The 461,373-nt window shown below is 66.1% G+C and carries 402 protein-coding genes, 4 tRNA genes, 38 pseudogenes and 2 riboswitches (2 of these 446 only partly in view); of the genes and pseudogenes, 233 read left to right on the forward strand and 211 right to left on the reverse strand.

Going from position 1 to position 461,373, the window contains the following annotated elements:
• The 3 genes from tilS to QP165_RS13060 form a co-directional block, all read left to right on the forward strand.
• Positions 1–541: the 3' portion of a tRNA lysidine(34) synthetase TilS gene (gene tilS / locus QP165_RS13050; protein WP_333995970.1), read on the forward strand. Its footprint begins 509 nt before the window's first position; 541 of the gene's 1,050 nt are visible here — the last part of the coding sequence; its start codon lies off the left edge, out of view; it ends in the stop codon at positions 539–541.
• Positions 542–714: 173 nt separating this feature from the next.
• On the forward strand, positions 715–2,697 hold the full coding sequence (gene ftsH / locus QP165_RS13055) for an ATP-dependent zinc metalloprotease FtsH (protein ID WP_056020032.1): 1,983 nt from the start codon (positions 715–717) through the stop codon (positions 2,695–2,697).
• A gap of 65 nt (positions 2,698–2,762) precedes the next feature.
• Positions 2,763–3,140 (forward strand): hypothetical protein, encoded by a 378-nt coding sequence (locus QP165_RS13060; RefSeq protein ID WP_333995971.1) that lies wholly within the window; start codon positions 2,763–2,765, stop codon positions 3,138–3,140.
• A 181-nt stretch (positions 3,141–3,321) separates the two neighbouring features.
• Here QP165_RS13060 and QP165_RS13065 read toward each other — a convergent pair whose 3' ends face one another.
• Positions 3,322–4,401, reverse strand: a complete 1,080-nt coding sequence (locus tag QP165_RS13065) for a DUF3667 domain-containing protein (protein WP_333995972.1) — start codon at positions 4,399–4,401, stop codon at positions 3,322–3,324.
• 62 nt (positions 4,402–4,463) lie between these two features.
• Between QP165_RS13065 and QP165_RS13070 the strand changes: the two are divergent.
• The 9 genes and pseudogenes from QP165_RS13070 to QP165_RS13110 all read left to right on the forward strand — a co-directional run bounded on the left by QP165_RS13070 (position 4,464) and on the right by QP165_RS13110 (position 11,548).
• Positions 4,464–5,734, forward strand: a pseudogene (locus tag QP165_RS13070) (glutamate-5-semialdehyde dehydrogenase).
• A gap of 4 nt (positions 5,735–5,738) precedes the next feature.
• On the forward strand, positions 5,739–6,365 hold the full coding sequence (locus tag QP165_RS13075; protein ID WP_333995973.1) for a nicotinate-nucleotide adenylyltransferase: 627 nt from the start codon (positions 5,739–5,741) through the stop codon (positions 6,363–6,365).
• A 14-nt stretch (positions 6,366–6,379) separates the two neighbouring features.
• The gene (rsfS, locus tag QP165_RS13080) at positions 6,380–6,787 is read left to right on the forward strand and encodes a ribosome silencing factor (protein ID WP_055873704.1); all 408 of its coding nucleotides are present in this window, start codon (positions 6,380–6,382) and stop codon (positions 6,785–6,787) included.
• Between the two features lie 27 nt (positions 6,788–6,814).
• Entirely contained in the window at positions 6,815–7,237 is a 423-nt protein-coding gene (locus QP165_RS13085; protein ID WP_056020044.1) for a 23S rRNA (pseudouridine(1915)-N(3))-methyltransferase RlmH, read from the forward strand.
• A gap of 2 nt (positions 7,238–7,239) precedes the next feature.
• Positions 7,240–8,421, forward strand: coding sequence for a murein hydrolase activator EnvC family protein (locus tag QP165_RS13090; protein WP_333995974.1), 1,182 nt, complete (start codon positions 7,240–7,242; stop codon positions 8,419–8,421).
• Positions 8,422–8,566: 145 nt separating this feature from the next.
• Complete coding sequence (locus tag QP165_RS13095; RefSeq protein ID WP_333995975.1) at positions 8,567–9,901, forward strand: S41 family peptidase; 1,335 nt, start codon at positions 8,567–8,569, stop codon at positions 9,899–9,901.
• 20 nt (positions 9,902–9,921) lie between these two features.
• Positions 9,922–10,404: a disulfide bond formation protein B gene (locus QP165_RS13100; protein ID WP_333997028.1), complete on the forward strand. Its 483-nt coding sequence runs from the start codon at positions 9,922–9,924 to the stop codon at positions 10,402–10,404.
• A gap of 95 nt (positions 10,405–10,499) precedes the next feature.
• On the forward strand, positions 10,500–10,991 hold the full coding sequence (locus QP165_RS13105; protein WP_333997029.1) for a demethoxyubiquinone hydroxylase family protein: 492 nt from the start codon (positions 10,500–10,502) through the stop codon (positions 10,989–10,991).
• An 89-nt stretch (positions 10,992–11,080) separates the two neighbouring features.
• A complete protein-coding gene (locus QP165_RS13110; RefSeq protein WP_056020056.1) occupies positions 11,081–11,548 on the forward strand; it encodes a hypothetical protein in 468 nt (155 codons plus the stop codon).
• A 28-nt stretch (positions 11,549–11,576) separates the two neighbouring features.
• Here QP165_RS13110 and QP165_RS13115 read toward each other — a convergent pair whose 3' ends face one another.
• Both QP165_RS13115 and QP165_RS13120 read right to left on the reverse strand, forming a co-directional pair.
• Positions 11,577–12,209, reverse strand: coding sequence for a DedA family protein (locus tag QP165_RS13115; RefSeq protein ID WP_333995976.1), 633 nt, complete (start codon positions 12,207–12,209; stop codon positions 11,577–11,579).
• 88 nt (positions 12,210–12,297) lie between these two features.
• Positions 12,298–13,695 (reverse strand): UdgX family uracil-DNA binding protein, encoded by a 1,398-nt coding sequence (locus QP165_RS13120; protein ID WP_333995977.1) that lies wholly within the window; start codon positions 13,693–13,695, stop codon positions 12,298–12,300.
• Positions 13,696–13,826: 131 nt separating this feature from the next.
• Between QP165_RS13120 and QP165_RS13125 the strand changes: the two genes are divergently transcribed.
• The 6 genes from QP165_RS13125 to QP165_RS13150 all read left to right on the forward strand — a co-directional run bounded on the left by QP165_RS13125 (position 13,827) and on the right by QP165_RS13150 (position 22,353).
• Positions 13,827–14,651, forward strand: a complete 825-nt coding sequence (locus tag QP165_RS13125) for a shikimate 5-dehydrogenase (RefSeq protein WP_333997030.1) — start codon at positions 13,827–13,829, stop codon at positions 14,649–14,651.
• A 125-nt stretch (positions 14,652–14,776) separates the two neighbouring features.
• A complete protein-coding gene (locus QP165_RS13130; RefSeq protein ID WP_333995978.1) occupies positions 14,777–15,922 on the forward strand; it encodes an extracellular catalytic domain type 1 short-chain-length polyhydroxyalkanoate depolymerase in 1,146 nt (381 codons plus the stop codon).
• 129 nt (positions 15,923–16,051) lie between these two features.
• A complete protein-coding gene (locus tag QP165_RS13135) occupies positions 16,052–18,925 on the forward strand; it encodes a M16 family metallopeptidase (RefSeq protein ID WP_333995979.1) in 2,874 nt (957 codons plus the stop codon).
• A 17-nt stretch (positions 18,926–18,942) separates the two neighbouring features.
• A complete protein-coding gene (locus QP165_RS13140) occupies positions 18,943–19,242 on the forward strand; it encodes a hypothetical protein (protein ID WP_056020072.1) in 300 nt (99 codons plus the stop codon).
• Positions 19,243–19,329: 87 nt separating this feature from the next.
• On the forward strand, positions 19,330–21,147 hold the full coding sequence (locus tag QP165_RS13145; protein ID WP_333995980.1) for a DUF885 domain-containing protein: 1,818 nt from the start codon (positions 19,330–19,332) through the stop codon (positions 21,145–21,147).
• Between the two features lie 126 nt (positions 21,148–21,273).
• Positions 21,274–22,353, forward strand: coding sequence for a glycosyltransferase family 2 protein (locus tag QP165_RS13150; protein WP_333995981.1), 1,080 nt, complete (start codon positions 21,274–21,276; stop codon positions 22,351–22,353).
• A 16-nt stretch (positions 22,354–22,369) separates the two neighbouring features.
• On the opposite strand, the gene QP165_RS13155 is transcribed toward QP165_RS13150, so the two are convergent.
• Positions 22,370–23,065: a murein L,D-transpeptidase catalytic domain family protein gene (locus QP165_RS13155; protein WP_082445923.1), complete on the reverse strand. Its 696-nt coding sequence runs from the start codon at positions 23,063–23,065 to the stop codon at positions 22,370–22,372.
• Between the two features lie 216 nt (positions 23,066–23,281).
• On the opposite strand from QP165_RS13155, the gene QP165_RS13160 reads away from it, so the two are divergent.
• Positions 23,282–23,881, forward strand: a complete 600-nt coding sequence (locus tag QP165_RS13160) for a L,D-transpeptidase family protein (RefSeq protein WP_333995982.1) — start codon at positions 23,282–23,284, stop codon at positions 23,879–23,881.
• Positions 23,882–23,907: 26 nt separating this feature from the next.
• On the opposite strand, the gene QP165_RS13165 is transcribed toward QP165_RS13160, so the two are convergent.
• On the reverse strand, positions 23,908–24,534 hold the full coding sequence (locus QP165_RS13165; RefSeq protein WP_333995983.1) for an HAD-IA family hydrolase: 627 nt from the start codon (positions 24,532–24,534) through the stop codon (positions 23,908–23,910).
• Between the two features lie 8 nt (positions 24,535–24,542).
• Entirely contained in the window at positions 24,543–24,668 is a 126-nt protein-coding gene (gene ykgO, locus QP165_RS13170; protein ID WP_003046794.1) for a type B 50S ribosomal protein L36, read from the reverse strand.
• A gap of 157 nt (positions 24,669–24,825) precedes the next feature.
• Between ykgO and QP165_RS13175 the strand changes: the two genes are divergently transcribed.
• The 5 genes from QP165_RS13175 (at position 24,826) to QP165_RS13195 (ending at position 29,125) form a co-directional block, all read left to right on the forward strand.
• Entirely contained in the window at positions 24,826–25,440 is a 615-nt protein-coding gene (locus QP165_RS13175; protein WP_333995984.1) for a hypothetical protein, read from the forward strand.
• An 11-nt stretch (positions 25,441–25,451) separates the two neighbouring features.
• Entirely contained in the window at positions 25,452–26,591 is a 1,140-nt protein-coding gene (locus QP165_RS13180; RefSeq protein WP_333995985.1) for a M14 family metallopeptidase, read from the forward strand.
• 141 nt (positions 26,592–26,732) lie between these two features.
• Positions 26,733–27,419 (forward strand): 2,3-diphosphoglycerate-dependent phosphoglycerate mutase, encoded by a 687-nt coding sequence (gene gpmA, locus QP165_RS13185; protein ID WP_333995986.1) that lies wholly within the window; start codon positions 26,733–26,735, stop codon positions 27,417–27,419.
• 150 nt (positions 27,420–27,569) lie between these two features.
• Complete coding sequence (gene purE, locus QP165_RS13190) at positions 27,570–28,046, forward strand: 5-(carboxyamino)imidazole ribonucleotide mutase (protein WP_333995987.1); 477 nt, start codon at positions 27,570–27,572, stop codon at positions 28,044–28,046.
• An 11-nt stretch (positions 28,047–28,057) separates the two neighbouring features.
• On the forward strand, positions 28,058–29,125 hold the full coding sequence (locus tag QP165_RS13195) for a 5-(carboxyamino)imidazole ribonucleotide synthase (RefSeq protein WP_333995988.1): 1,068 nt from the start codon (positions 28,058–28,060) through the stop codon (positions 29,123–29,125).
• A 19-nt stretch (positions 29,126–29,144) separates the two neighbouring features.
• On the opposite strand, the gene QP165_RS13200 is transcribed toward QP165_RS13195, so the two are convergent.
• From QP165_RS13200 to hisG, 12 genes and pseudogenes are all read right to left on the reverse strand, one after another.
• On the reverse strand, positions 29,145–29,558 hold the full coding sequence (locus QP165_RS13200) for a BLUF domain-containing protein (protein WP_333995989.1): 414 nt from the start codon (positions 29,556–29,558) through the stop codon (positions 29,145–29,147).
• Between the two features lie 123 nt (positions 29,559–29,681).
• Positions 29,682–31,097: a methyl-accepting chemotaxis protein gene (locus tag QP165_RS13205; protein WP_333995990.1), complete on the reverse strand. Its 1,416-nt coding sequence runs from the start codon at positions 31,095–31,097 to the stop codon at positions 29,682–29,684.
• Positions 31,098–31,242: 145 nt separating this feature from the next.
• Positions 31,243–31,318: transfer RNA gene (locus QP165_RS13210), tRNA-Phe, on the reverse strand.
• A gap of 54 nt (positions 31,319–31,372) precedes the next feature.
• Positions 31,373–31,546, reverse strand: a complete 174-nt coding sequence (locus QP165_RS13215; protein WP_333995991.1) for a DNA gyrase inhibitor YacG — start codon at positions 31,544–31,546, stop codon at positions 31,373–31,375.
• Positions 31,546–32,502 (reverse strand): ribonuclease, encoded by a 957-nt coding sequence (locus QP165_RS13220; RefSeq protein WP_333997031.1) that lies wholly within the window; start codon positions 32,500–32,502, stop codon positions 31,546–31,548. Before QP165_RS13220 ends, QP165_RS13215 begins: the two co-directional genes overlap by 1 nt.
• On the reverse strand, positions 32,495–33,061 hold the full coding sequence (locus tag QP165_RS13225; protein WP_333995992.1) for a Maf family protein: 567 nt from the start codon (positions 33,059–33,061) through the stop codon (positions 32,495–32,497). The genes QP165_RS13220 and QP165_RS13225 overlap by 8 nt, the downstream gene beginning before the upstream one ends.
• Before the next feature lie 51 nt (positions 33,062–33,112).
• Entirely contained in the window at positions 33,113–33,331 is a 219-nt protein-coding gene (gene infA / locus QP165_RS13230; RefSeq protein ID WP_031441079.1) for a translation initiation factor IF-1, read from the reverse strand.
• A gap of 213 nt (positions 33,332–33,544) precedes the next feature.
• Positions 33,545–35,702 (reverse strand): annotated as a pseudogene (locus QP165_RS13235) (sodium-translocating pyrophosphatase).
• 90 nt (positions 35,703–35,792) lie between these two features.
• Positions 35,793–36,685: pseudogene (gene thiL, locus QP165_RS13240) on the reverse strand (thiamine-phosphate kinase).
• Positions 36,686–36,793: 108 nt separating this feature from the next.
• A complete protein-coding gene (gene nusB / locus QP165_RS13245; protein ID WP_056020113.1) occupies positions 36,794–37,249 on the reverse strand; it encodes a transcription antitermination factor NusB in 456 nt (151 codons plus the stop codon).
• Positions 37,250–37,461: 212 nt separating this feature from the next.
• The gene (gene hisD, locus QP165_RS13250) at positions 37,462–38,757 is read right to left on the reverse strand and encodes a histidinol dehydrogenase (RefSeq protein ID WP_333995993.1); all 1,296 of its coding nucleotides are present in this window, start codon (positions 38,755–38,757) and stop codon (positions 37,462–37,464) included.
• Positions 38,754–39,419 carry an ATP phosphoribosyltransferase gene (gene hisG / locus QP165_RS13255; protein WP_333995994.1) on the reverse strand — a complete coding sequence of 222 codons (666 nt, stop codon included), beginning with the start codon at positions 39,417–39,419 and terminating at the stop codon, positions 38,754–38,756. The genes hisD and hisG overlap by 4 nt, the downstream gene beginning before the upstream one ends.
• Positions 39,420–39,465: 46 nt before the next feature.
• Between hisG and QP165_RS13260 the strand changes: the two genes are divergently transcribed.
• Positions 39,466–40,560 carry a DUF2332 domain-containing protein gene (locus QP165_RS13260; RefSeq protein ID WP_333995995.1) on the forward strand — a complete coding sequence of 365 codons (1,095 nt, stop codon included), beginning with the start codon at positions 39,466–39,468 and terminating at the stop codon, positions 40,558–40,560.
• A 39-nt stretch (positions 40,561–40,599) separates the two neighbouring features.
• Here QP165_RS13260 and QP165_RS13265 read toward each other — a convergent pair whose 3' ends face one another.
• The 6 genes and pseudogenes from QP165_RS13265 to QP165_RS13290 all read right to left on the reverse strand — a co-directional run bounded on the left by QP165_RS13265 (position 40,600) and on the right by QP165_RS13290 (position 44,894).
• A complete protein-coding gene (locus QP165_RS13265) occupies positions 40,600–41,079 on the reverse strand; it encodes an RcnB family protein (RefSeq protein WP_056020119.1) in 480 nt (159 codons plus the stop codon).
• Positions 41,080–41,298: 219 nt separating this feature from the next.
• A complete protein-coding gene (locus tag QP165_RS13270; RefSeq protein WP_333995996.1) occupies positions 41,299–42,174 on the reverse strand; it encodes an alpha/beta fold hydrolase in 876 nt (291 codons plus the stop codon).
• Positions 42,175–42,416: 242 nt separating this feature from the next.
• Positions 42,417–43,316 (reverse strand): pirin family protein, encoded by a 900-nt coding sequence (locus QP165_RS13275; protein WP_333995997.1) that lies wholly within the window; start codon positions 43,314–43,316, stop codon positions 42,417–42,419.
• Entirely contained in the window at positions 43,306–43,653 is a 348-nt protein-coding gene (locus tag QP165_RS13280) for an NUDIX domain-containing protein (RefSeq protein WP_333995998.1), read from the reverse strand. Before QP165_RS13280 ends, QP165_RS13275 begins: the two co-directional genes overlap by 11 nt.
• A 233-nt stretch (positions 43,654–43,886) precedes the next feature.
• Positions 43,887–44,607 (reverse strand): annotated as a pseudogene (locus QP165_RS13285) (glutathione S-transferase).
• A complete protein-coding gene (locus QP165_RS13290) occupies positions 44,607–44,894 on the reverse strand; it encodes a BolA family protein (RefSeq protein ID WP_333995999.1) in 288 nt (95 codons plus the stop codon). Before QP165_RS13290 ends, QP165_RS13285 begins: the two are co-directional and overlap by 1 nt.
• Positions 44,895–45,031: 137 nt before the next feature.
• On the opposite strand from QP165_RS13290, the gene QP165_RS13295 reads away from it, so the two are divergent.
• Entirely contained in the window at positions 45,032–45,568 is a 537-nt protein-coding gene (locus QP165_RS13295; protein ID WP_082445926.1) for a J domain-containing protein, read from the forward strand.
• Here QP165_RS13295 and QP165_RS13300 read toward each other — a convergent pair.
• From QP165_RS13300 to QP165_RS13325, 6 genes and pseudogenes are all read right to left on the reverse strand, one after another.
• On the reverse strand, positions 45,522–46,190 hold the full coding sequence (locus QP165_RS13300; protein ID WP_333996000.1) for a DUF922 domain-containing protein: 669 nt from the start codon (positions 46,188–46,190) through the stop codon (positions 45,522–45,524). The genes QP165_RS13295 and QP165_RS13300 overlap by 47 nt on opposite strands.
• Entirely contained in the window at positions 46,187–46,450 is a 264-nt protein-coding gene (locus QP165_RS13305; RefSeq protein ID WP_056020145.1) for a ribbon-helix-helix domain-containing protein, read from the reverse strand. The genes QP165_RS13300 and QP165_RS13305 overlap by 4 nt, the downstream gene beginning before the upstream one ends.
• A 7-nt stretch (positions 46,451–46,457) precedes the next feature.
• Positions 46,458–48,281 (reverse strand): cobaltochelatase subunit CobT, encoded by a 1,824-nt coding sequence (gene cobT, locus QP165_RS13310; protein ID WP_333996001.1) that lies wholly within the window; start codon positions 48,279–48,281, stop codon positions 46,458–46,460.
• Positions 48,282–48,285: 4 nt separating this feature from the next.
• Positions 48,286–49,290 carry a cobaltochelatase subunit CobS gene (cobS, locus tag QP165_RS13315; protein ID WP_055874633.1) on the reverse strand — a complete coding sequence of 335 codons (1,005 nt, stop codon included), beginning with the start codon at positions 49,288–49,290 and terminating at the stop codon, positions 48,286–48,288.
• Positions 49,291–49,424: 134 nt separating this feature from the next.
• Positions 49,425–54,107, reverse strand: a pseudogene (locus QP165_RS13320) (NAD-glutamate dehydrogenase).
• A gap of 555 nt (positions 54,108–54,662) precedes the next feature.
• Positions 54,663–55,272, reverse strand: a pseudogene (locus tag QP165_RS13325) (PAS domain-containing protein); the annotation flags it as partial.
• 175 nt (positions 55,273–55,447) lie between these two features.
• Here QP165_RS13325 and QP165_RS13330 point away from each other — a divergent pair.
• The 6 genes and pseudogenes from QP165_RS13330 to QP165_RS20085 all read left to right on the forward strand — a co-directional run bounded on the left by QP165_RS13330 (position 55,448) and on the right by QP165_RS20085 (position 62,951).
• Positions 55,448–55,523: transfer RNA gene (locus QP165_RS13330), tRNA-Thr, on the forward strand.
• A 246-nt stretch (positions 55,524–55,769) separates the two neighbouring features.
• Positions 55,770–57,365: a class I SAM-dependent DNA methyltransferase gene (locus QP165_RS13335; RefSeq protein ID WP_333996002.1), complete on the forward strand. Its 1,596-nt coding sequence runs from the start codon at positions 55,770–55,772 to the stop codon at positions 57,363–57,365.
• The gene (locus tag QP165_RS13340) at positions 57,358–58,614 is read left to right on the forward strand and encodes a restriction endonuclease subunit S (RefSeq protein WP_333996003.1); all 1,257 of its coding nucleotides are present in this window, start codon (positions 57,358–57,360) and stop codon (positions 58,612–58,614) included. The genes QP165_RS13335 and QP165_RS13340 overlap by 8 nt, the downstream gene beginning before the upstream one ends.
• Complete coding sequence (locus QP165_RS13345; protein ID WP_333996004.1) at positions 58,614–59,813, forward strand: FRG domain-containing protein; 1,200 nt, start codon at positions 58,614–58,616, stop codon at positions 59,811–59,813. Before QP165_RS13340 ends, QP165_RS13345 begins: the two co-directional genes overlap by 1 nt.
• 1 nt (position 59,814) lies before the next feature.
• Positions 59,815–60,915: pseudogene (locus tag QP165_RS20080) on the forward strand (type I restriction endonuclease); the annotation flags it as partial.
• 104 nt (positions 60,916–61,019) lie between these two features.
• Positions 61,020–62,951, forward strand: a complete 1,932-nt coding sequence (locus QP165_RS20085; RefSeq protein ID WP_443019374.1) for a type I restriction endonuclease subunit R — start codon at positions 61,020–61,022, stop codon at positions 62,949–62,951.
• Between the two features lie 138 nt (positions 62,952–63,089).
• Here QP165_RS20085 and QP165_RS13360 read toward each other — a convergent pair whose 3' ends face one another.
• From QP165_RS13360 to QP165_RS13370, 3 genes are all read right to left on the reverse strand, one after another.
• Positions 63,090–63,380 carry a hypothetical protein gene (locus tag QP165_RS13360; protein ID WP_333996005.1) on the reverse strand — a complete coding sequence of 97 codons (291 nt, stop codon included), beginning with the start codon at positions 63,378–63,380 and terminating at the stop codon, positions 63,090–63,092.
• Complete coding sequence (locus QP165_RS13365) at positions 63,358–64,410, reverse strand: reverse transcriptase domain-containing protein (protein WP_333996006.1); 1,053 nt, start codon at positions 64,408–64,410, stop codon at positions 63,358–63,360. The genes QP165_RS13360 and QP165_RS13365 overlap by 23 nt, the downstream gene beginning before the upstream one ends.
• 653 nt (positions 64,411–65,063) lie before the next feature.
• Entirely contained in the window at positions 65,064–65,201 is a 138-nt protein-coding gene (locus QP165_RS13370) for a helix-turn-helix domain-containing protein (RefSeq protein ID WP_333997033.1), read from the reverse strand.
• A gap of 197 nt (positions 65,202–65,398) precedes the next feature.
• Between QP165_RS13370 and QP165_RS13375 the strand changes: the two genes are divergently transcribed.
• From QP165_RS13375 to QP165_RS13405, 7 genes are all read left to right on the forward strand, one after another.
• Positions 65,399–65,803 (forward strand): hypothetical protein, encoded by a 405-nt coding sequence (locus QP165_RS13375; RefSeq protein WP_333996007.1) that lies wholly within the window; start codon positions 65,399–65,401, stop codon positions 65,801–65,803.
• Between the two features lie 90 nt (positions 65,804–65,893).
• The gene (locus QP165_RS13380) at positions 65,894–66,298 is read left to right on the forward strand and encodes a hypothetical protein (RefSeq protein ID WP_333996008.1); all 405 of its coding nucleotides are present in this window, start codon (positions 65,894–65,896) and stop codon (positions 66,296–66,298) included.
• Complete coding sequence (locus tag QP165_RS13385; protein WP_333996009.1) at positions 66,295–66,630, forward strand: hypothetical protein; 336 nt, start codon at positions 66,295–66,297, stop codon at positions 66,628–66,630. Before QP165_RS13380 ends, QP165_RS13385 begins: the two co-directional genes overlap by 4 nt.
• 397 nt (positions 66,631–67,027) lie before the next feature.
• Positions 67,028–68,185 (forward strand): AAA family ATPase, encoded by a 1,158-nt coding sequence (locus tag QP165_RS13390; protein WP_333996010.1) that lies wholly within the window; start codon positions 67,028–67,030, stop codon positions 68,183–68,185.
• A 456-nt stretch (positions 68,186–68,641) separates the two neighbouring features.
• Positions 68,642–69,007 carry a hypothetical protein gene (locus QP165_RS13395; RefSeq protein ID WP_333996011.1) on the forward strand — a complete coding sequence of 122 codons (366 nt, stop codon included), beginning with the start codon at positions 68,642–68,644 and terminating at the stop codon, positions 69,005–69,007.
• 285 nt (positions 69,008–69,292) lie between these two features.
• Complete coding sequence (locus QP165_RS13400) at positions 69,293–70,462, forward strand: tyrosine-type recombinase/integrase (RefSeq protein WP_333996012.1); 1,170 nt, start codon at positions 69,293–69,295, stop codon at positions 70,460–70,462.
• A gap of 110 nt (positions 70,463–70,572) precedes the next feature.
• Entirely contained in the window at positions 70,573–70,956 is a 384-nt protein-coding gene (locus QP165_RS13405; RefSeq protein WP_333996013.1) for a hypothetical protein, read from the forward strand.
• 333 nt (positions 70,957–71,289) lie between these two features.
• Here the strand turns inward: QP165_RS13405 and QP165_RS13410 are convergent, their stop codons facing one another.
• On the reverse strand, positions 71,290–72,033 hold the full coding sequence (locus QP165_RS13410; RefSeq protein ID WP_333996014.1) for a hypothetical protein: 744 nt from the start codon (positions 72,031–72,033) through the stop codon (positions 71,290–71,292).
• A 705-nt stretch (positions 72,034–72,738) separates the two neighbouring features.
• Between QP165_RS13410 and QP165_RS13415 the strand changes: the two genes are divergently transcribed.
• From QP165_RS13415 to QP165_RS13435, 5 genes are all read left to right on the forward strand, one after another.
• On the forward strand, positions 72,739–72,930 hold the full coding sequence (locus QP165_RS13415; protein ID WP_333996015.1) for a DUF6771 family protein: 192 nt from the start codon (positions 72,739–72,741) through the stop codon (positions 72,928–72,930).
• A gap of 517 nt (positions 72,931–73,447) precedes the next feature.
• Complete coding sequence (locus QP165_RS13420) at positions 73,448–74,137, forward strand: hypothetical protein (protein ID WP_333996016.1); 690 nt, start codon at positions 73,448–73,450, stop codon at positions 74,135–74,137.
• 948 nt (positions 74,138–75,085) lie between these two features.
• The gene (locus tag QP165_RS13425; RefSeq protein ID WP_333996017.1) at positions 75,086–76,042 is read left to right on the forward strand and encodes a GGDEF domain-containing protein; all 957 of its coding nucleotides are present in this window, start codon (positions 75,086–75,088) and stop codon (positions 76,040–76,042) included.
• A gap of 639 nt (positions 76,043–76,681) precedes the next feature.
• Entirely contained in the window at positions 76,682–76,891 is a 210-nt protein-coding gene (locus tag QP165_RS13430; RefSeq protein WP_333996018.1) for a hypothetical protein, read from the forward strand.
• A 26-nt stretch (positions 76,892–76,917) separates the two neighbouring features.
• The gene (locus QP165_RS13435) at positions 76,918–77,103 is read left to right on the forward strand and encodes a hypothetical protein (RefSeq protein ID WP_082445930.1); all 186 of its coding nucleotides are present in this window, start codon (positions 76,918–76,920) and stop codon (positions 77,101–77,103) included.
• Between the two features lie 83 nt (positions 77,104–77,186).
• Here QP165_RS13435 and QP165_RS13440 read toward each other — a convergent pair whose 3' ends face one another.
• The 3 genes from QP165_RS13440 to QP165_RS13450 all read right to left on the reverse strand — a co-directional run bounded on the left by QP165_RS13440 (position 77,187) and on the right by QP165_RS13450 (position 79,929).
• On the reverse strand, positions 77,187–78,041 hold the full coding sequence (locus QP165_RS13440) for a GGDEF domain-containing protein (protein WP_333996019.1): 855 nt from the start codon (positions 78,039–78,041) through the stop codon (positions 77,187–77,189).
• A 296-nt stretch (positions 78,042–78,337) separates the two neighbouring features.
• On the reverse strand, positions 78,338–78,598 hold the full coding sequence (locus QP165_RS13445) for a hypothetical protein (protein WP_333996020.1): 261 nt from the start codon (positions 78,596–78,598) through the stop codon (positions 78,338–78,340).
• Between the two features lie 317 nt (positions 78,599–78,915).
• Entirely contained in the window at positions 78,916–79,929 is a 1,014-nt protein-coding gene (locus tag QP165_RS13450) for a hypothetical protein (RefSeq protein ID WP_333996021.1), read from the reverse strand.
• Between the two features lie 206 nt (positions 79,930–80,135).
• Between QP165_RS13450 and QP165_RS13455 the strand changes: the two genes are divergently transcribed.
• The 3 genes from QP165_RS13455 (at position 80,136) to QP165_RS13465 (ending at position 83,039) form a co-directional block, all read left to right on the forward strand.
• Entirely contained in the window at positions 80,136–80,825 is a 690-nt protein-coding gene (locus QP165_RS13455; RefSeq protein WP_333996022.1) for a hypothetical protein, read from the forward strand.
• Positions 80,826–81,102: 277 nt separating this feature from the next.
• Positions 81,103–82,677 (forward strand): Ig-like domain-containing protein, encoded by a 1,575-nt coding sequence (locus tag QP165_RS13460; RefSeq protein WP_333996023.1) that lies wholly within the window; start codon positions 81,103–81,105, stop codon positions 82,675–82,677.
• Positions 82,678–82,700: 23 nt separating this feature from the next.
• On the forward strand, positions 82,701–83,039 hold the full coding sequence (locus QP165_RS13465; protein ID WP_333996024.1) for a hypothetical protein: 339 nt from the start codon (positions 82,701–82,703) through the stop codon (positions 83,037–83,039).
• Positions 83,040–83,730: 691 nt separating this feature from the next.
• On the opposite strand, the gene QP165_RS13470 is transcribed toward QP165_RS13465, so the two are convergent.
• The gene (locus QP165_RS13470) at positions 83,731–84,024 is read right to left on the reverse strand and encodes a hypothetical protein (protein WP_333996025.1); all 294 of its coding nucleotides are present in this window, start codon (positions 84,022–84,024) and stop codon (positions 83,731–83,733) included.
• Positions 84,025–84,147: 123 nt separating this feature from the next.
• The gene (locus QP165_RS13475; protein WP_333996026.1) at positions 84,148–84,648 is read right to left on the reverse strand and encodes a MucR family transcriptional regulator; all 501 of its coding nucleotides are present in this window, start codon (positions 84,646–84,648) and stop codon (positions 84,148–84,150) included.
• A 723-nt stretch (positions 84,649–85,371) separates the two neighbouring features.
• Here QP165_RS13475 and QP165_RS13480 point away from each other — a divergent pair.
• A complete protein-coding gene (locus QP165_RS13480; protein WP_333996027.1) occupies positions 85,372–86,034 on the forward strand; it encodes a hypothetical protein in 663 nt (220 codons plus the stop codon).
• A 534-nt stretch (positions 86,035–86,568) separates the two neighbouring features.
• Positions 86,569–87,042: a hypothetical protein gene (locus tag QP165_RS13485; protein WP_333996028.1), complete on the forward strand. Its 474-nt coding sequence runs from the start codon at positions 86,569–86,571 to the stop codon at positions 87,040–87,042.
• A gap of 104 nt (positions 87,043–87,146) precedes the next feature.
• Here the strand turns inward: QP165_RS13485 and QP165_RS13490 are convergent, their stop codons facing one another.
• From QP165_RS13490 to QP165_RS13500, 3 genes are all read right to left on the reverse strand, one after another.
• On the reverse strand, positions 87,147–87,875 hold the full coding sequence (locus QP165_RS13490) for a Crp/Fnr family transcriptional regulator (protein WP_333996029.1): 729 nt from the start codon (positions 87,873–87,875) through the stop codon (positions 87,147–87,149).
• A gap of 180 nt (positions 87,876–88,055) precedes the next feature.
• The gene (locus QP165_RS13495; RefSeq protein WP_333996030.1) at positions 88,056–88,304 is read right to left on the reverse strand and encodes a hypothetical protein; all 249 of its coding nucleotides are present in this window, start codon (positions 88,302–88,304) and stop codon (positions 88,056–88,058) included.
• Between the two features lie 313 nt (positions 88,305–88,617).
• Positions 88,618–89,133 (reverse strand): hypothetical protein, encoded by a 516-nt coding sequence (locus tag QP165_RS13500; protein ID WP_333996031.1) that lies wholly within the window; start codon positions 89,131–89,133, stop codon positions 88,618–88,620.
• A gap of 713 nt (positions 89,134–89,846) precedes the next feature.
• Here QP165_RS13500 and QP165_RS13505 point away from each other — a divergent pair.
• Both QP165_RS13505 and QP165_RS13510 read left to right on the forward strand, forming a co-directional pair.
• Positions 89,847–90,107 (forward strand): hypothetical protein, encoded by a 261-nt coding sequence (locus QP165_RS13505; protein ID WP_333996032.1) that lies wholly within the window; start codon positions 89,847–89,849, stop codon positions 90,105–90,107.
• Positions 90,108–90,771: 664 nt separating this feature from the next.
• Complete coding sequence (locus QP165_RS13510; RefSeq protein ID WP_333996033.1) at positions 90,772–91,173, forward strand: BLUF domain-containing protein; 402 nt, start codon at positions 90,772–90,774, stop codon at positions 91,171–91,173.
• A gap of 97 nt (positions 91,174–91,270) precedes the next feature.
• Here QP165_RS13510 and QP165_RS13515 read toward each other — a convergent pair whose 3' ends face one another.
• Complete coding sequence (locus tag QP165_RS13515) at positions 91,271–91,921, reverse strand: hypothetical protein (RefSeq protein ID WP_333996034.1); 651 nt, start codon at positions 91,919–91,921, stop codon at positions 91,271–91,273.
• 741 nt (positions 91,922–92,662) lie between these two features.
• On the opposite strand from QP165_RS13515, the gene QP165_RS13520 reads away from it, so the two are divergent.
• The 4 genes from QP165_RS13520 to QP165_RS13535 all read left to right on the forward strand — a co-directional run bounded on the left by QP165_RS13520 (position 92,663) and on the right by QP165_RS13535 (position 94,981).
• Positions 92,663–93,088 (forward strand): LexA family protein, encoded by a 426-nt coding sequence (locus QP165_RS13520; protein ID WP_333996035.1) that lies wholly within the window; start codon positions 92,663–92,665, stop codon positions 93,086–93,088.
• Entirely contained in the window at positions 93,085–94,200 is a 1,116-nt protein-coding gene (locus QP165_RS13525) for a Y-family DNA polymerase (protein WP_333996036.1), read from the forward strand. The genes QP165_RS13520 and QP165_RS13525 overlap by 4 nt, the downstream gene beginning before the upstream one ends.
• On the forward strand, positions 94,200–94,352 hold the full coding sequence (locus tag QP165_RS13530) for a DUF4113 domain-containing protein (protein WP_333996037.1): 153 nt from the start codon (positions 94,200–94,202) through the stop codon (positions 94,350–94,352). Before QP165_RS13525 ends, QP165_RS13530 begins: the two co-directional genes overlap by 1 nt.
• A 158-nt stretch (positions 94,353–94,510) precedes the next feature.
• On the forward strand, positions 94,511–94,981 hold the full coding sequence (locus QP165_RS13535) for a hypothetical protein (protein ID WP_333996038.1): 471 nt from the start codon (positions 94,511–94,513) through the stop codon (positions 94,979–94,981).
• 81 nt (positions 94,982–95,062) lie between these two features.
• Here the strand turns inward: QP165_RS13535 and QP165_RS13540 are convergent, their stop codons facing one another.
• Together QP165_RS13540 and QP165_RS13545 are read right to left on the reverse strand one after the other, a co-directional pair.
• Positions 95,063–96,136 (reverse strand): AGE family epimerase/isomerase, encoded by a 1,074-nt coding sequence (locus tag QP165_RS13540; protein WP_333996039.1) that lies wholly within the window; start codon positions 96,134–96,136, stop codon positions 95,063–95,065.
• Complete coding sequence (locus QP165_RS13545; RefSeq protein ID WP_333996040.1) at positions 96,133–96,678, reverse strand: D-glycero-alpha-D-manno-heptose-1,7-bisphosphate 7-phosphatase; 546 nt, start codon at positions 96,676–96,678, stop codon at positions 96,133–96,135. The genes QP165_RS13540 and QP165_RS13545 overlap by 4 nt, the downstream gene beginning before the upstream one ends.
• A gap of 204 nt (positions 96,679–96,882) precedes the next feature.
• Between QP165_RS13545 and QP165_RS13550 the strand changes: the two genes are divergently transcribed.
• The 6 genes from QP165_RS13550 (at position 96,883) to QP165_RS13575 (ending at position 115,170) form a co-directional block, all read left to right on the forward strand.
• Complete coding sequence (locus QP165_RS13550; RefSeq protein ID WP_333996041.1) at positions 96,883–97,659, forward strand: dienelactone hydrolase family protein; 777 nt, start codon at positions 96,883–96,885, stop codon at positions 97,657–97,659.
• The gene (gene rfaE2 / locus QP165_RS13555) at positions 97,656–99,074 is read left to right on the forward strand and encodes a D-glycero-beta-D-manno-heptose 1-phosphate adenylyltransferase (RefSeq protein ID WP_333996042.1); all 1,419 of its coding nucleotides are present in this window, start codon (positions 97,656–97,658) and stop codon (positions 99,072–99,074) included. The genes QP165_RS13550 and rfaE2 overlap by 4 nt, the downstream gene beginning before the upstream one ends.
• Before the next feature lie 72 nt (positions 99,075–99,146).
• Positions 99,147–101,327, forward strand: coding sequence for a sulfotransferase (locus QP165_RS13560; RefSeq protein WP_333996043.1), 2,181 nt, complete (start codon positions 99,147–99,149; stop codon positions 101,325–101,327).
• A gap of 8 nt (positions 101,328–101,335) precedes the next feature.
• Entirely contained in the window at positions 101,336–102,520 is a 1,185-nt protein-coding gene (locus tag QP165_RS13565) for a glycosyl transferase family 8 (RefSeq protein WP_333996044.1), read from the forward strand.
• A gap of 247 nt (positions 102,521–102,767) precedes the next feature.
• Positions 102,768–103,325, forward strand: a complete 558-nt coding sequence (locus QP165_RS13570) for a hypothetical protein (protein WP_333996045.1) — start codon at positions 102,768–102,770, stop codon at positions 103,323–103,325.
• Positions 103,326–103,344: 19 nt separating this feature from the next.
• The gene (locus QP165_RS13575) at positions 103,345–115,170 is read left to right on the forward strand and encodes a hypothetical protein (protein ID WP_333996046.1); all 11,826 of its coding nucleotides are present in this window, start codon (positions 103,345–103,347) and stop codon (positions 115,168–115,170) included.
• An 84-nt stretch (positions 115,171–115,254) separates the two neighbouring features.
• Here QP165_RS13575 and QP165_RS13580 read toward each other — a convergent pair whose 3' ends face one another.
• Both QP165_RS13580 and QP165_RS13585 read right to left on the reverse strand, forming a co-directional pair.
• Positions 115,255–115,512, reverse strand: a complete 258-nt coding sequence (locus QP165_RS13580; protein ID WP_056020272.1) for a hypothetical protein — start codon at positions 115,510–115,512, stop codon at positions 115,255–115,257.
• Positions 115,513–115,559: 47 nt separating this feature from the next.
• Complete coding sequence (locus QP165_RS13585; RefSeq protein ID WP_333996047.1) at positions 115,560–116,576, reverse strand: SDR family oxidoreductase; 1,017 nt, start codon at positions 116,574–116,576, stop codon at positions 115,560–115,562.
• 331 nt (positions 116,577–116,907) lie between these two features.
• Here QP165_RS13585 and QP165_RS13590 point away from each other — a divergent pair, with 331 nt between their 5' ends.
• Complete coding sequence (locus QP165_RS13590; RefSeq protein ID WP_333996048.1) at positions 116,908–118,944, forward strand: alpha/beta fold hydrolase; 2,037 nt, start codon at positions 116,908–116,910, stop codon at positions 118,942–118,944.
• Positions 118,945–119,029: 85 nt separating this feature from the next.
• Here QP165_RS13590 and QP165_RS13595 read toward each other — a convergent pair whose 3' ends face one another.
• From QP165_RS13595 to QP165_RS13610, 4 genes are all read right to left on the reverse strand, one after another.
• The gene (locus QP165_RS13595; protein WP_443019375.1) at positions 119,030–119,458 is read right to left on the reverse strand and encodes a DUF1810 domain-containing protein; all 429 of its coding nucleotides are present in this window, start codon (positions 119,456–119,458) and stop codon (positions 119,030–119,032) included.
• Between the two features lie 217 nt (positions 119,459–119,675).
• Positions 119,676–120,011 carry a hypothetical protein gene (locus QP165_RS13600; RefSeq protein WP_333996049.1) on the reverse strand — a complete coding sequence of 112 codons (336 nt, stop codon included), beginning with the start codon at positions 120,009–120,011 and terminating at the stop codon, positions 119,676–119,678.
• Positions 119,993–120,163: a hypothetical protein gene (locus QP165_RS13605; RefSeq protein ID WP_333996050.1), complete on the reverse strand. Its 171-nt coding sequence runs from the start codon at positions 120,161–120,163 to the stop codon at positions 119,993–119,995. The genes QP165_RS13600 and QP165_RS13605 overlap by 19 nt, the downstream gene beginning before the upstream one ends.
• 86 nt (positions 120,164–120,249) lie before the next feature.
• Positions 120,250–120,519 carry a GlsB/YeaQ/YmgE family stress response membrane protein gene (locus QP165_RS13610; protein WP_056020289.1) on the reverse strand — a complete coding sequence of 90 codons (270 nt, stop codon included), beginning with the start codon at positions 120,517–120,519 and terminating at the stop codon, positions 120,250–120,252.
• A gap of 172 nt (positions 120,520–120,691) precedes the next feature.
• Here QP165_RS13610 and QP165_RS13615 point away from each other — a divergent pair, with 172 nt between their 5' ends.
• The gene (locus QP165_RS13615; RefSeq protein ID WP_333996051.1) at positions 120,692–122,167 is read left to right on the forward strand and encodes a helix-turn-helix transcriptional regulator; all 1,476 of its coding nucleotides are present in this window, start codon (positions 120,692–120,694) and stop codon (positions 122,165–122,167) included.
• A 123-nt stretch (positions 122,168–122,290) separates the two neighbouring features.
• Here the strand turns inward: QP165_RS13615 and QP165_RS13620 are convergent.
• The 3 genes and pseudogenes from QP165_RS13620 to QP165_RS13630 form a co-directional block, all read right to left on the reverse strand.
• A pseudogene (locus QP165_RS13620) lies at positions 122,291–123,678 on the reverse strand (glutamate--cysteine ligase).
• Positions 123,679–123,778: 100 nt separating this feature from the next.
• Positions 123,779–124,541: pseudogene (locus tag QP165_RS13625) on the reverse strand (16S rRNA (uracil(1498)-N(3))-methyltransferase).
• Positions 124,542–124,625: 84 nt separating this feature from the next.
• Positions 124,626–124,781 (reverse strand): hypothetical protein, encoded by a 156-nt coding sequence (locus QP165_RS13630; protein WP_333996053.1) that lies wholly within the window; start codon positions 124,779–124,781, stop codon positions 124,626–124,628.
• Between the two features lie 83 nt (positions 124,782–124,864).
• On the opposite strand from QP165_RS13630, the gene ubiA reads away from it, so the two are divergent.
• The 3 genes from ubiA to QP165_RS13645 are packed head-to-tail and all read left to right on the forward strand — an operon-like array spanning position 124,865 to position 127,940.
• The gene (ubiA, locus tag QP165_RS13635; RefSeq protein WP_333996054.1) at positions 124,865–125,788 is read left to right on the forward strand and encodes a 4-hydroxybenzoate octaprenyltransferase; all 924 of its coding nucleotides are present in this window, start codon (positions 124,865–124,867) and stop codon (positions 125,786–125,788) included.
• Positions 125,789–125,803: 15 nt separating this feature from the next.
• Complete coding sequence (locus QP165_RS13640) at positions 125,804–127,150, forward strand: TldD/PmbA family protein (protein WP_056020306.1); 1,347 nt, start codon at positions 125,804–125,806, stop codon at positions 127,148–127,150.
• Complete coding sequence (locus tag QP165_RS13645) at positions 127,143–127,940, forward strand: 3'(2'),5'-bisphosphate nucleotidase CysQ (protein ID WP_333996055.1); 798 nt, start codon at positions 127,143–127,145, stop codon at positions 127,938–127,940. The genes QP165_RS13640 and QP165_RS13645 overlap by 8 nt, the downstream gene beginning before the upstream one ends.
• A 155-nt stretch (positions 127,941–128,095) precedes the next feature.
• Here the strand turns inward: QP165_RS13645 and typA are convergent.
• The 3 genes and pseudogenes from typA to QP165_RS13660 form a co-directional block, all read right to left on the reverse strand.
• A pseudogene (gene typA / locus QP165_RS13650) lies at positions 128,096–129,941 on the reverse strand (translational GTPase TypA).
• Positions 129,942–130,138: 197 nt separating this feature from the next.
• On the reverse strand, positions 130,139–131,104 hold the full coding sequence (locus QP165_RS13655; RefSeq protein ID WP_333996056.1) for a hypothetical protein: 966 nt from the start codon (positions 131,102–131,104) through the stop codon (positions 130,139–130,141).
• A gap of 315 nt (positions 131,105–131,419) precedes the next feature.
• Positions 131,420–132,433 (reverse strand): zinc-binding alcohol dehydrogenase family protein, encoded by a 1,014-nt coding sequence (locus QP165_RS13660; RefSeq protein ID WP_333996057.1) that lies wholly within the window; start codon positions 132,431–132,433, stop codon positions 131,420–131,422.
• A gap of 160 nt (positions 132,434–132,593) precedes the next feature.
• Here QP165_RS13660 and QP165_RS13665 point away from each other — a divergent pair.
• The 4 genes and pseudogenes from QP165_RS13665 to QP165_RS13680 all read left to right on the forward strand — a co-directional run bounded on the left by QP165_RS13665 (position 132,594) and on the right by QP165_RS13680 (position 135,475).
• Positions 132,594–133,803 (forward strand): annotated as a pseudogene (locus QP165_RS13665) (toxic anion resistance protein).
• Positions 133,804–133,806: 3 nt separating this feature from the next.
• The gene (locus QP165_RS13670) at positions 133,807–134,520 is read left to right on the forward strand and encodes a hypothetical protein (protein ID WP_333996058.1); all 714 of its coding nucleotides are present in this window, start codon (positions 133,807–133,809) and stop codon (positions 134,518–134,520) included.
• A 145-nt stretch (positions 134,521–134,665) separates the two neighbouring features.
• Positions 134,666–135,046 carry a hypothetical protein gene (locus QP165_RS13675; RefSeq protein WP_056020323.1) on the forward strand — a complete coding sequence of 127 codons (381 nt, stop codon included), beginning with the start codon at positions 134,666–134,668 and terminating at the stop codon, positions 135,044–135,046.
• A 114-nt stretch (positions 135,047–135,160) separates the two neighbouring features.
• Positions 135,161–135,475, forward strand: coding sequence for a DUF3297 family protein (locus tag QP165_RS13680; protein WP_333996059.1), 315 nt, complete (start codon positions 135,161–135,163; stop codon positions 135,473–135,475).
• Between the two features lie 75 nt (positions 135,476–135,550).
• Here QP165_RS13680 and QP165_RS13685 read toward each other — a convergent pair.
• Positions 135,551–138,297 (reverse strand): annotated as a pseudogene (locus QP165_RS13685) ([protein-PII] uridylyltransferase).
• A 98-nt stretch (positions 138,298–138,395) separates the two neighbouring features.
• Between QP165_RS13685 and QP165_RS13690 the strand changes: the two are divergent.
• On the forward strand, positions 138,396–139,685 hold the full coding sequence (locus tag QP165_RS13690; protein WP_333996060.1) for a homoserine dehydrogenase: 1,290 nt from the start codon (positions 138,396–138,398) through the stop codon (positions 139,683–139,685).
• Positions 139,686–140,073: 388 nt separating this feature from the next.
• On the opposite strand, the gene QP165_RS13695 is transcribed toward QP165_RS13690, so the two are convergent.
• The 4 genes from QP165_RS13695 to QP165_RS13710 form a co-directional block, all read right to left on the reverse strand.
• On the reverse strand, positions 140,074–140,481 hold the full coding sequence (locus tag QP165_RS13695; RefSeq protein ID WP_333996061.1) for a hypothetical protein: 408 nt from the start codon (positions 140,479–140,481) through the stop codon (positions 140,074–140,076).
• 127 nt (positions 140,482–140,608) lie between these two features.
• Positions 140,609–141,025, reverse strand: a complete 417-nt coding sequence (locus tag QP165_RS13700) for a hypothetical protein (protein WP_333996062.1) — start codon at positions 141,023–141,025, stop codon at positions 140,609–140,611.
• A 62-nt stretch (positions 141,026–141,087) separates the two neighbouring features.
• Positions 141,088–141,531: a CoA-binding protein gene (locus QP165_RS13705; RefSeq protein ID WP_333996063.1), complete on the reverse strand. Its 444-nt coding sequence runs from the start codon at positions 141,529–141,531 to the stop codon at positions 141,088–141,090.
• A 147-nt stretch (positions 141,532–141,678) separates the two neighbouring features.
• Positions 141,679–142,629, reverse strand: a complete 951-nt coding sequence (locus QP165_RS13710) for an Mrp/NBP35 family ATP-binding protein (protein WP_333996064.1) — start codon at positions 142,627–142,629, stop codon at positions 141,679–141,681.
• A 69-nt stretch (positions 142,630–142,698) separates the two neighbouring features.
• Here QP165_RS13710 and hflK point away from each other — a divergent pair, with 69 nt between their 5' ends.
• The 4 genes and pseudogenes from hflK (at position 142,699) to QP165_RS13730 (ending at position 148,131) form a co-directional block, all read left to right on the forward strand.
• Complete coding sequence (hflK, locus tag QP165_RS13715) at positions 142,699–143,841, forward strand: protease modulator HflK (RefSeq protein WP_333996065.1); 1,143 nt, start codon at positions 142,699–142,701, stop codon at positions 143,839–143,841.
• Positions 143,842–143,864: 23 nt separating this feature from the next.
• A complete protein-coding gene (gene hflC / locus QP165_RS13720) occupies positions 143,865–144,704 on the forward strand; it encodes a protease modulator HflC (RefSeq protein ID WP_443019376.1) in 840 nt (279 codons plus the stop codon).
• A gap of 116 nt (positions 144,705–144,820) precedes the next feature.
• Positions 144,821–146,375: pseudogene (locus QP165_RS13725) on the forward strand (Do family serine endopeptidase).
• Between the two features lie 109 nt (positions 146,376–146,484).
• A complete protein-coding gene (locus QP165_RS13730; protein ID WP_333996066.1) occupies positions 146,485–148,131 on the forward strand; it encodes a helicase HerA-like domain-containing protein in 1,647 nt (548 codons plus the stop codon).
• Positions 148,132–148,239: 108 nt separating this feature from the next.
• On the opposite strand, the gene QP165_RS13735 is transcribed toward QP165_RS13730, so the two are convergent.
• On the reverse strand, positions 148,240–148,548 hold the full coding sequence (locus QP165_RS13735; protein ID WP_333996067.1) for a hypothetical protein: 309 nt from the start codon (positions 148,546–148,548) through the stop codon (positions 148,240–148,242).
• A 161-nt stretch (positions 148,549–148,709) separates the two neighbouring features.
• Here QP165_RS13735 and QP165_RS13740 point away from each other — a divergent pair, with 161 nt between their 5' ends.
• Positions 148,710–149,591, forward strand: a complete 882-nt coding sequence (locus tag QP165_RS13740) for a M20 metallopeptidase family protein (RefSeq protein ID WP_333996068.1) — start codon at positions 148,710–148,712, stop codon at positions 149,589–149,591.
• Between the two features lie 130 nt (positions 149,592–149,721).
• Here QP165_RS13740 and QP165_RS13745 read toward each other — a convergent pair.
• Positions 149,722–150,677 (reverse strand): annotated as a pseudogene (locus tag QP165_RS13745) (isopenicillin N synthase family dioxygenase).
• A gap of 178 nt (positions 150,678–150,855) precedes the next feature.
• Between QP165_RS13745 and QP165_RS13750 the strand changes: the two are divergent.
• The 6 genes from QP165_RS13750 (at position 150,856) to QP165_RS13775 (ending at position 155,235) form a co-directional block, all read left to right on the forward strand.
• The gene (locus QP165_RS13750; protein ID WP_333996069.1) at positions 150,856–152,112 is read left to right on the forward strand and encodes a multidrug effflux MFS transporter; all 1,257 of its coding nucleotides are present in this window, start codon (positions 150,856–150,858) and stop codon (positions 152,110–152,112) included.
• A gap of 74 nt (positions 152,113–152,186) precedes the next feature.
• A complete protein-coding gene (locus QP165_RS13755) occupies positions 152,187–152,528 on the forward strand; it encodes a hypothetical protein (RefSeq protein WP_056020361.1) in 342 nt (113 codons plus the stop codon).
• 76 nt (positions 152,529–152,604) lie between these two features.
• Complete coding sequence (locus QP165_RS13760) at positions 152,605–153,255, forward strand: hypothetical protein (RefSeq protein ID WP_333996070.1); 651 nt, start codon at positions 152,605–152,607, stop codon at positions 153,253–153,255.
• A gap of 258 nt (positions 153,256–153,513) precedes the next feature.
• Positions 153,514–154,179, forward strand: coding sequence for an outer membrane protein (locus QP165_RS13765; RefSeq protein WP_056020366.1), 666 nt, complete (start codon positions 153,514–153,516; stop codon positions 154,177–154,179).
• A 250-nt stretch (positions 154,180–154,429) separates the two neighbouring features.
• Positions 154,430–154,852 (forward strand): hypothetical protein, encoded by a 423-nt coding sequence (locus tag QP165_RS13770; protein ID WP_333996071.1) that lies wholly within the window; start codon positions 154,430–154,432, stop codon positions 154,850–154,852.
• 32 nt (positions 154,853–154,884) lie between these two features.
• Positions 154,885–155,235 (forward strand): thermonuclease family protein, encoded by a 351-nt coding sequence (locus QP165_RS13775; protein WP_333996072.1) that lies wholly within the window; start codon positions 154,885–154,887, stop codon positions 155,233–155,235.
• Between the two features lie 12 nt (positions 155,236–155,247).
• On the opposite strand, the gene QP165_RS13780 is transcribed toward QP165_RS13775, so the two are convergent.
• From QP165_RS13780 to QP165_RS13795, 4 genes are read right to left on the reverse strand one after another with little or no spacing between them, the layout of a single operon-like run.
• A complete protein-coding gene (locus tag QP165_RS13780) occupies positions 155,248–156,867 on the reverse strand; it encodes a GmrSD restriction endonuclease domain-containing protein (protein WP_333996073.1) in 1,620 nt (539 codons plus the stop codon).
• A 4-nt stretch (positions 156,868–156,871) separates the two neighbouring features.
• Positions 156,872–157,927, reverse strand: a complete 1,056-nt coding sequence (locus tag QP165_RS13785; RefSeq protein ID WP_056020379.1) for a ribonucleotide-diphosphate reductase subunit beta — start codon at positions 157,925–157,927, stop codon at positions 156,872–156,874.
• A 36-nt stretch (positions 157,928–157,963) separates the two neighbouring features.
• Positions 157,964–158,239, reverse strand: a complete 276-nt coding sequence (locus QP165_RS13790; RefSeq protein ID WP_056020382.1) for a hypothetical protein — start codon at positions 158,237–158,239, stop codon at positions 157,964–157,966.
• Between the two features lie 10 nt (positions 158,240–158,249).
• On the reverse strand, positions 158,250–158,453 hold the full coding sequence (locus QP165_RS13795) for a hypothetical protein (protein WP_333996074.1): 204 nt from the start codon (positions 158,451–158,453) through the stop codon (positions 158,250–158,252).
• Between the two features lie 56 nt (positions 158,454–158,509).
• Between QP165_RS13795 and QP165_RS13800 the strand changes: the two genes are divergently transcribed.
• Positions 158,510–158,758 carry a DUF2171 domain-containing protein gene (locus tag QP165_RS13800; protein ID WP_333996075.1) on the forward strand — a complete coding sequence of 83 codons (249 nt, stop codon included), beginning with the start codon at positions 158,510–158,512 and terminating at the stop codon, positions 158,756–158,758.
• Between the two features lie 457 nt (positions 158,759–159,215).
• Here QP165_RS13800 and nhaA read toward each other — a convergent pair whose 3' ends face one another.
• The gene (gene nhaA / locus QP165_RS13805) at positions 159,216–160,616 is read right to left on the reverse strand and encodes a Na+/H+ antiporter NhaA (RefSeq protein ID WP_333996076.1); all 1,401 of its coding nucleotides are present in this window, start codon (positions 160,614–160,616) and stop codon (positions 159,216–159,218) included.
• A 114-nt stretch (positions 160,617–160,730) separates the two neighbouring features.
• Here nhaA and QP165_RS13810 point away from each other — a divergent pair, with 114 nt between their 5' ends.
• The 4 genes from QP165_RS13810 to QP165_RS13825 all read left to right on the forward strand — a co-directional run bounded on the left by QP165_RS13810 (position 160,731) and on the right by QP165_RS13825 (position 165,997).
• Positions 160,731–161,333 carry a hypothetical protein gene (locus tag QP165_RS13810; RefSeq protein WP_333996077.1) on the forward strand — a complete coding sequence of 201 codons (603 nt, stop codon included), beginning with the start codon at positions 160,731–160,733 and terminating at the stop codon, positions 161,331–161,333.
• An 82-nt stretch (positions 161,334–161,415) separates the two neighbouring features.
• A complete protein-coding gene (locus QP165_RS13815; protein ID WP_056020395.1) occupies positions 161,416–161,619 on the forward strand; it encodes a DUF5818 domain-containing protein in 204 nt (67 codons plus the stop codon).
• Between the two features lie 110 nt (positions 161,620–161,729).
• Positions 161,730–163,538 carry a DUF885 domain-containing protein gene (locus QP165_RS13820; protein WP_333996078.1) on the forward strand — a complete coding sequence of 603 codons (1,809 nt, stop codon included), beginning with the start codon at positions 161,730–161,732 and terminating at the stop codon, positions 163,536–163,538.
• 194 nt (positions 163,539–163,732) lie between these two features.
• The gene (locus QP165_RS13825) at positions 163,733–165,997 is read left to right on the forward strand and encodes a GAF domain-containing hybrid sensor histidine kinase/response regulator (RefSeq protein WP_333996079.1); all 2,265 of its coding nucleotides are present in this window, start codon (positions 163,733–163,735) and stop codon (positions 165,995–165,997) included.
• Between the two features lie 21 nt (positions 165,998–166,018).
• Here the strand turns inward: QP165_RS13825 and QP165_RS20090 are convergent, their stop codons facing one another.
• A complete protein-coding gene (locus QP165_RS20090) occupies positions 166,019–167,062 on the reverse strand; it encodes a methyl-accepting chemotaxis protein (protein WP_443019301.1) in 1,044 nt (347 codons plus the stop codon).
• A gap of 134 nt (positions 167,063–167,196) precedes the next feature.
• Positions 167,197–167,685: a DUF882 domain-containing protein gene (locus tag QP165_RS13835; protein WP_056020406.1), complete on the reverse strand. Its 489-nt coding sequence runs from the start codon at positions 167,683–167,685 to the stop codon at positions 167,197–167,199.
• A 401-nt stretch (positions 167,686–168,086) separates the two neighbouring features.
• Here QP165_RS13835 and QP165_RS13840 point away from each other — a divergent pair, with 401 nt between their 5' ends.
• The gene (locus QP165_RS13840) at positions 168,087–169,373 is read left to right on the forward strand and encodes a L,D-transpeptidase family protein (RefSeq protein WP_333996080.1); all 1,287 of its coding nucleotides are present in this window, start codon (positions 168,087–168,089) and stop codon (positions 169,371–169,373) included.
• A gap of 75 nt (positions 169,374–169,448) precedes the next feature.
• Here the strand turns inward: QP165_RS13840 and QP165_RS13845 are convergent, their stop codons facing one another.
• From QP165_RS13845 to QP165_RS13890, 10 genes are all read right to left on the reverse strand, one after another.
• A complete protein-coding gene (locus tag QP165_RS13845; protein ID WP_443019302.1) occupies positions 169,449–171,329 on the reverse strand; it encodes a ribonucleoside-diphosphate reductase subunit alpha in 1,881 nt (626 codons plus the stop codon).
• Between the two features lie 472 nt (positions 171,330–171,801).
• Complete coding sequence (locus QP165_RS13850; RefSeq protein ID WP_333996082.1) at positions 171,802–174,456, reverse strand: putative bifunctional diguanylate cyclase/phosphodiesterase; 2,655 nt, start codon at positions 174,454–174,456, stop codon at positions 171,802–171,804.
• Positions 174,457–174,557: 101 nt separating this feature from the next.
• Entirely contained in the window at positions 174,558–175,556 is a 999-nt protein-coding gene (locus tag QP165_RS13855) for an inorganic phosphate transporter (protein WP_333996083.1), read from the reverse strand.
• Positions 175,557–175,721: 165 nt separating this feature from the next.
• A complete protein-coding gene (locus QP165_RS13860) occupies positions 175,722–176,840 on the reverse strand; it encodes a DUF47 family protein (protein ID WP_056020419.1) in 1,119 nt (372 codons plus the stop codon).
• A 100-nt stretch (positions 176,841–176,940) separates the two neighbouring features.
• A complete protein-coding gene (locus QP165_RS13865) occupies positions 176,941–177,564 on the reverse strand; it encodes a glutathione S-transferase (protein WP_333996084.1) in 624 nt (207 codons plus the stop codon).
• 95 nt (positions 177,565–177,659) lie between these two features.
• Positions 177,660–179,828: a TonB-dependent receptor gene (locus QP165_RS13870; protein WP_333996085.1), complete on the reverse strand. Its 2,169-nt coding sequence runs from the start codon at positions 179,826–179,828 to the stop codon at positions 177,660–177,662.
• Between the two features lie 176 nt (positions 179,829–180,004).
• Complete coding sequence (locus QP165_RS13875; protein ID WP_333996086.1) at positions 180,005–180,373, reverse strand: hypothetical protein; 369 nt, start codon at positions 180,371–180,373, stop codon at positions 180,005–180,007.
• Positions 180,373–180,786, reverse strand: a complete 414-nt coding sequence (locus QP165_RS13880) for a hypothetical protein (protein ID WP_056020428.1) — start codon at positions 180,784–180,786, stop codon at positions 180,373–180,375. The genes QP165_RS13875 and QP165_RS13880 overlap by 1 nt, the downstream gene beginning before the upstream one ends.
• Before the next feature lie 73 nt (positions 180,787–180,859).
• On the reverse strand, positions 180,860–181,588 hold the full coding sequence (gloB, locus tag QP165_RS13885) for a hydroxyacylglutathione hydrolase (RefSeq protein ID WP_333996087.1): 729 nt from the start codon (positions 181,586–181,588) through the stop codon (positions 180,860–180,862).
• Between the two features lie 132 nt (positions 181,589–181,720).
• The gene (locus QP165_RS13890; RefSeq protein WP_333996088.1) at positions 181,721–182,875 is read right to left on the reverse strand and encodes an acyl-CoA dehydrogenase family protein; all 1,155 of its coding nucleotides are present in this window, start codon (positions 182,873–182,875) and stop codon (positions 181,721–181,723) included.
• A 158-nt stretch (positions 182,876–183,033) separates the two neighbouring features.
• Here QP165_RS13890 and QP165_RS13895 point away from each other — a divergent pair, with 158 nt between their 5' ends.
• The gene (locus QP165_RS13895; protein ID WP_333996089.1) at positions 183,034–184,050 is read left to right on the forward strand and encodes a fumarylacetoacetate hydrolase family protein; all 1,017 of its coding nucleotides are present in this window, start codon (positions 183,034–183,036) and stop codon (positions 184,048–184,050) included.
• A 12-nt stretch (positions 184,051–184,062) separates the two neighbouring features.
• On the opposite strand, the gene QP165_RS13900 is transcribed toward QP165_RS13895, so the two are convergent.
• Positions 184,063–184,410: an MmcQ/YjbR family DNA-binding protein gene (locus QP165_RS13900; protein ID WP_333996090.1), complete on the reverse strand. Its 348-nt coding sequence runs from the start codon at positions 184,408–184,410 to the stop codon at positions 184,063–184,065.
• Between the two features lie 195 nt (positions 184,411–184,605).
• Between QP165_RS13900 and QP165_RS13905 the strand changes: the two genes are divergently transcribed.
• The 3 genes and pseudogenes from QP165_RS13905 to QP165_RS20095 all read left to right on the forward strand — a co-directional run bounded on the left by QP165_RS13905 (position 184,606) and on the right by QP165_RS20095 (position 188,334).
• Positions 184,606–185,913 (forward strand): thiamine pyrophosphate-dependent enzyme, encoded by a 1,308-nt coding sequence (locus QP165_RS13905; protein ID WP_166746954.1) that lies wholly within the window; start codon positions 184,606–184,608, stop codon positions 185,911–185,913.
• Between the two features lie 56 nt (positions 185,914–185,969).
• Entirely contained in the window at positions 185,970–186,977 is a 1,008-nt protein-coding gene (locus QP165_RS13910) for an alpha-ketoacid dehydrogenase subunit beta (protein WP_056022108.1), read from the forward strand.
• Positions 186,977–188,334 (forward strand): annotated as a pseudogene (locus tag QP165_RS20095) (dihydrolipoamide acetyltransferase family protein). The gene QP165_RS13910 and the pseudogene QP165_RS20095 overlap by 1 nt, the downstream one beginning before the upstream one ends.
• Before the next feature lie 19 nt (positions 188,335–188,353).
• Here the strand turns inward: QP165_RS20095 and QP165_RS13925 are convergent.
• From QP165_RS13925 to QP165_RS13940, 4 genes are all read right to left on the reverse strand, one after another.
• Positions 188,354–189,025: a peptidylprolyl isomerase gene (locus QP165_RS13925; RefSeq protein ID WP_333996093.1), complete on the reverse strand. Its 672-nt coding sequence runs from the start codon at positions 189,023–189,025 to the stop codon at positions 188,354–188,356.
• Positions 189,026–189,224: 199 nt separating this feature from the next.
• Entirely contained in the window at positions 189,225–190,421 is a 1,197-nt protein-coding gene (locus QP165_RS13930; RefSeq protein WP_333996094.1) for a thiolase family protein, read from the reverse strand.
• 37 nt (positions 190,422–190,458) lie between these two features.
• The gene (locus QP165_RS13935) at positions 190,459–190,872 is read right to left on the reverse strand and encodes a DUF4345 domain-containing protein (protein ID WP_333996095.1); all 414 of its coding nucleotides are present in this window, start codon (positions 190,870–190,872) and stop codon (positions 190,459–190,461) included.
• A complete protein-coding gene (locus QP165_RS13940; RefSeq protein ID WP_056022111.1) occupies positions 190,869–191,345 on the reverse strand; it encodes a DUF2721 domain-containing protein in 477 nt (158 codons plus the stop codon). Before QP165_RS13940 ends, QP165_RS13935 begins: the two co-directional genes overlap by 4 nt.
• 138 nt (positions 191,346–191,483) lie before the next feature.
• On the opposite strand from QP165_RS13940, the gene QP165_RS13945 reads away from it, so the two are divergent.
• Positions 191,484–192,572, forward strand: coding sequence for a GNAT family N-acetyltransferase (locus tag QP165_RS13945; protein WP_333996096.1), 1,089 nt, complete (start codon positions 191,484–191,486; stop codon positions 192,570–192,572).
• Here QP165_RS13945 and trmB read toward each other — a convergent pair.
• A complete protein-coding gene (trmB, locus tag QP165_RS13950) occupies positions 192,569–193,249 on the reverse strand; it encodes a tRNA (guanosine(46)-N7)-methyltransferase TrmB (RefSeq protein WP_333996097.1) in 681 nt (226 codons plus the stop codon). The two genes, QP165_RS13945 and trmB, sit on opposite strands and share 4 nt — an antisense overlap.
• A gap of 170 nt (positions 193,250–193,419) precedes the next feature.
• Between trmB and QP165_RS13955 the strand changes: the two genes are divergently transcribed.
• The 3 genes from QP165_RS13955 to QP165_RS13965 all read left to right on the forward strand — a co-directional run bounded on the left by QP165_RS13955 (position 193,420) and on the right by QP165_RS13965 (position 195,665).
• Entirely contained in the window at positions 193,420–194,031 is a 612-nt protein-coding gene (locus tag QP165_RS13955; RefSeq protein WP_056020443.1) for a phosphatase PAP2 family protein, read from the forward strand.
• 122 nt (positions 194,032–194,153) lie between these two features.
• Complete coding sequence (locus QP165_RS13960) at positions 194,154–194,438, forward strand: hypothetical protein (RefSeq protein WP_056020445.1); 285 nt, start codon at positions 194,154–194,156, stop codon at positions 194,436–194,438.
• A 117-nt stretch (positions 194,439–194,555) separates the two neighbouring features.
• A complete protein-coding gene (locus QP165_RS13965) occupies positions 194,556–195,665 on the forward strand; it encodes an AI-2E family transporter (protein ID WP_333996098.1) in 1,110 nt (369 codons plus the stop codon).
• Positions 195,666–195,756: 91 nt separating this feature from the next.
• On the opposite strand, the gene metK is transcribed toward QP165_RS13965, so the two are convergent.
• Positions 195,757–196,974: a methionine adenosyltransferase gene (gene metK, locus QP165_RS13970; protein ID WP_333996099.1), complete on the reverse strand. Its 1,218-nt coding sequence runs from the start codon at positions 196,972–196,974 to the stop codon at positions 195,757–195,759.
• A gap of 73 nt (positions 196,975–197,047) precedes the next feature.
• On the reverse strand, positions 197,048–198,586 hold the full coding sequence (gene lnt / locus QP165_RS13975; RefSeq protein WP_333996100.1) for an apolipoprotein N-acyltransferase: 1,539 nt from the start codon (positions 198,584–198,586) through the stop codon (positions 197,048–197,050).
• A 191-nt stretch (positions 198,587–198,777) separates the two neighbouring features.
• On the opposite strand from lnt, the gene QP165_RS13980 reads away from it, so the two are divergent.
• Entirely contained in the window at positions 198,778–199,197 is a 420-nt protein-coding gene (locus tag QP165_RS13980; RefSeq protein ID WP_056020456.1) for a VOC family protein, read from the forward strand.
• 10 nt (positions 199,198–199,207) lie between these two features.
• Complete coding sequence (locus tag QP165_RS13985; protein WP_031438938.1) at positions 199,208–199,510, forward strand: polyhydroxyalkanoic acid system family protein; 303 nt, start codon at positions 199,208–199,210, stop codon at positions 199,508–199,510.
• 70 nt (positions 199,511–199,580) lie between these two features.
• On the opposite strand, the gene QP165_RS13990 is transcribed toward QP165_RS13985, so the two are convergent.
• Positions 199,581–200,906, reverse strand: a complete 1,326-nt coding sequence (locus QP165_RS13990; RefSeq protein WP_056020458.1) for a PQQ-dependent sugar dehydrogenase — start codon at positions 200,904–200,906, stop codon at positions 199,581–199,583.
• Between the two features lie 136 nt (positions 200,907–201,042).
• Between QP165_RS13990 and miaB the strand changes: the two genes are divergently transcribed.
• The 4 genes from miaB (at position 201,043) to QP165_RS14010 (ending at position 205,375) form a co-directional block, all read left to right on the forward strand.
• Positions 201,043–202,386 (forward strand): tRNA (N6-isopentenyl adenosine(37)-C2)-methylthiotransferase MiaB, encoded by a 1,344-nt coding sequence (miaB, locus tag QP165_RS13995; RefSeq protein WP_082446010.1) that lies wholly within the window; start codon positions 201,043–201,045, stop codon positions 202,384–202,386.
• A gap of 410 nt (positions 202,387–202,796) precedes the next feature.
• On the forward strand, positions 202,797–203,801 hold the full coding sequence (locus QP165_RS14000; protein ID WP_056020461.1) for a PhoH family protein: 1,005 nt from the start codon (positions 202,797–202,799) through the stop codon (positions 203,799–203,801).
• Between the two features lie 150 nt (positions 203,802–203,951).
• Positions 203,952–204,461, forward strand: coding sequence for an rRNA maturation RNase YbeY (gene ybeY / locus QP165_RS14005; RefSeq protein ID WP_056020464.1), 510 nt, complete (start codon positions 203,952–203,954; stop codon positions 204,459–204,461).
• A gap of 8 nt (positions 204,462–204,469) precedes the next feature.
• A complete protein-coding gene (locus tag QP165_RS14010) occupies positions 204,470–205,375 on the forward strand; it encodes a hemolysin family protein (protein WP_056020467.1) in 906 nt (301 codons plus the stop codon).
• A gap of 120 nt (positions 205,376–205,495) precedes the next feature.
• Here the strand turns inward: QP165_RS14010 and QP165_RS14015 are convergent, their stop codons facing one another.
• The 7 genes from QP165_RS14015 to QP165_RS14045 all read right to left on the reverse strand — a co-directional run bounded on the left by QP165_RS14015 (position 205,496) and on the right by QP165_RS14045 (position 209,899).
• Entirely contained in the window at positions 205,496–206,209 is a 714-nt protein-coding gene (locus QP165_RS14015; RefSeq protein ID WP_333997035.1) for a lysophospholipid acyltransferase family protein, read from the reverse strand.
• Between the two features lie 4 nt (positions 206,210–206,213).
• Positions 206,214–206,636 carry a Fur family transcriptional regulator gene (locus QP165_RS14020; RefSeq protein WP_031394622.1) on the reverse strand — a complete coding sequence of 141 codons (423 nt, stop codon included), beginning with the start codon at positions 206,634–206,636 and terminating at the stop codon, positions 206,214–206,216.
• Positions 206,637–206,709: 73 nt separating this feature from the next.
• Positions 206,710–207,213: a GNAT family N-acetyltransferase gene (locus QP165_RS14025; protein WP_333996101.1), complete on the reverse strand. Its 504-nt coding sequence runs from the start codon at positions 207,211–207,213 to the stop codon at positions 206,710–206,712.
• Entirely contained in the window at positions 207,213–207,830 is a 618-nt protein-coding gene (gene tsaB / locus QP165_RS14030) for a tRNA (adenosine(37)-N6)-threonylcarbamoyltransferase complex dimerization subunit type 1 TsaB (protein ID WP_333996102.1), read from the reverse strand. The genes QP165_RS14025 and tsaB overlap by 1 nt, the downstream gene beginning before the upstream one ends.
• Before the next feature lie 87 nt (positions 207,831–207,917).
• Entirely contained in the window at positions 207,918–208,511 is a 594-nt protein-coding gene (locus QP165_RS14035; RefSeq protein WP_056020476.1) for a malonic semialdehyde reductase, read from the reverse strand.
• Complete coding sequence (locus tag QP165_RS14040; protein ID WP_056020479.1) at positions 208,511–209,083, reverse strand: NifU family protein; 573 nt, start codon at positions 209,081–209,083, stop codon at positions 208,511–208,513. Before QP165_RS14040 ends, QP165_RS14035 begins: the two co-directional genes overlap by 1 nt.
• A 78-nt stretch (positions 209,084–209,161) precedes the next feature.
• Positions 209,162–209,899: an aspartyl/asparaginyl beta-hydroxylase domain-containing protein gene (locus QP165_RS14045; protein ID WP_056020481.1), complete on the reverse strand. Its 738-nt coding sequence runs from the start codon at positions 209,897–209,899 to the stop codon at positions 209,162–209,164.
• A 485-nt stretch (positions 209,900–210,384) separates the two neighbouring features.
• Here QP165_RS14045 and QP165_RS14050 point away from each other — a divergent pair, with 485 nt between their 5' ends.
• Both QP165_RS14050 and QP165_RS14055 read left to right on the forward strand, forming a co-directional pair.
• Entirely contained in the window at positions 210,385–213,201 is a 2,817-nt protein-coding gene (locus tag QP165_RS14050; protein ID WP_333996103.1) for a M16 family metallopeptidase, read from the forward strand.
• 178 nt (positions 213,202–213,379) lie between these two features.
• On the forward strand, positions 213,380–213,883 hold the full coding sequence (locus tag QP165_RS14055) for a hypothetical protein (RefSeq protein WP_156350371.1): 504 nt from the start codon (positions 213,380–213,382) through the stop codon (positions 213,881–213,883).
• Between the two features lie 51 nt (positions 213,884–213,934).
• On the opposite strand, the gene QP165_RS14060 is transcribed toward QP165_RS14055, so the two are convergent.
• The 3 genes and pseudogenes from QP165_RS14060 to QP165_RS14070 form a co-directional block, all read right to left on the reverse strand.
• Positions 213,935–215,722, reverse strand: a complete 1,788-nt coding sequence (locus QP165_RS14060) for an AMP-dependent synthetase/ligase (RefSeq protein WP_333996104.1) — start codon at positions 215,720–215,722, stop codon at positions 213,935–213,937.
• 174 nt (positions 215,723–215,896) lie between these two features.
• Positions 215,897–217,650: pseudogene (gene ggt / locus QP165_RS14065) on the reverse strand (gamma-glutamyltransferase).
• A gap of 146 nt (positions 217,651–217,796) precedes the next feature.
• A pseudogene (locus QP165_RS14070) lies at positions 217,797–218,827 on the reverse strand (quinone-dependent dihydroorotate dehydrogenase).
• A gap of 287 nt (positions 218,828–219,114) precedes the next feature.
• Between QP165_RS14070 and QP165_RS14075 the strand changes: the two are divergent.
• The 9 genes from QP165_RS14075 (at position 219,115) to mtnP (ending at position 227,768) form a co-directional block, all read left to right on the forward strand.
• Positions 219,115–219,543 carry an SUF system Fe-S cluster assembly regulator gene (locus QP165_RS14075; RefSeq protein ID WP_031441060.1) on the forward strand — a complete coding sequence of 143 codons (429 nt, stop codon included), beginning with the start codon at positions 219,115–219,117 and terminating at the stop codon, positions 219,541–219,543.
• Between the two features lie 124 nt (positions 219,544–219,667).
• Positions 219,668–221,158, forward strand: coding sequence for a Fe-S cluster assembly protein SufB (gene sufB / locus QP165_RS14080; protein ID WP_056020496.1), 1,491 nt, complete (start codon positions 219,668–219,670; stop codon positions 221,156–221,158).
• Between the two features lie 96 nt (positions 221,159–221,254).
• Positions 221,255–221,998: a Fe-S cluster assembly ATPase SufC gene (sufC, locus tag QP165_RS14085; protein ID WP_333996105.1), complete on the forward strand. Its 744-nt coding sequence runs from the start codon at positions 221,255–221,257 to the stop codon at positions 221,996–221,998.
• Between the two features lie 2 nt (positions 221,999–222,000).
• Positions 222,001–223,071, forward strand: coding sequence for a SufD family Fe-S cluster assembly protein (locus QP165_RS14090; protein WP_333997036.1), 1,071 nt, complete (start codon positions 222,001–222,003; stop codon positions 223,069–223,071).
• A 2-nt stretch (positions 223,072–223,073) separates the two neighbouring features.
• The gene (locus QP165_RS14095; protein WP_443019377.1) at positions 223,074–224,282 is read left to right on the forward strand and encodes a cysteine desulfurase; all 1,209 of its coding nucleotides are present in this window, start codon (positions 223,074–223,076) and stop codon (positions 224,280–224,282) included.
• Positions 224,279–224,740, forward strand: a complete 462-nt coding sequence (locus tag QP165_RS14100) for an SUF system Fe-S cluster assembly protein (RefSeq protein WP_333996107.1) — start codon at positions 224,279–224,281, stop codon at positions 224,738–224,740. Before QP165_RS14095 ends, QP165_RS14100 begins: the two co-directional genes overlap by 4 nt.
• Before the next feature lie 129 nt (positions 224,741–224,869).
• Positions 224,870–225,223, forward strand: coding sequence for a HesB/IscA family protein (locus tag QP165_RS14105; protein ID WP_333996108.1), 354 nt, complete (start codon positions 224,870–224,872; stop codon positions 225,221–225,223).
• Positions 225,224–225,516: 293 nt separating this feature from the next.
• Positions 225,517–226,908, forward strand: coding sequence for an amino acid permease (locus QP165_RS14110; protein WP_333996109.1), 1,392 nt, complete (start codon positions 225,517–225,519; stop codon positions 226,906–226,908).
• Positions 226,905–227,768, forward strand: a complete 864-nt coding sequence (gene mtnP, locus QP165_RS14115; RefSeq protein WP_333996110.1) for an S-methyl-5'-thioadenosine phosphorylase — start codon at positions 226,905–226,907, stop codon at positions 227,766–227,768. The genes QP165_RS14110 and mtnP overlap by 4 nt, the downstream gene beginning before the upstream one ends.
• Positions 227,769–228,233: 465 nt before the next feature.
• On the opposite strand, the gene acnA is transcribed toward mtnP, so the two are convergent.
• Positions 228,234–230,918, reverse strand: a complete 2,685-nt coding sequence (gene acnA, locus QP165_RS14120; protein WP_333996111.1) for an aconitate hydratase AcnA — start codon at positions 230,916–230,918, stop codon at positions 228,234–228,236.
• 246 nt (positions 230,919–231,164) lie between these two features.
• On the opposite strand from acnA, the gene QP165_RS14125 reads away from it, so the two are divergent.
• The 6 genes and pseudogenes from QP165_RS14125 to QP165_RS14150 all read left to right on the forward strand — a co-directional run bounded on the left by QP165_RS14125 (position 231,165) and on the right by QP165_RS14150 (position 236,278).
• Positions 231,165–231,653 carry a MarR family winged helix-turn-helix transcriptional regulator gene (locus QP165_RS14125; RefSeq protein ID WP_333996112.1) on the forward strand — a complete coding sequence of 163 codons (489 nt, stop codon included), beginning with the start codon at positions 231,165–231,167 and terminating at the stop codon, positions 231,651–231,653.
• Positions 231,650–232,036, forward strand: coding sequence for a hypothetical protein (locus tag QP165_RS14130; RefSeq protein ID WP_333996113.1), 387 nt, complete (start codon positions 231,650–231,652; stop codon positions 232,034–232,036). The genes QP165_RS14125 and QP165_RS14130 overlap by 4 nt, the downstream gene beginning before the upstream one ends.
• Positions 232,037–232,050: 14 nt before the next feature.
• Positions 232,051–233,049, forward strand: a complete 999-nt coding sequence (locus QP165_RS14135) for a TolC family protein (protein ID WP_333997037.1) — start codon at positions 232,051–232,053, stop codon at positions 233,047–233,049.
• Positions 233,046–234,223: pseudogene (locus QP165_RS14140) on the forward strand (efflux RND transporter periplasmic adaptor subunit). The gene QP165_RS14135 and the pseudogene QP165_RS14140 overlap by 4 nt, the downstream one beginning before the upstream one ends.
• A 100-nt stretch (positions 234,224–234,323) precedes the next feature.
• The gene (locus QP165_RS14145) at positions 234,324–235,778 is read left to right on the forward strand and encodes a DHA2 family efflux MFS transporter permease subunit (protein WP_443019304.1); all 1,455 of its coding nucleotides are present in this window, start codon (positions 234,324–234,326) and stop codon (positions 235,776–235,778) included.
• A gap of 86 nt (positions 235,779–235,864) precedes the next feature.
• The gene (locus tag QP165_RS14150) at positions 235,865–236,278 is read left to right on the forward strand and encodes a phasin family protein (protein WP_333996115.1); all 414 of its coding nucleotides are present in this window, start codon (positions 235,865–235,867) and stop codon (positions 236,276–236,278) included.
• Positions 236,279–236,388: 110 nt separating this feature from the next.
• Here the strand turns inward: QP165_RS14150 and QP165_RS14155 are convergent, their stop codons facing one another.
• The 3 genes and pseudogenes from QP165_RS14155 to QP165_RS14165 form a co-directional block, all read right to left on the reverse strand.
• On the reverse strand, positions 236,389–238,011 hold the full coding sequence (locus tag QP165_RS14155; RefSeq protein ID WP_333996116.1) for an efflux transporter outer membrane subunit: 1,623 nt from the start codon (positions 238,009–238,011) through the stop codon (positions 236,389–236,391).
• Positions 238,008–241,284 (reverse strand): annotated as a pseudogene (locus tag QP165_RS14160) (multidrug efflux RND transporter permease subunit). Before QP165_RS14160 ends, QP165_RS14155 begins: the two are co-directional and overlap by 4 nt.
• 6 nt (positions 241,285–241,290) lie before the next feature.
• Complete coding sequence (locus tag QP165_RS14165; protein WP_333996117.1) at positions 241,291–242,478, reverse strand: efflux RND transporter periplasmic adaptor subunit; 1,188 nt, start codon at positions 242,476–242,478, stop codon at positions 241,291–241,293.
• A gap of 431 nt (positions 242,479–242,909) precedes the next feature.
• On the opposite strand from QP165_RS14165, the gene rpiA reads away from it, so the two are divergent.
• The 15 genes and pseudogenes from rpiA to QP165_RS14240 all read left to right on the forward strand — a co-directional run bounded on the left by rpiA (position 242,910) and on the right by QP165_RS14240 (position 260,703).
• A complete protein-coding gene (gene rpiA / locus QP165_RS14170) occupies positions 242,910–243,584 on the forward strand; it encodes a ribose-5-phosphate isomerase RpiA (RefSeq protein ID WP_333996118.1) in 675 nt (224 codons plus the stop codon).
• A 68-nt stretch (positions 243,585–243,652) separates the two neighbouring features.
• The gene (gene tkt / locus QP165_RS14175; protein WP_333996119.1) at positions 243,653–245,743 is read left to right on the forward strand and encodes a transketolase; all 2,091 of its coding nucleotides are present in this window, start codon (positions 243,653–243,655) and stop codon (positions 245,741–245,743) included.
• Positions 245,743–246,867, forward strand: a complete 1,125-nt coding sequence (gene tal, locus QP165_RS14180; RefSeq protein ID WP_333996120.1) for a transaldolase — start codon at positions 245,743–245,745, stop codon at positions 246,865–246,867. Before tkt ends, tal begins: the two co-directional genes overlap by 1 nt.
• Positions 246,868–246,996: 129 nt before the next feature.
• Positions 246,997–247,980, forward strand: a complete 984-nt coding sequence (gnd, locus tag QP165_RS14185; RefSeq protein ID WP_333996121.1) for a phosphogluconate dehydrogenase (NAD(+)-dependent, decarboxylating) — start codon at positions 246,997–246,999, stop codon at positions 247,978–247,980.
• Positions 247,977–248,786 carry a Cof-type HAD-IIB family hydrolase gene (locus QP165_RS14190; protein ID WP_333996122.1) on the forward strand — a complete coding sequence of 270 codons (810 nt, stop codon included), beginning with the start codon at positions 247,977–247,979 and terminating at the stop codon, positions 248,784–248,786. The genes gnd and QP165_RS14190 overlap by 4 nt, the downstream gene beginning before the upstream one ends.
• Complete coding sequence (locus QP165_RS14195; protein ID WP_333996123.1) at positions 248,783–249,526, forward strand: HAD-IIB family hydrolase; 744 nt, start codon at positions 248,783–248,785, stop codon at positions 249,524–249,526. Before QP165_RS14190 ends, QP165_RS14195 begins: the two co-directional genes overlap by 4 nt.
• Positions 249,527–249,530: 4 nt before the next feature.
• Positions 249,531–249,986 carry a GreA/GreB family elongation factor gene (locus QP165_RS14200; protein WP_333996124.1) on the forward strand — a complete coding sequence of 152 codons (456 nt, stop codon included), beginning with the start codon at positions 249,531–249,533 and terminating at the stop codon, positions 249,984–249,986.
• A complete protein-coding gene (locus QP165_RS14205) occupies positions 249,986–250,168 on the forward strand; it encodes a hypothetical protein (RefSeq protein WP_031396458.1) in 183 nt (60 codons plus the stop codon). The genes QP165_RS14200 and QP165_RS14205 overlap by 1 nt, the downstream gene beginning before the upstream one ends.
• 411 nt (positions 250,169–250,579) lie before the next feature.
• Positions 250,580–251,703, forward strand: a pseudogene (locus tag QP165_RS14210) (NAD(P)/FAD-dependent oxidoreductase).
• A 57-nt stretch (positions 251,704–251,760) separates the two neighbouring features.
• Entirely contained in the window at positions 251,761–253,530 is a 1,770-nt protein-coding gene (locus QP165_RS14215; protein WP_333996125.1) for a DEAD/DEAH box helicase, read from the forward strand.
• Between the two features lie 294 nt (positions 253,531–253,824).
• Positions 253,825–254,292, forward strand: coding sequence for a YaiI/YqxD family protein (locus QP165_RS14220; RefSeq protein WP_333997038.1), 468 nt, complete (start codon positions 253,825–253,827; stop codon positions 254,290–254,292).
• A 151-nt stretch (positions 254,293–254,443) separates the two neighbouring features.
• A complete protein-coding gene (locus QP165_RS14225; RefSeq protein WP_333996126.1) occupies positions 254,444–257,593 on the forward strand; it encodes a PAS domain-containing protein in 3,150 nt (1,049 codons plus the stop codon).
• Positions 257,594–257,692: 99 nt separating this feature from the next.
• Complete coding sequence (locus QP165_RS14230; protein WP_333996127.1) at positions 257,693–258,991, forward strand: Hsp70 family protein; 1,299 nt, start codon at positions 257,693–257,695, stop codon at positions 258,989–258,991.
• 30 nt (positions 258,992–259,021) lie between these two features.
• Positions 259,022–259,651: a hypothetical protein gene (locus QP165_RS14235; RefSeq protein WP_333996128.1), complete on the forward strand. Its 630-nt coding sequence runs from the start codon at positions 259,022–259,024 to the stop codon at positions 259,649–259,651.
• The gene (locus QP165_RS14240; RefSeq protein ID WP_333996129.1) at positions 259,648–260,703 is read left to right on the forward strand and encodes an AbrB family transcriptional regulator; all 1,056 of its coding nucleotides are present in this window, start codon (positions 259,648–259,650) and stop codon (positions 260,701–260,703) included. Before QP165_RS14235 ends, QP165_RS14240 begins: the two co-directional genes overlap by 4 nt.
• Before the next feature lie 94 nt (positions 260,704–260,797).
• On the opposite strand, the gene QP165_RS14245 is transcribed toward QP165_RS14240, so the two are convergent.
• Both QP165_RS14245 and QP165_RS14250 read right to left on the reverse strand, forming a co-directional pair.
• Positions 260,798–262,150 carry a sigma-54-dependent transcriptional regulator gene (locus tag QP165_RS14245; protein WP_333996130.1) on the reverse strand — a complete coding sequence of 451 codons (1,353 nt, stop codon included), beginning with the start codon at positions 262,148–262,150 and terminating at the stop codon, positions 260,798–260,800.
• Entirely contained in the window at positions 262,147–263,895 is a 1,749-nt protein-coding gene (locus QP165_RS14250; protein ID WP_333996131.1) for a sensor histidine kinase, read from the reverse strand. The genes QP165_RS14245 and QP165_RS14250 overlap by 4 nt, the downstream gene beginning before the upstream one ends.
• A gap of 242 nt (positions 263,896–264,137) precedes the next feature.
• On the opposite strand from QP165_RS14250, the gene QP165_RS14255 reads away from it, so the two are divergent.
• From QP165_RS14255 to QP165_RS14270, 4 genes are all read left to right on the forward strand, one after another.
• A complete protein-coding gene (locus QP165_RS14255) occupies positions 264,138–265,484 on the forward strand; it encodes a dicarboxylate/amino acid:cation symporter (RefSeq protein ID WP_443019305.1) in 1,347 nt (448 codons plus the stop codon).
• A 195-nt stretch (positions 265,485–265,679) separates the two neighbouring features.
• Positions 265,680–267,089 (forward strand): alginate export family protein, encoded by a 1,410-nt coding sequence (locus QP165_RS14260; protein WP_333996132.1) that lies wholly within the window; start codon positions 265,680–265,682, stop codon positions 267,087–267,089.
• 192 nt (positions 267,090–267,281) lie between these two features.
• Positions 267,282–268,490, forward strand: a complete 1,209-nt coding sequence (locus QP165_RS14265; RefSeq protein ID WP_333997040.1) for an acyl-CoA dehydrogenase family protein — start codon at positions 267,282–267,284, stop codon at positions 268,488–268,490.
• Positions 268,491–268,494: 4 nt separating this feature from the next.
• A complete protein-coding gene (locus QP165_RS14270; RefSeq protein WP_333996133.1) occupies positions 268,495–269,586 on the forward strand; it encodes an acyl-CoA dehydrogenase family protein in 1,092 nt (363 codons plus the stop codon).
• 110 nt (positions 269,587–269,696) lie between these two features.
• Here QP165_RS14270 and QP165_RS14275 read toward each other — a convergent pair whose 3' ends face one another.
• Positions 269,697–270,011, reverse strand: coding sequence for a hypothetical protein (locus QP165_RS14275; RefSeq protein WP_333996134.1), 315 nt, complete (start codon positions 270,009–270,011; stop codon positions 269,697–269,699).
• Between the two features lie 76 nt (positions 270,012–270,087).
• Positions 270,088–271,206: a fatty acid desaturase family protein gene (locus QP165_RS14280; RefSeq protein ID WP_333996135.1), complete on the reverse strand. Its 1,119-nt coding sequence runs from the start codon at positions 271,204–271,206 to the stop codon at positions 270,088–270,090.
• Between the two features lie 274 nt (positions 271,207–271,480).
• On the opposite strand from QP165_RS14280, the gene leuC reads away from it, so the two are divergent.
• Genes leuC through QP165_RS14300 form a run of 4 tightly spaced genes read left to right on the forward strand, consistent with a single transcriptional unit; the run spans position 271,481 to position 274,671 of the window.
• A complete protein-coding gene (gene leuC, locus QP165_RS14285; protein WP_333996136.1) occupies positions 271,481–272,920 on the forward strand; it encodes a 3-isopropylmalate dehydratase large subunit in 1,440 nt (479 codons plus the stop codon).
• Entirely contained in the window at positions 272,917–273,081 is a 165-nt protein-coding gene (locus tag QP165_RS14290; RefSeq protein ID WP_333996137.1) for a hypothetical protein, read from the forward strand. The genes leuC and QP165_RS14290 overlap by 4 nt, the downstream gene beginning before the upstream one ends.
• Positions 273,078–273,707, forward strand: a complete 630-nt coding sequence (gene leuD, locus QP165_RS14295) for a 3-isopropylmalate dehydratase small subunit (RefSeq protein WP_333996138.1) — start codon at positions 273,078–273,080, stop codon at positions 273,705–273,707. The genes QP165_RS14290 and leuD overlap by 4 nt, the downstream gene beginning before the upstream one ends.
• Positions 273,670–274,671, forward strand: coding sequence for an NADPH:quinone oxidoreductase family protein (locus tag QP165_RS14300; RefSeq protein ID WP_333996139.1), 1,002 nt, complete (start codon positions 273,670–273,672; stop codon positions 274,669–274,671). Before leuD ends, QP165_RS14300 begins: the two co-directional genes overlap by 38 nt.
• A 26-nt stretch (positions 274,672–274,697) precedes the next feature.
• On the opposite strand, the gene QP165_RS14305 is transcribed toward QP165_RS14300, so the two are convergent.
• Positions 274,698–274,838 carry a hypothetical protein gene (locus QP165_RS14305; RefSeq protein WP_333996140.1) on the reverse strand — a complete coding sequence of 47 codons (141 nt, stop codon included), beginning with the start codon at positions 274,836–274,838 and terminating at the stop codon, positions 274,698–274,700.
• A gap of 192 nt (positions 274,839–275,030) precedes the next feature.
• Between QP165_RS14305 and QP165_RS14310 the strand changes: the two genes are divergently transcribed.
• From QP165_RS14310 to nadA, 6 genes and pseudogenes are all read left to right on the forward strand, one after another.
• Positions 275,031–275,354 carry a DUF1476 domain-containing protein gene (locus QP165_RS14310; RefSeq protein WP_056020591.1) on the forward strand — a complete coding sequence of 108 codons (324 nt, stop codon included), beginning with the start codon at positions 275,031–275,033 and terminating at the stop codon, positions 275,352–275,354.
• Positions 275,355–275,358: 4 nt separating this feature from the next.
• A pseudogene (locus QP165_RS14315) lies at positions 275,359–275,590 on the forward strand (BolA/IbaG family iron-sulfur metabolism protein).
• Between the two features lie 10 nt (positions 275,591–275,600).
• On the forward strand, positions 275,601–275,927 hold the full coding sequence (gene grxD / locus QP165_RS14320; RefSeq protein WP_333996141.1) for a Grx4 family monothiol glutaredoxin: 327 nt from the start codon (positions 275,601–275,603) through the stop codon (positions 275,925–275,927).
• Between the two features lie 259 nt (positions 275,928–276,186).
• Complete coding sequence (locus QP165_RS14325; protein WP_333996142.1) at positions 276,187–277,044, forward strand: MBL fold metallo-hydrolase; 858 nt, start codon at positions 276,187–276,189, stop codon at positions 277,042–277,044.
• A complete protein-coding gene (locus QP165_RS14330; protein WP_333996143.1) occupies positions 277,026–277,769 on the forward strand; it encodes a DUF4230 domain-containing protein in 744 nt (247 codons plus the stop codon). Before QP165_RS14325 ends, QP165_RS14330 begins: the two co-directional genes overlap by 19 nt.
• A 14-nt stretch (positions 277,770–277,783) precedes the next feature.
• Positions 277,784–278,782: a quinolinate synthase NadA gene (gene nadA / locus QP165_RS14335; RefSeq protein ID WP_333996144.1), complete on the forward strand. Its 999-nt coding sequence runs from the start codon at positions 277,784–277,786 to the stop codon at positions 278,780–278,782.
• Here the strand turns inward: nadA and QP165_RS14340 are convergent, their stop codons facing one another.
• Positions 278,783–278,938: a hypothetical protein gene (locus tag QP165_RS14340; RefSeq protein WP_333996145.1), complete on the reverse strand. Its 156-nt coding sequence runs from the start codon at positions 278,936–278,938 to the stop codon at positions 278,783–278,785.
• A 143-nt stretch (positions 278,939–279,081) separates the two neighbouring features.
• On the opposite strand from QP165_RS14340, the pseudogene nadC reads away from it, so the two are divergent.
• From nadC to QP165_RS14355, 3 genes and pseudogenes are all read left to right on the forward strand, one after another.
• Positions 279,082–279,923: pseudogene (gene nadC / locus QP165_RS14345) on the forward strand (carboxylating nicotinate-nucleotide diphosphorylase).
• Between the two features lie 90 nt (positions 279,924–280,013).
• Positions 280,014–280,445 carry a hypothetical protein gene (locus QP165_RS14350; protein WP_333996146.1) on the forward strand — a complete coding sequence of 144 codons (432 nt, stop codon included), beginning with the start codon at positions 280,014–280,016 and terminating at the stop codon, positions 280,443–280,445.
• Positions 280,442–281,170: a ribonuclease T2 family protein gene (locus QP165_RS14355; protein ID WP_333996147.1), complete on the forward strand. Its 729-nt coding sequence runs from the start codon at positions 280,442–280,444 to the stop codon at positions 281,168–281,170. The genes QP165_RS14350 and QP165_RS14355 overlap by 4 nt, the downstream gene beginning before the upstream one ends.
• 17 nt (positions 281,171–281,187) lie before the next feature.
• Here the strand turns inward: QP165_RS14355 and QP165_RS14360 are convergent, their stop codons facing one another.
• From QP165_RS14360 to rpsA, 6 genes are all read right to left on the reverse strand, one after another.
• On the reverse strand, positions 281,188–281,613 hold the full coding sequence (locus tag QP165_RS14360; protein ID WP_333996148.1) for a DUF4112 domain-containing protein: 426 nt from the start codon (positions 281,611–281,613) through the stop codon (positions 281,188–281,190).
• A gap of 5 nt (positions 281,614–281,618) precedes the next feature.
• On the reverse strand, positions 281,619–282,062 hold the full coding sequence (locus QP165_RS14365) for a hypothetical protein (RefSeq protein WP_333996149.1): 444 nt from the start codon (positions 282,060–282,062) through the stop codon (positions 281,619–281,621).
• 37 nt (positions 282,063–282,099) lie between these two features.
• Entirely contained in the window at positions 282,100–283,071 is a 972-nt protein-coding gene (locus QP165_RS14370; RefSeq protein WP_333996150.1) for an ABC transporter substrate-binding protein, read from the reverse strand.
• A 2-nt stretch (positions 283,072–283,073) separates the two neighbouring features.
• Positions 283,074–283,157 (reverse strand) — tRNA-Leu (locus tag QP165_RS14375).
• A gap of 98 nt (positions 283,158–283,255) precedes the next feature.
• The gene (locus QP165_RS14380; protein WP_056020619.1) at positions 283,256–283,537 is read right to left on the reverse strand and encodes an integration host factor subunit beta; all 282 of its coding nucleotides are present in this window, start codon (positions 283,535–283,537) and stop codon (positions 283,256–283,258) included.
• Between the two features lie 132 nt (positions 283,538–283,669).
• Positions 283,670–285,388, reverse strand: coding sequence for a 30S ribosomal protein S1 (gene rpsA / locus QP165_RS14385; protein WP_055879635.1), 1,719 nt, complete (start codon positions 285,386–285,388; stop codon positions 283,670–283,672).
• A gap of 295 nt (positions 285,389–285,683) precedes the next feature.
• On the opposite strand from rpsA, the gene QP165_RS14390 reads away from it, so the two are divergent.
• On the forward strand, positions 285,684–285,941 hold the full coding sequence (locus QP165_RS14390) for a SemiSWEET family transporter (protein WP_031441625.1): 258 nt from the start codon (positions 285,684–285,686) through the stop codon (positions 285,939–285,941).
• A gap of 160 nt (positions 285,942–286,101) precedes the next feature.
• Here QP165_RS14390 and cmk read toward each other — a convergent pair whose 3' ends face one another.
• On the reverse strand, positions 286,102–286,737 hold the full coding sequence (gene cmk, locus QP165_RS14395; protein ID WP_333996151.1) for a (d)CMP kinase: 636 nt from the start codon (positions 286,735–286,737) through the stop codon (positions 286,102–286,104).
• A 1-nt stretch (position 286,738) separates the two neighbouring features.
• Positions 286,739–288,072, reverse strand: a pseudogene (gene aroA / locus QP165_RS14400) (3-phosphoshikimate 1-carboxyvinyltransferase).
• A 98-nt stretch (positions 288,073–288,170) separates the two neighbouring features.
• Here aroA and QP165_RS14405 point away from each other — a divergent pair.
• The 3 genes from QP165_RS14405 (at position 288,171) to QP165_RS14415 (ending at position 290,284) form a co-directional block, all read left to right on the forward strand.
• Positions 288,171–288,497, forward strand: a complete 327-nt coding sequence (locus QP165_RS14405) for a TIGR02300 family protein (protein ID WP_031395784.1) — start codon at positions 288,171–288,173, stop codon at positions 288,495–288,497.
• An 82-nt stretch (positions 288,498–288,579) separates the two neighbouring features.
• Positions 288,580–288,655, forward strand: a tRNA-Ala gene (locus QP165_RS14410).
• Positions 288,656–288,745: 90 nt separating this feature from the next.
• On the forward strand, positions 288,746–290,284 hold the full coding sequence (locus QP165_RS14415; RefSeq protein WP_333996152.1) for a site-specific integrase: 1,539 nt from the start codon (positions 288,746–288,748) through the stop codon (positions 290,282–290,284).
• Between the two features lie 135 nt (positions 290,285–290,419).
• Here the strand turns inward: QP165_RS14415 and QP165_RS14420 are convergent, their stop codons facing one another.
• From QP165_RS14420 to QP165_RS14455, 8 genes are all read right to left on the reverse strand, one after another.
• Positions 290,420–290,665 carry a hypothetical protein gene (locus QP165_RS14420; protein ID WP_333996153.1) on the reverse strand — a complete coding sequence of 82 codons (246 nt, stop codon included), beginning with the start codon at positions 290,663–290,665 and terminating at the stop codon, positions 290,420–290,422.
• Between the two features lie 141 nt (positions 290,666–290,806).
• The gene (locus QP165_RS14425; protein ID WP_333996154.1) at positions 290,807–291,052 is read right to left on the reverse strand and encodes a helix-turn-helix domain-containing protein; all 246 of its coding nucleotides are present in this window, start codon (positions 291,050–291,052) and stop codon (positions 290,807–290,809) included.
• Positions 291,053–291,598: 546 nt separating this feature from the next.
• A complete protein-coding gene (locus QP165_RS14430; protein WP_333996155.1) occupies positions 291,599–291,820 on the reverse strand; it encodes a hypothetical protein in 222 nt (73 codons plus the stop codon).
• A 464-nt stretch (positions 291,821–292,284) separates the two neighbouring features.
• Positions 292,285–293,040 carry a hypothetical protein gene (locus tag QP165_RS14435; RefSeq protein ID WP_333996156.1) on the reverse strand — a complete coding sequence of 252 codons (756 nt, stop codon included), beginning with the start codon at positions 293,038–293,040 and terminating at the stop codon, positions 292,285–292,287.
• Between the two features lie 49 nt (positions 293,041–293,089).
• The gene (locus QP165_RS14440; protein WP_333996157.1) at positions 293,090–293,680 is read right to left on the reverse strand and encodes a recombinase family protein; all 591 of its coding nucleotides are present in this window, start codon (positions 293,678–293,680) and stop codon (positions 293,090–293,092) included.
• 223 nt (positions 293,681–293,903) lie between these two features.
• Positions 293,904–294,773 (reverse strand): SMODS domain-containing nucleotidyltransferase, encoded by an 870-nt coding sequence (locus QP165_RS14445; protein ID WP_333996158.1) that lies wholly within the window; start codon positions 294,771–294,773, stop codon positions 293,904–293,906.
• 85 nt (positions 294,774–294,858) lie between these two features.
• Positions 294,859–295,611, reverse strand: a complete 753-nt coding sequence (locus QP165_RS14450; RefSeq protein ID WP_333996159.1) for a hypothetical protein — start codon at positions 295,609–295,611, stop codon at positions 294,859–294,861.
• 443 nt (positions 295,612–296,054) lie between these two features.
• Positions 296,055–296,612: a hypothetical protein gene (locus tag QP165_RS14455; protein WP_333996160.1), complete on the reverse strand. Its 558-nt coding sequence runs from the start codon at positions 296,610–296,612 to the stop codon at positions 296,055–296,057.
• 436 nt (positions 296,613–297,048) lie between these two features.
• Here QP165_RS14455 and QP165_RS14460 point away from each other — a divergent pair, with 436 nt between their 5' ends.
• Complete coding sequence (locus QP165_RS14460) at positions 297,049–297,849, forward strand: DUF7946 domain-containing protein (RefSeq protein WP_333996161.1); 801 nt, start codon at positions 297,049–297,051, stop codon at positions 297,847–297,849.
• Between the two features lie 47 nt (positions 297,850–297,896).
• A complete protein-coding gene (locus QP165_RS14465) occupies positions 297,897–298,193 on the forward strand; it encodes a hypothetical protein (protein ID WP_333996162.1) in 297 nt (98 codons plus the stop codon).
• 171 nt (positions 298,194–298,364) lie between these two features.
• Here the strand turns inward: QP165_RS14465 and QP165_RS14470 are convergent, their stop codons facing one another.
• Together QP165_RS14470 and QP165_RS14475 are read right to left on the reverse strand one after the other, a co-directional pair.
• Complete coding sequence (locus QP165_RS14470; protein ID WP_333996163.1) at positions 298,365–299,651, reverse strand: methyl-accepting chemotaxis protein; 1,287 nt, start codon at positions 299,649–299,651, stop codon at positions 298,365–298,367.
• 83 nt (positions 299,652–299,734) lie between these two features.
• Positions 299,735–300,265 carry a peptidylprolyl isomerase gene (locus QP165_RS14475; protein ID WP_327196470.1) on the reverse strand — a complete coding sequence of 177 codons (531 nt, stop codon included), beginning with the start codon at positions 300,263–300,265 and terminating at the stop codon, positions 299,735–299,737.
• Between the two features lie 251 nt (positions 300,266–300,516).
• On the opposite strand from QP165_RS14475, the gene QP165_RS14480 reads away from it, so the two are divergent.
• Positions 300,517–300,681: a hypothetical protein gene (locus QP165_RS14480; RefSeq protein ID WP_200916233.1), complete on the forward strand. Its 165-nt coding sequence runs from the start codon at positions 300,517–300,519 to the stop codon at positions 300,679–300,681.
• Here QP165_RS14480 and QP165_RS14485 read toward each other — a convergent pair.
• Complete coding sequence (locus QP165_RS14485; RefSeq protein WP_333996164.1) at positions 300,671–302,002, reverse strand: MFS transporter; 1,332 nt, start codon at positions 302,000–302,002, stop codon at positions 300,671–300,673. The genes QP165_RS14480 and QP165_RS14485 overlap by 11 nt on opposite strands.
• Positions 302,003–302,307: 305 nt before the next feature.
• Here QP165_RS14485 and pgsA point away from each other — a divergent pair, with 305 nt between their 5' ends.
• Genes pgsA through QP165_RS14500 form a run of 3 tightly spaced genes read left to right on the forward strand, consistent with a single transcriptional unit; the run spans position 302,308 to position 303,555 of the window.
• A complete protein-coding gene (gene pgsA, locus QP165_RS14490) occupies positions 302,308–302,859 on the forward strand; it encodes a CDP-diacylglycerol--glycerol-3-phosphate 3-phosphatidyltransferase (RefSeq protein WP_056020636.1) in 552 nt (183 codons plus the stop codon).
• Positions 302,860–302,863: 4 nt separating this feature from the next.
• On the forward strand, positions 302,864–303,121 hold the full coding sequence (gene moaD / locus QP165_RS14495; protein WP_333996165.1) for a molybdopterin converting factor subunit 1: 258 nt from the start codon (positions 302,864–302,866) through the stop codon (positions 303,119–303,121).
• Positions 303,118–303,555, forward strand: coding sequence for a molybdenum cofactor biosynthesis protein MoaE (locus tag QP165_RS14500; RefSeq protein WP_333996166.1), 438 nt, complete (start codon positions 303,118–303,120; stop codon positions 303,553–303,555). Before moaD ends, QP165_RS14500 begins: the two co-directional genes overlap by 4 nt.
• Here the strand turns inward: QP165_RS14500 and QP165_RS14505 are convergent.
• The 5 genes from QP165_RS14505 to QP165_RS14525 form a co-directional block, all read right to left on the reverse strand.
• Positions 303,552–304,265, reverse strand: coding sequence for a fasciclin domain-containing protein (locus QP165_RS14505; protein WP_333996167.1), 714 nt, complete (start codon positions 304,263–304,265; stop codon positions 303,552–303,554). The genes QP165_RS14500 and QP165_RS14505 overlap by 4 nt on opposite strands.
• A gap of 145 nt (positions 304,266–304,410) precedes the next feature.
• A complete protein-coding gene (locus tag QP165_RS14510; protein ID WP_082445941.1) occupies positions 304,411–305,064 on the reverse strand; it encodes a fasciclin domain-containing protein in 654 nt (217 codons plus the stop codon).
• A 100-nt stretch (positions 305,065–305,164) separates the two neighbouring features.
• Entirely contained in the window at positions 305,165–306,082 is a 918-nt protein-coding gene (locus QP165_RS14515; protein ID WP_056020646.1) for a hydrogen peroxide-inducible genes activator, read from the reverse strand.
• Between the two features lie 71 nt (positions 306,083–306,153).
• Positions 306,154–306,921 carry a sulfite exporter TauE/SafE family protein gene (locus tag QP165_RS14520; protein ID WP_056020649.1) on the reverse strand — a complete coding sequence of 256 codons (768 nt, stop codon included), beginning with the start codon at positions 306,919–306,921 and terminating at the stop codon, positions 306,154–306,156.
• Between the two features lie 10 nt (positions 306,922–306,931).
• Entirely contained in the window at positions 306,932–307,078 is a 147-nt protein-coding gene (locus QP165_RS14525) for a hypothetical protein (protein WP_333996168.1), read from the reverse strand.
• 100 nt (positions 307,079–307,178) lie between these two features.
• Here QP165_RS14525 and epsC point away from each other — a divergent pair.
• Together epsC and QP165_RS14535 are read left to right on the forward strand one after the other, a co-directional pair.
• Positions 307,179–307,830 (forward strand): annotated as a pseudogene (gene epsC, locus QP165_RS14530) (serine O-acetyltransferase EpsC); the annotation flags it as partial.
• A gap of 96 nt (positions 307,831–307,926) precedes the next feature.
• Positions 307,927–308,271 carry a DUF2794 domain-containing protein gene (locus tag QP165_RS14535; protein ID WP_056020652.1) on the forward strand — a complete coding sequence of 115 codons (345 nt, stop codon included), beginning with the start codon at positions 307,927–307,929 and terminating at the stop codon, positions 308,269–308,271.
• A gap of 98 nt (positions 308,272–308,369) precedes the next feature.
• Here QP165_RS14535 and QP165_RS14540 read toward each other — a convergent pair whose 3' ends face one another.
• The 9 genes from QP165_RS14540 to QP165_RS14580 form a co-directional block, all read right to left on the reverse strand.
• Positions 308,370–309,284, reverse strand: a complete 915-nt coding sequence (locus tag QP165_RS14540) for an SDR family NAD(P)-dependent oxidoreductase (RefSeq protein WP_333996169.1) — start codon at positions 309,282–309,284, stop codon at positions 308,370–308,372.
• Positions 309,285–309,386: 102 nt separating this feature from the next.
• A complete protein-coding gene (locus QP165_RS14545) occupies positions 309,387–309,752 on the reverse strand; it encodes a hypothetical protein (RefSeq protein ID WP_333996170.1) in 366 nt (121 codons plus the stop codon).
• Positions 309,753–309,907: 155 nt separating this feature from the next.
• On the reverse strand, positions 309,908–310,600 hold the full coding sequence (phoB, locus tag QP165_RS14550; RefSeq protein ID WP_056020659.1) for a phosphate regulon transcriptional regulator PhoB: 693 nt from the start codon (positions 310,598–310,600) through the stop codon (positions 309,908–309,910).
• Entirely contained in the window at positions 310,597–311,289 is a 693-nt protein-coding gene (gene phoU / locus QP165_RS14555) for a phosphate signaling complex protein PhoU (RefSeq protein WP_056022170.1), read from the reverse strand. Before phoU ends, phoB begins: the two co-directional genes overlap by 4 nt.
• Before the next feature lie 14 nt (positions 311,290–311,303).
• Positions 311,304–312,065 (reverse strand): phosphate ABC transporter ATP-binding protein PstB, encoded by a 762-nt coding sequence (gene pstB / locus QP165_RS14560; RefSeq protein ID WP_056020661.1) that lies wholly within the window; start codon positions 312,063–312,065, stop codon positions 311,304–311,306.
• Positions 312,065–313,279: a phosphate ABC transporter permease PstA gene (pstA, locus tag QP165_RS14565; protein WP_333997041.1), complete on the reverse strand. Its 1,215-nt coding sequence runs from the start codon at positions 313,277–313,279 to the stop codon at positions 312,065–312,067. Before pstA ends, pstB begins: the two co-directional genes overlap by 1 nt.
• Positions 313,280–313,355: 76 nt before the next feature.
• Positions 313,356–314,732: a phosphate ABC transporter permease subunit PstC gene (gene pstC, locus QP165_RS14570; RefSeq protein ID WP_056020667.1), complete on the reverse strand. Its 1,377-nt coding sequence runs from the start codon at positions 314,730–314,732 to the stop codon at positions 313,356–313,358.
• Between the two features lie 115 nt (positions 314,733–314,847).
• Positions 314,848–315,915: a substrate-binding domain-containing protein gene (locus QP165_RS14575; protein WP_333996171.1), complete on the reverse strand. Its 1,068-nt coding sequence runs from the start codon at positions 315,913–315,915 to the stop codon at positions 314,848–314,850.
• Between the two features lie 46 nt (positions 315,916–315,961).
• Positions 315,962–316,972: a sensor histidine kinase gene (locus QP165_RS14580; protein ID WP_443019306.1), complete on the reverse strand. Its 1,011-nt coding sequence runs from the start codon at positions 316,970–316,972 to the stop codon at positions 315,962–315,964.
• Positions 316,973–317,339: 367 nt separating this feature from the next.
• On the opposite strand from QP165_RS14580, the gene QP165_RS14585 reads away from it, so the two are divergent.
• The 4 genes from QP165_RS14585 to QP165_RS14600 are packed head-to-tail and all read left to right on the forward strand — an operon-like array spanning position 317,340 to position 319,915.
• Positions 317,340–317,759, forward strand: coding sequence for a hypothetical protein (locus QP165_RS14585; protein WP_333996172.1), 420 nt, complete (start codon positions 317,340–317,342; stop codon positions 317,757–317,759).
• Between the two features lie 22 nt (positions 317,760–317,781).
• Positions 317,782–318,048, forward strand: coding sequence for an HPr-rel-A system PqqD family peptide chaperone (locus QP165_RS14590; RefSeq protein WP_333996173.1), 267 nt, complete (start codon positions 317,782–317,784; stop codon positions 318,046–318,048).
• Entirely contained in the window at positions 318,045–318,905 is an 861-nt protein-coding gene (locus tag QP165_RS14595; RefSeq protein ID WP_333996174.1) for an HprK-related kinase A, read from the forward strand. The genes QP165_RS14590 and QP165_RS14595 overlap by 4 nt, the downstream gene beginning before the upstream one ends.
• Entirely contained in the window at positions 318,902–319,915 is a 1,014-nt protein-coding gene (locus QP165_RS14600) for a nucleotidyltransferase domain-containing protein (RefSeq protein ID WP_333996175.1), read from the forward strand. The genes QP165_RS14595 and QP165_RS14600 overlap by 4 nt, the downstream gene beginning before the upstream one ends.
• Here the strand turns inward: QP165_RS14600 and QP165_RS14605 are convergent.
• Complete coding sequence (locus QP165_RS14605) at positions 319,912–320,292, reverse strand: hypothetical protein (RefSeq protein WP_333996176.1); 381 nt, start codon at positions 320,290–320,292, stop codon at positions 319,912–319,914. The genes QP165_RS14600 and QP165_RS14605 overlap by 4 nt on opposite strands.
• Positions 320,289–320,969, reverse strand: coding sequence for an HAD-IA family hydrolase (locus QP165_RS14610; protein WP_333996177.1), 681 nt, complete (start codon positions 320,967–320,969; stop codon positions 320,289–320,291). The genes QP165_RS14605 and QP165_RS14610 overlap by 4 nt, the downstream gene beginning before the upstream one ends.
• Positions 320,970–321,037: 68 nt before the next feature.
• On the opposite strand from QP165_RS14610, the gene glmU reads away from it, so the two are divergent.
• From glmU to glmS, 3 genes are read left to right on the forward strand one after another with little or no spacing between them, the layout of a single operon-like run.
• A complete protein-coding gene (glmU, locus tag QP165_RS14615; protein WP_333997042.1) occupies positions 321,038–322,402 on the forward strand; it encodes a bifunctional UDP-N-acetylglucosamine diphosphorylase/glucosamine-1-phosphate N-acetyltransferase GlmU in 1,365 nt (454 codons plus the stop codon).
• Positions 322,399–322,839, forward strand: coding sequence for a hypothetical protein (locus QP165_RS14620; RefSeq protein WP_333996178.1), 441 nt, complete (start codon positions 322,399–322,401; stop codon positions 322,837–322,839). Before glmU ends, QP165_RS14620 begins: the two co-directional genes overlap by 4 nt.
• An 18-nt stretch (positions 322,840–322,857) precedes the next feature.
• Entirely contained in the window at positions 322,858–324,681 is a 1,824-nt protein-coding gene (gene glmS / locus QP165_RS14625; RefSeq protein ID WP_333996179.1) for a glutamine--fructose-6-phosphate transaminase (isomerizing), read from the forward strand.
• 21 nt (positions 324,682–324,702) lie between these two features.
• Here the strand turns inward: glmS and QP165_RS14630 are convergent, their stop codons facing one another.
• Positions 324,703–326,499, reverse strand: coding sequence for an EAL domain-containing protein (locus QP165_RS14630; RefSeq protein WP_333996180.1), 1,797 nt, complete (start codon positions 326,497–326,499; stop codon positions 324,703–324,705).
• Between the two features lie 202 nt (positions 326,500–326,701).
• On the opposite strand from QP165_RS14630, the gene QP165_RS14635 reads away from it, so the two are divergent.
• Entirely contained in the window at positions 326,702–327,616 is a 915-nt protein-coding gene (locus tag QP165_RS14635; protein ID WP_056020700.1) for an ROK family protein, read from the forward strand.
• Between the two features lie 50 nt (positions 327,617–327,666).
• Here QP165_RS14635 and QP165_RS14640 read toward each other — a convergent pair whose 3' ends face one another.
• Positions 327,667–327,981: a hypothetical protein gene (locus tag QP165_RS14640; RefSeq protein WP_333996181.1), complete on the reverse strand. Its 315-nt coding sequence runs from the start codon at positions 327,979–327,981 to the stop codon at positions 327,667–327,669.
• Here QP165_RS14640 and QP165_RS14645 point away from each other — a divergent pair.
• On the forward strand, positions 327,923–329,545 hold the full coding sequence (locus QP165_RS14645) for a putative bifunctional diguanylate cyclase/phosphodiesterase (protein ID WP_333996182.1): 1,623 nt from the start codon (positions 327,923–327,925) through the stop codon (positions 329,543–329,545). The two genes, QP165_RS14640 and QP165_RS14645, sit on opposite strands and share 59 nt — an antisense overlap.
• Before the next feature lie 21 nt (positions 329,546–329,566).
• Here QP165_RS14645 and dinB read toward each other — a convergent pair whose 3' ends face one another.
• Positions 329,567–330,649, reverse strand: coding sequence for a DNA polymerase IV (dinB, locus tag QP165_RS14650; protein WP_333996183.1), 1,083 nt, complete (start codon positions 330,647–330,649; stop codon positions 329,567–329,569).
• Positions 330,650–330,795: 146 nt separating this feature from the next.
• On the opposite strand from dinB, the gene QP165_RS14655 reads away from it, so the two are divergent.
• Complete coding sequence (locus QP165_RS14655) at positions 330,796–332,190, forward strand: phospholipase D-like domain-containing protein (RefSeq protein WP_333997043.1); 1,395 nt, start codon at positions 330,796–330,798, stop codon at positions 332,188–332,190.
• Between the two features lie 132 nt (positions 332,191–332,322).
• Here the strand turns inward: QP165_RS14655 and QP165_RS14660 are convergent, their stop codons facing one another.
• Positions 332,323–333,996, reverse strand: coding sequence for a formate--tetrahydrofolate ligase (locus QP165_RS14660; RefSeq protein WP_333996184.1), 1,674 nt, complete (start codon positions 333,994–333,996; stop codon positions 332,323–332,325).
• 3 nt (positions 333,997–333,999) lie between these two features.
• Positions 334,000–334,854, reverse strand: a complete 855-nt coding sequence (locus QP165_RS14665; protein WP_333996185.1) for an ABC transporter permease — start codon at positions 334,852–334,854, stop codon at positions 334,000–334,002.
• Positions 334,855–334,940: 86 nt separating this feature from the next.
• On the opposite strand from QP165_RS14665, the gene QP165_RS14670 reads away from it, so the two are divergent.
• Positions 334,941–335,765: a GcrA family cell cycle regulator gene (locus QP165_RS14670; protein ID WP_333996186.1), complete on the forward strand. Its 825-nt coding sequence runs from the start codon at positions 334,941–334,943 to the stop codon at positions 335,763–335,765.
• Between the two features lie 321 nt (positions 335,766–336,086).
• Here QP165_RS14670 and QP165_RS14675 read toward each other — a convergent pair whose 3' ends face one another.
• Positions 336,087–336,938 carry an outer membrane protein gene (locus QP165_RS14675; RefSeq protein ID WP_333996187.1) on the reverse strand — a complete coding sequence of 284 codons (852 nt, stop codon included), beginning with the start codon at positions 336,936–336,938 and terminating at the stop codon, positions 336,087–336,089.
• Positions 336,939–337,099: 161 nt separating this feature from the next.
• Here QP165_RS14675 and parE point away from each other — a divergent pair, with 161 nt between their 5' ends.
• Complete coding sequence (parE, locus tag QP165_RS14680; protein WP_156350383.1) at positions 337,100–339,103, forward strand: DNA topoisomerase IV subunit B; 2,004 nt, start codon at positions 337,100–337,102, stop codon at positions 339,101–339,103.
• A gap of 48 nt (positions 339,104–339,151) precedes the next feature.
• Here the strand turns inward: parE and QP165_RS14685 are convergent, their stop codons facing one another.
• Positions 339,152–339,874 (reverse strand): hypothetical protein, encoded by a 723-nt coding sequence (locus QP165_RS14685; RefSeq protein ID WP_333996188.1) that lies wholly within the window; start codon positions 339,872–339,874, stop codon positions 339,152–339,154.
• A gap of 320 nt (positions 339,875–340,194) precedes the next feature.
• Here QP165_RS14685 and QP165_RS14690 point away from each other — a divergent pair, with 320 nt between their 5' ends.
• From QP165_RS14690 to queE, 5 genes and pseudogenes are all read left to right on the forward strand, one after another.
• Entirely contained in the window at positions 340,195–341,385 is a 1,191-nt protein-coding gene (locus tag QP165_RS14690) for an aspartate aminotransferase family protein (protein ID WP_056020725.1), read from the forward strand.
• A gap of 131 nt (positions 341,386–341,516) precedes the next feature.
• Positions 341,517–342,437, forward strand: coding sequence for an ornithine carbamoyltransferase (gene argF / locus QP165_RS14695; RefSeq protein WP_333996189.1), 921 nt, complete (start codon positions 341,517–341,519; stop codon positions 342,435–342,437).
• A 230-nt stretch (positions 342,438–342,667) separates the two neighbouring features.
• Positions 342,668–343,574 (forward strand): annotated as a pseudogene (gene hslO / locus QP165_RS14700) (Hsp33 family molecular chaperone HslO).
• A 165-nt stretch (positions 343,575–343,739) separates the two neighbouring features.
• Positions 343,740–344,444, forward strand: a complete 705-nt coding sequence (gene queC / locus QP165_RS14705) for a 7-cyano-7-deazaguanine synthase QueC (RefSeq protein ID WP_333996190.1) — start codon at positions 343,740–343,742, stop codon at positions 344,442–344,444.
• Position 344,445: 1 nt separating this feature from the next.
• Positions 344,446–345,078, forward strand: coding sequence for a 7-carboxy-7-deazaguanine synthase (queE, locus tag QP165_RS14710; protein ID WP_333996191.1), 633 nt, complete (start codon positions 344,446–344,448; stop codon positions 345,076–345,078).
• Between the two features lie 84 nt (positions 345,079–345,162).
• On the opposite strand, the gene QP165_RS14715 is transcribed toward queE, so the two are convergent.
• From QP165_RS14715 to lipB, 3 genes and pseudogenes are all read right to left on the reverse strand, one after another.
• A complete protein-coding gene (locus tag QP165_RS14715) occupies positions 345,163–345,870 on the reverse strand; it encodes a hypothetical protein (protein WP_056020737.1) in 708 nt (235 codons plus the stop codon).
• Positions 345,871–346,107: 237 nt separating this feature from the next.
• Positions 346,108–346,371: a hypothetical protein gene (locus QP165_RS14720; protein WP_056020741.1), complete on the reverse strand. Its 264-nt coding sequence runs from the start codon at positions 346,369–346,371 to the stop codon at positions 346,108–346,110.
• Between the two features lie 90 nt (positions 346,372–346,461).
• Positions 346,462–347,060, reverse strand: a pseudogene (gene lipB / locus QP165_RS14725) (lipoyl(octanoyl) transferase LipB).
• A gap of 389 nt (positions 347,061–347,449) precedes the next feature.
• Here lipB and QP165_RS14730 point away from each other — a divergent pair.
• Together QP165_RS14730 and QP165_RS14735 are read left to right on the forward strand one after the other, a co-directional pair.
• Positions 347,450–348,307, forward strand: coding sequence for a hypothetical protein (locus QP165_RS14730; protein ID WP_333996192.1), 858 nt, complete (start codon positions 347,450–347,452; stop codon positions 348,305–348,307).
• The gene (locus QP165_RS14735) at positions 348,304–349,044 is read left to right on the forward strand and encodes a hypothetical protein (protein ID WP_333996193.1); all 741 of its coding nucleotides are present in this window, start codon (positions 348,304–348,306) and stop codon (positions 349,042–349,044) included. Before QP165_RS14730 ends, QP165_RS14735 begins: the two co-directional genes overlap by 4 nt.
• Here the strand turns inward: QP165_RS14735 and QP165_RS14740 are convergent.
• The 3 genes from QP165_RS14740 to QP165_RS14750 all read right to left on the reverse strand — a co-directional run bounded on the left by QP165_RS14740 (position 349,041) and on the right by QP165_RS14750 (position 351,108).
• On the reverse strand, positions 349,041–349,625 hold the full coding sequence (locus tag QP165_RS14740; RefSeq protein ID WP_333996194.1) for a GNAT family N-acetyltransferase: 585 nt from the start codon (positions 349,623–349,625) through the stop codon (positions 349,041–349,043). The two genes, QP165_RS14735 and QP165_RS14740, sit on opposite strands and share 4 nt — an antisense overlap.
• A gap of 15 nt (positions 349,626–349,640) precedes the next feature.
• Entirely contained in the window at positions 349,641–350,483 is an 843-nt protein-coding gene (hemF, locus tag QP165_RS14745) for an oxygen-dependent coproporphyrinogen oxidase (protein ID WP_333996195.1), read from the reverse strand.
• A gap of 175 nt (positions 350,484–350,658) precedes the next feature.
• Positions 350,659–351,108 (reverse strand): tRNA (cytidine(34)-2'-O)-methyltransferase, encoded by a 450-nt coding sequence (locus tag QP165_RS14750; RefSeq protein ID WP_056020754.1) that lies wholly within the window; start codon positions 351,106–351,108, stop codon positions 350,659–350,661.
• Positions 351,109–351,300: 192 nt separating this feature from the next.
• Between QP165_RS14750 and petA the strand changes: the two genes are divergently transcribed.
• The 4 genes from petA to QP165_RS14770 all read left to right on the forward strand — a co-directional run bounded on the left by petA (position 351,301) and on the right by QP165_RS14770 (position 355,221).
• Positions 351,301–351,867 carry a ubiquinol-cytochrome c reductase iron-sulfur subunit gene (gene petA, locus QP165_RS14755; RefSeq protein WP_056022189.1) on the forward strand — a complete coding sequence of 189 codons (567 nt, stop codon included), beginning with the start codon at positions 351,301–351,303 and terminating at the stop codon, positions 351,865–351,867.
• Between the two features lie 10 nt (positions 351,868–351,877).
• Positions 351,878–353,176: a cytochrome b gene (locus tag QP165_RS14760; RefSeq protein ID WP_056020756.1), complete on the forward strand. Its 1,299-nt coding sequence runs from the start codon at positions 351,878–351,880 to the stop codon at positions 353,174–353,176.
• 21 nt (positions 353,177–353,197) lie between these two features.
• On the forward strand, positions 353,198–354,040 hold the full coding sequence (locus QP165_RS14765; RefSeq protein ID WP_333996196.1) for a cytochrome c1: 843 nt from the start codon (positions 353,198–353,200) through the stop codon (positions 354,038–354,040).
• 527 nt (positions 354,041–354,567) lie between these two features.
• Positions 354,568–355,221 (forward strand): hypothetical protein, encoded by a 654-nt coding sequence (locus tag QP165_RS14770; protein WP_333996197.1) that lies wholly within the window; start codon positions 354,568–354,570, stop codon positions 355,219–355,221.
• Between the two features lie 12 nt (positions 355,222–355,233).
• Here the strand turns inward: QP165_RS14770 and QP165_RS14775 are convergent, their stop codons facing one another.
• From QP165_RS14775 to QP165_RS14790, 4 genes are all read right to left on the reverse strand, one after another.
• Positions 355,234–355,695 (reverse strand): MaoC family dehydratase, encoded by a 462-nt coding sequence (locus tag QP165_RS14775; RefSeq protein WP_333996198.1) that lies wholly within the window; start codon positions 355,693–355,695, stop codon positions 355,234–355,236.
• Positions 355,696–355,706: 11 nt separating this feature from the next.
• Positions 355,707–356,852 (reverse strand): alkaline phosphatase family protein, encoded by a 1,146-nt coding sequence (locus QP165_RS14780; RefSeq protein WP_443019307.1) that lies wholly within the window; start codon positions 356,850–356,852, stop codon positions 355,707–355,709.
• A gap of 275 nt (positions 356,853–357,127) precedes the next feature.
• On the reverse strand, positions 357,128–358,756 hold the full coding sequence (locus tag QP165_RS14785; protein WP_333996199.1) for a hypothetical protein: 1,629 nt from the start codon (positions 358,754–358,756) through the stop codon (positions 357,128–357,130).
• Between the two features lie 50 nt (positions 358,757–358,806).
• The gene (locus QP165_RS14790) at positions 358,807–359,163 is read right to left on the reverse strand and encodes a hypothetical protein (RefSeq protein ID WP_333996200.1); all 357 of its coding nucleotides are present in this window, start codon (positions 359,161–359,163) and stop codon (positions 358,807–358,809) included.
• 149 nt (positions 359,164–359,312) lie between these two features.
• Between QP165_RS14790 and QP165_RS14795 the strand changes: the two genes are divergently transcribed.
• Genes QP165_RS14795 through QP165_RS14805 form a run of 3 tightly spaced genes read left to right on the forward strand, consistent with a single transcriptional unit; the run spans position 359,313 to position 360,665 of the window.
• A complete protein-coding gene (locus QP165_RS14795) occupies positions 359,313–359,549 on the forward strand; it encodes a hypothetical protein (protein WP_333996201.1) in 237 nt (78 codons plus the stop codon).
• Positions 359,550–359,597: 48 nt separating this feature from the next.
• Complete coding sequence (locus QP165_RS14800; RefSeq protein WP_333996202.1) at positions 359,598–360,068, forward strand: VOC family protein; 471 nt, start codon at positions 359,598–359,600, stop codon at positions 360,066–360,068.
• A gap of 48 nt (positions 360,069–360,116) precedes the next feature.
• Positions 360,117–360,665 carry a GNAT family N-acetyltransferase gene (locus tag QP165_RS14805; RefSeq protein WP_333996203.1) on the forward strand — a complete coding sequence of 183 codons (549 nt, stop codon included), beginning with the start codon at positions 360,117–360,119 and terminating at the stop codon, positions 360,663–360,665.
• 20 nt (positions 360,666–360,685) lie between these two features.
• Here QP165_RS14805 and ychF read toward each other — a convergent pair whose 3' ends face one another.
• The gene (ychF, locus tag QP165_RS14810; protein WP_055880966.1) at positions 360,686–361,783 is read right to left on the reverse strand and encodes a redox-regulated ATPase YchF; all 1,098 of its coding nucleotides are present in this window, start codon (positions 361,781–361,783) and stop codon (positions 360,686–360,688) included.
• A 293-nt stretch (positions 361,784–362,076) separates the two neighbouring features.
• Here ychF and QP165_RS14815 point away from each other — a divergent pair, with 293 nt between their 5' ends.
• A complete protein-coding gene (locus QP165_RS14815; RefSeq protein ID WP_333996204.1) occupies positions 362,077–363,141 on the forward strand; it encodes an NAD(P)-dependent alcohol dehydrogenase in 1,065 nt (354 codons plus the stop codon).
• A 136-nt stretch (positions 363,142–363,277) separates the two neighbouring features.
• Here the strand turns inward: QP165_RS14815 and QP165_RS14820 are convergent, their stop codons facing one another.
• From QP165_RS14820 to QP165_RS20100, 4 genes are all read right to left on the reverse strand, one after another.
• The gene (locus tag QP165_RS14820) at positions 363,278–363,883 is read right to left on the reverse strand and encodes a TIGR02466 family protein (protein ID WP_056479833.1); all 606 of its coding nucleotides are present in this window, start codon (positions 363,881–363,883) and stop codon (positions 363,278–363,280) included.
• Complete coding sequence (gene pth, locus QP165_RS14825) at positions 363,880–364,449, reverse strand: aminoacyl-tRNA hydrolase (protein WP_031441582.1); 570 nt, start codon at positions 364,447–364,449, stop codon at positions 363,880–363,882. Before pth ends, QP165_RS14820 begins: the two co-directional genes overlap by 4 nt.
• A 242-nt stretch (positions 364,450–364,691) precedes the next feature.
• Positions 364,692–365,390, reverse strand: a complete 699-nt coding sequence (locus QP165_RS14830) for a 50S ribosomal protein L25/general stress protein Ctc (protein WP_056020790.1) — start codon at positions 365,388–365,390, stop codon at positions 364,692–364,694.
• On the reverse strand, positions 365,353–366,552 hold the full coding sequence (locus QP165_RS20100) for a TraB/GumN family protein (protein ID WP_443019308.1): 1,200 nt from the start codon (positions 366,550–366,552) through the stop codon (positions 365,353–365,355). The genes QP165_RS14830 and QP165_RS20100 overlap by 38 nt, the downstream gene beginning before the upstream one ends.
• 162 nt (positions 366,553–366,714) lie before the next feature.
• Here QP165_RS20100 and QP165_RS14845 point away from each other — a divergent pair, with 162 nt between their 5' ends.
• The 3 genes and pseudogenes from QP165_RS14845 (at position 366,715) to ppdK (ending at position 372,758) form a co-directional block, all read left to right on the forward strand.
• A complete protein-coding gene (locus QP165_RS14845) occupies positions 366,715–367,554 on the forward strand; it encodes a glycine--tRNA ligase subunit alpha (protein WP_333997046.1) in 840 nt (279 codons plus the stop codon).
• 226 nt (positions 367,555–367,780) lie between these two features.
• A pseudogene (glyS, locus tag QP165_RS14850) lies at positions 367,781–370,031 on the forward strand (glycine--tRNA ligase subunit beta).
• 63 nt (positions 370,032–370,094) lie between these two features.
• Positions 370,095–372,758 carry a pyruvate, phosphate dikinase gene (ppdK, locus tag QP165_RS14855; protein ID WP_333996205.1) on the forward strand — a complete coding sequence of 888 codons (2,664 nt, stop codon included), beginning with the start codon at positions 370,095–370,097 and terminating at the stop codon, positions 372,756–372,758.
• 225 nt (positions 372,759–372,983) lie between these two features.
• Here the strand turns inward: ppdK and QP165_RS14860 are convergent, their stop codons facing one another.
• The 8 genes and pseudogenes from QP165_RS14860 to QP165_RS14895 form a co-directional block, all read right to left on the reverse strand.
• Positions 372,984–373,397, reverse strand: a complete 414-nt coding sequence (locus QP165_RS14860) for a hypothetical protein (RefSeq protein ID WP_333996206.1) — start codon at positions 373,395–373,397, stop codon at positions 372,984–372,986.
• Positions 373,398–373,450: 53 nt separating this feature from the next.
• A complete protein-coding gene (locus QP165_RS14865) occupies positions 373,451–374,443 on the reverse strand; it encodes a type II secretion system F family protein (protein WP_056020800.1) in 993 nt (330 codons plus the stop codon).
• A 10-nt stretch (positions 374,444–374,453) separates the two neighbouring features.
• Positions 374,454–375,425, reverse strand: coding sequence for a type II secretion system F family protein (locus QP165_RS14870; protein WP_333996207.1), 972 nt, complete (start codon positions 375,423–375,425; stop codon positions 374,454–374,456).
• Positions 375,426–375,478: 53 nt separating this feature from the next.
• Complete coding sequence (locus QP165_RS14875; RefSeq protein ID WP_333996208.1) at positions 375,479–376,762, reverse strand: AAA family ATPase; 1,284 nt, start codon at positions 376,760–376,762, stop codon at positions 375,479–375,481.
• Positions 376,762–377,397 (reverse strand): CpaD family pilus assembly protein, encoded by a 636-nt coding sequence (locus QP165_RS14880; protein WP_333996209.1) that lies wholly within the window; start codon positions 377,395–377,397, stop codon positions 376,762–376,764. The genes QP165_RS14875 and QP165_RS14880 overlap by 1 nt, the downstream gene beginning before the upstream one ends.
• Before the next feature lie 32 nt (positions 377,398–377,429).
• A complete protein-coding gene (locus QP165_RS14885) occupies positions 377,430–378,878 on the reverse strand; it encodes a type II and III secretion system protein family protein (RefSeq protein ID WP_333996210.1) in 1,449 nt (482 codons plus the stop codon).
• A 191-nt stretch (positions 378,879–379,069) separates the two neighbouring features.
• Positions 379,070–380,104: pseudogene (cpaB, locus tag QP165_RS14890) on the reverse strand (Flp pilus assembly protein CpaB); the annotation flags it as partial.
• A gap of 62 nt (positions 380,105–380,166) precedes the next feature.
• Positions 380,167–380,640 (reverse strand): A24 family peptidase, encoded by a 474-nt coding sequence (locus QP165_RS14895; protein ID WP_333996211.1) that lies wholly within the window; start codon positions 380,638–380,640, stop codon positions 380,167–380,169.
• Between the two features lie 103 nt (positions 380,641–380,743).
• Here QP165_RS14895 and QP165_RS14900 point away from each other — a divergent pair, with 103 nt between their 5' ends.
• Complete coding sequence (locus QP165_RS14900; RefSeq protein ID WP_333996212.1) at positions 380,744–381,730, forward strand: alpha/beta hydrolase; 987 nt, start codon at positions 380,744–380,746, stop codon at positions 381,728–381,730.
• Positions 381,727–382,821, forward strand: a complete 1,095-nt coding sequence (locus tag QP165_RS14905) for an NAD(P)/FAD-dependent oxidoreductase (RefSeq protein ID WP_333996213.1) — start codon at positions 381,727–381,729, stop codon at positions 382,819–382,821. Before QP165_RS14900 ends, QP165_RS14905 begins: the two co-directional genes overlap by 4 nt.
• A 26-nt stretch (positions 382,822–382,847) precedes the next feature.
• Here the strand turns inward: QP165_RS14905 and rnhA are convergent, their stop codons facing one another.
• The 3 genes and pseudogenes from rnhA to ispH form a co-directional block, all read right to left on the reverse strand.
• Positions 382,848–383,321: a ribonuclease HI gene (rnhA, locus tag QP165_RS14910; RefSeq protein WP_056020822.1), complete on the reverse strand. Its 474-nt coding sequence runs from the start codon at positions 383,319–383,321 to the stop codon at positions 382,848–382,850.
• Entirely contained in the window at positions 383,318–384,268 is a 951-nt protein-coding gene (thrB, locus tag QP165_RS14915; protein WP_333996214.1) for a homoserine kinase, read from the reverse strand. The genes rnhA and thrB overlap by 4 nt, the downstream gene beginning before the upstream one ends.
• A gap of 3 nt (positions 384,269–384,271) precedes the next feature.
• Positions 384,272–385,275, reverse strand: a pseudogene (gene ispH / locus QP165_RS14920) (4-hydroxy-3-methylbut-2-enyl diphosphate reductase).
• Positions 385,276–385,394: 119 nt separating this feature from the next.
• Here ispH and QP165_RS14925 point away from each other — a divergent pair.
• From QP165_RS14925 to QP165_RS14950, 6 genes and pseudogenes are all read left to right on the forward strand, one after another.
• A complete protein-coding gene (locus tag QP165_RS14925; protein WP_333996215.1) occupies positions 385,395–386,033 on the forward strand; it encodes a hypothetical protein in 639 nt (212 codons plus the stop codon).
• Between the two features lie 156 nt (positions 386,034–386,189).
• Positions 386,190–386,293, forward strand: a riboswitch (glycine riboswitch).
• Between the two features lies 1 nt (position 386,294).
• Positions 386,295–386,399, forward strand: a riboswitch (glycine riboswitch).
• Positions 386,400–386,445: 46 nt separating this feature from the next.
• The gene (gcvT, locus tag QP165_RS14930; protein ID WP_333996216.1) at positions 386,446–387,693 is read left to right on the forward strand and encodes a glycine cleavage system aminomethyltransferase GcvT; all 1,248 of its coding nucleotides are present in this window, start codon (positions 386,446–386,448) and stop codon (positions 387,691–387,693) included.
• Between the two features lies 1 nt (position 387,694).
• Positions 387,695–388,067, forward strand: a pseudogene (gcvH, locus tag QP165_RS14935) (glycine cleavage system protein GcvH).
• Positions 388,068–388,188: 121 nt separating this feature from the next.
• Positions 388,189–389,547, forward strand: coding sequence for an aminomethyl-transferring glycine dehydrogenase subunit GcvPA (gcvPA, locus tag QP165_RS14940; protein WP_333996217.1), 1,359 nt, complete (start codon positions 388,189–388,191; stop codon positions 389,545–389,547).
• Between the two features lie 139 nt (positions 389,548–389,686).
• On the forward strand, positions 389,687–391,351 hold the full coding sequence (gene gcvPB, locus QP165_RS14945) for an aminomethyl-transferring glycine dehydrogenase subunit GcvPB (RefSeq protein ID WP_333996218.1): 1,665 nt from the start codon (positions 389,687–389,689) through the stop codon (positions 391,349–391,351).
• Between the two features lie 112 nt (positions 391,352–391,463).
• On the forward strand, positions 391,464–392,168 hold the full coding sequence (locus QP165_RS14950) for a hypothetical protein (RefSeq protein WP_333996219.1): 705 nt from the start codon (positions 391,464–391,466) through the stop codon (positions 392,166–392,168).
• Here the strand turns inward: QP165_RS14950 and QP165_RS14955 are convergent.
• Positions 392,089–392,981: pseudogene (locus tag QP165_RS14955) on the reverse strand (DMT family transporter). The gene QP165_RS14950 and the pseudogene QP165_RS14955 sit on opposite strands and share 80 nt — an antisense overlap.
• 193 nt (positions 392,982–393,174) lie before the next feature.
• Between QP165_RS14955 and QP165_RS14960 the strand changes: the two are divergent.
• Positions 393,175–394,710 (forward strand): aminoacyl--tRNA ligase-related protein, encoded by a 1,536-nt coding sequence (locus tag QP165_RS14960; RefSeq protein WP_333996220.1) that lies wholly within the window; start codon positions 393,175–393,177, stop codon positions 394,708–394,710.
• Here QP165_RS14960 and QP165_RS14965 read toward each other — a convergent pair.
• From QP165_RS14965 to QP165_RS14975, 3 genes are all read right to left on the reverse strand, one after another.
• A complete protein-coding gene (locus tag QP165_RS14965; RefSeq protein ID WP_333996221.1) occupies positions 394,704–395,384 on the reverse strand; it encodes a hypothetical protein in 681 nt (226 codons plus the stop codon). The two genes, QP165_RS14960 and QP165_RS14965, sit on opposite strands and share 7 nt — an antisense overlap.
• A 60-nt stretch (positions 395,385–395,444) precedes the next feature.
• Positions 395,445–396,410, reverse strand: coding sequence for a cation diffusion facilitator family transporter (locus QP165_RS14970; RefSeq protein ID WP_333996222.1), 966 nt, complete (start codon positions 396,408–396,410; stop codon positions 395,445–395,447).
• Positions 396,411–396,509: 99 nt separating this feature from the next.
• Positions 396,510–396,668 (reverse strand): hypothetical protein, encoded by a 159-nt coding sequence (locus QP165_RS14975; protein ID WP_200916239.1) that lies wholly within the window; start codon positions 396,666–396,668, stop codon positions 396,510–396,512.
• Positions 396,669–396,861: 193 nt separating this feature from the next.
• Between QP165_RS14975 and QP165_RS14980 the strand changes: the two are divergent.
• A pseudogene (locus tag QP165_RS14980) lies at positions 396,862–398,243 on the forward strand (helix-turn-helix domain-containing protein).
• Between the two features lie 156 nt (positions 398,244–398,399).
• On the forward strand, positions 398,400–398,768 hold the full coding sequence (locus tag QP165_RS14985) for a response regulator (RefSeq protein WP_056020854.1): 369 nt from the start codon (positions 398,400–398,402) through the stop codon (positions 398,766–398,768).
• 3 nt (positions 398,769–398,771) lie between these two features.
• On the opposite strand, the gene QP165_RS14990 is transcribed toward QP165_RS14985, so the two are convergent.
• The 3 genes from QP165_RS14990 to QP165_RS15000 are packed head-to-tail and all read right to left on the reverse strand — an operon-like array spanning position 398,772 to position 400,313.
• A complete protein-coding gene (locus tag QP165_RS14990) occupies positions 398,772–399,719 on the reverse strand; it encodes an aldo/keto reductase (protein WP_333996223.1) in 948 nt (315 codons plus the stop codon).
• Positions 399,716–399,904 carry a hypothetical protein gene (locus QP165_RS14995; protein WP_333996224.1) on the reverse strand — a complete coding sequence of 63 codons (189 nt, stop codon included), beginning with the start codon at positions 399,902–399,904 and terminating at the stop codon, positions 399,716–399,718. The genes QP165_RS14990 and QP165_RS14995 overlap by 4 nt, the downstream gene beginning before the upstream one ends.
• Before the next feature lie 37 nt (positions 399,905–399,941).
• Positions 399,942–400,313: a hypothetical protein gene (locus QP165_RS15000; RefSeq protein ID WP_056020864.1), complete on the reverse strand. Its 372-nt coding sequence runs from the start codon at positions 400,311–400,313 to the stop codon at positions 399,942–399,944.
• Between the two features lie 205 nt (positions 400,314–400,518).
• On the opposite strand from QP165_RS15000, the gene QP165_RS15005 reads away from it, so the two are divergent.
• From QP165_RS15005 to metH, 4 genes are all read left to right on the forward strand, one after another.
• Entirely contained in the window at positions 400,519–401,472 is a 954-nt protein-coding gene (locus QP165_RS15005) for an ArsR/SmtB family transcription factor (protein WP_333996225.1), read from the forward strand.
• Positions 401,469–402,413, forward strand: a complete 945-nt coding sequence (gene metF / locus QP165_RS15010) for a methylenetetrahydrofolate reductase (protein ID WP_333996226.1) — start codon at positions 401,469–401,471, stop codon at positions 402,411–402,413. The genes QP165_RS15005 and metF overlap by 4 nt, the downstream gene beginning before the upstream one ends.
• A 102-nt stretch (positions 402,414–402,515) precedes the next feature.
• A complete protein-coding gene (locus QP165_RS15015) occupies positions 402,516–403,574 on the forward strand; it encodes a homocysteine S-methyltransferase family protein (protein WP_333996227.1) in 1,059 nt (352 codons plus the stop codon).
• Positions 403,575–403,706: 132 nt separating this feature from the next.
• Complete coding sequence (gene metH / locus QP165_RS15020) at positions 403,707–406,415, forward strand: methionine synthase (protein ID WP_333996228.1); 2,709 nt, start codon at positions 403,707–403,709, stop codon at positions 406,413–406,415.
• A 38-nt stretch (positions 406,416–406,453) separates the two neighbouring features.
• On the opposite strand, the gene QP165_RS15025 is transcribed toward metH, so the two are convergent.
• Positions 406,454–407,662: a cation:proton antiporter gene (locus tag QP165_RS15025; protein WP_333996229.1), complete on the reverse strand. Its 1,209-nt coding sequence runs from the start codon at positions 407,660–407,662 to the stop codon at positions 406,454–406,456.
• A gap of 233 nt (positions 407,663–407,895) precedes the next feature.
• On the opposite strand from QP165_RS15025, the gene QP165_RS15030 reads away from it, so the two are divergent.
• A complete protein-coding gene (locus QP165_RS15030) occupies positions 407,896–408,828 on the forward strand; it encodes a right-handed parallel beta-helix repeat-containing protein (RefSeq protein ID WP_333996230.1) in 933 nt (310 codons plus the stop codon).
• A gap of 228 nt (positions 408,829–409,056) precedes the next feature.
• On the opposite strand, the gene QP165_RS15035 is transcribed toward QP165_RS15030, so the two are convergent.
• Positions 409,057–410,694 carry an alkaline phosphatase family protein gene (locus QP165_RS15035; protein WP_333996231.1) on the reverse strand — a complete coding sequence of 546 codons (1,638 nt, stop codon included), beginning with the start codon at positions 410,692–410,694 and terminating at the stop codon, positions 409,057–409,059.
• Positions 410,695–410,801: 107 nt separating this feature from the next.
• Between QP165_RS15035 and QP165_RS15040 the strand changes: the two genes are divergently transcribed.
• The 4 genes and pseudogenes from QP165_RS15040 to QP165_RS15055 form a co-directional block, all read left to right on the forward strand.
• Entirely contained in the window at positions 410,802–412,835 is a 2,034-nt protein-coding gene (locus QP165_RS15040; RefSeq protein ID WP_333996232.1) for a protein-disulfide reductase DsbD family protein, read from the forward strand.
• 239 nt (positions 412,836–413,074) lie between these two features.
• Positions 413,075–414,598 (forward strand): circularly permuted type 2 ATP-grasp protein, encoded by a 1,524-nt coding sequence (locus QP165_RS15045; protein ID WP_333996233.1) that lies wholly within the window; start codon positions 413,075–413,077, stop codon positions 414,596–414,598.
• On the forward strand, positions 414,598–415,533 hold the full coding sequence (locus tag QP165_RS15050; RefSeq protein WP_056020893.1) for an alpha-E domain-containing protein: 936 nt from the start codon (positions 414,598–414,600) through the stop codon (positions 415,531–415,533). Before QP165_RS15045 ends, QP165_RS15050 begins: the two co-directional genes overlap by 1 nt.
• Before the next feature lie 65 nt (positions 415,534–415,598).
• Positions 415,599–416,138: pseudogene (locus tag QP165_RS15055) on the forward strand (transglutaminase family protein); the annotation flags it as partial.
• Between the two features lie 231 nt (positions 416,139–416,369).
• On the opposite strand, the gene QP165_RS15060 reads toward QP165_RS15055, so the two are convergent.
• Positions 416,370–417,158 (reverse strand): arginyltransferase, encoded by a 789-nt coding sequence (locus QP165_RS15060; RefSeq protein WP_056020899.1) that lies wholly within the window; start codon positions 417,156–417,158, stop codon positions 416,370–416,372.
• 137 nt (positions 417,159–417,295) lie between these two features.
• A pseudogene (locus QP165_RS15065) lies at positions 417,296–418,551 on the reverse strand (threonine ammonia-lyase).
• A gap of 57 nt (positions 418,552–418,608) precedes the next feature.
• Between QP165_RS15065 and QP165_RS15070 the strand changes: the two are divergent.
• Both QP165_RS15070 and QP165_RS15075 read left to right on the forward strand, forming a co-directional pair.
• Positions 418,609–419,463, forward strand: a complete 855-nt coding sequence (locus QP165_RS15070; protein ID WP_333996234.1) for an NAD(P)-dependent oxidoreductase — start codon at positions 418,609–418,611, stop codon at positions 419,461–419,463.
• Positions 419,460–421,145: an amidohydrolase gene (locus tag QP165_RS15075; protein ID WP_333996235.1), complete on the forward strand. Its 1,686-nt coding sequence runs from the start codon at positions 419,460–419,462 to the stop codon at positions 421,143–421,145. Before QP165_RS15070 ends, QP165_RS15075 begins: the two co-directional genes overlap by 4 nt.
• 132 nt (positions 421,146–421,277) lie before the next feature.
• Here the strand turns inward: QP165_RS15075 and ctrA are convergent, their stop codons facing one another.
• The 3 genes from ctrA to QP165_RS15090 form a co-directional block, all read right to left on the reverse strand.
• On the reverse strand, positions 421,278–421,979 hold the full coding sequence (gene ctrA, locus QP165_RS15080; RefSeq protein ID WP_056020911.1) for a response regulator transcription factor CtrA: 702 nt from the start codon (positions 421,977–421,979) through the stop codon (positions 421,278–421,280).
• A gap of 196 nt (positions 421,980–422,175) precedes the next feature.
• Positions 422,176–423,675, reverse strand: a complete 1,500-nt coding sequence (gene zwf / locus QP165_RS15085) for a glucose-6-phosphate dehydrogenase (protein WP_333996236.1) — start codon at positions 423,673–423,675, stop codon at positions 422,176–422,178.
• Positions 423,676–423,804: 129 nt separating this feature from the next.
• A complete protein-coding gene (locus QP165_RS15090; RefSeq protein WP_333996237.1) occupies positions 423,805–424,698 on the reverse strand; it encodes a LysR family transcriptional regulator in 894 nt (297 codons plus the stop codon).
• A 117-nt stretch (positions 424,699–424,815) separates the two neighbouring features.
• On the opposite strand from QP165_RS15090, the pseudogene QP165_RS15095 reads away from it, so the two are divergent.
• Together QP165_RS15095 and wrbA are read left to right on the forward strand one after the other, a co-directional pair.
• A pseudogene (locus QP165_RS15095) lies at positions 424,816–425,557 on the forward strand (pirin family protein).
• Positions 425,558–425,608: 51 nt separating this feature from the next.
• Positions 425,609–426,208, forward strand: coding sequence for an NAD(P)H:quinone oxidoreductase (gene wrbA / locus QP165_RS15100; protein ID WP_333996238.1), 600 nt, complete (start codon positions 425,609–425,611; stop codon positions 426,206–426,208).
• Here the strand turns inward: wrbA and QP165_RS15105 are convergent.
• Complete coding sequence (locus QP165_RS15105) at positions 426,166–427,002, reverse strand: M15 family metallopeptidase (RefSeq protein ID WP_333996239.1); 837 nt, start codon at positions 427,000–427,002, stop codon at positions 426,166–426,168. The two genes, wrbA and QP165_RS15105, sit on opposite strands and share 43 nt — an antisense overlap.
• A 46-nt stretch (positions 427,003–427,048) precedes the next feature.
• On the opposite strand from QP165_RS15105, the pseudogene QP165_RS15110 reads away from it, so the two are divergent.
• From QP165_RS15110 to QP165_RS15130, 5 genes and pseudogenes are all read left to right on the forward strand, one after another.
• Positions 427,049–427,764, forward strand: a pseudogene (locus QP165_RS15110) (RluA family pseudouridine synthase).
• Complete coding sequence (gene arfB / locus QP165_RS15115) at positions 427,757–428,170, forward strand: alternative ribosome rescue aminoacyl-tRNA hydrolase ArfB (RefSeq protein WP_056020931.1); 414 nt, start codon at positions 427,757–427,759, stop codon at positions 428,168–428,170. Before QP165_RS15110 ends, arfB begins: the two are co-directional and overlap by 8 nt.
• A gap of 160 nt (positions 428,171–428,330) precedes the next feature.
• Entirely contained in the window at positions 428,331–428,813 is a 483-nt protein-coding gene (locus tag QP165_RS15120; protein ID WP_056020934.1) for a GAF domain-containing protein, read from the forward strand.
• A 134-nt stretch (positions 428,814–428,947) separates the two neighbouring features.
• Positions 428,948–430,135, forward strand: a complete 1,188-nt coding sequence (locus QP165_RS15125; protein WP_333996240.1) for an RcnB family protein — start codon at positions 428,948–428,950, stop codon at positions 430,133–430,135.
• Positions 430,132–430,266 carry a hypothetical protein gene (locus QP165_RS15130; protein WP_333996241.1) on the forward strand — a complete coding sequence of 45 codons (135 nt, stop codon included), beginning with the start codon at positions 430,132–430,134 and terminating at the stop codon, positions 430,264–430,266. The genes QP165_RS15125 and QP165_RS15130 overlap by 4 nt, the downstream gene beginning before the upstream one ends.
• 27 nt (positions 430,267–430,293) lie before the next feature.
• On the opposite strand, the gene QP165_RS15135 is transcribed toward QP165_RS15130, so the two are convergent.
• Entirely contained in the window at positions 430,294–431,586 is a 1,293-nt protein-coding gene (locus QP165_RS15135) for a M20/M25/M40 family metallo-hydrolase (RefSeq protein ID WP_333997047.1), read from the reverse strand.
• A gap of 217 nt (positions 431,587–431,803) precedes the next feature.
• The gene (locus tag QP165_RS15140; protein ID WP_333996242.1) at positions 431,804–432,259 is read right to left on the reverse strand and encodes a universal stress protein; all 456 of its coding nucleotides are present in this window, start codon (positions 432,257–432,259) and stop codon (positions 431,804–431,806) included.
• A 138-nt stretch (positions 432,260–432,397) separates the two neighbouring features.
• On the opposite strand from QP165_RS15140, the gene QP165_RS15145 reads away from it, so the two are divergent.
• The 4 genes from QP165_RS15145 (at position 432,398) to lpdA (ending at position 435,890) form a co-directional block, all read left to right on the forward strand.
• Complete coding sequence (locus tag QP165_RS15145; RefSeq protein WP_333996243.1) at positions 432,398–433,765, forward strand: pyruvate dehydrogenase complex dihydrolipoamide acetyltransferase; 1,368 nt, start codon at positions 432,398–432,400, stop codon at positions 433,763–433,765.
• A gap of 111 nt (positions 433,766–433,876) precedes the next feature.
• Positions 433,877–434,089, forward strand: coding sequence for a hypothetical protein (locus tag QP165_RS15150; RefSeq protein ID WP_333996244.1), 213 nt, complete (start codon positions 433,877–433,879; stop codon positions 434,087–434,089).
• A 44-nt stretch (positions 434,090–434,133) separates the two neighbouring features.
• The gene (locus QP165_RS15155; protein WP_333997048.1) at positions 434,134–434,475 is read left to right on the forward strand and encodes an acyl-CoA thioesterase; all 342 of its coding nucleotides are present in this window, start codon (positions 434,134–434,136) and stop codon (positions 434,473–434,475) included.
• Between the two features lie 20 nt (positions 434,476–434,495).
• Positions 434,496–435,890, forward strand: coding sequence for a dihydrolipoyl dehydrogenase (gene lpdA / locus QP165_RS15160; protein ID WP_333996245.1), 1,395 nt, complete (start codon positions 434,496–434,498; stop codon positions 435,888–435,890).
• A 74-nt stretch (positions 435,891–435,964) separates the two neighbouring features.
• On the opposite strand, the gene QP165_RS15165 is transcribed toward lpdA, so the two are convergent.
• Positions 435,965–437,053, reverse strand: a complete 1,089-nt coding sequence (locus QP165_RS15165) for an SPL family radical SAM protein (protein ID WP_333996246.1) — start codon at positions 437,051–437,053, stop codon at positions 435,965–435,967.
• Between the two features lie 124 nt (positions 437,054–437,177).
• On the opposite strand from QP165_RS15165, the gene QP165_RS15170 reads away from it, so the two are divergent.
• From QP165_RS15170 to QP165_RS15185, 4 genes are all read left to right on the forward strand, one after another.
• Positions 437,178–438,470 carry a PQQ-dependent sugar dehydrogenase gene (locus tag QP165_RS15170; RefSeq protein ID WP_333996247.1) on the forward strand — a complete coding sequence of 431 codons (1,293 nt, stop codon included), beginning with the start codon at positions 437,178–437,180 and terminating at the stop codon, positions 438,468–438,470.
• Positions 438,467–439,357, forward strand: a complete 891-nt coding sequence (locus QP165_RS15175; RefSeq protein ID WP_333996248.1) for a hypothetical protein — start codon at positions 438,467–438,469, stop codon at positions 439,355–439,357. The genes QP165_RS15170 and QP165_RS15175 overlap by 4 nt, the downstream gene beginning before the upstream one ends.
• A 114-nt stretch (positions 439,358–439,471) precedes the next feature.
• Positions 439,472–439,699: a hypothetical protein gene (locus tag QP165_RS15180; RefSeq protein WP_056020966.1), complete on the forward strand. Its 228-nt coding sequence runs from the start codon at positions 439,472–439,474 to the stop codon at positions 439,697–439,699.
• Between the two features lie 55 nt (positions 439,700–439,754).
• The gene (locus QP165_RS15185; protein WP_333996249.1) at positions 439,755–440,297 is read left to right on the forward strand and encodes a pseudouridine synthase; all 543 of its coding nucleotides are present in this window, start codon (positions 439,755–439,757) and stop codon (positions 440,295–440,297) included.
• A gap of 51 nt (positions 440,298–440,348) precedes the next feature.
• Here QP165_RS15185 and QP165_RS15190 read toward each other — a convergent pair whose 3' ends face one another.
• Positions 440,349–441,002 carry an HPP family protein gene (locus tag QP165_RS15190; protein WP_333996250.1) on the reverse strand — a complete coding sequence of 218 codons (654 nt, stop codon included), beginning with the start codon at positions 441,000–441,002 and terminating at the stop codon, positions 440,349–440,351.
• 132 nt (positions 441,003–441,134) lie between these two features.
• Between QP165_RS15190 and QP165_RS15195 the strand changes: the two genes are divergently transcribed.
• Positions 441,135–441,605 (forward strand): nucleoside deaminase, encoded by a 471-nt coding sequence (locus tag QP165_RS15195; protein WP_333996251.1) that lies wholly within the window; start codon positions 441,135–441,137, stop codon positions 441,603–441,605.
• A 21-nt stretch (positions 441,606–441,626) separates the two neighbouring features.
• Here QP165_RS15195 and QP165_RS15200 read toward each other — a convergent pair whose 3' ends face one another.
• Complete coding sequence (locus QP165_RS15200) at positions 441,627–442,508, reverse strand: polysaccharide deacetylase family protein (RefSeq protein ID WP_333996252.1); 882 nt, start codon at positions 442,506–442,508, stop codon at positions 441,627–441,629.
• A gap of 177 nt (positions 442,509–442,685) precedes the next feature.
• Between QP165_RS15200 and QP165_RS15205 the strand changes: the two genes are divergently transcribed.
• Complete coding sequence (locus tag QP165_RS15205) at positions 442,686–444,128, forward strand: NAD-dependent succinate-semialdehyde dehydrogenase (protein WP_333996253.1); 1,443 nt, start codon at positions 442,686–442,688, stop codon at positions 444,126–444,128.
• Positions 444,129–444,277: 149 nt separating this feature from the next.
• Here the strand turns inward: QP165_RS15205 and QP165_RS15210 are convergent, their stop codons facing one another.
• From QP165_RS15210 to QP165_RS15265, 12 genes and pseudogenes are all read right to left on the reverse strand, one after another.
• A complete protein-coding gene (locus QP165_RS15210) occupies positions 444,278–445,444 on the reverse strand; it encodes an acyltransferase family protein (protein WP_333996254.1) in 1,167 nt (388 codons plus the stop codon).
• A 390-nt stretch (positions 445,445–445,834) separates the two neighbouring features.
• Positions 445,835–446,935, reverse strand: a complete 1,101-nt coding sequence (locus QP165_RS15215) for a hypothetical protein (RefSeq protein ID WP_333996255.1) — start codon at positions 446,933–446,935, stop codon at positions 445,835–445,837.
• 257 nt (positions 446,936–447,192) lie between these two features.
• Positions 447,193–448,926, reverse strand: coding sequence for a hypothetical protein (locus tag QP165_RS15220; RefSeq protein WP_333996256.1), 1,734 nt, complete (start codon positions 448,924–448,926; stop codon positions 447,193–447,195).
• Positions 448,927–448,937: 11 nt separating this feature from the next.
• Positions 448,938–450,021, reverse strand: a pseudogene (locus QP165_RS15225) (protein-glutamate methylesterase/protein-glutamine glutaminase).
• Between the two features lie 3 nt (positions 450,022–450,024).
• Entirely contained in the window at positions 450,025–450,837 is an 813-nt protein-coding gene (locus tag QP165_RS15230) for a CheR family methyltransferase (RefSeq protein ID WP_333997049.1), read from the reverse strand.
• A 130-nt stretch (positions 450,838–450,967) separates the two neighbouring features.
• Positions 450,968–451,444: a chemotaxis protein CheW gene (locus tag QP165_RS15235; protein ID WP_333996257.1), complete on the reverse strand. Its 477-nt coding sequence runs from the start codon at positions 451,442–451,444 to the stop codon at positions 450,968–450,970.
• 149 nt (positions 451,445–451,593) lie between these two features.
• The gene (locus QP165_RS15240; protein ID WP_443019378.1) at positions 451,594–452,109 is read right to left on the reverse strand and encodes a chemotaxis protein CheW; all 516 of its coding nucleotides are present in this window, start codon (positions 452,107–452,109) and stop codon (positions 451,594–451,596) included.
• Positions 452,110–452,111: 2 nt separating this feature from the next.
• Positions 452,112–454,132 (reverse strand): annotated as a pseudogene (locus QP165_RS15245) (chemotaxis protein CheA).
• Complete coding sequence (locus QP165_RS15250) at positions 454,129–454,497, reverse strand: response regulator (RefSeq protein WP_056021002.1); 369 nt, start codon at positions 454,495–454,497, stop codon at positions 454,129–454,131. Before QP165_RS15250 ends, QP165_RS15245 begins: the two are co-directional and overlap by 4 nt.
• Positions 454,494–454,805, reverse strand: a complete 312-nt coding sequence (locus QP165_RS15255; RefSeq protein ID WP_333996259.1) for an STAS domain-containing protein — start codon at positions 454,803–454,805, stop codon at positions 454,494–454,496. The genes QP165_RS15250 and QP165_RS15255 overlap by 4 nt, the downstream gene beginning before the upstream one ends.
• 339 nt (positions 454,806–455,144) lie before the next feature.
• Positions 455,145–457,313 (reverse strand): methyl-accepting chemotaxis protein, encoded by a 2,169-nt coding sequence (locus QP165_RS15260; protein ID WP_333996260.1) that lies wholly within the window; start codon positions 457,311–457,313, stop codon positions 455,145–455,147.
• 265 nt (positions 457,314–457,578) lie between these two features.
• Positions 457,579–458,337, reverse strand: a complete 759-nt coding sequence (locus tag QP165_RS15265) for an oxygenase MpaB family protein (protein ID WP_333996261.1) — start codon at positions 458,335–458,337, stop codon at positions 457,579–457,581.
• 187 nt (positions 458,338–458,524) lie between these two features.
• Between QP165_RS15265 and QP165_RS15270 the strand changes: the two genes are divergently transcribed.
• The gene (locus QP165_RS15270; RefSeq protein WP_333996262.1) at positions 458,525–459,325 is read left to right on the forward strand and encodes a SirB1 family protein; all 801 of its coding nucleotides are present in this window, start codon (positions 458,525–458,527) and stop codon (positions 459,323–459,325) included.
• 93 nt (positions 459,326–459,418) lie between these two features.
• Here QP165_RS15270 and QP165_RS15275 read toward each other — a convergent pair whose 3' ends face one another.
• On the reverse strand, positions 459,419–461,373 hold the 3' portion of the coding sequence (locus QP165_RS15275; protein WP_333996263.1) for a TonB-dependent receptor plug domain-containing protein. Its footprint extends 1,147 nt past the window's final position; the window shows 1,955 of its 3,102 coding nt (coding positions 1,148–3,102); its start codon lies beyond the right edge, outside the window — the gene reads right to left on this strand; its stop codon occupies positions 459,419–459,421.

Genomic DNA, 461,373 nt, shown 5'->3' on the forward strand with positions numbered 1-461,373 from the left:
ACTGCGCGCGATCGTCCGGCGCGCGGAGGTGCCGTTCTTCGACGACCCGTCGAACCAAGATGACCGGCACGACCGGACGCGGTTCCGTCGCCTGCTCGATGCGAACGAGTGGCTGGGCACCCCCAATCTCGCGCGTGCGGCGGCGGCACTGGCGGAGGCGGACGCCGATGTGCGCGCAATGGTCGAATGGCTCTGGTCGGACCGTGCCAAGGTGGCGGGCGGCGAGGTCCGGTTGAGCGTCGGCGCGCTGCCCCGCGAAGTGCTGCGCAGGCTGGTCCGTCATGCAATCGGCATCGTCCGCGCCGAGATGGCGGGTGCAGCGATCCCCGACGGGGCGGTCGATCACCCCCGCGGCGGCAGTCGAGGGCGAATGGAGCAACGCGGTCAACATCGAGAAGCTGCTCGACGCGCTGATGGCGGGGAAGCGCGCCACGCAGGCCGGTGTCATCGCATCGCCCCGCGCAGACGTATGGCGGTTCCGCCCGGCGCCGCCACGACGCACAGCTTGAGGCCCGAACCCCTCCGCCGCGCGCCGTCCTGACGCTCGTGAGCCTGACGGGGCCGGACCGGTCTGTCGACCCGGCGTGATCGCGTGGTCGCGGAATCGCCGTCTTTCGGACAATCCGGCATGTGATTGCTACCAAGTCGGGGCTTGTTCCATTGCCATTAACCCGCGTGCGCTTATCTTGTGGGCTCGAAAGGTATCCGGCACCCATGAACGACAACAACAATGGCGGCGATAACCGTGGCGACAAGCCGCAAGGGCCCAACAATGGCAGCCCCTGGATGAAGAGCCTGCTGATCTGGGTGGGCATCCTCGCCGCGCTGGCGTTGTTCGTGACGATGTTCGACGGTCGCACCGCCGCATCGAGCGGCGGCAACACGATCGCCTATTCCGCCTTCCTCGACAAGGTCGACGAGGGCACGGTCAAAGACGTCAATATCTCGCGGGATATCATCTCGGGGACGTTGTCGAGCGGCGAGAAGTTCCGCGCCTACCCGATCCAGGACGCGACGCTCGTCCCCAAGCTGCGCGAGAAGGGCGTGGCGATCAGCGCGAAGCCCGAGGAAGGGCCGTCGATGCTGGCGATGCTGCTCTACCAGTCGCTGCCGTTCCTGCTGTTCCTCGGCATCGCGTTCTTCGTGCTGAAGCAGATGCAGAAGAATTCGGGCTCGGGCGCGATGGGCTTCGGCAAGAGCCGTGCGAAGATGCTGACGCAGAAGGAAGGCAAGGTCACCTTCCAGGATGTCGCCGGCATCGACGAAGCGCGCGAGGAGCTCGAGGAGATCGTCGAGTTCCTGAAGGACCCGACCAAGTTCGCGCGCCTCGGCGGCAAGATCCCCAAGGGCGCGCTGCTCGTCGGCTCGCCGGGTACCGGCAAGACGCTGCTCGCCCGCGCGATCGCCGGCGAGGCGGGTGTGCCGTTCTTCACGATCTCGGGCTCCGATTTCGTCGAGATGTTCGTCGGCGTGGGCGCGAGCCGCGTGCGCGACATGTTCGAGCAGGCCAAGAAGTCCGCACCATGCATCGTCTTCATCGACGAGATCGATGCGGTCGGTCGCCATCGTGGTGCAGGCCTCGGCAACGGCAATGACGAGCGCGAGCAGACGCTGAACCAGCTGCTGGTCGAGATGGACGGCTTCGAGGCGAACGAAGGCATCATCATCATCGCCGCGACCAACCGTCCCGACGTGCTCGACCCCGCGTTGCTGCGTCCGGGCCGCTTCGATCGCCAGGTCACGGTGCCGCGGCCGGATATCGAGGGTCGCATCAAGATCCTCGAAGTCCACATGAAGAAGGTGCCGCTCGCACCCGACGTCGACGCGCGCGTGATCGCACGCGGTACGCCGGGCTTCTCGGGTGCCGATCTCGCCAACCTCGTCAACGAGGCGGCGCTGCACGCGGCGCGCAAGGGCAAGCGCCTGGTGGCAATGGCCGAGTTCGAGGAGGCCAAGGACAAGGTCATGATGGGCGCCGAGCGTCGCAGCATGGTCATGACCGACGACGAGAAGCGGATGACCGCGTATCACGAGGCCGGCCATGCCGTCGTCGCGATGCACGAGGCCGCGTCGGATCCGATCCACAAGGCGACGATCATCCCGCGTGGTCGTGCGCTGGGCATGGTCATGCGTCTGCCCGAGCGTGACAGCTACAGCTATCACCGCGACAAGATGTACGCGAACCTCGCGGTGTCGATGGGGGGCCGCGTCGCCGAGGAAGTGATCTTCGGCTACGACAAGGTCTCGTCGGGCGCGAGCGGCGACATCCAGTACGCCACGGGTCTGGCGCGCGACATGGTCACGCGCTGGGGTATGTCGGACAAGGTCGGGCCGCTCGAATATGGCGAGCCGGAGGGCGAATCGTTCCTCGGCTATTCGTCGAGCCGTCCGTCGCGGATGTCGAACCAGACCGCGCAGCTGATCGACGACGAGATCAAGCGGATCGTCGAGGGCGGTCTCGACCGCGCCAAGCAGGTGCTGAGCGATCATGTCGACCAGCTCCACACGGTCGCGGGCGCACTGCTCGAGTTCGAGACGCTGACGGGTGACGAGATCAAGAAGCTGATCGCGGGCGAGGATCTTGACCGGCCGGATCCGGGTGCGAAGGCGTCGACCGTCCCGCGTGCGGGTACCTCGATCCCGAAGACGCGGCGTCCGAACGGGCCGTTTGGCACGCCGACCCCGCTGGGTGCCTGATCCGGTTCAGCGGTTAGTCAGTTAAACGCTTGCATGGGCGGTCTTTTCGCAAGGAAAGGCCGCCCATGTCGTCTGTGCTTTCGAAGGCCGTGATCGCTGCATTGCTGGCCGGCGGGATGGCGAAGCCCGCGTCCGCGGCGATGACCGTCGGGACGTTCCTCGCACGCGCCAATGCGCTGCGCGATCAGGGGCCGATGGCGCTGATGTCGCCCGACTTTCCCGCGCTGAAGGCGGAGGCCAAGGCCGCGACGACGCAGTTGAAGGCCGAACGCGCCGCGCGCGCCGCGGCAGGCAAGCCGCCGATCGCCTGCGTGCCCGAGGGGGAGTCGGTCGGGATCATGGATATGCTCGACGGGCTGTCGGACCTGCCCGCGAGCTATCAGAAGCGGCCGTTGAAGGACGGCTATGCGCGGGTGCTGGCGAATCTGTATCCGTGTCGGTGAGGTGGTGAGCGGGGCTCGCGGCCTGTAGCGGATGCCAGGCAAGCCACCCGATGTCGTCATCCCAGCGGAAGCTGGGGTCTTTCCGTTTGGCGGGTGGCGTGGCCGCTCGGGGAGATCCCAGCGTTCGCTGGATGACGAGGGTGGTTTGGGCGGGGCTGTGCCGATCGTGCCCGCGCGCGGATCAGTCCGTCAGACCGTGAAGCAGCAGCAGCACGACGAACGCGATCAGCACGGTGAAGGCGAAGGTCAGCAGTGCGACCGTGCGCCATCCCGCCGAGACCTTGCCGAGCGCATAAGCGCCGCGAAGTTGCGCGAACATGTGGACCGGTGGGACGAGCAGCGCCGCCATCACGATCCACCCGCTCGCCAGCCCTGCCAGCCCGCCGAGCATCAGCACGATCGCGAGCAGCATCATGAACGCCAGCGAATAGGTCACGAAGATCGCGTGGTCGTAGAGGTGGTGCTTGCGTCGCCACAGGAACAGCAGCGCCATGAACGGCACGGACAGCGGGATCAGCCCCCAGCTGTATTTATAGGCGCTCGACTGCAGCTTGTAGATCATCAGCCCGGGATTGGCGTTCGCCTTGGCGATGCCGTGATCGAGCCGGGTCCATCCGATCTTCAGGTCGGTGAAGGTGAAATCGTCGGAGTCCGACTTGGCCCCGCGCGCGGCAGCCAGCGCGCGGATGGTGCCGCGCAGGACGGTGGCCTGCGTATCGAGATCGGTGGTCGGCTCGCCCGCGCGGACCGCGACCGCCCGCTCGCGCTCGACGCGCGCGAGTTCGACGCGTGCCTTTGCCGACTCGCGCTCGAGCGCGGCGCGGTTCTGTGCGGTCGGGGTGCCGATCTGGTCCGCCATCTCGCCGCCGACCAGGCCGATTGTCGCGAACATGAGGAAGACCGTGAACAGGAACAGCGCGAGCGGCGAGACGAACCGCGCGCGCTCGCCATTGACGTAGCGCCGCGTGAGCGTGCCGGGATGCAGGATGAGCAACGGCAAGGTGCGCCAGATCTTGCCCTCGAAATGAAAGACGCCGTGCGCGATCTCATGGCCGATCGCACCGAGCGAGCGGTGGACGTGCGCGCCCTGTCCGCAGGCATGGCAGTGCGCACCGATCAGCGCCGTGCCGCAGTTGAGGCAGAGCGCTTCCGACGCGTGAGTCCCGTGCGCAGCCGTCGATTCGCCCGCACGCGGTTCGAACGCGCGCCCGACCAATGCCCCTGTGGCGATGTCCGCCGCTGCCCCCATGTCCCCGGTCATATCCTGAGCGTAACGCACCCCGGACGTTGGCGCGAGTCGATTTGCCATGATAGTCGGGGGGCATGACCGACCCGCGCGCCACCGAGACTTCCGCAACCCTGATCGCCGATATGGGCGCGCGCGGACGCGCTGCCGCGGTGTTGCTGGCGGGGATGCCGACGGCGACGAAGGCAGGCGCGCTCGAACAGGCGGCCGCGGCGATCCGGGCGGAGTCGTCGGCAATCCTCGTGGCAAACGTGCGCGACATGGCGCGCGCGCGTGCGGCCGGGTTGTCTGGGGCGATGCTCGACCGGCTGCGGCTCGACGAGGCGCGGATCGCGGCGATGGCGGACGGGGTCGCCGCGGTCGCGGCGCTGGCGGATCCGGTCGGGCAGCTGATCGACTCGCGCGAGCGGCCGAACGGGCTGGCGCTGTCGCGCGTGCGCGTCCCGATCGGGGTGATCGGCATCGTCTATGAAAGTCGCCCCAACGTCACCGCGGACGCCGCTGCGCTGTGCGTGATGGCAGGGAACGCCGCGATCCTGCGCGGGGGTCCGAAGCCGTCGAGAGCAACCGTGCGATCCATGCGGCGCTGATCGCCGGACTGGCGGCGGGCGGGGTCCCCGGCGATGCGGTGCAGCTGGTACCGACCACCGACCGCGCGGCGGTGGGGGCGATGCTGAAGGCGGACGGGGTGATCGACCTGATCATCCCGCGTGGCGGCAAGAGCCTGGTCGCGCGCGTCCAGGCCGAGGCACGCGTGCCGGTGCTCGCGCATCTCGACGGGATCAACCATGTCTATGTCGATGCGTCCGCGGCGCCGGACATGGCGGCGGCGATCGTGGTCGATGCCAAGATGCGCCGCACGGGGATTTGCGGCGCGATGGAAACGCTGCTGATCGATCGCGACTATGCGGCGGGAGCGGCGCTGATCGAGCGGCTGGTCGAGACGGGGTGCGTCGTGCGCGGCGACGCGGCCGCGTGCGCGCTGGTCCCGGGTATCGGACCGGCGACCGCAGCGGACTGGGATACCGAATATCTCGACGCGGTCGCCTCGGTTGCGGTCGTCGACGGGCTCGACGGCGCGGTCGCGCATATCGCGCGGCACGGATCGCATCATACCGACGCGATCGTCGCGGAGGATTCCGCCGTCGCCGAGCGCTTCCTGGCCAGCGTCGACAGCGCGATCGTCCTGTGGAACGCGTCGACGCAGTTCGCCGATGGCGGCGAATTCGGGCTGGGCGCGGAGATCGGCATCGCCACCGGCCGGCTGCATGCGCGGGGCCCGGTCGCGCTCGAGGGGCTGACGACGTACAAGTGGATCGGGCGCGGCACGGGGCAGGTCCGCGGATGACGCGATGACGCGCATCGGCATTCTCGGCGGGTCGTTCAATCCCGCGCATCGCGGGCACCGCGCGATCACGCTGGCGGCGATCGATGCGCTCGCGCTCGACGCGGCGTGGTGGCTCGTCTCGCCCGGCAATCCGCTCAAGGATGCCGCGCGCGACATGGCGCCGCTGCCCGCGCGGCTGGCGTCCGCGCGCGCGATGGCGCGGCGTGCGCCGATCCGCGCGACCGATATCGAGACGCGGCTGCACACGCGCTACACGCTCGACACGATCCGCAAGCTGAAGCGGCGGCATCCGAAGAATCGCTTCATCTGGCTGATGGGCGCGGACAATCTGGCGGAGTTCCATCGGTGGAAAAACTGGCGCCAGATCGCGCGCGAGGTTCCGATTGCGGTAATTGCGCGTCCGGGATATGACGGGCGCGCCCTCGCGGCCCCCGCGATGGGTTGGCTGCGGCGCTTCCAACGGCGCACAGACCATGCGAAGAGCTGGACGACGTGGAGATTGCCGGCCCTTGTGCTGTTGCGCTTCCGACCCGACCCGACCTCCGCAACCGGCCTGCGCGCCGAAAACCCCCTGTGGTTTCGGCACGTTGCCGGACCGCCCGACCGTTCCAGCATGTCGCCGGGCCGGTAATCTTAGGAGCTGACTTGGCCACTTCCCCTACTGCCCCTCGCGCGACCGACCCCGAAGAGGTTGAGGCGCTGCATCGCCTGATCCTCGCGTCGCTCGACGACGACCAGGCGGTCGAGACGATCTCGATCCCGCTCGCGGGCAAGACCAGCATCGCCGACTACATGGTGATCGCCAGCGGTCGCTCGACCCGCCAGGTCGCCTCGATGGCGCAGAAGCTGGCCGAGCGGATCAAGGCCGAGTTCAAGCGCCCGGTGAAGATCGAAGGCCTGCCGACCGCCGACTGGGTGCTGATCGACGCGACCGACATCATCGTCCACCTGTTCCGCCCCGAAGTCCGCAGCTTCTACAACCTGGAGCGGATGTGGGCGTTCGGCGATGCGCCGACGCCGCCTGCGATGCCGACCTTCACCGACGAAGACTGATCCGGCGCGACGGCCGGAGGGCGTATCATGCTGCTCCACATCGTCGCCCGCGGCCGGATCGGGCGGTCACCCGAGGCCGAGCTGGTCGACCGGTATCTGAAGCGGATCGTCTGGCCGACCAAGGTCAGCGAGCTGCCCGATACCGGCGGCCGGATCCCGGTCGTCGGTGAGCAGACGAAGCGCATCCTGCTCGACGAGAAGGGTGAAACGCTGTCCTCGACCGCGTTTGCGCACAAGCTCGGGCGGTGGCGCGACGACGGCGTGCGCGAGGCGCGGTTCATGATCGGCGCCGCCGACGGCTTCGACGACGCCGCGCGATCCGAGGCGGATCTGCTGTTCTCGTTCGGACGCGCGACATGGCCGCATCTCCTAGCCCGCGCGATGCTGGCCGAGCAGCTGTTCCGCGCGACCAGCATCCTGGCCAATCACCCCTATCACCGCGAGGGGTGACGATGCGGGCGACGCACGTCATCATCCTGCTGTCGCTGTTCGCCGGTGCCACCGCGTCGATCGCGCGCGAGGGCGCGGGCGCGCCGCGCGATCGGCTGTCCGAGGCCCGCCGGCAGCTGGGCGAGGCGAAACGTACCGCGATCCTGGCGGCGGCGCGGGCGGATCGTCTGACGGCGGCGGCCGCGCGCGAGCGCCGGCAGGCGGATCGCATCAATGCGCGCCAGCGCGCGCTCGCCGCCAAGGTCGTCGCAGCGCAGGCGGATATCGAGGCCGCGCGTCTTCGCGTGACGATCATCGACCGATTGCTGACGGATCAGCGCGCCGCGCTGGGGGCGGCGCAGACGCCGATCGCCCGATTGCTCGCCGCGCTCCAGGCGCTCGCGCGACGTCCGACGATCGTCGCGGTCGCGCAGCGCGGGTCGGTCGACGATCTCGTCCATGTCCGTGCGGTGCTGGGCACCGCGCTGCCCGTGGTCCGGGCGCAGACCCAGGGCGTGCGCGCCGCGCTGGACCGGACGCGGCGATTGCAGGCGGGGGCGGTCCTTGCGGCGACCGCGCTCCGCGAGGGGCGTGCGCGGCTGGAGGCGAACCGGTCCGCGCTCGCGACGCTGGAGGCGGATCACCGCGCCCGCAGCCAGGCGTTCGGGCGGACCGCGATCAGTGAGTCGGATCGTGCACTGGCGATGGGCGAGCGGGCACGCGATCTGGTCGACGGAATGGCGGTGGCGGACCTCGCCGAGGCGACCGCACGCGAGCTCGCAGCGCTGCCCGGGCCGTCGCCGCGCCCGGTCGCACCCGGCAGCGTCGTCCCGGCCGCCCCGCACGGAATCTATCGCCTGCCGGTCCGCGGCCAGCTGGTGACGGGTTTCGACGAGGTGTCGGCGGCGGGCGTCCGATCACGCGGGCTGACCTTTGCGGTCGCGCCGCGTGCGCGCGTCGTCGCGCCCGCGGCGGGGTTGGTCCGCTATGCCGGGCGGTTCCGCAGCTATGGCACGATCGTGATCGTCGATCATGGTGCGGGCTGGTCGAGCTTGATCACCGGGTTGTCGGCCACGCCGGTCAAGCCCGGGGTACGCGTTGCGATGGGCGCGCCGATCGGGATCGCACAACGCAGCGAGCCAAGGGTCACGGTCGAGCTGCGCCGGCAGGGACGCGCCGTCGACGCCGCCGCGCTGATCGGCTAGCGGGTCGTCGCCCCGCGGCGTGCGACCGGGCCACGCACCAGAAGCGGTTGCGCCGCGGCCGATGCCAATCGCAAAGGTCAGCATGGCTTTGCTCCCGACCCGTTAACCCGCTACATCGTCGCTTCCCCCGGTTTCAGGACCTTAGATGCCCCGTCCGATCCTTTCCGCTACCGCCATCCTCGGCGCTCTCACACTGGTGCCACTCGCAGCCTCGGCGATGGCCGCGGTCGACACCGCGACCTACCGCGAGTTCGATCAGTTTCTCGACGTGTTCAATCGCGTGAAGGCGGATTATGTCGACAAGGTCGATGACAAGACGCTGATCAAGGGCGCGATTCAGGGGATGCTCGCCAGCCTCGATCCGCATTCGAGCTATGTCGATGCGCTCGACTACGAGAATCTGCGGATCATGACCGAAGGCAATTATGGTGGCCTCGGCCTGACGGTGCAGATGGAGGACGGCGCGATCAAGGTCGTCACGCCGCAGGAAGACTCGCCCGCGGCACGCGCAGGGGTGAAGTCCGGGGACTATATCACGCATATCGACGGCAAGCTGATCTATGGCGACTCGCTCGACGTGGCAGTCGCGCAGATGCGCGGCAAGCCCGGCAGCAAGATCACGCTGGGACTCGTCCGCCCGGGCCGCGACAAGCCGCTCGACGTGTCGATGGTCCGCGAGATCATCGTTCAGAAGCCGGTGAAGTGGGAAGTCCGCGGCGACGTCGGCTATATCAACATCAACACCTTCAGCGAGAATACCGGCGCCGACACGCGTGCGGCGATCATGGCGATCGACAAGTCGCTCGGGCATCGTCCGCTCGGCTATGTCGTCGACCTTCGCCAGAATGGCGGCGGGCTGCTGACGCAGGCGATCGCGGTGAGCGACGCGTTCCTCGATCACGGCGAGATCGTCTCGCAGCGCGGTCGCGAGAAGACCGATATCGAGCGCTATTATGCCAAGCCCGGCGACGATGCGCACGGCCTGCCGATCGTCGTGCTGACCGATCCCGGGACCGCGTCGGCGTCGGAGATCGTCGCGGGCGCTCTGCAGGATCACCACCGCGCGCTGATCATGGGCGAACGGACGTTCGGCAAGGGATCGGTGCAGACCGTGCTCCAGCTCGGGCCGGAGACCGCGTTGCGGCTGACCACGGCTCGCTATTTCACGCCGTCGGGCCGGTCGGTGCAGGAGGGCGGGATCGAGCCCGACATCAGGGTCCCGCAGATCAGTGATCCCGACCACAAGGCGCGCCCGGTCTTTCGCGAGGCCGATCTTCGCCGTCACCTGATCAACGAGGTCAAGGCCGACAACGCGGTACTCGAGGAGGATACCAAGGACGATCCACGCTTCTCGGCCACGCCCGAGGCGCTCAAGAAGCAGGGGGTCGAGGACTTCCAGCTCTACTACGCGCTGAAGACCGTCGCGCGGCTGGGCGGCGCGGCACAGGTCGCCGCGGCGACCAAGGCGCCCGTCAAGTGAGCGTACGTCGCGGGCTGGGGATGACCAAGAACGAGGAGATCGCCCGGTCGATCGCGTTCACGCTGCCGCTGCTGCTTCTGCTCGGTGCGCTGGGATCGCAGTTCCTGGGCGGGCTCTATCCGTGCGAGATGTGTCATTGGCAGCGGTGGCCGCATTATGCCGCGGTGCTGATCGCGGGCGCGTCGTTCCTCGTGCCGCAGCGATCGTTGCGCGCATCGCTGGTGATCGTGGCCGCGCTGCTGATCGGGATCAGCGGGGCGATCGGGCTGTTCCACGCGGGCGTCGAATATCATTGGTGGAACGGCATCACCGCCTGCACCACGACCGTGTCGATGGCGGGGACGACGCCCGCCGAGCGGCTCGCGGCGATCATGAACGCACCGATGGTCCGCTGCGACGCGGCGCAGTGGACGCTGGCGGGGATTTCGCTCGCCGGGTTCAACGCCATCTTTTCGCTGGGCGGCGCGATCACCATCTTGCTCCTTATGAGGAAGACACGATGACCCAGGCCGCACCCCCGCACGCCGTCCCGACGCAAGGCGCACCGACGCTGGGCGCACGCTGGAAGCCCGGCGACCGCAAGCATCCGAGCAGCGCGATGGTCCGCGTCGACCAGGCGGGCGAATATGGTGCGATCCGTATCTATGCGGGGCAGCTGGCGGTGCTCGGCGATCGCCATCCCGCCGCGCGATCGATCCATCACATGGCGCAGCAGGAGGAACGCCACCGCGCGTTCTTCGACCGGATGATCGTCGAGCGCGGCGTGCGGCCGACGGTACTGCAGCCGATCTGGAAGGTCGCGGGGTTTGCGCTGGGGGCGGTGACCGCGGCAATCGGTCCGAAGGCGGCGATGGCGTGCACCGCGGCGGTCGAGACCGAGATCGACAAGCATTACGAAGAACAGGTCGTCGCGCTGGGCGACAGCGATCCCGAGCTCACTGCCGCGATCCTCGATTTCCAGGCCGAGGAGCTCGAGCACAAGGCGACCGCGATCGCAGCCGGTGCCGAGGAGACGCCGGGCTATCCAGTGTTGAGCGCGCTGATCCGCGCGGGTTGCAAGGTGGCGATCGCGACGGCGAAGCGGATCTGACCCGACGGCGCGCCTGCTGCGTTCAGCATAGGGCCAGAGACGACCGTCGATGAGACGGCGACAGGATACGGATTGTGGGAGTGATGCGTATGAGGATGATATTGGCGGTGGCGATATTGGCCACCAGCCCGGTGGCGGCGCAGACCGCGACTCCGGGCGCGGCGGTGCCTGCCAAGCCCGGTGCCGCGGCGCCCAAGCCCGCGTCGGCCCCCGGCGAGGTGTCGCGGAGCGCGCCGATCAACGGCGTGCTGACGCTGTTTGGCAACGAACGCTGCCCGACCAATGCGCAGGGCGAGGAGATCGTGATCTGCGTCCGCCGCAGCGCGCAGGAGCAGTATCGCGTCCCCAAGGAGCTTCGCGAGTTCGCGGTGACGCCGCAGAACGAAAGCTGGGCGGCCAAGGCGCAGGGGACGATGGGCACGGGTGTCGGCGTGAACAGCATCGGCAGCTGCTCGACCGTCGGAGCCGGCGGCGCGACGGGATGCTTCGGGCAGCGCGTCCGCGAGGCACGCCGTGAGAACAAGGAGCGCGCTGCCGAGGTGCCCGTCCTTCCGTAAAATTCCTCGGTAAGACGGGCGGAGGCGGTCAGCCCTTGGGCTTGAGCCCGCGGACACGGTGCCAGATGTAGAAGCCGACCAGCGCAATCAGGACGATGCCGATCAGCAGGTCCGCGCTGTGGAAGGCGGCCTTCACGCGGGGGTCGCTGTCCCATTTGTCGCCGAGCTTCATGCCGACCCAGGCCAGACCGAAGCACCACGGCCATGAGCCGATGAAGGTGTAGAGGTGGAACGGCACCAGCTTCATCCGCGCGACGCCCGCCGGGAACGCGATGAACGATCGGATGACGGGCAAAAGCCGGCCGATCAGCACCGCCATGCTGCCCCAGCGCGCGAAGAACCGGTCGGCGGCGTCGAGCTCGCCCGGCCCGATCAGGACGTAGCGGCCCCAGCGCTCGGCCATCGGCCGGCCGCCGCGCTTGCCGACTTCATAGGCGACGATCGAGCCGAGATTGCACCCGATCGCGCCCGCGGTCGCGGCGAGATACAGGTCGAACCGTCCGGTCGACACGAGATAGCCGGCGAACGGCATGATGATCTCGGATGGAAGCGGGATGCACGCGCTTTCGATCGCCATGAGGATCGCGATACCGACATAGCCGCCGGACGAGATCACCCAGATCGTGAAGGTGGCCAGTACGGCCAGGATCTTTTCGAACATGGGTCGGCGATCTGCGCGATGCGGCGCGCGAAGGGAAGGGGCAATCGGTCCTGCCCTTCGGCGAAAAGGGAGGCGCCCGGGCTTTACGCTAGGCCAGCCGTGCGCCGGCCATGCGCAGGTCTTCGACGAAGCGCGCATATTCCTCCTCGGCCTGCACCTTGTCGGGCAGACGCAGGAGGTAGCTGGGATGCACCGTGATCCATGCCTCGCCACCACCCGGCAACTGGAGCGCACGACCGCGTTCCTTGCCGATCGTCATGACCTTGCCGAACAGCGAGCGCGCCGCCGTGGCGCCCAGCGCGACCGTTATCTTCGGCGCGACGAGCATCTGTTCCTGTTCGATCCACCAGCGGCATGCCTCGATCTCGCCCGCACCCGGCTTGGCGTGAATACGCCGCTTGCCGCGTTGTTCGAACTTGAAGTGCTTGACCGCGTTGGTGACGTAGGCGCGGCTGCGGTCGAGCCCGGCATCGGCCATCGCGCGATCGAACATCTGGCCGGCGGGCCCGACGAACGGCCGACCGGCAAGATCCTCCTGGTCGCCCGGCTGCTCGCCCACGAACATCAGCGGTGCATCGATCGGCCCCTCGCCGAACACCGTCTGCGTCGCCGGCTTGTAGAGCGGGCAGCGCGTGCATCCTGCCGCCTCGTCACGCAGCGCCTCCCAAGCGATCAGGCTGTTGCCGCCGACGGTGTCGCGCGCCTTGGCGATCATGCCGCTTTCGCGCGCCTGCGCGGTCGCGATCATGCCGGGGACGAGATCGGTTTCGGGCATGTTCTTCCAGTATTTGCGGGGCATTTCCTTGAGCATCGCGCCGACCTTGACGCGCGCCGGGTTGAAGGTGCTGGCATAATAGGTCTTCCACACCTCCTCGGTCGGATCGCCGTCGGGCGCGTCGCCCTTGCTGGCGCCCGGGCCTTCGCTGAGCGCCTTGCCGTCCCAGTGGATCGAGACCTCCGGCGTGAGGATCGACCAGCGCATGCTGGCGAAACGGTTGACGAAGAACGCGGCGTTCGCGCGGACGATGTGGTGATCGGGCTCGAACCACGCGACGAAGCGTGCCGTGCCGTCTTCATCGATTTCCCGAAACCGCAGGAAGGCGCGCATCTTGTGGATGTCGCGGCGGACGTCCTTGGCGATCCGGTCGAGACGGCGGACGAGCGGGTCGGCGCGATCCTCGATGAGCTTCGGCTCGCGGCGCAGACGCGCGAGCAGCGTATAGAGCAGCGCGAACCGCTCCGGATCGCTGCCGAGGATGACGCTGCGGGCAAGGTCGATAAATGCGCGCGGGACCGAGAAGGCGGGCGTAGACCGATCGGCGCTCCCGGCGGGGGGATCCGGCGCAAGCGTGCCGAACAGGTCCGCGGGGGCGTCGCCGACCTGCCAGACGACGTCGTCGGGCGGCACGTCGTCGGCCATAAGACCGCGCGCCGCGTCGCGCCAGCCGTCGAAATCATCGGGTTGGGCAAGGGTCACGACGCGCATCGCGGGCTCTACGCGGCGTGGGCGACGCTGGTTCCGTCCAGCCCGTTTTGAATCGGTACGCGGTATCGAACCTCGACCTCGGCGCGTCGCCACCCTAGTCTTTACGGATGATCGATCAGACCTCGACGCCGATGCCCGCTCAGCCGCTGATCGGGCGCGATACCCGCCTGTGCATGTCCTTGTCGGCGCGGCCCGGCAATTTCGGGTCACGGTTTCACAACCGGCTCTATGCGCTGACCGGGCTCGACTATGTCTACAAGGCGTTCTCGACGCGCGACCTTGCGGGGGCGGTCGGCGGGATCCGCGCGCTCGACATCCGGGGCTGTGCGATATCGATGCCGTTCAAGGAGGCGGTGATCGCGATGCTCGACGGGCTGGCACCCTCGGCATCGGCGATCGACAGCGTCAACACGATCGTCAACGACGACGGCGTGCTGACGGGGCACAATACCGACTATGCCGCGGTCGCTGCGTTGATCGCGGACATCGATCCGGCGACGCGGTTCGTGCTGCGCGGGTCGGGTGGCATGGCAAAGGCGGTGGCTGCGGCGCTGCGCGATGCGGGCTTCGCGCACGGGACGATCGTCGCGCGGAACGCCGCAGCGGGACGGGGACTGGCCGATCTGTACGGCTTTGCCTGGTCCGCCGACCTTGACGACGGCATGGAGCCCGCGATGCTGATCAACGTCACGCCGATGGGCATGACCGGCGCGGACGAGGCGGTCATGGCCTTTCCCGCGGCAATGATCGCGGCGAGCGAGATCGCGTTCGACGTGGTCCAGTATCCCCCCGAAACGCCGCTGCTGCGCGAAGCTGCGGCGGCCGGAAAGCGGTGCATCACGGGGACCGAGGTGGCGATTATCCAGGCGTTGGAGCAGTTTATCCTCTATACCGGCGTGACACCGAGCGCGGCGCAGGTCGCCGATGCGGCGGCCTTCGCGCGTGCGAACAGCTGACGCTCGAGCAGCGCAGTTACGCGATTTCCCCTTGTGCATGGCAGGGCCCGGCCCAAGATATGCTGCAGTGCACCATTCGAACGCCTGATCGGCGTTTGGTGTGTGGCCACATGACGGGAATTGCGATGGCTGGGCTTTCGGACACATTGGCGCGCCTCGCGCAGGCGCAGCGTGCTGCGACCATGGGCGCCGCGAGCATGGGCTATGGCGACCAGACGGCAGCCGATAGCGGCCGCCTCCAGGCGCTCGAGGATTTCGGTGCGAACCCCGGCGCGCTGCGGGCGCTGTCCTTCGTCCCCGAGGCTGCGGCGGGGACGCGGATGCCGCTCGTCGTGGTGTTGCATGGCTGCACGCAGACTGCGGCAGGCTATGATCGCGGGTCGGGGTGGTCGGAGCTCGCCGAAGAGCAGGGCTTCGCGGTGCTGTATCCCGAGCAGCAACGGAGCAATAACGGCAATCTCTGCTTCAACTGGTTCGCCGCGGAGGACATTCGGCGCGGCGGTGGCGAGGCGCAGTCGATCCGGTCGATGATCGCGACGATGGTCCGCGACTGCCCGATCGATCCCGATCGCATCTATGTCACCGGCCTGTCCGCGGGCGGGGCGATGGCGTCGGTGATGCTCGCGACCTATCCCGAGCTGTTCGCGGCGGGGGCGATCATCGCCGGCCTGCCCTATGGGACCGCGACGTCGATGTCGCAGGCGCTCGACCGGATGCGGGGACGCGGCCTGCCGGATTCGGCGGCCCTCGCCGCGCTCGTCGATGGCGCGTCGCCCGCGACGATGTGCATACCGCGGATATCGGTCTGGCATGGCGACGGCGACGGCACCGTGGCCGCGGCGAACGCGGATGCTGCCGTTGCGCAGTGGCGCGGCGTCCACGGCGTCGCGCAGGCGCCCGACGAGGTCGAGCAGACGGCGGACCATATCCACCGCCGGTGGCGCGATGCGCAGGGGCAGGTGGTCGTCGAGGAGTACCGGATCCGCGGGCTTGGGCACGGCACGCCGCTCGCCACGACGGGTGCGGACGGGTTGGGCGAGGCCGGTCCGCATATGCTCGAGGCCGGAATTTCCGCGACACGGCATAACGCCGCATTCTTCGGCATTGCCGGCCAGCCCGCGGCCCACCCGACCAACGCGCGGCCTGCGCCGGCAACGGCGTCAGCGCGTGCAGGGGGTCCCGTCAGGCCGCCGACGGCCTCCCGGAGCGGCGGGTCGCAGATTGGCGACATGATCGACGGCGCACTGCGCGCCGCGGGGCTGCTCCGCTAGCATCACGCGGGACGCGTGCCCCCGCGTGCTCGATCCATTCTGGGCGCAACATGAATCACGTCGGCTTGCGGCGTGGGGGCCAGTGTTATAGCTTCATAGGACAGTGATCGTACCCCGGGGGAATTAGTGATGTCGTTCAAGCTCTTCGCTCTTGCGGGGGTCGCCACCGCCGCGCTGATCGCGCCGGGACACGCGCAGACCGCCGCGGCGCCGACCGGGCAGGGCGCGAGGCCTGCGCCGGTCGCCACGCTCGTCCAGGCGGTCGACATTCCGTACCAGCAGTTCACGCTGACGAACGGACTCCGCGTGATCGTGCACACCGACCGCAAGGCGCCCGTCGTCGCGGTCTCGGTCTGGTACGATGTCGGGTCGAAGCATGAGCCCAAGGGGCGCACGGGCTTTGCGCATCTGTTCGAGCATCTAATGTTCAACGGCAGCGAGAATGCGCCGGGCGATTTCTTCGCACCGCTGAAACAGGTCGGCGCGACCGATTTCAACGGCACGACCTCGTTCGACCGGACCAACTATTTCGAGACGGTCCCCGCCGCCGCGCTCGAGCGCGCGCTGTTCCTCGAGAGCGACCGCATGGGGCATCTGACCGGCGCGATCACGCAAGGCGTGCTCGACGAGCAGCGCGGCGTCGTCCAGAACGAGAAGCGCCAGGGCGACAACCAGCCCTACGGGCTCGTCCAGTACAAGCTGTTCGGCGGGCTGTTCCCCGCGGACACGCCCTATGGGCACACTCCGATCGGGTCGATGGCGGATCTCGATCGTGCCAGCCTCGCCGATGTGAAGGACTGGTTCCGCTCGCATTACGGCCCCAACAACGCGGTGCTGGTGCTCGCGGGCGACGTCGATGCCGCGACCGCGAAGCCGCTGGTCGAGAAATATTTCGGCGATATCAAGGCGGGGCCCAAGTCGCTGCTCCCGACCGTCACGGTGCCGACGCTCGCCGCGCCGGTGAACGAGGTGATGAAGGACCGCGTCGCGGCCGTCATGATCAGCAAGAACTGGGCGGTGCCGGGGATGCTCGATGCCGATGCCGCACCGCTTTATGTCGGCGGTACGGTGCTGGGTGGGCTCGCCTCGTCGCGGCTCGACAACGCGCTGGTTCGCAAGGAGAAGCTCGCGGTCAACGTGTCCGCGGGCTATAGCGACATGGCGCAGATCGGCATGTTCACGATCCGCGCGATCGTGCGGCCGGGCGTCGATCCCGCGGTCGTGTCGAAGCGCCTCGACGAGATCCTCGCCGATTTCCTGAAGACCGGACCGACCGCGGACGAGATCCAGCGCGTCCAGACACAGGCGGTCGCGGGCCGGATCCGCGGCTATGAATCGGTCGGCGGGTTCGGCGGCAAGGCGGTCGCGCTGGCGGGCGGCGCGCTCTATGCGAACGACCCCGGCCACTACAAGACAGAGCTCGCAGCGATCGCGGCGCAGACGCCCGCCAGCGTCAAGGCCGCGGCGACGCGCTGGCTGACGCGCCCCGCCTATACGCTGACCGTGGTCGACGGCGAGCGCGACAAATATGAGGAGGCGGTCGTGCCGCCCGCGGTCGCGGTGAAGCCCGCGGCCGAGACGCCGGTCAAGGGCACGCGCGCCGGCGGTATCCCCGCGGTCGGTACACTGACGGGACTCACCTTTCCCGCGGTCGAGCGTGCGCGGCTGTCGAACGGGATCGAGCTTGTCTATGCGCGTCGCGGCGCGGTGCCGATGACGCAGGCGGTGCTGAGCTTCGACGCGGGCTATGCCGCCGATGTCGCGGACAAGCTGGGGACGCAGCAGCTGACGCTCAGCGTGATGGACGAGGGGACGCGGACGCTCGACGGGATCGCGCTCGCCGAGGCGCGCGAGCGGCTGGGTGCGTGGATCGGGACGAGCACCTCGCTCGACCTGACGACGCTGTCGATGAGCGTGCCGAGCGCCAATCTGACGCCCGCGGTCGTGCTGTTCGCGGATATCGCGCGCAACCCGGCCTTTGCCGAGGAAGAGGTCGGCCGCGTCCGCAACCAGCAGCTGGCCGGCATCCAGCAGGAGCTGACCAGCCCGCAGGGGCTTGGCAACCGCGTGATCGGCAAGCTGATCAACGGCGATACCCCCTACGGCAAGGCGATGGGTGGCGGTGATCCGAAGGCGGTCGCCGCGCTGACGCGCGCGGATCTGGTCGCGTTCCAGCAGGCGTGGCTGCGCCCCGACAAGGCGAAGATCTTCGTCGTCAGCGACCGCCCGCTCGCCGAGGTCCGGGCGGTGCTCGACCGCGGCTTTGGCGACTGGAAGGCGCAGGGGCCGGCGGGGGTCAAGAGCTTCCCGACGACGCGCACCCCGGTGACGCCGAAGATCGTGCTGGTCGACCGGCCCGACAGCCCGCAGTCGCTGATCCTCGCGGGCCAGCGGACCGGGTTGAAGGGCAGCGACGACATGCTGGTGTTCAACACCGCGAACGATGCGCTGGGCGGCAGTTTCCTCAGCCGGATCAACATGGACCTGCGCGAGGAGAAGCACTGGTCCTACGGTGCGGGCGGGCGGTTCCAGACGGGGGCGTTCGATGCGCCCTACGGCATCACCGCGGGGGTGCAGGCGGACAAGACCGGCCCGTCGATCACCGCGCTGCAACAGGACGTGACCCATTTCGTGACGACCAAGCCGATGACGCAGACCGAGTTCGGGCTGGCGATCGACGGCGGGATTCGCGTGCTGCCCGGCAGCTTCGAGACGTCGGGCGCGGTGCTCGGCGCGATGCAGCAGAATGATTTGTTCAAGCGTCCCGACGATTATTACGCGACGATCACGCGACGCTACGGCGCGCTGACGCTGCCGCAGCTGAACACCGCGATCGCGAGGGTGATCGACGTGAAGAAATTCACCTGGGTGGTCGTCGGCGATGCCAAGACGGTCAAGCCGCAGCTTGACAGCCTGGGGTTGCCGGTCGAGGTCGTGAGCGCGGCTTCGGTCGCGGGGCTGCCGGTGGTTCCGGTGACGCCGCTTGCGGCCAAGGCCAAGTAATCGAAGGAGAGAATAGCATGGCAAATGTCGATGGCAGCTGGGATTGCGTCGTGAAGTCGCCGCTGGGCGATCAGAAGATGACGCTGACCGTGAACAGCGCGGACACCAGCTTTTCGGGCGCGGTGTCGGGTGCGATGGGCGGCATGGATGTGACCGGCGAGGTCGATGGCGACACGCTGAGCTGGAAGCAGACGATGACCGTGCCGATGCCGATGACGCTCGACTGCAAGGCGACGGTCGATGGCGACACGATGACCGGCACCGTCGGCGCGGGCGCATTTGGCAGCTTCCCGCTGTCGGGAACGCGCACCGCTTGATCGCCGCCGGCATCATGACGTGACGAAGAACGGCCCGTCTTCCCGGTGGAAGGCGGGCCGTTTGCATTTCGGGGGAATGGGATGACGATGTTGAAGATCCATCGCCGCGCGGTGCTCGCGGGCACGATGCTGGGCGGCGCGGCAACGCTGTTGCCGGCGTTCGCACACGCGGCCGAAACGCCCGCGACGCCGCTGTCGCGGCTGTTCGACGAGCTCGTCCAGGCGCAATTGCGGCGCAATCCGGAGGGCGCGACCTCGCTCGGGCTCGATACCGGCGCCAATGCCGATCTGCGCGCGAAGCTGTCGGACCAGTCGGCGGCGGGGATCGCCGCGGCCAAAGCGCAGACCAGGGCCGAGCTCGCGCAACTCGCGGCGATCGACCGCGCCGGGCTGTCGCCGGCGGAGCGCATCGATCTCGACTGCGTCGTCTATACGCGACGGTCGGCGGCGGCGGTGCAGGCGTTCGATTTCGGCGGCACGTCTTACGGTCCTAGCCCCTATGTCGTGTCGCAGCTGTCGGGCGCGTATCAGTCGGTGCCCGATTTCCTCGACACCAAGCACCGGATCGAGAGCAAGGGCGACGCCGATGCCTATCTGCAGCGGCTCCAGGCGTTTGCCGGCCAGATCGATGCGAACACCGCGCGGATGCGGCATGACGCGGGCGTCGGCGTGGTCGCCCCCGACTTCATCCTCGACCTCGCGCTCGACCAGATGACCAAGACACGCCAGCCCGCGAGCGAGGCGCTGGTCGTCCAGAGTCTCATCCGGCGCGCGGCGGCCAAGGGGCTGGGCGAAAGCTATGGCCGCGATGCCGCGCGGATCTATGACGCGGCGGTGCTGCCTGCGCTCGACCGGCAGATCGCGGTGGCGCGCGACCTGCGTCGGACGGCGACGCATGATGCCGGCGTGTGGAAGCTGAAGGAGGGGGCCGCCTTCTATCCGGCCGCACTGCATGCGACGACGACGACCAATCTGTCACCCGACGAGGTGCACAGGTTCGGGCTCGACCAGGCGAAGGCGTTGTCAGCGCAGCTCGATACGCTGTTGCGCAAACAGGGGTATAGCAAGGGCAGCATCGGCGCACGGATGGCGGCGCTCTACAAGAACCCGGACCAGCTCTATCCCAACACCGATGCGGGCAAGCGCGACGCGATCGCCTATTGCAACGACCGGCTGGCGGCGATCCGCGCGAAGCTGCCGAGCGTGTTCGAGCGGATGCCGCCTTATGCGTTCGAAGTGCGGCGGGTGCCGCTCCAGACCGAAGCCGGCGCCGCCGCGGCGTTCGCGCAGCCGCCCGCGATCGACGGTTCACGGCCGGGGCTGGTCTATTTCAACCTGAAGGACAGCGCCGACTGGCCCAAATTCTGCCTCGCGACGACGGTCTTTCACGAGGGGTTGCCGGGACATCAGATGGAGAGCGGGCTTGCGCTGTCGAACACCCGGCTGCCGTTGATCCGCAAGATGACGAGCTTTTCGGGCTATGGCGAAGGCTGGGCGCTCTATGCCGAGCAACTCGCGGACGAGATCGGATTATATGACGACGATCCGCTCGGGCGGCTGGGCTATCTCAAATTCCAGCTGTTCCGCGCCAATCGCTGTGTCGTCGATACGGGGATCCATCACCTGCGCTGGAGCCGGGAAAAGGCGATTCGCCATTTCATCGACGCCGAGGGCGAGGCCGAGGGATTCGCGACACGCGAGGTCGAACGCTATTGCGTGAACCCGGGCCAGGCGGCGAGCTACAAGCTCGGGCATTCAGTATTCGTCGACATCCGCGAGCGCGCCAAGGTGAAGATGGGGTCGGCCTTCGATCTCAAGGCGTATCACGCGGCGATGCTGGCACAGGGGCGCGTGCCGCTCGACGTGCTGCGGACGATGGGCGAGGCGTGGATCGCCCGGGGCTGACGCCGGGGCAGCGATACGAGGTCCCGGGCGCCGCGATCGGGCGGCGCCGCGGGCGGGCGGTTCGACGGTGATATCGCGTATGCGGCAGTAAGCTCCCGTTAAACCTCGATGCGGCATGCGGCACGCATGACCGATCGATCGCGCGCATGGCCTGATCCGGCGATCAGCGTCGTGATGCCCGTCTACAACGGGGCCGCGTTGCTGGCGGACACGCTGGACAGCCTGGCCGCACAGACATTTGGCGACTTCGAGGTGATCGTCGTCGATGACGGGTCGACCGACGGGACGCGCGCGATGGTCGAGGCGTGGCCGGACCCGCGCGTCAGGCTGCTGACGATGCCGCAGAACGGTGGACCGGTGCTTGCGCGCAACCGCGGCGTGGCGGAGGCGCGGGGCCGGTACATCGCTGCGCTCGATCACGACGATCTCTGCCGTCCGGAACGGTTTGCCCGACAGGTCGCCTATCTCGACGCGCACCCTGCGACGGTGCTGCTCGGCACGGGCGCGGCGTTCCTCGACGATGGTGCGATCCTGGCGTCGGGACATCCGCCCGCGACGACGCCGATGCTGATCGAGTGGCTGACCGGAATCGAGAACCCGTTGGTCTGGTCGTCGGTGATGCTGCGCACCGAAGCCGCCCGCCGGCTGGCGCCGTTCATGCGGCCCGAGCGGGTCTATGCAGAGGACTTCGATCTCTATCAGCGGATCCGGCGTCTCGGCTCGCTCGCGCGGCTCGATGACGTGCTGACGCTGTACCGCGTGCATCCGGGGGGCATATCGAAGCAGTTTGCGGACCGGATGGACGACAGTGCGGTCGCGGTGCTGGCGGCGCGGCACGAGGCGCTTTTCGGTCCGCGCGCGGAGGCGGTCGCCCGGTTGCTCGTCCGGCATGTCGCTGCGCGACGCGCGGTGCCGGATCGCGGGACGCTGGTCGTGCTGGGACGGGCGCTGCAGACGATCGAGTCGGACTTCTTCGCGACCAATGCCTGTGACGCCGACGATCGACGTCTCATCCGGCAGGATGTCGCGCGTCGGTGGCGCGATATCGGCCGGGCGGGGCTGCGCAGTGGCACGCTGTCCATGACCGATGTTCTGTCGGTGAGGCCCCGGCGTCTCGGCCGGGGGTATCGCGGCGCGGGCGCGCTCCTGTGGTCAGGGATGATCGGGCGCGTTCGTCGCGCGGGGATCAACGCCCAGCCGCGCTAGGCGCCCGCAGCGGCCGTCAGACCTTGGCCGCGAAGATCATCCGGCCCTGGCCGAGGCGTGCGAAGACCTGATCGAGGTCGTTCTCGCCGACCGCAAAGCACCCCTGGCTGCGTCCGAGCATGCCGTGCGAGGCGATCATGTCCTTGTTCGCGTACCAGGCCGAATGCACCACGATCGCGCGGCCGAGCGCGTTGTTGTTGGTGTGATCGAGGCCGATCAGCCGCTGCGAGCGACCATGCTTGCCGACATAATAATCGTCCGTGACGAACGCGCCCTCGGACGAGGCGTTCGACCCGAACGCGTTCGAGAACCGCTCGAGATACCCGGTATGCGCGGGGTCCGAGCCGCTGCCGTGCGAAACGAGCAGCGAGGTGCTGCGACCGCTGGCGAGGTCGACGAAATGGAAGCGCGGCTGCGACGACGACGCGGTGAAGTCGGCGATCGCGATCCGGTCATGGTTCGCAATCCGGCTGCCGTTACGGCCCAGCGCTGCCATCGCCTGGCGCAGCAGTTCCGGACGAACGACGCGCGAAGACGTGATCGGCATCGCCGGTGCGCGCGGCAATGGCGGCTGAGTCATCGGCTTCAGATCGCGTGCGGTAAGGCGTTGTGTCGCAGATACCGCGCTGGGTATTGCAAGTGCTCCGGCCAGTACCAGGCCATTCTTCAGAAGTGCGCGACGATCGCGCATGGCATCATGTTCAGCGTGCATCGAAATTCCCGAAAGACCCCAATCCCGTTAGGTCCTCTATAGCCTAAAAAGCATGAACATTCCTCAACCATTTCCATCAGTTGTTGGTATGTTCCTTCCGCCCGCCCCGTCGCGGAGGCGGTTCGTCGTGCGCGCAACGGTGATGGCACGATCCGCCGGTGAACGCGTTTGGACCGATAAGGGGCATGGATTCAGGCGACGAGAAGGACGAGGACGATGCGCGCTGCCCCCCGGTCGATGGCAATTCTGGCGATGTCCTGCGCGCTTGCGATCTGTCCTGCACAGGCCGCGCCGTCGGGACTGGCGTCGATCGCCTTGCCGATCGAGCAGGCGGCCTATGAGCTGACCGCGAACCAGTTCGTCTGGCAGGACAGCGGCACCGGTGAAGCCGTCAGCATCGTCGTCAGCCTGTCGACGCAGCGCGCGTTCGTCTATCGCGGGTCGACGATGATCGCCGCGACGACGATCTCCTCGGGCAAGGGGGCAAAGGGCACGCCGGTCGGCACCTATCCGATCCTGCAGAAGAACGAGGCGCACCGGTCGAACCTCTATAACGACGCGCCGATGCCGTTCATGCAGCGGCTGACCTGGGACGGGATCGCCATCCATGCGGGCCGCAATCCCGGATTCCCGATTCTGCATGGCTGCATCCGCGTACCCGCCGGTTTTGCAAAGCGGCTGTTCGGCGTGACCGCGCTGGGTACGACGGTCATCGTCACCGACGATTTCGAAGGCGGGGCAATCCCGGACGAGCCGCTCGTCGACGCGGAAACCGCAAAGGCAAATGCCGGGCAGCTGGCATCGCTCGATCGGTAAGCTGCTACGCAGCGATCGGGAAGCTGCTACGCAGCGATCGGGAAGCCCAGCGTGGCGAGGCGGGCCCGGAAATCCACGGCATCTGTAAACAGGATCGATTCGATCCCGAGCGCCTGCGCGGCGGCCACGTTTGCCGCGTTGTCGTCGACGAATACCGCTTCGTCGGCGCGCAGGCCGAATCGATCCAGCGCGAGCCGATAGATCGCGGCGTCGGGCTTCACGATCTTTTCGGCGCCCGACACGACGATGTCGCGAAACCGGTCGAACAGATGTGATTCCTGCGCGCGGAAAGGCGGCCAGAATTCGTGGCTGAAGTTCGTGATCGCGTAGAGCGGCACGTCCGCCGCATCGAGATCGCGGACGATATCGTGCATTCCCGCGATCGCGGGTCCGATACTCTCGTTGAACCGCGGGCCCCACGCGGCGATCAGCGCGGCATGCTGCGGATGCAACACGGCGAGCTCCGCCGAGGTGTCGGCGAAGTCGCGGCCAGCATCATGCTGGAAATGCCAGTCGATCGTCACGACGTCGCGCAGGAACGCGTCGAGCGCCCGATCGTCGTCGATCAGGCGCTCGTACAGGATCCTGGGATCCCAGTCGTAAAGGACACGACCGACGTCGAAAATGACGGCGGTCTTGTTCCCTTCAGGCAAGCCCGGGATTAACCCTGGCGTGCCTTGAAGCGACGGTTGGTCTTGTTGATGACGTAGGTACGGCCACGACGACGGATCACGCGGTTATCGCGGTGACGATCCTTGAGCGACTTCAGGGAATTGCGGATCTTCATGATCGATTCGCTTCTTTTCAAATCTAGGTGTGCGGAAAGACGGGATCGCCTAATGGCGGGGTGTCTTCAAGTCAAGCAACGGACGCGCTCTTCCCGACCGGGAACCCACCCGGCTGGTCCGAGCGTTACCGTAGCGCAACATTCTAAGGAAGTCCCGATGGCGGTTCGTTCGATCCTGGTCCTGGCGCTGGCAGGCGCATCCCTCACGGCGTGCGCGACGGGGCCGTCGCTGCCGCCGACCGAAGTCCTGCGCTATCACCTCGGCGAACCGCTCGACCGCGGCACGATCGCGGTGCAGCCGCTGTCGGGCGGCGCGCCCGCCAGCCTCGAGTTCAAGGCCTATGCCGCCGCGGTCCAGGGGCAGTTGATCAAGGTCGGGTACAACCCGCCCGCGCCGGGCACCAAGCCGCTGCTGGTCGCCACGGTGGCGTTCACGCGCACGACGCAGGCCGGCCCACCCAAGCAGTCGCCGTTCAGCATCGGCATCGGCGGCGGCGGCTTCAGCGGTGGTCGTGGCGGTGGCGGCGTCGGGCTCGGCGGTGGGGTCGGCATTCCGATCGGCGGTGGCGGTCGCGACGCGATCCTGGTCACCGAGATGGCGGTGACGATCAAGCGGACGCTCGACCAGTCGCCCGTCTGGGAGGGTCGCGCGCAGACCTTCGCGGACGCGCGCAAGCCCGATGCGACGAGCCAGATCCAGGCCGAAAAGCTCGCCCGCGCACTGTTCGCAGGGTTCCCCGGCGAGTCCGGGCGCACTATCCAGGTGAAATGACCGAAAACGCCATGACCGCAACGCCCACCGCCGCACCGCTCTCGATCAATGCCGCCTTCGATGGCGGCAATATCCGCGTCGTCGCGGTCGAGGGCGATCGAATCGACCTGGAGATCGTCAAGGACCGCGAGTCCGACTTTTTCCAGTGGTTCTATTTCCGCGTGGCGGGCGCCGCAGGACGGACGCTGACCTACCGCATCGTCAATGCGGGCGCGTCGGCGTACCCGTTCGGCTGGCCGGGATACAAGACGCGGGCGAGCACCGACCGGCAGGCATGGCGGATGATCGAGACTCGCTATGCCGACGGCGTCCTCGAATTCGTGTTCACCACCGACACCGACTTGGCTTGGTTCGCCTATTTCGCGCCGTACACGATGGAGATGCACGAGGCGCTCGTCGCGCGGACCGCATTGCTGCCGGGCGTCGCGCACCGCGAGCTCGGCCAGTCGCTTGAGGGGCAGGCGATCGACTGTTTCACGATCGGGTCGGGGCCGAAACAGGTCTGGATCTATGGCCGGCAGCATCCCGGCGAATCGATGACTGAATGGTGGATGGAAGGCGCGCTCGAGCGGCTGACCGATCTGGCCGACCCGGTAACGGCGGGGCTGCTGGCGAAGGCGACGTTCCATGTCGTGCCGAACATGAACCCCGATGGCACGTGTCGCGGGCATTTGCGGACCAATGCGGCGGGCGTGAACCTCAACCGCGAATGGGCGAACCCGACCGCCGAGAAGAGCCCGGAGGTCCTCTGCGTCCGCAATGCGATGGACGTGACCGGCGTCGACGTCGCGATGGACATCCATGGTGACGAGGCGATCCCGGCGAACTTCATCGCGGGCTATGAGGGGATCCCGTCCTGGACCGATGCGCATGGCGAGAAATTCTACGACTATGGCCGCCGGCTTGCGGCGCACACGCCCGATTTCCAGACCGAGAAGGGCTATCCCAAGTCCGCGCCGGGCACCGCCAACCTGTCGATGTCGACCAACCAGCTCGCGGAGCGGTTCGGCGCGGTGTCGATGACGCTTGAGATGCCGTTCAAGGATCACGACGCCAATCCCGACGCGGACTATGGGTGGTCGCCCGAACGGTCGAAGCAGTTGGCGCATGCGATGCTGGAGACGCTCGCCGACACGATCGACGAGATCTGACCGCTTCTCGTCATCCTGACGAAAGTCAGGATCCAGAGCCAAGAGCTACAGCGCTCGGTTACCCTGGATCCTGACTTTCGTCAGGATGACGGATAGGGTTTCGAGACCGATTTCCCCCATTTTGTACACGCAGGAGCATGAATGCCCACCCTAGTCCTGATCCGCCACGGCCAGTCCACCTGGAACCTCGAAAACCGTTTCACCGGCTGGTGGGACGTCGACATGACCGCCAAGGGCGAGGCCGAGGCGAAGGCCGCGGGCGAGCTTATGGCCGCCAAGGGTCTCGATTTCGACCAGACCTTCGTCAGCCTGCAGACGCGTGCGATCAAGACGCTCAACATTGCGCTCGAGGCGATGGGGCGGCTGTGGTTGCCGGTCGAGAAGGACTGGCGGCTGAACGAGCGCCATTATGGCGGGCTGACCGGGCTCGACAAGGCCGAGACCGCGGCAAAGCATGGCGACGAACAGGTGCATATCTGGCGCCGCAGCTTCGACATTCCGCCCCCGGTGCTCGAGGACGGCAGTCAATTCGACCTGTCGAAGGACCGTCGCTACGACGGCATCGCGATCCCGAAGACCGAGAGCCTGAAGGACACGATCGCGCGCGTGCTGCCGTACTGGGACGCGCGGATCGCGCCCGCGCTGAAGGACGGGCAGCGCGTTCTGATCTCCGCGCACGGCAATTCGCTGCGTGCGCTGGTGAAGCATCTGTCGAACATCCCGGATGACGAGATCACGAGCCTCGAAATCCCGACGGGTCAGCCGATCGTGTACGAGCTGGACGCGGACCTCAACGCGACCGATCGCTATTATCTGAGCGAGCGCTGACGTCCCCGTCATCCTGACGAAGGTCAGGATCCAGAGCCAGACGCGTCGGCGAGCGTGGCTCTGGATCCCGGGTCGAGCCCGGGATGACGGGTAGTTGCTCTAACCCCCGCCCGTCGCTAGGCACGGCGCTCCTTGGACCTGGGGACGGACATGGCTCTAGTCGGCATCATCATGGGCAGCACCTCCGATTGGGAGACGATGCGCCACGCCGCCGAGACGCTCGATGCGCTCGGCGTCGCGTACGAGACCAAGGTGGTGTCGGCACACCGCACCCCGCAACGCCTGTACGACTATGCCACGACCGCGGCGGACCGCGGGCTGAAGGTCGTGATCGCGGGCGCGGGCGGCGCGGCGCATCTGCCCGGCATGGCCGCGTCGATGACGCACCTGCCCGTGCTCGGCGTGCCGGTCGAATCGAAGGCGCTCAAGGGCATGGATAGCCTGCTCTCGATCGTGCAGATGCCCGGCGGCATCCCCGTCGGGACGCTGGCGATCGGCAAGCCCGGCGCGATCAATGCAGGGTTGCTTGCCGCCGCGATCCTCGCGACCGCCGACGATGCGCTCGCCACCCGCCTCAAGGCATGGCGCGCGGCGCAGACCGACGGCGTCGCCACCGACCCAGCCTGAAAGACACTGACATGACGCCGCTTCCCCCCGGATCGACGATCGGCATCCTTGGCGGCGGCCAGCTCGGTCGCATGCTCGCGACCGCTGCGGCCCAGCTCGGCTATCGCACGCACGTCCTCGCGCCCGACCGCGAAAGCGTCGCCGCGCAGTCCGCGTCGAGCCTGACGCGCGCCGATTATCACAACCGCATCGTGCTCGCGGATTTCGCCGAGGCCTGCGACGTCGTCACCTACGAATTCGAGAACATCGCCTGCGATCCCGTCGAATGGCTCGCCGCGCGCGTTCCCGTTCATCCCAGCCCGCGCGCGCTCCGCGTCGCGCAGGAGCGGATCGGCGAGAAGCGGTTCGTGGAGAGCGTCGGCGGACGTCCCGCGGCGTGGGCGGCGGTCGGCAGCCTCGAGAGCCTGCAACAGGGTCTGGCAAAGGTCGGCACGCCCGCGGTGCTCAAGACCGCGCGGTTCGGCTATGACGGCAAGGGGCAGGTCCGGATCGACTCGATCGACGGGGCGCAGGCGGCGTGGGACATGATCGGCGGTCCCGCGGTGCTCGAGGCGTTCGTGGCGTTCGAGCATGAATTCTCGATCCTGATAGCACGCGGGCTCGACGGGCAGGTCGCGCGCTATGACCCGCCGCTCAACGTTCACCGCGACGCCATCCTGCGCGAGTCCACCGTGCCCGCACCCGCCGCGGTGCTGGCACAGGCCGAAGAGGCCGCCGTGCTTGCCGAGCGGATCGCTGCCGAGCTCGATTATGTCGGTGTGCTGGCCTGCGAATTCTTCGTCGGCGCGGACGGACCCGTGTTCAACGAGATGGCGCCGCGCGTGCACAATTCGGGGCACTGGACGATCGAGGGCGCCGAATGCTCGCAGTTCGAAAACCACATCCGCGCGATCTGCGGGTTGCCGCTCGGGGCAACGACGCTGACAGGGCGCGGTGTCGCGATGGAGAATCTCATCGGCGACGACGTGGATCGCTGGCCCGCGCTACTCGCCGAGCCGGGGGCGCATCCGCACCTTTACGGCAAGGGCGCCGCGCGGCCGGGGCGCAAGATGGGGCACGTCACGCGCGTCGCCCGGTGACGATGCCCGCGAAACGGCGTCAATATGCCGCGGCGGCGTGCTTGCGCGCGAACTCGGCGAAATAGGCCTGGGTGACGGCATCGCCGATCGGCGCGATCATCGCGGCGACGTCATCGGCGACCTCGCCGTGGCCGTGGACCGTCCCCGCGGGTTGATAGCCCATCGCCCAGCCTGCGAAGCTGCGCATTTCGATCGCGCGACGGCTGAGGACCACCGCGGCGTAATGCCGGTCGTCGCGACGAATCCGTTCATAGGTCTGCATCACGGCGTCCTCGGGCCCTTCGAGCACCTGCAGGAAGCGCCGGCCGCCGACGAGCAGCAGGCCGGTGACGTCGACCGCCTGGTTGTTCCGCCGCGACGTCGCGAGGATCGCGGCCATCGTCTCGCTGTCGAGCGTCGTGCGCGCGGTGCTGATGTAAATGAGCCTGATCACGTGGCGCCGTCTCCGTTCGTCCGCACCTGTTCGCCTGTCCAATAGGACGCCAAGGTTAAACAGAGCTTTCGACGGGCGCGGCGGGCTGCGTGTCGCGCTACGAGCACGGTACCGGCGACAGCGTCAGAACGTGTTCCAGCCGTCGTCTGCGCCCGCCATGGCGGGGACGGAGGCGGGGACGGGGGCAGGGGCGGCAACCGTGCGCGACTGTGGTGCCGCGTGCGCGCGGGTCGCCGGCGCCGCGCGGTACATCGCGCCACGCCCGGCGGCTGCGTCGACGATGCGGAAGCGTTGGGCCTGCTCGGCGAGCCGGCCGACCTCGCTCGCCAGATTGCGTGCCGCCGCCGACGTCTCCTCGACCATCGCGGCATTTTGCTGCGTCGACTGGTCCATCGTGCCGATCGTGGCGGAAATCTCGGCGATCGCCGACGACTGGGCCTGGTTGTCGGCTGCCATCGTGCCGAGCAGCGTGTGGACCTGCGCGACGTCGCCCGAAATGTCCGCGAGCGCGCCGTCGACCTTGGTCACGGCATCGACCGCGGTGACGATGTCGGACTGGGTCACGGTCAGCTGGTCCCGTGCGCGCTTGGCCTCTTCCTCCGCGCGCATCGCGAGCGCCGAAACAAGATCTGCAACGACCGCGAAACCGCGACCGGCATCCCCCGCGCGCCCTGCCTCGACCGCGGCGTTCATCGCCAGCACGCGCGTCTGGAACGCGATCTTGTCGAGCCCCTCGATGACGCTGTCGATCCCCTTTGCGCTTTCCGACACGCGACCCATCGCCTGGACCGCTTCCTCGGCGACCGCGCGCCCGCCGCCGACCGTGGTCATCGCCTGATCCGCGCGCGCGACGGTCTGCGCGGCGGCGGTGGCGGTGGCGCGCAGCCGTCCGTCCATCTGCGTCACGGAGGCCGCGGTTTCCTCGAGCGAGGCCGCATTCGATTCGGTGCGCCGCGCGAGGTCTTCGGATGCCTGCGCGATCTCGCCCGACCCGGTCTGGATCGTGGTCGTGCTCTCGGACACCGCGCCGATCAGGTCGCGCATCGATTCGACCGCGGCGTTGAAGTCGGTCTTGACCGAGCCATAGCTCGCCGGAAAATCGGCGGTGATCGTGGTCGTCAGGTCGCCGCTGCCGAGCTGCCGCAGGTGGCTCGTCAGGATCGAGACCATTTCCTCCTGTTCGCCCGTCTTCATCAACGCCATCGACGTCTCGCGGAAGGTGAACATCGCCTTGGTCAGGCGGCCGACGCAATCCTGATACTCGGTAAACGCGATCGGTGCGTCGAGATCGCCGGCCGCGAGCGCCTCCATCCGCACGACGGTGGTGACATAGGGATCGCAGACGGCCTTGCGGACCCATAAGCCGGCGCCGCCCGCGACGAGCGTGAACGCGAGCCCCGCGATCGCACCCATCACCGCGTGACCCGCGAGCCCCATGACGAGCGACGTCAGCGCGGCAAGCGCGACGAGAACCGTCGTGCCGCCGAATGCGACCAGAAGCTTGAGCCGTATCGGTGCGACCTGCTTGAACCACGCCATGTCAATCATCCACCCAGGAGTCAGATTAGCTGACATCATAGGCGGGTGCGGTTTGACGCGGTCGGCGTTCGGCACAGTAATTTCGGCGGGCGCGATGCGCGCGCCATTCATCCCGCAATCATGGGGTCGTTCAAAGCGGGAAAAATGGTGCCCGGAGACGGGGTCGAACCGCCGACACTGCGATTTTCAGTCGCATGCTCTACCAACTGAGCTATCCGGGCATCGTCCGATCTGCGATCGGATGAAGGGCCGACCTTGCGATCGGAAGGGCGCGTTTAGTCGGGCTCTTCACCGCTGTCCAGCCCCGTTTGCGATATTGCGCGACCGGGTATGCGATAGCCTTCGCCGAGCCATTGCAGCAGGTCGCGGTCGCGGTGCCGGCTCGAGCAGAACGGGGTGTAGTCGGGGACGGCAGGCTTGCCGCAGATCGGGCATGTGACGATGGCCATCAGGCGCTCTCCAGGTCGTGGACGACGCCGGTGCGCCGGGTCAGTTCCGCCAGCCAGTCGGGACGCGCCATGAGACGCGCATGGACGGCGGCGGGCAGGGTGTGGCGGCGCGAGGCGGTCGGCGGCGTGCGTTCGAGCGTGCGGAGCGTGGCGCGGACGGCGGCACCGACGGGATCGCTGCGCAGGATTTCGGGGATCGACGCGCGCGGGCGGGGGCGGACGATCTGGAGGAAGCCGAAGCCGTTCATCGCGGTGCGTTCGAACGGCGGCGGGAGCGTCGCGTCGATCGCCGCCGCGACCGCGAGCCGCTGTGCCTTGCCTTCGATCGTCGGGAAGTCGATGCCGATCGAGCCGCCGATGCCGTGGCGGCGAATCGCGCGCGCGATCGCATGCGCAGCCGCGATCGCAAGCAGATCGAGCGGGGCTGCGCCATCGACGTCGAACAGCGTCATCGCCGGCGTCGGCGACAGCCGCAGCGCACCCCGGGCGAAGACGATCTCGCCGCTGACCGCCTCGTCGAGCAGTTCGGACCAGCCCGCCGCCTCGAGCGCATCGGGTTCGTGCGCACGCGGGCCGAGAACGGGGATCCCGGTCGCGACGATCCGTTCGTGGAGGCAAGGGGCAGGGCGAGGCGGCAGGTCGGTCGCCACCGCCTTGGCAAGCTTGGCGCGCCCTGCTTCGGGAAGCGCCTCGCGGACGATCTCGACGGACAGCTTCGCGCCCTGTGTGATCCCCGCGGGGAGGTGGTTGACCAGCGCCTCGCCGCCATCGAGCGCGACGCGGCCGCGTTTGCCCGGCAGCAGCTCGAGGAGGCGCGCATGCGCGACCAGCCCGACCTTCAGCGCGGCGTCGTCGGTCTCCAGCGCGGCTTCGACGATCTGGCCGTCTTCGACCAGCACGGCGCGGTCCTCGCCGATGCCGGCCTCGTAGAGCCAGACGGCGCCCGGTTCAGGCAAGCGCCACACCGGCGGTCTTCAGCAACGCGCGCGTTTCGAACAGCGGGAGGCCGACGACGCCCGAATGGCTGCCGGAGAGGAAGCGGACGAATGCCTCGGCGCGCCCCTGGATTGCATAGCCGCCCGCCTTGCCGAGTCCTTCGCCGCACGCGACATAGGCGTCGATCTCGGCGGCGGAGAGCGGCTTGAACGCGACGATCGTGTCGGACAGCCGGGTGCGGACGCGGCCGCTCGCGTCGATCACGCAGACGGCGGACAGGCAGTGGTGACGGCGCCCGGACAGCTTGCCGAGCAGGTCGCGCTGGATCTCCGGCGTGTCGGCCGGGGGCAGGATGCGACGGCCGAGCGCGATGGTGGTGTCGCCGGCGATGACGATCTCGCCCGCCGCGCGATCGACCGCGCTCGCCTTTTCAATGGCAAGACGCAGCGCATAGGCGCGCGGTGGCTCGGCCTTGCGCGGGCTTTCGTCGATATCGGGGGAGGCCACGCGCGACGGCACGACGCCGAGCCGCGCGAGCAGGTCGCGACGGCGAGGCGAGGAAGAGGCTAGTACCAGCACAAATGCCTCGATGCTTGAACTGCGCCGCCGCGGCGGGGCCGCGGGCGGTGCTTATTTGAAGCGGTAGGTGATGCGACCCTTGGTCAGATCATAGGGCGTGAGCTCGCACAGCACCTCGTCACCGACCAGTACGCGGATGCGGTTCTTGCGCATCTTGCCGGCGGTGTGACCGAGAATTTCGTGGTCGTTTTCGAGCTGTACACGGAACATCGCGTTGGGGAGCAGTTCCACCACGCGGCCGCGCATCTCGAGCAGTTCTTCCTTGGCCAAATATAATCTCTGAATTGGGGGAATTTCGGGATGAGCGCCCTTACCGCAGGTTCGAGAAAAAGGGAAGCATGCCCCGAAACGGCGCCGACACGATGCCGGCATCCGTGTTGATAGCGCGGATGTCGGCGTTCCGGAGGGCCGAAACAAGGGTGCGGGTGATCCTCCCCCAGGCGGGGGAGGACCGGTCCGGGCGGCATCCGCGAGCAGCGGGCCTCAGCCGACCCCGCCGCCCGCCAGCGCCGCGAGCAGCAGGAGGGCGACGATGTTGGTGATCTTGATCATCGGGTTCACCGCGGGACCCGCGGTGTCCTTGTACGGATCGCCGACGGTGTCGCCGGTCACCGCAGCCTTGTGCGCCTCGGATCCCTTGCCGCCGTGATTGCCGTCCTCGATATATTTCTTGGCATTGTCCCACGCGCCGCCGCCGCTCGTCATCGAAATCGCGACGAACAGGCCGGAGACGATCACGCCGAGCAGCATCGCGCCGAGCGACGCGAAACCCGAGGCCTGGCCGGCGACCGCGGTGATGATGAAATACACCGCGATCGGGGAGAGCACCGGCAACAACGAAGGCACGATCATCTCGCGGATCGCCGCCTTGGTGACGAGATCGACGGTGCGCGCATAGTCCGGGCGGCTGGTGCCGAGCATGATGCCGGGGTTGGTGCGGAACTGCTCGCGGACCTCCTCGACGACCGCGCCCGCCGCGCGACCGACCGCGGTCATCCCGAACGCGCCGAACAGATAGGGGAGCAGCGCGCCGAGCAGCAGCCCGACGATGACGTAGGGGTTGCTGAGGCTGAAATCGACCGTCACGTTGGGGAAGTAGGTCGCGAGATCGGTCGTGTACGCGCCGAACAGCACGAGCGCGGCGAGACCCGCCGAGCCGATCGCATAGCCCTTGGTCACCGCCTTGGTCGTATTGCCGACCGCGTCGAGCGCATCGGTCTTCTGGCGGACATCGTCGGGCAGGCCGGCCATCTCGGCGATCCCACCCGCATTGTCGGTGACGGGGCCATAGGCGTCGAGCGCGACGACCATGCCGGCCTGGGCGAGCATCGCGGTGGCGGCAAACGCGATGCCGATGATCCCGGCGAGCTGATAGGCGACGATCACTGCGACGACGATGACGAGCGTCGGCAGCGCGGTCGATCTCGAGGCTGATCGCGAGACCCTGGATGACGTTGGTGCCGTGGCCGGTTTCCGACGCCCTGGCGATGCTCTTGACCGGGCGGTGGTTGGTGCCGGTGTAATATTCGGTGATCCACACGATCAGCCCGGTGACGACGAGCCCGATCATCATCGACCAGAACAGGTCCATGCCCGTGAAGCTCTGCGTCAGCGAGGGCGCGGCCTGAGTCGTCAGGTCGTCGGTGGCGGGATCGAGGAAGCCGGCACCGCCGATCACGCGGTTGAGGTCGCCGAGCACGTACTGCGTGGCGAGATAGATCGCCGGGATCGACAGGATCGTCGAGGTGAAGAAGCCCTTGTACAGCGCGCCCATGATGCTGCCGCCGCCAAGCCGGACCATGTAGGTGCCGATGATCGAAGTGACGATGCACACGCCGCCGACGAGCAGTGGGAGCGTCATCAGTCGCATCAGTTCGGCGCCGCTCGCCTGAATCAGCAGCGCGATCGAGATCATCGTGACACCCAGCGTGACGACATAGGTCTCGAACAGATCGGCAGCCATGCCCGCGCAGTCGCCGACATTGTCGCCGACGTTATCGGCGATGACCGCGGGGTTGCGGGGGTCGTCCTCGGGGATGCCCGCCTCGACCTTGCCGACCAGATCCGCGCCGACGTCGGCTGCCTTGGTGAAGATGCCGCCGCCGAGGCGCGCGAAGATCGAGATGAGCGATGCGCCGAACGCGAGCGCGGTCAGTGCCTCGACGATGATCCGGTCGTTGGGCGCATGGCCCGCGGGACCGGTGAGATACCAGAAGAAGGCGCTGATCGCGAGCAGCCCGAGACCCGCCACGAGCATGCCCGTGACCGCGCCCGATCGGAACGCCATCGTCAGCCCGGCCTGGAGCGAGGTGCGCGCGGCCTCGGCGGTGCGGACGTTCGCGCGCACCGAGATGTTCATGCCGACATAACCCGCGACGCCCGACAGCACCGCGCCGATGACGAAACCGATCGTCGAGATCATGCCGAGCGTGGCGAGCAGGATGACGGCGACGATGACGCCGACGATCGCGATGGTCGTGTACTGGCGGCCGAGATAGGCCTTTGCGCCCTCCTGGATGGCGGCGGCGATGTCCTGCATCTTTTCGTTGCCGGGGGAGGCGGCAAGCACCTGTCGACTGGTGACGAAGCCATATAGGACGGCGATGACGCCGCAGATCATGGCCAAATAGACGGTCGTCATACGGCACTATCCCTTTTTCAGTTCCTCCCCGGTCACGGCTTTGCCGAGTCCCGATTGGAGGAGCCTATCAGTGCGGGGACATTGCGCAAGTTATGCAGACGGGCGGTGTTCGTAGCCAAGGCTTTCGGGAAGCGCGACGGGCGCGCCCGAGTCGTGAAGCGTCAGCCCGGCGCCGGGCGCGAACCTGCCGATCCGGGTCGCGCCGGTGACGAAGTCTGCGGGCGCTGCGAACAGCAGCTGATAATCGTCGCCCGCGGTCGCCGCCGCGATCCGGTCCCCCGAGACCGCGCGATAGGCGGCCGACACCGGCACGCAGGCGAGGTCGATCGCCACCGCGAGGCCGCTCGCGCGTGCCATCCGGGCGGCGTCGATCAGCAGCCCGTCGGAGACGTCCATCATTGCATGGACATGCGGGGCGAGGATGCGACCATCGGCAAGCCGCGGCTGCGGGCGCCGGTACGCCGCGAGGAGCTCGGGCGGGCCATCCTTGCCGCGCGCGATGGTGAGCCCCGCGCCCGCGTCGCCAATCGTGCCGGTGACGTAGAGCGCATCGCCCGCCTTCGCGCCGCTGCGCACCGGGGCGGTGGCGTCGCTGCCGAATGCGGTGACGGTGAGGATGCGGGGCGCGCCTGCGGGGAGCGTGACGGTGTCGCCGCCGATGATCGGGGTGTCGAACGCGGCCAAGACGTCGGCGAGCCCGCCCAGAAAGGCGTGGTCCCACGCGTCGTCGCGCAACGGGTAGTTGAGGAGGATCCCCTCGGGGATTGCCCCTTTGCGGCGAGGTCCGAGAGGTTGGTCGCGACCAGCTTCCACGCGACGTCCTGTGCAGGATCGGTGGGGAGGAAATGCACGCCTTCGACGAGCGTGTCGGTGGTGACGACCAGCGGGCCTGCATCGAGCAGCGCGGTGTCGTCGTTGAGGCCTCGCGCCGCTGGGTGAAGCGGGAGGCGGCGGAGCGCGGCGATGAACTCGGCTTCGGTCATTCCCGCTCCCCAAACACCGCCGTCATCCTGACGAAAGTCAGGACCCAGAGCCACGAATGATGCGCGCCGTCACTCTGGATCCTGGGTCGAGCCCAGGATGACGATAGATTATTTCCGCACCTCTTTCGCGATGCCGTCGAGCAGGCCGTTCACGAAGCCCGATTCGCGCTTGTCGTAGAAGGCATGCGCGACGTCGACATATTCGCTGATCACCGCGGCGACGGGCACGTCCTGCCTCGCGAGCAGTTCATAGGTGCCGACGCGGATGATCGCCTTCATCGGCTTGTCGAGCCGCGCGAGCGTCCAGCCCTTGGCGAGCTTGCCCTCGATCAGCAGGTCGATCTCGCCGCTGCGGGCATTCGCGCCGGTCACCAGGTCGTCGAAGAAATCGACGTCCGCCTCGGCATATTCGACGTCTTCGATCGTCGCGCCGAGCCGGTGCTGGTGGAATTCATTGAGCAGGACGGGCATTGCGGTGCCCTCCATCTCATGCTGGTAGGTCGCCTGGACGGCGGCGAGACGCGCGGCGGCGCGCGCCTTTGTGCGGGGGGCGGTTCTGGACATAAGCGGTTGCCTGTACGCGCGGGGGCTTGCGTGTCAGCCCTTAGCGTTTCGTCTGCGCGGGGTCGAAGAAGATTGGTTCGCGCGGAGGCGCGGAGACGCGGAGGTGTTGCGTGCGGCGCAGCCGCTTTGATCTCATCACCGGGCTGTGATGAGAGGGCCGCTACGCGGCAAGGGCGACACCTCCGCGTCTCCGCGCCTCCGCGCGAACAAAATCAGTGGTTGAGGCGAAGACGGAGCGCGACTGATTTCGCGTGGGCGGGGAGGCCCTCCGCATTGGCCAGCGCGACGGTGGCGGGGCCGAGTTCGCGCAAAGCGGCTTCGTCGAGCGCGAGGAAGCTGGTGCGCTTCATGAAGTCGAGCACCGACAACCCGCTGGCGAACCGCGCGCGGCGGCCGGTCGGCAGGACGTGGTTCGGGCCCGCGACGTAATCGCCGATCGCCTCGGGCGTGTAGCGACCGAGGAACACCGAGCCTGCGTGACGGATGCGGTCGAAGAAACCCTGCGGATCGGGAATCGCGAGTTGGAGATGCTCGGCGGCAAGACGGTCGACCAGCGGGATCGCGTCCGCCAGCGTGTCGACGACGATGATCGCGCCGTTCGCATCCCAGGCGACGCGCGCGACCGCTTCGGTGGCGAGGTCGCTGAGCTGGCGGTCGACCGCGGCGGCGACCTTGTCGGCAAAGCCTGCGTCGTCGGTGAACAGGATCGACTGCGTCGTCGTGTCGTGCTCGGCCTGGCTGAGCAGGTCGGCGGCGGTCCATTCGGGGTCGTTGAGCGCATCCGCGACGACGACGATCTCGGAGGGGCCCGCGACCATGTCGATGCCGACGACGCCGTAGACCTGCCGCTTGGCCTCCGCGACCCAGGCGTTGCCGGGGCCGGTGATGACGTCGACGGGTTGGATCCGGCCGGCGCCGTAAGCGAGCGCGGCGACGGCCTGTGCGCCACCGACGCGCCAGACCTCGTCGACGCCCGCGAGATGCGCGGCGGCGAGGACGAGCGGGTTGATCTGGCCGTCCGGGGTCGGGGTGACCATCGCGAGACGGCCGACGCCTGCGACCTTGGCGGGGATCGCGTTCATCAGCAGCGACGAGGGATAGGCCGCACGGCCACCGGGGACGTAGATCCCGGCGGCGTCGACCGGCAGCCACCGCGCGCCGAGCCGGACACCCGCCGAATCGACCGAGTCGCTGTCGAGCGGCCGCTGCTTCTCGTGATAGGCGCGGATCCGCGTCGCGGCGAGTTCGAGCGCGGTGCGCAGCTCGGGCTCGAGCGCGTCGAACGCGGCCTTGCAGTCGGCGGCGTCGATCTGCCAGCCGGTCGCTTCGAGATCATGGCGGTCGTGCTTCTGCGTCAGGTCGCGGATCGCGGTCTCGCCGTCGCGGCGGACGGACGCGATGATCGCGGCGACGTCCTGCGTGACGCCTGCGTCCGATTCGCGGCGATCCTCGACGAGCGCGGTGAAGCGCTCGGCGAAGTCGGCGTCGGTGGTGGCAAGGCGGATCATGCGGCCTGCTCCTGCTCGACGGCGCGGCGGAACGCCTCGACCAGAGGCACGACGCGCGCGCGCGTCTTCATCGCGGCGCGGTTGACGATCAGGCGGCTGGTGACCTCCATGATCGTCTCGACCTCGACGAGGCCGTTTTCCTTCAGCGTACGGCCCGACGAGACCAAGTCGACGATGCGCGGGGCGAGGCCGAGCGTGGGCGCGAGCTCCATCGCGCCGTTCAGCTTGACGCATTCGGCCTGGACGCCGCGGGCGGCGAAGTGCGCGGCGGTGACGTGCGGGTATTTGGTCGCGACGCGGACATGGCTCCAGCCGCGCGGATCGTCCTTGGCCGCCATCGCGGTGGGTTCGGCGACCGACAGCCGGCAATGGCCGATGCCGAGATCGACGGGTGCGTAGAGCTCGGAATAGCCGAATTCCGCGATCACGTCCGACCCGACGATGCCGAGCTGTGCCGCACCGTGCGCGACGAAGGTCGCGACGTCGAACGCGCGGACGCGGATCAGCGAGATGTCGGGATCGTTCGTCGCGAAGCGGAGCGCGCGGCTGTCCCCGTCCGAAAACGCCGCCTCGGGATGGATGCCGGCACGGGCGAGCAGCGGCAAAGCCTCGGCGAGGATGCGTCCCTTGGGGACGGCGATGATGATCTGGGAGTCTGGCACGCGCCGGGCTTTACGGGTGGCGCTTGGCGGGTGCAACAACCTGCGCATGGCCGACGAGACTGCGAACCGCGACTCCTTCCGCATCCAGGCGGACTATTGCCGCGCGATGGCGGCACCGACCACCGCGCGCGTCTGCACCGCGCTGGTCGAAGCGGTCGATCGCGAGAGCGCGACGGGGCGCCGGGTGCTCGACTGGCCGGGCGAACCCGTGGCGGATGCGCTCGCGTTGCGGCTGGTTGGCGGGCTGCATGCGCTGCACCGCGCGGGCATCGATCCGCCGCTGTCGACGGTATTTTCAGGCGCGGAGACCGATCCCGCACGCGTGATCGCGATCCTGCGCGCGACGCTGCGGACGCAGGACGCGGTGTTGCTGCCGTGGCTCGACGGGCCGCCGCAGACGAACGAGGCGGGGCGGTCCGCAGGGCTGATGACCGGGCTGTTGCAGCTGGCGGCGCGCTACGGACCGGCGTTCGAGGTGCTCGAGATCGGATCGAGCGCGGGGCTGAACCTGCTGATCGATCGCTATCGGTTCGATCTTGGCGGGGCGATGGCGGGGCCGGACGAGTCGCCGGTGACGATCCGGCCAGAGTGGCGCGGTGTCGCGGCGCCCGGTGCGCGGGTCGTAATCCGCTCGACACGCGGCGTCGATATCCAGCCGGTCGATCTCGCGGCACCCAAGGCGGCGATGCGGCTGGAGGCCTATGTCTGGGTCGATGCGGCCGAGCGGCAGGCGCGACTCGCCGCGGCGATTTCGATGGTGCGCGAGCGCGGCGTCGATCTGGTCCGCGGCGATGCGGCCGACTGGGTCGAGGCGCGGCTGGCCGAGCCACAGGCGGCGGGCGTCACGCGCGTGCTGATGCATTCGGTGGTGTGGCAATATCTGCCGCCCGCGGGGCGTGCGCGGATTCGCGCGGCGATGGCGGCGGCGGGCGAGCGGGCGACGGTCGAGCGGCCGCTTGGCTGGGTGATGATGGAGCCCAATCGCGACCTCCACCGGCACGAGGTCCGCGTACAGGGCTGGCCGGGCGCGGCGGGGATGGAACTGGTGGCGCTGACGCATGCGCATGGCGCCTGGGTCGAGGCACTGCCGCCGCCCTATGAGACGCGTGATTACGTCATGCGGCGTGGGGCGTATGAATAAGGGAACGGCCCGGGATTGCTCCCGGGCCGTCGTGGCTGCTCAGTAGAAGAAGCCGTTGTTGACCTGTGCAACGCGGCCGTTGCGCGTGTCGACCAGGACGACGTCGCGGCCGTAGCGGACCCAGCGCTGATAGCCATAGCCCGGACGGGGCAGGCGGTACGTCTGATAATCGTTGATCCAGTACTGACGGCCGTAATAGCTCGGTGCGAACTGATAACCGACGTTGACCGGGCGATAGCGATAGCCGCGCGGGCCGACATAGGCGGGGCGGCGATAGACGTTGGCGTGGCTGCGGCGATAGTCGCGCCAGTCCTCGCGGCGCTCCTGCCGGTCTTCGCGCAGCTCGCGGCGGGCATCGCGGACGTCGCCGCGGTCGCCGAAACGGCGTGCCTGCTGGAGTTCGCGCTGGCTCTGGCGGACTTCGCGGTCGCTGCGGCGGGCTTCGCCATAGCTCTGCGCGGTGGCGAACGTGGGAACCAAGGTGGCGGCGGCAACCGCCGCGAGGATCATCTTACGCATGACTGCTCTCCTGTCTTCGACGCCGTACCAAACGGCATGACAGGGGATTTGCTCCCGCGCCGCTGAACGCTTTCAGAATGTGCTGGTCAGGAAGCAGACAGGTGGCGGGAAAGCGTTCCACCGCTTCCGTCATCCTGACGAAAGTCAGGATCCAGGGTTACTGACGACGGCGCTGGTGGCTCTGGGTCCTGACTTTCGTCAGGATGACGAGGGGGCTTATCAGATGCCCCAGCGGCGCATCGCCGCGATCACCGCTTCGGGTTTTTCCCAGGGGACGAAATGCCCCGCATCGATCTTTTCGATCGTCAGCTCGGGCACATGGTCGGCAAGGTCGAGCTGGCTTGGCAGCAGCGCGGCGTCGCGCATGCCCCAGATCACCACCACCGGCATCCGCATCGGCGGGAAGGGCGCGTCGAGAAAGGCGGGGCGCGGCGGGGTCTCGTCCATCGCGGGGACGACGATCGGGCTGGCGCGGTACCAGTTGAGCATCGCGGTCATCGCGCCCGGCTGCGACCATTCGTCGAGATAGGCGGCCTTGTCCTCGCCCGCGATCGCGTGCGTCACATGATGCGCGAACGTCGAGCCGAGGAATTTCTCGAGGCCCGCGCCGGTCAGGCCCTGGTCGATGCTCGTGTCGCGGAAGCGGCGGATATACTGGCTCGCCTTGCGCTGATCGGGGTCGTCGAAGATCGTCCGCTGGAAGACGAGCGGGTGGGGGGCGTTGACGATCACCAGCCGCTCGATCCGGTCGGGATGCTGGAGCGCGGCCATCCACGCGATTGCGCCGCCCCAGTCGTGGCCGACCAGCGTGAACCGGTCGATCTTGAGGTGATCGGCGAGCGCGAGCAGGTCGGCGACGATCTTGTCGGGGGTGTAGCTCGCGACGCCCTGGGGTTTCGACGAGCGCGCGAAGCCCCGCTGGTCGGGTGCGATGACATAATGGTCGCGCGCGAGGTCGGGGGCGATGTGGCGCCAGGTGCGGTGCGATTCGGGAAAGCCGTGAAGCAGGATGACGGGCGGATTCGCCCTGTCGCCGCTGATCGCGACGTCGAGGTCGACGCCGGTGGATAGTCGGAGGCTCTGCAGCTCGGTCATGTCTTCTCTCTCCCGCTCGTCGGCCCTGGACGGGGTCCGGGGGCCGACATGGTCTGCGCCAGTTTCAGGAGTGTGCGGTAGAGCGGGGGTCTCGACAAGGGCCGCTCGCGATCCTCCCCCGCCAGGGGGAGGTGGCGCCGAAGGCGTCGGAGGGGGAGGGAAGGGAAACACCTGTTCCGTGTCCTCCCCCTCCGTCTCGCTGCGCGATCCACCTCCCCCTGGCGGGGGAGGATTTTCTGGGGTCAGGGGTAGCTGACCGTCTTCGGGATCGCGGGGATCTCGATCCATTCCTTCTCGTCGCCGGGCACCTTGGGGAAATTGCCCGCATTCCAGTCGCGTTTCGCCTGTTCGATGCGGTCGCGGTTCGAGCTGACGAAGTTCCACCAGACGTGGCGCGGCGTCGTGAACGCATCGCCGCCGCACAGCATCGCGCGGCCGCCGGTCGCCGAGCGGAGCGTCGCCGCGATGCCCGGGCGCAGCACGTAGAGCACCTGCGGCTCGAGCTTGACGCCCTCGAGCGTCGCCTCGCCCATCGCGAGGTAGATCGCGCGTTCCTCGGCGGCCGCGTCGATCGGCACGCTCGCACCCGGATCGAGCGCGATGTCGGCGTAGATCGTCCCCGAATAGGTCGTGGTCGGCGCGGTCTGGCCCCAGAGGCTGCCCATGATGATCCGCGAGCGCGCGCCGTGCGCCTCGATCACCGGCAGCTGTGCCTTGGTGACGTGTTCGAACGCGGGGTCGATCTCCTCGACCGCCTCGGGCAGCGCCAGCCAGGTCTGGATACCCGACAGATTGGGCCCTCCCGCGCGCTCGTCGCCGGGCGAGCGTTCGGAATGGACGATGCCGTGGCCCGCGGTCATCAGATTGACCGCGCCGGGCTCGATCCGCGCCTGCGTACCAAGCGAGTCACGGTGGTCGATCGCGCCGTCGAACAGATAGGTGACGGTCGACAGGTTGATGTGCGGATGCGGTCGCACGTCGATGCCCGTACCGACCTCGAGATGCGCGGGGCCCATCTGGTCGAAGAACAGGAACGGGCCGACCATCGTCCGTTCCTTGTTCGGCAGCGTGCGGTGGACCTTGAAGCCGCCCAGATCGTGCGTCGAGGGGAGGATGGTCTGGAGGACGAAATCATCCAGCATGGCGTGTCTCCGTGGCGTCGAGGAGTTCGACGAGGTCTGCTGGATAGAGGAGTTCGTCATGCCCCGCGATCTCGTTTCGGGAAAACCAGCGGTGACCGACGAGCAGCTTGCGCTCCTGATCGGTGAGCCCGCCCGCCGCCACGTCGCACGTCTCGACATCGACGCGGAAATAGCGTTCGTCGGCGGTGACCTCGACGCCTTCGAACGTGCGGAAGTCGACGACGCGGCGCGCGACCTCGGGGCCGCAATCCATGTCGAGCCCGACCTCTTCCCACAATTCACGACGCGCAGCGGTGGCGTAGCTCTCCCCGGATCGACCGCGCCGCCCGGCGTGCACCAGAGCGGCGGGCGATCGTCGGGGGTGAAGCGGAACATCAGCACGCGGTCCTGCGCGTCGACAAGCAGGATGCGCGCGGCGGGGCGCGGGGTGCGGCCTGATCCTCCCCCGCTAGGGGGAGGTGGCGCCGAAGGCGACGGAGGGGGCGGACACGGAACGGCGGTCATCGCTTGCCGCCCCCTCCGTCTCGCTGCGCGATCCACCTCCCCCTGGCGGGGAGGATCGAAACCGGCTCATGCGGCGTCGAGTTCGGGATAGTGGCGAAAGATGCCGTCGGTGTTGAACGCGATCCGGCGGTCGCTCTTCAGATACGCCTTGATGCCCGGCAGCGCGGCGACCTGGTCGCGGATGCGGACGAGGTTGGGATAATCGGGTTCGAGCGTCCTCATCCGCTGCGGGAACATGTAGCGCAGCCCCTCGACGATCTGGAACAGCGAGGTGTCGGCATAGCTCCATGCATGGTCGATCAGCCACTCGCCCGGATTGGCCTGTGCCGCATCCTCGAAATGGCCGAGGAACTTCGGCAGGCGCTCCTCGCGGAACTGCCTGGCGGCGCGCGCGGCCTCGGGCTTCTGGTCGTCATAATAGTCCATCATCGCGACCGGATGATGGACGTTGTGGACCTCCGCCACCAGATCCGCGATCGTCAACTGCAACTGGTTGAGCCACAGCCGGTCGGCCATCGTCGACGGCGCGATCGAATGCCGTTCGCCGAGATACATCAGGATGTTCGCGACCTGCGCGATCACCAGCCCCCTCTCCAGCGCCGGCCAGCTCGAGATAGGGCGGCGCGAACGGGGTGCGGCCGGTGCGGTCGTTGAGGTCCGCCATCAGCCCGTCCTCGCCGACCTGGCGCGCGCGGTCGTCATAGGGGATGCCGGCGGCTTCGAGCGCGAGGCGGACGAACTCGCCGCGCCCCTGAAGCGAAGGCCAGTACCACAAGATATAGGACATCAGAGCTCCCCGGGAGCGCGGGCCTTGATGGCGAGCGCGTGGATCTGCGTGCTCAACAGATCGGCGAGCGCGTGGTTCACGAGCCGCTGCCGCGCGACACGATTAAGTCCTTCGAACTTCGGCGTTTCCACTTCGACGCGGAAATGCGTCTCGCCCGTGCCGTCGTCGCCCATGTGGCCGGCGTGGAGTCCGCTCTCGTTGACGACGGTCAGCTGCGTGGGGTTGAGCGCGGTGGTGAGGCGCGCGGTGATCTGGTCCTGAACGGAGCCGGTGGCGAGGTCTGTCATGCGCCCTATATAGCCCGTTTTGGAAGCGCGGGGAGCCGGTGGCGGACGACGATCGACATGATGACGGGCGCAAGGCCCGGAAGGAGCGCCCAAGCCCGCGGTTTCACGGCCGCGTGGAAGGGACGGGGCGCGTCTGCATGTGGCCGGGCTGTGCCGAGCCGGGCGAATTCCGCGCGCCACCGCTGGAGGGCCCCAGTGATGGCGGGCCGCCACAGTTCCGCTGGTTCTGCCTCGAGCATGTCCGTGCGTTCAATGCGGGCTATAATTATTTCGACGGGATGACCGCGGACGAGATCCATCATGCGCAGCGACCGATGGCGGGCTGGGAGCGCGAGACGCGCGCGTTCGCGCATGGCGGCGGCGACACGCCGCCGAAATGGGCGGACTTCGCGGACCCGATCGATGCGATCGGCGCGCGCTTCGGCGAGCGGGTGGCGCAGGGTTTCGGGGGCGCGCGCAAGGACGGCCGCGTGCTGTCCGATGGCGAGCGGCGGTCGCTGCGCGTGCTGGGGCTCGGGACCGACACCGACCGGACGGCACTGCGCAAACGCTACAGCGAGCTCGTGCGGCGCTATCATCCCGATCGCAACGGCGGCGACCGCGCGCATGAATCGGAGCTGCAGAAGGTCATTGCGGCGTATCAGCATCTGAAGGGGGCGGCGGCGTTCGCGTGATTTCGGCGACATGCCTCCGGTGGCCTGCCGCGCGGGGTGAGGGGAAACTGGCGCCCTGCGTCGCGCCGTGCCCGGTCTCGCGGTCATAGGCGATGTGATAGGCGTCGATCGCCGCCAGCGCCGCGCGGGCCGCACGATCCGCGGTCGCGCACGTCGCGCTGCGGATTGCCGCGAGCACGTCGCTCCGGCGGTCATAGGTATAGGCGACGTGCCCCGCCTCGTGCACCATGAGCGCCGCGAGATAACGGTCCCAGGCGGTGCGTTCGGCCGGGGTCAGGCGCGCCGTCCCCGCGAGACGCGGTAGCCGCACGGTGGCGGTGTAGCGGATCGTCGCCCTGCGGAGATCGCACCCGCCGCCGCGCGTGCGCGGCCAGCTCCAGCGCATGTCCCAGCTGCTGACCGCGTCGACGCGCGTGCCGTCATGCGCATCGGTCGGTCGCCTGGCATCGATCGACCGGCGGACAGCCAGCGCATCGTCACCCTCGACGAGATAGGGCGCGATCGTGACGTTGGGGATCGATGCGAAAGCGTCGCGCGTCGGCGTGGCCGATACCGGGCTGGTCAACAGCGCGCCCGCCGCCAGCGACGCGACACGACGCACAGTGGCAGGCGATGCGATCATTGCGACGCGTCGCGATCCGGTCGATGATGCGCGAGCAGCCACGTCCGCAGCGCGCTCGCGAGGTTGGGCGGATCGTCGCCCTTGATCCGGATCGCATCGATTTCCGCGACCAGTGCCGACAGCGGGAGCGCTGCCCCGCGCGCGGCGGTTTCGAGCGCCTGCCAGAAGATCGGCTCGAGGCTGATCGAAGTCTGGTGGCCCGCGATCGTGATCGACCGCTTCACGGGACCATGAAACCCGTCGCGCGGCGCGGCGATCACGCCCGCCTCACTCGGTATCGAAAAGCGAGGCGAGCTGTTCGATGATCGTGCCGCCGAGTTGCTCGACGTCCATGATCGTGACCGCACGCGCATAATAGCGCGTCACGTCGTGGCCGATCCCGATCGCGACGAGTTCGACCGGCGACTTGGTCTCGATCCAGCCGATCACCTGACGCAGATGGCGTTCGAGATACGAGCCCGAATTCACGCTGAGCGTCGAATCGTCGACCGGCGCGCCGTCGCTGATCACCATCAGGATGCGGCGTTCCTCGGGCCGCGCGACGAGCCGGGCATGCGCCCACATCAGCGCCTCGCCGTCGATATTCTCCTTCAGCAACCCCTCGCGCATCATCAGCCCGAGCGAGTTGCGTGCGCGGCGCCATGGTTCGTCGGCGCGCTTGTAGACGATGTGGCGGATGTCGTTGAGCCGGCCCGGCTGCGGCGGACGCCCCGCGGCCAGCCACGTCTCGCGCGACTGGCCGCCCTTCCAGGCGCGCGTCGTGAAGCCGAGAATCTCGGTCTTCACGCCGCAGCGCTCGAGCGTACGCGCGAGGATGTCCGCGCTGATCGCGGCGATCGAGATCGGGCGGCCGCGCATCGATCCCGAATTGTCGATCAGCAGCGTGACGACGGTGTCGCGGAAATCGGTCTCGCGCTCGGCCTTGTAGCTCAGCGACAGCGTCGGGTTGACGATCACGCGGGCGAGCCGCGCGGCATCAAGAATGCCTTCCTCCTGGTCGAAATCCCACGAGCGCGACTGCTGCGCCATCAGGCGGCGCTGCAGCCGGTTGGCGAGCTTCGAGACCGCGGACTGGAGATGGACGAGCTGCTGGTCGAGATAGCCGCGCAGTCGTGCCAGTTCCTCGGCGTCGCACAGCTCGGTCGCGGCGATGACCTCGTCGAACTGCGTCGTCCACGGCTTGTAGTCGAACGCGGTGCCCATGTCGGCGAAGGGCCGGTTGGGGCGGACGGGCTGCATGCCCTCCTCGCCGTCATCGCCGGGCTCGCCGTCGATGTCGTCCATCGACTCGTCGCTCTGCTCCTGGCCGTCGCTCTCCTCGTTCTGCTGCTCGGACTGTTCGCCGCGCGCCTCGACTTCGCCCTGGCCGTCCTCGCCCTGGTCGTCGCCTTCGTCGCCCTCGTCCTGCTGCTGCTCGTCGGTGCCCTCGTCCTCGGAGCCGTCTTCGTCGCTGTCTTCGGGGACCTGCTGTCCCTCGACCAGCTCAAGCTCCTCGAGCATCTTGCGCGCAAGGCCCTGGAACGTCTTCTGGTCGTCGATCGCATAGGCGAGCGCGTCGAGATCGGTCTTCTGCTCGATCCAGTCGCGAACCAGTGCAAGGCCGGGGGCGGCGATCGCGGGCGATTCCTGCCCGGTCAGCCGCTCGCGCACCATCAGCCCGAGCGCGGTCGACAGCGGCACCTCGTCACGGTTGCGCGCGCGCGTGATCGGATCGGCGCGCAGCCGCACGTCGAGCGCCATCGCGAGATTGTCGCTGATCCCGGCATAGCCGCGCGACCCCAGCGCCTCGACACGTGCGGTCTCGACCGCATCGAACACCGCACGCGCGACCGCCTCGACCGGCGCGGCACGGGTGTGCAGCGCGATGTCGTGATGCTTCAGCTGCAGCGCGAACCCGTCGGCGAACCCGCGCGCTTCCGCGACCTGCTCGGGCGGCAGCGCACGCGCGGGCATCGGTACCTTGATGTGCTTGCCCGATTGCGCGGGCGCGTCCGCGGTGAAGGCGAGCTCGACCTCGGGCTCCTCCGCAATCGCGCGCGCGGTCCCGGCGAGAACCGCCTTGAACCGGTCGAGAGGCGTTTCGTTCGCCAAGGCCTCAGGCCTTCCCCACCACGCTCTCGGGCAGGTCCTTGCCGAACACGCGCTGGTAATATTCCGCCACCAGCGGCCGCTCGGCCTCGTCGCACTTGTTGAGGAACGAGAGGCGGAACGCGAAGCCGACGTCACCGAAGATCAGCGCGTTCTGCGCCCAGGTAATGACGGTACGCGGGCTCATCACGGTCGAGATGTCGCCGTTAACGAAGCCCTTGCGCGTCATGTCGGCAACGCGGACCATGTTCTCGACGACCTTCTTGCCGTCGGGCTTGTCATATTCGCCCGACTTGGCGAGCACGATCTGCGCCTCGACCTTGGCGGGGAGGTAGTTGAGCGTGACGACGATGTTCCAGCGGTCCATCTGACCCTGGTTGATCTGCTGCGTGCCGTGATACAGCCCGCTGGTGTCGCCGAGGCCGACCGTGTTGGCGGTCGCGAACAGGCGGAACCACGGGTTCGGGCGGATCACGCGGTTCTGGTCGAGCAAGGTCAGCTTGCCCTCGGTCTCGAGCACGCGCTGGATCACGAACATCACGTCGGGACGCCCTGCGTCATATTCGTCGAACACGAGCGCGGTCGGGGTCTGCAGCGCCCAGGGGAGCAGGCCTTCGCGGAACTCGGTGATCTGCTGGCCGTCCTTGAGGACGATCGCGTCGCGGCCGATCAGGTCGATGCGGCTGATATGCGCGTCGAGGTTGATGCGGATGCACGGCCATTTGAGGCGTGCCGCGACCTGTTCGATATGCGTCGACTTGCCGGTGCCATGATAGCCCTGGACCATCACGCGGCGGTTGTGCGCAAAGCCCGCGAGGACCGCGAGCGTCGTGTCCGCATCGAAGACATAGGCGGGATCAAGATCGGGGACGCGTTCGTCGGCTTCGGAGAAGGCGGGCACCTCCATGTCCGAATCGATGCCGAACATCTCGCGCACCTTCACCATGCGGTCGGGGGCGTCGAGGATCGTGGTTTCGCGGCTGTCGGGCTGGGTATTGGGAATATCGGTCATATTGGCCTCGTGTTCCCGGTAGCTCTAGGCCAAGCGCGGGGCGTTACTCAACCGCTGCGTATGCGATTGGCGGGAAGAGTGTGACGAACCGCCGGGCAGGCGCGGAGTTCCGCCCGGCGGTGTCGCCTGTCCGCTTATCGCCCGAGCAGGACGCGCGCCTGACCGGCGATCTGCGCAAGCATCGCCGCATTCGGTACCGCGGCATGACGCGCGCGGTCGATCACCGCCCTGAACTGCGTGATGCGCGGGGCATTGGCGGCGAGCCACGTATCGACCGCGCCCTGCGGGTCCTTCGCGCCGCACCGGGCGAGGAATTCGAGGCGCAGCTGCTGGAAATCGCGGGCAAGCCCCGCGATCAGCAGGCGTTCCCACGGATCGCTCGGCGTGATCCGCGCGGCATTCGCCTGCGCCCAGTCGAGACCGAGCGCCTGGCCGAGATGCGTGAACGCGCGCGTCAGCACCGCCTCGTCGAGCGACAGCCGCTCACCCAGATCGGCAAGCCCGACCGCACCATCGAGCTCGAACAGCCGGACGACGGCCAATGCGAGATCATGCGGCGCGCCGGCCGCCTCGAGCTGCGCGGCGATCCGTCCGCTCTGCGCGCTGGCCTCCTCGAGCAGCAGCGCCTTGGTCTGCCCGTCGAGATGATGGATGCCCTTGCCGAGGCGGTCGAGCACCGTGCCCGGCATCGTCCCCGGAGCCGACACGCGGAGCAGATCGGCGATCTGCGACCGGGTCGCGACCGCGACCTCGTCGAACAGCGCGATCCGCGCGGCCTCGGGCATCGATCGCCGTTCGATGTCCGTCCACAGCGCGGGCAGGTCGAACAACCGTTCGGCGACCACGAACATCGCCGCGATGTCGCCCATCGCCGCGCCTTCCTCTTCGGCAAGCTCGAACGGGTGGAGCACGCCGAGGCGGTTGACGATGCGATTGGCCAGTTTCGTCGCGACGATCTCGCCGCGCAGCCGGTGCTCCTCGATCGCCTGCGCGAACGTGTCGCGCATTGCCTTGGGGAACGCGGCATACAGATCGGGGAGCAACGCCGGATCGTCGCCCAGACCGCTCTGCTCGATCGAATCCTGCAGCGCGAGCTTGGCGGTCGCGAGTAGCACGGCGAGCTCGGGACGCGTCAGGCCGTGCCCGTCGAGCCCGCGACGCAGCAGGTCGTCGTTCGAGCCCAGCCCCTCGACCGCCCGATCGAGCCGGCCATCGGCCTCGAAGATCTCGATGACGCGGACATAGCTCGGCATCGACGCGGGGCCACCGCCGCCGGTCGCGGCGATGCCACCCGCGGGGCCGACGCCGATCGCGGCAGCACCCGCGCCCTCGGCGATCGACAGCGCGAGCGTCTGGAGACGATTGTCCTCGAGCACGAGATGCGCGACGTCGTCGGTCATGCTCGCGAGCAGCGTGTTGCGCGTCTCGTAGTCGAGCCGGCCCTCGATCATCTCGCGGTTGAGCGCGATCTTGATGTTGACCTCGTTGTCCGAGCAGTCGACGCCCGCCGAATTGTCGATGAAGTCGGTGTTGATCCGCCCGCCGCGCTCGGCGAACGCGATGCGCGCGGCCTGCGTGACGCCGAGATTGGCGCCTTCGCCGATCGCGGTGACGCGCAGATCCTCGGCATTGACGCGCAGACGGTCGTTGGCGGGGTCGCCGACCTGGACGTTGTTCTCCGCCGCCGCCTTCACATAGGTGCCGATGCCGCCGAACCACAGCAGATCGGCAGGCGCCTTGAGGATCGCGGAGATCAGCGCGCCGGGCTCGATCTCGTCGAGCGTGATCCCGAGCACGGCCTGCGCCTGTTTCGACAGCTTGATGACCTTGGCGGTGCGCGCGTGGACGCCGCCGCCCTCCGAGATCAGCGCGGTGTCATAGTCCGCCCAGCTCGAGCGGGGGAGCGCGAACATCCGCGCGCGCTCGTCCCAGCTCGCCGCGGGATCGGGGTCCGGGTCGATGAAGATGTGGCGATGGTCGAACGCCGCGACGATCTTGAGCGATTTCGACAGCAGCATGCCGTTGCCGAACACGTCGCCCGACATGTCGCCGCAGCCGACGACGGTGATCGGATCGCTCTGCACGTCGATGCCGCGCTCGGCGAAGTGCCGCTGGACCGAGACCCAGGCGCCCTTGGCGGTGATCCCCATCGCCTTGTGGTCATAGCCGACCGACCCGCCGCTCGCGAACGCGTCGCCGAGCCAGAAATCGCGGTCGAGCGCGAGCGCGTTGGCGACGTCGCTGAACGTCGCGGTCCCCTTGTCCGCGGCGACCACGAAATAGGGATCCTCGCCATCGAGGATCGCGACGCCCGCCGGATGCACGACCTTGCCCTCGACGATGTTGTCGGTGATCGACAGCAGGGTGCGGATGAAGATCCGGTAGCTCTCGGTGCCCTCCGCCAGCCACGCGTCGCGGTTCGACGGGGCAGGGAGCTGTTTGGGATAGAAGCCGCCCTTCGCGCCGGTCGGCACGATGACCGCGTTCTTGACGCGCTGCGCCTTCATCAGCCCGAGGATCTCGGTGCGGAAATCGTCGCGCCGGTCGGACCAGCGCAGCCCGCCGCGCGCGACCGGGCCGGCGCGCAGATGGATACCCTCGATCCGCGGGCTGTACACCCAGATCTCGCGCCATGGCACGGGCGCGGGGAGGCCGGGGATCAGGTGGCTGTCGAGCTTGAACGCGAGCGCCTCGGCGGCGGCAGGCGTGAAGGCGTTGGTGCGCAGCGTCGCGCCGACCAGGCTGTGATAGGCGCGCAGGATGCGATCGTCGTCGATCGCGGTGACCGCATCGAGCCCGGCCTCGATCGCGGCGTCGGCGTCCGCCGGGTGGCCGTCGTTCGCGGGATCATGCGCGGCCGCAAAGCGTGCGATCAACGCGGTCGCGACCTTCGGTGCGCGGCGCAGCGCGTCGACCACGGTGGTCAGGCCGTAGGGCAGCCCCGCCTGGCGCAGATAGCGGAACCACGCGCGGAACAGCACGACCGCCTGCGGGCTCATGCCGACCTCGACGATCAGGCGGTTGAACGCGTCGTTCTCGGCCGCGCCCTCGAGCACCGCCGCAATGGCGCGCTCGAGCGTCGCCGCGTCGGTGTGCGAGGCGTCGTCATTCGCCTCAAGCACGAAGTCGTGGACGAACGGATCGCTGTCCTCGCGCAGCCGCGTCGGCAGCTCGCCGATCACGCGGAAGCCGAAATTCTCGAGCACCGGCACCGCATCGGACAGCTTGAGCGCACCGCCGAGACGGTAGATCTTGAGCTGGCGATCTTCGCCGGGCGCGCTCTCGATCAGGCGGACGCCGCGCGATCCCGGATTGTCGAGCGCGGCAAGCCGCTGGATGTCCGCGGCGGCATCGGCCGCGGTGCTGACGTTGCGGTAATTCTGCGGGAAGGCGGCGGCCCAGCGCAGCGCGAGGCGCGCGGCGCGCGGCGGTGGCAACGTCTCGACCAGGGCCGCCTCGACGTCGGACACCCAGCCGCGGACCATCCGCTGAAGCCGCAGCGCGAGCGGCGCGACATCGGGCATCCGGCCGTCGCCGCGCAGGTCGAGCGTATAGCGCAGCATCGCCACCTCGCCATCCTCGAGCGCGATCGACCAGTTGAGGATGCTCGCATTGGCGGCCTCGGCGAGCATGTCGCCGATCGCCACGCGGCGCCCGGTCGTGACGTCGTCACGCGGCAGCCAGACGAACCCGAACAGATGGCGGCCGAGCGCCGATTCGACCAGCACGAGCGCCGGGCGCGGGCGATCCGCGAGGCTCATCGCGGTCAGCGCGAGGTCCTCGAGCGCATCGGGGGAAAGGCGACGACGAGGTCGTGCGGGAGCGCGGTCAACGCATGCGTCAGCGCCTTGCCGGCATGGCCGCGCGGATCGAACCCGAACTTCGCCTTCATCGCGGCGAGCCGCGTGCGGAGCACGGGCACGTCGCGCGGCATCGCCGCCAGCGCCGCGCTGGTCCACAACCCGCTATAGATCGACAGTCCGCCGATCCGGTCGCCTTCCATCACCGGCACGACGACGAGGTCGAGCGGCACCGCGCGGTGGACGGTCGAGATGAGGTTCGATTTCAGCAGCAGCGGCGCGAGGTTCCCCGCCCCGAACCACTCGATCGCGAGCATCCGCGACGCTTCGGCAAGGATCGGGACGGCATGCTGGTTGCGCGCGATGCCCAGCGCCGCCCCGGCGCTGCCGTCACGATGCCAGACCTGGTGGCCCAGCAGCGTCAGATGGCCATCGAGGAACCAGCGGAGCAGCGCTGCGCCCTCCGCATCGGGGCCGTCGCTGTGGAGCAGCGCGATGTCGGTCGCCATCGCGCCCTGCATCGCGCGCCAGTCCTTCACCGCGGCGCGGACATCGGCGAGCACCGACGTCAGTTCCTCGATCAGCCCGCGACGATCGCGCGCGTCGGCACGTTCCATCTCGAGATAGATCATCGATTCGGCGTTACCCGAATCGCCGATCGACTGCAGGACGCCGTCGGGGCTGCGAACGGTGTGGACGACTGGGTGGATGATCCGGTCGATCGCGATGTCCTGCCCGGCGATCGCGGCGGCGATCAGAATCGACGAGGAACGGCATGTCGTCGTTGACGATCGCCAGACGCATCCGCCGTCGCGTGTCGTCCGTGCTGATCGGCTCGAGCGCGATCACGGGCAGCCCATCGCCGCGCTGGCGTGCGGTGGCGGCGACGAAGGCGGCGGCCTGTCCGGCCTCCGCCTTGCCGAAATCGTTGAGTTCGCCGGGCAATGCGCGCTCGGTCAATCGAGCGGACAGCGCCTCGGTCAGCGGGTCGATGAGGGTCGAAGAATGATCAGCCATGCGCGAGCCTATGCGCTCGGCGTTGATCGACCTCAAGGCTTGTGGCGGCTGCGAAGATGCATGCTGCAGTGCGGGATGTGCAGGTCCGGACCCGGATCCCGGTGCCGCCGCGGGCGCGTAGCATTGCCGCCTGACACCCTATCTGTCGATCGCCTCCAGCGCGCGCGCGATGAGCGGCTGGTCATCGGTGATCGCGCCGACGATGTCGAAACCGCCGCCCGGCGCGACGCGCGCGACGAGCAGCACGACGTCACCGGTCCGCACGCCGGCCGGCAGCGCTTTGCCGTCGATCGCGACATGCGCGAGCACGGCGCTGGCGCTGGCGCTGGCGCTGGCGTGCGTCGGCGAGGCGGCGATGTCGGCGGATGACGGCGCCGACGGGGGCGGGGCGTCGAACTGAGCGCTCGGTCCGTCCGCCCAGATCGGGACGCCAGGCGACGTGGCATGCGCATGACCGACGGACGCGCCGCCCTGGGTGCCGCCCGAGATACCGCCAAGCCCCGGCATGTCTGGCGCCGTCATGGCGTAGGCTGCGAGGCCCGCATGGCTGCGCGGCGGCATCGCACGCACCGCGGCGTCGAGCTCGGCCGCCAGCGTCGCCTGCAATCCCGCGTCGGCGAGCTCCTTCCAGTTGATCACGCCGTAGAGGAAATCGATTCCCTCGTCGTTCGAGGCGAACGGCATCAGGATGCCGCGGTACAGCGTGGTCCGGCCGCGGCTGTTGACGAATTCGGCTTCGAATCCCACGGGTGCGCGATTCGCGATGATTTGCAGATAGTGATCGGTCAGTCGCGACAGCAGCGAGCGGCTGGGTACGTCGGCGATCGAGATCGATCCGCCCGACCAGCCCGCATTCCTCGCGCAGCGCGGTCCCCAGGAACGCGATTCCGGGGTCGGTAATCGGCATCCCGCCGCATTGCGGATCTGCGCCGTTCGGGGTCCTGAAATCCATCAGGACGCTGTGCGGGCCGAAATCGGCGATCGAGCCGGGGTCGAGATCGGCGATCGTCGGATAGGGGCGTCCCTTCAGCAGCGATACCCAGTGGTTATACGCGCGGACATGCATTCGCCGCTCGTCACCGCCGAGATCGAACATGACGTCGTTGATCCCGGCATCGGCGGCATCGCCGGCACCGGTCGTGGCTGCACTCCCCTCGGCCCGCATGGTGGCCTGGCCGTCATCAAGTTCGCGCGCACTCGTCATGCCAAAACTTCCCCGTGTCATGGTACCATGCTGTGCACCGCGTTTGGTAAACGGAGCGTAAATCCGCGTTGGCGCTTGTCAGCGCGAATTTCCCCTGTTAAGCGCCGCCCCCTCGACCGGAGAGATCCATCGTCGGGCCGCTTTAGCTCAGCTGGTAGAGCATCGCATTCGTAATGCGGGGGTCACAGGTTCGAGTCCTGTAAGCGGCACCACCTAATTTATGCCACTTCCGCAAGGCGAGCCTGGAGCTGGCTTGCGAACGGCGTTCCGGATGCAAAGCCGTTTGGGTCCTGTGTGGGGCGCTTTGTGTAGGGAAAGTGGCCCGACCTTCGCCATACCTCTTTGAGCAGCTTCGTTGCGCTCCGCCTCGCGGGTAACATTGGCTCGTTGCCGAATGTCGAAGGTCCAGCTTGCCGTTGGGTGCCGGGCGCGGCTAGGCCAGTATCGGGGGAGTTTACATGGCGTCACAATTTAATAGCGGCAGCGACCTTGGCTTTGAGGCCGAACTGTTCAAGTCAGCTGACATGCTGCGGGGCAGTCTTGAGCCTTCGGGTTACAAGCATGTCGCGCTTGGCCTCATTTTCCTCAAGTATATCTCCGATGCTTTTGATGCGCACCACGCTAAACTCGCCGAAGAGGAATATGCCGAGCCTGAAGACCCCGAAGAATATTTGGCCGCCAATGTGTTCTGGGTGCCGGCCGAAGCTCGCTGGGCCTATTTGCAGGCCAATGCCAAGCGCCCGAAAATTACCTTCACCGATGTAAATACCGGCAAGGAACGCGAAGGCGACATTGGCAATCTGATCGACAACGCAATGGATTCGATCGAATCCGCCAATGCGGCGGTCTTGAAAGATGTTCTGCCCAAGGCTTATGGCAGCCCTCAACTTGACAAGACGATGCTGGGCGCATTGATCGACCTGTTTTCCAAGGTCGGGATGCACGGTGCCGGTCACAAATCGAAAGATTTGCTGGGCCGTGCCTATGAGTATTTCATCAGCCAGTTTGCCGGGGCCGAAGGGCGGCGTGGCGGCGAGTTCTTCACGCCGCGCTCCGTCGTGCAAACTATCGTTGAGATGCTGGAACCGCACAATGGTCGGGTTTACGATCCGTGCTGCGGCTCTGGGGGCATGTTCGTGCAGTCCGAACGCTTCATCGAAAACCATCAGGGCCGCCGTAGTGATATTGCGATCTATGGGCAGGAGCGCACCCACGCCACGTGGAAGCTGTGCAAGATGAACCTTGCCGTGCGCGGCATCGATGCGGACATCAAGTGGAACAACGAGGGATCGTTCCTGAACGATGCTTTCCCTACGCTGAAATTCGATTATGCGATGGCTAACCCGCCGTTCAATATCTCGGACTGGTGGCAGCCGCAGCTAGAGGGCGATGTGCGCTGGCAATATGGCCAGCCACCAGCGGGCAACGCGAATTTTGCATGGCTTCAGCATATCATACACCATCTCGCCCCGCGCGGCACGGCAGGCGTGGTGCTGGCCAATGGCTCAATGTCGTCGCAGCAATCGGGCGAAGGCGAGATTCGCAAGACCATGATCGAAAAGGACGTGGTGGATTGCATGGTCGCGCTGCCGGGCCAGCTTTTCTATTCCACCCAGATTCCCGCCTGCCTGTGGTTTCTGGCGCGCGACAAGAGTGCGAACGGGCACCGCCACCGCAAGGGCGAATTCCTGTTCATCGATGCCCGCAACCTGGGCCATATGGTGGACCGCACCCGACGCGAGTTTTCGGACAGCGACATCGCAGCGATCACCGGAGCCTATCACCGCTGGCGGGCCAAGCCCGATGCCGGACTGGGCGCGTATGAGGACATTCCCGGCTTCTGCCGGTCGGCCACCATCGAAGAGGTGCGCAAACATGGCTTTGTGCTGACGCCGGGTCGCTATGTCGGGACGGAAGATGCCGAGGACGACGGCGTGACCTTTGAGGAGCGGTTCGGCGCGTTCCGCACACAACTTCAAGGGCATCTCAAAGCGTCAGGGATCAGCGAAGCACGCCTCGAAACAGCATTGGGCAGGTTGGTCGAAGATGACTGATTGGCCGACGAAGCCACTCAAGGAGTTGTGCGATCCGAAGCGGTCAATCGCTTACGGCATCGTCCAGCCGGGCAAGCCGACCATTGGCGGAGTCCCGATTGTGCGGGTGAATAATTTCAACGCCACCGGATTGGATTTGTCAGAGGTTCTTTCCGTCGATCCGGCTATCGAAAGGCAATACAGCCGCTCACGCCCTCAGCCATCAGATGTCCTCGTGACCCTTGTTGGCAGTATCGGTCAAGTGGCCATTGCTCCAAAAAATATCAGCGGCTGGAATTTGGCTCGCGCGGTCGGACTTATCCCCACGCCTGACCATCACCACGCCGAATGGATCGCATATTCGATTCGCAACAAGGGCGCGCAGGACTTCATAAAGCAACACGCCAACACAACGGTGCAGGCAACTTTCAACTTGGGTGATTTGGCAAAGCTGCCTGTCCCTTACCCTGACCAAGACACGCGGGAAGGCATTCTCGAAGTCCTGTCCGCGATTGACGGTCGCATCGAACTCAACCGGCGGATAAATGAGACGCTGGAGGGGATGGCGCGGGCGATTTTTAGGGACTGGTTTGTTGATTTCGGCCCTGTGCGCCGCAAGGCGGCTGGCGCAACCGATCCGCAAGCGATCATGGGCGGGCTGACCACCGACCCGGCACAGGCCGCAACCCTCGCCGCCCTCTTCCCCGCCGCGTTCGGCGCTGACGGCTTGCCGGTGGGGTGGAGCCGCCAAACCGTGGAAAGGATCGTCGAACTGGCCTACGGCAAATCCCTGCCCAAGACAGTCCGGAAAGATGGCCCGTTTCCCGTTTATGGGTCTGGCGGCATCTCCGGGACGCATTCCACGGCACTTGTCAGCGGTCCTGGCATCATTGTTGGTCGAAAAGGGACGGTGGGCAGCCTCTATTGGGAGCCGGGCGATTTCTTCGCAATTGACACAGTGTTCTATGTCGTTCCCAAGGCAGGCATCCCGCTTAACTTTGCGTGGCACTTGCTCAATACGCTTGGCTTAGAGGGCATGAACACTGATGCAGCCGTTCCGGGTCTCAATCGCGGAAATGCTTATCGGTTGGAGTTTGCCTTTGGCGGCGCTGCGCTTCTGGATGCTTTCGAGAAGGTCGCCGGACCGCTGCGGGCGAGGCAAGATGCCAGCAACGCTGAAACGCAAACCCTCGCCGAAACCCGCGACTACCTTCTGCCCCGGCTAATGTCCGGCGCGGTGCGCGTAGTGCCGCAGGTTGAGGCTGCCTGATGGCCGAGCCCTATTTCCGCTCGCTGCCGTTGTTCCCCGCCTATGCGATTGGCGATGTGGCGATCGACGGGCTGGTTCCGGCCTGCCGGGTGGAAAGCTGGGAAGCGTTCATCGTCGCCATGCGCTCACCGGAACATAATCTGGCGAAGGGTGAAATGGTCTATCGCGGGCAGGCCGGGCATGACTGGCACTTGTCCTCCACGCTCGCCCGACTGTTTGATGGCGGATCGGTGCCGCAGGAGCATCAGGACAATCTGCTGGCGCAATTCCGCCTCGCCATGCGCGGGCGCGGGCTGGACTGTAGCAAGCTGGAGGATGAGGAGCTATGGGCCTTTGGCCAGCACCACGGCTTGCGCACTCCGCTGATCGACTGGACGAAATCGCCCTATGTCGCGCTGTTCTTCGCCTTTGATGAGCCGGATGTGGCGGGGCAGGACAATCCGTCGCGCGCGGTGTTCTGCCTGAACATGGCGGCGATCCGCGCCGATGAAAGCCTGTCCACGATCATCTTTGAACCCACGCACCACGAAAATGCGCGGCTGGTGAACCAGGCGGGGCTGTTCACTATAACGCCCAGCGGCAGGGAGAATCTGGTTTCCGCCATCCTCAACGAACTGGCCGAAAACGAGGTCATCAACCCCGACGATCCGATGGACGTGGCCCGCTATATCAGCAAGATCCACGTGCCGAACGAAAACCGCGTGGAATGCCTCAACACGCTGCGCAAGATGAATATCCACCACGCCAACCTGTTTCCCGATCCGGGCGGCGCATCGAAATACAGCAACGACTGGCTTAGTCGGCTGATCGCGGAAGAACGGCGGGACGCGGCAGCGGCTGCGGCAGCTCAAAAGGCAGAACTTGAAAAGAGAGTCGACCCGGCGGCCGTAGCGGCGGAGGACGGGGAGAATCCCGAGCTCATTTCAAAGATTTTGCGTCAAACGTTGGGCAACAACGCTGACTTTCCCGACGATCTACTGGCCAATTGGTCTGGAAAGATCGAATCGCTTTACAGCCGAAACGCCGAAATCGATTGGCCTAAACGACCTGCATCCCAGCTTCGCTTGAAGCTGGATTTTCGCCGCTTCTTCCTCTCAAACGGGTTGGACAAGGAAATGGCAGAAATTTGTGCGCGGCGAATGATTGGCTTTTTTATAGCAAAATGGAGGGTCGCACACAAAGAGATGAACGGGAGTTGAGGTGAGTATCACCGAAGATATTGTCGAACTGGCGGCGCTGGAAACCCTGCAAGAGTTGGGCTGGTCCTACCTCCACGGCTCGGTGATCGCGCCCGATGGCGTGGCTCCCGAACGGCGATCCTTCGGCGATGTCATACTTGTCGGACGGCTGGAAGCGGCGATTGCCCGGCTTAATGAAGATGCCCCGGATGCAGCGCGCACCGAGGCCATGCGCAGGGTGCTCACGGGCGAGCTTCCCTCACTTGTTGAGGAGAGCCGCCGCATCCACAAGCTGCTCACCGAAGGCGTCGATATCGAATATCGCGGCAACACGGGCCAGACCGCGTCTACCAAAATCTGGCTGATCGATCTTGACCGCCCCGACGCCAACGACTGGCTGGCGGTCAACCAATTTACCGTGGTCGAGAGCCGGGCCAACCGCCGCCCTGATGTGGTGCTGTTCGTCAACGGCCTGCCCCTAGCGGTGCTGGAATTAAAGAACGCCGCATCGAAGAACGCGACGCTGACCGACGCCTACAACCAGTTGCAGACCTATCTCCAGCAGATACCCAGCTTGTTCAGCACGAATGCCGTGCTCGTGACTTCGGACGGGATGAAAGCGCGGATCGGCTCGATCACCGCCGATCAGGAACGTTTCATGCCGTGGCGGACAGTGGACGGGCTGGACTTTGCCCATCGCGGTACACCCGAACTGGAAACCCTGCTACGCGGGGTGTTCACGCGCCAAAACCTGCTGGCGCTGATCCGCGATTTCATCGTGTTTGGCGACAAGGGGGAGGGTCCGTTCAAGATCGTTGCGGGCTATCACCAGTTCCACGGTGCACAGAAAGCGGTGCGGCAGGCGATTGAAGCAACCAGCCCGGACGGTGATCGCAAGATCGGTGTCATCTGGCACACACAAGGATCGGGCAAGAGCTTGTTAATGGCGTTCTTTGCCGGGCTGGCGGTGAAATCGCAGTCGCTGGAAAACCCCACGCTGGTGATCCTCACCGACCGCAACGATTTGGACGATCAGCTCTTCGGCACCTTCGGCCTATGCCGTGACCTCATCCGGCAGAACCCGGAGCAGGCCGATAGCCGCAGCGATCTGAAGCAGCTTCTGGACAAGGCGGCGGGCGGCGTGGTGTTCACCACGGTCCAGAAATTTTCCCCGGAGAAGGGCGAGGAGAGATTCCGCTGCTATCCGCCCGGCGCAACATCATCGTCATTGCCGACGAAGCGCACCGCAGCCAGTATGGCTTTGAATCCAAGCTCAACCGGGAAACCGGGCTGCGGCGCTATGGCTACGCCCATTACATCCGACAAGCGATGCCCAACGCTTCGTTCATAGGATTTACCGGCACACCGATTGAAGCCGCGGACATTAACACCCCGGCCATCTTCGGCGAATACATCGATATTTACGACATCAGCCGCGCGGTGGAAGATGGCGCGACCGTGCCGATTTTCTATGAAAGCCGTCTTGCCCGGATCGAACTCAACGATGACGAAAAGCCGCTGATCGATGCCGAGATTGAGGCACTGATCGAAGACGAGTCGCTGACCGAAGCCGAGAAGATGAAGGCCAAGTGGTCCGCTGTGGAGGCGCTGGTCGGGGCCGACAAGCGGCTGGAACAAGTCGCGGCGGATATGGTGACGCACCTTGAAGCGCGGGTTGAGGCGATGAACGGCAAGGCGATGGCCGTGTGCATGAGTCGTCGCATCTGTGTTGCGCTTTATAACTGGATCATTGCGCTTCGCCCGGATTGGCATTCTGTCGATGACGCAGAAGGCATGGTCAAGATCGTGATGACCGGGGCGGCATCGGACCCGCTCGACTGGCAGCAGCATATCGGCGCGAAGAAGCGGCGGGACGACCTCGCCAAGCGGGCGCGCAACCCCGATGATCCTTTGCGCCTCGTGATCGTCTGCGACATGTGGCTGACCGGCTTTGACGCGCCCTGCGTGAATACGATGTACATCGACAAGCCCATGCGCGGGCACGGCTTGATGCAGGCAATTGCCCGCGTGAACCGAGTATTCAAGGACAAGCCCGGCGGGCTGGTGGTTGATTATATCGGCGTGGCGCAGAACCTTCGCAACGCGCTTGGCCAATATACCGATTCAGACCGCGACAAGACCGGCATCGATGAAGCCGCTGCCGTCGCTGCGATGATGGAACGGTATGAAGCGATCCGCGACCTGTTCCACGGCTTCGACTATCGCCCCGGCATTCATGGCCAGCCGCGCGAACGCCTAATCTGCCTTGGCAGTGCTATCGATTGGGTGCTGCGCTGGCAGGAATCGCAGGCCGCGAAGCAGAAGGATGTCGAGGACAAAAAGCGCGCACACCGTCGTTATCTCGACATGGTGTTGGAGCTTTCCAAGGGCTATGCGCTTGCCTCTGCCAGCGATGAAGCGCGAACGATCCGGGATGAGGTCGGATTTTTTCAGGCCATCCGTGCCGCGCTCGCCAAGAATACCGCCACCGGGAAAATTAGCGAGAAGGATCGCTCCTTCGCCGTCCAGCAATTGGTGGACCGGGCGGTTGCCTCATCCGAAATTATCGACATCCTCAAGGTTGCGGGCATCCAGTCTCCTGACATTTCGATCCTCTCCGACGAATTCCTTATGGAAGTCGAGAAGATGGAGAAAAAGAACCTTGCTCTGGAGGCGTTGAAGAAGCTCCTCAATGGCGAGATTGCTAGCCGGTCCAAGACCAATCTCGTTGAAAGCCGCGCCTTCTCCAATCGGCTGGAGGAAGCGGTGGCCCGCTATCATGCAGGTGCAATATCCGCGGTCGAGATGATTCAGGAATTGATCGGCATCGCTAAGGATATGCAAGCGGCCCGTGCGAGGGGAGAGGAGCAAGGACTCAGCCTCGAGGAAATTGCGTTCTATGATGCGCTTGCCGAAAATCAGAGCGCCGTCGAGGCGATGGGCGACGAGAAACTAAGAGTTATCGCACACGAAGTTTTGAATCAGCTACGCAGCAATGTAACAGTCGATTGGCATCAGAGAGAAAGCGCGCGGGCCAGGATGCGAGTATTAGTGAAGCGCATCCTTAAAAAATATGGTTATCCGCCCGATCTTGCTGATGAAGCCGTTCAAACGGTGTTAGCGCAAGCTGAAATATTGCTTCGGGAAATCACTCAGTGATAAAGGAAGTGGTCACTGAAGCGCCGACTTCGAGGGATACGTGTCGGGTGCCATGCATACGAAGGATCCTCGCGTGATCAGTCGCAACAGCTAGAATTCGAGCCGGTACCGTGTGGAGGTAAGCCGGAACGGCGATATCTATAGCACATCACCCAGTTTCGGGTAGGAAAACGGTTCACGCTTGATCCGAACTAACTCTGGCAAACCTAAGAGCGACATCCGCTTCGCAGGCACGATCACCTCTCGCACCGTGCGATAGCAACCCAGAAAGGCCGCAACTTGCTCGGCTATTCGTTGGTCCAAAGCGGCAAACGAGTGCCCGTCGTTACAGAACCAATAATGCTTCCCCCAGCCATCAATCATTCCGTCTACGCGTTTTAAAGTTGCGATCAGCGTCCGGTCACGTTCAAGCGGTTGGCCACTCTTCATTGCCACCATCGCTTTTTGTGCCTCGGAGAAGACTTTGGTGACGGACTCGGTGAAACGATACTGGGCTTTGGCGCTGGGCCGAGATCAGGCCTGGGCATATCGTGATGCCCAGAAAGTCAAACGGATCTGAAATCGGCGAACCGCCTTTAGAGCTCTTCTCCGGCGAAAGTTCCATCTGCAGGGCGGCTAGCAGCTTGATTGCTTTGGCTAGGCGAGAGTTGGCAGCCTTCTGAGTCGGTGCCATGATGATGAAATCGTCGATGTAGCGGATGCAGTGGCAATCGCCTTCGTTCATAACCCGATCGAATTCTGAAAGGGCGATGTTGCCGAGCAGTGGAGAAAGGGAGTTTCCCTGCGCCACGCCAATATCTTCCGTCGGGAAGTTTGCAGCCTTCTCCTTAAGCAGAGCTAGGTTCTCCAACTCGACCGTGATCGCACGGCGTAGAAATGCGAGGAAGTCGGCATGGCCGTCACCGATTGCATCACCGATGACGGCGAGTACATGATCTTGTGAAATGCGGGTGAAGAATGCGCGAATGTCAGCGCTCGCAATGAAACGTGCACCTTGGCCTATTTCCGCAAGAACTGCCTGAATAGCGGCAGGCACGGCTGATAGTTCGGCGGCACGTTCCTGTTCGTTGCGCTGCCGGTTGCTGCGTATGCCACCGAAGCTGTATGGGGTTTTAATGTAGGGCTTCAGCGCCTCGACCTCGATCAGCACGTTTAGGACTGCGCGCTGAACAATGCGACTTTCGACTGGTGCTAGTACGATCGGCCGAATGCTCCCGGTCGGCTTACCTTTGGCGTCTAATTTTGGGATTGGAACGCCTTTGGCCTTTCCGAACTTGAACGAGCCACGCACGAGCCTGCCCATCAAGGAGCGAAGGTTGTGAGGAGCGTTCTCGGCAAAGCGTTCTAATTCCAGCCTGACCGTCTCGGACTTGGAAGTGCGGCCATTCTGCTGGATGACGCGCCACGCGCGTTCAAGATTATCGAGCTTGTTGACGGCTTTGAGTAGATCGGAGGGCAAGTCCTATGGGTCCTGTCAGTTGGCCTCACCCGTCCGACGGGGTGCTGTACCCTGCAGCGGTTCCGTTAGGCCCGTGCCGCACAATCGAGGTTCCGACCTTCGCCTTAGCCTCGCCGTAGCAGGTGCGCTTGGTCCCGACGGTCATCCCGCCTGCCAGCCCACCGGCTAGAGCCAGTCCGATCAAGAGGCGCGAAGCTCCCCAATCAGCCCGTGCCGAGTTGGCACGTTTTTGCATGTCCGTCGCATCTTCATTTCCTCCCCGGAAGCCTAGCGTTTTTGGACGCTTGGGCAACCGCGGCGGAGAATACGCCCCGGGCTCCCGCCCGCCCTTCAGAATAATGCCACTAGCCGCCTGACAGGTACCCGAAACGGTAAAGGTTGCAGCTAGAGTAGATTCCTCGGACGAGTGGGTGCTGTACCCTGCAGCGGTTCCGTTAGGCCCGTGCCGCACAATCGAGGTTCCGACCTTCGCCGTAGCCTCGCCGTAGCAGGTGCGCTTGGTCCCGACGGTCATCCCGCCTGCCAGCCCACCGGCTAGAGCCAGTCCGAACAACTTTAGGAACATCGTCTTGATCAGGTCAACCCCAGCAGCGGCTTAGCTTGTCGAATTCCAGTAAGCTGTTGATCCCGTCGAGCGCGCAAAACCCGGTATCTTATCTGGAAGTCCCACCTACGGGCGTTTCCAGCAGCAGCTTCGGCTCGATCCCCAGCGCGGCCGCCAGCCGCCCAAGTGCACGCACAGACGGGTTCCTGGTGCCGCGTTCGAGATCGCTCACGTAGCTGCGTTCCATACCCGCATCGAGCGCCAACCGCTCCTGCGACAACCCCTTCAGCTTCCGATGATGGCGCCGAGAAGCTGCACCACATCCATACTCGGGTGTGACCAGAGACCCGTGTCTGGACCGCCTTAACAACCAAATATCAAAGTACTGCTGGCGTCTTGGGAGAAATCCTGAGGCGTCATTCTTTTGCCTAAGGGAGATCCAAAATGCTTTCGCTACGTAATACCGCCTCAATTCTGAGGGCAATCCAGCCGCCGCAGGAGGCACGCCTTCGTTCAATACTCGATCAACGCATCATCCAGCTAACCGAGGACGGCGGCCGTGACATAGCCAACTTCGCTCACTTTCTGATCGTTCAAGCTGGTGACGACGATCAGTCCGTCAAAGCCGAGCTAGGTTTCTCCATCCTCGAAAATCTTGTCGATGGGGCTCGGTACGGTGATCTCGATTTCGAGCCATCATGGGAGTGGATCATGCGGCACGAGGGCTGGTTCGAGCTGGTCTACGTGCTGTCCGATGATGGGTTCGGTTGGGTGGTGTTCGTCCAGGACGATGATGCCGTCGATGCCGATCTACTAGGCGTGTGTCGTGAGTACGCCCCCGCCATCTGACTGAGCCACCAACCCCTTGCCGTCTTGAACGGCCCGCAGCTCGCAAGCCCATCGGCTTAGCGGGCATTTTTTATGCCTGAAAGGAATGCCATGCTCTCTCTGTATGACGAGGCGACAACGAAGGCCGCGTTAGCGCTGCCGATCGATCACGACCTCCGCGCGTTTCTTACCACTCGGATCGTTCACTACGCCGCCGCCGGGTTGGCCGCTGCTACACACATCTTGGTCATTCAGCCCAATGACACCGAGTCCGATATCGAACGCGAAATAGGCTTCTATCCGACCGCCAACATCATCGACGGTATCCGTTCCGGATCGGCGGCGTTCCATCCCTTCTGGGACTGGCTGCAGGACCTCGGCGGCTGGTTCGAGATGATCGTGACCGTCGGGGATAGCGGCTTTGCATACATCCTCCTGATCCAAGACGCCGATGGGGTCGACCCTGATCTCCTCACTCTGTGCAAGGCGCACGCCGTGGGAAGGAACAAACCATGAAACTACTAGGAATGCTGCTTCTCGCCGGGATCATTCTCAGCGTCCTCCAGGCCGCGCTATCGGTGCTCGTGATCATCGGCCTGATCTGCTTGGTGATCGGGGTATTCGTCCGTCCCGCCGAAACGTTTGGGTTGCTCGCGTTCGGGGTATTCGCAAATTTGATGCAGTCCCATCCAGTAGGGGCAATCTGGCTGCTCAGCTTCGCCATGTTCGTGACACTAATACAGCGGCAGCGTGAGCGGACCGTGGTCACTCATCCGACATCGCCACCCGCGTCGGTGCCCCGATTGCCCGGAGTTGCCCCATCGAAGTCGGGCACGGAGGGCGTCTGAAGGGCCTGTCTGAATTAAGATCTTGTCGGTTGGGACTAACGTCGCTGCCACGATATGCACGGGAGAAGGGCCACGCGGCGGGTGATCGCGAGGGCTACCGGGGGTTTGGCCGGGGACCGGTTATCCCTAGTGTTACTATCGTCGTCAGGATGGCGCTGGCGGATGTCCACACTCACGACGCCAGTGGAAAACTGGAGGGGGGCAGGATCCTGGAAATCTGAAATTCTGGATCGCTCAGAGTCTTGACCGACAGGAACAACGACGCCATTTGACTACCACGCTCGGGCCGATCACGTGATGGGTCGACACCTCGGGCGAATGACTGCCTTTTGTTTGCGCCTTCCGCATAGCGGCCATCACATCATTCAGAGCGATATTCGCCTGACACTGGTGCAAAGTGACTACATTTAACAAAGACGAACTACGGGAAGCCGTGGTCAGCATACATGACCCAAAAGCAATTGAGGTCGAAATTCCTCCGAAGCCTGATAACGTTTCCGAGACGGTGATCCCGACGGAGCACAAGCATCACCCGCACAATCTCCTTCAGCATTATACCTTAATCGGTATGGCAAGCGAACTGGAGAAGGCCATTGAAGAGCAGCGACCATTTTTGGGAAACCTGTGCCTATCAGGACAATCGTCGGTTTGGTACGCAAAGCCGAATACAGGCAAGACTCTACTCGCGATGCACTTGATGATCGAAGCCGTAACGAAGGGCGGCATCACCCCGCAGAACATATTCTATATAGCGGCGGATGATAGTGCTCATGGCTTAGTCGATAAGATCCATATTATGGAAGAATATGGAATAAACATTATAGCTCCCGGCCATGCAAATTTCGAGACAAAAGACTTTGCGAAGATCATCAAGGCGATGACCCATCACGACGCCGCAAGCGGCATATATATCGTTGCGGACACGCTAAAGAAGTTTATGTCGCTGATGGACAAGAACGAAGGTCGAGCTTTCGGAGCGCTTATCCGAGAGTTCACTATGAAGGGTGGGACCTTCGTCGCTCTGGCACACACCAACAAACAGCGTAGCGGAGATGGAAAACTCGTTTACGCAGGTACAAGCGACGTTATGGAAGACTTCGACTGCGCTTACGTCATCGACGAGCTTGCTGGAGGCGGCGATACGCAGGAACGCATCATCGAGTTTGATTGCACGAAACGCCGCGGGAACGTTGCCCAAAGCGTTGCTTACGCCTTCACGCTCGACAGCGAGGCATCGTATGCGGGAATGCTATCGTCGGTTCGTGAAGTCGATCCGGCAGCCGTAGATGCCTTCCACAGGCAGGCGGCAATCCGATCGGATGCGGTGATCATCGCGGCAATCTCAACAGCCATCGGGGAAGGCATTAACACGAAGATGGAGCTGGCCCGAACGGTTGGCGCCCGCGAGGGCCTTGGGCGACAGTCCGTCGTCAAGCTTATCGAGCGGTACACCGGGCAGGATCCCGAGGTGCATCGATGGGACTTCAGCGTCGGTGAACGGGGGAAGAAAGTGTATGTGATGTTGCCGGCCGCAGAGGGCGGCGCCGCCGGCTAAGTCGCTAGGTCGGGGCAGGGCGCCAGTTTTCCAGGTTTCCGACCCCGGCCAGCTTTCCGCCGTAGGCGGTCAGGCTCGCATCACAACCGGTGCGCCTTGGTCCGGCTAGCAGCCGGAGATATCCAACTGCCAGCCTTCAGCCGCTCTATTTTCCTCGAAACATGACGGAAGGCACCTGCTTCGATCGGCCGCGTAGAAGCGATGATAACATTCTTTTCCGGCGTGGTCTTGCAATGGCTGAGAAGCCGTACGATCTGACTATGACGCGGTAACCGGCGACCCATCTGCTCTCGAGCATGTCGGCCACCTCCGCGAAGTCCTCCGCAAGTGCATTGAGGGCGTTGTTCAATGAACACGCCACACTTGTGTCCGAGGCATAAGCCTAGTTCTTAGTTGGCAGGTCGTGCGAGCAGCGCCCCAATGCAGTTGCATCCTTAAGTTTAATATGGATGTCTCATGCAAATTTTTACAATTGATCAGCACCTTATCGACCGGGGTCGCGTTGCGTTCCACCTAGCTGCACTGCAGTTCATGTGCGGGCCGAACTCATCCGTTTACACCGCCGGAAGGCGTCGGCTGGGCGGCCTTGCTGTTGTGCCCGGGGCAGTGGTTGCTGCCATCGAGATGGGCTTGAACACGATAGAAGAGATCGTTCCTGCCGTTGCGCGCGCTACGCGGTGCTGGCCATCGACGATTACAGCGGTCCTTGAGGGGCTCGGTAAAGAGGGTGTCCCCGACCGGCTCTGGGCGTCAAACGCCAACGGAACGTTTCGCCTAATCGATCACGCCGCCATCACACCCTTCACAGTGATGACGAGCTAATCCGCAAGCGGGATGGAAGTACGCGACCTACCGGGAACACGCTTCTCAAGTCGCGGCTTCCAACCGGTAATCTGCGGACCCGGCCAGCGGACCGTGGTGTGCTCCGATCACCGTCGCTATCGGCCTGCCATTACGCAAGTCCGCTTCCGACGAGTGGTGGCCCAGCGGGCCCGTCAGGCAGCAATTCCCTCTGCCGGGACCCGACCTACCGCCGCAGCCGTCGTTTGGGTCCTGCGGGGCTCTGCGAAGCTCGCGATATAAGCACATAAAACAGGAAACATAATCATGCCCAAGCGAAAGCTAGATAATACCTTCTGTCTCATCGCTCATTGTCCAGAAGGCAAAACCAAAGAGACTTACTACGACACGGTAACGACAGGCTTTGTTCTGGAGGTGAGGTCCTCCGGTGGTAAGACGTACTACATGCGCTACAACGATCAGCACGATCGCCAACGGCAGCACAAGATTGGCGCGTTCGGCGACGTTACCTTCGATCAAGCTCGCAAGGAGGCGAAGCGGCTGCGATCCCAGATCACCCTTGGCGGGGATCCGGCGGCGGTGAAGGCGGATGTGAAAGCGGTACCGACATACGCCGAGCTTGCGGAACAGCATCTCGCCCATGCGAAGACCTATCAACGTAGCTTCGACACGACCGAGATGTATGTCCGCCGGCATATCCTGCCGCGCTGGGGGAAGGTTCGCCTGACTGAGATACGCCAGCAGGACGTCGCGCAATGGCTAGCCGTCAAGGCGGGGGAAGGGCTCGCACCAGCGACGGTCGAGAAAATTCGAGTCACGTTCGGGCGATCGTTCTCACTGGCACTGACATGGGGCACCCCCGGCGTCACTCGCAACCCGGTAGTCGGCATTCGTCGTCCGCCTATAAACAACGCGCGTGAGCGCTTCCTCAGCGTCGAGGAGGCCCGGCGGCTGCAGAAGGCGGTAGCTGCATCGCGCAATACGCTTCTTCCGGCCATCGTCGGTCTTCTGTTGCTCACCGGCGCGCGCGTCTCGGAGTTGCTCAACGCCGAATGGCAGCATGTCGATATCGAACGTCGCGCATGGCTTATCCCGACGTCCAAAACGGGCAAGTCTCGTCACGTGCCTCTGTCGCAAGCGGCAATCGACATCCTCAAGTCGCTGCATCGGGTCGGTCGGTGTCCTTATCTGTTACCGAATCCCGATACCCGGAAGCCGTTCACGACGATCAAGCACGGGTGGCAGAAGGCACGGGATGATGCCGGCCTGCCGGGGCTCCGGATACACGACCTACGCCACTCGGCAGCGAGCTTTATGGTAAACAGCGGCGTCGACCTGTTCGCCGTTGGCAAGGTGCTGGGGCACGCGAGCTACCAAAGCACACAACGGTACAGCCACCTCGCCAATGACACACTTCTGGCCGCCGTCGAGGCTGGCGCCGCGAAGCAGAAGATTGATTGGAATCCGTCTGCCTAAATTTTCCCCCGATCCATCCGCTAGCGCGCTGCTGGTGGGTGGCTCGGGGCATTTCTCCCATTAATTTTTCGGCTTCCTCTGCGAAGTTATTCGAAACGAAAGCAATCTGTATGACCAATATGCCGACCTCCGCCGCCGATATTTTTGTGCCGACGATGGACATTACCTCACTTGGCAAGCCGCAGCCGCTATCACTGTGCGAGAGGCCACTGATTGAGCGGACGCCTGAGGAGGTGAACCAGTTTTTCGATGCACTGCGCGTGATCATGAAGGAGCATTATCGCCCCGGACTGAAAGACGTGGCTGCCCAGATGATAATCACCGAATGTATCGAGTTCGGCTTCGATAGCGGCAGGCGCATCGTCGGTACGGCGAAAACGCTCGGATTTAAAGATGGTCATGTCCCGATGATGCTTGAGGCGGCGACCGGCGCCGATCCGACGGTTCATCTTTGGAGGCGTCACAGCGATGGCCGGTACACTCTGCTCGGCTAAACCATGACCGGCTAGCCCGGACATTCCATCGCGGTTGATGGGCGTTCGGGCCGGCCTCGCGATCGATTTGGCTAAACTGGCAGACCTCTGGAGAGCGATTACGAACAATCGCCCATACTGCACTGCCGCCAATACCGATCCCAGCGCAGGGCGGCTCTAGCGGCAATCGTCCGTTCTGCAGCGTGCACCGCGCCACGACGTAAGCACACGACCGATCGAGCGAACAGCATGCCATCGTCGTATTGAGAACCAAGCGACTGACGAGGCGCGTTGACCGTTCGGCGGCGGCGTTATCGTACTCTTAATTGGCCCGGCCCGTGTGGCAGGGTGGGCTCATAGTTGAGCGGCTGGATAATCGGTCGACAACGCGGTTGGATCGATTTGAGCGGAGAACCATATCTTTGCCCGCTGCCAGTCTCGGTTTGTCCACCGCGCGCCGGTGGGGTGCTTGATCCCGATTGCTGGCCGTCCCCAAAGGTGACCTTTCGCGATCAGCCAGTTTCCTTTGTCGTCTTGAAGCGCCGGTTGGTTGTCATATAGGTACTGCCCAACCGCCGTCATTCCGAGAACGAGAATGCGTTTAGGCGCTACCAGATCGATCAGCTCTTGAAGCTCTCCAAGGCAGAAGGCTTGAAGTTCGCGCCGAAGTTGCAAGGGTACTTGCTGCCACGCTGGCTGATCGCCGCGCAATGATCTGCTTCTGAAGAACAGGAAATTGGTCGTGAGCGCGAGGGAGAGTGGCCCCCGCCACGGATCGCTGTCGAGTAGATCTTTAAGGCGATCTTTTAGCGGATATCGATCATCGTCGAGATATGCATGTAGCGGCCATGTTGTTTGCCTGTGAGGCGGCATTGTGGCATCGTCCGCGTCATAGCCGGGGTTCAAACCAATGATAAGCAGCGGCGATTTTCGAACAGGCAAGGCGCCTAAGATAGAATAACCGCATCTGCCCTCTAATATCTCGCTCGCATGATCATTCCAGCGCGCAGCGACGCGGGCATAGATGGCGCGCAAGCCGATTTCGAATTCTTGTTGCCTGATTGCGATATCGGGGTCGTGGCGATCTATCTCCTGCATAGGCGTCCTGACTGACCACCCTGTCTCAGGGCTCTAATGAAACGTAGCGTCGTAACTAGGCCACTTTTTGACCGTATTGAGAACCCAGCGCTCTTCGGCGGTGCAAAAATGATCGTCAGGCATGTTCCGGCCTCTTCCGTCACTAGGTACTGGAACAGTCTATTTATCGGCCGATTTTCATATGGTCGACCTTCGCCGCAATGGAGGCTGGATGGAGTGTGCGGCCACAACCTACCTATTTCAAGAGCATTGCTGCGGTGCAGCATTGATTCACTTTCACGCCATATCACCGCAGACGGAGCGGTCGAGTCAGCCTATATGTTCGCACGCAAGCGCCAGATTGCCAATCGCCGACCGTGCTGGATAAAGCAGCGATCGGTATTAGTTATAAAGCCCCGTGATTTGTCAGTCCATAGAAGTCTCGGTATACCCGATCGCGCCAGTTCCGAATGGAACGTTGACTTGATCACCGACTTGTTCCACATTTGTTCTCATGGAACACGCACCCGAGTTGATGCGCAACGACGTAGAACCGCTCTCCTAGACGCATCATCTGATCGCGGAAATCTTGCCCGAACTTCGGCCTGCTGAGATGCAGACTGTCTACTTCCAGTGCATGGAGGACGGCCCCGAAAGCTTGCTGGCGCCCATTGAGGCAGAGTTCGCGAAACGCGGCTTGTCGCCCCACGCAATGGCGTTCGGTTCATGGCGTGCGTGATCACCGCCCAACGAATCGCGGACCTGATCGAGCAAGCTCCAGGCTGGGCTCTCGTGGCGCTTACGGTGCCGCAAGAGCGATTGAGGGCGGCCGCACGACGCGAAGTTGCCGAGCACGGTTACAGTGCCTTGTATCAACCTTTAAATGTTGAGACGGGGCAGCTTACGTTGCCGCTTTGATTAGCCCGCAAATAGATCTCATAGTTCTGAAGCGAAGGTGGTATCGAGTCGGCTTGGGGAGATCGGGTCATGAAGAGTCAGTGCATCAAAATTAGCGTTCTTCTAGCGTCTTGCTTGCTTACGACACCTGCGCTCGGGCAGCCGTCCAAGGCCCGTCAATCCACGTCGATGGGTACCGCGCTTTGTGAGAAAGTTTCCGCCGGAGCTGCGACGGTCGGGACCACAGTAGCGGGGGCAAGTGCGCTTGCGAGTACCGTTGGCGTCGCCGCAGTGGCGCATAGCAGCGGGGCAGCGATCCTTACTTCGGTTGGGGCCGGCGGGACCGGATATCTAGCAGGTACCCTCGGCGGCGCTGGAGCGACTGCTCTTGGTTTTGTCAGCGCGCCCGTTGTGATCGCAGGAGCTGCCACGGTTGCAGTCGCTGGAGCCGGTGGTTGGGCTTACTGTCGTCTAAAGAGGTGACGCGAGCCTTATGCGAACAACGGACCTTCGCTGCCCGACGGAGCCCGTTTAGTTGATGACAACGTCGCTTGTGATCAGCGGCGCAGAGGCAACTACCGTCTTTTCGTTGCTCGGCGGAAACGAGAACGCGGCCACCTACGCGCTCGGATGGACGTTAAGTCGGAGTGATGCTTTGCTCGGTGCCTTGCTAGATCGGCTCGGCATCCGGGTGCCTACAGGCAATGTCCGGATCGAACTGCAGCGTCACGGCGCCGATGGCGGATACACCGATATCGAAATCATTGCGCCAGGTGAGTGCCATGTGATCGTTGAAGCAAAGGTAGGCGGAGCGGTAGCCGGGATGGCTCAGTTGGAGCGTTATCGCCCTCGGTTTGCCGGTGTAGGAAACAACCTCATTGCGTCAGTGTCTGCCGCTAACGCCCATATGGCATCGAGAGTTTTGCCCTCCATGGTCGGCGGCGTTCCTGTATTACACCTGTCGTGGAACGACATCCGGCAGATTATCGCCGGCGCGTTGGTGATAGCCCGGGGCTCGACTGAACGGCGGTGGCTTCGAGACTTGGATCTTCATTTGGAGGGCTATGTGGCAGCGCAGGTTGTGAGCAGTAATCTTGTTTACGTCGTCGCGCTTTCGCCGGCGGAGATATATCCCGGCTATACGTGGATCGACGTCGTTGAGAAGGACAACGCCTACTTCCATCCGATTGAGAAAGGGGCTGGCCTACGACGCCGCCGAACTACCTAGGCTTTCGCTATCACGGGCAGCTTCAAAGCGTCCGGCATGTCGAAGAAGCTGAATTCGTTGCCGCGCTCGGGGACCGAAACGATCGCTGGGCAGATTGGAATGATCAAATGCTCTATCGGTTAGGTCCGCCAATGAGACCGGCCGTGCCGTTGAGGTCAGGCATACCATACGCCAACCGGGTCTACTGCGCCCTCGATCTCCTGCTTTCAGGCGCATGCGAGACGATCAAGCAAGCCCAAGAGGAAACCCGGCGTCGTTTGGAGGGCTAATGCGACAGCGCATTCGGGCGTGGGGCAGGAAATTGGGCTGCGGAGACTGACAAGCCGGTTCGTGCCGGGTACGAAAGCTTCGGTGGCAGAGGTAGGCCAGCGGCTTTAAGATCCGATGAAGCATCCCGCCCGCTCTGTGTGACACCGTGTATGCCGCGGGCGAGATGCCGAGCAATTGCCGTCTTGGGGAGGCAAGCTCTTTTCACAACGTCGGGGATGCCCCATCGCTTTACAAGCCGCGGTGTCGTTCGACTGATCCCAGAACGGGAAAGCCTGCGATCAGCTGTGAGGTGTCGCCAGGATGTACGGCCCGCCCCATGCAACGGGAGTCGCGAGGCGGGCGGGCCGACGAATATTGGGTCATCTCGGCTCACCAAGCACGACCGCAGCCTACAATGCGTTCACAGCGGCTAAACAACTCTCGGTGGAAGTCTGAGTGATACCGGCCCCGTCTCAGCGACAAGGGGAAAAGCGCGAGGCGGGCCGGCCGAAGTGTTGAAGAACCCTCCGGCGCGCCGGGGGTTTCTTGTTGCGTTAGCGTATCTCTGCTTCACAGGACTTCCATTAGCCATACGCAGACACGGATTCACCACGTCTGCGAAGAGAATTATCGCTTCGAGAGGTAGTCTATCATTAAGATTTAACTCCTAAGGCAGTATGAACAACGCGAGTGCGGGCATTGGCAAAAAAAGACAGTATCGGCGAGCGAGCGATCCAGTTTCTTGATGCGCAAAAGCTTGATCATAGTCCGGAACACTACGCATTTGCCTATCAATACCTTTCGGGCGCTGATCGGGTGTTTTCGGACGCTGTCGATCGTGAAATTGAAGGGGGCGTACGGTTGCGACAGGAGGCGGTACGCGCGCTAATGCCACAGGGCAGGTGGCCCTTCGCCGGTGGAGTGTTCGACCGGCTGACGACTCAATTGCTCGAACTGCTGACTAAGGTTGCCTTAGCCACCGACGGGCTGAACCAAGACCTGACGCGGACCGCAGCCGAGCTGGTGTCGGCCGAACCGCAACAGGTCCGCAAGCTCGTGATTTTCATGATCGAACGCACGGCTAAAGCTGAAACCTCGCTGTCAGCAGCCTTGCAACAGGCCCAAGTGCTGCGCGACACGCTGAATGGCGTGAATGAAGAAGTAGGCCGCGATCCGCTGACTGGTCTGCCGGGATACGAGTCGATGGTGCAGCGATTGGAAGCGAGCATCGCGGCGGTCGGCAGTTGCTCCATCGCAATCATCGATGTCGATCAGTTAGATGCCGTTCCGCTGCATGGCCCTGAAATGAGCGATCGCGTTTTGAAAGCGGCGGCAATGACACTAAAAGACTCGTGTTCACCCTATCAGGTTGGGCGATGGGGCGATGCTTCATTTATGATGCTGATCGACGATCCCGACCTCGCGACGGGCATCGCGAAACTAGAGCTTGCCTGTGCCAACATGGGTGCGCGGCAGTTAAAGCTACGTGAGAACAACGAGCCGCTGGGGCAGGTTACGTTATCGGCCGGTGTGGCGACGACGCGGGGGCGTTCGACGAAAGACGTGACCGAAGCGGCGATCCGGCTTTCGCGTCAGGCTCGGCGACAGGGCGGAAGCCAGGTCTTGGCCGAGGCACAATTAATTGCAGTTACGTAAAAAGCCGGCTGATCTCGCGTTCAAGATGTCCGGCGTTCCCGCCTTCCTAATTGCAACAGATGGCGGAATAATTAACTGAGTCGCACATAGAAGGCAGCATGAATATAGCCCGAAATATCTCTTTTCGCGGTGTTGCGCCGTTAAGCAAATGGTTTGGGACCAGCCGCGATCTCCCTTCTATTGACGTGGAGCGGGTCCTTGAGCTCGCGCGGATCTTGAGCGAAAAAACCGTCCTTTGGATTTGACTGAAAGCAATGTCATACCAAAACCCCGTGGCGCGAGGAATTTGAAGCGTGAGTGATGATGCCGATAAGCCTGTCCTCAATAAATCTCTGGCAGAGTGCGGCATCGAAGAGCGAGCACGCCACTTCCTGCGATTGAGCCAATGGGCGAGATCTAATGTTCCGGTGGACCAATCGGAGATAAAGTCACTGACTGGCCCTCTCGGAAACGGCGAGTAACTCCGAGGAAATCCGTCATTCATCTCGATCACGGTCGAACTGCGGCGGCGGTAGGAAAGTCGCCAAGTACGTTTACAGCGCACTCTATCATCTGCTCGACGATGGGGCGCGTCGGCTTAAACGCATAGGGGTTCCCGTCCGGTTGAGTTAGTGATCAAGGCCAACAGGAGTCAGCACCATGCGTTACGTAATCCGTAAAGACGGGGATTTGTCCACGGTGGGCATTCACCGGAATAGCTTCGACGAGGCGCTCGCCACCGCCGCCGAGATGATCGCGATGCGTGACGACGAAAAGTCGATCGTGGTCGAAGACACCTGGGACAAGCGGACGATCGACGAAGGTGAGATCGCTTCGCTGATTGCCGCCAGATCGCCGGACCGCGCGTAGGCAGTTAATTAGGGCGGGAGACGCGCATGAACGGCTACGTGGAATTTGAAAGTCCGGAAGGCGATCCAATCGTTGTGAACGTGGATCGCGTAAACTTCGTGCGCCGGTATCGCGGCGGGAATGACGCCAGCGCTGTGAACTTCGAAAAGGGCAATTACGTCGTCGTTAGGGGGAGCCTCACGACGGTGCTGAAGGCACTGCAAGAGGCATAGATCGTGGTTCGCGGTACGTTGTAAAAGTGTACTCAAGCCCGATCTAGTGAAAGCCAATATCTGCCCCCGACGGGTTTTCACTCCTAGGCGGAGTGGGAGGCTCTAATGCGCTGTAATCTCCTCTTGGTGGCGTAGAGCGCAGCGTCGGCGATGACGAACAGCTCTTCAGGATCATAGGAATATGGGTCTCGGGGAACGGCCATGCCGCTGGTCGCGGCGACGGTGAACATCTGGTCCCGCCAGATCATCGGTGCGGTTAACAGGGATTGGAAGCCGGCTAGGCGCGCCTTGATCGATGGCGGTTTAGTCTCATTGCCGACGATGACGGCAAACTCATCCCCGCCTATTCTCGCGATCAGTAGCGCGTCGGGAAAACTCGCGGACAGCCGCTCGCCGAATATCTTGAGGCAAGCGTCTCCCGCTAGATGGCCTAGCCGGTCGTTGATCCCCTTAAAGCCGTCGAGATCGAGAAGGATCAGTGCGCCTAATGGGAGGAAAGGTAAGGCAGTGCGTCGTCTGTTCAGAAAGCGGTTTTCATAAACGGCGCGGCTCGCCAAGCCGGTGAGCGCGTCATTTTCCGCGAGACGTCGTAATGTCTCTGAGCGCAGCTTCTCCTCCGTCACGTCTTGCTTCAAGCCATGTAGGAAAGGGCTTCCGCACGCAGTGTGGGTCATTTCGCCTGTAACACGCATCCAGCGAACGTCGCCGGCTGAACGCACGATCTGCGCGTCGAGAGTGAAAGTGCCCTTTACGAGGATCGCCTGAGAGCGGAGCCTTTCCATCGCTTCGCGGGACTCCTCGGTGTACATCTCAACCGTCTGTCGCCGGTCGATGGCCTTGTTGGCCGGCAAACCAAAAAGATCATAGACGCCCGAGGTCCAGCTCAGGCGGCTGTCGGAAAGATTGCAGGACCAAGCGCCGATTTTTGCAAGCGCCATCGCACGTTCAACCAATGGGTCAATTGGTCTTTGGAGTTGCGGCTCGTACGTGCCTGGCGAAGGGCGCCGCGCGGCGTAAATGGCGTCTGAGCCTGCTGGATGAGCATCGACACGCCGTCAGTGTAGATACGCATGTGTTAATAGCCCGTGTTGTCTGCCGTATGTCGATGAATCAGCCTGCTGTCCTGAGAATCCCGATGCCGATCGCAATGGCTAACACTACCAGGACTGCTCTTTCGATCGCCGTGCCCCTCGCGACGACGGTCCAGATTGACCGGATCAGGCCCTTTTCCGGGTCAGTCAGATCTCGCTCGCTTGTTTATTGTCGCTGCCTGCTCAGCGCGTCGCTTTTGCAACGTCTCAGGTAGTCGAGCGCCGCCAACGATACCGATCGCCGTAATCGCCAGTATCTTCAAAGGCGTGCTATCGGGCATTGCCAGCGCCACGCCCGCACCTAAAATCCCGAATGCGACGGCTGCATGAACTCGTGTCCGGGTCATTCCATCGTTCCGCCACGATGATCGAGCATCGGTTTCGGCCTTGGAGTGCGTCTTCATATGCTTTTCCTCATAGCGATGTGCAGCCGAGTCCGAGAGGGCGCATGGGCCGGGAAGCGGCGGTAGAGACGTTCGCTCAAGCTTTTCTCATGTTCTTCTAGTCTACCCTATGAAAGTCCTTGGCTCGATGCGTCGCCGTCACGAGCCCGCTATTCACATTGCAATTTCGGGCCACAATCACCGTCATAATTGCAATCTCAATTCCGACCATATTCATCAAATAGGCTCGCAATGAGGTCTTAAGAGTATTGAGAGATCGAGCTGTCGATTGCAGCCAGTCTTGCTAAATATTGACTTTATCTGGCTTCGTACAGTTGCTAGCGAGGTACCGCGGTGCGCTGCGATATCGGCGACTTGGACACCCCCGCCAGCAATCGCCCGACCTCCGCTTCGGATTGGGTAAACCCGAACATGGTCATCAACACGTTGCTCGTCGACGCCATCCCTGCGCGAGGCTGTCTGAACACGAGCATGGCACGTGCCTGTGAAAGTGGTCCAGAAGAACGTCCCGGCATAGGGCAAAGATCGGCGATAAGAGGACGTGCCTGGCCAGCGTCAGGAAATGTAAGCGGCACGGCGCCATGCCAATTGGCGCGGTCTTGGCTCAACATCGCAAACGCGCGTGTTAGTTCTGTTTCTGCGCGCTGGCACGTTGGAACAAGGCGACCACGTATCATGCGCACGTGCGTGCCGGCACTAAGCACCGTCTCCATATCCGCCGATAAGGCGACGATCCTCATGTCCGCCCCAAGCATTGCAGCGGCCCCCACAAGGCTTTCGGCTGTCACCAAACTTGCTTGGTCGATAGCTGATCCGAGTGCGATGGACGCCGTGACGACCGCGCTAATTGCGGGCGCCAGCGCGGTAATAAAGCGCGTCTCGACAGGATCGACAGAACCGCGTGCGGCAGGTCGATGGATGCTTAGGGCTGCACACAGACCATCGGCGGTATCGAGCCGTACCATGGCGCATGTCGGCACGTCGCTTTCGCGAAAAAGCCCGGTGTAGATTGCCGATCTCTCTCGCATCTCGGGCGAAATAAAGTCGTCATCGGTAATGCAGTGAAGAGGACGCGCCATAGTCAGTGCTCGTGTACGGGGATTCCGTGCGGGATCGGGCCCGCCGGCTGCATAATAGGCGACCTGCTCTTCCTCGCTGCAGCCTACTATCATGTTGAACAATAGGTCGCCGCCAGCATTTAAAACTGCAAGCTGTCCGATCCGTCCATTTGTAACCGACGTCATGGCGGTTAGCGCATCCGACCACTCGACCATGCCCATCGCCGCCGAGCGAAACCGCTCGAGGATGTCAGTCATGTCATCATCCGTCATGTCACCCCCCGACAGTAATTGTATAATTTTCTACTAAAAAACCGCCCTAACAGAAAGTTATCCTCAATCTAGGGGATGCGGGCGCGCGTGCGCTTTGTCAATCAACGTAGCGTCCAGGCGCGTAATATCTGGAGAGCAAGTTACCGGCGGCGCTTGATATCGATCACAGCGTAATGATGCCGTCGTAGACCAAAGGGGAACTGTCTATGTCGATTTTGAAACTTGCCTACGCGATGTCGGTAGCGTTCGTCACCATGATCCCAGCTGCCGTGGCGGCACAAGACGCTCTTCCGGCCGATAAAGGACTTGGGGTCGCGGTTGGCCTAACAGCGGGCACATTGGGAATTGGTCCCGAGGTGGGATTCCGTATTTCGGACCATTTGGGCATTCGCGGCAACGCGTCGTTTCTTGGCATCAACGGCAATTACGAATCAGATGACCTTGAATATGATGGCAAAATTAAGCTGAAGTCGTTTGGCGCGATGCTCGATGTTTATCCCATGGGTGGGCATTTCCGAATTTCCGGCGGTGCCAGGATAAATAAGAGCTACGTCCGGCTCCATGCAGTGCCATCGCAAGATGTAGAGATCGGCGACGACGTTTATACTCCCGCCCAAATTGGCATCCTAAAAGGACGAGCCGAAGTAAAGAACTTTTCTCCTGCGCTCACGTTGGGCTGGAGCGGTAAGAACCGTAAGGGTTTTATGTTCGGCTTTGATGCGGGCGTCTTGTTTCAGGGTACTATTAGAGTGCGAGAGTTCACAGCAACTGGTGAGCTCGCAGGCGATGCGGTTTTCACGGCCGATCTTGAGCGCGAGCGAATTAGTCTTCAGGACGACGTAAACGACTATAAAGTTTATCCAATCTTACAGTTGTCCGTCGGGTACCGCTTTTAAGAAAATAACAGCGACCCGCAAATGTAGGGCTCTCGTCCGCAAAACCCGCTTAATGCGCTGATAGCATGACAAATAATAGGCGAATATCAAGCTATTACAGAAGTACGAATAGCGACTTAAGTATAAGTAAATCCTAATTGATAACCGTGGCATACTCGACGGATCGACCGGCGACTCGATATAAGACTTACCGCCACACCTTCGCCGTCAACTAAACTTGCCCGGGCCTAAATAATAGGGATGCAATCTCGCGCCCTTAGCAGAAGGAAAGTGTGCAATGTCTTTGTCAGCAAATTACACCTTCGTAGGTAAGGGAAACTGGTCCCTGGATGGTGTCGGAGGTCAAGCTACCGGCGGTGGCGTGGTTTCATCGATAGTGCCTGAGGGGTCGCAGGTTGAAGCGGCGTTTCTGTATGGCACGAGCTACGGCAACGGGCTTGTTACGTCGGTTCAGTTGTCCCGCGGGAGTGATGATATCACAGTCGGCGGATTTGCCGGGCTTGGCTTAACGGCGGGCAGTCAGGGGCTTCAGGCGTTTCGGGCCGACATCACGGCGTTCGTGCGTGAAGCTATCGGCGACGGCGACGCCACCCCGTTCGATTTCAATCTGTCGGGGATTGTCGGGTCGGGTGTGGACGGCTTTACAATGGTTGTCGTCTATTCGAACCCCGATGAAAGTACTCGTACGATCAGCCTGCTCGACGGGTTCAGCAACCCCAGCGGCGATGCCTTTTCGCTCGACTTTGCCGAGCCGGTTGACACCACACGGCTTGGTTTTGAAGCGCAAATGTCGCTGGGCATCGGCTTTGGTTTCCAGGGTACTGACCAGTTCTCGACCGTCACCGTCGATGGGCGTCAATTGACAGCGTCCGCAGGCGGGGCTGACGATGGTGCCGAGGCAAATGGCGGGCTCGTGACGATCGGTGGCATTGGCGATAGTGCTGCCAATCCTAATCCAGCGGCCCCTCCTGACGGTGATGACCGCATCGACGACGAACTATATGATCTCGCTCAGGGGAACGTGGTGGACGCGACACCCTTCTTGGCGAATGGTGCTAGCGGCATTAATGTGACTACTGCAAACCCGTCAAATAATGACAATATATTTTTTGCCGGATTCAACATCACAGCCATTGTCGCGGTTGATACAAATGAGAACGACGCGCCGGTTGCCGTTGGCGATGCGGTGAGCCTCCTCGAGAACAACACGATATCATTCAATGTGCTATCGAATGACTTCGACCCTGACAATAGTGACAAATTTGCAATCACCGCTATTGATACGTCCGGGCTAAAGGGCACGCTGACCGATATTGGAAACGGCAACTTCTCGTATGATCCAAATGGTGAGTTTAGCGAGCTCGGCGAGGGTGATAGCGCCATAACCAGTTTCACATACACCATATCAGACGGTGAAGAAACGTCGTCTGCGACCGTTACAATTACTGTGGATGGCGTTGATGACGATGGGCCAACGGACCCCGGCCCGCAAATTCCGGTCTGCTACACGCTAACGCGGTTCGGCACGCAGAACGGTGCATTAAGCGCCGATCAGGTTCTGGCCGGGCCCGCAGGTGCTAATAGCTTCTATTTTGATCCATCGGCGGACACCGGTGATGACAGGATCACTAACTTTGAAGCCGTCGACATTCTTGTAACCAACTCGCGACTGCGCGACGGCAATGGGGACGGAATTATCGCGTTCGGGGCCAACGGAATTCTCGACTTTGACGCTTTGTCATCGCAAAATACTGTCGCCATCGACGGCGTCTCTGCCCTCAGACTCTTGGGCGAGGCGTGTGAGGGGTGTCAGTATATGCTGATGCCGCCGTTCGACCATTCGGCGCCATAGAGGGTACGCTCAGCAACGACGTCTTGGTTGGCCGCATCTCGAACAACATAAGCGACGTTTTCTTCTTCGATACAGCTCTAGGCCTGAATCTGGGCAAAGACACTATCACGGGGTTTGGCGCGTCAGATATCCTTGTCACAACTACGCAAATCCGGGACAATAACGGTGACAATATCATCGGTTTTGGGAAGGGTGCACTGCTCGACCTGCCCGGCGTGGAGGGCGGAACCGTGGGGATCAGTAACAACATGGGGATGGCGATACGTTCGCTTGAGTATGACGGCCAGGTCGAGCGCGATGGGGTAGCTTACTACGTCTACAGCACGATCGGGTCGGCGGCAGGAGTCGATGTCCTCGGCTGAGGGCGGGGGGGGGGGGGGTAAGCGTCGCTCGCGGGAGATACACTGCCACCGGTTCCTGAAACACCAAGATTAGGTATTTTCGGAACCGGATTGGCAGGGTAATAACGAAAGCCCCGTTCGCATTTCGAGCGTTTGTCCGTGGTATCTGCCCGCGATCGGGGGGTATGGTCTTCGCCGCTATGGTCGCGGCGCTCGTCGGCATCGCCGAAGCTGGCCCGGCCATGTTACGTCCGGAAGTACTGGGGCTGGGACTTCTCGTGGGCATCGTTTCCAGCGCCCTTCCATACACCTTGGAGATGATCGCATTGCCCCGGCTGCCGCCTAACACATTGGGTACGCTTCTGAGTGCATAGCCCGCTGTAGGTGCCGTTGTAGCCCTCGTGATTCCGGATGGACCTTGGCAAACTTGCAGGGGCTAGCGATCGGGTAGATTGTGTGCTCCTCCGTCGGTGCAGCCTATCTACCAGTCGCTCGAATGAGCGGCTGCTAACGCAAATTGCCGCCCGTAAACAGACGGGCCGCGACCCTCTCCGTTTCAGACGTTCCTGACCCCGGCTCCGGCCGAGATATCCGCCGCATGCTGCCCTTAGCTAACCTCGCAACAGCAAGGTCGAGGTATGCGGCTGCCGCCCTGCGCATTATTGCTTGACGGTATCAGAAGGCTGCAGTTGGCGATGGGCCGCTTCGCGCCTCAAAGCTCTATGTTACGCCTTGTGATTTCACCCAGCAAAGCCTTTACTTCCGGACTCGCTTGTTCGCGACTAGTGCGGTTGTAAGCCTGCATCAGATCGCGATCCTCGCGCGGCATAAACACTTTACCGGCTTCCGTATCCATCGATTCGTAGATGTATCGTGGCAGTTCGATGCCTTCGCTGTCTGCCGATTGGAACGGCGGGGCGAGGTTTGGCCGGTCTCTGTATATGGTCGCGGCCTCTTCGGCCTCTCGACCATTAAATGGGCCGCCATAGATTGGATAACGATGCAACTGCGTTCACCATGCTTTTCCTAGAGCATACCAAGGCGTCACATCTCGGTTCTACCGACATCGGTGGACTTATGCTGGCTCACTTGCAACCGCTGCTGCCACCTGCGAAGGCCAAACACGAGATTAATTCGCTGCGTCGTCTGCCTTGCGTTTCCGCGGCGCATGTTCAGCAGCCTTGGCCGTGGCCATGTTCGTTTGTCCAGGCTTGCGGCCGAGTCCGATCTTCACCGCCATTGCGCGGCGGCTATCGGAATAATTTGGCGAGACGATCGGATAGTCTGGCTTGAGGCCATAGCGCACCCGATATTCTTCTGGCGTCATGCCATGCGTCGCCAGATGACGGCGCAACGTCTTGTACTTTTTCCCATCGATCATGCTGATGATGTGGTCGGGATCGGAGAGCGATTTCCTAATTGACACGGCAGGCACATATTCAGCTGACTCGTCATTAGGCGTACTCGCCGCGATCGAGTTGCCAGCCAACGAAGCAATCGAGTCGCGCATTTTATTTAAAAACGCGGGTACCTCATCGGCCGACACCCGTGTGTTGGGATTGCTCAACCATGCTATCGTTAACTCAATTGCGAGTTCGATAGTGTTCAACTGGTTAGAATCTTCGGACATGACACGCTCCATTTTACCCAATCCAACTAGGTTTGAATGCTTGTTTGCACAACCCCTGACGACAACCGGTTGCCACGCCGCTCGTAGATCGAAGACCAAGTTTTGACCCGCGGTTTGAACGACGGTCAAAGCTCCCCAGACATTCATGATATCAAATGGCGGCCACGATGATCGGGCGGTCGGGCGGTCGGTCTTATGGTTGGTTCGCTCGTAGCGAAACAAAGAGTGATTGCCAAGATTGGGCACCGCGGGTGAGCTTCCAAGATAGGTTGATTTGCAAGTACGTAACGGCTGCCGCGAGAGCGGGCTTGGCCAGGTTTATCTAAGCGGTACGCGGCAGTCATACATTGAAGATGCAGCGCATAGATGAGCTCGTCTAAAGTCCGTTTCTGTATTGGCTCGCCCGATAGTAGCCGGACCGTTCTCCAAGAAAACACGACATTCACATGTCCTAAAAGGCGGGACTTACGAGGCGTTCGAAACTCAGCAATTCCGCAACAAGCCTATGTCCGCTCCCGCCCCGAAGGGACGTTCGGCTCGGAGCGCAATCTGACGACCGCTAACGCCCGCACTACAGTGAGACGCGGCTTACTATTCGATCGCCTGTAGAAAACTAGGATCTCGATCAAATTGTAAAAATCTCTATTTCGCAGCCGATTGCGAGTCCTGAGTCTTTAGAACACGTTAGGCAAAGCCGATTCGCTATAAAAATAGGAGATTCTCATGCCGTCTGAAACCTACTCAACCATCGAATACGTCGGATTGAACGGCGGGACGCGCGTTAGCGGTACATTTGTAGAGGTAGATGCCCTACACTGGGTCGAGAATGGCATTTTTAAATTCCAGGAGCTTTACGAAGATGAAGACCACTTCGTCTATCTTTTTGACGCGTCTCGCAATCTAAGTGCACAATTCAACCTAGAGACGAAAACGCTTAAGCTGCAGTTCGGATCGAACGTCGTAAACTGGGAAATCGTAGGTTTTTCAAAGAGCCTGTCACCAATCTCCGCCGGCGACAATCAGTTGATTACCGATGCGACAACTGGCCAAGACCGTTTTGTCGGCAAAACCGGAGTTCAAGATATCTTCGTCTTTGATTCTCGCGAGACGACCGGCGTCGACAAGATAAGTAAGTTCAGTCAGTCGGATATTTTCGTGACCACTACCAAGATCTTTGATAGCAACAATGACGACATCATCACATTCGGTAAAAACAAAATCCTCGACTTTTCGGATGGCGTCGGGACAGTCCAGTTCTCGTCAGAGGCGGGCGGCAAGATGAATGCGCTGGAGTATGATGGACTTGTCAGTCATGACGGTACTGATTATTATGTGTACAGCTCTGTCGGATCTGCGGCAGGTCTAGCAGATCTGACATTTGGTTGAAGCATCTTAAGGGGTCTAGGCGCCGCGCGCGGATTTGAGCGTCCGCAGCGCTGCGGTGAGGAGCAGTCCGAAACGGTTCAAGCGCGGCGGAGGTGTTCTCCGCCGCTGCCGCCTAACTCTCCCATTTCTGGGCTCGGCGTACCCCTTTAGCGCTTGCGCGATACCCCGTCTGGTTTCGCCCACTTGCGGACATTCCCGGCTGGGTGCCAGCTTCATGAGAATGAAAGTTTGCGAAGAAAAGGTGTTGCTGTCGCCCGATAGGTGCGGCCGGGTGGCCATAGTCCGACGGCCCGACGGCTTGCTCTGTCTTTATCAGCACTGGCATTGGACGTCGGAGTCGCAGCAGGCGCTCGGCGCGGGACCCGTGGTGGATCAGCGTTGGACCACCGTGTACGATCCTGTTCTGTATGACGATATAGACCCTTTACCCGGCGTATACGGCACGATCAAAGATGCCGAGCGTGAAGCCCGTCGTTTAATTAGGGAACACGGTAGCTAACGCCCAATTCCGGGCAACATAAGAAGACCGAGTCCATGTCGCTGACACCGAACCAGCAAGGCGTCGGCCGACTTCTGCGCTTTCTTAATAACAGCTACGTTCTGGCAAGGCAGGAGGCGAACAACGACGAGTTCATCCGCATCGCGCCTGTGCTTTTGCGCGCGCTGCCGCGCCTTATGGGGCGGGGTGAAATTGGCTCGATCCAGACATATTCTAGCGTTGATCGCACGAAGCCTCGCAATCTCTTCGGTCAGACTAGCTATCTACAAAGCGACGCAGCGAAAGGCGTCAGTCCGGTCGACGGTATCGAACAGTGGCTCGACCAAGAAGTGCAGCCAGGCGGCACGCGGCGCAGTCTTCTCGAGCAGGCGGACGCATATTTCGGTGACGGATCCGATCCGTTTATCGTTGCCGATCGGCAGCCACAAATCCGATCGATCCGGCGCTTTGCCAATGAGATCGCCCGCACTGGGGAGATCCAGGCATACGCCGCGAACTGGGGCGACTGATCGACCGTGCGGCGGAGTCCCCTACGTAACGTATGGGTGCCGCGTCACCACGGACTAGTGGCAGATCGCGGCACAGGAAGAAGCCACTACCACTGATCAAAGTGTCAAATCGTCCACATTGATGAGCACAAATGAGACGGGGTGAAATCTGCCGCTTCTTGTAGCGCAATTATGTCTCTGATCTCATAAGAGCGGCCATAGCGGGAGATTAGTCCGTCTTCTTCAATAGCGCGTAGGGTGCGATTGATATGCACGGCGGTCAGACCTAAAACGTCCGATAGTTGGTCCTGAGTAATGCCAAGGTCGATCGTCTTGTTTTCGACCAAGCCTCGCCCCGTCATTCGCGCTGCATGTTCACAAAGAAAATGAGCTACCCGAGCTTTGGAGGCCCGGCATGACACATTCAACAGCCACTCGCGAGCAATGGCTGCATCGACGAGCAACGATGCGAATACCGCCGCAAAGATAGCCGGCCGATCTCGGAACAAGGCAACAGTAGCCTCTTTTGGTATGACGGCTACCGTTGCGCCAGAAATTGGCACCACTTCATAATCGATGTCGTTTAGGAACATTGCCGAGGTGTTCAAGGCGTCACCTGCGATGTTCAGCGCTGAAATATGTCGAGCACCTGATGAGGTTAGTTTTTGCCTTAAAGAAAAGCCCTCTAAAAGTACGAACAGATCGTGCCGAGCCTGGCCCGGATAGGAGATCCGCCTACTGCTAGGGATCGCCCTGAGTTCGAATGGCAGGGAAAGTATAGCGTTACGGTCGTCTGCATCAATTTTGGCGTAGGTGCTTAGCTGCGTCACGAAGGGTGCGAGATCGTATGGCACGTGCCATCCTTTGCCCATGTAGGCTAAACGTAAGAGGCGGATCGCACTAACACAGATCGCCTCGCGGTCAATTGACCCCAGCTAGGGTTATTAAACTGGATTACTCTGCGTCGCGCACGTTCAACGTCACGACGGCGTGGCGTAGGAGGAACCCGCAAACGCCATAGCGGCAGGCCCCCGTTATACAGCCTCCTCGCCTTCACGGATCACGTTAAAACCATTGGCGCTGAGATAAATAACGGGCGGGGTTTCGGTGAAATCAAACTTTGGAGGGTCATCGGACGAGACCGGAAACTCGATGATCGTTTTGGGATAGTGGTTCTTGAAATAGGCATCCGCCTCGATGCGGACGAGCGATCCAATGGCGGGGACGCAATCTACGTACGTTGTGTAGAGATGCTTTCCGCTTAACTGCACGATCAGTTTCACTGTTTTCTCCTTTCTAGCGGCGGAGGAGACCTCCGCCGCAGCCGATCATACCCCGCAGACAACCGCGGTTTCTGAGTAGCCTATGGCACGATATACCCCAGCGATACCCCAAGCAGATAACGCGACATGCCCCGCTCGATCAGGAATGGATCATGTCTTGGTGCGCGTCCGCTTCCGCCCATTTGCTGCCGTTCGTTCATAGTCGTAGCGCGCCGAAAATCAGAGGCTAGGCAGACCATCTCGGCCGGCATCCGCATCTACGGGACGAAGACCGTTCAATTGCTTCTCATCAGAGGTTTTTTCGTATATTTTGTCAGTTAATCCTTTTAAAGACCTGCCTATAGATGATCGGCGTAGAAAGCAGTGGACTGATGATGGTGGTTTTCTCCACCAAATCCTGGCCGACACTATGATATTGTGAGGTTCGCTCGCTGTCGTCGCCGCGGAATGTCAGAGCGACGGTTTCACCGTCAGCTTTTACCGATACATCGAAAACAAGCTCTGGGATGAGTTTCCACGTGATCGGATCTCCGCCTATCCAAACTGTGATAGGTGTTTTGGCATCGTAGGCGAGCCCGACTCGACCTCCTGCGGTGGAAATTCTAATCCTATTCACCGCTATGGACTTGCGGAGCCTCATCCGAACGCGAGGGCGCTTGTCGTCGGAAATGGTGGCAGTAGCGCTGTCGATCACTTTGAAAGCGTTGTCACTCCGCGTATTGTCCAGTTCGTAGACGCCTGAAACCACAGCTTGTGGCGGGCTCGCGGAGCCTGAGGTAGAGCTCAACATGGCAACTGCGATCGCGGCCGATAAAGTATGATGACGCATCACACGCTCCTCGAATTTCGCTGCTCGTGGGTACGGGGGTAGCGACGATCCGGGTTAGCGCATAGGTGATACCTTGGCTGTCGGGGCGGCGGACTTCCTCCCGTTTATAGTCGCCCCGACTGGCGGAGGGGTTGGCAGTCCGGAAGCGCCCACTTCCGGACATTCAGGTTGGCGATCCGGGCTCCCCAAAACGGCCATTCGTTAAGGATGATGATTCCCGATTCTCCCAACTCCGAGCCGCAATTCAGCAAGAGTCTCACCGGTTATCACACGAAAACGAACAGTCGTTGGCCGGCTGGCTTATATCTCCGGATCTATCCAGCGCCGAAATCGCCATAGAGACATGCGCTCCCGCAACGTATTCATGATGGGCATCCAGCGCGAGAAGCGCTCCTTGCAGAAGTCTCACCGCATCTTCCGACTGTTCGGTTTTACAGATTTCAACCATCACAACCTCCCATTTGTACCGGAAAGCGCGCCAAGGCTTCCGCGTTTGCCATTCGTCTTCGCCAAGATGCTATGTCAGTACAAAGCATCTGTGATAAAAAGCAAGCCAACCGCTGGCTGTGTTGCAGTTAGCCCGGCTGATTTCCGCATTGATCACGGAGTTCGCGAATGTGGAACGATGATGGACTCAGGCTGTCGACATCCTTTGCCGTTAATATACGGGATGGTAAGTGAGACATCCCCTCATTCCGATCGCGAGGATTGCCATGGACCTCGATAAGCCAAAGAGTCTGCTAAATTCGGAGGAGATCGATCAGGTTGCCAATCATTTGGCTAGCGCGAAAGAGTACGGAGATCCCAGGCAAGTATGGGTCGAAGACGGACATGTTTTTGTCGAGGGACACGACGGTGAGATCGTTTCAATGGCCCCGGCGGTGGCAATCAAAATGGGGAGGATGCTCGGCGAGGCCGGAGCTGCTTCGCTGATCAACAATGTGATGGACGAGAGCGCTAAAAAACCGGTTTAACTGAATTCAGCTCGCCTTCCGGAGAGCAGCAGTCTTCTTTCCTTCCCGTTTCAAGTATGTGATCCGGAGGATCGGCCCCGTATTTACGACATGGCGGTAATACTGTGCTAAGTTACCATAAATAAGGATAAATAGAAACCGAAGGCGTGGCCCGGCATTATAATATTGTCAAAGCAAAGGGGATCAGTTGTTTAACTGGCATTGCGACGGCGTTCTATGGCGTCCGCCGGCTAGAATTGCCGACGGGCCCTGTTACGTGTACGAGTTTACTGAGGAACCTTAGGCGTTATTCCGACTTTCAAGGAGTGTCCGAAACCGCCCAAACCTGAATGTTCCAGTGGGCATTTAAAATCCTGAAAATCGGACATCCGTTCAGAACGACGCTCCCCGATTTTTAATTTCCGAGCGACAATATCGCGAAAGATTGATCGCGAATCCTTTTTTTGAGAGAACAAACAAATCTGACGACCGTCAGCGCCATCGCGCGGACCACCGTCGAGCTAGAGGGTTCCAGATCCCGAGCGCCGGCCTCTGATCCGCTGCTATGACCTCAACGCCTTTAGATGCGGCGCGTGGAGTATAGCTCAAGGCACAGTGTATGATGTAGATTGAAGACGTTTTCGTAAATCCGGGATAACATCGCTTGCTTGTTGAAAGGAATCCCGTGCAGCAAATCGTATACGTGAGCTTCAGCAGCGTCCCCGAAAATGCTGCTGATCTGGCCGGGATCCTTACGCAATCCCGCCACAATAATGCGATTGATGGCATCACCGGGCTTTTATGGTCGGATGGCAGAAGCTTCCTGCAGGTCTTGGAAGGACCGCGTGCCAGTGTTGAGCCCTGTTTCTCACGTATCGTCCAAGATAGTCGCCACCACTTCATCAGAGTTTTGTTAGACTCCCGGATCACGGCCCACCAGTTTGGCGGCTGGAACATGGTGCATCACCGCGCTGGCGATCAACCGGACTTGCATGATATCCAAATGAATAGATTGCTGACCAACGCCTCGCACAACGTTCGTGCCCAGTTTTCGACGTTGGTCGCGACCAGTAACGTAGGCACGTGAGTTAACCCCGCAGCGATGTCACACTCTTTGAGGCGGGTTGAGCGTTACCATAGCTCTCAACGAACGTCCGCAAACGCTCAAAAGCGGACATGCTTGATCAGCGTGCAGTTCTATTCGTCGCCGGAATCCGAAAAACTTCCTTGCCCCGGTGGATCATTGAGATCGAAGGACCGTCCTTATCGATGGCGACATCGACACGGTCTTTCGTGTCGGCATTAAAAAGGCGGAGTGTTGTTGCTCCAGTTGGTTCAGCGATAAACATTGCGTGCTGCTTGTTCTTCTCATCTAATGTGAGCAAAACGTTCGAATAGCCATGGTCCACCGTGGCATATCCACTCCGCTCCACACCTTCAGCGTCGAAAAGCAGCACTCCGGACATCGTATCTTCGGGGCGGCCGCCCCTTGTTCGGTTTTGCTGACCGCTGACGATCGCATGAGCGAGCGGCGCGCCGATCTTGACGCGGGTGACGCCGTTGCCATCAACAACGTTGAGTTCGCGGACAGTCAGAACGCCTGACGGTCTTGGAGCCAACGGTGCCGGCACCTCCGCAGTCGCCCGTGATCCTGCCGCGCCGCCAACCGCCAAGATCGCAGATGACGCGCTGACTATCGCGACGATCATGGCTGCCCGGCCCCTTCGTTCAAGGCGCTCAATCCGGCCTTCCAAGTCAGTGTTTTCCATTTGGTCTTCCTTTTCGCCGTATTGCCCTGACGATACGCCACAGTGGGCAATGCGCAACGCGATCAAACTTGGCTGCTTCGCCTGCTTCCGTCGTGAGGGATGGTTAGGCCGGGCGCGTTTTCCCAAGTTTCACACGTCGGCTTTCCTTCCCATCTCCGACATTCCAGGGCGATCCGCACCGGATCGAAACGACCTGGCAGCCCTCCTCCGCAGGTATAGCGCAGGTCGACTTTTCGGGATTTCCCAAGCCAAAGCGCTTTCGCTAGGGAACAGCCGATTGGCGGTCTCAGGTCAGACTGGGAAGCGGCTGGGTGCCGCCGTCGGGGTAGAGGTTGTTGCTACCTAAGCATATGTAAATGTTCGCTTATTCCCGGTGAGTCATTAGCCTTCGTAATGCGGGGGTCACAGGTTCGAGTCCTGTAAGCGGCACCACCTTAAATCATTGAAATTTTTGAACTTTGTTGGCGACTTGTCGCCTATAGCTTCGGTAGATCTGCGTTTTGGTATCGCGGTGGTATCGCAAGCCCACGTTCCGGTCGCGTAGCCCGCCGCCGCTAGGTTGGACGGCTGCCCTTCCACGTCCCCCGGCATCGTATGATTCGCAACGCGGCCACCCCCGTGAGCCGATTGCCTCGCGCAGCGGTGCCGCGCCACAACACACGTCGGGCCGGACGTTTATTTTTTAAATGTCCTCGCAAATGCCCGCTTTCGGTTCGAGCGCTCACCATGCGGCAGCGTTGTCACACGAATCCTTGTTCACTTTCTGTTCTTGCGCTCTAAAGGGCTGGCCGGAAAAGGAATCGTCCCATGAGCAGCTTGAGGCTCCACGAAATACCGTTCGTGTTGGTGCCGCGCGAGGTCCCGTTCTTCCTGTGTCACACGCCGGCCGGGTTTCCGTCACCGGCGCAGGACGACATGGAGGAGCCGATTGATCTCGGTGCCTGGCTCGTCGAGCATCCCGCTGCGAGCTACATCATGCGGGTCGAAGGGCGATCGATGGCGGGCGCCGGGATCAACGACGGTGACCTGATCGTCGTCAATCGCGCCAAGCAACCCAAAGCCGGTGCGATCGTCGTCGCCTTGGTGCACGGCGAGCGGACGCTGAAACGGCTTCGGCACCTGGATGGCCGGCATTGGCTCGTGCCCGAAGCCGAGGGCTTCCCCCACATCCTCGTCGATGAATATGTCGAGATCTGGGGCGTCGTCGTCGGCGTGGCGCGCAAGGTGCCATGAGCGCGCCCATCGCGCTGATCGACTGCAACAACTACTACGTCAGCTGCGAACGGGCGTTTGATAGCAGCCTCGTCGGCGTGCCGGTCATCGTGCTGTCGAACAATGACGGGTGCGCGATTGCCCGCTCGGCCGAGGCCAAGGCGCTCGGCATCAAGATGGGCGATCCGATCCACCACCTGCGCGATGTCGTCCGCCGGCACGGTATCCGTGTCCTCTCCTCGAACTACTCGCTGTATGGCGACATGCAGCGCCGCGTCATCGCCGCCTGCGAACCCTTCGCGCGTGACTTCGAGATCTATTCGATCGACGAGACGTTTCTGGACCTTGCAGGCTTCGAGGGCAGGGACCTTGTCGAGCATGCGCATGCGATGCGGGAGCAGGTTCGTTTGTGGACCACGATCCCGACCTGCGTTGGCATTGCCGAAACAAAGACATTGGCAAAGCTGGCGAACGCCGCGGCTAAGAAGGACGTCCGGTTCGAGGGTGTCGCGGACTTGCGCGATGAAGCCGTTCGCCGACAGGTCATGGACGGTTTCGCTGTCGCAGACGTCTGGGGCGTAGGTGGCGCCACTGCAAGAAAGCTGACCGGCCTCGGCGTTCATACAGCTGGCGCGCTGCGCGACATGCCGATGAAACAGGCGCGCGCCGTCGGCACAGTTGTGCTCGAGCGGCTGGTCGCCGAACTGCGCGGTGTGCCCTCGGACGCTGTCGAGTCCGTCGCGCCCCGCCGGAAGGGTATGGCGGTCACCCGTTCGTTCGGCACGCCGGTGCGTGACTTTGATCGGATGATGGGCGCCTTGTCACAATATGCGTTGCGGGCCGGCGAGAAGCTGCGGATGCACGGGCTGGTCGCGGGGCGGCTTACCGCTTTCTTTCACACCAACCGGAACAGACCGGACCGCCCGCAATATGGCGGGTCGCGCACCGTCACGCTCCATCCCATGTCGAGCGATAGCTTTGAATTGATAGCGGCTGCACGGCGGGCGGCGGAAAAGGCATGGCGCGACGGCTATGCCTATACCAAGGCCGGTATCCTGCTCGATGACCTCCTCCCCAAGCCGAGCGACCGCGGACCCTGTTCGAGGCGGATACGGCGAAACGCGACCGGCTGATGGGCGCACTCGACGCGATCAACGGCAAGTTCGGTACCTGGACGGCGGTGACCGCGACGCAGGGCTTCAAGCGGGAGTGGAAGCTGCGGTCGGAGATGCGGTCGCCCGCGTGGACGACCAGGATTGCCGACGTCCCGACGGTCCGCGCATGACGTCAAAAGGGGCGATCTGGACAGTGCGACCCGCGGCCACGACCTGCCCTTCGATAACGCCCAAGCCCTGTCATAGCCGTCCTGGCCCTGGCAATGCTGATTGCCGACGCTCCGTCCGTGGTTACAAGGTGATCAGACGAGCGAAGGGGACAGTCGCGATGATCGGCGTGTTGGCATTTGCGGCGGTTGCGACAGCGTCCTGCCCGGTCGAGCAGGCACATTATGTCTTACGGCATAACCCGGGCGTGACGGCCTCTTTCCGCCCGGTCGACAGCGGCCCGGACTGGCCGAGCCATGTTGCGCTCGGCGTCCACTATGAAGCGTCGGGGGCGACCTTCTGGTGGTTGCCGTGGAATGGCGGCTCCAACGGCCTTCAGAACATCGCCTCTACCGAAGACATCACCGTCAAGGGGTGGCGGCCGCCAAGTCCGGATGGGGGCCCCCGTCCGTACGGAGACCGGCACTATATCGGAACCGATGGTGCGTATGAACTGATCAACCATGTTCCAAAGCTGGGGGACGCTGCTCCGGCGCATATGCTTTTCCCCGACTCAGGGGGTTCCGGGGATGTTGCCTTTCGCGATAGGCAATTCTTCGATCTTGTGGGGTGCCGGAAGAACGGCATGTAACCCGCGCCGCTGCCGGATCCGCGCGCGAAAACGGCCGCTCCGCATTCCTGCCTGAGCGGCGGGGCATCACCCGGCGGTGCCTCAGCCAAAATGATCCACCGCGGTGCTGATATGGTAGAGTGTGCTCGCGGGAATGAACGCGACCAGAGGATCGCCTCCGGGATCTACATGGTCGATCCATCCACCCGGATGCGCGGGCGCGAAGAAGATGCGCCATGCCGTGCCGAGCACCTGGTCGCGCGCGGTACCCGTCAACACCTTCGCGGCTTCCAGCGCGGGCCAAGGTCGGCAGCTTGCCGCGATCGCGCCGTCCGGGCCCATGACGTCGACGACGCGGCCATCGGCAGTCATGCCGCGCAGCGCTTGCCGGCGCAGCCGGGATACCCGGTCGCCCACCACAATGCCGGTCAGGGCCGCGGTGCGCTCGAGCAGCCATATCCATTCGAAATGATGTCCCGGTTCGAAGCCGCAGCCGGGGTTCGCGGGCGTCCAGTCCAGCGCATAGGATTCCGCGAGCACGTCGTCGCCGGCGGGCAGGAAGCGCATGTCGAACAGGGCGATCAATGCGGCGATGCGAGGGGTGAGATCGCCGCACGCCCCGGTTTCGTGCAACGTCAGCAGCGATTCGAGCAGATGCATGTGCGGGTTCTGCCGCCGCGGCAGAACCGCGCGCGGCCATGCCTCGACATAGCCGCCTGCGGGATGCGTCAGCGCCTGGTCGAGAAAGGCGAGCGTCTGGTGGACCAGCGCGACGGTGCGCGGTGCGGGGTCAAGCCGGATCAGTGCGGCCAGTGCCAGAAGGACGAACGCATGCGCGTAGAGGTCGCGACGGGGATCGGCGACCGAGCCGCGCCGGGTGCAGGAAAACGCCCAGCCTGGCTGCGCGTCGGCCTGCCAGTAGCGGGTGATCATCGTGTCGCCGGCCCGCAGGGCGAGATCGGCGGCGCCCGGGTACCAGCCACGCCGCGCCGCGATCGCGAACGCATGGATCTGCCGCGCCTGCACCATCAGACGGCGCGGCACGTCCGGTTGCGGCGTGCCGTCGAGCGCGAGACGTTCGACGAACCCGTGCTCGTCATGGCCAGCATTGCTCCACAGCGGCAGCGCGTGACGGCACAGCCAGCCGGTCCAGAAGGCGGGCGCTGCCGGGGTCACGCGCCGCGCAGAAGCTGGACGACGAACCGGTCGAGATCGCCGCCGGGGAACAGGAAGCCGTCAATTCCTGCGGCGGCCGCGGCCGCGAGGTCGCTCGCCCGGTCGCCGATCAGGAAGCTGCCCGCCCGATCGATCCGGTGCCGCGCGATCAGGCTGTTCAGCATGCCGGGCGCCGGCTTGCGGCAATCGCAGGCGGTCGCATAGCGCGCCACGCTGCCACCGGGATGGTGCGGGCAATAGGCGAAGTCGTCGATCCGCGCCGCATCGGGTAGCGCGGCCTGCATCGCGGCATGGATGCTCTCGACCGCACCCTCCTCGAAATATCCGCGCGCCACCCCCGACTGGTTGGTCACGACAAATCGCCGGTATCCCAGCGCGGCAAGTCGTATCAGCGCGCGCTGCGCGCCATCGATCCAGTGTATTTCGTCGGGCTTCGAGGGATAGCCCGTATCGACGATCAGCACCCCGTCCCGATCGAAGAATACCGCGCGACTTGGTGTGTGATCCTGCTGCATTGCACCATGAAGTGGGGCGTTTGCCATTTCTCAATTCACCCAGGAACGACCAGTTGAATAGATCATGCAGTAACTGTTAGACTAGCGTGTCCAATTATCAAATGGACCAATGAAAGGGCGGGGGTTGATGGCCAACTACGTGCCGGTTACGTATTAATGCGTAGCGTGAAAACACTTTTCATTGCTCTTGCAATTACTTGCAATCATGCTGCTGTCGCGCGGGTTTCCGCTGTGGCGCTGGCGCGCGAGGCGGGGTGGCAATCGGCAGTGATCCCGGCCGGCGATTTCGATCTGGCGGTGGCGCAGCGTCCCGGCCGCGGCAGCTCGAACGTCCTCACCGTGTATGTCGAAGGCGACGGCCTGGCCTATGTCGCCCCCGGCCGCCGGGCGATGGATCCCACCCCGACCGATCCGCTGGCGCTGCGGCTGGCCCTGCAGCATCCGGGGAGCGGGCCGGTCGCCTGGCTCGCGCGACCCTGCCAATACGGTCCCCGGGCCCGAAATTGCCGCAGCGACTATTGGAGCATCGCCCGCTTTGCCCCCGCGGTGATCGACAGCGCCGGTGCCGCGCTGGACCGGCTCAAGGCCGATGCCGGCGGCGCATCCCGGGTCATTCTCGTCGGATATTCGGGCGGTGGCGCGTTGGCGGCGCTGTTGGCGGAGCGACGCGCTGACGTCGCCGCCCTGGTGACGATCGCCGCCAACCTCGATCTGGGAGCGTGGACCGCCGCCCATCGGCTGACGCCGCTGTCGGGCTCGGTTGATCCGGCGATCGACGCGGCGCGGCTGTCACGGCTGCCGCAGGTGCATTTCGTTGGCGGTGACGATCGCACCGTCTCGCCGGCAATCGCGCGCGCCTTTGTGGCGCATATGGCAGCCGATGCGCCGGCGACGATCGTGATCGTTCCGGGACAGGACCATCATTGCTGCTGGGCTGCGCGCTGGCCCGAGCTCGCGATGCACGGCGATCTGGCACATATTCCGGGCTGGGGACCGGAGGCGCCATGACCCGAAGCGTGTCGCTGTCCGGGCGCCCCCATGTGCTGGTGGTCGGTGATGCCATGGTCGATCGCTACATCATCGGCGAGACGCACCGCATCTCGCCGGAAGCGCCGGTACCGGTGGTGTGTGCCGGTCGCGAGGAGACGCGCGCGGGCGGCGCCGCGAACGTGGCGGCCAACGTCGCCGGGTTGGGGATGCGGTGCAGCCTGCTGACGATCCGTGGCGATGACGACGCGGGCACGGAGCTCGTCCGGTTGATGGCGGAGCACGGCGTCACGCTCGATGCCGTGGTGGAGACCGGCGAGCGCACGACGCAGAAGACGCGGCTGATCTCCGGTGTTCAGCAGATTGCGCGGATCGACCAGGACGGCACCACCGGCGCGGCGGCGCGAGCGGAGCTGGCGAAGCGGTTCGAGCGCCGTCTGGACGGCGTCCAGGCGGTGATCTTCTCCGATTACGACAAGGGAGCGCTCGCTGATCTGCCAGCGCTGATCGCCGTTGCGCGCCGCCACGGCGTGCCCAGCTATGTCGATCCCAAGGCGCCCGATGCCGCCCGTTATGCCGGTGCCACGCTGCTCAAGCCCAACGCGCGCGAGTTCCAAGCGCTGTTCGGGCCTTGCGCGGAGGAGCGGATCGCCGAGCGTGCGGTGCAGGCGCTGGCCGAGCTGGATCTCGACTGTCTCGTCGTCACGCGCGGTGTCAAGGGGATCCTGATGGTGTCGCGCACGGGCGAGGTGGTCGAGCACCCCACCGAGGCGCTGGAGGTGTTCGACGTGACCGGCGCCGGCGACACGATCATCGCCGCGCTTGTCGCGGGCATCGTCGAACGACTGCCGATCGCCGCGGCGATCGATCGGGCGAACGTCGCCGCCAGCATCGCCGTATCGCGCCCGGGCACCTATGTCGTCACGCGCGCCGATCTGGACGAGCGGCTGCATCGGCGCAGCCATGGCGCGAGTAAGCTGGTATCGCTGCCGCTGCTCACCGCGCGGCTGCGCCAGGCGCGGGCGGGTGGTGCGCGGGTCGTGTTCACCAATGGCTGTTTCGACATCCTCCATGCGGGCCATGTCCGCCTGCTCGATATGGCACGGCGCAAGGGCGACCTGCTCGTCGTCGGGTTGAATTCGGATGCGTCGGTGCGGCGGCTGAAGGGGCGCGCGCGTCCCGTGAACGGACTTGCCGACCGCGCCGAGGTTCTCAGTGCGCTCGCGGCGGTCGATCATGTCGTGGCGTTCGACGACGATACGCCGCTGGACCTGATCCGGGCCATCGCACCCGACATCCTGGTCAAGGGCGGCGACTATAGCGCCGAGACCATCGTGGGTGCCGATCTGGTCCGCGATGCGGGCGGCGAAGTGGTCATTACCCCGCTGCTGGCGGGGCGATCGACGACCGGGATCGTCGCGGCCATGACCCCGTGATCCGCCGCGCCGCGACGGCCATGCCGCGTCCCAGCTGGCCGCTCCCCTCCATAGAGCGAGGCAGCCGCAGCTATGACCACGTCACCGCAGACTCTGACCGTCGATCAGGCCCTGACCCAGGCCAACGCGCATTGGAATGCCGGACAGGCGGATCAGGCCGAGCGGCTGTGTCAGCAGGTGCTCGCGCTCTGGCCCGGGCAGTCGGACGCGCTGCACCTGATGGGGCTGATGGCGCATGCTTACGGCAATCTCGACGTCGCGATCGAGCATCTGCGCCGCGCCTGCCAGGCGCCGCGCGCGCCCGCCATCTATCAGAGCAACCTGGCCGAGATGTGTCGGCAGAGCGGCCAGCTCGTCGACGCCGAGCAGGCCGGTCGCCGGGCGGTGGCACTGGACGCCGGCCTGGTCGCCGGCTGGAACAATCTCGGCATCGTCCTCCAGGAAGCGGGCAAGCTGGACGAGAGCCGGACATGCCTGGAACGGGTCGTGGCACTCGAGCCGGGCTATGCCGAGGCGCAGAACAATCTGGGCAACACGCTGAAGCGGCTCGGCCTGCTGGAAGAGGCGCGCGCGCGGTACCAGCAGGCGCTCGACCTCGTCCCGACCTATGCCGAAGCGCTGAGCAACCTGTCCAACCTGCTCACCGATCTGGGATTGCACGACGAGGCGCTCGCCTATGCACGTCGCGCGATCGAGGCCAATCCGCGCCTGTCCGACGCCTATATCAACGCGGCCGCGGTGGAAGTGGCGCGCGATCGATATGAGGACGCACTGCGCTGGGTCAGTTCGCTGATGATCGCGGTGCCGATGCATGCCGGCGCGCTGGGGGTGCGGGCAACGATCCTGCGCCGGCTGGGGCGGCTGGACGAGGCGCTGGCCGACGCCCGCAGCGCGGTGGCGGCGGCGCCGGCGCCGGGCAACGGCGAGGCGCTCAACATCCTGGGCGAGGTGCTGCAGGCGCAGGACAGGATCGACGAGGCGATGGCCGCGTACGACAGCGCCGCGCAGTTGCCGGGCTTCGGCCGTGAGAAGGCGCTGATCAACCGCGGCGTGGTGCTGATGGAGCAGGGCGATCGCGCCGCTGCGCAGACGGCGTTCGAGGGGGTGCTGGCTCAATATCCGCGGTCCGCGTCCGCGTGGTTCAACCTGGCGGATCTGCACGACTTCGTGCCCGGCGACGCGGCTATTCCGGCGATGGAGGCGCTGCTTGGCCCCGGCGGCGTTCAGGTGCAGGCGGATCGCACCGCGCTGCACTTCGCGATCGGCAAGGCATGGATGGACGCCGGCGACCCCGAGCGCGCCTTCAGCCATCTCGATGCGGGCAACCGGCAGAAGCGGGCGACCTTCGCCTATGATGCCAACGCGATCGACAGCTGGTTCTCGGCCATCGCCGCCGCGTTTCCCGCCGCGATGTTCGCCCGCCCGCGCGCGGCGACCGAGGGCAGCGAGCGGGCCGTGTTCGTCGTCGGCATGCCGCGATCGGGTACGACGCTGATCGAGCAGATCCTCGCTTCGCATCCTGCCGTGGCCGGGGCAGGGGAGCTGGCGACGCTGCAGACCATCGTCCAGCAGGGCGGCGGCTATCCGGCGATCGTCCAGCAGTTCTCGGCGGAGACCGAAGTCGCGCTGGGGCAGCGATATCTGGGCGCGGTCGCGCCGCTGGGTGGCAACCACCGCCGGCTGGTGGACAAGATGCCGTCGAACTTTCTGTTCGCCGGCCTGATCCACCGTATCCTGCCCGACGCGCGGATCGTGCATGTGCGCCGCGATCCCGCGGACACCTGCCTGTCCTGCTATACCAAGCTGTTCACGCGTGAGCAGCTGTTCAGCTACGACCAGATCGAACTGGCGCGCTTCTATCTCGGGTATGAACGGCTGATGGCGCACTGGCGCGCGGTGCTGCCGGCGGACCGGTTTCTGGAGGTGTGCTACGAGGATGTCGTGGCGGATATCGAGCCGGAAGCGCGCCGGCTCGTCGAATTCTGCGGGCTCGACTGGGATCCCGGCTGTCTCGACTTCCACACCACCGCCCGGACGATCCGCACCGCCAGCCTCAACCAGGTCCGGCGTCCGTTGTACCGTAGCAGCATCGGCCGCTGGCGCGCCTATGCGGATCACCTCGGACCGTTGCTCGAGACGCTTGGCATCGATCCTGCTGCGGCGCCGGCGGTCGCGCCCGTCGAGTCCGTCGCGGCGACGCGCGCGACCAAGGCTGCGGCCAAGCGCGCGCAAAAGCCCGTGGCGGGGCATTGAGCGGCGCGGTGACGGACCCCGGGGCATTGGAGGCGCAGGCGAAGCTGCTGCTGGCAGCAGGGCGCGGTGCCGAGGTGGAGGCAATGCTGCGGCCGATCCTCGCGGGCGGCAGCGGGCCCGTGGGGCTGTGGGCGATGCTGGCGCAGGCGTATCGCGTGCAGGGACGCGTGGCGGAGGCAAGGCCGATCCAGGAAATGCTGGTCGATGCGCTGCCGGGCCATCTGCCCACCCGGTTCGACCTGTCGGAAACGCTGTTGCTGCTCGGCGATTTCGCGCGCGGCTGGCGCGAGTACAGCTATCGCTACAGTTTGGCGCACACCACGCGCATCGAGCGAAAGGTGCAGCGACCGCGTTGGGACGGGCGCCCGATGCCGGGCCAGACGCTGCTGATCCATGACGAGCAGGGCTATGGCGACACGTTCCAGTTCCTGCGCATGGTCGCCTGGGCGAAGCAGCGCAGCCAGGCGCAGGTGGTGCTCGAGATCAACCACGAGATGGCGAGCATCGCACGCCGCATGCCGGGCTTCGATGCGGTGACGCTGCGCGGCGAACTGCCGCCACCGTTCGACGCGCATTGCGAGATGATGAGCCTGCCCATGGCGATGGGCCTCACGCTCGACGACCTGCCCGGCGATCCGATGCCCTATATCGCGGCGCTGCCCGATCGGCGTGCGGCGTGGCGGGCGCGGCTGGCGCCGTATCCGGGGCTCAAGGTCGCGTGCCTGTGGGCGGGGCGGCCGACGCATATGAACGATGCCAACCGGTCGATGTCGCTCGCGATGCTGGCGCCGCTGGGGCAGGACGGTGTCACCTTTTTCTCGATCCAGAAGGGGCCCAGCGAAGACGATGCGCTGCGGCCGCCGCCGGGCATGACCCTGGTCAGCCTCAGTCCCGAGATCCGCGACTTCGAGGATACGGCAGCGATCCTCTCGGAGGTCGATCTGCTGATCTCGATCGACAGTTCGCCGGTCCATCTCGCGGGCGCGCTGGGCCGCCCGGCCTGGGTGATGCTGCCCCTGCTGCCCGACTGGCGCTGGCTGCAGGGGCGCGATGACACACCCTGGTATCCCTCGGTAACGCTGTTCCGGCAGACGGAGTGGGGTCGATGGGATCAGGTCATCGCGCACGTCGCCGCGGCATTGGCTCGCTACACGCGCCCGAAACCGTCTGATGCAACCAGTGTGGTTCAATAAAAGCCCATGACTGGACTCTATGGGATAGTTGACGACGCGTCATCGCAAGTCCAAAAAGACTCGTCGAGTATTTTATAAAGAAAATAAGTTCGACAGGTGGGTATTTCGCAATTGGCTTTCCGACAGGAAAATATTGAGGCTATTTCCGTTATTTAGAATAGCGTAACTGACACGTAGAATTATCGCCTCGATTGCTGATTGATAGTGTTGGAATTCCGTCTAGCGAAGCAGTTAGGGGCAGGAATCAATGCGTTCGAATCGCAACCGGGCAGTTCTGGCGGGTTCCTCGCTGGTCGTCATCGGCATCGCGCTGGCCGCGCCGCCGGTACTGGCGCAGGACACCACGATCGCGACTTCGGTCACCACCGGGACCATATGGAGCGGGGCGACCTCCCCCGGCAGCAACTTCACGATTACGGCAACCGGTACGATCAGCACGCCCGATCCGAACGCGATCACGATCACCGGCGGGCCTGGCGCGACGCTGGGCACGCTGTCGAACAGCGGCCGGGTCAACGATACGGCACCGACTGGCACGGCGATCTTTGTCGGCGCAACCGGCACGGACACGATCAGCGTCGCCGAGCTTGCCAATATGGCCACCGGGACGATCTCCGCGGTCAGGACCGGCATCCTTCTCAATGCGGTGGGTACGATCGGTGTGCTGACCAACGCCGGACGAGATCAGCGGACGCACGGCCATCACCAGTTTGGGATCGATCGGATCGCTCAGCAACACCGGGGTGATTGCGGGCACCACCCGCGGTATTCAGAATGCCGCCGGGGGCATAATCGGCACCGTTGATAATTCGGGTACGATCACCGTGGCCGCGGGGGCCGCCGGGGCTGCGGGCGGCGTCGCCAACAATGGCGGCTCGATCCTGACGCTGATCAACACCGGCACGATCGTCAGCAGTTCCAGCAGCGGCGTGGGCAACAACCAGACCGGCGCCTCGATCGGCCAGATCACCAATAGCGGCCTGATCAGCGGCGCAACCGGCGGGCTGTGGAACTCGGGGACGATGTCCCAGGTCACCAATACCGGCCGGATCATCGGCGCCCAAGCCGGCGTCTTTCATGCCAGCGGCACGATCGGCACGATCAACAACAGCGGGTCGATCAGCGGCGGCAGCTACGGTATTTCGATCGGGAGCGGCGCGTTCAATTCGTTGATCAACAGCGGAACGCTGAGCGGTGCGATCGCGCTGTATCTCGCATCGGGCGTGTCCGTGCCCACCATCACCAACAGCGGCGTGATCGCCGGCAACATCAACAATCTGAGCGCCAACGTGCTGACGATCACCGGCGGTACCGGCGCCACGTTCGGCACCCTGACCGGCAGCACGCTGACGAACAAGGGCAGCATCACCAGCACGCTGGCGAACCTCGAGTTCCTGTCGGGCAACCTGGTGCTGAACAGCAATATCAACGCCACGGGCCGAACTGTCGTCAATGACGGTGCGACCCTGTTGCTCAACAGCGGCATCAACGTTGCCGGCGCCTTTAATCAGATCACCGGCACGCTCATCGTGAACCCGCTGGGGGGCCTGATCGCCACCGGCGTGGCGACCGCGAGCGGCGGCACGATCCAGTCGAACTTCGTCAGCACCGGCAATTACCTGGCGGGCACCTATACGCTGCTCGGCGGGTCCAGCCTGAACATCTTCGGTGCGACGGTCGATGTGGGCACGCTCGCCAACCTCGATCGATCGACCAACGCGACCGGCACGGCGCTGCAATTGCTGATCAACAATAGCTATGTCGGCGGCACGCTGGCGACCGCATCCAATGCCGCGGCGCTGACCAGCAGCAATACCGGGCTGTATGTCGCGACGACGGGCAGCATCGGGACCTTCTCCAACACCGGCACGCTCGGCGGCGCGCAGTTCGGGGTAAACAACCTCGGCACGATCGGCCTGCTGACCAATTCGGGCCGCATCACCAACAACGGCTTCACCGCGCTGTGGAACCAGGGCAGCATCGGCCAGCTGGTCAACACCGGCACGATCACCAACAGCAGCTGGGCGATCCTGAACAGCGGCACGCTGGGCACGGTGACCAACAGCGGCGTGATCGCCGGTGGATCTTCGAATGGGAACGCCATTCAGAACGACGGCCTCATCCAATTGGTCGACAATAGCGGCACGATGTCGGGCGCGGGCAACGCGCTCGCCGGCAATTTTGGCACGATCCGAAACGGTGGCGTGATTCTCGGCGATATTAGCGGGGATAGCGGCGGTGTTATCGGCACGATCATCGGCGGAACGGGCGGCACCATCGGTACCTTCACGGGCTATACCGGCGGCACGCAGGGTACGATCGGCCTGAACGGGAACCTCATCTTCGCCTCGGGCGCGCTGCTGCTCAACAACTCGATCGTCGCGAAGGGCGTCACGGCCAGCGCGCTGATCGTCAGCAACACGGGCGCCGACATCACGCTGTCGACGATCGTCAACCTCGACGGGAATTTCAGCCAGAGCGCGGGCTCGCTGAATCTGGGCACTGCAGGCAAGCTGGTGGTCACCCAGGCGGCGAGCATCACCGGTGGCACGATCAGCACGGGCGCCAACGGCTTTTCCTCCAACGCCACCTATCTGAAGGGGGCGGCCGGCGGGACGCTCGTCAGTGGCGGCGTCGGCTCGAGCTATACGGGCGTCGGCATCGCGACGAGCGGCGGCTTCACCGGCCTGGCCTTCGGCAGTACGACCAGCGGCAACAACCTGCTGTTGTCGGCCAACAACATCTATGTCGGCGATACGCAGGCCTCGATCAACAATAGCGACTCGATCAGCGGCGTAACCTGGGCGTTCTACGTCGCCAACACCGGCGCGGTCGGCACCCTCATCAACAGCGGCACGCTGACCGGCCTGGGCACCGGGCTCAGCAGCAACGGCAGCATCGGCAACCTGACCAACAGCGGCCTGATCAGCGGCGGGCAAAAGGGGCTGGGCAACCAGAACACGATCACCAACCTGACCAATACATCGACCGGCACGATCCTGGGCGGCACGGCGGCGGGCCTGCAGAACGATACGTCGATGGGCACGCTCACCAATGCGGGCCTGATTTCGTCGGGTTCGGCGGGCTTCGCCAGTTACGGCACGCTGGGGCTGCTGAGCAACAGCGGCAGCATCAACGGCGGGCCGCAGGGCATCTATCTCGACGGCAACAGCAACTCGGGCACGATCGACAACAGCGGCACGATCACCTCGGGGCAGACCGCCGTCCAGGTCAGCGGCACGCTGGGGGCGCTGGTCAACAGCGGCTTTATCGGCAACGCCACCAATGCGCTGAACGTCGCCGGCACATTGGGCACGCTGGTCAACGCCAATGGCGGCACCATCAGCGGCAACAACGTGATCTACATCTCGGGAAGCCTTGGCGGGCTTTCCAACAGCGGCGTCATTAGGGGCAGGATCGACAACCAGACGGCCAACATCCTGACGATCACCGGCGGTGCGGCGGGCACGATCGGCACGCTGACCGGCACGTCGGGCATCGGCACGATCAACAACACGCTCAGCAACGTGGTGTTCGCCTCGGGCAATCTGCTGCTCAACGACCGGATCATCGCGACCGGCCGTACCGTGAGCAACACCGGCGCCAGCCTGTCGCTGACCAGCAACATCAGCATCACCGGCAATTACAGCCAGTCGGCGGGCACGCTCAGCCTGACCCCAGGCACCAGCAGCCTGATCGTCAGCGGCGCGGCCAACCTGAGCGGCGGCACCGTCCTGGCGAGCCTGTCCGGCACGGGGAATTACCTGGCGAGCAGCTATACGCTGGTCGCCGGCGGGGCGAGCTCGTCGCTTTCCGGCGCTACCGTTTCGACCGGGACCGTCACCGGCCTGGCAAGTTCGTCGAGCATCAGCGGGAACACCCTGCTGCTGGCGATTACCAACGACTATGTCGGCGGATCGCTCACCACGCTGGCCAACGCGGCATCGCTCACCAGCGCCGCCACCGGCCTTTACGTGGCAACGACCGGCATCATCGGCACGGTGTCGAACACCGGCACGCTGGGCGGGCAGCAGTTCGGCGTCAACAACCGCGGCACGATCGGCACGTTCGGCAATTCGGGGCGGATCACCAACGCCAATTTCACCGCGCTGTGGAACCAGGGCAGCATTGGCCAGCTGGTCAACAGCGGAACGATCACCAACAGCAGCTGGGCGATCCTGAACAGCGGCACGATCGGCACCGTGACCAACAGTGGCGTGATTACCGGCGCCGGGGTCGCGATCCAGAACAACGCCGTGATCGCGGTCGTCGACAACAGCGGCACGCTGTCGGGCCAGAACGCGCTTGCAGGCACGTTCGGCACGGTCATCAACAGCGGCCTGATCCGCGGCAATATCAACCCATCCGGCGGCGTGATCGGCACCATCATCGGTGGCAGCGGCGGCGCGATCGGTACGTTTACCGGCTCCACCGGGACGACCCAGGGCACGATCGGCGCCAGCGGCAACCTCACCTTCGCCGCGGGTGCGCTGCTGCTCAACGATACGATCAAAGCCGTCAACATCGCTGCCAGCGCGCTGACCGTCAGCAACACCGGCGCCGACATCACGCTGGCGACGATCGTCAACGTCGACGGCAATTTCAACCAGAGCGCAGGCACGCTCGACCTGGGCACCACCGGCCGGCTGGTCGTTACCCAGGCGGCGAACTTCACCGGCGGCACGATCGCTGCGGGCGGCTTCTCCGCCACGGGCAATTATCTCGCCGGCAGCAATGCCGGAACGCTCGTGTCCGGCGGCGTGGGCTCGAACTATGCCGGTGTCAGCATCAGCATGGGCGGGGCGACGGGCCTGGCGGCCGGCCCGGTCACCAGCGGCACCAACCTCGTGGTGGCCGTCGCCAATGATTATGTCGGCGGCACGCTCGGCTCGATCAACAATAGCGGCAGCATCGGCGGGGTCGCGCAGGCGGTCTATGTCGCGGCAACGGGCAATCTGGGGACGCTCGACAACAGCGGCACGCTGTCTGGCACCAGCAACGGCGTGTACAATGCCGGACTGGTCGGGGTGTTGCGCAACGCCGGCCTGATCGAGGGCGGCAATCCGGGCCTGTACAATGCGAGCACCGGCGGCATTATCGCGCTGGTCAACACCGGCACGATCAAGACGACCAACGACGCATTCGGCACCGGACTGCAGAATGCCGGCAGCATCGGGACGCTGACGAACAGCGGGCTGATCGGCAATAATATCGGCATCTTCAACGCTGGCGGCACGATCGCTTCGCTGGACAATCAAGGCACGATTGCGGGCGCGACCGCGCTGTTCATGACCGGCAATGTCGGTGCGCTCAGCAATAGCGGGACGCTCACCAGCACCGGACATGGCATCTACATCACCGGCGCGACGCTCGGCACTTTGGTCAATTCCGGAACGATCAGCGGCGATGCGGGCGCGATCTATATCGCGGCCAGTGGCAGCCTGGGCGGCATCGCCAATAGCGGCGTGATCCGTGGCGACATCGTCAACAACTCGGCGCAGAATCTGACGATCACGGGCGGCAGCGGTGCGACCATCGGCACGTTGACCGGCGTTTTCGGCCAGGGCCTCATCACCAACACCGCGAGCGACCTGGTGTTCAGCGGCGGCTTGCTGGTGCTGGACAGTTCGATCGATGTGACGGGGCATGGCGTCGTCAACAGCGGCGCGATGCTGGGATTGTTCGGCACCACCAGCATTACCGGCAACTATACCCAGTCCGCGGGTGCGCTGGTGCTGAACCCGGGTTTGGGCACCATGCTGGTCAGCGGCATCGCCAACGTCAGCGGCGGCGGCGTCCTCACGGCGGTGTCCGGCACCGGCAACTATCTGGCGGGCGATTCCTTCACGCTGATCCAGGGCGGGGCGGGATCGTCCTATAGCGGCGCCATCGTCAGCGGCGGAAGCGTTCCCGGGCTGGATACGGCCGGATCGGTCGCCACGATCGGCGGCAATACCAACCTGCTGCTGTCGGTGAACAACGATTATGTCGGCGGCACGCTTGGCTCGATCGTCAACAGCGGAACGTTGAGCGCCGCCACGGCGGTGTATGTCGCGAGTACCGGTACGCTGGGCACGCTGGTCAACACCGGCACCGTGATGGGCAATGTGGTCAATCAGTCCGCGGGCAACCTGACGATCGTCGGCGGCAGCGCCAGCAACGGCGTGTTCACCGGGCAGAGCGGCGCGCAGGGCATGATTTCGAGCGCGAATGGCGATGTCGTCCTGGCATCCGGAAAAATCCTGCTGGACGATAGCGTCGCGGTTGCCGGGCACGCGCTGGTCAACACCGGTGCATCGGTACAGCTGGATCGCGCGGTCGACGTCACCGGCGATTTCAGCCAGTCCGGCGGTACGCTGGGCGTGGTCGCCAGCGGCGGCCTGATCGTCAGCGGTACGGCCAATCTTACGGGCGGGACGATTGCGGTCAGCGGGCTTTCGTCGACGGGCAATTATCTGGCGGGCGATACGGCCGGCACCATCATCCAGGGCGGCGGGGGATCGGCCTATACGGGGCTGGCCTATACCGCCAATGTCGGCGGGCTGGAGATTGCAGGCGCGACGCAGGGCACCAACCTGCTGGCGAGCGTGACCAATGACTATGTCGGTGGTTCGCTGGGCACGCTGAACAACACCAGCAGCCTGAGCGGCAACACCGCCATCTACGTCGCCAGCACCGGATCGATCGGTGCGCTTCTCAACAGCGCTATGATCACCGCGACTCTCGGCTTGGCCAACCAGGGCATGATCGACGGCATCGCCAATAGCGGCGTGTTCGACGTCGGCGGCACCGCGGTCGTCAACACTGGCAGCATTGGCCAACTCGACAACACCGGCAGCATCGTCGCCGCAGCATCGGCCGGGATCTATAATGGCGGCACGATCGCCGCGATCAACAACAGCGGGGCGCTGATCAACAGCCAGGTCTCGGCCGGATCGGGCCAGGTCGGCGCGATCGTCAACGTCGCAGCGCTGGGTGCCATCACCAACAGCGGTACCATCGCCGGCCCGGTCGCGCTGTTCAATTCGGGATCGCTCGGTACGATCGCCAACACCGGCACCCTCGCCGGCGATATCGAAAATGTGGCGGCACAGGATCTGGTGTTCACCGGCGGCACCGGTGGAACGTTCGGCACGCTGACCGGCCATGGCGCCGGCAGCCAGGGCATGATCACCAACCTCGTCGGCAATGTCGTGATGGGGTCGGGCGGCATCGTGCTGAACGACGCGGTGAATGTCGGCACGGGAACGCTGATCAATGCCGGCGCGACCCTCCAGCTGACCAGCATCGTCGCGGTGACGGGGAATTACGCACAGGCATCGGGCACGCTGGCGCTGGGCCAGTCTTCGCTGCTGGTCAGCGGTATCGCCAACATCAGCGGCGGCCTGATCACCACGACGCAGTTCGACGCGACCGGCAACTACATCGCCGGCAGCAATGGCGGCGCGCTGGTGCAGGGCGGCGCGGGGTCCAGCTATCTGGGCGTCGGCGTGGAGTCGGGCATCAACGGCCTGTCGATCGCGACGAGCGTCGGTACGATCGGCAGCACCGTCAATCTGCTGCTGACGTTGCAGAACGACTATGTCGGCGGCACGCTCGCCAATCTCGACAACACCGGTGCAATCTCGGGCGTATCGACCGCGATCGTCGTCGCGACATCGGGCAACATCGGCACGCTGTCGAACAGCGGCGTGCTTGCTGGCACCAGCTTCGGGGTCAACAATAGCGGCGCCATCGGGGTGATCGCGAACAGCGGGACGATGAGCGGCACGGTCGGTGTATTCAACGGCGGTACGATCGGGACGATCCTGAACACCGGCAGCATGATCGACACGCCGGCCATCCTGGCCGCGGGGCTGAACAATGCCGGCGTGATCGCCGCGGTCATCAATGAGGGGACGATCAGCGGCGAAGCGCGCGGCCTGTACAATGATGGCTGGATCGACAGTGTTACGAACAGCGGCACGATCGCCGGCCAACTCGCGCTCTACAATGGCGGCAGCATCGGCACGTTGAACAATAGCGGTATCCTGCTCGACTCGGCGGCACCTGACAGCGCCGCGCTGAACAACGCGGGTACGCTGACTGTCGCCATCAACAGCGGAACGATCACGGGTGCCACCTATGGTATCCTGAACAGCGGCACGCTGGGGCAGCTGGGCAATAGCGGCACGATCCAGGCGGTAACGGCGATCTATAACTCCGGCACGCTGGGGCCGATCGCCAATAGCGGCGTGATCGCGGGCGACATCCAGAACGTGTCGGCGCAGGATCTGACCTTCACCGGTGCCAGCGGCACCAGCATGGGCACGCTGACCGGCCGAGGCAGAGGGCGCGGGACGATCAGCAACACCGGCGGCAACGTGGTGTTCGCCTCGGGCAATTTGCTGCTCGACGACGATGTCGCGGCGACCGGCGTGGCGAACAGCGGCGCAGTGCTGACGCTGCAGAACAGCGCGGCGATCACCGGCGACTATAGCCAGACGGCAGGCGCGCTGGTGCTGGCCACCGGCCAGCAACTCAATGTCAGCGGCGTAGCCAGCATGACCGGCGGTAGCGTGGCGACCAGCTTGCCGAACGCTGCGAATTATCTGGCAGGCACAACGGCGGCCACGCTGGTCACCGGCGGCACCGGCTCGACCTATGCCGGCGTGTCGGTGACCACCGGCCCGATCACCGGGCTGGCGCTCACGGCGGGCACAAGCGGCAACGCCCTCGTGGTGACGGCCGACAACAATTATATCGGCGCGAGCCTCGCCAGCCTGACCAACAACAGCAGCCTGACGGCCGATTACCCGGTCTATGTGGCTGCAGGCGGCAGCCTGGGGGCGCTCGCCAATAGCGGTACGCTGAGCGGATCGGTGGCGGCGATCTACAATGAGGGCATGCTCGGGCCGATCGCCAACACGGGCGTGATTGCGGGCAACATCCAGAACGTGTCGGCGCAGGATCTGACCTTCACCGGTGCCAGCGGCACCGACATGGGCACGCTGACCGGCCAAGGCAGAGCGCGCGGGACGATCAGCAACACCGGCGGCAACGTGGTGTTCGCCTCGGGCAATCTGTTGCTCGACGACGATGTCGTGGCGACCGGCGTGGCGAACAACGGCTCGGTGCTGATGCTGCAGAACAGCGCGGCGATCACCGGCGACTATAGCCAGACGGCAGGCGCGCTGGTGCTGGCCACTGGCCAGCATCTCAATGTCAGCGGCACCGCCAGCCTGACGGGCGGCAGCGTGGCGACGACGCTGCCGAACGCGGCCAACTACCTCGCGGGTATGACGGCGGCGACGCTGGTCACCGGCGGCACCGGCTCGACCTATGCCGGCGTGTCGGTGACCACCGGCCCGATCACCGGGCTGGCGCTCACGGCGGGCACAAGCGGCAACGCCCTCGTGGTGACGGCCGACAACAATTATATCGGCGCGAGCCTCGCCAGTCTGACCACCAACGGCAGCCTGACCGCCGATTATCCCGTCTATGTAGCAGTAGGCGGCAGCCTTGGCAGTTTGACCAACTCGGGCACGCTGAGCGGATCGGTGGCGGCGATCTACAATGCCGGCACGCTGGGGCCGATCGCCAACACGGGCGTGATTGCCGGCAATATCGAGAATGTGGGCGCACAGGCGCTGACCTTCACCGGTGCCAGCGGCACCGACATGGGCACGCTGACCGGCCAGAATGGCGGACGCGGCACGATCACCAACCTTGCGGGCAACGTGGTGTTCGCCGCGGGCAATCTGCTGCTCGACGACGATGTCGTGGCGACCGGCCATGCCGTGACCAACAGCGGTGCGGTACTGGCGCTGCAGAACAGCGCGGCGATCACCGGCGACTTTGGCCAGACGGCGGGCTCGCTGGTGCTGGCCACCGGTCAGCAGCTCAATGTCAGCGGGACCGCCAGCCTGACGGGCGGTAGCGTGACGACCACCTTGCCGAACGCCGCGAATTATCTGGCAGAGGCAACGGCGGCGACGCTGGTCACCGGCGGCACCGGCTCCACTTATACCGGCGTGTCGGTGACCACCGGCCCGATCACCGGGCTGGCGCTCACGGCGGGCGGGAGCGGCAACGACCTCGTGGTGACGGCCGACAATAATTATATCGGCGCGAGCCTCGCCAGCCTGACCAACAACAGCAGCCTGACCGCCGATTACCCGGTCTATGTGGCAGCAGGCGGCAGCCTGGGGGCACTCGCCAATAGCGGCACGCTGAGCGGCGCGGTCGCGGCGATCTACAATGCGGGCATGCTGGGGCCGATCGCCAATAGCGGCGTGATTGCCGGCAACATCCAGAACGTGCCGGCGCAGGCGCTGACGATCTCCGGCGGCAGCGGCGGCAGCATCGGCACGCTGACTGGGGTGAATGGCCGGCGCGGGACGATCACCAATTCCGGCGGGGGCGTGGTATTCGCCGGGGGCAATTTGCTGTTGGGCGATGATGTCATGGCGAGCGCTGTGGCGAACAGCGGCGCGGTGCTGAGCCTGGCGACGAGTTCGAGCATCACCGGTGCGTTCAGCCAGAGCGCGGGCGGGCTGGTGCTGGCGAGCGGTGCGCAGCTCAACGTGAGCGGCGCGGCGACGCTGAGCGGCGGCACCGTGTCGACGACGCTGCCGGGCGCAGCCAATTATCTGGCGGGCACCACGGCGGCGACATTGGTCACCGGCGGCGCGGGATCGGCCTATACGGGTGTCTCGGTCGCCACCGGGGCAATTCCGGGATTGGCGCTGACGTCGGGGACCAGTGGCACCAATCTGGTCGTCACCGCCACCAACAACTATGTCGGTGCGAGCCTGACGAGCCTGACCAACAGCGGCAGCCTGACCGCGGACCATCCGGTCTATGTCGCGGCAAGCGGCAGTCTCGGCAGCCTGACCAACACCGGCACGCTGAGCGGCGCGGTCGCGGCGATCACCAATGCGGGCGCGCTGGGGCCGATCGCCAATAGCGGCGTGATCGCAGGGAATATCCAGAACCTCGCGAGCACGGACCTGCGTATCGCGGGCGGCAGCGGCACGAGCTTCGGCACGCTGACCGGCTTCGCTGCGGGCAGCCAGGGGACGATAACCAATCTCGCGAGCAATCTGGTGCTCAGCGGCAACCTCCTGCTCAACGACGCGATCAACCTCGGCACGCGCGGCCTCGTCAGCAGCGCGATGCTGCAGCTGAACAATGCGGTGCGGGTGACGGGCAATTACAGCCAGGTCGGCGGCGCGCTGCTGATCGGCGTCACGTCGACCAGCGTCTACGGCCAGCTTCAGGTGAGCGGATCGGCAAGCCTCACCAACACGAATGTGCGGCTCGTCGCACTGGGCAGCACTACGCTGGCGGCCGGTACGCCCTATACGGTGGTGAAGGCCGGTGGTGCGCTGACGTATAGCGGGCTTACCTCATCCATCACGGGGTTTGATGGCAGCTTTTCGACAGCCACCGGCGGCGGTACGTCCGATCTGGTACTGACGGTGAAGAACAACGTGCCCGCGACGCAGTTCGCGCCAATCGGCGTCTCGGCTGGCGGACCCGGCGTCGGGACCGGTGCCGCGCTCGACGCCATCGTCGTGGCCGGAAACAGTGCGGACACCGGTGCCGCACTCCCGGTCATCAACGACGTGCTGGTCCCGCTGGCCGCGTTGCCGGCCGCGGAGCAGGAGCGCGCGATCGTCCAGCTTTCGCCGACGCAGTTGACGCCGCAGGTCGTCGCGCTGGCGGTGTCGCCGGCGGTGAACGCGATCGTGCAGCATCAGAACGTCCTGGCGGCGAATGCGAGTGGCCGCGAGGAACGCGGTATGTCGGCGGGGTCTCAGGGCCAGCGCGGCAATGTCTGGGGGCAGCTGCTGTTCAACACCGCGAAGCGCGGGGTGGCGGCCGGCTCGTCGCCCTATGCGGCGGACAGCTTCGGGATCATCGCCGGTGTCGACCTGATCGGCAGCAGCACGCTTCTCGTCGGCGGCGCGGTGAGCTGGGTGAACAGCACCGCCAATGGCCGCGCCGACCTGATCGGGAGCCGGACTCGCCTCGACAGCTATCAGGCGACCACCTATTTCACGTGGCAACCGGGCGATCTGGAAAATGGCGGCTTCGCGGTCGATGGCCAGCTCGGCTTTGGCTATAATGCGTATCGCCAGCAGCGGCGGATCGATTTTCTCGGCCGGACCGCCAGGGCGTCCTATGACGGGCAGCAATATCTCGGCAGCCTCCGCGTGAGCGACACGGTGCCGCTGGGCGATAGCGCGTCGCTCACGCCCTATGCCGGGCTGCGCGCAATCCATCTGCGGAATGACGGCTATACCGAACGCCAGGCGGGTACCGCGAACATGCAGGTCCGCCGGCTCTCGGTCGATTCGCTCAACCACGAGATCGGGGTGCAGGGCGGGGCGATCTACGACACCGGCTCGGGCCGATTCGCGCCATCCGTGAAGCTCGGGTGGATCCACAATTACGTGAATGGCCCGATTCCGCTGACCGCCATATTGGGTGGGGTGACCTTCACCAGCACGTCGACGCGGGGTCCGAGGGACGGTGCGGTTCTCGGCGCGGGCCTGACGTTCAGCCGCAGCGATCGGCTGCGCATCGGGGTGCAATATGACGGCGAGATCCGCGACGCGTTCCAGAGCCATAGTGGCACGGTCAAGCTGACGGTAAACTTCTGAGGCAGCGGGGCTTCGGCAGTCTTGCGGTCGAACGCCTAAGGGCAGTGCGGCCCCGCGGCAGAGCACGGCACCGATGCGGTCCGGCTATAATCCCGCCCGATCGATCATCGATGCGACCTCGACCGGTAACGCGGAGTCCGATTTGGGCAGCAGACGGTTGAGCGCGGTCTGCACGCGTTTGCGCGCGACCTGATACGCCTTGTGGCGGATCGCGCGCGTCGCGTTGGTCCGCCAGGATGTGCTCCCGCCGAGCAGCGCCTCCCATTTGTCCTCTTCGGCCTCGAGGATCGACAGCGCCAGACGCAGACCATCGCGTCGCCCGCGTGCATAATCGTCGGACATTGCCGGCCTCTCCCTGTGGTATGATCGCGCATGTCATGGTCCGGCGGTCAGGGAAATCCCTTGCCGCCATGCGCGCCGACCGCGGTCCCCGTCGAATAGCTTGCCTCGTCGGAGGCGAGCACGACGAACAGCGATGCCAGTTCGGCGGGCTGGCCCGCGCGACCGAGCGGCGTGTCCTGCCCGAACTCGTGCATCTTGCCGGGCAACTGCCCGCCCGCGACCTGGAGCGGCGTCCAGATCGGCCCCGGCGAGACCGCGTTGACGCGGATGCCCTTCTTGGCAAGCTGCTTGGCCATGCCCCGCGTCAGGTTCTGGATCGCGGCCTTGGTCGACGCATAGTCGATCAGGTCGTCGCTCGGATCATAGGCATTTTGCGAAATGGTATTGATGATGACGGACCCGGGCGGCATCGCGGGTATCGCGGCCTTGGAAAAGCGGAACACGTGGTAGATGTTCGTTTCGTAGGTGCGGACGAACTGCTCGTCGCTGATCTCCATGATGTCCGCCTTGGACTGCTGATAGGCCGCGTTGTTGACGAGGATATCGAGGCCGCCAAGCTGCGATATCGCCTTCCTCACGGTATCCTCGCAGGCCTTTTGCGTGCGGATGTCGGCGGGCAGCAGCACCGCCTTGCGTCCCGCCTGCCGGATCAGGTCGGCGACCTCGCGCGCGTCCGGTTCCTCGCTGGGATGGTAGTTGATCGCCACGTCCGCCCCCTCGCGGGCAAACGCGATGGCGGCGGCGCGACCGATGCCGCTGTCGCCGCCGGTGAGCAGCGCCTTTCGGCCGACGAGCTTCCCCGCGCCGCGATAGCTCGTCTCGCCGTGATCGGGACGCGGGTTCATCCTGCCGGCGAGCGCGGGCCAGGGCTGGCGCTGCTCGGGGAAGGGCGTGCGCGTGTATTTGTCGCGCGGATCACGCAGGCTGGGCGCCGCGCCCTTGCCCCCGGCTATTGCCGATTGCGCCGCCGATTGCGCCAGCGCGGCGCCCGGCGCGGCTGCCGCGGCGAGGCCGATGGCGGCACCACCGAGAATGCCGCGGCGCGACGTTTCATTGTTGCTCATGATCGGGTCCTTCTCTGTCGGGCATTCGCCGGATGACGGGCATCGCGTGTGGTCTTGTCGTGCCCGACGATCGCTCGACCGAACCGTTCCATCGGACCGGTCATCCGATCGCGCGGGTGGCGGCCGCGTGGCACGATTCCAGCCTGTTGCCGCTGCTCGTCACACCCAGCGCACCCCGACCATGCCCCGCTAATCCCTGACGGAAAACAGCGGCGTGGTTTGCAACGCCACCGGGCGGCCGGACCGATAGTTCATGATGGTCAAGCACTTATACCGGAACGCTCTGCGCATGCCCGGGTTGTGACGATGATCACAGCAGCAGTGCGAGCGCATGCCAGACATTTCCACCGAGCATCTGACGATTCACTATGCCGACTATGGCGCGCCGACCGCGCAGCCCGTCCTGCTCATCCATGGATGGCCCGACGATGCCTCGACATGGGACGAGGTCGCACACGCGCTGGCCGATGCGGGGCTGCGCGTGATCGTGCCGACGCTGCGCGGGTTCGGCGCGACGCGGTTCGTCGGCGATGCCGCGCGTACCGGCAACAGCGCCATGCTGGCGATGGACATGATCGCGCTGATGGATGGCCTCGGCATCGACCGCTTCATGGTCGCGGGGCATGACTGGGGCTCGAATACCGCCGAAGCGATGGCGGTCGGCTGGCCCGAGCGGATCGAGCGCCTGGCGATGCTGTCCACGCCGCCGCGGCTTGGCGGGATGCCCACCCCGCCGTTCGAGCAGGCGCAGCGGCAATGGTATCACTGGTTCATGGCGACGAGGCGCGGCGCGCAGGCGGTCCGCGACGATCGCAAGGGCTTTGCGCATATTCACTGGGTCAACTGGTCGCCGCCCGGCTGGTTCGACGAGGCGACGTTCGACCGCGTCGCGCGGGCGTTCGAGAACCCCGACTGGGCCGACGTCACGCTGCACAGCTATCGCGCGCGCTGGGACGAGGCCGACCCCGATCCGCAGAGCCAGTGGCTCGAGGACAAGGTGAAGGCGACCGGAACGCTCTCTTTGCCGGCGCTCTATATCCGGGGCGCGGTCGATGGCGTGAACCCGCCATCGGCCAGCCAAGACGTTGCCGGCAAGTTCGACGGCCCGTTCGCGGTCGTCACGCTCGCCGGCGTCGGTCACTTCCCGCAGCGCGAGAACCCGACTGCCGTCGCGCATCATCTCTCCCAGCTTTTCACCGGCGATCCCGCCGACGTCACAGACCCCACAGACCCCACAGATTGGAGCCGCATGATGCCCAGTTCGAAAACCCTCCTGGCCGGCATCGCCGCCGCCGGCATCGTCGCCGCATCGCTGATCGGTATCGCACAGGCGCAGGGTCCCGCCGCGCCCCTGACGCAGGTCGCGCAGTTCGATCACCAGGCGACCGGCGTCGCCGTGACGGCAGATGGCCGGCGTTTCGTCAACTTCCCGCGCTGGACCGACGACGCGCCGATCTCGGTGGCCGAGGTGATGAAGGACGGCACGCTCAAGGCCTATCCGGACGAGAAGTGGAACAGCTGGCGCAACGCCAAGGCGAACACGCTCCCGGTCGGCGATTATTTCGTCTGCGTGCAATCGATCGTACCCGACGGCCACGGCAATCTCTGGGTGCTCGACCCGGGCGCGCCCGGCAACGAGAAGATCCTCGAAGGCGCGCCAAAGCTGGTGCGGATCGACCTTGCCACCAATCGCGTGACCAAGGTCATCAAGGTGCCGCTCGACGTCGCGCTCCAAGGCACCTACCTCAACGACATCCGCTTTTCGCCAGACGGCAAGACCGGTTACATCACCGACAGCGGCACGCGCGGTGCGATCATCGTCATCGATCTCAAGACCGGCAAGGGCTTTCGTGCGCTCGACGGCCATCCCTCGACGCAGATCGACAAGACGGTGACGGTCAGGACCGATGGCAAGCCGCTGGTCCGCCCCGATGGACGCCAGCCCGCCTTCGCCTCGGACGGTATCGCGATCTCGAACGACGGGAAGACGCTGTATTATCAGGCGCTGACGGGCAAGACGCTCTATTCGATCGACACCGCGCTGTTGCGTTCGAACGTCAGCGAGGCGGATCGCGGCACCGGCGTAAGGACGGTGGCGCAGACGCATGTCGCCGACGGTCTGTGGATGAGCAAGGCGGGTATCCTCTATATCACCTCGCCCACGACCAACGGCATCTCACGTCTGGTCGGCAACCGCACCGAGCCGGTACTGACCGACCCGCGCCTGCGCTGGCCCGATACCTTCGCCGAGGGACCCGATGGTCGGATGTACGTGACCGCAAGCCACATCCAGGACACCAACTGGTTCAAGCCCGGTGCACCGGCATCGATCAAGACGCAGCTCTTCTCGTTCGCGCCGGTCCGGTAGGACCCGCTCCCGCGCCCACGGGGGCGCTAGATCACATGACGGCTGTCCGTGCATCGATCGGGTGATCGGCACGGACAGCCGCTGATCAGCGGACCAGCAAGGCGAGCGTCGCCCCGTCGCGCTCGCCGCCGAACCAGCGATCAAGCGCGGCGCCCGTCATCGCGCCCGCCCCGGCCCGCTCGAACAGCGTCAGCGATGATCGAAGCTTCATCGCATCGATCGCACCGAACACCTCCACGGGGTCGCTGCTCGCCAGATCCTGCAGCGCGGACACGCATTGCAGATACCGCGGTCCAAGTACGGGATGCGCCAGATAGGCGTGTGCCTCGTCGAGCGAGAGGATGCCGAAATATCTGGCCGTCTCGCTCCGGCCCAGCCCGGCCAGCTGCGGAAAGACGAACCACATCCAGTGCGAGCGCTTGGCGCCCCGGCGGATTTCCGCGAGCGCGTCGGCGTAGATCGGGGCCTGCGCATCGACAAACCGCTCGATCGACACAGCGGCGCTGGCGTTCAAAGCGTGATCGCCCGTACCGGCGACGGCAAACACATCCGGATGGCCAAGCACTTGTCCTTTCGCAGGCTCGCTGGACGTCGTCGATCCGGTCTCCCGGGTCAGCGCCAATGCCGCGACTGCACGCCGGAGCGTGACGCCGCGTCGATGGAACGCGACCCTGCGCTAGCTGTCCCGACCGGCCGGTACAACCCGTTCGCGATCAGCCGTTCTGCGGTTCTCAGAAGGGGGCGTTGCGCTCGATGATGCACTCGAGCACGCGGTTGGGGAGCGGGTGGCTGAAGTCGATCCCGATCGCCTCCGGACTGCTCCAGGCGACCCATCCCGGCACCGTGGCGAATCGCGGGATCGTGAGATGGACGAACGTGCCGACAGTCACCGCCAGCCGCGTTTCGACACGGCACCCCCGCGCCGTACAGTCGGAGATGCAGACCGATTGCGCGTCGAACTTGTCCGCCGATATCGTCGCATTCCAGGCAACCGGAATCCGCACGAGCTGGCGTTCGTCCTTGCCGAGCCAGGCAGGGTATGTGTCGTCTATGAGTCGGGTAGCCATCGACGCGCCGATACCGCCGACATCGTTCCCATCGCGTTAATCGGCGTGAACTCGAAGGCGTCGCGCGGAAGAATGAGGGTGTCAGCACCGCCGACGATCGGTCCGCTCGCCGCCCGGCCCGCGACGGCGATGCCGACGTCGACCACCGCCAATACCGCGCAGATCCGCACGGGCCTTGGGCGCGCGTGCGTGTCGGACGGGGTGAAGGGCGACGCGGGTGCGTCGCCCTTCGTTACGCTCAGCGAACCGTGCCGCGGCGAAACATGTTGACGATCGCGAGCAGGATGACTGCGCCGACCAGCGAGATCAGGATCGACTGGATGTTGAGCGCGCCGTCCATGATCGAAGCACCACCGATCAGCGGCGTGATGAGGACCCCTGCGAGTAGCGCACCGACGATGCCGACGACGATGTTGAGGAAGACGCCCTGCTGTGCATCGGTCCGCATGATCATGCTGGCGACCCAGCCGATAAGACCGCCGACGACGAGAAGGATGATGAGGTTCATGATAGGGCTCCTGGACAATATGGGTACAGGTGCTTCAACACCCTGAAGCCGGGATACGTTCAGTCCGCACGATTTCCGGCGATTTCGATATTGGTGCGCACGCACCAGCGGTGTTGGTAGAGCTGTACCGCGCGCGACGGGAACCCGATGCTCTGCGGGGCGCTGAACCGGCATGACCGACACGCCCCCGAAACCGCTGCATGCCCCGACGCTGCACCATCTCGAACAGCTGATGACGGGGCTGCTCGAGGGCGTGATCCTCATGGATCCGACCGGGACGATCCTCAGCGCCAACCCCGCCGCATTGCAGATGCACGGGGTCAGGCGCGTCGAGGATCTCGGGCAGACTGCCGACGATTATGCCACGCGCTTCCAGCTCCGCTACCGCGACCACCGCAAGCTGCCGCGCCGGGAGTATCCGCTGATGCGGCTGCTCGCGGGCGAGAGCTTTCCCGATCTGATCGTCGAGGTCACGCCCGTCGACGCCGATGAGCCGCGGTGGGTCCACCAGGTGCGCGACATCGTCATGGACGAGGATGGCGGCGAACCCGATTGCCTGGGCCTGGTCATCAACGACGTCTCCGAACGGTTCGACGCGGAAGCCCGGTTCGAGGCGATGTTCCACGCCAACCCCGCGCCCGCGCTGATCATCCGCATCGCCGACCAGCGTTACGTGCTGGTCAACCAGGGCTTTATCGATCTGTCAGGCTATGAGCGCGACTGGATCGTCGGCAAGACACTGTTCGATTTCGACTTTCTGGCAGAGGTCGATCGCAAGGCGTTCGTCCGGGACTGCGTCGCGTCCGGCGAGACGATCCCCCAGCTCGAGGCCGAGTTGCCGCTTGCCGACGGGACGACGACGCTCGTCATCCTTGCCGGGCAACCGATCGAGCTCGCCAACCAGGACTGCCTGTTGTTCACCTTCGCCGACCTTGAGCCGCGCAGGCGCGCGGAGCATGCGCTGAAGGCGAGCGAACGCCACTTTGCATCGGTGTTCGAGATGGCCCCGGTCGCGATGGTCGTGACCGAAGGCCGGGACAACCGCATCGTCCAGGTGAACGCCGCGTTCAAGGCGCTGACCGGCTATGCCGACCGCGCCGTGATCGGCCGCATCGCCGACGATCTCCAGCTGTGGAACGACGCGGGCCAGCGCGAAGACCTCGAGACCGAGATCGGCGAGCATGGCGGCTTCCGCGGCCGCGACGTGCAGCTCCTGCACAAGGCCGGCGAGGCGCTCGACTGCCTCGTGTCCGCCGAACGGATCAGCGTCGACGGAACGCCGTGCGTGCTGTGGCTGTACCAGGACATCTCGGCCCGGCGACGCGGGGAGCTCGAACTCGTCGAAGCGATCGACGCGGTGATGAAGGACGCGAACTGGTTGAGCCGGTCGATCATGGACAAGCTCGCGACCCTGCGAAATCCCCGCACCGCGACGGGTTCCGCCGCAGCGACGGTCGAACTCAGCAAGCGCGAGCGCGAGGTGCTGGAGCTGATATGCCAGGACCTCGACGACGCGGCGATCTCGGACCGGCTCGCGCTGTCGCGCAACACGGTGCGCAACCATGTCGCGCGGCTCTACGCGAAGATCGGCGTCAACCGGCGGAGCGCCGCGATCGTCTGGGCGCACGAACGCGGCGTGGGGCGTTGACGCCGACGGTCCGGCGGGGTGTGCGGTACCGACGGACAGCCGCATCAGAGGTGTCGAGCTGCTTCGATCCCGTCGGTGATCTGCGTCGGGTGATCGACCATCCTTGCCCCCCGGCATGATGCGCTAGAACCGGGTTTCCTCATACACGTTTGCGACGTCCTTGTCCCAGGCGCCGTTATACTTGTCGAGCAGCAGCTCGGCCGGGACCTTGCCCGAGCGGACGATCTCGCGCAGCGGGTCGAGGAAGCCGGTCTCGTTGTCGCCCGCCTGGTTGAGGCGCGCGCGTGCCGACAGGCCCGCACCGGCGATATCGAGCACCGCGCCAGCGATGTCGCGCAGGCGGCCACCCCCGCGATCGGCGCGTCGAGGCCCAGCTTCGGGACAGAATCGCGCAGCGACTGGCGTTCGTCGATCGACCAGTCCTTGACCAGGTCCCAGGCGGCATCGAGCGCGCCCTGGTCGTAGAGCAGCCCGACCCAGAGCGCGGGGAGCGCGCAGATCCGGTTCCACGGCCCGCCATCGGCGCCGCGCATCTCGAGGAACGTCTTCAGCCGCACCTCGGGGAAGGCGGTCGAGAGATGGTCGGTCCAGTCGTCGAGCGTCGGCTTCTCGCCCGGCAGGACGCTGAGCTCGCCCTTCAGGAAATCACGGAAGCTGAGCCCCGCCGCATCGATATATTTGCCGTCGCGGTAGACGAAGTACATCGGCACATCGAGCGCATAGTCGGTGTACCGGTCATAGCCGAAGCCGTCCTCGAACACGAAGGGCAGCATGCCGGTGCGGTGCGGGTCGGTGTCGGACCAGATATGGCTGCGGTACGATAGCATGCCGTTGGGCTTGCCCTCGGTGAACGGCGAATTGGCGAACAGCGCGGTCGCCAGTGGCTGGAGCGCGAGCCCGACGCGGAATTTCTTCACCATGTCCGCCTCGGACGCATAATCGAGGTTCACCTGGATCGTGCAGGTCCGCAGCATCATGTCGAGCCCCATGCTGCCGACGCGCGGCATGTGCCGCAGCATGATCGCATAGCGCCCCTTGGGCATGATCGGCAGTTCGGCGCGCGTCTTGTCGGGCCACATGCCCAGACCAAGGAAGCCGATGCCGAGCTTCTCGCCCGCGGCCTTGACCTGTTCGAGATGGCGGCCGGTCTCGGCGCAGGTCTCGTGCAGGTTGTCGAGCGGGGCGCCCGACAGCTCGAACTGGCCCGCGGGCTCGAGGCTGATGCTGCCGTCCGCGCCGGTCATCGCGATCACGTTCTCGGTGCCGTCGGGGCCGCGCTCGAGCACCGGCGTCCAGCCATGCTGCTCGAGCTCGCCGAGCAGCGCGCGGATGCCGCCCGCCTCGGTGTAGGACGGCGCGTGATGGTCGTCCTTCGCGTACACGAATTTCTCGTGCTCGGTGCCGATCCGCCAGCGGTCCTTGGGTTTCTCGCCACGCGCGAAGCTCGCGATCAGCTGGTCGCGCGACTCGATCGTCGGGCTGGTCTTTGCGGGGGCGGTATTGCTCGTCATCGCCGCGCCTTACGCGTCGATGAACGAGCGTGCTAGAGGGGATTCGGACCGGTCGGTAGCAATGTCGTCCCGCGAGCGATCGGGGCCGCCGCCTTATGGGTCAAGTCGTTGATATGTCAGCGGTCCAGTCGCCAGCCGCCGCCATCCAGAGCGCGACGGCCGCGGCCGCCGCGGTCTCCGCGCGCAGGATGCGCGGGCCGAGGCCGATGCCGACCGCCTGCGGGTGCGCGCGAGATCGCCGCGCGCTCGTCCGCGTCGAACCCGCCTTCGGGACCGATCAGGATCGCCGCGGGTCCGGCATGCGCGCGCATCGCCGCCAGCGCGGGCGCGCCGCCGGTCTCGTCCGCGAAGAACAGCGTGCGCTCGGCGGGCCAGTCGCGCAGCAGCGCGGCGAGTTTGACGGGCTCGGCGACCTTGGGCAGCGCGGTGCGGCCGCATTGCTCGGCCGCCTCGATCATGTGCGTGGTGAGCCGCTCGGTATTGGGCTTGTCGACGACGGTGCGGCGCGTGACGACGGGGACGAGCCGGTCGACGCCGAGCTCGCACGCCTTTTCCGCGAGCCAGTCGACCCGGCCCTTCTTGAGCGGTGCGGCGCAAAGCCACAGATCGGGTACCGCCTCGCGTTCGCGCAGCAATTCGGTGACGTCGAGGACAAGGTCGCGCTTGCCGACGCTGATCGCGGTGCCGAGCCATTCGCCGGTGCGGTCGTCGAACAGCTTGACCGGGTCACCGATCTTCAGCCGCATGACGCCCGCGAGATAATGCGCGGCGGGACCGTCGATCGGCAGCGGGCCGGGGCTCAGCGGGGTGTCGACGAACAGCCGCGGCGTGGATTGCGGCGGCCAGGCTGGGGTTGCAGGCATGGCGAGCGCCCTAGCAAATCCGGTCGGTGACGGGGAGGGCGTTTCGCTTCTCCCGCAATCCTCCCCGCCAGGGGGAGGATTAGCTTAGCGGCGGTTCCAGAGTTTGCGGGCTGCGATCCACACGATGATCGCGACCGCGACGCCGAGGATCAGCATGCCCGCGACCGCGCCTGCCACGCGAAAGATGCCCCAGAAAAGCGCCTCGACGAAACGGCCGACCGCGACCGACAGGCCGATCATGCAAGGGGCTCGAACGCGACACCGGCGTGATCCTAGCCGCTGCGGGCTTGCGCGCCAAACGCCGTCTTCCTACGCCCCGCGGCATGCAGACCAGCCCGACCCCGCCGGACATCGTTCCCGACAGCGAACATCGCGGTCTGGTCGCGCGGCTGCCGCCGACTTTGCGCGGGCTGGCGTTGCTCGCGCGGTTCGACCGGCCGATCGGCTGGTGGCTGCTGTTCTGGCCCGGCGCCTGGGGGATCGCGCTCGCGGGCGGGGCGTGGGCGCGGTGGGACCTGATCGCGTGGTTCCTGCTCGGCAGTATCGCGATGCGCGGGGCGGGCTGCGTGTTCAACGACATCGTCGACCGCGATCTCGACGCGCAGGTCGCAAGGACGCGCGCGCGACCGATCCCGAGCGGGCTCGTCTCGCTGCGGCTCGCCTGGATGTGGCTGGGCGTGCTCGCGCTCGTCGGGCTGGTCGTGCTGCTGCAGCTGACGCCGCTCGCCGCGATCGTCGCGCTGGCGAGTCTGGCGCCGGTCGCCGCCTATCCGTTCATGAAGCGGATCACCTGGTGGCCGCAGGCATGGCTCGGGTTGGTGTTCAGCTGGGCGTTGCTGGTCGGGTGGAGCGACATCGCCGGCGCGCTGACGCTGCCGATGTGGCTGCTCTATGCGGGGTCGATCGCGTGGGTGATCGGCTATGACACGATCTATGCGCTGCAGGACCGCGAGGACGACGCGATGATCGGCATCCGGTCGTCCGCCTTGCGGATGGGGCGTCATGTGAAGGCGGGGGTCGGGATCTTCTATGCCATCGCGATCCTCTTCTGGGCGGCGGCATTCTGGACGATCCGTCCCGATCCGCTCGCAATCACCGCGCTGGTCCCCGCGGCGCTGCATCTGGGGTGGCAGGTGCTTACGCTGCGCGCCGAGGATGGTGCGGGCGCACTCGCCCGATTCCGCGCCAACCGCTTCACCGGGTTGCTGATCTTCCTCGCCTGCGTGGTTGTCGGCACGAGTGTGTGACCCTAGATCGTCGGGATGCTTACACCCGACCAAGCCCGCGACCGCGCCCATGACATCGTAGCGCGCGCGAAGGCCGCCGGCGCCGACGCCGCCGATGCGGTCTTTGCCGCCGACGCCTCGCTCGACGTCTCGATCCGCCTCGGCAAGCTCGAGGATATCGGCCGGTCGGAGAGCGAGGACCTGGGGTTGCGCGTGTTCGTCGGCAAGCGATCGGCGAGCGTCTCGACCTCCGACCTGTCGTCCGCGGCGATGGACGCGCTCGCTGCACGCGCGGTGGCGATGGCGCGCGAGGCTCCCGAGGATGCCTGGGCCGGACTCGCGCCGGAAAGCCGGTTGCTGCACGGCCTGCCGCCGATGCTGGGGCTTGCCGACGATGGCGTGGTCTCGCCCGAGCAGCTCCGCGATGCCGCGACGGCTGCCGAGGATGCGGCGCGTGCGGTTGCCGGCGTGACGAACAGCGAAGGCGGCGGCGCGAGCGCGTCGAGCAGCGTGTGGGCGCTGGCCACCAGCCATGGGTTCGCGGGCGCCTATGCCTCGACCGCGTACGGCGTGTCGGCGAGCGTGCTGGCGGGCGAGGGCGGCGCGATGCAGCGCGACTATGCCTATCACAGCGTGCGGCACCGCCAGCATCTCGAATCGCCCGAGGCGATCGGGCAGCGCGCGGGCGAGCAGGCGGTCGCGCGGCTCAATCCGGGGCGGCTCGCGAGCGGGCCGATGACGGTGGTGTACGACCCGCGCGTCGGGAGTTCGCTGCTAGGGCACCTGATCGCGGCGATCGCGGGGCAGGCGATCACGCGCAAGACGAGCTTCCTGCTCGATTCGCTGGGTTCGCAGGTGTTTGCGCACGGCATCACGATCCGCGACGATCCGCATCGTCCCTATGGTCTGCGGTCGCGGCCGTTCGATGGCGAGGGACTGCCCGTGTCGCCGACTGCGATCATCGAGCATGGCATGCTCGAAAGCTGGCTGCTCGATTCGGCCTCGGCACGGCAATTGGGGCTCGAGCCGACGGGCCATGCCGCGCGCGGCGTCAACGGCGCGCCGGGCGTGTCGACGAGCAACGTCTTCATGGAAGCGGGCACGATGCCGCCCGAGACGCTGATCGAGGATATCGTGTCGGGCGTCTATGTCACCGAGCTGATGGGCGGCGGCGCGAACGGCGTGACCGGCGACTACAGCCGCGGTGCGGCGGGGTTCAGGATCGAGAACGGCGTCATCACCGGGCCGGTCGCCGAGTTCACGATCGCAGGCAATGCCAAGGACATGTTCTTGGCGATGACGCCCGCGAACGATCTCGAATTCCGCTACGGCATCAACGTGCCCACGCTGCGCGTCGAGGGCATGACGGTGGCGAGTGGCTGAACCGACCCTGCGTGATGGGGCCCAACTGATCGAGGCCGTCGAGTCGATCGCCGCCGAGGCGGGTCAGATGGCGCTCGCGCGGTACGGGACCGATTTCAGGCGCTGGGAAAAGACGCCGGGCAGCCCGGTGTGCGAGGTCGATATCGATATCGACCGGATGTTGAAGGCGCGGTTGTCCGCGCTGTTGCCCGATGCCGGATGGCTGTCGGAGGAAACCGCGGACAATCCCGCGCGGCTCACGCGCGACCGCCTCTGGGTCGTCGACCCGATCGACGGCACGCGCGACTATATCCGGGCACGCCCGGGCTGGTGCGTGTCGATCGCGCTGGTCGAGCGCGGGCGCGTGGTGATCGGCGTGCTCGATGCGCCGGCGCGGGGCGAGATCTGGTCGGCGGCGCTGGGGCAGGGCGCGACGCTCAACGGTGCCGCGTTGCGTGCCGGCGACCGCGTCGACCTTCCGGGATCGCGTGTGCCGACCGATGCGCTGCCCAAGGCGGACCGCGACCTGGCGGTGGTCGACAAGCCCAACTCGATCGCGCTGAGGATCGCGATGGTCGCAGCCGACCGCGCTGATCTGGTGGCGACGCTGCGCTGGGGGAATGAGTGGGACATCGCCGCCGCCGCGCTGGTTGCGAGCGAGGCCGGGGCGGCGGTGACCGACGCGGTCGGCATCCCGCTGGTGTTCAACAAGCCGCGCCCGCAGGCGTTCGGGGTCGTCGCGAGTACGCGCGGGATCCACCGTGCCGCGATCGAGCGGCTGGCGGATCGGGCGGCGGCTATCCTGGGGTAGGGCTGGGTGTGCTGAGCTGGACGCGAAAAAGGCCGGAGGTTTCCCTCCGGCCTTTTTCGTGTCCGCGGCGCGACCCGGCAAAGCCGTGTCGTCGGACCTCGCTGTAGCGAGGCCGGCCGAGCGCCTGAGGCTCGGCCGGCTTCGCGGTGCTGGCCTCAGGCGCTCTGCTTTGCCCGGCTCGCCCGCTTGCGCTCGTTCGCGTCGAGGAAGCGCTTGCGCAGACGGATCGACTTCGGCGTGACTTCGACCATCTCGTCGTCGTCGATGTAGGCGATCGCCTGCTCGAGCGTCGCACGCTTCGGCGGCGACAGGCGGACCTGGTCGTCCTTGCCGCCCGAGGCGCGGAAGTTGGTCAGCGCCTTGGTCTTCATCGGGTTGACCTCGAGGTCGTCCGGCTTGGCGTTCTCGCCGACGATCATGCCCTCATAGAGCGCCTCGCCGTGACCCACGAACAGGATGCCGCGCTCTTCGAGCGGACCGAGGGCATAGTTGTTCGCTTCGCCCGACCCGTTCGAGATCAGAACGCCGTTCTTGCGGCCTTCGATCTGGCCCTTGTGCGGACCGTACTTCTCGAACAGCCGGTTCATGATCCCCGTGCCGCGCGTGTCGGACAGGAATTCACCGTGATAGCCGATCATCCCGCGGCTCGGCGCCGAGAAGGTGATGCGGGTCTTGCCACCGGTCGACGGACGCATGTCGGTCAGTTCGGCCTTACGGATATTCATCTTCTCGACGACGGTGCCCGAATGCTCCTCGTCGACGTCGATGATGACGGTCTCGTACGGCTCGGTCTTCTTGCCGTCCTCGTCCTCGCCGAACAGCACGCGCGGACGCGAGATACCGAGCTCGAAGCCCTCGCGGCGCATCGTCTCGATCAGCACGCCCAGCTGAAGCTCGCCACGACCGGCGACTTCGAAGCTGTCCTTGTCGGCCGCCTCGGTCACCTTCACGGCGACGTTCGACTCGGCTTCGCGGAACAGACGCTCGCGGATCATGCGCGACGTCACCTTGCTGCCCTCGCGGCCCGCCATCGGCGAGTCGTTCACGGCAAAGCGCATCGACAGCGTGGGGGGATCGATCGGCTGCGCGTGCAGCGGCTCGGTCACCGTGATGTCGGCGATCGTGTCGGCGACGGTCGCAACCGAAAGCCCAGCAAGCGAGATGATGTCGCCGGCCTTGGCTTCGTCGACCGGCACGCGGTCGAGGCCGCGGAACGACATGATCTTCGACGCGCGACCCGTCTCGATGATCTTGCCGTCGTTATCGAGCGCGTGGATCGCCTGGTTGGTCTTCACGGTACCCGAATTGACGCGACCGGTGAGGACGCGGCCAAGGAACGGATCGCGGTCGAGCAGCGTGACGAGGAAGGTGAAGGGCACGCCGGCGACTTCGACCTTGGGCGGCGGCACGTGCTTCACGATCGTCTCGAACATCGGGATCAGCGTGCCTTCGCGCGCGTCCATGTCGGTCGAGGCATAGCCGTTGCGACCCGAGGCGTAGAGCACGGGAAAATCGAGCTGGTCGTCGTTCGCGTCGAGCGACACGAACAGATCGAACACTTCGTCGAGCACTTCCTGGATGCGCGCGTCGTTGCGATCGACCTTGTTGACGACGACGATCGGCTTGAGGCCGAGTGCCAGCGCCTTGCCGGTGACGAACTTGGTCTGCGGCATCGCGCCTTCCGACGAGATCGACCAGCAGGACGACGCCGTCGACCATCGACAGGATGCGCTCGACTTCACCACCGAAATCGGCGTGGCCGGGCGTGTCGACGATGTTGATGCGGATGCTCTCGCTCTCGCCCGGGGGCGTCCAGTCGACCGAGGTCGGCTTGGCGAGAATGGTGATCCCACGCTCCTTTTCGAGGTCGTTCGAATCCATTGCGCGCTCTTCGACGCGCTGGTTGTCGCGGAAGGTGCCGGACTGGCGGAAGAGCTGGTCGACCAGCGTCGTCTTGCCGTGATCGACGTGCGCAATGATCGCCACGTTGCGGAGGCTCATGAATGTATTCTCTTGAAACGAGGAACGGGGTTGGCGCGCGCCATAGCGTAATTGTTGCGCCGCGGGAAGACCGGGCGGGTTCGGGGACTCACCACCCCTGCCGTCATCCTGACGAAAGTCAGGACCCAGGGTAACAAACGGTGCCCTGCGTGGCTCTGGGTCCTGACTTTCGTCAGGATGACGGAGCGAGGCGTGGGTTAGCGACGCTTATAGGCTCCGGCCGCGAGAATGACACGCGGCTCGCGAACCGCCAGCATCGCCCGGAGCGCGGCGTGCTTGTCGGGCGCGGCGGCGTAATAACGCTGCCAGATTCGCAGACCCATCCAATAGCCGAGCTCGGGCGGCCAGCCGGCGGGGGGCGTGCTGTAATTGCCGATCCAGCGGGCATAGGCCTTGGCCTCGGGCGAACCCTCGTCCGGGTTGTCCTTGTCGGTCAGGATGCGGGTGAGCGCGATGTCGGCCTGCATCTGGCGCCAGAGCTCGGTCTCGCGCGGGGTCGCCCAGGCGGCGCGCGCGGTGTCGGGCTCCTCGCCGGTGACGAGTTGCGCGATGAAGTCCGCGGCGCCCTCGACGAGGATCGCGGTGAGCAGGGGGTCGCGGGCGAGCGTCATGCCGGCATCCTCCTGGATCGCGTGCACCGTCTCGTGCGCGAAGAAATGACGCAGCGTCTGGCGCAGTTTTTCCGGGGTCGGGGAGATGCGGCAGAGGACTTCGAGACCGAGCACCTGTGCGCCGGGCTTGGCGGTGCCGCCCGAGCTGTTCGCGCCGAAGACGATATAGACTTGCGGGAGTTTCGCGTCGGGAAGCGCGCCGCGGAGACCGAGATAGATCGATCGGAGATCGGCGGTGGCGGCCTTGGCGGCGGGGAGGCAGGTCTTGATCGCCTGCGCGTAGCGGGTGGGGTTGGCGGCGATCGCGCGCGCGAGCGTGTCGGCGTCGCCGATCCGGCCGGGGGTGAAGACGCCGATCGCGACGCTGCCCTTGTCGAGATAGTCGCGTTTGAGTTGTGTGGCGGTGGGCTTGCCCTTGGTCCTGGCGAACAGCGCGGCGAAGCGGTCGGCGTCTTCGGTGTGGATCGTCGCGGTGAGCGGGTCGGCGGGCGGCGGGCGATTCGTGGCGGCCGCGGGGAGGAGGGCGAGCACGAGGATCAGCGGGCGGAGCATGATGCGCAGCGTATCGCGTGCTGGGCGCCGCGCCAGTCTCATTCGGCAAGTGACTCGCCTCCCGCTGAACCAATGTTCCCCCGCGAAGGCGGGGGCCAGGGTAACAAGTGACACCGGGTTTGGCTCCTGGGCCCCCGCCTTCGCGGGGGAACAGGAAGAAGCAGATCGTAGCTTAGTCGCCCCACCCCGGCGGAGGCCGGGGCCCAACTGGAAAGGTGGCAATGATGATGCGCTGCCATCCGTTAGCAGCGTCCCCCAACTGGACCCCGGCCTCCGCCGGGGTGGGGCGTGGTTAGGTTCGTGCTCCGCGAGAACTCAGAACCCCTCGAGCACGATCTTCCCCTTCGCCGTGTGGCTCTCGATCCGCGCGTGCGCCTTACGCAGGTTCGCCGCGTCGATCCGCCCGAAATTCTCCGCGAGCGTCGTCTTCACCGTACCCGCATCCACCAGCCGCGCGACCTCGTCGAGGATGCGGCCCTGCTCGGCCATGTCCGCGGTCTGGAACAGCGAGCGCGTGTACATCAGCTCCCAATGGACCGAGATCGACTTCTGCTTGAGCGGGCTGATATCGAGCGTCTCGGGATCGTCGATCAGCGCGAGCCGGCCCTGCGGTGCGATCAGCGTCGCGATTTCGGCGACATGCTCGTCGGTATGCGTGGTCGAGAAGACGAAGCCCGGCGCGCCGAGTCCGAGCGCCGCGACCTGCTCGGCGAGCGGCTTGCGGTGATCGATCACGTGATGCGCGCCGAGATCCTCGACCCAGCCCCGCGTCTCGTCGCGCGACGCGGTGGCGATCACGGTCAGGTCGGTGAGCTGCCGCGCGAGCTGGATCGCGATCGAGCCGACGCCGCCCGCCCCGCCGATGATCAGGATCGCGGTCGCCGCACCGGGCACCGGCTTGCGCACGTCGAGCCGATCGAACAGCGTTTCCCACGCGGTGATCGACGTCAGCGGCAGCGCCGCCGCCTGCGCCCAGTCGAGCGACTCCGGCTTGTGCCCGACGATGCGATCGTCGACGACGTGATATTCGGCGTTCGTCCCCGGCCGGTCGATTGCGCCTGCATAGAAGACGGCATCGCCGACCGCGAACCCGGTCACCGCATCGCCGACCGCGACGACGGTCCCGGCCGCGTCCCAGCCGAGCACCTGCGGCGCGCCGTCGGGATCCGCGCGGCGCTGGCGGATCTTGGTGTCGACCGGGTTCACCGATACCGCCTTCACTTCGACGAGCAGGTCGCGGCCCGTCGCCTCGGGCTTGGGCAGGTCGAGATCGACGAGCGACTGCGGATCGTCGATCGGAAGCGATGTGGTGTAGCCGATGGCGCGCATGCTGTGTCTCCTGGAATACGGGGACAAAGCCGCCGACACCCCCTGCGGGTTCCCGTCCCGGCTTCATGCAGCGGTTGGCAAGCCGAGTGTATTATCTATATACGCCACTTGAACGCGGCGCGGGTTGCAGCCACCATGCGCTACCGAACGGAGACACTTGATGGCCACGACCCCGGAAACGCTGACTGAGCCGAGCCTGGTACTGACGCCGCCCGATCCGGTGCCGACCGTCGCCGCCGCCAAGGCCGCCGGGCTGGTGCCCGTCGATGCCGGCGTGAAGTCGCAGCTCGACGAGCGCGTGTCGGGGTTCGTCACCGATCTCGTCGCGCAGGACGTCAACAGCCCCGAGTTCGGCAAGCGCGTCGATGCGATCACCGCGATGGGGGCGAAGGAAATCCGCGAGGCGGCGGGCCAGTCGAACCGGTTCCTCGATCGCCCGGTCAAGGCGATGGATCAGGAAACGGGCGTCGGCAAGGATCTGGCCGAGCTGCGCCGCGTCGTCGAGGATCTCGATCCGGGCAAGAAGGGCAACCTGACCGCGCCGCAGAAGCTGTTCGGGATTATCCCGTTCGGTGGCAAGATGCGCAATTATTTCGACGGCTATAAATCGTCGCAGACGCACATCGCGCAGATCCTGAAGAGCCTGTCGTCGGGCAAGGACGAGCTGCTGATGGACAATGCGGCGATCGATACCGAGCGCGCGAACCTGTGGGCGGCGATGGGGCGGCTCGAGCAGATGATCCATCTGTCGAAGACGATGGACGCGAAGCTCGAGGACGTCGCGAACGAGCTCGATCACAGCGATCCGGCCAAGGCCAAGGCGATCCGCGAGACGGCGTTGTTCTATACGCGCCAGCGCACGCAGGACCTGCTGACGCAGATGGCGGTCACCGTGCAAGGCTATCTCGCGCTCGATCTGGTCAAGAAGAACAATGTCGAGCTGGTGAAGGGCGTCGATCGCGCCTCGACCACGACCGTGTCCGCGCTGCGCACCGCGGTGACGGTGGCGCAGGCACTGACCAACCAGAAGCTGGTGCTCGAACAGATCACCGCGCTTAACACGACGACCGCGAACATCATCGATCTCGACCGGCAAGCTGCTCAAGTCGCAGACCGCGCAGATCCACGAGCAGGCGGCGTCCGCGACGATCCCGCTCGAGACGCTGCAACGCGCGTTCCAGAACATCTACGATACGATGGATGCGATCGACGTGTTCAAGCTGAAGGCGCTCGACAGCATGAAGACCACGGTCGGCGCGCTGTCGAACGAGGTCGACAAGTCGCGCGGCTATATCGCGCGGGCGGAAGGCGCGACGCAGGGGCAGCTCGGTGGCCCGTCGCCGAGCGCGTTCAAGCTGGAGGCGATGTAGGGCGTGAGCGAAGTCGACGACGCCATCGCGAGCGCGCGCGCCTCCTGGTCGCGGATCTCGGACGACCGGACGGGCGCCATCGTTCCGCGCGCGCCATCGCGAGGACGCGCGCGCCAGACGCAGGCGATCGGCAAGCGGCTGACGCGGATCGTCGTGGCCGACGCGGTGATCCTCATCTCCGCGATGGTGATCGGCTGGATCGCGCCGCTGGGGATCGGTGGGGCGATGCTGGTGATGGCGTTGCTGGTCGCGGCGACGATGCTGCTGGCGGTGTGGCCCGCGGACCGCGCGCCGACGCCCGAGCGGCTCGCGTCGGTCGAGATCAAGGGATTGCCGGCGCAGACCGAACGCTGGCTGGAGGCGCAACGTCCCGCCTTGCCCGCACCCGCGATCCCGCTGGTCGACCGGATCGGCCTGCGGCTCGAGACGCTCGCGCCGCAGCTCGCGCGCTTTGCCGACGATGCGCCCGAGGCGATCGAAGTGCGCAAGCTGGTCGGCGAGCAATTGCCCGCGTTCGTGAAGGATTACGAGAAGGTCCCCGCATCGCTCCGGACGACGCCGCGCAACGGGCGGACGCCCGACGCGGAACTGGTTGCCGGGCTGTCGCTGATCGAACGCGAGATCGGCGAGATGACGGCGCGGCTCGCCGAAACCGACCTCGACAGCCTCGCGACGCGCGGGCGCTTTCTCGAAATGAAATACCGCGACGACCGCTGACGCTTCCGCACGCCAAGTGTCGCTAAACGCTGCGTGAACAACGCATTCCGGCGCGGTTCAGGCCGGGTCGGGCATGACCTGCAACACGGTCGCGGTTCATGCGTTTGGCTCGTGACGACCGGCGTAGAATGTCAGGAGGTTCGACATGAACGGTTTGATGAAGAAGGCAGGACTTGGCGTCGCGCTGGCCGCGACCGTGTTGACCGCGGCGGCGCCCGCCGACGCGCAACGTTGGGGCCGTGGATATCGTGGCGGCGGCTGGGGTGGATACCATCACCGTGGCGGCGGCAATGCAGCGGGCGCGGCGGTGCTGGGCGGCATCCTGGGTCTGGGCGTGGGCGCAGCGATCGCGAGCAGCAATCGTCCGCGCTATTACGACCGCGGCTATTACGCGCCGCCGCCGGTGGCCTATTACGCGCCCCCGGTACGCACCTACTACCGCGAGGACTATCGTCCGCGGTGCTGGAGCGAGTGGCGGACCGACCCCTATTATGGCGAGCAGGTCCAGGTTCAGGTCTGCAGTTAAGGCCGGTTCGACGGTCGGCCTGTCGACCCGATCGAAGCGCGCGGCGGCGTCGGGGTTATCCCGGCGCCGCTTTTTGTGGCGTTGCGGCGGCGGTTGCCGCTAGACGCCGCGACCATGACCGACACGCCAGAGACACCCGCAACCGAACAGCCGACCGCGACGGGCGATACGCCCCCGGATCGCCTGTCGACCAATCATCGCAGCCCGTTCTTTCAGCAGGACCTGCTGGAACGCGGGATCGGCATCCGTTTCAAGGACGGCGTGCGCCACGACGTCGAGGAATATTGCATTTCCGAAGGCTGGATCCGCGTCGCGCTGGGCAAGAAGGTCGATCGCAACGGCAATCCATTGACGCTGAAGCTGTCGGGGCCGGTGGAGGCGTGGTTCGAGCGGCCTGCCGCCGGAACCGGCGAGGGCGACGCCGCGTAATCCTGATCCGTCGTTCGGCAGCGGCGCGGTCGCGAGCGCCGTCGAACGACGATCCTGCCCGTCGCTGACGTCAGATCACGCGACGAGGTCGAGTTCCTCGCCGGCTGCCGCCGCGAGCAGGCGGCGTTCGAGCGTCTTCAGCCGCGCGGCGGCGGTGATGCAGTCGCCGGTCAGGTCGGTGATGTAGAAGGTGTCGACCGCGCGTTCGCCGTACGTCGCGACATGCGCGGAGTGGATCGTCACCTTCGACTGGAACAGCGCGTTGGCGAGCTGGTTGAGCAGCGCAGGCCGGTCGCGCGCATTGACCTCGACCACGGTGAAGCGGTTCGAGGCACGGTTGTCGATCATCACGTTGGGGACAATCTCGAACGCCTCGGCGCGCGCGCGCGGGAGCGGCTTGGCGACGAGTCGGTCGGCGAGCTTGCCGCGGTTGGCGAGCGCATCCTCGATCGCGGTCTTGAGCCGGGCGAGCTGTTCGCTGCCGTCGAACGGGCGGCCGAACGGATCCTGGACGAGGAAATTGTCGACCGCCATGCCGTCGCGCGTGGTGTGGATCCGCGCGTCGATGATGTTGCCCCCCGCGACATGGATTGCGCCCGCGATGCGGTAGAAGAGCCCGGGATGATCCGCGGCATAGATCGTCACGAGCGTCGCGCCGCGGCCGGGATAGACATGCGCGTCGATCGCGAGCTGCGCGTCGCCCGTCCCGGCGAGGAAGCGCGCATTGTGGACGAGCACGTCCTCGGGCTCGGCGATCCAATAGGCCTCGGGCATGCGGCGGACGAACGCGTCGAATTCCGCGTCGCTCCAGCCGAGATCGGCGTGGAGCGTCTCGTGCTTGGCGGCGATCCGTTCGGCGCGGCCCTTCTGCTTGTGGCCGAGGCGGAGCACCTCCTCGGCCGATTCATAGAGGTCGCCGAGCAACTGCCGCTTCCAGCCGTTCCAGACGCCCGGGCCGACCGCGCGGATATCGACGATGGTGAGGATCAGCAGCAGCCGCAGCCGCTCGGGGCTCTGCACCACGTCGCAGAAATCGAGGATCGTCTTGAAGTCCGACAGGTCGCGCTTGAACGCGGTCGCGGACATCAGCAGATGCCAGCGGACGAGCCAGGCGACGGTCTCGGTCTCGGCCGGCGACAGGCCGAAGCGCGGGCAGAGGCGTTGCGCGACTTCGGCGCCGAGGATTGAATGATCGCCGCCGCGCCCTTGGCGATGTCGTGGAGCAGCACCGCGACATAGAGCACGCGGCGCGAGACGATCTGGCGGAAGATCGCGCTGGCGAGCGGATGGTCCTCCCGAAGCGCGCCATTCTCGATCCGCGCGAGCAGGCCGAGTGCGCGGATCGTGTGTTCGTCGACGGTGTAGTGATGATACATGTCGAACTGCATCTGCGCGACGACGCGGCCGAAATCGGGCACGAACCGGCCGAAGACGCCGGTCTCGTTCATCCAGCGCAGGACGAGTTCGGGATCGCGCGGCGAGCTTAGCACGTCGAGGAACAGCGCGTTGGCGGTGGGGTCGTCGCGGATGTCGTCGACCAGCTTCACGTCGCGGGCGGCCGCGCGCATCGCGAGCGGGTGGATCTCGAGCGTGTTGCGGTCGGCGAGCTGGAAGATCTCGATCAGCCGGACCGGACTTGCGCGGAAGAAGTCGTCGTCGGGCAGCGCCAGCCGGCCGCGGTCGAGAACGAAGCCGTTGAGGCGGCGCGGACTGCGGCGGATCGTCGGTAGCCCGAAGCGGCGGCCGCGCGCGGCGAACTTCTCGTCGAGATGCGCGAGGAAGACGCCGGTGAGGTCGCCGACGGTCTTCGCCTGGAGAAAGTAGAAGTGCATGAAGCGTTCGACCTTCGGCTTGCCCGGGCGGTCGGAGAAGCGCATCCGGTCGGCGATCTCGCGCTGGACGTCGAAGGTCAGCCGATCCTCGGCGCGACCGGTGATGCTGTGGAGGTGGCAGCGCACCGCCTGGAAGAAATTGTCGGCGCGGTGGAAGAGGCGATATTCGGCCTTGGTGAACAGCCCGACATCGACGAGCTGCGCCGCGCGCTGGACGTCGTAGATGTACTTGCCGATCCAGAACAGCGCGTGGAGATCGCGCAGGCCGCCCTTGCCCTCCTTGACGTTGGGTTCGACGACATAGCGCGTGTCGCCCATCTTGCGGTGGCGCAGATCGCGCTCGACGAGCTTGTCGGCGATGAACGCGCGCGCGGTATCCGCCTGCACCTCCGCCTTGAACCGGCGCGACGCCTCTTCGTAGAGATCCATGTCGCCGGTGACGTAGCGCGCCTCGAGCAAGGCGGTGCGGACGGTGATGTCGGCCTTGGCCTGGCGGATCATCTCGTCGAGCGAGCGGCTGGACTGGCCGAGCTTCAGGCCGAGATCCCAGAGCGTGTAGAGCATCGATTCGATGATGCGCTCGACCCGCGGGGTCTGTTTGCCCGGCGTGAGGAAGCCGATATCGACATCCGAATGCGGCGCCATCTCGCCGCGGCCATAGCCGCCGACCGCGATCAGCGTCAGCCGGTCGTCGGGGGTGGGCGCGGGCGCAGGGCGCAGCCGGGTGGTGGTGAAGTCGAACAGCAGGCGGAGCAGCTGATCGATCAGATAGGCCTGCGCGCTCGACACCTCGAGCCCGCGGCTGGGATGTTCGGCGAGCCGCTTGGCGACCTCGACCCGGCCCGCGTCGAGCGCGGCCTTGAGCAGGATCGTCGCCTGGCGGCCGAGCGCGACCGGGTCGGTCTCGTCCAGCGCGGCGATGGTGTCGGCGACCGCGCGGCGATCGATGATCGCGCGGCGGTTGGGCAGGTGATCGAAGCGGCCGGTCATGCGGCACCAGATAGGGCGCGCGGCGCCATTCGTCATCTTGATTGCGGGAAACCTTCCCGAACCCTAGGTCTTCGCGCGGGTTTGGCGAAAGGAAGACGATGACCGAAGCGTTGCGCGTGGGACTGGCGGGCCTGGGAACCGTGGGGGGCGGCGTCATCCGGCTGCTCGACGCGAACCGTGAGCTGATCGCCAGACGGGCCGGGCGCGCGATCGAGGTCGTCGCGGTATCAGCGCGCGACCGCTACAAGGATCGCGGCGTCGATCTGACACGGTTCGCTTGGGTCGACGACACGACCGCGCTGGCGCAGCAGGCGGACGTCGATGTCGTCGTCGAGCTGATCGGCGGATCGGACGGCCCCGCGCTGACGCTGGCACGCTCGACGCTCGCCGCAGGCAAGTCGTTCGTCACCGCGAACAAGGCGATGCTCGCGCATCACGGCTATGAGCTGGCGACCGCGGCGGAGGCGGCGCGTGTCGCGCTGAAGTTCGAGGCGGCGGTCGCGGGCGGGATCCCGGTGATCAAGGGCCTGCGCGAGGGCGCGGCGGCGAACGCGATCGGGCGGGTTTACGGCATCCTCAACGGGACGTGCAATTTCATCCTGAGCAAGATGGAGGCGGAGGGGCGCGATTTCGCCGAAATCCTCGCCGAGGCGCAGGCGCTGGGCTTTGCCGAGGCGGATCCGAGCTTCGACATCGACGGGGTGGATGCGGCGCACAAGCTGTCGATCCTCGCCTCGATCGCGTTCGGGACGCGGCCGGCGTTCGACGCGGTCGCAGCGAGCGGCATCCGGCATTTGCTGGGCGCGGACATCGCCGAGGCGGCGGCTTTGGGCTACCGCGTGCGGCTGCTCGGGCTGGCGGAGGACGGGCCCGACGGGCTGTTCCAGCGCGTGCATGCGCATCTGGTGCCGGTCGACCATCCGCTCGCGCACGTCACGGGGTCGCTCAATGCCGTGGTCGCGGAGGGCAATTTCGTCGGGCGGCTGCTGTTCCAGGGCGCAGGGGCGGGCGACGGGCCGACCGCGAGCGCGGTGGTCGCGGACCTGATCGACATCGCGCGCGGCGAATATGGGCCGCCCTATGCGATGCCGGCGGCGTCGCTGGTCGCGGCGGCGACCGCGGACAGCGGCGAGCGGCGCGGGCGCGCCTATCTGCGCTTCACGGTCGCGGACCGGGTCGGCGTGCTGGCCGAGATCGCCGCGGCGATGCGCGACGCGGGCGTCTCGATCGAGAGCCTGATCCAGCGCGGCGCGATGGCGGACGGCAGCGTGCTCGTCGCGATCGTGACGCATGAGGGGCCGGAGCGGTCTGTGGCGCAGGCGCTGGAGAAATTGCGGGGGTCGCAGAGTCTGGTTGGGGAGCCCTTGTGGATGCATATTCTGGGGTGATTTGTGGGGTGTGTGGCGGCGCCTCTCTCTGCCGTCATCCTGACGAAGGTCAGGATCCAGGGTGGCGGATGGCTGCGCTGTGTGGCTCTGGATCCTGACTTTCGTCAGGATGACGGGGTTGTGTGGGGGAAAAGGCGGCCGCCTCCTTCGTCATCCCGGGCTTGACCCGGGACCCAGGGCCGCGAGCGGTGTGCTGCTTGGCTCTGGATCCTGACTTTCGTCAGGATGACGGGGTTGTGGGTGGGGATGACGGCCCCTCCCTTCCGTCATCCTGGGCTCGACCCAGGATCCAGAGTTGCGGGGGTGCACTGCTTGGCTCTGGGTCCTGACTTTCGTCAGGATGACGGGGCGGGTTACGGCCTCGCTGGGGCCGGGGGTGCGGGCTCCGTCAGGTCGATCGCGATGCGGCCGGTCTTGTCGGGTTTTTCGAAAACGCGCTCTTGGCGAGCGCGACGGCGCCGGCGACGAGCGGGGCGATCGGCGGGCCGAAACCGGACTGACAGCCGCGCTGCGTCGCGGCGCAGGGCGTGCCATCGAGCTCGAGTGCGCGGATCGCGGTCATGTTCGGGTTGGAGGCGACCGGGCGGTCGGGCGGGCCCCAGTCGGGGAGCGGGAGGCGCGCACCTGATTCGGTGCCGGGTGCGCAGACGACGATCGTCTTGTCGCCCTCCTTCACCACCGGGCAGTCGGGGGGATTGAGGATCGACCAGCTCTTCTCGATCGGGGCGGACGACACCGGCGTAGCGGCAGGTGTGGCGCTGGCCTGTGTAAGCGCGAGCAGCGTGACCAGAATCATGCAAGGTACCTCATCGGTCCGCGGTGATCGTGACGGAACACGGTTGTCAACTCTATACGGCGGTTTGGCCGCCGTCGACTGTCGGACGACTAGCGGGCATCACCGGGCGGGCATCACCGGGCCGGCATCACGGGGCGGGCGTCCGCATCCCGCCGGCGGCGGCGCTGCCCGAGCCTTCGCCGGGACCGAAGGCGACCGTCGCGCGGACGCCGGTGGCGCCGCCGCCGACCAGAAACGGGCCCATGTCCTCCATCGGCGTGCGGGCATGGACGAGCGCGGCGCGCCCCTCCGCCACCATGTCGCGGCGGTCGGCGGTGTGCGTGGCCAGCGGCACACGGAACCGGTCCGCCTGGCGCAGGCCGCACACGGTGATGTCGGTCACGCCGGGATTTATGACGCAGCGCTGTTCCGCCGCCATCCGGGTGCGGGCACGGACGATCAGGTCTTCGTGCGGGGCGGGGTCGGACGCTGTCGTTGACGCCGGCAGGGCAATTGGCGGGACTGCGGCAAGCGTCTGGACCATCGTCAGCAGGATCGCGAGCATCGGTACCGTCCTCGACCATCAATCGCGCGGAGACTGGTCCTGGCACCCCGCGCGGGCAAGCCTCAGTCGGTCGGATCCCGATCTATTGTGGCGACGCCGAGGCGCGGGATCTCGATCGCGGGGCAGCGGTCCATCACGACCTGAAGGCCGGCGGCTTCGGCACGGGCGGCGGCGGCGTCGTTGATCACGCCGAGTTGCAGCCAGACCGCCTTCGCGCCGATCGCAATCGCCTGGTCGACGGCTTCGCCCGCCGCGGAGGAATTGCGGAAGATGTCGACGATGTCGATCGGGTCGCCGAGCTGGGCAAGTTCGCGGAAGACGAACTCACCATGGACGTGTTCGCCGGTGATCTGCGGGTTGACCGGGATGACGCGGTAGCCATGCGCCTGGAGCTTTGCCATCACGCCGTAGGACGCGCGATCGGGGCGGTCGGAGGCGCCGACCAATGCGATCGTCCGTGCGCTTTCAAGCAGCGTCTTAATATCGGCGTCGGCGGTCAGAGGCATCGGCTTGTCCTCTTGGTGGAGTGCGCCGCGGACGGGTCGATACATGGACCGGTCGGGCGCGTCTCGGGAAACCTGGTCCGCTCGTGCCGTAGCTCTACGCGCCAGGCACGACCGGTAACAGCACAACGGCGCGCGCCCCAAAACGTTTCACATTTTTCCAATCCATGCGACGACCTGAGCGGCGAGGGCGGCGAAAATCACGTCGTCGGGCTCGGCTGCGGGGGGCGTTCCCGCGTCGGATGCGGTGCGGATCGACAGCGTCAGCGGCACGCGGCCGAGGAACGCGATGCCGAGCTCACGCGCCGCCGCCTCGGCGCCGCCGTTGCCGAACGGATCCGAACTCTCGCCGCAATGCGGGCAGACATAGCCCGCCATATTCTCGACCAGCCCGATGATCGGGATGCCCGCTTTCTCGAAAAGGTCGATCGCGCGGCGCGCGTCGATGAGGGCCAGATCCTGCGGCGTCGAGACGATGATCGCGCCCGCGGGACGGTATTTCTGGACCATCGTCAGCTGGACGTCGCCGGTGCCGGGGGGCAGGTCGAGCACGAGCGTGTCGGTCGCGCCCCAGTCCGCCTCGACCAGCTGGCCCAGCGCGCCCGCCGCCATCGGCCCGCGCCACGCAAGCGCGCGACCGGGATCGACGAGCTGGCCCATCGACAGCAGCGGGACGCCGTAGGGGGTGGGGACGGGGTCGAGCACCTTGTCCTTGGCGGTCGGGCGGGTGCCCTCGACCCCCATCAGCCGCGGCTGCGACGGGCCGTATATGTCCGCATCGACCAAGCCGACGCGGCGCCCGGCGCGGCTGAGCGCAATCGCGAGGTTGGCGGACAGCGTCGACTTGCCGACGCCGCCCTTGCCGCTGGCGACCGCGATCAGCCGGCGGGTGGTCCGCTCGGCGGTCATCACGATCCGCACGTCGGTGACGCCCGGGCCAGTCGCGGCCATGCGGATCGTCGCCTCCAGCGCGTCGCGTGCCTTGGGGTCTAGTCCGGTGGCGTCGACGACGATGCCCAGCCGCTCGCCCTCGAGGCGTACCGTGGCGCGCGGTCCCGCCACTGCGGCGATCGCCGCCTTTACCGCTTCAATGTCGATCATCCGCGTCAGATAGGCCCGTGGCGGCTGCTTGGCACTGTTTTTCCGCGGGTGCGCACCTATAAAGGTTAGATGACGATCTTCTCGCGCTGGTTCCGGCGTCCCCCAATTCTCGCCGTCGAAACGCCAAAGGGCCCCTGGGGCGGGTCCGGTGACGATGCTGGTGCCGAGGGCGGCGGGCCACGCAATCCCTGGGCATTGCCGCCCGGCGGACGCAAGGCGACCGCGAAGCCCAGCGCGCTCGATGAGTTCCTGAAAAAGGCGCGCGGCAATGGCGGCGGCGGCGGCGGGGGCGGCGGTAATTTCGGCGGCCTGCCATCGGGCGCCAATGCGCGCGCGTTGTGGGCGATCGGTGCGGGGATCATCGTGCTCGTGTGGATCCTGTTCACCTCGTTCCACCAGATCGGGCCGCAGCAGCGCGGCGTGGTCACCTATTTCGGCAGATATGCCGGCACGCTCGATCCGGGCATCCGCTTGACGCCGCCCGCGCCGATCGCGAGCGTCGAGGTGGTCGACGTGCAGAATATCCGCACGGACAACTTCCCCGTCGGTGACGGCGAGAACCTGACGCTGACCGGCGACCAGAACATCATCGACCTTGCCTATTCGGTGCGCTGGGACATCGCCGATCCGCGGAATTACGTCTTCCAGCTGGCCGAGCCCAACAACACGGTGCGCGCCGCCGCCGAGAGCGCGATGCGCGCGGTGGTCGCGACAACGACGCTGGAGCAGGCGATCGGCACGGGCCGCACGGTGATCGAGCAGCGCGTCGCCGAGCTGACGCAGCAGATCCTCGACGACTACAAGTCGGGTGTACGTATCCAGGGCGTCGCGATCAAGCAGGCGGCAGCGCCGGCGCGGATCGTCGAGGACTTCAACGCGGTGACCGCGGCGCAGCAGGAGGCGATCGCCAACCTCAACCAGTCGCGCTCCTATGCACAGCAGGTCGTGGCGCGTGCGCAGGGCGAGGCCGCATCGTTCGACAAGGTGTACGAGCAGTATCGCCTGGCCCCCGAAGTCACGCGTCGACGGATGTATTACGAGACCATGGAAGCGGTATTGGCCAAGAGCGACAAGACGATCGTCGAGACCCCGGGTGGCGTCGTGCCGTACCTGCCGTTGCAGAACGGCAAGCGGCTGACCGACCCGCAGGCGCCGCGTGCGGCCGAGCCGACACCAACGCCGGTTCCCGCCCAGCAGGGGGCAGCGCAGTGAACGGCGTGAGCATCCGCAACCCGATGGTCGCAGGCGCGATCGCGCTCGTGCTGGTCATCCTGGCCGCCGCGACCTTCGCGATCGTCCCCGAGACCCAGCAGGCGGTGATCCTGCGGTTCGGGCAGCCGATCCGCACCGTCAACGCCTATGCGCCGAACCAGCCGTTCGGCGACACGGGCGCCGGGCTGATCGCGCGCGTGCCGTTCATCGACCGCATCGTGTGGATCGACAAGCGCGTGCAGGACATCGAGCTCGACAACACGCTCGTGCTGTCGACCGACCAGCTGCGGCTCGAGGTCGATGCCTATGCGCGGTACCGCGTCGTCGACCCGCGCAAGATGCGCAATGCGGTCGGCAGCGAGGAACGCATTCCCGACCAGCTGCGCCCGATCCTGGGGTCGGCGCTGCGCAACGAGCTCGGCAAGCGGCGGTTCGTCGAACTGCTCAGCCCCGAGCGGTCGGAACTGATGGACAATATCCAGAAGGGGCTGCAGCGAGTCGCGAGCCAGTACGGCGTCGAGATCGTCGATGTCCGGATCAAGCAGGCAAACCTGCCCGTCGGCCTTCCGCTCGAAAGCGCGCTCAAGCGCATGTCGAGCGCGCGTCAGCAGGAGGCGATCACGATCCGTGCCGAGGGTCAGAAGCAGGCGCAGATCGTCCGCGCGCAGGCGGATGCCGACTCGGCGAAGATCTATGCGGAAAGCTTTGGCAAGGATGCTGATTTCTACGATTTCTACCGCGCGATGCAGTCCTACCGCCACACCTTCGGGGCGGATGGCGGCACGCCGCCGGAAGGATCGACGTCGATCATCCTGTCGCCCAACAACAGCTATCTGCGGGAGTTCGAGGGTCGCGGGCGCTAAGGCGCGCCCGTTGCCTTTGGCGGAACCTTTCCAGCTTCCCCCTATTCAACCATCGTTCAGCACGTCTCGCCTAGCAGCGGTCTGTTTCGAACGATGAAACGAGAGGACAACATCTAGTGCGTTATGCCTACGCCATTACCAGTGCTCTTCTCCTAGGCGGCGCAACCGCGACGCTCGCGCTCCAGCCGGGCACCGCCCAGGTCGCGCAGAACGAACCCGGCGCGATCCAGGCGGTCTCGCCGAAGCCCGGCGCGCCGATGAGCTTCGCCGACATGGTCGCGCGGCTCCAGCCCGCCGTCGTCAACATTTCGACCAAGCAGACGATCGTCCAGAAACAGCAGGCCAATCCGTTCGCAGGCACGCCGTTCGGCGACCTGTTCGGCGGCATGGGCGGTGGCCCGCAGGGTGGCCCGCCGGTCAAGCGCGAGGGCGCGTCGCTCGGCTCGGGCTTCCTGATCTCGCCGGATGGCTATGTCGTCACCAACAACCATGTGATCTCGCCGGGCGCGCAGGGCGCGACGGTCGATCTCGATCACGGTGACGCTGAGCAACAAGAAGGAATATGTCGCCAAGGTCATCGGCAAGGACCAGGAGTCCGACCTGGCGCTGCTCAAGATCGACGCGGCGGACCTGCCCTTCGTGAAGTTCGGCGATTCCAACGGCGCGCGTGTCGGCGACTGGGTGCTCGCGATCGGCGAACCGTTCGGGCTTGGCGGCACGGTGACCGCAGGCATCATCTCGGCGATCAATCGCGTCACCGGGCAGGGCGGTGCGTATGACCGCTTCATCCAGACCGACGCGTCGATCAACCAGGGTAACTCGGGCGGTCCGATGTTCGACCTGAGCGGCAACGTGATCGGCGTGAACTCGCAGATCTTCAGCCAGTCGGGCGGCAATATCGGGATCGGCTTCGCGATCCCCGCGGCGACCGCCAAGCCGATCATCGCGACCTTCATGAAGGGCGGCACGATCGAGCGCGGCTATATCGGCGTCCAGCTGCAGCCGGGCGGCACGATCAACGAGGACACCGCCGCCGCGCTCGGCATCGCCAAGAACCAGGGCGAGCTGATCAACGACGTCACCGCGGGCGGGCCTGCGGCAAAGGCCGGTGTGCGTGCGGGCGACGTCGTCACGCGCGTCAACGGACAGGCGGTCACGGTCGATCAGTCGCTCTCCTATCTCGTCTCGAACGTGAAGCCAGGCCAGACCGCGCGTCTCGACATCCTGCGCAACGGCAAGCCGGCGTCCGCCAACGTGGTCGTCGCACCGCGTCCGAGCGCGGAGAAGCTTGCCGCGACGCTGGGTGGCGACGCGCAGGGCTTTGGCAGCGAAGATGGTGACGACGACGATACGGGCAGCACGGCCGCTCCCACCGCGGGTGCGGCGCTCGGGATCGGTGTCCAGCCGCTGACCCCGGCGATCGCGCAGGCGGTCGGGGTCGATCCGACGACGCAGGGCGTGGTGATCGCGGTCGTCGCACAGACGAGCGATGCGTTCGGCAAGCTCAAGCGCGGCGACGTGATCATGTCGGTCAACGGCACGCCGGTGCGAACGGCTGCCGACATGCAGACCGCGGTGACCAGCGCCAAGACCGCGGGGCGTCCGCAGGTCCTTCTCCAGGTCAAGCGCGGCCGTGGCCCGGCGCAGTTCCTGCCCGTCAAGATCAAGTAATCCCTCACCGGATTGCGGAATACGAAGGACCGTCGCCCCACCGGGCGGCGGTCCTTTTTCTTTGCGGCGCCCGGGGTTAGGATCGGGTGACGGGTATGAGGATGAGAGCATGAGCGACGGCATTGTCATCGGCGCCAGCGTGGACGGCACGCAGCAGACGCTCGAGCTGAAACGCGCGAACCGCCACGGGCTGATCGCGGGCGCGACGGGCACCGGCAAGACGGTGACGCTGCAGGGAATCATCGAGGGGTTCTCCGCGCGCGGCGTGCCGTGCTTCGTCGCGGACGTGAAGGGCGACCTGTCGGGGCTCGCCATGGCGGGGTCGCCGACCGCCAAGACGCACGCGGCGTTTGCCGAGCGCGCGAAGGCGATCGGCGATGCCGGCTGGGCCTATGCCGACAACCCCGTGCAATTCTGGGACCTGTTCGGCGCGCAGGGGCATCCGATCCGCACGACGATCAGCGAGATGGGGCCGTTGCTGCTCGCGCGGCTGATGGACCTCAACGAGGTGCAGGAGGGCGTGCTGACGATCGCCTTCCACGTCGCGGACAAGGAAGGGCTGTTGCTGATCGACCTCGACGATCTGCAGGCGATGCTGACCGAGTGCGCGGGGCGTGCGGACGAGCTGACGACGACCTATGGCAATGTGTCGAAACAGTCGATCGGCGCGATCCAGCGGTCGCTGCTCCAGCTGCGGACGCAGGGCGCGGAGCATTTCTTCGGCGAGCCCGCGCTCGAGATGCGCGACTTTATCGGCGTGGACGACCGGGGCAGGGGCATCGTCAACATCCTTGCCGCGGACCAGCTGATGGCGAGCCCGAAGCTGTATTCGACGTTCCTGCTGTGGCTGATGAGCGAGCTGTTCGAACAGCTTCCCGAGATTGGCGATCCCGACAAGCCGGTGCTGTGCTTTTTCTTCGACGAGGCGCATCTGCTGTTCGACGAGGCGCCCAAGGCGCTGCTCGACAAGATCGCGCAGGTCGTGCGGCTGATCCGGTCGAAGGGGGTCGGCGTGTACTTCATCACGCAGAACCCGATCGACATTCCCGATACGGTCGCGGGGCAACTCGGCAACCGGGTGCAGCATGCACTGCGCGCGTTCACGCCGCGCGACCAGGCGGCGGTGCGATCCGCGGCGGAGACATTCCGGGCAAATCCGGGCGTCGATGTCGCGACCGCGATCACCGAGCTAAAGGTCGGCGAGGCTTTGGTGTCGCTGTTGCAGCCGGACGGGTCGCCGACGCCGGTCGAGCGGACGCTGATCCGCCCGCCCGCCTCGCGCGTCGGGCCGATCACGCCGGTCGAGCGCAAGGTGATGATCGAGACCGATGCGATCGGCGCGAAATACGACACGGTTGTCGATCGCGAGTCGGCGGAAGAACTGCTGGCGGCGAAGACCACGGAGGCGAGCGCCGCGGCGGCAGAGGCCAAGGCGACGACCGCGGCGGAAAAGGCGGCGGCGGCGCAGGCCAAGGTCGATGCGAAGGCAGCGCGGCAGGCGGAGCGCATGCGGGCCGCGGACCAGCGCGAGGCGGACCGGGCGCAGCGCGATGCCGATCGCGCGGCGGCGAACTCGCCCTGGACCAAGATGGCGACGTCGGCGACGCGGGCGGCGAGCTCGTCGATCGGGCGGCAGGTGGCGAACGAGATCGGCAAGCAGGTGTTCGGGACGCGAAGCCGGTCGCGATCGCGCGCGTCCGGGGGGCTGGTCGGAAGCGTGTTGCGCGGGGTTCTGGGCGGGCTGTTCCGGGGGTGATTGGGGCGGGCGTTGCCGCTTCTGCCCTTGCCACCCCGGCGAAGGCCGGGGCCCAAATGGGGAGGTTGCGGTAACGGAGCGCCGTCCTGCATCATTGCCGTCCCCCGATTAACCCGAGCGTTCGCCGAGGTGGTGGAGGGGGTGGGGCGCTGTGGTATAGAGCGGCATCGGCACGGGCCGGGCGTTGGCCGGGCCTGTGCACCACGTCTTGCAGAGGTACCCGATCATGTCGCTCGATTTCGAATCCACCACCGACTGGGCCGCGATCGGCGAGGAGAGCCTCGACGCGGCGATCGAGTTGCGGCGCGCGATCCATGCGGATCCCGAGGTCGGGCTGCACTGTCCGCGCACCTCGGACAAGGTGAAGGCGGCGCTGGCGGGGCTGCCGCTCGAGATCCGCGGGGGGACGTCGACCACGGGCTTCGTCGCGATCCTGCGCGGCGGGCGTGGCGGCGGCACTGCAGGCGGCAATGGGCGGACCGTCCTGCTGCGCGGCGACATGGATGCGCTGCCGATGCAGGAAGAGACGGGGCTGCCGTTCGCGTCGAAGATCGACGGCGCGATGCATGCGTGCGGGCATGATTCTGCACACCGCGATGCTGGTTGGCGCGGCCAAGGCGCTGTGCGCGCGGCGGGACGAGTTGCCGGGGACGGTCGTGTTCATGTTCCAGCCGGGCGAGGAGGGGCATCACGGCGCGCGGCACATGATTGCCGACGGGCTGCTCGATGCGCCGCTGCCCGAAGCGGGGTTCGCGCTGCACATCTCGCCCAACATGCAGATGGGGCATGTCGTCAGCCGGTCGGGCACGCTGATGGCGTCGACCGACACGCTGCGCGCGACGATCACCGGGCGCGGCGGGCATGCGGCGATGCCGCACGACTGCCTCGATCCGCTGCCGATCGCGTGCGAGATCGTCACCGCGCTGCAGACCTATGTCGCGCGACAGGTGGCGGTGACCGATCCGGCGGTGCTGTCGATCACCAAGCTGAATGCGGGGAGCGCGCACAACGTCATTCCGTCGAGCGTCGAGATGCTGGGGACGATGCGGACGCTGTCGGAGCGGACCCGCGAGCAGGTGCGCGCGGCGTTCATCCGGATGGTCGAGGGGATCGCTGCGGCGCACGGCGCGGTAGGCACGCCGACGATCGAGGAGGGCTACCCGGTCACCGTCAACGACTCCCGCGCGACCGAGCTGATCAAGGCGGTGGCGACGACGATCGGCGGCGAAGGCGCGTATCAGGTGATGCCGCCGATGATGGGCGCGGAGGACTTTTCCTACGTGCTGCAGAAGCTGCCGGGGGCGATGGCGTTCATCGGCGCGGCACCCGAGGGGAGCGACCCGCGGACCAATCCGCCGCTGCACAATACGAAGATGACGATCGACGAGCGGGTGATGGCGCACGGGATCGCGGTGCATTGCGCGGTGGCGGAGCGGTTTTTGGCGAACGGGTTCGATTGAGGCTCACGCACCACCCCGGCGCAGGCCGGGGCCCAATTGGGGAGGTCGGCGTAACGGAGCGGTGTCCGTGGTTACTGCCGTCCCCCAATTGGGCCCCGGCCTTCGCCGGGGTGGTGGTGGAGGGGGGCGGTTACTTCTTGATCAGGCCGATCTCGACGAGGCGTTCGTGGAGATAGTCGTGCGCAGTGATCGGGGTCGGGTAGCGGTTGGGGTTTTCCGCGGTGATCGTCGCCGGCAGCGTCTCGATCAGGAAATCGGGTGCGGGATGCAGGAAGAACGGCATCGAATAGCGCGAATGGCCGCGGCGCTCGGGGGCGGGTTGACGACGCGGTGCGTGGTCGAGGGCAGGACGTGGTTGGTCAGCCGCTGGAGCATGTCGCCGACATTGACGACCATCGCACCCTCGGGTGGCTTGATCGACAGCCAGCGGCCGTTCGCGCGGTCGAGCAGTTCGAGACCTGCCTCCTCTGCGCCGAGCAGCAAGGTGATGAGGTTGATATCCTCATGCGCGCCGGCGCGGACGCCCTCGGCATCGACGGGGATCGGCGGGTAATGGAGCAGGCGCAGGACGCTGTTGCCGTCCTTGACCGCGGGGTCGAACCAGTCGGGCGCTAGCTTCAGGTGGCGCGCGATCGCCGAGAGCAATTTGTCACCCGCGGTGTCGAACGCCTTGAAGAGGTCGAGGAAGACCGGCTTGAATCCCTCGGGCCGGGTCGGCCAGACGTTGGGCGACATCTGCGCTTCGTAGCGGTGGCCGGCGGGGAGCTCACGGCCGACATGCCAGAATTCCTTGAGGTCGACGACCTTGGCGTCTTTCGCGATTTCCGTCTTGAAGGGCGTGTAGCCGCGCGCGCCGCCGCCGCCGGGCGCGAAATAGCCGCGCTTCTCGTCTTCGGGCAGATCGAACAGCGCCTTGGTCTCGGCCCAGGCCTGGTCGATCAGGTCGGTCGGGATGCCGTGATCGGCGACGATCGCGAAGCCGAACCGTTCGAACGAATTGCCGAGCGCGGCGGCAAAGCCATCGGGGTCGCGCGCCTGATCGGCGAGGCTGAGCGTGGGAACCTGGGCGGCGGGGGTATCGAGCATGTATCGGTATCCGGATAAGGGAGCACCGATATAGCGACGCGCGCGCGTGCTGCCAAATGCCGGCATGCCGAATGCGCGCGGCCGCAAACATCTGGGGTCGTTAGGTTCCTCCCTGCGCGCACAGGCACCGGGGCGCGGGTTACGCGGCGTTCGATAAGCGGGTAAGGGCGGCGGCATCATGACCGTCAATCCTCCCATGTCCGACGCGGAGGCGATGCGCGGGGCACCGATCGGCTTCGTTGAGTTCGTCGCGCTGGTTGCGGCGCTGATGTCGCTGACCGCGCTCGGAATCGACTCGATGCTGCCGGCGCTGCCCGCGATCGGCACCTCGCTCGGCATTACCGGCGCGAACAGCCGGCAGTTCATCGTCACCGCATTCGTGATCGGGTTCGGCGTCGCGCAGCTCGTCCATGGTCCGCTAGCCGATCGCTATGGCCGGCGGACGGTGCTGCTGTGGTCGCTCGGGCTGTACGCGGTCGCCAATGTCGCGTGCGCCGCCGCGGGGAGCTTCGTGCTGTTGCTCGTCGCGCGTGCTGCGGGCGGCGCGGTGATCGCCGCGGCGCGCGTCGCGACGATCGCGCTGGTCCGCGACTGTTATCACGGCCGCGCGATGGCGCGCGTCATGTCGATCGCGTTCATGGTGTTCATGATCGTCCCGATCCTGGCGCCGACATTCGGCTGGGCGGTGCTGCAGTTCGGCGACTGGCGTGCGATCTTCGGCGTGATCGCGGTGCTGACGCTGGGGATCATGGCGTGGTTCTGGATGCGGATGCCCGAGACGCTCGAACCCGACAACGTCCTGCCGATCACGCCGCAGCGGATCCTTGCCGACTGGCGGCAGACGCTCGGCGACCGGCTTTCGCTGGGATATACGCTGGCCGCGACCGCGCTGATGGGGTCGCTCTACGGCTATCTCAACTCGATCCAGCAGATCATGGCGGACGTGTTCCACCGGCCGAACCTGCTCGCGCTGATTTTCGCGACGACCTCGGTGACGATGGCGGTCGCGAACCTGATGAATTCGCGCGTGGTGATGCGGTTGGGGACGCGATTGATCAGCCACGGTTCGCTCTGTGCGCTCGTGGTCGTGTCGATCATCCACCTCGCGGCGATCCTGATCGGGTGGGAGAGCCTGGTCAGCTTTGCGGTGTTCCAGGCGCTGACGCTCGGCTGTTTCGGGCTCGCGGTGTCGAACTTCTCGGCGATGGCGATGGAGAATATGGGGCGGATTGCGGGCACCGCGTCGAGCGTGCAGGGGTTCGTGAGCGTCACCGCGGGGGCCGTGATCGGCGCGATGATCGGGCAGGCGTTCAATGGGACCACCGTGCCGCTCGTCGCCGGCTTCCTGCTGGCGGGGCTCGTCGCACTGGCGTTCGTCGCGCTGACCGAACGCGGCCGGCTGTTCCGGCCGGCGATTGCGTCCAAAGCGGCGTAGCGAAGGAACCCGTCGCCCTCGCCCGCCGTTCCTCAGCCAAGACCGCACGACGCGGCCATAGCAGGAGCGAGAACATGGGCGGACACCAGATTCCCGGCATGGGCACGGGCGACGACGGGTATGACGAGGAAGGCTATGACGAGAGCCAGCGCGCCGAGATCCTCGAGGCGACGCGCAACGGCCCCGTCGACGGCGCGATCATGACCGATCTCAACCCCGATCTTGGCGACGACGATGCGGAGAGCGAGTCGATCGACGATCTCGACATGGACTCCGAAGAGGTCGGTGAGATCGACAGCAGCGTGTCGATGGACGAGGCTGACACCGACGAGGACGACGTCCAGGACGAACTGGATGACGGCAGCATCGACGATGACGAGCTCGACGACAGCGACGACGTCGCGTTGAAGCCCTGATCCCCCATTCTTCAATCGGCGGTGGCGCAGCGACGATCCCCGCGCCGCCGACCACGCTTCCTTATCGGAGCATAGTATGCGTACGGCGATCGTGAGCCGCCTCAATAGGCTGGCGTGGCGGCTTGGCCCCTGTGTGGTGCTGGCAACGCTCGGCGGATGTTCGGGCGGCTCGAACAGCGCCGCGCAGAAGGACGTCGACGTGACCGCCGCGGCGGCGCGGGCGCAGGCGGACATCGCCAACTACGCCGCGGTGAGCACCGTGATCCACCCTGCGGCGCGACAGCCAACTATGTCGGCCGCCGCCGCCGACATGATGCCCGAAGCCGCGCAAAAGGTCGTCCGCACCTATTTCCGGATGATAGCGCGGCACGATTATGCCGCGGCGCGCGACCTGTGGGTCGATGACGGTCGCGCAAGCGGAATGGATCAGCCCGCCTTCACCGCCGGCTATGCCCGTTTCTCGCGCTACGACGCGCAGGTCGGAGCGCCCGGCAGCGTCAGTGCGGGGATCGGCGAGGTCCATGTCGCGGTGCCTGTCGAGGTGATGGCGACATCGTCCGATGGCCAGCCAAGGCGTCTGCGCGGGACGGTTATGCTGCAGCGCACCAACGACGGGATCGAGACATCCGACGTGGAAGACCATCTCTGGCGGATCGAATCGACTAGCGTCGACCCGTCGATGCCGCCCGCCGCCCGGCCGCCGCAGGACCGCGCGCAACGCCGCTAAGTCCTTGCAACCCGCGGTCCACAGTCATGCCGGATGATCGCCATGTTTCGGCCACATCGGCCTCGCTTTCGACCCGGTTGGTTCATCAGACTGTCAGGAACCGTTGCCCGGATGCCACAGCGCGGTTCAGTTCCACATTTCTGCTCTCGGCAGTGCAACATTTTCGTCATAGGCCGGTTTGGAGGGACCTGGAGTTAAGCGGGTCCCGGAGGGTCCTGGACAGCCGGACCCAGAACGAAACAAAAAGGTCTTTCGAATATGCGTAAGCTTTCCATCGCACTCGCCGTTGCCGCCGCAGCGCTTGCTGCCCCAGCATTCGCGCAGGACATGTCCGCTCCCGCCCCCACCGACAACAGCGCAGCACCCGGCGAAGCCGCTGCTCCGGACGGCTCGAAGGCGTTCGGTATCGAGCCGTATTTCGGCGTCATGGGCGGCTGGGAGCAGTTCGACAACGAGCGCGGCCACGGCATTCCGCAGGCGCTGAACGCCAACGGCACGCTGCGCACCGGCTACAAGCCATCGGGTTCGCTCGTTCAGGGCGTCCTGGGCGTCAACGTTCCGCTGGGCCCGGTCTTCGTCGGTGCTGAAGGCAACGTGATCAAGGGTATCGATGGCAACATCGATTGGCAGTATGGCGCCGCTGGCCGTTTCGGCTTCCGCGCTGGCGACAGCGGCCTGATCTACGGCAAGGTCGGCTACCAGTGGGTCAACTTCGACCATTTCTCGGGCCGGTCGAACACCGTCGAGAACACCAACCGCGACTACAGCGCGATCACCTACGGCATCGGCGCAGAAGTCGGTCCGCAGAGCATCGGCCTGAAGGGCATCACGGGCAACGCAGGCTTCCGCATCCGCGCCGAGGTCAACACCTTCGGCGACGCGCAGAGCTTCCGTCCGATGCTCGGTATCGTGACGCACTTCTAAGCTTCGGCTGGAACTGTCTGAAAGGGGCGGGGCGCGACACAGGTCGCGCCCCGCCTTTTTTGTGCGCGAAGCCCGTGACGTCGCGCCGGGCCGCGCCACCGCGACGCGGGCCGGAACGAAGCCGGGACGGGACGGGAACGCCGTCCTGCTGCGTTCCCGATGCGTCTCTGGCGTGTTTCCGACTCCGCTCGGCGCAACCGGGTGGTCGATGCCAGTGACATCGACTCGCGCGCGCGTAGGCGCGGGGGCGATGGAGTATGTGTTTGATTTCATGCGTTTGCTCGGCGGAGATCGCGCCGGAGGCGGGCGTGCGAGCGGTGCGCGCCGACGCGGCGGGGTCAGCATCGCGCTACAGCTCCGGCTGGTGTTCTACGGCGTGCTGCTCGGGCTGATGATGCCGGTGATCCGCCAGATCGACTGGTCCGCGCTCGTACCGCCAGGGGTGCGGATCGACTGGCCGAGCGGGTTCGGGATCGCCTGGCCCGCGGGCGGGCTGCACGTTCCCGGCGGCTGGGGCCGGGCGAAGGACGCCGCGGTCGCCGCGGCGCCGTCGGTCTCGGGTATCACCGCAGGCGCGGCAGCGGCGGGGGCCGCGGCAGCCGGTGCGGCAGCGCGCGCGGTGGCGGCGGGGGCGGGGCCGGCAACGGTGATGGCATTGGCGGTGCCGGCCTAGGTGCTGATGGCCTCGGGGGTGGCGGCAAGACGGTGACCGCCCGCTTCACGATCTGCGGCCATGACAAGCGGATCACCTGCATGGTCGATGGCGACACCTTCTGGCTGCGCGGCACCAAGGTCCGAATCGCCGACATCGACACCCCCGAAACGCATCCGCCGCGCTGCAAGGCTGAAGCGCGCGCGGGGAAGGCGGCGACGCTCAAGATGCAGGCGATGCTGAACGCGGGGCCGTTCACGCTGGTCCCGATCAAGCGCGACGTCGACCGCTACGGCCGCAAGCTCCGCATCGTCGAGCGCGACGGGGTGTCGCTAGGGGCGGCGCTCGTCCGCCACGGCCTCGCGCGGCATTATGGCGGCGGGAAGCGGTCGCCCTGGTGTTGATGAAGCAAAGCGCTACTCTTGCTGAGAGCTTAACTCTCCTACGGTAGCTACCGCACGCGAATTTTCGCGTTCCTTAACGCCACTGTTACAGAAAGGGTGGGTGATTTGACAGTTATCTGTCCCTCCATTTCCACCGTCCTCTTTGCGAATGATGTGATCATAGGATGCCGACTTCGTCGTATCCATAAATGATTTGCAGATTGGGCACTTCAGCGCGGCCCGCAATGACTCACGCACGAAAGCGGAGCTTCTAGCCTCATCGGAGAAACTTACTCCTGGCTTTTGCTGTATAGAATACAACCGACTTTGCAGTCCCATTTTATCAGCAAGCAGGTTTATTGAAAGCTCTTGGCCGCTTTGGCTGGCTTCAAAAATTGTAGTTAGAGCACTTTTCGCGCCATTAACCCGACTTTTGCTTCCTAGCGCCGATATCAAAAGCGTAATAACAACCTTATTTTCGACTAGGAAAGTTTCGATATTAGCACGATGAGATGTGAAGCTATGGAACCACTCCGATTGGTTGTTCCGTAACTTTTCAGAAATTATGTTAGTTATAGCCAGGAACAGGGGTTCGTAGTGCCGGCCCTGAGCTGTATAGAACCAGACAAGAGGATGGAGACCAAGACTAGATGTCTGGTTTCCCACCATTCGAAGAAACACTCGCTCAAGTGATTTAAGTAGCAGTAGTGTTTGCGAGCCATCCATGTCGTCGTCAAACTTATCAACCGACCGTCGGTCGCCATCGACAATTTCGGCCAGGGCAATAAGCAGTTGTAGAGCCTGTCCGGTCGAGGACGAGCCTGCGATTGGCAGATCTATCGTTTTAACCGGATTGTCAATCTCAGGTGCGAATAGCGCACGGTGTACGGTCTGTGCGGATGACTGCACCTTTTCCTGAATATTAGGATCGAAATTTGACCAATATTTGTGCCCAGTTGATGCGCGAACAACCGCTCGAGCGACCAGAGCGGGCGCCTTTCTGCGGTTAGACAGTATTAGGCTTTCTGTCTCGTCAAGCGCCGAACCTTGAGTATTTATTTTAAAAAACGACGATTCGGCTTTGTCAGCGTCGCCGGTGATCCACTGAACTTGAATGCCACGTGTAGCGAAATTCATCTGCCGTGTTTGGGAAGCCTCGTCAGGATCAGCTGACTGGGCCGATAAGCGAGTCGCGAAGTGTTGATACGTGCCGACTCGGCTTGCCACTTCGCGACGGGTGCGATCAGCCATTCTTTTCTGCTCATTCGAGATTGAGCGATTGAAAAACTGATATGACAGCGGGCCATCGCCGTAATCGTCATTTGCCCACGCTAATAGTGCACTGAGGCGATGTCCCCCATCGATCACGAATATGTTGCTTGATGAACGCCATAAAATTACCGCTGGAATCAGCTCACCGTTTATGAAGCTCTCGACCAGAATGGCAACTTGTCCGGGCGTCCACTGCGTAGTCTCCCGTTGAAAATCAGGCTTCCTCAAAAGTTTATAAACAAAGTTACTATCGCCAGCTAGGTCTCGAAGAGTTACCTTCTCGAACGTATCAAGCGACTGAACTCTAGATGTCCTCGCATCTTGAATAGCAAAGTCCGAGCGCGGTATCATTGCGTCCAAGTTGGAAGACATCTTTGCCATGCCTCTACTCCGCTGCCACGCCAGCGAGCGAGAACATGTCTCCGCTCTGGCCGGGATCCTCGTTCGCCGCAGGGCCCTTCTTCGCGGTCTGGCGCTTGTCGAACGAGTCCCAGACGTCGTTCCACTGGCCCTTGGTCGCGGCCTTCGAATATTCGGTGGCGCGCTGTTCGAAGAAGTTGGCGTGCTCGACGCCGTTGAGCATCGGCGCGAGCCACGGCAGCGGGTGCTCGTCGATCATGTAGATCGGCTTGAGGCCGAGCTGCGTCATGCGCCAGTCGGCGATGAAGCGGATATACTTCTTGATCTCCTTGGGGGTCATGCCGTTGACCGGGCCCATCTCGAACGCGAGATCGATGAAATTGTCCTCAAGGCGGATCGTCGTCTGGCAGACGTCGGCGATGTCGTCCTTGACCGCCTTGGTGAGGCACTGACGCTCATGGCAGAAGGTGTGGAACATCTTGATGATGCCCTCGCAGTGCAAGGACTCGTCGCGGATCGACCAGGTGACGATCTGGCCCATGCCCTTCATCTTGTTGAAGCGCGGGAAGTTCATCAGCATCGCGAACGATGCGAACAGCTGGACGCCCTCGGTGAAGCCGCCGAACATGGCGAGCGTGCGCGCGATGTCCTGGTCGTTCTCGACGCCGAAATTCTGCATGTAATCATGCTTTTCCTTCATCTCGGCATATTCGAGGAAGGCGCCATACTCGCTCTCGGGCATGCCGATGGTGTCGAGCAGATGGCTGTAGGCGGCGATGTGGACCGTCTCCATGTTGCTGAACGAGGTCAGCATCATCTTGATCTCGGTCGGCTTGAACACGCGGCCGTACTTTTCGTGGTAGCAATCCTGCACCTCGACATCGGCCTGCGTGAAGAAGCGGAAGATCTGCGTCAGCAGGTTGCGCTCGTGGTCGCTGAGCTTCTGCGCCCAGTCGCGGCAATCCTCGCCCAAGGGGACTTCCTCGGGAAGCCAGTGGAGCTGCTGCTGGCGCTTCCAGAACTCGAACGCCCAGGGGTATTCGAACGGCTTGTACTGCTTGGAGGCGTGAAGGAGGGACATGGGATACTCCGAGAGAAACTGAAGATTATGAGCGAATTAGAAACGGCTTGAACTGACGATCACGACGACGAGGAAGAGGATCGACGCGACCGGCGCGGCGATCATCAGCACGCGACCGCGCTGGCGGATCCTGGCGAGATCCATCGCGCCGGGGTTCCAGCCGGGGGTAGGGCCCCAGACGGTCCCGCCGAGGAACTCGCCCGACCATGGATTATGGTCGAGCCGGCTCCAGTGGCGGCCGATCATCATGTTCGCGGCGCAGATGCCCGCGACCGCGAGGATCAGCACGGCGGTGTTCATCGACATGTTCATGACCGGCGCATCACGGCTCGATGCTCCACTGCCACATCGCACCCGCGGACATTGCGAGCACGACCGCGGCCGATGTCAGCATGATGCCGATCATCCGGAACGCATAGACCTGTTGCTGCGTGACGTCGGTGCGACGCAGGCAAAGCAACAGGACGGTGCCTACCAGCCCCAGCACGCCCGCGACGACGAACATGATTGCGCTGCCATAGGTCATGCGACCAAGTTCCTCGACGTGCGTTCAGCACCCGACTCAAACGCAGGAGATAGACCATGGTCGATGCAAGCCAGATCAAGGAACATGCCGAAGTCATCGGCGCGGACGGCGTCCATGTCGGAACCGTCGATCACGTCGACGGCGACCGCATCAAGCTGACCAAGAACGATCTGCCGCAGTCCGAGGACGGGCAGGGCGCGAAGCATCACTACATCTCGCTCGGCCTGGTCGCCGAAGTCGAGGGCGACAAGGTTCGACTCAGCGCGACGGGTGCGAACGCGATCAATTTCGAGGAAAGCGAGTAAGGCGGCGCGGTACGCTCCCGTCGGGGGCGTGCCGGACCGATTATTCCGTCGCGAGACGCGCGTCTCGGCAAGGGCGTTCCGGAGCATTCCGGGGCGCCCTTTTGCGTGGAGCGTGACACGGACCGACGCGCGCTGACGCGGCGAAGCGACACGAATCGCGACCGGGTTGGCGTCGGCGATACGGCGCCCCGACCGGCCCGCGAATCGCGGTAGGGAAGTGACGGAAAACTGCGGGATGCTGCGCATGTCGTCTCCGTCCTTGCTACGCGCTACCGGTGCCGTTTGGCGGTTTCTGCGGTGGCATCCGTCTACATGATCGGACGGGCTTTCGCTATCCTGTTTCTTTTTCGTTCGGCGACTTGAACCCAACGGGTAGTGCTGAAAGGTGGGTCGCGACACTAGATAGGCGATGTTCGCGGCATCGCGGGTTTCGCCCGAAATACCCGGTCGCGGCGGCTCAGGACGGTGCGTCTTCGGCCGCGGCGGAGCGCAAGATCACATAGCCGATCACCGCCGACACGACCGACGCACCGAGGATCGCCAGCGACGCCATCTCCGTCCTCTGCGTGTCGGGAAAGGCGAGATTGGCGATGAACAGCGAGATGGTGAAGCCGATCCCCGACAGCGCGCCGACGCCCAGCACCATCCGCCATGTCACGCCGTCGGGACGCTGCGCCGCACCCGTCGTCACCGCGAGCCATGTCGCCAGCAGGAAGCCCAGTGGCTTGCCCAGCGCCAGCCCGGCGAACACGCCCATCCCGAGCAGCGATCCCGCAGCATCCGAAAGCAGCTCGGCCGAGAAATGGATCCGGACGGCAGACAGCGCGAACAGCGGCAGGACGACGTACGACACCCAGGGGTTGAGCGTCTGGACGAGCCGTTCGGCGGGTTCGTCCGTCGCCTGGGCCATTTCCTCGATATAGCCGAGCTGCTTCTGCGCGGATGCCGTCGGCGCGCCCTCGTCGTCGCCGGGCTCCGCCCCATCCTTGGTCCTTGCCGCCGCGACGGCGCGTTTGAACCGGTCGATCGGCTCCTGCACGCGGTCGGCGAAGCGATCCTCGGACAGCCGCGAGCGCGTCGGTGACAGCAGCCCCAGCATGACCCCGGCGATCGTCGCGTGGATGCCCGATGCATAGGTCGCCGCCCATACGATCAACCCGAGCAGGACATAGGGGATCGGCGAGACGAGGCGGAGCCGCAGCAGCGCGAAGATCGCGGCATAGGCCAGCACCGCGGTGATCACCATGCGGATGTCGATCGCCTCGGTATAGGCGGTCGCGATCACGAGCAGGCCGCCGACATCGTCGATCGCGGCAAAGGCGAGCAGCACCGCGCGCAGCGACGCGGGCAGGCGGGTGGCGAACATGCCGATGATCGCCAGCGCGAACGCGGTATCCGAGGTGATCACCGTACCCCAGCCGCTCGCGGTATCGGTCCCGTGGTTGAACGCGAGATAGACCGCGACGGGCATCAGTATCCCGCCGATCGCGCCTGCCAGCGGGAAGGTCGCGGTGCGGATCGTCGAGAGCGAGCCCTTGGTGAATTCGCGTTTCACCTCGGCGCCGATGATCAGGAAGAACAACGGCAACAGCGCCTCGTCGACCCAGTCGGCCAGCGGATGCGCCGCGCGGAACGTCCCCAGACGGATTTCGAGGACATTGTTCCACAGCGCCTCATAGCCATGCGCGAGCGGCGAATTGGTGCAGATGAGCGCGACGATCGTCGCGATCAGCAACGGGCCGCCAACCACCTGGTCGGTCGCAAAGAACGGGGCGATCCGGTGGAGAAACGACGCGGCGACGGGCGAATGATGCGCACGCGCGGCAAGCTTGCCGGACAATCGGGGGGTCAGTGACATGGGGTTCCTAATCGCGGCGGTCAGGCTCGCGCTTTCGTGCTCAACGGAGGAACGACCCCGTGGTATCCCTTGGCCGTCTGCGCGAGGCTGTGCGCAGAGCGGGGTCCGGGATCGATGGCGCGTGCGACGAAACTGAAGGTGTACCGGACGGTCGCGGGATTCCACGACGCCTATGTCGCTGCGCCGAGCCAGAAGGCGGCGCTCGAGGCATGGGGCAGCGACCGCGACCTGTTCGCGCGCGGTATCGCCGAACAGGTCACCGACCCGGCGCTGACCGCCGAACCGCTGGCCGCGCCGGGCACCGTCGTGAAGCGGTCGCGCGGGACCAGCGCCGAACAGATCGCGGCGCTGCCCGATCCGAAGCCAGACACACCGGAGCGCGATGCCTCGACGGGCAAAGCGCGCGCAAAACCGCCATCGCCCGGCTCGGCCAAAGCGAAGTCCAAATCCACGCCCAAACCCCCGCCTCGTGCGAAGCCCGATCCGAAGCCAAGCGGAACCGCGCTCGACGCTGCCGAGGAGACGCTGGCGGCGGTCAAGGCGGACTATGCGGGACGCGAGCGCGCGCTGGCGGCGCGCGAGGCGGCGCTGACACGCGAACGCCGGGCGTTCGACCGCGACCGGGCGGCGGCGCTCGACGCGGCGCAGACGGCACGCGACGACGCGCAGGCGCGCTATGATGCGGCGCTGCGGACGTGGCGGGCGGCGCGGGGATAGGGCGGGCCGGCGGTTTCGCGCCGCGGCACGTCTTGCACTGCGGGGATGGACCGCTATCGGGCAGGACGATGAAGGACATGCCATGACGACTATCGGGACCAAGGTCGACGAGACCGGCACGCTGATCCGCGACGGCGGCGCATTCTTCCTGCGTCGCGACCTGGGCGGCCGGTATCAGCTCGAGCTGCAGCGGACGCCGGTCGATCTGGTCGAGAAGCGTGTGCGGCTGGTCGGGACGCTGGTCGCCCCCGATCTCGTGAATGCCGATGGCGTCGCGCCGGCCTGAGCGATCACCGACGGCCTGGTTTCGGCCGTGCGGGTGCGTGACGGGTGGACCCCCGACCGACGATGCTACACCGCAGCCCTGGTCCCGGAGACCGGCACAGGGAGAAAAGCATGCATCGTCGTCGTTTCCTCGCAAGCGCGGCTGCCGCGTCGGTTCTGGGTGCGCTGCCGATGCGCGCGGGCGCAGCCGCGGGCGGCCGGGAGGCCGCGCTCCGGACGATGCTCGACCGGTTCTTCTATGCGCGGCTCGACGAATCTCCCGAACAGGCGACACGTCTCGGGCTCGACACGGGAAGCCGCATCGCGCTGAGGGCGAAACTCGACGACCAGTCCGCGACCGGGCGCGCGCGTGAACTGGCGCGCGCGAAGGCCGAGCTCGCCGAACTCACGGCGTTCGGGACGCAAGGACTGTCGCGCGACGCGGCGCTCGACCACGAGATCGTGACCTATCAGCTCAGCCGCGCGACCGCCGGCGCCGCGCGCTTTACCTATGGCAGCAGCCTTGGCCGGTACGCGCCCTATGTCCTGAGCCAGCTGACCGGGCCGTACCGCGACGTTCCCGATTTCCTCGAATCGCAGGCGCGGGTGCGCGATTCGGGCGAGGCCGACGCCTATCTCGCGCGGCTCGCGGCGTTCCCCAAGGCGATCGACGACAGCAGCGAGCAACAGCGCAGCGATGCCGCACGCGGCGTGTTCGCGCCCGATTACATCCTCGACACGACGCTGAAACAGCTCGCCAGCGCGATGGAGGGCCCCGCGGATCGCACCGTGATGGTGACGAGCTTCGCCGCCAAGCTGAAGGCGGCGAACCTGCCCGCGGACCGCGTGGCCAAGGCGACCGCGATCGTCGAGCGCGACGTGTTCCCCGCGCTGGAGCGGCAGCGCGCGCTGGTGGCGGGGTTGCGGACCAAGGCGGTCCATGACGCGGGGTGCTGGCGGCTCCCCGATGGCGACGCCTATTATGCGGCGGCGGCGGAAGCGGCCACGACGGTGGCGATGACGGGGGACGAGATCCACCGGCTCGGTCTGGCGCAGGTCGCCGAGATCGGCGCGCGGATCGACACGATCCTGAAAGCGCAGGGCATGAGCCAGGGCTCGGTCGGCGATCGTCTCGTCGCGCTCAACAAGCGCCCCGACCAGCTATACCCCAATACCGATGCGGGTCGTGACGCGTTGCTCGCGCAGCTCAACCGTCAGATCGCGGCGATGCAGGCGCGTCTGCCCGAGGCGTTCAACACGCTGCCAAAGGCCCCCGTCGAGGTCCGCCGCGTGCCGCCGACGATCCAGGCGGGCGCGCCGGGCGGCTATTACCAGAACGCGTCGCTCGATGGGTCGCGACCGGCGATCTATTACATCAACCTGCGCGACACGTTCGACCGGCCCAAATTCGGGCTGGCGACGCTGACTCACCACGAAGCTGTGCCGGGACACCATCTGCAGGTCAGCGTCGCGCTCGAGAGCACGCAGATCCCGCTGATCCGGCGGCGCGGGTTCTTCAGTGGCTATTCGGAGGGCTGGGCGCTGTACGCCGAACAGCTCGCCGACGAGATGGGGATGTATGACGGCGATCCGCTGGGGCAGGTCGGCTATCTCCAGTCGCTGCTGTTCCGCGCGACGCGGCTGGTGGTCGACAGCGGGATGCACGCCAAGCGCTGGAGCCGCGAAAAGGCGACCGATTATCTGATCGCGACGACGGGGATCGCGCGCGGGCGCAGCCAGGGCGAGATCGATCGCTATACGGTCTGGCCCGGGCAGGCGTGCAGCTACAAGATCGGCCATACGATGTGGACGCGGCTGCGTGCCGAGGCGCAGAAGAAGCCCGGCTATACGCTCAAGGGGTTCCACGACATCCTGGCAAAGGGCGCGATGCCGCTCGCGATCCTCGAGCGCGTCGTGCAGCGCGGCGATATCACCACGTGACATCGTGTCGCGTGGCGCCGCACACCGAGCCCCGGCGGATAGCGACGTCAGATTGCGCATCGGATCATTGATCGACGTCAAGGCGCTGGGCTATCTGGCGTCGCAAGACCGCGGTGGCGGAAGTGCGTGTGGCAGTAGCCGGGGGGATCGTTCGTTCCGCCTGTCCGTTCGCTGTCGGTCGAAACGGGATGATGGTGGACACGGTGTTTGAGCGGACGGCGTTTTTGGGAGAGGCGGGACCGCTTGCCGTGCTGATCGGCGCGCGGGACTGGTCCGCGACGTCGCTGGGGCCGATCGAATCCTGGCCGCAGCACCTGAAAACCGCGGTGTCGATCATCCTTCGGGCGCCGGTACCGATGGCGCTGTTATGGGGTGATGACGGCGTTCTGCTCTACAATGAGCGATATGCCGACATCGCGCAGGACAAGCATCCGGCGATCCTCGGCATGCCCGTGCGCGCGGCATGGCCCGAGGCGCACGCGTTCAATGACCATGTCGTGCGGGCCTGCATGGCGGGCGAGACGCTGAGCTATGCGCGGCAGGAAATGACGCTGTACCGGAACGGGCAGCCCGGGCTCGTCTATCTCGATCTCAATTATTCGCCCGTGCTCGACGGCAGCGGCATGCCGGCGGGGGCGCTGGCGGTGGTGGTCGAGACGACCGACGCGGTGCTGGCCGAGCGCAGCCTGCGCTGGGAGACGCATACGCTCGAGACGCTCAACGTCACGGGGGCGGCGCTCGCGGCCGAGCTCGAGCTGGAGCCGCTGATCCAGATGGTGACCGATGCCGGGGTCAAGCTGACGGGCGCGCAGTTCGGCGCGTATTTCCACAATCTGATGGACGAGACCGGCGAGCGGCTGCACCTGTTCACGCTGGCGGGGGCGGAGCGGTCCGCGTTCGAGGCGCTGGGTCGTCCGCGTGCGACCGCGGTGTTCGGCCCCACCTTTCGCAACGAGGGCGTGATCCGGTCGGACGATATCCGCGCCGATCCGCGTTACGGGCAGAGCGCGCCGCATTACGGGATGCCGCCGGGCCATCTGCCCGTGCGCAGCTATCTGTCCGTCCCCGTCACGTCGCGGTCGGGGATCGTGCTGGGCGGGCTGTTGTTCGGCCATTCCGAGGTCGCGCGGTTCAATGAACGCCACGAGCGGCTGCTTGTCGGCGTTGCGGCGCAGGCGGCGATCGCGATCGACAATGCCCGGCTTTTCAAGGCGGTGCAGGACGTCAACGATACGCTCGAACAGCGCGTCATCGAGCGTACGGTCGAGCTGACCGAGGCGCACGAGGCGCTGCGTCAGGCACAGAAGATGGAGACGCTCGGCCAGCTGACCGGGGGGATCGCGCATGACTTCAACAATCTGCTGACGGTGATCCGCGGCTCGGCGGACCTGCTGAAGCGCCCCGATTTGAGCGAGGATCGCCGCAACCGCTATGTCGCGGCGATCGCCGACACCGCGGACCGCGCCGCCAAGCTGACGAACCAGCTGCTCGCCTTTGCGCGGCGATCGTCGCTGACGCCCGAGATCCTCGACGTCGGCGCCGTGGTGCGCGGGATGACCGACATGCTGTCGACGCTGTCGGGGTCGTTCATCGCGATCGAGATCGCGCTGGCCGAGACCCCCTGTTTCGCCAACGCCGATGCGAGCCAGCTCGAGACCGCGATCGTCAATCTGGCCGTCAATGCGCGCGATGCGATGGCCGGTCGCGGCGCGCTGACGATCCGCGTCGACCGCGCCGACGCGATCCCCGCGGTGCGCGGGCACGAGGTCCGGGTCGGCGACTTCGTGACGATCGCGGTCAGCGATACCGGCAGCGGGATCGACCCGGCGCATATCGACCATATCTTCGAGCCGTTCTTTACGTCGAAGGCGATCGGCCACGGCACCGGCCTCGGGCTTTCGCAGGTGTTCGGATTCGTCAAGCAATCCGGCGGCGAAGTGATCGTCGAGAGCCTGCCGGGCGCGGGCGCGACGTTCGTCCTCTACCTGCCACGGCAGCCGATCGGCCTGCCCGAGACATTGCGCGGTTCGTTGCCCGCGCCCGAGGCAGGCGGGCCGATCCGCGTTCTGGTCGTCGAGGACAATCCCGATGTCGGGCGCTTCGCGATCTCGGCGCTGTCCGATCTGGGGCATGACGTCGTCTTTGCGGGGCATGCCGAGGAGGCGCTGCAGCTCCTCGCGGCGGCGATGCCCCCCATCGAGGTGGTCTTCTCCGACGTGATGATGCCCGGCATGAACGGCGTCGAGCTCGGCCGGCATATCCGGCGGCATTTTCCCGCAGCGCGCGTCCTGCTGACGAGCGGGTATAGCGACGTGATTTCGAAGGAGGGCGCGCATGGCTTTGCGCTGTTGCGCAAACCCTATTCGATGGCCGAACTCGCCGAGGCGCTGCGCGGGATCACCGGGACAGGGATCGATGGCAGTCATCCGGCCGCCGCCGCTGGCGAATGGCCAGCCTGACGATCGTCCGGATCGCGGTCGCTATCGGCGGCGTTGCGCCAGGCTCGCCGCGATCGCCTGCTCGGTCGCGACATGTTCCTCGATGATGCAGCACAGCGTGAGATCGGCGATGGCCCGGTCTGATACGGACTCAACCCGCGCCTGTGCGATGTTGAGGCCGTCCGACGCCTTGACGGTCGTGGCCGTCGCCTTCGTCGCATGCGGATGCGAAGCCTGCCACACATAGCTGCCCGTCGTGGCGACGACCTTGCCCGCATGATCGACGATCGAGGCGACCGCGTTGGTCGCGGTCCGGTTGACGACGTTCATGATCGCGCCCGCCTGACCCTCGAAATCGAACTCGAGGTAGCACACGCCGATCGTCGTGCCCTCCGCGCGGACCGGCGCGACGTAGATCAGGACGTGGCGATCGTTCGACCAGGGATTCCGCCAGACCGCATCGGTCATCCATTCGACCGTGGCGGGCGCCGCCATCGCGCGCTTGAACTGCGCGTAGCCGTTGAAATTGACCTCGCGCACCGCGGCGTTGTCGTGCGCGCAGACCGCGACCTCGCCATCCGCGTTCACCGCGAACGCGTTCAGAAAATAGGGAGAACAGCCGAGCAGCGCGCGAAGCCGGTCGAGCGCGCGCGTCTCGATCCGCGCCGCGCCGCGATCGACGAGCAATGCCTCGACGATCGAGTAATCGGTCGCGAGCATGCGGATATCGATCGAGCGATCGTAGAGCGTGCGCGCCAGCGTGTCCGCGATCGATTGCGCCAGATCGGCGAGACGCCCGCCCTCCATGTCGCGGGCGAGGTCGTCGGCGAGCTCTGCGCCGTGTTCGAGGTGACCGAGCACGTCATCGCGGAATGTCGCGGCAGCCGAGCGCGCGGCGCCGGCGAGCGATTTCACCTCCTGCGCGACCACCGAGAAACCGCGTCCGGCGTTACCCGCGCGCGCCGCCTCGATCGTGGCATTGAGCGCGAGCAGGTTGGTGCGGTCCGCAATGTCTTCGGCCTGTTTGGCGTGGGACGAAACCTCTGCGCTGAGCGCGTTGAGCAAGGAACGTATACGACGCGGCATGGACGGCTTTCGTAAGAAGTCTGCCGCCGTTACCGTATGTTATCGGGTCCATCTAGGTCCGATGTGGGGCTTTTCCGGCAATTCTGCCGATCCGGCTATCGGGGGGCAGCGACCGCCGGCGCGCGCGCTCGGTCTCAGCTCCAGTGCCGCACCGCGCCCGTGTCGACATGGACGAACCCGTCACGCGGGTAATAGCCGACGCCGCCGCCATGCAGCGACATGGCCGCGCTGCGCAGCCGGTCGAGCCGGATCCCGGGGATCGCGATGTCGGTCGCCTTGCCGAGCATGTGCTGGCTCTTGCTCGCGACGCCGTGCGATCGGGCATGAAGCGCCCCGTTCGTCTTGGGACTGCGATAGGCGGAGACGAGGCGCAACGGCTTGTGCGGCGCGACGTCGAGGCGATCGCGCACCTGGACAAGCAGATCGAGAAGCTTCGGGTCCATGGTCCGCGTCGCGCCAGTGCGCCAGTCGCGCATCGCATGATTGAGTTCGGCAAGCCCATCGGCGCGGTAGCGGCCATTGGCGAAGAAACAGGCGTCGTACCGCTCGCCCGTGTTGGCGTTGACGAAGGCGAGCCGGCGTTCGGGAGTCCGGGCGGATACGCGTTCCGACAGCGCGGCCATTGCAAGCGCGGCAGTTCCGCCGCTGATCAGGCCACGGCGCGTAAGAAGAGTGTGAGACAAATCATAATTCCGGTGAATGGCAGAGCCCGGGCTTACACCATGATGTCGTAAAAGTTTCCTTTAGACACAGTCGCTTGTCGCAGCGGACCAACCATCTGCCCGATTGCGTGTCGATGATGGTCGCAGGGGAGGGCGCGCCGCGTCGGGAGCCGACTGCGCAGCGGTGCGTTTTCCGGACAGGTCTTGGGAGTATGTCATGCGTTCATCGTGGGGAAAATCACTCATGCTCGGGCTGCTGCTGTCCGCATGCAGCGTGGAGATCGGGTCGGACCAAGAACGCGACCGCCAACGCGGGAGAGGCGGCGGCGCCTGCACGCTGGAGCGATTCGACCGCGGGGCAGTTGCGCAAGGCGATCGATGCGCGCGGCATCCACGCGCTTGATCATGTGGATTTCGGCGCACCGGCGAAGGACGATGCGGCGCTGACCGCGCAGGCGTTGCGCTTTGCAGCCGCGCTTGGGCGCGGCGCGACCGACCCGACCAAATTATACGAGGTCTATACGGTCCCGCGGCCGGCGCCCGATATCAAGGCGGGGCTCGCGGCGGCGCTGCGCGCGGGCGACCTGACGGCGTGGCTCGAAGGTCTTGCCCCGCAGGATGCGAACTACCGGAAATTGTCCGTCGCGTACCGCAAGCTCCAGCGGCAGCCGGATGCGCCGGCGGCGGCGATCGTCACCACCGGCGAGGCGATCGAGCCAGGCGGGACCGATCCGCGGATACCGTCGATCGCGCGCGAACTCGTGATCCTCGAATATCTCGACGCCGGGCTGGCGCAGGGCGACCGCTACACCCCAGACATGGTTGCGGCGGTCCGTCGGATGCAGGCGGACTATGCGATGAAGCCCGACGGGATCATCGGCAGCGAGGCGCTGGCGATCCTCAACATGTCCGACGTCGACCGGTCACGGGCGATCGCCGTCGCGATGGAGCGGCTTCGCTGGCTCGAGCGCACGCCGCCGGCGACGCGCATCGACGTCAACCTCGCCGCGGCACGGCTGACCTATTGGCGGGATGGCAAGATCGTCGACAGTCGCAAGGTCATCGTCGGTGAACCCGACACCGAGACCCCGCAGCTGGGGTCGCCGATCTTCCGCCTGGTGGCCAACCCGACCTGGACGGTCCCGCGGTCGATCCAGAAGAAGGAGATTGCCGGCAAGGGGGCGGGCTATCTGAGGGCGAACAACATGGTCTGGAAGGATGGCTGGATCGTGCAGCAGCCGGGCCCGAAGAACTCGCTCGGCCTGGTCAAGTTCGACATGCAGAACGACCACGCCATCTACCTGCACGACACCCCCGCAAAGCCGATCTTCGCGATGGTGCAGCGGCAGCGCAGTCACGGCTGCGTCCGGGTCGAGGACGCGCTGGGGTTCGCCGAGATGCTCGCGACCGATGCCGGCCTGCTCGACCAGTGGCACGCCGCGCGCGCCACGGGGAAGGAGACGTTCGTGAAGCTGCCGCGGCAGATCCCGGTCCGGATGCTCTACCAGACGGTATTGTTCGACGATGCGGGCGAACCGATCGTCCGCAACGACCCCTATGGCTGGGACGACCGCGTCGGCGCGGCACTGGGGTTCAAGGCGGGCCGGGCGCTCCGGGTCGAGAGCGGCGCCGTCGACGTCGGGCCCTGACCTGACCGGAGGGCGTGAGGACAGGACGGCTCGAACCCGATCGAGCCGTCCTCCGCGATCACCCCGTGCGCGCCGTCACTGGCAGGCGAGGCACTCGTCATAATCCTTCGATTCCACGTCGATCTGACGCAGGTCGATGGTGTTGTCGGTCTCGACTCCCCCTGCGAACCCGGCGCGCTGCACCGACTTCGAGCGCAGGTAGTAGAGCGACTTGATGCCAAGCTCCCAGGCGCGGAAGTGAAGCATGAGCAGGTCCCACTTTTCCACATCCGCCGGGATGAAGAGGTTCAGCGACTGCGCCTGGTCGATATACGGCGTGCGATCCGCGGCGAGTTCGAGCAGCCAGCGCTGATCGATCTCGAACGACGTCTTGTAGCAGTCCTTTTCCTCGACCGAGAGGAAGTCGAGATGCTGGACCGAACCGCCCTGTTCGAGGATCGAGTTCCACACCGCGTCCGAGTTCTTCGACTTCTCGGCGAGCATCTTCTCGAGGTACGGGTTCTTGATCGAGAAGCTGCCCGACAGCGTCTTGTGCGTGTAGATGTTCGCGGGGATCGGCTCGATGCACGCCGACGTGCCGCCGCAGATGATGCTGATCGACGCGGTCGGCGCGATCGCCATCTTGCAGCTGAACCGCTCCATCGCGCCGGTATCGGCGGCATCGGGGCAGGGGCCGCGCTCGATCGCGAGCTGCATCGAGGCTTCGTTCGCCTGGCTGCTGATGTGCTTGAACATCCGCAGGTTCCAAGACTTGGCCATCGCACCCTCGAACGGGATGCCACGTGCCTGGAGGAAGCTGTGGAAGCCCATCACGCCGAGGCCGACCGAACGCTCGCGGCCCGCCGAATAGGCGGCGCGTTCCATGCCGGGCTCGTGGCGGTCGATATAGTCCTGCAGCACGTTGTCGAGGAAGCGCATGACGTCCTCGATCAGGCCCTTCTCGTCCTTCCACTGATCCCAGGTCTCGAGGTTCATCGACGACAGGCAGCACACCGCGGTGCGGTCGTTGCCGAGATGGTCCTTGCCGGTCGGCAGCGTGATCTCGCTGCACAGGTTCGAGGTCGAGACCTTGAGCCCGAGCTCGCGGTGATGCTTTGGCATCGCCTTGTTCACGTGATCGGCGAACACGATGTACGGCTCGCCGGTCTGGAGACGCGTCTCGACGAGCTTCTGGAACAGCGAGCGCGCGTCGACGGTGGCGCGGATTGCCTGGTCCTTCGGCGACCGCAGATGCCATTCCTCGCCGTTGCGCACCGCCTCCATGAAGTCGTCGGTGACGAGCACGCCGTGGTGCAGGTTGAGCGCCTTGCGGTTGAAATCGCCCGAGGGTTTGCGGATTTCGAGGAATTCCTCGATCTCGGGATGCGAGACGTCGAGATACACCGCGGCCGAGCCGCGGCGCAGCGACCCCTGCGAGATGGCGAGCGTCAGCGAATCCATGACGCGGACGAACGGGATGATGCCGCTGGTCTTGCCGTTCAGGCCGACCGGCTCGCCGATGCCGCGGACGTTGCCCCAATAGGTGCCGATGCCGCCGCCGCGCGAGGCGAGCCAGACATTCTCGTTCCAGGTGTCGACGATGCCGCCGAGGCTGTCGGGGACCGAGTTGAGATAGCAGGAGATCGGCAGGCCGCGACCGGTGCCGCCGTTCGAGAGAACGGGGGTGGCGGGCATGAACCAGAGCTTCGAGATCGCGTCGTACAGCCGCTGCGCGTGGCCGGCGTCATCGGCGTACGCGGACGCGACGCGGACGAACAGGTCCTGATAGCTCTCGCCCGGGAGCAGATAGCGATCCTTCAGCGTGTCCTTGCCGAACTCGGTCAGCAGCGCGTCGCGGCTGTGATCGACCTCGACCGGGTAGATCTGCGCGCGCACCGAATGGCTGTCCTGCGCCTGGCGCGGCGCCTTGGCGGCTGCGGGCGTTTCGGTGGTCTGTTCGATCGTGTCGGTCGTCATGTCGCTATCCCGGCTGCTGTCTCTGAAATCCAAAGGACCGCTCCTAATGTTCTGTTTTCGTTCGAATCGGGAGCAAGCCCCATGCTATCACCGCGCGGCCCGGGAGGAGAACAAAATATGATCATGCATGCTGCGTAAAGCAGCGGATCGATCACCGCGGCGGCTTTGGCAGCGCCGCGTCGTTCTACCAGAGATGGGGCCTGTCCGTCGTTCTAGCCCCAACAGATTGTGCCAAAGCGCCGCGTCATGCAAGCGGGTCTGGCGCGCGATGGCTTTGTTTCGACGATCGCCGCCGGGCTGACCGGCGGATCGCCGGCCGCGACGCGTGGACTTGAGCCGGTTTCGCGATACGCAAGGATTTAAGTGAGCGCGCTAAAAAATTTCGTCGCAAATCTGGTGGTGGTATCCGCCTACCGCTGCCCGCTCACCTCCGGCGTCAGCGGACCCGGCGGCGCTGACGCAGCAAAACGCGTCAGCCCGTGCGGCGCAGGCCGCGCGACGCGGGGGCGGGCCGAGATGTTCGAGGTCGATCGGGTGATCGAACGCGATTCCCGCCTTGCCGTCGCGCGCCCAGCAGATGCGCGCACCGACACGCTGGTTCTCCACCAGCTCGATCGCGAGCATGATACCGACGGCGTCGCCGCGAGATCGAGAGGCCGTCGATCATCGCGCCGCTCGTCGAGATGTCACGGATGCGGATGTCGGCGGTGGCGCCGTCGATCGTGACCCGTGCGGACCGGAGCATCCGGACGCGCGGCGCGCGGCTGGTCTTGAACCCTGCGGCGGTCGCGACGCCCGCATCGACGCCGAGCTGGAGAAGCACCTCCTCGGCGGGCACCGGGCGGCCATAGACATAGCCCTGGATATGGCTGCACCCCAGGTCGCGGACGAGCTCGATCTCGTCCTGCAACTCGACGCCTTCCGCGGTCGTCTCCATGCCGAGCGTGTCGGCGAGCATGACGATCGCCTTGATGATCGCCGCGTTGCGGTTGCCAGGCTCGGCGGCGCCCTTCACGAACGACTGGTCGATCTTGATCTTGTCGAACGGCGCGGTGCGCAAGTAGCCGAGCGAGGAATAGCCGGTACCGAAGTCGTCGAGCGCAAGGCGGACGCCGATGCCTTTGAGCGCCTTGAACATCTGGTCGGACGAGGCGGTCTCGTCGAGGAACACGCCTTCGGTGATCTCGAGCTCGAGCCGGTTCGCGGACAGGCCAGATTGCGCGAGCGCGCTGGTGACGAGCGAGGGCAGCGCGGGATTGGCGAACTGGATCGGCGAGACGTTGACCGCGACGCGGACATCGGCGGGCCACCGCGCCGCGGCGGCGCACGCGGTGCGCAGGACCCAGGTGCCGATCGCCTCGATCAACCCGCATTCCTCGGCGATCGGGATGAAATCGGCGGGTGACACCATGCCGCGAGTCGGATGCTTCCAGCGGATCAGCGCCTCATAGCCGACGATCCGCGTCGTGTTCGTGCTGACCACCGGCTGATAGCAGAGGTGGAACGACCCCTCCGACACTGCCGCACGCAGATCATCCTCGAGCTGTTTGCGCGACTTGGCACCCGCGAGCATCTCGTCCGAATAGAAGCGGTGGACGCCGCGGCCATCCGCCTTTGCGGCGTAGAGCGCGAGGTCAGCGTTGCGGACGAGCGTCTCCGAATCGCGACCATGTTGCGGCGTGAGCGCGATGCCGATCGAGCAGCCGATCGAGACCGACGCGCCGCTGATGAAATAGGGTTGCGAGATCGCGTCGATCAGCTCGCGCGAGAGCGTGCCCAACGTGTCGCGGTCGTCGATACCGGGGACAACGAGCTGGAACTCGTCGCCGCCCAGACGCCCGACGAGCCCGGTATCGCCGACCACGCGCTGCAGCCGCTGCGCGACCTGCTTCAACAGCAGGTCGCCGGCCTGGTGCCCGAGCGTGTCGTTGACGGCCTTGAACCGGTCGAGGTCCATGAGGAACAGCGCGGTCGGACGATAGGGGCCAGCCTTTTGCGCGAGCGTCTTGTCGAGCGACAGCCGCATCCGCTGGCGGTTGGCGAGCCCGGTCAAGCCGTCGAACAACGCCAGCCGGTTGATCTCCGCCTCTGCCCGGCGTTGCTCGGTCAGATCGGAGCCCGAGCCGATGAACCCCTGGAAACGGCCGATCTCGTCGATGACCGGACGGCCCGAGATCGACCACCAGCGCTCGGCCGACGAGTCGCACGCGGCGCACACCGAATAGTCCGAGAAGGAGGTGCGCGACGAGATATGGAATGCCAGCGTCCGCTCGGTGCCCGGCTGGTCGCTGTCCATCCGGAATATGTCGGTCAGCAGGCTGCCGACGACCGCGGTCGCGGCCGGTTCCCCGCCCTCCTGCGCGTCGTCGGCGGCGCAGGCGGTCAGCGCGTCGGCGACCTTGGCGGACATATAGGTGATGCGGCCGCGCCGGTCGGCTTCCCACAGCCAGCCTGCGCCCTGTTCCTCGAACTCCGCCATGAGCTTCATCGCGCGGCGGCCCTCGCTGGCGTCGTCCGCCTGATCGAGCGCGGCGTGATAATCGACCCGCGCCATCCGGTGCGCCGCGAAGACCAGCGCGGCAAAGGCGAGAACCGCCATCGCGAACGCGACGTCGGGGCCGGACACGATCCCGAGCAGCACCACCAGACCGGCGCCGAAGCCCAGCGATGCGGCACGGACGGGCTGGATCGTGATCGCGGTGATGATCAGCGCGGCGATCACGGTAACGAAACTCGCGAGCTCCCATCGTCCGGGGGGCAGATCCGTGGTCACCCACAACAACGCGGCGAGCGCCGCGGTGAGCCCTGCGATGCACACCGCCAGCACGGCATGACGCCGGTGGATCGGCCATCGCTGCAGCAGCGGCGCGCGCAGCAGTGCGAGGATCGCGAGCGACAACAATGCGACCAGCGCGACGTTCACCACGGTCGCGACGACCAGCCCCGGCAGGCTGACGAACACGACGCCGAGTATGAACGCGCATGCGGTCAGATGCGCGAGCGCGGCGACCGGCCACACGGTCGCCGACAACAGGAGCCGGGCATGCTGCGCGGCACTGATCTGTTCGTGATCGTTCTCGTTCAGGCCGAACAGGGTGGTGATCGAGGCCTGGGGGTGATCACGCACAGGGAGAGGGGAAATCGCCAGGACATGATGCCGTATAGCGCGCGAGGCGTTGCACAATTGCTTATCGATCATGCTTAACGGACCGGCCTCGCCGCCAGGAATCAGGTGAACAGCCCCGTCAGCCAATAGGTCCCGGCGCCGATCGCGGCGGCGGCCGGCAACGTCACGGTCCACGCGACGATGATGTTGCTGGCGACGTTCCAGCGCACCGCGGACAGCCTGCGCGCGGCGCCGACGCCGACGATCGCGCCGGTGATCGTGTGCGTTGACGACACCGGCACGCCCCAGAAGGTCGCCGCGAACAGCGTGATCGCGCCGCCGGTCTCCGCGCAGAAGCCCTGCGCGGGCGTCAGCCGGGTGATCTTCGACCCCATGGTGTGGACGATCCGCCAGCCGCCCGACAGCGTGCCAAGCGCCATCGCCGCCTGGCAGGACAGCACGACCCAGAAGGGCACGTGGAACTCGCCGCCAAGCAGCCCCTGTGAATAGAGCAGCACCGCGATGATCCCCATCGTCTTCTGCGCGTCGTTGCCGCCATGCCCGAGCGAGTAGAGCGCGGCGGAGATCAGCTGGAGCTTGCGGAACCGCTTGTCGACGCCGAGCGGGGTGAGCCGGAGGCTGGTCCAGGCGACGAGCAGGACGAGCAGCAGCGCGAGCAGCAGTCCGACCGCGGGCGAGACGAAGATCGCGCTGACGGTCTTGATCACGCCGCTCCAGACGATCGCGCCGAAGCCGATCTTTGCGACGCCCGCACCAAGCAATCCGCCGATCAGCGCGTGGCTGCTGCTCGAGGGGATGCCGAGCACCCAGGTGATGACGTTCCACGCGATCGCGCCGATCAGCGCCGCGAAGATCACCTGCGCGTCGATCACCTGCGCATGGACGATACCGGTGCCGACGGTCTGCGCGACGTGGAGGCCGAAGACGGCGAACGCGATGAAGTTGAAGAACGCCGCCCAGAGCACGGCGTATTGCGGTTTGAGCACGCGCGTCGAGACGACCGTCGCGATCGAGTTCGCGGCGTCGTGCAGTCCGTTGAGGAAGTCGAACAGCAGCGCGATCCCGATCAGCCCGATCAGGACGGGAAGCGAGAGGATCATGCGGTGATGCCTGTCGGTGCCAAACTACCACCCCGGCGCAGGCCGGGGCCCAAAAGCGAAGGCCGCGGTAACGGTGCGCAGTCCGCAGGTATTGCCGTCCCCCAATTGGGCCCCGGCCTTCGCCGGAGGGGCGCTTTCGGGGAGGTCTCGGGCCGAAACGACGCTTCACGCATGGTCGATGACGAGCCCCTGGATCTCGTTGGCGACGTCCTCGAACCGGTCGACGATCTTTTCGAGGCTCGAATAGATTTCGCGGCCGATGATGAACGCCATCGGGTCGGCGTGACTCTTCGATGCGGCGAACAGCGCGCGCAGCCCGGTGTCGTGGATGTCGTCGGCATGACCCTCGATCTGGATCAGCCGCGCGGTGAGGTCGTGCAGCCGGCCGGCGTTGCTGCCGAGCGAGCGCAGCAGCGGGATCGCCTCCGCGGTGATTCGCGCGGCCTCGACGATGATGCCCGCCATGTCGCGCATTTCGGGTGCAAAGTCGGTCACTTCGTAGAGCGCGATCGCGTTGGCGGTGCCGTTCATCTGGTCGATCGCATCGTCCATCACGCCGATCAGATCGGTGATCGCGCTGCGGTCGAACGGCGTGACGAACACGCGGCGGACGTCCTGCAGGACCTCGCGCGTGATGTCGTCGGCCTCATGCTCGCGGCGGACGATCTCGGCGATCTGGCCCTCGATCGAGCCCTCGCCGTGGAGCAGCCGTGCGAGCGCATCCGCGCCGGCGACAAGCGTCGCGGCATGCGCGTCGAACAGTTCGAAGAACCGTCCCTGCTTGGGCATGAGTGCCTGGAACCAGCCCAGCATTGGAAATCGCCTCCTCATTCGCGTCCGGAGCACCGGCATGACGCGTTGTTCGAACGCCACCGGAATCGGTGGCTCGCGGAATCCTCTGATCAGAGCCTTCAGCTCTGGTTCGTCGACCGCGGCGGCGGCCTTATCAGGCGGAAACCACCGTGTCTCGCGCTGATCCCGCTCGGGCCATTCGCCGACCTGCTCGACGAATTGCAGCGGATACACGGTGACGATCGTCGGCCGCAGCCGCCCCGTGCGACGACGCTTGTCATAGACGAAATCGCCGACGGGCGTGGGACAGGGGATACCGCGTATGCCCGCTTCCTCGAAGGCTTCCTGCGCCGCGGCCTCGTGCGAGGTGAGGCCGGTGATCGGATTACCCTTGGGAATCACCCAGCGCCGCGTCTCGCGCGAGGTGATGAGCAGGATCTCGGCGCGTCCGTCGACGGTGATCCGATAAGGGAGTGCAGCGATCTGGCGGATCGTCGGGGTCCTCGTGACGGGGGAATTGGATCGTTTCGCATGCGCGGGCGACGAGCGCCAGCCTTTCGGTTTCGGGGGCAGCGCCTCTGTAAGGTACGGATCAGGCGGGAAAAGCCATGGGTGCGGCGTGCGGAGCCCAGGGTTCGAACTTCGGCATGATCGCCGCGAAGACGGGGCTCGCCAGATACCTGTCCCGCCAATCGCGCAGCGCGGGCAGCGGCAGCGCGTCGAAATAGCCGGGATCGGTCGCGGCGAACTGCCGCACGAACGGTGCGATCGCCATGTCGGCGAGCGCGAACCACGGCGTGACGAGGTGGCCATTTGCCTGGAGACGCGTGTCGAGCGCTGCGAGGATGTCGGTGGCGACGGCGCGGTGCGCGAGCCTGTCCGACCCGTGACGCTCGGGATATTTGTAGCGGTCGAGATGGTGTTTGAAGACGCCGTCGTTGATCGCGATCAGCGCCTGGTCGTCGCCATCGAGCCAGCGCTGCGGATCGGCAACGCCCAGCGCCCAGCGCATGATGTCGAGGCTCTGGTCAACGACGCGTCCACCGGGCAGGACGAGGACGGGCACGGTGCCCTTGGCGGAGGCGGCAAGCAGCGCGGCGGGCTTGGCACGCAGCACGACCTCGCGGAGCTCGACCTGCACGCCGCTCGCCACCACCGCGCTGCGCGCGCGCATCGCATAGGGGCAGCGGCGGAAGCTGTAGAGGATCGGGCGCATCGATCGCGCTATACGATCGGTGCGGGCCGCCAGCTACCCCGTGCGCCCGAGCGTGGTGGGTCGCGAGGAAGACACCCCCCCGCGACCGGACGTCTTCAGAGTCCGAAGCGCAGCGTCGCGCGGATGTCGCGGCCGGCGAGCGGGGCGAAGTCCTTGAGGAAGCTCGCATGGCGGCGCGCCTCGCCATCGAACAGGTTGTTCGCGCTGACCAGGATCGAGGTCTTGCTGTCCTTGCCGAACGGGCTGAACCCGATCGTCGCGTTGACCATCGTATAGTCGCGCGTCGTGGTCTCGAATGCGGCGATGCGGTCCTGTTCGAAGACGTGCTCGACCTCGAGCCGGCCGTTGACGCGGTCGCCCTGCGCCTCGATCCCGCCGAGCACGCGCATCGGCGGGATGCGGGGCACGGGGCCGTTGTCGACGATCGTCGCGCGGACATAATCGCCGAGCAGGTCGGCGTTGATCAGATAGCCACCGATCTGGGCGACGCGGACCGACGCGTTGGCCTCGAATCCGTAATAGCGTGCATCGGCCTGCTGATACTGGAAGCAGGGCAGATCGACCTCGCGGCCCGACGGATCTGCGGCAAGCTGGCAGATGTCCTGCGCGACCTGGTTTTCCGAGATATAGTTCGAGAACCAGTTGTAATAGGCCGACGCGTCGAAGCTGAAGCCGTCGCCATGCGCGTGGAGCGTGCCTTCGAGACCCCAGCTCTTTTCGAGCCGGAAGTCGGGGCTGCCGAATTCATATGCCTGCGTCCCGGCATGCCCGCCATTGGCGAACAGTTCCTCCGCGGACGGTGCGCGTTCGGTGCGCGAGACGTTCACGCCGACCCGCACCGCGTCGGTCACGCCATAGGATCCGCCGAGCGACCCCGACACCGCGTCGAAGCTGCGCGTCCCGCGGAAGAAGCGGAGATCGTTGAGCGGCGTCTTGGCGTCGAGCGCGGTGTGCTCGTAGCGCAGCCCGCCTTCCGCGCGGAACGCGCCGGCGCTGTACTGCTGGAGCGTGAAGAGGCCGGTCTGGTTGGTCTCGTTGCGCGGGAGGAACGCCTCGTCGCCGTTCACGTCGAACAGGCGGTTGAAATATTGCACGCCCGACGCGCCCTGCCAGCCGCCACGATTGGCCTGGACGAGTTCGATGCGACCCTCGGTGCCGTTGTTGAAGAAGGCGGTGCCGACTCCGCCATCGGGCTCGAGCTCGAAGTGGCGATAGGTCGCGTGGCCCGCGCGGACCCGGATCCTGTCGAGAAACCCGCCGCCGGTGTTGATCTCGCCGCGCAGATCGAACCGGTTCTGGACGACGTCGAGCCGGGGCGCCTCCTGCTCCTGACCGACTTCGGTCGCGTAGCGGATAGGGACGCCGTAGAGGCTGTCGTAATGGCTGTACGAGATGCCGAGATTGCCCGTGTCGGTGATGACCGAGGCGCCGACGCCCGCGGTCCAGGTCTCCGACTGCGTGTTGGGAAGCTTGCCGCGGAGCGATGCCGACCGGGCGAAATCGATCGGCTCGTCGGTGTCCTGCGGCAGGCCGACCTGGCTGCGTGCGGCGGCGCGCGCCTCGGGCGACAGGATGTTGCCGCCGGTGCGCAGGTTGCCCGACTTCAGATACGAGCCGTCGGCATGGAGGACGAGATGCTCGCCGACCGCGACGTCACCCGCGCCGCCGCCCGAGCGTTCGTTGGCGGCCGATCCGTAGCTGGCGATGCCGTTCACGCGGTAGCCGTTCTCGGGCACGGTGCGCGGAATGCGCGTGTCGATGACGTTGACAACGCCGCCGACCGCGGACGATCCGAACAGAAGGGCGGAGGGACCGCGCAGCACTTCGATCCGCTCGGCGAGCAGCGGGTCGATGATCACCGCGTGATCGACCGAGGTGTTCGAGACGTCGATCGAGCCGATCCCGTCGGTCAGCACGCGAATCCGCTCGCCCTGGAAGCCGCGCAGGATCGGGCGCGACGCGCTCGGACCGAACGAGGTCGCGGAGACGCCCGGCTGGCGCGCAAGCGTCTCGCCGATCGTCGGGCGCAGGTTGCGCGTCAGTTCGGCGCCGGACAGGATCGAGGTGCCCTGCAGGACGTCGGTCTCGCTCTGCCGGACCGGGGCGGTGACGATGATCTCGCCGCGGCTCGCCTGTGCCGCTGGGGCGACGGGCTTCGGCGCGGGCCTGGCGGCGGGCGTTTCCAGCGTCTGCGCGGTCGCGGTGGGTGATGCGGCGAGCGCGGTGGCGATCGCCAGTGCGCTGATCCCGAAAACAGTCTTCATCGATACGCTCCTACAACCCGGAGCCGTCGTTTAGCCTCGATGATGTATCATATCAAAGATGTTGTTCGCGGGTGCGGCATTAGGTGCGTCGCTGTGGCAATGTTGCAACATATCATTGGAAGGCGGCGAGTTGCGCGAGTGACAGGGCCTGCCGCCTGTCATCCGTTCGGCCGCGCCTAGGGACGGTCGGGTTTGTCATAGGGCGTGAAATTCCCGAACCGGCAATAGCTCGAGGGGATCGTCATGCCGTAGGAGAGGAGGCGGAAGCGGTCGTTGCGGCAGAGCTGTCCGCCATAGACGTCGACGATGATGGTCGCGGGCGGGCGCAGCGCCTCGCAGGACCCGATCGGCACGGCGCGCCAGACGCGCTTGCCCGACTGGCGGTAGAGTATCGTCTTGTCGTCGAGGATCGTCGGCCCCTGGACGCGGGCGAGATCGATGCACGCGACGGGTGGCCCCGCGATCCGGCCGGCGAGCGGATCGTCGCGCGACGCAACAAGCGCGATGCCGGTCGCCAGCAGCGCTGCGATACGCCGGCTGCGCATCAGCGCTTCCGATAGGGGACGAACTCCCCGAAGCTGCAGCTTCCCGTCATGAAGCGGCTGGCGGTGTCGATCGTCGTGGCGATGTCGCCGCGACAGGTCTGCCCCGTGGGGGTGCGCGTGATCAGGATGTTGCGGTCGAGATCCGCGCAGCCACCGGTCGTGTCGGTCCGGTAGATGAGCGAGTTGCTCACCCGGTAGAGCAGCGTCGGGCCGTAGCTGCTCACCTGCGGGTTGCCGAACTGCGGCATGCAGCTGGTGGGCTTGCCCGGGGTCAGCCCGGCGAGCCTGGCGTCGAGCTTCTGTTGTTCCGTCTTGAGCCGCTGGTCGATCGCGAGCTGTTCGCGCGGGGTCGGCGTGCACGCCGCCGCCACCGTCAGGACTGAGAGGGACAGGATCCGGCCGAGGTTGCGCATGCGATGCTCCTTCGTCCCCCATATAAGGGCGCACCCGCGGAATAGCTTGCCCTGCGGCGTTTGCCCTACCGCATCAACCCTTGAACGCGTCTTTGGCTGCGCGATAGTCGCCGAGCTGCGCGGCGGATGTCGCCCGGAGGAACGGGTTGGTCGCCTTTTCGAGTGCGATCGTCGTCGGGACGGTCGCCTCGCCGCGTGCGCGCGCGGCATCGACGTCGATCATGCGACGCGCGATCGCGGCATTGTCGGGCTCTGCGACCAGCGCGTAGCGGCCGTTCGACTGCGTGTATTCATGCCCACAGAAGACCGCGGTCTCGTCGGGCAGCGCGGCATAACGCTGCATGTTGGCGAACATGTCGGCGGGCGTGCCTTCGAACAGGCGGCCACAGCCCATCGCGAACAGCGTGTCCCCGGTGAAGATCACCGCGTCGTCGGCGAAGTGGAAGGCGATGTGGCCCTGCGTGTGTCCCGGCACGGTCATCACCCGCGCGACATGCGCGCCGAGCGAAACGCTGTCGCCTTCGCCGACCCGGACGTCGAGCGTCGGGATCTTCGTGGCCTCTGCGCCGGGCCCGGTGATGGTCGCGCCCTGCGCCTTGATCGCGGCGTTGCCGCCGGTGTGATCGGGGTGCCAGTGCGTGGTCCACACATGGTCGATCCGCCAGCCCCGATCGGCCGCCGCCGCGAGCACGGGGCCTGCCTCGCCAGGGTCGATGGCGACCGTCTCGCCGCTCTCGGTGTCGTGAACGAGCCACGCGTAATTGTCGCTGAGGACGGGGACGCGGACGATGTCGAGGGGCATGTGGGGGCTTTCGAAGGCGATTGCGCTATCCGGCATATGGGGGTGGCGGTGCGGCGCGGGCAAGGTTGCGGGCAGGGGCGCTCCGATACGTCCCGGATGCGTGGCCCGGCATGGCGCGTCGACGGCGTGGCGCTACAGCTTGCGGCCGATCACTTCCTTCATGATCTCGCTGGTTCCGCCATAGATCCGGCTGACGCGCGCCGCGCGCCAGCTCCGGGCAATCGGATATTCGTTCATATATCCAGCGCCGCCATGGAGTTGAAGGCACTGGTCCATCACCTCCCACTGCAGTTCGCTGTGCCACAATTTGGCAGCGGCCCCCTCCTCGTTGGTGAGCGCCCCCTTCAGGTGCCGCGCGATCGCCCAGTCGAGATGCGCCCAGCCGACCTGCAGCTTCGCCTTCAGTCCCGCGAGCACGAAGCGGGTGTTCTGGAAATCGAAGACGACGCCGGCAAACGCCTTGCGATCCTTGGTGAAGGCGACGGTCTCGTCGAACGCCTTTTGCGCCGACGCCTGGACGCTGATCGCGATCGACAGGCGTTCCTGCGGCAACTGGCTCATCAGATACGTAAAGCCCTTGCCCTCCTCGCCGAGGCAATGCGTGATCGGCACGCGGACGTCGTCGAAGAACAGTTCGGAGGTGTCGGCTGCCTCCTGACCGATCTTGTCGAGGTTCCGGCCCTTGCGGAACCCCGCGCGGTCGCTCTCGACCAGGATGATCGACATGCCCTTCCACGCGGGGATCGCATCGGGATCGGTCTTGGCGACGACCAGCGTCAGGTCGGTATTCTGGCCGTTGGTGATGTAGGTCTTCGTGCCGTTGAGGACGTAATGGTTGCCGTCCTTCCGCGCGGTGGTGCGGATCGCCTGCAGGTCGCTGCCGGTGCCGGGCTCGGTCATCGCGATCGCGGTGATGACCTCGCCCGAGACCATCCGGGGCAGCCACTGCGCCTTTTGCTCGTCGGAGCCATAATGCTCGAGATAGCCGACGACGATATCGGATTGCAGCGAGAAGCCGGCGGGGACGCCTGCATAGGCCATCTCCTCGTCGACCACCGCATTGTAGCCGAAATCGAGCCCGGGCCCGCCATAGCGTTCCGCCACGCTCGGGCAGAGCATGCCGATCGCGCCCGCCTTGCGCCAGAAGTCGCGCGGGACGAGCCGGTCGGCCTCCCACGCGGCGACATGCGGCACGCCTTCGCGTTCGAGGAAGCTGCGCACCGTCCGGCGGAACGCCTCATGATCGTCGTTATACGCGAATCGGCCAGCGAGCGTGTCGAGCGTCATGGCAATCCTCTCGATCGTCCGGCGTGTGTCCGCCGTTTGCCGAAGCGTGCTGGCGATCGGCCGGAGCGTCAAGTCGTGCGACGTCCGGCCAAGCGCGCCACTCGACTTCCGCGCTGCCCCGGGCGTAGGAAGGCGAAAACAACGAGAGGATCCGCCGCATGAAACTCGCCAGCCTGAAGGACGCAGATCCAGCCCGGGGCCGTGACGGCCGGCTTGTCGTCGTGTCGAACGATCTCGCCTGGTATGCCGACGCGACGCATATCGCGCCGACGCTGCAGGCCGCGCTCGACGACTGGGACCGGCTCGCGCCCGCACTCGAAAACCTTGCGACCGATCTCGAGCACGAGATGATCCCGATGCGGCGGTTCCACGAGCATGACGCGGCGTCGCCCTTGCCGCGCGCCTATCAGTGGGCGGATGGCTCGGCCTATGTGAACCATGTCGCGCTCGTCCGGCAGGCGCGTGCGGCCGAGATGCCCGACAGCTTCTGGCACGATCCGCTGATGTATCAGGGCGGGTCGGACGGTTTTCTTGGGCCGCGCGACGCGATCCCGCTCGCCGACGAGAGCTGGGGCTGCGACATGGAGGGCGAGGTCGTCGTCGTCACCGGCGACGTGGCGATGGGCGCGAGCCGCGAGGAGGCGCTGGCGGCGGTGCGGCTGGTCGGGCTGACCAACGACGTGTCGCTGCGCAACCTGATCCCGGCCGAGCTGGGCAAGGGATTCGGCTTCTTCCAGTCGAAGCCCGCCAGTGCGTTTTCACCGGTGTTCGTGACGCCCGAGTCGCTTGGCGACTGGTGGCAGGACGGCAAGCTGCACCGCAAGCTGATGGTCGACCTGAACGGCCAGCCCTTTGGTCGCGCCGAGGCGGGCGAGGACATGACGTTCGATTTCGGCACGCTGATCGCGCATGCCGCCAAGACGCGCAAGCTGGGCGCGGGGACGATCGTCGGGTCGGGCACGGTGTCGAACCGCGGCGCGGACGGCGGGCCGGGCAAGCCGATTGCAGAGGGCGGCGTCGGCTATTCCTGCCTGGCCGAAGTGCGGACGATCGAGACGATCGCGGGCGGCGCGGCGGTGACCCCGTTCCTGAAAAAGGGCGATACGGTGCGGATCTGGGCGGAGGACGACCGGCATCGCCCGATCTTCGGCGTGATCGAGCAGACGGTGGAGTAGCGCGCGAGCCGGCTAGGGGCGCTCGCCATAGGCCTTGCGCTGAGCCGCGGTAGCGCGGTCCCACCAGGCGCGGGCGAGCACATCCGCGATCCGCTCGCCCGCGCCGGTGCCGTAGCGGACCAGCACCGCGGGCCAGCCGTCATAATGATCGGTCTGCCAGAAGGTCGCGGGGTCGGTGTCGAGCAGGATCTCCTTCTCGTCGAGACCGATATGGAGCACGAAGCTGCCGGGATCGGGTGCGGTGGTCGACGCGAGCGTCTTGCCGCGGAACCTGAGTGCGGGCCGGCCGTAGCTGGTGCCCGGCTCGACACCCGGCAGCGTGCATCCGATCGCGACGATGGCGTCCCAGTCCTGCAGCATGTCGCCCCGTGTCCCCCCGTGTCCGCCCGCGTCCGCAGGCTGATGCTATCGCATTGATCGCACGGCGTTGCACGCCGCCGGGGCGAATGCGGAGTCCGGCAAAACTCCCTCTCGCCAATGCCGTTGAAATTTTATAACAAGGCCGCGAAGAGCGATCCGGCGCGTACGCCGCCGGGCGATGGAGATGGAGTGACGATGGCCAGCGAGCACCCTCGCGCCGATTCGCAGCCGCTGCGCAATCTACCCGGATTGACGCTGCATGTGCCCGAACCGAAGTTTCGACCCGGCGATCCGGTCGATTTCGCCGAAGTCGACGTGCCGCCCGCGGGGCAGGCGCGCCGCCCCGATACCGCGGACAAAGCGAGCGATTTCACTGATCTCGCCTATACGCTGGTCCGCGTTCTCGACGACGAGGGCCATGCGGTGGGGCCATGGGATCCCAAGCTTTCGCCCGATATGTTGCGCCGTATGCTGCGCAGCATGGCGCTGCTCCGCGCGTTCGACGAGCGCATGTTCCGCGCGCAGCGTCAGGGCAAGACGAGCTTCTACATGAAGGCGCTGGGCGAGGAGGCGGTCGCGGTCGCGGCGGCCTATGCGCTCGATTATGAGGACATGTGCTTCCCCTCCTATCGCCAGCAGGGGCTGCTGATCGCACGGGGCTGGAGTCTCGTCGACATGATGAACCAGATCTATTCGAACACCGCGGACCGGCTCGGCGGCAAGCAGCTGCCGATCATGTATTCGGTCAAGGAAGCCGGGTTCTTCTCGATCTCGGGCAACCTCACGACGCAATATCCGCAAGCCGTGGGCTGGGCGATGGCATCGGCGGCCAAGGGCGACACGCGGATCGCGGCGACCTGGTGCGGCGAAGGCTCGACCGCGGAGGGCGACTTCCATTCGGCGTGCACCTTTGCCGCGGTCTACCGCGCGCCGGTGATCTTCAATGTCGTCAACAACCAGTGGGCGATTTCGAGCTTCTCCGGGTTCGCGGGCGCGGAGGCGACGACGTTTGCCGCGCGGGCGGTCGGCTATGGCATCGCCGGGCTGCGCGTCGACGGCAATGACGCGCTGGCCGTGTACGCCGCGACTTTATGGGCGGCCGAGCGGGCGCGGACCAACCAAGGGCCGACGCTGATCGAGCACTTCACCTACCGCGCGGAAGGTCATTCGACCTCGGACGATCCGGGTCAGTATCGCAGCGAAGGCGAGCCCAATGCGTGGCCGCTCGGCGATCCGATCAAGCGCCTCAAAGACCACCTGATCGCGATCGGCGAATGGGACGATGAGCGCCACGCGGCGCAGGACAAGGAGCTCGCCGAGCAGGTCAAGGCCGCGCAGAAGGAGGCCGAGAAGAACGGCATCCTCGGCCACGGGCTGCACCAGCCGCTCGAATCGCTGTTCGACGGCGTGTTCGAGGAACTGCCCTGGCATCTGAAGGAGCAGCGTCAGCAGATGCTCGATGAAGAGGCGGCAAGCGGCCGTCCATGGGATCGCAAGGCATGAGCGACATGATCGAGGCACCCGGGTCCGACGCAGCGGATGGCGGCGAAACCACCCGGATGAACATGATCCAGGCGATCAACTCCGCCATGGACATCATGATGGAGCGCGATCCCGACGTGATCGTGATGGGCGAGGATGTCGGCTATTTCGGCGGCGTGTTCCGCGCGACCGCGGGGCTTCAGGCCAAGCACGGCAAGACGCGCGTGTTCGACACGCCTATCACCGAATGCGGGATCATCGGCGTCGCGGTCGGCATGGGCGCCTACGGCCTGCGCCCGGTGCCCGAGATCCAGTTCGCCGACTACATCTACCCCGCGCTCGACCAGCTCGTGTCCGAGGCCGCGCGGCTGCGCTATCGGTCGGCGGGCGAGTTCACCTCGCCGATCACGGTGCGATCGCCGTTCGGCGGCGGCATCTTCGGCGGGCAGACGCACAGCCAGAGCCCCGAGGGGCTGTTCACGCACATGTCGGGGATCAAGACGGTGATCCCGTCGACGCCCTATGATGCGAAGGGCCTGCTGATCGCGGCGATCGAGGACAATGACCCGACGCTCTTCTTCGAGCCAAAGCGCATCTATAACGGGCCGTTCGACGGATATTGGGATCGGCCGTCGCAGAACTGGTCGAAGCATCCCGCGGGCGAGGTCCCGACCGGGTACTACAAGATCGAGCTCGGCAAGGCGAAGATCGTCCGGGCGGGCGAGGCACTGACGATCCTCGCCTACGGCACGATGGTGCATGTCTGCGCGGCGGTGATCGCCGAGACGGGGATCGACGCGGAGATCGTCGATCTGCGCACGCTCGTCCCGCTCGACATCGAGACGATCGAGGCGTCGGTGAAGAAGACCGGGCGCTGCATGATCGTCCACGAGGCGACGCGGACCAGCGGGTTCGGCGCCGAGCTGTCGGCGCTGGTGCAGGAGCGGTGCTTCTACCATCTCGAGGCACCGATCGAGCGCGTGACCGGGTTCGACACGCCATATCCGCACAGCCTGGAATGGGCTTATTTCCCGGGGCCGGTTCGTATCACCGAGGCCCTCAAGAAGATCATGAAGGACGCATAATGGCTCGCTTTACCTTCAAGCTGCCGGATATCGGCGAGGGCATTTCGGAAGCCGAGATCGTCGCGTGGCACGTCGCGGTGGGCGACCGCGTCGAGGAGGACTCGCCGATCGCGGACATGATGACTGACAAGGCGACCGTCGAGATGGAGTCGCCTGTCACGGGCGTCGTCGTCGAACTTGCGGGCGAGGTCGGCGATCAGGTGTCGATCGGGGCCGCGCTGGTCGTGATCGAAACGGATGCGGTGGATGTCGCGGACGAGGTCGTAGCCGCGCCGCTAACCGCGGCGCAGGCGGAGACGGCCGAGCAGTATGAGGCGGAGAATCCGGGAGTCGAAGAGGTCGCAACCGAAACTCCCTCTCCCCTTCGGGGAGAGGGTCGGGGTGAGGGGCAGCCCCGGGCGGAAACGCCGGTGCCTGCTCCAGCCCCTCACCCCAGCCCTCTCCCCAAGGGGAGAGGGAGCAGAAGGGGGCCGCTGGCGCTCCGGCCGAGCAGACGGCGCATGCGCTGGCATCGCCCGCGGTGCGGGCGCGGGCGCGGGATCTGGGGATCGACCTCGCCTCGGTGAAGACCGAGTCCGACCGGGTCCGTCATGCCGATCTCGACGCGTATCTGCGGTACGGTGCGGGCCAGGGCTATCAGGCGCCGGGCGCGAGCCGGGCACGCGCGGACCAGCCGATCAAGGTCATCGGCATGCGGCGCAAGATCGCGGAGAACATGGCCGCGTCGAAGCGCGCGATCCCGCATTTCACCTATGTCGACGAGATCGACGTCACCGCGCTGGAGGCGATGCGTGCGGATCTGAACGCCAATCGCGGCGGGCGGCCCAAGCTGACGATGCTGCCGCTGATGATCGTCGCGATTTGCAAGACGATCCCCGATTTCCCGATGCTCAACGCGCGTTACGACGACGAGGCGGGCGTGGTGACGCGGCACGGGGCGATCCATCTGGGCATGGCGGCGCAGACCGATGCGGGGCTGACCGTCCCCGTCATCCGCGACGCGCAGGACCGCAACGTCTGGCAGCTCGCGACCGAGATCGGCCGGCTCGCCGAGGCGGCGCGCGCGGGCAAGCTTGCGCCGAACGAGATGGGTGGCGGGACGATCACGGTGACCTCGCTCGGGCCGCTCGGCGGGATCGCGACGACGCCGGTGATCAACCGGCCCGAGGTCGCGATCATCGGGCCGAACAAGATCGTCGAACGCCCGGTGTTCAAGGGCGACGAGGTGGTCCGCGCGAAGCTGATGAACCTGTCGATCAGCTGCGACCACCGCGTCGTCGACGGCTGGGATGCGGCGAGCTTCGTCCAGGGGCTGAAGAAATATCTCGAGACGCCGGTCCTACTCTTCGCGGACTGAGGTCCCGGACCGTGGGGCGTCAGCGCGGCCGTGGCGGGGTGGGGCGCGTCTTCATCAGCCATGGTCGCGGGCCGCTGGTCGGGCGGGGCGTGCCGTCGAGCCGCTTCGCGCTGATCAGCGCGACGCGGTTGAGGATCATCTGGCCCTTGAACGCGTCGAGCCCGCCACCGGTCGGCTTGGCGAGGATGCGGCGGACCGTGTCCATGCCGCCGACGACATGGCCGAACGCCGCATAGCCCAGATAGCCCGGGCGCGCGTCCATCGCGGGCGTCGGGCCCACGGTGATGAAGAAATTGCCGCCCGCCGAGCCGGGCTCGCTGCCGCGCGCCATCGAGATCGTCGCATCGAGATGGCGGATGCCCGTCTGCGTCGTCGTCTCGAGCGGGAAGGCAGGGAGGATGCGCCGCGCGTCGGTGCGGATGCCGCCCTGGACGAAGCCGAATTTGGGCGCCTTCTTGCTGCGTGCGGCACGGTAGAAATCGGTTCCGTCGAAACGGCCGTCATCGACATAGGCGAGGAAGTTCTCGCTCGTCTTGGGGGCGCGGCGCGTGTCGAGCGCGAGCGTGATCGGGCCTTCGGAGGTGGTGAGGCGGACGCGGACGGTGCCGGGTTTTGCGGGGGTGGGTTTCTGGGGGGCGGCGACGACCGGGGCGGCCAGCAGCGCGAGCGCCGGGAGGAACAGGAAACGCATACGCAGGGCACGACCTTGTCATTCTGAACAGGGGTCGCCCTCTATACCCCCGTCATCCTGACGAAAGTCAGGATCCAGAGCCAGGAGCGCTGTGGCCGGTTACCCTGGATCCTGACTTTCGTCAGGATGACGGAAGGGGGCGGGGGCTGGTGCGGGGCGACGGGCGGGAGGGGGCGGGGTCAGCCCGTCCCCAGCCGCGTCAGACGATCTCGAACAGGCCGGCAGCGCCCATGCCGCCGGCGGTGCACATCGAGACCACGACATAGCGGACGCCGCGCTTGCGCCCTTCGATCAGTGCGTGGCCGACGAGGCGCGAGCCGGTCATGCCGAAGGGGTGGCCGACCGCGATCGCGCCGCCATTGACGTTGTAGCGCTCGGGATCGATGCCGAGATGGTCGCGGCAGTACAGGCATTGCGACGCGAACGCCTCGTTCAGTTCCCACAGGCCGATGTCCGCCACCGACAGCCCGGCGCGGTCGAGCAGCTTCGGGATCGCGAAGATCGGGCCGATGCCCATCTCGGCGGGGTCGCAGCCAGCAGCCTGGAAGCCGCGATAGATGCCGAGAATGTCCTTGCCCTCCGCCTCGGCGGTCCGGCGGTCCATCAGCAGCTGCGCGGACGCGCCGTCCGACAGCTGGCTGGCATTGCCCGCGGTGACGCTGGTCCCGGGTCCGGAGAAATCGCCGCCGGGCCAGACCGTCTTGAGGCCCGCGAGCGCCTCGCGCGTGGTATCCGCGCGAATGCCCTCGTCCTGCGCGAGCGTGACGGTCTCGCTGCCGGTCCGGTTGCCCTGCTTGTCGAACAGCGCCTTTTCGACAGTGATCGGCGCGATCTCCTCGGCGAAGGCGCCGTTCGCAACGCCGGCCGCGGCGCGTTGCTGGCTCATCGCGGCATAGGCGTCCTGCGCCTCGCGGCTGATCCCGTATTTCGCCGCGACGATCTCCGCGGTCTCGATCATCGGGATATAGGCGGCGGGCTGCTTCTCGGTGACGCTCTGGTTGACGAAGCGGGGGGCGTCCTTCGTCACGGTATAGCTGATCGACTCCATCCCGCCGGCGAGCGCGACGTCGGCCTCGTCGCAGATGATCGTGCGCGCGGCGAGCGCGACCGCGGTCAGCCCCGACCCGCATTTCCTGTCGAGCGTGAACGCGGGCACCGATTCGGGGAGCCCGCCCGCGAAGATCGCCATCCGCCCGGCATTGCCCCCTTGCGTCCCCCATTGGTTGCCGACCCCCCAGAACACCTCGTCGATGCGCGCCGGATCGATCCCGGCACGCCCGACCGCGGCGTTCATCACATGCCCTGCCAGCACCGGGGCCTCGGTCGCGTTGAACGCGCCGCGATAGGCTTTGCCGATGGCGGTACGGGCAGTCGAGACGATGGCGGCTTCACGCATGCTAAGACCTTTCGAGGACCGGGTATGGTCGGGCGGTCTAGATCGTCGCGGCCGTGTTTGGAAGGGGGCGGCGCGACAGCCGCCACTGCCAGAGCATGAGCAGCGGCACGACGACGGTTTCCATGCCGAGCCCGAGGACATGGCCGGGCGAGGGGACGCCGACGTCGATCAGCGAGACGAGCCGCGCCAGTCCGCCGATCACGATCAGACCGCCGAGCAGTCTGAACCGCGCTCCCTTCATTTCGATCCGCGGGATGCAGCTCGCGAAGCCGATCCCCGTCGCGAAGAAGATGCCCGAGATATACCGGAAGTGGCTGTCGAGATCGCGCGGGACCTCGGCGAGGTGCCCGAACGGGGCGGGGCCGTAGAGGATGCCCTGGCCGCCGACGAGCAACGGCAACAGGCACGCGACCGCGACCACGGCCTGCAACAGGCGCCGTTCGCGTATCATGACAGCTTGTCGATCAGTTCGGCGGTGTCGAGCAGTTCGGGACGGATCCTGAAGGCGACCAGCGAGATCCGCACCTCGATCATGAAGCTCGCAAAGGCGGCAATCAGCAGGACCATCGCGAGGATGAAGGAGACCGCGACATAGGTGCCGAAATGCAGCTTGGCGAGTTCGGCGATGAACAGCAATGCGATCACGATACACGTCATGATCGCGCTGGAGACCGCGAGAAAGAGCGCGGCGTTGATGATCGTCATCCGCCGGTCGAGCAGCCGCAATTCCCAGATATGGCGGACGCGTTCGCGTCCCGCGCTGCTCGGGTGGAGCTTTTCGAGCTGTCGGGCGCGGTCGATCACGCGCGACAGCCGGCCGGCCAGCACGTTGAGCAACTGGCCGATGCCCGCGAGCATGAAGACGGGGGCAAGCGACAGCTGGATCGTCTGCGCGATCGTCGAAAGGGCGGGAAGCGGTATCATCGCGGCCACCATGCGGAATAACCGCGCCCTAGGGAAGCGCCGTGCGCGCCATCGCCATCGCGCGCTCCTCCATCGCGGGTGTGTTCGCAGCGAAGAAGGGGCACGGCTTGGTAACGCATCGATGCTATGCAGCGATCGATGTCCAAGCCCATGCTCCTGTCCGACTTCGTGCAGTTGCCACCCGACGTCCGTGTGGGGCTGGTCGAGGGGCTGAGCGCGGCGATCGACACGGTCGCCGAACGCGCCGCGGAGAGCCACCGCTTCCTGCGCTATGGCTGGTATGCCGCCGCGCTCGCCGCCTATGGCGGGCAGGCGCGCACGCTCGTCGTCGAGGAAGACGACGTGCCCGTGCTGGCATTGCCGTTCGTGCCGCTCGGGCCAGCGATGCTGCGGCTCGCGACGGTGCCGGGCTGTTACTGGCCGTTTCGCAGCTTCGGCATGGCGATCGGCGCGAGCGAGGCGGCGCAGGCGGCGGCCCTCACCACGCTCGCTACGCATATCAACGGCTTGCGGATAGGCCCGGTCGAGGACGGCGATCCGGCGGCGACCGCGCTGATCGCGCGCGCGCGCGGAGCGGGCTGGACCGCGATCGACCGGCATGTCGGCGACAGCTGGGTGCTCGATCTCGCACCGGTCGTCGACGGCCAGCCCTGGCCGCGCAATTCGACGCTGCGCAAGAACCGCTTTCACGAAAAGCATCTGGCCGGGCATGGCGCGCTCGACTGGCGGTTCCTCGATGGTACCGACTGGCCGCAGGGTTTCGCCGACCTTGGCGCGGTCGAGGCGACGAGCTGGGTCGCGCACGACACCGATCGTCGCGACATGAAGTTCGTCGCGGAGGGCCATCTCGCCTTCTGGACCGCAGCGGTGGTCGACCCGGTGCTCGGCGACATGTTCCGGGCCGCGGTGCTCGACGTCGACGGCACGCCCGCCGCCTTCTCGTTCGACATCGACACAGGCGCGCTGATCTACGCGATCGCCAACAGCTATGATCCGCGCTTTGCGAAGCATTCGCCGGGCAAGCTGCTCTACTGGCGCAACCTCGTCGCGGTGATGGCGCGGGGCGCGACGCGCGTCGACTGGGGCGCCGGCGACAGCGGGTACAAACAGGTGATCGGCGCGACACAGGGCGCACCGATCCGCGATTGGCTGCTGCTCAGGCCCGGGCTGCCGGCGCTCGCCGGTCGCGCGCTGGCCGGCTGGTGGCGGCGCAGCGGCGGGCGCTAGTCGCGGATATAGCGGAAATACCAGACCTCGTGGCCCTGCCGCCGTGCCTTTCGCTCGTAGCGCGTTTCGGGCCAGTCGTCGGGGCGCGTCAGAAAGTCGGCGGGGGTCCGCGCCTGCCAGGTGAAGTCGCGGCGCTGGTCCATGATCATCATCGACCAGCGGCAATAGGTCGGATCGTCGGTCCCCAGCCGGAATTCGCCGCCCGGCTTCAGCTTGGCGGCGATCGTGTCGAGCGGCCCGTGGTTGACCATCCGGCGCTTGGCGTGGCGCGCCTTACGCCATGGATCGGGATGCAGCAGGTACAGCCGGTCGAGGCTCTGATCGGGTAGCCGCTCGATCACTTCGAGTGCATCGCCCATATAGAGCCGGACATTGTCCAGCGCGCCATCGCGGATATGGCCAAGCGCACCGACGACGCCGTTGAGGAACGGCTCGCAGCCGATGAAGCCGATATCGGGGTTCGCCGCGGCCTGTCCCGCCAGATGTTCGCCTGCGCCGAAGCCGATCTCGACGTGCAGCGGGCGGTCGTCGCCGAACAGCCGCGTCGAGTCGATCGGCCCGTCTTCGGGCACCGACAGGCGTGGCAGCATGTCCTCGACAAGCGCGGACTGGCCCTGGCGGAGCTTATGGCCCTGGCGACGGCCATAGAGGCGGCGGATAATGGAGGGGTCGGTCATCGCCGCGCGCTCTAGCGGTCGATTGCCACGGAGCAAAGCGTCGAGCGACCCGTTACAATGGCGTAATGGCCAAATCCGGTAGGTCCGGATCGCCCGGATGGGCAGGCAGATCGGGTCGCGAGGGTGCCGCCGCCTGCGGTATCGGGCGGACGGCGACGGGAGACGCGACGATGACGGCGAAGAACGATACGGCGGCGGCACTCGTCGAGGCGGACCGCAAGACGACGTACAAGCTCGCCGAGAAACGCGACGCGCCGCTGGTCAAGGCGACGGGGTTCCTCGCCGAGGTCGCGGACCAGCCGCAACTGATCGCGACGTCCATCGGGACGTTGGTGATCGGCCTGATCGCGCGACGGCCCGACCTGACGCGGGGTGGCGCACGCATGCTGGCCGCGCATTTTGCCGCGACGATGGCGAAATCGGCGATCAAGCACTCGGTCGATCGCACGCGCCCCGCGCCTGCGATCGAGAAGGGGCGTGCGCGCTTCGAACCCGGCGACAGCGAGGATCATGAGGAAACTTCGTTCCCGTCGGGGCATACAGCCGGCGCAGTCGCGGTCTCGCGCGCGGCGTCGCGCGATATCGACGGCGTGGCAGCGCCCTCCGCGCTCGCGACGATCGCGGTCGCCGCCGCGCAACCCGTCAACGGCAAGCATTATCTGTCGGATCTCGTCGTCGGTGCAGCCGTCGGCTGGATCGCCGAGGCAATGGTGAGTGCGGTGTTCGACCGGGTATTTCCGCCGGTCGACGACGCGCACATCGTCGCGGCCGGGCGGGCCTGATACGCAAGACTGATATGCGCGTGGACGGCACGGGATCGTCGCCACAAAACGTGTGATTCATCGCCGATGGAACCGTTACACCTGCGTGACGGTTACGTCGGCCTTAGAAAGGGATTTTTCCAATGAAGACAATTGCTACCGCACTGATCCTGGGCATGCTCACGGTCCCGCTCGCCGCTTGTGGCGGCAAGGGCGACGACAAGCTCGGCAGCCAGGTCGAGGGTGCCGCCGAGAATCGCGCGGACGCGCTTGAAGCGGCTGCCGACAATCTCGAGGATCGCGCCGAGGCCGTGCGTGACCAGGGCGAGAAGCAGGGCGAAGCGATCGACGATGCGGACGTGAACGCCGCCGCAATGTCGGACACGCAGAAGGCAGCACTCGTCAACGGCAGCGCAAAGCTCCGTTGATCGATCCACCCGATCCCCGTCGGCAGGTGCTGGGGGATCGGGTGTCGACCGGAGCACCGGCGCCGTACCGCCATGACGCCCGGGAGTCATGCGGCGGGGATTCATGGGGGATACACGATGATCGATCGGCGTCGGCTCGAAACGGGCGGCTTTCTGATATTCTTGATGGTGATCACGATCGCGCTTGCGGTCGTGGTGTCGACCTTTGCGCTGGCGCTGCTGTGGGCGGCGCTGGCGGCGATCCTCTTCCAGCCCTTGTACCAGTGGCTGCTGACGCGGATGCCCGGCAGGCGCAATCTCGCCGCGGCGCTGACGTTGCTGATCATCCTGTTCGCGGTGGTCGTTCCGAGCATGATCATCGGCGGCATGATCGTCGATCAGGCCGGGACGGTCTATACGCGCATCCAGAGCGGCGACATCAACTTCGCCGCCTATTTCAACCAGGTGCACGACGCGTTGCCGACGCGCCTGCAGACGCTGCTCGACAAGGCCGGGTTCGATTCGATCGAACGCATCCAGGCGCGGCTGTCGGAGACGATGGGCAACAGCGTGCGGACGATCGCGAGCCAGGCGCTCTCGATCGGGCGCAATGCGGCGGCGTTCCTGCTGGCCTTCGGTATCGCGCTGTACGTGATGTTCTTCCTGCTCCGCGACGGCGAGACGATCGGCCCCAAGGTGTGCGACGCCTTGCCGCTCGAGCGGTCGGTGACCGGTGCGCTGGTGGAGAAGTTCGTGTCGGTCGTCCGTGCGACGATCAAGGGGACCGTGATCGTCGCGCTGGTGCAGGGCGGCCTCGGCGCGCTGACGTTCTGGATCGTCGGGTTGCCGGCCGCGTTGCTGTGGGGACTGTTGATGGCGCTGACGTCGCTGCTGCCCGCGCTAGGGCCGGCGATCGTCTGGGTGCCGGTCGCGGTGTATCTGCTCGCGACCACGGCGATCTGGCAGGGCCTTGCGGTGATCGTGTCGGGCGTGGTGGTGATCGGACTGGCGGACAACATCCTGCGTCCGATCCTCGTCGGTCGCGACACGGGGATTCCCGACTATATCGTGCTGGTGACGACGCTGGGCGGGATCGAACTCGTCGGTCTCAGCGGGATCGTCGTCGGACCGCTCGTCGCGGCGCTGTTCCTGACGGCATGGCAGATCCTGACCGACCAGCGACATCGTCAGCCGGCGGGTGCGCCGCTGGTCGTCGAGCGGGATACGGGCAGGGCGGGGCCGGACTGATCGGCCCGTCCCGGCGCACGCTGCTCCAGATACGAAAAAGCCTCCCCGGACAGTCCGGGGGAGGCTTTTTCATGAGCTGATACGCGCCGTGTTACGCGGTGGCGGCCTTCAGCTTCTCGACCAGATCGGTCTTTTCCCAGGTGAAGCTGTCGCCCTCGGGATCGCGACCGAAATGGCCGTAGGCGGCGGTCTTCTTGTAGATCGGCGCGTTGAGCTTGAGGTGCTCGCGGATGCCCTTCGGCGTCAGGCGCACGAGCTTCGGCAGGACCGCCTCGAGCTTGGCCTCTTCCACTGTGCCCGTGCCATGCGTGTCGACATAGACCGACAGCGGCTCGGCGATGCCGATCGCGTAGCTCAGCTGGATCGTGCAGCGACGCGCGAGCCCGGCAGCGACGACGTTCTTCGCGAGATAGCGCGCGACATAGGCGGCCGAGCGATCGACCTTGGTCGGATCCTTGCCCGAGAACGCGCCGCCGCCATGCGGGGCTGCGCCGCCGTACGTGTCGACGATGATCTTGCGGCCGGTGACGCCTGCGTCGCCATCGGGGCCACCGATCTCGAACTGGCCGGTCGGATTGATGTAGATCGCGGTCGCGTCGGTGATGAAGCCGTCGGGCAGCACGTCCTTGAACACGCCCATGACATAGTCACGCAGCACCGCGTACTTGGCGGGATCGGCGTTGTCGCCCTTCTCGCAATAGCCCGGCGCGTGCTGGGTCGAGACGACGAGGGCGGTCGCACCGACCGGCACTTCGTTCTCGTACGACAGCGTCACCTGGCTCTTGGCGTCAGGCTCGAGGAAGGGTGCTGCGCCCGAATGACGGTCTTCGGCCATCCTGGCGAGGATCTTGTGGCTGTAATACAGCGTCGCGGGCATCAGGCCGGGGGTCTCGTCGGTGGCGTATCCGAACATGATGCCCTGGTCGCCGGCGCCCTCGTCCTTGTTGCCGCTCTCGTCGACGCCCATCGCGATGTGCGCGGACTGGGCATGGAGGTTGTTCTCGAAGCGGAACGTCTCCCAGTGGAAGCCCGACTGCGCGTAGCCGATTTCCTTGACGGTGTTGCGGACGGCCGCCTCGATCTCGTCCAGCACGCCGTCGGCCCACTGGTCGTTCTCGAAGATTCCCTTGCCGCGGATCTCACCGGCAAGCACGACGAGCTGCGTGGTCGTCAGCGTCTCGCAGGCGATGCGGGCCTGCGGATCCTTGGCGAGGAACAGGTCGACGATGGTGTCGCTGATCTGGTCGGCGACCTTGTCGGGATGGCCTTCGGAGACCGACTCGGAGGTGAAGAGAAAGGACTTGCGCATGGAACCTCTTCGCAAAAGGCCTGCCGCGAAAGGGTCGGCAAGCGTCATATAAGGAAAGCTTTATATGACGCTTCTAACGATCGCGGCGGCGCAGGGCAACGGCCATCGCGATCATCGCCGCGGCCACCAGTGCCGCCGCAAGATTGCCGAGCCGCGCGAACGGCGTGACGACGAGCGCGGGAGGGATGGGGACGTCGACTGCGCCCGCCTTTTCATGCGCGACGGTGCCGACCAGCCGCCCGTCGGCGCCGATGACGGCGGAGATGCCGGTCGGGGTCGCGCGGACGATCGGCAGCCCCTCCTCGATCGCGCGCATCCGCGCCTGGGCAAGGTGCTGGGGCGGCCCCCAGCTTCCGAACCATGCGTCGTTCGATGGATTGAACAACAGCTTCGGGCGATGCGCGCGGTCGACGGTCTGCCCCGAGAAGATGATCTCGTAGCAGATCTGCATGCCGACCGCGCCGAACCCTGGCAGCGTGAGACTGGCGGGGCCCTTGCCCGAGGTGAAGTCGATATCGCCGGGAACGAGGCGAGCGAGGCCGAGCGGCTTCAGCAGCCACGGGATCGGCAGATATTCGCCATAGGGGACGAGGTGCGCCTTGTCGTAGCGGCCGCGCAGTCGCGCCTGCGCGTCGATCGCGAATACCGAGTTGGTCGCGCCCGTGATCTTGTCGTCGCGGTCGAACGACAACGCGGTGCCGCCGGTCAGCAGGATGTCGTCGGGGCCGAGCAGGCGCGCGATGCGGCGGCGGAGGTAAAGCGGGCTCGACCAGTCATAGGCGTAGAACGGGTAGCCATCCTCAAGATAGTCGCGCACGACGCCCTCGGGCCAGACGATCAGCCGCGGTATGCGGCCGGGCGTGCCCGACAGCCGTTCGAGCGCGGACAGCACGCGTTCGCCGTCCGATTCGCTGCGATCTTCCTGCCCGATATCAGGCTGGACGACGCGGACTCGCGGTGCGTCGGCCGGTGCGGACGGGGCATCGGTCCAGAGCGCGGACAGTGCCGCGAGCGTGAGCGCGGGGACGACGACGAGCGGCATCGTCCAGCGCCGCTGCGCCAGCATCAGCAGCGTACCGGCGGCGACGATCGTCACGCCCGACAGCGCATAGGTGCCGATCCAGGCCGACAGCCGGGCGACGCCGATCAGCGGCAGCCATGCGACGCCGAGCGGATCCCAGGCATAGCCGGTGAACAGCACGCTGCGCAGCCATTCGGACGCGATCCAGGCCGCGGCGAAGACGAGCACGAACGCCGCGTCGGGGCCGCGGTGTCCACTGCCGCGGCCGAACCGCCAGGCGATCGCCGTGGCGGCCATCGGGAACACCGCGAGATACAGCGCCAGACCCACCGCGGCGAAATAGCCGAGCACCGGCGGCATCGCGTCCTGGAAGTCGAAAGCGTGCTGGAACCAGTTGTTGTTGACCGTGAAGTGGCCGACGCCGAACACCCAGCCGCGCCACAGCGCGCTGCGCAGGCTCGGCGCCGCATGGACAATCCAAAGCCACGCCGCGATCGCGACGAGCATCAATGGCCACAGGTCGAGCGGGGCAAAGCCGGTCGCGGCGATGGCGCCGAGGACGAGCGATGCGGAGGCGGGAAAACGGATCACGCGTGCGATATGACGTGATGCGGCAGGGTCGGCAACGACTTAGCAAGCCGCCACATCGCTGCCGTTTTCGCACAACACCGCGCGCCATCGGGTGCCGCCGCATGGCGCCGCGCGTGCTCACGATCGCTCATCTGGCCCGACATGCAAATGTCCGGGGTGACTCATGCGACCGGCCGACCTATCCTTGAGGCATGACCTTGCGCCCTTTTCATCTCGCCTTTCCTGTCCATGACCTTGACGCAGCGCGTAAATTCTACAGCGAGACGCTCGGCTGTCCCGAGGGGCGGAGCAGCGAAAGCTGGATCGATTTCGACCTGTTCGGCCACCAGATCGTCGCGCATCTCGATGCCTCGGCCAGGCCCGTCGCGATCGAGAACGAAGTCGACGGCCATCACGTCCCCGTGCCGCATTTCGGCGTCGTGCTGACGATGGACGACTGGAGCCTGTTGTCCGAACGCGTCAATGCCGCAGGCGTGGTGTTCGGAATCGCGCCGCATATCCGCTTCAAGGGCGAGCCCGGCGAACAGGCGACGATGTTCTTTATGGACCCGAGCGGCAACGCGCTCGAGTTCAAGGCGTTCGCACATGATGCGATGCTGTTCGCAACCTGAGGATCACAGAATGTCCAATCCCATTTCGGTCGATATCCCCCACAAGCTCGGCAAGGCGGGGGTGCGCTCGCGGCTCGACAGCGGCATCGACACGATCGGGTCGAAGATCCCCGGCGGATCGGTGACCGATCGGCGCTGGGAGGGCGATACGCTGCATTTCACCGTCAGCGCGATGGGGCAGGTCATCGGCAGCAAGGTCACGGTGTTCGAGGACACCGTCCATGCGATCGTCGACCTGCCCGGGCTGCTCGGCCTGTTCGCGGGCAAGGTGCAGGACATGATCCGCAAGGAAGGGCCGAAGCTGCTGCGCTGAGCGTTTGCGCGGCTTGATGCCGCCCCGCCCGTCATCCTGACGTTCGTCAGGATGACGGGGGAGAAGGCACTTACTTCGCGCTGACGCGCCAGATCGCGTTGCCGACGTCGTCCGCGACGAGCAACGCGCCGGTCTTGTCGGTAATGACGCCGACCGGGCGGCCCTGCGCCTCGCCGTCCGCGTTGAGGAACCCGCCGAGGATGTCGACGGGCTTGGCCTTCGCCGCCGGGAAGCCGGTGTCGCCGAACGGGATATACACGACCTTGTACCCCGAGAGCGGCTTGCGATTCCACGACCCGTGCTCGCCGACGAACGCGCCGTTGGTGAAGCGGGCGCCGAGCTTGGCGTCGTTCGCAAACGTCAGGCCGAGCGCGGCGACATGCGGTCCGAGCGCATAATCGGGACGCTTGGCATATTGCTGCAGCGCGGGGTTCTTTGGCTCGACGCGGCTGTCGGGATAGCCGCCCCAATAATACCAGGGCCAGCCGAAGTGGTCGCCGAACTCGACCTGGGTCAGATAATCGGGGGCGAGGTCCGAGCCGAGCATGTCGCGTTCGTTGACTACGGTCCACAGCTGGCCCGAGCGCGGGTTGATCGCCATGCCGTTGGGATTGCGCAGGCCGGCGGCGTAGATCCGCCAGTTCTTGTCGGCGGGCCAGACCTGCAGGATATTCGCGCGGTATTTTTCCGCGTCCATGCCGTTTTCGGCGATGTTCGACGACGAGCCGACGCCGACATACAGCGTCTTGCCGTCCGCGGCGGCGATCACGTTGCGCGCCCAGTGGTTGCCGCCGCCGTTGAGCTTGATCACGCGTTCGGGCTTGGCGGTGATCTTCGTCGCGCCATCGGCATAGGGGACGCGGACGAGCGCGTCGGTGTTGCCGATGTAGAGCTGGCCGTTCATCAGCGTCATGCCGAACGGCGAGTTCAGCCCCGTCATGAAGGTCGAGCGCGTCTCCGCGGTGCCGTCGCCATCCGCGTCGCGGAGCAGCGTGATGCGGTTGGCGGAAGGAACGCCCGCACCGGCGCGCCCCATGAGGAAGTTCATCACGCGCGTGACGATCCCCGGCCCTTCGCGCGGCGGCGAATTGGTCTCGGCGACGAGCACGTCGCCATTGGGGAGGCGGTACATCCAGCGCGGATGGTCGAGCCCGGTGGCGAAAGGCTGCACGCCGAGGCCCGCGGCCGGCGTCGGCATCGCACCCTTTGGCCAGCCGACCGCCTTCGCCACGCCGATCGTGGGGAGCATCTGGATCCGCGGGGCGGTGATGTCGGGCGTCTTGCCCGCGACCTGATTGACGTCGAGCTTCGCGGTATCCGGCCACGCCAGATAGGCGAATCCAGCGATGCCGACGAGGACGATCAGGCCCAGGACGATGAGGATATGTTTGCGCATCCTCGAGAGTTAGTCCGGGGCGCGGGCGGGGGCAATGGCGGCGTCGGCGCATCGTGTATCAGCGCGCGTTTGCGCCGCGCGGGCGATCGGCGTGAAACGGGTTCAGCTTGCGCGCCGACGGCGCTATAGGCGCACCATGTCGCTTCCCACCCAAACGCCACCGAAGACCCCGCCCAAGACCTATCACGTCAAGTCGTTCGGCTGCCAGATGAACGTCTATGACGGCGAGCGCATGGCCGAACTGATGGCGGCGCAGGGGATGACTCAGGCCGATGCGGTCGATGCCGACATCGTCGTGCTCAACACCTGCCACATCCGGGAGCGCGCCACCGAAAAGGTCTATTCGGATATCGGCCGGCTGCGAAAGGACCAGCGCCGCAAATCGGGCAAGACGCCGATGATCGCGGTCGCGGGCTGTGTCGCGCAGGCCGAGGGGGAGGAGATCTTCACGCGGGCCAAGGTCGACGTGGTCGTCGGCCCGCAGGCGTATCACAATCTGCCCGAGCTCGTCGCGCGGGCCGCGGCGGGGGCGCCGTCGCTCGACACCGACATGCCGCTGCTGTCGAAATTCGGCGCACTGCCGTCGCGGCGCAAGGTCGCGCCCTCGGCGTTCCTGACGGTCCAGGAAGGGTGCGACAAGTTCTGCACCTATTGCGTCGTCCCCTACACCCGCGGCGCCGAGATCAGCCGGCCGTTCGCGGCGATCGTCGACGAGGCGAAGGCGCTAGTCGACGCGGGCGCGCGCGAGATCACCTTGCTCGGGCAGAACGTCAACGCGTGGTCCGAAGATGCGCGCGGGCTCCACGACCTGATCCGCGACCTCGACCGCATCCCGGGGCTTGCGCGGATCCGCTATACGACGAGCCATCCCAACGACATGACGCAGGGCCTGATCGACGCGCATCGCGACGTCGAGAGCCTGATGCCGTTCCTCCATCTGCCCGTCCAGAGCGGCAGCGATCGGGTGCTGAAGGCGATGAACCGGTCGCACAGTCGCGATTCCTATCTCCGCCTGCTCGACCGCGTCCGTGCGGTCCGTCCCGACATCGCGCTGTCGGGCGATTTCATCGTCGGCTTTCCCGGCGAGACCGACGCCGAGTTCGCCGATACGCTCAGCCTCGTCGACGCGGTCGGCTATGCGCAGGCGTACAGCTTCAAATACAGCCCGCGTCCCGGCACCCCCGCCGCCGCGATCGTCGAGCAGGTGCCCGAGGACGTGATGGACGACCGCCTCCAGCGGCTCCAGGCGGCGCTCAATCGCGACCAGCATGCGTTCAACGCGGCGAGCGTGGGCCGGACCTGTTCGGTGCTGCTCGAACGCAACGGCAAGCTACCGGGGCAGCTGATCGGCAAGTCGCCCTGGCTGCAATCGGTCCACCTGATCGGCGACCACGCGATCGGCGACCTCGTCGACGTCACGCTCGCCGCCGCCGGCCCCAACTCGCTGACCGGCGTGGAGCGGATCGCCGAGGCCGCCTGACGCCTCCTACCAATCCTCCCCCGCCAGGGGGAGGTGGCAGGCGCAGCCTGACGGAGGGGGAGGACACGCAACGCCGGCTTTCCCTTTCCTCCCCCTCCGACGCCTTCGGCGCCACCTCCCCCTGGCGGGGGAGGATCGGGCAGCCCCCATGCGGCGCGGCGGCAACACCCCGGCGTGTTCCCGCATGCCTCCCGCGATTTCGCTGTCCACCACCCGAATCGCCTGCCACACTCGCTCTCGATGCAGCTTCGCCCACGCGACTCGAATCATCTCCGGCCGGGCGCCCCGGCGCCGCTTGAACGCGCGGCCTCCCATGCTCATCTCTGGTCGGACGCCATCCCAGGCGTGATGCGTGTCGGCCCGAATTTGCCCCATTACCGTTCCGACACGCCTGCCCCCGAAAGGACCGCATGAGCCGTAAACCCGTTCCCGCCCAGTCCGGTGACCGCGCCCGAGTCGAACTGCTGTTCGACAAGCCCCAATTGCTCGTCCGGCTGTTCGGCCAGTACGACCAGAATCTGGTGGCGCTCGAAAACCGCCTCGGCGTGTACATCACCGCGCGGGGCAACAAGATCGGGCTGGAGGGGACCGCCGAACAGGTCGCGCGTGCGCGTGACGTGCTCCACGATCTCTATGCGCGGATCCAGCGCGGCGAGGACATCGATACCGGCCTCGTCGACGCGTCGATCGCGATGGCCGACGAGCCGGTGCTCGCCGGGATCATCCGTGCCGATGCGGGCGGCGGTGCCGCGCCGCCGATCATGATCCGCACGCGCAAGAAGACGATCGTCCCGCGCACGCCCGCACAGGCGCATTACATGCGCGAACTGACCAGCAACGACATGATCTTCGCGCTCGGGCCGGCAGGTACCGGCAAGACCTATGTCGCGGTCGCGCAGGCGGTGCAGCAGCTGATCACCGGCAGCGTCCAGCGGCTGATCCTGTCGCGGCCCGCGGTCGAGGCGGGCGAGCGCCTCGGCTTCCTGCCCGGCGACATGAAGGAGAAGGTGGATCCGTATCTGCGTCCGCTTTACGACGCGCTGTACGATTGCCTGCCCGCCGAGCAGGTCGAGCGCCGTCTTGCGAGCGGCGAGATCGAGGTTGCGCCGATCGCGTTCATGCGCGGCCGGACGCTGGCCGACGCATTCATCATCCTCGACGAGGCGCAGAACACGACGCCCGCGCAGATGAAGATGTTCCTGACCCGCTTCGGCGAGAACAGCCGGATGGTGATCTGCGGCGATCCCAAGCAGGTCGACCTGCCCGGCGGCGTCGCGGCGTCGGGGCTGGCGGATGCGGTCGCGCGGCTCGACGGGGTCGAGAGCATCTCGATGTGCCGCTTCACGTCGGGCGACGTGGTCCGCCATCCGATCGTCGGTCGGATCGTCGAGGCCTATGAGGGCACCGACGGCTGAGCACCGGTGCGCGGCGGCCGTTCCGCCGCGCACCCCGGATGGGTCACCGACACCGCGCGCGTGAAAACCCGGGCGGCACGAAAACATGATGCGGAACTTCTGCGCGCGGCTAATGATTTCGCGGACACCGGTTTTGCCAGAAGGACCTGCATGCTTGAAATCGCGCTATCGTCGGACGCACCCTGGCCCGACCAGGACTGGGACGCGCTCGCGCTGCGCGCGGTGCGTGCCGCGATCGAACGGACCCCGCATGGCGAGTTGCTGACCAGCCCGGCGACCGTCGAGATCTCGGTCCGTCTCGCCTCGGACGACGAGGTGCACACGCTCAACAAGCAATATCGCCAGAAGGACAAGCCGACCAACGTCCTGTCCTTCCCGATGGTCCAGCCCGACCTGCTCGAGACGATCGCGCAGAATTCGGACGACGGCGAGGTCCTGCTCGGCGACATCATCCTCGCACACGGCGTCTGCGTTGCCGAGGCCGGGGAGCGCGGCATTTCGGTCGAGGATCATGCGATGCATCTGATGGTGCATGGCGCGCTGCATCTGCTAGGCTATGACCATATCGACGACGACGAGGCGGAGGGCATGGAGCAGATCGAACGCGACGCGCTCGCAGCACTCGGACTGCATGATCCCTATCTCATCACAGAGGACTGACGACCACGATGGCCGATGGCCCCAATACCGGAAACGGCGACAGTAGTACCGAGAGCGGCATATGGCGCGGGCTGAAGGGCCTGATCTTCGGAGCACCCGAGGAGACGCTGCGCGACCAGCTCGAACATGCGATCAACCAGCATGAGGGCGACCCGACCCCCGACGCGGTCGGCGACCTGACCCCGCTCGAGCGGCAGATGGTCCGCAACCTGCTCCATTTCGGCGAGCGCGATGCGGGCGACGTGGGCGTGCCGCGCGCGGACATCGTCGCGGTCGAGGAGGGCACCAGCTTCGCCGATCTCGTCCAGCTGTTCGCCGAGGCGGGGCACAGCCGGCTGCCGGTGTACCGCGAGAAGCTCGATACGATCATCGGCATGGTCCACATCAAGGACGTGTTCAACATTCTCGCCACGGGTGCCGAGCATCCCGCCGCGATCGCCGATCTCATCCGCGAACCGCTCTATGTGCCGATGTCGCGCGGCGCGCTCGATCTGCTGGCCGACATGCGTCAGAAGCGCGTGCACCTCGCGGTCGTGCTCGACGAGTATTTCGGGACCGAGGGACTCGTGACGATCGAGGATCTGATCGAGGAGATCGTCGGCGACATCGAGGACGAGCATGACGATGCCCCCGAGGCACTGCTGGTACCGATCGATGGCGGGGCATGGGATGCGGATGCGCGTGCCGAGCTTGAGGACGTCGCGCAGTTGATCGACGCGCGCCTCGCCGAGGCCGACGGCGATATCGACACGCTTGGCGGACTGGCCGCGCTGCTCGCGGGCCATGTTCCGCAACGCGGCGAATGCGTCGATCATGCGAGCGGCTGGAAGCTGGAGATCACCGAAGCCGACGAGCGTCGCGTCAACCGGCTGCGGCTGCATCCGCCGGTGGTCCCGCTCGACGAGGAGGACTGATCCGCGGGCGCCGACCGGTTAATACCGCCACAGCCTGTCCTGGGCCGACCTGCTCGTCTTCACCGGCAATGGCGCGCTCGGATCGATGGGATTTGCGAAAAAGACCGGCGGCGTTGTCGTTTACAGCGCGAGGATGCGACGCCGTGCTTCGGCGGTGATCGCCTTGCGGTCGCCGATGTCCGCCGGGTCGAAGGGTTCGGCAAAGTGCAGCGTCGGGGCGAAACTGCCCTTGCGGCGCAGCACGCGCAGCGCGTGATGCTGGCCGGTTTCCTCGCCGACCCAGGCCAGTTCGCCGGTCGCCGCGCCATAGTCGATACGCACCGGCTGGACGACGATATTTGGTGGCGCAGGGTCGAGCGCCGCCATCAGCGCGGCCTTGAACGGGAGCAGTACGACGCCGTCACCCGTCGTCCCCTCCGGGAACAGCGTGACGGGCCAGTCCTGGGAAAGCGTCGCCCGAACCTGCGCGATCTGAGCGGTGACCGCCATGCGGTCGGCGCGCGACACGAAGATCGTCGCGTTGAGCGTGCACAGCCAGCCGACGAGCGGGACACCGCGCAGCTCGGCCTTTGCGACGAACGCGCTGCCGGTGGCGCCGGCCAGCAGCAGGATGTCGATCCAGCTCAGATGGTTCGAGACGAAGACGACGTTGTGACGCCAAGGCGTACCGACGATCCGCGGCCTTGCGCCGACGATCCGCGCGACCAGCCCGAGGAATTGCCGCGGCCAGGGTGATTTGGCCCCGACCAGCCGCCAGGCACCGTGCAGCGGCAGCGCGGTGACCAGCGCGAGCAGAAGCGCCGCGAGCCGTGCGGAGAGACGCAGGCCGTCGATGGGATCAGTCCTTGCGGGTCAGCGCGACGCCGTAGAGTTCCATCCGGTGGTCGACGAGGCGGAAGCCGAGCTTTTCGGCGATCGCCTTCTGCAGCTGCTCCAGCTCGGGATCGACGAACTCGATGACCTTGCCGCTCTCGACGTCGATCAGGTGATCGTGATGCGCCTCGGGTGCGGGTTCGTAGCGTGCACGGCCGTCGCCGAAGTCATGGCGGTCGAGGATCCCGGCCTCTTCGAACAGGCGAACGGTGCGGTAGACGGTGGCGATCGAGATACCGGGGTCGATCGCGGATGCGCGCTCATACACCTTCTCGACATCGGGATGATCGTCCGCCTCGGACAGGACGCGCGCGATCACCCGGCGCTGTTCGGTGATACGCAAGCCCTTCTCGTTGCAGAGTGCTTCCAGATCGATCTTGCGTGGCATTGTCATTCCCTCGTTGCGACCCCTTTAGGGCCTTCGCGCTGTTGCGAAAAGGGATACTGACTCGCAATAAGTACTATCGGGCGATCTCGCGCGAGAATGTTTGGGCGTCGAACGCCTGACCCGTGCTTCCACGGTAATAGGCGCGCCGCTCGCCGACTTGGGCAAAGCCATGCGCCTGATACAGCCCGACCGCGGCGTTTCCCGCGCGGACCTCGAGGTGGAGCCGGGTGATCGCCGCGGTCTGGCATGCCGCGATCACGCCGCGGAGCAGCGCGGTTCCCACGCCGCGTCGATGGAAGTCGGGTGCGACCGCGATCAGCAGCAGTTCGGCTTCGTCCGCAATCATCCGGGTCATCGTGAAGCCGGCGGGCTGGTCGTCAACGAGCGCGATCGTGAGGTGGACGCCCGTCAGCGCGAGGACGCCGAGGCACTGGCTGCGCGTCCAGGCCTCGCCGTAGCGCGGGTCGAACGCACCGCGCATGATCATGTCGACGAGCGCCAGGTCGCGCGCGTCGCCCGCGCGCAGCGTGACGATCTGGCCCGCGGGCCTGCGCGCGCCGACGGATCGGCCGAGCATCACCGCGGCACGGACGGCTTGGCGTCGGGCGCACGACCATAGATCGGCCGCGGTGTGAGGCGGGTCAGCATCGCCGGCAGCAACGCGGCGGCGGCGGCATCGGGAAGCATGTCGGTAAGATCGAGATCGACGGCGAGATCGGCGAGCCAGCGCACGCCGTTGCCCACTGCGCGCCGTCCCGCCAGCGCAGCAAGCGCATCGCCAGGCTTCAGCGACTCCATCGGGGAGCACGGCGTCAGATCGGCATTGAAGGCCTGCATGAAGACCTCACCGTGACCGCCTTCGAGAATCACTGCAATATCATCGGTTAACCGGTCGGAAAAACCCATCGCTGCGATGAGCGGTAACGCCGAGAAGCCCGCGATCTCGGCGCCCCAGCCAAGCGCCAATCCGCGCGCGGCGGCGATCCCGACCCGGATGCCGGTGAAGCTGCCAGGACCACAGTCGACCAGCACCCGCCCGGCGCGACCGCCACCCGGCAGCGCGGCGACCATCGGGATCAGCCGTTCCGCATGCCCGCGACCGACGACGTCGTGAAGGCGCGCAACGGCCGCGCCCTCCTCGATCAGCGCGACCGAACAGGCGGTGGTGGATGTCTCGATGATCAGCGTGCGCACGTCGTTGTTCCTGTCGTCCCGGCAAGGGACCTCACCCTGAAGACGTCCCGGTTCCCGCCATAACCCATTCCGCGGAACGGGCCGTCGTCACGCGACCGTGTTGAACTTTGCAAAATCGGGGCGCGGCGAGCGATCATGGATCGAGGCGGGGTCGCCATGGCCGAGCGTCGAGATGAAGTTCGTCCGCACCGCAGGCGTGTCGGAGAAGAACGCCGCGTCCACCTTACCCGCGTCGAACCCCGACATCGGTCCGGTGTCGAGCCCGAGCATCCGTGCCGCGATGATGAAATACGCGCCCTGCAGGGTCGAATTGCGGAACGCCGACGCTGCCCGAAGTTCGGCATTGCCGTCGAACCAGGACTTCGCATCGACGTGCGGGAACAGTTCGGGCAGATGCTCGTGAAATTCGGTATCCATGCCGATGATCACCGATACCGGCGCGTTCAGGATCTTGGGCTGGTTCTGCGCGCTGCAGGCGTCGGCGAGCTTGCGCTTCGATTCGTCGCTGACGCACCAGATCAACCGGGCGGGCATCTGATTGGCAGATGTCGGGCCCCATTTCATCAGATCCCAGATCGCGACGAGCTCCGCCTGCGAGACGGGCGTGTCGGTATAGCCGTTATAGCTGCGCGCCTGGCGGAAGACCGCATCGAGAACGCCGTCGTCGAGTTTGGCGGGCATCAGACGGCTCTCACCTCGGTAACCTCGGGGACATAATATTTGAGCAGCTGCTCGATCCCGTTCTTCAACGTCGCGCTCGACGACGGGCAGCCCGCGCAGGCGCCCTGGAGCTGGAGGAACACCTTGCCCTTGTCGAACCCGCGATAGACGATGTCGCCGCCGTCATTGGCCACCGCAGGGCGAACGCGCGTGTCGATCAGCTCGCGGATCTGCGCGACGATGTCGGCATCCGCAGGATCGTCGCTCAACACGGTCTCGTCGGCGGGGACCGAGAATCCAGCGCTGGCGGGGCGGAACAACGGCATCGCCGCGGAGAAATGATCGAGCATGATCGCCAGCACGTCGGGCTTCAGGTCGGACCAGGCGGTGCCGGGCGCGGCGGTGACCGAGACGAAGTCGCGACCGAAGAACACGCCCGTCACGTCGCCGAGGCCAAAGATCGCATCGGCGAGCGAACTCGCTTCGGCCTCCTCGGGCGTGGCGAAGTCGCGGGTGCCGGATTCCATGACGGTGCGTCCGGGCAGGAACTTCAGCGTCGCGGGGTTCGGGGTGGATTCCGTTTCGATCAACATAGAAGGGCATGTGGCCCGGGCGGGGCGGGGGATCAAGCGGGGAACGGGAAACGGTTTCTTTCGCGCGGCACAGCGCGATCAGACGTCGAGCTGTTTGACCGCGGCGTTCCAGTCGCCGATGTTGCGGACCGCATCCTGGACGAACGCCGAACGCCGGACGACGTTGAGGAACAGGTCGGCGATCCACTTGCCCGGATTGCGCAACGGGCGTTCGAACTGGATCAGCAACACGACGCGCGTCCCGCACGTGTCGTTCCAGACCTCGTGGTTATAGGTGTCGTCGAAGACCAAAGTCTCGCCCTCCGACCAGCGAACCGTGCGGTTGTGGACGCGCATGCGGACATCGCCGTCGCGCGGCACGATCAGGCCGAGGTGGCAGGTGATCAGCCCCTTGGTCACGCCGCGATGCTCGGGGATATGCGTGCCGGGCGCCAGGATCGAGAAGAACGCGCTGTTGAGCCCGGGAATCGTCGCGACGAGATCGCGGGTCTTCGGGCAGCGATCGAGGTTGTCGTCGATCGGATAGCCATAGCCCCACAGGAAGAAGGACCGCCATTTGTCGACCTCGGCGATCGCGCGGTGATCGGGCGAAATCGTGGCCAGGCTGGGCGAGGCCTCGCCGCGCAGCGCGACCGATACCGCTTCGTCGCGAATGTCCTGCCAATGCTCGCGCAGATGCTGCGTCCAGGCGAAGTCGCGAACGTCGAGGACGGGCTCGTTCGAGACCAGCGACGAGGAGGCGATGAGCGTGTCGAAGACGCCGCGCAGATGCTTGCCGACGCGGATGATCAGCGGGCGGCCGGGTTCGGCCTGCATCTTCGCCCCGGGGACGGGCGCGCCGGATATGACGTTCAGATCGGGTACCAGGTGATCGCCCCGCGACGGCCCGCGGCCAAATTTTCGCGATTGTACAGGCAGGTGTCCTGCATGGCCTTCCACAAGCATTCGCGCTCCATTTGGCATCCGCCGTCAACATCGTCAGCTCGCGGCCTTCGAATGGTCGGCCGATATTGCAACTATGAGACGAAATGATGGCGTTTCTATGGGTTTGCCCGGATATCGCCGCCGCGCCCGCCACGGCGCCGCAGCGCTGGCGGAGCGCGGCGGGGGGCGCTACAGGGCGTCATGGTGTCTTTACCGCGTGCGCTCGGCGCTGCTCTTCTCCTGTCCCTCGTGGCCGGTCTTGCGATCCCCGTCAGCGGACAATCGGACTCCCCGCCAAACGTCGGGTCCCCGCAAAACCAGCGCCTGTCTCCAGCCAGGCAGCGGCCCCGCAGCCGCAGCGTCCCGTCCAGGTCGCGATGCCCGGCGAGGCGCCGACGCTCCCCGGACTGACCGGCGTCGACACGACCGCCTGGCTGTACAAGGGCAGCGACCTCACGCGCGATCCCGAATGGAAGTTCGGCACGCTGCCCAACGGCGTGCGTTTCGCGGTGCGCAAGAACGGCGTTCCCCCGGGCCAGGTCTCGGTGCGCGTGCGGATCGACGCGGGATCGCTCAACGAGACCGATGACGAGCGGGGATACGCGCATTTCATCGAGCATCTGTCGTTCCGCGGATCCGAATATGTTCCCGACGGCGAGGCGAAGCGCGTCTGGCAGCGGTTCGGCGCGACGTTCGGTTCGGACACCAACGCGCAGACGACGCCGACCTCGACGACGTACAAGCTCGACCTGCCCTCGGCGACCGAGGCGGGGCTCGACGAAAGCCTCAAGATCCTGTCGGGGATGATGGAGAAGCCCGTCCTGACCGATGCGACGGTCACGGCCGAACGTCCCGTCGTGCTCGCCGAGCAGCGCGAACAGCCGGGGCCGCAAGTGCGGATCGGGGATGCCGTGCGCTCGACCTTCTTTGCAGGCCAGCCGCTGGCGGATCGCTCGCCGATCGGCAGCATTAAGACGCTCGAGGCCGCGACCGGCGCGAGCATCAAGGCATTCCACGACCGCTGGTACCGGCCCGAGAACACCGTCGTGATCATTTCGGGCGACATGGACCCGACGCTGTTCGGGCGGCTGGTCGTCAAGAACTTCGCCGACTGGAAGGGCGCGGGTCCGTTCACCCCGGCGCCGAGCTTCGGCAAGCCCGACCCGAGCGCGCCCGCCGCGACGACGATCGCCGAATCGTCGCTGCCCGCGATCGTCACGCTCGGCGTGGTACGCCCCTGGGTCTACAAGGACGACACCGCGATCATGAACCAGACGCGGCTGGTCGACGTTCTCGCCACCCGCCTGATCAGCCGCCGGCTCGAAACGCGCGCGCGTGCGGGCGGCAGCTATCTCCAGGCGGGCGTGTCGATCGACGACGTATCGCGCTCCGCGAACCTGACCAGCGTCAACATCGTGCCGATCGGTACGAACTGGGAAGCCGCGCTGAAGGACGTGCGCGCGGTCATCTTCGACGCGCAGACCAACGCGCCGAGCCAGGCCGAGGTCGACCGCGAATATGCCGATTTCGACACCATCATGCGGACGCAGGTCGAAACCGCCCGCGTCGAGGCGGGGGCGCGACAGGCCGACGACATGGTCGGAGCCCTCGACATCCGCGAGACGGTCGCCGGGCCTGAAACCTCGTACAAGATCCTTCAGGATGCCAAGGCCAAGGGCATGTTCACGCCCGCCACGTTGCTGGCGGCGTCGAAGCGCATCTTCGAAGGAACCGCGACGCGTGCGCTGGTCAACACGATCACGCCCGATTCGACCGCAGCCGCCAAGCTTGAAGCGGCGCTGAAGGCGGATGTCAGCGGGCTTGCGGGCACGCGTCGCCAGCAGAATGCGGTGACGTTCGCCGCGCTGCCGTCGCTCGGCAAGCCCGGCGCGATCGCGTCGCGCGCCAAGATCGCCGCGTTCGACATGGAGCAGGTGAATTTCGCAAACGGCACGCGGTTGCTGCTGTTTCCCAACACGGGCGAGACCGGTCGCGTCTATGTGCGGGTCCGGTTCGGGCGCGGGTATCAGGCGATCCCGTCCAACCGTCCAAGCCCCGCATGGGCGGGCGATCTCGCGCTGGTCGCGAGCGGTGTCGGCAAGCTCGACCAGGGCGATCTCGACCAGCTGACGGCGGGACGGCGGATCGGGCTCGATTTCGGGATCGACGACGATGCCTTCACGCTCGGCGCGCTGACGTCGCCGGCCGACTATGCGGACCAGCTCAAGCTGATGGCGGCCAAGCTCGCCTTCCCGGCATGGGACGCGGCGCCGGTGGCGCGCGCACGCGCGGCGGCGCTGGCGGCGTTCGCGGGGTATGATTCGTCTCCCGACGGCGTCCTGTCGCGCGATCTCGAAGGCCTGCTGCGCGATGGCGATCCGCGCTGGGGCACGCCGTCGCGCAAGGCGGTCGAGACGCTCAACGCAAAGGACTTCCGCAAGTTCTGGGAGCCGGTGCTCGCGACCGGGCCGATCGAGGTCTCGGTGTTCGGCGACGTGAAGACCGAAGAGGCGGTGGCGGCGGTTGCCAACAGCTTCGGCGCGATGGCCGCGCGCAAGGCGTCGACCAGCACCGGCGCACCGGTCGGCTTCCCCGCGCACGTGGCGACGCCGGTGATGCGGACGCATACCGGCCCCGAGAACCAGGCGGCGGCGGTCATCGCCTGGCCGACCGGCGGGGGCATCGCGGCGATCACCGACAGCCGCCGGCTCGACGTGCTGGCGCAGGTGTTCGCCGACCGGCTGTTCGAGCGGCTGCGGCAGGCGGCGGGCGCCAGCTACAGTCCGAACGTCCAGAGCCAGTGGCCGGTCGGGATGGACAGCGGCGGTCGGCTCGTCGCGATCGGCCAGGTCGCGCCTGAAAAGGTCGCGTTCTTCTTCGAGACCGCGCGGAAGATCGCTGCCGAGCTTGTCTCGACGCCGATCGCCGAGGACGAACTGCAGCGGATCAAGCGGCCGATGGGGCAGTACATCCTTCGCGCCTCGACCGGGAACCAGTTCTGGTTGCAGCAGCTCGGCGGCGCCACCTACGATCCGCGACGGATCGACGCGACCAAGCGGATCGCCGAGGATCTGGTCGCGACGACGCCTGCGGAATTGCAGGCGATCGCGGCGAAGTATCTGCGGCCGGACCGTGACTGGACGATGGCAGTGGTGCCCGCTGCCGCGGCCGGGCCAAAGGCACCAGCAAAATAGCACGGGGGCCGGGGGCAACCCCGGCCGACCGAAGCGTGCGCTCCCGGCGGCAAAAGGTTCCCTCGCCCGGCGTCGAACGGCGCGATTTCAGTGCAGTTGGTCGAACATCGCGCCCGGGGGCCGGATCGATCGCCGGGCCGCGGGCGTTGCTAAGTCGTTCATACCCGGGAGTGTATTGATGAATAAGACGTGGTTAGCGCTGGCGGTTGCCGGCGGACTGGGCGTGTCCGCCTGTTCGGGCTCGGCCTCGAACGAAATGGGCACTGCGAACGATACGGGCGCGACGAATGATTCGGGCGACGCGATGGTGTCGCTGCGCAATCTGGGCGAATCGAACATCGCGGCGCCGGCACCGGCCTCGTTCACGGTGAAGGGCGATCTGATCCCCACCCCGTCGGACACCGCGTCGCGGTATTTCCTGTTGCGCGAACGGCGGGCGATCGGCGGCACCGTGATCGCGATCATCCGGCAGGAGCATGCCGGGCGCGTCGCCTATGCCCGCACCGAAGTCGATTGCGAGCACCGCCTGTTCCATGTGCTCGGCGTCGCCGCGCGACGTTCGCTGGTCGAGACAACGATCGCGTATGACGGCCCGCTGCGGCCGATCGAGGGGCTGCCCCTGCGCGAGGAGCTTGCGACCTATGTGTGCAAGCGGAGCAACATCCCGCTCGGCGCAGCCTGAGCGAGCGGGGGCCCGCCGCCGGCGGGTCCCCCGTGTCCGGGCGCGGTACGATCAGCTCTTGTAAAGTGCGTCGAGCCGTTCGCCATAGGCCTGCCGAATGACGTGACGCCGGATCTTCAGGCTCGGCGTCAGTTGTTCGTTCTCGATCGCGAACGGCCCGTCCGCAAGGACGAAGCGCCGGACGCGTTCCGTCACCGTCAGATCCTTGTTCACGCGCTCGATCGCATGACCGATCGCGGTGCGATATTCGCTGTTCTCCGCGAGTTTCCCGAAGCTGCAGACGTCACCATTCGCCGCACACCATTGCTGCGTCCATTCGGGATCGGCGACGACCAGCGCGACCATGTACGGGCGCTTGTCGCCCGCGATCATCGCCTGGACGATCTCGGGCTGGAGCGTGAGCATCCCCTCGATCTTCTGCGGGGCGACATTCTCGCCCTTGTCGTTGATGATCAGGTCCTTCTTGCGATCGGTGATGCGGATGCGACCCTTGTCGTCGATCTCGCCGACGTCGCCGGTGTGCAGCCACCCGTCCTTCAGCACCTTCGCGGTCTCGGCGTCGTTGCGCCAATAGCCGTGCATGACGAGCTCGCCGCGGACCAGGATCTCGCCGTCCTCGGCGATCCGCACCTCGGTATCCTTGAGCGGCGGGCCGACCGAGTCCATCCGCACGCCCGCTTGCGGGCGGTTGCACGAGATAACGGGCGCGGCCTCGGTCTGGCCATAGCCCTGGAGGAAGGTGAGGCCGATCGATTCGAAGAACAGCCCGACCTCGGGGTTGAGCGGCGCGCCGCCCGAGATCATCGCCTTCAGCCGGCCGCCGAACTTCTTGGCGATCTTCGGCTTGAACAAGGTCGCGACCGCGGCCTGCGCCGGCCTGTCGATCAGGCGGAGCTTGCCCGCATAGCGCCTGGCGCCGATGTCGAGTGCGCGGGCGAGCAGATAGGCCGACGCGCCGCCCTGTTTCTCGATCGTCTTCGAGATGCGCGTGCGCAGCACTTCGAACAGGCGGGGGACGACGAACATGATCGTCGGGCGCGTCTCCTCGATGTTCGCGGCGAGCTTTTCGAGGCCCTCGGCATAATAGATCTGGCCGCCGAGCGAGATCGGGAAATGCTGGCCGCCGGTATGCTCATAGGCGTGGCTGAGCGGCAGGAACGAGAGGAAGACCTCGTCGTCCCAGCCGAAATCCTCCGAGATCACCGTGGCGCACCCGGCGCAATTGTGCAGGATCGCGCCGTGATGCTGCATCACGCCGCGCGAGGCGCCGCCGGTGCCCGAGGTGTAGATGATGCAGGCGAGATCGTCGCGGGTGAAGGTCGCACGCGCCGCCGCCGCCTCGGGCGTGGTCGGGTGCGCGGCGATCAGCGCGTGCCAGTTGTGGAAATCGATCGAGGCGGGGACGCGCATGTCCTCGAGCCCGATCACGATCTGCGCCTGGTTCGAGCGCAGGACCGCGGGGAGCACCGTCTTGGCGAGCTTCGCGGTCGAGACGATGATCGCGCAGGCGCCCGCATTCTCGATGATGTGCAGGTGATCGCGTTCGGTGTTCGTGACATAGGTGGGCACCGTCACGCAGCCCGCCGCCATGATCGCGAGGTCGCTGAGGCACCATTCGGGGCGATTCTCGGCGACCAGCATCACCCGGTCGCCGGGCTTCAGTCCGATCGCGGTGAGTGCGGTGGCGAGGCTCGCCACCTGTCTCGCGGCGTCCGCCCAGCTGGTTGCGACCCAGGCGCCGCTCTGCTTGGTCCAGAGGAACGGTGCGTCACCCCGCTCGGCGGCGCGCGTGAAGAACATCGTGACGAGGTTCGGGAATCGTTCGAGCTGGCGGGGCATGGTCTCTCCTGGGGCGCTCTTGCTGCTCGATATTCGACACTGCGGCATGCTTCAAAGCACGGGCAGTATAACAATATTCGTCATCCCAGCGAAAGCTGGGATCCAGAGCCGCGACCGGCGTCGCCTTTGGCTCTGGATCCCGGGTCGAGCCCGGGATGACGATGGTTTAAACGCTCATTCCGGCGCGCGTTGCAGCGCACCCACGCGCTGGATCTGTGTCACCGTGCCGTCCTGCGCGATCGCGACGCCTTCGCTGCGCGGATCCGCCGCGCCGACCCAGCGGCCGCCCACGCGCTCGACCGCGTTCGCCTTCAGCCCCAACGCGGTGACCTGCACCGTCTCGCCGAGCGCCTCGAGCGCGGGGACCATCGCCTCGCGTTCGGTGCCCTTCTCGACCGCGGCGACATGGCCGGGCGCATAGACCAGCCCGAGCGCGATCGACTCCTGCGCGGACAGTTTCCAGTCGACGACGCCGATGATCGCCTTCGCCACCTGCGCGATGATCGTCGAACCGCCCGCCGCGCCGACTGCGAGCCGGACCTTGCCGTCGGGGCCGTAGACGATCGTCGGGCTCATCGAACTGCGCGGCCGCTTGCCGCCCTCGACGCGGTTGGCGACGAGATAGCCGTTCTTGTCGGGGACGGTGTCGAAGTCGGTCAGCTGGTTGTTGAGCACGGTGCCGTCGACGCTCAGCCCCGAGCCGAAATAGCCCTCGACCGTGGTCGTGACCTCGACGACGTTGCCGCGCGCATCGGCGATCGCAAGATCGGTCGTGCCGGCGACCTCGCTGACGGGTGCGGACTGCCGCGCGGGGGCACCGGGGGCGAGCCGGCGCTGACGCTCGGCATCGTCGCGGTCGGCTGGATCAGCGCCGACCGCGACGCGAGATAGGCGGGGTCGAGCATGCCCTTGACCGGCACCGAGACGAAATCGGGATCGCCGACGTACAGGTCGCGGTCCGCATAGGCGAGCCGCGAGCTCTCGGCGAACAAATGCCATGCCTGCGGACTGTCCTTGCCGAGCCTGCTCATGTCGAAGCGTTCGAGCTGTTTCAGGATCATCAGCACGGTGATGCCGCCCGACGAGGGCGGGCCCATGCCGCAGACGCGGTACACGCGGTATTTGACGCAGACGGGCGGGCGCGACTTCGCGTCATAGGTGGCGAGGTCGCCCGTCGTCATCTTCGACGGATTGCGCGCGGCGGTGTTGACCGTGGTGACGATCTTCTGCGCCTGCGGGCCGACATAGAAGCTGTCGGCGCCCTGGCGCGCGATGCGCTCAAGGAGCGCGGCCTGCGCGGGGTTCCGGATCGTCGCGCCGACCGCGACGGGCGATCCGTCGGGGGCAGAGAACAGCGCGCGCGTCTCGGGCGTGATGTGGCCGCCATAGGCCTTCATCCCGTTGACGAGTCGCGGCGTGGCCTTGAAGCCGGTGGTCGCGAGCCGGATCGCGGGGTCGAACAGCCGCGCCCAGGGGAGTTTGCCCGACGCCCGGTGCGCGAGCGCCATGCCGCGCAGCGCACCGGGGACGCCGACGCTGCGGCCGCCGGGAACCGCGTCGCGGTGGCTGAGCGGGGTGCCGTCGGGAGCGTAGAACCAGCGCGGATCGGCAGCGGCGGGTGCCTTTTCACGCGCGTCGATCGTGCTGATCGCGCCGTTCGCCGTGTGGCTGACCCAGAAGCTGCCGCCGCCGATGCCGGAGCTTTGCGGTTCGACGACGTTGAGCGCGAGCATCGTCGCGATCGCCGCGTCGGTCGCGCTCCCGCCCGCGCGCAGGATCTCGGCACCCGCCGCGGCGGCGCGCGGGTCGGCGGCGCTGACCATGCCCTGGTCCTTCGCCGGAGTGGGGCCGGGGGCGGGGGCGGTCCGGCGGGCTTCGGCGGTGGCGGTGGGGAGGAGGAGGGCGAGCGCGAGTAGGGGAGTCTTCATCGCGCGCGAACCTAGCGCGGATCGGGTGGGTGGCAAGGCGTCCGCCGCAATCTCACCGTCATCCTGGGCTCGACCCAGGATCCAGAGCCACGAAGATCACCGTGTGTGGCTCTGGATCCCAGCTTTCGCTAGGATGACGAAATGTGTCAGCGGGCGTCGATACCTACCGCGTCGGCGATGGTGGCGAAACCGTCGCGGGTCAGCAGTGCGTCTAGGTCGCGCAGCATCCGGGCGGGGAGGCCGGGGCCTTCGTACACCAAAGCGGTGTAGAGCTGGACGAGGCTCGCCCCTGCACGGAGGCGGGCATAGGCCTCCGCACCGCTGCCGATGCCGCCGACCGAGATCAGCGGGATCGCCGCACCGGTCGCCGCGTGGAAGTCCGCCAGGCGCTGGCGGGCGAGCGGGGCGAGCGGGGCACCCGACAGGCCGCCGGTTTCCTTGGCGTTTGCCGAGCGCAGGCCGGGGCGGCCGATCGTCGTGTTGTTGACGATCAGCGCGTCGATCCGGTTGTCGATTGCGGCGCGGGCGATGTCGTCGATGTCCGCGGGCTCGAGGTCGGGCGCGACCTTGAGGAAGATCGGCGTGGTCCCCTTGGCGGCAGTGCAGGCGGCGAGCAGGTCGCGCAGCGCCGCACCGTGCTGCAGATCGCGCAGGCCCGGCGTGTTGGGCGAGCTGATGTTGATCGTGATGTAATCGGCGTGCGGCGCGGCGCAGGTAACGCCGTGGACGTAGTCGGCGGTGCGATCGGTCGCGTCCTTGTTTGCGCCGACGTTGATGCCGAGCACGCCCTTGCCGCGGCTGTGCGCCTTCGCACGGTCGAGCGCCGCGTCGAGGCCGCCATTGTTGAAGCCGAGGCGGTTGATCACCGCGCGGTCTTCGGGGAGGCGGAAGATGCGCGGCTTGGGATTGCCGGGTTGGGGCAGGGGGTGAGCGTGCCGATCTCGACGCTGCCGAGCCCGAGCCCGAAGAACCCGTCGATCGCGCGACCGTCCTTGTCGACGCCCGCCGCAAGGCCGACCGGGTTGGGAAAGGCGATCCCCGCGACTGTCGTTGCAAGCCGTGGGACGGATGGGGCGAGCGGCGTGCCGGCCTTGCCCCAGGCGGCGAGCGCGGCGATCGTCAGGCCATGCGCGCGTTCGGCGTCGAGGCGGAAGAGAAGCGGGTGGTAGAAGGCCATGCCCCGTCCTCGCGTCCCGGCGGGGAGCGTCAAGGTGCAGCCTTGGCTATGCCGCATTCCGGTGTCTGCCACACGCCGTCACCCCAGCGCACGCTGGGGTCTCCCGGTTACGGCCGCCCGACCCGAGCCGGGAGACCCCAGCGTGCGCTGGGGTGACGGCGGATTTTGGAGTCGAAAGGGCATGCTCAGTTGCGAGTCGTTAGCACTGGCGGACGGGTTGACGCTGCCCGTCGCAAAGCCCATTTGTCAATCGGATCATATCGGTCCGATTGGACTCACGAAGCACCATGCGTCTTTCCAGCCTAGCCGACTATGCGGTAGTCATGATGAGCGCCGCGGCGCGTCATTGTGGCGGTATCGCGCGGCTGAACGCGACGCTGCTGAGCGAGGAGACCGGCGTGCCGCTGCCGACCGTGCAGAAGCTGGTCAGCCGCTTGTCGGCCGCGGGTCTGATCGAGAGCACGCGCGGGACCGGCGGCGGGTTTCGCCTGTCGCGGCCGCCCGCGTCGATCTCGCTCGCCGACATCATCGAGGCGGTCGAGGGCCCGATCGCGCTGACCGCGTGCGTCGACGGTGCGGCGCAGGATTGCTGCATCGACCAGACATGCAAGGTGAAGCCGCACTGGAACGCGGTCAACGGCGCGGTCCGCGGCGCGCTCGCCGGCGTGACGCTCGCCAGTCTCTTGCAAGTCCCGAATTCGCCGGTGCCCGCATGACGCGCGCAGCGACTTACCCCTTTCTCCGCGATCTCTGCGCCTCCGCGCGCACAATCTCGTATTCGCGCAGGGGCGCAGAGATCGCAGAGTTTTTAGAGAGCCGCGTTGCGGCGGAGATGGAATGATGGCTACCCGGAACGCAGAGGCATATGCCGCCGCGAACAAGACGTACGAGTGGGGCTTCTCCTCGGACATCGAACAGGAATTCGCGCCCAAGGGCCTGTCGGAAGACACGGTGCGCTTCATTTCCGCCAAGAAGGGCGAGCCGCAGTGGATGCTCGACTGGCGGCTGAAGGCGTTCGCGTTGTGGCAGACGATGGAGGCGCCCGACTGGTCGAAGCTCAACGTGCCGCCGATCGATTACCAGGACGCCTATTATTACGCGGAGCCCAAGGCGAAGCCGAAGCTGGGGAGCCTCGACGAGGTCGATCCCGAGATCCTGCGCGTGTACGAAAAGCTCGGCATCCCGATCGGCGAGCAGAAGATGCTCGCGGGCGTGGTCGAGGATCCGCTGAACGAGGACGGCACGCCGAAGCGCCGCGTCGCGGTCGATGCGGTGTTCGACAGCGTCTCGGTCGCGACGACGTTCCGCAAGGAATTGGAGGCCGCGGGCGTGATCTTCCGGTCGATCTCCGAGGCGATCAAGGAATATCCCGATCTCGTCCGCAAGTGGCTCGGCAAGGTCGTGCCGCAGCGTGACAATTACTTCGCGACGCTGAACTCGGCGGTCTTCTCCGACGGCACGTTCGTCTACATTCCCGAGGGTGTGCGTTGCCCGATGGAGCTGTCGACCTATTTCCGGATCAATGCCGAGAATACCGGGCAGTTCGAACGCACGCTGATCGTCGCCGACAAGGGGTCGTACGTCTCGTATCTCGAGGGCTGCACCGCGCCGATGCGCGACGAGAACCAGCTGCATGCCGCGGTCGTCGAACTCGTCGTGCTCGACGATGCCGAGATCAAGTACTCGACCGTGCAGAACTGGTATCCGGGCGACGAGAATGGCGTCGGCGGGATCTACAATTTCGTCACCAAGCGCGCATTGTGCCAGGGCAAGAACTCGAAGGTCAGCTGGACGCAGGTCGAGACCGGCAGCGCGATCACGTGGAAATATCCGTCGTGCGTGCTGGCGGGCGACGGCTCGGTCGGCGAATTCTATTCGGTCGCGGTGACGAACAACCGCCAGCAGGCCGATACCGGCACGAAGATGATCCACCTCGGCAAGAATACGCGGTCGACGATCGTGTCGAAGGGGATTTCGGCGGGGCGCTCGGACAACACCTATCGCGGGCTGGTGCGCGTCGCGCCGACCGCGGAAGGCGTGCGCAACTTCACCCAGTGCGACAGCCTGCTGCTCGGCGACCAGTGCGGCGCGCATACCGTGCCGTATATCGAGGTCCGCAACCCGTCCGCGCAGATCGAGCATGAGGCGACGACGTCGAAGATCTCCGAGGACCAGCTGTTCTACGCGATGTCGCGAGGGCTGGATGCGGAGGCCGCGGTCGCGCTGATCGTCAACGGCTTCGCGCGCGAGGTGCTGCAGCAGCTGCCGATGGAGTTCGCGGTCGAAGCGCAGAAGCTGCTGGGGATCTCGCTGGAAGGGTCTGTGGGGTGATCCCCGCCCGTCATCCCGCCGGCGCGGGCATGACGGGACAGTGCTGGCGCAGGACGCGGCGCGGAAATTTAGAGATTTGGAATTGGGCAGAATTCGATGCTGAAAATTGAAAACCTTCATGCCGAGATCGACGGCAAGGAAATCCTCAAGGGGCTCTCGCTCGAGGTGAATGCGGGCGAGGTGCACGCGATCATGGGGCCGAACGGCGCGGGCAAGTCGACGCTGGGCTATGTGCTCGGCGGGCGGCCTGGGTACGAGGTCACGTCTGGCTCGGTAACGTTCGGCGGCGTCGACCTGCTCGAGCTCGAGGCGCATGAGCGCGCCGCGGCGGGCGTGTTCCTCGGCTTTCAGTATCCGGTCGAGATTCCCGGCGTGTCGAACGTCCAGTTCCTGCGCGAGGCCTTGAACGCCCAGCGCGCGACACGCGACGAGAAGGCGCTGTCGGGCGGCGAGTTCCTGAAGCTCGCGCGCGGGCAGGCGGATCTGCTCGGCATGGATTACGACATGCTCAAGCGGCCCGTGAATGTCGGCTTTTCGGGCGGCGAGAAGAAGCGCAACGAGATGGTGCAGATGGGCATCGTCAACCCGAAGTTCGCGATTCTCGACGAGACGGACTCGGGCCTCGACATCGATGCGCTGCGCGTCGTCGGCGACGGCATCAACCGCATCATGCGCGCGCCCGACAAGGCGGTGCTGCTGATCACGCATTACCAGCGGCTGCTCGATTATGTGGAGCCGGACTTCGTCCACGTTCTCGCCGACGGCCGCATCGTCCGGTCGGGCGGCAAGGAACTGGCGCAGCAGCTCGAGAGCGAAGGCTATGTGGGGATCGCCGCGTGACGATGCTGCTCGACCTTCCCTCGACGCGCGAGGAATCGTGGCGCTGGGGTGATCCGGCGGCGATCGCCGCGGCGGCCGGGTTGCCGCGCGGCGAGGCGCTGGCGGGCGCGTGGTTCCTCGATCTGGAGGGCGCGCGGGCGGTGTTCGTCGATGGCGTGCTCGATGAGGGGCGGAGCGATCTGCGCCATGTCGCGATCGCGCCGCTCGAGGGTGGCGAGCATGTGCTCGGCCGTCGCACGACCGGTAATGGCTGGTCGCTGCGCGTCGACGCGAATGCGTCGGCCGAGCTGATCCAGATCGTCCATATCTCGACCGGGGGCGACAACCAGCTCCCCGCCGAGATCGTGCTGGCGGGTGGTGCGCAGGCGTCGGTCGTCGAAACCTATGTCGGCACCGGCTGGTCGAACCGGTCGACGCGAATGACGCTGGGTGCGGGTGCGAAGCTGACGCGCGCGGTGCGGTTGCTGCAGGCGAGCGGGTTCGTGTCGTTGCGCGACGAGGCGGATGTCGGCGCGGAGGCGAGCCTGATCGTGACGGTGCTCGGCGCGGGCGATGCGGGCACGCGGATCGATGGTGCGATCACCGTGTCGGGTGACGATGCGTTTGCCGAATATGGCGGCGCGTTGCTGACGCGGAAGGCGCAGAAGCAGGAATGCGCGCTGTCGGTGCGGCATGCCGCGCTGAACGGGCAGAGCAAGCAGATCTGGCGCGCGGTCGCCGCGGATACGTCGACGGCGAGCCTTGCCGCGCGGGTCGAGGTGGCGCGCGATGCGCAGAAGACCGACGGCGTGCAGTCGTTGCGCGGCCTGCTGCTCAAGCGCACCGCGACGGTCAATCTGAAGCCCGAGCTCGAGATCTTCGCCGACGACGTGAAGTGCGCGCACGGCGCGACGGTCGGCGAGCTCGATCAGCGCGCGTTGTTCTACATGCAGAGCCGCGGCATCCCGCATGCCAAGGCGCAGGCGCTGCTGACGCGCGCGTTCGTCGGCGATGCGTTCGCGCAGATCGCGGACGAGACGGTGCGCGACGCGTTCGTCGCGGACGCGGATGCGTGGCTGGAGGCGGCGCTGTGACTCTGACGCTCGAAACGCGCCCGCTCGACCGGGTATCGGACTTCCCGGCTATCCCCGAGGGCTGGGCGTATCTCGATACCGCTGCCACCGCGCAGAAGCCGCAACCTGTGGTCGACGCGATCACGCGTGCGTATGGCGAGACCTATGCGACCGTGCACCGCGGCGTGTACCAGCGCTCGGCCGACATGACGGTCGCGTACGAAGCGGCGCGGGGGGCGGTAGCGCGGTTCATCGGCGCGGGATCGCCCGACGAGATCGTGTTCGTGCGCGGCGCGACCGAGGCGATCAACCTGGTCGCGACCTGCTGGGCGGGGACCGAGCTGAAGGCGGGCGACCGCATCCTGCTGTCGATGCTCGAACATCATTCGAACATCGTGCCGTGGCAGATGATCGCCGAGGCACGCGGTGTCGCGATCGACGTGCTGCCGCTGACGCCGGACCATAGCATCGACCTCGATGCGATGGAGCGGATGATCACGCCCGCGCACAAGCTGGTCGCGCTCGGGCATGTGTCGAACGTGCTCGGCTCGGTGCTCGACGCCAAGCGCGCGACGGAGATCGCGCATTCGGTCGGCGCGAAGATCCTGATCGACGGCTGTCAGTCGGTGCCGCGCATCGCGGTCGACGTGACGGCGATCGGCTGCGATTTCTACGTGTTCTCGGGCCACAAGCTGTACGGCCCGACCGGGATCGGCGTGCTGTGGGCAAAGCCCGAGCTGCTCGAGGCGATGCCGCCCTATCAGGGTGGCGGGTCGATGATCGACAGGGTGTCGTTCGCGAAGACGACGTACGCGCCGCCGCCGGGACGGTTCGAGGCGGGGACGCCGCATATCGTCGGCGCGCTCGGGCTGCATGCCGCGATCGATTATGTCGAGAGTATCGGGCTTGGCGCGATCCATGCGCATGAGACCGCGCTGGTGACTGCGACGCGCGAGGCGCTGTCGGGAATCAATTCGGTGCGGCTGTACGGCCCGGCGGACTCGGCGGGGATCGTCTCCTTTACGATCGAGGGGGTTCATCCGCACGACATCGGCACCATATTGGACGAAGAGCGCGTCGCGATCCGGGCGGGCCATCACTGTGCGCAGCCGCTGATGGAGGCGCTGGGCGTCGAGGCGACGGCACGCGCGAGCTTCGGGGTCTATAACGGCCCTGCCGACGTCGATGCGCTGGTGCGCGGTATCGCGCGAGTAACGAGGATATTTGGATGAGCGATCGGTTCGAGATCGAGGAAGTCGAGGCGGTGCAGTCGCCGCCCAAGGCGCGTGTCGTGCTGGACACCGACGGCGATGCGGAGCGCAAGCGCGACTATCTCGCCGGGTTCCTGGCGCAGAAGCCGCAGGTGGACTCGCCCGGCGAACCGGGTGGCGCGGTGTACGATGCGATCATCGATGCGCTGAAGGAGATCTACGATCCCGAGATCCCGGTGAACATCTATGATCTCGGGCTGATCTACGGCGTCGAGGTGACCGAGGACGGGCATGCGGTGGTGTCGATGACGCTGACGACGCCGAACTGCCCGGTTGCGGAGTCGATGCCCGCCGAGGTCGAGATGCGGGTCGGGTCAGTGCCGGGCGTGGGGTTTGCGGAAGTGAACCTGGTCTGGGATCCGCCTTGGGATCCGCAGAAGATGTCGGATGAAGCCAAGCTCGAACTGGGCATGCTGTAGTGACTTGCCCCTCCCCTTCAGGGGAGGGGGCGGGGGTGGGGCCTTCGCCGCCGCGCGCGCGGCTTGGTCGGGCGCCCCACCCCAACCCCTCCCCTGAAGGAGAGGGGCTTTAGATGGAAGGAACGAGCCATGGCGACGACATTGCGAGCACGCCCGGCGGCGCTGAACCTGACGGCGACGGCGCACGCACGGATCGCGGACCTGATGGCGCGCGCGCCGGAGGGGTCGATCGGGGTCAAGCTGTCGACGCCCAAGCGCGGGTGTTCGGGGCTCGCCTATTCGGTCGATTATGTGAGCGAGGCCAAGCCGTTCGACGAGCGGATCGACACCCCCGGCGGCACGCTGTTCGTCGATGGCGGGTCGATCCTGTATCTGATCGGCTCGACGATGGACTGGGTCGAGGACGACTTTACCGCGGGGTTCGTATTCCAGAACCCCAACGCCAAGGGTGCGTGCGGGTGCGGGGAGAGCTTTACGGTCTGAGCGGGCGGGGGGCGTTTCTCCTCCTATGATCGTCATCCCCGGGGAGGCGGGGATCCATAGCGGCAGATTGTGATGATCGATCGCGAGCTCAGCCAGTCTGGATTCCCGCCTGCGCGGGAATGACGGTAGGGGGTTGGGGGGCGTTACCGTCATGCGGCCGCCCGACCGGGCAAAGGTTGCCGCCCGGACGGACCGCGTTACAAGGACCTCGCCAAATGGACCCCGGCCGTGTGCCGGGGTGGCGCGCTGGACCGAACGGAATGATCCGCGTCCAGATTGACGAGGGGATCTACGTGGCCAGTCTGTTTCGCCGAAAAATCGTTACCGAGCAGCCGCCCGAGCATCAGCTCGCGCGGACGTTGTCGTGGCCGCATCTGGTCGCGATGGGCGTGGGCGGGATTGTCGGTACGGGCATCCTGACGCTGATCGGCGTCGGAGCCGGACTCGCGGGCCCCGCGGTCATCCTGTCGTTTGTCATCGCCGGCGGAATCTGTGCCTGCGCCGCGCTCGCCTATGCCGAGATGGCGACGATGATCCCGGCGAGCGGAAGCGCGTACACCTATAGCTATGTCGTGCTCGGCGAGCTGATCGCCTGGGTGATCGGCTGGAGCCTCATCCTCGAATATTCACTGGTGGTGTCGACCGTCGCGGTCGGCTGGTCGGGCTATGCCGCGCCGTTGCTGCGCGGCGCGTTTGGCTTTCCCGAGGCACTGACGCTCAGCCCCGAGCTGGGCGGTATCCTCAACGTGCCAGCGATCGTCATCATCGCGGTCGTCGCGGGCGTGCTGTCGTTCGGGACGCGCGAGAGCGCGACGCTGAACGCGGTACTGGTGGGCGTGAAGATGATCGCGCTGACCGTGTTCGTGTTCATCGCGCTGCACTATTTCAACGCCGCGAACCTGCATCCGTTCATGCCCTACGGCTTCCCAAAAGCAGTCGCGCCCGATGGCGCCGAGCGCGGGGTGATGGCGGCGGCGGCGATCATCTTCTTCGCCTTCTACGGGTTCGACGCGATCTCGACCGCGGCGGAGGAGACGAAGAATCCGGCGCGCGACCTCGCGATCGGCATCCTCGGGTCGATGGTGGTGTGCATCGCGATCTACATCCTCGTCGCGGTCGCCGCGGTGGGGGCGCTGTCCTATACGCGGTTCGCTGGCTCGGCCGAGCCGCTCGCGCTGATCCTGCGCGAGATCGGGCGGCCGGGGTTCGCGACGTTCCTCGGCGCGTCGGCGGTCATCGCCCTGCCGACCGTGCTGCTCGCCTTTTTGTTCGGGCAGAGCCGGATCTTCTTCACGATGGCGCGTGACGGCTTGCTGCCGCTCGGCCTCGCCAAGGTGTCGAAGCGCGGCGCGCCGGTGCGGATCACGTGGATCACCGCGGCGATCGTCGCGGTGATTGCAGGGCTGTTGCCGCTCGCCGAGATCGCCGCGCTTGCGAATGCAGGGACGCTCGCCGCGTTCGTCGCGGTGTGCGCGTGTATGCTGGTGATGCGCCGCCGTGCGCCCGATGCGATCCGCACCTTCCGTGCGCCGGCCGCGACGCTTGTGGGCATCGTCGGCATTCTCGGCTGCCTGTACCTATTCTTCAGCCTGCCTTCGAAGACGCAGCTGTATTTCGGGCTGTGGAACCTGCTCGGGCTGGTGATCTACTTCGTCTACGCCCGGCCACGAGCGCTGGCCGAATGAGTGGCTGGACGATCGGGATCATCGGCGGCTCAGGGCTGTACGGCGTCGAGGGGATCGAGGACGGGCGGTGGCAGACGGTGGAGACGTCCTGGGGGGCGCCGTCGGATGCGATCTATACCGGGCGCGTCGGGCCTGTCGGGGTGGCATTCCTGCCGCGGCATGGACGCGGGCACCGGATCTCTCCGTCGGAACTCAATGCGCGCGCAAATATCGATGCGCTCAAGCGCCTCGGCGTGACCGACGTGCTGGCGGTGTCGTCGGTCGGCTCGCTCGTCGAGGCCCGCCCGCCCGGCAGCTTCACGATCGTCGACCAGTTCATTGACCGCACCAAGGGGCGGCCATCGAGCTTCTTCGGGACCGGACTGGTCGCGCATATGTCGATGGCGGACCCGGTGTGTCCGCGGCTGTCCCGCTACGCCGCCAACGCCGCGCGTGACGCGGGGGCAGCGGTCGATGACCGCGGCACCTACCTCGCGATGGAGGGGCCGCAATTCTCGACGCGTGCGGAGAGCCGGCTGTACCGCCAATGGGGATGCGACGTGATCGGCATGACCGCGATGCCCGAGGCAAAGCTCGCGCGCGAGGCGGAGCTGCCTTACGCGCTGGTCGGCATGGTGACGGACTATGATAGCTGGCGCGAGGACGAGGCGGGGGTCGATGTCACGCAGGTCGTTGCGCAGCTCGGTGCGAATGCGGCCAAGGCGCGCGCGATGGTGATGGCGCTGTTGCGCGCGCTGCCGGCGGAGCGCGAGGCGTCGCCGATCGATACCTGTCTCGACAGCGCGATCATCACCGCGCGGGATGCGCGGGATCCGGCGCTCGTCGCAAAGCTGGACACTGTGGCAGGCCGCGCGCTTTAGCCTCGCGGCGACGTCGCGGCGGCGTACCGCAGGTGACGTATCGTCCTCTCATCGGCGACGCACGGCAGCCTGACGGGTACAGGCTCGGCGGGCAATTTTTGTAAAATTATTGTCATTCGTCGCGGCCGACACATTCGTGCAACATATCGGCGCGATGGAGGGGCGTCGCCGCTCCCTCTTCCCCCTGTGGACGGCGACATGACCGGGCCTCCCCTGTCCCGGTTCCCTCCCTGAACTACGGGGCGACTGTCATGGTCGCCCCGCCTTTTCGGGGTCGCGATCGCGATGCGGCGTCCACCATTCTTCCTGACCTGAAACACGTCATCCCAGCAAAGGCCGGGATATCCCTCGTGGTGGGCGACATGCGCCTCACGGGGATATCCCGGCCTTCGCTGGGATGACGGTAGTTCGGGTAGCTGAAGGCAGCCCCGCCGTCCCGGATCGCTCCGGGACGACGCCAGTCGCTTACGCCGCCAGCTTGCGCAGGACGTACTGGAGGATGCCGCCGTTGAGGAAGTATTCCAGCTCGTTGACGGTATCGATCCGGCACTTGGTCTCGAACGTCTCGCTGCTGCCGTCGGCGCGGGTCATCTTGACCGTCACGTCCTGACGCGGGCGGATGCTCGCCACGTCGAGGATGGTGAACGTCTCCGAGCCGTCGAGGCCGAGCGTCTTGCGATCCGTGCCCTCGGCGAACTGCAACGGCAGTACGCCCATGCCGACCAGGTTGGAGCGATGGATACGCTCGAAGCTCTCGGTAATGACTGCGCGGACGCCGAGCAGGTTGGTGCCCTTCGCCGCCCAGTCGCGCGACGAGCCGGTGCCATATTCCTTGCCGGCGACGATCACGAGCGGCGTGCCGTCCTGCTTGAAGCGCATCGCGGCGTCGTAGATCGCCATGACCTCGCCGTCATACTTCGACATGCCGCCTTCGACGCCGGGGACCATCTCGTTCTTGATGCGGATGTTGGCAAACGTGCCGCGCATCATCACGTCATGGTTGCCGCGACGGGCGCCATAGCTGTTGAAGTCGGCCTTGCTGACCTGATGCTCCTGGAGGAAGCGGCCGGCGGGGCTGTCCGCCTTGATCGAGCCTGCGGGCGAGATGTGATCGGTGGTGATCGAATCGCCGAGGATCGCGAGCGGCTTGGCGTCGATGATGTCCTGCACGGGGGCGGGGGTCATCGACAGGCCGTCGAAGTAGGGCGGGTTGGCGACATAGGTCGACCCTGCACGCCACTGGTACGTGTCCGACCCCGTGACGTCGATCCCGCGCCACTTCGAATCGCCCGCATAGACGTCGCCGTAGCGCGCACCGAACATCGACGCGTCGATATTGGCGTCCATCGTGCTGCGGACTTCCTCGTTGGTCGGCCAGATGTCGCGCAGATACACGTCCTGGCCGTCGGAGCCCTGACCCAGCGGCGTCTCGATCATGTCGGTCGTGACGGTGCCCTTGATCGCATAGGCGACGACGAGCGGCGGCGACGCGAGGAAGTTGGCGCGGACGTCGGGCGAGACGCGGCCCTCGAAGTTGCGGTTGCCCGAGAGGACCGAGGCCGCGACGAGGTCGTTCTCGTTGATCGCCGACGAGATCGCCGGCGCCAGCGGGCCCGAATTGCCGATGCAGGTCGTGCAGCCATAGCCGACGAGGTTGAAGCCGAGCGCGTTCAGGTCGGCAGTGAGGCCGGCCTTGTCGAGATAGTCGGTGACGACCTGCGAACCGGGAGCCAGCGACGTCTTCACCCAGGGCTTCGACTTCAGGCCGAGGGCGTTGGCCTTGCGTGCGACGAGCCCTGCGGCGACGAGCACCGACGGGTTCGACGTGTTGGTGCAGCTGGTGATCGCGGCAATGACGACGTCGCCGTCGCCGATGTCATGCTCACGACCCTCGACCGCGACGCGCGCGGGCTGCTCCTTATGGTACAGCTTGTGGAGGTCGCTGTTGAACACCTCGTCGACCTTGTTGAGGCTGACGCGGTCCTGCGGGCGCTTCGGGCCGGCGAGCGACGCGACGACCGAGCCCATGTCGAGCTCGAGCGTGTCGGTGAAGACGGGGTCCTCGGCATTCTCGTCACGCCAGAAGCCGTTCGCCTTTGCGTACGCTTCGACCAGCTCGACATTCTCGTCGGAGCGCGCGGTAAGGCGCATGTAATCGAGAGTCTTGTCGTCGATCGGGAAGAAGCCGCAGGTGGCGCCATATTCCGGCGCCATGTTGGCGATCGTCGCGCGGTCGGCGAGCGTCATCGACGACAGGCCCGGGCCGAAGAACTCGACGAAACGGCCGACCACGCCCTTGGCGCGCAGCATCTGCGTGACGGTGAGCACGAGATCGGTGGCGGTGATGCCCTCGTTCAGCGCGCCGGTCAGCTTGAAGCCGACGACTTCGGGGATCAGCATCGAGACGGGCTGACCGAGCATCGCGGCCTCGGCCTCGATCCCGCCGACGCCCCAGCCGAGCACGCCCAGACCGTTGATCATCGTCGTGTGGCTGTCGGTGCCGACCAGCGTGTCGGGATACGCGATCATCGTGCCGTCGCCGTGGTCGCCCGAGCTAGCCGACGACCAGACGGCTTGGCCGATATATTCCAGGTTCACCTGGTGGCAGATGCCGGTGCCGGGGGGGACGACCTGGAAATTGTCGAGCGCCTTGCTGCCCCACTTCAGGAACTCGTAGCGCTCGATATTGCGCTCGTATTCGAGATCAACGTTATCCTCGAACGCCCTGGGCGTGCCGAACTCGTCGACCATCACCGAGTGATCGATGACGAGGTGGACGGGGACCTGCGGGTTGATCTTCTCGGGGTTGCCGCCGAGCTTGGTCATCGCATCGCGCATCGCGGCGAGATCGACGACGCAGGGCACGCCGGTGAAATCCTGCATCAGCACGCGCGCCGGGCGATACTGGATCTCGCGGTCGCTGCGACGCTCCTTCTGCCAGTCGACGATCGCCTGGATGTCGTCACGCGTGACGGTGACGCCGTCCTCGAAGCGCAGCAGGTTCTCGAGCAGCACCTTCATCGAGAAGGGCAGGCGGCTGATGTCGCCGAGCTGTTCGGAAGCCTTGGCAAGGCTGTAATAGTCATACGACTTGCCGCCGGTGGAGAGGCTCGTGCGGGTCTTTAGGGTGTCCTGGCCGATGGCAGTCATAGGGGTCCTTCCCGTGGGCGTCGGGCCGCCGGGCGCCGAGGGGAAGCGGCCTATGGGACCGCGGGGGCGCGTAGGGGACCGACCTGAATGCGGTTACTGCGCGGGCCTTAGCAAGGGGGGCGAGCGGGGGAAGGGCGGGTTTCGCCGATCCTGCGGTTTCACAAGGCCAATTTGCCGCCGCCGCGCCACGGCGACATGAACGATTTGTCATTTTTATGCTTGAGCAGTGGTTGCTAAAGCAACTTTATGGACTTTTATTCCGTACAGGACTTTGCGCCCGACTGTTCGATCGGATTTCTCGGTCGGCAGATCCATCAGATGGGCGGCCAGTCGCTCGAGCCGCTGTTCGTCGAGGAGGGGCTGACGCACACGCAATGGTCGGCGATGATCGCGATCTGGTTCGGACGCGGAAATACGTGCGCGACGCTGGCGCGCGACATGGCACACGACAAGGGGGCGATGACCAGGCTGGTCGATACGCTCGAGAATAATGGCTGGGTGGCGCGGACGCGCAGCGTCGAGGATCGGCGGATCGTCCACCTTGCGCTGACCGACGCCGGGCGTGTCGTCGCGTTGCGCTGTCGGGACCGGGTGATCGAGCGGTGGAACCGGTGGCTGAAGGACTGGAAGCCCGACGAAGTGACGACGCTGATCAGCCTGATGCAGAAGCTGCGCGCGACGATGGAGGCGGATGCGGTCGACGGGCGCGCGGGCGGCGGCTGCCAGTCCGCGTGACGCGCGCGGTCCTCATCGCCGCGGGGCTGCTGGCAGGGTGCGCGGTTCCCGAGTCGAAGCCGCTCGTCACGCCGCTCGCGGCGCCGGCGGTGGGGCTGTCCGCTACCCCGGCACCGACGATCGCGGCGGACTGGTGGCGCGGCTTTGGTGATCCGCAGCTCGACCGGCTGGTCGGTGATGCGGTTGCGGGCAATCCATCGCTCGACGCGGCGCTCGCGCGTGTGGCGCAGGCGCGCGCGGTGCTGGCGACGCGCGACGCCGACAACGGGCCGAACGTCACGCTCGATGGGTCGGCGCAGGTTGCGCGGCTGAGCGGGCGCTACACGATCCCGCCCCCTTTGCGGGGTCGACGCGGTTCATCGGGTCGACGGCCGCGAACCTGAGCTGGAACCTCGACCTGTTCGGGCGCCAGAAGGCTGCGATCGAGGGCGCGCGGGCGTCGGTTCGGGCCGCGGCGCTCGACCTCGCTGCCGCGCGGCTCACATTGTCGGGGGCGGTGGTCCAGACCTATGTCGACATGGCGCGCGCCGAAATGCAGGCCGGGATCGCACAGCGGACGATCGCCACGCGCGAAAACTCGCTCCGGCTGGTCAACGTGCGGATCCGTAACAACCTGTCGAGCAAGCTCGAGGCGCAGGCGGCCGCGACGCTGCTGGCGCAGGCGCGACAGGCGCTGCTGCGATCGCAGGCCGCACAGCTGCTGGCGAAGACCGCGCTGGCGGCGCTTGCGGGGCGCGGCGTGGATTATCCCGCGACGATACGGCCGACCGCGATCCGGCTCGATGCCGCCTTGCCCTTGCCGCGCGCGGTGCCGGCGGACCTGCTCGCCCGCCGCGCTGATATCGCCGCGGCGCAGGCGCGGATCGAGGCGGCGGCGGCGGGGCGCCAGGTCGCGCGTCGCGCCTTTTATCCCAACGTCAATCTGGCGGCGATGGCGGGGTTCCAGGCGGTCGGGCTTGGCAATCTGGTATCGCTCGATGCGGGAACGGCGGGGGTAGGGCCCGCGCTGCATCTGCCCCTGTTCGACAATGGCCGGTTGAAGGCCGAGCTCGCCGGCTCGACCGCGCTGCTCGACGCCGCGACCGCCGATTATAACGACCGCATCGTCGGCGCGGTCCGCGAAGCCGCCGACGCGCTCGCGCGGATCGGCGCGCTCGAGGCGGACCGCGTTCGCCAGCGTGAGGTCGTGCGGGGGTTTGCCGAGACGGGGCGTCTCAACGCGATCCGTGTGTCGAGCGGCCTCGATAGCCGGCTCGACCTTGTCGACAACGACGTGCGGACGCTCGAGGCCGAGCAGGCCGACGCCAATCTTGCCGCCGACGCGGCGCAACAGCGGATCGCGCTGGTGCTCGCGCTGGGGGGCGGTTTCGATTCTTCGCAGGACCCGATTCGATGACCGACACGCAGACGGATTCGCAGACAGGCACGCCCGCTTCGCCAGACCCCGCGGGTAACCCGAAGGCGCGCAAGCACTGGCTGACCCTCCTGGGCATCGTCGTGGCGATCGCGCTGATCGTCTGGGCCGTCTTCCATTTCCTGCTGGCGAAGCCCGAGGAGGAGACCGACGACGCCTATGTCGCCGGTGACGTGGTGTCGATCACCGCGCGCGATCCGGGGCAGGTGATCGGCATCCACGCCGACAATACGCAGATGGTGAAGGCCGGCGCGCCGCTGATCGATCTCGACGCGGCGGCGGCGGATGTCGGGCTGGCATCCGCCGAGGCGCAGCTCGCGCAGGCGGTGCGCGCGACGCGGTCCGACTTCTCGAAGGTCAACGAGACGGGCGCAGCGGTTGTGCAGGCGCAGGCCGAGCTGACGCGGACGCAGAGCGACCTGCAGCGGCGGCGCGGGGCGGCGGCCGAGGGGGCGATCTCGGGCGAGGAGCTCAGCCATGCCGCGGATGCGGTGAAGGTCGCGGCTGCCAATCTCGCGCTCGCCCGCAGCCAGCAGGCGCAATCGCGCAACAGCGTGTCGGGGACGACGGTGTCGAGCAATCCTGCGGTCCTGTCGGCGATCGCCGCGTATCGCCGCGCCGCGATCACGCGCAACCACATGCACATCACCGCACCGATCGACGGCGTCGTCGCGCAGCGTACGGTCCAGCTGGGGCAGCAGGTCCAGGCGGGGATGCCGCTGCTCGCGGTCGTGCCGCTCGACCGCGTCTGGGTCGACGCGAATTTCCGCGAGACGCAGCTCAAGGACCTCCGGATCGGCCAGCCGGCAACGGTGACCGCGGACATGTATGGCGACGACATCGTCTATCACGGGCGCGTCGTCGGCCTGGGGGCGGGGAGCGGGAATGCGTTCGCGCTGCTCCCCCGCAGAATGCCAGCGGCAACTGGATCAAGATCGTCCAGCGCGTCCCGGTGCGGATCGCGCTCGATGCGCGTGAGCTGAACGCCAATCCCCTGCGCGTCGGGCTGTCGGTGACGACGATCGTCGACACCGCCGACGTGTCGGGGACGCGGATCGGTCGGCCGGCGCGACGGACGTTCGCGCAGGCGTCGACCGACGCGAACGATGCGAAGGTCGAGGCGAAGATCCGTCAGATCATCGCGGCGAACCGCTGATGGCGGCGCCCCCAGCGGGCGGAACGGGCGCCGGACCCGCCCCACTGACGGGGGAAAGCTCGCGCTGGTCGCGTTCGCGCTCGCGCTGGGGACGTTCATGATGGTGCTCGACACGACGATCGCCAACGTCTCGCTACCGACGATCGCGGGCAATCTGGGCGTCAGCGCGGACAATTCGACGTGGGTCGTCACGGCATTCGCGGTCGCCAACGGCATCGCGGTGCCGCTGACCGGGTGGCTGATGGGGCGGTTCGGGGTGGTCAGGACGTTCTGCGTCTCGGTCATGCTGTTCACGCTGGCATCGTTCCTGTGCGGGATCGCGTGGAGCCTGCCCTCGCTGATCGCGTTCCGGATCCTCCAGGGCGGATTTTCGGGGCCGATGATGCCGGGAAGCCAGGCGTTGCTGATCTCGGTCTTCCCGCCCGAGAAGCGGTCCACTGCGCTCGGCATCTGGTCGATGACGACGCTCGTCGCGCCGATCATGGGACCGATCCTCGGTGGGTATATTTCCGACAATTATCACTGGAGCTGGATTTTCCTGATCAACGTGCCGTTCGGCGTGTTCGTCGCGTTCTTCTGCTGGCGCGGGCTAAAGGACCGCGAGACGCCGACGCGCAAGCTGCCGATCGACACCGGGGGGCTGATCCTGCTGGTGCTGTGGGTCGGTGCGCTCCAGATCATGCTCGATCTCGGCAAGAACGACGACTGGTTCCAGTCGACGCGGATCGTCGTGATGGCGGCGGTCGCGCTGACCGGGTTCGTCGCCTGGATCATCTGGGAGGTGACCGCCGCGAATCCGGCGGTCGACCTGTCGCTGTTCCGGAGCCGCAACTTCGCGCTCGGCAATCTCGCCTTCTGCCTCGGCTATGCGGTGTTCTTCGCCAACATCCTGATCCTGCCGCTCTGGCTGCAGACGCAGATGGGCTATACCGCCACCTGGGCGGGTCTGGTCGCGGCGCCCAGTGGCGTCGTCGCGGTGCTGTTGACGCCGCTGATGGCACGGCTCGCGGGGCGGATCGACGCGCGGCTGCTCGCAACGGTCGCGTTCGCGTCGTTCGGCTATTCCTATTATCTGCGATCGGGGTTCACGACGACCGCGAGCACCTGGGACCTGATGGTGCCGATGATGGTGCAGGGGATCGCGATGAGCACGTTCTTCCTGGCGATGCTGACGATCTCGCTCGACCGGATCCCGGGCGAACGGCTGCCCTCGGCGACGGGGATGTCGAACTTCGCGCGGATCGTCGCGGGCAGTTTTGCCGCATCGATCATCACCACCGCCTGGGACCGGCGCGAGGCGCTCCACCAGAGCCGGATGAGCGAGGCGGTCGGGTCGGGCATGCCGTTGCAGATGGCGCGCGACACGCTGGGCCGGATGGGGATGAGCGACGTCCAGGCCGCGGGCGCGATCACGCGGCAGATGGTGGGGCAAGCCTATCTGCTGGCGTCGACCGATCTGTTTCGGTTGTCGGCATGGCTGTGCGTCGCGTTGATCGCGATCGTATGGCTCACGCGGCGCGCGTCGCCGATGCAAGGGCACGTCGCAGCGGACTAGGCCTCCCGCCCATGAAACCAACCGCCTTGGTGCCGGTTGATAGAGGGTGCAATAAGGCATCAAACATAGGCAAGAGGAGCGCTGTCATGGCCGAGAACGTCAAGGCTTCGATCGACAAGGGTGCCGATACGCTGAAGGCGGCGTCCGACCGGATGCAGCAGGGCGCGGACACCGCGCAGGCCAATTTCCGCGAACATGTGGCCGACCCGGCGCAGCGCGCTGGCGAGGCGATGCAGGAATCGGGGCGCAAGATCGCCGAGACCGGCTCGACCATCGGCGCCAAGATGATCGACCAGGCCGAGCAGAACGCACGCGAGGCCTTCGCGGCGATGCGCGAGGCGGCAAGCGCGAAGGACCTGTCGGACGTGATGAAGATCCAGAGCGCGTTCATGCAGTCGCAGGGTCAGCGCAGCATGAGCCAGGCGCGCGAGATCGGCGAACTCATCATGCAGTTCGGTCGCGATGCGGTGGCCCCGTTGAAGGGCGGCGGGCAGGGCTGATCGCCGCGGGGCGGGCGTTTACACGGGCGGCTTCGGGTCGAAGCCGCCCGTTCTGGTTCCTCTGCCGTGTGGCAGAATGACCGTCGCAAGCCGGTGACCGGCGCGCCTCGTCACTCCGGTCGGGGTGCGCCGCCCTGCGTTACCGGCTGTGGGCCGGATGCAGTCGCCTCGAGCGTGGAATCGCCGCCCAGCACGCGATAGAGCGTCACGCGGTTGCTGGCACCGACGAGCTGGGTCGCGACGAGATTGCGCTGCGCCGTATACAACGAACGCTGCGCATCGAGCGAGTTGAGGAACGTATCGATGCCACCACGATAGCGCGCATCGGACAGGCGGAACGTGTCGAGCGCGGCGTTGGCGAAATTCTGGTTCGCCTGCAGCTGATCCGCGATTGTCCCTTGCCGCGCCAGCGCATCCGCGGTTTCCTGAAACGCGGTCTGGATCGACAGCTCATAGGTAGCGAGCGCGGCGTCACGCTGCGCTCTCGTGAACGCGACGTTGGCGATCCCGGCACCGGCCTGGAATATCGGGTAGCTGACCGAGGGCGCGACCGAATAGTTGAACGCGCCACCACTGAACAGCGACGACAGCGCGGTACTCGCGAACCCGACGAGCCCGGTGAGCGATATGCGCGGGAACAACTGCGCACGCGCCGCGCCGATCTCGCCGTTCGTCGCGCGCAGCTCATATTCCGCCTGCACGACGTCGGGGCGCCGCAGCAGGATGCCGCTGTCGAGCCCAGCGGGCAATGTCGCGACCGTCGGCAACGCCTGTTCGATCGACACGGGGAGCAGCGCGGCGTCGACCGGGGCGCCGACGAGCAGTTGCAGCGCGTTGACATCCTGCGCGAGCGCGGTGCGCTGCGCCGCGAGATCGGCCTGCGCGGTGTAGAGGATCTGCTGGGCCTGGCGGAGGTCGGTCCGGGGCGACACGCCGCCGCGCAGGCGTGCGTTGGTCAGCGTGACGCTGCGCTGCGAGCTCGTGACGGTGTCCTGCGCGATCTTGAGCAGGCTCTGGTCCGAGGCGTAGGTGAGCCACGCATCGGCGATGTCGCCGACCAGGGTCAGCCGCGTCGCGCGCGCCGCGGCCTCGGTCGCGAAATAGCGGTCGAGTGCGGCGCCGGTGAGCGAACGGATCCGCCCGAACAGGTCGAGCTCGAACGCGGTGGTGCCCAGATCGACCGAAAACGCGCTGTTGGAGTTCGACGAGCTGATGACGGTGCCACCCGCGCCCGTGCCGCCCGTTCCGATCCCACCGGTGCCGGTCCCGCCGGTCCCCGTGCCACCCGTTCCGGTGCCGCCCGTTCCCGTGCCCCCTGTGCCCGTGCCCCCTGTGCCCGTGCCGCCCGTGCCCGTGCCGCCACCGCTCGTCGCGGTGCTGCGCGCGCCGTTACCGCCGCCCGAATAGGTGTACCGACCGCTCGCATCGATCTGCGGGAAGAGATCGGCGCGCTGGATCCGGTATTGCGCGCGGGTGGCGGCGATGTTTGCCGCGGCGACGCGCAGATTGCGGTTGTTCGCGAGCGCCTGCGTGATGATCTGCTGGAGGCGCGGATCGCGGAAGACGTCGCGGTAGGTGATCGCGGGCAGCGCCGCCTCCGATTGGCGCAGATACGCGTCGCCGACCGGCCATGACGGCGGCACCGGCAATTCGGTGCGCGCGTATTTCGGCGCGAGCGAGCAGCCCGCCAGCGCGGTCGAGGCGGCGAGGATCAGGATCAACGAGCGCATCATGCGGGCTCCGGCCGGTGAGGGCCCTGGGGTTCGGGCGGGCCAAGCGGCTCGTCATGGGCGCTGTCGTTATCGTGATGATCGCCCTGGAACCCGGTCGGACGACCGCGCAGCTTGGCGATGCCGTCGCGCGCGCCGCGGCGGACGAGGACGAAGAACAGCGGGATGTAGAAGATCGCGAGGATCGTCGCGGTCAGCATCCCGCCGACCACCGCCGTACCGATCGCGATGCGGCTGTTCGCGCCGGCGCCGGTGGAAAGCGCAAGTGGCAGCACGCCGAGGATGAACGCGAACGACGTCATCAGGATCGGGCGGAGACGGATCTTGGCGGCGGACAGTGCCGCCTCGATCACGCGCTTGCCCTTCTTTTCCTCCTGCTCGGCGAATTCAATCATCAGGATCGCGTTCTTTGCGGCGAGGCCCATCGTCGTGAGCAGGCCGATCTGCAGATACACGTCGTTGATCAGCCCGCGCAGCGTCACCGCGAGGATCGCGCCGACAAGGCCGAGCGGGATCACGAGCAGCACCGCGATCGGGATCGACCAGCTTTCGTACAGCGCGGCGAGGCAGAGGAACACGACCAGCAGCGACAGGCCGTAGAGGATCGGCGCCTGGCCCGACGACAGGCGTTCCTGATAGGACAGCCCCGACCACGACACCGACGTGCCGGGGATCTGTCCCGCGAGCTGCGCGATCTTGTCCATCGCGTCGCCCGAACTGACGCCGGCCGCGCCCGAACCCTGGATTTCATAGGACGAGATGCCGTTGAACCGCGACAGCGTCGTCGGCGCCTGGCCCCAGCTGGTCGTCGCGAACGACGAGAAAGGGGCCATCTGGCCGTTCGCGCCGCGGACGAACCATTGCGCGAGGTCCGACGGCTCGGCGCGGAACTGCGCATCGCCCTGGACATAGACGCGCTTGACGCGGCCGCGATCGATGAAGTCGTTGACGTACTGGCCACCCCACGCGGTCGACAGCGTCGAGTTGACGTTCGCCTGCGTCAGACCCAGCGTCGACAGCTTCTGCTGGTTCGCGTCGACGCGAAGCGTCGCGACGTCGGGCAGTTCGGTCAGGCGGATCGCGGTCAGCGACGAGATCCGCGCGCGCGAGCGCCAGCAGCTTGTCCCGTGCGGCGTTGAATTCGGTCTGCGTGAGGCTCCCGGTGTTCTGCAGCTGCATCGTGAAGCCGTTCGACGATCCGAGACCGCGCACCGCGGGGGGAACGAGCGAATAGACCTGGGCATCACGGAATCCCGCAAAGGCCTTCGACGCGCGCCCGGTGATCGCTTCGGCGGTATTTTCCTTGCCCTCGCGCAGGTCCCAGGGCGCGAACGAGACGAAGCCCTGTCCGGTGTTCTGGCCGCTCGCGCCACCGCCACCGCCGCCGCTGACGGTGAACATCGTGCGGACGTTCGCCTTCTCCTGCGTGAAGTAATATTGCTCGATCTGCTTCTGCAGCGCGAAGGTACGGCCCTGCGTCGCGCCCGCGGGAAGCTGGAACTGGACGATGCCCGAACCCTGATCCTCGGTCGGCAGGAAGCCCGTCGGCAGGCGGAGGAACAGCACGGCGAGCAACGCCACGGTGCCCGCATAGATCACCAGGAACAGCCACTTGCGGTTGATCACCGACTGGACCGCATTGGTATATTTCTGCGTACCCTTGTCGAACCCGCTGTTGAACTTCTCGCCGGCCCGCGTGAAGACATGCGCGACCTTGGGGAACTTGCGCTCACCCCAGCTTTTCTCGTGATTGCCCTCGGCGTCCTTCTTCTTCTGCTTGAGAAGCGTCGCGGTGAGCGCCGGCGACAGGATCAGCGCGACGAGCACGGACAGGATCATTGCCGACACCATCGTCAGCGAGAACTGGCGGTAGATCACGCCCGTCGACCCGCCGAAGAACGCCATCGGCAGGAACACCGCCGACAGGACGAGCGCGATCGCGACCAGCGCGACGGTGATCTCGTTCATCGACTCGATCGTCGCCTCGCGCGGCGACATGTCGGGATTTTCCTCCATCAGGCGCTCGACATTCTCGACGACGACGATCGCGTCGTCGACGAGCAGGCCGATCGCGAGCACGAGCCCGAACAGCGTCAGCGTGTTGATCGAGAAGCCCGCGAGATAGAAGATCCCGAACGTCCCGAGGAGCACGACGGGGACGGCGATCGTCGGGATCAACGTCGCGCGCCAGCTCTGCAGGAACACGAACATCACGATGACGACGAGGATCACCGCCTCGATCAGCGTCTTGATGACCTCTTCGATTGACAGCTTGATGAAGTCGGTCGTGTCGTTGGCGTAGGCGAATTTGAGCCCTGGCGGGAAGCTCTTCGCCGACTTCTCGACATAGGCCTTGACCAGTTCGGCGGTCTTGAGCGCGTCGGCACCCGGCGCGAGCAGCACGGCGATACCCGCGCCCGGATGCGCGTTGACGCGGCTGCGCGCATTGTAGTTCTCGGCGCCGAGCTCGATCCGCGCGACGTCGCGCAGCTTGACGGTGGCGCCGTCGTTGGTGGTCTTGAGGATGATGTTGGCGAACTGCTCGGGCGTCTGGAGGCGCGACTGCGCGGTGACGGTCGCGTTGAGCATCTGCGTGTCGGGCTGTGGCTGGCCGCCGAGCTCGCCCGCCGCGACTTCGGCGTTCTGCGCCTGGATCGCGGTCGTGACGTCGCTCGGGATCAGCTGAAAGCTCGCCAGCTTGTTCGGGTCTAGCCAGATGCGCATCGCATATTGCGCGCCGAACACGTTGCTGTCGCCGATCCCGGGGATACGGCCGAGCGGATCCTGCAGGTTCGAGACGAGATAGTCGGAGACGTCCTGGTTCGTCAGCTTGTCCGTCTCGTCATAGACGCCGACGATCAGCAGATTGTCCGGGTTGGACTTGCGGACGACGAGGCCCTGCTGCTGAACCTGTTGCGGCAGGCGGGACAGCGTCTGCTGGACCTGGTTCTGGACCTGGACCTGCGCGATGTCGGGATCGGTGCCTTTTTCGAACGTGACCGTGACCGTCACCGAGCCGCGCGACGACGAGGACGAGCTGAAATAGATCAGCCCGTCGATCCCGGTGAGCGACTGTTCGACGACCTGCGTGACGCTGTTCTGGATCGTCTGCGCGTTGGCACCCGGGAAGGTGGCGCGGATCGTCACCTGCGGCGGCGCGACGTCGGGATATTGCGCGATCGGCAGGCTCATGATCGCGCCGATGCCGCCGAGCATCACGATGATCGCGAGCACCCAGGCAAAGATCGGGCGATCGATGAAGACACGAGACATCATGAGGGGTTAGCCGGCCTTTTTCTGGCTGGCATCGCCACCCGAGGGATCTTGCTTGGGTGCCTCGATGCGCTGCGCGGTATTCTCGGGCACGGGCTTCACGCCCTGGTTCGGCGCGATCTTCGACAGGCCCTGCGTGATGATGCGGTCGCCGGGGTTGAGCCCGCTGGTCACGACCCAGAACGCGCCCTGCGTCCGGTCGGCCTTGACCTTCTTCTGCACCGCCTTGTTGTTCGCATCGACGACATAGACGGTCGCATTGCCCTTGGCATCGCGTGACAGGCCCGCCTGGGGGACAAGGAACGCGCGCTGGTTGATCGCCTGCGCGAACCGCGCCTGGACGAACATGCCGGGCAGCAACAGACCCTGCGGGTTCGGGAAGCGCGCGCGCAGCGTCACGGTGCCGGTCTCGGTGTTGACCAGCGCCTCGGCGAACTCGACCGTACCGGTCGCGCCATAGTCGCTGCCATCCTCGAGCTTCAGCCGGACCTCGGCGCGCGTCGGGACGATGCCGTTCTGCCCGAGCGAACGGCGCAGCGCGAGCAGGTCGCCCGACGATTGCTGGATGTCGACGAACATCGGGTCGAGCCGCTGGATCTGCGCGAGCGGGTCGGTCTGCGTCGCGGAAACGAGCGCGCCGACGGTGAACAGCGACCGGCCGATCCGCCCCGTGATCGGCGCGGGCACGGTCGTAAATTTCAGGTTGATCTGCGCGGTTTCCAGCGCGGCGCGCGTTTGCGCGACCGAGGCGGTCGCCTGACGCGACGTGGCGATCGCGTTGGTATAGTCCTGCTGGCTGATCGCCTCCATCTCGGCGAGCGGCTTGTAGCGGTTGGCGAGGACGCGCTGCGCCTGTTCGTTCGCACGCGCGCTCTGCAGGTTCGCCTGCGCCTCGTTGGCGGCGGCGCGATAGAGGCGTGGATCGATCTCGTAGAGCGGCTGGCCCTTCTGGACGAGCGTCCCTTCGGTAAAGAAGCGACGACGGATGATCCCGGTGACCTGCGGCCGGACATCCGAGCTTTCGAACGCGGTCGTGCGCGCGCTGAGCTCGGTGGTCATCGCGACGCTCGAAGGCTGGATCACGACATAGCCGACGGTCGGCGTTCCCTGGCCGGGCTGACCGCCCTTGCCCTTGCCCTTTGCGGCGTCGTCGCCGCCGCCGGAACAGGCCGCAAGCGCGATCAACGCGGGTGCCATCAGGGCGTAGCGCCGAGGGGTAAGTCGTGTGACTATCAAGTGGGGTATCCGCGATCAGATGAGGGCCGGCTAAACCATGCGGATGTACCAGAAGTGTGTCAGTTGAAAAGCGGACGTGAAAAATAGGGCAGGGAAAGTAACCTGTTTGATTGCCGGTGCTTTTTCCGCCGTCGGCGGGCGCTGACGGCGCTCGGTAACGTGCGGTGGCGGCTCGCTTTTCTCGAGCGGCAGCGATGGGCGTCAACCGCGGCGCAATTTTGCTCCGGCAACGCGCTTTCGTCGGGATGACGCCTCCGAGGGATGCACGGTCGGGCGGTTTGGACGGGCGCGACTCGGCACTGCCCCGTCCCGTCGAGTTCAAGCGAGGATCCAGAGTTGCCGGGGGTGCGTTCCTCGGGTGGGCACTGACAACCATGCGGGGGGATCGCACGATGATCGATGACGACAAGCAGGCGGCGGCGATAGCGGCCGTGGCGGAGGTTCGGGACGGCATGCTGGTCGGGCTCGGCACCGGGTCGACCGCGGCGTTTGCGATTCGCGCGCTGGGCGAGCGCGTCGCAGCAGGGCTCGACGTCCGCGCGGTCGTCACGTCCGAGGCGAGCGGCGCGCTGGCGCGGGAGGTGGGTATCGCGGTGCTCGACTTTGCCGATATCGCGGCCGTCGACCTGACGATCGACGGCGCCGACGAGATCGACGCGCGCTGTTTCGCGATCAAGGGTGCGGGCGGGGCGATGCTGCGCGAGAAGATCGTCGCCGCAAGCTCGGCACGGATGGTCGTTATTGCCGACGGCTCGAAACGCGTCGACCGGATCGGCGCGGCGAAGCTGCCGGTCGAGCTGCTGCCCTTCGCGCGGGGCTATGTGATGCGCGTGCTGGCCGATCTCGGCGGGGTGCCGGTAGTTCGGGACAAGTATCGGACGGATCAGGGCAATATGGTCGCAGACTGCCATTTCCCGACGCTCGGCGATCCACGCGCGCTGGCAGCGACGCTGTCGGCAATTCCCGGTGTGCTCGGCCACGGGCTGTTCCTCGACGAGGTCGATGCCGCCTATATTGCATCCAAAGGCGTCGTTACGCGACTGGAACGCTCGGGTGCATCCGCCTAAAGGCACCCTATCTTGGCAACCAGATCGGATGCGCGGCGTTCGGTCAGTCTAGAGCGAGGCTTTCTTCCATGACCGATACCGCAACCGCTGCCCCCAAGGCGGACCCCATGCTGCACGAGGATGGCTCGCCCGAGCGTCTCGCGATCGACACCATCCGCACGCTGTCGATGGACGCGGTGCAGAAGGCCAATTCGGGCCACCCCGGCACGCCGATGGCGCTCGCGCCGGTCGGCTATACGCTCTGGTCGAAGTTCCTGCGCTACGATCCCAAGCACGCCGACTGGCCCAACCGCGACCGCTTCGTGCTGTCGGTCGGGCACGCGTCGATGCTGCTCTATTCGCTGATCCACCTCGCCAAGATCGAAGAGATCGACGCCGACGGCAACAAGACCGGCAAGGAGGCCGTCAGCCTCGCGGACATCGAGCAGTTCCGCCAGCTCTCGTCGAAGACCCCCGGCCATCCGGAATATCGCCACACCACGGGCGTCGAGACCACGACGGGTCCGCTCGGCCAGGGCTGCGGCAATTCGGTCGGCATGGCGATCGCCGAGCGCTGGCTCGCCGCGCGCTACAACAAGGACGGCTTCACGCTGTTCGACCATGACGTCTACGCGCTGTGTGGTGATGGCGACATGATGGAGGGCGTCTCCGCCGAGGCGGCGAGCATGGCCGGGCACCTGAAGCTCAGCAATCTTTGCTGGATCTACGACAGCAACCACATCTCGATCGAGGGTGCGACGGATCTCGCGTTCGACGAGGATGTCGGCCTGCGCTTCGACGCCTATGGCTGGAACGTGATTCATGTCGACGACGCCAACGACACGGCCGCGTTGTCGCGTGCGATCGAGACGTTCAAGGCGACCACCGACAAGCCGACCTTCATCGTCGTGCATTCGGTGATCGGTTACGGCAGCCCCAAGGCGGGCAGCGAGAAGGCGCATGGCGAGCCGCTCGGCGACGAGAATATCCGCCTCACCAAGCAGGCCTATGGCTGGCCCGAGGACAAGTCGTTCTACGTGCCGGACGGCGTCATCGAGCATTTCAACGGCGCTATTGCGGATCGTGGCGCGAAGCTGCGTGACGAATGGGTCGCGCTGACCGACAAGTATCGTGATGCGCACCCCGAGCTGTCGGCCGAACTCGACCTGCTGCTCAAGGACGATCTGCCCGAGGGCTGGGATGCCGACATTCCGGTGTTCGAGGCGGATCTCAAGGGTCTCGCCAGCCGCGATTCGGGCGGCAAGGTGCTCAACGCGATCGCCGCGAAGGTGCCGTGGCTGATCGGCGGTTCGGCGGATCTCGCGCCGTCGACCAAGACCGACATCAAGGGCCAGCCGTCGTTCGAGGCGAACAATTATGCCGGCCGCAACTTCCATTTCGGCATTCGCGAACATGGCATGGGCGCGATCGTCAACGGCATGGCGCTGTCGCATCTGCGCTCCTACGGCTCCACCTTCCTCGTGTTCGTCGATTACATGCGCGCACCGGTGCGGCTGTCGGCGATCATGGAAGTCGGCGCGGTCTGGGTGTTCACGCACGATCTGATCGGCGTCGGCGAGGACGGCCCGACGCACCAGCCGATCGAGCATCTGGCGACGCTCCGCGCGATCCCGGGTCTCGACACGATCCGTCCGGGCGACGCGAACGAGGTTGCCGCGGCGTGGAAGGCGGTCCTGAAGGACGCGAGCACGCCGGCCGCGCTGATCCTGTCGCGTCAGGCGCTGCCGACGCTCGATCGCACGAAATATGCGAGCGCGGATGGCGTCGAGCAGGGCGGCTATGTGCTGGCCGACTGCGACGGCACGCCCGACGTGATCCTCATCGCGACGGGCAGCGAGGTGTCGCTCGCGATCGATGCGCACGAGAAGCTGGTCGCGGACGGCGTGAAGAGCCGGGTCGTGTCGATGCCGAGCTGGTATCGCTACGAGCTGCAGGACGCCGCGTACAAGGAAAGCGTGTTGCCGCGGAACGTGCGGGCGCGCGTTGCGATCGAGATGGCCGGGTCGATCGGCTGGGACCGCTATGTCGGTCTCGACGGCGCGACCGTGACGATGTCGACCTTCGGTGCCTCGGCGCCGCTCGCCAAGCTGCAGGACAAGTTCGGGTTTACCGTCGACAATGTCGTCAAGGTTGCCCGCCAGGTTATGGAGACCAAGTGATGGGTACGCTCAACGACCTCGAAGGCTTCGGCCAGGCGGTGTGGCTCGATTTCGTCGACCGGAAGTTCCTGGAGGCCGGTGGTCTCCAGAAGCTGGTCGACGAGGATGGCCTGACCGGTGTCACGTCGAACCCGTCGATCTTCGAAAAGGCGATGGGCCACGGCGACGCCTATGACTCGACGCTAGCCAAGTTCGACAAGGAGAACCCTGGCGCGGCAACGATCGACCGCTACGAGCATCTCGCGATCCAGGACATCAAGGCCGCGGCGGAGACGCTGAAGCCCGTGTACGACAAGCTCGACGCGAAGGACGGTTACGTCAGCCTCGAAGTGTCGCCTTATATCTCGGACGATACCGACGCGACGATCGCCGAGGCGCGCAAGCTGTGGGCGGCGGTCGACCGGCCGAACCTGATGATCAAGATCCCGGGGACGCTCGCGGGCGGCCCGGCGATCTCGACCGCGATCTCGGAAGGGATCAACGTCAACGTTACGCTGCTGTTCTCGATCGACGCCTATGTCCGCGTCGCCGAGGCCTATGCCGCGGGGCTCGAGAAGCGCGTCGCCGAGGGCAAGCCGATCGACCGGATCGCCAGCGTCGCGAGCTTCTTCGTCAGCCGGATCGATACGATGATCGACAAGCAGATCGATGCCCGGCTCGAAAAGGGTGATGCCGACGCTGAGGCGCTGAAGGCGGTGCGTGGCAAGGTCGCGATCGCCAACGCGAAGATGGCGTATCAATGGTATCTCGAGTTCCTAAAGTCGGATCGCTGGCAGGCGCTCGCCGCCAAGGGCGCGCAGCCGCAGCGGCTGTTGTGGGCGTCGACCGGCGTGAAGGACCCGAGCTATCCCGACACGCTCTACATCGACACGCTGATCGGCCGTGACACGGTCAACACGATGCCGCCAAAGACGATGGACGCGTTTCGCGACCATGGCACCGCGGCGGAGACGATCACTGCGGATGTCGATGCGGCCAAGCGCACGCTCGCCGAAGCCGAGCGGCTCGGGCTCGATCTCACCGGCGTGACCGGCACGCTGGTCGAGGAGGGCGTCGCCTCGTTCGTGAAGGCGTTCGACGATCTGCTCGGGTCGATCGCGAAGAAGCAGCCGGCGACGGCGTAAGACCTATGCTCCCTCTCCCCGCTGGGGAGAGGGTTGGGGTGAGGGGCTGCCAAGGGCGCCCCCGCCCGGAACTGCCCCTCACCCCGACCCTCTCCCCGGAGGGGAGAGGGAGAAGACAAGGATTTCCCTATGAAGATCGGACTGATCGGCCTCGGCCGGATGGGCGGCAACATCGCGCGCCGGTTGATGAAGAACGGCCATGAGGTCGTCGCGTTCGATCGCGATGCGGAGGCGGTGAAGAAGCTCGCGGCGGATGGTGCGATCGGCGCGGACTCGCTCGACGACATGCGCGGCAAGCTCGACACGCCGGCGATCTGGTGGGTGATGGTGCCCGCGGGCGAGCCGACCGAGCAGACCGTTCAGGCGATCGCCGAAAAGGCGTCCGAGGGCGACATCATCATCGACGGCGGCAACAGCTTCTACAAGGACGATGTCCGCCGCGCGAAGGAACTCGCCGAGAAGGGCATCCGCTATGTCGACGTGGGCACGTCGGGCGGCGTCTGGGGCCTCGACCGCGGCTATTGCATGATGATCGGCGGCGAGACGGAGACGGTCGATTATCTCGACCCGATCTTCGACACGCTGGCGCCGGGCATGGGCGAGATCGTCCGCACGCCGGGCCGCATCGAGGGGCAGGCCGATCCGCGTGCGGAAAAGGGCTATATCCACGCCGGCCCTCCGGGTGCCGGGCACTTCGTCAAGATGGTCCATAACGGCATCGAATACGGCCTGATGCAGGCCTATGCCGAGGGCTTCGACATCCTCAAGGGCAAGTCGGGCGAGCATGTCGCGGAGGACCAGCGGTTCGACATCAACCTGACCGACGTCGCTGAAGTGTGGCGTCGCGGCAGTGTGATCTCGTCGTGGCTGCTCGACCTGTCGGCGATCGCGCTGGCCAAGGACGGCACGCTCGAAGGGTTCAGCGGCAGCGTCGCGGATTCGGGCGAGGGCCAGTGGACGATCGACGCGGCGATGGAGGAGAAGGTGCCCGCCAACGTGCTGAGCGCCGCGCTCTACGCACGCTATCGCAGCCGGGTCGACCATACGTTCGGCGACAAGCTGTTGTCGGCCATGCGCTTCGGCTTCGGCGGGCATGTCGAGATGCCCCGGTGAGCATCAAGCTCCTGGTATCCGACGTCGACGGCACGCTCGTCGACAAGGACAAGAAGGTCGCGCCCGCGACCGTCGATGCGGTCAGGCGGCTGAAGGCGGCGGGCCTCGGCTTCACGATCATCAGCGCGCGGCCGCGATCGGGGATGATGCCGATCGCCGAGCTGCTCGGCATCGACGAGCCGATGGGCGCGTTCAACGGCGGGATCGTCTTCAAGCGCGACGGCACGGTGATCGAGCATCACATGGTCGACATCGACGTCGTGCGCGGCGCGATGGAGATCATCGGTGACGCGCCGGTCGATACCTGGATCTTCGCCGACGACATCTGGTATGCCAGCACCGATCAGGGCAGCCATGTGGACAGCGAGCGCAAGGCCTCGGCGCAGGATCCGGTGATCGTCGCCGACTTCACCGACCTGCTCGCCAAGGCGGACAAGGTGACGTTCGTCAGCGACGACGAGGAGCTGCTGCGCGACCTGCACGCCAGGGTCGCGGCCAAGTTCGAGGCGCAGGCGACGATCGTCCAGAGCCAGACCTATTATCTCGACATCACGCCCGTCGCGGGCAACAAGGGCAGCGGGATCGAGGAACTCGCGGACGCGTTCGGCATCAGCCTGACGCAGACCGCGGCGATCGGCGACCAGGCGAACGACATCGCGATGCTCAAGCGGGCCAGGCTGGCGATCGCGATGGGCAATGCGCCGCAGTCCGTCCGCGACGTCGCGCACGAAATCACCACCGCGAACGATGCCGACGGTGTCGCGCACGCGATCGACACGTTTATCCTGACTGGAGTTTCCGCATGAAAGAGTTGGTTGCCTTTGACCTCGATGGCACGCTGGCCGAAAGCAAGCAGCCCTTGCAGGAGCCGATGGGCGAGGCGCTGGCGAACCTGCTCGACGTCGCGCATGTCGCGGTGATCTCGGGCGGCGACTGGCCGCAGTTCGAAAAGCAGGTCGCGAGCCGGCTGCCCGAGCGCGCCGATCGCACCAAGCTGTGGCTGATGCCGACGACCGGCACCAAGCTGTACCGGTTCGACGACGAATGGCGCGCGGTCTATGCCGAGCTGTTCGAAGACGAGGAAAAGCAGAAGATCCTGAAAGCGTTCGACGAGTCGCTCGAGGCGACCGGGTTCGTGCCCGAGCAGACCTGGGGCGAGCGGATCGAGGATCGCGGCAGCCAGATCACCTTCTCCGCGCTCGGCCAGGAAGCGCCGATCGACGCCAAGCACAGCTGGGATCCCGACTTCGCCAAGCGCAAGGTGATCCAGGCCGATCTGCGCCAGCGTCTGCCGGGTCTGTCGATCAACATGGGTGGTGCGACCTCGATCGACATCACGCGCGAGGGTGTCGACAAGGCCTACGGCCTCAAGAAGCTCAACGAGGCGAGCGGGATCGCGCTCGACAAGATGATGTTCATCGGCGACGCGATCTTTCCGGGCGGCAACGACTATCCGGCCGAGCAGCTCGGGCTCGACGTCGTGAAGGTGAAGAATGTCGATGGGACGCTCGCGGCGATCGCCGGGATCGTCGCATGCCTGAAGTGACGGCATGAGCGTCGCGTTTCGCCGCGAAAGCGACGAGGAACATCTCGAGCCGAAGTTCGAACAGCCGATCGCGCCGGGGCCCAATCTGGTAACGGCGCGCGGCCTTGCGCTGATCGGCGCGCGGGTGGACGCGATCGAGGCTGCCGTCGCGGCAGAAACCGACGAGGAGGCGCGGAAGGTTTTGCTGCGCGACCTGCGCTATTGGCATACGCGCCAGACGACCGCCGAACTCGCGCCTGAGCCCGAGGAGGGCGAGGTAGGGATCGGATCGTCGGTGCGCGTGCGGATGAACGGCGCGGAGCGGATGATCGTGATCGTCGGCGGTGACGAGGCGGAGCCGGGCGAGGATCGCCTCGCCTTCTCGGCTCCGCTCGCGCGCGCGCTGATGGGCGCCGCGGTGGGCGAGACGGTGGCGTTTGCCGGCAAGGCGGATGCGATCGAGATAGTGGAGATCGTGTAATGGCTGAGGCGAAATTCGAGCGACATCGGCAGCCTTGGACTCAGGACGAGATCCAGAAGCTGCATACGCTCGCCAAGAAGGGCATGGCGCTGAAGGCGATTGCCAAGGCGCTGACGCGCAGCGAGGAATCGGTGAAGACCCGCGCGAAGGAAGATTCGCTGAATATCGCGAAGCTTCGGTAGTCACTCGTCATACTGGACTTGATCCAGGATCCAGAGCCACGAGCGTATCCGCTTGTGGCTCTGGATCCTGACTTTCGTCAGGATGACGGTTGAAGAATTCACCACCCCGGCGGCGGCCGGGGTCCAATTGGGGAGGTGGGGGTAATGGCGCGCAGCGTGCCTCATTGCCGTCCCCCAATTGGCCCCCGGCCGTCGCCGGGGTGGTGCTTTTATCGAGAGCAGGTGGCGCCTATAAGGGCCGCTTTCGCGTGCGCTACACCAACCCTGTTCTCCCGCGAAGGCGGGAGCCCAGTCCGGGTCCCCGCCTTCGCGGGGAAACGGTCTTGATTGGCAGCTGCTGACCCACGCCGCACGGAGCGAACCTTGTCTGATTACGACGCAATCATCCTCGGGGCAGGCGCCGCCGGCCTCATGTGCGCTGCCGTCGCTGGCCAGCGCGGCCGGAAGATCCTGCTTGTCGATCACGCCGAGCAGGCGGGGAAGAAGATCCTGATCTCGGGCGGCGGGCGGTGCAATTTCACCAACCTGCACACCGCGGCCGACCGCTATATTTCCGCCAACCCGCATTTCGCCAAGTCCGCGCTCGGCCGCTACACCGCGCAGGATTTCCTCGCGCTCGTCGAGAGCTACGGGATCGCGTGGCATGAGAAGACACTTGGGCAGCTGTTCTGCGACGGCTCGGCGAAACAGATCGTCGAGATGCTGCTCGACGAATGCGACAAGGGGCGGGTTGATCTGTCGTTCGGGCGCGCGGTGACCGCGGTCGAGCAGGGTGACGGCGGCTACCGCGTGGCGCTCGATGGCCGCGCGGTCACCGCGCCCGCGCTGGTGATTGCGACCGGCGGACCGTCGATCCCGAAAATGGGTGCGACCGGCTTTGCCTATGATCTCGCGCGGCAATTCGGATTGAAGGTGGTCGAGCCGCGGCCCGCGTTGGTGCCGCTGACGCTTGGCGGCGACGAGATCCTGTTCCGCGAACTGTCGGGTGTCGCCGCCGACGTCGTCGCATCGGCGGGCAAGACCGCGTTCCGCGAGGCGGCGCTGTTCACGCACCGCGGGCTGTCGGGCCCGGCGATCCTGCAGGCGTCGTCCTATTGGCGGCATGGCCAGCCGGTGGGCATTGATTTCGTCCCCGACCGCGATTCCGGCTGGCTCCCCGCGGCCAAGCGCACCACGCCGCGCGCGACGCTGCGCAAACTGCTCGGGGGGACGTTGCCCGACCGACTCGCGGAGACGTTGAGCGAGCGGCTGGGGATGACGGGGGAGATCTCGACGCTCACCGACCGCAAGCTGCATGACGCCGAACGCGCTCTAAGTCATTGGCAATTCACGCCAAATGGCAGCGAGGGCTATGCCAAGGCGGAGGTGACGGCGGGGGAATCAGCACTGCTGAGCTTTCTTCGCAAACAATGGAAGCCAAACGCGTAAAAAACCTGTATGCGGTCGGCGAAGCGGTCGATGTCACAGGGTGGCTCGGCGGCTACAACTTCCAATGGGCATGGGCGAGCGGGTGGGCCGCGGGCCAAGTCCTGTAGGGACCACCACGCCAGTGCTTTGCCGTAGCGTCAAGCCGGCCACCAATTAGGACGTACATGCCTTTTTCAAATATTCCGTCGCTTCTTTCCGAAGCGCTCGCCGCGCGTGGCTATACCGCGCTGACCCCCGTCCAGGCGCATGTGATCGAGGAGAACGCGGTCGGTCGCGACCTGATCGTGTCGGCGCAGACCGGGTCGGGCAAGACCGTCGCGTTCGGCCTGGCGATGGCCGGCGAACTGCTGGGTGAAGCGGGTGAGGACGGCGTCCAGCGCCTGCCGGCGCCGCACAAGCCGCTCGTGCTCTGCATCGCACCGACGCGCGAACTCGCGCTCCAGGTCAGCCGCGAGCTGATGTGGCTCTATGCCAAGGCCGGTGCGCGCATCTCGACCTGCGTCGGCGGGATGGACGCGTCGAAGGAGCGTCGCAGCCTTGCGCACGGCGCGCATATCGTCGTCGGCACGCCCGGCCGTCTGCGCGATCATCTCGAGCGTGGCGCGCTCGACCTGTCGGCCCTGAAGGTCGCGGTGCTCGACGAGGCCGACGAGATGCTCGACATGGGCTTCCGCGAGGATCTCGAGCAGATCCTCGACGCGTCGCCCGAGCAGCGCCGTACGCTGTTGTTCTCGGCAACGATGCCGCGGCCGATCGTGGCGCTCGCCAAGCGCTACCAGAAGGACGCGCTGCGCATCTCGACCGTCGGCGAGGATCGCGGTCATGGCGACATCTCGTATCAGGCCGTCACGGTCTCGCCGTCCGAGATCGAGCATGCGGTGATCAATCTTCTGCGTTTCCACGAGGCAGAGACGGCGATGCTGTTCTGCGCGACTCGCGATAACGTCCGCCATCTGCATGCCAGCCTGGTCGAGCGTGGCTTTGCCGCGGTCGCGCTGTCGGGCGAGCATTCGCAGAACGAGCGTAACGCGGCGCTTCAGGCACTGCGCGATCGCCGTGCGCGTGTCTGCGTCGCGACCGACGTTGCTGCACGCGGCATCGATCTGCCGACGCTCAGCCTCGTCGTGCACGTCGAGCTGCCGCGCGATGCCGAGACGCTCCAGCATCGCTCGGGTCGTACGGGTCGTGCGGGCAAGAAGGGCACCGCCGTCCTGATCGTGCCGTTCCCGCGTCGCCGTCGCGTCGACATGATGCTCCGCGGTGCCAAGATCAACGCGGAATGGGTCAATGCCCCGACCGCCGAGGACATCCGCAAGAACGATCACGAGCGGCTGATCGGCATGCTGTTGCAGCCGGTCGAGGTCGAGGATGAGGATCGCGCACTCGCCGTCCGCCTGATGGCTGAGAAGACGCCCGAGGATATCGCCGCCGCGCTGGTGCACATGCACCGCGCGACGATGCCGCAGGCCGAGGACCTGATCGATCAGAGCAAGCAGTCGGTCAGCGACGATCGGTCGCAGGGGCCGCGCGCGGGCTTCGAGGACACCGTCTGGTTCCGCATGGACATCGGTCGTCGTCAGAATGCCGATCCGCGCTGGATCCTGCCGCTGATCTGCCGTCGCGGGCACATCACCAAGTCCGAGATCGGTGCGATCCGCATCGGCCCGAACGAGACCGCGTTCGAGATTCCGCGCGCCGTCGCGTCGCGCTTCTCGGCGGCGATCCAGCGCACCGCGCAAGCGGGCGAAGAGGAGAGCGGCGTCGCGATCGAGGCGATGCAGGGCGCGCCCGAGAGCGGTGCGCGGCATGACGGCGGCGGCGGCGGTCGCAGCAATGCGAGCGGTCCGCGCTCGACGCTGCATCGTTCGGCGCCACGTGGCGGTCCGGCTCCGGCGCGCAAGGCGCCGTATCGCGGGAATCGCGAGCGCAGCTGAGGTGTTGCGATCCTCCCCCGCAAGGGGAGGTGTCGCCGAAGGTGACGGAGGGGGCGGACCCGCAACGGCGGTTTGCCTTTACCGCCCCCTCCGTCAGGCTGCGCCTGCCACCTCCCCCTGGCGGGGAGGATCGAGGGGTATCGGTTTTGCGGATTGCGCACGGTGCGCTGGTGCCGCCGCCCCTAGCTCCGTCATCCTGACGAAAGTCAGGATCCAGCGCCGCGGACGCGGTCCTGCTTGATCCTGGATCCTGACTTTCGTCAGGATGACGAGGGGGTAGGGCGTGGCATGACCATGACCGACACGCCATCATCGCTCCGCATCCTCGTCGACGCCGACGCGTGTCCCGTGAAGGACGAGATCTACAAGGTCGCGTGGCGCCACGAAGTCCCCGTGACGATCGTCGCGAACAGCCATTTCCGCATCCCCGTCCATCCGCTGATCAGCCGCGTCGTCGTCAGCGACGGGTTTGACGCGGCCGACGACTGGATCGCCGAGCAGGCCGACGCGAAGACGGTGGTCGTCACCGCGGACATTTTGCTCGCCGACCGCTGCGTGAAGGCGGGCGCGACCGTGCTCGCCAATACCGGCAAGCCGTTCACGACGAGTTCGATCGGCGGCGCGATCGCGACGCGTGCGATCATGGCCGATCTGCGCGCCGGCGGTGATGTGATCGGCGGGCCCGCACCTTTCTCAAAGACCGACCGGTCGAGTTTTCTCTCGGCACTCGATGCAGCACTGGTGAAACTCAAAAGAGTATAACCGACGCGGATCACTCGACTTTGCCGGTTGCACCGGGCAAGCAGGGATTATGCGCTCCGGCTTACTCGATCGTGACGAACTCTTGGCACGGCAAGCGTTTCAACTGGCGCTCGTCGATCTGTTTCGCGTTATGCGGCGCCCGGACGATATCATGGCCGCCGCCGCTGCCGCACTCGGATCGCATCTGGGTGTCGCGCGCTGCGGTTATGGCGAGGTTTCCGGCGAGGGTGTCGTGATCCACGGCAGCGGCGACTGGACCAGCGGCGCATTGCCGAGTCTCGCCGGTGAGCCGTGTGTGCTCGCCGCGCTCGGTGCGGGCGTGCTCGACGAGCTTCGCGGCGGCCGAACCGTCTTCGTCAGCGACTGTCACAATGATCCGCGCTCGGCCGACCCGGTCAATTCCGAGACCTGGGCCAAGATCGGCATCTGCGCGCTGATCGTGGTCCCGCTGATCCGCGACGGCGTGCTCGCGGCGATCCTGTATGCGCACGAGGATGGTACGCGACACTGGAGTCAGGCCGAGCTGGCGCTGGTCGAGGATGTCGCGCTGCGCACGATGGATGCGGTCGACCGGCTCCGCGCCGAGCTCGCACTCAAGGCGAGCGAGGGGCGCTATCGGTCGCTGTTCGACTCGATCGATGCCGGGTTCTGCGTCATCGAGATGCTGTTCGACGGCGACCGGCCGGTCGATTATCGATTCGTCGAGGTCAATCAGGCGTTCCACCGCAACACCGGGCTCGACGACGTCATCGGCCGGACGATGCGCGAGCTCGCGCCGAATATGGAGCAGCACTGGTTCGACCGGTATGGCCACGTCGCGACGACGGGCGAGTCGCTCCGGTTCGAGGATCCCGCGGCAGTGCTCGATGACCGGTGGTACGAAGTCTATGCCTACCGCGTCGACGCGCCCGAACTGCGTCATGTCGCGGTGCTGTTCAACGACATCAGCGAGCGCCGCCGCAATGAGATCGCACTCGCCGAAAGTCGCGAGGAGCTCGAGCTTGCGACCCGCGTCGCGCGGCTCGGGCGGTTCGATTTCCACCCGCGCACGGGCTGGCTGAACTGGGATTCGCGGTGCCGCGAACTGTTCGGCCTGCCCGCGGAAGCGCCGGTCGACTATGCGGTATTCCTCGGTGGCCTCCACCCTGACGATCGCAGCCGCTTGGATGCGGTGGTCGCGGGCGCGCTCGATCCCGACGGATCGCGGCGGTTCGATGCCGAATACCGGACGATCGGCCGGATCGATGGCTGCGAGCGGCATGTCGCAGCGCATGGGGTCGCGTTTTTCGAGGATCGCGAACCCGTCAGGCTGATCGGCACGGTGGTCGACGTCACCGAGGATCGCCGCGCGCAGGCGGTTCTCCGCGAGACGAGCGAGCGGTTGCGACTCGCGAGCCGCGCGACCAACGATGCGATCTGGGACTGGGACCTGCGCCGCGACCAGCTCGTCTGGAACGAGGCGCTGACGCGGGCCTATGGGCACGACCTCGCGACGGTCGAACTGACCGGTGACTGGTGGCTGCGGCATATCCACCCCGATGATCGCGGCCGCGTCGATGCCAGCATCCATGCGATCATCGATGGCGACGGCAGCGACTGGGTCGACGAATATCGCTTCGAGCGTGCGGACGGCAGCTACGCCGACGTGCTCGATCGCGGCTATGTCATTCGCGACGAGGCGGGGGCGCCGGTACGGATGATCGGCGCGATGCTCGACCAGTCGTCGCGCAAGGCGGTCGAGCGCCAGCTTCGCGCGATCAACGAGGGGCTCGAGGAAGCCGTGGTGGTTTCGACCGCGGATCGCGACCGGCTTTGGGAATTGTCGTCCGACATCATGCTGCGCGCGACGTTCGACGGGACGATCGCGGCGGCGAACCCGGCCTGGTTCGCCATGCTAGGGTGGCGCGTGGACGAGATCGTCGGGATGTCGCTGTTCGACCTCCTCCATCCCGACGATGTCGGGCGGACGGGCGACGCGGCGGCAGGGCTTGCGCGCGGTGAGACCCTCGCGCGGTTCGACAACCGCTATCGTCACAAGGACGGCAGCTATCGCTGGATCAGCTGGGCGGCGCGCCCGGGCGACGGGTTGATCAACGCGGTTGGCCGCGACGTCACCGCGGAGAAGGCGCGCGAGGAACAGCTCGCGCGGGCCGAGGACGCGTTGCGCCAGGCACAGAAGATGGAGGCGGTCGGACAGCTGACGGGCGGTATCGCGCACGACTTCAACAATATGCTGACGGGCATTCTGGGTGGGCTCGACATGGTCCGCCGCAACGTCCCGGAACCGCGCGCGGAGAAGGTCGACCGCTATCTCGATGCGGCGACGGTGTCGGCACAGCGCGCGGCGGGGCTGACCCAGCGGCTGCTCGCGTTTTCGCGCCGCCAGTCGCTCGACGTGAAGGCGACCGATGTCGACCGGCTGATCGCGGAGATGGAGGATCTGCTGTCGCGGACGCTCGGCGAGAATGCCGGGCTCGAGATCCGGCGACAGGACGGAACCTGGCCCGTCACGACCGACGCCAATCAGCTCGAGAGCGCGCTGCTCAATCTCGCGATCAACGCGCGCGATGCGATGCCGAACGGCGGGCGGCTGACGATCGAGACCGAGAACACGCATCTCGACGCGCAGTATACCGATGCGATCGACGATCTCGCGCCGGGCGATTATGTTGCGATCGGGGTGTCCGACACCGGCATGGGGATGTCGAAGGCGGTGATTGCCAAGGCGTTCGACCCGTTCTTCACGACCAAGCCGATCGGGCAGGGGACCGGGCTGGGGCTGTCGATGATCTATGGCTTCGCACGCCAGTCGGGTGGGCATGTCGGGATCTATTCAGAGGAAGGGAAGGGCACGACCGTCAGGCTGTACCTGCCGCGTTTCCACGGGAGCGCGGCGGTCGCGACCAAGGCCGTCGAGCAGGACCTGCCGCGCGCGAATGGCGAATGCGTGCTGGTCGTCGAGGACGATGTCGCGGTACGCATGCTGATCGTCGATATTCTCGGCAGCCTCGGCTATGCAGTGCTCGAAGCGGGGGACGCGGGTGCGGCGATCCCGATCCTCGAGGATGGCGCGCGGATCGACCTGTTGATCAGCGACGTCGGCCTGCCCGGAATGGACGGCCGCCAGCTTGCCGAGGTCGCGCGGCGCCATCGGCCCGGTCTCAAGATCCTCTTCGTCACCGGCTATGCCGAAAAGGCCGCGGTTCGCGGCGACTTTCTGGGCGAAGGGATGGAGATGATCACCAAGCCGTTCGCGCTCGACGTGCTGGCGGCGCGGATCAGGACGATGGTCGCGCGCTGAGCGGTGACGGCGCGGGGTTCACCTGAAACCCACTTTACCGGTTGCCATCCCGCCCCCCGGTCGCCATAGGCGGGCGCCATCCGGTCCCTGGAGAGTTTCATGTCAACCGCAGCCGCCGGCCCCGCCCTGGGGCTCGACTTCGGCACGACCAACAGCGTCGTGGCTTTGGGCACACCCGGTGGCGCGCCCGAACTGGTGACGTTTGCCGCACCTGCCGAGACCAGCCCGGTGTTCCGCTCCGCGTTGTGCTTCTGGCAGGACGACAGCGGCAAGGGGCTCGCGTCGGATGCAGGGCCGTGGGCGATCGCGGAGTATATGGAATATCCGCTCGACAGCCGGTTCATCCAGTCGTTCAAGTCGGTCGCGGCGATGAAGACGTTCGAACAGGCCTCGGTCTTCGACAAGCGCTATCGCTTCGAGGAGATGGGCAAGCTGTTCCTCGACAAGCTCATTGCGCATGCGGGCGGCAGGCTCGACACGCGGCCGCAGCGGATCGTCGTCGGGCGGCCGGTCGAATATGCCGGCGCGCGGCCCGACGAGGCGCTCGCGCGGACGCGCTACGACGCGATGTTCAAGGGCTTCGGCGCGGAGATCCATTATGTCTATGAACCGCTTGGTGCGGCGTACAGCTATGCGACGCGGCTGACCGAGCCGGCGACGATCCTGGTCGCCGATTTCGGTGGCGGCACGAGCGACTTCTCGGTCGTGCGCGTCGCCGAACCGGGGGCGGCGCGACGCTGTACGCCGCTCGGCCATGCGGGCATCGGGATTGCCGGCGACCGGTTCGACTACCGCATCCTCGACCGGCTGGTGCTGCCGATGCTGGGCAAGGGCGGCGCGTACAAGTCGTTCGGCAAGGAGCTCGAGATCCCGCGCGCCTATTTCGCCGATTTCGCGGACTGGTCCAGGCTGGCGTTGATGCGCAACCGCAAGACGATGACCGAGCTCGAGCGATTGCAGAAGACCGCGGTCGATCCCGACGCGATCGGGCGGATGATCGCGGTGATCGAGAACGAGCTCGGCTATCCGCTCTACGATGCGGTCGGATCGCTCAAGCGTGCGTTGTCGACCGGTGAGGACGCGCACTTCCATTTTGCAGGCGCCGGGCTCGAGATCGAGGCGGACGTGACGCGCGACCAGTTCGAGGGCTGGATCGCGGACGACATCGCGCGGATCGAGACGACCGTCGACCGCGCGCTGGCGGTGGCGAACGTCGGGAGCGCCGAGATCGACCGCGTGTTTTTGACCGGCGGATCGTCGCTGATCCCGCGCGTGCGGCGGATCTTTACCGAGCGGTTCGGCGACGCGGCGATCATGAGCGGCGGCGAGCTGACGTCGATCGCGCACGGGCTCGCGCTGATCGGCGAGCAGGACGATATCGCGGCGTGGTCGGCATGATCCCGCGAGATCTGCCTCGACACCGCGCAGGTGCCCGGTGGTGGCGAGCTGCGGCTGTTCCAGCGCGGTGCCGAATTCTCGATCATGCTCGGCGCGAACGAGCTGATGAACAGCCGGTTGAGCGGGTCGGAGGAGGCGCTTGCCGAGCAGGCGTGCGATCGCATCGGCGCGCGGCCGGGTGTGCGGATGCTGATCGGCGGGCTCGGCATGGGGTTCACGCTCCGTGCAGCACTCGCGCGGCTCGAACCCGATGCCGAAGTTGCTGTCGCCGAGATCGTTCCTGCGGTGATCGCATGGGCGCGCGGGCCGATGGCGGCGCTGCACGGCGACAGCCTGAGCGACCCACGCACACGGATCTTCGAGGGTGATGTCGCCGCGGCGATCGCCGAGGGCGGGTGGGACGCGATCCTGCTCGATGTCGACAACGGGCCCGACGGGCTGTCGCGGCCGGGTAACGACCGGCTCTACGGCGCGGCGGGGCTGGCGCGCGCGCGCGCGGCGTTGCGGCCCGGCGGGGTGCTGGCGGTCTGGTCCGCCGCGCCGAGCAAGGCGTTCGCGAGACGGCTCGACGAGGCCGGCTTTGCGGTCGACGAAGTCGTCGCACGCGCGACGCGCAAGGGCGGCGCGCGCCACGTTATCTGGTTCGCCACCAATCCATGATCTGGCGCTGGCTTCTGCTGATCGCGCTCTCGGCGCTCGTTGCGGGGGCGCTGGAACTGATCGGACTGCCCGCGGGGCTGCTGCTCGGACCGATGATCGCAGCGGTCGCGCTCGCGGTGCGCGGCTGGTCGCTGGGCGTCCCGTTGCTGGCCTTCCGGAGCGCGCAGGCGGCGGTCGGAACCTTGATCGCGGGGTCGATCACCATCGGGATCGTCGCGACGGTCGCGGATCACTGGCCTGTGTTTCTCGCGGTCAATGTCGCGACGCTCGCGGCGAGCAGCGTGCTCGGCTATCTGCTCAGCCGCTGGCAGGTGTTGCCAGGGACGGTCGCGGTGTGGGGATCGACGCCTGGGGCGGCGAGCGCGATGGTGCTGATGGCGCAGGCGTACGGCGCCGACTCGCGGCTGGTCGCGGTGATGACCTATACGCGCGTCGTGTGCGTCGCGGTCGTCGCCTCCGTGCTGGCGGCGGTGATGGTCGGCGGCGGCAGCGGGCATCACCCGGCGGCGACCTGGTTCGCGAGCGTCGATCCGGTCGCGGTGCTGCGGACGGTGGCGATCGCGGGCGTGGGCGCGGCGGTCGGCGTCTTGCTGCGGTTGCCGGCAGGCGCGCTGCTCGGATCGCTCGTGCTGGCGGGGGTGCTCAACGTCACCGGGGTTGCGCAGCCGGTGCTGCCGCAATGGCTGCTCGCGATCAGCTATGCGGTGGTAGGGTGGAAGATCGGGCTGTCGTTCACGCGCGATACGCTCCGCGTGGCGGGCAGGGCGATGCCGCGGATCCTGCTTTCGGTCGGGCTGCTGATCGTATTTTGCGGTGGCATCGCGGCGGCGCTGACGCGCTGGGCGGGGATCGACCCGGTCACCGCCTATCTCGCTTCGAGCCCGGGCGGGATGGACTCGGTCGCGATCATCGCCGCGTCGAGCCCGGTTGACGTGCCGTTCGTGATGGCGTTGCAGGTCATGCGGTTCTTTGGCGTGCTGCTGATCGGGCCACCGCTCGCGCGGTTCGTCGCCACGCGGCAGGGCGGGGTGCCGCCGGTCATTCCGACCTGACCCCGCGCTGTGCTCGTGACCGCCGTCATCCTGACGAAGGTCAGGATCCAGAGCCATGATCGCCGTCCCTTGTGACTCTGGATCCTGACTGTCGTCAGGATGACGGTTGGGACTTGGTCGGGCGATAGGCCTCGACGTCGATCTCGTGGCGTTTCAGCTTGTCGTAGAAGGTCTTGCGCGGGATGCCGAGCGCGGCGAGCGCGGAACGTACGTCGCCGCTGACCTGTCGCAGCGTCGTACGGATCGTCGCCTCCTCGAACTTGTCGACGCGCGCTGGCAACGGCATGTCGGCATGCTCGGCATCCGGTTCGTCGGCTTCGACGCGCAACACCAGTCGCTTGGCCAGATTGTCGAGCTCGCGGACGTTGCCCGGCCAGTCGTGCTGCCCGAGATAGGCGAGCGTCGCGGTGTCGATCGTCGGTACCTCGCGACCGAACCGCTCCGCCGCCTGGTGGAGCAGGTGCCCGAACAGCAACGGCACGTCGTCACGGCGTTCGCGCAGCGGCGGGATCCGCAATCGCACGGCATCGAGCCGGAAGAGCAGATCGGCCCGGAACCGCCCGGCCTCGACCGCGTGATCGAGCCCGGGCTTCGACGCCGCGATCACGCGAAGGTCGAGCGCGCGCGCCAGGTCGCCGCCGATCGGCATCACCTCGCGTTCCTCGAGCACGCGCAGCAACCGCGCCTGGACAGTCGACGACACACTCTCGATCTCGTCGAGAAACAGCGTGCCGCGGTTCGACGCTTCGATCCGGCCGGTGCGCGGCAGTCGTGAATCGCCGTCATGGCCGAACAGCTCGATCTCGGCGACGACGTCGGGCAACGCCGCGCAGTTGACCGCCACGAACGGTCGCGAACGGCGGTTGCTCCAGCGGTGCAGGAGAACCGCGACGAGCTCCTTGCCGGTCCCGGTCTCGCCCTCGATCAGCACGTCGATATTGGCCTGCGCGATCTGGCGCATCGTGTCGCGCAGGCGGATCATGACCGGGGTCTCGCCGATCAGCGGCTCGGCACCGATCGTCTCCTCGGCGGCGGCGCGCAGGCGGCGATTGTCGAGGACCAGCCGGCGCATGTCGAGCGCCCGGCGTGCGCCCGCGATCAGGTGATCGGTCGCGAACGGCTTCGGGATGAAGTCGAACGCGCCGTTCTTGAGCGCGGCGACCGCCATCGCGACGTCGCCGTGGCCGGTCATCAGCAGGACGGGAATCTCGTGGTCGATCGCGGCGATCCGGCGGAACAGCTCGAGCCCGTCCATCTTGGGCATGCGGATGTCCGAGACGACCGCACCGTCGAACCCGGCATCGATCCGCGCGAGCGCCGCGACCGGATCGCGCTCGGCGATGACCGAGATGCCGGCGAGCTCGAACGATTGCTCGAGCGCACCGCGCAGCACGTCGTCGTCGTCGACCAGCAGGATCGATTGTTCCGTTCGCGCTTGGTCGCTCATGCCTTCACCAGGATCATGCGGAAGATGGCACCTTCGGATGAGGGAACGAGGTCGAGCGTGCCGCCGAACTCGGTCATGATGTCGCGCGCGATCCCGAGGCCCAGGCCGAGCCCGTCCTTCTTGCTGGTCGCGAACGGCGTGAAGAGGTGGTCGGCGATGTCGGCGGCAATGCCGGGGCCGCTATCGGCGACGGTCAGCACGACGTCGCGACCGCGGCGCCCGATCGTCACGTCGACGCGGGCATCGCGCCGCTCCGAGACCGCGTCGAGCGTGTTCTGGAGCAGGTTGACGAGCACCTGTTCGAGACGCACGCGCCCGGCGATCACCGTCAGCCGCGCCTCGGGCCCGTCTGGCAGCGCGAGCGTGACGCCTTTCGCGCGGTAGCGGTCGCCGATCAGCAGCCGGACACCGTCGATGACCGCGTCGAGCGCAACCGGGCCGATTGATCCCGCCCCTCGCCGGGCATAGCGCCGGAGCCCCGCGGTGATCGCGCCGATCCGGCTGGTCAGGTCGACGATCGACTGGAGATTGGTCGCCGCGCGTGCCGGCTCGCCGCGCTCGAGAAACGCGGCGGCATTGTCGGCGAACGTCCGGATCGCGGCGACCGGCTGGTTGATCTCGTGCGCGACGCTGGCGGTGATCGTTCCGATCGAGCCCACGCGGTTCGCGTGCGCGAGTTCCTCGCGTGCCTGACGGAAGCGCTGGTCGGACGCCTCGCGCTGCTCGACCTCGACCTGCAATCGTTCGGCGGTCGCGCGCAACTCGGCGGTACGGCGGGCGACCTCCGCCTCGAGCTCCGCGCGCGCGCCGGCGTTGCGCTTGCGCCGCGCATAGACCCACCATGCCGCCGCCATCGTCGCGATCGTCGCCAATCCGGCCAGCGCGGTCGCCCAGCGCGTCCGCGTCGCAGCGACGCGAAGCGCCACGTCGAGCGGCTCCATGTGCACAAGCCGCCAGCCCGCGATCGGCACCGGCAGCGACACCGTCACCGCCGGCGTGCCATCGGGCAGCCGGGACCGCTCGCCGGCGATCGTCAACGGGGCGGGGACGAGCCGTATCGAGCCGAACTGGCGCGTGCGCGCGAGCAGCGCGCGGCGGCGCGGCGATAGCGGACGGGTGGTATGGAATTGCAGTCTGGGATCGCTGGAGATCAGGATCACGCCGTCGGGATCGACGACGAAGGTCGCCATGTGCGACCGGATCCAGGCGCGGGCGATCTTGTCGAACTCGACCTTCACCACGACCACGCCGAGCGGCTTGCCGCCGCGGTCGATCCGCCGCGAGAGATAGAGTCCGGACCGCCCGCTGACGCTGCCGAGCGCGAAGAATTCGGTCGCACCCGACGCCATCGCCTCGGTGAAATATTCGCGGAAGCGATAATTGTGACCGAGGAAGCTGTCGCGGCGCGCGGCGTTCGATGCGGCGATCGTCATCCCCTGGCTGTCCAGCGCGTAGATCACCGGTGCGCCCGTCCGTTCGGCGAGCAGGGCGAGCTTCTGGTTCAGCGCGGCATCCACGCGCCCCGATTCGAGAGCAGCCCGGACGTCGGGATATTCGCCGAGCATGATCGGCAGCAATCGATACGTCTGGAGCTCCGCCTCGAGCAGCTGGAGGTTGGTCCGGGTCTGCTGCGTGGCGGCCATCTGGACCGTCGCGGCGGCATCCGCGACCGCGCGGCGGCCATAGATCGATGCCGTGCCCGCGACCATCACGCCAAGCAGAACGAAGGCGAGAAGGACGGTCATTGCCGCGCTGAAAAGAGCCGATCGCGTCCACGTCATTTTGTGCGGATTATCACACACATTGGGTGCGCGCCATCCGCATAATGGTGCAAAATCCGCACATTGGAAATGCCGGTATGGCGAAAAATGGCGCAAAACCGCGGGTTTATCAGGTGCTGGTCGTGTGGTTGAAGTGTCAGGTCCGGCACGGCATTACGTCCCTCAGATACCGCCAGCACAAGCTGGTGCGACTTCAGGAGGCGATGTTGACGATTCCATCCCAGGCATATGCGGTCGCGGAAACGCCCTGCCGGAAACGCTGGACGGGCCAGCTTTATATCCAGGTGCTGATCGCGATCGTGCTGGGCGCGGCGCTCGGCCATTTCTACCCGACCTATGGCGCGGCGCTGAAGCCGCTGGGCGATGCCTTCATCAAGCTGGTGAAGATGATCATCGCTCCGGTGATCTTCCTCACGCTCGTCACCGGTATCGCCGGGATGAAGGAACTCGGCTCGGTCGGCCGGGTCGCGGGCAAGGCGTTCGCCTATTTCCTGTTCTTCTCGACGCTTGCGCTGATCGTCGGCCTGATCGTCGCCAACGTCGTCCAGCCGGGCGCGGGGATGAACATCGACGCCGCCTCGCTCGATACCAAGGGCATCGCCGACTACACCGTGAAGGCGCATGAGACGACGATCACCGGGTTCCTGATGAGCATCATCCCGGACACGATGGTCAGCGCGTTCACCGACGGCAACATCCTGCAGATCCTGCTGATCGCGATCCTGTTCGGCATTTCGCTGAGCCTCGTCGGCGAGCCTGCCAAGCCCGTGCTGAACTTCCTCGAGCGCCTCAGCCTGATCGTCTTCAAGCTGGTCGGCATCCTGATGCGCGCAGCCCCGCTCGGTGCGTTCGGCGCGATCGCGTTCACGATCGGCAAATACGGGATCGGCAGCCTCGCCAATCTCGGTGCACTGGTCGCGACCTTCTATCTGACTGCGGCGCTGTTCGTGGTCGTCATCCTCGGCACCGTCGCACGCCTGACGGGCTTCTCGATCTTCAAGCTGATCAAGTATCTGAAGGCCGAACTGCTGCTGGTGCTCGGCACGTCCTCGTCGGAAGCCGCGCTGCCGAACCTGATCCAGAAGATGGAGGCTGCGGGCTGCGAGAAGTCGGTCGTCGGGCTGGTCGTGCCGACCGGCTATTCGTTCAACCTCGACGGCACCAACATCTACATGACGCTGGCGGCGTTGTTCATCGCGCAGGCGACGAACACCGACCTGACGCTGGGGCAGGAGCTTCTGCTGCTCGTCGTCGCGATGATCTCGTCCAAGGGGGCCGCCGGCGTCACCGGCGCGGGCTTCATCACGCTGGCGGCCACGCTGTCGATCGTCCCGACCGTGCCGATCGCGGGCATGGCGCTGATCCTCGGCGTCGACCGCTTCATGAGCGAGTGCCGCAGCCTCACCAACTTCATCGGCAACGCGGTCGCGACGATCGTCGTCGCGCGCTGGGAAGGCGCGCTCGACCGTGACAAGCTCGACGCGGCGCTTTCGGGCAAGTTGCCCGAACTCGCACCGGCGCCGGTCGCCACCGCCGCGGTTCCTGCCGCTTGATCCCGACGGGGCCGGCACGCGCCGGCCCCGCGACCAGTACCGGACAGCTTATATGACCTCGATGATGATGCGCCGCGTGCGCCACGCGGCGGGCTTTGCCGTCGCGACCCTTCCCGCGATGGCGCTGGCCCAGGCCGCGCCGCAGCAGGCCGCTCCCAGACCGCGTCGCCCAAGGCGCGCGAACGGCTCGGCCCCGTGTCCAAGGATGCCGCCAGCACCAACGCGGCGTCGCCGATTTCCGAAAGCTATCCCAATGCCGCGGTCGGTGACGGCGTCACCGCGGGCGGCTACAACCAGTCGCGCTGGGCGGAGGACTGGTCGAAGCTGCGCGATCCGGCCAAGCGCAAGGACATCATCGACCAGCTGAAATTCATCTCGATCGCGGGCGACGGCGACGTGTACCTGACGCTGTCGGGCGAGGCGCGGTTGCGCGTCAACCACACCACCAACCCCAATCTCCGCGACAGCGAAGCGCAGCGTCAGGACATTCTCCGTCTGTTCGGCGGCGCGGACCTGCACGTCGGCGAGCATCTGCGCTTCTATGGCGAACTCGCGCACGGCACGCTCAAGGGCGAGAATCTCGGCAACGTGCTGCCCAATCTGCGCAACAAGCTCGCGGTGCAGCAGGCGTTCGTCGATCTGACCGGGACGGTCGCGGATGTCGATGTCGGCGTCCGCTATGGTCGGCAGACCTTTGCCGACGGCCCGAACCTGCTGGTCGTGCCGCGCGACAACAACACGCTGTATTTCGGGTTCAACGGCTTTCGCGGCTGGGCGCGGGCCAAGAACGTGCGCGCCGACGTGTTCGACTTCAAGCCGACCGCGTACGGCACGCAGGGCACGCGCGACGACGATGCGGAAAGCGCCCGGCGTTTCTCGGGCATCTCGACCGGCATCGTCCTGCCCGACACGCTGTTCGGTGGTTCGAAGCTCTATCTCGACCCGTTTCTCTGGCGGCTGCGCAATCGCAACGCGGTCTGGGGAACCGACAATGCGCGCGAAGTCCGCAATTTCTACGGGCTGCATTTCTGGGGCGATGCGGGACCGGTCAATCTCGACTGGACGGTCAATTACCAGGGCGGCAGCTATGACAATCGCTCGATCGAGGCATGGCTGATCCTGCTCGCGCAGACCTACAAGCTGGGCAAGGGCCGCAACGCGCCGCGCGTCGGCTTCCACGCGGATTATGCAAGCGGCGGCGGCGCCTATGGCAACGGCACGCTGCGCACCGCGCTCGCGCCGTTCGGCAACAACATCTATTACAGCTATCAGCTGTTCGCGACGCCGACCAACCTGATCGCGGTTGCGCCGAACGTCAGCTTCAGCGTGTTCGACAAGCTGCGCCTGACGGCCGAATACCAGCTGTCGTGGCGCGATACGCAGAGCGATGCCGTCTACCGCGCCAACGGCACGGCATTTGCGGGCACGCAGAATGTCTCGGGCAGCAAGATCGCCGACACGATCCGGTTCCAGGCGGTCTATCCGATCACCTCGCGCCTGTCGTTCACCGGGCGCTATGAGCATCTGATCGCGGGGCCTGCGCTGACCCGTGCGAACTACAAGAACTCGGACTTCCTCGCGGGCTGGCTCAGCTACCGCTTCTGATCGGGCGTGGCTGCCCGCCCCCATCCGTCATCCTGACGAAAGTCAGGATGCCGGCCGGGGCGGGCAGGCGCGATACCGCCCGAATTAACCTGCGACATACCGCCGACACTTCGTACGATTTCGACCATACCGGTCCTTCAATTCGGTCGATCTTTGTGGCACATGGTCTCCAGCACAAGGAGTCACATGGTCATGGATCTCAGCTTCACGCCCGAGGAAGAATCGTTCCGCGACGAGGTTCGCGCCTTCTTCCGCGAAAAACTTCCCGCCCGACTGTCGACGCTCGTCCGTGAAGGCAAGCGGCTGCGCAAGGCGGACATGGAGGAATGGCACGCGATCCTGAACGAACGCGGCTGGCTGGCGAACCACTGGCCCGAAAAATGGGGCGGCCCGGGCTGGAGCGTGATCCAGCGCTTCATCTTCGACAACGAATCCGCGCTCGCGCACGCGCCCCGCGTCGTGCCGTTCGGCGTCAATATGCTCGGTCCGGTCCTGATCAGATACGGCTCCGAGGAACAGAAGCAGACGTGGCTGCCGCGCATCCTCGACGGGTCCGACTGGTGGTGCCAAGGCTATTCGGAGCCGGGTGCGGGGTCCGATCTCGCGGGCCTCAAGACCACCGCAGTTCGCCAGACGCGGGAGGGTGGCGACGTCTATGTCGTCAACGGGCAGAAGACGTGGACGACACTCGGCCAGCATGCCGACATGATCTTCTGCCTCGTGCGCACCGATCCCGCCGCGAAGAAGCAGGAGGGCATCAGCTTCCTGCTGATCGACATGAAGTCGCCCGGCATCGAGGTTCGCCCGATCACGCTGATCGACGGCGAGCAGGAAGTGAACGAGGTGTTCTTCACCGATGTCGAGGTGCCCGTCGCCAACCTCGTCGGCGAGGAGAACCAGGGCTGGACCTATGCCAAGTACCTGCTGACCTATGAACGCACCAACATCGCCGGCGTCGGCTTCTCGATCGCGTCGTTCGAGCGGTTGAAGGAGGTGGCGCAGTCGCAGCGGAAGAACGGACGTGCGCTCGCCGACGACCCGCTGTTCGCGGCGCGCATGGCCAGGGTCGAGATCGACCTCGCCAACATGCAGACGACGAACCTGCGCGTGCTGGCCGCGGTTGCGGGCGGCGGTGCGCCCGGCGCGGAGAGCTCGATGCTCAAGATCAAGGGCACCGAGATCCGCCAGGAGATCACCGCGCTGACCCGGCGTGCCTATGGGTCCTATGCCGCGCCTTACATACCCGAGGCGCTGGAGGCCGGCTGGAACGGCGAGGACGTCGGCCCGGAGGACGCGGCGATGGCGGCGCCGAGCTATTTCAACAATCGCAAGCTGTCGATCTTCGGCGGATCGAATGAGATCCAGAAGAACATCATCTCCAAAGCCATATTGGGTCTCTGAGCACATGAACTTCGAACATAGCGATGACCGCCGGATGCTGGCCGACACGCTCGTCCGGGCGTTGCGCGACGGCTATCCCATCGAGACGCGCAACGCCGGTGCCTATGGCGAGGCGGGGTATGACCCGGCGGTCTGGGCGCAATTGAACGAACTCGGGATCGTGTCGGCGCTGTTCGACGAGGCCGCGGGCGGCTTCGGCGGCAGCGGATTCGACATCATGGTGGTGTTCGAGGCGCTCGGCCGCGCGCTTGTGGTCGAGCCGTTTCTCGGCGCGCTGATGGCGGGCCGGGCGCTCGCCGCGGGCGGCGGGCACGACGCCGCGCTGGCGGGCATCGTGTCGGGCGAGACGATCGCGGCGTTCGCGCATGAAGACGGCGCAACCCCGGTCACCGCGACGCCAAGTGGCGATGGCTGGACGCTGAGCGGATCGAAGGCGGTCGTGCAGCAGGCGGGCGCGGCGTCGCTCCTCGTCGTCACGGTCGAGCAGGACGGGGATCCGCTGGTGTTGCTGATCGATGCGAAGTCGCCCGGCGTTTCGGTGCGCAGCTACAACACCGTCGAGGGCGGCGCGGCGGGCGACGTCTCGTTCGACGGCGTGACGGTCGCAGCCGATGCGCGGATCGGCAGCGAGGGGCAGGGGCAGGCGGTCGTCGACGCCGCGGTCGGTGCCGGGCTGCTCGCGCTATCGGCCGAGGCGGTCGGGGCGATGGACTTCGTCAAGGAGGCCACGCTCGGCTATCTGCGCGACCGCAAGCAGTTCGGCGTGCCGATCGGCAAGTTCCAGGCGCTCCAGCACCGCATGGCAACGGTCCTGCTCGAGATCGAGCAGGCGCAGTCCGCGGTGATCAACGCGGCGACCGCGTTCGACGGCGACGACGTCACGGCGCGCGACCGCGCACTGGCCGCGGCGAAATACACGATCGGCCGGACCGGCGCGCTGGTGGCCGAGGAATCGATCCAGCTGCACGGCGGGATCGGCATGACGTGGGAATATGCGGTGTCGCACTATGCCAAGCGGCTGGTGATGATCGACCACCAGCTCGGCGACGAGGACCATCATCTGCAACGCTATATCGAACTCGCGAAGGCCGCCTGAGACGGCTTTAGGGGAACGCGTCGCCCGTCTCGCCGCAGGTACGATCGAAAGGCTCCGCCCCCTCCGGGACGGGGCTTTTCGACGGCGCGCCAGTTACGCTGTCGCCGAGGTCATCCGCGCTTTGCGATGATGGGGCGCAGGCGGACGCCCAGACAGATGACGGTCGGCCAGAACATCGTGTTGGCAATGTCGAGCAGCGTATCGTCCCAGCGCCACGAACCATAGTTCAGCCGGTCCATGACCTCGTTGAACGCCTCGCCAGCGGCGACGACGGTCCAGGGGATGAACGTCCCGAACGAGCGCCGCGTGATCAGCCGTGCGATCATCAGCAACGCCATGCCGGCATGGATATGCAGAATCGTGTCGGGGAGGCCGGTGCCGTCGCCGATCCAGTCGATCCACTGATGGTAGATTTTCGGTATCACACATGCACTCCGGCGCGGATCGAAACGGGTCCACGCGGGGCTTAGCGTGCTACGGCGTCAAGCGATACCGGGGCGATCACGCACGCACGGCATTCCGGCACGCCTTGACGAGATTGACGACCAGCCCCGACAGCGTTGAATAATTCGCGCGGTGATAGGACGAACCGTCGCCGAGTTCCCCCGTGAGCCGGCGATGCGCCTCGGGCAGCGCATGATAGGGCAGCCCGGGGAGCAAATGGTGCAGCGCGTGATAGCGCAGCCCGACCGGTGCCCATACTTCGGCCAGAAGGCCGGGCGGCGGGACGTTGACGCTGTCGAGATACTGGTCGGTAATGCTCATCGCATCGCCCTCATTCTCCCAGAGATGCGCGACAAGCGTGCGGACCTGGTTGAGCACGGCGATCGCCGAGACGATGATCAGGAACGTCGCGGATGCCGCCAGCGGGAAGACACCCGTCGCGGTCAGCATGACGAACGATATCGCCCAAATGCTCGCGGCGGTCTCCCAGATACGCCAGCTCCGCAGCGCGTTGCCCTCGGGCGGCTTGCGGCGGAACTGGGGGTTGATCGCCAGCGCCGAATAGCGCGTCACGACGATCTCGCGCAGCTTGGGCGACAGCAGCGACAGCGGGGCGAGCACGCCGTAGCGCAGGATCAGCCCGATCGGCAGCAGCGCCGACACCAGGACGAACAACCCGAGCGTCACCACCGGCCCGCGGGCGAGCGGCATATACTCGGGATCGCGATTGGTCCCGTAGCGCGTCTTGGCATGATGGAGCGTGTGGACACCCTCGTACATCAGCGACGGCATCATGACGGGCACGCCGAACAGGATGTTCCACCCGGCGGTAAAGCCCGGCACCGCATTGGGCTTCATGTGCGACAGCTCGTGGATGAAGCTGAGCGCGCGGTACAGCGCGAGCACCGCGACGACCCCGCCGAGCAGCTTTGCCCAGAGCGGCGTCGCGACGATCGCCACCGCGAGCCCCGCATAGCCGATTCCCGCCGACGCGATCAGGTCGGTCCAGTACACGACCGGACGTGCGGCATGGAGATCGCGCGTCAGCGTCGCCGCCGCCTTGATCATGGCCCCGTCTTCCTGCCCCATCTGCGCGGCCTTCGGGCGCGCAACGGCCGCAGCCGCGCGTGCCAGCGGCTCGGCAAGAGGATCGGCGTTGATGAATGCGGTTGCCATGATCATACCATCTGGGGGTGACGTATCGTCGTCGATACAGAAGAATTCAGGCTGAAAAATGGTGATCGCGCCGGGGGAATCAACCAGCCGGGCGATGGCGTGGCGGTTGGGGCGGCCGACAGGGGTGGCGCTGTCGTGGCTTTCGCCTCGGGAAGCACGCTTATCGCCACGCAGCGGAGGCCGTCATCCCTTGGGAAGCACGACCGGTCCAATTGACGCATGAAAATTGCCGCAAGCGTTTGCTCGGCAGCTATTATCGGTTAACGGAGGCGTCATGGCTTCCCGTCCGCAAACATTGTACGAAAAAATCTGGGCATCGCATGTCGTCGAGCGTCGCGACGACGGCACGTGCCTGATCTATATCGACCGTCATCTCGTCCACGAGGTGACCAGTCCGCAGGCGTTCGAGGGGCTGCGCGTCGCCGGCCGACGCGTGCGGCGGCCCGACCTGACGCTCGCGGTGCCCGATCACAATTTGCCGACGACGGCGCGGGTAGATGCGGCGGGCGTGCCGTTGCCGATTGCCGACCCCGAGAGCGCGCAGCAGCTCGATGCGCTGCGCCGGAACACGACCGAGTTCGGCATCGACTATATCGACGCGACCGCGGCGGAGCAGGGGATCGTCCATGTCGTCGGCCCCGAGCTCGGTTTTACGCTGCCTGGCTCGACGCTGGTATGCGGCGACAGCCATACGTCGGCACATGGTGCGCTCGGCGCGCTGGCGTTCGGGATCGGGACGAGCGAGGTCGAGCATGTCCTCGCCACGCAGACGCTGTTGCTGAGCCAGTCGAAGACGATGGAGGTCCGCGTCGACGGCGTGCTCGGGTTCGGCGTCAGCCCCAAGGACGTGATCCTCGCGATCGTCGGCCGGCTGGGCGCGGCAGGCGGCACCGGCCACGTCCTCGAATATACCGGCGACGTGATCCGCGCGATGTCGATCGAGGGGCGCCTGACGGTCGCGAACATGTCGATCGAGGCGGGCGCGCGTGCTGGCCTCGTCGCGCCCGACGAGACGACGTTTGCCTATATCAAGGGACGCCCGATGGCGCCGTCGGGTGAGGCGTGGGAGCGCGCGCTGGCCTGGTGGCGTACGCTGCCGAGCGATCCGTCCGCACGCTACGACGCCTCGGTCATCTTGCAGGCGAGCGACATCGCGCCCGGGCTGACCTGGGGGACGAGCCCCGAGGACGTCGTGCCGATCACCGGCCATGTCCCCGATCCGATGAGCTTCGCCGACCCGTCGAAGCAGGCGGCGGCGCGCAAGTCGCTCGAATATATGGGACTGACGCCGGGGACGGCGATGCAGGACGTCAGCATCCAGCACGTCTTCATCGGCAGCTGCACGAACAGCCGGATCGAGGATCTGCGCGCGGCAGCGACGATCGCCAATGGCCGCCACGTCGCCGACGGGGTGCGCGCGCTGGTCGTGCCCGGGTCGGGGCTGGTTAAGCGGCAGGCCGAGGCCGAGGGGCTCGACCGGATCTTCACCAGCGCCGGGTTCGAATGGCGCGAACCGGGCTGTTCGATGTGCCTCGCGATGAACCCCGACAAGGTGCCGCCGGGCGAGCGCTGCGCATCGACGAGCAACCGAAATTTCGTCGGGCGGCAGGGGCCGGGTGCGCGAACGCATCTGCTGTCGCCCGCGATGGCCGCCGCGGCAGCGGTGACGGGCCATCTGAGCGACGTGCGTGATCTGATGAGGGGCGAAGTATGAAGCGTGTGATGATCCTGCTGATGGCAGGCGCGGTGGTGAGCGGCGTCGCCGCGTACATGGCCGCGGCGCGGACCGTCCCCGGCACGCTCGGGCACGAAACCGCGCGTATTGCGGCCGGCCCGGAGGCCAGCGGCGGACGAACGGCGGCCAGCGCGCGATGAGGCCGGTCACGACGGTATCGGGGCGGGCCTATCCGTGGGGCGCGAAGAACGTCGATACCGACGTCATCATCCCCGCGCACTGGCTCAAGACGATCACGCGCACGGGGCTTGGCCGCGGCGCGTTCGAGACGATCCGCGCGCAGCCGGGCAACCTGTTCGACGATCCCGAATTCGCCGGCTCGCCGATCCTGATCGCCGGGGACAATTTCGGCTGCGGTTCGAGTCGCGAGCATGCCGCCTGGGCGCTGGCCGACATGGGCATCACCGCGGTGATCGCGCCGAGCTTTTCGGACATCTTCTCGGGCAACGCGTTCAAGAACGGCATCGTCGCGGTCGTCCTGCCGCAGGCGGCGGTCGACCGGCTGGTCGAGGTCGCAAAGACCGATCCGGTGACGATCGACCTCGAATCGATGTCCGTGACCACCCCGTTCCAGGACCGTTTCACCTTCGAACTCGATCCCTTTCGCCGCCAGTGCCTGATCGAGGGGCTGGACGAAGTCGGTCTGACACTGGCAAGGGATACCGCGATTTCTAAATTCGAGGAGGCGGTGGTCGAACACCGCCCCTGGCTGGAGAGGAAAAGCGGATATGCGGGCATTGCTGTCGACGGCGCCGGGCGGACCTGAAACTCTGACATTGTCCGAACTACCCGATCCGGTCGCCGGTCGGGGACAGGTCGTGATCGCGGTCAAGGCGTGCGCGATCAACTTTCCCGACGTCCTGATCATCGAGGACAAATATCAGTTCAAGCCAGAACGCCCGTTCGCGCCGGGTGGCGAGATCGCCGGCGTCATCGACGCGGTGGGCGAGGGCGTCGAGGGCTGGCAGGTCGGTGACCGCGTGATCGCGATGCTCGGCCATGGCGGCCTGTGCGAAAAGGTCATCGCCGACCCGGCCAAGCTGTACCGCCTGCCCGAAGGCCGCAGCTTTGCCGAGGGGGCGTCGCTGATCCTGACCTATGGCACGACGATCCACGCGCTGCTCGACCGCGGGCATATCGCAGCGGGTCAGACGCTGCTCGTGCTGGGTGCGGCCGGCGGCGTCGGGCTGGCGGCGATCGAGCTCGGCAAGGCGTTCGGTGCGCGCGTCGTCGCGGCCGTCTCGTCGGACGAAAAGGCCGCCGCAGCGCGCGACGCGGGCGCGGACGAGACGCTGGTCTATGCACGCGCGCCGTTCGACAAGGATCAGTCCAAGGCACTCGCCGAACAGTTCAAGGCGGCGGTCGGCAAGGGCGGCGCGGATGTCATCTATGATCCCGTCGGCGGCGATTATGCCGAGCCGGCGCTGCGCTCGATCGCCTGGGAGGGGCGGTATCTGGTGGTGGGCTTCCCCGCTGGCATCCCGCGGCTGCCGCTCAACCTGACGCTCCTCAAGAGCTGCGATGTGTGCGGCGTGTTCTGGGGCGCGTTCGCCGCGCGTGATCCAAAGGCGAACCAGGCGCATATCGAAACGCTGTTCGCGTTGTGGAAGGATGGGAAAATCGCGCCGCGCGTGACCGAGGTTTTTGCGTTCGAGGAGGGCGGCAAGGCCATCGCCAAGATGGCAGCGCGTAACGCGATCGGAAAACTGGTCGTCGAGGTCGGCAGGTAGAACGATCCGGCCAGGCCGGTGTCGGATCACACCAGGCTGATGACCAGCAGCGCGATCAGCAGCCAGAGGACGCTCGACAGCACGACGCCGTAGAACATGCCCTGCATCGCATGCGGACCACGCCGGCTTTTCGAGGTCGGAGCGGATGGGCTGAGGCTGGCTGACACGGACCGATGGCCCGACGCGTGCAAAATATGAGATCCTGCCATCATGCTCTCCATGTCCGTGTGCTGTGTCACGTGACCGTCTCATAATATGGTTAATCGACCGGGTTTGTTCCAGCCGGGAACCAATTTATTGCGTTCACCTTGGGTGCTACCTATCTCAAGCGCCGAGACGCCGCAGGGGAAACAACCGCCATGACGAGCTTTGACGATCGCGAACGGTCTTTCGAGGCGAAGTTTGCGCGTGACGAGGAAATGGCTTTCCGGATCACGGCGCGCAGGAATCGCCTTCTTGGTCAGTGGGCTGCGGCAGAGATGCGTTTGACCCGCGAGGAAGCGGACGCCTATGCGACCGCGCTCGTCCATGCCGACCTGGAGGGCGGCGGCGATGACGATGTCGTCCGCAAACTGGTTGGAGATATGACCGCGGCGGGGCTCGATCACGACGAAGCGACGGTGCGCCGTGCGCTGGCGCAGCAGATGATCGAGGCGCGCCGTCAACTTATGGAGGCTCAGTAGCCCGATGCCGATGACTGCCGATGATATCAGCACTGATGATCCGTACAGCGATCCCCGACGCGCAGGTCGAGATTACCGATCTGGCGGGCGACGGCGATCACTACGCCGCGAAGGTGACCAGCAGCAGCTTTGCCGGGCTAAGCCGGGTGAAGCAGCACAAGAGCGTTTACGATGCACTGGGCGGCCATATGGGCGGCACGCTGCATGCGCTCCAACTTACGACCGTGATTGCATAAGGACGACGACATGACCGACGATACGAACGCCCGCATCGACGCGCTGGTTAAGGCCAATCCCGTGGTGCTGTTCATGAAGGGCAGCCCCCTGTTCCCGCAATGCGGGTTTTCGAGCCGCGCGATCGCGATCCTCAACCATCTCGAGGTCGAGTTCGAGACGGTCGACGTGTTACAGGACCAGGGCATCCGCCAGGGCATCAAGGCCTATTCCGACTGGCCGACGATTCCGCAGCTATATGTCGACGGCGAGTTTCTCGGCGGCTCCGACATCATGATGGAAATGTACGAGAGCGGTGAGCTGAAGCAGCTGTTCGAGGCGCAGAAGGCGGCCAGCTGATTTCAGCAGATACCGGGTGAGGGTGGACGGTCGCGAGACTAGAATAGCGGGCCGTCCACCCTGCAAAGCGCTGAACGCTCGGTAACGTCACTATCCTAGCATGCGCCGTGCCAGTCTTCATCGATGACCGTTTTCCGCGCTTCACGATGGTTAACCGGCCGATCGATACCCGGCCTCCTGTAAAGCTTTCCGACACAGGCCCGCGCGCCGCCGCACGGCCCCTCTTGCCTTGACCGCGCCGAGCCGCCATTTCCCGGCAATGGCTGAGCATCCGACCGGCATCCCGATCCAGCTCGAGCCGCTTGTCACGCGCGTGCTCGCGCCGAACGCGTCGCCCTATACCTTTACCGGCACACAGACCCACATCGTCGGTACGGCCGACGTTGCGGTGATCGACCCCGGCCCCGATGACTCCGCGCATCTCGACGCGCTCGAGCGCGTGATCGCCGGGCGCCGGGTCACCGCAATCGTCGTCACGCATCATCACCGCGACCACAGCCCTGCGACGCGGCCGCTGCAGGCGGCGACCGGCGCGCCGATCGTGGGCGCCGCGCCGTTCGGCCCGGACAAGGCCGGTGGCGAGGCCGCGTTCGATCCGCTGTATCGCCCCGATCGCGTCCTGGCGACGGGCGACCGGGTAAGCGGCGAGGGCTGGACGCTCGAGGCGCTCGCGACGCCGGGTCATACGTCCAACCATCTCGCCTTCGCGCTGCTCGAAACGGGGGCGTTGTTCTCGGGCGATCACGTCATGGGCTGGTCGACGACGGTCGTCGTTCCGCCCGATGGTGACATGACCGCCTATATGCGAAGCCTCGATCTCCTGATGCAGCGCGACGACAGGGTGTATTATCCCGGGCATGGCGAGGCGATCGAGCGACCGCAGCGGCTGGTCCGCGGGATGCTCGGGCACCGCAAGCAGCGCGAGGGGCAGATCCTGCGACTGCTGCGCGAGCGCGACCGGACGGTCGGCGAGCTCGTCACGCACATGTATGTCGGGCTCGATCCAAAACTGGTACCGGGGGCCAAGGGTTCGGTGCTCGCGCACCTGTATGACCTGCGGGGCCGCATGATGGTCGACGAGGCGAGGGAGGGCGGCGCATGGCGGATCGCGGAGTGAACGAGTCGGCCGGCGTGGCACCCGTCCGGCAGCGTGGCAGCATAGGTGCGTTCCTCGCAAAGGCGGCAGGCGTCCTCGTCCTGCTTGCCCTCGCGGGATTGATCGCGCTCTGGGGCGTGCAGCGTTATGTCGAGAGCCGGCTCACGCCCGATCCGACGACGATCGCGAGCGCGAGCCTCGAGGGACTGCGCGAACAGAACAGGTTGTCGACCTTTGCCGCGCGGTTCGTCGCGGTCGTCACCTCGCGCCAATCGCAGCTTGGCTTCTCGACCGAGAAGACGCTGATCATGCCCGGCATGGTGCGGTACGATGTCGATCTCGCCAAGCTGACGCAGCGTGACGTGACGTGGAACGCCGAGACGCGGACACTGGGCGTGAGGCTTCCCGCGGTCGAGGTCGACGGGCCCCAGGTCGATCTGAACGCGCTACGCGAATATAGCTCGGGCGGGTTGCTCGCGACGCTCACCGATGCGGAGAAGCGGCTCGATACCGCCAACCGTCGTGCGGGGCAGGTCGAATTGATGCGCCAGGCGCGCGAGCCGGCGATGATCCGTCTCGCGCGCGACGCAACGCGGCGTGCAGTGGAGCGCAGCTTCGCGATGCCGCTGCGCGCGGCGGGGGTCGACGCGACCGTCACGGTGCGCTTTGCCGACGAACCCGTCGCGAATTCCGAACGATGGGATGCGTCGCGTTCGCTGCAGGACGTGCTAGGGAACCGCAACTAAACCGGGATACGACCATGGAACTTCAGCAGAACCTTGCGGGCATCGACATTCGGGCCGAGATCGAACGCCTCCGCAAGGAGAAGAATGCGATCATCCTCGCGCATTATTACCAGAAGCCCGAATTGCAGGACATCGCCGATTTCGTCGGCGACAGCCTCGACCTGTCGCGCAAGGCGGCGGCGACCGACGCCGACGTGATCGCGTTCTGCGGCGTGCGCTTCATGGCCGAGACCGCCAAGATCCTGTCTCCCGACAAGACCGTGGTGCTGCCCGACATGGATGCTGGGTGCAGCCTCGAGGACAGCTGCCCGCCCGAACAGTTCGCGGCCTTTCGCGCCAAGCATCCCGATCACATCGCGCTGACGTACATCAACTGTTCGACCGAGGTGAAGGCGCTGTCCGACATCATCGTGACGTCGTCGTCGGCGGAAACGATCCTCGCGCAGCTGCCCAAGGATCAGAAGATCATTTTCGGCCCCGATCGCAATCTCGGCGGGTATCTGGTGCGCAAGACCGGGCGTGAGATGCTGCTGTGGCCGGGCGTGTGCATCGTCCACGAGGCGTTCAGCGAGACCGAACTGCTCAAGCTCAAGGCCGCCAATCCCGGCGCACCGATCGTCGCGCATCCCGAATGCCCGCCGATCATCCTCGATCACGCCGATTATGTCGGCTCGACGCGCGGTATCCTCGATTATGCGATCGGGATGCCCGGCGACACGCTGATCGTCGCGACCGAGCCGCACATCATCCACCAGATGGAGAAGGCGCTGCCGAACAAGCGTTTCATCGGGGCGCCGGGCGCGGACGGCAACTGCAACTGCAACATCTGCCCGTACATGGCGCTCAACACGATGGAAAAGCTGTACGTCGCGCTGCGCGACCTGTCGCCGCGGATCGAGATCGAGGAAAGCCTCAGGCTGCGTGCGAAGACGAGCCTCGATGCGATGCTGGCGATGGCGTCCAACACCGTCGGCAAGGGCGATCTCGGCCCTGCGACGGTGACGGGCGACTGATCAGGCCTGCTGCGGATCGTCGGCCTGCGTGATGCCGGCGATCGCCTCATCGATATGGATGGCGGCGAGCGGCAGGCCGATCGCGTCGGCAAGCGTCAGCGCTTCGGTGAGCAGGGAGACCAGTCGCGTGGTTTGGGTAAGCGTATCCGACGGCATTGCGGTTCCTGATGTTCAGCGTCGATTCCGCCCGGCGCCGGGATCATGATATGCCCTATTTATTGTACGATTAATACCGTCCCTTCCGGCAACCGCGCGGTGCGGCAAACGCCGGATCGGCACGGTGAAACCAGGATCAGATCATGACCGAATTGTCGGGATTCGACATCGCCACGTTCGTGGCGGCAACGCTGGCAGAAGATCTCGGCACCGTCGGCGACATCACGTCGGCGGCGGTGATCCCCGAGCAGGCGCGGTTCGCCGGAGTGATGGACAGCCGCGATGCGATCGTCGTCGCGGGGCTCGACCTCGCCGACGCGTTCTTCCGTGCGCTCGACCGCGACGTGCGGATCACGCATCTGGTCGAGGACGGACAGGCGGTTCCGGCGGGAACGCCGCTCATGCGGCTCGAGGGAGAGCGCGCGCGATGCTCACCGCGGAGCGCTCGGCGCTGAACACCGTGCAGCATCTTTCCGGGATCGCGACCATGACGCGCGCCTATGTCGAGGCGATGCACGGAACCGGCGCGATCCTGCTCGACACCCGCAAGACGATTCCCGGGCTGCGCGTGCTGGAAAAATACGCGACGCGGATGGGCGGCGCGAAGAACCACCGCATGGGTCTGTGGGACGCGGCGATGATCAAGGACAACCATGTCGCGGTCGCCGGCGATGTCGGCGAGGCGGTCCGGCGCGCCAGGGCGGCGGGAATCGCGCAGATCATCGTCGAGGTCGACCGGGTCGACCAGATCGAGCCCGCGCTGTCCGCCGGTGCGACGCATCTCCTGCTCGACAACATGGCGCCGGCAATCCTGCGCGGTGCGGTGGCGCTCGTCGACGGGCGTGTGCCGACCGAGGCATCGGGGGGCGTATCGCTGGAGACGATCCGCGCGATCGCCGAGACGGGGGTCACCTATGTCTCGGTCGGGCGACTCACCCAGTCCGCGCCGGCGGCCGATATCGGCCTCGATTTCGCCCCGCTCTGATCCCCGGCGCACGGACCCGCTTTGACGTTTGCGTATCGTGCCGCAGCGAGTAGCGTGCGGCCGAAGTTTTGACGAACCGATAGGGTGAAGATGCGTCCGAAATCCGTGGTCCTGGCCGAACGGCTCTATCTGGCGTCGATCGCGATCCTCGTCCTCATCAGCGTGCTGACATGGGACGCGGCGGTCGCGCAGGGCGGCGTGATCCTCGCCGGCGGCGTGACCGCGTTCGGGATCGGACTGTCGTTGCTGCTGCTGATCCTGACGACGCGCAAGGCCAGCCGGATCGCGCTCTGGCTGCTGATCGCACTGACCGCGCTCGGCGCGCTCGGGGTGGCGGTGCAGGTCAGCAACGGAATCCTCGCGACGGGTCTCAATGGCGTGCTCACGATCGTCCAGCTCGTCCTCACGCTCATCCCCATCGTATTGCTGTTCCGCCCGCGCGCACGCGCCTGGTTCGCGGACATGGCGTACCGCGACGACGACTATGAGGGCGATGCCGATGATGCGGAGCGCGAGGCATGATCCGCGCCTCGAACACGGTGCTGCGCGCGGCACTCGCGCTTGCGACGGGATTGCCCGGCGTCGCGGCCGGACAGGCCTATAGCTGTTCGGTCCCCGGCGGGATCGAGCGGGTCCGCCCCGATCTTCCGTCCGAACGCGAACCGGCGCGCGTCATGCCCGTGGCGAGCTACACGCTCGCGATTACCTGGGCGCCGCAATATTGCCGCGACAATGGCGATCGTCCGGGGTCGGCATTCCAGTGCGGCGCGGGGAACCGGTTCGGCTTCACGCTCCACGGCCTGTGGCCGGACGGCGCGGGCAAGACCTGGCCGCAATATTGCGCCGCGACGGCGATCGTGCCGCAGGCCGTCATCAAGCGGCAGCTCTGTTCGACGCCCTCAGCGCAACTGATCCAGCACGAATGGGCCAAGCACGGGACGTGCATGCCGGGATACCAGCCGGCGCGCTATTTTCGCCAGTCAAGCAGCCTCTACGCTCGCCTGCGCTATCCCGACATGGACGCGCTGTCGCGCACGCCGATGACCGCGGGGCGACTTGCGAGTGCGATGGCCAGCGCCAATCCCGGTCTCGAGGCCAGCATGATACGCGTCACGGCCACCCGGCAGGGGTGGCTCGACGAGCTCTGGATCTGCCTCGACACGCGGTTCCGCTATCGTCGCTGCCCGGCGCATGCGGGCGGTGTGACGGGCGGCACCGCGATCAAGATCTGGCGCGGCGGCCGCTGATCCGAAGCAGGCCGGGCTTAGCCCGACAGCGTGACGGTCGATGGATGATGCTTGTCGAGATGCCGCTTGATGATCTTCAGGTTCCGCGTGTTCGAGCGGAAATACAGGTCGGCGGCGTCGCCGACGAACGGGACGAACCCCAATACGGCATCGAAGCCGACATTGCCCATCATCCGCGCGATCTGGAATTTCGAGAGGCCGAGGTTGCGTGCCTCCCAGACGAGCCAGCTGCCCATCGCGGCGGCGATCAGGTCGCCGACCACCGGGATCAGCCCGACGATAAAATCGAGCCCGACGGGACGGTTGAGCCCCGGCAGGATGAACGCGCGTTCGAGGATACGCTCGAGCGCCTCGACACGCTGTCGGACAGCCGCCGGATCGCGGCCCAGCGGAAGCGCGGCGGCAAGCTGTGCGGGATCGAAACGGGACGCTGTGTTGGTCATATGTATCAGTTGGTGTCGGTACGCAGCCGGTTCAACGGGTGCCAGGCGCGACTATTCGCCTGCCACTGCGCGAGCCGGGCCGCGACCAGCGACCAGCGGAGGGGCCGCGCGAGCGGAATGAACGGGACATCCTCGTTGACCGCCGCATCGGCCTCCGCGATCCGCTGGCTGCGCGTCGCGAGCGTCGGTGCCTGACGCGCCGCCTCGACCGCCGCGCTTGCCGCCTCGCCGCAGGGCGCGCACGCGGTCGCGAGGTACCAGCGTGCGCTGTCATACGGCGCCACCGCGTCGACGAGCTTGAGGTCGGCGGCGCTGTCCATCGCCACGCGCTCCGGCGTGATGCCGATCGCGTAGAGCGCCGCGCCGAGATGCGCATAGAGCAGTGTCGCACCGGGGCCCGCGGGGAGCGCGATACGCAGGCGGACCGGGGCGCTGCCGTTCTCGCTCACCCAGGCGGCGACGCGCTGACGTGCGCCGACGCGGCGTTCATCCTGCGTCAGCAGCGTCCAGGCGGGAACCTGAGGCAGCCCGGCCGAGATCGAGCGGATCGGGGAGGATGCGATCGGCTGGCTCCCAGTTCGGCGCGATCGCGGATGTCAGCGCGACGCGATCGATCGCCTGTGCCAGCGCGGACCGGTTGGCGGGCGTCGCGAGGAAGCCGCTGCGGGATATGATCGCAAGTCCGAACAGGCCCACCGCGGGATCGACGCGGATCGATGCCGGCGCGATGTCCGTCGTCGCGAGCAGCGGCCAGTCGGCGAAGCTGCCGCCGCTTACCATGTCCGAGTCGCGCGCGGCAAAGCGCGCGATCGCCCGCGCCGCGCGCTCACCGATCAGCCGGACGTCGCGCTCGGGTTCCTCTTCCCGCTGGTCCTCCGGATCGGCGCGGTTGGGGTCATAGGCGGGGCGCAGCAACGGCGCGGTGCCGAACGCGGCGACGCGAAACGGTCCACTGCCGCCGCTCGGACGCACGCGCAACAGCGCGAGTTCGGGTTGCGCGAACAGCTTCAGCAGGTCGGGGCGTGGCCGGTTGAGCCTGACCTCGATGACCTGCGGCGTCATCACGACGATCTCGTCCACCGCGGTCAGGAAGGGGGTGAGCGGGTTGCGCGACCCGCGCGCCATCTGGCGGTCGAGCAGCCCGACGACCTGGTTCGCGGTCACCGGGGTGCCGTCGCCCCACTGGCCTTCGCGCAGACGGAAGATGTAGCTCATGCCGCCGTCGATCACGATCCAGCGCTCGGCAAGACCGGGTTCGATCTGGCCCGCGGCGTCGAACCGGACGAGTCCCTGCGCGGTCGCGTCGATCAGCAGCCGGTCCGGCGTACCAAGCGGCGTGCGGCTGGCGTCTGCCACGCGCGGCGGTTCGCCGATGGCGCTGACGACCACGGTGCCGATGTCGAGCCGGCGATTGCACGCCGCCGGCGCGAGCAGGACGAGCGCGGCCAGCGCGGACATGGTGGTGCGGACGGCGGGACTCGAACCCGCACTCCAGGGGAGGGAGATTTTAAGTCTCCTGCGTCTACCGGTTTCGCCACGTCCGCACACAGGTATCAGAAAGACGAGGCGGCGCGCAGGGTCAACCCATGGCGAACGCGAAATAGCGCCGCGTCGTCCGGCGAATCGCCCTGCGGCCTCGATATCAGTCGACGTTGAGCCGCGAGCGCATTTCCTTGCCGGGCTTGAAATAGGGGACGCGCTTGGCGCCGACCTCGACGACTTCGCCCGTCCGGGGGTTGCGCCCCGTCCTGGCGTCGCGTGCGCGCGTCGAAAATGCGCCGAAGCCGCGGAGCTCGACTCGGCCGTCGGCCGCGAGTCGCTTTGAAATCTCGTCGAAAAAGCACGAAACGATCAGTTCGACTTCGCGTGCTTCGAGGTCCGGATGTGCATCCGTCAGTTTCTGGACCAGTTCGGATCGTATCATTGTCGAGAGCCCCCGCCCATAAAATGCAAAAAACTGATCTAGGTCAGTAAAAGGGGCGATAGCACCAATTGGTCTGGTGTCAAAAAGCAAAAGGGACCGAAATGCATCAACGCATCCCGGTCCCCGTCTGGCTTACTTCTTTTCGGCTTCCGTGCGGGCCTTGAGAGCCTCGCCCAGGATGTTGCCGAGCGTCGCGCCCGAGTCCGACGACCCGTACTGCGCCACAGCCTGCTTCTCTTCCGAGATCTGCATCGCCTTGATCGAGAAGGTCGGCTTCTTCGAACGATCGAAGCCCGTCACCATCGCGTCGAACTTCTGGCCGACCTGGAAACGCTCCGGACGCTGCTCGTCGCGATCGCGACCCAGATCCGTGCGCTTGATGAAGCCGGTCGCGCCATCGTCGCCCTGCTGAACTTCGAGACCCGCGTCGCGGACTTCGAGAACGGTGACCGTGACGATCGCGTTCTTGTTCAGCTTGTCGCCTGCTGCTGCGATGCCGCCGGCCGAAGGCCCGCCGCGCTCGAGCTGCTTCATGCCGAGCGAGATACGCTCCTTCTCGGCGTCGATGTCGAGCACGACGGCCTCGACGGTCTCACCCTTGCGATGCAGGTTGAGCGCGTCCTCGCCCGAAACGCCCCAGGCGATGTCGGACATGTGGACCATGCCGTCGACGTCGTTGTCGAGGCCGATGAACAGACCGAATTCGGTCGCGTTCTTGACTTCGCCCTCAACGGTCGAACCGATCGGATGCGCGGCGGCGAAGGCCTCCCAAGGATTGGCCTGAGCCTGCTTGAGGCCGAGCGAGATGCGACGCTTCTCGGAATCGACTTCGAGGACCATGACGTCGACTTCCTGCGAGGTCGACACGATCTTGCCCGGATGGACGTTCTTCTTGGTCCAGGACATTTCCGACACGTGGACAAGGCCTTCGATGCCCGCTTCCAGCTCGACGAACGCACCATATTCGGTGATGTTCGTGACGCGGCCGGTGAGCTTTGCGCCGACCGGATACTTGACCATGGCGCCATCCCAAGGATCGCTCTCCAGTTGCTTCATGCCGAGGCTGATGCGCTGGGTGTCCTTGTTGATGCGGATGATCTGCACCTTGACGGTGTCGCCGATGTTCAGGACTTCGCTCGGGTGACCGACGCGCTTGTAGCTGAGATCGGTGACGTGCAGCAGGCCATCGATGCCGCCGAGGTCAACGAACGCACCGTAATCGGTGATGTTCTTGACGACGCCGTCGATGATCTGGCCCTCGGCGAGGCTGAGGATCAGGCCCGAACGCTGCTCTGCGCGCGTCTCTTCGAGAACGGCGCGACGCGACACGACGATGTTGCCGCGCTTGCGGTCCATCTTCAGGATCTGGAAGGGCTGGGGGATGTCCATCAGCGGGGTGACATCGCGCACGGGGCGGATATCGACCTGCGAGCCCGGCAGGAAGGCGACGGCGCCGTTCAGGTCGACGGTGAAGCCACCCTTCACGCGGCCGAAGATCACGCCCTCGACGCGGGTCGTCTTCGAGAATTCGGTTTCCAGCTTGTCCCATGCGGCTTCGCGGCGCGCACGATCGCGGCTGAGCATCGCTTCGCCGTGGACGTTCTCGACGCGGTCGACATAGACTTCGACTTCGTCGCCGACCTTGAGGTCAGCCTTCTGGCCCGGCGCTGCGAATTCGCGAAGCGGCACGCGGCCTTCCGACTTCAGACCGACGTCGATGACGGCCATGTCGTTCTCGATGCCAGTCACGGTGCCATGCACCACGCGGCCCTCGAAGCTGTCGGCGTCGCCGAGCGTTTCGTTCAGCATCGCCGCGAAATCGTCGCGGGTCGGCATTACCTGGGTTGCCATAGAATTCAGTAATCCTAGTCTGTTTCCGGCCAAGCGGTTGGGTCCGCTGGTCTTGGCCTTCGTTGCCGCGACGACCGAACGTCGGCGCAGCATCCGGACGGCACGAGGTGCGGAGGACGTAGACGCTGCATGCGAAAACGGCGCGTGAGACTCAGAGGTCTCCGCGCCTTCCTCCACGAGCATCGCTCGCCGGACGCATTGCCGTAGCGCAAACCGCGCTCCGGGGCAAGTTCGCTGCCCCGGGAGCAAGTCGCCGGGCGCTGCGTTTGGGGCTGCTCACAACGGGAGCGAAGATTTGAGCGAACGCGGCATTCTCGTGCTGGGCTGGATCGCCACGGCGACGGCGATCGTGATGTATCTGTCGTATATCGATCAGATCATGCTGAACCTCGCCGGGCAGAAGGGATCGGTGGTCCAGCCGTTCGCGACCATGGTCAATTGCGGGCTCTGGGTGGCGTATGGCGTGCTGAAGCCGAAGCGCGACTGGCCGATCGCGGTGGCGAACTTCCCGGGGGTGGTGCTGGGGGCAATCACGCTGGCGACGGCGTTGTAAGGGAGCACCTGCTTCCCTTCGTCGCGAGAGGGGGAAGGGACGCAGTACCCTTTAACCCCGTCATCCTGACGAAAGTCAGGATCCAGAGCCACATGGCGCGCCCTTCGTTACCCTGGATCCTGACTTTCGTCAGGATGACGGGGGCGGGACGCGGAAGGGCTTAGCCCGCCGCCTTCTTCGCCCGCTGCGCCTCGACCAGTGCGACCGCGCGCTGCACCGAGGCCTCGATCGACAGGAAGCTCGTATCAAGCAACGCGGCGTCGTCCGCCATGACCAGCGGCGCGGTCGAGCGGCCGCTGTCGCGCGCATCCCTGGCCCGGATGTCCGCCAGCACGCGATCCTTGCTCGCGGTCCCGCCACGCGCCTGCAATTCGGCATGCCGCCGCTGCGCGCGGATGTTGGGGGTCGCCTTCACGAACAGCTTGGCGTCCGCGTCGGGCGCGATCACCGTGCCGATGTCGCGCCCGTCGAGAATCGCGCCACCCTCCTGCGCGGCGAACCGCTTCTGTCGCTGCATCAGCGCCGCGCGGACCAGCGGATGCGCCGACACGATCGAGGCCAGCGCGCCGATATCGTCGTCGCGCAGCGCCGGATCGCTCATCATCGCATCGTCGAAATCGCATGCGGCGACTGCGTCCGCCTCGGTCTCCGGATCGAGCCCCATCCGCGCCACGTTCAACGCGACCGCGCGGTACAGCAGCCCGGTATCGAGGTACGGAAGCTTGTAGTGCCTGGCGAGCGCGCGCGCGATCGTGCCCTTGCCCGATGCTGCCGGGCCGTCGACTGCGATGATCATCTTAATTCCCCTGGCCGGTAAGCGCGTCGAGCGACCGGAAGAACATGGGATAGCTCGTCGCCACCGGCGATACGTCGTCGATCGTGACGGGCTCGAGCGCGCCAAGTCCAGCCACCACCATGCTCATTGCGATGCGGTGATCGAGTTTCGAGGCCACCCGAGCGCCACCGCGAATCGCCGCGCCGCCGGATCCGGTGATCGCCATCCCATCCTCATATTCCTCGCACACCACGCCGCACGCCTCGAGCGCGATCCGCATCGTCGTGATCCGGTCCGATTCCTTGACGCGCAGTTCGTGCGCACCGCGAGCGACCGTCGTGCCGGTTGCGAACGCGGCGGCGACGAACAGCACCGGATATTCGTCGATCATGCTCGGTGCGAGATCGGCCGGCACCTCGATCGCGGTCAGGGTGCGTGCCGGACCCTCAGGTCCGCGACCGGCTCGCCGCCGACGATCCGCGCGTCGAGCTCGGTGATGTCGGCGCCCATCATGCGCAACGCGGTGACGATGCCGATCCGCGTCGGGTTCAGCCCGACATTGCGCACGACGATGTCGGAGCCCGGCACGATCGACGCCGCGACCAGCCAGAACGCCGACGACGACGGATCGCCCGGCACGACGATGTCCTGCGGCGCAAGCTCCGCCTCGCCGGTGACAGAGATCACGCGGCCCGCCTCGGTCTCCTCGACGGTCAGCTTGGCACCGAAGCCGGTCAGCATCCGCTCGCTGTGATCGCGCGTCGCGACCGGCTCGATCACCGTGGTGATGCCGGGCGTGTTGAGCCCCGCCAGCAGGATCGCCGACTTCACCTGTGCCGACGCGACCGGCAGCGTGTAGCTGATCGGCACCGCGGGGCAGATCCCGCGCACCATCAACGGCAGCGTGCCGCCGGGCGAAGCGGTGATGTCCGCGCCCATCTGCGACAGCGGATCGATCACGCGACCCATCGGCCGTCCCGACAGCGAGGCGTCGCCGGTGAAGGTGCAGGTGATCGGGTGGCTCGACACCAGCCCCATCAGCAACCGCGTCGACGTACCCGAATTCCCCATCTCGAGCGCGGTCTCGGGCTGGAGCAGTCCGCCGACGCCGACGCCGTCGACGACCCAGATGCCGTCGTCCTGCCGCTCGATCGTAGCGCCCATCGCGCGCATCGCCGCCGCGGTGGCGAGCACGTCCTCGCCCTCGAGCAGGCCGGCAATCCGGCTGGTGCCGACCGCGAGGCTCGCGAACATCAGCGCGCGGTGGCTGATCGACTTGTCGCCGGGAACCGCGATCGAACCGGTCAGCGGACCGCGTGCGACCACGTCCAGAGGCTGGGGGAGGGGGTGTGTCATCGGGCCGGGCTTTTGACAGTGGCCTTGCGCTATGGCAAGGCGCGCCCACTTTGCGGGGGCATCCCCCACAATCTATCCATTCGAAAGGTTCTATCGGCATGATCAAGCCGGAATGGGGCACGAAGCGTTCGTGCCCGAAATGCGCGACGCGTTTCTACGACCTCGAAAAAGCCGACCCCGTGACCTGCATCGAATGCGGCTATGCGTGGGAGCCCGAGCCCATCCTGAAGTCGAAGCAGCCGCTGCCGTTCGAGGTCGCCAAGCCCGACACCAAGAAGCCCGACGCGGATCTCGAGGGTGACGAGGAAGAAGATATCGCCTCGATCACCGGCGAGGACGAGGAGCCGTCCGCGGACGACGAAGTCGATCTGGGCGGCGACGACGACCTTGGCGTCGAGACGCCGCAGGACGAGCACGAGCGCTAATCGAAAGAAATTTGGCGAGCGGTGTTTACGCCGCTTGCCAACCCGGGCGGGTCCGGTTAGTGACCCGCCTCCCAACGGGAATGGGGCCGTAGCTCAGCTGGGAGAGCGTTCGCATGGCATGCGAAAGGTCAGGGGTTCGATCCCCCTCGGCTCCACCATTCTCCTTAAGCCGTTGAAACCACGGTAAAGTATTGGGAAACAAAGGCTTTTTACGAGCGTCTAGTACAAAGGTACGAGGACGGAAGCCTATGTGTTCATACCTCCACAGAGCTCCTAACGGGGTCTATTATTTCCGCATGGGCATACCTGCGGACCTGCGGCCCTTCATGGCTGGGAAGCGGGAGATAAAGCGTTCGCTAGGTCTAAAGGACCGTGACGCCGCTAAAGCCGTGATACCCGATATGACGAAGTCTGCTCATGCCCTGCTCAAGCAAGCGGAGCGAGATCGTGATGCGGCTGCAAAGCCTTCAAAGTCCGCTGCTCAGATAGAGCGGGACCGGCAACGGTGGGAGGCTGAGCAAGAGCAAGCCGAGTATGCCGCTAACGAATCATTCGCCGCTGATATGGAGCATGAAGCTCTTGGGCCGATCATGGATGCGCTTAGCGAGGGCGTAGAGGCTGATGCTTCCCCGGCTGAGATAGCTAGGGCTGGGCGCTTGTTGGTCCTGCATGAGCGGGAGAGGGCAGCGGTGGAACTGGAAGTCCTGCGAAACAGCCTCCATGCTCGCTACGGACAAAATGCCCGTGAATCGGAAAGGCAAAATCAAGCCGTTGAATGCGAGCCTGCTATCGGGTCCGGTCTGTATCTCGACAAGGATATCCTAGACCGCTGGGCAGCGGAACGCGGTGTCGTAAAAAAGGGCAAGGATACCCATGAAGCCGTAGCTCGTTGGTTCTATGAGCGGACTGAGCGCAAGCCGGTTGAGTTAATCACCCGGCAAGACGTGCTGGCCTTCAAAGACAAGCTGCTCGCTGAGGGGCAGACGGTCGCTAATACGAACATGAAGCTATCCCGGCTGCGGACGCTGATTGGCTGGGCCTATCAAAACGATCTAGCGCCATCGAACGTAGCTGAGGGTATTAGCGTCAAGGTAGCGGACGGCGGCAAGATGCATCGCCAACCGTTTTCCCTGTCCGACTTGCAGGCCATCTTCGCCAGCCCCGTCTATGCCAACGGGGATCGGCCCAAGGGCGGCAGGCTTGAAGCTGCGTACTGGCTACCGTTGCTCGGTCTATTCACCGGGGCGCGGCTTGAGGAAATTGGACAGCTTCGCGTGTCGGACGTGCAGCGTAAGGAATACCCCGATCAAGACGGCAAGATGCTGTCAGGATGGTTCCTGCAAATCACTGAGGCTACCGACGCGCTGGGGCAGGATAACAGAATTAAGAATGCAGCAAGTGAGAGGCTAATCCCATTGCATCCTGAGCTGGAGCGGCTTGGGTTTATTACCTATGTCGATAAGCTGTCAGATCAAAAGGGGAGGGTATTCCCGGACCTAAAGGCTAACGTCTATGGTCGCCTTACTGCAAAGTGGGGTGAATGGTTTGGGCCTTATCTCCGCAAGGTTTGCGGTATCACTGACAAGCGTAAGGTTTTTCATTCCTTCCGGCATACCTTTAAAGATTATATCCGTAGGGCCAGGATCGCTGAAGGTGTGCAGCGGCAGCTAATGGGCCATGCAGGGAAAGACGTAGCTGACGATTACGGGAGCGGGTACGACCTACACAGCTTGGCGGAAGCAATGGCGACCTATCGGGTGCCGGGGCTCGAAATCGGGAAGCCATAAAGCCGAACATACAGATACCCGATTTGCGCCCGTCTCAGCCCCAAGGGGAGTCAATCGGATGCATTCGGGTATCTGTGTGGCCGGATTAGTTATCGCCTCTCAGCGACTCTCCTAGGGCGATTTGGGTAGGTGCGATCAATCCCCGTCGCACGCATGGCAGAGCGCAAATTCGGAAGTGCTTTCTTCGCCTAGGCTGTTGTCGCAATGGGTGCACACAGCGGATGATACTAAGGCTTCATCGTCATCATCACTACCGGTAGCGTTGTTGGCCTCCTGCTCCGCAACAGCATGGCCTAAATCTTCCGGATCAAAGTCGTCGGGGTTAAGCCCTGCTCTCCTAGCAGCAAGCCAAAGACGCTTTTCTTCCTCGGTGAACGCCACGGCTATCTCCTGAAAAGAGCAACCGTGCCGCGCAAACCTTAAGGCTTAGTAGGCGTCGTGGCCAAGCGGGGCGCCAGCCTCTCGGCGGGCCTGCTCCCCGGCCGACGTAACGCGGACGCCGGTAACGAGTTGATGTGCTCGTCAAAGTCCCGCCTTACCTAGGAGGTCGGCAGCCGAGCCGTCGAGCGCGGCAGCAATTTTGATAACATTGAGAAGTGTGACGTTGCGTTCCCCGCGCTCGATCTTGCCCATGTGGCTGCGATCGATCCCGGCCGCATCTGCCAACGCCTCTTGAGAAAGCCCCTGAGACTTCCTCGCGGCCCGCACCGCGTCGCCCAGCCTTCGCAGCCGTCCTTCTGTATCCGAATGTCCGGCAACACGTTCCACGGCTTGTGCGGTCACCGGGCCAGGAATAAAGGACCACGGTATTTACGACCCATTTGAAAGCGGGGTGGTGCCTGTAGGCCTTTTCCTATCTGCTCAGATGGCCATTGCACTCATCGGCCAGAGCGCTTCTCCTGCTGATAAATTGATCGAATGCTATGCTGAGAAAACGACGGTACTACGTCGTTCCACCGATCCGGTTGAGACCGTCTCCGACGCGATTGTTGGCCTCTGCCAAACGCTTGAAGCGGAAGCGAACGATGAAATCTACCACAGGTCCGTCCGCAGCGTACAGGAGGCGACCGGAGCGAGCTTGAGTGAAGCGACGAGAGTCGCCAGCTCCGTGCGTGATAGAGCGTGGCATGAATGGAAAAGAAGAATGCGGTCGCAAGTCGTCGCTGCGTTAGTTCAATCTCGGATGGAGCGAGCAGAAAAGCCGTAGCCACTCGGACTGTATTGCATCGGGGAGTTCGTTTGGCCATCAGCGAAAAATGTCGGGCTTACTTATTGAGTGGTGCCGACACGCGCGATTATCTTGATGGAGTACGTTCATCCGGGAATGGTCCACCCCGCCCATGCCAATGCCAGCACTAATTGTGGGAAGTCTGTAATGGCGAGCTTGATGCCATCGTATCCAAGCTTCGACATATCTGGTTCGTTGTAGCCATCTGGGAAAGTTACTTCCAAACGGCCGGTAGGCCAGTACTTAGCGATAAGTCCGGAGAAATTCCGCTCCTTAGATTCGCCATTACGCTCGGCACGCTCACGCATTTGCATATCCGAAAGGCTGTCTTGGTTGCGGCTTACAACGGGAGACAGACCGGCTCTCATTCTTTCGAAGTTTGCCCCGCCCCGCGCCAGATGGCATCCATAACAGGAGCGGTCGCGCGTTCGCCTCTTGATCCCGCCGCATTTAGCGCATGGACGTTCGAAATCGACATATAGAGCGACACCTTCGAGAAATGCCGCGAACCTCGCCCGACTCGCGACACGGCTTTTCAGTGCCTCTGCAAATGCAGGGTCGAGACGGCATAGAAGCCGTTGCCGTTGATCCAGTTTGTTGGCTCGTGGCTGCCGTTGATGAAGCGCAAACCGTGGGTCATAGTTAGGGCCTGTGTGGCCCGTTTTGCGACGGTTGGAAGGGTTACAGGTCAAAGCTCGCCCCATGTAGCAGCGCCGGTCGAGCGCATCGATCTGTTTCGGGTACATTGTGCTATCGTACTATGTACAATTTATCAGAATTTATCTGTGCCTGTCTTCGTGCAAAAAGCCTTGATAGTGTCGAGCGAAAGCCAATGCTTTCCATCAATTTTGATACGCCGCTTGCCCGAAGCCCCTAGCTGTATCTGATAGGGCCGACCGTTCACATGAACTATATCATCAGAAATCTTAAAATGGCCGCGAAACTCCTCAACAAGTGCACCGCTTTCGATTTTGCGGCTCTCAATAATCTGTTTCTGGATTGATCGGATTGACGCCGGCTTCTTTATAATCATTGGAGTACCTAGGCTCGCCAACAACCTTCCTACTTCTTTAACTGCAAGCGTATTGAGTTTTGCATTGATCATGTCTCTAGTGACAGAAAAATTGCGCTCGCTCTTGGCTAGTAGTTTTGCTAAAGCGGTGGGGCCTATCTTCAAAGTTTCCGGGGTTTGAACGAACATTGGAATTACGCGCTTCCATAATTCGTATGCCGCCTTTGGCTTTGGACGATATGCCCAAGGTTTGTCGAAACCAATGGCAACGCCATATTGAGCTTGGATCCGAGCAGCGGTAGCTTGAAACTCTCGTACAGCGACGGCCTGAGCATTACGGATTGCCCCCTGCTTGCCGTCTTGTGGGGGTTTGTTCTCCGCATTAGCGGCGGCTTCCGCTATCGCGTTGCTGAAGGGGCTTAGCTCTCGCTCGAAAACCTCCAGATGCTCTAAATCTAGCTCCACCGCCGCCACCGTCTTTGGATCAGCGGTCTTAAAGCTGTCTTCATCGTTCACTGCGTGAGACATAACATTCCGTCCGAGAGCTTCAGTGTTTCAGAATATATTAGCGGGCATTCATTGCGCCAGCCTTCTCAACTCGTTGAATGGCGGCACGGGACACCCCGTACTGGACAGCAAGAGCACCAAGGGACAGGCCCTGCGATCGCTGCGAACGTATCATGGCTTGCTGCTCGGCAGTGAGGGACGATGGTCTTCCCAGCGTCTTACCCTCAGCCTTCGCACGGGTTAGGCCAGCCTGCGTACGCTCAACCAACAGGTCCCGCTCAAACTCGGCAACGGCAGCGATCACGCCCATTGTCATCTTACCGGCAGCGCTAGTTAGATCGACGCCACCAAGGGCGAGGCAATGTACCTTCACGCCCTCCTGGGCGAGACTATCGACAGTGCTGCGAACGTCCATCGCATTGCGGCCCAACCGGTCTAGCTTGGTGACAATGAGGATATCCCCGGCCTCAAGCCTATCGACCAGCTTGGCAAAGCCCTTGCGCTCCATCGCAGCAACGGAACCCGATACAGTCTCAGCAATGATACGCTTGGGATCGACCTTGAAGCCTGCCCCTTCAATCTCTCGGGCTTGGTTGTCGGTAGTCTGGTCGGCAGTGCTGACACGGCAGTAAGCGAAGGTGCGAGCCATGATGGCCTCCTGTATCGAATAGGTGCATCGCTAAATCTGCTGTATCGTTAAACCTGTCAAGCTATCTTTCGATACAACGAATGTACCTGTATCGTAACCGGTCGATTTAGATACAGGTATTCGCAAGGGCTGGGCAGGGCGGGCATACGGGGGAATAGCTCGCGCCCACTTGTTTGATTGGTCCCTCGCGTAATGACGTCAGGATAAGGCCGTTGACTGCACGCTATCCGTAGCTGGGGAAGTAGCCGTTAAACACCAAGTCCCACCAAAAGAACGCATCTGCCGTCTTGCCTGCGCTTTCTGCCTCCCAAGCCTTCTCGGCTCTGCCAATCGCTGTGTTTATCCGGGACAATGCTTCCGGTTTCCAAGCCTCTGTGCAGGGGTAGACGTAGCCTGAAATGCCAACCGGATCTTGCATTGAAGACAAGGCGTTGTCTCGAAGCAGCCTCAGCACCCGAAGAACGTCTAGCGAGTAGATTATGGTTGACTCGCCAACGCAGTATTTGGTCGTTCGGAGCTCAAGGTAAAATGACCTAATCCCTATCGCCCTGCGGTAATTCCAAGACTTTATTAATCTTATGAGTGGCTTAACCCTGTTATCTAGACGGGTGTGTTGAATGTTGACCCATGCGTTGTGGGCGCTTGGACTAGATCGCATCCATCCCGCGTAGCGGTCGGGAATATCATAGATATTGTAACCATTTCCATTCTGCATAACAAAGTCCGCAGGCGTAATTTCGTGACGCTCACTCGCTGTTGAACCGAAGGGCACAACCACAGCAGGGCTGCGGACGGTCACACCTGTGTTGGGGAAGCGGCTTGCTAAAGAGTTTCTCACTTCTTGCAGGGTGGATGAGGAGTTCGTTTTCAGCTTCGATGTAGGAATTACGGCGAAGTAGTCAACGTCGCTAAAGCCGCTCACGCTGGTATGATGCCCGAAGGAACCTGAGCGAAAGAAGCTAGTCATCCCAAAATCATTTTTAAGTTTGACTTCAATGCTGACGCGATGGGAAGCGGCGGTTGTCGTCTCCGTGGTGGTCGGAGAAAGCCAACCGATTAGCGTTCGAAACCCTTCATCCACTGTCTTTGCCAATGCAACTCCTAGCCTGCTATTTGTTGATGCCGACGCCACAGTTGATCTAAGTGTGAAGCGTTCTTCTTGTAAACTCCGGGAGCCATCATGGGGCTCCCTCGACGGCAGAATTATAGTCCCCCATCAACACAAGCAGGTCACCCTCAGGGTATCCCGCTGCGCGAATTGCTCTGATTCTAGCTTGCGTCGATGACAGCGCTAAGTGCGCCCGCCCGTAATCTCGCGCGCTACCTAGTACCTCTTGTGAGATCAGAAAAGTTAAGACGACCAGTACAAGCCTAGAGGTGAAAGCGATCGTCTCGGTATCAACGAAGTAAACAGTTGATAGAAACAGCCCGAGGCAAATTCCTCCATAGAGCACGAGCTTCAGCCAAGTGACCGAGGCGCTTAGTCGGCAAAGGCGGCAGGAGTAAAACGCACTCTCCTCTATAAGCTCGAGCAGCCGCTCCTTGCCCTTCTCCTTTATGCTGGCAAAGAAATTCGGATTATGAGCCCGTTCCCCTTGCCCCTTAGTTACAGTGAATCCCGCCTCGATATCTCTCACTTCACCGGGTGAGACCGTGCCGTCTAAACCCTCAACGACTAGAAGCGCCCTTCGGCCTCGCTCCGCTTGCGCTCGACTAAATCGATAGAGCCAATCTACATATGCCCAGCCGGCAAAGATTGCAGCGGCAACAATCGCGAGAAGCAATGTTGCCGTCGTGTCGCTTACGAAGACGGTGACCGCTGAGAGTGCGACTAGGGCTAGCTGCGCCCGGCCCGACCAAGTGAACAGCCTTTCAGCTTTGCCGAACTCAGCGTTGGTCAAACCTTCCAGTATCTTAGCGCCAACTGCCAACCTGCTCGCTCCTTGATCGAGGGCATTATACTACTGATCTTGTCTAAGCCAAGCGTTCCCGATAGCTAGCCCGGCCCGCTGGACCTGTTACGTCAGGTACTGCAATCGCTACAGCGGTCTGGGAAAACCTTTGCTTATTCATGTTTACGGGGTTCGTCATTGATCCCGCTCAGCTCCAGAAATCTCCTACATTTGTCGTTCTCAATAGGCCCACGCTCGTTAGGTGATTCTGGACAGCGCCGATGGTGGATCGCTTGGCGATAGTGACACGTCATGCAGCGATGGAGAACCATGTGCGATAATGCAGGTCGCGCTAGGCGTGTCATAATCGTGTGGGGGCTGGGACCAGGTATACGGGGAGAACTGGGCTCACTCTTGTTCGAATTGCCCCCTCGCAAATCTCTATCAAAATTAGGCCGTAGAGGCTTCGAGGCAGGTGCGAATTAGCGGCGAAGTAGAAAACCCCGTGCCTTCTTGACTTCATTAACTAGATTGTGCCCTTCATAATTCAGGCCACCCAAGTCCATCCCCTCATAACCCATAAGCCATACTGTTAGGTCTCCGCTTTCAAAGCTCAGGGACTCTATCACGTTAGCTGCCCGCATCACACGGGTAGAGACCATCTTCATATGCGCCGCGTATTTTTGTACTCGTGCAATGCCTAAATTAACCTCTTCCACCTGTTGGGGTACTGTTCGCCCATAGCCTGCCTTCAATGCATCCTCATCTGCGCACTGGAACGGTGTGCAGGCCTTTTCCACATCATCTAATAATTCCCGAAGTATACGCTCCTGCCCGCGCTGTTCGCGAGATTGTTGATATTCAATCACAATTACGCTGCCCGCTATCGTTAAAGCAGACCCAACGAGTGCCCCCGCAAAAGACAGCCAATCACCTCGGTCCGCTCCTGCCGAACTGCCAATCGCAATACCAAGGGCGATACATACGATGACTAGCAAGATTGCGAGTAGGCCGATTGGGAGCTTTGAGTCCCAGTGCATCAGGCCATCATGCGCAAAGCAGAATTGCTGGTCAAATCTTTGACGGGCTAGAGGCCTTGGAATGCCAAATCGTTTGCCTCCGCTGGTACGGAGGGCTAACACAGCAGTTCCGACGCCGTAATAGAAGCTATTTTTTACAAGCAGTTAGTGGGTTTGCGGAGTCCCCCCCCTTCGGCCCCATCATGCTGCTACAGTCGCTGTCCTCAGTCGCCACCCTCTCGTTAGGTTATTCTGGAGAGAGCCGGAAGCGGATCGCTTGGCGACTGTGACACGTTATGCAGGGATGGAGAACCATGCGCGATAATGCAGGTCGCGCTAGGCGTGTCATAATCGGCTGAGGCCGGGACCGGGCATATGGGGTAACATTGCGCTCAGAACTGTTTGATTGCCCTCTCGCATATCTATAGCATTTTCAGGTCGGGCCGGGGGAACGTGGATGGAGCTTACTTTTCATGCGAGATACACGGACGGCAGGCGCAAGTTTGATGGTTTAGATCATTATGATGGCGCCCAATCGCTGCTGGGATTGTCACAAATCCTACTGATTGCGCTCAACTCATTCTTTAACAAAGAGATTCTAGTCCAAGCGCCGAGCGCAAAAGGCTTTCGCCTTGTGCTCGGTAAAAGCAAAGAGGGCAGTTGGGACCAAGCTGTTCATTTGCTCATTACTAATCCAAACGTTCTGGCGGTCGCGGAGGATATAGGAAAGGCTGGACTTTATGATCTCTTAAAATGGTCTTTGCTATCGGGCATCGGTGTCCCTTACCTCGTAGCGAATCGTAAAGCTAAGAAGATTATTAGAGAGCTAGAGCAAAAGAATGAGGATCTGCATGAAAAGCTAGATGAGGCCCTTAAACGTGTTCACTATCCCGTTAAGCATCAAGGTCTGACAATCCACGTTATGGCGGGGCGGCAGAATTTGGCAACGTTCAACGAAGCAACGCTTCGATACATTGAAACGGAAGTTGTTCATGAGGCTCAGCGTTACGAGCCTTTCGGCGTGAGTCGTCTCAATGCGCGAACTGGGACCGGTCGGTTCATCCCAAATATGGATGCGGCGTCAGTGCCGTTTACTCCGGTCGATGCTCTGAGTAAGGCTGCTAAACAAGCGCTTGGCGATAGCTTGGCTTATCTTACTCGCGATAGATTTGTACCCGTAAACGCGCTGATATCCGAAGTAACCTCAGCGGATGGTCACTTAAAGTCATACCGGCTTCACTCTGTAGTTCCTATTTGATTGTAAATGTTTTTCCATCACAGCTAAGGACTATGAATATGCACCAAATGAATGAACAATATGATGGACCGTTGCACATTACCTCGTCGACAATGATGAACGGCATGGTGGCGGGAAACCTTATCATAGACACGAATCAACGTGTGATGGTCAACGGCACGGTGACTGGAGATGTTATTATTGAGGTTGGTTCTCTAGTTGAGGTCAACGGTACTGTGAAAGGAGCTGTGTTGAACAAAGGTGCAGACGTCACGGTCGCTGGCGTAGTCGGTGCCGTGAATGACAGCGTGGGAGTCATCACGCACGTTGCGAGCGGAGCCATAGTTCGCGGTCAGCGGCGTTGACCCAATCGGGTGTTGCTTGATCTAGTACAAAGAGCTAACACAACGGTCCCGACGCTGAATTAAATACCCTTTGTTTTTCAATGCTTACGGGGATCTTCACCGATCCCCCTCGGCTCCACCATTTCCGCCGGACCGCGACGCGACCTCTGGGTATCCCCTCTACCGTCACGCTCAATAGGTCGCCTGAAAGCTTTCGGTCGCGACGCTGAGATCGTGCGTCAGCAGGTGGACCGATTCCAGATTCCTGCGAATTTGCATCGCCGTGGTGTTGAACCGCCGGTTACGGCTGGCAAGCTGTTCGACGCCCTCGGTCATCGCACGCGCGGTCAGGGCGGTTTCGTCGATCGCCGCGCTGATCGCCAGGATCCGATCATGTTGATCGCGGGCGGTATCCGTGACGACGACCGCACGCTGCTGGATATCGGCAATGTCGCGCGCAATCGCCCGATTCGCCGCGACCACGTCGCCCGTGGCCGCCTGCATCGCTGCGATCTGTGGTCCGATCCGGGCCACTGCCGCGGACGTCTGCGTCGCGAGCGCCTTCACCTCGGTCGCGACGACGGCGAACCCGCGTCCCGCCTCGCCGCTGCGCGCCGCCTCGATCGCGGCATTGAGCGCGAGCAGCCCGGTCTGTTTCGCGATGCCTCTGATGACGTCGAGGATGGAGCCGATCGACGCGGCATGGTCCGACAGGCCCTGCGTCAGATGGACGGTTTCATCCGCGTGCGCCATCGCACCGCTCGCCGCCGTGCTGGTATGGCGGATCTGGTCGACGACGGTATCGATCATCCCCGCCATGAGCGCGGAGGTATGCGCCGCATCCTGCATCGCCGCGGTAGACTGTTGCGCCGCGATCACGACCTCGCCCAGGTCGCGGACGATCAGCTCGAGCTCGGACTCGCCCGCCCGGCCCATCGCCTGACCCTCGGCCGCCGCCGCGTCGGTCTGTGCGACGACGGTGGCGATCGTCTGGCGGAACCGGTCGGCTTGCGCGGTCTGCGCCGCGACGGCGTCTGCGAGCCGCCGCTCGACGCTGATGTCGCGGTAGGTGATGACCGCCCGGCCGTCGTAGAGCGGCGTGAAGGCGATCTGCAGGATCATGCCGTCGTCGAAATGGTGATCGACCCCGTAGGTCGACTCGCTGGACCACCAGAGCCGATGATTCTCGATGACCGCCGCGGTTCGTGCGGCGGGCCATCCGACCGCTTCGCCGACGATGCCGAGATAGGTGGAGAGGTCCATGCCCGGGCGGACGCGGTCGCACGCGATGCGAAACAGCGCGGCGACGCGGGGATTGATCGCCGCAATGCGCTCGTCGCGATCGAAGATGACGATGCCGTCGGTCATTGCCGCCAGCGCGATCCCGAGCAGCGCCTGGGCGTCGTTTGACCGATCCGCCTCCTCGCCGCGAAGCGTTTCGAGGGTATGGGAGAGAACGGACGCCGACTGGATCTGCATCCCCCCGAGATCGCCCAAAATGGTTGTAACTCTGTTACTTAACCAGAATTAATACCGGATTTTGCGAGTGCGTTCGCGCCCGCTCAGCGCCGTGCCGGGTCGATCCGCCGCGCTGTCAGGATGCGGATCGGCGCGGCGATCATCTGCCCCTTCATCGCGCCTTCGCCAGCGGTGGGCGAGGTCGGCGCGGCGAGGATGCGACGGACGATGTCCATGCCCTCGACGACATGGCCGAACGCGGCATAGCCGCTATTGTCGCCGGGCTGATCGGGATGCGCGTCGAGGAACGGGACGGCGCCGACGGTGATGAAGAAATCCGCACGGCCGGTACCCGGCGCCAGACGCGCGAGCGAGATCGTCGCATCGGTGTGAAGGATGCCGGTCTTGCTGGTCGGCTCATGCGCGATCGGCGGAAACGCGCGTGCACCGTCCCCCTTGATCCCGCCTTGAATAAGCCCGGTGTCGGGTCCGAGGTTCATCGCCCGGTAGAAGGTCGTGTTGTCGAGCCGCTTCGCGTCGACATAGCGCAGGAAGTTGGCGGTGGTGATCGGGGCACGCTGTTTCTCGAGCTCGAGCACGAGCGCGCCCTCGCTCGTCTGGAGGCGCACCGTCACGGTCGCCGGCCTGGGGGCGGCGGGATCGGCTGGGGCGGATAGGGGGCGGAAGGGCCCGCGATCGGGGGCGGGGCGACGGGCGGCGGCGGTGCCGTCTGTGCGTGCAGTGGCGTGATGACGGCCAGTACCGTCAGAAATCCGTATCCAAGCCGCATCGACGACCTCCCGAAATGTGTCCCATTCGCGGACAGCGCGAAATGGGACGGTTTTGCCGCTGTTCCAAAAAGTAAACGCCGCGTTAACGCTGTATCATGACCAGACGCCTTGTCCTTACCAACGAAGCCGCGCGCCATCCCTTTCGTCGCACCCTGCCGCCGCCGGTCGTGCCGGTCGCGAAGAACGACGATCAGGACATCAAGCTGTTCGCGCTGAGCTTCGTCGCGTTCTTCACCTGTTTCTACAGCTTCATTTTCTGATCGACGGAAGACAGCCGTCCGTCGGCTCGTCGCAGGCGCGGTGGAGTTTCTGCGCGATCCAGGCGGACACGAGGCACATCGCCGCGACGAGGAACAGCATGTCCTCGGGCGTCACGCCCATCATCGAGATGCCGATCACCGCGATCGAGCCGATCGTCATCGCGCCCGAATTGACGACGTTGTTCGCCGCCACCGTGCGCGCGGTCTGGTCCTTTTCCACCGTGGTCGTGAGGAACGCGTAGAGCGGCACCACGAACATGCCGCCGGTGATCGCGATCATCATCAGCGAGCCGAGCACGGGCCAGGCGGCGGGCTGCGCGAGGAACTCGGTCCAGTCGTAATAATGGCCGGGGGCGGCGGGGTGCCAGGTCCGGACGAGGATCGAGAACAGGACGACGAAGCCCCCCATCGCGATCACCGAGGCGGGCGAGAACTTCGCCGAGATGCGCCCCTTCAGCATCGTGTTGATCACCACCGAGCCGATCGCGACCCCGACCGAGAACACCGCGATCACGAAGCTGGCGACGCGCTCGTCCGCGGTCAGGACATTCTTCACCAGCGGCGGGAACACCACGATCAGCACCGCACCGATCGTCCAGAAAAAGCTGATCGCGCAGATCGCGAGGAACAGCCGCGGGATGTGCATCGTCGCGCTGATCAATCGCCACGACGCGGTGAAGGGATTGTAGTTGAGGACGAGCGGCGGGCCCTCGCGCGGTGCCGGCGGAACCTCGCGCCCCGCGAACCAGCCGATCACCGCGATCGCGAGCACGGCGATCGCGGCCCGCTCGATATGTTCGGTCATGAATCCGGCGGTGATCGTCCCCATCAGGATCGCCAGATAGGTGCCCGCCTCGACCAGCCCTGTACCGCCGAGCACGTCGCACGGCGGCAGATGCTGCGGCAGGATCGCGTATTTGATCGGCCCGAAGAACGTCGAATGGACACCGAGGCACAGCACCGCGCCCAGCATCAACCCGAGCCCGATCGTCGAATGCCCGCTGCGCGCGACGAGGAGGCCGGTTGCGCCAAGCGCCATGATACCGATCTCTGCGCTCTTCACGAGTCTGATGATCCGCGCCTTGTCGTGGCTGTCCGCCAGCTGCCCCGCGAGTGCGGACAGCAGGAAAAACGGGAGGATCGCAATTCCGGTCGCCAGCGCGTTGAAATTCGCCTCCATCCGCGGATCGTTGAAGATCGCGTAGGTCGCGAACAACACCATCGACGTCTTGAAGAGATTATCGTTGAAGGCGCCCAGGAACTGAGTCGTGAACAGGGGCAGGAAGCGTCGTTGCTTCAGCAACCCGAGTGCGTTGCGCATGCGAAGAATAGTCCTGATCGTGGCAACAAAAGGTAAGCGGCCTTAGCCTAGCGGGTCCGGCACGCCAATGGCTTAGGGCGGATCGGTCTCGCACGCGCCGGGCGTTGAAGGCGGCGGCGTGCTGGACGCGTGGTCGTCCCGGCTCGCCGTCACCCCCGTGAGCCACCGGACGGTGCCGACAAAAGGGGGCAGCTGCGGCTCCACGCGCGCCGGCATGCCCCGGTTTGCCCTGCCGGAGACCGGTACGCGTGCCCGATCCGCAAAACCCGGTTTCGCCGACGGCATCTCGGGAGTAGGAGTGACACGTGCTGAGCCTTCCCAATCTCCTGACGCTGTCGCGCATCGTCGCGGTACCCCTCCTTGTCGGCTTCCTGTGGTGGCCCGGCTGGGCGGCAGGCTATGCGATTGCATTCGCGCTGTACTGCCTGATGGGGATCACCGATTATTTCGACGGGTATCTCGCACGGTCGAACGGCGCGGTGTCGAAGCTCGGCATCTTCCTCGACCCCATCGCCGACAAGATCATGGTCGCGGCGGTCATCCTGATCCTCGTCGGCACGCGCGACATTGCCGGGATCCACGTCATCGCCGCGCTCGTGATCCTATTGCGCGAGATCGCCGTGTCGGGTCTGCGGGAATTTCTCGCGCAGCTCCAGGTGTCGGTGCCCGTGTCGCGTCTCGCCAAGTGGAAGACGACCTTCCAGCTGGTCTCGCTCGGCGGGTTGATCCTTGCCGGTGCGCTACCGGATCTCGGCTGGGTGCAGGTGGTGGGCCTCGCCGCGCTCTGGGCGGCGGCGGTCATGACGGTGGTGACGGGCTGGGATTACCTGCGCGTCGGCCTGAAGCATATGGATTGATGTCATGACGATCACGCTGTTGTATTTCGCGTGGGTGCGCGAGCGGATCGGGGCGGGCGAGGAAACCGTCACCCCGCCGCACGACGTAACGACAATCGCCGATCTGGTGGACTGGCTGGCCACGTCGAGCGCGGGGCATGCTGCCGCATTCGAGGATCGCGGGCGGCTGCGCGCCGCGATCGACCAGGACTTCGTGCCGCTCGACACGCCGATCGGGCAGGCCCGCGAGGTCGCGCTGTTCCCGCCGGTGACGGGTGGATGATCCGCGTCGTCGTACAGAAGTCGCCGATCGACATCATGGCGGAGATGGTACGGGTCGAGGGCGAAGCAGGCGCGGTCGCCACGTTCACGGGCCTCGTGCGTGCCGATGACGGCGTCGAAACGCTGGAGCTCGAGCATTATCCGGGCGCGACCGAGGCCGCGTTGACGAAGGTCGCCGAGGGGGCGTGCGTGCGGTGGGGGTTGAGCGCGGCGACGATCATTCACCGGGTCGGGCCGATGCATCCGGGCGAGCGAATCGTGTTCGTCGCGGCCGCCTCTGCGCACCGCGGCGCATCGCTCGAGGCGTGCGCCTATCTGATCGATCGGCTCAAGACCGATGCACCGTTCTGGAAACGGGAAACCCGCGGCGCGGAGGCCAGCTGGGTAGAAGCGCGCGACGCCGACGAAGCCGCCGCCGCGCGCTGGGAGCGTTAGCCGATCTTCGGCACGCTCATGCCGTTCGTCAGGTGGACGACGCCATTGGTCGCCTTGACGTCGGCCTGATCGACATAGGCCTTGCTGCCCGCAGTATCGGTCAGTTCGATGTTGCCGTTCGCACCAAGCGATGCGGTCAGCGGCTGGCCTGCAAGCGTGGTCAGCACGGCCTTGCCGCCGCCCGCCGTGATCTTCTGCTTGAGCTGATCCGAGGTGACCGCGCCCGAGACGACGTGATATTTCAGGATCGTCGCCAGCGTCGGCTTGGCCTCGGGCTTCATCAGCGTATCGAGCGCGCCGGCGGGAAGACGCGTGAACGCCTCGTCACTGGGCGCGAACACGGTGAACGGCCCCGGGCCCGACAGCGTCGTCGCCAGATCCGCCGCGGTCACCAGCTTGGTCAGCGTCGCGCGGTTCGGCAGCGTCGGCAGCGCAGCGGCGATCGTCGACGTCGGTGCGGCCTGCGCAGGAGCTGCTGCACCAGCGGGGGCAGCGGCTGGCGCGGCGGGAGTCGCACCGGTCTGTGCGGTGGGATCCATCTGTGCAGACTGGCCGGCCTGTGGTGCCTGCGTCGTCGTGGCCGCCGCGTTAGGGGCGCTCTGCGTCGGTGCGGCGGGCGCCATTGGCGTGCGGCCTGGTGCCGTCTGGGCGACGGCCGGGGCCGCTGCGATCAATGCGGTGGCAATCATCAGGTTGGTCTTGGTGATCATGGGTTTCTCCTGGTTGGACACGATCTGGAAACATTGTTGCAATGCAAGATAGGCAACGCGGCGACCGTTTGCGAAGTTCCCGGGCGGGGAAAGGGGCCAGCCGATCCGTCTTTACGACGAACCGACAGGTTTTATCCTCTTGTTATCACGACAATCTTGGGACGATGACGCCATTGACGACGTGAACCATCCCGTTCGACTGTCGAACATCGGCCGTCTCGATGTAACTCTTGTTACCATTCACGTCGGTCAACGCGATGATGTCGCCGACCAGCGTTACGGTGATCGGGTCACCCTCGACCGTCGGCAGCGTCGCGGTGCCGTTGCCCGCCGCCACGCGCGCCTTCAGGTCGGCGGCGGTGATGTCCCCCGCAACGACGTGATAGGTCAGCACCTTCGCGAGCGACGCCTTGTTCTCGGGCTTGAGCAACGTGTCGACCATCCCCGGCGCGAGCCGGCCGAACGCGGCGTTGCTGGGCGCGAACACGGTGAACGGGCCCGTACCCGACAGCGTCGCGGTCAGGTCCGCAGCCTTGATCGCGGTGACCAGCGTCGAGAGATTGGGGGCAGCGGACGCATTGTCGACGATCGTCCGCGTCGCGATCATCGGCACGCCGCCGACGGTCGGGTTGGCAACCGCGATCGGGCCATTGGGCGTGGACAAGGCGGGGTTGGCGGGCGGCGGGGCGGTCGGCGTGCCGAGATCGTTGTTGCCGCTGCTGCAGGCGGCCAGCGCCAGCGCGGCGAGGGTGGTGGTGCCCAGACCGATATACAGCGGGCGCAGGTTCGACTTCGACATGTCTTCTCCTCGGGAACGGGCGCAGTCGCAGGGAAATACGGCTGAACCCGGTGTTTGTTGCAGGGATGTCACGATCACCGCGTGACGGCCGGCCGCATCGTCAGCGCGCGTCGGCGAGCGCCTGGGCGAGCAGATGAAAATCCTTTTCGCGCGGCGACGCCTTGCGCCAGACCAACGCGATCCGACGAAAGGCGTTGTCCGCATCGAGCGGCAGCGCGGTGATCCCGGTATTTTCGAGGATCCCCGCATTCAGCGCCATTTCGGGCAGCATCGTGATGCCGAGGCCGTTGTCGACCATCTGCACGATCGTGTGCAGCGACGTGCCCATCATCGTCGCCTCTGCCCGGATCTCGGGACGGTTGCACGCGGCGAGCGCATGATCCTTGAGGCAATGCCCGTCCTCGAGCAGCAACAGCCGCGTCTCGTCGATCGCCGAGGCCGGGATCGCGGAGGCGGGGATCGACGTCCGGTCCGCCGGCACGTCGTCGGTCGGGAACGCGACGAACAGCCTGTCGTCGAACAGCGTCTCGAACGCAACCTCGCCGCACGCATAGGGCAGGGCGAGCAGGACGCAGTCCGTCCGGCCGTTGTGCAGCCCCTCGCACGCCGCACCACTGGGCTCCTCGCGCAGGAACAGCTTGAGGTCGGGATAGTCGCGGCGCAGCCTGGGGAGGATACGCGGCAGCATGAAGGGGGCGATCGTCGGGATCACGCTCATGCGCATGTCGCCGGACAGCGGTCGGCCGGCCGCGCGCGCGATGTCGCCGAGTTCTTCGGCTTCGCGCAGCACGCGCCGTGCCTTGTCGGAGATCCGATCGCCGAGCGGGGTGAAGCGGACGACGCGCCGCGTCCGCTCGACGAGCACCACGCCGATCAGCGTCTCGAGCTCGCGAAGACCCGCCGACAGCGTCGACTGCGTGACGAAGCAGGCTTCGGCCGCACGACCGAAATGACCGTGATCCTTCAGGGCAACGAGATACTGGAGTTGCTTGAGCGTGGGGAGATAGGTTGCAGCCATTGATCGCTCATATCGATCGCCGACCCCCTATTGTCCATGCCGCGTCGATGACCGGCGCGCGGGTTTTGCGGTCACACGGTCATCGCGCGGTACAGGCCGAACACGCTCGTCAGCGTCAGGATCGCGCCGACCATCGTCATCAGCACCTTCGCCGGAACGCGCTTGGCGAGGATCGCACCGAAGGGCGCGGCGAGCATTCCGCCGATCAGCAGCCCGACCGTGGCCTGGGTAAATGCGCCCCAGCCGAGCTGTGTGATGAAGGTCGCGGAGATCGTCGTTGTCAGGAAGAACTCGGCGGTGTTGACAGTACCGATCGTGGTGCGTGGTGCGGCACCCTGGACGAGCAGGTTCGACGTCACCACCGGTCCCCAGCCGCCACCCCCGGCGGCATCGAGGAACCCGCCGACCAGCCCGAGCGGCTCGACGATCTTCGGGGTCTTGCGCGCCGGCGGATGCCGAAGCCCGCGCCAGAGCAGATACAGCCCGATCCCGGTGAGATAGGCGAGGATGAACGGCTTGGTCGTGCTCGCATCGACGTTCGACAGGACGTACGCGCCCAGCACGCCGCCGATGACGCCGGGTATCATGAGGCGGAAGAACAGCCGCCAATCGACATTGCGGTGGAGCGCATGGCTGATCCCCGAGACTGCGGTGGTAAAGGTCTCGACGGTGTGGACGCCGGCCGAGGCCGCGGCAGGCGAGACGCCGATCCAGAGCAGCAACGTATTCGAGATCACGCCAAACGCCATGCCGAGCGCGCCGTCGACAACTTGTGCCGCGAAGCCGACGAGGATGAACGGCCAGATATAGGGAAGATGGGAACTGATCAGATCGATCAAGACAGGTCCTTCAGGTGCCTTCGGCGAGGAAACGGCAGCGCGTGAAACGCGACGGAAACAGCGCGTTGAACGCGACGGCAAGTGCGACAACGACGCTCGCCTCAAAATCGATGCACGCGTGGAGCGCGGCGATCATGGGGCGGGCGTCGCGGGTCACGATGGCGAGCCCGGCGCGCGACCGGACCCATGCGAGATGCGGCCGGCTGGAAATCGGCCGGACGAGCTCCTAAATGAACGAACCGCTAAGGGGAATGCGCATGTTGAGCCGGCTTGCCGCCTATCTTGATCTCGATCCGGGCGCGTGACCCTGCACCGCATTCGCGCGCGGAGATCATGCTGTACCCCGGCGTCTGGGCGCTCGGGCTCCACCGGGTCGCGCATCGGCTGTACAAGTCCGACGCGTTTTTCCTCGCGCGGTGCGTCAATCATTTTGCGCGGTTCATGACCGCGATCGACATTCATCCCGGCGCGACGATCGGTCGCAACTTCTTCATCGACCACGGCTTCGTCGTGATCGGCGAAACGTCGCTGATCGGCGACGACGTGACGATCTATCAGTGCGTGACGCTCGGCGGGACCAGCCCCGACAACGGGGTTGCCGGAAAGCGGCACCCGACGATCTCGGACGGCGCGATCATCGGCTCGGGTGCACAGGTGCTCGGCCCGATCACGCTCGGCCGCCGCTCGCGCGTGGGCGCCAACGCAGTCGTTACGCGCGACGTCCCGGAGGGGACGACCGTCGTCGGTATCCCCGCACGCGCTACCACGGTCGAGGGTGGCGCCGCGCCCGAGGCGCCGCGCTTCGTGCCCTATGGTACGCCGTGCAGCGAAGGCTTCGACCCGGCGACGCAGAAGATGGAGATCATGCGCTGCGAGCTCGAGACGATGCGCAAACGTCTCGATTCTGTTGCTCGCGGAGCAGGACGTGCTCGGTGCGCGCAGTCCCGGGCAGGCGGACGCGGTCGATGCTCTCGATATCCGACAGGATCTGCGCGACCGCGCTTGATGAGCAACGTCACCCCTTTTCCGACGCGTGCGACCGCGCCGAGCCAGATCGGATTCGACCGGGTCGAGCTGTCACGGATACTCGACCTGTACGGCCGCATGGTCGCCGCCGGGCATTGGCGCGATTATGCGATCGATCTCGGCAAGGACGCCGCGGTCTTCGCATGTTTCCGTCGTGCGGCCGAGCGCCCCGAGTTCCGCATCGAGAAACGTCCCGCGCTGCGCAGCCGGCAGGGAATGTGGGCGCTTGTCGGGGAGGGCGGCGCGGTGATCAAGCGCGGTCACGAGCTCGGACCCGTGCTGGCTCCGGTCGAACGCCGGCTGATGAAGCTCGTTCAGGATTAGTCCTGCCATGATCGGGTGTGGGCCATCATCCCGAAACCGGTGGTCGGGATGATGGCGTCGAGCCCGTCTCCGTATAAGTCGAGCCCGTCCCCGTATAATCAGCGTCCCTGAAGCTTCGCGAGGATGCTCATCGACTGGTCCGCACCCGATTGCGGGACGAGTTCGGCGTCGCGGTCGATGATCTCGGCCCAGTGCGCCGCAACACCTTCCACCGACAGGTCGTCCCCCGTGAGCAGCTTGCCCTGCGTCAGCGTGACATAGGCTGCCTGAAACACGCCGGCGCCGGCGCCGACGATCATGTTGGTCGGGGCGTCCTCCGAGACCAGGTACACCGCGGCAGGCGCGACCTTGTCGGGCGAGAAGGCCTTGAACGCCTCTTCGGGAAAAATGTCCTGCGTCATCCGCGTACCCGCGGTCGGCGCGATCGTGTTCACCTTGATGTTGTTTTTCGCGCCCTCGATCGCGAGCGTCTTGGTGAGCCCCGCAAGCCCGAGCTTGGCCGCGCCGTAATTCGCCTGACCGAAATTGCCGTAGAGACCGGTCGACGACGCGGTCATCAGGATGCGGCCGTAATTCTGCGCGCGCATCGTGTCCCACACCGCCTTGGTGGCGTTGGCAGACCCGTTGAGGTGGACGTCGACGACGAACTTGAAGTCGGCCGGCTCCATCTTCGCGAAGCTCTTGTCGCGCAGCACGCCCGCATTGTTGATGAGGATATGGACGCCGCCCCAGGCTTCGGTGGCGCGCGCGACCATCGCGACCATCTGGTCATAATCGCTGACGCTGCCGCCATCGGCGATCGCCTCACCACCCGCCGCGCGAATTTCCTCGACGACCTGCAAGGCGGCGTCGGACTGACCCGTGCCGTCGCGTGCGCCACCGAGATCGTTGACGACGACCTTCGCGCCACGCCGGGCGAGTTCGCGGGCATATTCGCGGCCGAGGCCACCACCGGCGCCGGTGACGATCGCAACGCGGCCTTCAAAGCTGATCGATCCGAAGCTGTCGGACATGGAAAAGGCGCTCCTCTCTTATCGTTGGAGCGCCTTTCCTAGAACGTAAGGCGGACGGCGCAAGCGGCGGGATGTCCCACCGCCTGGCCGTCCTGTCAGGGCTTACTTGCCGCCGCGGTTCTTGCAGCCGTCCTTCACCGTGCGCGAGCACGTCGGATATTCCGCGGGCGCCGGGGTCGGCGGCGTCACCGTCGGCTGGCCGAACACGATGTTCGCGCCCCCGGGGGCTGCCATCGGTGCGGCGGGTGCTGCTGGCGGCGGCGGGGCCATCGGTGCGGCGGGTGCCGCGGGATCTGCTGCCATGGCGGGGTCTGCCGGTGCTGCGGGATCAGCCGGCGGCGGCGGTGCCATGGGCTCGGCCGGTGCGGTCTGCGCGGCGGGGTCGGCCGGTGGCATCGTCTGCGGCGCGGTCTGCGCGATCACTGGCGTTGCGAGCAGCGCTGCTGCGGCGAGTAGGATGGACTTCATGCGAATCTCCTAAATTCTTGGAGCGCAAATCTGTTAGCGCGACGGGTGAACGCACTAACTCCCGGTTGGGTCCTTCGTTTCGCATCCGATTCCAACCGGACCATCCTGCCGATGCACTATAGGCACGCCGGGCGACTGTTTGCGCGACGCGCGAATTACCCACCGGTATCGAGCGAATAGCCAGCGGATCGTACGGTGCGGATGATATCCGGCCGCTCGCCGGTGTTGATCGCCTTGCGCAGTCGCCGGATATGCACGTCGACGGTGCGCGATTCGATGTCCGAATCATGCCCCCACACGGCGTCGAGCAGCCGTTCGCGCGAGAACACCCAGCCGGGATGCTCGAGGAAATGCTTGAGCAGCCGGAATTCGGTCGGCCCGAGCGAGACGACCTCTCCCGACCGGCGAACCTTGTGACCCACCGTATCCATCTCGATATCGGCATAGGTCAGCGCCTCGCCGGCAAGCGCGGGCCGGACGCGCCGCAGCACCGCGCCGACACGTGCGACGAGTTCGCGCGGCGAAAACGGCTTGGTGACGTAATCGTCGGCACCCGTCTCGAGCCCGCGGACGCGGTCCTCCTCCTCGCCGCGCGCGGTCAGCATGATGATCGGCACGTTCTGCGTTTCGGGCGCGCGGCGCAGGCGGCGGCACACCTCGATCCCCGACAGCCCCTCGACCATCCAGTCGAGCAGGACGATGTCCGGCACCTTCTCGCGTGCGAGCAACAGCGCCTCCTCGCCATCAGGGGTATGCGCGATCTCGAAATCCTCGCGCTTGAAATGCCAGACGAGCAGCTCGGCAAGTGCGGCATCGTCCTCGACCAGCAGCATCCGTGCTCGGGTCATGACTCCAACTCCTGCATGCCGCCACGATCGCGGTCGGCCATCTGGGTTCCGGTCGCGGCGAAATAGACCATCTCGGCGACGTTGGTCGCATGGTCGCCGATCCGTTCGAGGTTCTTCGCGACGAACAGGAGGTGCGCGACCTGGCTGATCGTCTTGGGATTTTCGACCATGTAGGTCACCAGCGTGCGAAAGATGCTGTCGTAGAAATCGTCGAGCGCGGCGTCGCTTTCGACGACGTGCATCGCCGCCTCGAAATCGCGCGCGGCAAACGCGTCGAGCACCTCGTGGACCATCTCGCTCGCCATCCGGCCCATCGCGGGCAGGATCGAGATCGGCTCGATCCGGTGCTCGCTCTCGATCATCGGCACGCGCTTGGCGATGTTCTTGGCGTAATCGCCGATCCGCTCGACGACGCCCGCGATCTTCAGCGCGGCGACGACCTCGCGCAGGTCGATCGCCATCGGCGCACGCAGCGCGATGATCTGCACCGCGAGCCGCTCGACCTCCGCCTCGATCGCGTCAATCTGCTTGTCCGCCGCGCGGACCTCGCGTGCGAGCGCGATGTCGTTGCGCTGGAGCGCCTTCATCGCGTTGGCGATCGCGTCCTCGGCGAGGCCGCCCATCTGCGAGATGAGGCCCCGGAGGCGGCCGATCTCGTCGTCGAAGACCTTTACGGTATGCGTGTTCATCGGTCCCGTCCCCATCAGCCGTAGCGGCCGGTGATGTAATCTTTCGTGCGTTCCTCGCGCGGGTTGGTGAAGATGGCGGAGGTGTCGCCATATTCGACCAAAGTGCCGAGGTGGAAAAACGCCGTGCGCTGGCTGACGCGCGCCGCCTGCTGCATGTTGTGCGTGACGATCACGATCGCATAGCGGCCGCGCAGTTCGTGGATCAGCTCCTCGATCTTGGCGGTCGCGATCGGGTCGAGCGCGCTGCACGGCTCGTCCATCAGGATCACCTCGGGATCGACCGCGATCGCGCGCGCGATGCACAGCCGCTGCTGCTGCCCACCCGACAGCGCGGTGCCGCTGTCGGTCAGGCGATCCTTGACCTCGTCCCACAGACCCGCACGCCGCAGCGACTTCTCGACGATCTGGTCGAGGTCGCTCTTGGGGCCCGCCAGCCCGTGGATGCGCGGGCCGTAAGCGACGTTCTCGTAGATCGACTTGGGGAAGGGGTTCGGCTTCTGGAACACCATGCCGACGCGCGCGCGCAGCTGGACGACGTCCATGTCGGCGGCATAGATATCGTGCCCGTCGAGCTCGATCTTTCCTTCGACGCGCGCGCTGGCGACGGTGTCGTTCATGCGGTTGAGCGTGCGCAGGAAGGTCGACTTGCCACAGCCCGACGGGCCGATGAATGCGGTGACATTGTCCATGTCGACGTCGATCGACACATTGTCGATCGCGCGCTTCTGGCCGTAATAGACGCTGACGTCGCGCGCGGTCATTTTATGGTTGGTCATTACCAGCGGGTCTCGAACTTGTTGCGGAGGTAGATCGCGACGCCGTTCATCGCGAGCAGGAAGACGAGCAGGACGATGATCGCGGCCGACGTCTTCTCGACGAAACCGCGGCTGACCTGGTCGGACCACAGGAAGATCTGCACGGGCAGCACGGTCGCAGGGTCGCGCAGCCCCGATGGCGGTGCGGCGATGAACGCGCGCATGCCGATCATCAGCAGCGGCGCGGTCTCGCCGAGTGCGCGGGCCATGCCGATGATCGTACCCGTCAGGATGCCGGGCAGCGCGAGCGGCAGGACGTGGTGGAAGACGACCTGGACCGGCGACGCGCCGATGCCGAGCGCGGCGTCGCGGATCGACGGCGGCACCGCCTTGATCGCGTTGCGCCCGGCGATGACGATCACCGGCATCGTCATCAGCGCGAGCGTCAGCCCGCCGACGATCGGCGCCGAGCGCGGCATCCCGAACGTGCCGAGGAACACCGCGAGCCCGAGCAGACCGAAGATGATCGAGGGTACCGCGGCCAGGTTGTTGATCGACACCTCGATCAGGTCGGTCCAGCGGTTCTTCGGCGCATATTCCTCGAGATACAGCGCGGACAGCACGCCGATCGGGAAGGCGAGCAGCAGCGTGACGATCATCGTCAGCAGCGAGCCCTTGAACGCGCCCCAGATGCCGACGCGCGTCGCATCGGTCGAATCGGCGGTGGTCAGGAACGTCATGCTCAGCCCGCGCGTCAGCACGCCGCGCGCCTTGAGCCGGGCAACGACCGCCTCCGCCTCGGGCGGGCCATCGCCCTTGGCGGCCATGTCGACCGGGCTCGCGACGGGCACGTCGATCACCGTCTTGCGCGACAGCAGGCCGGGATCTGCCTTCAGCGCATCGCGCACCGTGACCCACGCGCCGTCGGACAACAGGCCTTCGCCATCCTTGCCGAACGCGTCCGTCGCCGCGCTGTCGACCGTGCCCTCGAGCCCGGCACCGGCCAGCGCCAGATCGGCACCACGCGTCTGCAATCGCGCAGGATCGATCGGCAGCGCGGCGGCGGTGAAGTCGATCGGCAACGCGACCCGCGTCTCGACGAACCCGCTCGCGCCCTGCCACAGCATCGACGCCAGCAGGAAGGCGAGGAACCCCGCCGACAGCCAGACCGCGGCAAGCCCGGCGAGCCGGAACCGGCGCTCGGCCGCATAGCGGCGGCGGATGCGCGTCTGCATCGCCTTCGTCGTCCAGTCGGTCGGCACACGCGCCGTGGCCGGCTTCGGCTCGGGCGTGCCGATGAAGGGGGTGACGCTATTCATAGGCTTCGCGGTACCGTTTCACGACCGTCAGCGCGACGATGTTGAGGAGCAGGGTGACGACGAACAGCGTCAGCCCCAGCGCAAAGGCGGCGAGCGTCTTGGCGCTGTCGAATTCGGCCTCGCCGGTCAGTAGGTCGACGATCTGTTTGGTGACGGTCGTCGTGCTGGCGAACGGGTTGAGCGTCAGCGTCGCGACGCCGCTGGCGGCCATCACGACGATCATCGTCTCGCCGATCGCGCGGCTGACCGCGAGGAGGACACCGCCGACCACGCCGGGCAGCGCGGCGGGGAGCAGCACGCGGCGGATCGTCTCGGACGAGGTCGCGCCCATCGCCAGGCTGCCGTCGCGCATCGACGAGGGGACCGCGGCGATCGAATCGTCCGCCATCGACGAGACGAACGGGATGATCATGATCCCCATCACGAGCCCCGCCGCCAGCGCGCTCTCCGACGAAGCCCAGCTGATCCCGATCCACACCGCGAAATCGCGCACCGCAGGGGCGACGGTCAGCGCGGCGAAATAGCCATAGACCACGGTCGGCACGCCCGCGAGCACCTCGAGGATCGGCTTCATCCACTTGCGCGTCGTCGGGGCGGCATATTGCGTGAGGTAGATCGCGCTCATCAGCCCGAACGGGATCGCGACGATCATCGCGATCACCGCGCCGATGAAGAACGTCCCCCAGAACAGCGGCACCGCACCGAGCGACGCGCCCGGATCGCGCGCATCGACGACCTGCGGGCTCCAGTGCGTGCCGAACAGGAAGTCGGTGATCGGCACGATCGAGAAGAAGCGTGCGGATTCGTAGAGCAGCGAGGCGACGATGCCGACCGTGGTCAGGATCGCGATCAGCGACGCGCCGAGCAGCAGGATCATGACGATCCGCTCGACCCGCGTCCGCGCGCCGAACCCCGGCCGCACGCGCAGGAACGCGAAGGTCCCGCCGGCAAAGGCCAGCAGCAGCGCGAGCGCGGTCGCGATCCAGTCGAACCGCGACTGCGCGGCGGCATAGACCGGCGACAGCACGCGGGCGAGCTCGTGGAACGCGCCGAAGCTGCGTCCTTCGGCGAGGCTGCGCGCCTCCGACAGGATCGACGCGCGGTCGAAGCCCGGTGGCGGCAGCTGCACCGCGGCGGGGCTGGCAAGCACGGTGTCGGTGACGAGCGCGGGCGCGACGAGCGACCAGGCGACGAGGAAGACGAGCGGCGGGATCGCGGTCCACAGCGCGACATACCAGCCATGATGCGAGGGCAGCGAGCTGAACCGCGCGGTGCTGCCGACACGGAACCGCGCCGCGCGCATCCGGGCGCTCAGCCACGCGATCAGCCCGAGCCCGAGGACGAGGAACAGCAATGCGATCGGCGACATCAGGCGTGGCCTTCCATTGCTGCCACCCCGGCATGCGCCACGCGAATACCGACCTGTACCATTCCGGCGTTCGCCTGGGTGGTGCGGTCCTCGTGTAAGGGCAAAAGCGGGGGCATCACGACAGCACCGCCGGATCGAGGATCGTCTCGTTGGCGATGATCGCTGCGGATCGTGCCTGGATTTCCGGCGGGGCGGCGATCAGGCCGCGCCTGACCAGCGGCCCGGTCGCACTCCAGTTCGCGGCATAGAGTTTCAGCAATGTCCGCAGTCCCGGAATAGCACTCAGATGCGCCTTCTTCACATAGATGTAGAGCGGGCGCGATCCGGGATAGCGATTGTCCGCGATCGTCGCATAGGTCGGCGCGACGCCGGAAATCGCGACGCCGTTCACGTCGTTCTTGTTCTCCTCCAGATAGCTGTAGCCGAACACCCCGATCGCGTTGGGGTTGGACTGGAGCTTCTGGACGATCAGATTGTCGTTCTCGCCGGCGTCGACGTACATCCCGTCCTCGCGGACGCGCGTGCACAGCGCCTTGTGTGCGTCGGGATCGGACTTGGCGAGCGGCTTGGCGGTCGGATCGCTCGCCTCGCACCCCTTGGTCAGGATCAGTTCGGCGAGCGCATCGCGCGTGCCGCTCGTCGCGGGCGGGCCATAGACCTGGATCGGGATCGCGGGCAGCGCGGGGTTCACGTCGCGCCAGACGCGCGCGGTATTGGGCGTGCCGCCCGGACGCGCGGCGAGCGCCTTGTACAGGTCGGTCGGCGTCAGCTGCATCTTGGGGCCGTTCTTCGCCTCGGCAAAGGCGATGCCGTCGATCCCGACCTGGATCTCAAGGATCTGGCCCGCGCCGTTGGCCGCGCAGGATTTATACTCGCTCGCCTTCATCCGGCGCGACGCATCCTCGATATCGGGATGTCCCGCGCCGATGCCCGCACAGAACAGCTTCATGCCGGCGCCGGTGCCGGTCGACTCGATGACCGGCGCCTTGGCGTCGGGATCGTTCGCGACCAGCTGCTCGGCGATCATCGTCGTGAACGGATAGACGGTCGACGATCCCACCGCGGTGATCTGATCGCGCGACCCTGCACCGCCGCCATTGGCCTGATCGACGCACCCGGCCGAGAGCACGGCGATCGCCAGCCCTGAAATCATCCCGATACGCTGCACGTCGATCCCCGTCATGGCCGCGTCCTAGCGTGGCTTGAGCGGATCCTGTGTGACAGTTGCGTTACCGTTTGATGACACGCGTCGAATTGCCGGCCGCATCGCTCGCCCCGCCGCGCCCCGGCGGCAGCGTCACCGAGACGGTCGTGCCGACACCGACCTGGCTGCTGATGTCGAGACGACCGCGGTGGCGCTCGACGATGTGCTTGACGATCGCGAGGCCAAGTCCCGTCCCGCCGACCGATCGGCTCCGCCCCGCATCGGCGCGGTAGAACCGTTCGGTCAGCCGCGGAATGTGCATCGCGGCGATCCCGTCGCCCTCGTCGCGCACCGACAGCCGCACCATCCCGCTGTCGTCGCGGGTCAGCGTGATCGCGATCGGCGTCCCGGCGCGGCCATATTTCATCGCGTTCCCGACCAGATTGTGCAGCATCTGCGACAGCTGCACACGGTCGCCCGAGACCGTATCGACGTCGGGGGCGATCGTCGCGACCAGGTCGCGTCCGCGATTGCTCGCGCCGTCGGCAAGCTCCGAACGCACGTCCTCGACGAGGCGGGCAAGGTCGATCGGCGTGTCGGGAACGCGATATTTTTCCGCCTCGATCCGGCTGAGCGAGATCAGGTCCTCGATCAGCCGCAGCATCCGCTTCGCCTCGTCGTCCATGACCTTCAGGAAGCGCGCGCGGATCGCCGGATCCTCGCCCGCCTCGTCGCTGAGCGTTTCGATGAAGCCGAGGATCGAGGCGAGCGGCGTGCGCAGTTCATGGCTGGCGTTCGCGACGAAATCGACACGCATCCGCTCGGCGGCATGATGGCCGGTCTGGTCGATCAGATGGACGATACGCTGACCGTCCGACACTTCGCCGACACGCATCTCCCAATGCTGGTCGCGCGTGCCGAGCCCGACCAGCGCGATCGGCGGCGTCTCGCGCAGGACGGATCCGGATGACAGTGCCTCCGCCGCGGCGGGGTGGCGGATCGCGACGCGCGCATCCTCGCCGACGATATGGTCGCCGAGCAGCGCGCGGGCGGCGCTGTTCGCGAGCCCGACGCGCCCTTCGCGGACGAGCAGCACGGGCCCGACGATCGCGTCCAGCGTCTCGTCGAGGATCGCCGTGCCGGGGGCGGCGCCTCCTCGGTGGCTGCCGGCGATTCGTCGCCGGTCCCGGCCGCGACCAACGCCGCCGCGACACCGCCGACCAGCGCGACGAGCGTTTCCTGGACGGACTGGCCGATCGCGAAGACGGCGCCCGCCGCACCCGCCGCCACGATGATCGCCCAAAAGGTGCGCAGGCCAAATCCGGTCAACATGCGCGCCTGTCTACCGCATCGGCGGCACGGCGCCAGCCCGTCCCGCAACGGCACGGCGCGACCGACGCGACGGGGCCGTTGCTTGCCTCGTCTTCAGCTTTGTGAAAGGGCTTTGGTGTAGCGGAGACCCGATGAGCGACGATACGCGCCCCGATGACGACCAGCCGATCGGCGCCGACCCGGTGGCGAGCCGGCGTCGCGTCCTCGCGCTCGGCGCGGTTGGTGCGGCGGCGGTCGTTTCGATCCGTCCCGCGCTCGCGCAGACCGCGGGATCGGTGCTGAACTGCGACATCCCGGTGCCCGATCCGGGCCGCGCGGGCAGCTTCATCGATGCGCAGGGCAAGGTGGTGCCATCGGGTACCAAGGGCGCATTTCCCGGTGCGACGCGGCCGTTCAAGGGCGAGGAGGTCAAGCGCACGCTGGCGACCGGCGCGCAGCTGCCCGGAACCGACGCCGAACGCAGCCGCGCCTATGTGAACTATATCCGCCGGTTGCAGCGTGGCCAGGGCGGCTTCACCTGCTTTGCCTCGTTGCAGATGCCGCGCGGCTGACGCCGTGGACGATGCCGCGCCGGTGACGTTTCGCGCGGATCCGTCGGATGCGCGGCGGGCCGCGCCGCTCGATGCGTTCACCGCGGTCTATCATCGGCGGTCGGGCATCACGCACCTGCTGACCGAACCCGCGCCGCAGATCCTGGCGATCCTGAGCGAGCACGGCCTGTCGCTCGACGCGCTGCTCGCGCGTCTTTCGCAGGACTATGATCTTGCCGACCCGACGCGCGACGCACTCGCGGCGCGGCTCGACGAGCTGATCGTGGCAGGGCTGGTGACGGCGTCGTGAGACACGCGGTATCGCTGCGGATCGGGCCGATCGGCTTTCGGATCGGGTCGGACTGGCGCGCGCCGATGGACCAGCTTCGCAGCCTCTATCGTGACTATCCGCAGCCGTACGACGGGGTCGCGGATTATACCGTGCGACTGTTCGCGCGACGACCCTGGCGGCAGTGGATTCGCCCATCGGTGGAGATCGGGGGCGACTATATGCTGCCGGAGGCCGCGCCGCTGCCGTTGCGGCAGGGCCTGCTCGCGGCCGAGATGGCGATGAACCTGCAGATGGCGCTGGGCGCGCGGCGGTATCTGCTGCTCCACGCTTCGGCGGTGGAGCGTGACGGGCGTGCGGTGCTCATGACGGGCATCTCGGGCGCGGGCAAGTCGACGCTGGCGACATTGCTCGCGGCGCGGGGGTGGCGGTTCATGGGCGACGAGTTCGCATTGCTCGACCCACAGACCGGACTGGTCCACGCATTCCCGCGTCTGATCAGCCTCAAGAACGAGGCGATCGCAGCGGCCCAGGGTGCGTCGCCGACCGCGCGGATGGGGCCATTGCTCGCGTCGACGCCGAAGGGCGACATCCGTCACATGGTTCCCGACGCGCGCGCGATCGCGGCGATGGACGTGCCGGCGACGCCTGCGCTGTTGCTGTTCCCGCGCTACGGGTTCGCGGCGGCGGTGCGCGCCGTTCCGCCCGCCGAGGCGTTCGTGCGGATGACGCAGGCCTCGACCAACTATGTCGCGCTCGGCGAGCCCGGGTTCGCAGCGCTGACGGGGCTCATCGCCCGCATCCCGTCGATCGCGATCGACTATCCCGACGGTGACAGCGCGGTCGCACAGGTCGAGGCGTTGTGCGCGCCGCGATGACTGACCCCGTCACCCGAACCCCGGCGAGCGCGCGGTTTCTCGCGCAGGCACTGGCCGAACCGTCGATCGTGACGCGTCTCGATCCGGCGGGCTGGAGCGCGGTGCTGACGATGGCGCGGGCGGAGCAGTTGATCGGAACGCTCGCGACGCGGCTCGACGGCTTGCCGATGCCGGGGGCGGTCGCCGCTATCCTCGCCGACGCGCGCGCCGCAGCGGAGCAGGGCCGGCGTGCCGCGCTGTGGGAAGCGGAGATGGCGCGGCGGGCGCTCGCGCCGCTTGGCTGTCCGGTGGTGGTGCTGAAGGGGACCGCGTTTGTCGCCGCGGGGCTGATGGCGGGGCAGGGGCGGTCGATCGGCGATCTCGACATCCTCGTCCCGCGCGAGGCGCTGGATCCGGCAGAGACGGCGCTGCTCGCGGCGGGCTGGGAATGGGTGAAGCCCGATCCGTACGACGACGCCTATTACCGGCGCTGGATGCATGAATTGCCGCCGCTCATCCACCGCGAGCGCGACCGGATGATCGACGTCCACCACAGCATCCTGCCGCTTACCGCGCGCATCACGCCCGACCCGGTGGCGCTGATCGCGGACAGCGTGCCGCTCGGCAACGGGCTGTCCGTCCTGTCGCCGAACGGAATGATCGTCCATGCCGCCGCGCACCTGTTCGCCGATGGCGATCTCGCCGGCGGCCTGCGCAATCTGTGGGACGTCCGTTGCCTGATCGCGGAATTCGGCACGCAGGGCCTCGCGGACGACGCCGATCGCCACGGTCTGCGGATCGAGGTCGAGCGCGCGGTGCGTCTTGTCGAATGCCTGTTCGGAGAGCGCCGAGCGACCGGGATCGACCGGCTGTTCGTCCGTCGCATGACCGCGCGCGATGGGTGGGGGCGACCGACCCGGCCGGCCACGCGGCTCGCGTTCTACATCCGGTCGCACTGGCTGCGCATGCCGCCGGCAATGCTCGCGCGGCATCTATGGGCGAAATGGCGCAAGGCCCGCACGCGCGCCTAGTGCAGCGTGCGTATCCGCGGCGGGCGGCTCTGTCGTACCAGCGCGATGATCGCCACGACCACCGCGATCGCAATCGTGTCGGCGATCCAGTCGCGAATGTCGCAGTCGCGGTGCAGCGACGGAATGGACTGCAGCACCTCGACCATCGCGCCCAGAAACGACAGGCGTTCGAGCACCTTCCATCCGCGTGCGGCGGGATAGGCGAACGACGCGAGCGCCGCGAGCGTGGCGAAGGCGAGCATGTGCTGGAACTTGTCGCCGAACCGGTCGATCGGCAAATGCGGCGGCTTGGGCAACAGCGCCATGGTCATCGCGACGACGATCGCGACGACGAGCGCGATCTTGAAGAATCCGGTCAGGTCGCGGTCGCGCCTCATCGCGACAGGCCTTCGAGCGTGGGGATCAGCGCGTCGAACGCGTCGATCACCGCATCCGCGCCAAGCTCGTCGACCGGCTGCATCAGGAACCCGAAGCTGCAGGCGATCGCCGGAAGCCCCGCCGACTGCGCGGCCTGGATGTCGAAGATCGAATCGCCGACGAACGCCGCCCGGTCGCCCCGGGCCTGTTGCGCACAGAGCCGGACCATCTCGTGGATCGGCATCGGCGAGGGTTTGGACTGCGCCAGCGTATCGCCCCCGAGAACACAGGCGAACCGGTCGGTCAGGTCGAGCTGGTCGAGGACGATGCGCGCGAACCGCTCGATCTTGTTGGTGACGATCCCAAGCGTGACCCCGCGCGCCGCCAGCGCGTCGAGTGCATCGATCACGCCGGGATAGGGCCTCGTCAGCACGCAGATATTGGCTTCGTAATGCGCCAGCAGCGCGGCATGGAGGCGGTCGAGCATCGCCTCGTCATAGCCGCCCGTCGCGGTCAGCCCCTGTTTGAGCATGTGCCGCGCGCCGCCGCCGATCATCGGCTTGACCTGTCCCACGCTCAGCGCGGGGCGATCCGCCAGCGCGAGCGCGTGATTGACCGCGGCGGCCAGATCGCCGCTGGTATCGAGCAGCGTGCCGTCGAGGTCGAACCCGACGATATCGAAAGAAAAATGCGTCATTGCCCGGGTGCCTGCCAGCGGCACTATGGAATTGGCAAGGCTTTCGTGGCAGCGGTCCTTCCATGACGATGGATTCTCCAGACCAGCCGATCGCGGTCATCATCCTTGCCGCGGGCAAGGGTACGCGCATGAAGTCCGATCTGCACAAGGTGCTCCACCCGATTGCGGGGCGACCGATGCTGCTGCATCTGATCGCGAACGCGGGCGCGCTGGCGCCGGCGCGTACCGTCGTGGTCACCGGTGCGGGCCGCGCGCAGGTCGAGGCGGCGGTCGCGCCGCTCGGCATCGCCACCGCGCTTCAGGCGGAACAGCTCGGCACCGGCCATGCGGTTGCGCAGGCGCGCGCGGCGCTCGACGGATTCGAAGGCGACGTGCTGGTCCTCTATGGCGACGTGCCGCTGGTCACCGCCGCGACGATGCGGCGGATGATCGACCGCCTCCACGGCGACGACACGCCGGCCGTGGTCGTGCTCGGCTTCCGCCCCGCCGATCCCGGTGCCTATGGTCGCGTCATCGCCGATGCTGCCGGCCGGATGGACCGGATCGTCGAATACAAGGACGCGTCGGCGGCGGAACGGGCGGTGACGCTGTGCAATTCCGGGCTGATGGCGGTGCGGTCGTCCGATCTGTTCGCGTTGCTCGACCGGCTTGGCAACGACAATGCCGCGGGCGAATATTACCTGACCGATATCGTCGGGCTGGCAGGTTCGGATGGCCAGGCGTCCGCTGTGATCGAAACAGGGGCGGACGAAGTCGCGGGCGTCAACAGCCGCGGTGAACTGGCGGGTGTCGAGGCGGCATGGCAGGCGACGCGCCGCGCGCAGGCGATGGCCGCCGGCGTGACGCTGATCGCCCCCGACACGGTGTGGTTCGCGCACGACACGATCCTCGGGCGCGACGTGACGATCGAGCCCAACGTCGTGTTCGGCCCCGGCGTCCGCGTCGCCGACGGTGCGGTCATCCATGCCTTCAGCCATGTCGAGGGCGCGACGATCGGTGCGGGCGCGGATGTCGGGCCGTTCGCGCGTCTGCGCCCCGGCGCGGATCTGGGCGCAGGGTCGCGCGTCGGCAATTTCGTCGAGGTGAAGAAGGCGACGATCGGCGCGGGTGCGAAGGTCAACCACCTGAGCTATATCGGTGATGCCGAGATCGGCGCGCGCGCGAACATCGGCGCTGGCACGATCACCTGCAATTACGACGGCTATTTCAAATATCGCACGGTGATCGGCGCGGGGACGTTCATCGGGTCGAACTCCGCGCTGGTCGCGCCCGTCACGATCGGCGACGGCGCGATCGTTGCAGCGGGCTCCGTGGTGACGCAGGATGTCGCCGCCGACGCGCTCGCGCTGGTTCGCCCGCCGCAGGTCGCGAGACCCGGCTGGGCGGCACGGTTCCGCGAAAAGATGCTGGCAATGAAGGCGGCAAGGGCGTGACGCTGCGCACCGTCGGGCTCGTCGCCGCGCTCGGCCTCGCCGCCTGCGCCACGCCGCAGCCGTCGCGCGACGCGCTTCCGGCGATGGTCGCGATCGAGCGCGCGGCGGCGCTCGCACCCGGCGCCTATCCCGGGCTGTTCGTGCTGACGGTCCGCGCGTCGGGGCGGCAGGACGGCCATCTGTACCTCAATTCCGAGACCGACTACCGCGACCAGCGCAACGTCTCGCTCGAGATCGCGCCGGTCGCGCAGGGTCAGCTCGAGATGCGGCTCGGCGCGCCCGTCGAGACCGCGCTCCAGGGCCGGCGGATCGAGATCGAGGGCGAGGCGCGCCGGGTGAGGATCGATTTTCTCACCGACGGCCGACCGACCGGAAAATATTATTACCAGACCCAGATTTTCATCGCGCGGGGCGATCAGCTCCGCTCGGTCGACTGAACGAACGGACGTAATCATATGTGTGGCATCGTAGGAATCCTCAGCAACGACGACGTTGCCGGCCGGCTGCTCGACGGGCTCAAGCGGCTCGAATATCGCGGCTATGATTCGGCGGGGATCGCGACCGATTTCGACGGCGCGATCGAGCGGCGGCGCGCGTCGGGCAAGCTGGTGAACCTGGCGAACGAACTCGCCGCGCATCCGCTGCCGGGCAAGACCGGGATCGCGCACACGCGCTGGGCGACGCATGGCGGCCCGACCACCAACAACGCGCACCCGCACGCTACCGGCGAGGTCGCGGTCGTCCACAACGGCATCATCGAGAACTTCAAGCCGCTGCGCGAGGAACTGATCGCGCGGGGCCGGACCTTCACCAGCGAGACCGACACCGAGGTCGTCGCGCATCTCGTCAGCGAGAAGGTCGAGGCGGGAATGGACCCGGTGTCCGCGGTCCGCGAGATCCTGCCGCGGCTGCACGGTGCGTTCGCGCTCGCGATCCTGTTCCGCCAGCATCCCGACCTGCTGATCGGTGCGCGGCTCGGCTCGCCGCTGGTCGTCGGCCACGGCGAGGGCGAGATGTTCCTCGGCTCGGACGCGCTCGCGCTCGCGCCGCTGACGCAGCGTATTGCCTATCTCGACGAGGGCGACTGGGTCGTGCTGACGCGCGACGGCGCGCAGGTCTATGACCGCGACAACGCACCCGTCGAGCGCGCGATCACGCTGTCGGGGATCACCGGCGAGGTGATCTCGAAGGGCAACCACAAGCATTACATGCTCAAGGAGATCTACGAGCAGCCGATCGTCGTCGCGCAGACGCTGCGTTCGTACCTGAAGCGGATGGAGGGCGAGGTTTCGCTGCCGATCCCCGAATTCGACCTGTCGACCATCAAGCGCGTCACGATCGTCGCGTGCGGAACGAGCTTCTACGCGGGCATGGTCGCCAAATATTGGTTCGAGCAGTTCGCGCGCGTGCCCGTCGACCTCGATGTCGCATCCGAATTCCGCTACCGCGCGCCGGTAATGGAGGCGGGCGGCCTCGCGTTGTTCATCTCGCAGTCGGGCGAGACCGCGGACACGCTGGCGGCGCTGCGCCACGCCAAGGCCGAGGGGCAGAAGATCGCGGTCGTCGTCAACGTGCCGACCAGCTCGATGGCGCGCGAGGCTGACCTGCTGCTGCCGACGCATGCGGGCCCCGAGATCGGCGTCGCGTCGACCAAGGCGTTCACCTGCCAGCTCGCCGTCCTTGCCGCGCTCGCCGCCAACCTCGCGCGGGCGAAGGGGCTGCTGACGCGCGAGCAGGAGCGCGAGATCGCGCGGCACCTCGCCGAGGCGCCCGCCGCGTTGAACGGCGCGCTCGCCTATGACGAGGCGATCGAGGCGATGGCGCACACCGTCGCGGGCGCGCGCGACGTGCTGTATCTCGGTCGCGGGACGGATTATCCGCTCGCGCTCGAGGGCGCGCTGAAGCTGAAGGAAATCAGCTATATCCATGCCGAGGGCTATGCCGCGGGCGAGATGAAGCACGGCCCGATCGCGCTGATCGACGAGCATGTCCCCGTCATCGTCATCGCGCCGTCGGGGCCGCTGTTCGACAAGACCGTCAGCAACATGCAGGAAGTGATGGCGCGCGGCGGCAAGGTCGTGCTGATCAGCGACTATGACGGTATCCAGGCGGCGGGCGAGGGCTGCATGGCGACGATCACCATGCCCAAGGTCCATCCGCTGATCGCGCCGCTGGTCTATGCGGTGCCGGTCCAGCTGCTCGCCTATCATGTCGCGGTGCTCAAGGGCACCGACGTCGACCAGCCGCGCAATCTCGCCAAGTCGGTGACCGTCGAATAGGCGGGCGCCGCGGCGCGAGGCTCAGGCTGCGGCGCGCTCGATCGTCGCGGCGCCTGCGGTGCCGTTGAACTGCGCGATCCACGGCAGGAGCGCGTCCGCCTCGAGCGCGGGGGCGAACGCGTAGCCCTGTACCTCGTCGCAGCCCATGTTGGTCAGCATCGCGACCGCGTCCGCCGTCTCGACGCCCTCGGCAACCACGCGCAGGCCAAGTTCGCCGATCAGCGTGATCATCGTCGCGATGATCGTCTCGCCGCGCCCGTCGTCGGCGCCGAGCGCATCGACGAACGACTTGTCGATCTTGACGACGTCCGCAGGCAGCGTCTGGAGATAGGCGAGGCTGCTGTGTCCGGTGCCGAAATCGTCGATCGCAATCCGGATGCCCGTCGCCGCCAGCGCCTCGAGCCGGGCGAGCGCGAGCACGGAATTCTCCATCACCGCAGTTTCGGTCACTTCGAGTTCGAGCATCGCCGGCGGGATCGCGTGGCGCGCAAGCGCGGCGGTGATCTGTTCGACGAAATCGTCGTCCTCCAGATTGGAGGTCGCGATATTGATCGACAGCGGCAGCACGAGTCCTTGCTCACGCCAGTGGAGATGCTGACGTAGCGCGGTCTCGAGGACGAACGCGGTGGTCGGCTTCGCCAGCGCGGTGCGCTCGATCACCGGGATGAACTCGCCCGGCGACACCTCGCCGAGCCGCGGATGCCGCCACCGCAGCAGCGCCTCCACGCCCACGCACCGGCGTCGGGCAAGGTCGATTCGCGGCTGATAGACCAGCCGCATCTGCCCGCAGGTTTCCAGCGCGGCACCGTACGCCAGGAGCAGCGTGATGTTGCGCGACTGTTCGGTCTCCCGTTCGCTGGCCCGCGTGAAGACGCTGATGAACCCCGGCGCCGTCTGCGCATCCTGTGCGGCGCCATGTCCGGCGCGCAGCAGTTCCTGCGACCGCATCGTGCCCAGCGTTACCGGAACGATGCCGGCGGCGGTCGTCGTGACGTACCGTGCGAGCGAGGTCGTGCGCGATGTCTCGAGCCCGGCGGCGACCACCTTGATATAGGCGCTCAACGAAACGTCCGCACGCGACAGGAACGCGAACTGCGTCGCGGCGATGTGATAGACGACGCGGTCCGCATCGACGAGCGTGCGGACCGTCTGCGCGGCGTCCTTCACGAACGTCTCGATATAGCTTGCGCCCATCACGCGCGTCAGCGTTCCCAGTTCATCGGCGCGCGCGAGATCGACCATCACCATGAACCGCTGCTGCCCCGGGCAGTCGCGCGTAAGATCCTCGAAATCCTCGACGAACTGAAACCGGTTGGGCAGGCCGCTGACCGGATCGACCCGGCCGAACGCATGGCGAAGCTCGATCTGCGCCATCACCATGGCCGCCAGATCGGTCAGTGCCGCGGTTTCTTCGGGCGCCGGCGACCGCGGCTCGGTGCCGAGGACGCAAAGCGCGCCGAGCCCGTGCCCGTCATGCGTCACCAGCGGTGCGCCCGCGTAGAACCGGATCCCGGCGTCCGCGAGCGCGCTGTCGCTATAGCAGGGGTCCGAGGCGAGGTCGGGTATGACGAGCATCGCCCCCGTTTCGGTGACCTCGGCGCAGGGTGCCTTGTGCCGCGCGATCGTGTCGTGCGAGATGCCGACGCGCGACTTGAACCATTGGCGATCCGTATCGGTCAGCGACACCGCGCCGATCGGCAGCCCGAAGATCTGGCACGCCATCCGGGTGATCCGGTCGAAGCTCTCGCTCGGGGGTGTGTCGAGAAGATTGAGTTGGCGCAAGGCATAGAGCCGGGCGCCTTCATCCGATACGGACATATGGTGCTCCAGTCGTACCGCGGTTTTGCGGCCACACGAATCAAACTAAACTTATGTTATTAACATATAATGAAATTGTCCGCGGGCGTTGCTTTGTCGCGGCTCGGTCACGCCGTGGGCGCGTCGCCTCCCCGGTGCCAACGCGCTTGACGGATCGGACCGACCACGGTGAAGCGACCCGACGCAGGATCGGGGATCGGATATGAGCGAAGCACCATTGGTGGCAGGGATCGAGCTTGGTGGGACCAAGTGCATCTGCATCCTCGCGCGGGGCCCCGATGCGATCGAGGAGAGTGTCCGGATCCCGACGACGCGGCCCGAAGAGACACTGGCCGCGATCGAGGCGGTGCTCGACCGGTGGAGCGGATTTACCGCGATCGGCATCGCGAGCTTCGGTCCGGTCTCGATCGACCGGGGGGCGAGCGACTACGGGCACATCACCTCGACCCCCAAGCCGGGCTGGGCGGGCACCGATATCGCGGGGCGCCTGCATCGTCGCTATGGCGTTCCGACCGGCTTTCACACCGACGTCGTCGGCGCCGCGCTGGCAGAGGCCTGCTGGGGCGCAGCGCAGGGCCTTGCCGACATCGCCTATGTCACGGTCGGGACGGGGGTCGGCGCCGGCCTGATCGCCAATCACCGTCCGGTCGATGGCCTGACGCATTCCGAACTCGGCCATATCCGCCCGGTCCGCGTCGCGGGCGACGACTGGATCGGCGCATGCCCGTTCCACGGCGCGTGTCTCGAAGGGCTGGTGTCGGGGCCGGCGATCGCCGCACGGCTTGGTCATCCGGCCGACGATGCAGCCGCCGATCACCCGGTGTGGGACGGCGTCGCCGAGGCGCTCGGGCAATTATGTCATACGCTGGTGCTCACCGGGATCCCGCGGCGGATCGTGATCGGCGGCGGCGTGATGGGGGCGGGCCATCTCTATCCGCGGATCCGCGCGGCGATGACGCGCAGCCTCGGCGGCTATGTCACGCTTCCCGAAGTCGCGCTGGTCGACAGCTTCATCGTGCCGCCGTCACTCGGCGGCAATGCGGGGCCGCTCGGCGCGATCGTGCTTGGTACACAAGCGCTTGGCCAACAAATCGCGGCCGCTTTCACGCCATCTTAACGCTGTTTGCCTAGCCCGCCGACCAACGACGCGAAGCACGGGACACCGCCCTATCCAGCGGAATCCCGTCTCGCGAGGAGCGGTTGTGCATGCGTATTCTGATCGTCGACGACGAGGCTGCCGTCCATGACGGCTACCGGGCCGCCTTTGCGCCTGCCGAGGATCTTGGCGGAAGCAACGGCAGGATCGTCGAGCTTGCGCATGCGCTGCAGGGGCTCGAGGCGGTCAATGCGGTCGCGCAGTCGCGGACCGATGGCGATCCGTTCGCGGTCGCGTTCATCGACATCCGGATGCCGCCGGGGATCGATGGCCGCGAAACCGCGCGGCGAGATCCGCGCGCTCGATCCCGACATCGCGATCGTCATCGTCACCGGCCTTGCCGCGATTCGCCTCGACGAGATCGCGCGCGACGCCGGGCCGATCGACAAGCTTTTCCACATCGCCAAGCCGTTCACGCCCGCCGAGGTCCGCCAGACCGCGGCGGCGCTCGCCGAGCGGTGGCACGTCGACCGCCGGCACGACGCCACGCTTGCCACGCTCGCGCGGCGGATCGACCAGCTCGAGGTCCGTGCCGCCGAACTCGCCGCCAACGAGAGCCGTGCGCTGCATCTGGCGACGCATGATTCGCTGACCGACATGCCCAATCGGCTCGCGTTCCAGCGCGTGCTGGGCGAGCGCGCGCGCGTCGACGGCGATTTCGCGACGGTGATGATCGACCTCGATCGCTTCAAGCTCGTCAACGACACGCTGGGCCATCTGGCGGGCGATGCGCTGATCCGCGAGATCGGCATGATCCTGATGCGGTCCGCGCCCGAAGGCGCGATGGTCGCGCGGCTCGGCGGCGACGAATTCGGGATCCTGTTCGACGCGTCCGGCGAGGCGGAGGCGGTGCGCGCCTGCGACGCGATCATCGCGGCGTGCTCGGTCAGCCTGCAGGTGTTCGGCAATTCGGTTCAGGGCGGGGCCTCCGCAGGGCTGGTCGTCACGCAGGGCGGGGAGGGGATCGATCCGCTCGACATCATGCGCCGCGCCGATCTCGCGCTCAACGACGCCAAGCGCAACGGCCGCCGGATCGTCCGCGTGTTCGACGAGACGATGGACGAGGATATCCGCTTCCGCCGGCGGATCGAGGGCTGGCTCGGCCAGGCGATCGCGCGCAACGAACTCAGCCTCGTGTATCAGCCGATCGTCGCGCGCGAGACGATCGCGGTCGTCGGGTTCGAGGCGCTGCTTCGCTGGGACACCGCGGCGCACGGCGCGATCAGCCCCGCGCTGTTCATGCCGATCGCGGAGGAGTCCAACCTCGTCCACGATCTCGGCGACTGGGTGCTCGACAACGCGCTTGCGGTACTGGCGGACTGGCCGGGGCAATATGTCTCGGTCAATTTCAGCCCGCGCCAGTTCCGCCGGCACAATTTCGTCGACTATGTGCTCGACCGGGTCGCGCGTGCCGGTGTCGCGCCCGCGCGGCTGCAGATCGAGATCACCGAACCCGCGATCTTCGACGATGCCGAACGCGCCGCGCAGACGCTGGCGACGTTGCGCAGCCACGGCTTCCGGATCGCGCTCGACGATTTCGGGACGGGCTATTCGAGCCTGCACAACATCCGCACCTTCGCGCTCGATTCGCTCAAGATCGACCGCAGCTTCATCGACGGGATGGGCCGCGAGCGCGAGAGCGCGGCGATCGTCCATTCGATCATCCATCTCGGCCGCGCGCTCGGCCTCGGGGTCATCGCCGAAGGGGTCGAGACCGAGGCGCAGGTCCAGGCGCTGCGGCTTGCGGGGGCGAGCCATCTCCAGGGCTATTTCTTCTCGCATCCGATCTGTGCCGACACCGCGCGGACGATGGCGGCGTCGGGGCCGCTCACCGCGGTCGGCAAGGCGAGCGATGCGTCGAGCCGGGTCCCGCTCCGCGCCTTTCGCTAGCCCCGCCCGTCTTGGCAGGCATCACAGCAATATCGGCTGCGCATCCTCTTCGCCGACGATCCCGGACAGCGTCAGCCCGAGCAACCGGACGCCGTCGGGCACGGGCAATTGCGCCATCAACAGGTCGAGCCCGGCACGCAGGAAGGCCGCCTTGTCGTTGACCGCGCTGTTCGACGACCGCGCGCGCGTGATCGTCCGGAAATCGGCATGGCGCAGCTTGAGCGTGACCGTCCGCCCGCGCGTGCCGTGGCGTTCGATCCGTACCCAGGCCGCATCGGCAACCCGGTGCAACGCCTCGCGCAGCGCCTCCGGGTCGCTCAGGTTGGTCTCGAACGTCCGTTCCGCGCCGACCGACTTGGCCGGCCTATTGACGCGGACGGGGCGGTGATCGATCCCGCGCGCCGCACCGTAGAGATAGTCGGCATAGCTGCCGAAATGCGCCTGGAGGAACGGCAGCGGCCGCTCGAGCAGGTCCGCACCAGTCAGGATGCCGAGCTGCTCCATTTTCCTGGCGGTCACCGGTCCGACCCCGTGGAAGCGCTTGACCGGCAGCGACGCGACGAAGGCGGCGCCGCGCTTCGGCGTGATGACGCAGATCCCGTCGGGCTTGTTCTGGTCCGAGGCGAGCTTGGCGATGAACTTGTTGTAACTGACGCCCGCCGACGCGGTCAGCCCGGTATCCGCCTTGATCCGCGTGCGGATTTCCTCGGCGATCGCCTGCGCGGACCCGACGCCGCGAATATCGTCGGTCACGTCGAGATACGCCTCGTCGAGCGAGAGCGGCTCGACCAGCGGGGTATAGTCGGCGAAGATCGCACGGATCTGATCCGAAACCGAGCGGTAGACGTCGAAGCGCGGCGGGACGAAGACCAGATCGGGGCATTTGCGCAACGCGGTGACCGATGGCATCGCGCTGTGGACGCCGAATGCGCGCGCTTCGTAGCTTGCCGCCGCGACCACCCCGCGCGCGCGCGATCCGCCGACCGCGACGGGCCGCCCCTTCAGCGTCGGATCGTCGCGCTGTTCGACCGAGGCATAGAAGGCGTCCATGTCGACATGGATGATCTTGCGCTGGACCGGCGGGTGGGTAGGAGGGGCGGCCATCTGCACCGCAGATAGGCCCTGACGCCGCGCGGAAACAGAGCGTCGTTACGGCGTTGAGCAAATTCGGCCGGGCGCACTCTGCGCCGACAAGGGGACCTGACGTGCGGATCGGAACCGAATGCTGGCGTATCGAACGCGCGGACCAGATGTCCGTGATCGTCGATGCGGAAGAATATTTCCGCCAGGCGCGTGTCGCGATGCTGAATGCCAAGCGGCGGATCATGCTGATCGGCTGGGATTTCGATGCGCGGATCCAGCTCGAACCCGGTGTCGACCGCCCCGGTGAACCGCCCACGCTCGGCGCGTTCATCCTGTGGCTGGTCGAACGCCAGCCCGATCTCGAGATTTTCCTGCTCCGCTGGGATACCGGTGCGATCAAGTCGCTGTTCCGCGGTTCGACGCTGTTCACGATGATGAAGTGGATGCGGCATCCGCGCATCCATACCAAGCTCGACGGGCATCACCCGACCGCGGGATCGCATCACCAAAAGATCGTGATCATCGACGACTGCCTCGCCTTTTGCGGCGGGATCGACATGACCGGCGATCGCTGGGACACGCGCGAGCATCGCCACGACGATCCGCGCCGTCTGCGTCCCTCGGGCCGCGCGTATAAGCCGTGGCACGACGCGATCAGCGCGGTCGCAGGCCCCGTCGCGACCGCGCTGGGGCAGCTGTTCCGCGATCGCTGGGTGCTGGCGGGCGGCGTGCCGATCGCCGAGGCGAGCCCGGGCGCCGCGTGCTGGCCCGACGAACTCGGCGTGCATTTCCGCGACGTCGACGTCGCGATCGCGCGGACCGAGCCCGAGATGGACGACCAGGTCCCGGTGCACGAGAGCGAGGCGCTGTTCCTCGCGCAGATCGCCGGCGCCAAGCGGCATCTCTATATCGAGAGCCAGTATTTCGCGTCGCGCAAGATCGCCGAGGCGGTCGCGCGCCGGCTCGACGAGGCGGACGGGCCCGAGATCGTGATCATCAACCCGGTGACTGCACAAGGCTGGCTCGAGCCGATCGCGATGGATACCGCGCGTGCCCGGCTGATGACCGCGCTGGCGCACCGCGACGTCCACAAGCGGCTGCGCATGTACCATCCCTACACCAGCGGCGGCGAGGCGATCTATTGCCATGCCAAGATCCTGATCGCAGACGATCAGGTCTTCCGGCTGGGCTCGTCGAACATGAACAACCGGTCGCTGCGGCTCGACACCGAATGCGACCTCGCGATCCGCGCGCATGACGAGGCGACGAGCACGGGCATCACCGCGATCCGCAACGACCTGATCGCCGAGCATCTCGCGGTCGATGTCGAGGTCGTGACGACGATGATCGCAGAGACGGGGTCGCTGATCGAGACGATCGAGCGGCTGCGCGGGCAGGGCAAGTCGCTGCGCGCCTATGAGGCGCCCGACCTGACCGCGGTCGAGGCATGGCTCGCGGACAACGAGGTGCTCGATCCCGAGGGCCCCGAGGAGATGTTTGAAAGCTTCTCGGAGCGCGGCCTGTTCCGCCGCCTCCACCTCCGCCGCTCGAAGAAGAAATGACTTATCCTCCCCCGCCAGGGGGAGGTGGCGCCAAAGGCGACGGAGGGGGAGGACGCGGCACAGGCGTTTCCCTTGCCGCCCCCTCCGTCAGGCTGACGCCTGCCACCTCCCCCTGGCGGGGGAGGATTGGGGCTAGAACAGCCCTTCGATCAGTCCGTCCGCATCGAGGCGGATCGCCTCCGCCGCCGGCACGCGCGGCAGGCCGGGCATCGTCATGATCTCGCCGCAGATCGCGACGACGAAGCCCGCGCCCGCGGCCAGCCGCACCTCGCGCACCGGCACGATATGCCCGGTCGGCGCGCCGAGCAGCGCAGGGTCGCTCGAGAAGCTGTACTGCGTCTTGGCGAGGCACACCGGCAGGTGGCCGTAGCCGGCATCTTCCCAGCGCTTGAGCTGCGCGAGCACGCTGGGCTCCGCCACCGCATGCTCGGCGCGGTAGATGCGCCGCGCAACCGTGTCGATCTTGTCGAACAGCGACAGCTCGTTACCGTAGAGCGGCGCGAAACTGGCGGCGTGCGTGTCGCACAGATCGGCGACTGCATCGGCGAGCTTGGTCGCGCCCGCGCCGCCGTCGGCCCAGTGGCGGCACAGGATCGCGCGAGCGCCGTGTGCGCTCGCCGCCTCGTGGACGACCGCGATCTCGGCCTCGCTGTCGGTGTGGAAATGGTTGATCGCGACGACCGCGGGGACGCCGAACTGGCGGATATTCTCGATATGGCGGACGAGGTTGACCGCGCCGCGCCGGACCGCCTCGACGTCCTCCGCGCCCAGATCGGCCTTGGCGACGCCGCCGTTCATCTTGAGCGCGCGGACGGTTGCGACGATCACCACCGCATCGGGGGACAGCCCCGCCTGGCGGCATTTGATGTCGAAGAACTTCTCCGCGCCCAGATCCGCGCCGAAGCCCGCCTCGGTCACGACATAGTCGCCCAGCGCCAGCGCCGCGCGCGTCGCGATCACCGAGTTGCAGCCATGCGCGATATTGGCGAACGGCCCGCCGTGCAGGAAGGCAGGGTTCCCCTCGAGCGTCTGGACGAGGTTGGGCTTGATCGCCTCCGCCAGCAGGACCGCCATCGCGCCGTCGGCCTTCAGGTCGCGCGCGGTGACGGGGGTGCGGTCACGCGTATAGGCGACGACGATGTCGCCCAGCCGCCGCTCCATGTCGGCGAGATCCTCGCTGAGGCACAGGATCGCCATGACCTCGGACGCCACGGTGATGTCGAACCCCGATTCGCGGGGGAAACCATTGGCGACCCCGCCGATCGACTGGACGATGTCGCGCAGCGCACGGTCGTTCATGTCGAGCACGCGGCGCCACACCACGCGCCGCACGTCAATCTGCAGCGCGTTGCCCCAGTGGATATGGTTGTCGATCATCGCCGCGAGCAGGTTGTGCGCCGCGGTGATCGCGTGGAAATCGCCGGTGAAATGGAGGTTGATGTCCTCCATCGGTGCGACCTGCGCGCGCCCGCCGCCGGTCGCCCCGCCCTTGGTCCCGAAGCACGGCCCCAGCGACGGTTCGCGCAGCGCGAGCACGGTCTTGCGACCCGTCAGGTTCAGCGCGTCGGCGAGCCCGACCGAGGTCGTGGTCTTGCCCTCGCCCGCAGGCGTCGGGTTGATCGCGGTGACGAGCACGAGCTTGCCGCGCCGCCCGGTCTCGCGCTGCGCCTGCAGCCAGTCGAGCGAGACCTTCGCCTTGAACCGGCCATAGGGCTCGACCGCGTCGTCGGGAATGCCGAGCGCGTCGGCGATCTGCGCGATGGGGCGCAGCGCGACGCTGCGGGCGATGGCGATGTCGGTGGTCATGACCTAGTTCTTCAGTTTCCAGCCGCTTTTCAGCAGCATGTAGCACAGGGTGGCGAGCACGACGTCGATCGCCAGGATGACGAGGCCGCCGACGATCACCGGCGAATCGGCAACGCCCAGAAAGCCGTAGCGAAAGCCCGAGATGATGTAGAAGAACGGATTGACGTGGCTGAACGCGCGGAACGCGGGCGCCAGCGTGTCGACCGAATAGAAGGTGCCCGACAAGAGCGACAGCGGCGCGACCACGAAATTGGTCACCGCGGCGGCATGGTCGAACTTGTCCGCCCAGATCGAGGTCAGCACGCCGAGCAGCGCGAGGAAGGTCGCGCCGAGCAGCCCGAACCACAGGATCGCGAGCGGGGCATGCGGCGTGACATGCACGCCCGGATACAGCGCCATCGCCGCCCAGACGACGCACCCGACGAGCACCGCGCGCGTCACCGCTCCGCCGACGAGCGCGGCGAGCAGCTCGCCGGTCGACAGCGGCGGCTGGAGATAGTCGACGATCGTGCCCTGCATCTTGCCGACCAGCAGCGAGAAGCTCGCATTGGCGAAGGCGGGGCCCATCATGCCCTGGCTGATGATCAGCCCGGGGGCGATGAAGTCGGCGAACATCACGGTTTCGCCGCCGACCAGCACGGGGCGTTTGGCGCCTGTCGCGATCGTGAAAACGATCAGGAACAGCAAGGTCGTCATTGCCGGTGCCCACACCGTCTGCAGCTGCACCTTGAAGAAACGGCGCACCTCCTTGATATAGAGGGTACGAAGTCCCTCCCAGTTCACGTTGCGAATGACGGGAACGCCGGGGGCGGACTGCACCGCCGACTGGATTTCACCGATTGGGGGCTGGCTGCTCATGGGGGTTGCGGGTAATCGCTGCCGCTGCCGCCCGCAACCCGGTTGACGAAGACCATGTCGGCCGACCCGAAGACTGAGGAACGAACATGTCCTGGACCGACGAGCGTATCGAGACGCTCAAGACGATGTGGGAAGCCGGCCAGACCGCCAGCCAGATCGCAGAAGCGCTGGGTGGCGTCAGCCGCAACGCCGTGATCGGCAAGGCGCACCGCCTCGAACTCCAGGCGCGTCCGTCGCCGGTAAAGCCCAACGATCCCGACGCGAAGGCGGCTGAAAAGTCGGGCGATGCGGTCGTTGCGCCAGCGCCGGTCGCCGGGGCCGCAGCGACCGAACCGGTCTCCGCCCAGCCTGTCCCGTCACAGCCTGCCGCGGTTCCGCCGCCGCCCGTGTCCAAGCCAGCCGTCGTCGCGGCGGCTCCTGCACCGCGTGCGGAGCCCGTGGCGACCGTGCCGGTGGACGCGCCGGTCGAGGCTGCGCCGGCCCCTGCGACTCGCGCAGTCGATCAGGATGACGACGAGGACGAGGATGATGACGACGTGGTCGAGCCGGCCGCGGCGCCGGTGCGTGCGCCACAGCCGATCCTGCGCTCGATCGGGCCCGGTGGCTTCCTGCGCCAGGCACCCGGCGAGCAGCAGCCGCCGAGCACGCCGGCGCCGCCGCGTCGCCTCGTCCCCGCAAAGCCATCCGCGGACATGGCCGACAAGACGAGCCTGCTCGATCTGAACGATCGCATCTGCAAATGGCCGCTCGGCCATCCCGGCGAGCCCGATTTCCACTTTTGCGGTGACAAGGTGAACCCGGGGTTCCCGTATTGCGTCGCGCATTGCGGTCATGCCTATCAGGCACAGCTCCCGCGCCGTGACCGTCGTCCGACGCCACCACTGCCCTTTGGCGGGCCGCGCGCGCGCTAAGACTGGGGGGGCGTTTTCGCCCCCCTCGGCCCGGGTATCCCTCCCGCGAGCCAGGTCCTAGGCCCCACCCCGGCCAACGCCGGGGCCCAATTGGCAAGGCCGGGGTGATGGCGGGCAACGCAAAGTTGCCTCCGCCCCCCAATTGGGCCCCGGGGTGGGCCTAAAGAATGGGGTAGGGCAAAGAAAAGGGCCGCCTCCCTTAGCGGGAAGCGACCCTCTATTCTCACCCGCGCCGCGGCAAAGCCGCGTCGTCGGACGTCGCCGAGGCGACGCCGGCCGAGCTTGGGGATGTGACGCCTGTTGGCGTCACATCCCCTGCGCTTAGAACCGGAACGCGGCCGTGGCGCGCAGGCTGTGCCAGCGGAAATTGTCGTCGCTGCGACGGAAGTCGGTGCCGGTCGTGTTCGGCGCGAGCACGAACGGGTTGGTCGCAGGCTGCGTGCCCTGCGTCACGCGGACGCGGAAGTCGTCGTCCTGATACTGATGGAACATATATTCCATGCCGACCGAGATGTTCGGCGTGACTTTCTGCTCGATGCCGCCGCCGCCGAGGATGCCGAACTGCTGGCGCTTGCCGCTCTGCTGATAGGCGTTGCCCGTGTTCGTGCTGTAGAAGTCACGGTCGATCTTGGCATAGCCTGCACCGAACGTGCCGTAGAACAGCGTAGTGTTGACCGCATAGCCGGCGCGGCCACGGATCGACGCTTCCCAATCGACGCTGCGCGTCATGACGTAGCTGGCAGGGGTCGTCGAAAACGCGGTCACGCTGTCGGTGATCTCGCTCTTGCCGAATTCGCCGACGACGCCGACGACGATGTTGCCACGCTGCGTGTCCATGCCGACGCGGCCGTAATAGGCGGCGCCGTCCTTGTCCTTGCGGCAGCCGCCGCCGCCGGCGAGCGTCGTCGCGCGCGTCGCACCGTTGCAGAAGCCGCTGCTGAACGCGTTTGCGCCGGCAGCCGTCGTCACGGTATCGCCGAACCGGCCGTCGAGGTTGCGGTCGAACAGGATCGACGAACCGGCATCGTTCGGCTGGACGTCATAGCCACCCGCTGCGCCGATATAGATGCCGCTGAACGGCGCGTCCTCGGTGGTCTCCTGCGCAAAGGCAGGGGACGCGATCAGGCCGAGAGCGGCCGCGCCGGCAAGTGCGGCGTAGAAGGAAGTGCGCATGTAAACTCCGGGATTGTTTATCTAAACCAATTTAGGAACGGGTCGTCCCGGGAAATATATCCCTCGAGATGACGCGAACATGACAGAAAGTTCATGGTGTGGCTTTCGCGCAACAGCGCTGATCGCTTGCGTGGATCGCCGGCTGGGCCATATACCGAGCCATGCCAGAAGACCTGCCAGAAGGCCTGTTCACGTCCCAGCCCAAGACCGCCCCGACCTATGATGCCTCCTCGATCGAGGTGCTCGAGGGGCTCGAACCCGTCCGCCGCCGCCCGGGCATGTATGTCGGCGGTACCGACGAGCGTGCGCTGCACCATCTCGCTGCCGAAGTGCTCGACAATGCGATGGACGAGGCGGTCGCGGGTCACGCGACGCGGATCGAGGTCACGCTCGAGCCCGGCAACCGCCTGACGATCGTCGACAATGGCCGCGGCATCCCGGTCGATCCGCATCCCAAATTCCCCGACAAGTCCGCGCTTGAGGTGATCCTCTCGACGCTGCATTCGGGCGGCAAGTTCGCGGGCAAGGCCTATGCGACCTCGGGCGGTCTGCACGGCGTCGGCATCAGCGTCGTCAACGCGCTGTCGTCGGACACCGTCGTCGAGGTCGCGCGCGACCGCCAGCTCTACCGCCAGCGCTTCGCCAAGGGGCAGACGCTCGGCCCGATCGAGCGGCTCGGCACCACCCCCAACCGCCGCGGCACCAGCGTCGCCTTCACCCCCGACACCGAGATCTTCGGCAACGAGCTCAACTTCAAGCCGCAGCGGCTGCACAAGCTCGTCCGCTCAAAGGCCTATCTGTTCGCGGGCGTCGAGATTCGCTGGCACTGCGCGCCCGAACTGATCAGCGACGATACGCCCGCGCAGGCGGTGTTCCAGTTCCCCGGCGGGCTCGCCGACCATCTGCGCGACCAGGTCGCGGGCCGCGAATGCGCGACCGCGGACTTCTTCTCGGGCTCGCAGGATTTCCCGAGCGCGCAGGGCGAGACGCAGGGTCGCGTCGAATGGGCGATCGCGTGGCCGCTGTGGAGCGACGGCTCGTACAGCTGGTATTGCAACACCATTCCGACCCCCGATGGCGGCACGCACGAACAGGGGTTGCGGCAGGCGCTGGTGCGCGGCCTGCGCGCGTTCGGCGATCTGGTCGGCAACAAGAAGACCAAGGATATCAGCGCGGACGACGTGATGATCGGCAGCGAGCTGATGCTGTCGGTGTTCATCCGCGAACCGCAGTTCCAGAGCCAGACCAAGGACCGGCTGACCAGCCCCGAGGCTGCTGGCCTCGTCGAGAAGGCGGTGCGCGACCATTTCGATCATTTCCTCAGCCACAATATGGACCGCGGCAAGGCGCTGCTGAACTACGTGCTCGAGCGGATGGACGAGCGCCTGCGTCGCAAGCAGGAACGCGACGTCAAGCGCAAGACCGCAACGTCAGCACGCAAATTGCGGCTGCCCGGCAAGCTGACCGACTGTTCCGCCAACTCGCCCGAGGGCACCGAGCTGTTCATCGTCGAGGGCGATTCGGCCGGCGGGTCGGCGAAGCAGGCGCGCGATCGCAAGACGCAGGCGATCCTGCCGATCCGCGGCAAGATCCTGAACGTCGCGTCGGCGACGAGTGCGAAGATCTTCGCGAACCAGGAAATCGCCGACCTGACGCTCGCGCTCGGCTGCGGTACGCGCAAGGACTGTGTTGCGGACAATCTGCGCTACGAACGCGTCGTCATCATGACCGACGCCGATGTCGACGGCGCGCATATCGCGACCCTGCTGATGACGTTCTTCTTCCAGGAAATGCCCGACATCGTCCGCCGCGGGCACCTCTATCTCGCGCAGCCGCCGCTCTATCGCCTGACCGTCGGCACGAAGAGCGTCTATGCCCGCGACGACGCGCACCGCGCCGAACTCGAACGCACGGTGTTCAAGGGCAAGAAGGTCGATGTCGGCCGCTTCAAGGGGCTTGGCGAGATGAACCCCGGCCAGCTCCGCGAGACGACGATGGACCCTGCGACGCGCGGCATGCTCCGCATCACGCTGCCGCAGGAATATGAGGAACGCGCAGGGGTGAAGGATCTCGTCGACCGCCTGATGGGCAACAACCCCGCGCACCGCTTCGCCTTCATCCAGGAGAATGCCGGCCGGCTCGACGAGGAAGCGATCGACGCGTGATCGTTCGGGCAGCGGGGGTGGTCCGATCGCCGCCCCCGCTGCGCCGGATCACTGCCTGCGTGCGACCATCGTCGAGGTCTTCCCGAACTTCAGGTCGTTGACCGCGCTGGTCATCGTCGTGCCGTCGGGCGACAGCGACATGGTGTAGGTGCCGATCGGCACATCGCCCTCATAGTCCGTTTCGACCAGCGTCGTCGGTCCGGTCTGTTTCAGCGCGACCTTCGTCCACCCCGGGTCGCCGGTCACCGCCGCCGCTGGGCCGTCGATCGTCGCGACATAGGATATGCCGGTCGGCGTCGAGAAGGTCATCGTCTTGCCCTCCTGCGCGAAGGTGAAGACGAGGCCCGTGTCGGACACCTGCGTATCGGTGGTTTCGCGCCACGCGCCGGATAACGCATGCGCGCCCGCCGGGGCAGGCGCGACGCGTGCGTTGACCGTCGTCCCGGTCACCTCGACGCCGCTCGGGGCGGTGCGGTCGACAAAGGCGGACGACGAACTCTGCCCGTCCGCGGCCAGCGTCACCGTCGCCTCGGCGACCGTCTTGCCGCCTTTCCGGAACGCCCGCTTGATCGTCGTCGCATCGACCACGGCAACCGACGCCGCGTCATAATAGGGGTTGCCGGCGATCGGGTGAAACGCGCCATCGGCGGGGAATTTCAGCGCGGGCTTGCACGTCGTGCAGCTGAAGATGCCCGCCTGGACGAGGACGATCGAGGGTTTCTCCGCGGGTTTGCCCGCCCTTACGTCTCCTTTCCAGGTGCCGTCGAACACCCCCTGGCAAGCGCGGGGTGGTGGCAAGGGCCGTGGCCAGCAGCAGGGCCAGGCCGGTCGCAAAGCGTTTCATCCGTCAACCTCCTCTCGATGGGGACGCGACTCGACTCGGGCGGGCGCGTTTGCGACGTCGGACCGGGCCGGCGCGAAGACTGCGCGCGCCGCCGGGGTGCCGCAAGCGACGTCCGCGTCTTGGTACGGATAGGACAGAGCAGTGCACGACGCCCGCGGTGTTGACGCCCATCCCCCGTCACCGGTATTAGGCGCCTCCGGGGCGGTCCATCACGGGCCGCCCTTCTCGTTTCGAAGAGGAAGCGCCTGTGACCATCACCCCGCTCATGCCCGTCTACCCGCGGTGTGGCGTGCGTCCGGTCCGAGGCGAGGGCGCGTACCTCTTCGGTGAGGACGGACAGCAATATCTCGATTTCGCCAGCGGCATCGCGGTCAACGCGCTCGGCCACGCGCACCCGCATCTGACCAAGGCGATCGCTGACCAGGCCGCCACGCTGATGCACGTGTCGAACCTGTACGGCAGCCCGCAGGGCGAGCACCTCGCGCAGCGTCTCGTCGACAATACGTTTGCCGACACCGTGTTCTTCACCAATTCGGGTGCGGAAGCGGTCGAGTGCGCGATCAAGACCGCGCGGCGCTATCATTTCGCCAATGGCAATCCTGAGCGTCACACGCTGATCACGTTCGACACCGCGTTTCACGGTCGCACGCTGGGCGCGATCTCGGCGACCAACCAGGCCAAGATGCGCGACGGGTTCGAGCCGCTGCTGCCCGGATTCGCCTATGCCAAGTTCAACGATCTCGAAGGCGCGCTCGCGCTGATCGACGACCATACGGCAGGGTTCCTGGTCGAGCCGATCCAGGGCGAGGGCGGTATACGCCAGGCGAGCCCCGAATTCCTCCAGGGTCTGCGGAAAGCGTGCGACGAGCACGGCCTGCTGCTCGTCCTCGACGAGGTCCAGTGCGGCTATGGCCGGACCGGCAAGTTCTTCGCGCACGAGCTGTACGGCATCACCCCCGACATCATGTCGGTCGCCAAGGGCATCGGCGGCGGCTTCCCGCTCGGCGCGTGCCTCGCGACCGAGGAGGCGGCCAAGGGCATGGTCGCGGGCACGCACGGCTCGACCTATGGCGGCAACCCGCTTGCGATGGCGGCGGGCGAGGCGATCCTCGACGTGATCCTCGAGGACGGCTTCCTCGATCATGTCGCCACGATGGGCGACCGGCTGCGGCAGGGGCTCGAGCAGATGATCCCCAACCACGATCATCTGTTCGACAGCGTCCGCGGCACCGGGCTGATGCTCGGGCTCAAGCTCAAGAGCGACAGCCGCGCGTTCGTCGCGTTCGCGCGCGATCATCACAATCTGCTGCTGGTATCGGCGGGCGAGAACGTCATTCGCATCCTGCCGCCGCTGGTGATCGACGAGAACCACATCGCCGAGTGCATCGACAAGCTGTCGACCGCCGCGCGCGTCTACGTGCCCGCCGCCGACGATTGATCATCTACCCCTCCCCCAGCGGGGGAGGGGGCCAGTACAGCTGGTGGAGGGGTGTCGCCCCGAGTGAACGTGGAGACCCTTCCACGCCTCGCTGCGCGAGCGGTCCCCCTTTCCTTGCAGGGGAAGATTTTATGACCCGCCATTTCCTGAACCTCACCGACGCCGGCGCCGACGGTATCGCCGCGATGCTCGCCGACGCGCTCGATCGCAAGGCCGCGCGCGCGGGCTTCCCCAAGGGCCGCGCCGATGCCGACGCGCCGCTTGCCGGCCATACGCTGGCGATGGTGTTCGAGAAGAACTCGACGCGCACGCGCTTCTCGTTCGACATGGCGATCCGCCAGCTCGGCGGCACCTCGATCGTGTCCGACGCGGGCTCGATGCAGCTCGGCCGCGGCGAATCGGTCGCCGACACCGCGCGCATCCTGTCGGGCTATGTCGACGCGATCATGATCCGCACCGACGATCACGCCAAGATCGAGGAGATGGCGCATTATGCCAGCGTCCCCGTCATCAACGGCCTGACCGACGCGTCGCATCCGTGCCAGATCATGGCCGACCTGCTGACGATCATCGAGTGCGGCAAGGCGCTGCCCGGGCTCAAGGTCGCGTGGCTCGGCGACGGCAACAACGTGCTCGCCTCGATCGTCGAGGCGGCGGGGCTGATGCAGTTCGACGTCGTCGCCGCGTGTCCGCGAGGGTATCAGCCGACCGACACGGACGTCGCGCTCGGCAAGGGCCGCGCGCGTGTCGTCGCGTCGCCGCAAGAGGCGGTCGAGGGGGCGGACATCATCGTCACCGACACCTGGATCTCGATGGGGCAGGCACATGCCGAGACGAAGCTGAAGGCGCTGACGCCGTATCAGGTCGACGCCGCGCTGATGGCGCTGGCCAAGCCCGACGCGAAGTTCCTCCACTGCCTCCCCGCGCATCGCGGCGAGGAGGTCACGTCCGAGGTGATCGACGGCCCGCAGTCGCTGATCTGGCAGGAGGCCGAAAACCGCCTCCACGCGCAGAAATCGGTGCTGCGCTGGTGCTTCGGGCAGATCGGCTAGACTGAACCCCGTCCCAACCGTCACCCCAGCTATCGCTGGGGTGACGGTTGGGGGCGAGACCGGGCGGTCGCCCGATCGGTTGATCGAGCGCCTGCGCGCCCCCATTTCCGTCATTCCCGCGGAGGCGGGAATCCAGGAACTCCGAGCTCACGGTCAGCCCATGAGCGCTTGCCGCTCTGGATCCCCGCGTGCGCGGGGATGACGACGGCGTGGGGAATGACGAAGGAATGATGGTGAACGACCCCAACATGACCGATCTCGACCGCGCGCTGGCGTTCGCGATTCCCGCCCGCAGCGCACGCGGCCGCGTCGTCCGCCTCGGCACCGCACTCGACGAGGTGCTCGCGGCGCACGCCTATCCGCCCGCGATCGAGAAGCTGCTCGCCGAAGCGCTGACGCTCGCCGCGCTGATCGGCTCGACGCTGAAGGATCTCGAGCGGCCAGCTGACGATGCAGACGCGCACCGACAATGGCGTCGTCCAGCTGCTGGTCTGCGATTACCGCGGCGGCGAAGTCCGCGGGTACATCGAATATGACGCCGCCAAGCTCGCCGAAGTCCCCGCCGACCCGAGCCTGTTCGCGCTGTTCGGCGCGGGCTATCTCGCGATCACGTTCGACATGGCGAGCAGCAACGAGCGCTACCAGGGCATCGTCCCGCTCGACGGCGACACGCTGTCGCAGGCGGCGCAGAGCTATTTCACGCAGTCCGAACAGATTCCGACGATGGTCCGCACCGGCATGGCCAAGGGCCCCGACGGTCGCTGCGTCGCGGGCGGGCTGTTCCTCCAGCACCTTCCCGAAGGCGAGGACGGGCGCGAGCGGCTGCATACCAAGCTCGACCATCCCGAATGGGAGCATGTCGCCACGCTCGGGGGCACGATGGGCGCGGACGAGCTGACCGACGCGGTGCTCCCGCTCGAGACGCTCGTGTGGCGGCTGTTCAACGAGGAGGAGGATGTCCGCATTCTCGCGGACATCCCGATCATGCGCGGCTGCCGCTGCGATCCCGACTATATCAAGGGCGTGATTGCGAAGTTCCCGCTCGACGAGCGCCAGTCGATGGCGGACGAAACCGGCTTCATCCAGGTCGACTGTGCGTTCTGCGCGAAGAAATTTCCGGTCCCGGTCGATGCCTGAAACGCGGCCTCGTTAACGCGGCCTTCACCTTGCGGCGGTATCGGTCTCCTCGTGCTTTACAGGTTTCAGCACGTTTCTCCCTTGAGGCGCTGCAAGCGCCAACCTCAGGGCCGCCTTCGGGCGGCCCTTTCTTTTGCCGCGGTCTGGCCTAGCGCGTCGCGCATCATGACATCTCCTGCTCCCCTAGCGGTCGCCCTCGTCTCGGGCGGCCTCGACTCGATGGTTTCCGCAGCGATGCTGCGCGACTCCGGGCGCCGCCTCCTCGCGCTGTCGTTCGATTACAATCAGCGTCACCGTATCGAGCTCGATGCCGCCCGCAACGTCGCCACCGCGCTCGGCGCCGAACGCCATATCGTCCTGCCGATGGACCTGTCCGCGTTTGGCGGTTCGGCGCTGACCGCCGATATCGCCGTGCCCAAGGACGGCCTCGGCGCCGAGGACGGCGGCGGCATCCCCGTCACGTACGTGCCTGCGCGCAACACGATCTTCCTCAGCCTCGCGCTCGGCTGGGCCGAGGCGGCGGGCGCGCGCGACATCTATATCGGCGTCAACGCGCTCGATTATTCGGGCTATCCCGATTGCCGTCCGGAATTCATCGCCGCGTTCGAAGGCCTCGCCGAGCTCGCGACCAAGGCCGGCGTCGAGGGCGACCCGTTCCGCATCCAGGCGCCGCTCCAGCACATGACCAAGGCGGATATCGTCCGCGAAGGCACGCGGCTCGGGCTCGATCTCGGGCTCAGCTGGTCGTGCTACGATCCGACCCCCGACGGCAAGCATTGCGGCGAATGCGACAGCTGCCGGCTCCGCTCGCGCGGCTTCGACGAGGCCGGGATCGCCGATCCCACCGTCTACGCCGTGAAGCCCGTCTGACATGAGTTACGCGGTCAAGGAGATGTTCCTGACGCTGCAGGGCGAGGGCGTGAATGCCGGGCGTCGTGCGGTGTTCGTACGCTTTGCCGGCTGCAACCTCTGGTCGGGTCGCGAACAGGATCGCAGCACCGCGGTGTGCAAATTCTGCGACACCGATTTCGTCGGCACCGACGGTCTGGGCGGCGGCAAGTTTGCCGATGCGCAGGGGCTTGCCGATGCGGTCGCGGGCTTCTGGGGCGCAGGCGAGCAGGACCGCTTCGTCGTGCTGACCGGGGGCGAGCCGATGCTCCAGATCGACGATACGATCGTCGACGCGCTCCACGCCGCGGGCTTCAGGATCGCGATCGAGAGCAACGGGACGCTCCCGGTCCACCCCGGGATCGACTGGGTCTGCATCAGCCCCAAGGCGGGCAGCATCGTCGTCCAGCGCAGCGGCGACGAGTTGAAGCTGGTCTGGCCGCAGCCCGGCACCGACATCGCCGACGTGGAGCGCTGGGACTTCGCCAACCTGCTGCTCCAGCCGCTCGACGACCCGCAAGCGGATGCGAACCGCGACGCGTGCGTCGCGCTGGTGATGGAGCGCCCGCAATGGCGGCTGTCGCTCCAGACGCACAAGATGCTGGGTCTGCGCTAGACCCGCGCTCGCGCGTCGCGTGCTCCCGAAGAACGTCAGGAGCAATAAAAACCCCCGGCCTATCAGGACCGGGGGGCGTCATGCTCAGCGGTTGGCGATGCCCACGCCCACGGCGGGCGGCCAGTCCTGTGCACCGCACTTCTTGGCGACCCATTCGGCCTTCTTGTTCCAGCAGATCGCGTCGAGCCGCGGCATCTTGACGCGGTCGCGCCCGATATAGCGCGGGAAACGCTGCTCGCCCCATGGGATCAGGCTGTTGCGCAGCTCGCGCGTGCGCGCCAGCGTCAGGTCGCCGAACTGGCCGCGCGGCGTGAACAGCGCGTCGCGGCCGATCGACGCGGTCGTCTGGCAAAAGCCATATTGCGCCGCGACGGTCGCGAAGTTCGAATAGGTCCGCGTCCCGAACTGGTCGAGCGCGGCCTGTCCGGCCTTGACGCCCTTGGCCTTGTTGACGCGCAGGAAGTATTTGCTGATCGTGTCGAACGCTGTCTTGAGCTCGACGTCATGGTCGTCGAGGATCGCGTTATAGTTCGACACGGTCAGCAGCGTCGGCTCGAACTGGCATTGCAGCGCCGCGACGTTCAGCGCGGCGCGCATGTGCCAGACCATCGCCGCACGGCGTTCGGCGGGGGTCGCGTCGGGCATCGCCTGGCCGAGATCCGCCTCGTCGCCCGTGACGGCGGGTGCCGAAAAATCACGGGACTGCAGAAAAAACTGGGCGGAAGCGGGCTGTGCCAGCGCCATTCCCCCCGTCGCCGCGCAAAGCGCCAGCGCAGTACGCACCATCTTCATTCCCAACTCCCCGGGCATTCGCTGCCAGCGATTCTAGAGCGTTTCGCGGCAACTCCCAACTGTTTTCGAGGGGTTGGAACCTTTCGACAGGCGCTTCGTGGCGCCTGCCGCGTCGCTTTTTCGTCGCAACCGAAACGAGCCGCGGTCGCGGATGTCCGGTCCGATCGCCGGAATGACAAAGGGCCGCCCGGTTTCCCGGGCGGCCCTCCGCATCACGTCAATTTCCGAAACCGGAAATTACATCATGTTGTTGGTCATCATGGTGTCGTTCGACATCATCGTGTCGTTCGCCATCATGGTGTCGTTGGCCATCATGCCGTCGTTCATCGCACCGTCAACGGCGGTCATGTTGTCGGTCATCGTGTCCATGCCCTCGGTGGCATTCATGTCGGTGACCATCGTGTTGTCGGTCGTCTCGGTCTTCGGACCGCATGCCGAAACGGCGAGTGCTGCGCTGGCGATCAGCGAGCCGGTCAGAACCTTGGAGATGAGTGAACGCATTGGAAGCTCCCTAGATAGAGGATTTGGTAGCCCTGAAGGCCAGGTATATACCCAAATCGTGGTGGACATTAATCTGTTAAGGCCTGGCCCTCAAGCCTCGTTTTCTTGAGCCAAAGAAAGTGTTTCAAGGAACGTGCTGCGCGTCAACGCCAGGGCGGCATCAAAAGTTGCCATATCGCCACGAATGCCGAGCGCTTTCAGGCTCGTCACGGGAAATTCGGCGAGTCCGCAGGGGACGATTCCGCCGAAATGCGAGAGATCGGGGTCGATGTTGACGGCAAAGCCATGCAGCGTGACCCAGCGTTTGACGCGTACGCCGATCGCGCCGATCTTGGCTTCGCGGCCGCCAAGCGACGGGTCGCGCGTCCAGATTCCGACCCGACCCTCGACGGAGAACGCGTCCACGCCGAGTTCGCCGAGCGCCGCGATCACCCAGTCCTCGAGCGCGTGGACGAACCGGCGGACGTCGCGCCCCCGCCGGCCGAGGTCGAGCACGAGATAGCCGATCCGCTGACCGGGGCCGTGATAGGTATATTTGCCGCCGCGCCCCGTATCGAACACCGGAAAGCGCGGATCGACCAGATCGACCGGATCCGCGCTGGTCCCCGCGGTGTAGACCGGGGGATGCTCGAGCAGCCAGATCAGCTCGCGTGCGTCCCCCCGGTCACCGCGGCCGCGCGGGCCTCCATCTCCGCCAGCGACGCGGCGTAGGGGCTTAACCCTGCGCTCGTCCGCCATTCGATATCGCCCGGCAGGGGCGGCGAACCGGGTATGGCCGGGGGCTGGGACGCATCGGGCGAGCCGGGGGCAGTGCCGGGGTGGGAAATATCGTCACCAGGCCCATCTGCGCATTCGAGGTGCGCGATGCAAGCGAGCCCGGTTTCCGGTGCAGCGCGTCCTCGATCGACACCGGTGGTCAAGGTCGGGAGGTTCGGCTAGTCCTCCGCGCTTATGGTCGATCGACCCGCGGCGACCGCGGACAGGTCGGCATGAGGATGGCCCGGGGCTTTTGCTCGGGGCTGGGGGCCGGGCCTTGGGGTTCGGGCCTTGGGTTCGGATCGTGCGGGGGATCAGGCAGATGGCGACAGACGGAACGACGGGACGGCGGGTGACGATCGAACGGGTCTGGGACCGGACGACCGAGGTGCTCAGCGGGCGCAGCGGCGTGATCGCGTCGGTCGCGTTTCTGACACTGGTGCTGCCCCCGATCGTCAACGGCGCCCTGGTGCTGCTAGCGCCCCAGCCGCCCGCGGCGCAGCTGCTGACGTTCGTGGTCGGGATCGCGTCGGCGGTCCTCTCGATCTGGGGATCGCTCGCGATCCTGGCGCTGGCGACGCACCCGTCGACGGATCGCTCCTCCGCCTATCGACAGGCGACCGCGCGGCTGCTGCCGACGATCGGCGTCTCGCTGGAAATCGGCGTCATCGCGCTGCTGCTGATGGCGCCGATCGTCATCGCGCTCGCCGCGACCGGGTTCGACTTCGCCGCCGCGTCGGACGCGGCGAACGCCAACACGCCGCAGTCGATGCCGTCGCTCGCGCCGGGCGTGGCGATCTTCATCGTCCTGTACGGGCTCGCGCTGATCATTCTCGCCTTCTGGGCCAGTGCGCGTCTGATGCTCGTCACCGCCGTGGTGCTCAACGAGCGGCTCGGCCTTGGCGCGATCCGTCGCGCGATCGCGCTCAGCCGGGGGCTGACATGGCGGCTTGTCGGCGTCCTGCTGCTGTTCGCGATCGTGTTCGGCGTCGCGACCTTCGCCGCGCAGGCGGTCGTCGGCCTCGTGTTCCGGCTGATCCTTGGCGGTGAACAGGTCGCGACCGCACTTTTCCTTGCTGGCATTGCGGGCGCATTCGTCAGTGCAGCGTTGATGGCGCTCGCCTATGTCTTCACCGCCCAACTGTATGTCGCCACACGAGAGAAGCCGACCGCCGAATGAAAATCGACTTTGCCGGGGTCCTGAAGGACGCCTGGACCCTGTTCAAGCGGGACCGCGATCTGCTGGTGCGGATCGTCGGACCGTTCCTGTTCCTGCCGGCCTTCGCGCTGGCGCTGGTGGTTCCCGACCCGCCCATGCCCGAAGCGGATGCGCGCGGCGACGAGACGCAGGCCTTGGCCTGGGCCGAGGCCGTCACCGACTGGGCCGGGACGAACGGCGGCTGGTATTGCCTGGCCTATGCGCTGAGCTTCTTCGGGATGGCGCTCGTCTACGCGCTGTATCTCGACCGCGACCGCGTCGACGTGCTGACCGCCCTCAAGCGGTGCGGTGCGATCCTGCCGCGCTATCTGCTGGCGATGATCCTCGTCTCGCTGCCCGCGGGGGCGGGGTTGCTGCTCTATGCGCTGCCCGGCCTGTATATTCTCGGGCGGACGATGCTGACCGGGCCCGTGCTGGTCAGCGAGGGGCCGATCGGCGCGTTCGCCGCGATCCGTCGCAGCCTGTCGCTGACGCGTGGCGCCGGGCTGCAGCTCATGTCGCTCTCGGCGTTCAGCTATCTCAGCGGCTGGCTGCTCGGCGCGCCCTTCATGGCGCTCGACCGGGCGATGCGCGCGAGCGGGCAGGGTAATCCCGTCGCGATCGCGCTGGTCGATGCAGGGGCGGCGGTCGCGGCGACCGCGTCGGGGATCGCGACCGCACTGATCGCCGTGTCGGTCTATCGCCGGCTGTATCGTTAGGCGAGCAGCGGGATCTGCGGCGCGGCGTCGCGCGGCAGGACGCCGCTGGTGCGCGGATCGGGGAACGTCTCGATCGTCCGCTTGACCGCGACGAACCCCTGCGCCCGGTAGAAGCCGAGCGCGCCGGGGTGGTCGAGCGTACAGGTGTGCAGCCACACCCGCTCGACGCCCCTGTTCCACGCGCGCGCCAGCGTTTCGGCCATCAGCCACCGGCCATGGCCCTGGCCGGCAAGCTCGGGCACCAGCCCGAAATACGAAATCTCGCACACGGCGGGCTGGCGGAAATCGAGTTCGACCATCCCGACCTCGATCCCCGCCGGATCGGTCACCGCGTGGACCTGGATCAGCGGGTCACCCAGGATCGCCGACAGCGCCGGTTCGGCCATCACCAGCCGGGAGAACCACAGCCACGGCGCGCCGACGCGCGCGAACAGCGTGCGATAGCGGTCGATCGCCGGGCGCTCCCAGCGCACCAGCCGGAAGCGCGACCCCGGGATCGGCCGAAGCGGCGGCCTGTGCCGCATCTCGAGCGTGGTGACGATCGTCGCCAGCACGTCGTTCGCGACGGGGATCAGCGCCACCGCGTCAGGCGCCCGTCACGACCATGTCGCGCGCGGCGGCAGGCTCATCAGGATCGCGTCGATATTGCCGCCCGTCTTCAGCCCGAACAGCGTCCCGCGGTCATAGACCAGGTTGAATTCGGCATAGCGCCCGCGCCACTCGAGCATCGCGGCCTCTTCCGCCGGGGTGAAGGGCGTTGCCATCCGCCGCCGCACGATCCGCGGATAGGCGTCGAGAAACGCCTCGCCGACATCGCGCGTGAATGCGAAATTCGCGTCGAAATCGCCATCGAGATGATCGAAGAAGATCCCGCCGGCACCGCGTCCGACCTTGCGATGCGGGATGTAGAAATAGGTTTCGGCCCAGTCCCTGAACCGCGGATAATATGCGGGGTCGTGCGCGTCGCACGCCGCCTTCATCGTCGCGTGGAAATCGGCGGTGTCCTCGGCGATCGGCAACGGCGGGTTGAGGTCGCCGCCGCCGCCGAACCAGCGCTTGGTGGTGTTGAGGAAGCGGCAGTTCATGTGCACCGCGGGCACGTGCGGGTTCGCCATATGCGCGACCAGGCTGATCCCGGTCGCGAAGAAACGCGGGTCGTCGCCCGCGCCGTGGATCGACTTGGCGAACTCGCCCTCGAACGTGCCGCCGACGGTCGAGACGTTCACGCCGACCTTCTCGAACACGCGCCCCTTCATTACGCCCATCACGCCGCCGCCGCCCGGCCCGCCCGACGGATCGACCCGGTCCCACGGCGTATAGGCGAACGCGGCATCGGAGCCCGCCTCGCGCTCGATCGCCTCGAACGCCGCGCAGATGCGGTCGCGCAGCGATTCGAACCAGTGACGGGCGGCGGCTTGCTGGGGGTCGAGTTCGATCATGGCGCCATCCCTACCCGATCCGGAACGGGGCGGGGAGGGGGCCGTTAATAGGCAAACGGCGCTCATCACAGAGCCCCGTCATCCTGACGAAAGTCAGGACCCAGAACCACAAACGGCGGCGCGCGTTACCCTGGGTCCTGACTTTCGTCAGGATGACGGGGGCGGGAACCACCCCCTAGGCCGGCCAGCCGCCCGTCTGGCGCAAGGCCTCTGCCGCGACGATCGCGGTCGCCACCGAGATGTTCATCGAGCGAAGCCCCGGCCGCATCGGGATCACCACGCGGACGTCGGCGCGCGCATGCACGTCGTCGGGGACGCCCTTGCCTTCGCTGCCCATCAGCAGGACGTCGTCCGCACGGAACGCCGCCGCGTCGAGCCGCACCGCACCCTTGGTCGTCAGCAGCACGATCCGCCCGCTGACCTGTCCCAGGAACGCGTCCCAGTCGACGTGCCGGACGACGTCGACCGCGCCGACATAATCCATCCCGGACCGCGCGACCGCCTTTTCGCTCCACGTGAATCCCATCGGTTCGATCAGGTCGACCCCCAATCCGAGGCACGCGGCGGTCCGCAGAATTGCGCCGACATTGCCGGCGATATCAGGCTGGTAGAGGGCGATACGCATGGCCGGGTCACTAGCGGGAAACCCCGCCGGGTCAAAATGCTGTTGGCAAAGCGGGCTTGCGCCGTCTATCACCGCCCCTGCCTCCGTGGGGACGGTCAGGCATGGTGGGCACACGGTTCGAACGAACGCGTTGCCCGCGGTGCCCACGATATAAGAACGTATAGGGCGAGATGAATGGCTGCAGTCGACGACATGGTTCCTCCAGGCGAAACGCCAGAACCCTTCGAAGAGGCGGCTCACGACCCACGCCGTCGTGATTTTATCAACATTGCCGCGGTCTCCTTTGCCGGCGTCGGTGCGGTCGCGATCGTCCTGCCGCTCATCAACCAGATGAACCCGTCCGCGGACGTGCTCGCGCAGTCGACCACCGAGATCGACCTGTCGAAGATCCTGCCCGGCCAGGCGATCAAGACGTCGTTCCGCAAGCAGCCGCTATTCGTGCGCAACCTGACGCCGAAGGAAATCACCGAGGCCGATGCGGTCGACGTCTCGACGCTGCGCGATCCGCAGACGCTCGAGGAGCGCACCAAGGCGGGCAAGAAGAACTGGCTGATCACGCTGGGCGTCTGCACGCATCTCGGCTGCGTCCCGCTCGGCGCGGGCGAGGGCGAGAACAAGGGCCCGTTCGGCGGCTATTTCTGCCCGTGCCACGGCTCGGCCTACGACACCGCCGCGCGCATCCGCAAAGGCCCTGCACCGACCAACCTCCACGTGCCGGACTATGCCTTCAACTCCGACACCGTCGTCACGGTAGGCTGAGGAAAACGACATGAGCTTTCCCTGGGCCAAGCAATACGAACCGAAGCTGCCGCTGACGCGGTGGCTGGATGAGCGGCTTCCCGTTCCCCGGCTCGTCTACAACTCGCTCGGCGGCGGTTATCCCGTTCCGCGCAACCTCAATTATTTCTGGAACTTCGGCGTCCTCGCCGGCGCCGCGCTGGCGATCCAGATCGTCACGGGCATCGTGCTCGCGATGCATTATGCCGCCAACGGCACGGTCGCGTTCGACTCGGTCGAAAGCATCATGCGCGACGTCAATGCGGGCTGGTTCCTGCGCTATGCGCACGCCAACGGCGCGTCGATGTTCTTCATCGTCGTCTACACGCACATCTTCCGCGGGCTCTATTACGGCTCGTACAAGGCCCCGCGCGAGATGGTCTGGCTGCTCGGCGTCACGATCTTCCTGCTGATGATGGCGACCGCGTTCATGGGCTATGTGCTTCCCTGGGGGCAGATGAGCTTCTGGGGCGCGCAGGTCATCACCGGGTTCTTCTCGGCGATCCCGCTCGTCGGCGACACCATCAGAATCTGGCTGCTCGGCGGATTCGCGCCGGACAACGCCGCGCTCAACCGCTTCTTCTCGCTGCATTATCTGCTGCCGTTCGTGATCGCGGGCGTCATCATCCTGCACATCTGGGCGCTGCACATCCCGGGCTCGAACAACCCGACCGGCGTCGACGTGAAGGGCGAGCAGGACACCGTCCCGTTCCACCCCTATTACACCGCGAAGGACGGCTTCGGGCTCGGCATCTTCCTGCTCGTGTTCGCCGGCCTGCTGTTCTTCTTCCCGAACTATCTCGGCCACCCGGACAATTATATCCCGGCAAACCCGCTCTCGACGCCCGCGCACATCGTCCCCGAATGGTATTTCTGGCCGTTCTACGCGATCCTGCGCGCCTTCACCGCGGACTTCATCTTGCCGGCGAAGCTGTGGGGCGTGCTGGCGATGTTCGGCTCGATCCTGCTGCTGTTCTTCCTGCCCTGGCTCGACAATTCGCCGGTGCGGTCGAACAACTACCGGCCCAAGGCGCGGATCGCGTTCTGGGTGCTGGTCGTCGACATCCTGGTGCTCGGCTATTGCGGCGGCGCACCGGCGACGGCGTTCTACGTGATCCTCAGCCAGATCTGCGCAGCCTATTACTTCGCGCATTTCCTGATCATCCTGCCGCTGATCTCGCGGTCGGAGCGGCCCCGGCCGCTTCCCAACTCGATCACCGAGGCGGTTCTGAACAAGCGTGGCGGCACCAGCCCTGCCCACACCGCGCTCGCGACGAACCCCGCGAACTGAAACGGACTAGAGGACACACACATGGTTCGTCTCATCGCATCCCTCGTCGGCGCGGCCTTCGTCCTGGTGCTCGGTATCGCGCTGTTCGGCAGCGTCTCCGGGGCCATCACGGATCCGGCGGCCCCGACGGCCGAGAGTGAATATCACCACCACCCCAAGGAGCTCGACATCGCGTCGAACGGCGTGTTCGGTCGCTTCGACCGCCGTCAGCTCCAGCGCGGGTTCCAGGTCTACAAGGAGGTCTGCGCGGCCTGTCACTCGCTGCGGCTGGTGGCGTTCCGCGACCTGCAGAAGATCGGCTATACCGAGCCCGAGGTTAAGGCGATCGCCAGCCAGTGGGTGATCGAACAGCCGTCGATCAACCCCGAGACGGGCGAGGCGGCAACGCGCAAGAACATCCCGTCGGATCGTTTCCCGTCGCCGTTCGCCAACGAGGTCGCCGCGCGCGCCGCGAACAACAATGCGCTGCCGCCTGATCTCTCGCTGATGACCAAGGCGCGTCACGACGGCGGTGCCTATGTCCATTCGCTGCTGACCGGCTATCAGGCGCAGCCCGCCAAGCTGCTCCAGGAGTTCCCGGATGCCAAGACGCCCGAGGGACTGCACTACAACCCGTATTTCGCGAACCTCAACATCGCGATGCCGCCGCCGCTGACGTCGGATGGTCAGGTGACCTATGCGGACGGGACGAAGCCGACCGTGGATCAGATGTCGACCGACGTGTCGGCCTTCCTGACCTGGACCGCCGAGCCCAATCTCGAGGCTCGCCATGCCGCCGGGTTCGCGTCGATCATCTTCATCCTGATCTTCTGCGGCCTCGCCTGGGGCGCGTACCAGAACGTCTGGCGCGACGTGAAACATTGATCGCACGGCCCGCCGTCGTGCGGGTCGGGTGATTTCTGAACCAAGGTTCGAACGGCGGATCCGGCAAGGCCGGGTCCGCCGTTCTGCTGTGCGGGCCTTGTGAACGCCGAATCGCGCTAGGCGGCGGGCTCCCGCCAATCAGTGTCACAGGGGCGATACTCGATCGCGACACCCGCCCTGATGCCGGGTCAGAAGCGCCCTATGCGCTCAGGGAGCCAATCCCACCCCCACGCCGTCATCCTGACGAAAGTCAGGATCCAGGGTCCAGCAGCGCCGCCGCCCGTGATCCTGGATCCTGACTTTCGTCAGGATGACGGACGGAGGAGGGCGGGTTCGGATTCCAAATGCTCCCGAACGCATGCTCACGACCGCACATGACCGACCGAAATCACACCCCCCACCAAGCCCATCGCACCCCCGCCCCCGACGCCCGTCAGCACCGGTTCATGGAACCTGCGGTATGCCGACAGGGTTATACGACGAATGGCGGCGCGTTGGGTCCGCTCTCCACGTATGGGAGATTTCTCATGTTCTTCAAACGCATAGGCCTGGTCAGCCTGACCATCGGACTCGGACTGGGCGTCGCCGGCTGCACGGATGGCTATGGATATGGCGGCGGCGGTATCGGGTACGCCAGCGATCCCTATTACGGCTATGACGACGGGTTCGGCGGCTTTGGCGGCGGGTACGGCGGCGGGTATGGCGCAGGCTATGCCGGCGTCGGACTCGGCTCCTATTACGGCTGGTCCAACGGCTATTATTATCCGGGGTCGGGTGCCTTCGTCTATGATCGGTACCGTCGCCCCCATCGCTGGAACGGCGCGCAGCAGCGCTATTGGCAGGGGCGTCGCGGCGACTATCGCGGCAACGGCAACTGGGGCGGCTTCGCCCGGGGCAACGGCCCGGCGGCGCGCGAATATCGCGGTGATCGGCGTGAGGCCAACCGCGATTTTCGTCGCGACCGGCGTGAGGACCGCGGCCAGGTACGCAGCGGCCAGATCACGCCCGACCAGTACCGCGCAGAGCGTCGTGGCGCACGCCAGGCGTATCGCGGAGAAGCGCGACAGGATCGCCGCGAATATCGCCAGAACCGCGGCAGCGCGCCGCGCTTCAATGGCTATCGTGGCGGTGGGCGCGGGGGTGGCGGCAACCCCTATGAGGGCATTCGCACGCCCAAATAAGTCCCAGACGATTTAGCCTGCAGACGCGTCCGCGGGGCGCGTCTGCACCAGCCCGTTCGACACGAACGTCATAACCATCACGTCGTCCTGGTTGAACACGCGCATCAGGCTTTTGTAGATTCCCATGTCGGGCCGGCTGGCGGACACGCGCTTTTCGAGGATCTCGGTTTCACAGCGCAGCGTGTCGCCCGGATAGACCGGCTTGAGCCATTTGAGCATGTCGATCCCGGGCGAGCCGAGCCCCGCCTGCCGGTTCGCCTTCAGATTCTCGACCACCATCGCCATCACCATCGCGCAGGTGTGCCATCCGCTCGCCGACAGCCGCCCGAAATGCGTCTGCGCCGCCGCCTCGTCGGACAGGTGAAAGGGCTGCGGATCATATTTCGCGGCGAAGGCGGTGACCTCCTCGCGCGTCACCGCATAATGGCCGAACGACGCGGTCGCGCCGACCGAGATATCCTCGAAATACTGCATGCCGCCGCTCCTCACCGCTTCCGCACGTTGTGAAAGCGCAGGCTGCTGCCGTCCAGCCCCTGCTTCGCGGGCAGTCCGACGAGATCGCGGAGCAGCGGCGCGACCGCGACATTGTCGAAGCTCGCCAGCGTCTTGCCACGCGCGAAGCCGGGCCCGTTGGCGATGAACACCGCGCGCATCTCGGGCGCGAACGGGTCGAAGCCATGCGATCCGCCGCTCGACACCTTGGTCGGCACGCTCTGCTCGACGCGCCATCCCGTCTCGGCGAGACACAGATAGCGCGGCACACGCGGATTCCGGCCATAATGGAACCGCGCCGGGATCTCCGCCTTGCGCCAGCATTGCAGGTGATCGTGCGGCTTGAGCAGCCGCGCCTCGAGCGACGCTTCATGTCCGGGCACCGCGTTCAGGCTGGCATAGGCGCCCGTTTCGACCGTCTTGTAATCCGCCGCGTCGGCGATCCGGTCGAGCGCGACGACGCGTGTGCTGCTCGTCGCCGCCATGCCGTGATCCGCGACGATCACCAGATTGGCGGTCTGGCCGAGACCCGCAAGTCCGTCGACGAGCATGCCGATGCTCGCGTCGACATCGGCGACCGCCTGGATCGTCGTGGCGGCGTCGGGGCCGTTGGCATGGGCGACGCTGTCGACCGTGTCGAAATACAGCGTCACCAGCTTCGGTCGAATCGCGGCCGGACGCCGCAGCCAGTCGAGTACCGCGTTGACGCGCTGCGTGCCCGATACCTGCTGGTTGAACTGCTGCCAGTCCTGCGGGCGCGTGCCCCCCGCGATCGCGCCGTGGCTGTCGGGCTTGGCGGTGCCGCCGACCGCGACATTGGCGCCGGGCCAGAACATCGTCGCGGTCCGAATGCCCGCGCGTTCCGCATCGACCCAGATCGGCGTGCTCTCGCTCCACCAGAACGGATCGTCGCTCGCCATCGTGAAGGTCTCGCCCGGACGCGCCGCGTCCTGCATCTTGTTGCCGACGATCCCGCTGCGATCGGGGCGCAGCCCGGTCACGAGTGTCCAGTGATTGGGAAAGGTGACGCTCGGAAACGACGGTCGCATGCTGGCAAAGACGCCGCCCGCACGTAGCCGGTTGAGATTGGGCGTCACGCCGCGATCCAGATAGTCGGGGCGGAAGCCGTCGATCGACACGAGGATCGTGACCGGCGCCCGCGCGTCATCGCTGCGCTGCGCGACGGACGATGTCTGTCCGGCGGCACCCGGGGCGCAGCGGCGGCGGTCGTGATCGGCGCGAGGGCAGGGGGCGTGCCGGGATAGGCGCACCCGGCAAGCGTCAGCGCGAGTGCCGAGAGCAGGATGATTCTCATGGCCATTCGTCCTGTGGGGAAGGTGACCGGCCCTAACCGCGACGCGCGCGCCCGTCACCTTCCAATCCCCTGGAATCTCGTCGAGATCCTCGCCGTGGGCTACAGGCCGACCGCGAACTTGCCGAACAGCGTCCAGCTGACCGGCCTGGCCCCGTACGCCGCCTTCAGCGCGGCGGGCTTGTCGTAGACCGCGACGGTCCCGCCCAGCGCCAGTCCGAGCGGCCCGATGATCGGCAGGCGATAGGCATAGCCTGCCTCCGCCTTCGTCACGCGGAACTTGACGTCGTGAAGCGGATCGTCGTGATCGGGGAAAAGCTCGTCATTGGCGACGTTCTCGACGCGCCCGAAGACGGCGTGCCGCGGCGTCAGCTCGTAGGTCGCCTCCGCTAGGAACGCGCTCAGCTTCTCGCCCGGCACGCGGTCCTTCAGGCTGTAGGCGAAGGTCGTCGACAGCCCCGCGCGCGCATATTGGACGCTCGCGGTCGAACGATTCTCATCCTCGCCCGGATGCTGCGCCTCGGGTTCCTTCAGCCGACCGTGGCTGGCCTGCACCGCCCAATAAGGGGAGGGGGTCCAGGTGCCGCGGATGCTCCACGAATCGAGCCGCGGCGTCTCGATACCCCAGCGACGCTCGTCGGGTTCGCGTCCCTTGAATGCCGACGCCTCCAGCTGGAATGCCGGCGTTGCATAGCCGGCGGTCACCACGCCATAGGTGATGTGCGTCGAATCAAACCAGTGATGCGTGATCGGCGACATCGGCTGATAGCGTGCCGATCCGCGGTGCATGAACGCGCTCGGCCCCAGCGCAGGCTCGCCCACCGGCCCGCCATAGACGAAGACGGTCGCGCCGTTGCCCAGCCGGTAATCGAGCTTTGCGGCCAGCTCCATGAACAGGTCGTGCGGATGCTGGCGATCGACCAGCGGGCGTGCGTTCGCGAGTTCGCCCGTGGCGAACAGGTTCGTATAGCCGCGCGCGCCCATCAACGGTTCGAGGCTGTTCATCGCGCGCAGCTGAATATGGAACCGCTCGCCCAGATCGCGATCCGCCATCACCATCGCCATCGACTGCACGAACGCCTCGCTTCGGCCGCGCGGGCCGCCCTGGTCGGTCGCGACGCCCCAGGCATAGCCGTGCGCCATCAGCATCCACTCGCCGGCCTGTGTCATATAGCCGCGCATAGGCCCCTCGGCAGTCGGCAGCCGCGACGTCCCGCTCCCCTGGCCATAGAATCCGGCGGACGTCCCCATCGCCATCCCCGCCATCGCCGAGCCCGCGGGCATCTTCGCCGACGCCGCATCGGACGCCGCGCGATACGCCGGGTCCGCGATCATCGCATGGCCCATCGCTGCATGCGCCATCGACGCGTGCTCCGCCGCCATGCCGGGCATCGCGCCATGATCCATTTGCGAATGGTCCATGCCGGTCATCGGGTCGGGCGTCGCAGCCGACGCCTGTGCGGCATGCTCCATCGCGCCATGGTCCATGGTCGCATGATCGACCGTCTCGCCCGACTCCGCCGCGTGCGTCGCGGGACGATCCGGCATCGTGTGCGGCTTCGCCGTCTCGGACGGGCTCTGTTTCGGCTTGGCATCGGGCATCGTCATGCCCCCCATCGGCATGGCATGCTGCGCCAGCGCGTCCATTGGCATCGCGGCGAATCCTGCACCGCCGACAAGCAGCATCGTCCTCGCGGCACCAGCCGCGAGCAACCTCGATCGAACAATCATCAGAAATCCTTGGAAAAGCTTGAAAGTCGGTGTGCGTCGGCACCCGGCGATCAGCCCTCCCGCGGAGGCCGCAAGGCCGGCGCGACGCCCGCCCCCAGATCGAGCACGGCGGCCTGCTCGATCAGCAGCGGCCGCTCGTGCATCGGCGTGCCCTCGATCCGCGCGCCATTCCAGTTCGACGGCGGCACGCACCCGATGCACCCATGCAGTGCGGTCGCCTTGCGCTCGGGCGCCTCATGATCCGGGCCTGCGTCGGTCATGACGTGCGTCGCGGCCTTGGCCATGCCGGCCATGTCCATCGCCGCGGCATGCCCGCGCGGTGCAGGCGCGTCATGGCACGCTGCGGGCGCGACCGCAGGAAACGCAAACGCAGCAAGGAGGAGGGCCAGGATCAGGCGCGCGATCATGGCGTCGCTTTAGGGCCCCGTGCGACCCACCACAACCTTCGAGCCTCCCGGAGCCAATGGCAGGGACGGCGGCGACGGTCGGGCCACGGTCATGCCTGCTGCGGGGTCGCGGGCTTGCCGGACCGCCGCAAAGCGTCCAGCCTCCGCCGATGACGATCGCAGACCAGTCCGGACGACCCGAAGCGCGTACCCACAACGCCGCCAGGATTTCGATCCGGTTTGGCAAGCGCGCGACGCTCGATGCGTCGGTCACGACCGCGGGCATGCTGTCGGCCGGCGCTCTGGTCTCCGCAATCCTCCTGTCGACCGCCGTCGTCGTCGCCGCCGCGGGCCGCACCGGGGCACGGCGCGCGCTCGCCGCGCCCGATCGCGACGCTGGCGATTGACCGCGATTGCTCTAGCCTGTGCATCCATCGTTCCGGAGTGACTCGTTCATGATCTTGTTTCCAGTCCTGCTTGCCCTTGCCGCGGCACCACAGGCGGCGGCCGCGATGCCCGCGCAGGCGGCGCCGACGAAGCCCGCGCAGGCGGAGCACGTCGCGATCCAGGCCGCGGACATCGATCGCAGCGCCACCTTCTATCACGAGGCGTTCGGGCTGCGCGTCATCCCGACGCCGCTGAAGAACCGGCGATGGCTCGACCTCGGAAACGGGCTCGCCCTGCACATTCTCGACGGACGCACGGCGCCCAAGCCGTCGAACCGGAACGAGCATCTGGCGCTCCACGTCGACGACCTGGCCACGGTGACCGCATGGCTCGACCAGCGCCATCTCGTGTGGACCGACCTCGCAGGGACACAGCGGATGATGCAACTCCGCTTCGACGGCGTCCGGCAGATCTACGTGCAGGATCCCGACGGCTATTGGCTGGAAATCGGCGACTCGCGCGGCGTCCCGTCGAAATAGAGGCGTGTAGAGACCCGGTGCGAGGGGGCGCAGCGTCGGGGCCCCCACGTGCCGACCGTCGCGGCGATGACGAGAAGCGAACGCATGGTTGAGATACGCACGGAGAGACTTCTGCTGAGGCCCGCATCGATGGATGACGTGCCCGCGTTCCACGGTATCCTTAGCGATGCTGCAGCCATGCAGTTCTGGTCGACGCCCCCGCACCAGGACGAAGCGGAAACCCACGACTGGGTTGCCGCGATGATGGCGATCAGTCCGGGGAGCGGCGAGGACTTCGTCATCGAGCGGGACGGGCGGGTGATCGGGAAGCTGGGGCTGTTTCAGTTTCCCGAGATCGGCTTTATCCTGCACCGCGACACCTGGGGGCGCGGCTATGCACGCGAAGCGCTCACCCCCGTGCTCGACCGCGCCTTTTCGGTGCATGGTCTGGCGTGCATCGAGGCGGACGTGGACCCGCGCAACGCGGCTTCGCTTCGGCTGTTGCACGGCGCCGGGTTCGAGGAGACGGGGCGTGCCTCCCGCACCTGGAACATCGGCGGCGCGTGGAGCGACAGCGTGTATCTCACGCTGCGAAATGGCCAACGCGACGTCGGTTAGCCATCCGCGCGGGTCGCGCCTCAGCTGTGCAGGAAGTGCATCACGTCGCCGTCATGGACGACATACGCCTTGCCCTCGGCGCGCAGCTTGCCTGCCTCGCGGGCCTTCGATTCCCCGCCCAGCGCGATGAAGTCGTCATACGCGATCGTCTCGGCGCGGATGAAGCCCTTTTCGAAATCGCCGTGGATCTCGCCCGCAGCCTGCGGCGCGGTCGCGCCCGCATGGACGGTCCAGGCGCGCGCCTCCTTCGGGCCGACCGTGAAGAAGGTCAGCAGCTGGAGCAGCTTGTACCCCGCGGTGATGACGCGCGCGAGGCCGGTCTCTTCCAGCCCCAGCTCGCCCAGGAACTCGCCGCGATCCTCGGCGGGCATCGTCGCGATCTCCGCCTCGATCGCCGCCGACACGACGACCGCCTCGGCGCCCTCGGCCGCGGCCTTTTCGAACACGCGCGCCGACAGCGCATTGCCGTTCGCGGCATCGCCCTCGTCGACGTTGCACACGTACAGCACGGGCTTGGCGGTCAGCAGCTGCGCCTGTGCGAACACGCGCGCCTCGTCCTCGTCCTTGGGTACCGTCAGCCGCGCGGGCTTGCCTTCGCGCAGCAGCTCGAGTGCCTGGCCGAGCACGGCCGCGCCGATCTTCGCCTCCTTGTCGCCCTGCATCCCCTTCTTGGCGAGGTTGGGGACGCGCTTCTCGAGGCTTTCGAGATCGCTGAGCATGAGTTCCGTTTCGACGGTCTCGGCATCGGCGATCGGGTCGACCTTGTTGTCGACATGAGTCACGTCGCCATTCTCGAAACAGCGCAGCACGTGGACGATCGCGTCGACCTCACGGATGTTGCCGAGGAACTGGTTGCCGAGCCCTTCGCCCTTCGACGCGCCGCGCACGAGGCCGGCGATGTCGACGAAGCCGAGCTGAGTCTCGATGATCTTCTGCGAGCCCGCGATCTTCGCCAGCGAGTCGAGCCGCTTGTCGGGCACGCCCACGTTACCGACGTTGGGCTCGATCGTGCAGAACGGATAGTTCGCCGCCTGCGCCGCGGCCGTCTGCGTCAGCGCGTTGAAGAGGGTGGACTTGCCGACGTTCGGCAGCCCCACGATGCCGCAGCGAAAACCCATGATATGCCCTTGGTATAAGAATGTGCGCCGCGCTTTAGGGCAGGGCGCCACGGAACGCCAGCATCAGGCCTGAGCCTTCGCCCTAACTCTCCCGTCATCCTGACGAAGGTCAGGATCCAGGGTCGCATGGGGCACCATCCGTAACTCTGGATCCTGACTTTCGTCAGGATGACGGAGTGCCCGACTGATCGACGTAACCGATTGCCGCAATGCAGCAAAATTATCATACCGGTCGGTAGATATCGGGATCGCCGTGCGTATATCGCGCTCTGCCAGTCAGATTTAGGAATAGCATGACCACCACCGCCAACGGCTTTGCCGCGCAATCCCCCGCAACGCCGCTCGCGCCGTTCAGCTTCGAGCGCCGCGCGCCGGGCAAGACCGACGTCGCGATCGACATCGCGTTCTGCGGCGTCTGCCACTCGGATCTCCACACCGCCAAGGGCGAATGGGAAGGCACGCTGTACCCCTGCGTCCCCGGCCACGAGATCGTCGGACGCGTCACCGCGGTCGGCGATGACGTCACCAAGTTCAAGGTCGGCGACATCGCCGGCGTCGGCTGCATGGTCGACAGCTGCGGGCAGTGCCCGTCGTGCACCGACGGCGAGGAGCAATATTGCGAGACGACCGGTTTCGTCGGCACGTATAACGGCCCCGATCCCGTGCTCGGCGGCCACACGTTCGGCGGCTATTCGGATCACATCGTCGTCGACGAGGGCTTCGTGCTCAAGGTCTCGCATCCCGAGGCCGATCTCGCCGCGGTCGCGCCGCTGCTGTGCGCCGGCATCACCACCTATTCGCCGCTGAAGCATTGGAAGGTCGGCCCCGGCCAGAAGGTCGGCATCGTCGGTCTCGGCGGTCTCGGTCACATGGGCGTCAAGATCGCCAACGCGATGGGCGCCGAGGTTTATGTCTTCTCGACCTCGCCGAACAAGCGCGACGACGCCAAGCGTCTCGGCGCCAAGGACCTGATCGTGTCGAAGGATGCCGATGCGATGGCGGAGCATATGAACAGCTTCGACTTCATCCTGAACACCGTCGCCGCACCGCACAATCTCGACCCGTTCCTCGAGCTGCTGAAGCGCGACGGGACGATGACCTTGGTCGGCGTGCCCGCCGAGCCGCATCCGTCGCCCTCGGTCGGCAACCTGATCTTCCGCCGCCGCCAGCTGGCGGGCTCGCTGATCGGCGGGATCGCGGAGACGCAGGAAATGCTCGATTTCTGCAACGAGCACGGGCTGGTGTCGGACATCGAGATGATCCGCATGGACGAGATCGAGCCCGCGTATGACCGCATGGTCAAGAGCGACGTGAAGTACCGCTTCGTCATCGACATGGCGTCGATGCCGACGGCCTGATCGGGAAGGGGCGGCGCGCGGTGCGTGCTGCCCTCTTTCCCCGTCATCCTGACGAAAGTCAGGATCCAGGGTTACGGGTGCTAACGCTCTTGGCTCTGGGTCCTGACTTTCGTCAGGATGACGGGGGCCCCCTGCCTCACCACCGATAATTGAAACTGATGCTGATCCGCTCGCCCTTGGCAGCATTCGGCACGACCTCATGCCGCAGCCAGCTCTCCCAGAGAAACACGCTCCCCGGCTTCGGCACCGCATAGACGAACGTCCGCAGATCCTCCGGCGCATCGTCGAGCCGCGTCGGCGCGGCCATCATCATCGGCAGCCGCGGATCCTCCAGCTTCAGTGCGCCCGCGCCTTCGGGAATCGTCACGTACATCGTCCCCGACACGACGCTGTGCGGATGAATATGCCCCGAATGCGCGCCGCCGGGCTTCAGGACGTTCACCCAAAGGCTGTCGAGCTTCAGTTTCCGCCCACCCAGATCGAACGCGCAATCCTTGGCGAACGCCGCGACATGCTTGTTGAGCAACCGCACCAGATCGCCGAACCGCGGATCGCGCAGCGGCAGGTCGTTCAGCGAGGCGTACGACGTATACCCGCGATAGCCATGCGCCTTCGACCAGGCGACACCTGCACGATCGGCCTTGGACAGTTCGAGCGCGGCGTCCTCGAGCTCCTCGACCAGAGCGTCGTCACCGAGATCGGCCTCGTAGAACCGCGTGGCAAACAGCGAACGGGTGGTCATGGTTGCATCCTCACAGCGACATCATTCATGAAGCGGACGTCGTCGCCCGCCGCCAGCCACGCCGCCTCCGCAGCGATCGCGCCGAGCATGTCGGACAGCGGCTCGATCTCGGTCTTGGCGTAATTGCCGAGCACATAGCCGGTGACCCGGTCCTTGTGACCCGGATGCCCGATGCCGAGCCGTACGCGGCGGAAATCGGGGCCCAGATGCTGGTCGGTCGAGCGCAGCCCGTTATGCCCCGCGGTCCCGCCGCCGGTCTTCACCTTGACGCGGAAGGGGGCGATATCGAGTTCGTCGTGGAACACCGTCAGTGCGTCGACGTCGAGCTTGTAGAAGCGCAGCGCCTCGCCGATCGCGCGGCCGCTTTCGTTCATGAAGGTCGCGGGCTTCAGCAGCAGGATCTTCTCCGATCCGATCCGCCCCTCCTGCGTCCATCCCTGAAACTGCTTCTTAACCGCGCCGAAGCCGTGCACCGCGGCGATCGCGTCGGCGACCATGAACCCGACATTGTGCCGGTGCATCGCATATTGCGCCCCCGGATTGCCGAGTCCCGCCCAGATCTGCACGTTACTATTCTCCAAAAACGATCGTTGCCCGCGCCCCAAGCCGTCATTCCCGCGCAGGCGGGAACCCATAATGGCAAGCCTCTCGATTCCATAGGAAGGTCTGAGGGTCTGGATCCCCGCCTGCGCGGGAATGACGGTTTTTTTGGGTGGGCGGAATGGCTTACAAAATGAAACGGGCGGGAAAGCCCTAGCTTTCCCGCCCGCCCGATCACGTCAGAACCATCATCCGAAGATGGAGGAGATTAGTCCTTCTTCTGCGGCGTGATCTTGTCGTCGTCGTTGTTATCGTCGTTCGGCTCGACCGGGGTCTCTTCCTCGGCAGCAGCCTCGGCGGCCTGCGCCTCGGCGACTTCAGCCTCGAGCTGCTCGTCCTCGACGGTCGGCACGGTCGGCGGCACGATCGTGGCGATCGCGAAGTCGCGGTCGTCGATCGCAGGCGTCGCGCCCTTGGGCAGCGTCACGTCGCTGATGTGGATCGAATCGCCGATTTCCTTGCCGGCGAGCGAAATCGTGATCTCGCCCGGGATGTCCGATGCGTCGACGACCAGCTCGATCTCGTGGCGCGTGATGTTGAGCACGCCGTTGCCGCGCTTGATGCCCGGTGCCTCGTCCTCGTCGGTGAACACGACCGGCACGGCAACCGTCACCGTCGAATGCGCACCGATGCGCAGGAAGTCGACATGGATCGGGCGATCGCTGACCGGGTGGAACGAGACGTCCTTCGGCAGCGTGCGGATGCCGTTGACCATCACGACCGAATTCATGAAGTGGCCGGTCATCAGCGCCTTCATCAGCGCCTTTTCCTCGAGGTGAACCGACGTCGGTTCCTGGTTCTGGCCGTAGATCACGGCAGGCACGCGGCCATCACGACGCAGCGCCCGGGAGGCTCCCTTGCCAACCCGGTCACGCGTCTCGGCTGCGAGCGTCAACTGTTCGCTCATCGATATTCTCCGAAACTCGTTTGTTGTCCTTCCCGCCCACGCCTCCAGGGATGACCATGGACCGGAAGCGCGGGCGCATAGCGGAAGTGAGGGGGAAAAGCAATTCTACCCCTCTCCCCTCGGGGGAGAGGGAGGGGCCCGCTGCGAAGCAGTGGGAGGGTGAGGGCATGGTCTGCCCCAACCGCGTGCCCTCACCCTTCCGTCGCCTCCGGCTCCTCCCTCCCTCTCCCCCGAGGGGAGAGGGAAAGCCGCTCAATACCGAACCCGCTCGGCCTTCACGCCGAGCTTGGCCAGCTGCGCCTGCACGCTGTCCTGTCCCGCCAGATGCCCCGCACCGACCGCGACGAACACCGTCCCCGGCGTCTTCATCCGGTTCGCGACCCATTCCGCCCAGCGCGCGTTGCGATCGACCAGCAGCACCTTCGCCACCTCGGGCAGAATCCTTCAGGCTCTCGTTCATCTCCTTCGCGAGTGCCTCGGGATCGCCCTTCGCCCATTCGTCGACCATCGTCGCCATCGTCGTCTCGAGCTTGGGCAGCTCGTCGATCGTGCTGCCGAGGAACTGCAGCTGCGCCTTTTGCGACAGCCCGCCGAAATACCCCAGCTGCTGCTCCGCGGTCTCCAGACCCGTGACCGGCTTGCCCGCCGCCTTCGCCGCCGCGGTGATCACCTGCTCGGGCCCGTTCGCCGCGTCATAGCCAAGCTTGGACAGCGGCGCGATCGACAGGTTGGTCGCCGCCAGCCACGGCTTGAACCGATCGAACGCGTTCGCCGGCAACCCCAGATCGGTGACCGCCTTCGCATAGGCCGCGCGCTTGTCCGCGGGCAGCTGTTCGGTCAGCGTCGGGCCGTCCTTCGCGACGCCGGTCGCCATCACCAGCGTCTGCATCTTCGCCGGATCGGGCATCACCAGCTCGAGCACGACCTGCTGCGACCGGTCGAACGCGGTCTTCACCGCCTCGTCGAACCACGTCATGCCGGGTTTGAGCACATGGATCGTCCCGAACAGATAGATCGTCGTGTCCTTGTCCTTGACCACCCACAAGGCCGGATCGGCATCGTTGGCGGCCTGCGCCGGCTTCGGCGCGACCTGCGCGCAGGCGGGGAGGGCGAGGGACAGGGCGAATGCGGACAGCGCGGCGCGCAACGGTGCAAGCTTCAACGAACGTCCTTTGTGGTTGTGCAGGGTATGTCGGGTATTGCGGTCGACGCTTCAATACAAACCCGACGGTCGTGCCCGCGAGACCGGCTTGCTAGATCGCGCCCCATCCGCCAAAGCCCGCGCGTGACCCAGCCCCTGAAAAAGCCTCTCAGCTTCCAGCGCATGATCCTCACGCTCCATGACTATTGGAGCGAGCACGGGTGCCTGATCCTGCAGCCCTACGACATGGAAATGGGCGCGGGCACCTTCCACACCGCCACGACGCTGCGCGCGCTCGGGCCGAAACCGTGGAACGCCGCGTTCGTGCAGCCCTGCCGCCGCCCGACCGATGGCCGCTATGGTGAGAACCCCAACCGGCTCCAGCATTATTACCAGTATCAGGTGATCCTGAAGCCTTCGCCCGCCAACCTCCAGGAGCTGTATCTGGGGTCGCTCGCGGCGATCGGCATCGACATGCTGAAGCACGACATCCGCTTCGTCGAGGACGATTGGGAAAGCCCGACGCTCGGCGCGTGGGGGCTTGGCTGGGAGGTCTGGTGCGACGGCATGGAGGTGACGCAGTTTACCTATTTCCAGCAGATGGGCGGCTTCGACATGAAGCCCGTCGCGGGCGAGCTGACCTACGGGCTCGAGCGGCTGGCGATGTACATCCAGGACAAGGACTCGGTCTACGACCTCGCGTTCAACGACGCCGGCGTCACCTATGGCGAGGTGTTCCTCGAGAACGAGCAGGAGATGTCGAAGTGGAACTTCGAGGTCGCCGACACGGACTCGCTGTTCGACCAGTTCCGCAAGCACGTCGCCGAATGCGAGAACAGCCTGAACCACACGCTGCCGATCCCAGCCTATGAGCAGGCGATCAAGGCCAGCCACATCTTCAACCTGCTGCAGGCGCGCGGCGTCATCTCGGTCGCCGAACGCCAGGCCTATATGGGCCGAGTCCGCGACCTTGCCAAAGGCGCCTGCGCCGCCTGGATGGACAAGCACGGATGGGCAGCGTGATGCGCTTGGTAGAAGATTGGTTCACGCGGAGACGCGGAGCCGCGGAGAGGAAGGTAGGCGACGTTTGGCGCTTCGGCAGTCTCGCGCCTAGCATCCAGCATGGTGAGAGACGCTTCCGGCGTCGAACAGCCGCGCGCAGCGCCCCAGACCTTTCTTCTCCACTTCTGCTCCGCGTCTCCGCGTCTCCGCGTGAACAAAATTCTCCCTTCTTCGCGTGCGAACCCAAATGACCGACTTCCTCCTAGAGCTCCGCTCCGAAGAAATTCCCGCCCGCATGCAGGCCAAGGCGCGTGAAGATCTCGCCAAGCTCTTCACCGCCGAACTCGCCAAGGCCGGCATCGCCACCAGCGCGCTCGTCACCTATGCGACGCCGCGCCGCCTCACGCTGATCGCGCGCGACCTGCCGCTCGAGACCGCCGCCGTCTCCGAAGAGGTGAAGGGCCCCAAGACGTCCGCCCCCCGCAGGCGCTCGAAGGCTTCCTGCGCAAGACCGGTCTCACGCGCGAGCAGCTGGTCGATCGCGGCGGCACGCTGTTTGCGGTCACCGAAAAGCCCGGCCGCGCCACCGCCGCCGTGCTCGCCGAGGCGATCCCCGGACTCGTCCGCGCGTTCCCGTGGCCCAAGTCGATGCGCTGGGGCGACGCGTCCGCCAGCACCGAAAGCCTGCGCTGGGTCCGCCCGCTGCAAGGCATCGTCGCGTTGCTCGGCGAAGAGATCGTACCGTTCGAGATCGCCGGGATCGCCAGCGGCGCCGCCACGCTCGGCCACCGCTTCCACCACCCGTACCAGATCACGATCGGCGGCGCGCACGACTATGTCGAGAAGCTGCGCGCCTGCCATGTCATCGTCGATCACGAGGAGCGCGCGACGCTGATCCGCGATCACGCCCGCGAGGCCGCGATGCAGGCCGGGCTCGAACTGATCGACGACGAGGGCCTCGTTGCCGAGAATGCCGGGCTCACCGAATGGCCGATTCCGCTGCTCGGCCAGTTCGACCCCGCGTTTCTCGACGTGCCGCCCGAGGTGATCCAGCTCACCGCGCGCGTGAACCAGAAATATTTCGTCTGCCGCAGCGCCGACGGGACGCTGGCGAACGCGTTCGTCTGTACCGCTAACATCGCTGCGCACGATGGCGGCGCGAAGATCGTCGAGGGCAACCGCAAGGTCCTCGCCGCGCGTCTGTCGGATGCGAAATTCTTCTACGACACCGACTTGAAGGTGCCGCTCGCCGAGCAGGCGGAGAAGCTCGAGAAGATCGTCTTCCACGAAAAGCTCGGCACGGTGGCCGACAAGGTCGACCGCGTCGCGAAACTCGCCCGCTGGCTGGTCGAAGAGGGTATCGTCACTCCTGCTCCCTCTCCCTTGCGGGGAGAGGGCCGGGGTGAGGGGCTGCCGAGCAGCGCCACGCCCGGAACAGCCCCTCACCCCAACCCTCTCCCCGACGGGGAGAGGGAGCAGCTCGCCGACCTCGCAGAGCGCGCCGCACGTCTCGCCAAGGCGGATCTCGTCACCGGCATGGTCGGCGAGTTCCCCGAATTGCAGGGCCTGATGGGCGGCTACTATGCCGCAGCCCAAGGCGAACACCCCGCCATCGCCGCCGCGATCCGCGACCATTACAAGCCGGTCGGGCAGGGCGACGACGTCCCTACCGATCCTGTGACGGTGGCGGTCGGGTTGGCGGACAAGCTTGATACGCTCTTCTCGTTCTTTGCCGTCGAGATGTTTCCGACTGGGTCCAAGGACCCATTCGCATTGCGAAGAGCAGCGCTGGGAGTCCTGCGTACGATCCAGGCGGCCAATCTCAAGTTCAAGATCGACGCTGCAGCGCGCGCGTGGTCTGGCGAAGAGAATGCCGCGCTCGGTATCGTACTCTCCGACTTTCTGCATGATCGCCTCGGCGTTCAGCTGCGTGAAGCTGGCATCCGTTATGACTACGTCCAGGCTTCCACCGGCTGGGGCACTGGAAGCGACGACCGGGTCGATCGGGTCGAAGCGCGGGCTAAAGCTCTTGCCAATTTCATATCGACCGAGGACGGCAGGAACCTGCTCGCCGGCTACAAGCGCGCCGCCAATATCCTCAAGAAGGAAGCCCCTTCTGCTCCCTCTCCCCCAAAGGAGAGGGGCGCGGAGAGGGCCGGGGTGAGGGGCTGCCAAGCAGTGCAGCGCCCGGTACTACCCCTCTCCCCGACCCTCTCCCCGCAGGGGAGAGGGAGCAGTATGCGCCCGAACCGGCAGAGGCCGCGCTTCAGGCCGCGCTCGACTCCGCCGAACCCCGCGCGACCGCAGCAATCGCTGCGGAGGATTTCGCCGCGGCGATGGCCGCGCTGGCGTCGCTGCGTGCACCGATCGATGCGTTTTTCGATAGCGTTATCGTCAACGATCCCGACCCTGCGAAGCGCTCTGCCCGTCTCGCGCTACTTGAGCGCGTTCGCGCCGCAGTGCACAACGTCGCGGACTTTTCGAAGATCGAGGGCTGATCCGCCCCGCCTGCATAGACTTTCACTGCCGCCTTGTGCGCAACAACACCTAGAGGACCTGTGATGACCCAATATGTGTACCGCTTCGGCGGCGGTGTTTCGGACGGCGGCAAGGGCGACCGGAACCTGCTCGGCGGCAAGGGTGCGAACCTCGCCGAGATGGCGTCGATCGGCCTGCCGGTCCCGCCGGGCTTCACGATCTCGACCGAGTTCTGCGCGGTCTATTACGACGAGGGCGGCCAATTCCCGCAGGGCCTGCGCGACGAGGTCGCGACCGGCCTCGCGCATATCGAGGGCGTCACGGGGAAAAAGTTCGGCGACGCCGCCGACCCGCTGCTCGTCTCCGTCCGGAGCGGCGCGCGCGCGTCGATGCCGGGGATGATGGATACCGTCCTCAATCTCGGCCTCAACGACCAGACCGTCGAGGGCCTCGCCGCCAAGTCCGAAGACGCGCGCTTCGCCTGGGACAGCTATCGCCGCTTCATCCAGATGTACGCCGACGTCGTCCTCGAGCTCGATCACGGCGCGTTCGAGGAAGCGCTCGAGATCGCCAAGGAAGACCAGGGCTTCACGCTCGACACCGAACTGAGCGCCGACGACCTGCGCGCTTTGGTCGCCGAATATAAGGGCCTCGTCGAAAAGCAGTGGGGCAAGCCCTTCCCGCAGGACGTCCACGACCAGCTCTGGGGCGCGGTCGGCGCGGTCTTCGGTTCGTGGCAGTCCGAGCGCGCGAAGGTCTATCGCCGTCTCAACGACATTCCCGCCGCCTGGGGCACCGCGGTCAACATCCAGGCGATGGTGTTCGGCAACATGGGCGAGACGTCGGCGACCGGCGTCGCGTTCACGCGCGACCCGTCCAAGGGCGACCGCGCTTATTATGGCGAGTTCCTGATCAATGCCCAAGGCGAAGACGTCGTCGCCGGCATCCGCACCCCGCAATATCTCACCAAGACTGCGCGCGAAGACGCCGGTGCCAAGCCCGCCTCGATGGAAGAGGCGATGCCCGAGGTCTACGGCCAGCTCGCCGACGTGTTCGACACGCTCGAAAACCATTACCGCGACATGCAGGACATCGAGTTCACGGTCGAGAAGACCAAGCTCTGGATGCTGCAGACGCGCGCGGGCAAGCGGACCGCCAAGGCCGCGCTCAAGATCGCGGTCGACATGGCCAACGAGGGCCTGATCACGCGCGAGGAGGCGATCCAGCGCGTCGATCCGATGGCGCTCGACCAGCTGCTCCACCCGACGCTCGATCCCAACGCGACGCGCGATGTGCTGACCAAGGGCCTGCCCGCATCGCCGGGCGCGGCTTCGGGCACGGTCGTGTTCGACGCCGACACCGCGGAGAAGAAGGCCGCCGACGGCGTCGCGGTCATCCTCGTCCGCACCGAGACCAGCCCTGAAGACATTCACGGCATGCACGCGGCCAAGGGCATCCTGACCGCACGCGGTGGGATGACTAGCCACGCCGCCGTCGTCGCTCGCGGCATGGGACGGCCGTGCGTCTCGGGCGCGGGGACGCTGTCGATCGATGCCAAGGCGAAGATCATGCGCTGCGGCGGTCGTGAGGTGAAGGAGGGCGACCTGCTCACCATCGACGGCACTACCGGCGAGGTGATGATCGGCGCGGTCGCGACCGTGCAGCCGGAATTGTCGGGCGATTTCGCGTCGCTGATGGTGTGGGCCGACGAGGTCCGCCGCCTCAAGGTCCGCGCGAATGCCGAGACTCCGGAAGATTGCCGCGTCGCGCGCGAGTTCGGTGCCGAGGGCGTTGGGCTGTGCCGGACCGAGCACATGTTCTTCGAGACCAGCCGCATCACCAACGTCCGCCAGATGATCCTCGCGACCGACGAGAAGGGGCGCCGCGTCGCGCTCGAGAAGCTGCTCCCCGAACAGCGCAAGGACTTCACCGAGATCCTCGAGGTGATGGCCGGGCTGCCGGTGACGATCCGCCTGCTCGATCCGCCGCTCCACGAATTCTTGCCCCATGAGGAAGCGGAATTCGCCGAGGTCGCAAACGCGGCGGGGATCGACGTCGACACGCTCAAGCGCCGTGCGGCGGAGCTGCACGAGTTCAACCCGATGCTCGGCCATCGCGGCTGCCGTCTCGGCGTGACCTATCCCGAGATCTACGAGATGCAGGCACGTGCGATCTTCGAGGCGGCGGTCGACGTCGCGGAGAAATCGGGCGCGGCGCCGATCCCCGAGGTCATGATCCCGCTGGTGGCGACCCGCCGCGAGCTTGAGCTGATGAAGGCGGTCGTCGACAAGGCCGCGCGGGCGGTGTTCGCCGACAAGGGCCGCACGATCGAGTATCTCGTCGGCACGATGATCGAGCTCCCCCGCGCAGCACTCCGCGCCGGCGAGATCGCGGAAGTCGGCGAGTTCTTCTCGTTCGGCACCAACGACCTGACGCAGACGACTCTGGGCGTCAGCCGCGACGACGCGTCGCGGTTCCTCGGGGCCTATGTCGAGCAGGGCATCTACGCGAAGGACCCGTTCGTCAGCATCGACGTCGAGGGCGTCGGCGAACTGATCGAGATCGCCGCCGAGCGTGGCCGCAAGACCCGGTCCGACATCAAGCTTGGCATCTGCGGCGAGCATGGCGGCGACCCGGCGAGCATCGCGTTCTGCGAGAAAGTCGGGCTCGATTACGTCTCGGCCAGCCCGTACCGCGTGCCCATCGCCCGCCTCGCGGCGGCGCAGGCAGCGCTGACCGAGAAGTAAGAAAATACGACCCCACCCCGGCGAAAGCCGGGGCCCAATCGGGGATGCTGAGTAACTAGGGAACGTCCTGAGTTACTTCAGACATACCGATTGGGCTCCGGGCCTACGCCGGGGTGGGAGATACTCGAGAAAGACTGTTTCCCCGCGAAGGCGGGGACCCAGACTGGGCTCCTGTCTTCGCGGGAGAACACATAGCGGGGGAAACGGTTCTCCCGTCGCCGAACCTCAGCGACGCGGGTTGAAGTCGAACCAGCCGCGCTTGGCCCCATCGGCGGCGAATGCCGGGCGGGCGCTCTGGCTCGCGACTGCACTGCGCTGCGCAATCGGTGCGGCAACGCGCGTGTCCGTCGTCACCGGTGCCGACACGAAACCGGGTGCAGCGGCAGGCGCGGCGACCGGTGCGGCGGCGGCTGCCTTCACCAGCCGTGCATTCTCATGCTCGGCCTCGACCGCGCGCTTCTCGGCGGCGGTTGCACGGGCATCGGCGTCCTTCTTGGCGGCGCCATGCGCATCGCGTTCGGCGAGATAGCGCGCCTTCCACTTCTTGCCCCCCGGATGGCTCGCAAGACCCAGCAGCCAGCCCGCGATCAAGACCAGCCCCAGTGCGGCGAACTGCGTCGGTGTGGAAAACAACGGCATCGTGAAACCCTCCTGTTACGGGGGCTCAACGATCCGCCGCGGCTGCGGTTGCCTCAGCCCTTGAGGAGTGCATCCGAGATCGAGCAGGCCGCCGGGCCAAGGATGACGACGAACAGCACGGGCAGGATGAACAGGATCAGCGGCACCGTCATGATCGCCGGCAGCCGCGCCGCCTTTTCCTCGGCACGCATCATCCGCTCGTTGCGGAACTCGCCCGACAGCACGCGCAGCGCAGACGCGAGCGGCGTCCCGTATTTCTCGGTCTGCACCATCGTCGTGACGACGCCCTTGACCGCATCGAGCTTTACCCGGTTCGCCAGATTCTCGAACGCGCTGCGCCGGTCGGTGAGGAAGCCCAGCTCGATCGCGGTCAGCGTGAATTCCTCGCCCAGCTCGGGATACGCGCGCCCCAGTTCGCGCGCGACGCGGTGGAACGCGGCGTCGATCGTCAGCCCCGCCTCGGCGCAGATCACGAGCAGGTCGAGCGCATCGGGAAGGCCCTTGCGGATCGCATCGGTGCGCTTCTTGATCTTGTTGTCGAGATAGAGATCGGGCGCCTTGTAGCTCAGGATGAAGCTCATCGCGACGAGCCCGTATTTCTTGAGCGGGCCCCAGGTCGCGAACCCGTCGGTGCCGTAAACCCATATAAGCATCGCGCCGCCGATCACGATCGGCAAGACCAGCCGGCCGAAAATGACCGCGGGCGCCCATTCCTTCGACCGGATCCCCGCCTGCGCGAGCTTGACCTGGACCGCCTTGACCTGGCTGTCCTGCAGCACCTTCATCGACGAGAGCCAGCCGCGCATCCGGTCGGCGGTGTCGTTGCGCTGGACCAGCTTGGCGCGCCGCTTGGTCGAGGCGGTGATGCCTGCCTTCAGCTGTTCGCGCCGGTCGTTCAGCGCCTTGACGCGCTTGGTCATCGGGTCGCTGACGGTGGTGACCGCATAGATCGCGATCATCACCGCAAACGCCGCGATCCCCGACAGGATGGTCGCGGCGGTGATCACGTCGATCCCGAGCAGCGTAGGTCCGGCGGTCTCGCCCATCGTCTAGGTCCTAAATCTCGAAACTGATCATCTTGGACATGATGAACGACCCGATCGCCATCCAGCACAGCCCGCCGAGCCCGATCACGATCAGCCGCTCGTCGATGAAGAAACGTTGCATGTACGTGCCGTTGATGAACCAGATCAGCCCGAACACGATGAACGGCAGCGCGCCGATGATATAGGCCGACGCCTTGGACTCGGACGACATCGCCTTGATCTTCAGCTTCATCTGCGCGCGCATCCGCAGCACGTTGGCAAGATTGGCGAGCGTCTCGGCCAGGTTGCCGCCGGTCTCGCGCTGGATCGCGATCGTGATCACGAAGAACTGGAATTCGGGCGTGCCCAGCCGGTCCGCAGTCTCCTGCAGCGCGACATCCATCGTCCGGCCGATCTTCATCTTGTCGCTCACCGAGCGGAATTCTTCGCCGACCGGGCCGTCGAGTTCGCTGCCGACGACGCCGATCGTCTCGCTGATCGGCAGACCCGACCGCAGGCCGCGGACCAGAAGCTCGATCGCGTCGGGAAATTTCTGCGTGAACTTGCCGACGCGCCGCGCGATGACCTTGCCGACCACGAGGTGCGGCAGGCCGACACCGATGAACAGCCCGACGAAGAGCGCGAGCAGGATCGGCAGCCCCTTCAACAGCATCAGCGTGGCCACCACCAGCGCGATGACCGCGGTCGCGATCCCGTACTGCCCGACGGTCCAGTCCTTGCCCGTCATCGCCAGCCGCTTGGCGAGTTCGGCGGGGTTGGGGAGGATCCGGCCGACCGCCAGATCCATCCGCGTGTCGCGCGCGTTCGCGATCCGGCGCATCTGCGCCTCGGCGATCACCGCGCCTTCGCCGTGCCGCTCGCGCAGCGATGCGATCCGCCGCGTCTGCGCACGGCCCGTCGACGGCCCGGCGAACGCAAACACGATCATCCCGATCACCAGCGTCGCGCCGAGCATCACCATCACGAACGGCATCATGTCCATGACGGCCTAGGCCTCCCTGCGCGCGGATTGCGGGATGTTGGTCGGCATCACCGTCACTTCTTCTTCGCCGGCCGCTTCGCCATCAGACCCTTGAGCCCGCCGAACTTGCCGAGCAGCGAGCCGCCCTTGCCCGACGCGCCGTTCACCGCGTCGTCGCCCGCGTCCATGTTCGCGATCATCTCGTTCACCATCGCGACGATCGGCGCGATCGTCTTCGATGCCTTGCCCGCCTCGACGATCGGCTTGCCGAGCTTGGCCGCCTGCGATGCGAGCTTCTGGTCGAAGGTCACGACGTAATCGATCTTGCGTTCGATCGAGCCCTCGAAATCCTTGCGCGTGATCTCGAGCTGCCCGCCCGCGTGCATCCGGTTGGCGAGCACGACGACCTTGCCCTGCGGCGCGTTCGATTTGAGCCAGGACAGGATGCGGATCGTGTCGCGCGCGGCGGCCAGCGTCAGTTCGGTGACGACGACGACGGTGTTCACGTCGTTGATCAGATGCGGGTGCTGCACCAGCATCGCGCGCGGCAGGTCGACGACGGTGCATTCGAACGCCGCGCTCATCTCCTCCTGCAACTGGTAGAAGGCGGCGCCATCGGTCATCAGCGGCGCGTTGATCGGCGCCTCCGCGCTCAGCACGGACAGCCGTTCCGACGCCTTGACCATCGCACGTTCGATGAACAGCCCGTCGATACGGCTCGGATTCTCGATCGCGTCGGTCAGGCCGCGACCGGGCTCGATATCCAGCGACAGCGCGCCGGTGCCGAAATGGACGTCGAGGTCGAGCAGTGCGGTCGACCGGCTCTCGCGGTCGGCGATCAGCCACGCGATCGACGTCGCGATCGTCGACGCACCGACGCCGCCGCGCGTACCGATCACCGCGATCGAGCAGTGCGCACGATCGGTGGAGGTCTCGACGTGCTTGGGCGCGTTCAGGATCGTCTGCGCATGGCCGAACGTGTCGCGCAGCATGTCGGGGTGAAGCGGCTTGAGCAGATAGTCGTGGATCCCGCTGGCGACGAGGTCGCGGTACAGCCGGACGTCGTTGACCTGTCCCGCGGCGATCACGATCGTGCCGGGTTCGCAGACTTCGGCCAAAGCGTTGATGTCGTTGAGCGGATCGCCCGACTCGGCGAGGTCAACGAACAGGATCTGCGGCGATGCGGATACCGACAGCGACTGGATCGCGTTGCGCAGGCCACCCTTGTTGACCTTGTCGACCGACCAGCCAAGCTCGGCGGCGATCGGCCGGAGCGCCTCGGCGGTGATCTCGTCGCAGACATAGGCGGCGAAGGGCTCGCGGTGCGCGATGCCGCCGGGTTTCCAGGGGGCGTTCATTACTTCCCTCCCACGGTTTCAGACTTGAGCGCATTGCCGGCGCCGGTCGGGACCGCCTTACGGTACGTGTCGATCGCCTTGAAGGACGAGGCGGGGTCATAGGTCTCGCTGACCGCGGATCCGCGGACCAGGTCCTCCGGTCGCGCGATCATCGCCGCGAGGTTGCTGTTCACCGCGCAGCCGTAATTGGCCGACGTATGGCTTGCGATCTCGTTGCTGGCGTTGCGCGACCAGTCGGGGCACCCGCGCACTTCCGCGCGCATCCGGCTGACGACGACGCGGATCGCGCCGGGACTGACCGGCGCCTGCGTCACCGGCGTGTCGTCCGACAGCAGCAGGCCATAGCCCGCGACGACGTCGGCGACCTGCGCGCGCGCCGCGGGCGTCTCGCCCGCCGGGTCGTCGATCGCGACGCGGTCGCCATAGGCGATCCGCATCGTGTTCATCCAGCCCGCGAGCCGGCGCGCCTCGCCCGGAGCCAGCCCATCGCCCGCAGTGCCGAGGTCGAGCGCATAGTCGGCGCGGCTGACCACCGGCTGGTGGACCGATTCGAGGCCGCGATTCTGCGTACCCATGCAGCCACCGAGCAGCAGCGCGGATCCGAGCGTCGCCAGCAGGAGCGGATGTGTCGTCATTGCGTGAAATCCTTTGGACACGGTGCGCGGGGTCAGCGGGAGAAGCCGGGCATCGGGACAATGCCCTTGCCCGATCTGGCCGGCGCCGCCGCAGGCAGCGAGCGGGTATCCGCCACGGGGTTCTGACGGTCGGGACGGGACAGCGGACCGACGGGGGCGGTCGCACCGATCGCCGGGGTCGCATAGCCCGTTGGCGCGACCGTCGGGACGGGGCGCCGCTCGCCCGTCGTGCCGTTGCCGAGTTCGCCCAGCAGGACGCGACCGGCATCGGTCGGCGCCTTGTAGCCGTCGGTCGGCAGCGCGATGTCGGACGGGTTGTTGACCGGCTTCACCAGATACGGCGTGATGATGATCACCAGCTCGGTCTCGTTGCGCTGGAAGCTGTTCGAGCGGAACAGCGCGCCGATCACCGGCAGGCTCGCAAGCCCCGGCGTCTTGTCGTACGTGTTGTTGTGCGCGTTCGACAGCAGCCCGCTGATCATCATGCTCTGCCCCGAACCGAGCTCGACCGTCGTCTCGGTCCGCCGCGTGGTGAGGCCGGGGACGCGCGTGTTGTTCAGCGTCACCGCGTTGGAATAATCGAGCTGCGACACCTCGGGACGGACGCGCAGCGAGATGCGGCCGTCGGACAGCACCGTCGGCGTATAGGCCAGGCTGACGCCGTATTGCTTATACTCGACCGTCACCGTTCCCAGCGCCTGCGCGATCGGCACGGGCACCTCGCCGCCGGCGAGGAACGTGCCCGTCTCGCCCGACAGCGCGGTCAGGTTCGGGTTGGCGAGCGTCGAGACCTGTCCCGTCTGCTCGCCGAGATCGATCGCCGCGAGCAGGTCGAGTCCGAGCAGCCGTCCGGCCAGCCCCAGCGAGGTCGCGTTGTCGGCCTTGGCCGGAAAACCGAACAAGGTGCTGCCGGGGAACGCGCCGTTCGCGTCGATCGGCGTGCCCGGTGCGCCGATGACTCCGGGGACGGTGGTGATCGCGCCCTGTCGCCCGCCCTGCGCGATGTTGAACAGGAAATTGCCCGATCCGCGGCTCGTCAGGTTGACGCCGATCGTCTTGACGAAGCTGCGTGACACCTCGGCGACGCGCACCTGCAGATTGACCTGCAGCGGGGTCGCGGTCTTGAGGCGTGACAGGACCTTGGTCTGATCGCCAACGAACGCCTGGACCAGCCGTTCCGCCTCGGCGGCGTCCTCGGGTGCCGCGACGGTTCCGGTCAGCAGCACGAGGCCGTTCATCGACGTCGCGACGACCTGCGCCTCGGGCATCGCCAGCCCGAGCATCTGCTGGACCGAATCGAGGTTGTTGCCGACGCGGACGGTCGAGCTGTAGACGATCGCGCCACCCTTCGCGGTGGCCGAAATCGTCGTCTCGCCCGTCTTCTTGCCGAAGATGTAGAGCTGGGTCGGCGACCGGACCTGGACATCGGCGATCGTGTCGTCGGCGACGAACAGGTCGCTCATCGGCCGCGACAGCGTCACCAGCCGGCCGCGACCGGTGTTGACCTGGACCAGCCCGGAGGGGGCGCCTGCACCGCGGCGCGCATCGTCCGCGGGGAGTTGCTCTGCGCGTCGGCGATCGCGGAGGGCGCCGTGCCTGCCGCTGCGAGGATCGCCGCAAGCGGCCATCCCAGCGGCGCGCGCAAACCTGTCATGCGGATACGCATCTTAATTCTTCCCCCGACCGGAACGATCGTCATGCTGTTGCCGCGTGCGACGCGGATCACGGGGCCGGTAATGGCCTGGCCCGGCTGCCCCGGCGCGGTCGCGGGGGACGGCATCCCCGACGCCGCATTGCCGTTCGCGGCGACCGGCGGGCGACCCGGCACCGTGCTGCGCTGATAGCGCGATACGTCTGCACCCGTGGCATAGCTCGCCGCGCCGCCCGAAGGCTGGCTGGCGAGCCGTGCCATCATCGCGCGCTCCGCCTTGGGGTCGGTGCCTGCGGGCACCTTGATGCTGCCCGATGCGATCGCTTCCTCGAGTTCGCTCGCATTGTCCGCGATCGAGCGGAGCGACAGCGACAGCGTGCCGACCGTCTGCGCGACCGCGATCTGCTCGGCCATCCGCGGCGTCGCCTCGACCGTCACGTTGGAAAAGGTGCTCACGACCGTCTTGCCGTCCTCGCCGACCTTGTTGTCGGTACGCTGGTCGGTCGCCAGCACGCGGACGTTGCGCAGGATCGTCTCGGACACCTTCAGCGGATCGCCGTCGCCCCCGCCGGCGACCGCCTGCGTCAGCACGAGGTCGATGCGGTCGCCCGGGAACACGAAGCCCGCGACCGACGCCTGCGCCGACACCGGCACCGTCACCGCGCGCATGCCCGGCCCGAGCGCCGCCGCCAGGAACCCGCGATCCCCGGGCTTCACCAGCGCACCCTGCGTGACCGGCTGGCCCGCGGTGATGATGTTGCGGACGACCGTGCCCTGCAGCGCCTTCAGGTCGGTCTTGTCCTTCAGGTAATAGGCGTTGTCGACGAGCTCCTTGGGCCAGGGCTGAAACTTCAGCGCGGACGCGTCGAGGATCGTCCCCACCGGCAGCGCACGCGTGGCGACGAGAACCTCGGGCCCGTCGATCGCAACGGGCTGCATCGACACTGCCGTCGCCTGCGGCGTTGCGCTGCCCGCGATCAGCGACCGGGCAAAGAATGCCGTGATCGCCGCGACGAACAACGCGCCCACCAGCAATATGACCTTGCGACTATCCATGTCTCATCGTGCCTTTCGGGCGCCGGTTGGTTGATCCAACATTAAGTATCTACCAGAGGGTGTTAAGGAGTGGTTCGTGCAGCACGAACAGGCCCGCGAACGCGATCGCGATGCCGTAGGGAACTTCGATCGGGGGGCTTTGCGGTCCGGGCTTCCGGCAGAATCCGGCGGTCGATCAGCATCCCTGCGGTCAACACCCCGCCCGCGACCGACATCACCACCAGCATCACCAGGAACGCCCCGATCGGCAGCCACAGCGACAGCGCGACGATCAGCTTGACGTCGCCGCCGCCCATCATCCCGAAATGGAAGACGACGCAGAAGATCGCGAACACCGCGACCGCGATGCCCAACTGGATCGCCATGTCGGGCCAGGGCGCCATCCCACTGGCAAACCACCACAAAGGCGCCAGCAGTGCGATCGCACCGGTCTTCCAGTTGGCGATCTCACGCACGCGCGCATCCTCGATCGCGGCCAGGACGAGCATGCCCGCCAGCGCGAAAAGCAGAAATGAAAGCGTAAAATCCGACCCCATGCGTTAGGTCTTAATTCCTATGGCTTTCAAAAAAGTAACCGTCACGCCAATGCCCGATACCGCCCCCGCCAAAGTCGATCATTTTCCCTGCGAAATTAGTAGCTTGGTAAGCGAAAAGCCGGCCCGACCGGCGCCTTCGCGGCGATCGTTCACGCTCGCTGCCGACGCACGTCGCGCGATTCCCGCGGCGGCGCAGGTGGGGGTCTGGGAAGCACCCGATGGCTGGATGCTGCGGCGATTCGACTGGCCTGCCGAGCGCCCGCGTGGTCGATTCCTGTTCCAGGCGGGACGTGGCGACAGCTTCGAGAAGTATCTCGAAACCATCGCGCATCTGCACCTCGCGGGGTGGTCGGTCACCTCGCTCGACTGGCGCGGGCAGGGCGGGTCGGGCCGTCTGTCGCCCGATCCCTATGTCGGTCACGTCACCGACTTCGGGGTCTATGACGCTGATCTGGCCGCTTTCTGGCAACAGTGGCGCAGCGAGGACGGGGGCGAGGGCCCGGCGGCGATCCTCGGCCATTCGATGGGCGGCCTGCTCGTGATGCGCGCGCTCGCGGCGGGGACGATCGATCCTGCCGCCGCGATCCTCGTCGCGCCGATGCTGGGGTTGCGGTCGCCGCTCGGTGCGGAGATGTCGGGACGGATCGCGCGCTATATGGCGCGCCGGCTGCCCATGCGCGCGGCGTGGCGGCAGAATGAACGGCCGGGCCCCGTCGCATCCCGCCAGCGGTTGCTGACGCACGACATCGAGCGCTATCGCGACGAACGCTGGTGGCACGACGCCAGCCCGGGCCTGCAACTCGGTCCGCCGAGCTGGTCGTGGCTGTCGCAGGCGTTCGACGGCTGCGCAGCGCTCGTGCGGGATCGGCGCGTCGAGGCGATTGCGGTGCCCGTGCTGATGCTCGTGGCGGACGCCGACCGGCTGGTCGACCCGCGTGCCGCTGCCCGAGTCGCGGCGCGCCTGCCCAATGCGAGCCTGGTGCGGTTCGGGCCCGAATCGGCACACGAGATCCTGCGCGAATCGGATGCGGTGCGCGACCGTGCGCTATCGGTGATGGACGGGTTTCTCGACGACGTGGTGCCGGCATGACGACGCGCTACGACGTCGCGATCGTCGGCGGCGGGATGGCTGGGACCAGCCTGGCCGCCGCCATCGCTCCGGAAGCGCGCGTGCTGGTGATCGAGGGGGAGGATGCCCCCGGCTATCACGCGACGGGGCGTTCGGCCGCCTTCTGGTCGGAAACCTATGGCGGGCCGGGAATCCAGCCACTGACGACCGCGTCGGGTCCGGTCCTGCAGGCCGGCGGATTTCTCCAGCCGCTCGGGTCGCTCCATATCGGTCGCGCCGGCGATGCGCACGCGGTCGACCGGTTCATCGCCGAATTCGCCGAAAGCGCGGTGGTGCTCGACCGTGTCGATCCGGCGACGATCGTGCCGGGTCTGCGGCCCGAATGGACGCTCGGCGTGGCCGAGCCGAGCTGTGCCTATATCGATGTCGCGGGGCTGCACGCGCATGAATTGGCCACCGCCAGACGCGCGGGCGCGGAGATCGTCACGCATGCGACGTTGGAGGCGGCGACCCATGCCGGCGGGCAATGGACGATCGAAACAAGCGGCGGCACGTTCCGGGCCGACATGCTGGTCGATGCCGCGGGCGCCTGGGCCGATATGGTGGCGATGCGCGCGGGGGTTCGTCCGCTCGGCATGCGCCCCTACCGGCGGACGATGGTACAGCTTCGCACCGATCCGCCCGTCGCGCCGGGTCTGCCGCATGTCGCCGATATCGCGGGGGGCTTCTATTTCAAGCCCGAACCCGGCGGTCGGTTATGGCTCAGCCCGCACGACGAGACGCCCACCGATCCCTGCGATGCCGCGCCCGAGGAGATCGACGTCGCGATCGCGATCGACCGGCTCGAGCAGGCGGTCGACTGGCGCGTGGAGCAGGTCGAGCGCCGCTGGGCGGGGCTGCGGACGTTCGCGCCGGATCGTCACCCGGTATACGGGTTCGATCCGCGCAATCCCGCGTTTTTCTGGTGCGCGGGACAGGGCGGGTTCGGGATCCAGACCGCGCCCGCCGCCGCGCGCCTGGCAGCGGCGTTGCTGCTCAAGCGCGCGCCGGATGCGATCGTCGCGAACATCGATGCGGGGCGCTATGCGCCCGGCCGGTTCGACGCCGACTGATCGCGGCGGCGTCTGGCAGCATGCGGTCAGCGGCGCCGCGCTGCTCCGGGTGCGATCGACGCGACCGCGGCATCGCTGGCGAGCTTGTCGGCGCGCTCGTTCTCGGGGTGGCCGGCATGGCCCTTGACCCATTGCCACTCGATCTTGTGCCGCGCCACCGCAGCCAGCAGCGCGTGCCAGAGTTCGGCGTTCTTGACGGGCTTCTTGTCGGCGGTCTTCCAGCCGTTGCGCTGCCAGCCCTTCACCCACTTGGTCAGCCCGTCCATGACGTACTTGCTGTCGGTGTATAGCGTCACCGCGCAGGGCCGCGTCAGGATGTTGAGCGCCTCGATCGCCGCGGTCATCTCCATGCGGTTGTTCGTCGTCTGCGCATCGCCGCCCGACAATTCCTTCTCGTGCACGCCCATCCGGATCACCGCGCCCCAGCCGCCGGGGCCGGGATTGCCCTTGCAGGCGCCGTCGGTGAAAATCTCCACCTTCGTCATCACGTCGTCAGTCATGCAAACAGATCGTCCTTGCGATACGCGTCGAGTCGCCGCCAATAGGCCAGCGGATCCTTGCGCGTCACCAGCGCATCCGCCGGTGTGTTGACCCAGTCCCATGCCCGCGTGAGCAGGAATCGCAGGCAGGCACCCTGCGCGAGCGTCGGCAACGCCGCGCGCTCGGCCACCGACAACGGCGCGACGCTGGTATATCCGTCGATCAGCGCGCGGCCGATCGCCGGGTCGAAACGCCGGCCCTCGGCGTCGAACGACCAGGCGGTGTGCATCACCGCGAGATCATAGGCGCGGATGTCGGTGCACGCGAAATAGAAGTCGATGATCCCCGTCACCCGGTCGCCGAGCATCAGGACATTGTCGGGAAACAGGTCGGAATGGATCGCCGCGACCGGCAAATCGCGCGGCCAGTCGGCAAGGACCGCGCCCAGGGCGGTGTCGACCCGGTCGTACAGCCCCGGCTCGATCGTCTCCACCCCGCGCCCGCACCGTTCGAGAAGCGGACGCCATGTGTCCGCACCGAGCGGGTTGGGCCTCGCCTGCGCGAAGTCGGCGAGGTCGGTATGGATGCGGCCCATCGCCGCGCCCGCGGCGTGCGCCTGTCGCGGCGTGGGGTGCGAGACCGAGACGCCCGTCAGGAACTCGATCAGGCACGCGGCCCGGCCGGCGAGCTGCTGGATCGCGACGCCGTGGCGGTCCGGCAGCGCGCGCGGGACCGGATTGCCCGCGGCCGCCAGATGGTCGAGCATCGCCAGGAAAAAGGGCAGGTCGTCGGTCGACGTCCATTCCTCGTACAGCGTCAGGATGAAGCGGTCGGCGGTCGTTTCGACCAGATAGTTGCTGTTCTGGACGCCCTCGGCGATCCCCTTTGCCGACAGCAGCTCGCCGCGATCGAACCGCGCGAGGAAGTCGCCAAGCGCTTCGGCCGAGACGTGCGTATAGACCGCCACGCGTCAGGCCGCGGCTTCGAGTCCGCGGGGCAGCTTGAACGCGATCGTCTCGCGCGTGGTCTCGACCTCGCGCTCCGAGACCTCGAACCGCTCCGACAGCCGGTCGACCAGCTCGCGCACGAGCAATTCGAGGGCCGATGCGCCAGCGGTGATCCCGAGCGTTCCGACGCCCGCGAGGAAGTCCCAGTCGAGTTCGCTCGCGCGCTGGATGAGCATCGCGGGCGTGCCTTCGCGCAGCGCGACCTCGACGAGCCGGACCGAGTTGGACGAGTTGGGTGCACCGATCACCAGCATCGCGTCGCAGCCATGCGCGATCGCCTTGACCGCCGCCTGGCGGTTCGAGGTCGCGTAGCAGATGTCCTCGCCGCGCGGCGGCTGCATCTCGGGGAAGCGGCGCTGCAACGTCGCGACGACCGCGGCGGTGTCGTCGACGGACAGCGTGGTCTGCGTGAGGAAGGCGAGGTTGGCAGGGTCGGCAGGGTGAAGCCCTCGGCATCCTCGACCGTCTCGATCAGCGACATTGCGCCGTCAGGGACCTGGCCGAACGTGCCGATCACCTCGGGATGCCCGGCGTGACCGATGAACACGATATGCCGCCCCTGCGCGACCAGCCGTTCGGCCTGGCGGTGCACCTTGGATACCAGCGGACACGTCGCATCGAGATATTCGAGCCCGCGCGCCTGCGCATCGAGCGGTACCGATTTGGGAACGCCGTGCGCGGAGAACACGACCGGCGCATCGTCGGGCACCTCGCTCAGATCCTCGACGAACACCGCGCCCTGCGCCTTGAGTGTGTCGACGACGAACTTGTTGTGGACGATCTCGTGACGGACATAGACGGGTGCGCCATGCTTCTCGATCGCCAGCTCGACGATGCGGATCGCACGGTCGACGCCGGCGCAGAAGCCGCGTGGTGCCGCGATCAGCAGTTCGAGCGCGGGTTTGTCGCCGCGCGTCGTCGCGGGAACGGTTGCGGGGTCTGCGGCGGACTCTGCGGGGATGCTCATAGTCGTCGGGCTCTACGCGATTGCTTGCCTGGACGAAAGCCGGTTCCTATGGTGCGCGGCGACAGGGGCCGGTGCGATTGCGCAGGCCCTTTCGCTCGTTCGAGAAGGTACGCGTCCCCGTGAAAGCCCCCATCCTTGCCGCTTCGATCCTCGCGCTCACCTTGGGCGGCTGTGCGTCGAAGGGTGAAATCGACGCGACCGGTGGCATCTCCGCCATTCGCTCGGCCTGCCCGACCGTGGCGGTTCCGGCCGCGACCGGGGACATCACCATGTTCGACCCGGTCACCAGCCGCGACCAGTCGGCGATCGACGTCACCGCGCTGATGACCAACGTCCGCTCGACCTGCGCCGACGCGACCGATCCGATCCTGACAACCGTCACCTTCACGGTGCAGGCGCGGCGCGTGCGGACCGAGGCGGCACGCGACGTGACGGTGCCGTACTTCGTGACGGTCGTCCGCGGCGGCAGCGCGGTGGTCGCCAAGCGCGTCGGCCGCGTCTCGCTGCATTTCGATGCCGGACAGGCGCGCGCACAGGCCGATGGCCAGGGCACGGCGACGATAACGCGCGCCGCCGCCACGCTGCCGCCCGAAGTGCGCGAGCGGCTGACGCGCAAGCGCAAGGCGGGCGACGAGGACGCCGCCGTCGATCCGCTCAGCACCCCCGAGGTGCGCCAGGCCGTCCAGCGCGCGACGTTCGAAGCCCTGGTCGGCTTCCAGCTCACTGATGCGCAGCTGAAGTACAACGCCACCCGCTGACGCCGCCTGCGGACCCGGCTTGTCGCAGACGATTCGTTCTTCCGCGCGCGCGGAAGAACGGGAGTTTCGACAATCTCGGGCCACGAACACCAAGCCCGATTGACTAAGATTGTGCGGCGCGTCACAGCTTGGCGCGTCGATGTCGGGCAACCGGCATGGCACCGCGCGGGAGAGCGTTTCCGGTCCTTTCAGGGCTGACGGAGCCGCCGAAGGAGCAACCACCCCGGAATCTCTCAGGCACCAGAGACCGCGCGGGGCTGATCGACACTCTGGAAAGCGTCCTGGCGTCCGCGCCGAGGGCCACCGAAGGGGTAAGCCGCCAATCAGGCGGTGAAAGCTCTCAGGTTCCGTGACAGAGGGGGTCGGATCGCAGCACCACAGGGTGCCGCGCGCCCCTTCGACGGAGACCGACATGAGCGACGCCGACATTCGCGACTATGCCAGCATCATCGATGAGGCCGACGATTACGTCGAGCCCGAGGTACTGCCGTTGCCGCTCGACGCCTGGCACCGCGCGAACGGTGCACGGATGGTCGAGTTCGCCGGCTATCAGATGCCGATCCAGTATGACGGCATCATGGCCGAGCACGCCTGGACGCGCGAGTCGGCCGGCCTGTTCGACGTCAGCCACATGGGCCAGCTCGTCTTCTCGGGCGAAGGCGTCGCGCATGCGCTCGAAACCGTGTTGCCGGGCGACATCGCAGGCTTGAGCGAGGGCAAGATGCGCTATTCGCTGCTGCTCGCGCAGGATGGCGGCATCCTCGACGACCTGATGGCGACGCGCCTGCCCGACGATCAGCCCTCGCCCTTCTCGGCGCAGGACGTCGAGCCCGAGGCGTACGACCCGCTCCACCCGTCGCCGACCGCGAGCGGCAGCTTCTATGTCGTCGTCAACGGCGCGACCAAATATGACGATGTCAGCTATCTGATCGAGCATCTGCCCGACGACGTCACGATCAACATCCTCGAGGACCAGGCGCTGCTCGCGGTGCAGGGCCCCAAGGCAGTCGCGGCGGTTGCTCAGATTGTCCCCGGCATCGACGGCCTCGTGTTCATGACCGCGGGCGCGTTCCACTGGAACGACGTGCCGCTCTGGATCAGCCGATCGGGCTATACCGGCGAGGACGGCGTCGAGATCTCGCTCCCCGCCGAGCATGCCGTCGCGTTCGCCGACGCGCTGCTGGCACTCCCCGAGATCAAGCCGATCGGCCTCGGCGCGCGCGACTCGCTGCGTCTCGAAGCCGGTTTGCCGCTGTACGGGCATGACCTCGATCCCGAAACCACGCCGGTGATGGCCGATCTCGGTTTCGCGCTGTCCAAGCGCCGCCGCGAAGCCGCCGATTTCCCCGGCGCCGAGCGTATCCTCACCCAGCGCGAGCATGGTCCCGCCACCAGGCGAGTCGGCCTGATCGTCGAGGGCCGCCAGCCTGCGCGCGAAGGGTCAGAGGTGATCGACGACTCCGGGGCAACGATCGGTCGCCTCACCAGCGGCGGGTTCGCGCCGACGCTCGGGAAGCCGATCGCGATGGCCTATGTGCCGCTCGCGCTGGCGACCCCCGGTACCCGCATCGAGATCGCGCAGCGCGGCAAGGTCCATACCGCGACCGTCACCGCGATGCCCTTCATTCCCCACCGCTACGTCCGCGCAGGAGCCAAGTGATATGAGCCGTTTCTTCACGCAAGATCATGAATGGGTCGACGTCGAGGGTGATGTCGGCACCGTCGGAATCAGCGAATATGCGCAGAGCCAGCTCGGCGACGTCGTGTTCGTCGAGGTCCCCGAGGCCGGCAAGCAGCTGGCCAAGGGCGCCGATGCCGCAGTCGTCGAGATCGGTCAAGGCCGCGTCGGACGTCTATTCGCCGGTGTCGGGCACCGTCATCGAGGGCAACGCTGCGCTCGCCGACGATTCGAGCCTGGTGAATTCGGATGCCGAAGCGGCAGGCTGGTTCTTCAAGCTGACGCTCAGCGATCCGAGCGAGCTCGACAGCCTCATGGACGAAGCCGCCTACGCGGCGTTCGTCGAAGGCCTGTAACCGTCAAAGCCCCTCCCCTTCAGGGGAGGGGTTGGGGTGGGGCAGCGCGACAGACGCGCCGCCTGCGGACACGCCCCACCCCCAACCCCTCCCCTGAAGGGGAGGGGCAAGGAGACATCCCATGCGCTACCTTCCCCTGACCCAGCCCGACCGCGAGGCGATGCTCGCCGTCATCGGTGCCGCGACGATCGATGATCTCTTCACCGACGTTCCCGAGGCCGCCCGCCTCGACGGCCCCGTCCGCGACCTGCCGATGCACGCCTCCGAAATGGCGGTCGAACGCCACATGTCGGCGCTCGCCAAGAAGAACCTCACCGCGGGCGAAGCGCCGTTCTTCCTCGGCTGCGGCGCGTACAAGCATCATGTCCCCGCCAGTGTCGATCACCTGATCCAGCGCGGCGAGTTCCTGACCGCCTACACGCCGTACCAGCCCGAGATAGCGCAGGGCACGCTGCAGATGCTGTTCGAGTTCCAGACGCAGGTCGCGCGGCTGCTCGGCACCGACGTCGCCAACGCGTCGATGTACGACGGCTCGACCGCGTGCTGGGAAGCGATCGTGATGGCACGCCGCATCACCAAGCGCGGCAAGGCGATCCTGTCGGCGGGGCTTCACCCGCATTACGTGTCGGTGTCGAACACGATGGCCAAGTTCACCGGCGACGTGCTCGACACGACCGATCCGCGGCTGGTGCCCGAGATGGACATCGACCGGCTGATTGCGAAGATCGACGACGATACCTCGTGCGTGGTCGTCCAGTATCCCGACATCCTCGGCCGCATCGCCGATCTGCGTCCGCTCGCGGATGCGTGCCACGCGAAGAAGGCGCTGCTGATCGCGGTCGTCACCGAGCCCGTCGCGCTCGGCGCGATCACCTCGCCCGGTGAGATGGACGCGGACATCGTCGTTGGCGAAGGCCAGTCGCTCGGCGTCGGCCTCCAGTTTGGCGGGCCCTATGTCGGCCTGTTCGGCTGCAAGGACAAATATGTCCGCCAGATGCCCGGCCGACTCTGCGGCGAGACCGTCGACGCCGATGGCCGTCGCGGCTTCGTGCTGACTCTGTCGACGCGCGAGCAGCATATCCGCCGCGAAAAGGCGACGTCGAACATCTGCACCAACTCCGGCCTCTGCGCGCTGGCCTTCTCGATCCACATGACGCTGCTCGGCGAAGCGGGCCTCCGCCAGCTCGCTGAGGAGAACCATGCGGGTGCCGTGGCCGCCGCCGAGCGCCTGTCGCAGATCCCCGGCGTCGAACTGATCAACGACAGCTTCTTCAATGAATTCACGCTGAAGCTGCCCGTCGAGGCGCGCCCCGTCGTCCGTACGCTCGCCGATCGCGGCATCCTCGCGGGTGTCTCGCTCGGGCGTCTCTATCCCGGCAAGGACGATCTCGCGAACGGCCTCGTCGTCGCCGTGACCGAAACGACCACCGCGGAGGACGTCGAAACGCTTGCGTCCGCATTCCAGGAGATACTGGCATGAGCGATCGTTTATTCCCGTTCGTGCCGAGTAGAGACCGAGCCTGTCGAGGACTCGTATCGAGGCACCTGTCTCTCGATACGGCATCTCGACACGCTCGATGCCTACTCGAGACGAACGGAATGGTTTGGGAGATACTGGCATGAGCATCAACCAGAGCGGCTGGCGCCCGACCGCGCCCGAGCAGGGCAAGGGTAACGTCCCCGCCAGCGTCACCGGCAACAAGGCGCTGATGCTCGAGGAAGCGCTGATCTTCGAGATCGGCGACAGCCACACCACCGGTGTCGATTTCGCTTCTTCTCCCTCTCCCCTCCGGGGAGAGGGCCGGGGTGAGGGGCAGCCCAGCAATGCTGCGCCCGGAACGGCCCCTCACCCAACCCTCTCCCCGGAGGGGAGAGGCCTATCACGTCTCGGCAACCTCGCTCGCGCCAACCCGATCGGCCTCCCCGGTCTGTCGGAGCCCGAGACTGTCCGCCATTACACGCGCCTGTCGCGCCAGAATTACGGCATCGATCTCGGCTTCTTCCCGCTCGGCAGTTGCACGATGAAGCACAATCCGCGCCTCAACGAGAAGATGGCGCGGTTGCCCGGTTTCTCCGACGTCCACCCGCTCCAGCCGGTCGACACGGTGCAGGGCGCGCTCGAGGTCATCCACCAGCTCGCGCACTGGCTCGTCACGCTCACCGGCATGACCTCGGTCGCGATGAGCCCCAAGGCGGGCGCGCATGGCGAGCTGTGCGGCGTCCTCGCGATCCGCGCCGCGCTCGAAGCCAAGGGTGAGGGGCATCGCAAGATCATCCTCGTCCCCGAGAGCGCGCACGGCACCAACCCCGCGACCGCCGCGTTCGCGGGTTACAGCGTCGAGGATATTCCCGCCACCGCCGAGGGCCGCGTCGACACCGGCGCGCTGAAGGCACGCCTCGGCCCCGACGTCGCGGGCGTGATGATCACCAACCCCAATACCTGCGGCCTGTTCGAGCGCGACATGCGCGAGATTTCGGACGCGGTGCATGCGGCGGGCGGCTTCGTCTATTGCGACGGCGCGAACTTCAACGCGATCGTCGGCCGCGTCCGCCCGGGCGATCTCGGCATCGACGCGATGCACATCAACCTGCACAAGACCTTCTCGACCCCGCATGGCGGCGGCGGTCCGGGTTCGGGTCCGGTGGTGTTCTCGGCGGCATTGACCCCCTACGCACCACTTCCCTTCGTGGAAAAGCAGGGTGGGCAGTTCGTCCTGATCGAAGAAGAGAATGCCGGCGAGCATCACGCCGGCAGCTTCGGCCGGATGGTCGCGTTCCACGGCCAGATGGGCATGTTCACGCGTGCGCTGACGTACATCCTCAGCCACGGCGCCGATGGCCTGCGCCAGGTGTCCGAGGATGCGGTGCTCAACGCGAACTACATCCTGCGCAGCCTCGACGACACGCTCGACGCGCCGTTCGGCCCGTCGGGTCCTTGCATGCACGAGGCGCTGTTCTCGGATTCGGGCCTCGCCGCCGGTTTCTCGACGATCGACATCGCCAAGGGGCTGATCGACGAGGGCTTCCACCCGATGACGATGTACTTCCCGCTCGTCGTTCACGGTGCGATGCTGGTCGAGCCGACCGAGACCGAATCGAAGGCGGCGCTCGACCAGTTCATCGCCGCGCTCCGCTCGGTCGCCGAACGCGCCAAGGCGGGCGATCCCAGCCTCAAGACCGCGCCGCACTTCGCCCCCCGCGCGCGCCTCGACGAGACGGTCGCGGCACGCAAGCCTGTGCTGGTCTGGAAGGACCCAGCGCCGCTCGCGCAGGCGGCGGAGTAGGACGGACTCCTCCCCGGCCGCCGCCGGGGAGGGGCTTTGCCGTACGCCCCCTTTACTCCCGCTGTGTTGTGACCATACTACACCGCAAGGGGTAAGGTCGCAGGGGGAATCGATGCAGGCGAACGATGTCCAGGGCTGGATCAGCTACGCGATCACGGCGGTCGTCATCGCGGTGGTCTTCGCGGTCCGGTGGCGGCGGATGAGCGTGGTCAAGCCGCTCAAGCTCGAGCGGCTCTGGGTCTTCCCGGCGCTGTACGCTGCGGTCGCACTCTACATGGCGGTGATGTATCCGCCGCACGGTCTCGCCTGGCTGTTCTGCGCGATCGCGCTCGTCATGGGCGCGGCGCTCGGCTGGCAGCGCGGCAAGATGATGCGGATCACGATCGATCCCGACAGCCATGCGCTCAACACGACGTCGTCGCCCGCCGCGGTCCTGTTCCTCGTCGCGATCGTCGCGATCCGCACCGGCGCGCGCGCGGTGATCGGTGACGGGCAGGCACTGCACCTCGACCCGTTTGCGGTCACCGACATGCTGGTCGCGCTCGCGCTCGGCCTGCTCACCATGCAACAGAATCGAGATGTACCTGCGTGCGAAACGGATGCTCGAAACCGCGCGGGTCCTGCCCACTCCGTCATCCTGACGAAAGTCAGGATCCAGAGCCGCACAGGGCGGTGCTGTGTAACCCTGGATCCTGACTTTCGTCACGATGACGGGCTTGTCAGTGGACGGGGAGCCTTCAAGCGATCACGCGATCCGTCTCGTCCTGCCGGCGGACATGCTCGCGCCAGACGATATACAGCCCGCTCGCGACGATGACCGGTGCGCCGAACCACGTCGCCTCGGCAGGCAGCGTGTCGAACACCAGCCAGCCGAGCAATGTTGCCCACAACAGGCTCGAATAATCCATCGGCACCACCACCGACACCGGCCCGAGCCGCAGCGACGTCGTCATCGCGATCTGCGCGAGGCCCCCGCAATCCCGACGGTCGCGAGACACGCCCAGGTGATGGCGTCGTGCGGCTGCGCGGCCTGTTCGTAGAATACCGACAACGGGATCAACGACAGCGCGGAGAACCAGAACACCGTCGTCAGCGCGCTCTCGGTCTTGCCGATCTGCCGGAGCAGGATCGACACGCTCGCCGTCCCGAACGCGCCTGCCAGCGCACAACTTGCGCCCCATAGCGGAAATTGATCGCCGCCCGGCTGCGCGACGATCAGCACGCCGGCAAACCCCGCCGCCACCGCGCCCCAGCGATGCCAGCCGGTCGGCTCGCGCAGCACGAGCGCACCGAGAATCGTCGCGAAGATCGGTACGGTGAAGCCGATCGTCGTCGCCTCCGCCAGCGGCAGCGCGACGATCCCGTTGAACGTGAACGCCATCGCCGACAGTCCGACGACCGCGCGGATGATGTGCGCGGGCAGCCGCTGCGTCGCGATCGAGGGGAGGCCGGGGCCGGCGGCGATGACGGCCGACACCAGCAGGCACGCGCCGAACTGGCGGAAGAACAGGATCTCCGACACGCTCGCGCCGTGGCGTTCGGCCAGCTTGATCGCGGTGTTCATCAGCGCGAAGATCACGACCGACAGCAGCCTCATGCCGATGGCGGGAAGGATGCGGTCTGAGGACATTGCCTGCACCTACGCAAAGGACGCCCGCGATCCCACCCGAAACTCCCGTCATCCTGACGAAAGTCAGGATCCAGGGTACCACACGTGCCGCTCTTGGCTCTGGATCCTGACTTTCGTCAGGATGACGGGCGGGGCGGGACGCCGCTCGCAACGCATAGTGACGAACCCAGCCGCAGCCGCTATCCGCGACGCCATGATAAAGCGCGCACTCCCCGTCACCCGCGAGGCGGATTTCTCCGCCTGGTACCAGGCCGTCATTTCGGAAGCCGACCTCGCCGAGGAATCGGGCGTCCGCGGGTGCATGGTCATCCGCCCCTGGGGCTATGGCATCTGGGAGCGCATCCAGCGGCTGCTCGACGACCGGATCAAGGCGACGGGGCATGAGAATTGCTATTTCCCGCTCTTCATTCCGCTCTCCTATTTCGAGAAGGAGGCCGAGCATGTCGACGGGTTCGCCAAGGAAATGGCGGTCGTCACGCATCACCGGTTGAAGGCCGACGGCTATGGCCGGCTCGTCCCCGATCCCGACGCCAAGCTCGAGGAGCCGCTGGTCGTGCGCCCCACGTCCGAGATGGTCATCGGCGCGGCGTTCGCGCGCTGGGTCCAGTCATGGCGCGACCTGCCCGTGCTGATCAACCAGTGGGCGAACGTCGTCCGCTGGGAAATGCGCACGCGCATGTTCCTGCGCACGAGCGAGTTCCTGTGGCAGGAGGGGCATACCGCGCACGCCACCACGCAGGAGGCGCGCGACGAGACGCTCAAGATGCTCGAAGTCTACCGCGATTTCGCCGAGGAGTGCCTCGGCCTCCACGTGATCGCCGGCGAGAAGCCCGAGAACGAGCGCTTTCCGGGCGCGGTCGCGACCTATTCGATCGAGGCGATGATGCAGGACGGCAAGGCGCTCCAGGCGGGCACTTCGCATTTCCTCGGCACCAATTTCGCGTCGGCGCAGAACATCCGCTTCCAGAACGCAGCCGGCGAGTTCGAGCTCGCCAACACGACGAGCTGGGGCGTGTCGACGCGGATGATCGGCGGCGTCATCATGGTGCACGGCGACGATGACGGGCTGCGCGTGCCGCCGATGATCGCGCCGTGGCAGGTGGTGATCGTGCCGATGCTCCGCGACAATCCCGACGACGCGGCGATCGTCGACTATTGCAAGTCGCTCCAGGCGGAGCTCGCCAAGCAGTCCGCGCTGGGCGAGCCCGTCCGTGCGCTGCTCGATCTCAAGCCTGCCAAGGCCGCGACCAAGCGCTGGGGCTGGGTCAAGAAGGGTGCGCCGATCATCATCGAGGTCGGCGGGCGCGACATGGCGGGCGGCAACGTCTCGGTCATTCGCCGCGATCGCCTGTATCGTGAGGACGGCAAGCTCGACAGCAATGCGGTCGCCCGCGCCGACTTCGTCGCCGAGGTCTCGGGCATGCTGCACGACGTGCAGGCGGCGCTCCACGTCGAGTCGATGAACCGCCTGAAGGCCAACATCGTCCCCGTCGACGATTTCGCCGCGCTCGAGACGCACTTCGCGGACGGCATCAAGAACCCGGGCTGGGTCGACGTCCGCTGGTCCAAGCCCACCGGCGCCGCGCTCGACAAGGTCGTCGAGCGGCTGAAGGCGCTGAAGCTCACGATCCGCAATGCGCCGATGGGACAGACCGGGCAGGATGACGGTCCGTGCATCTTCACCGGCGAGCCTTCGGTCGAGCGCGTCCTGATCGGCCGTGCCTATTGAGCCGTGGCCTGCGCCGCCGGTCGCGTGGGCCGCGCGGCGTTCGTCGCCGACCCGGCTGCTTGCCGGGATGACGGCGTGCCGGCGGTTGCGGTCGACAAGGCGGCGGGCGCGCGTGTCAGTGGCGGCAGCGTCTCCAGATGCGCCTTGCCGTGCTGATTGATCAGCGTGACGTGCCCGGTGTTCGCCGACGCGACCGCCTTGAGGAACGAACGGGGCTTTTTCATCAGCTTGGGATGCTGAAGCCCGGTCAGGCCGACACGCCGGGCGGCTTCCTGAACGAAATGGACACAGTTGCGATCGCCGAGCCGGTATTCGCTGCTGCCCGTGGCGCCGCTCCATTCGGCGGCCAGCGCGACGATCGCCGCGTATTGCGCATCCGTCATCACGACCGAGAACTGCGCGTTGCTGCCCTTGATGTACGACGGCGTCGCCACGTCGAGCGCACCCGCGACCGGACCGAACAGCAGCGCCGGGCTCAGCGTCCTTGCGGTGAAGCCGTAATTGACGTCCACCGGCGCACCGCCGGCGTCGGGTACGCCGCGTAGCGTCACGAACGCGTGGGGAAAGCTGTTGCCGAGTTCATGGCTCCAGAACGTGATCGTCACCGCCGCTTGGGCAGGCTGCGCGACGAACAGGAGAAGGAGGAGCGCGGCGAACTGCTTGATAAGTCTCATGATATCGGATGCTAGCGCCGGTTGTGGGCGCTGTGCAACATCGCGCAGCCATGCTGCGGTTCAGGGATGGGGAGCGCTCTGCGATACGGCGGCGGCCGCCGCTGCCGCGCTGTTTTCCGGACGTATGTAGATCGATGCGAGCGTCGGTACGGCGTCGCGGAGGCGTGTCTCCAGCACCTCGATGATCGCCTCGCCTTCACCCATCGTCACCGAGTCGTCGAAATCGGCGCTGATCGCTGCGAAGATGCTGTCGGGAGCGGTGTGGATCGTGCGGACATGGTTGACCGCGAGGATCGCGGGATGCGCCTGCACGATCTCGCGGATCGACGCGATGATCGCAGGGTCTGCACGCTCGCCGATCAGAAGCCCCTTCGATTCGCGCGCGAGCAGGACCGCGACCAGTGCCAGGATCAGGCCGATTGCGATCGATGCCGCACCATCGATCCGCGGATCGCCGAACGCGTGGCTCGCCCAGACGCCCAGCGCGGCGATCACCAGTCCGGCGAGCGCCGCCGAATCCTCGAACAGGACGATGAAACCCGCGGGATCCTTCGACTGATGGACTGCTTGCCACCAGCCGAGGTCGCCCTTCGCGCGCGAGAATTCGCGCACCGCGATCGTCCAGCTCGTCCCCTCGAGCAGCGCCGAGACGCCGAGGACGACATAGTTGATGAGCGGATCGCTGAGCGGCTCGGGCGCGATGATGTGCCGATAACCTTCGTAGATCGATACGCCCGCGCCGACCGCGAAGATCAGGATGGCGACGACGAACGCCCAGAAATACAGCTCGCGACCATAGCCGAACGGATGCGCGGTATCCGCCGCACGCTTGGCACGCGACTGGCCATAGAGCAGCAGGACCTGGTTGCCGCTGTCGACGAGCGAATGCACGCCCTCGGTGAGCATCGAGGACGAGCCGGTGATCCCGGCGGCAACGAACTTCGCGACGGCAATCCCGACATTGGCGGCGAGCGCGCCGTACAGGACGATGTCGTCCTTGATTCTCGTGATCAGTCCGTCGGTCATCGGGAATCCTGCGCGGGTGCGAAAGCCGGTTCCATACGAGAAAGCCCGCCGATGGATAGTCCATCGACGGGCTTTTCTTTCCAGTGGGTTAGGGACGGATCAGCCCAGGCGACCGAGGCGGTGATACAGCGCGCTGAGCCGGCTCATCTTCCTGTCGTCGACCGCGACCTTGGGGATCAGTTCGCCGATCGCTTCCTTGAGCAGCGCGAAATCCTCCGTCGAGAAAACGGCGCGAGCGCGGGCGGGTTCGTTCGTCATGGGTTTCCTCCGTCGTGTTTGTCTTTGTCGCTTCCTTTACACTCGATCGTGTACGCGAAGCGGCAATGCAACTGTAAAGCCTGACAAACCAGGACGTGGACAGAGTGGACCATCACGGCACGGCGTCGGGCTGTCGCCCCGGGTTGCGTGCTTCGTGTGGTTCTGTAAAGTTCGTGACAGAACGGAGAGCCGTATGGCGGATCGAAAATTGTTGGCGGGGCATGCGATCCGGCGGTTGCGGCGCGGCGCCGGGCTGACGCAGGCCGCGATGGCGGACATGATGGCGATCAGTCCGAGCTACCTCAATCTGGTCGAGCGCAACCAGCGACCGATCTCGGCCGCGCTGCTCGTAAAGCTCGCCGAGAGCTTTGATTTCGATCCGCGCGCGTTGGCGGCCGGCGAGCCGGGCGGCGGCGCGGACGCGATCCGCAGACGCCTCGCCGATCCGATGTTCGCCGATCTCGAAATCGATCGCAACGAGGTCGAGGAATGGCTTGCGAGCGCGCCCGGCGGGGCAGAGGCATTCGCGCGCGTCTTCGACCGGATCGGAAGCGCGGGTGACGCGGCAGTGCCGGATGATCCCGTCGGGCTGGTCCGGCGCGAGATCGAACGCTGGCGTAACCATTTCGCCGACCTCGACGCCGCCGCGGAGGAGCTCGCCGACGAACTGCGCCTCGGCGCGGGGGATCTGTACGGCGCGATCGCCGAGCGGCTTCGCGCCAAGCACGGGATCACGATCCGAGTGCTCCCCGCCGACGTGTTGCCCGATACGCTGCGCCGCCTCGATCTTCACGCCCGGCAGCTGCAGCTGAGCGAGGTGCTCGATCCCGCATCGCGCACGTTTGCCGTCGCATTCCAGCTTGGCCAGATCGAGGCGCGCGCGGAGATCGATTCGCTGGCGAAGGGCGCGGCGTTTTCGGATCGCGCGGCGGAACGCCTGTATCGGCGGCATCTGCTCAGCTATTTCGCGGCGGGCGTGATGATGCCCTATGCGCGGTTCCTGCGCGGGTGCGAGGCCACCGGTTATGATATCGAGCTTCTGCAGCGACGGTTCGGCGCCGGATTCGAGCAGGTCGCGCACCGTTTGACGACGCTGCAGCGCGTCGGCGCGCGCGGTCTGCCGTTCTTCATGATCCGGATCGATCGCGCCGGGCAGGCCTCGAAACGCTATCCTGGCGCGAGCGGCGCGGCGCTGGTCGAGGGGAGGGGCGTTGTCCGCTCTGGCAGTTGCACCACGCGTTTGATCGGCCGGGAAGTCTGGCGGTGCAGCTCGTGGAGCTCGAGGATGGTGCGCGGTGGCTGACGATGGCACGGACCGTGACGCCGCAGGGGCGACGGTTCGGCGCCGTACGCGCGGAATTCTCGATCGGGCTCGGCGTGCAGGCGTCGCTTGCCACCGGGCTGGTCGCGGCAAGCGGCATCGACCTGGCCGGGGCGGCGATGCCGATCGGCCTTGGCTGCCGCGCCTGTTTCCGCGGCGATTGCCCGCAGCGCTCGGCGGCCCCCGCGGGGCGCGCGCTGATCGTCAACGAGCGGGAGCGCCGGACGTCGGCGTTGACCTTTGCGGGGGACTGATCCTGATTGACGCCTTGGTCATGAGAATATTTGAACCGATGCGAGGCCAAATCCCAATCTGGTCGTTTATGGTGGGACCAAGCCAATCCCTCTGATTTCACGAGGCAATCTGGCACGTTACGGTCGAGTTTTTTCCACGGGGCGTCCACCTTGAACATGTTTCCACCCATCAGGGACCCCGAAGCGGGTGTTGTTCTGATCGTCGAAGATCATCTGCTGGTGCAGATCACCGCGACCGCGCAGATCGAGGATGCCGGGATGGCGACGCTCGTCGCGAACGACGCCGATGAGGCGCTGCAGATCCTCGCGACACGCAACGACGTGCGCACGGTCTTTACCGATATCGACATGCCCGGGACCATGGACGGACTGGCGCTCGCGATGGTGGTGCGCGAGCGCTGGCCCGATATCCGGGTCGTGGTTACGTCCGGCGGGAAGCCGCGCGCGGTCGATCGGCTTCCCGACGATGTCGCGTTCTTCCAGAAGCCGTATGAGTATTCGGCGATCGTCGACGAACTCCGGTAACGATCAGGCCCCCGCCATGGTGAGGCGGTCGCGCTGATCGTCAGACAGCGTCAGCGTCATCGCCGGCAACAGGTCCTCGACCTGCTTGACGGTGGTCGCGCTTGCGATCGGTGCGGTGACGCCCGGCTGTGCCATCAGCCAGGCCAGCGCGACCTGCGCATGCGTCGCCCTGGTCTCCTCGACCACGCCGTCCAGCGCGTCCAGAACGTCCTTGCTCCTGCCTTCGAGCAATTTTCCCATCCCGCGCCCACGCACGCTCTGGTCGAGATCGTCGCGCGTCCGGTATTTGCCCGTGAGGAACCCCGATGCCAGCCCGTAATAGGGCAGCACGCCGATGTTCTCCGTAACGCAGTAATCCTGCAGCTCGCCTTCGAACTTCTCGCGGCTTACGAGGTTATATTCGGGCTGAAGGACATGATAGCGCGGCAGGCCCGACGCCTTCGCGATGTCGACCGCCGACTTGAGCCGCGCCGCATGGAAATTGGACGCGCCGATGACGCGGATCTTGCCTGCGTCGACAAGCTTGCCGAATGCCTCGAGGACATCGTCCTGCGCGACCTGCTCGTCGTCCTGGTGCGCGTAATAGAGATCGATGCGATCGGTGCCGAGACGCTTGAGCGAAGCTTCGGCCGCCGCCGCGATACGCGCCGGTGCGAGCTTTTCGCCGCCATCGCCCGCGAGCATGCCGACTTTCGTCGCGAGCAGCACCGCGTCACGCTTGCCGGACGTCCTCAGCCATTCGCCGATCATGCTCTCCGACTCGCCACCGGAATGCCCGTCGATCCATGCGGAATAGACGTCCGCGGTGTCGATCATCGTGCCGCCGCCGGCGACGAACGCGTCGAGGACGGCAAAGCTGGCAGTACGGTCGGCCGTCCAGCCAAAGACGTTGCCGCCCAGGACCAGCGGGGCGATCTTCAGGTCGGTCGAGCCGAGGCGGCGCTGAGTCATCGGGGCGGGTCACCTTGGTTTGTTACGGAATTCGGTGCGATCTCGGCGTTGATCTGATCGAGATCGACGCTGTTCTTGTCGAGCATCGCCGCCGCGTCGTTGAGTTGCTGCGCCTCGTCTGCCGTGACGGCGCCCGGTGGCGCGTCGGACCGTGAACACGCCGACGACGCCAGAAGCGCCCCCACCAGCAATCCGAAAACGGGCAAGTGAGGGCGCATCGGGTCAGTCCTTGATCGCGTTGCCTGCGCGGGTCAGCGCATTGCCCGTCGCGTCTGCTGCGCGGTCTGCGCCGTTGTTGATCGAAGCACCAGCGCGATCGGCATTGGCTTCGATGCGATCGCCGGCGCGGTCGGTCGACGCGTCGAGGCGGTCACCCGCGCGGTCGAGGCGCGCACCAGCGTTGTCGAGCGAGGCTTCTGCCGAACCGAGCGCGCGGTCGCTGGCGGCTTCGACGTCGTTGACGGCATTCTCGGTCGTCGCGGTCGCATCCGTGGCGATCGCGTTTGCGGCCTCGGCGGTCTCGTTCTGTGCATTGTTGCTGCAGGCCGAAAGACCAGCGGCGAGGGCCAGTGCAGGAATAAGGAACTTCTTCATGTGCAATCACTCCCATCGAGGAACCCGGGTGTTGGTCCGGGGGGATATGTCCCTGTGAGCTAGGTTCATTAGCCCATAGCGCACTCGAACGCGGGTCGTGCCGATATGATCCGTCGGATGCGACAGGATGTCGTTCGACGGCACGCCGCGAAGAATGCCACGGGCTGCGTTGACCGCATATAAAGAATTCTTTATATGTTGCTGCATGACGATGGCGCTCGAAATCTTCCGTGCGATGGCGGACGCGACCCGGCTTCGGATTCTCGCATTGCTGCGGCGGATGGAGCTGTCGGTGGGCGAGCTTGCACAGGTGTTGGGTCAGAGCCAGCCGCGCGTATCCCGGCATGTGAAGATCCTCTGCGATGCAGGGCTGGCCGAGCGGCGCAAGGAAGGGAGCTGGGTCTTCGTGGCGCTCGGCCGGGCGGACATCATCGAACCGATCGCCGCGGCGCTCGACCAGTGGGACAAGGCGGAGCCCGACCATTGGGCGGTGGCCGACGTCGCGCGCCTTGCTGCGGTGCGTGCGGACCGGGCGGCGAGTGCCGCGGCATGGTTCGAGGGTCATGCCGGCGAATGGGATGCGATCCGGTCGATGCATATCGCCGAGAGCGAAGTCGAGGCGGCGATGGCGGCGATGCTGGGGGACGCCGCGATGGGAACGCTGATCGACATCGGCACGGGTACGGGACGCATGCTCGAACTGTTCGGCAACCGGGCAAAGGTCGCGCTCGGCATCGATCGCAGCTCGGAGATGCTGCGACTGGCGCGCGCGAAGCTCCACGACATGGCGCATGCGGAACTTCGCCAGGCGGATCTCTACGCGCTGCCTCTGGCCGATGCCGCCGCCGACGTCGCGATCCTGCATCATGTCCTTCATTTCGCGCAGCAGCCCGGGGCCGCGGTGGGCGAAGCCGCCCGCGTGCTGAAACCGGGTGGACGGTTGCTGATCGCGGATTTTGCCAGCCACGATCGCGAGGATCTCCGGACCCGCGACGCGCATACGCGGCTCGGGTTCGCGGACGATCAGATGGCGGCGTGGTTTGACGCGGCAGGGCTCCAGACGGCGCGTGTCGAGACGCTCGAGGGCGGCGAGTTGACGGTGAAATTATGGCTCGGCCGAAAGGTCGGCGCGAGCCTGCGTGAGGTGAAGGCGGCATGACGAACATTTCGGTCCCCCAATTGGCGGAAGCCCGTCGCGCACTCGAAGAGCCGCTGTTTGCGGATCTGGCGGGCGATGTCGGCATCAGCTTCGAGTTCTTCCCGCCCAAGACGGAGAAGATGGACGCGCAGCTCTGGGACGCGATCCGCACGCTCGAGCCGCTCGGTCCCGATTTCGTGTCGGTAACGTACGGCGCGGGCGGGTCGACGCGCGAGCGGACGCACGCCACCGTCGCACGGATCCAGCGCGAGACGTCGATGAACGCGGCGGCGCATCTCACCTGCGTCGAGGCGACCAAGGCCGAGATCGACCAGGTCGCCGAGGAATATTGGGCGGCAGGCGTGCGTCACATCGTCGCATTGCGCGGCGACATGCCGACGCTCGGCCAGCCCTATCAGGCGCATCCGGGCGGATATGAGAATGCGGCGGCGCTGGTCGCGGGCCTGCGCAAGCTGCATCCGTTCGAGATCTCGGTCGCCGCCTATCCTGAATCCCATCCGGAATCGGGTGATGCCAACGCCGACATCGACAATCTGAAGCGCAAGCTCGACGCGGGCGCAAGCCGTGCGATCACACAGTTCTTCTTCTCGCCCGAGGCCTATTTCCGGTTCCGTGACCGGGTTGCGGCGGCGGGCATCACCGCGCAGATCCTGCCGGGTATCCTGCCGGTGTCGAACGTCGCGCAGACGCGCAAGTTCGCAGGGCTTTGTGGCGCGGAGATCCCGGCCTGGATGGACCGGCTGTTCGAAGGTCTCGACGATCATCCCGCCGCGCGGCAGCTCGTCGCGGCGACGATCGCGGCCGAGATGTGTCGGCGGCTCTATGCGGGCGGGGTGAAGGATTTCCACTTCTACACGCTCAACCGCGCCGAACTCGCCTATGCTATCTGCCATATGCTCGGCGTGCGCGCCAAGTCGGCCGAAACGGTCGCCGCGGCATAGACCCCGTCGTCATCCCGGACCTGATCCGGGATCCAGAGCGCCAAGCGGTGCTCTTTGTTGTCCTGGATCCCGGATCGAGTCCGGGATGACGGAGTGAAACTGATGAATGTACGTGACCGTTTCAACGCCGAAGCCGCCAAGCGCATCCTAATCACCGACGGCGCGTTCGGCACCGAGATCCAGAACTGGAAGCTCGACGAAGCGGCCTATGCGGGCGACCTGAAGCTCAGCCACGACCAGAAAGGCAACAACGACATCCTGGCGATCACCAGGCCGGAAGTCCCCGAGACGATCACGCGCGAATATCTGGAGGCTGGGTCGGACATCGTGTCGACCAACACGTTCAGCGCGAACATCATCAGCCAGGCGGATTACGGCGCCGAGCATCTGGTGCGCGCGATCAACGTCGAGAGCGCGAAGATCGCCCGCCGCCTCGTAACCGAATATGAAGCGAAGGACGGCCGGCCGCGGTTCGTGGCGGGCGCGATTGGGCCGACCAACAAGACGCTGTCGCTGTCGCCCGACGTCAACGATCCGGGCTTTCGCGAGATCGACTTCGATTATCTCAAGGGCGTCTACCGCGAGCAGATCGACGCGCTGCTCGAAGGCGGCGAGGGGGTCGGCGTCGACTTCATCCTGATCGAGACGGTGTTCGATACGCTCAACGCCAAGGCCGGGATCATGGCCGCGATCGAGGCGGGCGACGATCTCGGGCGCGACGTGCCGATCATGCTGTCGATGACGCTGACCGATCTGTCGGGGCGCAACCTGTCGGGGCACACGGTCGAGGCGTTCTGGCACGCGGTGCGGCATGCCAGGCCGATCACGATCGGGCTGAATTGCTCGTTCGGCGCGGAGCAGTTGCGGCCGCATGTGAAGACGTTGTCGGGAATCGCCGACACGCTGATCATGATCTACCCGAACGCCGGGCTGCCCAACGAACTCGGCGAGTATGACGAGATGCCCGCGACGACCGCCGGGCTGGTCGGCGAGTGGGCGGTGGCCAAGCAGGTCAACGTGCTCGGCGGCTGCTGCGGCTCGACGCCGGCGCATATCAAGGCGATGGCGGACGGCGTGCGCGGGCTCGAACCGCGCGCGGTCGCGAGCCCGGAGGTTCGGACCAAGCTCGCCGGCCTCGAACCGTTCACGATGGCGGCCTGAGGCCGCTGCTCCCTCTCCCCTGCGGGGAGAGGGTCGGGGAGAGGGGCTGCCCAGCAGTGCCGCTCTCGGTGAGACACAGCCCCTCTCCCAACCCTCTCCCCGGAGGGGAGAGGGCTTTTTGAAGAACAGACAATGACCACCACTTCCTCCACCTCCTTCGTCAACATCGGCGAGCGCACCAACGTCACCGGCTCGGCGCGCTTCAAGAAGCTGATCATGGCGGGCGATTATCCCGCCGCGGTCGAGGTCGCGCGCCAGCAGGTCGAGAGCGGCGCGCAGGTGCTCGACGTCAACATGGACGAGGGGCTGCTCGACGCGCACCACGCGATGAGGACGTTCCTGAAGCTGATCGCCGCGGAGCCCGATATCGCGCGGATCCCGTTCATGGTCGACAGCTCGAAATGGAGCGTGATCGAGGCGGGGCTGAAATGCGTCAGCGGCAAGCCGATCGTCAACTCGATCAGCATGAAGGAGGGCGAGGAGCAGTTCCTGGCCCAGGCCAAGAAGTGCATGGCCTACGGCGCCGCGGTGGTCGTGATGGCGTTCGACGAGGTCGGGCAGGCGGACACCAAGGACCGCAAGGTCGAGATTTGCGAGCGCGCGTACAAGCTGCTCGTCGGGATCGGCTTTCCGCCTGAGGACATCATCTTCGATCCCAACGTCTTCGCGGTCGCGACGGGGATCGAGGAGCATGACAATTACGGCGTCGACTTCATCGAGGCGTGCCGCGAGATCAAGGCGCGCTGCCCGCACGTCCATATCTCGGGCGGACTGTCGAACTTCAGCTTCTCGTTCCGCGGCAACGAGCCGGTGCGCCGCGCGATGCACAGCGTGTTCCTGTATTATGCGATCCCCGCGGGCATGGACATGGCGATCGTCAACGCCGGGCAGCTCGACATCTATGACGATATCGACCCCGAACTGCGGCAGGCGGTCGAGGATGTCGTGCTCAACACGGATCCCGAAGCGGGTGAGCGGCTCGTCCAGCTCGCCGAACGCTATCGCGGCACCGATGTCGTCGCGGAGAAGGCGGCGGCCGAGTGGCGCTCGCTCGACGTCAACAAGCGGCTCGAATATGCGCTGGTCAAGGGCATCGACCTCCACGTCGTCGAGGATACCGAGGAAGCGCGCCAGATCATCGACGGCAATGGCGGTCGCCCGATCGAGGTGATCGAGGGTCCGCTGATGGACGGCATGAACGTCGTCGGCGACCTGTTCGGCAGCGGCAAGATGTTCCTGCCGCAGGTCGTCAAATCGGCGCGCGTGATGAAGAAGGCGGTCGCGCATCTGCTGCCGTACATCGAGGCGGCCAAGGAGCCCGGCGCGCGCGGCAAGGGCAAGATCATCATGGCGACCGTCAAGGGCGACGTGCATGATATCGGCAAGAACATCGTCGGCGTCGTGCTCCAGTGCAACGGCTTCGACGTGGTCGATCTGGGCGTGATGGTGCCGTGGTCGAAGATCCTCGAGGCAGCGAACGAGAACGACGCGGATATGATCGGGCTGTCGGGCCTGATCACCCCGAGCCTCGACGAGATGGTGACGGTCGCCGAGGAGATGAAGCGTGCAGGCATGACGATGCCGCTGCTGATCGGTGGCGCGACGACGTCGAAGGTCCACACCGCGCTGCGCATCGCGCCAGCGTATGACGGTCCGGTGGTGCACGTGCTCGACGCGAGCCGTGCGGTCGGCGTCGCCTCGACGCTCGTGTCGGACACGATCCGCGACGAGTTCGTGACGAAGACCGCCGACGAGTATGAGGCCGTCCGATTGGCGCGCGCGAACAAGGGGCAGAGCGAGCTGCTGCCGCTGGAAACGGCACGCGCGCGCGGGTTCGTCGCGGACTTCGCGATGAAGCCGGGGGCGCCGGCGAAGCCCGGCGTGCACGTGTTCGCGGACTGGGACCTGACCGACCTGCGCGACTATATCGACTGGACGCCGTTCTTCCGCGCGTGGGAGCTGGCGGGCAATTTTCCGGCGATCCTGACCGACGAGGTCGTCGGCGAGAGCGCGACCTCGCTGTACGCAGACGCGCAGGCGATGCTCGACACGATCATTGCGGAGAAGTGGCTGACGCCGCGCGGGGTCGTCGGGTTGTGGCCGGCGCGGCGCGAGGGGGACGATGTGGTGGTCACTGCTCCCTCTCCCCTGTGGGGAGAGGGCTGGGGTGAGGGGCAGCCAAGCAATGCTGCGCCCGGGACAGCCCCTCACCCCGACCCTCTCCCCGCAGGGGAGAGGGAGCAGAGGGACGTCAGATTGCCCATGCTTCGCCAGCAGATCGCCAAGCGCGAGGGTCGCGCGAACATGTGCCTCGCCGATTTCGTCGACACGCAGGAAGACTGGTTTGGCGGGTTCGCGGTCGGCATCCACGGGATCGACGCGCACATCGCGCGGTTCAAGGCGGGGCATGATGATTACAACGACATCCTGCTCAAGGCGCTCGCCGATCGCTTCGCCGAGGCCTTTGCCGAACGGCTGCACAAGCATGTCCGTCAGGAGCTGTGGGGCTATGCGCCCGAGGAGCAGCTGACCAACGACGCGCTGATCAAGGAACAGTATCGCGGCATCCGCCCTGCGCCGGGCTATCCCGCATGCCCCGATCACAGCCTCAAGCCGATCCTGTTCGACCTGCTCGATGCCGAGACCGCGACCGGGCTCGAACTGACCGAGAGCTTCGCGATGTTCCCGACCGCCGCCGTATCGGGCTTCTATTTCGGCCATCCGCAGGCGGAGTATTTCGGTGTCGCGCGCGTCGGCCGCGACCAGCTCGAGGACTATGCAGCGCGCCGCGGTGTCGACTTGCCGACCGCGGAACGCTGGCTGCGGCCGAACCTCGACTAGAGGAGTGTTCACGCGCCCCCGCGGGTGAACACGGTGTGTCAGGCGCTACGCCCGACCAGCCCCGCCAGTTTCTTCAGCTTCGGTGCGACCATCGGCACGGTCAGCATCGTGCTGGCCAGCGCCATCAGCAGCAGCGCGGTGAAGGTCTCGTTCGTGATGATCGCCTTGTCGAGCAGGATGTTGACGAAGATGATCATGATCAGCGCCTTGGTCTGAAGCAGCCAGCCGATCACCGAGGCTTCACCCGGGCGCCATTTGAGCAGCCGGCCGGCGGCATGGACGCCGGCGAGCTTGCCACCGACCGAGGCCAGCAGCAGCAGCGCGGCGGCGGCGAACACCGCGACCCCGCCGACCGCCCATTGCGTCTTCAGCCCGGTCGACAGGAAGAAAACCGGCATCACCGCGAGCAGGACGAAGTGGCGGAAATCGTCCATCCGCTTCTGGTCGAACCATTTCGCGTCGAGCACCGCGCCCGACAGGAACGCGCCGACCATGAAATGCAGCCCCGCCCAGTCCGCGGCGAACCCACAGCCGGCAAGCCAGATCAGGCTGACATACCAGCGATCGCGCTCTGGAATCCGCGCCATCAGACGGCGGACGAGCACGGTGGCGAGCGCGAAGCCGACGAGGAACGCGCCCTGCCGCCCGACGCGTTCCCAATCGAGCAGGATCAGCGCGAGCACGCCCCAGATCGCGATGTCGTCGAGGCTGGCATAGCGCAGGATGCGCTGGCCGATCGGCTCGCGCAGCACCTCGAGCTTTTCGAGGAACAGCACGAGGATCGGCAGCGCGGTGACCGCGCAGGCCATGCCGATGCCGAGTATCACCTGCCAGCGCGCGCCTGACGGACCTGCCCAGCCCGGATAGCGCAGCATGACCGCCGCGGCGATGCTGCCCGTGACGAGCGGCACCGCGAGCGCGAGCCCGGCAGTGACCCCGGTCTCGCGCCGCCGCTGCCACGCTTCGCCGAGATCGAGCTCGATACCGGCGACCCAGACGAACATCATCACCGCCCACCAGGCGACGCCGTTGAGCGAGCCGAGCGTGACGGGGGTGAAGATCGTCGCGTAATATTCGGGGAAGATCGCCCCCAGCACGCCCGGTCCGAGCAGGATGCCGCCGAAGATCTGCACGACCACCAGTGGTGCCCAGTAATCCGTCCGGCCGAGCCGCCACACGAGATAGGGCACCGTGAAAATGATCAGCATCGCGAGGAGGAAGACCTCCGTCGGCGTCATGGCGTGCATGCAATCCCCCTGCGCGCGGTCGGGCCCCCCCGCCGGCTGTCTCGTGGGACCGTGGTATGCCGCCGGGGTGGCGGGGGCAATATGCGGCGACCCGATCGCACCGGACTCGACCAATCCATCAGGTGCGTCATTGCGGGACGCGCGACAGGCCACCCGCTATCGGCAAGCACACGCGAACCGCTAAGGATGGCGCATGCCTGCACGATGATGGTGCCGGATCAGGAGTGCCTTGCGTGAACCGATCTCTCCTGCTGCTTTCGATGGTCGCGGCGTCCGCCTCGGCGCAGGCGCCGGTACGCCGCGCTGCGCCTTTTACGGTCGACGGGCAGGGGTTCGCGACGCTGCAGGAGGCGGTGTCGTCGATCCGTCTGGGCACCGCGACGATCCTGATCGCGCCGGGCATCTACCGCGAATGCGCGGTGCAGGCGGGCGGGCGGATCACCTTCAAGGCGGTGGAGCCGGGCACCGCGATCTTCGAGCGCGTCGCGTGCGAGGACAAGGCCGCGCTGGTGTTGCGCGGCCAGGGCTCGGTCGTCGATGGCCTCGTCTTTCGCGGCTATAGCGTCGCGGACGGCAATGGCGCGGGCATCCGGACCGAGATGGGCGACCTGCGCGTCGTCAACGCGATGTTCCTCGACAGCCAGGAGGGCATTCTCGGGGGCGAGCCGAACGGACAGCGGATCACGATCGATCAGTCGACCTTTTCGGGGCTCGGCCAGTGCGACCAGTCGCCGAGCTGTGCGCACGCCATCTATCTCGCGAACAAAGGCAGCGTGACGATCACCCGGTCTCGGTTCGAGCGCGGCACCGGCGGTCATTACGTCAAGCTGCGCGTGCCGACCGTGTCGATCACCGACAACAGCTTCGACGACAGCGCGGGCCGCAAGACCAACTACATGATCGACCTGCCCGAGGGCGCAACCGGGCTGATCGCGCGCAACACCTTCGTGCAGGGCAAGCAGAAGGAGAACCACACCGGGCTGATCGTCGTCGCGGCGGAGGCGAAGACCTATCGCTCGACCGGCCTGCGCGTCGAGGACAATGACGCGCGGCTGTCACCGGGGGACACGAGCAGCCCTGCGTTCCTTGCGGATTACAGCCATGACCGGCTGGCGCTGGGGGCGAACCGGCTGGGGACTGGGTTGCGGGCGTTCGAGACGCGGTAGTTGGGCCACCGCGTTCGAAGTCGAGCGGGTCGGTGGCGCTGGCGCCTGAAACCCCGTCACCCCAGCGAAAGCCGGGGTCTCCCTGTTGGGACAGCGAGTGGCCGGTGCGGGAAGATCCCAGCTTTCGCTGGGATGACGGAGGGCCGGGCGTTGGAGGCCGCAGCATCCACCGCGACTGTTCACCCGCGAAGGCGGGAGAACAGCACTTCGGGCGTGCGTGAGCGCGCCTCAGCTCGGGCAGGTGCTCGCTGCGCCCGGATCGAGATCGAGGCACCGGCCGTCGAGCCCCGAGACCGGTAGCCCGATCGTCGCCGCGAGCGTCGGGACGATGTCCACCGTCTCCACCGACAGCGGCTGTTCGAACCCGGTCATCCCCTTGCGCCAGAACAGGATCGGCACGCGGCGGTCGTAATCCCAGGGGCTCCCGTGCGTCTCGACATAGCCGCCGGCTGGCGACACGATCGTCGTCACGCGCGGCTTGAGCAGCGTGACGAGCTGGCCCGAGCGCCCCTCGCTGTACGAGGCGCGCGCGCGCTCGATCAGCGTCCAGGTCTCGGGCGGCGTCTTCGCCATCGGCGTCGCCATGATCTCGGCGGCCGAGAAGGCAGCGGCAACCTGCGGCAAGGCACGATAGCGACGGAGCGCCTCGGCGAGCACCTTCGCCTGCGTCTTGGCCGGCAGGGTATCGTCGATATAGACGTCGCCCTCGGTGCCGAGCAGCACGCTGCCCTTCAGCCCCAGGTCCCTGGCGATCGCGGTGCCGACCTGCTTGGCCAGCACGTTCTCGTCCATATGCGCTTCCATCGGCATCGCGCGCTGCTGCTGGCGCTCGGTCGCGTCGTGCGCGCCGTGGTCGGCGGTCAGCACCACCTCGTAATCGACGCCGGTCTCGTCCAGCACCGCGAAGAACCCGCCCAGCGTCCGATCGAGCTCGGCCATCTGGATGCACATCTCCGACCCCTGCGTGCCGTAGGAGTGGCCGATATAGTCGGTCGCCGACGCGCCGATGTCGATGATGTCGGTCTGCGGTCCTTGGCCGAGCTTCATGTCCTGGACGAGCGCTGCCGCCATCGCGAACACCGCGGCATCGGACGCCGGCGACACGCGGAAGCCCTTGGCGTCGCCCGCCTCGCGTTCGAACCGGCCCTGGCCATAGGTCTTGCCCGCGATCACGATCGGATGGTCCACGCCCGCGCAATAGCCCGGCAGCGGCAGTGCCGCCTGTGGCAGCGCGATCAGCTTGGCGACCGCGTCGCGCGTGCGCTGCACCGCGGGCGGCACCGCGCGGCCCGCATAGGAGACATAGGTCTTGCCGTCCCACCACCAGAGCTCGTCGACCTTGTGACCGCCCATCATCACCGCCGCGCGATCCTTGCCCGCGACCGACACCGAGCGCGTCCGCGGATCGCGTGCCTTCATCATCTCGCCAAGCGTCGGCACCTGCAGGTGCATGTCCGACACGGTGTAGCTGTCGTGCGTGCTGCCGGTAACGCGCTCGTCCTCCGAGCAGTAGACGATCTTGTCGGGCCGCCCCGCGCGCTGGTCGACCCAGTTGTTCGCGATGATCCCGGTGTGCGCTGGCCGCATGCCCGTCAGGATCGTCGAATGGCCGGGGCAGGTCTCGGTCGCGGCGTGGCTCTGATACCCGCTCGGGAACACGACGCCGCCGAGCAGTCGCGCGAAACCGCCGGTGTACCGGTTGCGATATTGCTGGAAAAGATCGGCGGCGAACTGATCGACCGAGATCGCGACGATCAGTTTCGGCGGCGTCGACGGGGCCGCGGCGGGCGTCGGGGCCGGCGGTGCGGTCTGGGCGGATGCCGAAGCGGCCGAGGTCAGCAGCAGCGCGGCGATAAGTGCTTTCACGAACAGTCCTTTAGCAAGCGGCGACCACGGGAGCAGCCGTCGCTTTGAAGTGCAATACGACATCGCCACCGCTATGGCTTTGCGCGATGAACGACACAAGGATGGCCATGCGCAGTTTACGTTGCGTCGTGATGACGGTTTTGCTGGCGCTGTGCGGCCTGTCGCCTGCGTTCGCGGAATCGCTCAACGGATCGAGCCAGCACCTGTCGATGCGGCTGGTCGCCGAAAGCGATCGCCCGAAGGCCGGCGCGCCGCTGACGATCGCGCTTGCGACGACGCCCGAAAAGGGCTGGCACGGCTATTGGCGCAACCCCGGCGATGCGGGATTTCCGGCGACGTTCGACTGGACGCTGCCCGCGGGTGCCAAGGCGGGCGAACCCGAATGGCCGGTGCCGACGACCCTGCTGATCGCGGGCCTGATGAACTATGTCTACGAGGCGCCCTATGCGCCGCTCGTGACGATCCAGATTCCCGCGGGCCTTGCGGCGGGGACCAAGTTGCCGATCCGGTTGAAGACGAGCTATCTCGTCTGCTCGGCGACGATCTGCGTTCCCGAGGAGCAGGCGCTGTCGCTTGACCTGACGATCGGCGACGGCGCGCCCGCACAGACGGCGGCCTTTGCCGACTGGCGGCGCGCCATCCCCAAGCCACTCGATTCCGGCGCGACCTATGCCGCGAGCAACGGGACGATGCGGATCGCGGTGCCGTTCCCTGCAAGCGCCAAGGCCGACGCGGCGTATTTCTTCCCCGTCACCACCGGCGTGATCGACAATGGCGCTCGACAGAACGTCACGCGCGATGGCGACCGGCTGACGATCGAGACGAAGCTTGCGGCGAACGCAAAGAGCGGCGGGCCGGTCGAGGGCGTGTTGCGGATCGGCGACGCGCAGGGACTGAGCGTCAAGGCGACGCCCGGCGTGGTGGCCGACAGCGGATCGGGCACGGCGACCGCCGAGAATGTCTGGCTGACCGCACTGGTCGCGTTCGCGGGCGCGGTGCTCGGCGGATTGATCCTCAACATCATGCCGTGCGTGTTCCCGATCCTCAGCCTCAAGGCACTCAGCCTTGCGCGCGGCGGGGCGAGCGAGAAGGACGCGCGCGGCGAGGCGCTTGCCTATACCGCGGGCGTCGTGCTCGTCTGCCTCGGGCTCGGGGCGGCGATCCTCGCGCTGCGTGCAGGCGGTTCCGCAGTCGGCTGGGCGTTCCAGTTGCAGCATCCCGCGGCAATCGTCGTCCTGCTCCTGCTGAGCGCGGCGATCGCGTTCAACCTTGCCGGGCTGTTCGAGGTGCCGACGCCGCGCTTTGCGGGCGAAAGCGGTGCGAGCGGCGCGTTCGCAACGGGGGCGCTCGCGGCGTTCATCGCGACGCCGTGCACGGGCCCGTTCATGGGCGCGGCGCTCGGCGCGGCGCTCGTCCTGCCGTGGCCGGCGGCGCTCGCAGTGTTCGGCGGGCTCGGGATCGGCCTGTCGCTGCCGTTCCTCGCGATCGGGTTCGTGCCCGCATGGCGGCGCTGGCTGCCCAAACCCGGCGTATGGATGGAGACGTTCCGCCATATCCTGTCGGTGCCGATGTTCCTTACCGCGATCGCGCTCGGCTGGGTGCTGGGGCGGCAGACCGGCGTGGATACGCTGACGCTCGCGCTGATCGCGGTGCTGGCGGTGGGCGCGGTGCTCTGGATCGGCGGGTCGCGCCAACGCAAGGGCAAGGCATTCGGTGCCGCGGCACAGGTCGCGCTGGCCGTGGTCTTCGTCGGAAGCGCGGTGCTCATCGCGCGCGCGCCACCCGCATCGGCAAAGGTCGCGGCGGCTGGCGACGAGGGTTTCACCGAGGCCCGGCTCGCGTCGCTGCGCTCGGAGAAGCGCCCGGTATTCGTGTATTTCACCGCCGACTGGTGCCTGACGTGCAAGGTCAATGAAAAGGCGGCGATCGACACCGCGGGCGTGCGCGATGCGTTCGCGAGGAACAATGTCGCGGCGCTCATCGGTGACTGGACCGACGGCGACCCGGTGATGGGCCGCTTCATCCAGGCGCATAACCGCGCCGGCGTCCCGCTCTACCTCTATTACGCCCCCGGCGCCGCCGAGCCGACTGTCCTGCCGCAGGTCCTGACGCCCGGTCTGCTGCAAGCGCTGGGGCGCTGATTTCCACTCCATCGTCGTGGCGGAAGGCAGGGTTCAGCGTCACCGAGCGTGCGCTCCATGGCCCTGGATCCTGACTTTCGTCACGATGACGGGAGGGGGAGAGGTGCTGCATTCCTACGCGCGACCCGCCCCGGCTACGCTGGAGCATCGCGGTCGCTCACGAACATTCGACGCTTGTGCGGCGCAGCGATGCGATGCAGCATGGAACCGTAACGCTTGATGGGGAATTTACCGTTCCGATGGGGAAACGAGCGTTTGATGAAATCATGGGGGCGTCGGACGATAATACCGTTCGCCCCGAACTTGCGGCATTGGGACGCTGGATCGAGGACACGCCCGACGGAGAGCTGCGGCGACGTCAGCAGGCGGCGGAGACGACGTTCCGGCAACTCGGCATCACCTTTGCGGTCTACGGAGAGAACGAAGCCGCCGAGCGTATCATCCCGTTCGACATCGTCCCCCGCGTCTTCCTGCATGACGAATGGACGCGCCTGTCCGAGGGACTGATCCAGCGCGTCGAGGCGATCAACGCGTTCCTCGACGATATCTATGGCGAGCGTCGCATCCTCAAGGAGGGCATCCTCCCCGAGGATCTGGTCATGGGCAATGCGCAGTTCCGACCGGAAATCGCAGGCATGCGCCCGCCTCACGGGATCTGGGCGCATATCTGCGGGATCGATCTGGTCCGCACGGGGCCGGACGACTTCTTCGTGCTCGAGGACAATGCGCGGACGCCGTCGGGTGTCAGCTACATGCTCGAAAATCGCGAGGCGATGCTGCGGCTTTGCCCCGAGCTGTTCCGCGAATTCCGCGTGGCCGCGGTCGACAGCTATCCCGATCGGCTGCTCGAGACGATGAAATCGGTCGCGCCGCACGGCGTCAGTGCGCCGACCTGCGTCGTGCTGACGCCCGGCCATTATAATTCGGCCTATTACGAGCACAGCTTCCTTGCGGACTCGATGGGGGTCGAGCTCGTCGAGGCGGCGGATCTCGTGGTCGACGACGACATCGTCTGGATGCGGACGATCGCCGGACGCGTGAAGGTCGACGTCATCTATCGCCGGATCGACGATGACTATCTCGACCCGCTCGTCTTCCGCCCCGACAGCGCGCTGGGCGTGCCCGGACTGATCGCTGCATATGCCGCGGGCAATGTCGCGATCATCAACGCGCCGGGCAACGGGATCGCCGACGACAAGGCGATCTACAGCTACATGCCCGATATCGTGAAATTCTATTCGGGCGGCACGTGCAAGCTTCCCAATGTCGAGACATGGCGCTGCCGCGAACCGCAGGCGCTCCAATACGTGCTCGACAATCTCGAGGACGTCGTCGTCAAGCTCGTCGATGGCTCGGGCGGGTACGGCATGCTGGTCGGGCCGACCGCGACGAAGCAGGAGATCGAGGATTTCCGTGCCGCGCTGATCGCCGAGCCGCACCGCTACATCGCGCAACCGACGCTGGCGCTGTCGACCGTGCCGACGATGGCGGAGGCGGGGCTGTGCCCGCGCCACGTCGACTTCCGGCCGTTCGTGCTGACCGGATCGAAGGGGGTGCAGGTCGTGCCCGGCGGGCTGACGCGCGTCGCGCTGAAGGAGGGCTCGCTGGTCGTGAACTCGAGCCAGGGCGGCGGAACGAAGGACAGTTTCGTGCTGATGGCGGATCAGTCGCAGCGCATGGCGGCAGGCGGCATGACGCAGATGATGGGCGGGATGTCGCAGACGCTCGGCACTGTTCCGTCGCAGCCCGAGGTGCAGTCCTGATGCTGTCGCGTACCGCTTCGTCACTCTACTGGCTCGGTCGCTATTTCGAGCGTGCGGACTTCATCGCGCGGCTGGTCGAGGCGACGGTGCGCCTCGACGTGCTGTCCCCGCAACCCGCGGGCGAGGACGCCTGGGCGTCCGCGCTGGCGGTCACCGAAACCGACGAGGCGTTCGCCCGGACCGGGGTGCCCGTCGCGCAGCGCGACGTCGTGCGCTTCCTGACGCTCGACGCGAGCCATCCGGGATCGATCGTGCGGTGTCTCGACATGGCGCGGAACAACGCCAAGGCGGTGCGTACCGCGCTGACGCGCGAAGCATGGACCGCGATCAACCGGGCATGGCTGCTGTTCGAGAACCGCGCGACGCCGGGCAGCACCACCGCGCAGCTCAATCTGGTCGAGGCGGTCAAGAACGAGACGCGCGGCTTCGAGGGTGCGATCCACCGGATGCTGCGCAATCAGACGACGTGGTTCATCCGGCTGGGGCAGGCGGTCGAACGCGCCGACAACACCGCGCGGCTGCTCGACGTCAAATACCACATCCTGTTACCCGAGGGGCAGCAGCTTGGCGGCGCGATCGACCGTGACCAGTGGACGACGATCCTGCAGACCGTATCGGCGGTGACCGCCTATCGCTGGCTGTATAACGATGGACTTCGTCCGGCCGACGTGATCGACCTCTTGCTGGCGCGAGCGGAACTGCCGCGCAGCCTTGCCGCCTCTGTCGAGGAGACCGTCGACGTGTTGAACCTGCTTGCGAAACGCACCGGACAGCATGGCGAGGCCGACCGGATGGCGCGATTGCGCGCGTCGCGGTTGAGCCGGACCCGATCGGGCGAGGTGATCGCATCGGGCCTGCACCAGTATCTTCAGGCCTTCATCCAGGAAAACGCGATGCTCCACAGCGCAATCGGCCGGCAGTTCAAGTTCCTTTGATGCGTCTGTCGGTCGATCACCGCACGATCTATCGCTTCACAACGCCGCAAAGCCGGCTCGTCCAGATGCTCCGCATGACGCCGCAGAATACGCATGACCAGACCGTCGCGCGCTGGCGGATCGACGTCGACTGCGACGCGCGGCTGCGTCAGGGGCGCGACGGCTTCGGCAACGTCATCACCATGCTGTATATCGACGGTCCGATCGACGGGATCGAGATCAGCGTCACCGGCGACGTGCTGACGAGCCATTCGGACGGTGTCGTCCACGGCGCGCACGAGGTGCTTCCGCCTGCGCTGTTCCTGCGGTCGACGCCGACGACACCGCAAGACGGTGCGATCGCGCGCTTTGCGGAGAATGCGGCGTCGGGGGCGAGCGGTCGCATCGGCGCGCTCCACCGGCTGAACGACGCGGTCCACGCGCGCCTGGCGCCGGACCTGGGGCGGCCCAAGCCGGACCTCGACGCGGCCGCGGCATTCCGCCTCGACAGCGGCACGTCGCGGGACATGGCGCAGGTGTTCATCGTCGGCGCACGCGCGCTCGGCGTACCCGCCCGCTACGTGTCCGGCTATCTGTTCACCGATCGCGACGACGATCACCGGCCGACGCCGCATGGCTGGGCAGAGGCTCATGTCGACGGGCTTGGCTGGATCGGCTTCGATCCGTTTGTCGGCGCCTGTCCCGAGGAGGAGCATGTCCGCATGGCGGTCGCGCTCGATGCGGCGGGCGCGGCGCCGGTCGCGGGCTCGCGGCTGGGGGAGGGGGTGAACGGCTCGACGTCGACGTGGTGGTCTCGAGCGACGGCGACGATCTTCCCCGCAACACGCAGTAGCGATTCAGGCGAGGGGCGGTTGCTCGACGGGCTGCGGCGGCAGCGGTTCGGCGATGTCCGCGTCGGTGAGAAGTCGCCAGCCTGCGGGACCAAGCCGCTCGATCGGGCGATAGCGGATCTTGTATTCCATCCGGCTCGATCCCTTCACCCAATAGCCCAGATAGACATAGGGCAGGCCGGCATCGCGCGCGCGGAAGATGTGGTCGAGGATGATGTAGTTGCCGAGCCCCGGCCGGGTCGCATCGTCGGCGGCAAAGAAGCTGTAGATCATCGAAAGACCATCGGCATGCCGGTCGGTCAGGCAGGCGCCGATGAGCGCACCTGGTACGCCGTTGGCGCTCGGTTCGCGATATTCGACGATCAGCGACTCGACGGGCGAATGCTCGACCATGTCGGCATAATCGTCCTCGTCCATGCCGGCCATGCCGCCGCCGGGGTGGCGCGTCGACAGATAGCGGCGGAGAAGCTGGAACTGTTCGTCGGTCGCCCAGGCCTTGCAGACGCGCGCCTCGATGTCCGCGTGGCGCTTGAGCAGCTTGCGCTGAGTCGCGTTCGGGGCGAATTCCGGGGTGACGATGCGCACCGACACGCAGGCGACACACCCCGCGCAGCTCGGCCGATAGGCGACCCCCTGGCTGCGTCGGAACCCGATCCGGCCGAGCGCGTCGTTGAGGTCGTTGGCGTGCGGGCCCGTGAGTTCGGTGAAGACCTTCCGTTCCTGCCGCCCCGGCAGGTACGGGCAGGGGCCGGGACTCGTCACGAAGAAGCGGGGAAAGCGGAACGGTGCAGTCATCTGGAATTGCCCCCTCCGGCTCCACCGCGATCTTAGGCGGCAGAGGTATATGAATAGTATGCGGCGCGATGAAAAGCGGGCGCACGCGACGCAGTAAAAACTTCGTCGCGTGCGGCAGCGCGGGGGTTACCCGGTGATCAGGCCAGTTCGACGGTGCTCGTCTCGTATCCCGCCGCCTTGAGCGCGGCGACCAGCCGGTCGAGATGCGCACGGTCGCGCGCCTCGCACTCGATGTCGGTGATCAGCCCTTTGCCGGCAACGTCGTGAAGACGCGCTGGTGATAGACCTCGATGATGTTGACGCGTTCCTGGTCGAAGATCCGCGCGACGTTGTAGAGCGCGCCAGGCTGGTCCTGAAGCCGGATACGCAGGCGTGCGAGCCGGCCCGAGCGGGCGAGATCGCGCAGCAGCACGTTGGCGAGGAGCCGCGTGTCGATGTTGCCGCCGCACAGCACGATGCCGACGGTGCGGCCCTTGAACCGCTCGGGATGCTGGAGCAGCGCGGCGAGGCCTGCGGCACCCGCACCCTCGACGACCGTCTTCTCGATCTGGAGCAACAGGCTGACCGCCATTTCGAGGCTGCGCTCGCTGACGAGGACGATGTCGTCGACCAGTTCGGCGACCATCTTCGACGTGATGCCGCCGGGTTCCTTGACCGCGATGCCTTCGGCCAGCGTATCGCCCGCGCACGGCATCGTCGTCCCGTTGATGCGGTTGTACATCGACGGGAACAGCTCGGCCTCGACGCCGACGACCTCGATCGGATGGCCGCCCTCCTGCGTCGCGGCGCGCGTCACCGTGGCAACGCCCGAGATCAGCCCGCCGCCGCCGATCGGCACGACCATCAGGTCGATGTCGGGCACGTCCTGCAGCATCTCGATCGCGGTCGTGCCCTGCCCGGCGATGACGCGCGGGTCGTCGAACGGGTGGACGAAGGTGAAGCCGCACTCACCCTCGAGCACGCGCGCATGCGCATAGGCGGCGTCGAACGTGTCGCCGTGCAGCACGACCTTGGCACCATGGCCCTCGGTCTGCGTGACCTTCACGGTCGGCGTGTTGGTCGGCATGACGATCGTCGCGGGGATGCCGAGCCGGTTGGCGTGATAGGCGAGGCCCTGCGCGTGATTGCCCGCCGAGGCCGCGATGACGCCCTTCGCGCACGCCTCGGGCGACAGCTGCAACAGCGTGTTGAGCGCGCCGCGTTCCTTGTACGCCGCGGTGAACTGAAGATTCTCGAACTTCAGATAGACCGTCGCGCCGGTCATCTGGCTCAGCGTCCGGCTGATCAGCGTCGGCGTGCGGACGATCGAGGCGCGGATGCGGTCATGCGCGGCGCGGACGTCGTCGATGGACACGGGAAGGGTGGGTGCCGCTACGGCAGCGAGGGTAGCCATGCGCGATGCGCTAGACCATCTGGCGCGCAGGGGAAACACCGCTTATGCGCTTGGGGCATGGCAAAACTGGCATTCATCGGGACCGGCGTGATGGGCGCGCCGATGGCGGGGCATCTCGTCGCCGCCGGGCACGACGTCGTCGTCTATAACCGCACGCAGGCCAAGGCGCGGGCCTGGGCCGAGAAATATGGCGGGACCGTCGCCGAGACTCCCGCGGCAGCCGCGACGGGGGCGGATGCGATGTTCGCGTGCGTCGGCAATGACGACGATCTGGCATCGGTGACGCTCGGCGAGGACGGCGCGTTCGCGGCGATGCGCGACGATGCGGTGTTCGTCGATCACACGACGGTATCCGCAGCGATCGCACGGCGGCTTGCGGCGGAGCGTGCGCTGGTCGTCGATGCGCCGGTTTCGGGCGGACAGGCGGGCGCCGAGAGCGGCAAGCTGTCGATCATGTGCGGCGGCTCGGCGGCGGCGATGGCGAAGGCCGAACCCTTCATGCAGGCCTATGCAGCACGGATCGTTCACGTCGGCGACGCGGGCGCCGGGCAGACGACGAAGATGTGCAACCAGATTGCGATCGCCGGCGTGATCCAGGGCGTCGCCGAGTCGCTGCGGTTCGCGCAGATGTCGGGGCTCGATCTCGACAAGGTGCTCGAGGCGATCTCGGGCGGCGCGGCGCAGAGCTGGCAGATGGTCAATCGCTGGCCGACGATGGCGAGGGAGGAGTTCGACTTCGGCTTCGCGGTCGACTGGATGCGCAAGGACCTGGGGCTCGCGCTCGACGAGGCGAGACGCAATGGTGCGGTGCTGCCGGTCGCGGCGCTCGTCGATCAATTCTATGCCGATGTCCAGGCGATGGGCGGTGCTCGCCAGGATACGAGCGCGTTGGTGCGGAGATTGCCCAAGTGAAGCGTTTTCTGATTTCGACGGCGGCAGCGTCGCTGCTCGCCGGTCCCGCCTTTGCCGACGGGATCGTCGACAACGTCAACGGCATCACGGTGGCCGAGGGCGGCAAGCTCATCCGGTTCAAGGCGATCCTCGTCGACAAGGACGGTCGCGTCACGCGGCTGGTCCCGCCGGGCGAGGAACCGCCCAAGCTCAGCCGCAAGGAATTGAAGAAGAACGCGGGCAAGCCGTTGTACGACTGGCGGATCGACATGCGCGGCAAGACCGCGTTGCCGGGGTTCGTCGACGCGCATGGCCATGTCCTCGAGCTCGGCTTCGGCGCGCTGTCGCTTGATCTGTCGTCGGCCAAGTCGCTGGGCGAGGCGAAGTCGCTGATTGCGGCGTATGTCGCCGCCAACCCTGACCGCAAATGGGTACTCGGACGCGGCTGGAACCAGGAGACCTGGGGGCTGGGACGCTTTCCGACCGCCGCGGATCTCGACTCGGTGGCGGGCGGGCATCCGATCTGGCTGTCGCGCGCGGACGGTCATGCGGGCTGGGCGAACAGCGTCGCGATGCGCGAAGCGGGGATCACCGGTGCGACGCTTGCCCCTGCTGGCGGGCGTATCGAGAAAAGCGGCGGCGCCCCGTCGGGCGTGTTCGTCGACGCCGCGCAGGGGCTGATCGAGAAGGTGGTGCCGCAACCCCTCCCCAAGGAGCGCGACGCCGCGTTCCTGACCGCGCAACGGATCCTGCTGGAATATGGCGTCACCGCGGTCGCGGACATGGGGACGACGCTCGACGACTGGCTGACCTATCGCCGGATGGCGGATCTGGGCGGGCTCCGGGTGCGGATCATGAGCTATGCGCTGGGCGTCGAGACCGCGGGGCGGATCGGCGGCAAGGGACCGACGCCGTGGCTGTATGCCGACCATCTCCGGATGGGCGGCGTGAAGCTGTACGCCGACGGCGCGCTGGGGTCGCGCGGCGCATGGCTGCTCAAGCCCTATGCGGATGCGCCGGGGCAGACGGGTCTGGGGTTCCTGACCGATGCGCAACTGCAGAACCAGATGAGCCGCGCGGCGATGGACGGGTTCCAGGTCGCGGTGCACGCGATCGGCGACAAGGCCGATCAGCAGGTGCTCGACGCGATCCAGGTCGAGAGCGAGACCTACACCGGCGACCGGCGCTGGCGTGTCGAGCATGCGCAGATCGTCGATCCCGCCGACCTTCCGCGTTTCGGCAAGTTCGGCACGATCGCGTCGATGCAGCCGACGCACCAGACGAGCGACCGCGCAATGGCCGAGGCACGGCTTGGGCCGAACCGCCTGACGGGCGCGTATGCGTGGAAGTCGATGCTGGCCAATGGGTCGAAGCTCGCATTCGGGACCGACTTCCCGGTCGAGAAGCCCGACCCGTTCGCGACATGGGCCGCGGCGTTCACGCGGCAGGATGCGGATGGCCAGCCGCAGGGCGGATGGCAGCCGCAGGAACTGATCACGCGCGAGCAGGCATGGTGGGCGATGACCGGGGCCGCCGCCTATGCGGGGTTTGCGGAAACCAAGTTCGGTGCGCTGGCACCGGGGCAGCGTGCGGACTTCATCATCGTCGATCGTGATCCAACGCTCGCGTCGCCCACCGACCTGCGGACGACCAAGGTCGAACAGACCTGGATCGGCGGCGAGAAGATGTGGGAGCGCAAATAGGCGCAGCGCCACTGCCGGACGGGGGCGGTGCGTCGCAGCGCGCCGCCGGCATCGGGGCCTGAGACCATCGACATGAAAAGGACCGCGGCGCCCCTGGCTCCGCGGTCCTTTTTATTGTCCGTCGATGGCGTGTCAGGCGACCTGGGTTTCGACCAGCTCGTCGGGCTCGCGCAGGACATAGCCGCGGCCCCAGACGGTCTCGATATAGTTCTCGCCGTCGCAGGCCAGGCTGAGCTTCTTGCGCAGCTTGCAGATGAAGACGTCGATGATCTTCAGTTCGGGCTCGTCCATCCCGCCATACAGGTGGTTGAGGAACATTTCCTTGGTGAGCGTCGTGCCCTTGCGCAGCGAAAGCAGCTCCAGCATCGCATATTCCTTGCCGGTCAGGTGGACGCGGCTGCCGTCGACCTCGACCGTCTTGGCGTCGAGATTGACCGCGAGCTTGCCCGTGCGGATGACCGACTGGCTGTGCCCCTTCGAACGACGGACGACGGCGTGGATGCGCGCGATCAGTTCCTCGCGGTGGAACGGCTTGGTGACGTAATCGTCGGCACCGAACCCGAAGCTGCGGACCTTCGAGTCCATCTCGTTGACGCCCGACAGGATCAGCACCGGGGTCGCGACACGCGCGACGCGCAGGCGCTTCAGAACGTCGTAGCCGTGCATGTCCGGCAAATTCAGGTCGAGCAGGATGATGTCGTAATCATATAGTTTGCCCAGATCGAGGCCTTCTTCACCGAGGTCGGTGATGTAGACGTTGAATCCTTCGGTCGTGAGCATGAGCTCGATCGCCTTGGCGGTGGTCGGTTCGTCCTCGATCAACAGCACGCGCATGGGTCGTTCCCCGTTTACGAACGCGACAGCCCCTGCTCCGCTATTCGCCTTGATTCATTAACCAAACAACATCTGAAGGCAAAAGGTTAATTTCGACTTAAGTGCGTAAGGACGCTATGTTTTTGGACGAATACGACAAGTTTCGCGCGGAAGCGCGCGACCTGCACGTAAAGACTTCGCGCCGATTTATGGACCATCACGGCGTAGTATTTCCGGCAGGCGCGAGGGAATGCCAGTGAAATCCGTCGCGTTCGAGCAGGGCGTCCGCGGAGTCCGGACCCAGGCTTCCCGCGGGATACGGGTCGGGCGCGCCCTCTTCTGCCCATATGTCGAGGAACGGCTGCACCGCGGCCCAGCCTGCCTCGATCGCGTCGGCGCGCTGGAACAGTGTCTGGTCGCCGGCGAACAGATCGTGGATCAGCGATTCATATCCGGTCATCGCGCCGATATCGAACCGATCCGCATAGCGGAAATCGAGCGCGATCGGCGCGGTGTCGACTTCTAGCCCGGGGCGCTTGATGTTGATGTCCATGCTCAGTCCCTCGTCGGGCTGGATCTGGATGATCAGCCGGTTGGGGGGCAGCATTTCGGCAGCGGTCTTGTGGAACTGCGCGAAGGGAACGGGCTTGAACGTGATGACGACCTCGGTGTCGCGAATCGCCATCGCCTTGCCCGTCCGCAGGTAGAAGGGCACACCCGCCCAGCGCCATGTGTCGACCATGAGCTTGAGTGCGACATAGGTTTCGGTCGTGCTGTCGGTGGCGATATCGGGCGACTCGGTAAAGCCGGCGACGTCGCGCTCGCCGATCCGCCCATGCGTATAGACACCCCGGACGCCGTTGCGGCGGGCCTTGGTCGGCGTGTAACGCCGGACCGCCTTCAGCACCTTGCCCTTCTCGTTGCGCACCGCTTCGGCGTCGAAGCTCGCGGGCGGTTCCATCGCAACCATCGCCAGCAGCTGGAACAGGTGGTTGGGCACCATGTCGCGCAGCGCACCCGTGGCATCGTAGAAGCGGCCGCGCGTGCCGACGTCGACGGTCTCGGCGGCGGTGATCTGGACATGGGCGATACAGTCCGCGTTCCAGACACGCTCGATCATCATGTTCGCAAAGCGCGCGGTCATGATGTTCTGGACGGTTTCCTTGCCGAGGAAATGGTCGATCCGGTACACCTGCGTCTCGGCGACCTTGGCGAGGATGCGCGCGTTGAGCGCCTGCGCGGATGCGAGATCGTGGCCGAACGGCTTCTCGATCGCGATACGGCGGAACGCGTTGCGCTGCTCCCTGGTCAGGTCGTGATCGGCGAGCTTGTCGACGATGTCGCCGAAGAACTTGGCCGGGACCGCCAGATAGAACGCGGCATTGCCCGACACGCGCGCCTTGATCTGGTCGTAGACCGCGTCCTGCGTGAAATCGCCCTGAATATAATGGATGTGCTGTTGCAGCTTCGACCATGCTTCGTCCTGGTCGGGCGTGGCATGGCTGCCGGCCTGCTGGCGGAAATCGCTGAGCGCGCCACGCAACGCGGCGTCATCGCCGGGCTCGATGCCGATCCCCAGTACGGAAAAGTCCGCCCCCAGCATGCCCAGCCGGGTCATGTTGGTCAGCGCGGGCATCAGGAGGCGGCGCGTCAGGTCTCCCATCGCGCCGAAGATCACGAGCGTCGTCGGCGGGGCAGGGGCTATCGGTACGGTCATGCGGTCACGGTCCGGAACAGCGGCTGTACGGGCATCGGTTTCCTTTCACGATCTATGTTGCAAGTGCCCGGCACGCCGCATTGTTCCCCAGCCAGCCGATCGCATCTCCACGAACGATCGCCCGGCGGATCAGCCCGGGTCGCGCAGCTTCGCGCCGAGAAATGCGATCAGCGTCTCGACGCGCGCAGGACGCAAGGGGCTGGGCGGGGTGAGCAGATGGAGGCCAATCGGCGCGGGCGCCCAGTCGTCGAGGATCGTCACCAATGCCCCCGACGCGAGATGCGCGTCGATGATGAAATCGGGCAGGCGCGCAATGCCAAGCCCCGCGATCAGCGCCGGGACCACCGCCTCTCCGCTGTTCGCGGTCAGCGGTCCCTGCAGACGCACCGACACGTCGGCACCGCCCGGGCCATGAAAGCGCCACGGCCCAACGACGTTCGAATAGCCGATCAGCCGGTGCTCGCCGAGTTGCCCCGGGTGCGTCGGCGTTCCGTTGGTGGCGAGATAGGCGGGTGCTGCGACGATGTGCGTCTGGATCGTGCACAATCGTCGCGCGCGCAGCGAACTGTCGGGCAGTTCGGCGATGCGGAGCGCGACGTCGAACCCCTCCGCGACGATGTCGACGCGCGCATCGGACAGATGCAGGTCGATCTCGATCCCGGGATGCGCGAGCAGGAATTCCGCGAGCAGCGGCGCGACGTTGGTGATGCCGAAGCTCATCGGTGCGGCCAGCCGTACGCGCCCCGTCGGCGCGGTGGCGGCATCGTTCGCCGATTCCTCGGCAAGCCGGGCTTCGGCGAGGATGCGTGCGGCATGCTCGGCAAGCGGCTTGCCCGCTTCCGTCAGCGCGAGGCGGCGCGACGTGCGATGGAACAGCGACTGGCCCAGATGCGCCTCGAGACGCGTGATCGCCTTGGACACCGTCGCCTTGCTCAACCCGATCGCATCGGCGGCGGCGCTGAACGAACGATGCTCGACGACGCTGGCGAAAATCGCCCAGGCTTCGAGATCGGGCAGGCGCATGGACGGGCTCTCCGCAGCAAAGCGCTATAGCTAGCGGGGGAAACGATCGGTTTCCAGCGTTTCTATTTACGGCGTGATCGCATCGCCTATCTTGGTGCCAACAGGTGGAGACATGCAATGACCACGACTCTCGGCACTTCCCGCGCGACCGCCCCCGTCAAGGCGGAGCGTCGCGCGTTCGAAAGTCTTGGCCACGCCGATCACGGCTGGCTCAAGGCGCGGCATCACTTTTCGTTCGCGAACTACTACGACCCCGCCCGGATGGGCTGGGGCGCGATCCGCGTCTGGAACGACGACGAGATCGGCGCGCAGTCGGGTTTTCCGCCGCATCCGCACCAGGACATGGAGATCATCACCTATGTCCGCAGCGGCGCGATCACGCACCAGGATCTCGCTCGGCAACAAGGGGCGTACCGAGGCGGGCGACGTCCAGGTGATGAGCGCCGGATCGGGCGTGCGGCATGCCGAGTATAATCTCGAGCCAGAGACGACGACGATCTTCCAGATCTGGATCGAACCAAGCCGCAAGGGCGGTTCGCCGAGCTGGGGCGCCAAGCCCTTCCCGAAGGGCGAGCGGTCGGGGCAGTTCGTGACGCTGGCCAGCGGCTTTGCCGACGATGCCGACGCGCTGCCGATCCGTGCGAACGCGCGGGTGCTCGCGGCGACGCTCAAGGCCGGCGACAGCGTCGATTATGCGATCGGCGACGGACGCCACGTCTATCTGGTGCCTGCGACGGGCGCGATCACGATCGACGACGAACGCTATGCCGCGCGCGATGGCGCGGCGCTTTCGGGCGGCCAGACGGTGACGATCACGGCTCAAGACGACGCCGAGATCGTTCTGGTGGACTCGGAATAACACTCCGCCCTTCCAAACGCGGAAGGGCATCTCACGCGAAGGATAGTCTGCATGACCAAGGTTCTCGTCCTCTATTACTCGTCCTACGGCCATATCGAGCAGATGGCGGATGCCGTCGCCGAGGGTGCCCGCTCCGGCGGGGCCGACGTCGATATCCGTCGCGTGGCGGAAACCGCGCCGAAGGCCGTCGTCGAGTCCGCGCATTTCAAGACCGACACCGCGCATGCCGAAATCGAGGGCCCCGACGCGCTGAAGGACTATGACGCGATCATCGTTGGCGCGCCCACGCGGTTCGGCCGGATGCCCGCGCAGATGGCATCGTTCTGGGATACGACCGGCGGGCTGTGGTTCTCGGGCGCACTGGTCGGCAAGGTCGGCGGCGCGTTCACCTCGACCGCGAGCCAGCATGGCGGGCAGGAGACGACGCTGTTCTCGATCCTGACCAATCTGCTCCATCACGGCATGACGATCGTCGGGCTCGATTACGGCTTCCAGGCGCAGATGGGCGTCGACGAGGTCAAGGGCGGCTCGCCGTACGGCGCGACGACGATCTCTGATGGCGACGGCAGCCGCATGCCGAGCAGCGTCGAGCTCGACGGTGCGCGCTATCAGGGCAAGCGGATCGCCGAGACGGCCGCCAAGCTCAAGTAAGACGGGCCCGACGGACCCATGGCGAAAGCGCCGCAGCCGCGTTCAGCGTCTGCGGCGCTTTTTCTTGAATCGATCGCCGGGGCCGCAATCACGGGAATCGGCGGCGGCGCGGTGAAACGGACGACGATTGGCTGGATGCCGGGGTCGGCCGGATAGAGGCTGCGGGCCTTGGCGAAAACGAAACGCGCCCTGGCGGCTCCCGGCGCGTCGCCGCTGGTCCCAACCCAGCGCCAGTGCCACGGCTCCCATTTGACGTTCTGCTTGTTGCCGCCGGGAAAGCTCTGCTCGAACCCGAAGCGGGGCGCGTTGGCCCGAAGCCAGCGCGCGGCCGGGGTGGCGGCCATGCACGCCTCGGCATCCGGGCAGCCATTGGCGGGACGCACGGCAAAGTCGAGCGCATAGCCCGTCGAATGCTCGCTATAGCCGGGCGGCGCGACCGAGATCGCACGGTCGGAGGCATCGGCGCCCGACTCGCGACAAAAGACGCTGCGCTGCCGGGCGATCGAGCGCTGGCAGGACAGTCCGCGGATCTGGCCCATGACGGCGGGATCGTTCTGCGCCGCTGCGATGAGGCGGAGCAGGTCGGGCAGGATGTCGCGACGCACGATGCATGGTTGCCCGATCGTGAACTCGGCCGGAGTCGCGACGAGTTCGTCGAGCGGCGCGTCCCCGTAGGGAAGATGCCCGAAGGCGCGCCCGTCGGCGGCGATCGCGGCGCTTTGTCCGGCGCAAAGCTGCGCCTCGGCGGCGGCTGGAACGACGAGCGCCGCCAGCAGGAGTGTGCAACGCAACATGATGCAGGCTCTGGCATGCGGGCGCCGATACTGGCAAGGGCGGGCAATGCATGGTGAACGCGTACTCTTCCTCGACGGCGAGGCCCTGGTGATCGACAAGCCCGCAGGGCTGCCGGTCGATCCCCTCGTGACGGCTCGCTCAGCCTCGAAAACCATCTCGAAAGCCTGAAGTTCGGCTTTCAGCGCTGGCCGATGGCGGTCCACCGCCTCGATCGTGACACGAGCGGCTGTCTGCTCCTGTCGCGCAATCCCAAGGCGCATGCGCGGTTGCAGCAGGCGTTCGAGCAGGGGCTGGTATCGAAACGCTATCTCGCGGTGCTCGACGGCGTGCCCGCAGAGGAGAGCGGTCTGATCGACATTCCGCTCGGCAAGGTGAGCACCGCCGCGGAGGGCTGGCGGATGGTCGAGGATCCCAAGGGCAAGGCGGCGCGGACGGGCTGGCGCGTGCTGGCGAGTCGCGACGGGCGATCGCTGGTCGAGTTCATCCCGCAGACGGGGCGGACTCACCAGATCCGCGTTCACGCAGCGCTGGGCCTGGGCGCCGCGGTGGTCGGCGATCCCGTCTATGGCCGCAAGGACCCGCTGGGCATGATGCTCCACGCGCAGAAGCTCGTCGTGCCGCGCGCCGGCAAGCCCGACGTCATCGGCGTGGCGCCGTTGCCCGAGCGGTTCGCGGTCGCCGGGTTCGATGCCGAGCCGGAGTCACCCGACGCACCCGCTCCGGTCGTCGCGGAGACCGACGCCGAATCCGACAATGGCTGAATTGCCCGGCGCTTCCCTGTTCGAGGGGGCGATCGAGGAGCGGTTCCTGGCGGCGTCCGGGCCTGGCGGGCAGAACGTCAACAAGGTTGCGACCGCGTGCCAGCTGCGCGTCGACGTCTTCGCGCTCGGGCTGCATCCCGAGACGTACCGCCGGCTGAAGATCGCGGCGGGCAGCCGAATGACCGCGAGCGGCGTCCTGGTCGTGACCGCGCGGCGCTTCCGCACGCAGGAGGCCAACCGCGCCGACGCGCGCGAGCGGGTGCTCGAGTTGATCGCACAGGCGGAGCAGCGCGAGGCGCGGCGCGTGAAGACCAAGCCGTCCAAGGCGGCCAAGGCCCGGCGGGTGGATACGAAGAAGGTGCGCAGCTCGGTCAAGGCGGGGCGGGGCCGCGTCCGCGAGGATTGAGCCGGTATCTGGCTGACCGCTGCGATTGATCGGTGTGCGTGCACCGACCGGTCGGGTTCCACGGCCTTTTGCAAAGCATCGTTTCCGCGGGCACCGGTTGGCGCGGCGGTCGCCCCGCTCTAGATGCGCATCCACAGGACGCGGTGATTGAAAGGCGATCATGTACCAGTTCGATATTTCCGGTGGCTCGAAGGCCGAATTGTACCGTGACCTGCTCGCCGCGCTCGACGCGTTGACGCATGACGAGCGCGATGCGGTTGCGAACATGGCGAATGCCGCGGCGCTGATCTGGGAATATCTGCCCGACCTGAACTGGGCCGGGTTCTACCGCGCGGTCGACGGCGAACTGGTGCTGGGGCCGTTTCAGGGCAAGGTCGCGTGCATCCGGATCGCGATGGGCAAGGGCGTGTGCGGCACCGCTGCGGCGGAGCGCACGACGCAACTGGTCGAGGATGTGCACGCGTTCCCCGGGCACATTGCCTGCGACGCGGCGAGCCGGTCCGAACTGGTGGTGCCGATCGTCACCGACGGGCGACTGATCGGCGTGCTCGATCTCGACAGTCCCGAGCCGGCGCGGTTCGATCGCGAGGATGCGGCAGGCTGTGAAAAGCTCGTCGCGCTGCTGGCGTCGCGGATGGCCTGAGCCGGTTGGAGCACCGCGCGGTGCTCCGAATCGGGACTGTGTCGTTGCTGGCAGGTCGGTCACCGCTTTGGTATCCAGCGCAGACCGCGTGGCTGAGATGCGGCGGGGGTGACGGGCGCAGGGAGAGCGAGACGATGCGGAACAGGGTGATTGCAGGCGTCGGACTGGCGTTCGCCGCGACGGGCAGCCTCGCCGTGGCCCAGCAACCGCCCGGGACGACCTATCGCGCGCCGGGTGCGAGGCCCGCGGCCGTGGCCCGCCCGGTTGCGCCGCCTGCCGGCACCCGCCCGGCTGCCGCGCCGCGCCTGGTCCATTCCGCGACGCCGACCGCCACAACGCCGCGCCGTGCGCGCTGGGGCAGCAAGGTCGGCGGGCGCTGGTGGGCCGGGGCCAATGCCCCTGGCGGCTGGAACAGCTACCGCCGGCCAACGCGTGGTTCGGCGTTGCCGCCCTATTGGATCGCGCCGCGGTTCGCGGTTAACGACTGGTCCAGCTATGCGTTGCCGCAACCACCGCAAGGCTATGCCTGGACCCGCTATTACGACGATGCGGTCCTCATCGACAGTCGCGGATCAGTGTACGATACGATGGGTGGGCTGGACTGGGACCGGGTCGACCGGCCCGTGCGTCCCGGTGTCGACTATGCGCAGGTCGACCGGACGACCTTGGTCACCGCCCGGCCGGCCTATCCCGCGCCACGCATCGCGGCCCCACGCGGGCTGCAGGGCGACGACCGCGTCACGATGTCCCCGTCGCCGCGGCGTGACACGGGCGCAGGCGGCGCCGTCGCGGGCGCCGCGGTGGGTGGTCTGGCCGGCAACGTCATCGCAGGACGTGGCAACCGGCTGGGCGGGACGCTGATCGGCGCGGGCGTCGGCGCGGCGGCGGGCTATGCCATCGACAAGGCCGAGGACCGGGGCCGTCCCGCGCCGCCGCCCTTGCCGCCGCGACGTGGTGGTCCGGACTATCGCGACCGGGATGCCGGTCGGGTCTATGCCGGTGCCGTGGACGGCGGGCGCGGCTTTGACGGCCCCCGATACGATGGTCCCCGGTACGATGATCCCCGGTATGAAGATCCCGGCTACGACGGCCCGCGCGACAGCGATCGGTATTTCGACGGGCGTGACTATGACGATCCGCGCTATGACGGGCCCGTTTATGACGATCCGGGCTACGAAGACCGCCCGGTTTATGTCGATGGCCGGGCAGGCCTCGCGGGCGGGCGTTGGGTGTCGCCCGACGGCATGACGACCGTGACGACGACGGGGGGGCCTATCCCTCGGTCCGGAGTTATCCGGGCGGGTCGTCGACGACGGTGGTGATCCAGTCGGCGCCGGTCACGACGACCACGACGACGACCGAATACATCACCGAGCCGGTCCGCTACACGACGCATGGCCCACGCACGACACGCACCAAGACGCGGTACGTGAAGTCGCGCGCCACCAGATAGGCGGCGCGCGGGGACGCTCGACCGCGATTAGCGGCGGCGTTCGCGGCCGGCGAAGGTCACGGTGCTCTCGCTGCCGTCCGCGCTCAAGGCAGACACACCGACGAAGTGATCGTCGACGGGGGTCTGTTTGAGCAGCGTCTCGGTGGCGGTGACATCCCGCATGTCCTTCCAGTCCTGCGTATCGTTACGCCGCCAGCGGACGCGATAGCCTGCAGCACCCGGCACTGCGGCCCATTTCACCTGCGTGTCGCGCGACAGCGCGCCGGCGATCGTCACGTCGGCGGGCGCGGCGGGCGCGGCCGCGAGGCGCGCGAGCGTCGCGACGTTGATCGCGGTGACCTTGGCGAGATACGGGAAATCCATCGCGGCGATCGTGTCGCCATACTCGACCTCGTTCTCGGTGCGCAGATCCTGGTGCTGGCGATCCCAGTTCTCGGCGGCGACGGAGAAGCGCACGGCCGGATAGCCGAGCTTGAGAAACGGCTCGTGATCGCCGCCGCGGCCGAACCGGTCGGGGCGACGGTCGAGCATCACGTCGAGCCCGCCGGGGATCGTCTGCGCGATGCCGTCGATCGTCTTGGCGAGTGCGCGGCTGGGGCCGTCGTCCTCGCCACCCTCGGCCCGGCGGCCGATCTGTGCGGCGAGATCCTCGGAGGCGCGGATGCCCTCGGAGAACACCCGGACGCTCGACGCCATGCGCACGCCGCCCTGGCCGACCGTGTTGCCGACGATGTCGTTGTTGAGCATCGCGCTGACCGCCCAGCCGCGCGCCTTGGCGGTATCGGCGAGCAGTTCGGCGCCCCACAGCCCCTGCTCCTCACCCGAGAAGACCGCGTAGACGATCGTCGCGTCGAACGTGCGCGTCGACAGCGCGCGTGCCGCCTCGAGCACCAGCGCGACGCCCGAGGCATTGTCGTTCGCACCCGGCGCATCGCTCGTCACGTTCATGACGTCGGTCACGCGGCTGTCGATATGCGCGCCGACGATGATGACGCGGTTCGGATCGCGGCCCTTCTGGATGCCGAGCACGTCCTCGACATAGACGCCGGTCGGTGCGCGCGGACCCGAGACGGTGCGCCCGATCCGCTCGACGGTGATGCAGCCGCCACAGCCGCGACCGATCTCGGTAAAGCGCGCCGCGGCCCAGCGGCGCGCGGCACCGATGCCCCGCTTCGGATCGGTGGTCGTGGAGGCGGTGTGGCGCGTGCCGAACCCGACCATCGCGGTCACATCGGCCTTGAGGCGGGTGGCGGAGGGCGCGGGAAGCGCGGCGGCGGCTGCGGCGAGCAGCGGGAGGGCAAGAATTGGCATCGCCGCCATCGTGGCGGCTTCGGCCGGGGAGCTCAAGCGGGGAGTGTTGGATTTGAGGAGTTTAGCGCTTCACCTCCGCCATCTCGCTTCTCCGTCATCCTGACGAAAGTCAGGACCCAGGGTTTCAAGCGTGCCGCCAGTGGCTCTGGGTCCTGACTTTCGTCAGGATGACGGGAGCGCTCGGCCATATGAAGGGCGCTCGGCCATACGGGCTCGCCGGAGGTCGTCAGCTCAGCCGGTCGATCGCCTCGCTCGTCAGCGATCCCGGGATGATCATCACCGGCACCGGCAGCGCACCCGCGTCGGTACCCGAGAAATGCGCGATCAGGTCGCCCGGTGCACCGCTCGCGGCCGCACCGAGGACGAGTGCGGCGATGTCCGGGTTGGCGGCGATCATCTCGCGGATGATCTTGGGGCCTTCGCCCTCGCGGACGGTGATCGACGGCCGCAGGTCGGATTCCTCGATCAGCGTCCCTGCCGCAGCCGCGACGAGACCCTCGGCATGCAGCCGCGCCTCCTCCTCGATCGTCGCCTGGACGCCGCCAAAGGCGATGAATTCCTGCGGCGGGATCAGCGTGAGGATCTCGACGCCGCCGCCGGTCTTCACCGCACGGCGCGCGGCGAAGCGCAATGCGATCCCCGCTTCGGGCGATTCGTCGATCACCACCAGATAGACGCGCATCTCGTTTCCCCTCCCGTTTTCGCGCTCTTGGTGACGTGCGGATGCGGTTCGCGCAAGGGGATCACACCGCCGCGGGGTTGACCCGGAGGGGCGGGGGCGCGAGTAGGCGTGCCGTTACGTAACGCCCTGGGGAAATCCATGTCGATCGAGATCAAAATGCCTGCCCTGTCGCCGACCATGGAGGAGGGCACCCTCGCCAAATGGCTGGTGAAGGAAGGCGACACCGTGAAGTCCGGCGACATCATGGCCGAGATCGAGACCGACAAGGCCACGATGGAGTTCGAGGCGGTCGATGAAGGCGTGATCGCGAAGATCCTCGTCGCCGAGGCAAGCGACAACGTGAAGGTCGGCACCGTCATCGCGATCCTCGCCGAGGAAGGCGAGGACGCATCGTCGATCGAGGCGCCGACCAAGAGCGAAACGCCTGCGCCCGCCGCCAAGGAATCCGAGAGCAAGCCCGATCCCAAGGATCCGAACGATACCGGCAGCGAGGCAAAGCCCGTGTCGCGGACGGCGGAGACGGCGGAGGATCATGGGCGCCCAGCCGATGCTGGTGCCGCACCTGCGCCCACGCCCGCGCCCGCTGCTGCCAGCGGTGATCGTGTGAAGGCGAGCCCGCTCGCGCGTCGCCTTGCCGCCGACAAGGGCATCGACCTTGGCGCGGTGTCCGGTTCGGGGCCGAAGGGTCGCATCGTCAAGGCCGACGTCGACAGCGCGAAGCCGGGCGCAGCGCCCGCCGCGAAGACCGAAGCCGCTGCGCCGGCCGCGTCCGCTGCCGCCCCGGCGCCTGCCGCCAGGCCTGCGACCGTGCCGGACATCCCGCACGAGGCGACCAAGCTCAGCAACGTGCGCAAGACGATCGCGCGGCGCCTGACCGAGTCGAAGCAGACCGTTCCGCACATCTACCTGACCGTGAACATCCGTCTCGACGCGCTGCTCAAGCTGCGCGGCGAGCTGAACACGAGCCTCGAATCGCGCGGCGTGAAGCTGTCGGTCAACGATCTGCTGATCAAGGCGCAGGCCGTCGCACTGATGCAGGTCCCGACGTGCAACGTGATGTTCACGCCCGACCAGCTGATCTCGTTCCAGCGTGCCGACATCTCGGTCGCGGTGAGCACGCCGTCGGGGCTGATAACGCCGATCATCGTCGGCGCGGACACCGCCTCGCTGTCGTCGATCTCGACGCAGATGAAGGACCTCGCCGCGCGCGCACGCGACGGCAAGCTGAAGCCCGAGGAATATCAGGGCGGCACCGCCTCGATCAGCAACATGGGCATGTTCGGCATCACGCAGTTCGATGCGGTCATCAACCCGCCGCAGGCGATGATCCTCGCGGTCGGGGCGGGCGAGAAGCGTCCGTACGTCGTCGGCGACGAGCTTACCGTGGCGACCGTGATGTCGGCGACCGGCAGCTTCGATCACCGTGCGATCGACGGCGCGGACGGTGCGCAGTTCATGAAGGCGTTCAAGCATCTGGTCGAGAACCCGCTGGGCATGCTGGCGTAAGACCGTGACCGCTGTGGCCCCTCTCCCGTTCGCCCTGAGCGAAGTCGAAGGGCATGAGTCCCATGTGCCTCGACTTCGCTCGGCACGAACGGGATTGGGCCGGCGCGCGTCATGACCAGGACGGCCATCGAGATCCTGCACATCCTCGCCGGGCTGGCGGTCGCGGTCGCGATCACATGGGCGGCGGCGTGGTCCTATCCGCTCGGGCAGGACGTGATCTGGTGGTGCGGCGCGGCGGCGATGGTCGTGACGGTGATCATGGGGATCGGGCCGCTGCGGCAGGCCCGCCTGCGCGACAGGCAGGTAGACAGGAGCGAGGCGTGAGCGAGCTGCCACCCGAGAAGGCGCCGACGATCCGCGTCACCGCGATGCCCGCCGACGCCAATCCGTACGGCGACATCTTCGGCGGATGGCTGATGGGGCAGATGGATCTTGCCGCCGGATCGGTCGCGTCGCGACGCAGCGGTGGTCGTGCGGTGACGATCGCGGCGGACGCGATGAAGTTCCACATGCCCGTCATCGTCGGCGACGAGGTATCGGTCTACGCGGAGCTAATCGCGGTCGGCCGTACGTCGATGACGATCGAGGTCGAGGCCTGGCGCCGTGCGCGCCACAGCAACGACAGCTGCAAGGTCACGCAGGCGCGTTTCATTTTCGTGGCGGTCGGCGACGACCGCAAACCGCGGCCCGTGCCGCCGGCAAATTCCTGATTCAATGAAGGACTCTATTCATGGCTGACACCTTTGATCTGGTCATCCTGGGTTCGGGCCCGGGCGGATATGTCGCGGCAATCCGCGCGAGCCAGCTCGGCCTCAAGGTCGCGATCGTCGAGCGCGAGCGCCTGGGCGGCATCTGCCTCAACTGGGGCTGCATCCCGACCAAGGCGCTGCTGCGCACGTCGGAAATCTATCACTACATGCAGAACGCCGAGAGCTATGGCCTGAAAGCGGACAATGTCGGGTTCGACCTCGCCAAGGTCGTCGACCGCAGCCGCAAGGTCGCGGGCCAGCTGAACGCGGGCGTGAAGGGCCTGATGAAGAAGAACAAGGTGACCGTCGTGGAAGGCGTCGGCACCGTGACCGCAAAAGGCAAGCTGAGCGTCAAGCAGGGCGACAAGACCGTCGAGCTGGAGGCCAAGAACATCATCGTCGCCACCGGCGCGCGCGCGCGCGACCTGCCGTTCGCCAAGGCCGACGGGAAGACCATCTGGACCTATCGTCACGCGATGGTGCCGACCGAAATGCCGACCAAGCTTCTGGTCATCGGATCGGGCGCGATCGGCGTCGAGTTCGCCAGCTTCTACAACGACATGGGCGCCGACGTGACGATCGTCGAGATGCTCCCGCGGATCCTGCCGGTCGAGGACGAGGAGGTCTCCGCGTTCATGGACAAGGCGCTGACCAAGCAGGGCATCACGCTCCTGACCGGCACCGGCCTCGAAGGCCTCGCGCCATCGGGCAGCGGCGTCACCGCGAAGATCAAGCACAAGGACGGCAAGGTCGTCGAGGAGACGTTCAGCCACGCGATCGTCGCGATCGGCATCGTCCCCAACACCGAGAATATCGGGCTGGAGGCTTTGGGCGTCGAGACCGACCGCGGGCACATCAAGACCGACGGTTATGGCCGCACCAATGTCGACGGCATCTGGGCGATCGGCGACGTCACCGGCGCGCCGTGGCTCGCGCACAAGGCCAGCCATGAGGGGATCATCGCGGTCGAGAAGATCGCCGGCGGTTCGCCGCACCAGATGGACAAGGCCAACATCCCCGGCTGCACCTATTCGCGCCCGCAGGTCGCGAGCGTCGGCATGACCGAGGCCAAGGCCAAGGAAGCCGGCTATGAGCTCAAGGTCGGCAAGTTCCCGTTCATCGGCAACGGCAAGGCGATCGCGCTCGGCGAGGCCGAGGGGTTCGTGAAGACGGTGTTCGACGCGAAGACTGGCGAGCTGCTCGGCGCGCACATGGTCGGTGCGGAAGTGACCGAGCTGATCCAGGGCTATGTCGTCGCGCGCCAGCTCGAGACGACCGAGGCCGAGCTGATGGAAACGGTGTTCGCACACCCGACGCTCAGCGAGATGATGCACGAGAGCGTCCTCGCCGCCTATGGCCGCGCGATTCACTACTAGGCGGTTCGCGGTTGCAGGACGGTCGGGATCGGCGGCGGCAACGCCGGGTCCCGGCCTCCCCGCGGCAACGGCGGCTAGGTCCAGTACAGGATCCGCGCATGCGGAAGCCGGTCGGCGATCGCGCGTTCGAAGCAGGTGCGCAGCGCACGCATCGTCGCGGCGTCGTAAACCTGCTTCTCGGTCCCGAACTTGGTCCGCTTCGTCACGCGGTTGGCGCCCGTCATGTCGAGCGCCGATCCGGGATACCAGCTGTCGAGCACGGCCTTCGACCCGGGATTGTACCGGTGCGTGATCAATTCGACCGTCAGGTCGAGCTCGGGCAGCCCGTGCAGTGCGGTGGCGACGTCGTCGATGAGGCCCGCATAGGCATCCTCCCAACCCGGCGCGGCGATGATCGGGGCGATCGTCAGTCCGATCGGATAGCCGGCCTCCGCCATCTGCCGCAACGCCTGCAGACGCCGACCGACGGGCGCGGTGCCGCCTTCGAACCGCGCAAAGGCCTTCGGGTTGAGCGAGGCGCGCATCCGCGTCCGGCCGCCGTGATCGAGCGAGAGGAGCGGGGCGACGTCGGCGAACTTGGTCGTGAACCGCAACTGCGCGTCGACGTCCCAGCGCCCAAACGCCGCGATCATCGTCGACAGCGACCCGGTCAGCGGTTCGAGTGCAAGCGGATCGGTATAGCAGGACGCCTCGAACGTCGTGCCCTCGTGCGCGCGGTGCGCGCTGCGCGTGGTGATCATGCCTTGGCCGAGATAGGCGGGGAGCGCGTCGAGGATCTCGTCAAGATTGGCATAGACGCGCGTGATCGGCGGCCCCTTGAGCGACCCCGCCAGATAGCAATAGCTGCAATGCGCGGGGCAGCCCTCGGCAAGGTCGACCCGCCAGTCCGCACTGGGCGCGATCGGTTGGAATTTGCGCTTCGACGGCGGCGCGACGACGACCGCGAGCGTCGCCTTCGCATCGACATAGGCGCGACGGGGGTCGTCGGCGAAGTCGAGGTTGAGCCGATCGCCGGGCAATTCGACGATTTCGACGCCGAGCGCCGCCGCCCGGTCGACGATCGATCGCCCGTGCGCGAAACCGCGTGCCGACCGCGTGATCAGGAGGCGCCGCGGACGCCATCCGGCAGCCTCCGGACGCGGTGAAGAGGGAAGGGGCTGCACGTCTGCACAACGGGCGGCGGCATCGGTTGTTCACGATGATGCAACGAAACAGCAGGATTTCGCGCGCAGGAGGATACCGAGGCTCTTCAGACAGTTAAGGCAATATCTGTTGCCGGGAGCCAATATGAAAACGATCCTTGTCGCCGCCAGCCTGATCGGGCTGGCGACATCCGCGGGTGCGCAGGTGCCGGGGGATGCCAAAGCCGGCGCACAGCCGGTCATCGGCCTGAAATCGCAGCCGGCGCCTTACGACACCAAGTCGGTGATCAATCACCCCAGGACGATCGGATGGCCCGAGGGGCGCAAGCCGGTCGCACCGCAGGGGTTCGCGGTGACCAGATTCGCCGGCGGGCTCGACTATCCGCGCCAGGCTCTGCTGCTGCCCAATGGCGACGTGCTCGTCGCCGAGGCGCGGACCAAGCCGAAGCTCGATGCCGATCCCGAAGTCCAGCGGGGACAGGCCTTGTCGAAGACGACCGGGTTCAGCGCCAACCGCATCACGCTGTTGCGCGATACGAACCGCGATGGCGTGGCGGAGCAGCGTTTCGTCCTGCGCGACGGGCTCAACCAGCCGTTCGGGATGCAGTATACCAATGGCCGGCTCTATGTCGCAAACACCGACGGCGTGGTCAGCTTCCCGTTCACGCCGGGCCAGACGCGGATCGATGCAGCGCCCAAGCCGCTCGTCGCGCTTCCCGCGGGCGGGTACAACAACCACTGGACGCGCAACCTGCTGATCAGTCCCGATCAGCGCACGCTCTACGTCTCGGTCGGATCGGCCTCGAACGTTGGCGAGCACGGCATGGACGAGGAAAAGCGTCGCGCCGCGATCCTGGCGATCGACCTGAGCAGCGGCCGCGAGACGCTGTACGCCTCGGGCCTGCGCAATCCGGTGGGGATGGCGTGGGCGCCCGGTTCGCCGGTGTTGTGGGCCGCGGTCAACGAACGCGACGAACTGGGCGACGACATCTCGCCCGACTATCTGGTCGGCGTGAAGCCGGGTGGCTTCTATGGCTGGCCATACAGCTATTACGGCAAGCAGGATCCCCGGCATGCCAACGAGAAGCGCGAATTGCTGGCGACGACCTTGATGCCCGATGTCGCGGTCGGGCCGCATGCGGCGGCGTTGGGGCTGGCGTTCGCCAAGGGGACGCCGACGACGCAGCAGACCGCCTATGTCGCGCGGCACGGATCGTGGAACCGGTCGAGCTTCATCGGCTATGACGTGCTGTCGGTGCCGTTTGCAGCCGGACGTCCGACCGCGGCGCCGCGGCCGTTCCTGACCGGGTTCGTCGCGGACGAAAAGAAGGGCGAGGTCTATGGCCGCCCCGTCAGCGTCCAGACCCGCGAGGACGGCGCGGTGTTCGTGGTCGACGACGCCGGTGACACCGTCTGGATGGTGCGACGCTCGTCGTGACCCGGCGTTTTCGGCGGGCGGCGGGCGCGTCGCTCGTCGCCGCTTCGATCGCGGTGTCCGCGTCCGCTGCATCGGCGCAGTCGGTCCCGTTCCTCGATACCGAGGACGCGACGCTGTCCGGGATCGACGTCGGTGAGGGCGATGTGCATCCGATCCTGTCCTTCGACGTCCGCAACGGCGACTATGCGCGCGGCGCGCTCGACGACGACGCCGCAGGGCTGGGACGCGTGCCCGTGCATATCGCCATCGGCGGTGCCGCCGTGCTCCGGCGCGATGCCGATGGCCGGGGAAGCGTGTTCGTCGTCGGCCAGAGCTCGAACGGGTTCCACGCGCCCAGTGCCGAGGAGCGTGTGCGGCCGCGGGCCTGGTATGAAAGCAACACGATCGTCGGACTGGCATGGCGCCCGGTCGAAGGCGTGACGACGGCGGCGGCCTATGCGATCAAGACGAGTCCGAACGGGATCGCCGCCACGACGCATGAGGCGAGCCTGAGCTTTCTGTATTCCGCGAAGGACGCGATCGGTGCGCTCGCGCCGCGGGTCGCGGTCACGCGACGTACGAAAGGCAATGGCGGCGTCTACACGATCCTCGGCATCGCGCCGCAATTCGCGCTCGGCGACGGGGAGTCGGCCGCGACGCTGACGCTGCCGGCGACGGTCGGGGTAGGGTGGCAGGGCTTCTATGCGGCGGGCGCAGGCGACCGTGTCTATGGCAGCACCGGGCTGACGCTGGCGAAGCCGGTCCGCATCGGCGGGGCATCGGCATCGGTCCAGGCCGAAGTGCTGGCGCTGGTCCGCGACGACGGGTTGCGCCGGCTCGATGCGCCCGGCGGCACGACGGATACGATCGTACCGCTGGCGACGGTGTCGGTGACGATGGCGTGGTGACGGCTGATGTGGTGACGGCTGGCGTGGCGACGGCTGGCGGATCTCATCGCGTGTTCACGGGTTCAGCCTTCGCTGTCCCCGTCGCAGAAGCGTGGAAGCGGGAGGATTGATCGAATGACCAGCGAACAGCAACAGGCCGATCGGCGGATGAATGTCATTACCTGCGGCCTGGCCGTGATGGCGTTCGGCGCGATCATCACGCTCGGCGTGCTGGAGGACCACAAGCCCAAGATGCAGTCGAAGATGGCAGGCGCGAAGAGCGTCGTGTCCACGCACCAGATGATGGAGCGGCGCAGGGCGCGGATGGCGCAGGCGACGGCGGGATTGTCGACGACGCCGTAACGCCGCCGTCGCACCCGCCTACCGCGACGCGACCCGAGCGGCTAGGAGCGGGCGGATGTCGCGACTGATCCTCTTCAACAAGCCCTATGACGTGCTCAGCCAGTTCACCGATCGCGGCAGCGACGGCGTGCGAAAGACGCTCTCGGCGTTTATCGACCTGCCCGGCGTGTATCCGGCGGGACGGCTCGACCGCGACAGCGAGGGGTTGTTGCTGCTGACCGACGACGGTCGTCTGCAGGCGCGGATTTCGGATCCCAGATTCAAGCTGCCCAAGACCTATCTCGTGCAGGTCGAGGGCGTACCCGACGACGCGGCGCTCGACCGGTTGCGTGACGGCGTGGTGCTGAAGGATGGGCCGACACGTCCAGCCGTCGCCGAGCGGATCGCCGATCCCGGGCTGTGGCTGCGTGACCCGCCGATCCGCGTCCGCGCGAGCATTCCGGACAGCTGGATCACGCTGACGATCCGCGAGGGACGTAACCGGCAGGTGCGCCGCATGACGGCGGCGATAGGGTATCCGACCCTGCGGCTGATACGGTGGAGCATCGGCGAATGGACCGTCGACGGTGTGGCGCCGGGCACGTGGCGCGATGGCTAGGCCGCTGCCGCTCCGCTGCTGACCGAACCCGCGCAGCACGCGCTCAAGATTTCAACCGCGTGGCCGCATGGCGTTCGGCATGGCGCAGCAGCGTGTCGAGATCGTCGCGGCTGATGTCGAAACTGGTATGCATGTCGGCGAGTGCCGCGTCGATATCACTATCGTGCAGTCGAACCGGCGGTGGCGCCGAGGGCGCGGCGCGGCGGCGGGCCGGGATGCCACGACGTGGCGAAACAGCAGCGCGACCAGCACGAGCGCCACCGAATTGATCCCCACCGGGGTCAGCGCGAAGCCATAGCCCGCGGTATGGATCCCCTCACTCCCGATCACCGCGGTGAGCGCCGCCGCTCCGCCGGGCGGGTGGAGGCACCGCGCGATGGACATGACGAGGATCGCGCCGCCGACCGCAGCGCCCGCGGCCAGTGCGGTACCGGGCACGAGACGGAATGCCGCGACGCCGACCAGCGTGGACAGGATGTTTCCGCCGATCACCGGCCAGGGCTTTGCCAGCGGGCTCGACGGCACCGCAAAGACTAGGACTGCCGATGCACCGAGCGGCGCGACGATGATCGGGAGGTCGACCGTCGACAGCGGCAACGCGCCGCAGACGATGATCGTCAGCGCGATGCCGATCGCCGCGCCGATACACGCGATCAGGCGGTCGGGCAGCGTGGCGCCCGCGAGGATAGGCTGAAAGACGGACATGCAGTTCCCACTCTGTGCGGGGACGTCGCGACACCGTGCCCCCGGCGGCGGGGCATCGGGCGGCACGGCCCCATGCGGAACCAAAAGGCGTTCCGCGGCATCTAAGATACCCGCCACGATGGACCGTTAGCAATGACCCCAGACGATCTCGAACATCTGCGACGCTGCGTCGAACTGGCCACGATCGCGACCGATGCGGGCGACTCGCCCTTCGGGTCGGTCCTGGTCTCGGGCGCCGGCGAGGTTCTGTTCGAGGATCGCAACCGGACCGGGCAGGGCGATGCGACGCGGCATCCAGAATTCGCGATCGCGCGGTGGGCCGCGGAGCACCTGACGCCCGACGAGCGCCGCGCAGCGGTGACCTACACGTCTGGCGAGCATTGCGCGATGTGCGCGGCGGCCCACGGCCTCGTCGGGCTTGGCCGGATCGTCTACGCCACCTCGACTCAGCAGCTCGGCGTCTGGATGCACGAACTCGGCCGGCCGCCGCTCGGCATCGAGCTGTTGCCGATCACCGCGGTCATCGCGAAGGCCGAGGTCGAAGGACCCGTGGCCGAATTCGCCGACCCCATCCGGGCGCTCCATGCCCGCGCAAAGCCCTGAGCAAGGGCGCGTCAAGACCGTCTAGACAGCCACGCCCGTTTGCTCGACATGGTCGGCGATCGCGCCGGCGGTCGTCCACCAGATCCGCGGATCGTCCGCATCGCGCAGCGTCTGCAGCACCTTGGCCAGCGCAGGCACGCGGTGCGGCTGGCCCACGATGTACGGATGCAGCGCGACCCCGAGCACGACCGGGCGGCGATCGCATTCGGACAATAGCTGGGTGACCGCGTCCTGAAGCATCGTCGCGAACCCGTGCGCCTCCTGCTTGCGCGCGATCACGGCCGGAATGTCGTTGATCTCCTGCGAATAGGGCACCGACAGGAGCGAGCCCGTCCTGGTCGCCAACCGCGTCGGCTGGTCATCATGCGCCCAGTCGAGTACGTAGCGATAGCCCGCCTCGGCGAGCAGGTCCGGCGTGTGGTCGCTCTCGGAAATCCACGGGCCCAGCCATCCGGTCGGACGCGCGCCGATCGCGGCAAGCCGGTCGGTGACGCTGGCGATGATCTTGCGTTCCTCGCGCTTCGTCAGCGTGCCCTGTGCCTGCGCATTCGTGCTGCCATGCGCGGCGATCTCGTCGCCGCGGTCGCGACATGCTTCGGCAAGACCGGGACAGCGATCGATCACGTCCGCGTTGAGCAGCGCGGTCGTGCGCAGTTGCAGCCGGTCGAACAGGTCGAACAGCCGCCACGCGCCGACCCGATTGCCATAGTCGCGCCATGCATAATTCATGACGTCGGGCTGGGACTTTGCAGGTGCAAGCTCGGCACCGAGCCCGCCGCCAAAGTCGAAGACCTCGTAGTTGATACCGAAATACAGCGCGAGGCGACGACCCCCGGGCCAGTCGTAATCCGGGCGATCGATGATCGGACGATAGGCATAGCGTGGGGATTCTGATTGGCTCATGCCGCGGGAACGCCCGGACGTTCCAATTGGGTGCGCCCATCATTTTCGCGGCAGACGGATGGTTTTTTACGGGCACCGCTTCACCGGCTGCGGCATATCGGGCGTCGGACAGGGTCACGCGTGCGTTGAGTCGATCGACATGCCGCGCGCGATCGCGTCGGCCCGAAGGAGACGATGATGGTTGCGGATTATGACGCTCGGCTAGGCCTGTATATCGGCGGAGAGTGGCTGACGGGCGACGGACGCGAGACGCAGGACGTACTGAACCCCGCGACCGGAGCCGGGCAGGCGGCGCTGCCGCTGGCGACGCCCGCCGATCTCGACGCCGCGCTCGAGGCGGCACAGCGCGGCTTCGTGCTGTGGCGCGCCACCGCGCCCGAGGCGCGTGCCGCCATCCTCATCAAGACCGCAGCCCTGCTTCGCGAACGCGCCGACCACCTCGCGCGGATCGCCACGCTCGAACAGGGCAAGATCCAGGCCGAGGCGAAAGGCGAGGTCGCGTTCGCCGCAAGCCTGCTCGAATTCCACGCCGGCGAGGCGCAGCGGATCTACGGGCGCGTCCTGCCGCGTCCGCAGGGCACGCGCAGTCTCGTTCTCCAGCAGCCGGTCGGCCCCGTCGCGGCGTTCTGCGCGTGGAACTTCCCGATCATGAACGTGGTGCGCAAGATCGCCCCCGCGCTCGCCGCGGGATGCTCGATCATCATCAAGCCCAGCGAAGAGACCGCGGGATCCGCCGTCGAGGTGCTGCGCTGTTTCCAGGATGCCGGGCTGCCCGGGGACGTGGCGCAGTGCGTGTTCGGCGTGCCCGACATGGTATCACGCCAGTTGCTGGCGTCACCGATCACGCGCAAGCTGAGCTTCACGGGGTCGGTGCCGGTCGGCAAGCATCTGATGAAGCTCGCCGCGGACACGATGATGAAGACGACGATGGAGCTCGGCGGGCATGGCCCGGTCCTCGTGTTCGACGACTGCGATCTCGACAAGACGCTCGACATCCTGGTCGCGCACAAGTTCCGGAACGCCGGCCAGGTCTGCGTCGCGCCGACGCGGTTCCATGTGCAGCAGGGTATCTACGACCGCTTCGCCGCGGGCTTTGCCGAGCGGACCAGGGCGCTGAAGGTCGGCAGCGGCATGGCGTCCGGGACGCAGATGGGTCCGATGGCGAACGCCCGGCGCCCTCAGGCGATGGCGGACCTGGTCGACGACGCGCGTACGGCGGGCGCGCGCCTGCTCGCGGGCGGCGGTCGCCTCGAGGAGTCGGGCGGCGGTTTCTTCTTCACGCCGACGGTGCTCGCCGACGTGCCGCTCGACGCGCGTGCGATGAACGAGGAGCCGTTCGGTCCGATCGCGCTCATCCGGCCGTTCGAAACGGTCGAGGACGCGGTCGAGCAGGCCAATCGCCTGCCGTTCGGGCTGGCCGCCTATTGCTTTACCGAAAACGGACGCCGGCAGAACATGCTCGGCGACGCGATCGAGGCCGGCATGATCGGAATCAACACGGTGAAGCTCAGCGCGCCCGACAGCCCGTTCGGCGGGATGAAGGACAGCGGGCACGGCTCGGAAGACGGCCCCGAAGGCGTCGCGGCGCATCTCGTCTCGAAGACCGTGCACATGGTGTGACGCACGCGGGCGGCGGCGTCAGCGGGCCGCCCGTACGCGCAGTCCCGGTGGCGGCGGGGGTGCGTCCGCAGATCCTGGCCCCACCACCGCCTGTTTCCCGGATCGGCGGACGTTATCTTTCCGCGTGTTCGCCCTGTGCGCGGCGCGGATCAGACGGGCTGGACGCCGGGATCGACCATTGTCGCGACACGACGCCGGGGTGCTGTCAACCGCTTCGCAAATTTGGCGAGCGGCACCTCGAACAAGCGATAGCCGAGCGTTGCAGCGATAAGGCTGGCGACGATCATCGCTCCGATACCAACGAACGTCACGACGCTGTCGTACCCGCCACCACCGAGGCGCCTGACCACGGCCCAGCCCACGCCGACGACGAAAAGATGCAGCAGATAGAGCGAGTAGGAGATGTTGCCCAACCAGGACCAGATCGTCGACGAGCGCCGAAAAACGCGTTCGAGAGAGAGCGCAGCGACGACGACGGCTGCCGCGGCCGTGCTCAACGCCACGTGACCGGGAAGCGCGCGATATTCCTCATGCGTGAAGGTCAGAGCCCAAATGATCGCGGCAAGCGCTGCGGCCAGCAATAGCGGTGCATACGAAGCCATCGACGACAGGATGCCAGGGCGCTGCCGCGTGAGTTCACAAATGACCACGCCAGCCATGAATGGCATGAGGTTCAAGTTGGCATAGAAAGCCACGATCCCGCTGCGCGGCAAAACGCCAAACGACAAGGCCAGGAGCGCCGTCATCACAACCATGAGCAATGCCGAACGCATCAAGCCGCTTCGGCACCAGAAGAACGCACCGACGAGCATGTAAAAGAATATTTCGTAATTGAGCGTCCAGCCCAGTTTGAACAACGGACGCCAGTCGCGCGTACCGGGCAATGGCTCGGGTATGAAGAAGATCGACTTCAGGAAATATTCCAGATCGAAGACGGTAGTCTTGAACACAGCGGGCAGCGCAAAAGCCAGGCCCGCAACCAAGAATGTCGTTGCCCAGTAGAGGGGCGCAACCCGCAGGAACCGCCGGATCGCAAAGTCCTTCGGATCGAATTGCCCCGTGCCGGCGGCAAGCGTGATAACGAAGCCGCTGATGACGAAAAAGACTTCTACCCCGAACCTGCCCGCAAAAAGCGCTGGAATGCCCCCCAGCTTGCCGTGTTCGAAGGCATGGGCGATCACAACCGCCAGCGCGGCTAGGCCGCGAAGCGCTTGGATCGAATATATCTGCGATCGACTGCTGTCAGTACTCGTTGATTTCGCTCCCCCTTTGGCGACGATGCCCCCGCCACCAAGCTTTTTCAAATAGGCAGGCAATAGATTGCCGTATTACTGCTGCTGCAGTTCAATGAGCGTAACTCATTGACGAAGCATTGCAGGGAATATCACCTGCTCCAACCTGTCAGCGAACGTGAGCGCGTAGGTTGCCGTCAAATGATGCGCGTCACGATAACGAATGAGTCCGTCCGCAACGATTGGGCAGAAATTGTCAGGGCAAAATTCGCTGCTGACACTTCGTTACCCCCGTAGACGTGAAATCCCTTCGGATATTCCTGGGCGGTCCGCGGTGAGTTAAGCTAGCGGCTAGCGGCTAGCGGCTAGCGGCTAGCGGCTAGCGGCTAGTGGCTAGTGGCTAGTAGCTAGTGGCTTATGGCGCGCGGCTGTCCCAAAAAGGGGCATGGCGGCAATCGTGGAAGCTACGTCTTTCTACTTCCGGCACCCCTTGCCCAGAGACACAGATGCCTTCGCCCCGGCGACCAGATCGGTACCGGTCCATTTCGTCAGGTCGCACGCGTCGATGACCAGCTTGCCGCCCGGCTTGTCGACCTTGACGAGGGTGCCGCCACCGATCGCAACGAGCTTCACGATATGCACGTCGGCGGATGCCGCGGCCAATTGGACATGCGCATAGCCCGGGTTCTCCGAGGTCAGCGTGCCGGCATCCGCTTTGGCCCAGAACCGATAGCTGTAGTGGCCGGCGTTCGCCGCGCGGATACGATCGAGTTTCGTCGTCGCCTTGGTGTCGATGATGCCGTCGGAGCAGTCATGTGCGTAGACGTCGGTCGCCGTGAAGCTGTCGCCGCGCTCGGCGCTGATGCAATCGGCGTTGGCATATTTCTTGGGGTTCGCCAGCACCGTCTTGAACCCGCTGATCTCACCGCGCCGAATGACGATGTTGGTGGCGCCGTGCATACCGATCCCCACGGGAATATCCCCCGGCGACGTGTTGACGCCCGAGCCGGTGATGCGGAAATCCTGGATCAGCCAGTCGTGCGATCCACCGCGGATGAAGATGCCACGCTTGCGGGCGGTAATGTCGACGCGCTGTACCGTGACGTTCGCGAACGGGCGCCATTTGGTCGTCCGCTGCGTGAGGAAATGGCGCGAACTTGCGATCGTGATATCCTGAAACACGCGGGGCTCGTCGAGCGCGCCGTCAAGCGGCACGGCATCCATCGCGCGCATGATGCAGGTGTTGCCATAGGTTCCACCCTTGCTGGCATAGGTCCACTGCGCCGACGCGCCCAGATCCTTGCAGGCGCCCGCGGGACGCGCTGCGGCGATCTTCGCGACAGGTGGCGCCGCCGGGGCAGCGCATGGTGTCGCAACGCTGTACCGCCAGGGCGGACCGCCAAGGCACGGGAAAACGGTGGTCCCCTTTTTTACTGGCGGCGTCGTCTTGGCGTTCACGATGATGATCCCCGGCGTGTTGGGGCTGTTATCGGTCAGCTTGACGGGCGAGGTGACGATCTGTGCTGCGATCGGCGACGCGATCAGCACGGCGGGGGTCAGGACGTAGCGGATCATGGTCAGCCCTTTACGGGGACAATGGCGCCAAGGCACTCAAAAGCTCTTGGCCGTGCGCCGGCCGCAGCGATCGGCGGGATCGGATACAGCCACATGGTCCCGCTCGTCGACGCATTCTGGCCGCCGCGGCACGTGTGATAAGGGCCGGGCGATGCTCTGCCGGATAGGCTGAAGACCAGCCTGCGATCGCGCTGCCCGGGATTTCGCAACGTTGTTCGGCAGTCCTCGACTACCGAGCCCCATTCCTTATCCGGGGGTCAGAACAGGCCGTCGAAGTCGTCGGCGTCCGCCATTGCTGTCGAAGCCTGCACATCGGGTTGATCGTCGCCCGGAAGGAAACGGCGGTGGACATGCCGTTCCTGCGCCATCGTGTAGATCGCGTTTATGGCGTGAAAGACTTGCTCGCTGGTGGGTGTCATGGTCTGGCTTGCGTCGACCACGGGCATCGCCAGCGCTTCGAGCTGCGCGTTGATGCGCGACAATGGTTCGGCGAAGGCGGTCTCGCAGTCCACTGCGCTGGTCATTTCCGCGACGATGTCGTGGATCGCGCCGGCATCGCGGTCGAGACCCGACATGCCCTGACGCGTGAGCAAGGCGCCCGCGCGAATGACGGCAAGTGCCTCCGGCAGCGAATCATTCGTGTCTTCGTCGCAGTCCGGGGCCGATCCGATTGCCTCCGCTGCATGGCTCAACCGTTCGAATGCGCTGGCAACCGCCCCCGACACCATCTCCAATGTGTTGACCGAGCAGCGGATCTCCGCCGCGATACGCGCAAGGCCGTCACCCGCACGGCCCATCCGATACGAACGAAGATCGGAATTCCACGCCATGATGCGCACACCGCCGGTCACGCGGTGGATCGTCGTCAGGCGTTCGCCGAGCCGTCTGACCGTGGCGGAGGCTTCGGACCCGAGCTGCGTCGATCGCGTATCGGCGTCGCGCAGGTGTGCGGTGACCGCATCGACCTCGGCAACGCTGTCTTCGAGCAGTTGCAGGAACACGCCGTCGCTCGCGGCGTCGACGGCGCGGGGTTCGTGCGGCGCGAGCATCGAGGCGACCTGCGTGGCGATGCCCCTGAAGCTGGCGCCGAGCGCCCGCGTTTCCCTTTGCAGATCCGCAGTCGCATCGGCGACCTGAGCCGCGAGCAACGCCATGACCTGACCTTCGAGCGCCTTGGCCGCTGAAGCGTCGACGCGATCGAATTCCTCGAGTGCCGTGCCGAGGAAACGGCAGGCCTGCGCGGCATGTTCGAGCCGCTGCCGGGTGATGTCGCCGATCTGCATCGCGCCGTGCGCAGCCGACAGCTTGGCGCGGATGTCGCGGGCGATCGTCGCGATCGACTCCGCGCGTTTCGCGGCATCGATCTGGTTCTGCTGGAGGCCGATCGCGTCCGCGCTCAGTTTGTCGGGAACATGCGGGCACAGCCGCGCGCATTCGGAATCGAGCACCCGGTTGATCTCGATCACGCAGGGAACCGTCGACGACAATTGGCCGACGTCCTTGCTGATCTCGTGGATCTCGCGCTCGCTGACATCGAGCTCCGAGACCATCGCGTCGGCGAACTCGGCAAATCCGTGCGCGCCCGCCGCAGCGACTTTGAGATACTGACCGCAGATCTTTAGCAGGTCGAGCGTCCGGTCGACGCGCACGATCTCCTTCTGCACCGCGCCGCTCGCCTGCTGGAGGACGTCGAGCGACTGCTGTCGCTTCTTCTGCCGCGCGGGCAGGCTGGCGAGCCGGTCGGCATTGGCGCGCATCGTCGCGACCGCGCGATCGGCGGCGTCGCGGTCGAGCGCATTGGTGACGCTTTCGAGACTGCCGATCAGCCTGCCGACGGTGTCATAGGCGCGTTCCAGCGAGTGTCCGGCATCGACGAAGCGCTGGTCGAGCCCGCTCGCGACGCTTGCGAGCTCGGCTTCGAGCACGCGCCACGCGGGCGCCTGCGCGATGCCTTGGTCGGCCTCGAAAGCCTTGTGTTCGACGCATCCCATCGTCCTGGCCCCTATTGTACCGTTGCGTGCAAGACGTCGCGGGCGATGTGCTTCAGCGGGATGACCTTGTCGACGCCGCCCAGCGCGATCGCTTCCTTGGGCATGCCGAAGACGATCGACGACGACTCGTCCTGTGCGAATGTGCGACCACCCGCCTGCTTCATCTCGAGAAGACCGCGCGCGCCATCATCCCCCATCCCCGTCATGATGACGCCGATCGCGTTCGCGCCCGCCGCGGTCGCCGCCGAGCGGAACAGCACGTCGACCGACGGCCGGTGGCGCGAGACGAGCGGCCCCTCGCGGACCGCGACGAAATAGCGCGTACCGCGTCGCTCGATCATCATGTGCTTGCCGCCGGGTGCGATCAGGACATTGCCGGGCAGGACGGGGTCGCCATCCTCGGCTTCCTTGACGTTCACGACGCACAGCGTGTTGAGCCGATTGGCGAACGCGCGCGTGAAGTTCTCGGGCATGTGCTGGACCACGACGACGCCCGGCGCGGTCGCGGGCAGCGCCTCGAGCACCTCGCGCAGCGCCTCGGTTCCTCCGGTCGATGCACCAAGGCACACCACGCGCTCCGTCGCACGGTTCACCCCCCGACCGCTCGGGGGGCAGGACCGCGTCCGCGGTCAGCTTCTGCTCGAGACGGCCCGGACGGCTGCCATTCGAGGTACGCAGCGCGACCCGCACCTTCGCCGCGGCCTTGATCACGTCGCGGATCTGGAGATTGTGATCGGCGAGATGCTCCGCGAGCCCGGCACGGGGCTTCACGATGACGTCGACCGCTCCGGCTTCGAGCGCCTGCAGCATCGCGTCGGACCCTTTCTCGGTCACCGACGAGCACATCACCACGGGCAGGGGGCATTGCGCCATCAGCTTCTTGAGGAAGGTGATGCCGTCCATCCGCGGCATCTCGACGTCGAGCATGATCACGTCGGGCACTTCTTCCTGGATCCGACGCGCCGCGCTGAACGGGTCGGCGGCGGTGCCCATGATTGTGATGTCCGGATCCTCCTCCAGGATCGCCGCCAGCGCGTGCCGTGCGACCGCGGAGTCGTCGACGATGAGCACGCGGATTTTCCCTCGGACGGCCATGGTTCAGCTCCGCTGGAAAACGGTGTGGGCGACCGGGACGAGCGGCAGGTCGAGCCCCGCGATCGACTCCGAATGGCCGAGGAAGAGATAGCCCCCCGGGGCCAGCTTGCCGACGAGTTTGGAAACGACGCTGTGCTGCGTCGGCTTGTCGAAATAGATCAGGACGTTGCGGCAGAAGATCAGGTGCATCGGTTCGCCCACCGGATAGCATTCGTCCATGAGGTTGAGCCGCGCGAATGCGATCGCACGGCGGAGCTCGGGCACCATGCGGACTTCGCCGCGCGCCGGATCGCGCGATTCCATCAGGTATTTCTTGCGCGACGCGGCGGGCACCGGCGCTGCGAGATCGGACGGGTAGATACCCAGCCGGGCGATCTCGAGAACCTCGGTGTCGAGATCGGTCGCCAGAACCGAGTAGGTGACACCGCGGCGTGCGCTGGCAAATTCGTCGAGCAGCATCGCCATCGTATAGGGTTCAGGCCCGGTCGAGCAGGCGACGCTCCACGCGCGGATCTTCCGCAGATAATTTGCTTCGAGCGCCGGAAGCGCGACGTCGCGCAGAAAATCGAAATGGACGGGTTCGCGGAAGAAGTCCGTCTTGTTGGTCGTCACCGCATTGATCAGGTGCACGCCTTCGCGATCGAGATTGTTGCCCGTCAGGACATGGCGGCAATAGGCCTCCAGCGTGTCGAGCCCCAGCGCGCGCTGGCGGCGGCGCAAGCGCCCTTCGAGCATCGTTCGCTTGCTCGGCGGCATCCGGATGCCCGCATATTCGAAGATATAGTCGGCCAGCTGCGCGAAATCGCGCGACCCGATCTGGTCGGTGGCGCTCGCCGGGGCTTTCAGGATCGGGGGGCAAGGGTCACGGGAGCCAGCTCCAATAAGGCGATGGACCGTCGGAAACGGAACCAGCGGGGTTGGTTTCAATAGGACTGATGCGACGCCGTCATGCGGCGCAGGCGCGCAACGCGCTGACGTCCGCACTGGAGAAGATCTGCGCGACGTCGACCAGCACGACGAAACCCTCGGCTCGCTTGACGACCCCGGCGATGTATCGGGACGGCCAGCTGATCCCGATGTCGGGGGCGGCCCCGATCTGGCCGCGGTCGAACGTGCTGACCTCCAGGACGCGGTCGACGACGAGGCCGAGGACGAGGTCGCGCCCGTCGACGGGGACGTCGATCACGAGGATCCGCGTACTCGGTGTCGGCGCGACAGGCGGTAGGCCTAGGCGACGGCGCAAGTCGATCGTCGTCACGCCCTCGCCGCGCAGATCGGTCAGACCCAGCAGATAATCGGGCCCGTTCGGAATGTGAAAGGTCTCGCTCCAGTCGAGGATCTCGCGCACCAGCGTCACGGGTACCGCGAAGGTCTCGGCGCCCAGACCGAAGGTCACGGCCTGCAATTCTCCCGCGACGCTCATGCCGCGCGCCGTGCAAAGGCTGCGATGCGGGGGAGCGACCGCATGACGGTCGGGCGCGATCCAGCCCTGCGCCATCCGGACAAGCGGGGCTGATCCGAGGTGTCTGCGAAGCGTCGTCCGATTGGCACGGTCATGTCTGCCCTTCCAGCCTAGAGGAGTGCGGGTGCGAGCACGGGGGTCGTGCCGCGACCGCCCAGCAGCGGGTCGAATATTCGCGCGAGGTTGGCGAGGACGATGACGCCCTGCGGCGTGCGCACCAGCTCGCGGATATAATCGCGGCGCCAGCGCAGGCCGACGGTCGGCGGTGTCTCGCTCGCGTCGCGGTGGAGCGTCGTCACCTCGTGCACCTTGTCGGTGCGGATGCCGATCTGGGTCTGGACGCCGTCGACGTCGAGTTCGACGACCACGATCCGGCTGTCCATCGTCGAGTCTGCGGAGGGCAGGCCGAACGCGAGCCGAAGGTCCGCGATCGGGATGATCTTGCCGCGAAAGTTCGCGACGCTGGCGACGAGCCGGTCTGCGCCCGGCACGATCGTCTCGGGCAGCAGGTCGAGGATCTCGCGGACGAGCACGGCCTCGACCGCGAACTTCTCGGTCTGCAGGTCGAACGTGAGCACTTCGAGCCGACCGTCTTCGTCCCACTCGGTCTGCGATGTTTCTTCCATGGTCATGCGACGGCGCGAAGCCGCTCCTCCTGGTGCTGGCCGAGCGCGACGAGCTGGACGACGTCGAGGATCAGCGCGACCCCGCCGTCGCCGAGGATCGTCGCGCCGGCGAAGGTCGGGACGTTGCAGTGGACCGGCGACATCGGCTTGATCACCGTCTGGTGGCTGCCGATGATCTGGTCGACCACCAGCCCGACGCGCTCGGTGCCGGTCGCGATGATGACGATCTTCTGGTGGACGCTTGGTTTGGTCCCCGTCACGAACATCTCGCGCAGGCGGACGAACGGCACGAGCCGGTCGCGCAGCGTGATGAAGCTGCGACCGCGCGAGCGCAGATCCTCCTCGAGGCTGAGCTCGATACATTCCTCGACCACGCCGAGCGGGATGACGTAGCGACCGTCGCCGACGCGGATCAGCAGACCGTCGATGATCGCGAGCGTCAGCGGAATCCGCAGCGAGACCGTCGATCCCTGGCCCAGGACGCTTTCGACGTCGATCGTGCCGCGCAGGCTCTCGATCGTGCGCTTGACGACGTCCATCCCGACGCCGCGGCCCGACAGGCTGGTGATCTGTGGTGCGGTCGAGAAGCCGGGATGGAAGATCATCTGGAGCAACTCCTGGTCGCTCACGACCTGCGCGGGCTGGATCAGCCCGTGCGACTCCGCCTTGGCGCGGACGCGATCGCGGTCGATCCCGTGACCGTCGTCGCGGATCGTGATGACGACCTCGCCCCCTCCTGACGCGCCGACAGCCGCACATGCCCGGCGACGGGCTTCCCCGCGGCGAGACGCTGCTCGGGATGCTCGACCCCGTGGTCGCACGCGTTGCGGATCAGGTGGATCAGCGGATCGGCCAGCCGTTCGATCACGGTCTTGTCGACTTCGGTGGTCTCGCCATCGGTTGAAAGCTCGATCGTCTTGCCGGTATCGCGTGCGATGTCGTGGACGAGACGGCGGAAGCGGCCGAACAGCGTGGCGACGGGGACCATGCGCAGCACCATCACCGTGTCGCGCAATTCGCTCGCCAGCCGCTCGATCTCCTCCGAGATCGAGTGGAGCGCGACGTCTGCTGCGCTGCTATGCGCGAGCTGCGACAATCGGCTCTGAACGATGACGAGTTCGCCGACCCGGTCCATCAGCAGGTCGAGCCTTTCGGCGGGGACGCGGACGCTTTCGCCGGTCTTCGGCGCGCCGCGACCAGTCGGTGCGACCGCCGGTTCCTGCGTATTGGCGGGCCGGGGATCGTCGGTTGGCGCGGGCAAAGACGCAGGCGCTGACGCAGATGGGGACGAGGACGCAAACGGGGCAGGCGTCGCGGCGGCGTCGTGCGCGTCGTCGCAAAGCGCAGGTCCGATCTGCTCGATCTGCAGATCCATGTCGTCCATCACGAAGATGAAGACGTCATCGATGTCGGCTCTCGCCACCGCGCCGCGCAATTCGACGTCCCAGCCGATCATGCAGTGCGTCGGCACCAGGTCGCCGAGCAACGGAACCTGCTCGGTTCGGGCGACGACGCGGCAGTCGCCGAGCGTGCGCAACTCGTCGAGCAAAGTGAGCGGGTTGATGCCGTTCTGCATCGCGTCGGGCGGCAGGCGGAGCGACAGGCGCCAGCCCTGCTCGGCAGGCGCGGGCGCCGGTGTCGGCGCGGGCGCGCCGTCGAGCGCCGCCTGCAGCTTGGCGAGAATCGCGTCGCCTTCCGCCTTGCGCTCGGTGCCGTCGCCGTCGATCAGCGCGCGCATGTGGTCCTGCGCCGACAGGATCACCGCGATCAGCTGCGGCGTCGCGGGCGTCAGGTTCTTGCGCACGCGGTCGAAGGCGGTCTCGCAGTGATGCGTGAAGCTGGCCAGCGCGTCGAACCCGAACATCGCGCCCGAGCCCTTGAGCGTATGCAGCCCGCGGAACACCGCATCGATCAGGTCATGATCGTCGAGCCGATGGCCGAGATCGAGCAGGCCCTGCTCGACCTGCTCGAGGACTTCGCCCGCCTCCACGCGGAACGCGGCGACGGGATCGGTCTCGGTCACCGTCCAAGAACCTTGCGCACGACCTTGGTCAGCTGCTCGGGGACGAACGGCTTGACCAGCCAGCCGGTCGCACCGGCGGCCTTGGCCTGCTGCTTCATCGCGTCCTCGGACTCGGTCGTCAGGAACAGGATCGGCGTGCCGCACTGCGCCGGGTTCTTGCGCAGCGCGCGGATCATCGACAGCCCGTCCATGTTGGGCATGTTGAGATCGGTGATGATCATGTCGAAGCGACCGCCATTGGCCTTGCTCAGACCCTGGGCGCCATCGGCGGCTTCGGTGACGGCATAGCCGGCCCCGGTCAGCGCCATGCGGATCGCCATCCGGACGCTGTTGGAATCATCGACGATAAGGATGGATGCGGTCATCGCGGCAGGTCTCCGTGAAACCAGAAAGTCTGATCGGCTGAGGGGATATCGGTGAGGAAGCCGGCGCGCTCGAGCAGCGCCGTGAGTTCGGCATGGACGGGGTGGGCGAGGCGCAGGGTCTTGCCGTCGTGCTCGGCCTGACGGCGCGCCGCGCAGACGAGCTGCAGGAAGCTGACATCGGCGTCGGTGACGGCGGCGAGATCGAGTTCGATCGCGTCGTTCCGCTCGAGCTGCGACGCGAGTTCCGCGGCGAACGGCAAGACCGACGCGGTCGTGACGATTGCCGGGACAAGGACGATCTGTGCCATGCGTTCCCTCTCTCTCCGGCTGGTGGCGTGGTCGTCCTCGCGCCGGGGTTCACTCGATTCATTATAGAGGGCGGACAGACGTCCGTTCCCGAAGCCTCGCTTATTTTGGCGGGCGGCTGTCATCGGCGTGCAAAAGCGTGCTGCGGAGACCGGGCGGCCCGACGTTGATGCGGCTGGGACGGCGCCGGGACACGCTCCCGTTCAATGCCGCCGAAACGCAGGACGGCGATCGCGCCGGGGTGGGCGCGATCGCACGGGGGGCTGCAACATGCCTTGCCGGCCGGATCAGTCGCTCAGGCCAGGTATCCCCGAACCCCTGCACGCCGCGTCGATCGGCGTTCAGGCCGCCTGCGCGCCGAAATTGTCATCTTCCGCATCGGTGCCGCCCTTGATCAGGTCGAGCGCGAAGCCATTTACGCGCGCTTTCTGGTCGGCGATCGAATTGGGTTTGACGCGTTTGGCCTTGGCGGCCGGCCGCGCGGCGACCGGGCTGCGCGCAGCGGGTTTGCGGTGGGCGGCGGTCACCGGCCGGCGATGGGCATTGTCCGCGCCGTCGCCGATCCTGAAAAAGGCGATGCTGGCCTGCAATTCCTCGGCCTGCGATGCCAGCTCTTCCGACGTTGCGGTGATCTGCTCGGACGCACCCGCATTTTGCTGGCTGATCAGGTCGAGCTGCTGGATCGCCTCGTTGATCTGCGCAGCGCCGATATCCTGTTCGCGGCAGGCCGCGCTGATCTCGGCGACGAGTTCGGCGGTGCGGCTGATGTCGGGGACCAGCTTGGTCAGCATCTCGCCGGCTTCGGTCGCCGCGGCCACGGTCTGCGAGGAGACGGATCCGATCTCGGCCGCCGCGACCTGACTGCGTTCGGCGAGTTTGCGCACCTCGGACGCGACGACGGCAAAGCCGCGGCCATGTTCACCGGCGCGAGCCGCTTCGACCGCCGCGTTGAGCGCGAGAAGATCGGTTTGCCGGGCAATTTCCTGCACGATGCCGATCTTTTCCGCGATCGTCCGCATCGCATTGACCGCGCGTTGCACCGCGATCCCGCTCAGTTCGGCATCCTTGGCCGACTGGCGTGCGATCTTCTCGGTCTGCGAGGCATTGTCCGCGCTCTGCTTGATGTTGGCGGCGATCTCTTCCATCGCCGAGGACGCCTCTTCGGCGGCGGCGGCTTGCTCGGTCGCGCCTTGCGAGACCTGCTCGGAACTCGCCGACAGCTCCTGGCTTCCCGCCGAGACATTGTCGGCGGCGGCGCTGGCATTGCCGACGACGTTGCGCAGCTGCTCGATCATCCGCACCAAGGCCTGGCCGAGCACATCCTTGTCGGACAAGGGCTGGTGCGACACTGCGAGGTCGCCATCGGCGATCTTGTCGGCCAGGTCGGCGCTCACGCGAAGATTGTCGACCATCCGCACGATCGCCTGACCGAGCATATCGCGGTCCGAGAGCGGCTGGTGCGCAAAGCTCAGATCCCCGTCGGCGATCTTGTCCGCCAGACTGGCGCTCACCCGCAGATTGTCGATCAGCGCGTTGATCGAATCCTTCATCCGGCGGTGATCGCCCGCGCAGGCGATCTCGACCATTTCGCGCAGATCGCCCACGCTGGCGAGGTTGAGGACGCGGTTGCCTTCCTCGATCGGCAGCAGCGTCGCATCGAGCATGGCGTTGATCCCGGCGATCAGGCCCGCGAAATCGCCGACGAAGCGCCTGTCGTCGCCACGCTCGCCAAGCTCGCCCGCGGTCGAGGCCTTGATCAGCCGCTGCACCTCGCCGATGATGTCGCGCAGGTTGCGTCGCAGCGCCTCGACGGTGTCGTTGATGAACGCCTTCTTGCCGGGGAATGCTTCAAGCGGGGCGTCGAAATTGCCTTCGCCAAATTCCTTGATGCACGCCATCGCCTTCTTCTTCACCGCGATGTGGTTGGCGACCATGGTGTTGACGCCGCGCGCCATGACACCGAAGTCGCCACCGAATTTCTCGGCTGCGACGGTGACGTCGATGTCCCCCTTGTCGTGCTCGGAGGACATGTGGTTCAGCTCGCTGATCAACCCCTGCAGGTTTGCGCGCAGCGTCTCGATCGTCTCGTTGATGAACGCCTTCTTGCCGGGAAATCGCTTGAGGGGGGCAGCGAAATTGCCGACGCTGAATTCCCTGACGCAGGCCATCGCGGTTTTCTTGACGGTGATGTGGCTGCCGACCAGGAGGTTCAGCCGCTTGGCGATGGCGGCGTAGACACCGCGGAACTCCTCGACCGGCAAGGCGGCGTCGATGTCGCCCTTGTCATGGTCTGCGCTCCATTCTTCGATACGCGCGTTCAGCTGGCCGACGGGACGAAGCGCCCGGTCGAGCATCTGGTTGACCGCGCAAAGAACGCCCTGGGTTTGCGCATTGGCAAGCGACGTATTCGCCCGCTGCGAAAGGTCGCCATCGGCAAACATGCTCTCGAGGCGAGCGAGTTCAGACGTTATGACGTCTGATGAGACGCCGCCAAGGATATTCGCCAACATCAACGGGTTCCTTTGTTGTGCACCATGTAGACCGATCTTGAAATCACGCAGCGATCACGCACCGTTGTGCGGCTCTCGAATATCCTGCTCGTCGAGGATTCGGGGAACCGCGCATCAAGGCTAGATTGATTATAGAGGGGGCCGCGCGCGGATGGTTTGTGGCGCCAGACAAATTTATGGCTGCCGCCCGGTGCTCCGGACGACGAAACACTTGGTCCAGTAGATGGGGTCGGGATGTGGACGCTGCGCCTTGCAGGTCACGCTTTCAGCGGTCCGCGAACGCCCAGCGGAGCGTTCTTGCCAACTGCCGCGTCCCCGATACGACAAGCGGACCCATGAGCCGCGGCGATTCCGGCAAATGATGCATCTCTCTCGCCCATGTCGGAAGCAGGTCGATCGCGGCTTGCATCACGAGCCGCTGGACGGGGATCGATAGCGGGTTCGCCGGCGGATGCTCTAACACGAGGCGTGCGACCTCGGTCGTGCGGTCGCTGACGACGAGATGCGGCCGCGCCATGTGCAGCGCCTGCTGTGTCGCGAGCCGGTCACGCGGCACTATCCCGGCACCAAGCGCCAGCCCGATGTCGGCGAACTCGTCGAAATACTGGTCGGCCTGTGCGGGCGAGAGGCGGTTATTTCCGTAACGCTGCCAGGCGGCGAGGAAGCACCACGCCTCCGAGATATGGACCCAGGCAAGGAGGGCGGGATCGTCGGCGCGATACGGCGTTCCATCGGGTAGGGTGCCGCCGATATGTTGATGGACCGAGCGGACACGGGCGATGGCGCTTTGGGCATCGTCGCGCGCGCCATAGGTGGTGACGGCGATGAAACGCGCGGTTCGCCGCAGCCGGCCGAGCATGTCGGTGCGAAAGTTCGAATGATCCCAGACCCCGGCAAGGACCGCAGGGCGCAACATCTGGAGCAACAGCGCGGACACGCCACCGACCATCATGCTGGCGACGTCGCCATGGACGCGCCAGATCATCGAATCGGGGGAGAAAAGCGCGTCGTTGCTACGGATCACGGGCTGTTCCCCGCGTGCCGTATCGTTGAACATCCCCCGGACATGTCGGACGATGTCGCGCCGGGCCTGCTCACGTAGCGCCATTGGTATCCCTCATGCCGTCACGAACGCTCGGGACCGACTTTGGCACCCGCCGGTCTTACGATCGCGCGTTCCCATTGCCGCGCGGCCTCCCCATGTTGGCGTGATGACCGAAGACCTTACCCGCCTGGGCCTGATCGACGACGAGGACATCGTCCTCGACGAGGCCGCGCTGTCGCTTGCACGTCTCGACCGACCCGGCATCGATCTCGCCCCCTCCCACACGCTTCTGAACGCCATCGAGACGCAGCTTTCCACCGTCGCAGGTGATGCCGAGACGCCGGGCGAACGTGCCAGTGCCCTCGCGTCGGTGCTTGCGGACGCGTTCGGGTTCACGGGCGATTCCGAAAACTATGACGATCCCGCCAATGCCGACTTCATCACCGTCCTCGATCGGCGTCGCGGCCTGCCGGTGAGCCTTTCGATACTCTGGGTTGCGATGGCCAGGCGGCTGGGCTGGAGCGCGAACGTGCTCGACGTCCCCGGCCATGTTCTCGTTGTCGTCGGTGCGGAGGCTGCGCCGGTCATCGTCGACCCGTTCGCCGGCGGCGTGCGTGTCGATGCGGCAGGGCTTGCCGCGCTGGTCGAGCGACACGCCGGGTCTGGCCGGGCGGCGACTCATGTCGCAGCGATGCCCAACCGGGCGGTGCTCGTCAGGCTGCTGCAGAACCTCGCGTCGCGGGCCGAACAGGCGGGGAGGGGGCGACGCGCGCTCGATCTCTATGTGCGCATGACGACCATGGCGCCCGCCTATCCGCACGCCTGGTGGGAACGCGCGCGGCTCGAGCTGGTCGATCACGACGTCGCGGCGGCGCGTGGCAGTCTTGGCGCGATGCTGGAGATCACGCGTGACCCGGGATTGCGGCGCCGCGTGACGCGGACGCTGGATGCGCTGCCGGCTGGCTGACCGGGAGGGGGCACGCGTACGGAACCGATCGCAGGCCGATCCTGCCGGCATGGGTCTGGCAGCGCAGTGCTGACCCATGCCGGCAGATCATGATCACAGCCGCAGCGACACACCCGCGACGAGCTGCCGGCCGAGCAGATCGTAGCCCATCACCGTATTGCCGCGCAGCAGACCGATCCGCGAACGGCTGTCCGGAACGAGCGGCGGATCGCGGTCGAAGATATTGTTGGCGGCCAGCCGGAACGTCATCTGCTTGTTGATGTCGAAGCTCAGCGCGACGTCGATCCAGTTGTACGAACCGACACCGGGATATTGATCGCGACGGGCGCTTGCGTCCTGCGCGGGGATGCCGGTGTCCTCGGGTGCATAGATGTCGAGCGGCATCGCGCCGCGGTGACGCCAGTTGACCGACAGGCTGGTCGTGCGGTCGGGTGCGGTCCAGGTGGTGCGGAGCTGGTGCGCCCAGCGCGGCATGCTCTCGCCGCAGAGATTGCCGAAATACCCCACGCAGTCGCGCGGTTCGATCGTCGGCGAGGATTGCGAGCCGACGCGCGTCATCAGCGTTCCGTTGAAGCTCATGTCAAGCCGGCCGACGCCGCCCAGACCGACATTATACTGCCCCTGGAAATCCCAGCCGTGCGACTGCGACTTGTAGCCATTGGCCGAGCCGCGCGCCACCCAACCCGTCGCCGGGCTGGTCGCGGGCGAACTGGACAGCGTGCCGGTGCCGGGGTTGCGGACGATGCCGCGGCAGAAATAGTCGTTCCCGGTGGCCAAGCACTCGCCGATGATGTTCTGCGGCTGGAGGAAGTCGAGCTGGTCCTTCAGATCGATCAGCCAGCGGTCGATCGACACCGTCAGGCCCGGTATGAAGCGTGGGCGCAGCACGACGCCGAACGTCTTGGTGAAGGCGCTTTCAGGCGTCAGGTTGAATCCGCCCTCGCGCACGGTGCACCGATCGTCAGGGCAGATCAGCGAGGCGCTGCCATAGAGATTGTCGGCAAGGCCGGTGTTGCGGCACTGCTGCAACGTCGCGGACGGCGCCAGTCGCGCGCCGTTGGGGTTCGACGGATCGATCCGCGGCGCGCAGGGATCGGCATAGAAACCCTGGTTCCAGAAGATGTTCGCGGCACCCTGCGCGGTGCTGACGCCCGGCGCGGCCTGGGACTTGTTGTACGAGGCGCGCAGCGTGATGTCCGCCACAGGCGACCAGAGCCCCTCGACCTTCCAGGTATCGAACTTGCCGTCGAGCCGGTTGTACTGCGACACGCGGTAGCCCGCATTGACCTGCAACAGCTCGGCGAACCGGCGATGTTCGATCAGCGGCGCCTGCACTTCCGCATTGGCTTCGAGGATGCTCTGCGTGAAGCGCTGGTTCTCGCCGCCATTGTTCTGCTGGAAGATCTCGTTGACGATCGTCCGTTCCATTTCCTCGCGATATTCCGCGCCCAGCGCGATCGCGATACCCTGCTCGGCGAGCGGCGAGGTAATGCCGTATCGGCCCAGATCGCCGCTGACGGTGCCGACGAACTGCAACAGGCGCGGAATGCGCGTGCTGATCCCGCCGGTCGCGCCACCGTAGAGATACTGGTTGAGCGCCGCATCCTGATTGAACGGCGCGAACGCGTTGAACGGCACGCAGGACGGGTCGGTCCCGTTGACCACCGCACGACAGGTCGGCGTGCCGTTGACGCGCACGACGTCGAGCGAACGGTTGATGTTGTCGAAGCGCGCGATCGGCACGTCGATCGTGTCGAGACGCGCGCGCGAGATCATGCCTGCGACATCGTACGACCACACGTCGTCAAAGCCGCGCCCGCGCAGCCCCGCGACGATACGATAGCCCTCGTTGGTGAAGCGCTGCCGCACCAGTGGCAGCCCGTCGAAGCGGTAACGGACGTCGATCGGCGCATATTGCCCGGCGACCCCGGCATTGGCCCCGCACAGATCCTGTGCCTGCGACGCCGACAGGAATGCGTTGTCGCAATTCACGCGGAACGGGTCCGAGCCGTACGCCCCGAAGTTGAAGGTGCGGTTGAGCTGGGTGT

Origin of the sequence: Sphingomonas sp. 22R3R2A-7, assembly GCF_036856055.1 — a bacterium.
GTDB lineage: Bacteria > Pseudomonadota > Alphaproteobacteria > Sphingomonadales > Sphingomonadaceae > Sphingomonas.

Coding starts and splice junctions, on each gene's coding strand:
- QP165_RS15155 (WP_333997048.1), top strand. CDS start 434,134: ATGCCCGCCGACGCCAATCCGTACGGCGACATCTTCGGCGGATGGCTG.
- QP165_RS13150 (WP_333995981.1), top strand. CDS start 21,274: ATGACCGATCGATCGCGCGCATGGCCTGATCCGGCGATCAGCGTCGTG.
- QP165_RS14290 (WP_333996137.1), top strand. CDS start 272,917: ATGAAGCGTGTGATGATCCTGCTGATGGCAGGCGCGGTGGTGAGCGGC.
- QP165_RS13340 (WP_333996003.1), top strand. CDS start 57,358: ATGACTGATTGGCCGACGAAGCCACTCAAGGAGTTGTGCGATCCGAAG.
- QP165_RS13335 (WP_333996002.1), top strand. CDS start 55,770: ATGGCGTCACAATTTAATAGCGGCAGCGACCTTGGCTTTGAGGCCGAA.
- QP165_RS15185 (WP_333996249.1), top strand. CDS start 439,755: ATGTCGCGACTGATCCTCTTCAACAAGCCCTATGACGTGCTCAGCCAG.
- QP165_RS14370 (WP_333996150.1), bottom strand. CDS start 283,071: ATGTCCGCGCTGGCCGCGCTCGTCCTGCTCGCGCCGGCGGCGTGCAAT.
- QP165_RS14025 (WP_333996101.1), bottom strand. CDS start 207,213: ATGCTCGGCCGATCCGTCGGCGCGCGCAGGCCCGCGGGCCAGATCGTC.
- QP165_RS13360 (WP_333996005.1), bottom strand. CDS start 63,380: ATGAAGAGTGGCCAACCGCTTGAACGTGACCGGACGCTGATCGCAACT.
- QP165_RS14205 (WP_031396458.1), top strand. CDS start 249,986: ATGGCTGAGGCGAAATTCGAGCGACATCGGCAGCCTTGGACTCAGGAC.
- QP165_RS14330 (WP_333996143.1), top strand. CDS start 277,026: ATGGCGGATCGCGGAGTGAACGAGTCGGCCGGCGTGGCACCCGTCCGG.
- QP165_RS13985 (WP_031438938.1), top strand. CDS start 199,208: ATGTCCAATCCCATTTCGGTCGATATCCCCCACAAGCTCGGCAAGGCG.
- QP165_RS13695 (WP_333996061.1), bottom strand. CDS start 140,481: ATGATTCTGGTCACGCTGCTCGCGCTTACACAGGCCAGCGCCACACCT.
- QP165_RS15220 (WP_333996256.1), bottom strand. CDS start 448,926: ATGGGATGCGTCGAACACAAGGCTTTCGAGGCCGACCAAGGCATCGCG.
- QP165_RS14200 (WP_333996124.1), top strand. CDS start 249,531: ATGAGCGTCGCGTTTCGCCGCGAAAGCGACGAGGAACATCTCGAGCCG.
- QP165_RS14325 (WP_333996142.1), top strand. CDS start 276,187: ATGGCTGAGCATCCGACCGGCATCCCGATCCAGCTCGAGCCGCTTGTC.
- zwf (WP_333996236.1), bottom strand. CDS start 423,675: ATGACCGTACCGATAGCCCCTGCCCCGCCGACGACGCTCGTGATCTTC.
- QP165_RS14075 (WP_031441060.1), top strand. CDS start 219,115: ATGCGTCTTTCCAGCCTAGCCGACTATGCGGTAGTCATGATGAGCGCC.
- QP165_RS14785 (WP_333996199.1), bottom strand. CDS start 358,756: ATGATTGTTCGATCGAGGTTGCTCGCGGCTGGTGCCGCGAGGACGATG.
- QP165_RS15135 (WP_333997047.1), bottom strand. CDS start 431,586: ATGGCGGCGATGCCAATTCTTGCCCTCCCGCTGCTCGCCGCAGCCGCC.
- QP165_RS14815 (WP_333996204.1), top strand. CDS start 362,077: ATGACCACCACCGCCAACGGCTTTGCCGCGCAATCCCCCGCAACGCCG.
- QP165_RS13905 (WP_166746954.1), top strand. CDS start 184,606: ATGGCCAGCGAGCACCCTCGCGCCGATTCGCAGCCGCTGCGCAATCTA.
- QP165_RS15090 (WP_333996237.1), bottom strand. CDS start 424,698: ATGCGCCTGCCCGATCTCGAAGCCTGGGCGATTTTCGCCAGCGTCGTC.
- QP165_RS14760 (WP_056020756.1), top strand. CDS start 351,878: ATGAGCTTTCCCTGGGCCAAGCAATACGAACCGAAGCTGCCGCTGACG.
- QP165_RS13780 (WP_333996073.1), bottom strand. CDS start 156,867: ATGGCAAAGATGTCTTCCAACTTGGACGCAATGATACCGCGCTCGGAC.
- QP165_RS15145 (WP_333996243.1), top strand. CDS start 432,398: ATGTCGATCGAGATCAAAATGCCTGCCCTGTCGCCGACCATGGAGGAG.
- QP165_RS15050 (WP_056020893.1), top strand. CDS start 414,598: ATGCTGTCGCGTACCGCTTCGTCACTCTACTGGCTCGGTCGCTATTTC.
- QP165_RS13560 (WP_333996043.1), top strand. CDS start 99,147: ATGACCACGTCACCGCAGACTCTGACCGTCGATCAGGCCCTGACCCAG.
- miaB (WP_082446010.1), top strand. CDS start 201,043: ATGTCGCTTCCCACCCAAACGCCACCGAAGACCCCGCCCAAGACCTAT.
- QP165_RS14585 (WP_333996172.1), top strand. CDS start 317,340: ATGAGCGACGATACGCGCCCCGATGACGACCAGCCGATCGGCGCCGAC.
- QP165_RS14800 (WP_333996202.1), top strand. CDS start 359,598: ATGATCTTGTTTCCAGTCCTGCTTGCCCTTGCCGCGGCACCACAGGCG.
- QP165_RS13065 (WP_333995972.1), bottom strand. CDS start 4,401: ATGACCGGGGACATGGGGGCAGCGGCGGACATCGCCACAGGGGCATTG.
- rpiA (WP_333996118.1), top strand. CDS start 242,910: ATGATCGATGACGACAAGCAGGCGGCGGCGATAGCGGCCGTGGCGGAG.
- QP165_RS14975 (WP_200916239.1), bottom strand. CDS start 396,668: ATGACGAACGAACCCGCCCGCGCTCGCGCCGTTTTCTCGACGGAGGAT.
- QP165_RS14230 (WP_333996127.1), top strand. CDS start 257,693: ATGTCAACCGCAGCCGCCGGCCCCGCCCTGGGGCTCGACTTCGGCACG.
- QP165_RS13075 (WP_333995973.1), top strand. CDS start 5,739: ATGACGCGCATCGGCATTCTCGGCGGGTCGTTCAATCCCGCGCATCGC.
- QP165_RS15260 (WP_333996260.1), bottom strand. CDS start 457,313: ATGTTGGCGAATATCCTTGGCGGCGTCTCATCAGACGTCATAACGTCT.
- QP165_RS14845 (WP_333997046.1), top strand. CDS start 366,715: ATGATCCTCACGCTCCATGACTATTGGAGCGAGCACGGGTGCCTGATC.
- QP165_RS14060 (WP_333996104.1), bottom strand. CDS start 215,722: ATGCCCCGCCAGCTCGAACGATTCCCGAACCTCGTCACGATGTTCTTC.
- ykgO (WP_003046794.1), bottom strand. CDS start 24,668: ATGAAGATCCGCAATTCCCTGAAGTCGCTCAAGGATCGTCACCGCGAT.
- QP165_RS14640 (WP_333996181.1), bottom strand. CDS start 327,981: ATGACGATCGCGATGTCGGGATCGAGCGCGCGGATCTCGCCGCGCGGT.
- phoB (WP_056020659.1), bottom strand. CDS start 310,600: ATGACCCGAGCACGGATGCTGCTGGTCGAGGACGATGCCGCACTTGCC.
- QP165_RS14430 (WP_333996155.1), bottom strand. CDS start 291,820: ATGCGTGAGCGTGCCGAGCGTAATGGCGAATCTAAGGAGCGGAATTTC.
- QP165_RS13415 (WP_333996015.1), top strand. CDS start 72,739: ATGGCGTGCGTGATCACCGCCCAACGAATCGCGGACCTGATCGAGCAA.
- gpmA (WP_333995986.1), top strand. CDS start 26,733: ATGCCCACCCTAGTCCTGATCCGCCACGGCCAGTCCACCTGGAACCTC.
- QP165_RS14380 (WP_056020619.1), bottom strand. CDS start 283,537: ATGATACGATCCGAACTGGTCCAGAAACTGACGGATGCACATCCGGAC.
- QP165_RS14405 (WP_031395784.1), top strand. CDS start 288,171: ATGATCAAGCCGGAATGGGGCACGAAGCGTTCGTGCCCGAAATGCGCG.
- QP165_RS15170 (WP_333996247.1), top strand. CDS start 437,178: ATGAAAACGATCCTTGTCGCCGCCAGCCTGATCGGGCTGGCGACATCC.
- QP165_RS14750 (WP_056020754.1), bottom strand. CDS start 351,108: ATGCGTATCGCCCTCTACCAGCCTGATATCGCCGGCAATGTCGGCGCA.
- rnhA (WP_056020822.1), bottom strand. CDS start 383,321: ATGACTGACGACGTGATGACGAAGGTGGAGATTTTCACCGACGGCGCC.
- QP165_RS13460 (WP_333996023.1), top strand. CDS start 81,103: ATGTCTTTGTCAGCAAATTACACCTTCGTAGGTAAGGGAAACTGGTCC.
- grxD (WP_333996141.1), top strand. CDS start 275,601: ATGACCGACGATACGAACGCCCGCATCGACGCGCTGGTTAAGGCCAAT.
- QP165_RS13205 (WP_333995990.1), bottom strand. CDS start 31,097: ATGGCGTGGTTCAAGCAGGTCGCACCGATACGGCTCAAGCTTCTGGTC.
- QP165_RS14350 (WP_333996146.1), top strand. CDS start 280,014: ATGCGTCCGAAATCCGTGGTCCTGGCCGAACGGCTCTATCTGGCGTCG.
- QP165_RS14145 (WP_443019304.1), top strand. CDS start 234,324: ATGGTGCTCGACACGACGATCGCCAACGTCTCGCTACCGACGATCGCG.
- QP165_RS14865 (WP_056020800.1), bottom strand. CDS start 374,443: ATGGGCGAGACCGCCGGACCTACGCTGCTCGGGATCGACGTGATCACC.
- QP165_RS15120 (WP_056020934.1), top strand. CDS start 428,331: ATGTACCAGTTCGATATTTCCGGTGGCTCGAAGGCCGAATTGTACCGT.
- QP165_RS15125 (WP_333996240.1), top strand. CDS start 428,948: ATGCGGAACAGGGTGATTGCAGGCGTCGGACTGGCGTTCGCCGCGACG.
- QP165_RS14500 (WP_333996166.1), top strand. CDS start 303,118: ATGATCCGCGTCGTCGTACAGAAGTCGCCGATCGACATCATGGCGGAG.
- QP165_RS13845 (WP_443019302.1), bottom strand. CDS start 171,329: ATGACGACCGACACGATCGAACAGACCACCGAAACGCCCGCAGCCGCC.
- QP165_RS14240 (WP_333996129.1), top strand. CDS start 259,648: ATGATCTGGCGCTGGCTTCTGCTGATCGCGCTCTCGGCGCTCGTTGCG.
- QP165_RS13380 (WP_333996008.1), top strand. CDS start 65,894: ATGCTCTCTCTGTATGACGAGGCGACAACGAAGGCCGCGTTAGCGCTG.
- QP165_RS13940 (WP_056022111.1), bottom strand. CDS start 191,345: ATGATACCGCTTCCCGCCCTTTCGACGATCGCGCAGACGATCCAGCTG.
- QP165_RS13925 (WP_333996093.1), bottom strand. CDS start 189,025: ATGCGTTTCCTGTTCCTCCCGGCGCTCGCGCTGCTGGCCGCCCCGGTC.
- nadA (WP_333996144.1), top strand. CDS start 277,784: ATGGAACTTCAGCAGAACCTTGCGGGCATCGACATTCGGGCCGAGATC.
- parE (WP_156350383.1), top strand. CDS start 337,100: ATGCCAGAAGACCTGCCAGAAGGCCTGTTCACGTCCCAGCCCAAGACC.
- QP165_RS15190 (WP_333996250.1), bottom strand. CDS start 441,002: ATGTCCGTCTTTCAGCCTATCCTCGCGGGCGCCACGCTGCCCGACCGC.
- QP165_RS15040 (WP_333996232.1), top strand. CDS start 410,802: ATGCGCAGTTTACGTTGCGTCGTGATGACGGTTTTGCTGGCGCTGTGC.
- QP165_RS14505 (WP_333996167.1), bottom strand. CDS start 304,265: ATGATCACCAAGACCAACCTGATGATTGCCACCGCATTGATCGCAGCG.
- QP165_RS13675 (WP_056020323.1), top strand. CDS start 134,666: ATGAACGGTTTGATGAAGAAGGCAGGACTTGGCGTCGCGCTGGCCGCG.
- QP165_RS13680 (WP_333996059.1), top strand. CDS start 135,161: ATGACCGACACGCCAGAGACACCCGCAACCGAACAGCCGACCGCGACG.
- QP165_RS15270 (WP_333996262.1), top strand. CDS start 458,525: ATGACCGAAGACCTTACCCGCCTGGGCCTGATCGACGACGAGGACATC.
- QP165_RS14990 (WP_333996223.1), bottom strand. CDS start 399,719: ATGACTCAGCGCCGCCTCGGCTCGACCGACCTGAAGATCGCCCCGCTG.
- acnA (WP_333996111.1), bottom strand. CDS start 230,918: ATGACTGCCATCGGCCAGGACACCCTAAAGACCCGCACGAGCCTCTCC.
- QP165_RS13140 (WP_056020072.1), top strand. CDS start 18,943: ATGGCAAATGTCGATGGCAGCTGGGATTGCGTCGTGAAGTCGCCGCTG.
- QP165_RS13910 (WP_056022108.1), top strand. CDS start 185,970: ATGAACATGATCCAGGCGATCAACTCCGCCATGGACATCATGATGGAG.
- QP165_RS13765 (WP_056020366.1), top strand. CDS start 153,514: ATGCGTAAGCTTTCCATCGCACTCGCCGTTGCCGCCGCAGCGCTTGCT.
- QP165_RS13705 (WP_333996063.1), bottom strand. CDS start 141,531: ATGCCTCTGACCGCCGACGCCGATATTAAGACGCTGCTTGAAAGCGCA.
- QP165_RS13760 (WP_333996070.1), top strand. CDS start 152,605: ATGCGTACGGCGATCGTGAGCCGCCTCAATAGGCTGGCGTGGCGGCTT.
- QP165_RS13440 (WP_333996019.1), bottom strand. CDS start 78,041: ATGGCGCTTGCAAAAATCGGCGCTTGGTCCTGCAATCTTTCCGACAGC.
- QP165_RS13060 (WP_333995971.1), top strand. CDS start 2,763: ATGTCGTCTGTGCTTTCGAAGGCCGTGATCGCTGCATTGCTGGCCGGC.
- trmB (WP_333996097.1), bottom strand. CDS start 193,249: ATGACCGACCCCTCCATTATCCGCCGCCTCTATGGCCGTCGCCAGGGC.
- QP165_RS13145 (WP_333995980.1), top strand. CDS start 19,330: ATGTTGAAGATCCATCGCCGCGCGGTGCTCGCGGGCACGATGCTGGGC.
- petA (WP_056022189.1), top strand. CDS start 351,301: ATGGTTCCTCCAGGCGAAACGCCAGAACCCTTCGAAGAGGCGGCTCAC.
- metK (WP_333996099.1), bottom strand. CDS start 196,974: ATGCGCAAGTCCTTTCTCTTCACCTCCGAGTCGGTCTCCGAAGGCCAT.
- QP165_RS15235 (WP_333996257.1), bottom strand. CDS start 451,444: ATGAGCGTCGCGGGAGAATTGCAGGCCGTGACCTTCGGTCTGGGCGCC.
- QP165_RS13520 (WP_333996035.1), top strand. CDS start 92,663: ATGAGCAGCTTGAGGCTCCACGAAATACCGTTCGTGTTGGTGCCGCGC.
- QP165_RS13085 (WP_056020044.1), top strand. CDS start 6,815: ATGCTGCTCCACATCGTCGCCCGCGGCCGGATCGGGCGGTCACCCGAG.
- ubiA (WP_333996054.1), top strand. CDS start 124,865: ATGCAGACCAGCCCGACCCCGCCGGACATCGTTCCCGACAGCGAACAT.
- QP165_RS13640 (WP_056020306.1), top strand. CDS start 125,804: ATGCTTACACCCGACCAAGCCCGCGACCGCGCCCATGACATCGTAGCG.
- QP165_RS13375 (WP_333996007.1), top strand. CDS start 65,399: ATGCTTTCGCTACGTAATACCGCCTCAATTCTGAGGGCAATCCAGCCG.
- QP165_RS13580 (WP_056020272.1), bottom strand. CDS start 115,512: ATGTCCGACGATTATGCACGCGGGCGACGCGATGGTCTGCGTCTGGCG.
- QP165_RS14000 (WP_056020461.1), top strand. CDS start 202,797: ATGAGCCGTAAACCCGTTCCCGCCCAGTCCGGTGACCGCGCCCGAGTC.
- QP165_RS13710 (WP_333996064.1), bottom strand. CDS start 142,629: ATGATCGACATTGAAGCGGTAAAGGCGGCGATCGCCGCAGTGGCGGGA.
- leuD (WP_333996138.1), top strand. CDS start 273,078: ATGAGGCCGGTCACGACGGTATCGGGGCGGGCCTATCCGTGGGGCGCG.
- QP165_RS13820 (WP_333996078.1), top strand. CDS start 161,730: ATGCATCGTCGTCGTTTCCTCGCAAGCGCGGCTGCCGCGTCGGTTCTG.
- QP165_RS14045 (WP_056020481.1), bottom strand. CDS start 209,899: ATGCAGGCCGAACCCGGCCGCCCGCTGATCATCCGCGTCGGCAAGCAT.
- QP165_RS13570 (WP_333996045.1), top strand. CDS start 102,768: ATGCGTTCGAATCGCAACCGGGCAGTTCTGGCGGGTTCCTCGCTGGTC.
- QP165_RS13660 (WP_333996057.1), bottom strand. CDS start 132,433: ATGCGCGCCATCGGCTACACCACATCGCTTCCGATCGACGATCCGCAG.
- QP165_RS13890 (WP_333996088.1), bottom strand. CDS start 182,875: ATGACGCTCGACACGCTCGCTGGCCGATTCGCGTATAACGACGATCAT.
- QP165_RS13295 (WP_082445926.1), top strand. CDS start 45,032: ATGTGGCCGGGCTGTGCCGAGCCGGGCGAATTCCGCGCGCCACCGCTG.
- tal (WP_333996120.1), top strand. CDS start 245,743: ATGGGTACGCTCAACGACCTCGAAGGCTTCGGCCAGGCGGTGTGGCTC.
- QP165_RS14985 (WP_056020854.1), top strand. CDS start 398,400: ATGTTTCCACCCATCAGGGACCCCGAAGCGGGTGTTGTTCTGATCGTC.
- QP165_RS15195 (WP_333996251.1), top strand. CDS start 441,135: ATGACCCCAGACGATCTCGAACATCTGCGACGCTGCGTCGAACTGGCC.
- QP165_RS13655 (WP_333996056.1), bottom strand. CDS start 131,104: ATGCTCCGCCCGCTGATCCTCGTGCTCGCCCTCCTCCCCGCGGCCGCC.
- QP165_RS13345 (WP_333996004.1), top strand. CDS start 58,614: ATGGCCGAGCCCTATTTCCGCTCGCTGCCGTTGTTCCCCGCCTATGCG.
- QP165_RS14635 (WP_056020700.1), top strand. CDS start 326,702: ATGAGCGAAGCACCATTGGTGGCAGGGATCGAGCTTGGTGGGACCAAG.
- QP165_RS14440 (WP_333996157.1), bottom strand. CDS start 293,680: ATGGCTCGCACCTTCGCTTACTGCCGTGTCAGCACTGCCGACCAGACT.
- QP165_RS14905 (WP_333996213.1), top strand. CDS start 381,727: ATGACGACGCGCTACGACGTCGCGATCGTCGGCGGCGGGATGGCTGGG.
- QP165_RS14465 (WP_333996162.1), top strand. CDS start 297,897: ATGAATGAACAATATGATGGACCGTTGCACATTACCTCGTCGACAATG.
- QP165_RS14215 (WP_333996125.1), top strand. CDS start 251,761: ATGCCTTTTTCAAATATTCCGTCGCTTCTTTCCGAAGCGCTCGCCGCG.
- QP165_RS14280 (WP_333996135.1), bottom strand. CDS start 271,206: ATGGCAACCGCATTCATCAACGCCGATCCTCTTGCCGAGCCGCTGGCA.
- QP165_RS14470 (WP_333996163.1), bottom strand. CDS start 299,651: ATGCAGATCCAGTCGGCGTCCGTTCTCTCCCATACCCTCGAAACGCTT.
- QP165_RS13865 (WP_333996084.1), bottom strand. CDS start 177,564: ATGCGCCCGATCCTCTACAGCTTCCGCCGCTGCCCCTATGCGATGCGC.
- gnd (WP_333996121.1), top strand. CDS start 246,997: ATGAAGATCGGACTGATCGGCCTCGGCCGGATGGGCGGCAACATCGCG.
- QP165_RS14960 (WP_333996220.1), top strand. CDS start 393,175: ATGATAAAGCGCGCACTCCCCGTCACCCGCGAGGCGGATTTCTCCGCC.
- sufB (WP_056020496.1), top strand. CDS start 219,668: ATGGCTACCCGGAACGCAGAGGCATATGCCGCCGCGAACAAGACGTAC.
- QP165_RS14300 (WP_333996139.1), top strand. CDS start 273,670: ATGCGGGCATTGCTGTCGACGGCGCCGGGCGGACCTGAAACTCTGACA.
- argF (WP_333996189.1), top strand. CDS start 341,517: ATGACCCGCCATTTCCTGAACCTCACCGACGCCGGCGCCGACGGTATC.
- QP165_RS14310 (WP_056020591.1), top strand. CDS start 275,031: ATGACGAGCTTTGACGATCGCGAACGGTCTTTCGAGGCGAAGTTTGCG.
- QP165_RS13930 (WP_333996094.1), bottom strand. CDS start 190,421: ATGCGTGAAGCCGCCATCGTCTCGACTGCCCGTACCGCCATCGGCAAA.
- QP165_RS14830 (WP_056020790.1), bottom strand. CDS start 365,390: ATGAGCGAACAGTTGACGCTCGCAGCCGAGACGCGTGACCGGGTTGGC.
- QP165_RS13740 (WP_333996068.1), top strand. CDS start 148,710: ATGATTCTGCACACCGCGATGCTGGTTGGCGCGGCCAAGGCGCTGTGC.
- QP165_RS14515 (WP_056020646.1), bottom strand. CDS start 306,082: ATGGCTGCAACCTATCTCCCCACGCTCAAGCAACTCCAGTATCTCGTT.
- QP165_RS14195 (WP_333996123.1), top strand. CDS start 248,783: ATGAAAGAGTTGGTTGCCTTTGACCTCGATGGCACGCTGGCCGAAAGC.
- QP165_RS13770 (WP_333996071.1), top strand. CDS start 154,430: ATGGAGTATGTGTTTGATTTCATGCGTTTGCTCGGCGGAGATCGCGCC.
- QP165_RS13485 (WP_333996028.1), top strand. CDS start 86,569: ATGTCGCTGACACCGAACCAGCAAGGCGTCGGCCGACTTCTGCGCTTT.
- QP165_RS14415 (WP_333996152.1), top strand. CDS start 288,746: ATGTGTTCATACCTCCACAGAGCTCCTAACGGGGTCTATTATTTCCGC.
- QP165_RS14730 (WP_333996192.1), top strand. CDS start 347,450: ATGGCGACAGACGGAACGACGGGACGGCGGGTGACGATCGAACGGGTC.
- QP165_RS13785 (WP_056020379.1), bottom strand. CDS start 157,927: ATGTCCCTCCTTCACGCCTCCAAGCAGTACAAGCCGTTCGAATACCCC.
- QP165_RS13590 (WP_333996048.1), top strand. CDS start 116,908: ATGCCAGACATTTCCACCGAGCATCTGACGATTCACTATGCCGACTAT.
- ppdK (WP_333996205.1), top strand. CDS start 370,095: ATGACCCAATATGTGTACCGCTTCGGCGGCGGTGTTTCGGACGGCGGC.
- QP165_RS13180 (WP_333995985.1), top strand. CDS start 25,452: ATGACCGCAACGCCCACCGCCGCACCGCTCTCGATCAATGCCGCCTTC.
- QP165_RS14630 (WP_333996180.1), bottom strand. CDS start 326,499: ATGTCCGTATCGGATGAAGGCGCCCGGCTCTATGCCTTGCGCCAACTC.
- QP165_RS13690 (WP_333996060.1), top strand. CDS start 138,396: ATGACCGAAGCGTTGCGCGTGGGACTGGCGGGCCTGGGAACCGTGGGG.
- QP165_RS14870 (WP_333996207.1), bottom strand. CDS start 375,425: ATGGACATGATGCCGTTCGTGATGGTGATGCTCGGCGCGACGCTGGTG.
- pstC (WP_056020667.1), bottom strand. CDS start 314,732: ATGTCGCCGATCGCATTGCTGTTCCTCGTCCTCGGGCTCGGGCTGATC.
- QP165_RS14270 (WP_333996133.1), top strand. CDS start 268,495: ATGAACTTCGAACATAGCGATGACCGCCGGATGCTGGCCGACACGCTC.
- QP165_RS14875 (WP_333996208.1), bottom strand. CDS start 376,762: ATGAACGCCCCCTGGAAACCCGGCGGCATCGCGCACCGCGAGCCCTTC.
- QP165_RS13730 (WP_333996066.1), top strand. CDS start 146,485: ATGAGCGACGGCATTGTCATCGGCGCCAGCGTGGACGGCACGCAGCAG.
- QP165_RS15215 (WP_333996255.1), bottom strand. CDS start 446,935: ATGATCCGCTACGTCCTGACCCCCGCCGTGCTGATCGCGTCGCCGATC.
- QP165_RS13400 (WP_333996012.1), top strand. CDS start 69,293: ATGCCCAAGCGAAAGCTAGATAATACCTTCTGTCTCATCGCTCATTGT.
- QP165_RS14355 (WP_333996147.1), top strand. CDS start 280,442: ATGATCCGCGCCTCGAACACGGTGCTGCGCGCGGCACTCGCGCTTGCG.
- QP165_RS13530 (WP_333996037.1), top strand. CDS start 94,200: ATGGGCGCACTCGACGCGATCAACGGCAAGTTCGGTACCTGGACGGCG.
- QP165_RS13385 (WP_333996009.1), top strand. CDS start 66,295: ATGAAACTACTAGGAATGCTGCTTCTCGCCGGGATCATTCTCAGCGTC.
- QP165_RS13175 (WP_333995984.1), top strand. CDS start 24,826: ATGGCGGTTCGTTCGATCCTGGTCCTGGCGCTGGCAGGCGCATCCCTC.
- QP165_RS13155 (WP_082445923.1), bottom strand. CDS start 23,065: ATGCACGCTGAACATGATGCCATGCGCGATCGTCGCGCACTTCTGAAG.
- leuC (WP_333996136.1), top strand. CDS start 271,481: ATGGCTTCCCGTCCGCAAACATTGTACGAAAAAATCTGGGCATCGCAT.
- QP165_RS13610 (WP_056020289.1), bottom strand. CDS start 120,519: ATGAACCTCATCATCCTTCTCGTCGTCGGCGGTCTTATCGGCTGGGTC.
- QP165_RS13095 (WP_333995975.1), top strand. CDS start 8,567: ATGCCCCGTCCGATCCTTTCCGCTACCGCCATCCTCGGCGCTCTCACA.
- QP165_RS15240 (WP_443019378.1), bottom strand. CDS start 452,109: ATGGAAGAAACATCGCAGACCGAGTGGGACGAAGACGGTCGGCTCGAA.
- QP165_RS14540 (WP_333996169.1), bottom strand. CDS start 309,284: ATGTCCGACAGCTTCGGATCGATCAGCTTTGAAGGCCGCGTTGCGATC.
- dinB (WP_333996183.1), bottom strand. CDS start 330,649: ATGGCCGCCCCTCCTACCCACCCGCCGGTCCAGCGCAAGATCATCCAT.
- QP165_RS13405 (WP_333996013.1), top strand. CDS start 70,573: ATGACCAATATGCCGACCTCCGCCGCCGATATTTTTGTGCCGACGATG.
- QP165_RS14660 (WP_333996184.1), bottom strand. CDS start 333,996: ATGACCACCGACATCGCCATCGCCCGCAGCGTCGCGCTGCGCCCCATC.
- QP165_RS14600 (WP_333996175.1), top strand. CDS start 318,902: ATGACTGACCCCGTCACCCGAACCCCGGCGAGCGCGCGGTTTCTCGCG.
- QP165_RS14050 (WP_333996103.1), top strand. CDS start 210,385: ATGCCCGGCGAGGCGCCGACGCTCCCCGGACTGACCGGCGTCGACACG.
- ctrA (WP_056020911.1), bottom strand. CDS start 421,979: ATGCGCGTGCTGTTGATCGAGGACGAACCGACCACCGCCAAGGCGATC.
- QP165_RS13130 (WP_333995978.1), top strand. CDS start 14,777: ATGGCTGGGCTTTCGGACACATTGGCGCGCCTCGCGCAGGCGCAGCGT.
- QP165_RS13445 (WP_333996020.1), bottom strand. CDS start 78,598: ATGAAGACGCACTCCAAGGCCGAAACCGATGCTCGATCATCGTGGCGG.
- QP165_RS13800 (WP_333996075.1), top strand. CDS start 158,510: ATGGTCGATGCAAGCCAGATCAAGGAACATGCCGAAGTCATCGGCGCG.
- QP165_RS15200 (WP_333996252.1), bottom strand. CDS start 442,508: ATGAGCCAATCAGAATCCCCACGCTATGCCTATCGTCCGATCATCGAT.
- QP165_RS14675 (WP_333996187.1), bottom strand. CDS start 336,938: ATGCGCACTTCCTTCTACGCCGCACTTGCCGGCGCGGCCGCTCTCGGC.
- QP165_RS13300 (WP_333996000.1), bottom strand. CDS start 46,190: ATGATCGCATCGCCTGCCACTGTGCGTCGTGTCGCGTCGCTGGCGGCG.
- QP165_RS15250 (WP_056021002.1), bottom strand. CDS start 454,497: ATGACCGCATCCATCCTTATCGTCGATGATTCCAACAGCGTCCGGATG.
- QP165_RS13750 (WP_333996069.1), top strand. CDS start 150,856: ATGACCGTCAATCCTCCCATGTCCGACGCGGAGGCGATGCGCGGGGCA.
- QP165_RS13105 (WP_333997029.1), top strand. CDS start 10,500: ATGGTCCGCGTCGACCAGGCGGGCGAATATGGTGCGATCCGTATCTAT.
- metH (WP_333996228.1), top strand. CDS start 403,707: ATGACCACCACTTCCTCCACCTCCTTCGTCAACATCGGCGAGCGCACC.
- QP165_RS13525 (WP_333996036.1), top strand. CDS start 93,085: ATGAGCGCGCCCATCGCGCTGATCGACTGCAACAACTACTACGTCAGC.
- glmS (WP_333996179.1), top strand. CDS start 322,858: ATGTGTGGCATCGTAGGAATCCTCAGCAACGACGACGTTGCCGGCCGG.
- QP165_RS14265 (WP_333997040.1), top strand. CDS start 267,282: ATGGATCTCAGCTTCACGCCCGAGGAAGAATCGTTCCGCGACGAGGTT.
- queC (WP_333996190.1), top strand. CDS start 343,740: ATGACATCTCCTGCTCCCCTAGCGGTCGCCCTCGTCTCGGGCGGCCTC.
- QP165_RS14055 (WP_156350371.1), top strand. CDS start 213,380: ATGAATAAGACGTGGTTAGCGCTGGCGGTTGCCGGCGGACTGGGCGTG.
- QP165_RS13835 (WP_056020406.1), bottom strand. CDS start 167,685: ATGGCCGCGCTGTCGGAACGCGTATCCGCCCGGACTCCCGAACGCCGG.
- QP165_RS13215 (WP_333995991.1), bottom strand. CDS start 31,546: ATGGCCATCGTCACATGCCCGATCTGCGGCAAGCCTGCCGTCCCCGAC.
- QP165_RS14245 (WP_333996130.1), bottom strand. CDS start 262,150: ATGAGCGACCAAGCGCGAACGGAACAATCGATCCTGCTGGTCGACGAC.
- QP165_RS14165 (WP_333996117.1), bottom strand. CDS start 242,478: ATGGCACCCGCGTTGATCGCGCTTGCGGCCTGTTCCGGCGGCGGCGAC.
- QP165_RS13980 (WP_056020456.1), top strand. CDS start 198,778: ATGACCTTGCGCCCTTTTCATCTCGCCTTTCCTGTCCATGACCTTGAC.
- QP165_RS15025 (WP_333996229.1), bottom strand. CDS start 407,662: ATGCACGCCATGACGCCGACGGAGGTCTTCCTCCTCGCGATGCTGATC.
- QP165_RS14460 (WP_333996161.1), top strand. CDS start 297,049: ATGGAGCTTACTTTTCATGCGAGATACACGGACGGCAGGCGCAAGTTT.
- pstB (WP_056020661.1), bottom strand. CDS start 312,065: ATGACCAACCATAAAATGACCGCGCGCGACGTCAGCGTCTATTACGGC.
- cmk (WP_333996151.1), bottom strand. CDS start 286,737: ATGATCATCGCAGTCGACGGCCCGGCAGCATCGGGCAAGGGCACGATC.
- QP165_RS13275 (WP_333995997.1), bottom strand. CDS start 43,316: ATGCTGGATGATTTCGTCCTCCAGACCATCCTCCCCTCGACGCACGAT.
- QP165_RS14880 (WP_333996209.1), bottom strand. CDS start 377,397: ATGACGACACATCCGCTCCTGCTGGCGACGCTCGGATCCGCGCTGCTG.
- hflK (WP_333996065.1), top strand. CDS start 142,699: ATGACGATCTTCTCGCGCTGGTTCCGGCGTCCCCCAATTCTCGCCGTC.
- QP165_RS13265 (WP_056020119.1), bottom strand. CDS start 41,079: ATGCGTAAGATGATCCTCGCGGCGGTTGCCGCCGCCACCTTGGTTCCC.
- QP165_RS13600 (WP_333996049.1), bottom strand. CDS start 120,011: ATGGCTACCCGACTCATAGACGACACATACCCTGCCTGGCTCGGCAAG.
- QP165_RS14455 (WP_333996160.1), bottom strand. CDS start 296,612: ATGCACTGGGACTCAAAGCTCCCAATCGGCCTACTCGCAATCTTGCTA.
- QP165_RS14970 (WP_333996222.1), bottom strand. CDS start 396,410: ATGACCGACGGACTGATCACGAGAATCAAGGACGACATCGTCCTGTAC.
- QP165_RS13880 (WP_056020428.1), bottom strand. CDS start 180,786: ATGCGCAACCTCGGCCGGATCCTGTCCCTCTCAGTCCTGACGGTGGCG.
- QP165_RS20090 (WP_443019301.1), bottom strand. CDS start 167,062: ATGCCGCGTCGTATACGTTCCTTGCTCAACGCGCTCAGCGCAGAGGTT.
- QP165_RS13110 (WP_056020056.1), top strand. CDS start 11,081: ATGAGGATGATATTGGCGGTGGCGATATTGGCCACCAGCCCGGTGGCG.
- QP165_RS14965 (WP_333996221.1), bottom strand. CDS start 395,384: ATGAGACTTATCAAGCAGTTCGCCGCGCTCCTCCTTCTCCTGTTCGTC.
- QP165_RS14155 (WP_333996116.1), bottom strand. CDS start 238,011: ATGATGCGCTCGTTGATCCTGATCCTCGCCGCCTCGACCGCGCTGGCG.
- QP165_RS14770 (WP_333996197.1), top strand. CDS start 354,568: ATGTTCTTCAAACGCATAGGCCTGGTCAGCCTGACCATCGGACTCGGA.
- hemF (WP_333996195.1), bottom strand. CDS start 350,483: ATGATCGAACTCGACCCCCAGCAAGCCGCCGCCCGTCACTGGTTCGAA.
- QP165_RS13965 (WP_333996098.1), top strand. CDS start 194,556: ATGATCGATCGGCGTCGGCTCGAAACGGGCGGCTTTCTGATATTCTTG.
- QP165_RS14535 (WP_056020652.1), top strand. CDS start 307,927: ATGAGCAACGTCACCCCTTTTCCGACGCGTGCGACCGCGCCGAGCCAG.
- QP165_RS14485 (WP_333996164.1), bottom strand. CDS start 302,002: ATGCGCAACGCACTCGGGTTGCTGAAGCAACGACGCTTCCTGCCCCTG.
- QP165_RS13410 (WP_333996014.1), bottom strand. CDS start 72,033: ATGCAGGAGATAGATCGCCACGACCCCGATATCGCAATCAGGCAACAA.
- QP165_RS14040 (WP_056020479.1), bottom strand. CDS start 209,083: ATGTTGATCGAAACGGAATCCACCCCGAACCCCGCGACGCTGAAGTTC.
- QP165_RS15150 (WP_333996244.1), top strand. CDS start 433,877: ATGACCAGGACGGCCATCGAGATCCTGCACATCCTCGCCGGGCTGGCG.
- QP165_RS13090 (WP_333995974.1), top strand. CDS start 7,240: ATGCGGGCGACGCACGTCATCATCCTGCTGTCGCTGTTCGCCGGTGCC.
- QP165_RS13955 (WP_056020443.1), top strand. CDS start 193,420: ATGACGGCGAAGAACGATACGGCGGCGGCACTCGTCGAGGCGGACCGC.
- gcvT (WP_333996216.1), top strand. CDS start 386,446: ATGAGCGACGCCGACATTCGCGACTATGCCAGCATCATCGATGAGGCC.
- QP165_RS14150 (WP_333996115.1), top strand. CDS start 235,865: ATGGCCGAGAACGTCAAGGCTTCGATCGACAAGGGTGCCGATACGCTG.
- QP165_RS13125 (WP_333997030.1), top strand. CDS start 13,827: ATGCCCGCTCAGCCGCTGATCGGGCGCGATACCCGCCTGTGCATGTCC.
- QP165_RS15180 (WP_056020966.1), top strand. CDS start 439,472: ATGACCAGCGAACAGCAACAGGCCGATCGGCGGATGAATGTCATTACC.
- QP165_RS13945 (WP_333996096.1), top strand. CDS start 191,484: ATGTCCAAGCCCATGCTCCTGTCCGACTTCGTGCAGTTGCCACCCGAC.
- gloB (WP_333996087.1), bottom strand. CDS start 181,588: ATGCCCCTCGACATCGTCCGCGTCCCCGTCCTCAGCGACAATTACGCG.
- cobS (WP_055874633.1), bottom strand. CDS start 49,290: ATGACCGATATTCCCAATACCCAGCCCGACAGCCGCGAAACCACGATC.
- QP165_RS13630 (WP_333996053.1), bottom strand. CDS start 124,781: ATGATCGGCCTGTCGGTCGCGGTCGGCCGTTTCGTCGAGGCGCTTTTC.
- ftsH (WP_056020032.1), top strand. CDS start 715: ATGAACGACAACAACAATGGCGGCGATAACCGTGGCGACAAGCCGCAA.
- QP165_RS13875 (WP_333996086.1), bottom strand. CDS start 180,373: ATGCGCAGCCGGCGTATCGCAGCGCTGCTGGCGACCGGCATCGCGCTT.
- tkt (WP_333996119.1), top strand. CDS start 243,653: ATGACCGATACCGCAACCGCTGCCCCCAAGGCGGACCCCATGCTGCAC.
- QP165_RS15205 (WP_333996253.1), top strand. CDS start 442,686: ATGGTTGCGGATTATGACGCTCGGCTAGGCCTGTATATCGGCGGAGAG.
- QP165_RS13450 (WP_333996021.1), bottom strand. CDS start 79,929: ATGACGGATGATGACATGACTGACATCCTCGAGCGGTTTCGCTCGGCG.
- QP165_RS13935 (WP_333996095.1), bottom strand. CDS start 190,872: ATGATACGCGAACGGCGCCTGTTGCAGGCCGTGGTCGCGGTCGCGTGC.
- queE (WP_333996191.1), top strand. CDS start 344,446: ATGAGTTACGCGGTCAAGGAGATGTTCCTGACGCTGCAGGGCGAGGGC.
- gcvPB (WP_333996218.1), top strand. CDS start 389,687: ATGAGCATCAACCAGAGCGGCTGGCGCCCGACCGCGCCCGAGCAGGGC.
- glmU (WP_333997042.1), top strand. CDS start 321,038: ATGGATTCTCCAGACCAGCCGATCGCGGTCATCATCCTTGCCGCGGGC.
- QP165_RS14250 (WP_333996131.1), bottom strand. CDS start 263,895: ATGACCGTCCTTCTCGCCTTCGTTCTGCTTGGCGTGATGGTCGCGGGC.
- sufC (WP_333996105.1), top strand. CDS start 221,255: ATGCTGAAAATTGAAAACCTTCATGCCGAGATCGACGGCAAGGAAATC.
- QP165_RS14655 (WP_333997043.1), top strand. CDS start 330,796: ATGTCCGTGATCGTCGATGCGGAAGAATATTTCCGCCAGGCGCGTGTC.
- QP165_RS14610 (WP_333996177.1), bottom strand. CDS start 320,969: ATGACGCATTTTTCTTTCGATATCGTCGGGTTCGACCTCGACGGCACG.
- QP165_RS15105 (WP_333996239.1), bottom strand. CDS start 427,002: ATGTTGCGTTGCACACTCCTGCTGGCGGCGCTCGTCGTTCCAGCCGCC.
- QP165_RS15005 (WP_333996225.1), top strand. CDS start 400,519: ATGACGATGGCGCTCGAAATCTTCCGTGCGATGGCGGACGCGACCCGG.
- QP165_RS14105 (WP_333996108.1), top strand. CDS start 224,870: ATGGCGACGACATTGCGAGCACGCCCGGCGGCGCTGAACCTGACGGCG.
- QP165_RS13990 (WP_056020458.1), bottom strand. CDS start 200,906: ATGCGCAAACATATCCTCATCGTCCTGGGCCTGATCGTCCTCGTCGGC.
- wrbA (WP_333996238.1), top strand. CDS start 425,609: ATGACCAAGGTTCTCGTCCTCTATTACTCGTCCTACGGCCATATCGAG.
- QP165_RS14360 (WP_333996148.1), bottom strand. CDS start 281,613: ATGACCAACACAGCGTCCCGTTTCGATCCCGCACAGCTTGCCGCCGCG.
- QP165_RS14790 (WP_333996200.1), bottom strand. CDS start 359,163: ATGATCGCGCGCCTGATCCTGGCCCTCCTCCTTGCTGCGTTTGCGTTT.
- QP165_RS15070 (WP_333996234.1), top strand. CDS start 418,609: ATGGCAAAACTGGCATTCATCGGGACCGGCGTGATGGGCGCGCCGATG.
- QP165_RS13115 (WP_333995976.1), bottom strand. CDS start 12,209: ATGTTCGAAAAGATCCTGGCCGTACTGGCCACCTTCACGATCTGGGTG.
- QP165_RS14895 (WP_333996211.1), bottom strand. CDS start 380,640: ATGGGGTCGGATTTTACGCTTTCATTTCTGCTTTTCGCGCTGGCGGGC.
- QP165_RS14765 (WP_333996196.1), top strand. CDS start 353,198: ATGGTTCGTCTCATCGCATCCCTCGTCGGCGCGGCCTTCGTCCTGGTG.
- QP165_RS13900 (WP_333996090.1), bottom strand. CDS start 184,410: ATGCTGCAGGACTGGGACGCCATCGTCGCGATCGGATGCACGCTGCCG.
- QP165_RS14735 (WP_333996193.1), top strand. CDS start 348,304: ATGAAAATCGACTTTGCCGGGGTCCTGAAGGACGCCTGGACCCTGTTC.
- QP165_RS15060 (WP_056020899.1), bottom strand. CDS start 417,158: ATGACTGCACCGTTCCGCTTTCCCCGCTTCTTCGTGACGAGTCCCGGC.
- QP165_RS14100 (WP_333996107.1), top strand. CDS start 224,279: ATGAGCGATCGGTTCGAGATCGAGGAAGTCGAGGCGGTGCAGTCGCCG.
- QP165_RS14220 (WP_333997038.1), top strand. CDS start 253,825: ATGACCGACACGCCATCATCGCTCCGCATCCTCGTCGACGCCGACGCG.
- QP165_RS14480 (WP_200916233.1), top strand. CDS start 300,517: ATGACCAGACGCCTTGTCCTTACCAACGAAGCCGCGCGCCATCCCTTT.
- QP165_RS14340 (WP_333996145.1), bottom strand. CDS start 278,938: ATGCCGTCGGATACGCTTACCCAAACCACGCGACTGGTCTCCCTGCTC.
- QP165_RS15000 (WP_056020864.1), bottom strand. CDS start 400,313: ATGAAGAAGTTCCTTATTCCTGCACTGGCCCTCGCCGCTGGTCTTTCG.
- QP165_RS13100 (WP_333997028.1), top strand. CDS start 9,922: ATGACCAAGAACGAGGAGATCGCCCGGTCGATCGCGTTCACGCTGCCG.
- gcvPA (WP_333996217.1), top strand. CDS start 388,189: ATGCGCTACCTTCCCCTGACCCAGCCCGACCGCGAGGCGATGCTCGCC.
- QP165_RS13810 (WP_333996077.1), top strand. CDS start 160,731: ATGGCGCGTGCGACGAAACTGAAGGTGTACCGGACGGTCGCGGGATTC.
- QP165_RS13455 (WP_333996022.1), top strand. CDS start 80,136: ATGTCGATTTTGAAACTTGCCTACGCGATGTCGGTAGCGTTCGTCACC.
- QP165_RS15015 (WP_333996227.1), top strand. CDS start 402,516: ATGAATGTACGTGACCGTTTCAACGCCGAAGCCGCCAAGCGCATCCTA.
- QP165_RS13430 (WP_333996018.1), top strand. CDS start 76,682: ATGCGTTACGTAATCCGTAAAGACGGGGATTTGTCCACGGTGGGCATT.
- QP165_RS14090 (WP_333997036.1), top strand. CDS start 222,001: ATGCTGCTCGACCTTCCCTCGACGCGCGAGGAATCGTGGCGCTGGGGT.
- QP165_RS14605 (WP_333996176.1), bottom strand. CDS start 320,292: ATGAGGCGCGACCGCGACCTGACCGGATTCTTCAAGATCGCGCTCGTC.
- lpdA (WP_333996245.1), top strand. CDS start 434,496: ATGGCTGACACCTTTGATCTGGTCATCCTGGGTTCGGGCCCGGGCGGA.
- QP165_RS13290 (WP_333995999.1), bottom strand. CDS start 44,894: ATGACAGACCTCGCCACCGGCTCCGTTCAGGACCAGATCACCGCGCGC.
- rpsA (WP_055879635.1), bottom strand. CDS start 285,388: ATGGCAACCCAGGTAATGCCGACCCGCGACGATTTCGCGGCGATGCTG.
- QP165_RS15140 (WP_333996242.1), bottom strand. CDS start 432,259: ATGCGCGTCTATCTGGTGGTGATCGACGAATCGCCCGAAGCGGGGATC.
- nusB (WP_056020113.1), bottom strand. CDS start 37,249: ATGTCCAGAACCGCCCCCCGCACAAAGGCGCGCGCCGCCGCGCGTCTC.
- QP165_RS13370 (WP_333997033.1), bottom strand. CDS start 65,201: ATGGAACGCAGCTACGTGAGCGATCTCGAACGCGGCACCAGGAACCCG.
- QP165_RS13545 (WP_333996040.1), bottom strand. CDS start 96,678: ATGGCAAACGCCCCACTTCATGGTGCAATGCAGCAGGATCACACACCA.
- arfB (WP_056020931.1), top strand. CDS start 427,757: ATGGCTGAATTGCCCGGCGCTTCCCTGTTCGAGGGGGCGATCGAGGAG.
- QP165_RS14645 (WP_333996182.1), top strand. CDS start 327,923: ATGGCCGCGAAACCGCGCGGCGAGATCCGCGCGCTCGATCCCGACATC.
- QP165_RS13435 (WP_082445930.1), top strand. CDS start 76,918: ATGAACGGCTACGTGGAATTTGAAAGTCCGGAAGGCGATCCAATCGTT.
- ybeY (WP_056020464.1), top strand. CDS start 203,952: ATGCTTGAAATCGCGCTATCGTCGGACGCACCCTGGCCCGACCAGGAC.
- QP165_RS14795 (WP_333996201.1), top strand. CDS start 359,313: ATGACGATCGCAGACCAGTCCGGACGACCCGAAGCGCGTACCCACAAC.
- QP165_RS13505 (WP_333996032.1), top strand. CDS start 89,847: ATGGACCTCGATAAGCCAAAGAGTCTGCTAAATTCGGAGGAGATCGAT.
- QP165_RS14510 (WP_082445941.1), bottom strand. CDS start 305,064: ATGTCGAAGTCGAACCTGCGCCCGCTGTATATCGGTCTGGGCACCACC.
- QP165_RS13585 (WP_333996047.1), bottom strand. CDS start 116,576: ATGAGCAACAATGAAACGTCGCGCCGCGGCATTCTCGGTGGTGCCGCC.
- QP165_RS13120 (WP_333995977.1), bottom strand. CDS start 13,695: ATGCGCGTCGTGACCCTTGCCCAACCCGATGATTTCGACGGCTGGCGC.
- QP165_RS13270 (WP_333995996.1), bottom strand. CDS start 42,174: ATGACCGAGCTGCAGAGCCTCCGACTATCCACCGGCGTCGACCTCGAC.
- QP165_RS14860 (WP_333996206.1), bottom strand. CDS start 373,397: ATGCCGTTGTTTTCCACACCGACGCAGTTCGCCGCACTGGGGCTGGTC.
- QP165_RS13420 (WP_333996016.1), top strand. CDS start 73,448: ATGACAACGTCGCTTGTGATCAGCGGCGCAGAGGCAACTACCGTCTTT.
- pstA (WP_333997041.1), bottom strand. CDS start 313,279: ATGCAGACGCGCATCCGCCGCCGCTATGCGGCCGAGCGCCGGTTCCGG.
- rfaE2 (WP_333996042.1), top strand. CDS start 97,656: ATGACCCGAAGCGTGTCGCTGTCCGGGCGCCCCCATGTGCTGGTGGTC.
- metF (WP_333996226.1), top strand. CDS start 401,469: ATGACGAACATTTCGGTCCCCCAATTGGCGGAAGCCCGTCGCGCACTC.
- QP165_RS14670 (WP_333996186.1), top strand. CDS start 334,941: ATGTCCTGGACCGACGAGCGTATCGAGACGCTCAAGACGATGTGGGAA.
- hflC (WP_443019376.1), top strand. CDS start 143,865: ATGGTCGCAGGCGCGATCGCGCTCGTGCTGGTCATCCTGGCCGCCGCG.
- QP165_RS14820 (WP_056479833.1), bottom strand. CDS start 363,883: ATGACCACCCGTTCGCTGTTTGCCACGCGGTTCTACGAGGCCGATCTC.
- QP165_RS14720 (WP_056020741.1), bottom strand. CDS start 346,371: ATGCGTTCACTCATCTCCAAGGTTCTGACCGGCTCGCTGATCGCCAGC.
- QP165_RS13135 (WP_333995979.1), top strand. CDS start 16,052: ATGTCGTTCAAGCTCTTCGCTCTTGCGGGGGTCGCCACCGCCGCGCTG.
- QP165_RS13815 (WP_056020395.1), top strand. CDS start 161,416: ATGACGACTATCGGGACCAAGGTCGACGAGACCGGCACGCTGATCCGC.
- phoU (WP_056022170.1), bottom strand. CDS start 311,289: ATGAACACGCATACCGTAAAGGTCTTCGACGACGAGATCGGCCGCCTC.
- QP165_RS13475 (WP_333996026.1), bottom strand. CDS start 84,648: ATGTCCGAAGATTCTAACCAGTTGAACACTATCGAACTCGCAATTGAG.
- QP165_RS14125 (WP_333996112.1), top strand. CDS start 231,165: ATGGACTTTTATTCCGTACAGGACTTTGCGCCCGACTGTTCGATCGGA.
- moaD (WP_333996165.1), top strand. CDS start 302,864: ATGACGATCACGCTGTTGTATTTCGCGTGGGTGCGCGAGCGGATCGGG.
- purE (WP_333995987.1), top strand. CDS start 27,570: ATGGCTCTAGTCGGCATCATCATGGGCAGCACCTCCGATTGGGAGACG.
- QP165_RS14950 (WP_333996219.1), top strand. CDS start 391,464: ATGCAGGCGAACGATGTCCAGGGCTGGATCAGCTACGCGATCACGGCG.
- QP165_RS13615 (WP_333996051.1), top strand. CDS start 120,692: ATGACCGACACGCCCCCGAAACCGCTGCATGCCCCGACGCTGCACCAT.
- QP165_RS13395 (WP_333996011.1), top strand. CDS start 68,642: ATGCAAATTTTTACAATTGATCAGCACCTTATCGACCGGGGTCGCGTT.
- QP165_RS14715 (WP_056020737.1), bottom strand. CDS start 345,870: ATGAAGATGGTGCGTACTGCGCTGGCGCTTTGCGCGGCGACGGGGGGA.
- QP165_RS14575 (WP_333996171.1), bottom strand. CDS start 315,915: ATGACGGGGATCGACGTGCAGCGTATCGGGATGATTTCAGGGCTGGCG.
- QP165_RS14545 (WP_333996170.1), bottom strand. CDS start 309,752: ATGAAGTCCATCCTACTCGCCGCAGCAGCGCTGCTCGCAACGCCAGTG.
- ychF (WP_055880966.1), bottom strand. CDS start 361,783: ATGGGTTTTCGCTGCGGCATCGTGGGGCTGCCGAACGTCGGCAAGTCC.
- QP165_RS13755 (WP_056020361.1), top strand. CDS start 152,187: ATGGGCGGACACCAGATTCCCGGCATGGGCACGGGCGACGACGGGTAT.
- QP165_RS15255 (WP_333996259.1), bottom strand. CDS start 454,805: ATGGCACAGATCGTCCTTGTCCCGGCAATCGTCACGACCGCGTCGGTC.
- QP165_RS14225 (WP_333996126.1), top strand. CDS start 254,444: ATGGCCGCCGCCGCTGCCGCACTCGGATCGCATCTGGGTGTCGCGCGC.
- QP165_RS13535 (WP_333996038.1), top strand. CDS start 94,511: ATGATCGGCGTGTTGGCATTTGCGGCGGTTGCGACAGCGTCCTGCCCG.
- QP165_RS13895 (WP_333996089.1), top strand. CDS start 183,034: ATGAAACTCGCCAGCCTGAAGGACGCAGATCCAGCCCGGGGCCGTGAC.
- mtnP (WP_333996110.1), top strand. CDS start 226,905: ATGAGTGGCTGGACGATCGGGATCATCGGCGGCTCAGGGCTGTACGGC.
- QP165_RS13160 (WP_333995982.1), top strand. CDS start 23,282: ATGCGCGCTGCCCCCCGGTCGATGGCAATTCTGGCGATGTCCTGCGCG.
- QP165_RS13500 (WP_333996031.1), bottom strand. CDS start 89,133: ATGCGTCATCATACTTTATCGGCCGCGATCGCAGTTGCCATGTTGAGC.
- QP165_RS13480 (WP_333996027.1), top strand. CDS start 85,372: ATGCCGTCTGAAACCTACTCAACCATCGAATACGTCGGATTGAACGGC.
- QP165_RS14020 (WP_031394622.1), bottom strand. CDS start 206,636: ATGCCACGCAAGATCGATCTGGAAGCACTCTGCAACGAGAAGGGCTTG.
- QP165_RS15045 (WP_333996233.1), top strand. CDS start 413,075: ATGGGGAAACGAGCGTTTGATGAAATCATGGGGGCGTCGGACGATAAT.
- hisD (WP_333995993.1), bottom strand. CDS start 38,757: ATGATCCGCCTTGCCACCACCGACGCCGACTTCGCCGAGCGCTTCACC.
- QP165_RS13960 (WP_056020445.1), top strand. CDS start 194,154: ATGAAGACAATTGCTACCGCACTGATCCTGGGCATGCTCACGGTCCCG.
- nhaA (WP_333996076.1), bottom strand. CDS start 160,616: ATGTCACTGACCCCCCGATTGTCCGGCAAGCTTGCCGCGCGTGCGCAT.
- QP165_RS14665 (WP_333996185.1), bottom strand. CDS start 334,854: ATGAGCAGCCAGCCCCCAATCGGTGAAATCCAGTCGGCGGTGCAGTCC.
- QP165_RS13790 (WP_056020382.1), bottom strand. CDS start 158,239: ATGAACATGTCGATGAACACCGCCGTGCTGATCCTCGCGGTCGCGGGC.
- QP165_RS13855 (WP_333996083.1), bottom strand. CDS start 175,556: ATGATCCTCTCGCTTCCCGTCCTGATCGGGCTGATCGGGATCGCGCTG.
- QP165_RS14010 (WP_056020467.1), top strand. CDS start 204,470: ATGGCCGATGGCCCCAATACCGGAAACGGCGACAGTAGTACCGAGAGC.
- QP165_RS14035 (WP_056020476.1), bottom strand. CDS start 208,511: ATGCCCGCCAAACTCGACGACGGCGTTCTCGATGCGGTCTTCCGCCAG.
- QP165_RS13795 (WP_333996074.1), bottom strand. CDS start 158,453: ATGACCTATGGCAGCGCAATCATGTTCGTCGTCGCGGGCGTGCTGGGG.
- QP165_RS13870 (WP_333996085.1), bottom strand. CDS start 179,828: ATGAAGACTGTTTTCGGGATCAGCGCACTGGCGATCGCCACCGCGCTC.
- QP165_RS14775 (WP_333996198.1), bottom strand. CDS start 355,695: ATGCAGTATTTCGAGGATATCTCGGTCGGCGCGACCGCGTCGTTCGGC.
- QP165_RS13260 (WP_333995995.1), top strand. CDS start 39,466: ATGGCCGACGAGACTGCGAACCGCGACTCCTTCCGCATCCAGGCGGAC.
- QP165_RS13195 (WP_333995988.1), top strand. CDS start 28,058: ATGACGCCGCTTCCCCCCGGATCGACGATCGGCATCCTTGGCGGCGGC.
- QP165_RS13700 (WP_333996062.1), bottom strand. CDS start 141,025: ATGCTCGCGATCCTGCTGACGATGGTCCAGACGCTTGCCGCAGTCCCG.